At 40.0% G+C, this 461,373-nt stretch carries 418 protein-coding genes, 3 tRNA genes and 11 pseudogenes (3 of these 432 running past the window's edge); 220 read left to right on the top strand and 212 right to left on the bottom strand.

Annotated elements, in window-relative coordinates:
* Positions 1-10, bottom strand: the beginning of a protein-coding gene (locus KG708_RS02655) for a DUF3080 family protein (RefSeq protein ID WP_213608004.1). Its footprint begins 1,040 nt before the window's first position; 10 of the gene's 1,050 nt are visible here — the first part of the coding sequence; it begins with the start codon at positions 8-10; its stop codon lies beyond the left edge, outside the window.
* Positions 1-1,343 carry the 5' portion of an MATE family efflux transporter gene (locus KG708_RS02660; RefSeq protein ID WP_213608005.1) on the bottom strand. The gene continues 13 nt to the left of window position 1, outside the view, so only the first 1,343 of its 1,356 coding nucleotides appear in the window; it begins with the start codon at positions 1,341-1,343; its stop codon lies beyond the left edge, outside the window. Before KG708_RS02660 ends, KG708_RS02655 begins: the two co-directional genes overlap by 23 nt.
* A gap of 192 nt (positions 1,344-1,535) precedes the next feature.
* Here KG708_RS02660 and KG708_RS02665 point away from each other — a divergent pair, with 192 nt between their 5' ends.
* Positions 1,536-2,162 carry a riboflavin synthase subunit alpha gene (locus KG708_RS02665; RefSeq protein WP_213608006.1) on the top strand — a complete coding sequence of 209 codons (627 nt, stop codon included), beginning with the start codon at positions 1,536-1,538 and terminating at the stop codon, positions 2,160-2,162.
* Here the strand turns inward: KG708_RS02665 and KG708_RS02670 are convergent.
* Both KG708_RS02670 and KG708_RS02675 read right to left on the bottom strand, forming a co-directional pair.
* Positions 2,159-2,362 (bottom strand): CPXCG motif-containing cysteine-rich protein, encoded by a 204-nt coding sequence (locus tag KG708_RS02670; protein WP_008464077.1) that lies wholly within the window; start codon positions 2,360-2,362, stop codon positions 2,159-2,161. The two genes, KG708_RS02665 and KG708_RS02670, sit on opposite strands and share 4 nt — an antisense overlap.
* Before the next feature lie 72 nt (positions 2,363-2,434).
* A complete protein-coding gene (locus tag KG708_RS02675; protein ID WP_213608007.1) occupies positions 2,435-3,298 on the bottom strand; it encodes a fructosamine kinase family protein in 864 nt (287 codons plus the stop codon).
* Positions 3,299-3,415: 117 nt separating this feature from the next.
* Here KG708_RS02675 and KG708_RS02680 point away from each other — a divergent pair, with 117 nt between their 5' ends.
* From KG708_RS02680 to KG708_RS02700, 5 genes are all read left to right on the top strand, one after another.
* The gene (locus tag KG708_RS02680; protein WP_213608008.1) at positions 3,416-4,108 is read left to right on the top strand and encodes a DUF445 domain-containing protein; all 693 of its coding nucleotides are present in this window, start codon (positions 3,416-3,418) and stop codon (positions 4,106-4,108) included.
* 37 nt (positions 4,109-4,145) lie between these two features.
* Positions 4,146-4,931 carry a hypothetical protein gene (locus tag KG708_RS02685; protein ID WP_213608009.1) on the top strand — a complete coding sequence of 262 codons (786 nt, stop codon included), beginning with the start codon at positions 4,146-4,148 and terminating at the stop codon, positions 4,929-4,931.
* 100 nt (positions 4,932-5,031) lie between these two features.
* Positions 5,032-6,414, top strand: coding sequence for an amidohydrolase (locus KG708_RS02690; protein WP_213608010.1), 1,383 nt, complete (start codon positions 5,032-5,034; stop codon positions 6,412-6,414).
* A gap of 12 nt (positions 6,415-6,426) precedes the next feature.
* Positions 6,427-7,668, top strand: a complete 1,242-nt coding sequence (locus tag KG708_RS02695; protein ID WP_213608011.1) for an amidohydrolase family protein — start codon at positions 6,427-6,429, stop codon at positions 7,666-7,668.
* A 121-nt stretch (positions 7,669-7,789) separates the two neighbouring features.
* A complete protein-coding gene (locus KG708_RS02700) occupies positions 7,790-9,124 on the top strand; it encodes an IS4 family transposase (RefSeq protein ID WP_213608012.1) in 1,335 nt (444 codons plus the stop codon).
* Positions 9,125-9,264: 140 nt separating this feature from the next.
* On the opposite strand, the gene KG708_RS02705 is transcribed toward KG708_RS02700, so the two are convergent.
* On the bottom strand, positions 9,265-11,487 hold the full coding sequence (locus KG708_RS02705; RefSeq protein ID WP_213608013.1) for an NADP-dependent isocitrate dehydrogenase: 2,223 nt from the start codon (positions 11,485-11,487) through the stop codon (positions 9,265-9,267).
* 454 nt (positions 11,488-11,941) lie between these two features.
* Positions 11,942-12,160 (bottom strand): cold shock domain-containing protein CspD, encoded by a 219-nt coding sequence (cspD, locus tag KG708_RS02710; protein WP_013464751.1) that lies wholly within the window; start codon positions 12,158-12,160, stop codon positions 11,942-11,944.
* Positions 12,161-12,369: 209 nt separating this feature from the next.
* Here cspD and clpS point away from each other — a divergent pair, with 209 nt between their 5' ends.
* Both clpS and clpA read left to right on the top strand, forming a co-directional pair.
* Positions 12,370-12,678 carry an ATP-dependent Clp protease adapter ClpS gene (clpS, locus tag KG708_RS02715; RefSeq protein ID WP_213608014.1) on the top strand — a complete coding sequence of 103 codons (309 nt, stop codon included), beginning with the start codon at positions 12,370-12,372 and terminating at the stop codon, positions 12,676-12,678.
* Positions 12,679-12,746: 68 nt separating this feature from the next.
* Positions 12,747-15,008, top strand: coding sequence for an ATP-dependent Clp protease ATP-binding subunit ClpA (gene clpA, locus KG708_RS02720; protein ID WP_213608015.1), 2,262 nt, complete (start codon positions 12,747-12,749; stop codon positions 15,006-15,008).
* A gap of 192 nt (positions 15,009-15,200) precedes the next feature.
* Here clpA and infA read toward each other — a convergent pair whose 3' ends face one another.
* From infA to trxB, 5 genes are all read right to left on the bottom strand, one after another.
* A complete protein-coding gene (gene infA, locus KG708_RS02725; protein ID WP_002962494.1) occupies positions 15,201-15,419 on the bottom strand; it encodes a translation initiation factor IF-1 in 219 nt (72 codons plus the stop codon).
* A gap of 90 nt (positions 15,420-15,509) precedes the next feature.
* Positions 15,510-16,214, bottom strand: a complete 705-nt coding sequence (locus tag KG708_RS02730) for an arginyltransferase (RefSeq protein ID WP_213608016.1) — start codon at positions 16,212-16,214, stop codon at positions 15,510-15,512.
* On the bottom strand, positions 16,207-16,923 hold the full coding sequence (gene aat, locus KG708_RS02735) for a leucyl/phenylalanyl-tRNA--protein transferase (RefSeq protein ID WP_213608017.1): 717 nt from the start codon (positions 16,921-16,923) through the stop codon (positions 16,207-16,209). The genes KG708_RS02730 and aat overlap by 8 nt, the downstream gene beginning before the upstream one ends.
* Before the next feature lie 170 nt (positions 16,924-17,093).
* Positions 17,094-19,907, bottom strand: a complete 2,814-nt coding sequence (locus KG708_RS02740) for a bifunctional aconitate hydratase 2/2-methylisocitrate dehydratase (protein ID WP_213608018.1) — start codon at positions 19,905-19,907, stop codon at positions 17,094-17,096.
* Positions 19,908-20,202: 295 nt separating this feature from the next.
* On the bottom strand, positions 20,203-21,153 hold the full coding sequence (gene trxB, locus KG708_RS02745) for a thioredoxin-disulfide reductase (protein WP_008110078.1): 951 nt from the start codon (positions 21,151-21,153) through the stop codon (positions 20,203-20,205).
* A gap of 264 nt (positions 21,154-21,417) precedes the next feature.
* On the opposite strand from trxB, the gene pssA reads away from it, so the two are divergent.
* Complete coding sequence (gene pssA / locus KG708_RS02750) at positions 21,418-22,743, top strand: CDP-diacylglycerol--serine O-phosphatidyltransferase (RefSeq protein WP_213608019.1); 1,326 nt, start codon at positions 21,418-21,420, stop codon at positions 22,741-22,743.
* A 108-nt stretch (positions 22,744-22,851) separates the two neighbouring features.
* Here pssA and ald read toward each other — a convergent pair whose 3' ends face one another.
* Positions 22,852-23,973, bottom strand: a complete 1,122-nt coding sequence (ald, locus tag KG708_RS02755) for an alanine dehydrogenase (protein ID WP_055011832.1) — start codon at positions 23,971-23,973, stop codon at positions 22,852-22,854.
* Between the two features lie 139 nt (positions 23,974-24,112).
* Here ald and lrp point away from each other — a divergent pair, with 139 nt between their 5' ends.
* The 6 genes from lrp (at position 24,113) to serS (ending at position 30,943) form a co-directional block, all read left to right on the top strand.
* Positions 24,113-24,592 (top strand): leucine-responsive transcriptional regulator Lrp, encoded by a 480-nt coding sequence (gene lrp / locus KG708_RS02760; protein ID WP_008110073.1) that lies wholly within the window; start codon positions 24,113-24,115, stop codon positions 24,590-24,592.
* Between the two features lie 212 nt (positions 24,593-24,804).
* Complete coding sequence (locus KG708_RS02765; protein ID WP_213608020.1) at positions 24,805-27,294, top strand: DNA translocase FtsK 4TM domain-containing protein; 2,490 nt, start codon at positions 24,805-24,807, stop codon at positions 27,292-27,294.
* Positions 27,294-27,920 carry an outer membrane lipoprotein chaperone LolA gene (gene lolA, locus KG708_RS02770; protein WP_213608021.1) on the top strand — a complete coding sequence of 209 codons (627 nt, stop codon included), beginning with the start codon at positions 27,294-27,296 and terminating at the stop codon, positions 27,918-27,920. Before KG708_RS02765 ends, lolA begins: the two co-directional genes overlap by 1 nt.
* Positions 27,913-29,256 carry an AAA family ATPase gene (locus tag KG708_RS02775; RefSeq protein ID WP_213608022.1) on the top strand — a complete coding sequence of 448 codons (1,344 nt, stop codon included), beginning with the start codon at positions 27,913-27,915 and terminating at the stop codon, positions 29,254-29,256. Before lolA ends, KG708_RS02775 begins: the two co-directional genes overlap by 8 nt.
* The gene (gene crcB / locus KG708_RS02780; protein WP_010389726.1) at positions 29,249-29,629 is read left to right on the top strand and encodes a fluoride efflux transporter CrcB; all 381 of its coding nucleotides are present in this window, start codon (positions 29,249-29,251) and stop codon (positions 29,627-29,629) included. Before KG708_RS02775 ends, crcB begins: the two co-directional genes overlap by 8 nt.
* A gap of 9 nt (positions 29,630-29,638) precedes the next feature.
* Positions 29,639-30,943, top strand: a complete 1,305-nt coding sequence (serS, locus tag KG708_RS02785; protein WP_213608023.1) for a serine--tRNA ligase — start codon at positions 29,639-29,641, stop codon at positions 30,941-30,943.
* 422 nt (positions 30,944-31,365) lie between these two features.
* On the opposite strand, the gene KG708_RS02790 is transcribed toward serS, so the two are convergent.
* Complete coding sequence (locus KG708_RS02790; RefSeq protein WP_213608024.1) at positions 31,366-32,550, bottom strand: PQQ-dependent sugar dehydrogenase; 1,185 nt, start codon at positions 32,548-32,550, stop codon at positions 31,366-31,368.
* Here KG708_RS02790 and KG708_RS02795 point away from each other — a divergent pair.
* Entirely contained in the window at positions 32,535-32,996 is a 462-nt protein-coding gene (locus KG708_RS02795) for a hypothetical protein (protein WP_213608025.1), read from the top strand. The two genes, KG708_RS02790 and KG708_RS02795, sit on opposite strands and share 16 nt — an antisense overlap.
* Positions 32,997-33,070: 74 nt before the next feature.
* Here the strand turns inward: KG708_RS02795 and KG708_RS02800 are convergent, their stop codons facing one another.
* The gene (locus KG708_RS02800) at positions 33,071-34,270 is read right to left on the bottom strand and encodes an Nramp family divalent metal transporter (protein WP_213608026.1); all 1,200 of its coding nucleotides are present in this window, start codon (positions 34,268-34,270) and stop codon (positions 33,071-33,073) included.
* Between the two features lie 605 nt (positions 34,271-34,875).
* Between KG708_RS02800 and KG708_RS02805 the strand changes: the two genes are divergently transcribed.
* The 8 genes and pseudogenes from KG708_RS02805 to KG708_RS02840 form a co-directional block, all read left to right on the top strand.
* Positions 34,876-35,412 (top strand): spore coat U domain-containing protein, encoded by a 537-nt coding sequence (locus KG708_RS02805; RefSeq protein ID WP_213608027.1) that lies wholly within the window; start codon positions 34,876-34,878, stop codon positions 35,410-35,412.
* 66 nt (positions 35,413-35,478) lie between these two features.
* The gene (locus KG708_RS02810) at positions 35,479-35,988 is read left to right on the top strand and encodes a spore coat U domain-containing protein (protein ID WP_213608028.1); all 510 of its coding nucleotides are present in this window, start codon (positions 35,479-35,481) and stop codon (positions 35,986-35,988) included.
* A gap of 11 nt (positions 35,989-35,999) precedes the next feature.
* Entirely contained in the window at positions 36,000-36,740 is a 741-nt protein-coding gene (locus KG708_RS02815) for a fimbria/pilus periplasmic chaperone (protein WP_213608029.1), read from the top strand.
* A gap of 2 nt (positions 36,741-36,742) precedes the next feature.
* Positions 36,743-39,481 carry a fimbria/pilus outer membrane usher protein gene (locus KG708_RS02820; RefSeq protein ID WP_213608030.1) on the top strand — a complete coding sequence of 913 codons (2,739 nt, stop codon included), beginning with the start codon at positions 36,743-36,745 and terminating at the stop codon, positions 39,479-39,481.
* Entirely contained in the window at positions 39,478-40,401 is a 924-nt protein-coding gene (locus KG708_RS02825; RefSeq protein ID WP_213608031.1) for a spore coat protein U domain-containing protein, read from the top strand. Before KG708_RS02820 ends, KG708_RS02825 begins: the two co-directional genes overlap by 4 nt.
* A gap of 268 nt (positions 40,402-40,669) precedes the next feature.
* Positions 40,670-41,296, top strand: a pseudogene (locus KG708_RS02830) (endonuclease/exonuclease/phosphatase family protein); the annotation flags it as partial.
* A 118-nt stretch (positions 41,297-41,414) separates the two neighbouring features.
* Positions 41,415-41,849 carry an IS200/IS605 family transposase gene (gene tnpA / locus KG708_RS02835; RefSeq protein WP_087532237.1) on the top strand — a complete coding sequence of 145 codons (435 nt, stop codon included), beginning with the start codon at positions 41,415-41,417 and terminating at the stop codon, positions 41,847-41,849.
* A gap of 55 nt (positions 41,850-41,904) precedes the next feature.
* Positions 41,905-42,297 (top strand): annotated as a pseudogene (locus KG708_RS02840) (endonuclease/exonuclease/phosphatase family protein); the annotation flags it as partial.
* 358 nt (positions 42,298-42,655) lie between these two features.
* On the opposite strand, the gene KG708_RS02845 reads toward KG708_RS02840, so the two are convergent.
* Positions 42,656-43,666, bottom strand: coding sequence for a helix-turn-helix domain-containing protein (locus KG708_RS02845; protein WP_213608032.1), 1,011 nt, complete (start codon positions 43,664-43,666; stop codon positions 42,656-42,658).
* A gap of 128 nt (positions 43,667-43,794) precedes the next feature.
* On the opposite strand from KG708_RS02845, the gene KG708_RS02850 reads away from it, so the two are divergent.
* Positions 43,795-45,702 carry a beta-ketoacyl synthase gene (locus tag KG708_RS02850; RefSeq protein WP_213608033.1) on the top strand — a complete coding sequence of 636 codons (1,908 nt, stop codon included), beginning with the start codon at positions 43,795-43,797 and terminating at the stop codon, positions 45,700-45,702.
* Positions 45,703-45,758: 56 nt separating this feature from the next.
* On the opposite strand, the gene KG708_RS02855 is transcribed toward KG708_RS02850, so the two are convergent.
* The gene (locus KG708_RS02855) at positions 45,759-46,943 is read right to left on the bottom strand and encodes an acyltransferase family protein (protein ID WP_213608034.1); all 1,185 of its coding nucleotides are present in this window, start codon (positions 46,941-46,943) and stop codon (positions 45,759-45,761) included.
* A gap of 220 nt (positions 46,944-47,163) precedes the next feature.
* Between KG708_RS02855 and KG708_RS02860 the strand changes: the two genes are divergently transcribed.
* Positions 47,164-47,538: a hypothetical protein gene (locus KG708_RS02860; RefSeq protein WP_213608035.1), complete on the top strand. Its 375-nt coding sequence runs from the start codon at positions 47,164-47,166 to the stop codon at positions 47,536-47,538.
* Here the strand turns inward: KG708_RS02860 and fghA are convergent.
* The gene (fghA, locus tag KG708_RS02865; RefSeq protein ID WP_213608036.1) at positions 47,492-48,334 is read right to left on the bottom strand and encodes an S-formylglutathione hydrolase; all 843 of its coding nucleotides are present in this window, start codon (positions 48,332-48,334) and stop codon (positions 47,492-47,494) included. The genes KG708_RS02860 and fghA overlap by 47 nt on opposite strands.
* 66 nt (positions 48,335-48,400) lie before the next feature.
* On the bottom strand, positions 48,401-49,522 hold the full coding sequence (locus KG708_RS02870) for an S-(hydroxymethyl)glutathione dehydrogenase/class III alcohol dehydrogenase (protein ID WP_213608037.1): 1,122 nt from the start codon (positions 49,520-49,522) through the stop codon (positions 48,401-48,403).
* Positions 49,523-49,652: 130 nt separating this feature from the next.
* On the opposite strand from KG708_RS02870, the gene KG708_RS02875 reads away from it, so the two are divergent.
* The 7 genes from KG708_RS02875 (at position 49,653) to KG708_RS17780 (ending at position 57,403) form a co-directional block, all read left to right on the top strand.
* Positions 49,653-50,525, top strand: a complete 873-nt coding sequence (locus tag KG708_RS02875; protein WP_366513570.1) for a LysR family transcriptional regulator — start codon at positions 49,653-49,655, stop codon at positions 50,523-50,525.
* Between the two features lie 136 nt (positions 50,526-50,661).
* Positions 50,662-51,879, top strand: coding sequence for a lipoprotein-releasing ABC transporter permease subunit (locus KG708_RS02880; protein WP_213608039.1), 1,218 nt, complete (start codon positions 50,662-50,664; stop codon positions 51,877-51,879).
* Positions 51,872-52,570, top strand: a complete 699-nt coding sequence (gene lolD, locus KG708_RS02885; protein WP_064664207.1) for a lipoprotein-releasing ABC transporter ATP-binding protein LolD — start codon at positions 51,872-51,874, stop codon at positions 52,568-52,570. The genes KG708_RS02880 and lolD overlap by 8 nt, the downstream gene beginning before the upstream one ends.
* The gene (locus KG708_RS02890; RefSeq protein WP_213608040.1) at positions 52,560-53,804 is read left to right on the top strand and encodes a lipoprotein-releasing ABC transporter permease subunit; all 1,245 of its coding nucleotides are present in this window, start codon (positions 52,560-52,562) and stop codon (positions 53,802-53,804) included. Before lolD ends, KG708_RS02890 begins: the two co-directional genes overlap by 11 nt.
* Positions 53,805-53,902: 98 nt before the next feature.
* On the top strand, positions 53,903-54,376 hold the full coding sequence (locus KG708_RS02895) for a DUF1456 family protein (protein ID WP_213608041.1): 474 nt from the start codon (positions 53,903-53,905) through the stop codon (positions 54,374-54,376).
* Positions 54,377-54,763: 387 nt separating this feature from the next.
* Positions 54,764-56,116, top strand: coding sequence for an NADP-specific glutamate dehydrogenase (gdhA, locus tag KG708_RS02900; protein WP_213608042.1), 1,353 nt, complete (start codon positions 54,764-54,766; stop codon positions 56,114-56,116).
* 180 nt (positions 56,117-56,296) lie between these two features.
* A complete protein-coding gene (locus tag KG708_RS17780) occupies positions 56,297-57,403 on the top strand; it encodes a diguanylate cyclase (RefSeq protein WP_213608043.1) in 1,107 nt (368 codons plus the stop codon).
* A 45-nt stretch (positions 57,404-57,448) separates the two neighbouring features.
* Here the strand turns inward: KG708_RS17780 and KG708_RS02910 are convergent, their stop codons facing one another.
* Together KG708_RS02910 and KG708_RS02915 are read right to left on the bottom strand one after the other, a co-directional pair.
* Positions 57,449-59,182, bottom strand: a complete 1,734-nt coding sequence (locus KG708_RS02910) for an AMP-binding protein (RefSeq protein ID WP_213608044.1) — start codon at positions 59,180-59,182, stop codon at positions 57,449-57,451.
* 331 nt (positions 59,183-59,513) lie between these two features.
* Positions 59,514-59,960, bottom strand: a complete 447-nt coding sequence (locus tag KG708_RS02915) for a DUF3010 family protein (RefSeq protein WP_213608045.1) — start codon at positions 59,958-59,960, stop codon at positions 59,514-59,516.
* Positions 59,961-60,560: 600 nt separating this feature from the next.
* Here KG708_RS02915 and thrS point away from each other — a divergent pair.
* From thrS to KG708_RS02950, 7 genes are all read left to right on the top strand, one after another.
* The gene (gene thrS, locus KG708_RS02920; RefSeq protein WP_213608046.1) at positions 60,561-62,471 is read left to right on the top strand and encodes a threonine--tRNA ligase; all 1,911 of its coding nucleotides are present in this window, start codon (positions 60,561-60,563) and stop codon (positions 62,469-62,471) included.
* A gap of 59 nt (positions 62,472-62,530) precedes the next feature.
* The gene (infC, locus tag KG708_RS02925; protein ID WP_008466946.1) at positions 62,531-63,091 is read left to right on the top strand and encodes a translation initiation factor IF-3; all 561 of its coding nucleotides are present in this window, start codon (positions 62,531-62,533) and stop codon (positions 63,089-63,091) included.
* Between the two features lie 212 nt (positions 63,092-63,303).
* Positions 63,304-63,504 (top strand): 50S ribosomal protein L35, encoded by a 201-nt coding sequence (rpmI, locus tag KG708_RS02930; RefSeq protein ID WP_004587840.1) that lies wholly within the window; start codon positions 63,304-63,306, stop codon positions 63,502-63,504.
* Between the two features lie 15 nt (positions 63,505-63,519).
* Positions 63,520-63,882, top strand: a complete 363-nt coding sequence (rplT, locus tag KG708_RS02935; RefSeq protein WP_008110477.1) for a 50S ribosomal protein L20 — start codon at positions 63,520-63,522, stop codon at positions 63,880-63,882.
* A gap of 337 nt (positions 63,883-64,219) precedes the next feature.
* Positions 64,220-66,037, top strand: a complete 1,818-nt coding sequence (locus KG708_RS02940; protein WP_213608047.1) for a M14 family metallopeptidase — start codon at positions 64,220-64,222, stop codon at positions 66,035-66,037.
* Position 66,038: 1 nt separating this feature from the next.
* Positions 66,039-66,680 (top strand): MBL fold metallo-hydrolase, encoded by a 642-nt coding sequence (locus tag KG708_RS02945; protein ID WP_213608048.1) that lies wholly within the window; start codon positions 66,039-66,041, stop codon positions 66,678-66,680.
* A gap of 84 nt (positions 66,681-66,764) precedes the next feature.
* Positions 66,765-67,223 carry an Lrp/AsnC family transcriptional regulator gene (locus KG708_RS02950; protein ID WP_008110469.1) on the top strand — a complete coding sequence of 153 codons (459 nt, stop codon included), beginning with the start codon at positions 66,765-66,767 and terminating at the stop codon, positions 67,221-67,223.
* Between the two features lie 356 nt (positions 67,224-67,579).
* On the opposite strand, the gene KG708_RS02955 is transcribed toward KG708_RS02950, so the two are convergent.
* Entirely contained in the window at positions 67,580-68,533 is a 954-nt protein-coding gene (locus tag KG708_RS02955; RefSeq protein ID WP_366513571.1) for an IS110 family transposase, read from the bottom strand.
* A gap of 111 nt (positions 68,534-68,644) precedes the next feature.
* Between KG708_RS02955 and KG708_RS02960 the strand changes: the two genes are divergently transcribed.
* Positions 68,645-69,718 (top strand): histidine kinase, encoded by a 1,074-nt coding sequence (locus tag KG708_RS02960; protein WP_213608049.1) that lies wholly within the window; start codon positions 68,645-68,647, stop codon positions 69,716-69,718.
* Positions 69,715-70,539 carry a LytTR family DNA-binding domain-containing protein gene (locus KG708_RS02965; protein WP_008110464.1) on the top strand — a complete coding sequence of 275 codons (825 nt, stop codon included), beginning with the start codon at positions 69,715-69,717 and terminating at the stop codon, positions 70,537-70,539. Before KG708_RS02960 ends, KG708_RS02965 begins: the two co-directional genes overlap by 4 nt.
* 60 nt (positions 70,540-70,599) lie before the next feature.
* Here the strand turns inward: KG708_RS02965 and pyk are convergent, their stop codons facing one another.
* The gene (gene pyk / locus KG708_RS02970) at positions 70,600-72,036 is read right to left on the bottom strand and encodes a pyruvate kinase (protein WP_213608050.1); all 1,437 of its coding nucleotides are present in this window, start codon (positions 72,034-72,036) and stop codon (positions 70,600-70,602) included.
* Between the two features lie 350 nt (positions 72,037-72,386).
* On the opposite strand from pyk, the gene gndA reads away from it, so the two are divergent.
* On the top strand, positions 72,387-73,760 hold the full coding sequence (gene gndA, locus KG708_RS02975; RefSeq protein ID WP_213608051.1) for an NADP-dependent phosphogluconate dehydrogenase: 1,374 nt from the start codon (positions 72,387-72,389) through the stop codon (positions 73,758-73,760).
* 65 nt (positions 73,761-73,825) lie between these two features.
* Here gndA and ansA read toward each other — a convergent pair whose 3' ends face one another.
* On the bottom strand, positions 73,826-74,836 hold the full coding sequence (gene ansA / locus KG708_RS02980; RefSeq protein ID WP_213608052.1) for an asparaginase: 1,011 nt from the start codon (positions 74,834-74,836) through the stop codon (positions 73,826-73,828).
* A gap of 70 nt (positions 74,837-74,906) precedes the next feature.
* Positions 74,907-76,772: a signal peptide peptidase SppA gene (sppA, locus tag KG708_RS02985; RefSeq protein ID WP_213608053.1), complete on the bottom strand. Its 1,866-nt coding sequence runs from the start codon at positions 76,770-76,772 to the stop codon at positions 74,907-74,909.
* A gap of 322 nt (positions 76,773-77,094) precedes the next feature.
* Between sppA and KG708_RS02990 the strand changes: the two genes are divergently transcribed.
* The 6 genes from KG708_RS02990 to KG708_RS03015 all read left to right on the top strand — a co-directional run bounded on the left by KG708_RS02990 (position 77,095) and on the right by KG708_RS03015 (position 82,056).
* Positions 77,095-79,056 (top strand): NADPH-dependent 2,4-dienoyl-CoA reductase, encoded by a 1,962-nt coding sequence (locus KG708_RS02990; RefSeq protein WP_213608054.1) that lies wholly within the window; start codon positions 77,095-77,097, stop codon positions 79,054-79,056.
* Positions 79,057-79,612: 556 nt separating this feature from the next.
* Complete coding sequence (locus KG708_RS02995) at positions 79,613-80,161, top strand: NAD(P)H nitroreductase (protein ID WP_036982794.1); 549 nt, start codon at positions 79,613-79,615, stop codon at positions 80,159-80,161.
* Between the two features lie 203 nt (positions 80,162-80,364).
* Positions 80,365-80,742 carry a hypothetical protein gene (locus KG708_RS03000; RefSeq protein WP_213608469.1) on the top strand — a complete coding sequence of 126 codons (378 nt, stop codon included), beginning with the start codon at positions 80,365-80,367 and terminating at the stop codon, positions 80,740-80,742.
* Between the two features lie 98 nt (positions 80,743-80,840).
* Positions 80,841-80,931: transfer RNA gene (locus KG708_RS03005), tRNA-Ser, on the top strand.
* A 114-nt stretch (positions 80,932-81,045) separates the two neighbouring features.
* The gene (locus KG708_RS03010; RefSeq protein WP_213608470.1) at positions 81,046-81,369 is read left to right on the top strand and encodes a hypothetical protein; all 324 of its coding nucleotides are present in this window, start codon (positions 81,046-81,048) and stop codon (positions 81,367-81,369) included.
* Between the two features lie 69 nt (positions 81,370-81,438).
* Complete coding sequence (locus KG708_RS03015; RefSeq protein ID WP_008112467.1) at positions 81,439-82,056, top strand: FKBP-type peptidyl-prolyl cis-trans isomerase; 618 nt, start codon at positions 81,439-81,441, stop codon at positions 82,054-82,056.
* Between the two features lie 76 nt (positions 82,057-82,132).
* On the opposite strand, the gene KG708_RS03020 is transcribed toward KG708_RS03015, so the two are convergent.
* A complete protein-coding gene (locus KG708_RS03020) occupies positions 82,133-84,532 on the bottom strand; it encodes a TonB-dependent receptor (protein ID WP_213608055.1) in 2,400 nt (799 codons plus the stop codon).
* Between the two features lie 151 nt (positions 84,533-84,683).
* Positions 84,684-85,073, bottom strand: coding sequence for a YkgJ family cysteine cluster protein (locus KG708_RS03025; RefSeq protein ID WP_213608056.1), 390 nt, complete (start codon positions 85,071-85,073; stop codon positions 84,684-84,686).
* A gap of 202 nt (positions 85,074-85,275) precedes the next feature.
* Here KG708_RS03025 and KG708_RS03030 point away from each other — a divergent pair, with 202 nt between their 5' ends.
* Complete coding sequence (locus KG708_RS03030) at positions 85,276-85,701, top strand: tetratricopeptide repeat protein (protein ID WP_213608057.1); 426 nt, start codon at positions 85,276-85,278, stop codon at positions 85,699-85,701.
* A gap of 319 nt (positions 85,702-86,020) precedes the next feature.
* Here the strand turns inward: KG708_RS03030 and yfaE are convergent, their stop codons facing one another.
* The 5 genes from yfaE to ubiG form a co-directional block, all read right to left on the bottom strand.
* Positions 86,021-86,293, bottom strand: coding sequence for a class I ribonucleotide reductase maintenance protein YfaE (gene yfaE / locus KG708_RS03035; protein WP_213608058.1), 273 nt, complete (start codon positions 86,291-86,293; stop codon positions 86,021-86,023).
* Positions 86,293-87,423: a class Ia ribonucleoside-diphosphate reductase subunit beta gene (nrdB, locus tag KG708_RS03040; protein WP_213608059.1), complete on the bottom strand. Its 1,131-nt coding sequence runs from the start codon at positions 87,421-87,423 to the stop codon at positions 86,293-86,295. The genes yfaE and nrdB overlap by 1 nt, the downstream gene beginning before the upstream one ends.
* Before the next feature lie 73 nt (positions 87,424-87,496).
* The gene (nrdA, locus tag KG708_RS03045; protein WP_013464874.1) at positions 87,497-89,779 is read right to left on the bottom strand and encodes a class 1a ribonucleoside-diphosphate reductase subunit alpha; all 2,283 of its coding nucleotides are present in this window, start codon (positions 89,777-89,779) and stop codon (positions 87,497-87,499) included.
* A gap of 411 nt (positions 89,780-90,190) precedes the next feature.
* Positions 90,191-90,871, bottom strand: coding sequence for an HAD-IA family hydrolase (locus tag KG708_RS03050; protein WP_213608060.1), 681 nt, complete (start codon positions 90,869-90,871; stop codon positions 90,191-90,193).
* Positions 90,871-91,581 (bottom strand): bifunctional 2-polyprenyl-6-hydroxyphenol methylase/3-demethylubiquinol 3-O-methyltransferase UbiG, encoded by a 711-nt coding sequence (ubiG, locus tag KG708_RS03055; RefSeq protein WP_213608061.1) that lies wholly within the window; start codon positions 91,579-91,581, stop codon positions 90,871-90,873. Before ubiG ends, KG708_RS03050 begins: the two co-directional genes overlap by 1 nt.
* A gap of 178 nt (positions 91,582-91,759) precedes the next feature.
* Between ubiG and gyrA the strand changes: the two genes are divergently transcribed.
* The 10 genes from gyrA to KG708_RS03105 all read left to right on the top strand — a co-directional run bounded on the left by gyrA (position 91,760) and on the right by KG708_RS03105 (position 102,663).
* Positions 91,760-94,459 carry a DNA topoisomerase (ATP-hydrolyzing) subunit A gene (gene gyrA / locus KG708_RS03060; RefSeq protein WP_213608062.1) on the top strand — a complete coding sequence of 900 codons (2,700 nt, stop codon included), beginning with the start codon at positions 91,760-91,762 and terminating at the stop codon, positions 94,457-94,459.
* Positions 94,460-94,557: 98 nt separating this feature from the next.
* Positions 94,558-95,640: a 3-phosphoserine/phosphohydroxythreonine transaminase gene (serC, locus tag KG708_RS03065; RefSeq protein ID WP_213608063.1), complete on the top strand. Its 1,083-nt coding sequence runs from the start codon at positions 94,558-94,560 to the stop codon at positions 95,638-95,640.
* Positions 95,640-96,917 (top strand): 3-phosphoshikimate 1-carboxyvinyltransferase, encoded by a 1,278-nt coding sequence (aroA, locus tag KG708_RS03070; protein WP_213608064.1) that lies wholly within the window; start codon positions 95,640-95,642, stop codon positions 96,915-96,917. Before serC ends, aroA begins: the two co-directional genes overlap by 1 nt.
* 107 nt (positions 96,918-97,024) lie before the next feature.
* Entirely contained in the window at positions 97,025-97,735 is a 711-nt protein-coding gene (gene cmk / locus KG708_RS03075) for a (d)CMP kinase (protein WP_213608065.1), read from the top strand.
* 95 nt (positions 97,736-97,830) lie between these two features.
* Positions 97,831-99,498, top strand: coding sequence for a 30S ribosomal protein S1 (gene rpsA, locus KG708_RS03080; RefSeq protein ID WP_002961176.1), 1,668 nt, complete (start codon positions 97,831-97,833; stop codon positions 99,496-99,498).
* Positions 99,499-99,565: 67 nt separating this feature from the next.
* The gene (gene ihfB, locus KG708_RS03085) at positions 99,566-99,853 is read left to right on the top strand and encodes an integration host factor subunit beta (protein WP_213608066.1); all 288 of its coding nucleotides are present in this window, start codon (positions 99,566-99,568) and stop codon (positions 99,851-99,853) included.
* Between the two features lie 21 nt (positions 99,854-99,874).
* Positions 99,875-100,156 (top strand): LapA family protein, encoded by a 282-nt coding sequence (locus KG708_RS03090; protein ID WP_008114742.1) that lies wholly within the window; start codon positions 99,875-99,877, stop codon positions 100,154-100,156.
* Between the two features lie 2 nt (positions 100,157-100,158).
* A complete protein-coding gene (gene lapB / locus KG708_RS03095) occupies positions 100,159-101,295 on the top strand; it encodes a lipopolysaccharide assembly protein LapB (RefSeq protein ID WP_213608067.1) in 1,137 nt (378 codons plus the stop codon).
* 45 nt (positions 101,296-101,340) lie between these two features.
* Entirely contained in the window at positions 101,341-102,057 is a 717-nt protein-coding gene (gene pyrF / locus KG708_RS03100; RefSeq protein ID WP_213608068.1) for an orotidine-5'-phosphate decarboxylase, read from the top strand.
* Between the two features lie 231 nt (positions 102,058-102,288).
* Positions 102,289-102,663 (top strand): hypothetical protein, encoded by a 375-nt coding sequence (locus KG708_RS03105; protein ID WP_213608069.1) that lies wholly within the window; start codon positions 102,289-102,291, stop codon positions 102,661-102,663.
* A gap of 55 nt (positions 102,664-102,718) precedes the next feature.
* Here KG708_RS03105 and KG708_RS03110 read toward each other — a convergent pair whose 3' ends face one another.
* Together KG708_RS03110 and KG708_RS03115 are read right to left on the bottom strand one after the other, a co-directional pair.
* Complete coding sequence (locus KG708_RS03110) at positions 102,719-103,549, bottom strand: S1-like domain-containing RNA-binding protein (RefSeq protein WP_213608070.1); 831 nt, start codon at positions 103,547-103,549, stop codon at positions 102,719-102,721.
* A 2-nt stretch (positions 103,550-103,551) separates the two neighbouring features.
* Positions 103,552-104,874 carry a DEAD/DEAH box helicase gene (locus tag KG708_RS03115; RefSeq protein WP_213608071.1) on the bottom strand — a complete coding sequence of 441 codons (1,323 nt, stop codon included), beginning with the start codon at positions 104,872-104,874 and terminating at the stop codon, positions 103,552-103,554.
* Between the two features lie 205 nt (positions 104,875-105,079).
* Between KG708_RS03115 and KG708_RS03120 the strand changes: the two genes are divergently transcribed.
* Positions 105,080-106,087 carry a rhodanese-related sulfurtransferase gene (locus KG708_RS03120; RefSeq protein ID WP_213608072.1) on the top strand — a complete coding sequence of 336 codons (1,008 nt, stop codon included), beginning with the start codon at positions 105,080-105,082 and terminating at the stop codon, positions 106,085-106,087.
* A 58-nt stretch (positions 106,088-106,145) separates the two neighbouring features.
* Here KG708_RS03120 and KG708_RS17445 read toward each other — a convergent pair whose 3' ends face one another.
* Positions 106,146-106,370 (bottom strand): hypothetical protein, encoded by a 225-nt coding sequence (locus tag KG708_RS17445; RefSeq protein ID WP_301003019.1) that lies wholly within the window; start codon positions 106,368-106,370, stop codon positions 106,146-106,148.
* 57 nt (positions 106,371-106,427) lie between these two features.
* On the bottom strand, positions 106,428-106,577 hold the full coding sequence (locus tag KG708_RS17450) for a hypothetical protein (RefSeq protein WP_301003020.1): 150 nt from the start codon (positions 106,575-106,577) through the stop codon (positions 106,428-106,430).
* Between the two features lie 176 nt (positions 106,578-106,753).
* Between KG708_RS17450 and KG708_RS03130 the strand changes: the two genes are divergently transcribed.
* The 4 genes from KG708_RS03130 to KG708_RS03145 all read left to right on the top strand — a co-directional run bounded on the left by KG708_RS03130 (position 106,754) and on the right by KG708_RS03145 (position 113,540).
* The gene (locus KG708_RS03130) at positions 106,754-107,770 is read left to right on the top strand and encodes an efflux RND transporter periplasmic adaptor subunit (RefSeq protein ID WP_213608073.1); all 1,017 of its coding nucleotides are present in this window, start codon (positions 106,754-106,756) and stop codon (positions 107,768-107,770) included.
* A gap of 2 nt (positions 107,771-107,772) precedes the next feature.
* On the top strand, positions 107,773-110,853 hold the full coding sequence (locus KG708_RS03135) for an efflux RND transporter permease subunit (protein WP_213608074.1): 3,081 nt from the start codon (positions 107,773-107,775) through the stop codon (positions 110,851-110,853).
* 86 nt (positions 110,854-110,939) lie between these two features.
* Complete coding sequence (locus tag KG708_RS03140; RefSeq protein WP_213608075.1) at positions 110,940-112,835, top strand: DUF294 nucleotidyltransferase-like domain-containing protein; 1,896 nt, start codon at positions 110,940-110,942, stop codon at positions 112,833-112,835.
* A 3-nt stretch (positions 112,836-112,838) separates the two neighbouring features.
* Positions 112,839-113,540 carry a 3'-5' exonuclease gene (locus KG708_RS03145; RefSeq protein WP_213608076.1) on the top strand — a complete coding sequence of 234 codons (702 nt, stop codon included), beginning with the start codon at positions 112,839-112,841 and terminating at the stop codon, positions 113,538-113,540.
* Between the two features lie 228 nt (positions 113,541-113,768).
* Here KG708_RS03145 and KG708_RS03150 read toward each other — a convergent pair whose 3' ends face one another.
* Positions 113,769-115,349 carry a BCCT family transporter gene (locus KG708_RS03150; RefSeq protein ID WP_213608077.1) on the bottom strand — a complete coding sequence of 527 codons (1,581 nt, stop codon included), beginning with the start codon at positions 115,347-115,349 and terminating at the stop codon, positions 113,769-113,771.
* Positions 115,350-115,753: 404 nt separating this feature from the next.
* On the opposite strand from KG708_RS03150, the gene KG708_RS03155 reads away from it, so the two are divergent.
* From KG708_RS03155 to KG708_RS03210, 12 genes are all read left to right on the top strand, one after another.
* Positions 115,754-116,419: an RHS repeat-associated core domain-containing protein gene (locus KG708_RS03155; protein WP_366513572.1), complete on the top strand. Its 666-nt coding sequence runs from the start codon at positions 115,754-115,756 to the stop codon at positions 116,417-116,419.
* On the top strand, positions 116,364-116,957 hold the full coding sequence (locus tag KG708_RS03160) for a hypothetical protein (protein ID WP_213608078.1): 594 nt from the start codon (positions 116,364-116,366) through the stop codon (positions 116,955-116,957). Before KG708_RS03155 ends, KG708_RS03160 begins: the two co-directional genes overlap by 56 nt.
* A 50-nt stretch (positions 116,958-117,007) precedes the next feature.
* A complete protein-coding gene (locus KG708_RS03165) occupies positions 117,008-117,676 on the top strand; it encodes a hypothetical protein (protein ID WP_213608079.1) in 669 nt (222 codons plus the stop codon).
* A 310-nt stretch (positions 117,677-117,986) separates the two neighbouring features.
* Positions 117,987-119,465 (top strand): RHS repeat-associated core domain-containing protein, encoded by a 1,479-nt coding sequence (locus KG708_RS17455; protein ID WP_366513549.1) that lies wholly within the window; start codon positions 117,987-117,989, stop codon positions 119,463-119,465.
* Positions 119,458-119,871 carry a hypothetical protein gene (locus KG708_RS03175; RefSeq protein WP_213608080.1) on the top strand — a complete coding sequence of 138 codons (414 nt, stop codon included), beginning with the start codon at positions 119,458-119,460 and terminating at the stop codon, positions 119,869-119,871. The genes KG708_RS17455 and KG708_RS03175 overlap by 8 nt, the downstream gene beginning before the upstream one ends.
* A gap of 178 nt (positions 119,872-120,049) precedes the next feature.
* Positions 120,050-120,577: an HD domain-containing protein gene (locus KG708_RS03180; protein WP_213608081.1), complete on the top strand. Its 528-nt coding sequence runs from the start codon at positions 120,050-120,052 to the stop codon at positions 120,575-120,577.
* A 46-nt stretch (positions 120,578-120,623) separates the two neighbouring features.
* Positions 120,624-121,463: a transposase gene (locus KG708_RS03185; RefSeq protein ID WP_213608082.1), complete on the top strand. Its 840-nt coding sequence runs from the start codon at positions 120,624-120,626 to the stop codon at positions 121,461-121,463.
* 194 nt (positions 121,464-121,657) lie between these two features.
* Positions 121,658-122,137: a hypothetical protein gene (locus KG708_RS03190; protein ID WP_213608083.1), complete on the top strand. Its 480-nt coding sequence runs from the start codon at positions 121,658-121,660 to the stop codon at positions 122,135-122,137.
* Positions 122,138-122,177: 40 nt separating this feature from the next.
* Positions 122,178-123,434: an RHS repeat-associated core domain-containing protein gene (locus KG708_RS17460; protein WP_301003023.1), complete on the top strand. Its 1,257-nt coding sequence runs from the start codon at positions 122,178-122,180 to the stop codon at positions 123,432-123,434.
* A gap of 1 nt (position 123,435) precedes the next feature.
* On the top strand, positions 123,436-123,921 hold the full coding sequence (locus KG708_RS03200; protein WP_213608084.1) for a hypothetical protein: 486 nt from the start codon (positions 123,436-123,438) through the stop codon (positions 123,919-123,921).
* Positions 123,922-124,190: 269 nt separating this feature from the next.
* Positions 124,191-125,198 carry an RHS repeat-associated core domain-containing protein gene (locus KG708_RS03205; protein WP_301003025.1) on the top strand — a complete coding sequence of 336 codons (1,008 nt, stop codon included), beginning with the start codon at positions 124,191-124,193 and terminating at the stop codon, positions 125,196-125,198.
* Positions 125,195-125,620: a GNAT family N-acetyltransferase gene (locus KG708_RS03210; RefSeq protein ID WP_213608085.1), complete on the top strand. Its 426-nt coding sequence runs from the start codon at positions 125,195-125,197 to the stop codon at positions 125,618-125,620. The genes KG708_RS03205 and KG708_RS03210 overlap by 4 nt, the downstream gene beginning before the upstream one ends.
* Positions 125,621-125,702: 82 nt before the next feature.
* On the opposite strand, the pseudogene KG708_RS03215 reads toward KG708_RS03210, so the two are convergent.
* Both KG708_RS03215 and KG708_RS03220 read right to left on the bottom strand, forming a co-directional pair.
* Positions 125,703-125,858: pseudogene (locus KG708_RS03215) on the bottom strand (TRIC cation channel family protein); the annotation flags it as partial.
* 265 nt (positions 125,859-126,123) lie between these two features.
* Complete coding sequence (locus KG708_RS03220) at positions 126,124-127,140, bottom strand: LacI family DNA-binding transcriptional regulator (RefSeq protein WP_213608086.1); 1,017 nt, start codon at positions 127,138-127,140, stop codon at positions 126,124-126,126.
* Between the two features lie 291 nt (positions 127,141-127,431).
* On the opposite strand from KG708_RS03220, the gene glk reads away from it, so the two are divergent.
* The 5 genes from glk (at position 127,432) to gap (ending at position 133,331) form a co-directional block, all read left to right on the top strand.
* A complete protein-coding gene (gene glk / locus KG708_RS03225; RefSeq protein WP_213608087.1) occupies positions 127,432-128,430 on the top strand; it encodes a glucokinase in 999 nt (332 codons plus the stop codon).
* Positions 128,431-128,459: 29 nt separating this feature from the next.
* On the top strand, positions 128,460-129,473 hold the full coding sequence (locus KG708_RS03230) for a LacI family DNA-binding transcriptional regulator (protein ID WP_213608088.1): 1,014 nt from the start codon (positions 128,460-128,462) through the stop codon (positions 129,471-129,473).
* A 340-nt stretch (positions 129,474-129,813) separates the two neighbouring features.
* The gene (gene edd, locus KG708_RS03235) at positions 129,814-131,664 is read left to right on the top strand and encodes a phosphogluconate dehydratase (RefSeq protein ID WP_213608089.1); all 1,851 of its coding nucleotides are present in this window, start codon (positions 129,814-129,816) and stop codon (positions 131,662-131,664) included.
* 33 nt (positions 131,665-131,697) lie between these two features.
* Positions 131,698-132,330 carry a bifunctional 4-hydroxy-2-oxoglutarate aldolase/2-dehydro-3-deoxy-phosphogluconate aldolase gene (eda, locus tag KG708_RS03240; protein WP_213608090.1) on the top strand — a complete coding sequence of 211 codons (633 nt, stop codon included), beginning with the start codon at positions 131,698-131,700 and terminating at the stop codon, positions 132,328-132,330.
* A complete protein-coding gene (gap, locus tag KG708_RS03245) occupies positions 132,327-133,331 on the top strand; it encodes a type I glyceraldehyde-3-phosphate dehydrogenase (RefSeq protein WP_213608091.1) in 1,005 nt (334 codons plus the stop codon). Before eda ends, gap begins: the two co-directional genes overlap by 4 nt.
* Positions 133,332-133,431: 100 nt before the next feature.
* On the opposite strand, the gene KG708_RS03250 is transcribed toward gap, so the two are convergent.
* The 4 genes from KG708_RS03250 to KG708_RS03265 all read right to left on the bottom strand — a co-directional run bounded on the left by KG708_RS03250 (position 133,432) and on the right by KG708_RS03265 (position 139,724).
* Complete coding sequence (locus tag KG708_RS03250; RefSeq protein ID WP_213608092.1) at positions 133,432-134,709, bottom strand: protein kinase; 1,278 nt, start codon at positions 134,707-134,709, stop codon at positions 133,432-133,434.
* Positions 134,710-134,782: 73 nt separating this feature from the next.
* A complete protein-coding gene (locus tag KG708_RS03255) occupies positions 134,783-135,496 on the bottom strand; it encodes a YebC/PmpR family DNA-binding transcriptional regulator (protein WP_213608093.1) in 714 nt (237 codons plus the stop codon).
* Positions 135,497-135,662: 166 nt separating this feature from the next.
* Positions 135,663-137,738: a M13 family metallopeptidase gene (locus KG708_RS03260; RefSeq protein WP_213608094.1), complete on the bottom strand. Its 2,076-nt coding sequence runs from the start codon at positions 137,736-137,738 to the stop codon at positions 135,663-135,665.
* Positions 137,739-137,933: 195 nt separating this feature from the next.
* A complete protein-coding gene (locus tag KG708_RS03265) occupies positions 137,934-139,724 on the bottom strand; it encodes an ABC transporter ATP-binding protein/permease (RefSeq protein ID WP_213608095.1) in 1,791 nt (596 codons plus the stop codon).
* 113 nt (positions 139,725-139,837) lie between these two features.
* On the opposite strand from KG708_RS03265, the gene KG708_RS03270 reads away from it, so the two are divergent.
* From KG708_RS03270 to KG708_RS03285, 4 genes are all read left to right on the top strand, one after another.
* On the top strand, positions 139,838-140,299 hold the full coding sequence (locus KG708_RS03270; RefSeq protein WP_213608096.1) for a hypothetical protein: 462 nt from the start codon (positions 139,838-139,840) through the stop codon (positions 140,297-140,299).
* 108 nt (positions 140,300-140,407) lie between these two features.
* Positions 140,408-142,246 carry a protein translocase subunit SecD gene (gene secD / locus KG708_RS03275; protein ID WP_213608097.1) on the top strand — a complete coding sequence of 613 codons (1,839 nt, stop codon included), beginning with the start codon at positions 140,408-140,410 and terminating at the stop codon, positions 142,244-142,246.
* A complete protein-coding gene (gene secF, locus KG708_RS03280; protein ID WP_213608098.1) occupies positions 142,239-143,168 on the top strand; it encodes a protein translocase subunit SecF in 930 nt (309 codons plus the stop codon). The genes secD and secF overlap by 8 nt, the downstream gene beginning before the upstream one ends.
* Before the next feature lie 102 nt (positions 143,169-143,270).
* Positions 143,271-143,747, top strand: a complete 477-nt coding sequence (locus KG708_RS03285; RefSeq protein ID WP_213608472.1) for a GreA/GreB family elongation factor — start codon at positions 143,271-143,273, stop codon at positions 143,745-143,747.
* Positions 143,748-143,877: 130 nt separating this feature from the next.
* Here the strand turns inward: KG708_RS03285 and KG708_RS03290 are convergent, their stop codons facing one another.
* Positions 143,878-144,213 (bottom strand): zinc ribbon domain-containing protein YjdM, encoded by a 336-nt coding sequence (locus KG708_RS03290; RefSeq protein WP_213608099.1) that lies wholly within the window; start codon positions 144,211-144,213, stop codon positions 143,878-143,880.
* 315 nt (positions 144,214-144,528) lie between these two features.
* Here KG708_RS03290 and KG708_RS03295 point away from each other — a divergent pair, with 315 nt between their 5' ends.
* The 3 genes from KG708_RS03295 to KG708_RS03305 are packed head-to-tail and all read left to right on the top strand — an operon-like array spanning position 144,529 to position 147,597.
* Entirely contained in the window at positions 144,529-145,923 is a 1,395-nt protein-coding gene (locus tag KG708_RS03295) for a RimK-like ATPgrasp N-terminal domain-containing protein (RefSeq protein WP_213608100.1), read from the top strand.
* Positions 145,923-147,068, top strand: a complete 1,146-nt coding sequence (locus tag KG708_RS03300; protein WP_213608101.1) for a GNAT family N-acetyltransferase/peptidase C39 family protein — start codon at positions 145,923-145,925, stop codon at positions 147,066-147,068. The genes KG708_RS03295 and KG708_RS03300 overlap by 1 nt, the downstream gene beginning before the upstream one ends.
* 16 nt (positions 147,069-147,084) lie before the next feature.
* On the top strand, positions 147,085-147,597 hold the full coding sequence (locus KG708_RS03305; protein ID WP_213608102.1) for an MgtC/SapB family protein: 513 nt from the start codon (positions 147,085-147,087) through the stop codon (positions 147,595-147,597).
* Positions 147,598-148,367: 770 nt separating this feature from the next.
* Here the strand turns inward: KG708_RS03305 and KG708_RS03310 are convergent.
* The 5 genes from KG708_RS03310 to KG708_RS03330 all read right to left on the bottom strand — a co-directional run bounded on the left by KG708_RS03310 (position 148,368) and on the right by KG708_RS03330 (position 151,495).
* On the bottom strand, positions 148,368-148,715 hold the full coding sequence (locus tag KG708_RS03310) for a hypothetical protein (protein WP_301003027.1): 348 nt from the start codon (positions 148,713-148,715) through the stop codon (positions 148,368-148,370).
* Between the two features lie 52 nt (positions 148,716-148,767).
* Positions 148,768-150,105, bottom strand: coding sequence for an ATP-binding protein (locus KG708_RS03315; protein WP_213608104.1), 1,338 nt, complete (start codon positions 150,103-150,105; stop codon positions 148,768-148,770).
* Positions 150,099-150,773: a response regulator transcription factor gene (locus tag KG708_RS03320; protein ID WP_008109187.1), complete on the bottom strand. Its 675-nt coding sequence runs from the start codon at positions 150,771-150,773 to the stop codon at positions 150,099-150,101. Before KG708_RS03320 ends, KG708_RS03315 begins: the two co-directional genes overlap by 7 nt.
* Before the next feature lie 3 nt (positions 150,774-150,776).
* Complete coding sequence (locus tag KG708_RS03325) at positions 150,777-151,037, bottom strand: PepSY domain-containing protein (RefSeq protein WP_213608105.1); 261 nt, start codon at positions 151,035-151,037, stop codon at positions 150,777-150,779.
* Between the two features lie 155 nt (positions 151,038-151,192).
* The gene (locus KG708_RS03330; RefSeq protein ID WP_213608106.1) at positions 151,193-151,495 is read right to left on the bottom strand and encodes a YciI family protein; all 303 of its coding nucleotides are present in this window, start codon (positions 151,493-151,495) and stop codon (positions 151,193-151,195) included.
* Between the two features lie 188 nt (positions 151,496-151,683).
* Here KG708_RS03330 and KG708_RS03335 point away from each other — a divergent pair, with 188 nt between their 5' ends.
* The 4 genes and pseudogenes from KG708_RS03335 to KG708_RS03350 form a co-directional block, all read left to right on the top strand.
* Positions 151,684-153,108 carry a sodium-dependent transporter gene (locus KG708_RS03335; protein WP_213608107.1) on the top strand — a complete coding sequence of 475 codons (1,425 nt, stop codon included), beginning with the start codon at positions 151,684-151,686 and terminating at the stop codon, positions 153,106-153,108.
* A 581-nt stretch (positions 153,109-153,689) separates the two neighbouring features.
* Positions 153,690-153,953 (top strand): annotated as a pseudogene (locus KG708_RS03340) (ISAs1 family transposase); the annotation flags it as partial.
* Between the two features lie 78 nt (positions 153,954-154,031).
* Positions 154,032-155,212, top strand: a protein-coding gene (locus KG708_RS03345) for an IS3 family transposase (protein ID WP_213608108.1) whose coding sequence is annotated in 2 segments (ribosomal slippage) — positions 154,032-154,290 and positions 154,290-155,212 — 1,182 coding nt in all. Because the reading frame shifts where the segments join, the coding sequence is not laid out codon by codon here.
* A gap of 7 nt (positions 155,213-155,219) precedes the next feature.
* Positions 155,220-155,672: pseudogene (locus tag KG708_RS03350) on the top strand (ISAs1 family transposase); the annotation flags it as partial.
* Positions 155,673-155,939: 267 nt separating this feature from the next.
* Here KG708_RS03350 and KG708_RS03355 read toward each other — a convergent pair.
* Positions 155,940-156,686, bottom strand: coding sequence for a YciK family oxidoreductase (locus tag KG708_RS03355; RefSeq protein WP_213608109.1), 747 nt, complete (start codon positions 156,684-156,686; stop codon positions 155,940-155,942).
* Between the two features lie 207 nt (positions 156,687-156,893).
* Between KG708_RS03355 and KG708_RS03360 the strand changes: the two genes are divergently transcribed.
* Complete coding sequence (locus tag KG708_RS03360; protein ID WP_213608110.1) at positions 156,894-159,323, top strand: VolA/Pla-1 family phospholipase; 2,430 nt, start codon at positions 156,894-156,896, stop codon at positions 159,321-159,323.
* A 100-nt stretch (positions 159,324-159,423) separates the two neighbouring features.
* On the top strand, positions 159,424-160,440 hold the full coding sequence (gene sohB, locus KG708_RS03365; RefSeq protein WP_213608111.1) for a protease SohB: 1,017 nt from the start codon (positions 159,424-159,426) through the stop codon (positions 160,438-160,440).
* A gap of 75 nt (positions 160,441-160,515) precedes the next feature.
* On the opposite strand, the gene KG708_RS03370 is transcribed toward sohB, so the two are convergent.
* The gene (locus KG708_RS03370) at positions 160,516-161,847 is read right to left on the bottom strand and encodes a dicarboxylate/amino acid:cation symporter (RefSeq protein ID WP_213608112.1); all 1,332 of its coding nucleotides are present in this window, start codon (positions 161,845-161,847) and stop codon (positions 160,516-160,518) included.
* A gap of 214 nt (positions 161,848-162,061) precedes the next feature.
* Here KG708_RS03370 and KG708_RS03375 point away from each other — a divergent pair, with 214 nt between their 5' ends.
* Entirely contained in the window at positions 162,062-166,006 is a 3,945-nt protein-coding gene (locus KG708_RS03375) for an Ig-like domain-containing protein (RefSeq protein WP_301003030.1), read from the top strand.
* 254 nt (positions 166,007-166,260) lie between these two features.
* Positions 166,261-168,963, top strand: coding sequence for a type I DNA topoisomerase (gene topA / locus KG708_RS03380; protein ID WP_213608114.1), 2,703 nt, complete (start codon positions 166,261-166,263; stop codon positions 168,961-168,963).
* A 124-nt stretch (positions 168,964-169,087) separates the two neighbouring features.
* On the opposite strand, the gene KG708_RS03385 is transcribed toward topA, so the two are convergent.
* Positions 169,088-169,330: a hypothetical protein gene (locus KG708_RS03385; protein WP_213608115.1), complete on the bottom strand. Its 243-nt coding sequence runs from the start codon at positions 169,328-169,330 to the stop codon at positions 169,088-169,090.
* Positions 169,331-169,568: 238 nt separating this feature from the next.
* Here KG708_RS03385 and KG708_RS03390 point away from each other — a divergent pair, with 238 nt between their 5' ends.
* Positions 169,569-170,123, top strand: coding sequence for a TIGR00645 family protein (locus tag KG708_RS03390; RefSeq protein WP_213608116.1), 555 nt, complete (start codon positions 169,569-169,571; stop codon positions 170,121-170,123).
* Positions 170,124-170,173: 50 nt separating this feature from the next.
* Here KG708_RS03390 and KG708_RS03395 read toward each other — a convergent pair whose 3' ends face one another.
* The gene (locus KG708_RS03395; protein WP_213608117.1) at positions 170,174-171,814 is read right to left on the bottom strand and encodes an alpha-glucosidase family protein; all 1,641 of its coding nucleotides are present in this window, start codon (positions 171,812-171,814) and stop codon (positions 170,174-170,176) included.
* 659 nt (positions 171,815-172,473) lie between these two features.
* On the opposite strand from KG708_RS03395, the gene KG708_RS03400 reads away from it, so the two are divergent.
* From KG708_RS03400 to KG708_RS03425, 6 genes are all read left to right on the top strand, one after another.
* A complete protein-coding gene (locus KG708_RS03400; RefSeq protein ID WP_213608118.1) occupies positions 172,474-175,269 on the top strand; it encodes a TonB-dependent receptor in 2,796 nt (931 codons plus the stop codon).
* Positions 175,270-175,378: 109 nt separating this feature from the next.
* Positions 175,379-176,872 carry a tryptophan halogenase family protein gene (locus tag KG708_RS03405; protein WP_213608119.1) on the top strand — a complete coding sequence of 498 codons (1,494 nt, stop codon included), beginning with the start codon at positions 175,379-175,381 and terminating at the stop codon, positions 176,870-176,872.
* 145 nt (positions 176,873-177,017) lie between these two features.
* Complete coding sequence (locus KG708_RS03410; protein ID WP_213608120.1) at positions 177,018-178,883, top strand: alpha-amylase family protein; 1,866 nt, start codon at positions 177,018-177,020, stop codon at positions 178,881-178,883.
* Positions 178,870-180,360: an MFS transporter gene (locus tag KG708_RS03415; RefSeq protein ID WP_213608121.1), complete on the top strand. Its 1,491-nt coding sequence runs from the start codon at positions 178,870-178,872 to the stop codon at positions 180,358-180,360. Before KG708_RS03410 ends, KG708_RS03415 begins: the two co-directional genes overlap by 14 nt.
* A 14-nt stretch (positions 180,361-180,374) precedes the next feature.
* The gene (locus KG708_RS03420) at positions 180,375-182,780 is read left to right on the top strand and encodes a glycoside hydrolase family 15 protein (RefSeq protein ID WP_213608122.1); all 2,406 of its coding nucleotides are present in this window, start codon (positions 180,375-180,377) and stop codon (positions 182,778-182,780) included.
* Between the two features lie 72 nt (positions 182,781-182,852).
* Positions 182,853-184,568, top strand: coding sequence for an alpha-amylase family glycosyl hydrolase (locus KG708_RS03425; RefSeq protein ID WP_213608123.1), 1,716 nt, complete (start codon positions 182,853-182,855; stop codon positions 184,566-184,568).
* Between the two features lie 133 nt (positions 184,569-184,701).
* Here the strand turns inward: KG708_RS03425 and KG708_RS03430 are convergent, their stop codons facing one another.
* Positions 184,702-185,667: an integron integrase gene (locus KG708_RS03430; RefSeq protein WP_213608124.1), complete on the bottom strand. Its 966-nt coding sequence runs from the start codon at positions 185,665-185,667 to the stop codon at positions 184,702-184,704.
* 225 nt (positions 185,668-185,892) lie between these two features.
* Here KG708_RS03430 and KG708_RS03435 point away from each other — a divergent pair, with 225 nt between their 5' ends.
* From KG708_RS03435 to KG708_RS03460, 6 genes are all read left to right on the top strand, one after another.
* Positions 185,893-186,489 carry a hypothetical protein gene (locus KG708_RS03435; protein ID WP_213608125.1) on the top strand — a complete coding sequence of 199 codons (597 nt, stop codon included), beginning with the start codon at positions 185,893-185,895 and terminating at the stop codon, positions 186,487-186,489.
* Positions 186,490-186,586: 97 nt separating this feature from the next.
* A complete protein-coding gene (locus KG708_RS03440; protein WP_213608126.1) occupies positions 186,587-186,922 on the top strand; it encodes a hypothetical protein in 336 nt (111 codons plus the stop codon).
* Between the two features lies 1 nt (position 186,923).
* A complete protein-coding gene (locus KG708_RS03445; protein ID WP_213608127.1) occupies positions 186,924-187,220 on the top strand; it encodes a hypothetical protein in 297 nt (98 codons plus the stop codon).
* A 978-nt stretch (positions 187,221-188,198) separates the two neighbouring features.
* Positions 188,199-188,537, top strand: a complete 339-nt coding sequence (locus KG708_RS03450) for a type II toxin-antitoxin system RelE/ParE family toxin (RefSeq protein ID WP_213608128.1) — start codon at positions 188,199-188,201, stop codon at positions 188,535-188,537.
* A complete protein-coding gene (gene nadS, locus KG708_RS03455) occupies positions 188,534-188,818 on the top strand; it encodes a NadS family protein (RefSeq protein WP_213608129.1) in 285 nt (94 codons plus the stop codon). Before KG708_RS03450 ends, nadS begins: the two co-directional genes overlap by 4 nt.
* A gap of 206 nt (positions 188,819-189,024) precedes the next feature.
* A complete protein-coding gene (locus KG708_RS03460) occupies positions 189,025-190,029 on the top strand; it encodes a transposase (RefSeq protein ID WP_213608130.1) in 1,005 nt (334 codons plus the stop codon).
* A 1,016-nt stretch (positions 190,030-191,045) separates the two neighbouring features.
* On the opposite strand, the gene asnB is transcribed toward KG708_RS03460, so the two are convergent.
* The 3 genes from asnB to pxpB form a co-directional block, all read right to left on the bottom strand.
* Positions 191,046-192,710 (bottom strand): asparagine synthase B, encoded by a 1,665-nt coding sequence (asnB, locus tag KG708_RS03465; RefSeq protein ID WP_213608131.1) that lies wholly within the window; start codon positions 192,708-192,710, stop codon positions 191,046-191,048.
* 294 nt (positions 192,711-193,004) lie between these two features.
* The gene (locus KG708_RS03470) at positions 193,005-193,946 is read right to left on the bottom strand and encodes a biotin-dependent carboxyltransferase family protein (RefSeq protein ID WP_213608132.1); all 942 of its coding nucleotides are present in this window, start codon (positions 193,944-193,946) and stop codon (positions 193,005-193,007) included.
* Entirely contained in the window at positions 193,946-194,599 is a 654-nt protein-coding gene (gene pxpB, locus KG708_RS03475) for a 5-oxoprolinase subunit PxpB (RefSeq protein WP_213608133.1), read from the bottom strand. The genes KG708_RS03470 and pxpB overlap by 1 nt, the downstream gene beginning before the upstream one ends.
* Before the next feature lie 443 nt (positions 194,600-195,042).
* Here pxpB and msrA (KG708_RS03480) point away from each other — a divergent pair, with 443 nt between their 5' ends.
* Positions 195,043-196,329, top strand: coding sequence for a peptide-methionine (S)-S-oxide reductase MsrA (gene msrA / locus KG708_RS03480; RefSeq protein ID WP_213608134.1), 1,287 nt, complete (start codon positions 195,043-195,045; stop codon positions 196,327-196,329).
* 644 nt (positions 196,330-196,973) lie between these two features.
* On the opposite strand, the gene KG708_RS03485 is transcribed toward msrA (KG708_RS03480), so the two are convergent.
* From KG708_RS03485 to KG708_RS03525, 9 genes are all read right to left on the bottom strand, one after another.
* Positions 196,974-197,852, bottom strand: coding sequence for a LysR family transcriptional regulator (locus KG708_RS03485; RefSeq protein ID WP_013464894.1), 879 nt, complete (start codon positions 197,850-197,852; stop codon positions 196,974-196,976).
* A gap of 248 nt (positions 197,853-198,100) precedes the next feature.
* Complete coding sequence (locus KG708_RS03490; RefSeq protein ID WP_013464895.1) at positions 198,101-198,757, bottom strand: 3-oxoacid CoA-transferase subunit B; 657 nt, start codon at positions 198,755-198,757, stop codon at positions 198,101-198,103.
* Positions 198,758-198,772: 15 nt separating this feature from the next.
* Positions 198,773-199,471 carry a CoA transferase subunit A gene (locus KG708_RS03495; protein ID WP_013464896.1) on the bottom strand — a complete coding sequence of 233 codons (699 nt, stop codon included), beginning with the start codon at positions 199,469-199,471 and terminating at the stop codon, positions 198,773-198,775.
* A gap of 29 nt (positions 199,472-199,500) precedes the next feature.
* A complete protein-coding gene (locus KG708_RS03500; protein ID WP_013464897.1) occupies positions 199,501-200,397 on the bottom strand; it encodes a hydroxymethylglutaryl-CoA lyase in 897 nt (298 codons plus the stop codon).
* The gene (locus tag KG708_RS03505; RefSeq protein WP_213608135.1) at positions 200,397-202,388 is read right to left on the bottom strand and encodes an acetyl/propionyl/methylcrotonyl-CoA carboxylase subunit alpha; all 1,992 of its coding nucleotides are present in this window, start codon (positions 202,386-202,388) and stop codon (positions 200,397-200,399) included. The genes KG708_RS03500 and KG708_RS03505 overlap by 1 nt, the downstream gene beginning before the upstream one ends.
* Before the next feature lie 8 nt (positions 202,389-202,396).
* Positions 202,397-203,167, bottom strand: coding sequence for an enoyl-CoA hydratase/isomerase family protein (locus KG708_RS03510; protein WP_016899945.1), 771 nt, complete (start codon positions 203,165-203,167; stop codon positions 202,397-202,399).
* 12 nt (positions 203,168-203,179) lie between these two features.
* Complete coding sequence (locus tag KG708_RS03515; protein WP_213608136.1) at positions 203,180-204,787, bottom strand: carboxyl transferase domain-containing protein; 1,608 nt, start codon at positions 204,785-204,787, stop codon at positions 203,180-203,182.
* A gap of 10 nt (positions 204,788-204,797) precedes the next feature.
* Positions 204,798-205,973 carry an isovaleryl-CoA dehydrogenase gene (locus KG708_RS03520; protein WP_013464901.1) on the bottom strand — a complete coding sequence of 392 codons (1,176 nt, stop codon included), beginning with the start codon at positions 205,971-205,973 and terminating at the stop codon, positions 204,798-204,800.
* 37 nt (positions 205,974-206,010) lie between these two features.
* Positions 206,011-206,445: a MerR family DNA-binding transcriptional regulator gene (locus tag KG708_RS03525; RefSeq protein WP_008114692.1), complete on the bottom strand. Its 435-nt coding sequence runs from the start codon at positions 206,443-206,445 to the stop codon at positions 206,011-206,013.
* A 329-nt stretch (positions 206,446-206,774) separates the two neighbouring features.
* Here KG708_RS03525 and KG708_RS03530 point away from each other — a divergent pair, with 329 nt between their 5' ends.
* The 7 genes from KG708_RS03530 (at position 206,775) to KG708_RS03560 (ending at position 214,425) form a co-directional block, all read left to right on the top strand.
* Positions 206,775-207,956 (top strand): acetyl-CoA C-acyltransferase, encoded by a 1,182-nt coding sequence (locus tag KG708_RS03530; RefSeq protein ID WP_213608137.1) that lies wholly within the window; start codon positions 206,775-206,777, stop codon positions 207,954-207,956.
* A 70-nt stretch (positions 207,957-208,026) separates the two neighbouring features.
* On the top strand, positions 208,027-209,517 hold the full coding sequence (locus KG708_RS03535) for a CoA-acylating methylmalonate-semialdehyde dehydrogenase (protein WP_213608138.1): 1,491 nt from the start codon (positions 208,027-208,029) through the stop codon (positions 209,515-209,517).
* 119 nt (positions 209,518-209,636) lie between these two features.
* A complete protein-coding gene (locus tag KG708_RS03540) occupies positions 209,637-210,794 on the top strand; it encodes an acyl-CoA dehydrogenase family protein (protein WP_010389955.1) in 1,158 nt (385 codons plus the stop codon).
* A 10-nt stretch (positions 210,795-210,804) separates the two neighbouring features.
* Positions 210,805-211,584 carry an enoyl-CoA hydratase gene (locus KG708_RS03545; protein ID WP_013464905.1) on the top strand — a complete coding sequence of 260 codons (780 nt, stop codon included), beginning with the start codon at positions 210,805-210,807 and terminating at the stop codon, positions 211,582-211,584.
* Positions 211,584-212,741, top strand: coding sequence for an enoyl-CoA hydratase/isomerase family protein (locus tag KG708_RS03550; protein ID WP_213608139.1), 1,158 nt, complete (start codon positions 211,584-211,586; stop codon positions 212,739-212,741). The genes KG708_RS03545 and KG708_RS03550 overlap by 1 nt, the downstream gene beginning before the upstream one ends.
* 4 nt (positions 212,742-212,745) lie before the next feature.
* Positions 212,746-213,645 (top strand): 3-hydroxyisobutyrate dehydrogenase, encoded by a 900-nt coding sequence (gene mmsB / locus KG708_RS03555; protein WP_213608140.1) that lies wholly within the window; start codon positions 212,746-212,748, stop codon positions 213,643-213,645.
* Positions 213,646-213,654: 9 nt separating this feature from the next.
* The gene (locus KG708_RS03560; protein WP_213608141.1) at positions 213,655-214,425 is read left to right on the top strand and encodes an SDR family NAD(P)-dependent oxidoreductase; all 771 of its coding nucleotides are present in this window, start codon (positions 213,655-213,657) and stop codon (positions 214,423-214,425) included.
* A 274-nt stretch (positions 214,426-214,699) separates the two neighbouring features.
* Here the strand turns inward: KG708_RS03560 and KG708_RS17785 are convergent, their stop codons facing one another.
* Positions 214,700-214,975, bottom strand: coding sequence for a tyrosine-type recombinase/integrase (locus KG708_RS17785; protein WP_366513551.1), 276 nt, complete (start codon positions 214,973-214,975; stop codon positions 214,700-214,702).
* 146 nt (positions 214,976-215,121) lie between these two features.
* Positions 215,122-215,331, bottom strand: a complete 210-nt coding sequence (locus tag KG708_RS17790; RefSeq protein WP_366513552.1) for a site-specific integrase — start codon at positions 215,329-215,331, stop codon at positions 215,122-215,124.
* Positions 215,332-215,562: 231 nt separating this feature from the next.
* Between KG708_RS17790 and KG708_RS03570 the strand changes: the two genes are divergently transcribed.
* Positions 215,563-215,952, top strand: coding sequence for a DUF4304 domain-containing protein (locus tag KG708_RS03570; RefSeq protein WP_213608142.1), 390 nt, complete (start codon positions 215,563-215,565; stop codon positions 215,950-215,952).
* Positions 215,953-215,965: 13 nt separating this feature from the next.
* Here the strand turns inward: KG708_RS03570 and KG708_RS03575 are convergent.
* Positions 215,966-217,122: pseudogene (locus KG708_RS03575) on the bottom strand (IS3 family transposase).
* Positions 217,123-217,588: 466 nt separating this feature from the next.
* On the opposite strand from KG708_RS03575, the gene KG708_RS03580 reads away from it, so the two are divergent.
* The 3 genes from KG708_RS03580 to KG708_RS03590 all read left to right on the top strand — a co-directional run bounded on the left by KG708_RS03580 (position 217,589) and on the right by KG708_RS03590 (position 219,673).
* Complete coding sequence (locus tag KG708_RS03580; protein ID WP_213608143.1) at positions 217,589-217,978, top strand: hypothetical protein; 390 nt, start codon at positions 217,589-217,591, stop codon at positions 217,976-217,978.
* Positions 217,979-218,078: 100 nt separating this feature from the next.
* Complete coding sequence (locus tag KG708_RS03585; protein WP_213608144.1) at positions 218,079-219,077, top strand: hypothetical protein; 999 nt, start codon at positions 218,079-218,081, stop codon at positions 219,075-219,077.
* 92 nt (positions 219,078-219,169) lie between these two features.
* Positions 219,170-219,673 (top strand): hypothetical protein, encoded by a 504-nt coding sequence (locus tag KG708_RS03590; protein ID WP_213608145.1) that lies wholly within the window; start codon positions 219,170-219,172, stop codon positions 219,671-219,673.
* A gap of 46 nt (positions 219,674-219,719) precedes the next feature.
* Here the strand turns inward: KG708_RS03590 and KG708_RS03595 are convergent, their stop codons facing one another.
* From KG708_RS03595 to istA, 3 genes are read right to left on the bottom strand one after another with little or no spacing between them, the layout of a single operon-like run.
* Positions 219,720-219,959, bottom strand: coding sequence for a Retron-type RNA-directed DNA polymerase (locus KG708_RS03595; RefSeq protein WP_301003052.1), 240 nt, complete (start codon positions 219,957-219,959; stop codon positions 219,720-219,722).
* 45 nt (positions 219,960-220,004) lie between these two features.
* Complete coding sequence (gene istB / locus KG708_RS03600; RefSeq protein WP_213608146.1) at positions 220,005-220,760, bottom strand: IS21-like element helper ATPase IstB; 756 nt, start codon at positions 220,758-220,760, stop codon at positions 220,005-220,007.
* An 11-nt stretch (positions 220,761-220,771) separates the two neighbouring features.
* Complete coding sequence (gene istA / locus KG708_RS03605) at positions 220,772-222,322, bottom strand: IS21 family transposase (protein WP_213608147.1); 1,551 nt, start codon at positions 222,320-222,322, stop codon at positions 220,772-220,774.
* Positions 222,323-222,604: 282 nt separating this feature from the next.
* On the opposite strand from istA, the gene KG708_RS03610 reads away from it, so the two are divergent.
* The 7 genes and pseudogenes from KG708_RS03610 to KG708_RS03635 all read left to right on the top strand — a co-directional run bounded on the left by KG708_RS03610 (position 222,605) and on the right by KG708_RS03635 (position 226,780).
* Positions 222,605-222,781, top strand: coding sequence for a transposase (locus KG708_RS03610; RefSeq protein ID WP_301003308.1), 177 nt, complete (start codon positions 222,605-222,607; stop codon positions 222,779-222,781).
* Positions 222,782-223,175: 394 nt separating this feature from the next.
* Positions 223,176-223,391, top strand: a complete 216-nt coding sequence (locus KG708_RS03615; RefSeq protein ID WP_213608148.1) for a hypothetical protein — start codon at positions 223,176-223,178, stop codon at positions 223,389-223,391.
* 36 nt (positions 223,392-223,427) lie between these two features.
* Positions 223,428-223,811, top strand: a complete 384-nt coding sequence (locus KG708_RS03620) for a hypothetical protein (RefSeq protein ID WP_213608149.1) — start codon at positions 223,428-223,430, stop codon at positions 223,809-223,811.
* A 41-nt stretch (positions 223,812-223,852) separates the two neighbouring features.
* Entirely contained in the window at positions 223,853-224,167 is a 315-nt protein-coding gene (locus KG708_RS03625; RefSeq protein WP_213608150.1) for a hypothetical protein, read from the top strand.
* 334 nt (positions 224,168-224,501) lie between these two features.
* Positions 224,502-224,905, top strand: a pseudogene (locus KG708_RS17470) (transposase); the annotation flags it as partial.
* Between the two features lie 482 nt (positions 224,906-225,387).
* Entirely contained in the window at positions 225,388-225,978 is a 591-nt protein-coding gene (locus KG708_RS03630) for a porin family protein (protein ID WP_213608151.1), read from the top strand.
* Between the two features lie 254 nt (positions 225,979-226,232).
* A pseudogene (locus KG708_RS03635) lies at positions 226,233-226,780 on the top strand (cytochrome b).
* A gap of 42 nt (positions 226,781-226,822) precedes the next feature.
* Here the strand turns inward: KG708_RS03635 and KG708_RS03640 are convergent.
* Positions 226,823-228,370, bottom strand: coding sequence for a methyl-accepting chemotaxis protein (locus KG708_RS03640; protein WP_213608152.1), 1,548 nt, complete (start codon positions 228,368-228,370; stop codon positions 226,823-226,825).
* A 182-nt stretch (positions 228,371-228,552) separates the two neighbouring features.
* Complete coding sequence (locus tag KG708_RS03645; RefSeq protein WP_213608153.1) at positions 228,553-230,070, bottom strand: leucyl aminopeptidase family protein; 1,518 nt, start codon at positions 230,068-230,070, stop codon at positions 228,553-228,555.
* 236 nt (positions 230,071-230,306) lie between these two features.
* On the opposite strand from KG708_RS03645, the gene KG708_RS03650 reads away from it, so the two are divergent.
* Both KG708_RS03650 and KG708_RS03655 read left to right on the top strand, forming a co-directional pair.
* Positions 230,307-232,124 (top strand): phosphotransferase, encoded by a 1,818-nt coding sequence (locus KG708_RS03650; protein WP_213608154.1) that lies wholly within the window; start codon positions 230,307-230,309, stop codon positions 232,122-232,124.
* 58 nt (positions 232,125-232,182) lie between these two features.
* Positions 232,183-232,614, top strand: a complete 432-nt coding sequence (locus tag KG708_RS03655) for a DUF3859 domain-containing protein (protein ID WP_013464918.1) — start codon at positions 232,183-232,185, stop codon at positions 232,612-232,614.
* Between the two features lie 63 nt (positions 232,615-232,677).
* On the opposite strand, the gene KG708_RS03660 is transcribed toward KG708_RS03655, so the two are convergent.
* From KG708_RS03660 to KG708_RS03670, 3 genes are all read right to left on the bottom strand, one after another.
* A complete protein-coding gene (locus tag KG708_RS03660; protein ID WP_008114664.1) occupies positions 232,678-233,094 on the bottom strand; it encodes a VF530 family DNA-binding protein in 417 nt (138 codons plus the stop codon).
* A gap of 72 nt (positions 233,095-233,166) precedes the next feature.
* A complete protein-coding gene (locus KG708_RS03665) occupies positions 233,167-234,159 on the bottom strand; it encodes an MDR family oxidoreductase (RefSeq protein WP_213608155.1) in 993 nt (330 codons plus the stop codon).
* A gap of 309 nt (positions 234,160-234,468) precedes the next feature.
* Positions 234,469-235,110: a TetR/AcrR family transcriptional regulator gene (locus KG708_RS03670; protein ID WP_213608156.1), complete on the bottom strand. Its 642-nt coding sequence runs from the start codon at positions 235,108-235,110 to the stop codon at positions 234,469-234,471.
* A gap of 374 nt (positions 235,111-235,484) precedes the next feature.
* On the opposite strand from KG708_RS03670, the gene rmf reads away from it, so the two are divergent.
* A complete protein-coding gene (gene rmf / locus KG708_RS03675) occupies positions 235,485-235,655 on the top strand; it encodes a ribosome modulation factor (protein ID WP_008114656.1) in 171 nt (56 codons plus the stop codon).
* A 63-nt stretch (positions 235,656-235,718) separates the two neighbouring features.
* Here rmf and fabA read toward each other — a convergent pair whose 3' ends face one another.
* Complete coding sequence (gene fabA, locus KG708_RS03680) at positions 235,719-236,234, bottom strand: bifunctional 3-hydroxydecanoyl-ACP dehydratase/trans-2-decenoyl-ACP isomerase (RefSeq protein ID WP_008114654.1); 516 nt, start codon at positions 236,232-236,234, stop codon at positions 235,719-235,721.
* Between the two features lie 195 nt (positions 236,235-236,429).
* On the opposite strand from fabA, the gene KG708_RS03685 reads away from it, so the two are divergent.
* From KG708_RS03685 to KG708_RS03695, 3 genes are read left to right on the top strand one after another with little or no spacing between them, the layout of a single operon-like run.
* Entirely contained in the window at positions 236,430-237,287 is an 858-nt protein-coding gene (locus tag KG708_RS03685) for a 6-carboxytetrahydropterin synthase (RefSeq protein ID WP_213608157.1), read from the top strand.
* Positions 237,280-238,098 (top strand): M23 family metallopeptidase, encoded by an 819-nt coding sequence (locus KG708_RS03690; RefSeq protein WP_213608158.1) that lies wholly within the window; start codon positions 237,280-237,282, stop codon positions 238,096-238,098. Before KG708_RS03685 ends, KG708_RS03690 begins: the two co-directional genes overlap by 8 nt.
* Positions 238,099-238,103: 5 nt before the next feature.
* The gene (locus tag KG708_RS03695) at positions 238,104-238,538 is read left to right on the top strand and encodes an acyl-CoA thioesterase (RefSeq protein ID WP_008114650.1); all 435 of its coding nucleotides are present in this window, start codon (positions 238,104-238,106) and stop codon (positions 238,536-238,538) included.
* 184 nt (positions 238,539-238,722) lie between these two features.
* Here the strand turns inward: KG708_RS03695 and KG708_RS03700 are convergent, their stop codons facing one another.
* From KG708_RS03700 to KG708_RS03750, 11 genes are all read right to left on the bottom strand, one after another.
* Complete coding sequence (locus KG708_RS03700) at positions 238,723-240,045, bottom strand: Na+/H+ antiporter family protein (protein ID WP_213608159.1); 1,323 nt, start codon at positions 240,043-240,045, stop codon at positions 238,723-238,725.
* Positions 240,042-242,015, bottom strand: coding sequence for a DUF3488 and transglutaminase-like domain-containing protein (locus KG708_RS03705; protein ID WP_213608160.1), 1,974 nt, complete (start codon positions 242,013-242,015; stop codon positions 240,042-240,044). The genes KG708_RS03700 and KG708_RS03705 overlap by 4 nt, the downstream gene beginning before the upstream one ends.
* Positions 242,008-242,769: a DUF58 domain-containing protein gene (locus KG708_RS03710; protein WP_301003069.1), complete on the bottom strand. Its 762-nt coding sequence runs from the start codon at positions 242,767-242,769 to the stop codon at positions 242,008-242,010. The genes KG708_RS03705 and KG708_RS03710 overlap by 8 nt, the downstream gene beginning before the upstream one ends.
* 232 nt (positions 242,770-243,001) lie before the next feature.
* Positions 243,002-243,907 carry a MoxR family ATPase gene (locus KG708_RS03715; protein WP_213608162.1) on the bottom strand — a complete coding sequence of 302 codons (906 nt, stop codon included), beginning with the start codon at positions 243,905-243,907 and terminating at the stop codon, positions 243,002-243,004.
* Between the two features lie 8 nt (positions 243,908-243,915).
* Positions 243,916-244,299: a response regulator gene (locus KG708_RS03720; protein ID WP_013464929.1), complete on the bottom strand. Its 384-nt coding sequence runs from the start codon at positions 244,297-244,299 to the stop codon at positions 243,916-243,918.
* A 379-nt stretch (positions 244,300-244,678) separates the two neighbouring features.
* A complete protein-coding gene (locus KG708_RS03725) occupies positions 244,679-245,104 on the bottom strand; it encodes a DUF1090 domain-containing protein (protein WP_213608163.1) in 426 nt (141 codons plus the stop codon).
* A gap of 27 nt (positions 245,105-245,131) precedes the next feature.
* Entirely contained in the window at positions 245,132-246,100 is a 969-nt protein-coding gene (locus tag KG708_RS03730) for an ATP-dependent 6-phosphofructokinase (RefSeq protein WP_213608164.1), read from the bottom strand.
* Positions 246,101-246,291: 191 nt separating this feature from the next.
* Positions 246,292-246,864, bottom strand: a complete 573-nt coding sequence (locus tag KG708_RS03735; protein ID WP_013464932.1) for a tRNA-(ms[2]io[6]A)-hydroxylase — start codon at positions 246,862-246,864, stop codon at positions 246,292-246,294.
* Between the two features lie 74 nt (positions 246,865-246,938).
* Positions 246,939-247,571: a sulfotransferase gene (locus KG708_RS03740; protein ID WP_213608165.1), complete on the bottom strand. Its 633-nt coding sequence runs from the start codon at positions 247,569-247,571 to the stop codon at positions 246,939-246,941.
* A 6-nt stretch (positions 247,572-247,577) separates the two neighbouring features.
* Positions 247,578-248,477: a hypothetical protein gene (locus KG708_RS03745; protein WP_213608166.1), complete on the bottom strand. Its 900-nt coding sequence runs from the start codon at positions 248,475-248,477 to the stop codon at positions 247,578-247,580.
* A gap of 6 nt (positions 248,478-248,483) precedes the next feature.
* Positions 248,484-248,852, bottom strand: a complete 369-nt coding sequence (locus tag KG708_RS03750) for an MAPEG family protein (protein ID WP_213608167.1) — start codon at positions 248,850-248,852, stop codon at positions 248,484-248,486.
* 121 nt (positions 248,853-248,973) lie between these two features.
* Here KG708_RS03750 and KG708_RS03755 point away from each other — a divergent pair, with 121 nt between their 5' ends.
* Complete coding sequence (locus KG708_RS03755) at positions 248,974-250,329, top strand: DUF2254 domain-containing protein (RefSeq protein WP_213608168.1); 1,356 nt, start codon at positions 248,974-248,976, stop codon at positions 250,327-250,329.
* Here the strand turns inward: KG708_RS03755 and KG708_RS03760 are convergent.
* The 3 genes from KG708_RS03760 to ggt all read right to left on the bottom strand — a co-directional run bounded on the left by KG708_RS03760 (position 250,326) and on the right by ggt (position 254,989).
* Entirely contained in the window at positions 250,326-251,036 is a 711-nt protein-coding gene (locus KG708_RS03760) for an SIMPL domain-containing protein (RefSeq protein ID WP_213608169.1), read from the bottom strand. The genes KG708_RS03755 and KG708_RS03760 overlap by 4 nt on opposite strands.
* A gap of 111 nt (positions 251,037-251,147) precedes the next feature.
* Entirely contained in the window at positions 251,148-252,842 is a 1,695-nt protein-coding gene (locus KG708_RS03765) for an NAD-dependent malic enzyme (RefSeq protein ID WP_028835240.1), read from the bottom strand.
* 368 nt (positions 252,843-253,210) lie between these two features.
* Positions 253,211-254,989: a gamma-glutamyltransferase gene (ggt, locus tag KG708_RS03770; RefSeq protein WP_213608170.1), complete on the bottom strand. Its 1,779-nt coding sequence runs from the start codon at positions 254,987-254,989 to the stop codon at positions 253,211-253,213.
* Between the two features lie 98 nt (positions 254,990-255,087).
* Here ggt and rrtA point away from each other — a divergent pair, with 98 nt between their 5' ends.
* The gene (rrtA, locus tag KG708_RS03775) at positions 255,088-255,684 is read left to right on the top strand and encodes a rhombosortase (RefSeq protein WP_213608171.1); all 597 of its coding nucleotides are present in this window, start codon (positions 255,088-255,090) and stop codon (positions 255,682-255,684) included.
* A gap of 24 nt (positions 255,685-255,708) precedes the next feature.
* Here the strand turns inward: rrtA and KG708_RS03780 are convergent, their stop codons facing one another.
* The 7 genes from KG708_RS03780 to KG708_RS03810 all read right to left on the bottom strand — a co-directional run bounded on the left by KG708_RS03780 (position 255,709) and on the right by KG708_RS03810 (position 264,086).
* Entirely contained in the window at positions 255,709-258,213 is a 2,505-nt protein-coding gene (locus tag KG708_RS03780; RefSeq protein WP_213608172.1) for a prolyl oligopeptidase family serine peptidase, read from the bottom strand.
* Between the two features lie 105 nt (positions 258,214-258,318).
* Positions 258,319-259,488, bottom strand: a complete 1,170-nt coding sequence (locus KG708_RS03785) for an endonuclease/exonuclease/phosphatase family protein (RefSeq protein ID WP_213608173.1) — start codon at positions 259,486-259,488, stop codon at positions 258,319-258,321.
* Positions 259,488-260,417 (bottom strand): putative sulfate exporter family transporter, encoded by a 930-nt coding sequence (locus tag KG708_RS03790; protein ID WP_213608174.1) that lies wholly within the window; start codon positions 260,415-260,417, stop codon positions 259,488-259,490. Before KG708_RS03790 ends, KG708_RS03785 begins: the two co-directional genes overlap by 1 nt.
* A gap of 4 nt (positions 260,418-260,421) precedes the next feature.
* A complete protein-coding gene (locus tag KG708_RS03795; protein ID WP_213608175.1) occupies positions 260,422-260,646 on the bottom strand; it encodes a DUF2798 domain-containing protein in 225 nt (74 codons plus the stop codon).
* 69 nt (positions 260,647-260,715) lie between these two features.
* Positions 260,716-261,861 (bottom strand): 5-(carboxyamino)imidazole ribonucleotide synthase, encoded by a 1,146-nt coding sequence (locus tag KG708_RS03800; RefSeq protein WP_213608176.1) that lies wholly within the window; start codon positions 261,859-261,861, stop codon positions 260,716-260,718.
* Between the two features lie 2 nt (positions 261,862-261,863).
* Entirely contained in the window at positions 261,864-262,346 is a 483-nt protein-coding gene (gene purE, locus KG708_RS03805; protein ID WP_013464946.1) for a 5-(carboxyamino)imidazole ribonucleotide mutase, read from the bottom strand.
* Between the two features lie 153 nt (positions 262,347-262,499).
* A complete protein-coding gene (locus KG708_RS03810) occupies positions 262,500-264,086 on the bottom strand; it encodes an ABC-F family ATPase (RefSeq protein WP_213608474.1) in 1,587 nt (528 codons plus the stop codon).
* Positions 264,087-264,704: 618 nt separating this feature from the next.
* Here KG708_RS03810 and KG708_RS03815 point away from each other — a divergent pair.
* A complete protein-coding gene (locus KG708_RS03815) occupies positions 264,705-265,913 on the top strand; it encodes a porin (RefSeq protein WP_213608177.1) in 1,209 nt (402 codons plus the stop codon).
* A 96-nt stretch (positions 265,914-266,009) separates the two neighbouring features.
* Here KG708_RS03815 and KG708_RS03820 read toward each other — a convergent pair whose 3' ends face one another.
* On the bottom strand, positions 266,010-266,192 hold the full coding sequence (locus KG708_RS03820) for a hypothetical protein (RefSeq protein WP_213608178.1): 183 nt from the start codon (positions 266,190-266,192) through the stop codon (positions 266,010-266,012).
* 111 nt (positions 266,193-266,303) lie between these two features.
* Between KG708_RS03820 and KG708_RS03825 the strand changes: the two genes are divergently transcribed.
* Positions 266,304-266,825 carry a TetR/AcrR family transcriptional regulator gene (locus KG708_RS03825; protein ID WP_213608179.1) on the top strand — a complete coding sequence of 174 codons (522 nt, stop codon included), beginning with the start codon at positions 266,304-266,306 and terminating at the stop codon, positions 266,823-266,825.
* A 338-nt stretch (positions 266,826-267,163) separates the two neighbouring features.
* Here KG708_RS03825 and KG708_RS03830 read toward each other — a convergent pair.
* The 3 genes and pseudogenes from KG708_RS03830 to KG708_RS03840 all read right to left on the bottom strand — a co-directional run.
* Positions 267,164-267,575, bottom strand: a pseudogene (locus KG708_RS03830) (alpha/beta hydrolase-fold protein); the annotation flags it as partial.
* Between the two features lie 136 nt (positions 267,576-267,711).
* The gene (locus KG708_RS03835) at positions 267,712-268,194 is read right to left on the bottom strand and encodes an alpha/beta hydrolase-fold protein (RefSeq protein ID WP_301003084.1); all 483 of its coding nucleotides are present in this window, start codon (positions 268,192-268,194) and stop codon (positions 267,712-267,714) included.
* A complete protein-coding gene (locus KG708_RS03840; RefSeq protein WP_213608180.1) occupies positions 268,191-268,700 on the bottom strand; it encodes a GNAT family N-acetyltransferase in 510 nt (169 codons plus the stop codon). Before KG708_RS03840 ends, KG708_RS03835 begins: the two co-directional genes overlap by 4 nt.
* Before the next feature lie 99 nt (positions 268,701-268,799).
* On the opposite strand from KG708_RS03840, the gene KG708_RS03845 reads away from it, so the two are divergent.
* The gene (locus KG708_RS03845; protein ID WP_013464954.1) at positions 268,800-269,003 is read left to right on the top strand and encodes a hypothetical protein; all 204 of its coding nucleotides are present in this window, start codon (positions 268,800-268,802) and stop codon (positions 269,001-269,003) included.
* A gap of 15 nt (positions 269,004-269,018) precedes the next feature.
* Here KG708_RS03845 and KG708_RS03850 read toward each other — a convergent pair whose 3' ends face one another.
* From KG708_RS03850 to KG708_RS03860, 3 genes are all read right to left on the bottom strand, one after another.
* Complete coding sequence (locus KG708_RS03850; RefSeq protein WP_213608181.1) at positions 269,019-269,489, bottom strand: GNAT family N-acetyltransferase; 471 nt, start codon at positions 269,487-269,489, stop codon at positions 269,019-269,021.
* Between the two features lie 17 nt (positions 269,490-269,506).
* Complete coding sequence (locus KG708_RS03855) at positions 269,507-269,701, bottom strand: CPXCG motif-containing cysteine-rich protein (protein ID WP_075169218.1); 195 nt, start codon at positions 269,699-269,701, stop codon at positions 269,507-269,509.
* A 95-nt stretch (positions 269,702-269,796) separates the two neighbouring features.
* The gene (locus tag KG708_RS03860; protein ID WP_213608182.1) at positions 269,797-270,396 is read right to left on the bottom strand and encodes a MepB family protein; all 600 of its coding nucleotides are present in this window, start codon (positions 270,394-270,396) and stop codon (positions 269,797-269,799) included.
* Positions 270,397-270,519: 123 nt separating this feature from the next.
* Between KG708_RS03860 and msrA (KG708_RS03865) the strand changes: the two genes are divergently transcribed.
* On the top strand, positions 270,520-271,116 hold the full coding sequence (gene msrA / locus KG708_RS03865) for a peptide-methionine (S)-S-oxide reductase MsrA (protein ID WP_213608183.1): 597 nt from the start codon (positions 270,520-270,522) through the stop codon (positions 271,114-271,116).
* A 125-nt stretch (positions 271,117-271,241) separates the two neighbouring features.
* Here the strand turns inward: msrA (KG708_RS03865) and KG708_RS03870 are convergent, their stop codons facing one another.
* Together KG708_RS03870 and KG708_RS03875 are read right to left on the bottom strand one after the other, a co-directional pair.
* Positions 271,242-271,424, bottom strand: coding sequence for a hypothetical protein (locus KG708_RS03870; RefSeq protein ID WP_213608184.1), 183 nt, complete (start codon positions 271,422-271,424; stop codon positions 271,242-271,244).
* Positions 271,425-271,468: 44 nt separating this feature from the next.
* The gene (locus KG708_RS03875) at positions 271,469-271,708 is read right to left on the bottom strand and encodes a hypothetical protein (RefSeq protein ID WP_076921292.1); all 240 of its coding nucleotides are present in this window, start codon (positions 271,706-271,708) and stop codon (positions 271,469-271,471) included.
* A gap of 277 nt (positions 271,709-271,985) precedes the next feature.
* On the opposite strand from KG708_RS03875, the gene bktB reads away from it, so the two are divergent.
* Positions 271,986-273,179 (top strand): beta-ketothiolase BktB, encoded by a 1,194-nt coding sequence (gene bktB, locus KG708_RS03880; RefSeq protein ID WP_213608185.1) that lies wholly within the window; start codon positions 271,986-271,988, stop codon positions 273,177-273,179.
* A 240-nt stretch (positions 273,180-273,419) separates the two neighbouring features.
* Here the strand turns inward: bktB and KG708_RS03885 are convergent, their stop codons facing one another.
* From KG708_RS03885 to KG708_RS03920, 9 genes and pseudogenes are all read right to left on the bottom strand, one after another.
* Positions 273,420-273,728, bottom strand: a complete 309-nt coding sequence (locus KG708_RS03885) for a DUF6419 family natural product biosynthesis protein (protein WP_213608186.1) — start codon at positions 273,726-273,728, stop codon at positions 273,420-273,422.
* Between the two features lie 121 nt (positions 273,729-273,849).
* Positions 273,850-274,427, bottom strand: a pseudogene (locus KG708_RS03890) (cold shock domain-containing protein).
* 78 nt (positions 274,428-274,505) lie between these two features.
* Positions 274,506-275,474 (bottom strand): IS30 family transposase, encoded by a 969-nt coding sequence (locus KG708_RS03895; RefSeq protein WP_213608187.1) that lies wholly within the window; start codon positions 275,472-275,474, stop codon positions 274,506-274,508.
* 149 nt (positions 275,475-275,623) lie between these two features.
* A complete protein-coding gene (locus KG708_RS03900; protein ID WP_213608188.1) occupies positions 275,624-275,857 on the bottom strand; it encodes a hypothetical protein in 234 nt (77 codons plus the stop codon).
* Positions 275,858-276,048: 191 nt separating this feature from the next.
* Positions 276,049-278,094, bottom strand: coding sequence for a UvrD-helicase domain-containing protein (locus tag KG708_RS03905; protein WP_213608189.1), 2,046 nt, complete (start codon positions 278,092-278,094; stop codon positions 276,049-276,051).
* Complete coding sequence (locus KG708_RS03910) at positions 278,079-278,414, bottom strand: hypothetical protein (protein ID WP_213608190.1); 336 nt, start codon at positions 278,412-278,414, stop codon at positions 278,079-278,081. Before KG708_RS03910 ends, KG708_RS03905 begins: the two co-directional genes overlap by 16 nt.
* A 189-nt stretch (positions 278,415-278,603) precedes the next feature.
* Positions 278,604-278,783, bottom strand: a pseudogene (locus tag KG708_RS17795) (TOPRIM nucleotidyl transferase/hydrolase domain-containing protein); the annotation flags it as partial.
* A complete protein-coding gene (locus tag KG708_RS03915; RefSeq protein WP_213608191.1) occupies positions 278,752-279,621 on the bottom strand; it encodes an AAA family ATPase in 870 nt (289 codons plus the stop codon). The gene KG708_RS03915 and the pseudogene KG708_RS17795, both read right to left, overlap by 32 nt.
* Before the next feature lie 63 nt (positions 279,622-279,684).
* The gene (locus tag KG708_RS03920; RefSeq protein ID WP_213608192.1) at positions 279,685-280,080 is read right to left on the bottom strand and encodes an AAA family ATPase; all 396 of its coding nucleotides are present in this window, start codon (positions 280,078-280,080) and stop codon (positions 279,685-279,687) included.
* Positions 280,081-280,713: 633 nt separating this feature from the next.
* Here KG708_RS03920 and gloA point away from each other — a divergent pair.
* Entirely contained in the window at positions 280,714-281,241 is a 528-nt protein-coding gene (gloA, locus tag KG708_RS03925) for a lactoylglutathione lyase (protein WP_076918687.1), read from the top strand.
* Positions 281,242-281,312: 71 nt separating this feature from the next.
* On the opposite strand, the gene htpX is transcribed toward gloA, so the two are convergent.
* The 5 genes from htpX to bioB form a co-directional block, all read right to left on the bottom strand.
* Positions 281,313-282,179: a protease HtpX gene (htpX, locus tag KG708_RS03930; RefSeq protein ID WP_213608193.1), complete on the bottom strand. Its 867-nt coding sequence runs from the start codon at positions 282,177-282,179 to the stop codon at positions 281,313-281,315.
* Between the two features lie 139 nt (positions 282,180-282,318).
* Positions 282,319-283,002: a dethiobiotin synthase gene (gene bioD, locus KG708_RS03935; RefSeq protein ID WP_213608194.1), complete on the bottom strand. Its 684-nt coding sequence runs from the start codon at positions 283,000-283,002 to the stop codon at positions 282,319-282,321.
* An 18-nt stretch (positions 283,003-283,020) separates the two neighbouring features.
* Positions 283,021-283,839, bottom strand: a complete 819-nt coding sequence (locus tag KG708_RS03940) for a methyltransferase domain-containing protein (protein ID WP_213608195.1) — start codon at positions 283,837-283,839, stop codon at positions 283,021-283,023.
* A complete protein-coding gene (locus tag KG708_RS03945) occupies positions 283,836-284,990 on the bottom strand; it encodes an 8-amino-7-oxononanoate synthase (RefSeq protein WP_213608196.1) in 1,155 nt (384 codons plus the stop codon). Before KG708_RS03945 ends, KG708_RS03940 begins: the two co-directional genes overlap by 4 nt.
* A 55-nt stretch (positions 284,991-285,045) precedes the next feature.
* The gene (gene bioB, locus KG708_RS03950; protein ID WP_213608197.1) at positions 285,046-286,086 is read right to left on the bottom strand and encodes a biotin synthase BioB; all 1,041 of its coding nucleotides are present in this window, start codon (positions 286,084-286,086) and stop codon (positions 285,046-285,048) included.
* A 94-nt stretch (positions 286,087-286,180) separates the two neighbouring features.
* Here bioB and bioA point away from each other — a divergent pair, with 94 nt between their 5' ends.
* The 5 genes from bioA to KG708_RS03975 all read left to right on the top strand — a co-directional run bounded on the left by bioA (position 286,181) and on the right by KG708_RS03975 (position 292,045).
* Positions 286,181-287,482: an adenosylmethionine--8-amino-7-oxononanoate transaminase gene (gene bioA / locus KG708_RS03955; RefSeq protein ID WP_213608198.1), complete on the top strand. Its 1,302-nt coding sequence runs from the start codon at positions 286,181-286,183 to the stop codon at positions 287,480-287,482.
* Between the two features lie 180 nt (positions 287,483-287,662).
* Complete coding sequence (locus KG708_RS03960; protein ID WP_213608199.1) at positions 287,663-288,475, top strand: hypothetical protein; 813 nt, start codon at positions 287,663-287,665, stop codon at positions 288,473-288,475.
* Positions 288,476-289,522 (top strand): extracellular solute-binding protein, encoded by a 1,047-nt coding sequence (locus KG708_RS03965; protein WP_213608200.1) that lies wholly within the window; start codon positions 288,476-288,478, stop codon positions 289,520-289,522.
* Entirely contained in the window at positions 289,522-291,021 is a 1,500-nt protein-coding gene (locus tag KG708_RS03970; protein WP_213608201.1) for an iron ABC transporter permease, read from the top strand. The genes KG708_RS03965 and KG708_RS03970 overlap by 1 nt, the downstream gene beginning before the upstream one ends.
* Before the next feature lie 13 nt (positions 291,022-291,034).
* The gene (locus KG708_RS03975; RefSeq protein ID WP_213608202.1) at positions 291,035-292,045 is read left to right on the top strand and encodes an ABC transporter ATP-binding protein; all 1,011 of its coding nucleotides are present in this window, start codon (positions 291,035-291,037) and stop codon (positions 292,043-292,045) included.
* A 57-nt stretch (positions 292,046-292,102) separates the two neighbouring features.
* On the opposite strand, the gene KG708_RS03980 is transcribed toward KG708_RS03975, so the two are convergent.
* On the bottom strand, positions 292,103-292,537 hold the full coding sequence (locus tag KG708_RS03980) for an ATP-binding protein (RefSeq protein ID WP_008113825.1): 435 nt from the start codon (positions 292,535-292,537) through the stop codon (positions 292,103-292,105).
* 286 nt (positions 292,538-292,823) lie between these two features.
* On the opposite strand from KG708_RS03980, the gene asnS reads away from it, so the two are divergent.
* Positions 292,824-294,221 carry an asparagine--tRNA ligase gene (gene asnS, locus KG708_RS03985; RefSeq protein WP_213608203.1) on the top strand — a complete coding sequence of 466 codons (1,398 nt, stop codon included), beginning with the start codon at positions 292,824-292,826 and terminating at the stop codon, positions 294,219-294,221.
* A 131-nt stretch (positions 294,222-294,352) separates the two neighbouring features.
* Here asnS and KG708_RS03990 read toward each other — a convergent pair whose 3' ends face one another.
* The 3 genes from KG708_RS03990 to KG708_RS04000 form a co-directional block, all read right to left on the bottom strand.
* Positions 294,353-295,432 (bottom strand): heparan-alpha-glucosaminide N-acetyltransferase domain-containing protein, encoded by a 1,080-nt coding sequence (locus KG708_RS03990; RefSeq protein WP_213608204.1) that lies wholly within the window; start codon positions 295,430-295,432, stop codon positions 294,353-294,355.
* 185 nt (positions 295,433-295,617) lie between these two features.
* On the bottom strand, positions 295,618-296,544 hold the full coding sequence (locus tag KG708_RS03995; RefSeq protein WP_213608205.1) for an FAD-binding protein: 927 nt from the start codon (positions 296,542-296,544) through the stop codon (positions 295,618-295,620).
* The gene (locus KG708_RS04000; RefSeq protein ID WP_013464986.1) at positions 296,545-297,294 is read right to left on the bottom strand and encodes an electron transfer flavoprotein subunit beta/FixA family protein; all 750 of its coding nucleotides are present in this window, start codon (positions 297,292-297,294) and stop codon (positions 296,545-296,547) included.
* Between the two features lie 219 nt (positions 297,295-297,513).
* Between KG708_RS04000 and KG708_RS04005 the strand changes: the two genes are divergently transcribed.
* The 5 genes from KG708_RS04005 (at position 297,514) to KG708_RS04025 (ending at position 303,271) form a co-directional block, all read left to right on the top strand.
* Complete coding sequence (locus tag KG708_RS04005; protein WP_213608206.1) at positions 297,514-299,160, top strand: electron transfer flavoprotein-ubiquinone oxidoreductase; 1,647 nt, start codon at positions 297,514-297,516, stop codon at positions 299,158-299,160.
* Positions 299,161-299,261: 101 nt separating this feature from the next.
* A complete protein-coding gene (locus KG708_RS04010) occupies positions 299,262-299,726 on the top strand; it encodes an acyl-CoA thioesterase (RefSeq protein WP_024602547.1) in 465 nt (154 codons plus the stop codon).
* Between the two features lie 249 nt (positions 299,727-299,975).
* On the top strand, positions 299,976-300,545 hold the full coding sequence (locus KG708_RS04015; RefSeq protein ID WP_013464990.1) for an outer membrane beta-barrel protein: 570 nt from the start codon (positions 299,976-299,978) through the stop codon (positions 300,543-300,545).
* 168 nt (positions 300,546-300,713) lie between these two features.
* The gene (gene tsaA / locus KG708_RS04020) at positions 300,714-301,418 is read left to right on the top strand and encodes a tRNA (N6-threonylcarbamoyladenosine(37)-N6)-methyltransferase TrmO (RefSeq protein WP_213608207.1); all 705 of its coding nucleotides are present in this window, start codon (positions 300,714-300,716) and stop codon (positions 301,416-301,418) included.
* Between the two features lie 128 nt (positions 301,419-301,546).
* On the top strand, positions 301,547-303,271 hold the full coding sequence (locus KG708_RS04025; protein WP_213608208.1) for a proline--tRNA ligase: 1,725 nt from the start codon (positions 301,547-301,549) through the stop codon (positions 303,269-303,271).
* Between the two features lie 159 nt (positions 303,272-303,430).
* On the opposite strand, the gene KG708_RS04030 is transcribed toward KG708_RS04025, so the two are convergent.
* From KG708_RS04030 to KG708_RS04040, 3 genes are read right to left on the bottom strand one after another with little or no spacing between them, the layout of a single operon-like run.
* Entirely contained in the window at positions 303,431-304,639 is a 1,209-nt protein-coding gene (locus KG708_RS04030; RefSeq protein ID WP_213608475.1) for an ABC transporter permease, read from the bottom strand.
* Positions 304,632-305,420, bottom strand: a complete 789-nt coding sequence (locus KG708_RS04035) for an ATP-binding cassette domain-containing protein (protein WP_033103409.1) — start codon at positions 305,418-305,420, stop codon at positions 304,632-304,634. Before KG708_RS04035 ends, KG708_RS04030 begins: the two co-directional genes overlap by 8 nt.
* On the bottom strand, positions 305,417-306,229 hold the full coding sequence (locus KG708_RS04040) for a DUF3025 domain-containing protein (protein WP_213608209.1): 813 nt from the start codon (positions 306,227-306,229) through the stop codon (positions 305,417-305,419). Before KG708_RS04040 ends, KG708_RS04035 begins: the two co-directional genes overlap by 4 nt.
* A gap of 107 nt (positions 306,230-306,336) precedes the next feature.
* Between KG708_RS04040 and KG708_RS04045 the strand changes: the two genes are divergently transcribed.
* Positions 306,337-307,965 (top strand): M28 family metallopeptidase, encoded by a 1,629-nt coding sequence (locus tag KG708_RS04045; RefSeq protein ID WP_036982626.1) that lies wholly within the window; start codon positions 306,337-306,339, stop codon positions 307,963-307,965.
* Between the two features lie 85 nt (positions 307,966-308,050).
* Entirely contained in the window at positions 308,051-309,223 is a 1,173-nt protein-coding gene (locus tag KG708_RS04050; protein ID WP_213608210.1) for a putative manganese transporter, read from the top strand.
* Between the two features lie 58 nt (positions 309,224-309,281).
* On the opposite strand, the gene KG708_RS04055 is transcribed toward KG708_RS04050, so the two are convergent.
* The 7 genes from KG708_RS04055 to seqA all read right to left on the bottom strand — a co-directional run bounded on the left by KG708_RS04055 (position 309,282) and on the right by seqA (position 317,199).
* The gene (locus KG708_RS04055) at positions 309,282-309,641 is read right to left on the bottom strand and encodes a DUF805 domain-containing protein (RefSeq protein ID WP_213608211.1); all 360 of its coding nucleotides are present in this window, start codon (positions 309,639-309,641) and stop codon (positions 309,282-309,284) included.
* Positions 309,642-309,800: 159 nt separating this feature from the next.
* The gene (locus KG708_RS04060; RefSeq protein ID WP_213608212.1) at positions 309,801-311,369 is read right to left on the bottom strand and encodes a dihydrolipoyllysine-residue acetyltransferase; all 1,569 of its coding nucleotides are present in this window, start codon (positions 311,367-311,369) and stop codon (positions 309,801-309,803) included.
* An 8-nt stretch (positions 311,370-311,377) separates the two neighbouring features.
* On the bottom strand, positions 311,378-312,355 hold the full coding sequence (locus KG708_RS04065; RefSeq protein ID WP_013464999.1) for a transketolase C-terminal domain-containing protein: 978 nt from the start codon (positions 312,353-312,355) through the stop codon (positions 311,378-311,380).
* On the bottom strand, positions 312,355-313,569 hold the full coding sequence (locus KG708_RS04070; protein WP_213608213.1) for a thiamine pyrophosphate-dependent dehydrogenase E1 component subunit alpha: 1,215 nt from the start codon (positions 313,567-313,569) through the stop codon (positions 312,355-312,357). The genes KG708_RS04065 and KG708_RS04070 overlap by 1 nt, the downstream gene beginning before the upstream one ends.
* Positions 313,570-313,834: 265 nt before the next feature.
* A complete protein-coding gene (astE, locus tag KG708_RS04075) occupies positions 313,835-314,887 on the bottom strand; it encodes a succinylglutamate desuccinylase (protein ID WP_213608214.1) in 1,053 nt (350 codons plus the stop codon).
* A gap of 80 nt (positions 314,888-314,967) precedes the next feature.
* The gene (pgm, locus tag KG708_RS04080) at positions 314,968-316,605 is read right to left on the bottom strand and encodes a phosphoglucomutase (alpha-D-glucose-1,6-bisphosphate-dependent) (RefSeq protein ID WP_213608215.1); all 1,638 of its coding nucleotides are present in this window, start codon (positions 316,603-316,605) and stop codon (positions 314,968-314,970) included.
* Positions 316,606-316,614: 9 nt separating this feature from the next.
* A complete protein-coding gene (gene seqA, locus KG708_RS04085) occupies positions 316,615-317,199 on the bottom strand; it encodes a replication initiation negative regulator SeqA (RefSeq protein WP_213608216.1) in 585 nt (194 codons plus the stop codon).
* Positions 317,200-317,414: 215 nt separating this feature from the next.
* Here seqA and KG708_RS04090 point away from each other — a divergent pair, with 215 nt between their 5' ends.
* The 5 genes from KG708_RS04090 (at position 317,415) to fur (ending at position 319,949) form a co-directional block, all read left to right on the top strand.
* A complete protein-coding gene (locus tag KG708_RS04090) occupies positions 317,415-318,182 on the top strand; it encodes an alpha/beta fold hydrolase (RefSeq protein ID WP_213608217.1) in 768 nt (255 codons plus the stop codon).
* A 95-nt stretch (positions 318,183-318,277) separates the two neighbouring features.
* A complete protein-coding gene (locus KG708_RS04095; protein WP_213608218.1) occupies positions 318,278-318,499 on the top strand; it encodes a DUF2788 domain-containing protein in 222 nt (73 codons plus the stop codon).
* Between the two features lie 2 nt (positions 318,500-318,501).
* A complete protein-coding gene (gene ybfE / locus KG708_RS04100) occupies positions 318,502-318,780 on the top strand; it encodes a LexA regulated protein (protein WP_008113775.1) in 279 nt (92 codons plus the stop codon).
* Positions 318,781-318,793: 13 nt separating this feature from the next.
* Positions 318,794-319,321, top strand: a complete 528-nt coding sequence (gene fldA / locus KG708_RS04105; protein ID WP_213608219.1) for a flavodoxin FldA — start codon at positions 318,794-318,796, stop codon at positions 319,319-319,321.
* Between the two features lie 184 nt (positions 319,322-319,505).
* The gene (gene fur / locus KG708_RS04110; protein WP_213608220.1) at positions 319,506-319,949 is read left to right on the top strand and encodes a ferric iron uptake transcriptional regulator; all 444 of its coding nucleotides are present in this window, start codon (positions 319,506-319,508) and stop codon (positions 319,947-319,949) included.
* 75 nt (positions 319,950-320,024) lie between these two features.
* Here fur and glnS read toward each other — a convergent pair whose 3' ends face one another.
* A complete protein-coding gene (glnS, locus tag KG708_RS04115; protein ID WP_213608221.1) occupies positions 320,025-321,689 on the bottom strand; it encodes a glutamine--tRNA ligase in 1,665 nt (554 codons plus the stop codon).
* A gap of 214 nt (positions 321,690-321,903) precedes the next feature.
* Here glnS and KG708_RS04120 point away from each other — a divergent pair, with 214 nt between their 5' ends.
* Entirely contained in the window at positions 321,904-322,974 is a 1,071-nt protein-coding gene (locus tag KG708_RS04120) for a DUF3083 family protein (protein ID WP_213608222.1), read from the top strand.
* Positions 322,975-323,052: 78 nt separating this feature from the next.
* Here KG708_RS04120 and sucD read toward each other — a convergent pair whose 3' ends face one another.
* The 8 genes from sucD to sdhC form a co-directional block, all read right to left on the bottom strand.
* Positions 323,053-323,925, bottom strand: coding sequence for a succinate--CoA ligase subunit alpha (sucD, locus tag KG708_RS04125; RefSeq protein WP_024603036.1), 873 nt, complete (start codon positions 323,923-323,925; stop codon positions 323,053-323,055).
* On the bottom strand, positions 323,925-325,091 hold the full coding sequence (gene sucC / locus KG708_RS04130) for an ADP-forming succinate--CoA ligase subunit beta (RefSeq protein WP_008464053.1): 1,167 nt from the start codon (positions 325,089-325,091) through the stop codon (positions 323,925-323,927). Before sucC ends, sucD begins: the two co-directional genes overlap by 1 nt.
* Before the next feature lie 176 nt (positions 325,092-325,267).
* On the bottom strand, positions 325,268-326,785 hold the full coding sequence (gene odhB, locus KG708_RS04135) for a 2-oxoglutarate dehydrogenase complex dihydrolipoyllysine-residue succinyltransferase (protein ID WP_213608223.1): 1,518 nt from the start codon (positions 326,783-326,785) through the stop codon (positions 325,268-325,270).
* A gap of 3 nt (positions 326,786-326,788) precedes the next feature.
* Positions 326,789-329,608, bottom strand: coding sequence for a 2-oxoglutarate dehydrogenase E1 component (gene sucA, locus KG708_RS04140; protein ID WP_213608224.1), 2,820 nt, complete (start codon positions 329,606-329,608; stop codon positions 326,789-326,791).
* 87 nt (positions 329,609-329,695) lie between these two features.
* Complete coding sequence (locus tag KG708_RS04145; protein WP_213608225.1) at positions 329,696-330,412, bottom strand: succinate dehydrogenase iron-sulfur subunit; 717 nt, start codon at positions 330,410-330,412, stop codon at positions 329,696-329,698.
* A gap of 10 nt (positions 330,413-330,422) precedes the next feature.
* Complete coding sequence (gene sdhA / locus KG708_RS04150) at positions 330,423-332,195, bottom strand: succinate dehydrogenase flavoprotein subunit (protein ID WP_213608226.1); 1,773 nt, start codon at positions 332,193-332,195, stop codon at positions 330,423-330,425.
* Positions 332,196-332,543, bottom strand: coding sequence for a succinate dehydrogenase, hydrophobic membrane anchor protein (gene sdhD, locus KG708_RS04155; protein ID WP_213608227.1), 348 nt, complete (start codon positions 332,541-332,543; stop codon positions 332,196-332,198).
* Positions 332,534-332,911 (bottom strand): succinate dehydrogenase, cytochrome b556 subunit, encoded by a 378-nt coding sequence (gene sdhC, locus KG708_RS04160; RefSeq protein WP_213608228.1) that lies wholly within the window; start codon positions 332,909-332,911, stop codon positions 332,534-332,536. The genes sdhD and sdhC overlap by 10 nt, the downstream gene beginning before the upstream one ends.
* A 406-nt stretch (positions 332,912-333,317) precedes the next feature.
* Here sdhC and KG708_RS04165 point away from each other — a divergent pair, with 406 nt between their 5' ends.
* From KG708_RS04165 to KG708_RS04175, 3 genes are all read left to right on the top strand, one after another.
* Complete coding sequence (locus tag KG708_RS04165) at positions 333,318-334,604, top strand: citrate synthase (RefSeq protein ID WP_213608229.1); 1,287 nt, start codon at positions 333,318-333,320, stop codon at positions 334,602-334,604.
* 112 nt (positions 334,605-334,716) lie between these two features.
* Positions 334,717-335,943 (top strand): SufS family cysteine desulfurase, encoded by a 1,227-nt coding sequence (locus tag KG708_RS04170; protein WP_213608230.1) that lies wholly within the window; start codon positions 334,717-334,719, stop codon positions 335,941-335,943.
* Positions 335,944-335,956: 13 nt separating this feature from the next.
* Positions 335,957-336,373 carry a SufE family protein gene (locus KG708_RS04175; RefSeq protein WP_213608231.1) on the top strand — a complete coding sequence of 139 codons (417 nt, stop codon included), beginning with the start codon at positions 335,957-335,959 and terminating at the stop codon, positions 336,371-336,373.
* Positions 336,374-336,409: 36 nt separating this feature from the next.
* On the opposite strand, the gene tcdA is transcribed toward KG708_RS04175, so the two are convergent.
* From tcdA to KG708_RS04210, 7 genes are read right to left on the bottom strand one after another with little or no spacing between them, the layout of a single operon-like run.
* A complete protein-coding gene (gene tcdA, locus KG708_RS04180) occupies positions 336,410-337,207 on the bottom strand; it encodes a tRNA cyclic N6-threonylcarbamoyladenosine(37) synthase TcdA (protein ID WP_213608232.1) in 798 nt (265 codons plus the stop codon).
* Entirely contained in the window at positions 337,208-337,888 is a 681-nt protein-coding gene (locus KG708_RS04185; RefSeq protein ID WP_213608233.1) for a TIGR01621 family pseudouridine synthase, read from the bottom strand.
* A complete protein-coding gene (gene kdsB, locus KG708_RS04190; RefSeq protein ID WP_213608234.1) occupies positions 337,881-338,645 on the bottom strand; it encodes a 3-deoxy-manno-octulosonate cytidylyltransferase in 765 nt (254 codons plus the stop codon). Before kdsB ends, KG708_RS04185 begins: the two co-directional genes overlap by 8 nt.
* Positions 338,633-338,830 (bottom strand): Trm112 family protein, encoded by a 198-nt coding sequence (locus KG708_RS04195; protein WP_213608235.1) that lies wholly within the window; start codon positions 338,828-338,830, stop codon positions 338,633-338,635. The genes kdsB and KG708_RS04195 overlap by 13 nt, the downstream gene beginning before the upstream one ends.
* Positions 338,820-339,800: a tetraacyldisaccharide 4'-kinase gene (gene lpxK / locus KG708_RS04200; RefSeq protein WP_213608236.1), complete on the bottom strand. Its 981-nt coding sequence runs from the start codon at positions 339,798-339,800 to the stop codon at positions 338,820-338,822. The genes KG708_RS04195 and lpxK overlap by 11 nt, the downstream gene beginning before the upstream one ends.
* The gene (gene msbA / locus KG708_RS04205; RefSeq protein ID WP_213608237.1) at positions 339,797-341,542 is read right to left on the bottom strand and encodes a lipid A export permease/ATP-binding protein MsbA; all 1,746 of its coding nucleotides are present in this window, start codon (positions 341,540-341,542) and stop codon (positions 339,797-339,799) included. The genes lpxK and msbA overlap by 4 nt, the downstream gene beginning before the upstream one ends.
* Positions 341,543-341,602: 60 nt before the next feature.
* Complete coding sequence (locus KG708_RS04210; protein ID WP_213608238.1) at positions 341,603-343,870, bottom strand: DNA internalization-related competence protein ComEC/Rec2; 2,268 nt, start codon at positions 343,868-343,870, stop codon at positions 341,603-341,605.
* Here KG708_RS04210 and KG708_RS04215 point away from each other — a divergent pair.
* Positions 343,850-344,356, top strand: a complete 507-nt coding sequence (locus KG708_RS04215; protein WP_213608239.1) for a DUF2062 domain-containing protein — start codon at positions 343,850-343,852, stop codon at positions 344,354-344,356. The genes KG708_RS04210 and KG708_RS04215 overlap by 21 nt on opposite strands.
* Before the next feature lie 94 nt (positions 344,357-344,450).
* Here the strand turns inward: KG708_RS04215 and KG708_RS04220 are convergent, their stop codons facing one another.
* From KG708_RS04220 to KG708_RS04320, 21 genes are all read right to left on the bottom strand, one after another.
* Positions 344,451-346,190 (bottom strand): DUF3466 family protein, encoded by a 1,740-nt coding sequence (locus KG708_RS04220; protein WP_213608240.1) that lies wholly within the window; start codon positions 346,188-346,190, stop codon positions 344,451-344,453.
* Between the two features lie 8 nt (positions 346,191-346,198).
* Positions 346,199-348,115 (bottom strand): ABC transporter ATP-binding protein, encoded by a 1,917-nt coding sequence (locus KG708_RS04225; protein WP_213608241.1) that lies wholly within the window; start codon positions 348,113-348,115, stop codon positions 346,199-346,201.
* A gap of 9 nt (positions 348,116-348,124) precedes the next feature.
* Positions 348,125-348,370: a glutaredoxin family protein gene (locus KG708_RS04230; RefSeq protein ID WP_213608242.1), complete on the bottom strand. Its 246-nt coding sequence runs from the start codon at positions 348,368-348,370 to the stop codon at positions 348,125-348,127.
* The gene (gene rlmKL, locus KG708_RS04235; protein WP_213608243.1) at positions 348,363-350,480 is read right to left on the bottom strand and encodes a bifunctional 23S rRNA (guanine(2069)-N(7))-methyltransferase RlmK/23S rRNA (guanine(2445)-N(2))-methyltransferase RlmL; all 2,118 of its coding nucleotides are present in this window, start codon (positions 350,478-350,480) and stop codon (positions 348,363-348,365) included. The genes KG708_RS04230 and rlmKL overlap by 8 nt, the downstream gene beginning before the upstream one ends.
* Positions 350,481-350,570: 90 nt before the next feature.
* Complete coding sequence (locus KG708_RS04240; protein ID WP_213608244.1) at positions 350,571-351,101, bottom strand: cell division protein ZapC; 531 nt, start codon at positions 351,099-351,101, stop codon at positions 350,571-350,573.
* A 129-nt stretch (positions 351,102-351,230) separates the two neighbouring features.
* Complete coding sequence (pyrD, locus tag KG708_RS04245; RefSeq protein ID WP_213608245.1) at positions 351,231-352,241, bottom strand: quinone-dependent dihydroorotate dehydrogenase; 1,011 nt, start codon at positions 352,239-352,241, stop codon at positions 351,231-351,233.
* Positions 352,242-352,343: 102 nt separating this feature from the next.
* Complete coding sequence (locus KG708_RS04250; RefSeq protein WP_213608246.1) at positions 352,344-357,179, bottom strand: NAD-glutamate dehydrogenase; 4,836 nt, start codon at positions 357,177-357,179, stop codon at positions 352,344-352,346.
* A 210-nt stretch (positions 357,180-357,389) separates the two neighbouring features.
* Positions 357,390-359,711, bottom strand: a complete 2,322-nt coding sequence (locus KG708_RS04255; RefSeq protein WP_213608247.1) for an MMPL family transporter — start codon at positions 359,709-359,711, stop codon at positions 357,390-357,392.
* Complete coding sequence (locus KG708_RS04260; RefSeq protein WP_213608248.1) at positions 359,711-360,706, bottom strand: YCF48-related protein; 996 nt, start codon at positions 360,704-360,706, stop codon at positions 359,711-359,713. The genes KG708_RS04255 and KG708_RS04260 overlap by 1 nt, the downstream gene beginning before the upstream one ends.
* Before the next feature lie 123 nt (positions 360,707-360,829).
* A complete protein-coding gene (locus tag KG708_RS04265; RefSeq protein ID WP_213608249.1) occupies positions 360,830-362,194 on the bottom strand; it encodes a DUF1329 domain-containing protein in 1,365 nt (454 codons plus the stop codon).
* A gap of 13 nt (positions 362,195-362,207) precedes the next feature.
* Positions 362,208-364,304 carry a DUF1302 domain-containing protein gene (locus tag KG708_RS04270; protein ID WP_213608250.1) on the bottom strand — a complete coding sequence of 699 codons (2,097 nt, stop codon included), beginning with the start codon at positions 364,302-364,304 and terminating at the stop codon, positions 362,208-362,210.
* Positions 364,305-364,557: 253 nt separating this feature from the next.
* Entirely contained in the window at positions 364,558-364,779 is a 222-nt protein-coding gene (locus KG708_RS04275) for a DUF2835 family protein (RefSeq protein ID WP_213608251.1), read from the bottom strand.
* A gap of 3 nt (positions 364,780-364,782) precedes the next feature.
* On the bottom strand, positions 364,783-367,377 hold the full coding sequence (gene pepN, locus KG708_RS04280; RefSeq protein ID WP_213608252.1) for an aminopeptidase N: 2,595 nt from the start codon (positions 367,375-367,377) through the stop codon (positions 364,783-364,785).
* 50 nt (positions 367,378-367,427) lie between these two features.
* Entirely contained in the window at positions 367,428-368,891 is a 1,464-nt protein-coding gene (gene nhaC, locus KG708_RS04285; protein ID WP_213608253.1) for a Na+/H+ antiporter NhaC, read from the bottom strand.
* A gap of 179 nt (positions 368,892-369,070) precedes the next feature.
* Complete coding sequence (gene prc, locus KG708_RS04290) at positions 369,071-371,095, bottom strand: carboxy terminal-processing peptidase (RefSeq protein ID WP_213608254.1); 2,025 nt, start codon at positions 371,093-371,095, stop codon at positions 369,071-369,073.
* Between the two features lie 27 nt (positions 371,096-371,122).
* The gene (gene proQ / locus KG708_RS04295) at positions 371,123-371,761 is read right to left on the bottom strand and encodes an RNA chaperone ProQ (RefSeq protein WP_213608255.1); all 639 of its coding nucleotides are present in this window, start codon (positions 371,759-371,761) and stop codon (positions 371,123-371,125) included.
* Between the two features lie 16 nt (positions 371,762-371,777).
* Complete coding sequence (locus KG708_RS04300; RefSeq protein WP_213608256.1) at positions 371,778-372,056, bottom strand: hypothetical protein; 279 nt, start codon at positions 372,054-372,056, stop codon at positions 371,778-371,780.
* Entirely contained in the window at positions 372,056-372,514 is a 459-nt protein-coding gene (locus KG708_RS04305; RefSeq protein WP_213608257.1) for a GAF domain-containing protein, read from the bottom strand. Before KG708_RS04305 ends, KG708_RS04300 begins: the two co-directional genes overlap by 1 nt.
* A 128-nt stretch (positions 372,515-372,642) precedes the next feature.
* The gene (locus KG708_RS04310; RefSeq protein ID WP_213608258.1) at positions 372,643-373,023 is read right to left on the bottom strand and encodes a hypothetical protein; all 381 of its coding nucleotides are present in this window, start codon (positions 373,021-373,023) and stop codon (positions 372,643-372,645) included.
* Between the two features lie 172 nt (positions 373,024-373,195).
* Positions 373,196-373,286 (bottom strand) — tRNA-Ser (locus tag KG708_RS04315).
* A gap of 53 nt (positions 373,287-373,339) precedes the next feature.
* Positions 373,340-373,430 (bottom strand) — tRNA-Ser (locus KG708_RS04320).
* 252 nt (positions 373,431-373,682) lie between these two features.
* Between KG708_RS04320 and KG708_RS04325 the strand changes: the two genes are divergently transcribed.
* From KG708_RS04325 to KG708_RS04350, 6 genes are read left to right on the top strand one after another with little or no spacing between them, the layout of a single operon-like run.
* Entirely contained in the window at positions 373,683-374,348 is a 666-nt protein-coding gene (locus KG708_RS04325; protein WP_213608259.1) for a Bax inhibitor-1/YccA family protein, read from the top strand.
* A 55-nt stretch (positions 374,349-374,403) separates the two neighbouring features.
* Positions 374,404-374,757: a sulfurtransferase complex subunit TusD gene (tusD, locus tag KG708_RS04330; RefSeq protein ID WP_213608260.1), complete on the top strand. Its 354-nt coding sequence runs from the start codon at positions 374,404-374,406 to the stop codon at positions 374,755-374,757.
* Complete coding sequence (gene tusC, locus KG708_RS04335; RefSeq protein WP_213608261.1) at positions 374,754-375,110, top strand: sulfurtransferase complex subunit TusC; 357 nt, start codon at positions 374,754-374,756, stop codon at positions 375,108-375,110. The genes tusD and tusC overlap by 4 nt, the downstream gene beginning before the upstream one ends.
* Entirely contained in the window at positions 375,107-375,373 is a 267-nt protein-coding gene (locus KG708_RS04340) for a DsrH/TusB family sulfur metabolism protein (RefSeq protein ID WP_028835169.1), read from the top strand. The genes tusC and KG708_RS04340 overlap by 4 nt, the downstream gene beginning before the upstream one ends.
* A gap of 3 nt (positions 375,374-375,376) precedes the next feature.
* Positions 375,377-375,706, top strand: coding sequence for a TusE/DsrC/DsvC family sulfur relay protein (locus KG708_RS04345; RefSeq protein WP_008112024.1), 330 nt, complete (start codon positions 375,377-375,379; stop codon positions 375,704-375,706).
* Positions 375,706-376,383 (top strand): rRNA large subunit pseudouridine synthase E, encoded by a 678-nt coding sequence (locus tag KG708_RS04350; RefSeq protein ID WP_213608262.1) that lies wholly within the window; start codon positions 375,706-375,708, stop codon positions 376,381-376,383. The genes KG708_RS04345 and KG708_RS04350 overlap by 1 nt, the downstream gene beginning before the upstream one ends.
* Positions 376,384-376,440: 57 nt before the next feature.
* Here KG708_RS04350 and KG708_RS04355 read toward each other — a convergent pair whose 3' ends face one another.
* Positions 376,441-377,697: a diguanylate cyclase gene (locus KG708_RS04355; protein WP_213608263.1), complete on the bottom strand. Its 1,257-nt coding sequence runs from the start codon at positions 377,695-377,697 to the stop codon at positions 376,441-376,443.
* Positions 377,698-378,163: 466 nt separating this feature from the next.
* Here KG708_RS04355 and mnmA point away from each other — a divergent pair, with 466 nt between their 5' ends.
* The 5 genes from mnmA to KG708_RS04380 all read left to right on the top strand — a co-directional run bounded on the left by mnmA (position 378,164) and on the right by KG708_RS04380 (position 382,959).
* Positions 378,164-379,264 carry a tRNA 2-thiouridine(34) synthase MnmA gene (gene mnmA, locus KG708_RS04360; RefSeq protein WP_213608264.1) on the top strand — a complete coding sequence of 367 codons (1,101 nt, stop codon included), beginning with the start codon at positions 378,164-378,166 and terminating at the stop codon, positions 379,262-379,264.
* Positions 379,264-379,866: a high frequency lysogenization protein HflD gene (hflD, locus tag KG708_RS04365; RefSeq protein WP_213608265.1), complete on the top strand. Its 603-nt coding sequence runs from the start codon at positions 379,264-379,266 to the stop codon at positions 379,864-379,866. The genes mnmA and hflD overlap by 1 nt, the downstream gene beginning before the upstream one ends.
* A gap of 31 nt (positions 379,867-379,897) precedes the next feature.
* The gene (purB, locus tag KG708_RS04370; RefSeq protein ID WP_213608266.1) at positions 379,898-381,268 is read left to right on the top strand and encodes an adenylosuccinate lyase; all 1,371 of its coding nucleotides are present in this window, start codon (positions 379,898-379,900) and stop codon (positions 381,266-381,268) included.
* 80 nt (positions 381,269-381,348) lie between these two features.
* On the top strand, positions 381,349-382,491 hold the full coding sequence (locus tag KG708_RS04375; protein ID WP_213608267.1) for a cupin domain-containing protein: 1,143 nt from the start codon (positions 381,349-381,351) through the stop codon (positions 382,489-382,491).
* Between the two features lie 9 nt (positions 382,492-382,500).
* On the top strand, positions 382,501-382,959 hold the full coding sequence (locus KG708_RS04380) for a GNAT family N-acetyltransferase (protein WP_213608268.1): 459 nt from the start codon (positions 382,501-382,503) through the stop codon (positions 382,957-382,959).
* A 33-nt stretch (positions 382,960-382,992) separates the two neighbouring features.
* On the opposite strand, the gene KG708_RS04385 is transcribed toward KG708_RS04380, so the two are convergent.
* Positions 382,993-384,210, bottom strand: a complete 1,218-nt coding sequence (locus KG708_RS04385) for a pyridoxal phosphate-dependent aminotransferase (RefSeq protein WP_016900382.1) — start codon at positions 384,208-384,210, stop codon at positions 382,993-382,995.
* A 128-nt stretch (positions 384,211-384,338) separates the two neighbouring features.
* Complete coding sequence (locus KG708_RS04390) at positions 384,339-384,683, bottom strand: Hpt domain-containing protein (RefSeq protein ID WP_213608269.1); 345 nt, start codon at positions 384,681-384,683, stop codon at positions 384,339-384,341.
* Between the two features lie 132 nt (positions 384,684-384,815).
* Between KG708_RS04390 and KG708_RS04395 the strand changes: the two genes are divergently transcribed.
* A complete protein-coding gene (locus tag KG708_RS04395; protein ID WP_213608270.1) occupies positions 384,816-385,409 on the top strand; it encodes a tRNA-uridine aminocarboxypropyltransferase in 594 nt (197 codons plus the stop codon).
* A gap of 25 nt (positions 385,410-385,434) precedes the next feature.
* Positions 385,435-386,220, top strand: coding sequence for a CLCA_X family protein (locus tag KG708_RS04400; RefSeq protein WP_213608271.1), 786 nt, complete (start codon positions 385,435-385,437; stop codon positions 386,218-386,220).
* A 17-nt stretch (positions 386,221-386,237) separates the two neighbouring features.
* On the opposite strand, the gene dcd is transcribed toward KG708_RS04400, so the two are convergent.
* A complete protein-coding gene (gene dcd / locus KG708_RS04405; RefSeq protein ID WP_013465052.1) occupies positions 386,238-386,822 on the bottom strand; it encodes a dCTP deaminase in 585 nt (194 codons plus the stop codon).
* A 2-nt stretch (positions 386,823-386,824) separates the two neighbouring features.
* A complete protein-coding gene (gene apbC / locus KG708_RS04410) occupies positions 386,825-387,901 on the bottom strand; it encodes an iron-sulfur cluster carrier protein ApbC (RefSeq protein ID WP_213608272.1) in 1,077 nt (358 codons plus the stop codon).
* A gap of 177 nt (positions 387,902-388,078) precedes the next feature.
* Between apbC and metG the strand changes: the two genes are divergently transcribed.
* A complete protein-coding gene (gene metG / locus KG708_RS04415; RefSeq protein WP_213608273.1) occupies positions 388,079-390,103 on the top strand; it encodes a methionine--tRNA ligase in 2,025 nt (674 codons plus the stop codon).
* 112 nt (positions 390,104-390,215) lie between these two features.
* Here metG and KG708_RS04420 read toward each other — a convergent pair whose 3' ends face one another.
* Both KG708_RS04420 and KG708_RS04425 read right to left on the bottom strand, forming a co-directional pair.
* Positions 390,216-390,857 carry a hypothetical protein gene (locus tag KG708_RS04420; RefSeq protein WP_301003165.1) on the bottom strand — a complete coding sequence of 214 codons (642 nt, stop codon included), beginning with the start codon at positions 390,855-390,857 and terminating at the stop codon, positions 390,216-390,218.
* Between the two features lie 224 nt (positions 390,858-391,081).
* Positions 391,082-391,255, bottom strand: a complete 174-nt coding sequence (locus tag KG708_RS04425) for a hypothetical protein (protein ID WP_167378568.1) — start codon at positions 391,253-391,255, stop codon at positions 391,082-391,084.
* Positions 391,256-391,390: 135 nt separating this feature from the next.
* On the opposite strand from KG708_RS04425, the gene KG708_RS04430 reads away from it, so the two are divergent.
* Entirely contained in the window at positions 391,391-391,933 is a 543-nt protein-coding gene (locus KG708_RS04430; protein ID WP_213608274.1) for a DUF3365 domain-containing protein, read from the top strand.
* 14 nt (positions 391,934-391,947) lie between these two features.
* On the opposite strand, the gene KG708_RS04435 is transcribed toward KG708_RS04430, so the two are convergent.
* The 3 genes from KG708_RS04435 to KG708_RS04445 form a co-directional block, all read right to left on the bottom strand.
* Complete coding sequence (locus KG708_RS04435; RefSeq protein WP_213608275.1) at positions 391,948-392,469, bottom strand: DUF2937 family protein; 522 nt, start codon at positions 392,467-392,469, stop codon at positions 391,948-391,950.
* Positions 392,470-392,560: 91 nt separating this feature from the next.
* Positions 392,561-393,037, bottom strand: coding sequence for a nucleoside deaminase (locus tag KG708_RS04440; RefSeq protein WP_213608276.1), 477 nt, complete (start codon positions 393,035-393,037; stop codon positions 392,561-392,563).
* 58 nt (positions 393,038-393,095) lie between these two features.
* Positions 393,096-393,626 carry a heme-binding protein gene (locus KG708_RS04445; protein WP_213608277.1) on the bottom strand — a complete coding sequence of 177 codons (531 nt, stop codon included), beginning with the start codon at positions 393,624-393,626 and terminating at the stop codon, positions 393,096-393,098.
* A 242-nt stretch (positions 393,627-393,868) separates the two neighbouring features.
* Here KG708_RS04445 and KG708_RS04450 point away from each other — a divergent pair, with 242 nt between their 5' ends.
* A complete protein-coding gene (locus KG708_RS04450) occupies positions 393,869-394,369 on the top strand; it encodes a fasciclin domain-containing protein (RefSeq protein WP_213608278.1) in 501 nt (166 codons plus the stop codon).
* A 568-nt stretch (positions 394,370-394,937) separates the two neighbouring features.
* Here the strand turns inward: KG708_RS04450 and KG708_RS04455 are convergent.
* The 3 genes from KG708_RS04455 to aceK all read right to left on the bottom strand — a co-directional run bounded on the left by KG708_RS04455 (position 394,938) and on the right by aceK (position 398,419).
* Positions 394,938-395,192, bottom strand: a complete 255-nt coding sequence (locus KG708_RS04455; protein ID WP_213608279.1) for a DUF2999 family protein — start codon at positions 395,190-395,192, stop codon at positions 394,938-394,940.
* An 86-nt stretch (positions 395,193-395,278) separates the two neighbouring features.
* The gene (locus tag KG708_RS04460; protein WP_213608280.1) at positions 395,279-396,241 is read right to left on the bottom strand and encodes a zinc-binding dehydrogenase; all 963 of its coding nucleotides are present in this window, start codon (positions 396,239-396,241) and stop codon (positions 395,279-395,281) included.
* 396 nt (positions 396,242-396,637) lie between these two features.
* Positions 396,638-398,419: a bifunctional isocitrate dehydrogenase kinase/phosphatase gene (gene aceK, locus KG708_RS04465; RefSeq protein ID WP_213608281.1), complete on the bottom strand. Its 1,782-nt coding sequence runs from the start codon at positions 398,417-398,419 to the stop codon at positions 396,638-396,640.
* A gap of 117 nt (positions 398,420-398,536) precedes the next feature.
* On the opposite strand from aceK, the gene KG708_RS04470 reads away from it, so the two are divergent.
* Positions 398,537-399,484 carry a LysR family transcriptional regulator gene (locus tag KG708_RS04470; RefSeq protein WP_213608282.1) on the top strand — a complete coding sequence of 316 codons (948 nt, stop codon included), beginning with the start codon at positions 398,537-398,539 and terminating at the stop codon, positions 399,482-399,484.
* Positions 399,485-399,592: 108 nt separating this feature from the next.
* On the top strand, positions 399,593-400,039 hold the full coding sequence (locus tag KG708_RS04475) for a hypothetical protein (protein ID WP_213608283.1): 447 nt from the start codon (positions 399,593-399,595) through the stop codon (positions 400,037-400,039).
* A gap of 12 nt (positions 400,040-400,051) precedes the next feature.
* On the opposite strand, the gene icd is transcribed toward KG708_RS04475, so the two are convergent.
* Positions 400,052-401,302, bottom strand: coding sequence for an NADP-dependent isocitrate dehydrogenase (gene icd, locus KG708_RS04480; RefSeq protein WP_213608284.1), 1,251 nt, complete (start codon positions 401,300-401,302; stop codon positions 400,052-400,054).
* 461 nt (positions 401,303-401,763) lie between these two features.
* Here icd and KG708_RS04485 point away from each other — a divergent pair, with 461 nt between their 5' ends.
* Both KG708_RS04485 and KG708_RS04490 read left to right on the top strand, forming a co-directional pair.
* The gene (locus KG708_RS04485; protein ID WP_007375427.1) at positions 401,764-401,931 is read left to right on the top strand and encodes a hypothetical protein; all 168 of its coding nucleotides are present in this window, start codon (positions 401,764-401,766) and stop codon (positions 401,929-401,931) included.
* A 120-nt stretch (positions 401,932-402,051) separates the two neighbouring features.
* Complete coding sequence (locus KG708_RS04490; RefSeq protein WP_213608285.1) at positions 402,052-402,888, top strand: transporter substrate-binding domain-containing protein; 837 nt, start codon at positions 402,052-402,054, stop codon at positions 402,886-402,888.
* A gap of 46 nt (positions 402,889-402,934) precedes the next feature.
* Here KG708_RS04490 and KG708_RS04495 read toward each other — a convergent pair whose 3' ends face one another.
* The 5 genes from KG708_RS04495 to KG708_RS04515 all read right to left on the bottom strand — a co-directional run bounded on the left by KG708_RS04495 (position 402,935) and on the right by KG708_RS04515 (position 406,527).
* Positions 402,935-403,516 carry a YceI family protein gene (locus KG708_RS04495; protein WP_213608286.1) on the bottom strand — a complete coding sequence of 194 codons (582 nt, stop codon included), beginning with the start codon at positions 403,514-403,516 and terminating at the stop codon, positions 402,935-402,937.
* A gap of 1 nt (position 403,517) precedes the next feature.
* On the bottom strand, positions 403,518-404,069 hold the full coding sequence (locus KG708_RS04500) for a cytochrome b (RefSeq protein ID WP_213608287.1): 552 nt from the start codon (positions 404,067-404,069) through the stop codon (positions 403,518-403,520).
* A gap of 147 nt (positions 404,070-404,216) precedes the next feature.
* Entirely contained in the window at positions 404,217-405,053 is an 837-nt protein-coding gene (locus tag KG708_RS04505) for a ScpA family protein (RefSeq protein ID WP_213608288.1), read from the bottom strand.
* Positions 405,054-405,055: 2 nt separating this feature from the next.
* Positions 405,056-405,676 carry an L-threonylcarbamoyladenylate synthase gene (locus KG708_RS04510; protein ID WP_013465078.1) on the bottom strand — a complete coding sequence of 207 codons (621 nt, stop codon included), beginning with the start codon at positions 405,674-405,676 and terminating at the stop codon, positions 405,056-405,058.
* Positions 405,673-406,527 (bottom strand): PHP domain-containing protein, encoded by an 855-nt coding sequence (locus KG708_RS04515; RefSeq protein ID WP_213608289.1) that lies wholly within the window; start codon positions 406,525-406,527, stop codon positions 405,673-405,675. Before KG708_RS04515 ends, KG708_RS04510 begins: the two co-directional genes overlap by 4 nt.
* Before the next feature lie 444 nt (positions 406,528-406,971).
* On the opposite strand from KG708_RS04515, the gene KG708_RS04520 reads away from it, so the two are divergent.
* The 6 genes from KG708_RS04520 to trpA are packed head-to-tail and all read left to right on the top strand — an operon-like array spanning position 406,972 to position 413,559.
* The gene (locus KG708_RS04520) at positions 406,972-408,540 is read left to right on the top strand and encodes an anthranilate synthase component 1 (protein ID WP_213608290.1); all 1,569 of its coding nucleotides are present in this window, start codon (positions 406,972-406,974) and stop codon (positions 408,538-408,540) included.
* 1 nt (position 408,541) lies between these two features.
* On the top strand, positions 408,542-409,144 hold the full coding sequence (locus KG708_RS04525) for an aminodeoxychorismate/anthranilate synthase component II (RefSeq protein WP_058154735.1): 603 nt from the start codon (positions 408,542-408,544) through the stop codon (positions 409,142-409,144).
* 10 nt (positions 409,145-409,154) lie between these two features.
* Positions 409,155-410,192, top strand: a complete 1,038-nt coding sequence (gene trpD, locus KG708_RS04530; protein ID WP_213608291.1) for an anthranilate phosphoribosyltransferase — start codon at positions 409,155-409,157, stop codon at positions 410,190-410,192.
* Positions 410,185-411,549 (top strand): bifunctional indole-3-glycerol-phosphate synthase TrpC/phosphoribosylanthranilate isomerase TrpF, encoded by a 1,365-nt coding sequence (gene trpCF / locus KG708_RS04535; RefSeq protein ID WP_213608292.1) that lies wholly within the window; start codon positions 410,185-410,187, stop codon positions 411,547-411,549. Before trpD ends, trpCF begins: the two co-directional genes overlap by 8 nt.
* Before the next feature lie 7 nt (positions 411,550-411,556).
* The gene (gene trpB / locus KG708_RS04540; RefSeq protein ID WP_010390233.1) at positions 411,557-412,741 is read left to right on the top strand and encodes a tryptophan synthase subunit beta; all 1,185 of its coding nucleotides are present in this window, start codon (positions 411,557-411,559) and stop codon (positions 412,739-412,741) included.
* Complete coding sequence (trpA, locus tag KG708_RS04545; RefSeq protein ID WP_013465084.1) at positions 412,738-413,559, top strand: tryptophan synthase subunit alpha; 822 nt, start codon at positions 412,738-412,740, stop codon at positions 413,557-413,559. Before trpB ends, trpA begins: the two co-directional genes overlap by 4 nt.
* A gap of 73 nt (positions 413,560-413,632) precedes the next feature.
* Here the strand turns inward: trpA and KG708_RS04550 are convergent, their stop codons facing one another.
* Complete coding sequence (locus KG708_RS04550; protein ID WP_213608293.1) at positions 413,633-414,211, bottom strand: type 1 glutamine amidotransferase domain-containing protein; 579 nt, start codon at positions 414,209-414,211, stop codon at positions 413,633-413,635.
* 222 nt (positions 414,212-414,433) lie between these two features.
* The gene (locus KG708_RS04555; protein ID WP_058154739.1) at positions 414,434-414,703 is read right to left on the bottom strand and encodes an HU family DNA-binding protein; all 270 of its coding nucleotides are present in this window, start codon (positions 414,701-414,703) and stop codon (positions 414,434-414,436) included.
* Between the two features lie 231 nt (positions 414,704-414,934).
* Here KG708_RS04555 and KG708_RS04560 point away from each other — a divergent pair, with 231 nt between their 5' ends.
* A complete protein-coding gene (locus KG708_RS04560; protein WP_213608294.1) occupies positions 414,935-415,579 on the top strand; it encodes a CPBP family glutamic-type intramembrane protease in 645 nt (214 codons plus the stop codon).
* A gap of 277 nt (positions 415,580-415,856) precedes the next feature.
* Here KG708_RS04560 and rluB read toward each other — a convergent pair whose 3' ends face one another.
* The 3 genes from rluB to KG708_RS04575 form a co-directional block, all read right to left on the bottom strand.
* Positions 415,857-416,726: a 23S rRNA pseudouridine(2605) synthase RluB gene (rluB, locus tag KG708_RS04565; protein ID WP_213608295.1), complete on the bottom strand. Its 870-nt coding sequence runs from the start codon at positions 416,724-416,726 to the stop codon at positions 415,857-415,859.
* Entirely contained in the window at positions 416,723-417,313 is a 591-nt protein-coding gene (gene scpB / locus KG708_RS04570; protein WP_213608296.1) for an SMC-Scp complex subunit ScpB, read from the bottom strand. The genes rluB and scpB overlap by 4 nt, the downstream gene beginning before the upstream one ends.
* 200 nt (positions 417,314-417,513) lie before the next feature.
* Positions 417,514-417,945, bottom strand: a complete 432-nt coding sequence (locus KG708_RS04575) for an exonuclease III (protein WP_213608297.1) — start codon at positions 417,943-417,945, stop codon at positions 417,514-417,516.
* 263 nt (positions 417,946-418,208) lie between these two features.
* Here KG708_RS04575 and xthA point away from each other — a divergent pair, with 263 nt between their 5' ends.
* From xthA to rlmA, 3 genes are read left to right on the top strand one after another with little or no spacing between them, the layout of a single operon-like run.
* Complete coding sequence (gene xthA, locus KG708_RS04580; RefSeq protein WP_213608298.1) at positions 418,209-419,015, top strand: exodeoxyribonuclease III; 807 nt, start codon at positions 418,209-418,211, stop codon at positions 419,013-419,015.
* 5 nt (positions 419,016-419,020) lie between these two features.
* Entirely contained in the window at positions 419,021-419,668 is a 648-nt protein-coding gene (locus tag KG708_RS04585) for an energy-coupling factor ABC transporter permease (RefSeq protein WP_213608299.1), read from the top strand.
* Entirely contained in the window at positions 419,665-420,468 is an 804-nt protein-coding gene (rlmA, locus tag KG708_RS04590) for a 23S rRNA (guanine(745)-N(1))-methyltransferase (protein ID WP_213608300.1), read from the top strand. Before KG708_RS04585 ends, rlmA begins: the two co-directional genes overlap by 4 nt.
* Here rlmA and yfbV read toward each other — a convergent pair.
* Positions 420,452-420,898, bottom strand: a complete 447-nt coding sequence (gene yfbV / locus KG708_RS04595; protein ID WP_213608301.1) for a terminus macrodomain insulation protein YfbV — start codon at positions 420,896-420,898, stop codon at positions 420,452-420,454. The two genes, rlmA and yfbV, sit on opposite strands and share 17 nt — an antisense overlap.
* Before the next feature lie 253 nt (positions 420,899-421,151).
* Between yfbV and KG708_RS04600 the strand changes: the two genes are divergently transcribed.
* The 7 genes from KG708_RS04600 (at position 421,152) to KG708_RS04630 (ending at position 427,804) form a co-directional block, all read left to right on the top strand.
* On the top strand, positions 421,152-422,366 hold the full coding sequence (locus KG708_RS04600; protein WP_213608302.1) for an acetate kinase: 1,215 nt from the start codon (positions 421,152-421,154) through the stop codon (positions 422,364-422,366).
* Between the two features lies 1 nt (position 422,367).
* Entirely contained in the window at positions 422,368-424,521 is a 2,154-nt protein-coding gene (gene pta, locus KG708_RS04605) for a phosphate acetyltransferase (protein ID WP_213608303.1), read from the top strand.
* Positions 424,522-424,742: 221 nt separating this feature from the next.
* On the top strand, positions 424,743-425,129 hold the full coding sequence (locus KG708_RS04610) for an ACT domain-containing protein (protein WP_029609972.1): 387 nt from the start codon (positions 424,743-424,745) through the stop codon (positions 425,127-425,129).
* Positions 425,130-425,132: 3 nt separating this feature from the next.
* Entirely contained in the window at positions 425,133-425,630 is a 498-nt protein-coding gene (locus KG708_RS04615) for a PTS glucose transporter subunit IIA (protein ID WP_013464788.1), read from the top strand.
* 4 nt (positions 425,631-425,634) lie between these two features.
* A complete protein-coding gene (locus KG708_RS04620) occupies positions 425,635-425,979 on the top strand; it encodes an ArsC family reductase (protein ID WP_013464787.1) in 345 nt (114 codons plus the stop codon).
* Positions 425,979-427,109 (top strand): succinyl-diaminopimelate desuccinylase, encoded by a 1,131-nt coding sequence (gene dapE, locus KG708_RS04625; RefSeq protein ID WP_213608304.1) that lies wholly within the window; start codon positions 425,979-425,981, stop codon positions 427,107-427,109. The genes KG708_RS04620 and dapE overlap by 1 nt, the downstream gene beginning before the upstream one ends.
* Positions 427,109-427,804, top strand: coding sequence for a M15 family metallopeptidase (locus tag KG708_RS04630; protein ID WP_213608305.1), 696 nt, complete (start codon positions 427,109-427,111; stop codon positions 427,802-427,804). The genes dapE and KG708_RS04630 overlap by 1 nt, the downstream gene beginning before the upstream one ends.
* On the opposite strand, the gene KG708_RS04635 is transcribed toward KG708_RS04630, so the two are convergent.
* Positions 427,791-428,666 (bottom strand): DMT family transporter, encoded by an 876-nt coding sequence (locus tag KG708_RS04635; RefSeq protein WP_213608306.1) that lies wholly within the window; start codon positions 428,664-428,666, stop codon positions 427,791-427,793. The genes KG708_RS04630 and KG708_RS04635 overlap by 14 nt on opposite strands.
* Positions 428,667-428,881: 215 nt before the next feature.
* Here KG708_RS04635 and KG708_RS04640 point away from each other — a divergent pair, with 215 nt between their 5' ends.
* The 4 genes from KG708_RS04640 to KG708_RS04655 are packed head-to-tail and all read left to right on the top strand — an operon-like array spanning position 428,882 to position 431,792.
* A complete protein-coding gene (locus KG708_RS04640) occupies positions 428,882-430,246 on the top strand; it encodes an adenine DNA methylase (protein WP_213608307.1) in 1,365 nt (454 codons plus the stop codon).
* Between the two features lie 8 nt (positions 430,247-430,254).
* Entirely contained in the window at positions 430,255-430,680 is a 426-nt protein-coding gene (locus KG708_RS04645) for a YcfL family protein (RefSeq protein WP_213608308.1), read from the top strand.
* 7 nt (positions 430,681-430,687) lie between these two features.
* A complete protein-coding gene (gene lpoB / locus KG708_RS04650; protein ID WP_013464781.1) occupies positions 430,688-431,308 on the top strand; it encodes a penicillin-binding protein activator LpoB in 621 nt (206 codons plus the stop codon).
* Between the two features lie 16 nt (positions 431,309-431,324).
* Positions 431,325-431,792 (top strand): glycine zipper 2TM domain-containing protein, encoded by a 468-nt coding sequence (locus KG708_RS04655; protein ID WP_213608309.1) that lies wholly within the window; start codon positions 431,325-431,327, stop codon positions 431,790-431,792.
* Between the two features lie 98 nt (positions 431,793-431,890).
* Here the strand turns inward: KG708_RS04655 and KG708_RS04660 are convergent, their stop codons facing one another.
* Positions 431,891-432,337, bottom strand: a complete 447-nt coding sequence (locus tag KG708_RS04660) for a DUF4826 family protein (protein ID WP_008110031.1) — start codon at positions 432,335-432,337, stop codon at positions 431,891-431,893.
* 119 nt (positions 432,338-432,456) lie between these two features.
* Positions 432,457-433,839 (bottom strand): M28 family metallopeptidase, encoded by a 1,383-nt coding sequence (locus KG708_RS04665; protein ID WP_213608310.1) that lies wholly within the window; start codon positions 433,837-433,839, stop codon positions 432,457-432,459.
* 220 nt (positions 433,840-434,059) lie between these two features.
* On the opposite strand from KG708_RS04665, the gene KG708_RS04670 reads away from it, so the two are divergent.
* The 3 genes from KG708_RS04670 (at position 434,060) to KG708_RS04680 (ending at position 438,178) form a co-directional block, all read left to right on the top strand.
* The gene (locus tag KG708_RS04670) at positions 434,060-435,907 is read left to right on the top strand and encodes an ABC transporter ATP-binding protein (RefSeq protein WP_213608311.1); all 1,848 of its coding nucleotides are present in this window, start codon (positions 434,060-434,062) and stop codon (positions 435,905-435,907) included.
* Positions 435,908-436,088: 181 nt separating this feature from the next.
* Positions 436,089-436,991, top strand: coding sequence for an aromatic amino acid DMT transporter YddG (gene yddG, locus KG708_RS04675; protein ID WP_213608312.1), 903 nt, complete (start codon positions 436,089-436,091; stop codon positions 436,989-436,991).
* 218 nt (positions 436,992-437,209) lie between these two features.
* The gene (locus KG708_RS04680) at positions 437,210-438,178 is read left to right on the top strand and encodes an IS30 family transposase (protein ID WP_213608313.1); all 969 of its coding nucleotides are present in this window, start codon (positions 437,210-437,212) and stop codon (positions 438,176-438,178) included.
* A 32-nt stretch (positions 438,179-438,210) separates the two neighbouring features.
* Here the strand turns inward: KG708_RS04680 and KG708_RS04685 are convergent, their stop codons facing one another.
* On the bottom strand, positions 438,211-438,627 hold the full coding sequence (locus KG708_RS04685) for an MAPEG family protein (protein WP_213608314.1): 417 nt from the start codon (positions 438,625-438,627) through the stop codon (positions 438,211-438,213).
* A 478-nt stretch (positions 438,628-439,105) separates the two neighbouring features.
* Between KG708_RS04685 and KG708_RS04690 the strand changes: the two genes are divergently transcribed.
* Together KG708_RS04690 and KG708_RS04695 are read left to right on the top strand one after the other, a co-directional pair.
* A complete protein-coding gene (locus KG708_RS04690; protein ID WP_366513557.1) occupies positions 439,106-439,573 on the top strand; it encodes a methyl-accepting chemotaxis protein in 468 nt (155 codons plus the stop codon).
* 407 nt (positions 439,574-439,980) lie between these two features.
* Entirely contained in the window at positions 439,981-441,063 is a 1,083-nt protein-coding gene (locus KG708_RS04695; protein WP_213608316.1) for an FAD-dependent oxidoreductase, read from the top strand.
* Positions 441,064-441,102: 39 nt separating this feature from the next.
* Here KG708_RS04695 and KG708_RS04700 read toward each other — a convergent pair whose 3' ends face one another.
* Positions 441,103-442,146: an AI-2E family transporter gene (locus KG708_RS04700; protein ID WP_213608317.1), complete on the bottom strand. Its 1,044-nt coding sequence runs from the start codon at positions 442,144-442,146 to the stop codon at positions 441,103-441,105.
* Between the two features lie 168 nt (positions 442,147-442,314).
* Between KG708_RS04700 and KG708_RS04705 the strand changes: the two genes are divergently transcribed.
* Both KG708_RS04705 and KG708_RS04710 read left to right on the top strand, forming a co-directional pair.
* A complete protein-coding gene (locus KG708_RS04705) occupies positions 442,315-443,205 on the top strand; it encodes a TIGR01777 family oxidoreductase (protein WP_213608318.1) in 891 nt (296 codons plus the stop codon).
* Between the two features lie 135 nt (positions 443,206-443,340).
* Positions 443,341-444,519 carry a GGDEF domain-containing protein gene (locus KG708_RS04710; RefSeq protein WP_213608319.1) on the top strand — a complete coding sequence of 393 codons (1,179 nt, stop codon included), beginning with the start codon at positions 443,341-443,343 and terminating at the stop codon, positions 444,517-444,519.
* A 61-nt stretch (positions 444,520-444,580) separates the two neighbouring features.
* Here KG708_RS04710 and KG708_RS04715 read toward each other — a convergent pair whose 3' ends face one another.
* Together KG708_RS04715 and KG708_RS04720 are read right to left on the bottom strand one after the other, a co-directional pair.
* Complete coding sequence (locus tag KG708_RS04715) at positions 444,581-445,249, bottom strand: DUF2987 domain-containing protein (protein ID WP_301003213.1); 669 nt, start codon at positions 445,247-445,249, stop codon at positions 444,581-444,583.
* Positions 445,242-446,051 carry a glucosaminidase domain-containing protein gene (locus tag KG708_RS04720; RefSeq protein WP_213608320.1) on the bottom strand — a complete coding sequence of 270 codons (810 nt, stop codon included), beginning with the start codon at positions 446,049-446,051 and terminating at the stop codon, positions 445,242-445,244. Before KG708_RS04720 ends, KG708_RS04715 begins: the two co-directional genes overlap by 8 nt.
* A 180-nt stretch (positions 446,052-446,231) precedes the next feature.
* Here KG708_RS04720 and KG708_RS04725 point away from each other — a divergent pair, with 180 nt between their 5' ends.
* Positions 446,232-447,524 carry an anti-phage deoxyguanosine triphosphatase gene (locus KG708_RS04725; protein ID WP_213608321.1) on the top strand — a complete coding sequence of 431 codons (1,293 nt, stop codon included), beginning with the start codon at positions 446,232-446,234 and terminating at the stop codon, positions 447,522-447,524.
* A 62-nt stretch (positions 447,525-447,586) separates the two neighbouring features.
* On the opposite strand, the gene KG708_RS04730 is transcribed toward KG708_RS04725, so the two are convergent.
* Complete coding sequence (locus KG708_RS04730; protein WP_213608322.1) at positions 447,587-449,743, bottom strand: prolyl oligopeptidase family serine peptidase; 2,157 nt, start codon at positions 449,741-449,743, stop codon at positions 447,587-447,589.
* A gap of 157 nt (positions 449,744-449,900) precedes the next feature.
* Between KG708_RS04730 and KG708_RS04735 the strand changes: the two genes are divergently transcribed.
* Entirely contained in the window at positions 449,901-450,212 is a 312-nt protein-coding gene (locus tag KG708_RS04735; RefSeq protein WP_213608323.1) for a DUF962 domain-containing protein, read from the top strand.
* Positions 450,213-450,389: 177 nt separating this feature from the next.
* Positions 450,390-452,945, top strand: coding sequence for a TonB-dependent receptor (locus tag KG708_RS04740; RefSeq protein ID WP_213608324.1), 2,556 nt, complete (start codon positions 450,390-450,392; stop codon positions 452,943-452,945).
* A 62-nt stretch (positions 452,946-453,007) separates the two neighbouring features.
* Here the strand turns inward: KG708_RS04740 and KG708_RS04745 are convergent, their stop codons facing one another.
* From KG708_RS04745 to KG708_RS04755, 3 genes are all read right to left on the bottom strand, one after another.
* Positions 453,008-454,009, bottom strand: a complete 1,002-nt coding sequence (locus KG708_RS04745) for a branched-chain amino acid aminotransferase (RefSeq protein ID WP_366513573.1) — start codon at positions 454,007-454,009, stop codon at positions 453,008-453,010.
* Between the two features lie 225 nt (positions 454,010-454,234).
* Positions 454,235-455,287, bottom strand: a complete 1,053-nt coding sequence (locus tag KG708_RS04750) for an acyl-CoA desaturase (protein ID WP_213608326.1) — start codon at positions 455,285-455,287, stop codon at positions 454,235-454,237.
* Positions 455,284-456,327 (bottom strand): iron-sulfur cluster-binding domain-containing protein, encoded by a 1,044-nt coding sequence (locus KG708_RS04755; protein WP_213608327.1) that lies wholly within the window; start codon positions 456,325-456,327, stop codon positions 455,284-455,286. Before KG708_RS04755 ends, KG708_RS04750 begins: the two co-directional genes overlap by 4 nt.
* A gap of 367 nt (positions 456,328-456,694) precedes the next feature.
* Here KG708_RS04755 and KG708_RS04760 point away from each other — a divergent pair, with 367 nt between their 5' ends.
* From KG708_RS04760 to KG708_RS04770, 3 genes are all read left to right on the top strand, one after another.
* A complete protein-coding gene (locus tag KG708_RS04760; RefSeq protein WP_213608328.1) occupies positions 456,695-457,855 on the top strand; it encodes a PQQ-dependent sugar dehydrogenase in 1,161 nt (386 codons plus the stop codon).
* Positions 457,856-457,949: 94 nt separating this feature from the next.
* Entirely contained in the window at positions 457,950-458,129 is a 180-nt protein-coding gene (locus tag KG708_RS04765; protein WP_024603117.1) for a DUF6435 family protein, read from the top strand.
* Positions 458,130-458,357: 228 nt separating this feature from the next.
* Positions 458,358-458,972 (top strand): hypothetical protein, encoded by a 615-nt coding sequence (locus KG708_RS04770; protein ID WP_366513559.1) that lies wholly within the window; start codon positions 458,358-458,360, stop codon positions 458,970-458,972.
* A gap of 149 nt (positions 458,973-459,121) precedes the next feature.
* Here the strand turns inward: KG708_RS04770 and KG708_RS04775 are convergent, their stop codons facing one another.
* From KG708_RS04775 to KG708_RS04790, 4 genes are all read right to left on the bottom strand, one after another.
* Positions 459,122-459,913, bottom strand: coding sequence for an SDR family oxidoreductase (locus tag KG708_RS04775; RefSeq protein WP_213608329.1), 792 nt, complete (start codon positions 459,911-459,913; stop codon positions 459,122-459,124).
* 24 nt (positions 459,914-459,937) lie between these two features.
* Complete coding sequence (locus tag KG708_RS04780) at positions 459,938-460,441, bottom strand: Mpo1-like protein (RefSeq protein WP_213608330.1); 504 nt, start codon at positions 460,439-460,441, stop codon at positions 459,938-459,940.
* A 313-nt stretch (positions 460,442-460,754) separates the two neighbouring features.
* Positions 460,755-461,171, bottom strand: a complete 417-nt coding sequence (locus tag KG708_RS04785; RefSeq protein ID WP_213608331.1) for a hypothetical protein — start codon at positions 461,169-461,171, stop codon at positions 460,755-460,757.
* Between the two features lie 120 nt (positions 461,172-461,291).
* On the bottom strand, positions 461,292-461,373 hold the 3' portion of the coding sequence (locus KG708_RS04790) for a LysR family transcriptional regulator (protein WP_213608332.1). 863 nt of this gene lie beyond the right edge of the window; the window shows 82 of its 945 coding nt (coding positions 864-945); its start codon lies beyond the right edge, outside the window; the stop codon is at positions 461,292-461,294.

Consider the following 461,373-nt stretch of genomic DNA (forward strand, 5'->3'; position numbering starts at 1 on the left):
AATGGTTCACGTTTAAATCGCCTATGAACGGTCAGCATCAGTAGTATAGCTGCAACTGATAAGCCAACGATAATGCCTATCCAAAAACCATGCGGGCCCATTGCTGGCACTATCATGTCTGTTCTTGCTAATACGTAGCCTAAACTAAAGCCGATTAACCAATAAGAAATAAAAGTAATATACGAAATCGGCGCTGTGTGTTTTAAACCACGTAAAATACCGTTTGCAGCTACTTGTAATGCATCAGGAAGTTGGTAAATACAGGCTAAAATCATAATTGATGAAGCAAGCGCAAGTACCGCAGGGCTATCGCTATATAATTGGCTAATCACATCACGCCCTATAAATGTAATAAAAGCGATAAACAACGCAACCATAGCCGCCATAATATAACTTGTTGATACTGCAACTTTTAATTGTTCTAAATGATTTTGACCAAATAAATTACCAATGCGTATGCTAATGGCAATTGAGAGGCTCAATGGCATCATAAATAAAAGTGCAGTCACACTGGCTGCAATTTGATGGCCAGACACAGCCACCGCACCCAAATGCGCAATAAACAGGGGAATACAGGCAAACAAGGTCACTTCAAAAAAAGTAGCGAGTGAAATAGGAATACCGAGTTTGGTAATAATACCAATGGTTTTAAAATTGGGTTTTTCAAAGCCAGTTAATAAGCCTTTGGCATCTATTTTTTTACTCAGCTGGCAATAAGTAACTTGCGCAATAGCCATTACAGTAAATACCAGTGCGGTGGCAATACCACAGCCAGCGCCCCCAAATGCGGGTAGACCAAATAAGCCCTTAATAAAAATATAATTGAGTGGGATATTTACCGCAAGCCCGAGTAGGCTGATATAAAACGCAGGCTTGGTCATCCCCATGCCTTCGGTCATATTTCTATACACGGTAAAAATTAAAAAACCAAATACACCCCATTTAACAAAATGAATGTAATCAAAAGCAAGTCCCGCAATCGCCGGGCTAGTATCAAGTTGTAAAATAACGGTGTTGGCAAGCTGGGCAGCACAAAAACCTGCAATACTCAAAAGGAGCGTTAAATAAAGCGCTTGCTGAAAATAATGGCTAATGCCGTTGCGGTCTTTAGCACCCGCAAATTGAGCAATGACTCCCGTTAGGGCTAATAAAATACCTTGTATTGCTAATAAAATTGGGTTCCATATTCCTGTAGCAATTGACAGTGCAGCGAGATCGGTTGGACTCACTTGTCCGGCCATAATGGTATCAACCACTGACATTAATACTAAGGTCACTTGTGCTAAAAAAACGGGAAAGGCGAGGGAAAGTAAACGTTTAGCTTCCCAACTACAAAAAGTCATAAAAAACAGCTATTCAGAAAAACATAGCCGCATTGTAATCTATTGTGATTGCTCTATCTATGTAGACAATCAGCGAATCTATTAAATTGCTGCATAAGCTTACTTTTGTTGCTAATAAAAGTGCTATTAAGTGAATTATTTTAGCGATTGATACGTTAAACTAGCACTTTGTTAGAAAGAGAAGCGATTTTTATGTTTACCGGTATTATTCAAACTCAAGCAACAGTAGTCTCTAGAACCCATACGCAGGGTGTATTACGTTTAGTCGTTTCTGTTAATGAGCAATACGTAAAGCATTTAGACTTAGGTGCTAGCATCGCTATAAATGGTTGCTGCTTAACGGTAGTTAAAGTAGAGCGTATTAATCAAGATGTAGTGGCTCAAGTGCATTTTGATGTTATTGACGAAACTTTGCAGCTTACTAACCTTGGACAACTGGAATTGGGTAGTTTAGTCAATTACGAGCGTTCTGTGTCGTTTGGTACTGAGCTGGGTGGGCACATAGTCTCTGGTCATATTCATTGTACTGCCAAAATAGTGCAAATAGTTAAACTAGAAAATAACTACAAAATGCAGCTTAGCCTTCCAAAAAAATGGCAAAAATATGTGTTATACAAAGGGTTTGTATCTATTAATGGCGCCAGTTTAACGGTTGGCAATATTGATGAGCATGGCTTTTGGTTACACTTAATACCAGAAACACTCGATATTACTAATTTAGGTGCAGCCGTTGTAGGTGATGAACTTAATATAGAAGTTGATCAGCAAACATACACTATTATAAACACTGTCGAAAACTACATGCGTCAACATAGCTAAAATATTTGTTCGTCATCGCTGTCCACGTGTAACTCTAACTTATTACGTGCATAGTCTATATGCATATTTAAATGAATTAGATTACAGCAAGCACTGCATTCTTCATAGTAGTCTTGATCGCCCATACTGGCATCAAGGTCTAAATGAATATGGTGTCCACAATGTGGGCAGGCGATACGTTGTGATAAAAAGTCTTTCATGCTTAACGGCCTAAAAAATTTAGCTACCGTTAAGTATAGTCTTTATGATTTGTTTACTGCATTTATTTAAGTTTAGTCGTTTAGTAGTTTATCAACGTGCTCTTTGGCCTGATTTAGATAATGCCCAGCATAAATGTTGGCGTTGTTTAAAATAGGGTAAAGCTGGTAAACAAGTTTACGTTGCTCATAACCCTGAGCTAAAGGATAGTGTTGGTTATAAGCACTGTAAAAATCGTCAGGTAGGGGTGCAAAAAGCTCACTCATGGCAATATCGACCTCCCGATCGCCATAATAACAAGCAGGGTCAAATAGAGTTGGGATCGTGTTAACAAATCCAATATTACCGCGCCAGAAGTTACCGTGTAATAATGATGGTAAAACAGGGTGGTTATGCAGTTGCTCTTTTACTTGGTCTATTAGTTGGTTTGGCTCTGCCAGTACAATGCCTTTTTCTGCCAATAGTTGCAATTGCCAACCAATTCGCTCTTCTGCAAAAAATACATCCCACTTTTTATGCCACTGATTTGGTTGAGGTGTGGAGCTTAAATAATTGTCAGTATCAAAGCCAAACATCGCTTGCTCATGCTTTTGATGTAACATAGCAAGGTGTTTGCCCATAGTTGACCAATGGGTGTGAGGAAGCTCATCAAGTGTTAACCACTCTAACACAATAAACGCATATTCTATATTGGCGCCAGTAGTAATACAGTCGGGTATCATAAACACACTGTTTTGAGTAAGTTGTTTTAAACCTTGAGCTTGTGCTTCAAAGCGCTCAAGCTCATGTTTTTTTGCTATTTTAACTAAGTAATTGTGCGTGCCATTACTTAAATGAAATAACTTATCGGTTGATGAGCTTTGCAACTGACGTTTTTGAGTGTGTTTAAATTCGTAATGGATAGCTTGGCTGATCTGTTGATTAACTGTATTCCACATAACAATTGCTTACCTTTTAAACCTGTAAATCAACTATGGCAAAAAGAGATTAAATTAACAAATTAATCAGTGTAAAATTAAATCCTAAAGCTATAAATCACTGTTGTGGAATAAAAAATGAATAAAAGTTTTATTACTAATTCTTTAGCAGCATGCTGTGTTGTTATTGGTGTTGTATTTGAGCAAGCCCTAGTACTTTCTGTGGGCTTATTTGCACTTTCTGGTGCGGTTACAAACTTACTTGCTATTCATATGCTATTTGAAAAAGTTCCGTTTTTATACGGCTCGGGTGTTATAGCGCTTAAGTTTGAAAGTTTTAAAGTGGCGATACGAAACTTAATTCTTACCGAGTTTTTTTCTGAGCATAAAATAGACAAGCTTCTAAGCAAGGCGCAGCCAACAGTTGATTTTGAGTCGGTTATTTATAAAGTGGATTTAAATCCGGCGTTTGATAATTTGTTAGTAGTGATAGAACAATCTCAATTTGGTAGCATGCTGGCCATGTTTGGCGGTACACAAGCCGTTGAGCCAATGCGAGAAAAGTTTATTGAAAAAATGCAATCATCATTGGTACAAATAAGCGACACCGATGATTTTAAAGCATTACTAAGCGATATGCTTGCGAAAGGCAATAACGCAGAAAGTTTACATAATACGGTGCTTAAATTAGTTGATGAGCGTTTAGATGAGCTTACACCTAAAATGGTGAAAGAAATTATTCAAACCATGATCCGCGAGCACTTAGGTTGGCTCGTTGTGTGGGGTGGTGTATTTGGTGGTTTATTTGGCTTAATTGCAGCAATTATTTAGGCTGTTAAGCCGCTTAAAAAGAGTATAAGGAGCAAGGGTGCGAAAAACGTTAGCAAGTTACTATCAGCAAGCCTACGCGTGTGAGCAACAGCATTTTAATCAGTGCTTTTATTGTGGTTGTGAGGCAACAGAGCGCGATCACTGTCCGCCATTGCATATGCTGCAAAGCATTATAGATTTAGGTGAAGAGGCTGATTTTATAGCCATAGCAGCATGTTATGAATGCCATGCGTTACTTCATAATGAACGTTTAATGACCATTGATGAGCGTTTTAGTAAGCTTAAAAAGAAATTATCTAACAAGTATGCCAAGCCATTACGTGTTTATAATATGTGGGAAGAAAGCGAGCTTAGTGATATGAGCGATGAATTTGCACACAGCATTCAAGCAGGTATGAAGCTCGGCAAAGAGGCTGCACAGCGTCTTGCATTTACAGGGTTTAGTTACGCCACAGAAGAGGCGCGTGTTACGGTGCGTGAAAAAACCAAAGAGTTTGATGTGGAAGGCACTGTATTTACTGATTTTAAAGAAGCGCTTAACTATTGTATTAATGTATTAAAGGTGCAAAAAAGTGACTTTTATAAAATTTTAGTAGAAGACTATCAGGGGGACTTTAATAAGGCATTAGGTCAATACCGACATCGTCATAATAAAGTCACCGCCGCTAAAGATGGCAACACATTGATTAAAGACTTTTCGAAGTTACATAAGCAAAATTCGGATTTTGTAACCCGAACGGTTAAACATTTTATTAGTAAAGATCCATCGCTCACCACAGAAAGGGCACTGGATAAGCTTTATAACAATTATATAAAAAAATAATGACAGAAACTCACCTTAAATAACTGCCTTTTCAGCTGTTTTTTTAGCTTTATAGGTTTACATTCGCTACAGTGTTGAAAAAACAGGAGAACCAAAAAACATGCAAAAATTTGCTCCCTCATTGTTAGCTGTTGGTTTAGCAGCGGCACTTGTTGGTTGCCAAGAAAGCGGCCCACAAGATACAAAAATAACCATAAATAAAAACCCATATCCAAGTACGTATCAACCAATTTCTGCATCAAGCACATTGATCACTAATGCGACTGTATTAACAGGAACGGGTGAACGTTTAGATGAAGCTGATGTGTTTCTTGTTGATGGTAAAGTACAGCAAGTAGGTAAAGATTTAACAGCCAAAGCAGATATTACTATTGATGCCCAAGGTAAATGGGTAACGCCAGGTATTATTGATGTACATTCGCACTTAGGGGCCTACCCAAATCCGTCAGTAGATTCACATCAAGATGGCAACGAAATGACCAGCCCAAATACGGCAGAAGTATGGGTAGAGCATTCAATTTGGCCACAGGATCCCGGTTTTAACCGCGCACGTGAAGGCGGTATTACCTCATTACAAATATTGCCGGGTTCAGCTAATTTATTTGGTGGACGTGGTGTTACTCTAAAAAACGTCCCAGCACATACTATGCAAGGGATGAAGTTTCCTGATGCGCCCTATGGTTTAAAAATGGCCTGTGGTGAAAACCCTAAGCGCGTTTATGGTCGTAAAGGCGAACTGCCAATGACGCGCATGGGTAATATGGCAGGTTATCGTACTGCATGGATTGAGGCGCAAGAGTATAAGCGTGCATGGGACAAATACGATGCCGATTACGCTGCGGGTAAAAACCCTCAAGCGCCGCATCGCGATATTCAATACGATACGCTTCGTGGTGTTCTTGAAGGCGAAGTAATGATCCATAACCACTGCTATAAAGCTGAAGAAATGGCGATGATGATTGACCTATCGAAAGAGTTTAATTACCACGCGGGTACATTCCATCACGGTATTGAAGCGTATAAAATTGCAGACTTACTTGCTGATAACGGCTCATGTGCGGCACTTTGGCCAGATTGGTGGGGTTTTAAAATGGAAGCTTACGATATGGTGCAAGAAAACGTAGCCATTGTTGATGCCGTTAAGAATTCATGTGCGATAGTACACTCAGACTCTGACACCACTATTCAACGCTTAAACCAAGAAGCAGCAAAAGTAATGTACAGTGCGAACCAAAATGGCTTTGATATTTCTGAGCAACATGCGATTAAGTGGATCACGGCAAATGCCGCTAAATCACTCGGTATTGAGGATAAAACAGGTTCTTTAGAAGTGGGTAAGCAGGGAGATGTGGTTATTTGGAATCAAAACCCATTTAGTGTTTATGCTAAAGCAGAGCAAGTATTTGTGGATGGTGCAAAAGTTTACGATAGAAACGACAGCGCTTTTCAGGCAAAAAGTGATTTTATGTTAGGTCAACAATAAGGAGCACCCAGAATGAAAAAATTATCACGTTCGTTTTCGCTTTCTCTGGTTGCTGCAGGGTTACTGGCATCAGGTGCGGTAAGCGCGCAATCACTGGCTATTATTAATGCAACATTACATACAGCCACAGAGCAAGGTATATTAGAATCTGCCAGTATTGTAATAAATGACGGCAAAATAACGGCGATAAATCCTGATAATGTTAAAGCGGATAAAATTATTGATGCACAGGGTAAAATAGTTACCCCGGGTTTTATTGCCAGTATTAATCAATTAGGCTTAGTTGAAGTGGGTGCGGTTTCGGGGTCGCGAGATGCCGGTGATGACAAAGCGGGTATTGATTTTGATCCAAGCTTGGCTTTTAACCCGCGTTCAAGCTTAATTCCTTATGCTCGTAAAGGTGGGATCACCCGTGATGTGATCACTCCACACGGTGGTGATAGCATTTTTGCAGGTCTTGCAAGTGTTGTTGATTTAAGCGGGAGCTTTGAAAGTGTGTTGCAAAACCAGGTTGCATTAGTAGTGCATTTGGGTGAACGCAATAAAGGCTCGCGTGCTTTAACATTGCAAAGACTTATTAATAAACTTGATGAACACAAGACCAAGCAGAGTAAAAAAGCTAAAAAAGACGACGCTAAGCCAAGTGCTGAAGATACAATAATGGCCAAAGTACTTAACGGTGACATGCCATTATTAATTAGTGTGTCGCGCGCGGCCGATATTGTTGAACTGATAAAAGTGAAACAGCAGTTTGGGGTAAATATTGTACTCAATGGTGCACAAGATGCGGTTGTTGTTAAAGATCGTATCGCAAAGGCGGGTATTCCTGTGATCATCAGTGCAATGGATAACTTACCAGGCAGTTTTGATTCATTACATGCAAGCTTAAATAATGCCGGCATACTAGAAAAAGCAGGTGTTAAAGTACTGCTAACTGTGGGTGGCGATGCCAGCCATAATGTTTACCAGCTTCGCTATGATGCCGGTAACGCAGTGTCTTACGGTATGAGCCAGCAAGGCGCATTAAAAGCACTGACCTCACATGTTGCTGATGTATTTGGCATTAATGCCGGTAGCTTAGAAGTAGGTAAAGCCGCTGATGTTGTAATGTGGAGTAACGACCCATTTGAGCTGAGCAGCCACGTAAATAAAATGTTTATTAATGGTGTTGAGGTTAGTACTGAATCTCGCCAAGATAAACTGCGTGAGCGCTATACAACAGAATCAAACATGCCACGCGCATACACAAAGTAAACTTTTTAAGTTGAATTTAAAAGGCCGCATTAGCGTAATGCCGATCAGTTAAGGAAGAAAAAGCTTGACGATCGGTAAAATGAGATCAAAATCCTATGATCACAGGTCATAGGATTTTTTTATGCAACTTGCTCATGAATTAGCTTCCACTCTCGATGCATGCAACACGTTTAACACATTTGAAAAGTATGCCGAAATACTCTCCCCAGAATTAATTGAACACGCTTTTCAACAAGCTGGCGTAGCAACTGTTAGAAAGCGCCGCCTCCCCTTAGAAGCTGTATTATGGTCAATCATTGGCATGAGCTTATTTAGGCAACGTTCGGTTTGGGATATAGCAACTCAAATGGACATTATGTTACCTGATAAAAAACCTTTATTAGCACCCAGTGCAATCGTGCAAGCTAGGCAACGTCTAGGCTCAGAAGCTGTTAAGCAAGTATTCTTAGCAATGGCAAAGCAAAGTTACCAGAGCGATAAATTTGAAACATGGGCGGGGCTCAATTTACTCGCTGTCGATGGTGTTGTTTGGCGGACAACAGACACACCTGAAAATCATGAAACATTTAAAGCCCAAAGCAATGGGCACAGTGAAAATATCTTTCCTAAAATACGTATGGTCTGCCATATGGAAGTCACCAGCCACCAACTCATCAACAGTGCATTTTCTGATTATAGAACGAGTGAAATGCGATTAGCTGAGCAGCTCATTGAGCAAACGCCAGATAACTCGTTAACGATATTTGATAAAGGGTATTATTCCCTTGGGCTACTGAGTCGCTGGCAACAAGCAGGAAAACAAAGGCACTGGATGATACCCGCCCGCAAAGACCTTCAATTTGAAGTGATAAAGAAAATAAGCCCTAATGACTTACAGATACGACTGACGTCTACCCCGCAATCTAGAAAGAAATTCAGTGACTTACCTACTCATGTTGAGGCTCGCTTAGTTACAAAAACAATTAGAGGAAAAACCTATCGCATTTTGACGTCTATGATTGACCCAATGCGCTTTCCAAATGAGGAAATGGTTGAATTATATTGTTATCGCTGGGAAATAGAGCTGGGCTTTAGAGAAATGAAACAAACACTATTGAACAGTAAATATACCTTGAGAAGCAAGCGGCCCGATATGATAGAGCAAGAATTGTGGGGGATATTACTCGCATATAACCTCATAAGACAAGCGATGACAGAAGCTGCGAGTAAGCTTGATAGTGTAATACCAAATCAACTTAGTTTTGCGAGTTGCTCAATGGCAGTCACCCAATATTTTGCAACGATACCACTGACATCAGCGGGGAATATTCCAAAGCACTACGCGCTATTAATAGAGCAGTTAGGTTACTTTAAATTGCCAAGGCGGCGCGAAGATAGGTGCTATAAACGGTGGGTCAAACCCAAGCCATCTAAATACCCATCTAACAAGAGAAAAAATACCAGTCAGCTTAACTGACTGGCATTACGCATTAGCGGCCTTTTTTACGATTACCTTTTACTTATACCAATTCGCAAAGTAAACCACTTAAATAAGCGAATTGGTATTAGGCACAAAAAAGACGCTCTTTGGAGCGCCTTTTAATTCATTTAATTGATTTATACCAGTTTAGATAAAATCTCGTTAAATGTTGCGCTTGGGCGCATTGCTTTAAAAGCTGCATCGTCATTTGGCTGGAAGTATCCGCCAATGTTCATTGCAGGACCTTGTGCATCGTTTAGCTCGCTAACGATTTGCTCTTTGTTAGTTTCAAGGTCGCTAGCAATTTGTGTAAATTGCGCTTTAAGCTCGCTGTCATCATTTTGCTTGGCAAGCTCTTGTGCCCAGAATAAAGATAAGAAGAAATGAGAACCACGGTTATCAATCTCTTTTACTTTACGTGAAGGCGACTTGTTTTCTGCTAAGAATGTGCCGGTAGCTTTATCAAGCGTATCAGCAAGTACTTGCGCTTTTTTGTTGCCTGTTGTGGTACTTAAGTGCTCAAGCGATGCAGCAAGTGCTAAAAATTCACCTAAAGAATCCCAACGTAAGTGGTTTTCTTTTTCGAATTGTTGAACGTGCTTAGGAGCAGAGCCACCAGCGCCTGTTTCAAATAAACCGCCGCCATTCATTAACGGCACAATTGAAAGCATTTTAGCACTAGTACCCAATTCTAAAATTGGGAATAAATCTGTTAGGTAATCACGCAATACGTTACCGGTAACAGATATTGTGTCTTTCCCTTCTTTGATACGTGCAAGTGATAGCAAGGTTGCATCCATTGGCGATAAAATTTGAATATCTAGGCCAGCTGTATCGTGATCTGGTAAGTACTTGTTTACTTTTTTGATTAGCTCAGCATCGTGTGCACGCTCTGCATCTAACCAGAAAATAGCCGGATTACCTGTTGCGCGGGCACGGTTTACTGCCAGTTTAACCCAATCTTGAATAGGTGCATCTTTAACCTGACACATGCGCCAGATATCGCCTTGCTCAACACTGTGCTCAAGTAAGGTATTACCCTTTGTGTCTACAACACGAATCGTGCCGTCAGCTTTTGCTTCAAATGTTTTATCGTGTGAGCCGTACTCTTCTGCTTTTTGAGCCATAAGGCCAACGTTTGGTACGCTACCCATAGTCGTAGGATCAAATGCACCGTGCTCTTTACAAAAATCAATGGTTGCTTGGTAAACGCCTGAGTAACAACGATCTGGAATGACAAAGCTTGTGTCTTGTAATTTATCGTCTTTATTCCACATTTGACCGCTTGAACGAATTGCAGCAGGCATAGAAGCATCGATGATCACATCACTTGGTACGTGTAAGTTTGTAATACCGCGATGAGAATCAACCATTGCAATTGCAGGGCGGTCAGCGTAAACGGCGTCAATGTCTGCTTCAATTTCAGCGCGTTTTGCATCATCTAAAGTTTGAATTTTAGCGTATACATCGCCTAAACCGTTGTTTACATCAACACCTAGCTCTTCAAAAAGTGCACCGTGTTTTGCAAATACATCTTTGTAGAATACTTTTACAGCGTGACCAAAGATGATTGGATCAGATACTTTCATCATAGTCGCTTTCATATGAAGCGAAAATAATACGCCTTTTTCTTTAGCAGCGTTAATTTCAGCTTCTAGAAATGCTTGTAATTTTGCAGCGCTAATACGTGATGCATCAATAACTTCACCAGCAAGTAGCGGAGTGCTTTGTTTAAGTACAGTGATATCGCCGTTTGCAGCTACGTGCTCGATACGAACATCCGTCGCTTGCTCAACAGTTAGTGATTGCTCTGAACCAAAGAAGTCACCTTCTTCCATGCTTGCAACATACGACTGTGAATCTTTGCTCCATGCCCCCATTGAATGTGGGTTATTACGTGCATACTCTTTTACTGAACTTGGTGCGCGACGGTCAGAGTTACCCTCACGAAGAACTGGGTTTACTGCGCTACCTTTAATTTTGTCGTAAGCGGCTTGAATCGCTTTTTCTTCATCGTTTTTAGGCTCAACAGGATATTCTGGAAGTGCATAACCTTTTTCTTGAAGCTCTTTAATTACAGCGCGAAGTTGTGGAACTGAGGCACTGATATTCGGTAATTTAATGATGTTAGCTTCTGGTGTTTTTGCCATTTCGCCAAGTTCTGCAAGTGCATCACCAATGCGTTGTTCTTCTGTTAGGTAATCCGGGAAGCTCGCAATAACACGACCAGCGAGTGAGATATCGCGTGTTTCAACCTCAACACCTGCCGCATTTGTGTACGCTTGGATAATTGGTAACAACGAATACGTTGCTAATGCCGGAGCTTCGTCCGTTTTTGTATAGATAATTTTTGATGTCATCATCATTCCTAGATAGTAGGCCGCATTGGCCAAATTCAACAATGCAAAGAAATCATCGCCTAATACCTTATAAATAAAGTATTAATGTATGCAATGAGTAGTCTGTTAGGTGTTGGTACTCGTATAACCTAAACAAGGTAAGAATAATCACACCTGACGGACTAGTGTCTTTTATAACTAAAATTTATGTAAATACAAACTAGCCATTAGGCTAAAGTAATTACGTTTTACAGGATAAAGAGTGTAACAAGCTTGGCTAAAAAGGGCTAGGATTACGCGCTAAACGCCAGCAGTTAAACATCTAATAGTGAAATTATTGGGGTAGATAAAATAAAATCAAGGAGTAGGGTTGAATTTACAAACAATGAGGCAATTTAAACGTAGGTGATAGGGCGTTTTTGGGGAATTAAGCGAGGATCTAAATAGGTCGCTCGCTTTAGTCTCATATTTACAATCACTCTAAAATATCACCGTTGGGGGCAATATTAGTAGCGTGTAGACCTTTTGGGCCTTGTTGTAATTCGAAGGTAACATCTTGACCAGCTTTAAGTGTCTTGTATCCGTCCATTACAATAGTGGAGTAATGAGCAAAAATGTCGTTCTCGCAACCGTCTTCTACGATGAAACCAAAACCTTTGGCGTTGTTGAACCATTTGACTTTACCACAAGCCATACTTCTACATCCTTCTATAAGTTGACTAATTTAGTTATCCTAAACTGTATTGTTTGCTAGACTGACTAAGGTGTAGCCAATCACTATTTGACTGTAGTTTATTTAATCACTCAGTCAAGTGTTTAGTGTTATTTTTTTAACATTTTATTTATTTTTTATTCAAGTTTGCTTGAGTTATAAAGACAAGACTATATTTAATTATGAGTGGTATGAAAGATTCTGGTGTTATAGACACCGTTCGCGATAGTGAAAAGCAAAAGTTGCAGCCACCGCGAAAATACAAAGTTGTGTTAAACAACGATGACTACACGCCGATGGACTTTGTAATAGAAGTCTTGATGACGTTTTTTAATATGGATAGCGATAGAGCAACTGATGTGATGCTGCAAGTACATCAGCAAGGTAAGGGCATATGCGGTGTTTATAGCGCCGACGTAGCGCATACCAAGGCTGAGCAAGTTAACCGCTACTCAAGGGATAACGAGCATCCACTGCTATGTAGTTGTGAGCAGGAATAAATACCACAAAGGTGAACTTTTGCCTTTGATGTGCGGTATAAAATTATTATCTCTGTAAGGGGTTGCCAATGCTAAATAAAGACTTAGAACTAACTTTGAACACTGCGTTTCGTGAAGCGCGTACACGTCGTCATGAGTTTATGACTGTAGAGCATCTCTTATTAGCTCTACTCGACAATCCATCAGCGGGTGAAGCGCTCAACGCGTGTGGTGTTGACGTTTCTGGACTAAAAACAGAGTTACTTGAATTTATTGATGAAACCACGCCGGTTATTCCTGATTTGGAAGAAGATCGCGAAACCCAGCCGACACTTGGTTTTCAGCGTGTGTTACAGCGTGCGGTATTCCACGTGCAATCTTCGGGTAAAAATGAAGTAACTGGCGTGAATGTGCTGGTGGCTATTTTTTCTGAACAAGAAAGCCAAGCAGTGTATTTACTTAAAAAGAACGATATTTCTCGCCTTGATATTGTTAACTTTATTTCTCATGGTATCGCTAAAAGTGATGATGAGCTTGGAGATGACGCTGACGATATTCACGAAGAGGTACAAGAAGTCTCTAGTGAAGAAGCGAGCAAACTTGATAGTTTTACCACCAACCTTAACATTCAAGCCAAAGAGGGCAATATTGACCCACTTGTTGGTCGCGACAGCGAAGTAGAGCGCACAGTACAAGTGCTGTGTCGGCGCAAAAAGAACAACCCACTACTGGTTGGTGAAGCCGGCGTAGGTAAAACCGCCATTGCAGAAGGGTTAGCGTATCGTATTGTTAACGAACAAGTGCCTGAAGTTATTGCTGATGCGGTTGTTTATTCATTAGATATGGGCGCTTTGCTTGCCGGTACTAAATACCGAGGCGATTTTGAAAAACGCTTTAAAAGCTTATTAAAAGAGTTACAAGCTAAACCGGGCTCTATTTTATTTATAGATGAAATTCATACCATTATCGGTGCAGGTGCTGCATCGGGTGGGGTGATGGATGCCTCAAACTTAATTAAACCACTGCTTTCAAGTGGGCAATTACGTTGTATGGGTTCTACCACCTATGGCGAATATAAAAACATTTTTGAAAAAGATCGCGCTTTGGTACGTCGTTTTCAAAAAATTGATGTGCTTGAACCTAGCGTGGAAGACACCACTAAAATTCTTAACGGCCTAAAAGAGCGTTATGAGGCACATCATGGTATTCGTTATACGCAAAAAGCGTTAAAGGCAGCTGCTGAGCTAAGCGCTAAGTACATTAACGAACGCCATTTGCCGGATAAGGCGATTGATGTCATAGATGAAGCAGGTGCAAGCCAACGTTTACTACCTACATCTAAGCGCAAGAAAACCATTAATGTTTCTGATATCGAAATGATAGTGTCAAAAATGGCGCGTATTCCGCCGCAAAATGTGTCGTCTTCTGACAAAGAAACGCTGAAAAACTTAGACCGTAACTTAAAAATGTTGGTGTTTGGACAAGATCAGTCTATTGATGCATTAACCTCTGCCATTCGTTTATCGCGCTCTGGCTTAGCGAACGAGAACAAACCGGTAGGGTCGTTCTTATTTGCAGGCCCAACAGGGGTAGGTAAAACAGAGGTCACTAAGCAGCTAGCTAAGTGTATGGGCGTTGAGTTTATTCGTTTTGATATGTCTGAATATGTTGAGCGCCATGCGGTGAGCCGTTTAATTGGTGCGCCTCCTGGTTATGTTGGTTTTGAACAAGGCGGCTTACTAACAGAAGCTGTGATCAAAAACCCACATGCGGTAGTATTGTTGGATGAAATTGAAAAAGCCCATCCAGATATCTACAACATTTTATTACAAGTTATGGATCACGGTACGCTAACTGATAATAATGGCCGTAAAGCCGACTTTAGAAACGTCGTTGTGGTAATGACAACCAATGCGGGCGTACAAGAAACCACACGTAAGTCGATTGGATTTAGTGAGCAAGACCATACACACGATGCAATGGGTGAAATTAACAAAGTATTTTCACCAGAATTTAGAAACCGCTTAGATAACATTATTTGGTTTAATCATCTCGATAAAGACGTTATTTTACAAGTGGTTGATAAGTTTGTTGTGGAGCTTCAAGCGCAACTAGACAAGAAATCAGTTAATCTTGAGCTGACGTCTAAAGCACGTGAATGGTTGGCTGACAAAGGCTATGACAAAGCAATGGGCGCACGTCCTATGGCACGTGTTATTCAGGAAGACCTTAAAAAGCAATTGGCTAACGAAATACTGTTTGGCGAGCTAATTTCTGGCGGTACGGTAAAAGTATCGGTTAAAGATAAAAAGCTGCGTTTTGATTACGAAAGTGATTTAACCCCTGCCTAATGGTCGATATACAAAAGCCTGCTTCGCGCAGGCTTTTTTATTTGCCAAAGAAATAGACAACAAAAAACCCAGCAAAGGCTGGGTTTTTTGTTTATTAAATGTAATTACTGGCGATTATCCATTAATTACATTTAATAAACGCTTAAAGCTAGTTTGCACTAGCCAAAAACTAAATCTCGTTTACGCACTTACTTAGCGAGCACGGAATACGATACGACCTTTCGATAAATCGTAAGGAGTCATTTCTACCGTTACTTTATCGCCGGTTAAAATACGGATATAGTTTTTGCGCATTTTACCTGAAATATGAGCCACAACTACGTGACCATTTTCTAGCTCAACTCGGAACATTGTATTTGGTAAAGTATCAAGGACTGTCCCTTGCATTTCGATTACGTCTTCTTTCGCCATGTTTAGCGTAACACCTCTTTAATAGTTAAACGCTGCAGATTTTGCCCAAAATACGCCAATAAGTAAAGGCGCAGGGGCTATTTTTGTAAATTAAATAGCCAGCCACTGGTCATTGCACTGTTTTTGAGCAGGTAAAAACTGCGTTTTATAGTTCATTTTGTCGCATTCATCTATTTGGTAGCCTAAATAAACAAATTGTTTTTGTTGTAGTTTAGCAAATTTAAGTTGCTGTAATATCATTACAGTGCCTAAACTAAAGTGTTCATAGTCAGGGTCAAAAAATGTATAAATTGCCGAAATAGCGTTGTCCATACAATCAGTTACAGCAACAGCCACTAAGTTATCTTGATCCCAAAGTTCAATAAAAGTAATGGTTAACCAACTACAAAACAAAAAACTTTGAAATTGTGATTTATCAGGTGGGTACATAGAACCGTCTTGATGACGTAAACTAATGTATTTATTGTAAAGTGGGTAGTATTGTTCGCGTTCAACTTGAGAATATTTTACCTCAAAGCGGTTTTTTGCTTTGTTAAGTTTACGTTTTTGCGATTTTGTCGGCATAAACTCGTTTGCTAAAACGCGCACAGAACTACACGCGCTGCAAATAGGGCAGTGCGGACGGTAAATTTGGTTACCACTGCGACGAAAGCCCAATCCTAATAATGACTCAAACTTATTGCTGCTGTAACAACTTGGATCGAGTATGACCAACAGTTGCTCTTGGCGGTTAGGCAAATAACTGCATTCAAATGGTTGGCTTAGGCCAATACGAGCGGGAAGTTGTTCATTCATAAATCGCTAATAGCTCCTGTGGTTGCCACATGCTGTCAGGTGGGGTGTAACATTGTGCTTTATTAAGTTTAGTTAAAAATTCTTCACGTGGAATAACGCTAGCACCTAACGACATTAAATAAGGATTTTCTAATTGGCAATCAATAAAATGCGCATTATGGCGTTTAAGCCAATTAACCAGCGCCCACATAGCCAGTTTGGAGCAATTTGTTTGATGATGAAACATTGATTCACCACAAAAAACACCGGTTTGCATGATGCCATATAAGCCACCTGCAAGCTCTCCCTCGCACCAAACCTCTAAACTATGAGCTAGGCCATTGTGATGGGCATTAATGTACGCCTGTTGCATATGCGGAGTGATCCAGGTGCCATCGGTATCAATACGTTGATCGCGACATGCTTCTATCACTTCTTCAAAGGCATGGTTTATGGTTACGGTGACCGGGTGCTTTTTTAAATGCTTACGTAGGCTTTTACTAACATGAAAGTCATTGAGCTCAACAATACCGCGTTCACTAGGTGACCACCACATAATTGGCTCGTGCTCACTAAACCACGGAAAAATACCTTGGCTGTAGGCATTTTTTAATCGCGCTACCGATAAGCATCCACCAATGGCAAGTAAACCATCGGGATCATCTAATGCATGGTTGGGATCAGGAAAAGCAAAGTGGCTTTGAGCGAGTTGATAGAGTTGTTTAGTCATAACACCGATTGAATAACTGCATGGTCAAGATAAAGTGTAACCTGTTGCTTTAAAATCACAAACCACAAATTATTGTGTCACTACATAGGATTTACTTTCTAAGCGCTATTTTTGTTAGGCAAAAAAAAGCGCGTTTAAAACGCGCTTAATTGAACCATTAACTAATCGGATTAGCTAACCACTTTTACAGGTACTGCTTGTCCAGCGTTAAACTTAGTTGTCATCGCTTCTTCAACAGGTACAAACGATGTAAGGTCAATGCCTTCAACCGCAGACTTATACTCTTCGATAGTCGGGAAACGACCAAGTACTGTAGAAAGTACTACAACCGGCGTAGAACCTAGTAGTGACTCACCTTTTTTCTCAGATGTATCGGCTACTACACGGCCTTGGAACAGACGAGTTGATGTTGCGATAACAGTATCACCAGGTTCTGCTTTTTCTTGGTTACCCATACATAGGTTACAACCAGGGCGTTCTAGGTATAAGATATTTTCATACTTAGTACGTGCCGCTGTTTTTGGTTTTTCATCGTCAAATTCAAAACCCGCGTATTTAGCAAGAATATCCCAGTCGCCTTCCGCTTTAAGCTCATCAACAATGTTGTATGTTGGTGGCGCAACAACTAATGGTGCTTTGAATGAGATAGAACCGTTTTTCTTTTCTAGGTTACGCAGCATGTGAGCAATAATTTTCATATCGCCTTTGTGAACCATACACGAACCAACGAAACCTAAATCAACAGGTTTGTCGTTGTAAAAAGAAACAGGGCGGATCACATCGTGAGTATAACGCTTAGAAACATCGTCGTTATTTACGTCTGGATCGGCGATCATTGGTTCAACGATTTGGTCTAAATCAACCACAACTTCTGCGTAGTATTTAGCGTTGTCGTCTGGAGAAAGTGCTGGCTCTTCACCAGATTGAATACCTGCAATACGCTTGTCAGCTAAGTCGATTAGACCTTGTAGCGTTTGCGCTTCGTTATCCATACCTTTGTTGATCATGATTTGGATACGTGATTTAGCAAGTTCAATTGACTTAATTAGCGTTTCATCATTTGAAATACAGATTGACGCTTTCGCTTTCATTTCTGCAGTCCAGTCAGTGAAAGTAAACGCTTGGTCAGCCATAAGGGTACCAATATGCACTTCAATGATACGACCTTGGAATACGTTTTCGCCGCCAAATTGCTTAAGCATTTGCGCTTGCGTTGCATGGACAACGTCGCGGAAATCCATGTGCTTAGCCATTTTGCCTTTAAACGTCACTTTAACTGAATCAGGAATTGGCATCGCTGATTCACCCGTTGCAAGTGCAACAGCAACAGTACCTGAATCGGCACCAAAGGCAACGCCTTTAGACATACGTGTATGCGAGTCACCACCAATGATGATAGCGCGATCATCAATTGTAATGTCGTTCAATACTTTGTGAATAACGTCAGTCATTGCATGGTAAACGCCTTTCGGGTCACGTGCAGTGATCAAACCAAACTTATTCATGAACGCCATTAGTTTTGGAATATTTGCTTGTGCTTTGCTATCCCATACTGATGCAGTGTGACAACCAGACTGATAAGCACCATCAACAAGTGGTGAAATCGTTGAAGCCGCCATCGCTTCTAGTTCTTGTGCTGTCATTGGACCGGTTGTATCTTGCGAACCAACGATGTTCACTTTAACGCGAACATTTGAGCCTGCATGAAGTGGCGTATCTGATAGTACACCTACTGCATTACGGTTAAAGATTTTTTCAACCGCTGTTAAGCCTTGGCCTTCGTGTGAAATTTCTTTTGAAGGTGCATACACAAGTGGAGTTTCAATGCCGAGCGTTTCAGCAGCAAACGTTTGTAGTTTCTTACCAAATACTACAGCGTAAGAACCACCGGCTCTCATAAATTCAACTTTTTGCGGTGTGAACGCTGATGAAATATCAACAAGTTCTTTATCACCGTTATAAAGCTTTTTCTCTTTTGTATTGATTGTTAATACAGTACCTGTGGCAACTGAATAAGCTTCTTCAAGCACTGCATCGCCATTTTCATCAGTTACAGTATTGCCGTCTGCATCTACTTTCTTAACCCAGTTTTTAAGATCAAGACCAATACCGCCGGTTACATCAACCGTCGTCAAGAAGATTGGTGCGATACCATTAGTACCTGCAACAACAGGTGCAATGTTGATGAAAGGAACGTATGGACTTGCTTGTTTACCCGCCCAAAGTGCAACGTTATTTACACCAGACATACGAGATGAACCAACGCCCATTGTGCCTTTTTCAGCAATAAGCATTACTTTAGCATTAGGGTGTTTCTTTTGAAGTTCAACGATTTCTTGTTGTGCCTCTTCAGTGATCATACACTTACCGTGTAATTCACGGTCAGCACGTGAGTGTGCTTGGTTACCTGGAGACAGTAAATCAGTTGAGATGTCGCCTTCACCAGCAATGTAAGTTACTACTTCGATTTTTTCTTCGATGTCAGGTAGTTTTGTGAAGAATTCAGCTTTTGAGAAACTCTCTAGTAATTCTTTAGCAATTGCGTTACCTGCTTCGTAGGCCGCTTTTATGCGCTCCATATCAGCATCGTATAAGAATACCTGAGTTTTAAGTACTTCAGCGGCTTGTGCTGCGATTGCTGCGTCATCACCAAATGCTAAATCAATTAGCATTTCAATTGACGGGCCGCCTTTCATGTGTGAAAGCAGTTCAAATGCAAATTCTGGAGTGATCTCTGCAACGTGCTCTTCACCTAAAATGATTTCTTTTAGAAACTGTGCTTTAACGCCCGCAGCACTGGTTGTTCCAGGTAAAGTATTATAAATAAAGAAATGCAGTGAATCTTTACGGTGCTCGTTATTAGTATCTTTAATTTGATTAATTATTTCTGATACCAGTTCAGCGCTATCGATTGGTTGTGGGCTTAATCCAAGCTCCGTTTTACGGGTTTGGATTTCTTCCATATATTTTGTATACAAACTCATAGAAAACTCTCGGTAATTTACTTGATATGAAGTTAAGCATTTTAACTGATTTTACAGTCTCTAGTAATGCCTAAATGAATAAAGCTTTTATTCCTGACGATAATTATAGCTAGTTTTACTTATATAATTTGACGGTATTCGTTGCTCACCCTTAGATCCTATCGCACCTAAGCCATTAATTGTATAAATAAAACTAATTTCAATTATAAGTACAATGAATTTTGGTGTGAGTACAGTTATGTTTGGGCACAAAAAAGGGCTGAAAATTCAGCCCTTTTCTAATTTAGATTCTAAATTACAGATTATCTAAAAAGCGTTCTGCATCAAGTGCAGCCATACAGCCAGTACCCGCAGAAGTGATTGCTTGACGGTAAATATGATCAGACACATCACCGGCAGCAAATACGCCTGGCACACTAGTTTGTGTTGCATTACCGTTAAGACCAGATTCAACCACTAAGTAGCCGTCTTTCATTTCTAGCTGACCTTCAAACATATCGGTGTTTGGCTTGTGGCCAATGGCAATAAACACACCCGCTAAATCAAGCTCTTCAGTAGCATCTGATGCTACATCTTTAATGCGAACGCCAGTTACACCCATTTGGTCGCCTAGAACTTCATCTAATGTACGGTTGTAGTGCATTACAACGTTACCGTTTGCCGCTTTTTCAGCAAGGCGGTCAGCCAGAATTTTTTCACTACGGAAACTGTCACGACGGTGAATAACATGAACTTCATCAGCAATGTTAGACAGGTATAACGCTTCTTCAACCGCCGTGTTACCACCACCAACAACCGCTACCTTTTGGCCTTTATAGAAAAAGCCGTCACAGGTTGCACACGCAGATACACCACGACCTTGGAAATTAGTCTCAGATTCTAGGCCTAAATATTTAGCTGACGCACCCGTTGCAATAATTAATGCATCACACGTATAAGTACCTTGGTCACCGGTTAGTGTGAAAGGGCGCTTAGATACGTCAACTTTATTGATGTGGTCGAACACTATCTCAGTTTCAAAGCGTTCAGCGTGCTCTTTCATACGATCCATTAATGCGGGGCCCGTTAAGCCGTGCGCATCACCTGGCCAGTTTTCAACTTCAGTAGTGGTTGTTAGCTGGCCACCTTGTTGAATACCTGTAATTAAAACAGGGTTTAAATTGGCGCGAGCGGCGTAAACTGCGGCTGTGTAGCCTGCAGGGCCTGAGCCTAAAATAAGTAACTTACAGTGTTTTGCTTCAGTCATGATCTTTTCCTAAACGTTTAATACGATTTTAATGCGCCCGATTCTAAGAAAAACAAGTAAGAAGTAAATAAAAGATGAGATTATTTTTTTTTGCAAATTACTAAGCTGTTCATTAATGTGTACTAAAAGCAACACCCGCCTAATAAATAGACTGTTAGATAATAAAACGACGTTTATTCATGACCAGTCTGATTTTTTTTGTTATCTTTTAATTAATTTTGATTTGTCACTGCTTAATTATGTGACCTAAGTGAATAGGCAACTATGTTATTTTGGCAAGAGAAACCCGCATTTGGGTTGACTTCAAAAGACGTTAACGTCTTAACCAATGCGCAAGAATACCGTACGCAATTGTTAGATTTAATTGCCAACGCAAAAAAACGAATTTATATCACCACACTTTATTTACAAGATGATGAAGCGGGTCGTGAGATTTTAGCCGCACTACACAGTGCATCGTTAGCTAACCCTGCGCTTGAGATAAAAGTATTGGTGGACTTTCACCGTGCGCAACGCGGTTTAATTGGTGCACAAAAGTCAGAGGGCAATGCAAGCTTATATTGCGACGATTTAGAAAAATTTAATTCAAACGTTCAAGTGTATGGTGTCCCCGTAAAGGCAAAAGAACTGTTTGGGGTGTTGCATTTAAAAGGCTTTGTTATTGACGACACACTGCTCTACAGTGGTGCCAGTTTAAATAATGTGTATTTGCAATATAGCGACCGATACCGGCTCGATCGCTACTTTTTAGTATCGCAAAGCGAATTATGTGACTCGATAGTTGATTTTATAGAATCGACTTTGCTTAGCTCTGCAGCTGTGCCACGCCTCGATCAACGACCGCTTAAACGTATGGCTGACTTTAAGCTTGAACAAAAGCAACTTATGCGTGAGCTTAAATCGGCAAGCTACAAAAATGCGCAAGAGTTTAATTCACATGCATTGGGTATTCGTTTATTTTTAGGCTTAGGGCGTCGTAATAACGAGCTTAATCGCTTAATTAAAGCGCTGTTTGATACCACCGAGCAAGAGTTGGTGTTGTACACGCCGTATTTTAATTTCCCAGCGCCATTAATGCGCTCTTTACGTCGCTTATTAAAGCAAGGTAAAAACGTCACTATTGTGGTGGGTGATAAAACCGCTAACGATTTTTACCTGCCACCTAGCGAGCCATTTAGTAAAATAGGCGCATTACCGTATTTGTACGAAACAATTTTGCACAAGTTTGTAAAATCGCAAAAACGCCACATAGATAATGGCAACCTAAACGTATACCTGTGGAAACACGAGAGTAATTCGTTTCATCTAAAAGGGATTTGCTGTGACCGTAAAGTGCATTTACTTAGCGGGCATAACCTAAATCCGCGCGCGTGGGGGCTGGATATCGAAAATGGCATCCTGATAGAAGACCCTGAACAATCTATCATGCGCGATATTGATAATGAACGCCAAGAAATTTTAAAGCATTGCCGTCGTTTAACCGGCCCAGATGATTTAGAAACCATGGACGATTACCCGCAGCCGGTGAAAAAACTGCTTGGTCAAGCTAAGCGCGTAAAAGTCGATTTTATTATCAAACGGTTTATATAACCCCAGTGTATAAATCTAAAATTTAGATACAAAAAAAGCAGCTAGTTAGCTGCTTTTTTAATGCTTATACCTAAATAATGACTTAGGTATAAGCGGTAACAATAATAGTTAAGCGTTTTCTACTGCAGTGCGTGGGTCAACATATTCCATGTTGAATGCTTCAGCTACTTCTTTGTAAGTTACTTGGCCTTTAATTACGTTTAAGCCTTTTAAGAAATGAGCGTCATCTAGTAGTGCTTTTTTGTAACCTTTGTTTGCAAGGTTAATGATGAACGGTAATGTTGCATTGTTAAGTGCAAACGTAGATGTACGTGGTACAGCACCTGGCATGTTAGCAACACAGTAGTGAACAACTTCATCAACGATGAAAGTAGGATCAGCGTGCGTAGTTGCTTTAGAGGTTGCAATACAACCACCTTGGTCAATCGCAACATCAACAATTGCAGCACCAGGCTTCATTGCTTTGATGTGTTCAGCAGTCACTAGTTTAGGTGCAGCAGCACCTGGGATAAGCACGCCACCAATTACTAGGTCAGCTTCTAGTACGTGCTTTTCAAGCGCGTCAGCTGTTGAGTAAATAGCTTTAACTTTGTTACCAAACTGTGCGTCTAGTGCACGTAGTACGTCGATGTTACGGTCAAGTACAACAACCTCAGCACCTAAGCCAACCGCCATTTGTGCAGCGCTACGACCAACCATGCCGCCACCAATAACAACAACTTTAGCTGGCTCAACACCTGGTACACCACCTAGTAACATACCACGACCGTGGTTTGCTTTTTCTAGCGCTTGTGCACCTGCTTGAATAGACATACGACCCGCTACTTCACTCATTGGTGCCAATAGTGGTAAACCGCCGCGTGCATCAGTCACTGTTTCATAAGCAATACAGATTGCTTTACTTTTAACAAGGTCTTCAGTTTGTGGAAGATCCGGTGCAAGGTGAAGGTAAGTGAAAAGAATTTGGTCTTCACGTAACATTGCACGTTCAACAGCTTGTGGCTCTTTTACCTTGATGATCATTTCTGCTTTTGCAAAAACGTCAGCAGCTGTTTCTAAAATTTCAGCGCCTGCTTGAACATAATCATCATTTGTAAAACCAATGCCCATACCAGCATTCGTTTCAACAATCACTTGGTGGCCGTGATTTACAAGTTCGCGAACACTCGCAGGAACCATACCTACACGGTACTCATGGTTTTTAATTTCTTTAGGTACACCAATAATCATAATTTTGCCTTGTTAGAACGGGATAAAAATTTTTCACTATTATATTCATGCTAGGGTAGTGTGTCTCACCTTTTTTTAATGTCTTTGTAGTGTTAATATCTGTTAAATCAATTTTATTAGAATAAAAAACTAAAAAGCTATGCATAACTTATTAGACCGTATTGATCGCAAGATTTTAGTCGAATTACAACTCGATGGCCGCTTGTCAAATGTTGAACTGGCCCGACGAGTTGGCCTAAGCGCCACGCCCTGTCTAGAGCGAGTGAAAAAGCTTGAACGAGAAGGGTATATTTTAGGCTATAAAGCAGTGGTTGATCCCGCCAAGCTTGGCCAAGGGCTTTCTGTGTATGTGGAAGTAACCATTACCAAAACATCACCTGACGTATTTGAAGAATTTAGTGCTGCTGTGAGAAAGCATGAAGAGATTATAGAATGTCATTTGGTTTCGGGTAATTTCGACTTTTTATTAAAAACCCGGGTTAACGACATGTCAGAATACCGAGGCGTGCTCGGCGATATACTATTAAAATTGCCCAATGTGAGTGAAAGCCGCACCTATGTAGTCATGGAAGAAGTAAAAGGTGAAGAGGGTGTGGTGATCCGTCCTTTTGTTGCTTAATGATAGAGTAACAGCAGTAAATATACTTTTATTGTTGCAGCCAATTTTGCTTTGCTTAAGTAAAAGCATGATTAAATAATAAAAACGTGTTCATAATCAGGCCATCATGGTTAAGATAAAGTGCATCAAAATACATTTCCTGCTAAGGTATTTCATTGCTTTATATGCGTGTAAGTAGAAGTGTAAAAAATAATAATGAGGGATAGCTAATTATGCGCCTAAACGGTGTACAAAGACTATTAGAAACAGGGCTGATTGTCAGTACCTTTGCGGCGGTATTTATTTTATGTGCTTTAATTAGTTTTCATCCTGCCGATCCTGCTTGGTCGCAAACGGGTGAGTTTACCAATGTAAAAAATATTACAGGCACAGCAGGTGCATGGATAGCCGATTTACTGCTGCTCACTTTTGGCTGGCTTGCTTATTTTGTTCCTGTGGCCATTCAGCTGCTTGGCTATCTGGTATTTAAACAGCCACATCGTATTTTGCAACTCGATTACACCACACTTGGATTGCGTGTTATTGGTTTTGCGTTATTTATTACCTCTGCCACTGCTATCAGTAGCATTAATTTTGATGATATTTATAACTTTTCCTCTGGTGGGGTAGTGGGTGATGTGGTTGCATCGGCCATGATGCCGGCATTTAATTTTACCGGTACCTCTATTTTATTGTTGTGCTTCTTTTTTGCAGGATTAACCCTGCTAACAGGGGTGTCGTGGGTTCAATTTGTTGATTACTTGGGAGACTTAGTTGTTAAGTGCTATTTATTTTTATTGAATTATGTGCGCGGTTGGATGCAACGTGAACGTATGGCAGGTAAAGAGCAAAACGATCAGCCAGATGCCTATTTTGAAGACGATACGCGCCAACAAGAACCTGAGGGTAGCGACAAAAAAGTAAACAAGCCAAAAGCACTCGATAAACCCACAAGTAAAGTAAATGCACCGCAAGACGACGAATTTATGCCGTTTGAGGAGCTTGACCAAATACTCGATCAAGAAATTAGCTTTAGTGCTATAGATGATGAGCCTATGGATACAGAGGCTGCACTCAATGCGCTTGATCAAAGTCCCGTTGTTGAACCTGAAAAACCAGTGACTACTGTGGTATCGCCAGCTAGGCCAATTAACAAGCCAAAACAAGGGTTTCAACCGCCACCTACCGCCAAAGAAAAGTTTGAACAATTGTTAGAGCAAGAGCCACCACCAGGGCCATTGCCATCACTGGATTTACTTGATAGGCCCGATAAAGCGAAAAACCCAATTTCACAAGAAGAGCTCGACAGTGTATCGCGTCTTGTAGAGACAAAACTACTTGATTTTAATGTACAAGCAACTGTGGTTGGAGTTTACCCAGGCCCCGTTGTAACGCGTTTTGAGCTTGATTTAGCACCGGGTATTAAGGTGTCTAAAATTACAGGGCTGTCAAAAGATTTAGCCCGTTCGCTTTCGGCGATAAGTGTCCGTGTGGTTGAAGTTATTCCGGGTAAAACCTATATAGGGATTGAGCTGCCGAATAAGTACCGAGAAATAGTGCGTTTATCAGAAGTTATAAATGCGCCGAAGTTTGAGCAAAATCCATCGCCATTAACCATGGTGCTAGGTAAAGATATCGCAGGGCAACCTGTGTGTGCCGATTTAGCAAAAATGCCGCATTTATTAGTTGCAGGTACAACGGGTTCAGGTAAGTCAGTGGGCGTTAATGTGATGATATTAAGCTTACTGTATAAGTCGGGGCCTGAAGATGTGCGCATGATCATGATTGACCCGAAAATGCTTGAGCTGTCAGTATATGAAGGTATTCCGCATTTATTGTGTGAAGTGGTGACCGACATGAAAGAAGCCGCTAACGCGCTGCGTTGGTGTGTAGGTGAAATGGAACGTCGTTATAAGCTGATGTCGGCTTTGGGTGTACGTAACTTAAAAGGGTACAACCAAAAAGTAATGGAAGCTAAAGAAGCGGGCTACCCCATTATGGATCCATTATTTAAAGACACTGATGGCATGAAAGAGGGCCCAGACGAGCTAGATAAACTACCGAGTATTGTGGTGGTTATTGACGAATTTGCTGACATGATGATGATTGTGGGCAAAAAAGTTGAAGAGTTGATTGCTCGTATCGCGCAAAAAGCTCGTGCTGCTGGTATTCATTTAATTTTGGCAACACAGCGCCCATCGGTGGATGTAATAACCGGTTTAATTAAAGCGAATATACCTACACGTATGGCGTTTCAGGTATCAAGTAAAATAGACTCGCGCACTATACTTGATCAACAAGGCGCAGAAAATTTATTAGGCATGGGTGACATGCTCTATTTACCGCCAGGCACCAGTGTACCTGAGCGTGTGCATGGCGCGTTTGTAGACGACCATGAAGTACATGCTGTGGTAAACGATTGGAAAGCCCGTGCTAAACCCAATTATATTGATGAAATTTTAAATGGCGATGCCACTGAAGACATTTTATTACCAGGGGAAGCCAGCGAGAATGGCGATGAAGAGTCAGATCCGTTATATGACGAAGCGGTCGCCTTTGTAATAGAAAGCGGTAAGGTATCGGTATCATCAGTGCAACGTAAATTACGTGTAGGCTATAACCGTGCTGCACGATTAGTAGAACAAATGGAAACATCAGGTATCGTGAGTGCCCCAGGACACAACGGCGCGCGCGATGTATTAGTACCTAATGGAGCAAATTAATGAAAAAATTAAGTAGTTTATTATTGGTATTGGGCAGTTTAGTGGCGATGCCAAGCTTTGCTGACGACAGCCAAGCATTACAAGATAAGTTATCGATCTTAAAAAGCTTTAAAGCGCAATTTAAACAAAACGTAACCGACGGTGAAGGCCAAGCAGTAATGCAAGGCGAAGGAACACTGGCATTGCAGCAGCCTATGATGATCCGCTGGCAGCAAACTAACCCAGACGACACCTTATTTGTTTCAAATGGTGATAAAACCTATTACTTTGATAGCTTTGCTGAGCAAGTAACCATTATGAAAACCAGCGGTTTAATTGACTCAACGCCGTTTATATTGCTCACCTCTAAAGACCCTGCGCAATGGGAAAAATACAGCGTGCTCGCTACCGATTTAGGCTTTAGTATTACGCCTAATAAAGGGGTTGAAAGCCAAGTAGAGCAGCTTGATATTAGCTTTGCTGATAACGAGCAAGGGCTTGCAAAATTGGTAGTTAAAGATAACTCAGGCCAGCTGTCTGCGTTTACATTTAGCAATGCACAGGTTAATACTGAGCTTGACAAAACAACTTTTGAATTTACCCCGCCAGCGGGTGTAGAAATAGACGATCAGAGTAACGGTGAGTAATTTAGGATTTAACTTTGGGCCCGATGTGCGCCCACTCGCTGCGCGTATGCGCCCTTTATCGCTTAACGATTATATTGGGCAGCAACATTTACTCAGCGCTGATAAACCTCTTCATCAAGCTATAGTGGCAGGGCGCTGCCATAGTTTAATTTTATGGGGGCCGCCGGGGGTAGGTAAAACTACGCTGGCGCAAATTATTGCCAACCATGCCGACGCTGAACTAATTCAAATGTCGGCAGTAACGGCGGGCGTAAAAGATATACGCGACAGCGTAACCCAAGCGCGCGATAACTTACAAAGCCGTGGTCAGCGCACTTTGATGTTTGTTGACGAGGTACACCGCTTTAATAAATCTCAGCAAGACGCGTTTTTACCGCATATTGAAGATGGCACTTTTATATTTGTAGGCGCCACCACCGAAAACCCCTCGTTTGCGCTTAATAATGCGATTTTATCTCGCGCAAGGGTGTATGTCTTAAAATCCTTGCAGGAAAGCGATTTATACACAGTAATAGAGCGTGCACTTAAACAAGATGAGCAATTAAGCCAAAAGCAAATCGTGATTGCAGATAACGCCAAACAAGCGCTGTGCCAAGCAAGCGGTGGCGATGCTCGTAAAGTGCTTAATTTACTCGAGCAAGCAGTAGATTTAACCACTGAGCAAAACAGCAAGTACAACGTAGACGAACAGGTACTGAGCCAAGTACTCCCTACGCATTTAGCTAAATACGATAAAGGCGGCGATGAATTTTACGATTTAATTTCGGCGTTTCATAAATCAGTACGGGGCAGTTCGCCCGATGGTGCGCTTTATTGGTACTGCCGTATTTTAGCCGGTGGCGGCGACCCGCTTTATGTTGCAAGGCGCTTATTAGCAATTGCCACAGAAGACATCGGCAACGCCGATCCACGAGCGATGGAAGTGGCTTTGAACGCATGGGATATATTCCAACGTGTTGGCCCAAGCGAAGGTGAGCGCGCCATTGCACAGGCCACTTTGTACTTGGCTAGTGCACCTAAAAGTAATGCGGTTTATATGGCGTTTAATCAAGCCAAACAAGACGCTAAAAACGAGCCGAGTTACCCCGTACCTGAACATTTACGTAATGCCCCCACCAATTTAATGAAAGACTTAGGCTATGGCGCAGAGTATCGTTACGCGCATAACGAAGAAGGCGCATTTGCTGCTGGCGAAAAGTATTTACCGCCAGAAATGGATGGCAAACAATACTACCAGCCAAGTGATCGTGGACTTGAGCAAAAAATTAAACAAAAGCTCGATTATTTAAAAGAGCGCGACGCACAAAGCCCAATAAAACGTTATGAGCATGATTAAACTTTACATGATGATAGCCCTTGGCGGAGCGTCAGGAGCCTGTTTACGGTTTTTTATTAGCGAAACCATGCTAAAACTCCTCGGTAGGGGATTCCCTTTTGGCACGTTGACGGTTAATATTCTGGGTTCATTGTTGATGGGCATTTTATACGGTTTAATAGATAAACAAGTTATTGCCGTCAGTCCTGCTAAAACCCTCATCGGAATTGGCTTTTTAGGTGCGTTAACCACCTTTTCAACATTCTCAATGGATTCGTTGTTGTTATTACAACAAGGTCACTTTATTAAAATGGCCCTCAATATCATCTTAAACGTGATGGTGTGTATTTTTATGGCTTGGCTGGGCCTTCAGCTAGTAATGCAAAAAGGTTAAAAAACTAACATGTTAGATTCTAAATATTTACGTCAAGATGTCGAACAAACTGCAGCACGTTTAGCCGCACGTGGTTATGAGCTAGATGTAGCGGTAGTGACTGAACTTGAAGAAAAACGCAAAACATTACAAGTACAAACGCAAGAACTTCAAAGTCAACGTAACGCCAGTGCTAAAGCCATTGGTCAAGCAAAAGCAAAAGGCGAAGACGCACAGCCATTGCTTGATGCAGTTGCTAACTTAGGCAGCGAATTAGACGCAGCTAAAGCTGAGCAAGACGAAGTGTTAGAAGCAATTAAACAAATTGCCTTAGCAATTCCAAACTTACCGGACGAGTCGGTACCAGAAGGCGCTGACGAAGACGACAACGTAGAAATTTTAACGTGGGGTACACCTAAAAAGTACGACTTTGAAGTTAAAGACCACGTTGACGTGGGGCAAGACCTAAACGGCCTAGACTTTGAAATGGGGGTTAAAATTAGTGGCGCACGTTTTACCGTAATGCGCGGCCAAGTAGCGCGTATGCACCGTGCACTTACCCAATACATGCTAGACACCCACACAGATAAAAACGGCTACACAGAAATGTATGTTCCGTACTTGGTTAATAGTGCAAGCCTTTACGGTACGAGCCAATTACCTAAGTTTGCCGGCGATTTATTCCACACGTTAGGCCTAGTGAACGATGATGGCGAGCAGCAAGCTGGCTTTAGCCTTATTCCTACGGCAGAAGTACCGCTTACAAACAGCGCACGTGATGAAATTTACGAAGAGAGCGATTTACCTATTCGCCTAACAGCGCACACGCCATGTTTTAGAAGTGAAGCAGGCAGCTACGGTCGCGATACCCGCGGTTTAATCCGTCAGCACCAGTTTGATAAAGTAGAGCTTGTACAGCTTGTAAAACCAGAAGATTCAATGCAAGCGCTCGAAGAGCTAACAGGCCATGCTGAGCAAATTTTACAAGCGCTAGAATTGCCATACCGTAAAGTGATTTTATGTATGGGCGACATGGGCTTTGGCGCAGCAAAAACATACGATTTAGAAGTATGGTTACCAGCGCAAGACACCTATCGCGAAATTTCATCATGTTCAAATATGCATGATTTTCAAGCGCGCCGTATGCAAGCACGTTTTCGTCGTGAAGGCGCTAAAAAGCCAGAGTTACTTCATACACTAAATGGTTCAGGTTTAGCGGTAGGGCGTACACTAGTTGCGATACTTGAAAACTACCAACAAGCCGATGGCTCAGTAGTAGTACCAGAAGTATTACGCCCATACATGGGTGGACTTGAAGTGATTGGTAAAGCTTAAAGTACTAGCTGTCAGCTTTTAGCTATAAGCTTTAATTAAAAAAGCCGCTGTTTTAACGAACAGCGGCTTTTTTTGTTGTGGGTAAATGGGAAAAGGTGAAGGAAAGTCTAAAGAAAACATTTCAAATATTGTTGTTAGTCAACTAGTTGATGCAAACTATGGAGTGTCATGATTTATTTAAAGACTATTTGGTTGAAGACCAATATAGGCAAATATTAACCTCATATATCAGAACTTAAATCTTATTACGGCTTAATTTAAGCCGCTATTTTGCATATTAAGCACAGCGTGATAAGTCGGGTTGTCCCAAGTAAATTCATCATTTTTGTCGGATGGCGTGGCTTCGCCACTTATCCGACCTACGTTAAAAGGTAGGTTGGTTAAGCCGAAGGCGCCACCCAACAGAGTTTTAACTCTCTTTATTAATTAATCGCTTTAAACAACATCAGCTTAGCCTCTTTTCCATCCGTTAATATCGCTACATTACCTTCAGCAGTGACAAACACATCTCTGAGCCTGCCTGTGGCTTCTGGGAAAATATGCGATTGGGTGTATTCACCATTTGCTAAATTAACGCTGTAGAGCTTTTTATCGACCAGTGTAGTGATAAGGACATGGCGTTGCAGTGAAGGGAAGGCTGTATGGTTAGAACCATAATACGCCATGCCTGATGGAGCGATGGAGGGCGTCCAATCTACGGTTGGTTTAGCCATTCCGGGGTAGTCTCTAAAGGGCGAAATACGTGCTTGTGAATAATCGTCACCGTTGGTTATTACTGGCCAGCCATAATTGGTGCCAGCTGTTAAATAGTTAAGCTCATCACCGCCTGCGGGGCCGTGTTCGTGGCTAATAATTTGCTGTGTATCGTAATCATAAACCAAGCCTTGCAAGTTACGGTGCCCGAGTGAATAAATGGCATGCGCGTTAGCGTTTTTATGACTAAGAAACGGGTTATCACTTGGTATTGTGCCGTTTAAGTTTATGCGTAATGTTTTGCCAAGTTGACTGGTAATAACCTGTGCTTGCTCGCGGTAGTCAAAACCATCACCACTTGAAAATAATAAGGTATTATCAGGCAGCACAAGCGCGCGGCCAGAATAATGCTGCGGTGTGCCTTTATCGGTGGCGACTTTATAAATAATTTTTGGCGTTGAAAATTGCGCACCATCAAACGTGGCTTTGGCTATTACTAGCCTGTTTGCATCAAGCTCACCTTGGGCGTAAGTGAATATTATTTCTTTTGACTCACTGTAATTTGGCGAAAGCACTACATCAAGGAAACCACCTTGCCCTGCAACGTATAAGCCCTCGAAGTTTATTTTAACTCGGGTTTGTTGGTTGTTTTTAATGATAACAACATGGCCATCACGCTCGGTGATTAACCAGGTATTGTTTGGGAGTTTAACCATACTCCACGGTGAATTGAGCCCTGTTGCTAAAGTACTAGCTGTGTATTGCTGTGTTGGTAGCTCGGCACTAGCGTGACAAGAAAACGCTAAAAGTGACAGTAGCGTAATACAACGTAGAGATTGTTTACCCTGCAAGCCTTTGCTAGTGTAAGGAAAAAGTTTCATTTTAAGTTGAGATAACCATGCAGTTTTTAACACGTATACTCCCGTCATTTTTAGTTTCTTGGTTACTTACATTCACTCTTGCTAGCTTGTTTCATAGTCAATACGTTGTCAATCAATTAGTTAATGTAGGTGTTGTAGTGGGCTTTAATGATCGTGTTAACGTAACCCTTGAAGATTGGCTTGGCTTGCTACCGACCTATGGCGCTATTATTGCTGTAGCACTTGCCATCGCGTTTTTGGTTACTTGGTTTATTGCTAAAAAAATGAACAAGCAAGGTACACAACTATTTGTTATTGCTGGTATTGTAGCATTTGCTACCGCGTTAATTGCGATTGAGTCAATTATGAATATTACTATTATTGCAGGTGCAAGAGGTTGGGGTTTTTATGCGCAATTATGTGCAGGTGCAGTAGGGGGTTATGTATTTGCAAAACTTATTAAGGAAAATAAGCACAAGGCAGCGCATCACGGCTTTTAAGTCAGTATTGGTCTGCAATGTAAAAAGCCGCTATTAATATAGCGGCTTTTGTGTGTATAAATTGCGTCGTGATATCAAAAAATCAAACTAAACAGCTTGTAACCACTTAAGCCAAAAATAAGCACTAACACTGGTAAGATAAGTAAGTTTATCAATACTGAGTTAGTGTATTTACCCATTACAGAGCTTTGGTTAACTAGCCAAACAAGGTAGGCAGTTACAATTGGTAATAATAAGCCATTGGCGGCCTGTGCAAAAATTATCACGGCAACAGGGTCTAACCCCAGAGATGCCACCGCTGCACCAAATAATAAAATAACAATCGCAACGCTTTTAAAGCGGGTGTTATCCATTTTATTTGGCCAACCTAACATGCCACATACTGCATATGCACCGGCAAGGGGAGCTGTTATTGCGCTGGTTAAACCTGCTGCAAATAAGCCAATAGCAAAAAAGTAATGGGCGGCATCGCCAAGTAATGGCTCAAGTTGTACCGCCATGTTGGCAGCGCTAATTTGCCCTGCATCTGTGCCATAAAATGCCACTGACGCGGTTGATAAAATAGCCAGCGTGATCACGCCACCTAAGGCGATAGATACGCCAGTGTCTACATTAGTTTGCTTGATGACTTTTTGTTTATCACTTTTGCTGTCGTGCCTTGCAGCTAAAACACCTGAGTGTAAAAATAAGTTATACGGCACTATGGTGGTGCCCACTAATGCCAATACGGTGGTAATTGAACCCTCAGGCATACTAGGAATAAAGCCTGCTAACACATCACTCAGCGAGGGAGCAGCCATTACCAGCGTAGATATAAACACTAGGCTCATTAAAATAACCAGTAAAATGAGTGCGTTTTCAACCACTTTGTGTTTTCCGCTATACAGCAATGCCGCACTTAAAAAAGCAATGAGTGGCGTCCAAAGCTGGGCATTTACCTGAGGAAATATTTCAATTAATCCCATGCTGGCACCACTTAAGTTACCTGCCTCATAGGCTGCACTGCCTACTCCAATAGCGCTTATTACTAAAAATATAGCAAGGGTTTTAAATAGGGGCGTTTCAATGTGAGCTCTTAGCGCTTGCGCTAAATCTTGCCCGGTGGCTACGCCTAGGCGTGCCGCCATAGATTGTAATAATATAGTGGCTAAAACTGAAAACAGTAATGTCCATATGAGTGCAAAACCAAAGTTTGCACCTGCCACGCTGGCGGTAGTAATAGTCCCTGGTCCAATGAAGGCAGCGGTGACAAGTAGTCCTGGTCCTAATCGCATAGTTGACCTTAATAGTACTTTTGCATATTGCTATTTAAAGTTACATCTAACGTTTTATAACGCGATGCCTGTATTATTGCTGCCACTTATATTAAGTGCCTTGCAGCGATAGCCGCCCCTTGGCAAACCTTTTTTTGATGATAATCATATGTTAAAAAAGGTCGCGTAGCATACCAACTTATATATAAATTTAAAGGGGGTGTAGTGCGTTTGCGTAAAAAACACTCAAATGTTTATCGGTAAGCTTACTTAATGAACGAATAACTGCCTATCTGAACTTTTGGTCAACATTGCATCTAAAAATAATTCTTTTGAGGGCTTTGTTATCTCTTTTGTGATGCTAAGGGAGCTCTAAATTGCAATGTCGTTTATTTTAGCCAAAACAGAGTAAACAAATGGTGCTTATTTCTAATCCTGAAATTTGCAAAATGCATATGTTGAGTTGCATTTTGCAAATCAATTAAATAAATAAAAGTAAAAAAATAAAGTAAAAATCATAAGTAACTAATATTTATAGTTTTTATTTTGTTGTGTGTGTTGGCACTCATTATGCTACTTAACAGTGAACCAAAAGCAATATTAATAAAGCGACACTGAGGTGGAATATGAAAAAATCAAATTTAGTAATCACTATGTTAGCAGCTTCATCAATCACTATTAGCTCGTCATTTGCGAGTGAAATACGTGGTGATGTTGATGTATCTTTAACTATCGGACAGGGTTGTGCTATCAACGGTACCACTGATGCCGGTGCAGGAATCAATAAATTTGCATCAGTTGACTTTGGAGAGCAAAGCAATTTGGATTTATTTATTGATGCAGAATCAACTGGCTCAGCAGGTGCAGGTAGTATCGAACTAACTTGTAACTCTAGCCTTGCTTACAATGTTTCACTTGACGATGGCTCGAATCCGCAGTCAGGTCAACGTCGTGTATCGAGAGGTGGATTAGATTTTGTGAGTTATGAACTTTATCAAGATGCTGCTCGCTCGGTACGTTGGGGTGAAGGTCCAGAATCTTTTGCACTAACAGGTACAGGCGCGGCACAACCACTGACTATTTATGGGCGTGTATTGGCAGGACAAACTACACCTGCTGCAGGTGATTACTTAGATACAGTGCGTATGACTATTTCATGGTAGTTCACTGGGGCGTCATTTAATCATTGAGAATGACGCCATAATTTCATCATTACGGGGATATGAGGTATGAAAACTAACTCATTACTCGCGCTACTCGCTATCACTCCTTTTATTTTGTTTGCTGCTCAATCTGAAGATACCAGTGAGATAAGTATCCAAATAGAACAAGGTTGCATTTTAGATAATGGCAGTGGTGCATCCTCATTTGGTGTAATAAGTTTTGGTGAATACAGTAGCTTAACTTATGGCGCTCAAACCACATCGAACCAAGGTAGTGGTTCTATAGGCTTTCGTTGTTCACCGAATTTAAGTTATCGAATCGAGCTGGGTAATGGATTAAATGCAACAGATAGCAGCGGCCGAAAATTATTAAATAGCTCTACCGGAGAATTAGTCCCATATCAGCTTTATCAGGATGTTGGACGGTCTCAGGTTTGGGATGATGCAAATGCGGTTAGCGGAACTGCTAGTGGTTTGTTTGAGTGGTTGCCTATTTTTGTATCAATTGCGCCTCAGCCAGTTACACCTTCAGCCGGGGTTTACAATGACAATATTGAAGTTGTACTTATCTTCTAAGGAGACACACAATGAAGAACATTAGCCTAATTGTTTTATTTGGGATGCTTGCGTTCTTTAGTATCTGCAGACTTAGCGCAGCTGAATTATTAATTTCACCAGTTAATATTGATATCCCGTCAGGTGAAAAAGCGGCAATATTGAAACTACAAAACAACAGCAACTCTCCAATGAAAATTCAAATACGTATACGTAACTGGGATTCAAGCGATACAACACAATCAAAACCTAAGGTTATTGCCAGTCCAGCGTTTTTAAATATCTTTCCTGGAAAGCAACAAGTTGTTCGTATTGTTAATACTGGTCTTGCAAGTAATATCGACCAGGAACGCTTATATCGTGTGTTCTTAGACGAGATTCCTAGTAATGACAAAAAATCAGAACAAGGCCTGTTATTGCAAGTACGTTACGCTTTGCCGCTTTTTATCGGGGGGCCTGATCTTTCGGTTGCTCGTACTAACAACTTTAGTCAACTAAAAAGTATATGGAACCGGGCAATTAGTTATTCACACAACAAAGCAATTAATCAAATTGGATTTAACAATCAAGCTAACGGCCATGCCAGGATTTCAAAATTACGCTTTAGTGACAGCACGGGTAAAGAAACCGTTATTTTTGGCGGATTATTAGGCTATGTGCGAGCAAACAGTCAAGAGTTTTTTAATATCCCACCAGTTGCATTGACTACATCATCGACATTGTATGCAGAAATTAATGGTGTTGATGTGGAGATTGAATCAGATAAGAGGTAGCTATGAATACACCAATGAAAGTAATATTTGTTGCCGCTGCTTGCTGCTCTTCAACCTTATCTGCTGAGACACTATTTTTAGATGTGTACTTAAATAGCGTATTAGTTAATGAACTTGTAGAGTTTGATCATACTAATGATCATTTTTGGAGTACTGATAAAGTACTTGATAATTCACCATTAAGTGACTACGCAAGTGGGCTAACTGGTAAGGTTGATTATTGTGGTTTGCAACGAATTAGTTGCAAATATAGTTATGAGACACAGCGATTATATTTAACAGCAGACTCAGATATGTTCCCAACTCAAATCATTTCTAATAAAAGAGAAAGTATGCTTCCTATAACTAAGTCTCGAGGAGCTTTGTTAAATTACGACATTTACTATCGCGATTATGAATCAGGTACAGCTACAACTGATATCTTACAACAATGGAGAGCATTTTCTGAAGTAGGTATTTTTGAAACAACCGCAAACTTGCGCAAAGAGTGGAATAGCAAAAATAACAATGCAGTCTCTGAAGGGGTAACTCGTTATGACAGCTTTTGGCAATACAATGACGAAAAAAAGATGCGTTACTGGCGTGTTGGCGACATGATTTCAGGCGGAAGCTCTTGGGCGAGGCAAGTTAGAATGGGAGGAATAAAACTATCTCGTCGGTTTGAGTTAAACCCAAAATTTGTCAGTTACCCATATCCTGAATTCATTGGTAGTGCGGTTTTACCTTCTGATGTGGAGGTATTTATTAATAATTACAAAATGTTTAACGGTAACGTTGAACCTGGCAAGTTTGTCATAGATAGCGAACCTAAGATAAATGGTTTTGCCAGCGCAAGCATAATAACAACTGATATAAACGGTCAAGCAGTCACTCGCGACTTACAGTTTTATGTTGCTCCTGAATTATTAAGAGAAGGGGTTTATGATTACGACCTTAACCTAGGTGTGTTGAGGCAAAACTTCGGTATAAGATCTTTTGACTATGATTCAAATCTAACAGGCATAGCCGATGTCCGTTATGGCCTAACGAATAGTATTACTCTTTCAAGTCACCTAGAACTCAATGAAGGTATTTACAATTTAGGGATCGGGACTGATTTTACTTTTGCCAATGTTGGAGTTTTTTCGTTTGCTTTATCCCATGGTAAAGATAGCGCTAATAGTGGTTGGCTAGGTTCTGCAGGATATCGTTTTCAGGCAGACAACTGGGGGTTTTCGGCACAAGTAAAGCAGCAACAATCAGGTTATCGTGATATTGGTACTACTCAGTTTGTGTTACCAATAAAGCGAGAGGCTCAAGCTAATGCTGCATACTCATTTGGTAATGGAGTTTCATTAGGAATTGGTTATTTTGACATTGAAAAGTTCGATAATGACAATCGACAACTTGTATCGGGTTTTTATAATCAATCGTTGGGGAGCTCATCGTTATCAGCTAGTGCTAATTTTGATCTGAATACTAAGGATGTTAGTTTAGGTCTAAATTTATCGATCCCCTTTGGTCAACGCTCAAGAGCGAGTATTAGCCATGTACACAATAATCGAAGTGAAAACCGTACTGTTGCATCGGCTTCTATTTCACGTATTGGTAACCGTGGCTTTAAGGGATCGATGAGTAATGTAGTAGGTTCTAGTGAGTTGTCAGCAAATGGTAGTTGGAGAACAGATAAAATAGAGCTAAGTTCGGGTTATTACAATCGCGGTGGTTCGAGTGGTTATTGGGGACAGCTTTCTGGATCTTTAGTGCTTTCTAAAAATAGTGTGCTTATGGGGAATCGCATTGCTGATACATTTGCTGTTGTCTCGACAGGTGGAATTGCAGATGTCCCCGTATTAGTAGAGAATCAGGTTGTGGGAGAATCGGATGAAAATGGTGTTTTATTAGTTACAGGGCTAGCATCATACAACCCCGTTAATATTAGTATTAGTACTAAAACCTTACCAATAGATACCAATGTGATAAACGATAGAGTGCAAATCATGGCAGCTGAAAATCATGGCGTAGATGTCGATTTTGAACTTTACCAAACTAAAGCTGCCATTATTATTCTCAATGATAAGAGTGGGCAGCCGATTCCCGTTGGTACAGTCGCTAGTTTAAATGGGGAGCAGGGTGATAATTTTGTTGGCTGGGATGGTGAGCTATATCTAGAAAAGTTACAAGACAATAACACCCTAATTTTAAAATGGGATGATAAACAGTGTACTTTAGAGTTCCCTTATGTGAAAGAAAGTGAAGATATACCTATTATTGGTCCGCTACTTTGCCAAGAAAGTGCAACAGAAACTGCTTTTAAGCAATCTGAGAGACTGAATGAGAGCGCAACTCCAGAAGCAATAAATATAAATAATGAAGGCTGTGAAGCTCACTATGTTGATCTAAAGAATGAAGAGTATATCTGTGAGGTACATTTGATAGAGGCTTTTTTTGAAGATAAATTTTTAAAAGAAGGGACAATAACACTTATCACACACTTGGATCAAAAAATAAAGGCTTATGCCGACTCAACCGTTACACTGCCTCTCATATCATCTTATATATTTAAATACCCAACAACTTTACCTAATCCGCAAAATATAAAGAGCGGCCAAGTCTTACAATTGGACTATTCTGATTACGAACATCATTACTACCCGCTACCAACTACTTGCATGGTAAACAAACAATTGAGGCAAAGTTTATATTCAACACATAAATCGGATAGATTAGTATATATTATGACCCGAGGAGAGTCAGTATGAATACCATAAGTAAATTGTGCTGCAGCGCTATACTGTTCATGGTCGGTGAAACGGCAATTGCTGGTTGTGTCGTTGGAGGAAACAGCAATCAAAATTTAGGTTCGTTTAGTTCAAACTCAGTATCAATAGGGGTGATCGAAACATCATTTAGCTCTGACTTTGCCTGTTCAGGCTTTGTTAATTTGTTAGACTACAGTAAAATTGATGCCACTTTAGTGGGTGCTAATTTTCAATTGAACTCAACAAGTGGAGACTCAATCCCTTATACCCTTTATACCTCGCCAGAACGTACTGATCCATTTACTCTAAATGAGACCGTTAGCTTCGGCTCATTTAATTTATTGGACCTGTTAGGACTATTTGGCGATGATGGTACTATCCCAATTTATTTATCAACTGCTACAGCAAATGTCGGTGTTGGTTCATATAGTGATTCGATTACTATTTTTTGGCAATGGGATTATTGTTCAGGCATTGGTTTACTTGGTATTTGCCTTGGACGCGATAAAGGTTCTTCGAGTGTAATTATTAATATACAACTCGATGTAACAGCTAGCTGTAGTGTGAAGACATCAGATGTTTCTTTAGGTATGGTGTCTTATTTAGGTGATATCCACAGTGCTATTTTACCTTTTGATGTAAACTGTACAAAACAGCTTAGTTATCAGTACTTTGTTGACGGAGGCGATAATTTTATTAATGGAAGTCGAAACATGGCTCTTAACGGTGAAAACATTGCTTATAAGATCTCTACTACTGATGGGAATACTCTTATTGGTCCAGATGTTGGCGCTAGTGTTGCCGGAGTTGGTATTGGTAATAACCAAGCATTTCAATTTTTAGTGGAAACATTGGTAGATGATAGATTCCCAGTCCCAGGGTTATATAAAGATCGTGTGAGAATAATAGTGGAGTTTTGATAAAAAAGTTCCTGAATATAAGTTACCAATAGATTACAATGAATATATCAATCTTTTGTCGAATTCTTACATAATAAGGTTTGCATTGAGTTACATTTTTTGTTTTTCGATATTCACTAACTCACGCCATTTGCTAATATTGTTAATGCATGTTTTGAAAAGACCTATATGATATATATTAGCATAAATAATAAAGAATAACTTAATTATCAATGGCTTAAAGGGGTGGTTAATTAATAATAATGAAGTGAAAATTGCAACGTTTAACCTGTTTAACTACCTTGAGCCACCTAATGCTTACTACGAATTTGAACGTATTTATACCGCAGAGCAGTGGGCTAAAAAACAGCGATGGATTGTTGATTACCTAGCAGAGCATCAGCCAGATGTGATTGGTTTTCAAGAGGTATTTAGCATTGATTCGCTTAAAAAATTATTAAAAGAGCAAGGCTATGCATACTTTGCCGTGGTAGATGAGGCCCAGGTAATCGACAACTTTATTTACAAACGCCCTGTAGTAGCGCTTGCTGCTAAATACCCCATCGTTGAAGTGACAAGTGTTGAGCACGACCATGAGCTTGCCAGCACCCTTGGTTTAACTGAGGATTTTACATTTAGCCGAAAGGTGCTTAGAGCTACAATAACCTTACCGCATATCGGCAACACGGATTGTTATGTGGTGCATTTTAAGTCTAAGCGCTCAATGATAGAGCTTGATGAGCAAAACAAAGACCTCACACCCGAAAAAAATATTATCGAGCTATTAAAAGCCGATATAGCTGGGAGTTGGGGCTCAACTATTCAGCGCGGCAGCGAAGCTACATTACTGATGATAGACATCATTGCACGCCGCGAATCTACACAAAACCCAATGATTTTAATGGGCGATTTTAATTTTCAGCCCCTAAACCACCTACTTCAGTAGGTGGTTATCATCAAATAGGCTTTGCCTGTAAAAAGTACTCATGTTAATTCCTAGGTTGATTTTTAGCGAAGTCACAAAAGGAAAAAACATGAGTAGATACGAGAAAGCATCGCATGTGTATTGGCGATGTCAATATCATATAGTTTGGACACCGAAATATAGATTTAGGATCCTTAAAAACAAAGTAGGCAGGGATGTATACAGATGCATTCAGGTCTATTGTGAACAGCTTGGGTGCAAAGTTGTTGAGCTGAATGTACAAATAGATCACGTACACTTAGTAGTAAAAGTGCCACCAAAGCTGTCAATTTCAAAATTAATGGGGGCATTGAAAGGTAAAATAGCGTTAAAAATGTTTAGTAAATATCCGTACTTAAGAAAGAATAAGTTATGGGGTAATCATTTTTGGCAGCGAGGGTATTTTGTTGACACGGTAGGCATAAATGAAGAAGTAATACGGAGATATGTCAGGCATCAGCAGAAAGAAGAGAGACAAGAGCAAGCTCAGTTAACACTGGAGTAAACAACGCCCCCTTTTAGGGGGCTAATTCAAAGCCACCTTCTTTAGAAGGTGGATCTTTTACAATAACTTAGCCGATGGTGTATTAAGTCATTTACTAACGAATACACTTCGATTTGCTCCGGCTTTTGATTGCAAAAACTACCTTGCCAAATATTGTTTGAATGATGCATGGCATTTATTCAAAAGGTTGCAATTAAACTTGGTTAGTCAAGATGATGAAAATACAATGGATTTAAAACGTAAGCCTACTCATTATTTTGGCGCGAGCAGTGCAGTGCTTGACTATATTTTACTATCTTGCGAGTTTGATCCACGTTACGATGACAGCTTTTTTGAGGTGAGCCATTACCATACTTATGATCGCCATTTAATTAACCCTGAATTTGAGCGTGATGATTTAAGTACTGATCACGCCGTGATCTTGATTACTTTATCATTAAGGTCGTAACGTGTTTTGTTACTAGGCATTGTCAGCTGCTGGCATAATTAATATCGAGTCGCTCAATAGGTGTCTTGATGTACTTCCCTTTTTTTATTCTCGTGTTTTAAGGTTAGTGTATTAACCTTAGAGTTGTTGACCTTTTTGGATTACAATTTGTTCAAACTAGGGGCGGTTTAATCGCCCCTAGGCAGAACCCGAAGGGCAACGCCTGTTTGGCATTGATGCTGCGTTACCGCCTATTTATGAGGAACAACCACACTACATAGGCTCTGCTTTGCCTAAATACCAAACAGGCTGCTGCAAATTTAACCTTGAAAGGTCAATAGACCCTAGTTAATGGCCTAAAAATAAGGGGAAGGAAATACTAACCAAATAGCTTTCTTCTGACTACTTTTCTGTATTCGCTTGGGGTTTGGCTCAATACCTTTTTAAACACACGAGTTAAGTGTCCTTGATCGTTATAGCCAACTTCTAACGCCACTTCTTGAATTGATAAATTCGATGAAGCTAATAATTCTTTAGCGCCTTCTACGCGCAACTGCTGCCAATATTCTATGGGGCTTTGATTGGTTGCCGCCTTAAAGCGACGGGTAAAGGTTCTGTAGCTTAAGCTAAATTGTGCTGCGACTTCTTGTAAATTGAGTTCACTCGACAAATTAGTTTTTAGCCAAAATTGAATTTGTGCAATAAGTTCATCAGCATGTCGGTTAACGGCTCCTTCTAAATAGCGTTGGTCTTCGTAGGGTTTACGTATTTCATGAGAAAAGTTGCGCTCTACATGTTGCGCAGCTTCTTTACCATAGTATTGACTAATAATATGCACAATTACGTCAGCTAAGGCGTTTAAACTGGCTACGGTATAGATACGCTCAGATTGAGTGATAAAAAAATCGGGTTTTAAGCTGACGTTTGGGTAATCTTGTGAAAATTGCCTAGCGTAATGCCAATGCGTGGTTGCAGGGTGCCCATCGAGCAAACTGGCTTCTGCTAGTAAACAGTTGCCGGTACCAACCCCAATAATATGGCTTCCCATGGTAAAACTCTCATTAAGCCAGTTAACTATTAGTTGATTCGATTTAACAACCGGGCGGGGATTACGCCAAATACCGGGTACGATAATTAAATCGCAATAAGGGGCATGATCACTGCTGCAATCAGGCACGATGGCTAAACCTGTTCTGGTTGTAATAGGAGCCATGTTTTTTGCAATTAAATGGATATTCAGTGCTCTGAAGTTTTTTTTACTAGTATGCCCCTTGTCAAACGCTTCACCTGCTCTGAGCATTTCAATTGGCAGGGTTAAACTCGTTACCAGCAGGTGTGAGTAAACAGCAATGGCGATATTTAACGGTGGGGGTGTTTGATTTTTGTCCATTTCAATGCTCCGACCAGTTAAATGTGGCCTTTTATGCTTAATATTTGGCTATTAAAGCACAAAGCTATGTGGGTAATCCAATTAAACTGAGGTCATATTGTTGTAACACGTTTTTTAAAAGGTAAATTATGACCGCATTACCCGTCATTGTAGGTATGGGAGGCATTAATGCCGCTGGCCGTACGTCTTTTCATCAAGGTTATCGTCGTATCGTGTTAGATAGCTTAGCGTCACAAGCGCGACAAGAGACATTTTTAGGCCTTGCCACATTAATGAATTTAGTCAGTGTTGTGAATGGGCAACTTCAAGACATGCAAGGCAATCATGTTGAGCAAAGCGACATTGAAGCACGCTTTGGTGAGCAAATTATTGCAGGTACATTGATTCGTAAAATTGAAAAACAACACTTTGATGTTGATGCCACACCTTGGCAGCAAAAAATGACCTTAACCGCGTCTGATGAAAACGCGATTGTGTTTGTAACACGCAGTCGTGATTTACCTTCGCCAGTACCTGAAAGTTGGCACGTAGAAGCGCTTGATAATAAAAAAGTGAAAGTAACTATTGCTGCTGAGCTTAGCGTAAAGCACGATTCTACTCGCGACAACCCAATAAAGTCAGCAGGGCAATTTCCTACCGGGTTTGATCCGTCAATAATGTACAATAGCCGCTACCAGCCTCGCGGTTTACAAGCGACCATATTTGCTGCCACCGATGCAATTAAATCAACAGGGCTTGATTGGCAACACATTATGAATAGCGTAGAGCCTGATAAAATTGGTACCTATTCAGCATCGGTTATTGGCCAAATGGATGATAAAGGCTTAGGTGGTTTAGTTAAGGCTCGCCAGCAGGGCGATCGTGTCAGCACTAAACAGCTTGCACTGGGTTTAAATACAATGTCGACCGATTTTATTAACGCCTATGTGACCGGTAATGTGGGGACTACTTTTTCAACTTCAGGCGCATGTGCCACCTTTTTATATAATTTACGCGCAGCGGTAAACGATATTCAAGCAGGGCGTACACGCGTTGCAATTGTGGCAAGTGTAGAGTGTGCTATTACCCCTGAAGTGGTTGAAGGTTTTGGCAATATGAGTGCGCTGGCTAATATTGAAGGTTTGCGCCGCTTAGATAATTTAAGTAATGACGATGAACCTGATTATCGTAGAAGCAGCCGCCCATTTGGGGAAAATTGTGGCTTTACTTTAGGTGAGGGCGCACAAGTTGCTATTTTAATGGATGATGGGCTGGCACTTGAACTTGGTGCAGACATTATGGGCTGCGTGCCTGATGTATTTGTTAACGCCGATGGAGTAAAAAAATCAATTACCTCACCTGGGCCTGGTAACTATATAACCATGGCGAAATCGGTTGCACTTGCTAGTAGTTTGTTAGGAAAAGAGGCACTGCAACAGCGTAGCTTTATTTTAGCCCATGGCTCAAGCACACCACAAAACCGTGTTACTGAATCATTAATTTATCATAAAGTAGCGCAATCGTTTGCTATTAATAGCTGGAAAGTAACCGCCCCTAAAGCCTATGTTGGCCATACTATAGCACCTGCCAGTGGCGACCAGCTTGCCATCGCCTTAGGTGTATTTAGCCACAATATCATGCCAGGTATTACCACCATAGATAAAATTGCTGACGATGTTTATGCCGATCATTTAGATATTCGTAACAGTCACTATGAGTGTGGTGATATGGACATTGCCTTTATAAACTCAAAAGGGTTTGGTGGTAATAATGCAACGGCCACAGTGCTTTCACCAAAAGTAACATTAAAAATGTTGGCTAAGCGTTATGGTGACGCTGAAATAAATAATTACGCTGAAAAACATAGCCAAGTAAAAGCAGCGCAACATACATACCAAACACAAGCAGACTTAGGGAAATACTCGTTAATTTATCGTTTTGGTGATGGTTTAATTGATGAGAATGAAATTGTTTTAGATGAGCACAGCATTCAGCTGCCAGGCTTTGAAAAAGCAATTACCTTTAGTGCAACAAACTCCTATCAAGATATGTTCTAAGCACACATACTTGTTAGCAAGGCGCTTTTTAAGCGCCTTTTTTAATGACTAAAAATCTAAATATATTTAGCAATAAGGCTGTTTTTATTACGATACTTCCAGTTTAAGTAGCGCTTAGCGAGTAAGGCGGTAAGCACAACCACTACAGCTATCATCGCCATAGTTGCAATATAACTCATACCATACCCTGCAGGCAGACCAACAAGGGTTTCACCATAGGTCATATCACTAAAGTTAAAACCAAGAGCAGGTATTAAAAGCCAACTGATAGCATGCAGTAAATACAAGTGAGCGAGGTAGGAAAACATACTGGTTTTACCAAGCACTTGTAGAAAGTTTTGCGAAAAACTAGCGTTTAAGTGGCTCAACAGTTTTAGCGCAATCAAACCAAGCCCTACAGTCAATAACATAAATTGTAGTGACAACGGATATTTAGTTGGATTTAAAAACGACATAATAGTGTGCAATGGATCTGTGTATACAGAAAACTGTGACATATCACCGTATACATTAAAGCCACGTAATATTGAATAAAGTGCTAGGCAGCTTATACCCATAATCAACGCGTAATTCATCACTTTTTTACTGTAATGCTGGGATTTGTAATAAACACCTGCGCAATAAGCCAAACACATGAGTCCAACAATGGGCGCGACAGGGTAGGTTGTTCTAACAGAAAAACCAAATGGCAGTGCTAATACATTTTTTTGATGAACGATAGACCAGAGTGTATGCGCGATGGTGTTGCTTTCAAAGGTAATGCCATCAAAAAGGTTATGACCAAATACCAGTAAACCACCTACAATCATCACAGAATAAATACCCGTTAAGCGAAGCAAGCCAAGCACCACAAAGCCCCAGCCAATTGCCCATATTACTTGAGCATATAACATTGGAAACGCGGGATTGAAACTCCAAGACCATGACACAATAGTAAACTCAAATAAAATAAGCACTAAGCCTCGAACTATTAAAGCGTTAGCAAACTGACGAGTACTCGCGTATTTATGTTCAGTTATTGCTGCAGATAGACCCGCTAAAAAAACAAATAATGGTGCACAAAAGTGTGAGATAAAGCGTGTAAAAAAAGTAAGCGCATCTGTTGCGGGTATGGTCATGGGATCGGTCACTGAATAATGTAGACAATAATACATGCCGTGGTCTATCACCATAAATATGATGATAATGCCGCGCAATAGATCAATATGATGCAAGCGACTTTGCGATAAAGATAATGACATAAAATACAATTAACAAGAATGAAAAAATGAACTTGATTATATGTTATATTATATCAATTTGCGAGGATGTTAAGGCAGTAATTTTGCGTGAGCTATCACTGTTTATAATTTCGGTTGCTAACATATTTTTACAGTTTAGTTTTTTTGATAGGTTACTATATTCACTTACAGAACAGTACATCAAGAACGTAATGATGTACACAGTATTAAAAGACTAAAAATGCAAAAAATACTCATTTTATCGGTATTAACTATGCTCAATGGTTGTACCTTTTTTGGTGCTGTATTGGATGGGCAAGCTGTTTCAAATGCAGATTATAACCAAAGCATGAATAATCCTGCTCGTTTCACTCCTTATAAAAAACCACTAGAGCCTGTTCCTGTAAACAAAGAGGGATTTTCTTTTACCGAGCTTGGTTTAAAAATAGACTCTGCAGTATTTGATTTAGTAAAAGGAGATGACGGTACTATTAGAAAATGCCGACAGATCACAAAAAATCTTAAAGAGTGTGTAGAGGTCGATAAATCGTCACCACACACTCATACGCCTAAGCCGATAAAAACTGATGATGAAATAATAAGTGTTGGTCTATAAAGCTACTAATAAAAAAGTAACTATGATCGTAGCCAGCGTGCATTTCGAGCTGCAGCGGATACGCTTTTTTATTAGCGATATCGACCAAGTTTTGTGGCTTAAGTTGCTCTTCTAAAAAGTTATCAGCATCACCTTGGCTGACCAACATAGGTAAATAATCAGCTTGTTTGGCTTGTTGCATTAATTCGCAGCTATCGTATTGTGCCCACGTTGTTTTGTCGTCACCTAAGTAGCCAGTAAAGGCTTTAATACCCCAAGGGCAATCTATTGGGTTAACAATTGGGCTAAATGCCGAAGCGCTGGTATACGCTTTAGGGTTTTTAAGTGCAATCATTAATGCACCGTGGCCGCCCATCGAATGACCACTAATTGCTTTTTTATCTGTAACAGGAAAGTGTTGCTCAATGAGAGCGGGTAACTCATTAACAACATAATCATACATATTAAAATGGGTGTTGTAGGGCGCTTTTGTGGCATTAAGGTAAAACCCAGCACCTTGTGCAAAATCGTAGCTGTCTTCGTTTGGCACGTTTTCACCACGTGGGCTGGTATCTGGCGCTACAATAGCGATACCCAGCTCCGCTGCTTTTTTAAATGCGCCCGCTTTTTGCATAAAGTTTTCATCGGTACAGGTTAAACCTGACAACCAGTACAGTACCGGCACCTTATTGGTTTCACTGGCGCCTGGTGGTAAAAAAACTGCAAAACGCATAGTGCAACGAGTGCTTGAAGCGCTATGGCTGTATTGCTTATGCCATCCGCCAGCCACTTTTGCTGTTGAGATATTTTCTAACATAACAATCCTTAAAAGCCGTTACTTAATAGCAACGGCTTGTGATGGTAATTTAATAAAATTTGCGTATTAGTAATGAATTACAGTACGAATACTTTTACCTTCATGCATTAAATCAAAGGCATCGTTAATTTCTTCTAGGCTCATGGTATGAGTGATAAAGTCGTTTAGCGCAAATTCACCCGCCATGTAACGCTCAACAATTTCAGGAAGTTGTGAGCGGCCTTTAACACCACCAAATGCGCTACCACGCCATACACGGCCAGTAACAAGTTGGAACGGACGAGTTGAAATTTCTTGGCCAGCACCGGCTACACCAATAATCACCGACTCTCCCCAACCCTTATGACAACACTCAAGCGCAGAGCGCATTACATCAACATTACCAATACATTCAAATGAGTAATCAACACCGCCATCGGTCATTTCAACAATGACTTCTTGAATTGGCTTGTCAAAGTCTTTTGGATTAATTAAATCGGTAGCACCGAGTTTAGTCGCTAAATCGAACTTAGAGGTATTAATATCAATACCAATAATACGGCTAGCACCAGCCATTTTAGCGCCAATAATGGCAGATAAACCAATACCGCCTAAACCAAAAATAGCCACCGTATCGCCCGCTTTTACTTTAGCCGTATTTGTTACAGCGCCCATACCGGTAGTGACACCACAGCCTAATAAACAAATTTCTTCTAACGACGCTTCTTTGTTTACTTTAGCCAATGAGATTTCTGGCAATACTGTGTATTCAGAAAATGTAGATGTACCCATATAGTGGTAAATAGGCTCGCCATCTTTGAAAAAGCGAGTGGTGCCATCTGGCATTAAGCCTTTACCTTGCGTTTCGCGTACTGCTGAACACAAGTTAGTTTTACCTGAAGTACACATTTTACATTCACCACATTCTGCGGTGTATAAAGGAATAACGTGATCGCCAACTTCTATACTTGAAACGCCTTCGCCCACAGCGTAAACCACCCCAGCGCCTTCATGACCTAAAATAGCGGGGAAAATACCTTCAGGATCTTCACCTGATAAAGTAAAAGCGTCTGTATGGCATACACCAGTGGCAGTGATTTTTACCATTACTTCGCCTTTTTTAGGCATCATCACATCAACTTCTTCAACGCTTAAAGGCTGATTAGGGCCCCAGGCAATCGCTGCTTTTGATTTTATAAATTCAGACATGTGTATATCCTTTGTAGTGGTTTGAATATGAATTGTAGACCCATACTGTTTGGGTGATGAGGTTATTGTATTTGTTTCTCAGATAATGATAATCTTCAATTTAATAAAACACTTTTACAGTATGGTAATAATTATGCGTTGGGAAGGTATTGATGAGTTTATTGCTGTTGGCGAAGAGGGAAGTTTTACTCACGCTGCGCAAGCGTTAGGTTTATCGGTTGCTCATATTAGCCGCCATGTTACAAAGCTTGAACAACGGTTAAATACGCAATTATTAACACGTACCACTCGCAAGGTTGTGTTAACCAAAGAGGGCGAGCAGTTTTTACACCAAGTTAAACATTTACAGCACGCAATGGACGAGGCCACTCAAGGCTTAGCATCGGTACAAACCTCACCTAAAGGTAAAATTAAATTAACAGCACCGGTTATGTATGGTGAAAGTTTTATTATGCCGATTGTGCATTCATTTATGCATGATCATCCCGAGGTAGAGGTGATTGCAACGCTCTCGAATGAGCAAGAAAACTTATTAGAGGGTGGCTTTGATTTAGCCATTAGATTGGGTCATTTAAAAGACTCAAGCTTAAAAGCGCGGCGTTTGGGCTCACGACGATTTATTATGTGTGCTGCACCTACTTATTTAGCACGTTTTGGCGAGCCCCATACGTTAGGTGAGCTTAACCAGCATCAATGTTTGATAGGCAATAGTAGTTATTGGCGGGTAAATGAAAATGGCCGTGATAAACATATTAAGGTAGCAGGGCGGTTGCTTTGTAATAGTGGTTGGGCATTAGTAGACGCCGCCAAACAAGGTTTGGGTATTGTTCAATTGCCTGATTATTACGTTGATAATGAAATTAAAAACGCTCAGTTAGTGCCTGTTTTAACAAATTATCAGCCTCAACAAGAGGGAGTATGGGGGCTTTATCCTGCGCGACAGTTTGTTGCAACCAATGTACGCGTATTACTTGATTATTTAATGACAGGGCTGAAAACTTAGTAAAGAACACTTGCGTGTTTAAAATATAGCCAAGTATCAGATTTATAAATTATTTCTTACATTTATGGTGATATTCAATTGCGCTGAGTTCGTGCTACTATAACGCCACACTTTTGGCATTAATGTTTTAATTAATATGTTTCAACCTGTTAGCCTATTTATCGGACTCAGATATAGCCGCTCCTCTAAAGGCAATGCGTTTATTTCGTTCATTTCGTTTTTTTCTATTGCAGGTATAGCGATTGGTTTAATGGCGCTTTTTACGGTCAGTAGTGTAATGAACGGCTTTGAAAATAGTTTAAAATCTAACATGCTTGGGCTCATTCCCCACCTTGAAGTGCAAGCCAAAGATCAGTCTAAAGTGAAAATGAATACGCTAAAGTCTGCGCTTGAGCAGTCGTCATATGTTAATCATGTAAGTTTGTACCGCCACGGTGAAGCGATATTACAAACCAATAAAGATCTTCACGGGGTGTTATTGCAGGGCTTGTACGATAACAGCGGGTCCTTGTATAAAATTACCGAAAAAATAGTGCAAGGTAATTGGCACAGCGTATTAAACGATGATTACAACATTGCAATAAGTCGTTATTTAAGTCGCAAACTTGGTGTTGGCTTAGGTGATAAATTACGCGTTATTATGCCTAACGCGTCAACTTACACCCCACTTGGGCGCATGCCAAGTCAACGTTTATTTAAAATTACTGCTATTTACGAAACCGGTTCTGAAATAGATATGGGGTTGGCCTTTACCAGTGGCGAGTCACTGCAACGGGTTTTAAAACTTAGTAATAACACAGCACCTAACTTAAGCGTATCACTGCATGAGCCGTTTGCACTTGATCAGTTTATTCAAGACAGTCAACTTATCCTCAATGATTTTAAATACACCGATTGGCGTAGCAGCCAAGGCACTTTATTTGCCGCTGTGGCGATGGAAAAACGTATTATGTCTATGCTCCTTGGCTTAATTGTGCTGGTGGCGGTATTTAATATTGTATCGGCACTGACCATGATGGTCAGTGAAAAACAAAGCGAAGTGGCAATATTGCAAACATTAGGACTCACACCCAGCCAAGTGCAAACCGTATTTATGGTGCAAGGACTTTATAACGGCGTGATTGGAACGGCTGTGGGTGCCTGTTTAGGTGTTTTATTGAGCTTATATATTAATGAACTGCTGGCTTTAGTTGGTTTAAATTTATTATCGGGGATATCACTGCCGGTCAAATTTGATGTAGTTAGTTTAAGTGTTATAGCTGTTTTAAGCTTAGCAATGAGCTTTTTAGCGACTTTATATCCAGCGCGCCAAGCCGCTAAAGTAAACCCAGCAGAGGTATTACGTTATGAATGATTTAGTAATTAGTTGTGAAAAAATAAGTAAGGTGTACCAAGACGGGCAAAATCAGGTTGAGGTATTAAAAGGGGTTGATTTAGCCCTAACGCAAGGTGAAATGCTGGCAATTGTTGGCAGCTCAGGTTCAGGTAAAAGCACCTTGTTACATATTTTAGGCACCTTAGACACGGCCAGTGCGGGTAGTGCAAAAATAAAAAATCAAGACGTTGCTAAGTTATCTCGCTCGCAGCAAGCAGCTTTCAGAAATAAAAACTTAGGGTTTATTTATCAGTTCCACCATTTATTAATGGAATTTAGTGCGGTTGAAAACGTTGCCATGCCATTACTCATAAAAGGGTTGAGCGCAAAAGAAGCCAATAAGAAAGCGCTTAACATGCTAGATAAGGTAGGCCTTGCACATAGAAGTAGCCATAAGCCTTCGGCTCTTTCTGGTGGTGAACGTCAGCGTGTTGCCATTGCACGCGCTCTAGTGACAGAGCCTGCGCTGGTGCTTGCTGATGAGCCAACGGGTAATTTAGATAAGCAAAATGCGATTAAAATTTACGATTTAATTAATGAGTTAAATAAAAGTTTAAACACCAGCTTTGTGGTGGTTACTCATGATTTAGAGTTGGCTGATAAGCTGGGTAAAATAGCGTATTTAGATGATGGTAAACTATCAATAAAAGAGTCAAACCATGTTGCTTAGTGCCTTTATAAGTAAACGTTTTAGAGCCTATTCAGGCCATAAAGATGAAAAAAACGCGTTTGTTAGTTTTATTGCTAAGGCATCCACTATTGGCATTTTACTTGGTGTTGCCGTGTTAATTGTGGCGTTATCGGTGATCAATGGCTTTGAACAACAATTAGTACATCGTTTATTAAGTGTAGTGCCGCAAGTTGAATATGTAGCACCAAGCAGGCCGATTGCCGATTGGCCTACTAAAGTTAAAAAGTTAAAACAGCAACCACAGGTAACAGGGGCGGCCCCATTTATAGCAGTAAATGGTATGGCGCAATTTAAAAGCCAATTAAAAGCGGTTGAGATTCGAGGTGTTGAGCCTTCGTTGGAAGGTGATGTGTCAGCCATAAACCAATTTACACAAGGTAAATTAGTTAGTCAGTTAGTAGGCGATGATGTTATTTTAGGCAAGCAAATTGTTAAGCAACTTAACATCGCATTAGGTGATAATGTGACCTTGTTAATCCCGCAAATTAGTGAAAAAGGCCAGTCATTACTCGCCCCAAAACGCGTTACCCTCACGCTTGCGGGCATTATAGAAATGGGCGGACCAATCGACAGCAGCGCTGCTTTTATTCATCTTAACAAAGCACAACAAACCTTAGGCTATGATCAAAGCCAAGTAACAGGGTTACGCTTGCGTGTTGATGATGTGTTTTCGGCGCATCAAATAGCGCTTCGTGTTGGCCAGACTATTACCGATTATGTGTATATTTCGAGTTGGCTTAGAACGCAAGGTAGCTTGTATCAAGATATTCAAATGGTGCGCACGATTGTTTATATTGTGGTGTTTTTAATTATCGCGGTGGCGAGTTTCAATATTGTGTCATCCTTGGTAATGGAAGTGCGTGAAAAAGAAGGCAATATTGCTATTTTAAAAACCATGGGTGCCAAAGACAGTACCATATTGGCTACTTTTGTCATGCAAGGCTTAACCCAAGCATTTGTGGGTGTACTTTTAGGCTCAATTGTTGGCGTGATTTTAGCAATTAATATTAGTGAGCTATTTACTTGGCTGAGCTTATTACTGGGTGAAAACCCGCTAGAAGGGGTGTACTTTATCGAATTTTTGCCCAGTAAATTAGTTTGGCAAGATATTGTGTTGACCGTTATAGCCACCTTTGTGCTTGCGATATTGGCGACGCTATATCCAGCATGGCAAGCTACACGCGTAGATCCGGCAAAGGTATTGGGTAATTAAACACAGTATTTAATAGGGCACTTAGCCTAATTCTGATAAACTGCGCCGCTACTAAACAGATTTTGTTTGCTGAGCGTTTATTTACCTTGGGATTTACTTTGACAAATAACGATATTTTACGCCGTATTCGCTACACCTTTGATTTAACTGATTCAGCTATGGTTGATGTTTTCGCCGCAGCAGCGCAGAGCATAAGCACTGAGCAGGTGATTGCATGGTTAACTAAAGAGGGCGAGCCTGGGTATACCCCAATAAGTGACACTGAATTTGCGGTATTTTTAAATGGTTTTATAAATACCAAGCGCGGCAAGCGTGAAGGTGAGCAGCCAGAGCCTGAAAGTAAATTGAACAACAATATTATTTTTATGAAGCTACGTATTGCTTTAAATATGAAAGCAGAAGACGTGATCGCGACCTTGGCGTTGGTTGATTTTGATTTAAGTAAACATGAGCTAAGCGCATTTTCACGTAAAATTGAAAACAAGCATTACCGTGTGTGTAACGATCAAATCTTGCGTTTATTTTTAACCGGTGTACAGCGTACTTTTCGCCCAGATGGCGAAAAAGCTTAATGCATTTTATGGAGGTTGAATACAACCTCCATTTTGACCTCTCCACATTTACTCAATTATCAGTCTATCCTTCTACAACTTCAGTCTCATAAAGCAGTATATTTTGTCGCTCTCGTAAAAATGTAGAGTCGTATTTTGTTTTACTATTTTTTTAATACTTTTAACGTGTTATTCATTCAAATGGGTGCTTTTAGCATATAAATTCTTTTTTAATGGGTTTTTATACAAAAGAAACAGCAATTTAATTCAACATCAAGCACGTGCATCCAGTTTATCTATGATGTTAAAGTGTGAAAATAATGATCGGATAATTAATTTCTTCACTAACAATAGCATTGATCATTTTTCCTATTTCAAATTAAAAAATACCTACATGGAAGAATAAATATGAATTATATACACACAACCATTGCGCAGTTAAAACAAACGAGCCCTGCGCAATGTGAGTTTTATCAAGCAGTGGAAGAAGTGCTTGACTCACTTGAACCTGTATTTGCGCAAACAAGCCATTACCAACAACAAGCAATTATTCAAAGAATGGTAGAGCCAGAGCGTCAACTAATGTTTCGTGTGCCTTGGGTTGACGATGAGGGCAATATTCAAGTTAATAAAGGCTACCGTATTGAATTTAATTCGGCGTTAGGGCCTTACAAAGGCGGCTTACGTTTTCACCCGAGTGTAAATGCCAGCATTATAAAGTTTTTAGGCTTTGAACAAATTTTTAAAAATGCATTAACGGGCTTACCTATTGGTGGGGGAAAAGGCGGTGCGAACTTTGATCCTAAAGGACGCTCTGATGGCGAAATTATGCGTTTTTGCCAATCCTTTATGAACGAGCTATACCGCCATATTGGCCCGACTACCGATGTACCTGCCGGCGATATTGGCGTAGGTGCCAGAGAGATTGGCTATATGTTTGGTCAATACAAACGCTTAACAGGGCGTTATGAAGGGGTGCTAACGGGTAAGAGTTTACTTTGGGGTGGATCGCTTGCCCGTAAAGAGGCCACAGGCTACGGCGCTGCCTATTTTGCTAATAATATGCTTGAAGAGCGTAACGATAGCTTATCGGGTAAGCGCTGTTTAATTTCAGGCTCTGGTAATGTGGCTATCTATGCCATGGAAAAGTTATATCAACTTAATGCAACACCAATTACCTGTAGTGACTCTAAAGGCACTTTGTACGATGAGAGTGGCATTGACTTAAAACTCATTAAGCAATTAAAAGAGCAATCACGAGGGTGTTTGAGTGACTACCTAGATACTCACCCTCAGGCAAAGTATACGCCTCGCGATGAGTACCCAGAGGATGGTCATGCTGTATGGCGCTTCAGTGCGGATGCTGCGTTTCCTTGTGCCACGCAAAACGAGTTAACTCAAGCTGATGCAAAAGCGCTACTTGATAATGGCTGTAAATTAGTATGTGAAGGTGCCAATATGCCCTCAACCAAAGAAGCGATTGATTGCTTTATTGAAGCAAAAATAGCTTATGGCCCGGGTAAAGCGGCTAATGCCGGTGGCGTGGCAACTAGCCAACTAGAAATGGCGCAAAATGCCAGTATGCAAAGCTGGACGTTTGAAGAAGTTGATGAAAAGCTCAAGCAAATAATGAAAGATATTTTCACAACAGCAAGCGACACCGCAAAAGAATTTGATCAGCCCGGTAATCTATTATTAGGCGCTAACATCGCTGGATTTAGACGTGTAGCTGATGCAATGATTGAACAAGGCGTTGTATAGTAGCGCCTCGGCTATTTAATTAACTCTCTACTTTTATTCGTTATATTCTGGATAGGGATTGTTCAGGATATAGCAAAAATAATGTATATTATTATTTAATAAGGTAAATTTAACTCGCTAATTAATAACAATAAACTATAGTGTGGATAAGGATAAGTGAGCTTATTAAGGAGAGTGCAAGTGCGTCTTATTCCCGCAATTTTTTATTTTTCAAGTGCGACAGAGCACGACTTCCAAAATCAACTTAATAAAAGCTCAATGCGTCTTGCTGATGCATCACTCTACCTTGTAACACTTTTTTTATTGTCTTTTATTTTTATGTCTTGGTTTAATCAACAAGAGCCTGCCAATTCAACCATAACAATTTTACGTGTAGTCATGGTGTTGTTATCGATAGTTCTCATTATTATAAATAAAACACTAAGTTCAGAGTACTTACATTCGCGCTTTTTTAGTTATGCGGTTTTATTTTGTTTTTTATTTAGTTATTTCTTCTGGGTATATGTTCAGCGTTACGGTGAGTTGAAAGAGGGAGGGCCTATGCTTGTAGCGGCTGCATTTATAGCCATACCGATGCTGCACTTAGGACATAAACTGGTTTTATGGTCAATAATCGGCATTGCCTTGATATTTATTGAGCTTTTTTCTTCTACTTCGATTATATGGACACTTTATTTTTATTTTAGCATGGTTATTGTATTGGCTATTGTGCAATATCAACTTGATACGTTATTAAGAAAGCAATATAAAGCGGAGTTATTTGAAACGGAAAAAGCCAACACCGATCAGTTAACAGGTATGCATAATCGGCATAGTTTTGATCGGCGCTGTAAAGCATTAATTAACAAGTTAGCGCCATCACAATATTTAGGGTTAGCCATGATTGATGTCGACTATTTTAAAAAATATAACGATAACTACGGCCACTTAGAGGGAGATAACGTACTAATAGCAGTAGCAAACCGATTAAAGCATTGTGACGCTGATATTGTGGTGCGTTTTGGTGGTGAAGAATTCATATTGGTAAAAACATTGCAAGCGAATGAGCTAGACTGGTTGAATGACTTACCTAAGCGCTTCGCAGACGACCCCATTGCACACCAATATTCACCTTTTAACCGTATTACTGTCTCTGCCGGTATTGCAATTGATCAATACACGACATATAGACCTTCAATAAAATCATTGTTAGCAACAGCTGATGTAGGGGTTTATAAAGCTAAAAATGCAGGACGAAATATCAGTATTACCGATTTTGTTGACCCTAAACAACCTGAAATTGAGTAAGACAATGCAAAGCACTAAGCTGATAGTGCTTCGCATTGAATCGGATTACGAAAATGCAGATTCGGCGAGCTCTTCTTGCATTTGTTCACGCATTTTAAATTTTTGCAATTTGCCGGTTACCGTCATCGGGTAATTTTCAACAAAGCGAATGTATTTAGGTTGTTTAAAGTAGGCGAGTTTGTCCTTTAAAAACAGACGAATTGCTTGCTCATCAAGCACTTCACCTTCTTTAGGCTGGATCCAAGCACAGACTTCTTCACCGAATTTTTCATCACTAATACCAAAAATAGCGGCATCTTGTATACCGGGGTAGGTGTAAAGCACTTCTTCAATTTCGCGTGGATAAATGTTCTCCCCGCCACGAATGATCATGTCTTTAATTCTGCCAACAATGCTGACAAAGCCCTCACTGTCCATTACCCCTAAATCGCCCGAGTGCAGCCAGCCTTCATTGTCGATGGTTGCTTTGGTTTTCTCTTCATCATTCCAGTAGCAACGCATTATGCCGGCTCCACGGCTACAGACTTCACCAGGCTGCCCGATTTTTTGAATGTCACCAACCTCATCAATAATTTTTACTTCGGTGTGTGCAAGCGCTCGGCCAACCGTAGTGACTTGACGCTCAATAGAAGAGTCGGTTTCGGTAATGTTATTAATTGGGCTGCATTCTGTTTGCCCATAGGCAATTACCACCTGATTCATATTCATGAGTGTTTGTACTTTACGCATCACCTGTTCAGGACAAGTTGAGCCTGCCATTACACCCGTTCGCAGTGTACTTAAGTCATACTCGTTAAAGTTATTAAGCTCTAACTCGCTTATAAACATAGTGGGTACACCATGAAGGCCGGTGCATTTTTCTTGTTGTACCACCTCTAATGTAGTTTTTGGATCAAAAGAATCACTTGGATAAATTGCAGCGGCCCCTTTACTGACACACAATAAACTGCCTAATACCATACCAAAGCAGTGATATAGCGGAACAGGAATACAGAGCTTATCGTGTTGAGTAAAGTGCATAGCTTGTGCGACTAAAAGCGCATTATTCAGTATGTTTTTATGTGTCAGTGTTGCACCTTTAGGGTTTCCGGTGGTGCCAGAGGTAAATTGAATATTGATATCTTGATTGCAATCGAGGGTTTTAGCCACCGCTTGCAGTTCTAATTTATGTGCATCGGTGGGCATGCTCATAACCTCATTAAATGAAAACATCCCATCGACGGGTTCATCACCAATACAAATTACATTTTTTAAAGTGGGTAATTTGGCTGCGGTTAACTCACCTTTACTACAACGGCTAAGCTCAGGTGCTAAACTTTGCAGCATATTAATATAGTGGCTGCCTTTAAATTCAGTGGCGGTAATAAGCGTAGAGCATTCAACACTGTTTAGTGCATATTGCAGTTCACTAGGGCGGTAAGCGGGGTTAATACACACCATGATTGCGCCGATTTTGGCCGTGGCAAATTGAGTTAAGCACCACTGTATATTGTTCGGTGACCAAATACCGACCCGTTCACCAGGTTTTACCCCTAAAGCCAGTAACCCCATAGCAAGTTGATTAATCTGCTGTTGAAATTGCTTATAGCTTAAACGTATATTTTGATGGGCAACGACTACGGCCAGAGCGTCTGGATTATTGTCGACAATGCAGTCAAAGTAATCGCCTATGGTTTGTTCTACTAATGGTGTGCTCTGAATTCCTTTAAAATAGCTGTTTGATAGCGGTATAGTGTTTATTTGCTCTACTTCTTTTATCACTTTTTGTGTCGCTTTCATGACATACTCCATGTTTTTATTTTTGAGAGGCCTACTGTTTAAATAAACACGAATTGTCGACAAAGGAAAGAGGGTTAGACTAATGTATTATACCAATCGGCAATAATACTTAATCATTTTGAGGGGCCAAATCAGACGCTCGCTGCGTTAAAAATTTCTCATTTAGAACAATAAATAACGAAACTTTTGCCTTGATATCGACTCGATTTTCCTCCCTAAAATTAGCTCACTTAATTAAGCGAATTGGTATTACTATTTTTATATAGAATTTAAACACAAAAAAACGCGTATTCTCTAGCGAATACGCGTTTTTTATAAGGGTGTAATTAATTTACAGTTCGTCGCTGCGATACGTTTTTTTCATGATGTAAACGTAAGCATTAACAAATGCATTTTCTTGATACTTTTTAAGACCGGTGTCTTCAAACGCGATGGGTATTGGATTACGTTTTACTTGTTCTTTTATTTCAGTGGTTGAAAACACGCGTACATCGAGATTATCGATTAACTGAATAGCGGTTTCCATTTTGAATCCTTTAGCGCTGCCAGCAAACTTACCTTTAGGCTGGCGTTCGCGAATGGCAACCGAATCAATTTGGTAATCTTGCATTAACTTGGCAAAATCAAACTGAAACTTACGCATTACTTCAGTGTCGTTACCGTTACCTAAGGTAAAGCGTGTTTGGCGCACATCACGAATATCAAAAACGTCATTATCTTTACTTAAAATACAAAGTAGTACATCACTACCGGTAATTTCTACACCACATGTTCTCATTGCTAATCTCTACTATAACTTAATTACCCGTTATTATACGCAACACGTATTAAAATGCGAGTTTAAGCACTTACAGTGGTGGTTTAATTGGCGCTTAACGTTCATTCGTCACTTTGATGCTAAAGGGTCTGTTTATCTTTGCGGCTAAATGTGCAGCCCTCTGTTTGTTTTTTTAGCTAAGACATGCCTATGGTGTGTTTATTAATCATAAATAGGCGACAACGCAGCATTAGCAATACGCATAAGCTTTGATCGATTTTTACTTAGCCCACAAGGTGACAACTCCCGCGCCTTGATTAAATCGCTCCTAGATTGAACAAATCCTAATACTGAAAACTCAACAGACTCTTATTAAACGTTATTAATTGCTCTTTTATGGTAAATTTGGGTGGTTTTTAATAGCTTAAAACTTGTAATTAATGCTGCAGCACGCGACAATAACTTTCTTGTAGTTGAGCAGACTCAGCATCTACATTAGCCATTTACGGCGAAAAATAGTCAATGCTTATTCGTAAAAGCGTTGTCGAGTCATTCTCATTTAATTAATTAAAAATACACGTGATACATTGTAGGTGTCACCACTGTATGTAAGGATTTATAATGCCAGTTATTACTCTTCCTGACGGTAGTCAGCGTAGTTTTGAAAACCCTGTAAGCACACTTGATGTGGCAAACGATATAGGCCCTGGTCTTGCTAAAGCCACCATTGCGGGTCGTGTGAATGGCGAACGCGTGGATGCATGTGATTTAATTTCAGCCGACTCTCGTCTTGAAATTATTACAGCAAAAGATGACGATGGTTTAGAAATTATTCGCCATTCTTGTGCCCACCTAATTGGTCATGCTGTTAAGCAACTTTTCCCAGACGCTAAAATGGCGATTGGTCCTACTATCGATAACGGTTTTTACTATGATATCGATATGGAACATTCGTTATCTCAAGATGATCTTGATGCTATTGAAAAGCGTATGTTACAGCTTGCAAAAACAAACTACGATGTAGTGAAGAAAACCGTTAGCTGGCAAGAAGCACGCGATACGTTTGCGGCGCGTGGCGAAACATACAAAATTGAAATACTAGACGAAAATATCGCACAAGATGATCGCCCAGGTTTATACCACCACGAAGAATATGTAGACATGTGTCGTGGACCACACGTTCCTAACATGAAATTTTGTCAAAACTTCAAAATTATGAAAGTCGCCGGCGCATACTGGCGCGGTGATTCTGAAAACAAAATGCTACAACGTATTTACGGCACAGCGTGGGGCGATAAAAAGCAACTTAAAGCGTATTTAAAGCGTTTAGAAGAAGCTGAGAAGCGCGATCACCGTCGTATCGGTAAAGCGCTTGATTTATGGCACTGGCAAGAAGAAGCGCCAGGTATGGTATTTTGGCACAACGATGGTTGGAGCATTTACCGCGAGCTAGAAGAATTCGTACGTGAAAAATTACGTGAGTACCAATACGAAGAAGTGAAAGGTCCAATGATGATGGATCGCTCTTTGTGGGAAAAATCAGGCCATTGGGAAAAATATTCAGAGGCGATGTTTACCACTGAATCTGAAAAGCGTGAATACGCAATTAAACCAATGAATTGCCCAGGCCACGTACAAATTTTCAATCAAGGTTTAAAATCGTACCGTGACTTACCACTGCGTATGGCAGAGTTTGGTTGTTGTCACCGTAATGAACCATCAGGCGCGCTTCATGGCTTAATGCGTGTACGCGGCTTTACCCAAGATGATGCTCATGTATTTTGTACAGAAGAGCAAATCATGGATGAAGTATCGGCCTGTATTAAAATGGTTTACGATACCTATGAAACATTTGGTTTCGAAAAAATTGTTGTTAAACTTTCAACTCGCCCAGAGCAACGTATTGGCGAAGATGAAATGTGGGACAAAGCAGAGCTTGCACTTGCTGACGCACTTAAAGCAAATGACATAGAATTTGATTATTTACCAGGTGAAGGGGCGTTTTATGGCCCTAAAATTGAATTTACTTTGTACGATTGCTTAGACAGAGCGTGGCAGTGTGGTACAGTGCAACTAGATTTTGCATTACCGGGTCGTTTGGGCGCTACTTATGTAGCTGAAAATAACGAACGTCGCACACCTGTTATGATACATCGTGCTATTTTAGGCTCAATTGAGCGCTTTATCGGTATCTTAACAGAAGAGTACGCTGGTTTATTCCCAACGTGGCTTGCGCCTAAGCAAGTAGTGATTATGAATATTACTGATAAACAAGCGTCTTATGTGCAGGAAATTGTACAAAAATTAAATAAACTTGGAATTAGAGCCGCTGCTGACTTGAGAAATGAGAAGATTGGCTTTAAAATCCGTGAGCATACACTTAAGCGTATTCCTTACTTACTGGTTGTTGGCGATAAAGAAGTTGAACAGCAAGAAGTAGCAGTACGAACTCGCACAGGTGAAGACCTAGGCAAATTTAATGTTGATGATTTTATCGCTAAAATCAGTGAAGAAATCAAAAATCGACAGTAAAAATCGAGCGTGTAGGGCAATAAAAAACAGCCAACTGCACGCTTATATTATTGATATTCTTGGAGGAACGTACCATTAGAGGCGGCAAGAAAGGGCAACAAACAGCTCAAAAAAATCGTATTAACGAAGAAATTACAGCGCAAGAAGTTCGTTTAATCGACATCGACGGCGAACAAGCTGGAATTCAGTCATTAAAAGACGCGCAAGCTATGGCTGATGCAGCAGGTGTTGATCTTGTAGAGATCAGCCCAAATGCTGAGCCGCCTGTTTGTAAGGTTATGGACTACGGTAAGTTCATCTTTGAAAAAAGCAAAGAACTAAAAGAGCAGAAGAAGAAGCAAAAGCAGATCCAGATTAAAGAAATCAAATTCCGTCCGGGAACGGATGAAGGCGATTATCAGGTTAAGCTGCGCAACTTACGTAAGTTCTTAGAAGCCGGTGATAAAGCGAAAATAACTATTCGCTTCCGTGGTCGTGAGATGGCTCACCAAGAAATTGGTATCGAATTATTAAACCGTATAAAGACCGATTTAGAAGAGTTAGCAGTTGTTGAATCTTTCCCTAATCGCGTTGAAGGCCGTCAAATGGTTATGATGATGGCGCCGGTTGCTAAAAAGTAATAATTAAGCGATAATACGCACCGAATTTAGCTCAGGTTCGCAAGTGGTGTGAAAATATCCACCTGAGTTAACCGGTTTTAAAGTAAAATTGCAGTATTTATACTGAGTTTTCACCGGAACATAGCAGTAAGATAGGCCTTTAAAGTGGAGCTATAGCAATATATCTCACGCCTTCTTGCTAAATTTTAAGCAATACAATTGGAGTTATTGCAATGGCTTACAAGCTAAAAAGTCACAGAGGCGCGGCTAAGCGTTTCAAAAAGACTGCTTCTGGCGGTTTCAAGCGTAAACAAGCGCATCTTCGTCATATTCTGACTAAGAAAACTTCTAAGCGTAAGTTACACCTACGTCCTAAGATGATGGTTCATAAAAACGACCATGGTCTAGTTTCACGTATGTTACCATTCGCTTAATAGGGGTTTTTAGAAATGGCAAGAGTTAAACGCGGCGTTGTCGCACGTGCACGTCACAAAAAAGTTTTAAAACAAGCGAAAGGTTACTACGGAGCACGTTCACGTGTTTACCGCGTAGCTTTCCAGGCTGTTACTAAAGCGGGTCAATACGCTTACCGTGACCGCCGTGCTAAGAAACGTACTTTCCGTCAATTATGGATTGCACGTATCAATGCTGCTTCACGTCAAAATGGTCTGTCTTACAGCCGTTTTATCAATGGTCTTAAAAAGACATCTGTAGAAATCGATCGTAAGATCCTTGCAGACATCGCTGTTTATGACCAAGTTGCATTCGCAGCGCTTGTAGCAAAAGCAAAAGAAGGCCTAGCGGCAGCTTAAGTTTTTGTATAAGTAATGAAAAGGAGCCTATGGCTCCTTTTTTTGTGCCTGTAATTTATTATCATTTTTACGCGCTATTTTAACAGGGCAGTATCGTTTTTTATTAAACACATTTTATGCGCTTATAGATTGTTTCCTCAAGTTAATTGCCGATGTGTGTTTCGGTTGTTTTAGGTATTTATTAGCCCTTTTTATTCAGTAGATTTTGATAGCTTAGATGGAGCAGCAAGTAAAAATGCAGTTGGCTGTATTTTTTTGTTGAACCACCGCAGTTTTGGCAACTAGAAAAGTTTAATTGCTATAATTTTTTTAATTAATGGGTTTGTTAGAGAAGTATATGTTTATAAGTTTATTGGTTTTATCTGCAAGTATGGCAAATAGCAATCATTTACCGCCATTATTACCATGGGAAGGTAGTAGTACTTCACTACTACAGCAACAGGGACCCTTAACCACAGACTTTGAAATTTCAGCTGGGACATCATCACCTAATTATGCCGATACCATGGCATTTGTAGATAGATTGGTTGCGGCTAACCCTACTCAGTTCAAATCAAAAATAATAGGTCATAGTAACAGTAAGCGCGCTATAAAAATGCTAATTGCTAGTGAGCAAGGTTTTTTTGATGCGGGGCAAATGGCTAATAGCACTAAACCTACCGTACTTATACAGGCAGGTATTCACGCTGGTGAGATTGACGGTAAAGATGCGATGTTTATGCTGCTTAGAGATATTGCGATAGGTAAGCGCCGTGACATTTTAAAAAAGGTAAATATTTTATTTATCCCAATATTAAACGTTGATGGTCACGAGCGTAGTAGTGCGTTTAATCGTATTAATCAGCGTGGCCCTGTCAAAATGGGCTTTAGAACAAACGCTAATAACCTTAATTTAAATCGTGATTACACTAAGCTTGATACCCCAGAGGTTAAAAGCGTACTTCAAGTAATTAATGACTATAATCCGAATTTGTATATTGACGTACACGTGACTGATGGGGCTGATTACCAATACGATGTAACGTATGGCTATAATCCTGTTTTTTCCAGCGAGTCGCCAGCCATTTCAGATGCGCTTAATCGTTATTTTAAACCTTTGATTGATCAAACCCTTGCTGAACAAGGCCATATACCGGGCCCATTAGTATTTGTTATGGATAAGCAAGAATTTAAATCAGGGCTGGCCGGTTGGGTTGCCACACCACGGTTTTCAAATGGGTGGGGTGATTTAAAGTCATTGCCTACCATTTTAGTTGAAAACCATTCTTTAAAGCCATACAAGCAACGCGTTTTAGGGACTTATGTGTTTATAGATGGTGCTATTGAGGCATTATCAGCGCATAAAGATAAACTCGCTAATGCAGTAAAAAAAGAACAAGAATTTGTTCCTAAGCAATTAATTGTTAAGCGTGGTTATTCGCAGCAGCCAGAATATATTAAGTTTAAAGGTATAGCATACTCTAAAAGCTTGAATGCACTGTCAAATCAGCAAGAGGTAAGTTATTTAGGAGAAAAGCTTGAGTATGACAAACTGCCTATTTTTTGGCAAAAAGAGGTGAAGCACACGGTTGAAGTACCAACATCATTTTTTATTCCACCTGTTTACACCGATATTATTGAGAAATTAGCCTTGCATGGTGTGTCAATTAATAAGCTCAGTGGTGCCAACACTCAACCCTTAAAAATGGCAAAAGTGGCGCAATATAGTTTTGATAAAGCGCCATTTGAGGGGCGTTTCAGAGTGTCGGCTAGTTTTGATTATGTACCGGCTACAAATGTGGATTTAGATGGTTGGTTTGAAGTGAGTACGCAGCAAAAGGCAGGGGAGTTAGCTGTCCACTTATTACATCCTGAAGCGCCTGATTCATTTTTTGCATGGGGAGAGTTTAATACGATTTTTCAGCGCACTGAGTATATGGAAAATTATGCTTTGATCCCGTTTGCTGAAAAAATGCTTGCTGATGACCCTAAATTAGCCCAAGAATTTGATAAAAAAGTGAAGCAGGATAAAGACTTTGCTAAGAACGCTGATGCACGTTTAAATTGGTTATATGAGCATAGCCCATTTTATGATCAAGCTTATTTGAAATACCCAATTTTAATGTCATATGAAGAGAATATAGTTATTCCAGCGCAAAAAGATAAAGAAATATAAGATGAAAATAATCACTATTCCCGTAACCCCGTTTATGCAAAATTGCCGCATTATAGTATGTGAACAAACCCAGCAAGCTGTGGTTGTTGACCCTGGCGGTGATGCTGACAGAATTAATGCAGCACTCAAGCAGAATAATTTATCATTGGCAGCGATTTGGTTAACCCATGGGCATTTAGATCATGTAGGCGCTGCGCATAATTTACGCGAGCAACACAAGGTAAAGATGATTGGTCCCCATGAGGATGAATGTTTTTGGTTTGACAATTTACCGATGCAAGCCACTATGTTTGGTTTTAAACCGATTAACTCCTTTTATCCTGATGAATGGTTAGCCCATGGTGATAGTATCAAGGTTGGGCAGCTTGAGTTTAAAGTACTTCATTGCCCGGGGCATACGCCAGGCCATGTTGTGTTTTATCAACAAGAACACAATACGGTTATCGTCGGTGATGTTATTTTTAAAGGTTCAATAGGGCGTACCGACTTTCCTAAAGGCGACAGCAAGCAGCTTATCGATTCTATACTGCAACATATAATGACATTACCACCGAACACCGCAATTTTAAGCGGCCATGGTGACAACACCCATGTTGCTCATGAACAGGCTACTAACCCATTTGTAAGTGGCCAGTTTGGTTGATGTGTATATTTGTTAAAAATAAGCAGACTGCTTTTTAAAAAAGCTGTATAATTTAACCAATTTATTAGATAAATAAGAAATAAAATGTCTCTAAATCACGTAGATCGCCAGATATTGGCACTTTTACAACAAGATGCAAGTTTATCAACCGCTGAAATTGCAGATAAAGTAGGTTTGTCTCAGTCTCCGTGTTGGCGTCGCATTGCCAAACTAGAACAAGATGGCTATATCAAAAGTAAAGTCGCGTTGCTTGATGAAAAAAAACTCGGTTTTGATATGTTAGTCTACGCTCATGTTCGCTTATCAAATCATGGCAAAAAGAATTTAGCTGAGTTTGAAAAGCTGATTCTTAGCTATGATGAAGTGACTGAATGTTACACCATGGCAGGCACCATGGACTTTATGTTACGTATTATTTCTCAAGGGATTGAAGGTTATGAGCACTTTGTGCGTGACAACCTCCTTAGCTTAGAGTACGTGCAAGAAGTGCACTCAAACGTGACCATGACATGCGTTAAACGTAGCACAGCGCTGCCATTATAAGAATCCTAGAAACGTTATGGTAGCTGCTCTTTAATTACGTCCATACCATAATTTGCACGACTTAGTTCAAATATGCTTACTTTAAAAGTAAACATTGATAAGCGAAAGATGTATGCCTTTCGCTTTTTAATGCACTTCTAGGGCCTTATATGGACTCCCCGAAAATGTCAAAAAGAAAAAGTTAAAATAAATTTAGATGCTAGCTTATATACGGGCTCAAATTGAGGAGCTACCTCTGGCCTCTTATGTATTCGCACCTTCATGACTTTTCTGTTGAGCAGTTTATGAAACTTCAGACCCTAACAGTCTATTGAAGGTTGGTCTTACCTATTTTAAGCGCTCTTTTTTGACAAATTTTAAGCCGCAAGTAATTTCGGCTGATATTCTTTATTATGCTTTTGCATTGCAAAAGCCGTTCTTATCGTTTTATTCGCTAAAGCAATCGCTGCTACTTTTTTTCCTCGACGTTCGGTTAATGCTTTTAACCATACATCTTTTTCACTGCGACTTTCTCTTTTTTCTAGTTGGGAAACAACAGCTAATGCACCTTTAAACAAAGCACTTCGCAGCTTCTTATTTCCTATCACTTTAGATATCGAGCCTATTTTTTCTTTACCACCACTGCTATGTTGTACAGGTGTCAAACCAAAGCAAGCGGCGGCTTCTCGACCACTTTTGAAATGTGTCGCATCACCTAGTGCTATTTTTATCAAGACTGCACAGACTGGACCGACTCCCTCCAAGGCTTGTAAGCGATTACAGGTTTTATCTTCTTTAACTATTTCATGCAGTTGTTTTTCAATCTGCTTTGCTTCTTCAATTGTCTCCTTAAAGCGTTGAAAAAGGAGGTCAATTGAAAAGCGAAATGAGGATGTTAAACTATTTTCTGCGTCTTCTAGTATCTCTGGTATAGCGCGAATTAATGGGGTATCACCTTGAGCTATTGGGTACCCTAACTCCAAAAGCAAACCTCTGAGTTGGTTACTTAAACTTACTTTTTGTTTGACCAATAAATCACGCATACATTCAATGCCTTGCAGGCATTGCTCCTGCACTGAAAGTAATCGGCTTTCTTTAATATGAGGCTGGCGAGCGGTAACAGAAATAGCCAGCGCATCATTAGCATCTGTTTTTTGTCCTTGACGAAACGCTTTTACTTGTCGTGCATTAACTGCTTTTACTTGGTGACCAGCTTGTTTAGCAAAGCGTGCCCAATAATGTGTTCCGTCACACGACTCCATAGCAACTAAAGATTGCTTCTCTTTAATTAATAATTCTTTAAGTTTAGCTCTTGTGATTGCTTTTTGAATTCAAGTATTCATTGTTTGCGATAGGCTTATTAAAAAGTAAGACAGTTGGTAGTGCTATAGCTGATGATAACTCGATATAATAACTGCAAATTTACAAGGTAATTATTAATTTTGAATTGGCAGTCTTTAATTGATAACAGGCAACGTTTTTTCTGGCTTTTGCAAATTGCAGGTTGGATAGGCTATGCGTTAGTTAACTACATTGGTTCTAAAGTATTCGAAATGCGTGATATTTACGTATTCGTTATTTTACTAAACGCCTATGCGGGCTGTTTAATGACTGTGCCTTTGCGTTATATATATCGCAAAATTTGGAATGCCTCACCTTGGGTATTAATTATTGTTGTATTTGGCGCCTCTTATATAACCGGTACATTATGGGCCGTGGTGCAAAAGTTTAACCTGTGGGAAATTTATCGCCACGGATACCGTCCTGAAGAATGGTTTTACTATTTACAACAAGGGTTGGATTCTGTTTACATTATTTTATGTTGGAGTGGTTTGTATTTTGGGGTGAAATATTACCAATTACTACAAAGTGAACGTCAAAAAGCATTAAAAGCAACCACAATGGCGCATGAAGCACAGTTAAAAATGCTCAGATATCAGCTAAATCCTCATTTTTTGTTTAATACACTCAATGCTATTTCAACTTTAATTTTGGTGAAAGAAAATAAAGATGCTAACTTAATGGTGTCTAAATTGAGTGATTTCTTGCGTTACACACTCAATACTGATCCAATTAAAAAAGTACCCCTAGAGCAAGAGTTGCACGCATTAATGCTTTACTTAGAGATTGAGCGAGTACGCTTTGACGAACGCTTACAAGTTAATGTAGAGGTATGTGAACAGGCTAAGCAAGCTTTAGTACCAAGCTTAATACTGCAACCTATTATAGAAAATGCCATTAAATACGCTATTGCTCACATGGCACAAGGGGGCGTTATTGATATAAAAGCGCAAGTATTTGCCAATGAATTATTACTTGAAGTAGGCGATAATGGTCCAGGCACTGATATTGAAAATGGCCAGTTAGTTAATGCACAAGGCGTAGGGGTGGCAAACACCCAAGATAGATTAAAAACGCTCTACGAAAATAATTACTCGTTTGTATTATCACATAATACGCCAAGTGGATTAAAAGTTAATCTGCGAGTCCCGTTTGAGAAGGCTGTGAAGAAATGACAAGAATAAAAACGCTTATTGTTGATGATGAACCATTAGCACGTAAAGGTTTAGCCGTCAGGCTTGAAGAGTTTTCTGATATTGAAGTGATCAAACTGTGTAGTTCAGGTTTTGATGCGATTGAAAGTTGTAAAAACGAAAAAATTGATCTCGTATTTCTTGATATTCAAATGCCTGGTATGAACGGTTTTGAAGTGGCACGTGCTTTAAGTGAAAGCAGTAAAGATTTACCTGCCATTGTGTTTGTTACGGCGTTTGATCACTTTGCTGTTAAAGCATTTGAAATTCATGCTTTAGATTACATTTTAAAACCCGTTGATGATAACAGATTAAAACAGGCGGTAGAAAAAGTGCATACCTATTTAAAAACTCAGCAGGATAACGCCCATAAGAAAAAACTAGCGAGTTTCGTAGCAGGAATAACAGGCAATAACTGCGAAGAAATTTTAAAGAAATTAGCCACTGGCGATACTTTAACTGATCGTCGCTATCCTGAGTCATTGGCCGTGAAAGAGCAGGGCGAAATTGTCAGAGTACCCGTTGCCACGATACAGTGGGTAGATGCGGCAGGTGATTACATGTGTCTGCATTGCCAAGATGGGCAAACGCATATATTACGTAAAACCATGAAAGAGCTTGAACAAGAATTGGATCCAAGCCTATTTGTACGTGTTCATCGCAGCGCGATTGTTAACACCAAACAAATTAGCAAGCTGGTAACTCAGGTTAGTGGTGAATATTTATTAGTGTTAGATAACGGACAAGAGCTTAAAGTAAGTAGAAGTTACCGTGATAAAGTAAAAGCAGCATTAGCTAGCTAACTTTAATAAATAGCATAAAAAACGCGAGCTTTTAGCTCGCGTTTTTTATGCGTGTTACGATTACGAAACCGTGACTATTTTCATCGTGTTGGTTGCACCAATCGTTTCCATCGCATCACCGTGGGTAATAATCACGGTATCGCCTGCTTGTAATGAGCCTGCAGCTACGAGTGTGCTTAATGCATCTTTAACCATGCTGTCTTTTTCACATTTTGTAGAGTCAAAAAACACAGGGTAAACACCACGATACAGTGCTGTTTGACCTAATGTACTTGCATGACGTGAAAGTGAATAAATAGGAAGTCCAGAGCTAATACGCGACATCAATTTTGCCGTGCTACCCGACTCAGTTAGGGTGATAATCGCTTTAACTGAGTCTAAGTGGTTAGCTGCATACATAGCTGATAAGGCAATTGATTCGGCATTGGAAGAAAAACGGCTATCTAAACGATGTTTAGAAACGTGTGTTTCTTTTTGCGACTCAGCACCTAAACAAACACGCGCCATAGTAGCAACGGTTTCTTCCGGGTAATCACCAGCGGCTGTTTCAGCAGAAAGCATCACTGCATCTGTGCCATCAAGTACTGCATTGGCAACATCCATAACTTCTGCGCGTGTTGGCATAGGGTTATCGATCATCGATTCCATCATTTGCGTAGCGGTTACAACGGTACGATTTAATGAACGAGCACGACGAATAATGAGTTTTTGTTTACCCATCAGTGCAGCATCACCAATTTCAACACCTAAGTCGCCACGGGCAACCATAACAGCGTCAGAGGCTAAAATAATGTCATCAACTGCTTCTTGTGTTTCTACTGCTTCAGCACGCTCAATTTTAGCTAAAAGCTGTGCATTAGAACCTGCTGCCTCCGCTAGTGAGCGCACATAACGCATATCATCGCCACTGCGAGGAAAAGAAACCGCGATATAATCAACACCAATTTCAGCAGCGGTGATTAAATCTTCTTTATCTTTTTCTGTAAATGCAGGTGCCGTTAAGCCACCACCTAAACGGTTAATCCCTTTATTATTAGAAAGTACGCCGCCAACAGTCACAACGGTGTGAACTAAGTGACCTTCAACACTTTCTACAGTAAGTTGAATTAAGCCATCGTTTAATAGCAATAAATCACCTGGGGCAACATCTTGTGGTAGCTCTTTGTAGTCAATACCGACGGCCTTAATATCGCCTTGGCCTTTTTCCATTTTGGCATCAAGAATAAATTTTGCACCAACAGATAAGGTCACTTTGCCTTCTTTGAAGGTTGAAACGCGAATCTTTGGGCCTTGTAAGTCAGCGAGAATCGCGATGTGCTTACCAAGTTTAGTTGCAATATCTCGAACAGCTTGTGCACGGTCTTTATGATCTTGTGCAACACCGTGTGAGAAATTTAATCGAACGACATTTGCGCCTGCACGAATAATTTTTTCTAAGTTATTATCTCTATCTGTTGCAGGTCCAAGTGTCGCGACTATTTTTGTACGTCTTAACATTAAATTCTCCTGTGTGCTTTTTTTAAGCAAGTTGACGGTTATTTTGTTTTTAGCGATTACTAATAAAGAGCAATCTTTAGTTTTCTGCAATTTTTATAACATTGCGACTATTATATACAAAATGAATATGTCATCATTATGACACCGGTGTCAAATAGCGTCAATGATCTAAAAATTTAATTAGCATTGCTATTTCTTCCCCTGTTAGGGCGGTTGTTTGATATAATTGCGGCGTTTATATTAACTGTAATAAATGCATGTGGCTTTGCTCATGGCTGCGGTCTGAGTATAATGCATGCGGTATTATTTTAATTTACTAACCAAATAGTTGTTACCGAGGAGGGCACTAAATGCAAGTTGCATTAGTAGGGTTAGGCGTTATGGGGAAAAATCTTGCCCTAAACTTGATTGAAAAAGGGATAACGCTGGTCGCTTATGACAAAAACCCAAATGCGGGTGAAGAGTTACTAAGTTGTGCTAAATCACAAGGCATGGCTGATAAACTTCACATTGTCTCTGATTTAGGGGATATGGTTAGGCGTTTAGACACACCGCGTTCTATTTTATTACTTGTCCCTGCGGGTGAGTTGGTTGATGCTGTTTGCAACGAGCTTATTGAAGCGGGAGTTCAGTGTAGTGACATTATTGTTGATTGTGGTAACAGTAATTACAAAGACGGGATTAACCGTAAGCTCAAATACCAAGATAAGTTTGAATTTGCCACTATGGGTATTTCAGGCGGTGCAGAGGGTGCACGTCATGGCCCAGCTATGATGGCCAGTGGATCTGAAGGTGGTTGGGAGCGTGTTGAGCCATGGTTTACAAAGGTTGCTGCAAGCTATAAAGGCGAATCGTGTTTTGCACGTGTAGGCCAGTCGGCCAGCGGCCATTTTGTAAAAATGGTTCATAACGGAATTGAGTATGCACTTATGCAACTGATTGCAGAAGTATATCAGCTATTGCGTCACGGTACTAATCGCTCACCTAAAGAAATTGCAGAGATATTTAACGAATGGTCTCAAGGGCAGCTAAATAGCTATTTACTGTCAATTTCAAGCCATATTTTATCACTTGAAAATTCGCATAATGTGCCGCTTGTAGATTTAATTGACAATAAAGTAGGCGCAAAAGGCACCGGTTTATGGACAGCACAAAACGCCCTTGAATTAGGTATTGCGGTACCGTCATTAGTGGCTGCTGTACAAGCTCGTCATTTAACCAATGCGTGTAATACGACTGCCGCACAAGAGATGACGTACAGTGCACAAAATACCACGCAAGTTGATATTGATTTAGATGAATTAAAAGATGCGTTTACCCTTGCGAGCCTGTTGGCATACCGTCAAGGACTTGCATTAATTAAAGGCGCTTCACGTACTCATCAATGGAAAGTTGATTTAGCTAAAACGCTACAAACATGGCGTGCAGGGTGTATTATTCGTGCTGATTACCTAGATAGTGTAGCGCAAGGCGTTGAGTTTATTGATACCCTTGAAAAAGAGTCATTAGCGATGCGTAAAGTGACTGGCCAAGCTATTATGACTGGTCTGGCGTTTCCTGTGCTTAGTGCAACACAAACCTACTTAGCAACGCTAACAACACCAAGTAATGGGCACTTAGTTCAAGCCCAGCGTGATTACTTTGGTGAGCATGGCATTAAAACCCACAGTGGTGAAACGTGTCATTTAACTGACTTAGTTGATATTGACGCAAAAGTTCGTTAATAAATCTAAGTAAACTAAAAGGACGCTAGGTAGCGTCCTTTTTTGTTATTCGCATAACTGATCACTTAACGTGTCAGCTCACCGCGCAGATTATCTTGCATTAAATGGCGAATCGTTTCGATTTCAAGATTTTGACTAAACAGGTAATGCAACTTAGTTAAGCATGCTTCTAAAGTCATATCAAATCCGCTAATAACGCCTATATTTAACAAAGCATTGCCCGTGGCATAGCCGCCCATGTTTACTTGGCCTTTTAAACATTGGGTCAAATTAGTAATAATAACGCCCCGTTTACTTGCTTCATCAAGAATATCTAAAAACTCAGGGTCTTGTGGCGCATTGCCTACGCCAAAGCTTAGCAATACGAGGGCTTTAATATTGCCATTAACTAAGCTTTTTACTACTTCTTTGCTGATCCCTGGGTATAAATACAGCACACCAATAGCTTGCGGTGTAATAGGGGTAACTTGGAGTTCATTTTCTACATACGGGCTTAATTGCCCTTTGATCAGCTGAATATTAATACCTGAAAGCGCAAGCGGCTCTAAGTTAGGTGAAGCGAACGCATCAAAGCCATCTGCATGGGCTTTAGTTGCACGATTGCCTCTAAACAACTGATTATTAAAAAATAAGCTAACTTCTGCAATCGGGTAGTTAGCCGCTAAATACATAGCATTTAACAAATTAACCTGGCCATCTGAGCGTAATTGAGACAGCGGAATTTGTGAGCCGGTAACAATGATAGGTTTAGTTAAGTTTTCAAACATAAACGACAGAGCTGATGCAGTATAGGCCATAGTATCGGTGCCATGTAGCACGACAAAGCCATCGTAATCTTGGTATTTACTTTTTATGTCATCGGCGATTAGTTGCCAATGAGCCGGTGACATATCTGAAGAGTCAATGAGTGGGCAGTATTCATGAATATCAAATAATGGCATTTCTTCACGATTAAACTCTGCGTTATTAACCACGGTTTCGGTTAAAAACCCTTCAGCAGGAATATAACCGCGAATTGATTTTTTCATTCCTATGGTACCGCCAGTGTAAGCGATATAAATGCGTTTACGTTTCATAAAAAAGCCCAGTAAAAAAAACTGGGCTTAGTATAACGCTAACTGCTAATCAATACAGCCTGTTAAGGCACTATTGTGCAACTGTACACTCTAAACAGCGGGCATAAACACCTTGTGGATCGTTATAATCTTTTAGGTTTTCTATTTCACTGCTTAATTGTTTAATAACACTTTGCAGATTAGCTTGGCTGGCTAATACTGCTGTTTTTTGTGTTTCAAGCCCAAGTACTGATTTAACGGCGGCACTGCCGAAGATATCTTGGAGTATTTTTTCTTGTGGGCTAAGCGATTGCTTAATTGTTTTAACGTCATAGTAGTTAAGCTTAGCAAGCTCTGCAGCTGCTTTAATCGCATCTTGTTTATTACCAAGTTTATCAACTAAACCAAGTTCTTGTGCTTGCGATGCAATCCAAACGCGACCTTGGGCAATTTTGTCTACTTGCTCAGGGGTCATATTACGTGCCTCAGCAACAACATCTAAAAAGCGTCCATACGCTTCTTCAACACTCATTTGAATAACTTTAGCCATTTTCTCGTTAAGTGGGCGAGTGATTGAAAAACCGGCCATTTCGGTGGTGGCTACGCCATCTGAATACACGCCTATTTTAGCTAAGGTATCTTCAAATGTCATAAAGGTACCAAATACGCCAATTGAACCGGTAATTGTACTTGGTGCTGCCCAAATTTCATTGGCCGCCGATGCAATCCAATAACCGCCTGATGCAGCCACTGAGCTCATTGATGCAATAACGGGTTTACCAGCAGCTTTAAGTGCCAATACTTCGGCACGAATTACTTCTGAGGCAAACATGCTGCCACCGCCTGAATCTATACGTAAAACCACCGCTTTAACCTTGTCATCAAGTCGGGCTTTGCGAAGTAGGGCTGCAGTTGAATCACCACCAATTTCACCAGCACGGCGTTCACCATCAACAATAGTGCCTTTAGCAACCACAACAGCGACTTTTTCAGTCATAGGGTTATCAAACTCAATAGGCGGTTTTACTAAACTTAAGTATTCACCAAAAGAGACTTGTTTGAATGTTTTTCCATCTTCATTTTCTCCAACCAATTCAATTAATTGCTGGCGAATTTGCTGATTGGTTTTTAGTGAATCAACCCATTGGTTATTCAGTGCATATTTACCGGCATCACCATTAGCGGCTTGCATTTTAGCTAAATAAACATCCATTGTTTCATCAAAGTTTGACTCATCAAAAGGACGCACAGCACTAACGTCTTGCTTATATTCATTCCATAAAGCACCTAGCCATTCGCGGTTTGCTTCTTTAGCTGCCTCTGACATATCGTTTCTGATAAACGGTTCAACGGCTGATTTAAAAGTACCTACACGGAATATATGCTGAGTGACTTCTAATTTTTCTAGTGCTTCTTTGAAATAAAGCTGGTACATACCGTAGCCTTCAATAAGCACACTACCATAAGGATGCATCGCAATTTCGTCTGCATGTGCGGCAATGTAATATTGTGCTTGGGTGTAGTAATACCCTGAGGCAATTACTTTTTTACCGGTTGCTTTAAATGTTTCAAGTGCTTGCGTGATTTGTTTGAGCTTATTTAAATGTGCTTTTGGCATTTCTTGCAGATCAAGCAAAATAGCACTTATACGCGAGTCTTGTGCTGCTTGATTAATTACTTCAACCACATCGTCGAGCAATATTTCACTGGGTGAGTCAGCACTGGCCGTTGCATCATTAATAGCGGCTTCAACAGGATCTATATAGGTTTTTTCTTCTACAATAGGGCCATTAAGGTTAAGTCTAAGTACAGAGCCGTCTTCGACAATAATTTTGTCACCGTCACTTGATACCGATACGATAAAAATGACGACCAAAAATAAAAACAATAAGTTGAGTATTAAACGACGTGAGAAGTTGATCCCCGTCCATATACCTTTAAATACCTTTGCTATCAAAATAGCTCCTTAAATTGGTACAGCTAAAACGTTATTGCCATCTTAGCGTAGAATATAAATAAATTTAACTGCTAAATCGTAACGAAACATTTATAAATTCAATTACACTTGAGATTAAACACGTGTTTATTTAATAAATAATTACTGAAATTATGGCTGTAGTCACTACTTTTAACTCACGCTAATGGTCAAGGTTATCGCAGTTAACAGATTTTAAGTTAAAAAATTATTAAGTTTAATCTGCTCATATATTGCTTATTGTTGGTCATTAAAGCAGAATTGACTAAATGCACACAGGTTAGACCAGTTATTGGGGCACAGGATGTTAGAACAAAAATTAGAACTAAAACACACACAATTACGCAACCGTTTAGTAATGGGATCAATGCATACCGGCCTCGAAGAGGGATGGCATAATCGTAAACGCCTACGTGCCTTTTATGAAGCACGTGCTAAAGGTGGCACAGCAATGCTCATTACGGGGGGATATAGCCCTAATCTTCGCGGCAAGTTAACGCCTATTTCATCATCATTTAATAGTTATTATGATGTATTTAAACACCGTGCTTATACGCAAGCTGTTCATCAACATGGTGGTAAAATTTGCCTGCAGTTATTGCATGCTGGGCGCTATGCCTATCATCCATTCAATCAAGCCCCAAGTGCTATAAAAGCACCGATCAACCCTTATAAACCTAAGGCTATGTCTTTAAGTTCGATCAAAAAAACCATTAAAGATTTTGCTCACTCTGCATATTTAGCAGAAAAAGCAGGTTACGACGGCGTTGAGGTGATGGGCTCTGAAGGTTACTTAATTAATGAGTTTATGGCACCGCATACAAACAAACGAGACGATGAGTTTGGTGGTAGCCTTGAAAACAGAATGCGTTTAGCTGTTGAGATTGTAAAAGCAGTAAGAGCTAAAGTTTCAGATAAATTTTTAATTATTTTTAGACTCTCTGTGATTGATTTAATCCCTAATGGCTCAACTCCTGAGGAAGTAACACAACAAGCTATTGCACTTGAAAAAGCAGGTGTTGATATTTTTAATACCGGTATTGGTTGGCATGAAGCGCGCGTACCGACAATTGCCAGCATGGTACCTCCGGGTGCGTTTAAAGAAGCGTCAAAGCGTTTGAAAGATGTTATTAGCGTGCCTGTTATTGCGGTAAACCGCATTAATACACCAGAGATTGCCAATGATATTTTAACGGCGGGTGAAGCTGATTTAATCTCTATGGCGCGTCCTTTACTTGCAGATCCCGAGTTTTTTAATAAATACCAAGCGAAGCGCTCTGAACATATTAATATTTGTATAGGGTGTAATCAGGGCTGTTTAGACCACGTATTTAAAGGTAAACGTGCCACTTGCTTAGTTAACCCACAAGCGGGTTTTGAACTTGATTACCCTCTAGAAAAAGCCGCAACAGCTAAAAATGTATTAGTGGTTGGAGCGGGTCCTGCGGGGCTTTCTTCAAGTTGTTACTTAGCGCAAAAAGGTCACAATGTAACGCTTATTGACCAAAAGCAGCATATGGGTGGGCAGTTTAATTTAGCCATGCAAATACCAGGTAAAGAAGACTTTAATCATACATTGGCTTACTTTACCAATGAACTTAAGCGTTTAAACGTCACCATTGAATTAGGCAAAGCATTTGATGACGGTATGCTGAGCCAGTTTGACGATGTGGTTTTTGCCACGGGTGTAAGGCCACGTGAAGCCTCTATAGAATGTAGTGATGACAAACGTGTTTTTGCCTACGATGAAGTAATTCGCGGTGAGGTTGAACTTGGTAATTCGATTGCGATTTTAGGCGCAGGCGGTATTGGTTTTGATATGGTGGCATTTTTAAGTGAACATAAATCACAAAGTATCAGCGACTTTAAAACCCAGTGGGGAATAGAGTGCGATGCTCAGCCTCATAAAGATGAGCGTCAACTTTATATGCTTAAACGCAGTGAAGGGCGCTTTGGTGGTGATTTAGGTAAAACAACCGGTTGGATACATCGTCAAGTTGCTAAACAACATGGCGTTAAGCAAATTGCCAATTGCCAATACCATCGTTTTGATAAAAACGGTCTAACGATCAGTGTTTCTGGCGAAACGCAAGTATTGCCAGTTGATACTGTGATTGCTTGTATTGGCCAAGTGTCTAATGACGAACTATTTAAGACGCAAGCAGAGAATGCCAAGGTTCATGTTATTGGTGGCGCTAAACTGGCAGCGGCTATTGATGCCAAGCGCGCTATATTTGAAGCTTTACAAGTTGCACGCAGTATCTAACATGCAATTTAAGTAAGTACACGGGTCTGATTATTTTTTAAAGATAGTTAACTTATAATCAGACCCTTATATTGTTGATTTTTACTTTCCCCCATTTCTTGTATAGCTAATAAATACGCTATTGCGACTTTCAATGGTGCCTCGGCTACAACGCTTAACTGGCAAAATTAAATCTATAAAGCCCCTCATTAGTTCGACCTAATTATTTATACCAATTCGCTTAATTAAGTGATCTATTTTGAGGCTGGAAAAACGTGTTGATAGCTAGGCAAAAAATTTGCTATTTAGTTGTTCTAAATGAGAGTTTTTTAACGCAGATAGCGACACGTTTAGCCCCATAAAATGATTAAGTATTATTGCGGATTGGTATTACACAAAAAAGGCGAGCGTCACTTTGTAATGGCACAAATACACGGTTATTTGGTTTGCGATATTATTCAGTTTACTTTTTAACCTAGGTATTTTTTAATACTCAAATAATAACAGCGGAGTGTCCATTATATTTTAACCTAAGGGTTTCAATGGTATGCTAACGTTTTGTCTTTTGAGTATTATAATGGATGCTATTGAGCTTTTATTAACCCGCCAGTCAGATGCAAAACTGACAGAGCCAGGCCCTAATGAAGAACAACTAAACATTATTCAGCAGGCTGGGCTCAGAGTTCCCGATCATGGCTGTATTGCGCCTTGGCAATATATTATTGTTCAAGGGGATGCACGTCATAAGTTGGGTGAAATTTATTATCAAAGCGCTTTGGCCGAGCAGCAAGCTGAAAAAGTAATTAATCGTGCTAAAGAGTTACCCCTTAGAGCACCCATGATCATTATTGCTATTGCAAAATATCAACAACATCCAAAAGTACCAAGAATAGAACAAGTTCAAAGTGCAGGCTGTGGTGTGCTGGCTATGCAACAAGCCGCATTTGCACAAGGGCTTGGCGGTATTTGGCGCACAGGTTACTTTGCACAAAGCCCTAGTGTTAAACAAGCGCTTAACTTAAACAATGATGATGAAATCGTGGGTTATTTGTATTTAGGGACGCCAGCAGTTGAGTGTAAAAAGTCACCGCGCCATAAGCCAGAAAACTATTTTAGTTTTTTGTAGCAAGAGGATGAACTTTTTAACCTCAATATAGTCATAATTCATTAAGTTAATCGTGTTACACTACTGCGGTTAATATTGTAGCTGCGAGAAGCGCACGGAAGCACCATACGCAATAAATCTTCTTCAGTTTGTTTTTTAATCGGTTGTTTTTTGGTAATGTATGGAAAGTCTTACCAATAATAACGATAAAGAAGACGAAAATGATGGGAAATTTATTTTTACGTGAAAAAGAAAACTGGTTTGCTTGGTCAATCTGGGGTGTTGTTGGCGCGCTTGCAACTTTTTATGTTGCAGTGAATACACAAACAGCCCACTTTATTGCTGCAACTGCGATGGGTGTGCTAGTACTGCTAACTTTATGGATGCAGCAGTCTCGACGATTTGATTTTGGCAGAGCCTTTAAAATATGCTGCTATGTTCTACTACTCACTGTGCTGCCTTCGTTTGTGTTAGTTGTGATCCCAAGCGATGATTTAAACCGCTTCGATTTAATATTCCAAAGTATTGCATTTTTAACTGCCAGCTTATTGGTGTGTTTGGTGTGCTCTTGGATTGCCCGCAGACCTAAACAATATTACTAGGGTTTATGACTATCCTGATTAATATTTAACTATTTAACCGGTTTTAGTAAAATAGGGCTTTACAAGCTACGCGTATGATCTTATTATGCGCGCCGTACGGAGAGATGGCAGAGTGGTCGAATGCACCGGTCTTGAAAACCGGCAGGGGTTTATAGCCCCTCTAGGGTTCAAATCCCTATCTCTCCACCATTATTTAAAAAACCGCCTTATTGGCGGTTTTTTGCTATCTGGAGCTTTATTATGTCACAGTCCCCGGAGTTATCCTTTGCTAAACGTTTACTGAAGCACATCCTATTGTGGACTGTGTTTGGTTATTGTTACCAAAGTGCCATATCCCTATTACAGAAAATGGCCATTGATGCATACCCAGATAATGCGCTGATGATGACCTTGTTATATGGCATCGGGTTTAATCTTTTATCGGGACATTTAATTACAAAATACGATCATTATTGGCCCGTGTGGGGCGCGTTTTATATTGGCTTTATTGGTTTAGTGGCTGTGCCTATTTTACTGCTGGGTGTGGCTGGATTGTTATCAACAAGTTTACTTGTTGGAATTTTGCTCAGTTTACCCGTATCTACCTTTGCTATTGGTTTAATTAAAGAAAAACTCAATAAAAACTAGCCCCAAACGGCTTTTATTTTGTGATAGCATATACGGGTCTTTTAACTAACAAAACGTGAACAACACATTATGTCAGATAATTTTACTACAGATGCTGAAAAAGCAAGTTACGGTATTGGCTTACAAATGGGTGAGCAGCTTAAGGCTAACCCTTTTGAAGGTTTAAACTTAAATTCAGTATTTGAAGGCATGAAAGATGCGTATGCAGGCAGCGCTTTTCAAGTAGAGATCCCTGAGATCCAAGCTGCGTTTGAAAAAATTAACGAAGAGATCCAAGCTCGTCGTGAAGAAGAAGCAAAAGTATTAGCTGCTGAAGGTATTGCTTTCTTAGAAGAAAACGCAAAACGTCCAGAAATCACAGTAACTGAGTCAGGTCTTCAGTATGAAGTACTTGCCACAGGTGAAGGCGAAAAGCCAACAGCTGAGTCTACAGTTCGTGTTGATTACCACGGTACATTAGTAAATGGTACTGTTTTTGATAGCTCATACGAGCGCGGTCAACCTGCTGAATTCCCAGTGGGTGGCGTGATCAAAGGTTGGACTGAAGCATTACAAATGATGCCAGTAGGAACTAAGTGGCGTTTATATGTTCCTCATGAGCTTGCTTATGGTGAACGTGGCGCCGGTGCTGCAATCGCACCTTACTCAACACTTGTATTTGACGTTGAGTTACACGCAATTCTTTAATTAGAATTAGTTATAAAAAACCGCATTCATTGCTATGAATGCGGTTTTTTTATTGCCTCTTTAAACTTATCTCTGCTTAAAAGTAGCCTCTAATCCCAAATTGGAAGTTACGCCCAGGAAGGGGAGCTTTGTCTTTAATAAACGAGCTATGTACAAAACCAAGTTCGTCGGTAATATTATCAATACTTAGGTAAAGCTGCGTGTCAACGGCACCTAGATCAAGCTGATAATTGGCTTGTAAGTCAACTAATGTATAGCCATCTGTTGCTGTTTCGTAAGCACTAATATCGTTTTGTTCAAAGTAATGTGTTCCTGTTAAGGTAAATTGCGTATTAGCAAACGTATATTGTAGTTCTGAGCCTAATTTATTGGCTGGAATACGCGGTAAATTACCTTCATTATCTTTTAGTTTGGCGCGTGTCGAGTCACCAAATACTTTTACCATAGCATTGGGATTAATTTTATAATGTACATCAAATTCAAAACCATAAAGCTGCGCATCTTTACTGGTAAATTGATAAACATCAATTGCGTCGCTGTGTCCATTTGCAGCAGGCTCGAAGCCATCCATCTCATCAAACACTAACCCCGTGTTTTGTTGATAATAAAAGTTTTTTATATCGTTATAGAAAAAGTTGACGGTATAACCAAAGTCACCGCTAAAGCGACGTAAACTGATATCAAGATTCGTTGAGGTTTCTTGTTTAATTTCTTCAGGTTCAAAATGTGCTTCTGATCCCTCAATATGATAACCCAAACCAAGCTCGTAAGTACCTGTGGCAATATGCATACCATTAGAGAGCAACTCTGCTGAAAGTGGCGCACGCTCTGAATGTGACAAGCTAGCCGCTAAGCTATGACTTGGCATATACTCCCAAATCGCACCTGCTGAGGCACTAAGATTAGTAAAGCTTTGAGTGTAATGTATTGTCTCATCTGATGATACAGGTTCGTCATCATGGCTGTGTTGATGCGTATCTATATTACTTTTAATATCATAATCTTCTATGCGGGCGCCAAGCTCTACGGTGACATCGCCAAATGTACGTTCTTCAAGTAAATATAACGCATGGGTAGTGGTCACACTTGCAGGTGTAAACGCTTCTTCGCCAATTGCATCATAATCAGATTCACTATAATGATAGCCAATCATGCCATGCCATTGGCCTAATTGATGCTCTAGGTTCAAGCGTGCTTCCGTTGTTTTATTACTAAAAGTGGTGCCAATGGCGCCATCTTCAATTTCACTATGCGTATAGTCAGTATAACCAAGGCGTAGGTTTATAGATTCAATCCAGTTATCATGAAACGCATAACTTACTAGGCCTTGCCAACGATCTTGCTCTAAATGCGCATAAACAGGGTTTTCTTCATGTTGTTCGCCTGCATGAGCGTCATGTTCGCCTTCTTCTTCGTGATCATGACCGTGATCATGATGGTCATGTGAATGTCCTGGAATACCGTAATCTGTTTTAATATTGCCATATGAAAAGCCAACGGTTAAATGCTCACCGACATAACTTGTACCAAAATTAACTGTTTCACTGTCTATAAAGGTATTTTCAACTGAAGTGGCTGTTTCTTCATCACCTTCAACATGTACTTCACCTTGTTCATGCTCATCAGGCAAGTTAAAACGAGGTGTTTGGTAATCGTCACCACTGCGTTTTGTGCCATCAAAATGGAAGTTAAAATTATTGCTACCAGTTTCTAGTTTTGCTGCATAGGTGTTTGCATTTGAGACGGTATCGTGGGTATATTGTGCAGATCCTGATAGTGAGTCAAGGTTATCTGTTGGAATACGGTTATCAACTACATTGACGACACCGCCAATAGCACCCGAGCCATAAAGTAAGGTGCTTGGACCACGTAGTACTTCAATTTGCTCCGCAGCTAAACTATCACTTGAGGTTGCGTGATCAGGACCAATACGTGAGGCATCGCTGCTATCTAAACCATTTTGAGTAATTTTAACTCGAGGACCACCTAGGCCACGAATAATCGGACTTGAAGACACAGGGCCAAAATAACTCGCATTTACCCCAGGTAAACCTTTAAGTGTTTCGCCTAGCGTTGGCTTAGCTTTATTTTTTAGTTCATCTGCTGATAATACATTCACAGGTGAAATCATTTCTAAGCTATTTTTATGTAGTGCAGAAGCATACACAACAACAGTTTCTACCGATGTCGGCTTTAAAGTCACATTAATTGTGTCGTCTATATTTTCAAGCGATATACGCGAATCTATGTAATTATCTTTACTAATATGTAATTGGCTTTTAGCGTCTATATCGATGCTAAACTGACCCTGTTCATTACTCTTTACACTTTGTGATTTGCCATGCACATGAATAGTTGCATTGGCAATAGGTTGCTTGTTGGTATCCGTTATGGTGCCATTAATTGTTGCTGCTAGGGCAGAGTGAGAACACAAAACAGCTACTAGTGCTGAGGATATGAGTGTTAGCTTAGTCATAATTACTTCAATTTGCAGTTGTTATATTGTGATATAATATAACACCACAAAATTACGCTATCAATAATGTTATACCGTAACTTTTAAATTTGCGTTGAATGACACAATACAGCGATAGATTTAATTTAGCACAGCATTATTGCAGTTAAGTTTAAGTTCGGCTGTCTATCATTAATATGTTTAACGTCTGTTGAGCTTTAAAGGTATTTTGCACATCGATTGGTTCAAGCATTTCACAGTCATCGTTTATCATTTCAGAAATTAAACTTGGGTAGTGGCGACAATCTTGCGGGCGATCATGATAAATACTACATGTATATTTATTTTTTTCTTGAGAATTTTTTTTACTGCTAAGTACTAAAAATGGGCATTGCGTAAGTTGTTCGCCCGTTTTTGGGTCAAACCATAACGCATCGTTTTTAACATATTGAAATATATCAGGATTGAATAGCGCCCATAGTTCAATCTCTTGCTGATTGGTAGCTAAATCTGCCGCACCATATTTAGTGCAACATTTACCACATTGATTACAATTTTGCATAGGGTAGGTATTTACTATTGCTACTTAAATTAAGCGTTAAGTGTAGCATCTTAATGTTGGCGTAAATAAATTAAATAGCTCTTTTATCGCTTATAATACTTTTGTAACAACGCTGTACTTAATAATAATGTACTATTAAGTATATTTTGAATACGGTGCCTTTAATAAATTAAAAGGCGCGTTAATAAGGTAGCGAGTAATTATGAATACTAAAGTATACAAAGTGGTTCACGATTTAGCTGAAAAGCTGATGATAGCGGCTAATAAAAATGATACTAAACAGTTCGAATCTTTATATGCAGAGCTGAAAGCTATTTGTATTGAAAACGAAAATACAGCGAAAGATCACCCTGTGCAGTGGGAAACATTGGCTGATTTCACCGAAGAGCTAGAAGAAGCTATCGAGACTTACGAAAAAGCGTTACAAAAGTCGATTGCAATTAACAACAAAGATCATATGTCGTCAGTTGCTTTTTCTATGGCTACATTGCAACTTGAACTGGGTGATAAAGAAGCGGCCATTAAAAACCTGCAAGATGCTAAAATCAGTGCAAATAAGATTGCAGACAAAGAATTAAAATCAGAGATCCATGAGCTATTAGAGTCACTGGTTGAAGAGGAGGGTTAATAAATACCCTAGTAATACTAATCCGTAATAATATTTAACCTGAACTCTGGTTAAGAGATTTACTAACACATTGAATCAATGAAAGATATTTGTGCTTATTTCTCTCTAGCTAGAGATTTTTAGTGAAAACAAGGCGAAATTACTCGTCAATAGCTCGCCTATTGCAAGTAAATTCAACGCAGTTAGCGCTGAAAATAGCTGCTTGAGATGGATTTATTATCCGGAGTTCAGGTTATTTAATCTTTTAATTAAATGAATGGATAGAATAGCGCAGTAATAAGACGTATATATTTTATTACTGCACTATAAAGTGTGTGTATTATTTTAGTTTAATACTGATATCACCGTTGGGTTTGCAGCAGCACAAAAGTATTTCACCATCGCGAACAAACGCCAGCGGCTCTTCATTGTAATTTACTTCACCTGATACAAGCGTAGCACGACACGCGCCACAATATCCCTCACGGCATTGGTATGCAGCATCAATCTTATTTGATTCTAAACAACGTAAAAGGGAAGGGCAGTCAGCGGTAAAATCTAACCGCTGGCTGTTATCTGCAAGTGTAACACTTGCAGTGGTTCTGTCAGTCATTATAAATCAAAGTCACCGAATTCAGCAGCATCAACTTGTGAATCAATTTGACCTACAAGGTAAGAACTTATTTCTGCTTCTTGTGGAGCAACTTGTACGTTATCAGACACTAACCATGAATTGATCCAAGGAATAGGATTACTCTTATTATCAAATTGCGCAGGTAAACCAATTGCGGTCATACGTGCGTTAGTAATGTATTCAACATACTGACATAAAATATGCTTATTCAAGCCAATCATTGAGCCATCTTTAAATAGGTATTCGGCCCATTCTTTTTCTTGCTCTGCAGCATCAACAAACATTTTAATTGCGTCTTCACGGCATTGTGCAGCAACAATTGCCATTTCAGGGTCGTCTTTGCCATCCTGCATAATATTTAAAATATGCTGAGTGCCTGAAAGGTGAAGCGCTTCATCACGGGCAATAAGCTTAATAATTTTAGCATTACCTTCCATTAGCTCACGCTCTGCAAACGCAAATGAACACGCAAAGCTGACATAAAAGCGAATAGCTTCAAGAATGTTCACTGACATCATCGCCAGATACAATTTCTTTTTCAGCTCGAATAAGTTAACCACCACGGTTTCACCATTAATGTCATGTTTGCCTTCACCGTACAGGTTGTAAAGCGACACTGAGTTAATTAAATCGTCGTAATAAGTGGTTACTGCATCGGCACGTTCACTAATTTTGTCATTGCTAACAATGTCGTCAAAAATGAGTTCAGGGGCTTGAGTTACATTACGAATAATATGTGTGTATGAACGGCTGTGAATGGTTTCACTAAACGCCCATGTTTCAATCCATGTTTCAAGCTCAGGAATTGACACAATTGGCAATAGTGCAACGTTAGGTGAACGGCCTTGAACACTATCAAGCAAAGTTTGGTATTTTAAGTTACTTAAAAAGATATGCTTTTCGTGATCAGGAAGCGCTTGAAAGTCTAAACGGTCTTTACTTACGTCAACTTCTTCAGGACGCCAAAAGAAAGACAATTGTTTTTCAATCAGCTTTTCAAAAATAGGGTATTTTTGTTGATCGTAACGTGACACGTTAACGGTTTGACCAAAAAACATTGGCTCTTGCATTTGGTTATTATGATTTCTGCTAAAAGTAGTATAAGACATGTTTATCACTCAAAAAACTATCACTAAAACTATCAGGACAAAGCGGGCAAGGCGCCCGCTTTAAGTTTAACTATTAAATTTTACACGCGCCGCCTGCACAATCATCATCTTCCACTTCTGGAGCGTCTTCTTGTGCATCTGATGCGCCATCACGGGTATTATGGTAGTACAGCGTTTTAACACCTAGCTTGTAGGCACCAAGTAAGTCTTTTAATAAGACTTTCATAGGTACTCTACCGCCTTCGTATTTATTTGGATCATAATTAGTATTCGCTGAAATCGTTTGGTCGATAAATTTCTGCATTATGCCTACTAATTGTAAGTAACCATCGTTAGATGGGATATCCCACAGTAACTCATAGCTATCTTTAAGGCGTTCGTACTCAGGGACAACTTGCTTTAAAATACCGTCTTTACTTGCTTTAACACTAATATGGCCACGCGGTGGCTCAATGCCATTGGTTGCATTAGATATTTGCGATGATGTTTCTGAGGGCATTAATGCGCTCAGTGTTGAGTTACGCATACCGTGCTCTTTAATACTGGCACGTAACGCATCCCAATCAAGGTGTAGGGGTTCATCACAAATTTTATCTAAATCACGCTTGTACGTATCCGTTGGCATAATTCCTTGTGAGTACGTTGTTTCGTTAAATTTAGGACAGGCACCACGTTCTTTCGCCAGCTCATTAGATGCTTTCATTAGGTAGTACTGAATCGCTTCAAATGTTCTATGCGTGAGCGCATTTGCGCTGCCATCTGAGTAACGCTTACCGTTTTTAGCTAGGTAGTATGCGTAGTTAATAACGCCTATGCCTAGCGTACGACGTCCCATGGTTGCATTTTTAGCAGCAGGTACAGGGTAGTCTTGGAAATCAAGTAGGTTATCAAGTGCGCGTACTGCAAGCTCAGCTAACTCTTCTAGTTCATCTAGAGACTCAATGGCACCTAAGTTAAACGCAGATAATGTACAAAGTGCAATTTCACCTTCTTCATCATTTACGTTGCTAAGAGGCTTAGTCGGTAACGCAATTTCTAAACACAAGTTAGATTGACGGATCGGAGCCACTTTTGAGATAAACGGGCTGTGTGTATTACAGTGATCAACATTCTGTAAGTAAATACGCCCCGTGCTAGCACGTTCTTGAGCAAACATAGAGAACAGCTCAATCGCTTTAATTCGTTTTTTACGAATTGATTCGTCTTGCTCATACTTTACATAAAGTGCATCAAACTCATCTTGATCTTCAAAAAATGCATCGTAAAGACCAGGCACGTCTGATGGACTAAATAAGGTAATATAGTCGTCTTTAATTAAACGTGAGTACATGAGTTTATTAAACTGTACGCCGTAATCTAAGTGACGTACGCGGTTATCATCAACACCACGGTTATTTTTAAGTACTAATAAATTTTCTACTTCTAAATGCCAAAGCGGGTAGAATAATGTGGCTGCACCGCCACGTACACCGCCTTGCGAACAGCTTTTAACCGCTGTTTGAAAGTGCTTATAAAACGGAATACAGCCAGTGTGATACGCTTCACCGTTACGAATAGGGCTACCTAATGCACGAATACGACCAGCATTAATACCAATACCCGCACGTTGAGAGACGTATTTAACAATCGCTGATGATGTAGCGTTAATTGAGTCTAAGCTATCGCCACACTCAATAAGTACACATGAGCTAAACTGGCGTGTTGGTGTACGTACGCCCGACATAATTGGCGTAGGTAAAGAAATTTTAAATAATGAAACCGCATCATAAAAACGTTTGATGTAATCAATACGCGTGTCACGAGGGTAATCAGAGAATAAGCTTGCGGCCACTAAAATATATAAAAACTGCGCGCTTTCGTAAATCTCACCCGTTACTCGGTTTTGAACTAGGTATTTACCTTCAAGTTGCTTTACCGCTGCGTAACTAAAGTTAAGATCGCGAGAATGATCTAAGTACGCATCTAGCTCATCTAATTCTTGCTCTGTGTAGTCAACAAGCAAATGTGCATCGTAACGTTTTTGTTCAACCATGTTAGTAACATGGTCAAAAAGACGCGGTGGCTCAAACTGGCCATAGGCTTTTTTACGTAAATGGAATACAGCTAAACGAGCAGCAAGGTACTGATAATCAGGTGATTCTTTTGAGATCTGATCCGCAGCGGCTTTGATAATTGTTTCGTGGATGTCCTTAGTACGAATACCGTCATAAAATTGAATATGCGATTTAAGTTCAACTTGTGAAACCGAAACGTTATTTAAACCTTCGGCGGCCCATTCAATAACGCGATGGATCTTATCTAGATCAAGTGGCTCTTTACGACCGTCACGTTTGCTTACAGATAACTGTTGGTTCATAGCTTTGCCTGTATTCCTTGGGAATTAAATATTTTTGACCAATGCGTGCACCTAAAAAAGCCCAGTGCTTATTCGTTTATTGTTATTTTCACCGGTTTGGTGAATTTAATTGAATAACATTTAGCCACAATATCTGGTGTTGTTCAAATTAGAGATCACAAGATAGTGTGGTCTGGGATCTTTTGCAAGGGACAGAAACCGCTCTCATTGTGGATAACGTTGGGATAACGCAATTGTGTTAGTAGGCATTAACCTTTGATCATTCGGTTAAGTTGAAATTTGTAAAAATCAACTAACGAAAGATTAAATTTACGCTTTTTAAAAATAAATTTTGTCTGCTTTTTTTATCATCAAGCTTTGCGTAAAAACTAACACAATCACAATATGTAGTGTTTATTAATTAACATGGCACTATATGTGGTTAAATACATCTATAGGACTGTGCCAATTAAAATCCGCATTCCAAGCCAATGCCTCGTCAACACTCGGTACATATCCCCATAAAGCGGTAGCGGTGTGCATATTGGCTGCTTTACCTGCTTGAATGTCACGCTGCGCATCGCCTATATATAAGCAATGCGAAGGATCAACGTTCATTTTTTCAGCGCAATACAATAAAGGAAGGGGTGAGGGCTTAGATTCAGCTAAGGTATCACCGCTTATCACAATACGTGCACTTTTTAATGCAGGAATCGCCTTGACTAAAGGATCAGTTAAAAATCCGGGCTTATTAGTCATAATTCCCCAGGGTATTGCTTTGTTATCAAGTGCGATTAGTAATTGCTCTATTCCTACAAAACATCGGGTATAAGTGGCAATATTGGCAGCATATTGCGTGACTAGCTCTTGTAAAAGTTGCTCTTGCGGTTGTTGCGCCCAGCTTTCTTTAAAACCAGCAGCCAATAAAGCGGCAGCACCGTTTGAAGCCGCTGGTCGGTATATATCACGACTTACTTCAGGATGCTGATGATTACGCAGCACAGTGTTGAGTGCTGCTCCTAAATCATCGGCGGTATCGAGTAAAGTGCCATCTAAGTCAAATAGCAATGCTTGATATTCCAGTGGGGCTATGGGGGGTTGAGAGCTTGCCATTACGCTAACTTCTCAAAATGCAGCATATAATTTACGCTCACATCATCATTCATTGTGTATTGCTTAGAAAGCGGGTTGTAACTTAAACCAGCACTGGCACGTACTTTTAAGCCTGCATGTTCTGCCCATGCAATTAATTGCGCAGGTTTAATAAACTTATTATGATCGTGTGTACCTTCTGGTACCATTTTTAACAGTTTTTCAGCGCCAACAATGGCGTATAAGTAAGCTTTAGGGGTTTTATTGAGGGTAGAGAAAAACACGTCAGCCCCCGGTTTTGCCAATTTAGCCACCGCACAAATAATCGAAGCGGGGTCGGGAACATGCTCTAACATTTCCATACAAGTGATCACATCAAAGCGCTCAGGGTGCTCATCTGCAAACTGCTCTGCAGGTACTTTTATATACTCAACGGGGACGCTTGTTTCTAAGCTGTGTAATTTAGCTACGGTTAGAGGCTCTTGGCCCATATCAATGCCAGTTACTTTAGCGCCCATTCGCGCCATGCTGTGACTTAAAATGCCACCACCACATCCTACATCGAGGGTTTCTTTGTCAAATAATCCTTTAGTTTTGTCTGCGATGAAATCTAATCGTAATGGATTAATTTCGTGTAAGGGCTTAAATTCGCCTTCTAAATCCCACCAACGTTCTGCGATGGCTTCAAACTTTGCTATTTCTGCGTTATCTACATTTTGATGTTCGGTCATAAAATACTTCCTCGTCAATCTGAGGCCATTATATAGGCCTAAATTGATAAATCGCAAAGTTTTGCGCCTGTAAATTAAAATTAATTGTGATAGCATGGTTACTTAGAAATAATAACAAACACTCTTAATACCTAATACTGGGTTGTTGAGAGCTGATACTGAAGGAATGTGATATCAAATGACTGATCTCGCCAATGAAATTCTGCCAGTCAATATTGAAGACGAGTTAAAAAACTCCTACTTAGATTACGCCATGAGTGTAATTGTAGGACGTGCATTACCAGACGTACGTGACGGTTTAAAACCTGTTCACCGTCGCGTTTTGTTTGCAATGAACGAGCTTAGTAATGACTGGAACAAGCCTTACAAAAAATCGGCCCGTGTGGTCGGTGACGTAATCGGTAAATACCACCCACACGGCGACAGTGCAGTTTATGACACCATCGTACGTATGGCTCAGCCATTCTCACTGCGTTACATGCTAGTAGATGGTCAAGGTAACTTTGGTTCGGTTGATGGTGATTCAGCAGCGGCAATGCGTTATACAGAAGTACGTATGGCAAAAATGTCGCACGAATTATTAGCCGATCTTGAAAAAGAAACGGTTGATTTTGTGCCTAACTACGATGGCACAGAGCAAATTCCTGATGTGTTACCCACTAAAATACCTAATCTATTAGTTAATGGCTCATCAGGTATAGCGGTTGGTATGGCCACCAATATTCCGCCACATAACTTAACAGAAGTCGTGAATGGCTGTTTAGCGCTTATTCAAAACCCTGAATTAACCATAACAGAGTTGATGGATTACATTCCTGGGCCTGATTTCCCAACTGCGGCGATTATTAACGGTAAAAAAGGTATTGAACAAGCTTATCAAACCGGTCGTGGTAAAGTGTACATGCGTGCGCGTGCTGACATCGAAACCGATGAAAAGACGGGTCGCGAAACCATTATTGTTCATGAAATCCCTTACCAAGTTAACAAAGCACGTTTGATTGAAAAAATCGCCGAGCTAGTTAAAGATAAAAAAATTGAAGGGATCAGCGCACTACGTGATGAATCAGATAAAGACGGTATGCGTATCGTTATCGAGATCAAACGTGGTGACGTAGGTGAAGTTATTTTAAACAACCTTTATTCACAAACTCAGTTACAAACTGTGTTTGGTATGAACATGGTTGCGTTAATTAATAACCAACCTAAGTGTTTCAACTTAAAAGAAATGCTTGAAGAGTTTATTATTCACCGTCGTGAAGTTGTTACCCGTCGTACGGTGTTTGATTTACGCAAAGCCCGCGATCGTGCGCATACGCTAGAAGGTTTAGCGATTGCACTGGCTAATATTGACCCAATTATTGAACTTATTCGTAAGTCGCCAACACCTGCTGAAGCAAAAGTTGCATTAACTGCGCGTCCATGGGAATTAGGTAATGTTAAAGCCATGCTTGATAAAGCAGGCGAAGACAACGTGGCACGCCCAGATTGGTTAGCAAGCGAGCTTGGTATTCGTGATGGTCAGTACTATATTTCTGAGCAACAAGCTCAAGCAATATTAGACTTACGTTTACACAAACTGACGGGTCTTGAACACGAAAAAATTCTTACCGAATATCAATCATTACTTGAGTTGATTGCTGAGTTATTATTCATTTTGGCAAGTCCAGATCGTTTAATGGAAGTTATTCGTGATGAGCTCGTTGAAATTAAAGAGCAATATGGTGATGAGCGCCGCACTGAAATAAATGCTGCAGCACACGATATTAGCCTTGAAGATTTAATTAACGAAGAGAACGTAGTTGTTACGCTTTCACATGAAGGGTACGTTAAATATCAAGCATTAACTGATTACGAAGCGCAGCGTCGTGGTGGTAAAGGTAAGTCAGCAACTAAGATGAAAGATGAAGATTTCATTGAACGTTTATTGGTTGCCAATACGCACGATACTATTTTATGTTTCTCTACAGCGGGTCGTTTATATTGGCTTAAAGTATACCAGTTGCCACTTGCCAGTCGTGCAGCGCGTGGTAAGCCAATTGTTAACTTATTACCGCTTGAAGCAGACGAACGTATTACTGCAATCCTGCCAGTGCGCGATTATGAAGATGATAAGTACATCTTTATGGCGACAGCATTTGGTACAGTTAAGAAAACGCCATTAACGGCATACAGTCGCCAACGTGCAAGCGGAATTATTGCGGTTAACTTAAACGAAGGTGATAGTTTAATCGGTGTTGATATTACCGATGGCAGCAACGAAATTATGTTGTTCACTGATGCGGGTAAAGTTGTTCGCTTTAAAGAAGCTGAAGAAACAGCTGTCGTTGATGAAAATGGTAACCCAATACTAGACGAAGAAGGTAAACCTGAAATTCGTTTTAAAGGTGTACGTCCTATGGGCCGCACGGCAACGGGTGTCCGTGGTATTAAGATGCCAGAGGGGCAACGTGTTGTATCACTTATTGTACCAAAGAATGATGGCGCAATATTAACAGTGACAGAAAATGGCTATGGCAAGCGTACTCAACTTGAAGATTACCCATCTAAGAGTCGTGCAACACAAGGTGTTGTATCAATCAAAGTGAGTGAGCGTAACGGTGCTGTTGTTGGTGCTGTACAGGTTGATGACAACGACGAAATAATGATTATTTCGAATCGTGGTACCTTAGTGCGTACTCGCGTTAATGAAGTTTCTACGGTTGGACGTAACACCCAAGGTGTTATTTTGATCAGAACTATTGACGAAGAGCAAGTAGTTGGTTTACAACGTATAGAAGAAATTGAAGTGACTGAAAGTGACTTGGTTGATATCGAAGACGTTGAAACAGTAGATACAGTTATTGATGAAGTGGCGGATGACAATCCTCCTTCAGAATAATTAGATTGAAAAAAGCGGCCTTGGCCGCTTTTTTTATGTGGTTGAAAAAAATTAAATTAGTTTAATTCAAGTTAAATTACTGGAATGAGGAAAAGGTAATGAGTATATATAATTTTTGTGCAGGCCCTGCAATGTTACCACCGGCTGTTATGCAAAAAGCGCAAAAAGAGTTTTTAAACTGGCAAGGTCTAGGTGTATCGGTGATGGAAATAAGTCATCGTAGTCATGAATTTTTAGCATTAACCGCTAAATGTGAAGCCAGCCTGCGTCGTTTAATGAATATAAGTGACGAGTTTGAAGTGCTATTTATGCACGGTGGTGGTCGAGGTCAATTCAGTGCGGTACCTTTAAATCTTCATGTTAACGGTAAAAAAGCGGTTTATTGTGAAAATGGCGTTTGGTCAAAAAGTGCAACCAGCGAAGCAGATAAGTTTACTCAAACTCACGCTATTGATGTACGTAATGATGATAACGGTTTGTTTTCTATTAAGCAGATAGCCGACTGGGTTTTACCGGCTGATGCGTCTTATATTCATTATTGTCCGAATGAAACGGTAGACGGCCTTGAAATATTTGACATACCCAGTCATCCAACGGCGCCGATTGTAGCCGATATGTCATCGACTATTTTATCGCGCGAAATTGACGTTAATAAATTTGATTTAATCTACGCAGGTGCACAAAAAAATATCGGTCCATCGGGCATTGCTATTGTGATTGTTCGCAAAACGCTACTTGAGCGTGAAGGGCTCGCCAAGCCGGGTATTTTAGATTACGCCCTTGAAGCAAAACAAGGCAGCATGTTTAACACCCCACCGACCTTTGCTTGGTATTTAGCGGCTGAAGTATTCGCATGGCTTGAGCAAACCGGGGGGGTAAAAGCCATGGAAGCACACAATATTGCCAAAGCGCAGCTGCTTTATGATTTTATTGATGGCTCAGACTTTTATACCAATAAAGTGGCGAAGCATTGCCGTTCACGTATGAATGTGCCTTTTTGGCTGGTTGATGAAAACTTAAATGATAAGTTTGTGAAAGAGTCAAAACAAGAGGGCTTGTTAGCGCTTGAAGGTCATCGTATTGTAGGTGGGATGCGCGCCAGTATTTATAACGCGATGCCATTGGAAGGCGTACAAGCTCTAGTTGACTTTATGGCTAACTTCGCCAAGGAGAATAGTTAATGGAGCAACTTTCCCTAGCCCCTATTTCACACGTTAATGGTACTGTGACATTACCGGGCTCAAAAAGCTTATCAAACCGAATTTTATTATTAGCAGCATTATCTAACGGCACCACTGTTGTTGAAAACTTACTCGATAGCGACGATATTCGCCATATGCTGGGCGCTTTAGAGCAGCTAGGTGTGAATGTGACACTTAATAATGCGCGCACTGTAGCAACCGTAGAGGGCGTGAGTGGCGTGTTTAATACGCCAACGGAGCCGTTGTTTTTAGGTAATGCAGGTACTGCGTATCGACCATTAACAGCCGTACTTGCAGCCACTGCGGGTGAATACGAGCTCATTGGTGAGCCGCGCATGGAAGAGCGACCAATTGGTCATTTAGTTGATGCCTTACAAGCCTTGGGTGGTAATGTCAGTTATTTAAAAAATAAAGATTACCCACCACTTAAAATTATCGGTGGGCAAATTTCCGGTGGTGAAGTCGAAATTGACGGCAGTATTTCAAGTCAATTTTTAACGGCGCTGCTCATGGCTGCGCCGTTATTTAAAGGTAATACTCAAATTAAAATTAAAGGCACGTTAGTCTCTAAGCCTTATATTGATATTACTCTGGATGTGATGGCGCGCTTTGGCGTGACAGTTGAGCATAAAAATTACACTACCTTCTTCGTTAAAGGTGCACAACAGTACCAAGCTGTTAAGCGTATTATGGTAGAAGGGGATGCTTCATCCGCTTCTTACTTTATTGCTGCAGCAGCAATTGCCGGTGGCGAAATAGAAATAAAAGGTGTCGGTGCTAAATCAGTTCAAGGTGATATTGGTTTTGCTAAAGTGATGGAGCAGGTTGGTGCCAAAATTGATTGGTATGACGAGCGTTTAGTTGTTCGTAAAGGCGAGCTTAACGGTATCGATATAGACGCAAATGCGATACCTGATGCTGCAATGACTTTAGCTACTGTTGCTTTGTTTGCAAAAGGGCCAACTGCTATTCGCAACATTTATAACTGGCGCGTAAAAGAAACGGACCGTTTACATGCGATGGCTACTGAGCTTAAAAAAGTAGGGGCTGACGTGGTTGAAGGGCACGACTTTATTGAAATCACACCGCCAAAACAATTTAATAATGTCGCAGTTGATACCTATGACGATCACCGTATTGCTATGTGCTTTGCACTGGTAGCTGTGGGTGGAAAACCAATCACAATTAATGATCCAGCTTGTACATATAAGACATTTCCAACATTTTTCAAAGTGTTAGCATCTGTCAGCAAATAGGTTGTTTATAAGTATTTATAAAATTTTACATACTAAAAGCAGATATATTGAATTAACTAACGTATAATGTGGCGGTTTATTTTGGTGTGCATTGAAGGAGATTTTAAATGCAGGCGTTATTAATGCCCGTAATCACCGTAGATGGCCCAAGTGGTTCTGGTAAAGGAACTGTTTGTCGCCTATTGGCTGAAAAATTAGGCTGGGATGTGTTAGATAGCGGAGCAATTTATCGCGTACTATCACTGGCAGCACTTCATCACCAAATTGCGTTAGATAACGAAGAAGCACTCGTTCCATTAGCTGCCAATCTTGATGTGCAGTTTTTGATAGACAGTGACACTAATGCAGGAAAGATTATTTTAGAAGGCGAAGATGTAACCACCACTATTCGAAATGAAGAAGTGGGAGCTGCAGCGTCTAAAGTGGCCGCATTGCCCCGTGTTCGTGAAGCATTGCTTCGCCGCCAACGTGCATTTAGAACAGAAAACGGTTTAATTGCCGATGGTCGCGATATGGGTACTGTGGTATTTCCAGATGCGCCATTAAAGATATTTCTAACCGCAAGTGCACAAGAACGTGCTCGCAGACGTTTTGTTGAGTTGAATGAGCGCGGGCTTGATGTTACACTAGGTGGTCTATTACAGGACATTCAAGCACGTGATGATCGCGATATGAATCGCGCCGTTGCGCCGCTTGCACCTGCAGAGGATGCGATTGAGATTGATACTAGCGAACTCAATGCGCAGCAAGTCTTTGATAAGGTTATAACTTTATTAGATGCGAGCATCTCAGAAGGTAAGCTTCCTAAACGAAGCTAAACACATTTTATGCACCAGCAGGACGCCAGTGCTATTTTAACAACCCCATGCAGCATGGTTGCTTATTGGTATTAATATATGAGACGTATATTCGTATGTCAGAAAATTTTGCGCAGTTATTTGAAGAAAGCTTAAAGGGTTTTGAAGCAGAGCAAGGCTCTATCGTTAAAGGTACAGTAATCTCAATCGAGAACAACATTGTACTTGTAGATGCTGGTCTTAAATCAGAAAGTGCTATCCCTGCAGAGCAGTTCAAAAATGCTGCTGGTGAACTAGAAGTTGCTGTTGGCGACGAAGTAGATGTTGCACTAGATGCAATCGAAGACGGTTTCGGTGAAACTATCCTTTCTCGTGAGAAAGCGAAGCGTCACGAAGCATGGATCCGTCTTGAGAAAGCATGTGAAGAGCAAGAGACTGTTACTGGTGTTATCAACGGTAAAGTTAAAGGCGGTTTCACTGTTGAAGTTGATTCAATCCGTGCTTTCCTACCTGGTTCACTTGTTGATGTTCGTCCAGTACGTGACACAACTCACCTTGAAGGCAAAGAGCTTGAATTTAAAGTAATCAAGCTTGATCAAAAACGTAACAACGTTGTTGTTTCACGTCGTGCAGTTATCGAATCAGAAAACTCACAAGAACGTGAAGAACTTCTTGCTAACCTTGTTGAAGGTCAAGAAGTTAAAGGTATCGTTAAGAACCTTACTGACTACGGTGCGTTCGTTGACCTTGGTGGTGTTGATGGTTTACTACACATTACTGATATGGCGTGGAAGCGTGTTAAGCACCCTTCAGAAATCGTTAATGTTGGCGACGAAATCGCAGTTAAAGTTCTTAAATTCGACAAAGATAAAACACGTGTATCTTTAGGCCTTAAACAGCTTGGCGAAGATCCATGGGCAGCTATCGCTGGTCGTTACCCAGAAGGTTCTAAACTTTCTGGTCGTGTTACTAACCTTACTGATTACGGTTGCTTCGTTGAAATCGAAGAAGGCGTTGAAGGTCTAGTACACGTTTCTGAAATGGATTGGACTAACAAGAACATCCACCCTTCAAAAGTTGTATCACTAGGTGACACTGTTGAAGTAATGGTTCTTGAAATCGACGAAGAACGTCGTCGTATTTCTCTTGGTCTTAAGCAATGTATTGCTAATCCTTGGCAGGAATTTGCTCGTCTACAAAACAAAGGCGACCAAGTTACTGGTAAGATCAAATCAATCACTGACTTCGGTATCTTTATCGGTCTTGACGGTGGTATTGATGGTCTTGTACACCTTTCAGACATTTCTTGGAATACACCTGGCGAAGAAGCTGTACGTGAATTCAAGAAAGGCGACGAAATCACTGCTATCGTATTGCAAGTTGACCCAGAGCGTGAACGTATCTCTCTAGGTGTTAAGCAAATCGAAGCTGACCCATTCAATAACTACCTTGATGCAAACAAAAAAGGTGCTATTGTTAAAGGTAAAGTGACTGAAGTTGATGCGAAAGGCGCAACTGTTGAACTTATCGAAGGCGTTGAAGGTTACATCCGTGTAGCTGATATCGCTCAAGAGCGCGTTGAAGATGCAACTACTGTTGTTTCTGTAGGCGACGAGATTGAAGTTAAATACGTTGGTGTTGATCGTAAGAACCGCACTTTAAGCTTATCTGTTAAAGCTCTTTTCGAAGCAGAAGAGAAAGAAGTACTAGAGAAGCTTAAGAAAGAAGAGCCAGTGTTTGAAAACGCAATGGCAGCTGCTTTCGCAAATGCACAAAAAGACTAATTAATTATAGTCTTTTAATTGGAAGGGCAGTTTATGCCCTTCCACTATTTCTTTTTAAGGAAACGCTATGACTAAGTCAGAACTGATAGAAACACTTGCTGAACAACATTCACATATTCCTGTGAAAGATGTTGAGAATGCTGTAAAAGAAATTCTTGAACAAATGGCCGGCTCATTATCTTCTTCAGATCGTATTGAGATCCGAGGTTTTGGAAGTTTCTCTTTGCATTACCGCGCGCCGCGTACAGGGCGTAACCCTAAAACAGGTGAAACTGTAGAGTTAGATGGTAAGCATGTACCTCATTTTAAACCAGGCAAAGAACTACGTGACCGTGTAAACGCAAGTATTGCTTAGTAAACTTATTGGAGTAGTTACTTGTTCAAGGTATTAAAAATTATTCTGGCGGCACTTTTTTTAATTGGTGCGTTTGTATTGGGTTCTCAAAATCCACAATTAACACAAATTAACTACATAATAGCCAGTAATACATTACCTTTAGCCGTTATAATAAGTATCTGCTTTTTGCTAGGTGTTGTAGTGGGTTGTTTTGTGAGTTTTAAATTGTTCACGCAATTAAAGTGGCAAAATTACCGTTTAAAAAAGCAATTAACGCCTGAAAAAGATAATAAAAAGCGTATTGCCAACAAAGACACCTAATTATGATTGAGCTGTTGTTTTTACTGCTTCCCGTTGCCGCCGGTTATGGTTGGATCATGGGAAAAAACAGTGCTAAAAATCAGGCTCATCAATTTAATCGTCAAATTACTTCTGAATACAGTAAAGGGTTAAAGTTTTTACTGGATAGGGAAGAAGATCAGGGGCTTGAGCATTTAATTAATTTGCTCGAAGTAGCTGCTGACTCTGTTGAACATTATTCTACTTTAGCAACCATGTTTCGCCGCCGTGGTGAGCTTGACCGTGCAATAAAAATTCACGAACTGCTGCTAAAACACCCAAGCCTTAACGAAAAACAAGCCGCTAATAGCCGTTTAGAACTAGCTGAGGATTATATTTTAGCGGGGTTGCTCGATAGCGCAGAAGAGCATTTGATCTGGCTAGTTAAAAATAACCATGCTGAAGCCCTCGACCCGATTATTTCTTTGTATTCACAAACTCGTGAATGGGGAAAAGGCATTAATATGTTTGAAGCGCATACTGAACTTTTTTCTAAAGAACAACAGTTTAAAGCAATTGCTAATTTTTACTGTGAGCATGCGATTGCCAGTAACAATCCCCAACTTATGCATAAGTCCATTGGCCTAAACTTTAAAACAATTAGGCCTTTATATGAGCTTGGTCTGATAGCCTATACTAAAGAAGATTACGTAAAAGCAATTTATTATTGGCGAGAATTAATTTGCCAGTTTACTTTTTTTGCGCCACTGTTTATTGATAAGTTAGCACACAGTTATAAGCAGTTAAAATTAACTCACCAATTTCATGAACTCGTGAGCGACTTATTAGACAAAGGCGGGGTGATGATAAAAATACAACATTGCCAAGCTTTACTAGAGCAAGGGCATACAGAGCAAGCATTTGAATTTTTAACCGACAGCCTAAAGCGTCAACCGACCATACGTGGCTTTAGTTTTTTACTACAATTAATGAGCGCAGAAAATAAAAATACCAAAGATGTACTTAATCAAATAGATAAACTTGTTACCTCATACATCGCCACTAAACCTGATTTTCAATGTCAGCATTGTGGCTTTACAAGTTACACCATTTATTGGAATTGCCCTTCGTGTAAGCATTGGGAAACCATTGTGCCTAGCAGAGGCTTAGACGGATTTTAATCTCTTAGCATTAAATTATACTTTTCGCACACTAGTAGGATAGTTATGTCTTTCGAACAATCAAAAAAAATTCTTATTGCGCTTGATTATGATGATCAGCAAACTGCGCTGGCATTTGTTAAGCAGCTTTCCCCGGATACTTGCCGATTAAAAGTAGGCAAAGAAATGTTTACTTATTTTGGCCCTGAATTTGTTAAAGAGCTAGTTGATTTAGGTTTTGATGTTTTTTTAGATTTAAAATTTCATGATATTCCAAATACCGTCGCTAAAGCGGTTACTGCTGCCGCTAAGATGGGTGTATGGATGGTCAACGTGCATGCATCTGGTGGCTATGAAATGATGTATAAAGCCAAACAAGCACTTGAACAGTTTGGTGATAAAGCGCCCTTATTAATTGCTGTTACCGTATTAACTAGCATGGATGAAGCAGAGCTTGAACGTTTAGGTATAAATAAATCCCCACAAGAACAAGTTATGCACCTAGCAAAACTAACAAAACAAGCTGGGCTTGATGGTGTGGTTTGCTCAGCGCAAGAGGCACACAGTTTAAAAGCCGCTTTAGGTAAAGAGTTTAAACTTGTTACACCGGGTATTCGTCCTGCGGGCAGTGATGCGGGTGACCAAAAACGTATTATGACGCCAAAAGAAGCGATCGAAGCTGGCAGTGACTATTTAGTAATAGGTCGACCCATTACACAAGCTATGGATCCGGTTACTGTGTTGGCTTCAATAAATGAATCTTTAGAAAATTTTAATGCGTAATAATGTTTAATCATTTTGAGGGGGAAACTTGACGCTAGCCGCGTTAAAATTTCTCATTTAGAGCAACCAAATAATGAAATTTTGCTTTGCTATCGACACGGTTTTCCTACTTCAAAATAGCTCACCAATTTAATACAATTAGCATAACGCAATATTGCTTTTTTTAAAATAATCTCTTACATAGCGCGTTGTTTATGTTACATTAATGTTGTTTTTGTTGAGGGGTCCGCTTTGCGTATAATATTTTTTTTAGGTGTGATTGGCATTAGTGGCTTTGCTATTAATAAATATGTGCTTTCAAGCAAAATGTACGATAATGTCTCTAACATTACAGATTTAGTGAGTGATTATCCTGTTGACTTATTCAAGTTTAAAAAAATGGCTCAAGATTATTCGCGGCATTTATGTTACAAAAATGAAGGTGTATTAGCAGGTGTTGATGTTAGCAGCAGTGAGTGCGTTGTTATACACGATAAAATGCAAAATCAGTGCATAGAAAAAGTATTTAGATTAGCACCGTTAAATATAGAGTCTAAAAAAGAATTAATTGAATACTCAAATGAATATTCTCGCTGTACCTTACCTTATAAAAATTTTAGGTTATAAGCTTGAGGGACTAAACAGCCACTTAGCTTTAAAGCGTAAGTGGCTTTTTATTGAGTTATTTTAAACGAATAGACTTAGCTTCAATATCAATTAAACCTTGTTTAAATAAACCACCAATGGCTTTTTTATAATTCGCTTTACTGGTTGAGAACACTTTTTTGATAAGTTCAGGCTCTGACTTGTCACCGATAGCGAGTATGCCACCCTCATCTTTAAGCTTTTCCATAATCTTTTCGCTAAGATCACTGACCTTACCCATACCAGGTTTTTCAAGTATAACGTCAATTTTTCCGTCTTCGCGTACTTTTTGAATATACCCTTTTAGTTTCTGACCAACAAACAGGTTTTTAAATACCATGTTGTAAAATACAACACCAAAATGAGATTCTTCAATAAGTACCTTGTAACCAATATCGGTTTTGCCTGCCACAATTAAGTCAACTTCTTGTAAGTGACTATACTGAGGCTCATCTTTTGATAAAAAACGGTTAAAGTTGGTTGAGGCACAAATACGCTGACTGGCGTTATCAAGATATAAACGTACTAAATACGAGTAGCCTTCTTGCATACGTGGTTTTTGTTCATTAAACGGTGCCAGTACGTCTTTTTCTAAGCCCCAATCTAAAAACGCGCCTATGCTGTTTATTTCTTTAACACGCAGTAGGGCATATTCACCTACTTGTGCATGGGGTTTTTTAGTTGTCGCCGTCGGTAGGTTTGCATTGTCTAAAAATGTGAATACGCTTATGCTATCGCCAGCTTCAAGTTCATGTTTTATTTCATGTTTAGGTAAAAAAACTTCACCTAAGTCATGCCCGTCTAAATAGGCACCTTCATTACTGACTTCTTTAACAAAAAGGGTTTGGGTGGTTCCTAGGTAACTCATAATTATTCCTGCTCAGGCTTTTTTTTACGACGCATCGGGGTGTCACCATCAATATTAAGAGGTGCTTTAATTGGGGCTGCTGGCTTTTTCGGTTTTGCTTTACGTTTTGGCTGTGGCTTATTCGTGGTCACTGCTTTTTTAGTTGGCTTTATTGGCGCTACTTGTTTCTCTTTAATACCTTTAAATTTCGCTTTTAAACCTTCAACAGTCGCAAACGATAATTCGTCATTTAAAAATGATTTTATTGCCAAGTAACTAGCCCAATCTTTAGGGCCAACGAGTGATAATGCATTTCCTTTAAAACCAGCACGACCAGTACGACCAATACGGTGAACGTATTCTTCTGCGTGTTTTGGTAAATCAAAATTAATAACATGAGTAACACTGAGTAAATCTAAACCGCGCGATGCTACATCAGTCGTAATTAATATTTTAAAGTTTTCACGGCTAAACGCATCCATAATATCAAGGCGCTTACTTTGCGTTAAATCACCAGCCAATGCCACAGATTTAAAGTCTTTGCTATTTAGTGATTCACTTAAACGGCTAGTATCTGCTCGTGTGGCAGTAAATATAATGCACTGGCCTACGTTATCTTGATTTAAAAAATGCTCAAGCAGTGCTTCTTTATGATCAAGGTGGTCGGCTAAATACAAAGTTTGTTTAATATCACTGTGTTGCTCATTGGCTGCACTGAGCATAATTTGTTTTGGTTTTTTTAATAAATTACGCGATAACGCATCAACTTGAGCATGATCCAGCGTTGCGGAAAATAATAAAGTTTGACGAAGACGGTGATCAGCCAGTTCATTAATTAACTTAAGCTGGTCGGTAAAACCTAAATCTAAAATACGATCTGCTTCATCAAATATAAGTAGCTCTAAACCGCTTAACTGTAAAGAGCGTTGATTTAAATGATCCGCCAAGCGACCTGGTGTGGCGACCACAAAATGGGGGTCGTTACGCAGCGCTTTAATTTGGTCGTTAAAATTTTCGCCACCGAGAATCTTAACCGCTTTTATATTAGTACCGGCAATCAGTAATCGTAGTTGTGTGAACACTTGAGTTGCAAGCTCACGGGTTGGAGCAACAATAAGTACACGAGGATCACGTTTACTGAGTGCTTTTTGTTTCATTACACGCTGCACAGCGGGTAGTAAAAACGCTAAAGTTTTGCCTGACCCCGTTTTTGACTGAGCGAAAATGTCATGGCCTGCCAGTGCGGTTGGCACAGCATGGGCTTGAATATCGGTAGGCTGGGTGATCCCTTGATGCGCTAATTGTGTTTCTAGGCGAGTATCAATCCCAAGATCAGTAAAGTGCAATGTATATTTCTCCAATATCGGCAAGTTTGTATCAATTTATTCGCGCATTATAGCCCACAGGGCTACTGTGCTAACAGTAAAAAGCGCATTATCATCCATTTTTTTGCATTTAAACAAAAAAAGCGTAAAATATGCGCCCCATATGCGCCGGATTTACGATTCGGTAACCGCCCCAAGCGGGGTTTAAAAGCAAAATAGGAATACCATGACTGCTGTCCATAAAGATAATGTAACCAGCGAACACTTTGTTGTGTGCGCTTTGTATAAATTTGTTTCTCTGCCTGATTTTGAAGCACTTCGCCAACCATTACTTAATGTAATGGAGCAAAACGAAGTACGCGGCACTTTGTTAATTGCTGCAGAAGGGATCAACGGGACCGTATCAGCAAAACGCCAAGGTATAGATAACTTACTTGCGTGGTTAGATAGCCAACCTAATTTAGACAACATTGTTACCAAAGAATCATTTGATGACGAATGCCCGTTTTACCGCACCAAAGTAAAGCTTAAAAAAGAAATCGTGACTATGGGTGTTGAAGGTATTGACCCATTAAAAGTCGTAGGTAGCTATGTAAAACCAAGTGAATGGAATGCATTAATTTCTGATCCAGAAGTCATTCTTGTTGATACCCGCAATGATTACGAAATTGAAATTGGTACGTTTCAAAACGCAGTAGACCCAAACACTAAAACATTCCGTGAATTCCCTCAGTGGGCCAAAGAAAACCTAGACTCATCAAAACATAAAAAAGTAGCCATGTTTTGTACTGGTGGTATTCGCTGTGAAAAATCAACAGCCTATATGAAAGAGCAAGGTTTTGATGAGGTATATCACCTTGAAGGCGGCATATTAAAATACCTAGAAGAAGTGCCAAAAGAAGAAACCATGTGGGAAGGCGAGTGCTTTGTATTTGATAACCGTGTAGCGGTGAATCATGACTTACAAAAAGGCTCATACGATCAGTGTCACGCATGTCGCATGCCTATCACTGAGGAAGAAAAACAAAAGCCAGAATACATGGAAGGGGTGTCGTGTCACCACTGTATTGACAATGTAACCGATGAACAACGCGCTCGTTTTGCAGAGCGCCAGAAGCAAATAGAGTTGGCTCAAGCGCGCGGCGAAGGCCACATTGGTAATGAAGCACAAGCTGTTTTACAACAACGTAAAGAAGCCAAAAAAGCCCAAAAAGACGCACAGCGAAATAAATAAGCGGTGCATTTAGTTTGTACGTTATTAAAAAAACCTCAGTTTTAACTGAGGTTTTATTTTAAACTCTTTTCACAATTGCTTGCGTCTGTAGTAGAGAGCGTAATTTTATTGGCAGCATTGATGAGCAGACAATTTGTGTTTTTATCGAGTTTTTGCTTTGAATAACGGTAACTTCACCTTCATCAGCAGCATATAAATTATACTGATACGCACTATTACTCCCTTCAAATAAAGCAGTAAATAATCTAACGACTAATCCACCAATAATTGCTCCACCAATCATTTCTTCTTTATTGCCAATTAAGCTATCTACAAAGGCATACCCTTCACCAGCAGCTATTCAAGTCCCTGCTTCAGAGGAGAGAGTTACTTTTTGTATTGATTCAACAGACGCATAATAACGTTTAACGACTTGATTTTGATCGGCCCGCTCAATCCCTTGTGTTGCAGAGCCTGATAGCAAGATCACTATAATTAAACTCTTTTTCATAAATGTACTTTAGGGATGTGTGGATTTCTGTATGCGGCTATAAAATACGCAATAGTGGTTTACTTGTTTAATTTCAGCTTATTGTTTTGCTAATTTATCGTACTTAGCTATTTATTGATCATGGAGCTGTTAAACTACGTAACGTAATGGAAATAATAATTAATTAGGGTGATACTTTGAAATCGCAAATTCTTTTGTCCAGTGTGTTTTTTTCTTTAATGTCGTTAAGTTTGTCAGTAAATGGTGCCAATGTAATTGTAGAGCAGGTCGCGATGGAGCGCGCAAAAGAGCAAGTTCAGGCCGTGGGTAACGCCGAGGCTATTCATTCGGTTATTTTATACCCAGCGGTGGGAGATAAAGTAACAGCGGTACATTTTAGACCTGGAGACAGGGTAAAAGCAGGTGATGTGTTGCTCGAGCTTGATTCACGCCGACAAAAAGCAGCCCTTGATGAAGCGAAAATTAAGCTTGCTGATAGCCAAAGAACCCTTAAACGTTTAAAACAAAGTCAAGCTAAAGGGGCCGTTCCTCAAAGTGATGTTGATGATGCAAAAACGGTTGTTGAACTTGCAAAAGTAACCCTTACTCAAGCAGAAACAGAAATTGAAGACCGCCAAGTTCGCGCCCCATTTAACGGCACAATGGGGCTTACCGATGTTGAGGTTGGTGATAGAATTACGCCACAAACAGCAATTGCAAGCATTGATGATACGCGTGCTTTATATATCAATTTTAATGCGCCAGAGTCTGCGGTTTATATGTTACGCAACCAAGGCAGGGTAAAAGTATATCCTTGGCAATCATCAAGTGCCGTGAATGCAAAAATTGCTTATTTAGATTCACGGATTGACCCACAAACTCGCACTTTACGTGTTAAGGCCCAGCTTGAAAACCCACAGCAACAGTTTTTACCTGGTATGAGTTTTCGTGTTCACATTGAAGTAGAAGGACAGCGTTTTGCCGCAGTCCCTGAAGCGGCATTACTGTGGGGAGCTACAGGTCCTTACGTGTGGACAAGTGTTGATAAAAAGGCCACTCGAATTGACGTTAAAATTGAACAGCGCCTAGCAGGTCGTTTATTAGTGTCAGGTGAGTTAAAAGAACAAGATAACTTGGTGGTAGAAGGCGTACAACGCCTGCGTGCCAACCAAGCGCTAAGCTTCTCAGCGCCAATTGCTAATACGCAGGAGTAGCTATGAAACAGCAACCTATGATGCAAGACTTGCCATCAATGGCTATTCGTCGCCCAGTACTGATTGTTGTTCTTAATTTACTAATTATTATAGCCGGTATTGCCGCTATTGCGGGCGTTGAAGTGCGTGAGCTTCCTGATGTTGACAGACCCCGCATTACCGTATCAGCTTCATTTCCAGGAGGTTCACCTGAAACTGTCGATACTGAGGTAACCAGTAAATTAGAGGGAGCCGTTGCTCGCGTAAGTGGGGTTAAATCGATTCGAGCTCAAAGTGAGGAAGGTAGTTCACGTATCGTAGTTGAATTTAGACCCGGCGTTGACCTTGATGATGCAGCTAATGAAACACGAGAGTCAGTTTCTCGTGTGCAAAGAACCCTCCCTGATGAAGTTGAGCGTGTCTCTATTATTAAAGCTGATAACGATGCTGAAGCCGTGGTGTCTTTAACCGTATCGAGCGATAGCTTATCATTAGAAGCGTTAACCGAGCGAGTTGATGTTGATTTAGCGCCGCAGTTTTTAACTATTCCGGGTGTTGCCGATGTGCGCTTAAATGGCGATAGAGAGCGCGTTCTACGGGTGCGTATTGATCCATTAAAGCTCAGTAGTTTTAACTTAACTATCCCTGATGTAGCTGATGTACTTAAACAAGCTCCATTTGATGTTCCTGCCGGTAGTTTAAAATCGGATGATCAACAAATAATAGTCCGTGCCGATGCCACTTCAGTTACCCCTGAACAAGTAGGTGACATTATTATTCGTGATGATACGCGTATCAGCGATATTGCTGCGGTGTATTTTGGTCCTGCCGATCCACGCTCTATGGTAAGGCTTAATGGTAAACCTGTTATTGGTATGGAAATTATCCGCCAAGCACAGTCTAACACCATCGAGATTTCTGATGAGGTATTAAATCTCATAGAGGGGATGCGCGAACGCTTTCCTGAGATGGAATTTACCCTAACCTCAGATGATGCGCAATTTATTAGAAGTTCAGTAGATGAAGTGATTAATTCACTGGTACTTACGGTATTACTGGTGATCATCACTTTATGGGTATTCATTGGCTCATGGCGCGCCACATTAGTGCCTGCATTTGCAATTCCTGTTGCGCTTATTGGCTCATTAGCACTTATATGGGCACTTGGGTTTTCAATTAATATTTTAACCTTACTTGCATTAGTGTTGGCTACAGGATTAATTGTTGATGATGCTATTGTGGTCAGTGAAAATATTCAACGCCAGCGTGGATTAGGGCTTGGCAGGCGAGCAGCTGCAGTTGTCGGCACTCGAGAAGTGTTTTTTGCAGTTATCGCCACAACAGCAGTATTAGCCGCTGTATTTGTGCCTATTGCATTTTTACCCTCTACGGCAGGGCGGTTATTTAGGGAATTTGGCGGTGTGCTAGCTGGTGCAGTGATTATCTCTAGCTTTGTTGCATTATCTTTAGTACCAGCGCTCACCTCAAAATTAAAGCTCAAACAAGGTGGTTTTCATCCCTTTGCTAAATTGGGCAATGTGCTTGCTAACATTTACACTAAAACAATTCATAAAGTGCTGGATCATGCTTGGATCACCTTTATTGTTTGTTTATTTGTTGCAGGCGGTTCGGGTGCTTTGTACATGAGCTTAGATAACGAATTACTTCCTACTGAAGATCGCGGTAAAATTAGAATATTTGCCCGTGGACCTGATGGCGTAGGCTTAAACTTTATGGATAGACAAGCAATAAAAATGGAAGACACTTTACTGCCTTTCGTTGAAAGTGGTGAAATAGAGTCTATTTATACGGTAGTTGGCCAATGGGATCCCAATATTGTGTTCATTACTGTGCCATTAAAGCACTGGGATGAACGTAACTTTAGTCAACAAGAAATTATTAATAAGATTCGCCAACCTTTAATGAATATTCCAGGCGCACCTGCATACCCGGGTGGGGCAAACAGTTTAAATTTACGTGGCCAAGGAGGGGGTATAGAAGTTGCCTTACTAGGGCAAGATTACCTAGAAATATTTAAGGCTGCACAGCAGTTCTCTGCTGATCTTGAAAAAGCTGTACCTGAGGTTGCACCGGTAAGAGTATCGTATCAGCCATCACAGCCGCAATTGCGTGTTAATATAGACAGACGACGAGCAGAAGAGCTCGGTGTATCACTCAGTGATATTGCAATCACTCTAAGAGCCGCAATTAATGGTGACGATATTGCAGATTTAAATATTGGCGATCAGTCTATTCCTATAATGTTGCAGGCTCAAAATCAAACCATTAACGATCCAAGTGATTTGGCAAATTTGTTCATTAGAGCCCGTAATAATCAATTAGTACCGCTTAGCAGTGTATCTAATATTTCTGAAGAAGGGGTCGCTGCTGAGCTTGAACGCCATGCACAGCGTCGTGCTATAGAACTAAGTATGGAGTTACCTGAAGGTTTAACAATTGCTTCATTAGTGGAACAAATAAAGCAAGTGTCTGAACAATCATTGCCTGCAGGCATTACCCTAGCCTTTAAAGGAGAAGCACTGACATTTGAAGAAACCTCAAACGAAGTATTATTAACGTATATATTGGCATTTTTAATTGTATTTTTAGTACTTGCAGCGCAGTTTGAAAATGTTAACAGTGCAATTGTGGTGATGATCACCGTGCCATTTGGTATTACATCAGCTATTTTAGCGCTGTATTTAACCGGTACATCATTAAATATATACTCGCAAATAGGTTTAGTGATGTTAATAGGTTTAATCGCTAAAAACGCTATTTTATTAGTTGAATTTGCAGACCAATTAAGAGATCAGGGGCTTAGTGTACGTAAAGCCGTCGAGCAAGCGGCATTAATACGTTTAAGACCAATCACGATGACTTTAATTTCGACTTTGCTAGGAGCGTTACCACTTATATTGTCAACGGGCGCTGGCGCTGAAGCGCGAAATGCCATTGGCTGGGTGGTATTTGGCGGCCTAGCATTAGCAGTGCTGTTTACACTTTACTTAACGCCTGTGATTTATTTAGGATTAGCACGTTTTACTAGTCCTCGTGGCGATGAATCAAAGCAATTAGCACAGGAGCTAGAGCAACTGGACTAACTAATTACGCTAATTGGCTATTTTTCTTTGAAAAAATAGCCAATTAAGCCCACAATTCAACTAGATTAAAGTCACAAGGATTACCTATGCAGGCCGAGCAAGTTGAAATAGCTCAATTTTTAGCTGAACATCCCCCTTTTGATACGCTTGAGAATGAAGCACTAAACGAATTAGCAATGCAAATTGAAGTTGCTTATTTTCGTGCGCAAACTGATATTCTACATTTAGGGCAAGATATTAGTGACTTATATATTATTCGCAGTGGCTCTGTTGAAATTTCGCGCCGTAATGGCGAGCTTTATAATCGTTTAGCCACAGGCGGTATTTTTGGACAAATGGGTTTATTGATGAACCGCAAGGTCCGCTTTCCTGCTCGTGCCTTAGAAGATACGTTAACCTACTGCATAAACGTTAATACCTTTAACGAATATTGTGATAAATACGAAACCTTTGCTGATTTTTTTGAGGTGGACGGCAACGTACGTTTGCACCAAGCCATTGTTGAGCAAGCAGACAGCAATGATCTAACTACTGCTAAAGTAAAGTCACTATTACACCGTGATGTTGTTACCGTTACAACTGAAACGGCAATTCAAGAAGTCGCGTTTTTAATGACTCAAGAATCGGTGTCTTCAGTGTTAGTCACCGACATAGAAAAACAAATAAACGACGATCCAGAAGAAGATGATGGACAGGTTGTCGGTATTATTACCGACAGAGATATCCGCACTAAGGTGGTTGCTCAAGGATTATCATTTGATACCCCAGCTAAAGAGATAATGACCTCAAGTTTGGTCTTGCTAGATAGCAATGCCTATGTGTTTGAAGCCGTTTTAGCCATGCTCAGAGATAACTTACATCATTTGCCTGTCGTGTATAAAAAGCGCCCAATAGGGGTGATATCGCTGTCAGATATATTGCGTCATGAATCACAAAGTAGTTTGTTACTCGTACGCGGTATTTTAGCGCAGCAATCGGTTGAGGACTTAGTTCATTATGCGCGCCAATTACCTAATGTGTTTGTACGCATGGTTAATGAAGATGCTAATTCACATATGATTGGCACAGCGATGGCCGTAATAGGGCGTACCTTTAAACAGCGCTTATTGGCTTTAGCAGAAGAGAAGTTTGGTGAATCACCCATTCCCTATTGTTTTATTGCCTTAGGCTCAATGGCGCGTGACGAGCAGTTAATTGTTACTGATCAAGATAATGCACTTATTTTAGATGATAGTTTTGATGAAACACACCATGATGAATATTTCCAAAATTTATCTGACTTTGTGTGTGATGGCCTAGCCAAGTGTGGCTATACCTATTGTGACGGTGAAATTATGGCGTCATTTAAAAAATGGCGTATGACTCGCACACAATGGAAAGAAAAATTTGCGAGTTGGATGGCGGAACCTAAGCCACAAGCTTTATTAAATAGCTCAATATTTTTTGATTTAGATGGCGTTTGGGGAAGGCTAAAATGGGCTGATGAATTAAAATCTTTTGTGGCAAAAGAGAGTAAAGGTAATAAACGCTTTTTAGCTAATTTAGCCGCTAATGCCCGCAATAGAACGCCACCTCTGGGTTTCTTTAATGGTTTTGTACTTGAACATAATGGCCAGCACAAACGCTCAATGAACTTAAAGCGCCGTGGTACAGCGCCGCTATCTGACGTAGTACGTGTGCACGCTTTAGCCGTAGGCTCTCGTAAACAAAATTCGTTTGAACGCTTAGAAGACATAATAGAGGCAAATTTACTGCCTAAAGGTAAAGCACAAGACTTGCGTGATGCGTTTGAATATATTGCCACGGTGCGTATTCGTCACCAGGCGTGGCAAATAGAGCAAGGTGAAGCACCCGATAACGATTTAGACCCGCATTTACTTTCACCCTTTGAACAAAGTAATTTAAAAGAGGCCTTTGCAATTTTAGAAAAAGCACAGAGCTTTTTAAAATTTAGCTATTCTGCTCACTCAGGTGTTAAATAAACTATGGTTAAATCAACATTTGATTGGTCACGTCGTTATGAACAGCTATTACAAAGTGTTCAAAACCCGTTACTTAAAGATTTTTATCAACAGGCATTTACGGATCAAGCTGCGCCACTCAAAGACGTGCCCTTTGTTGCACTTGACTTTGAAACAACCGGACTTGATGCCAATACAGATGATATTGTGAGTGTGGGGTTAGTCCCATTTAATGTAAATCGTATTTATTGTAAGGATAGCCGCCACTGGGTTGTACAACCACGTCGTGATTTAAGCGAAGAGTCGATTGTTATTCATGGCATTACTCACTCAGAGGTTGACGAAGCGCCCGATTTAAATCGTATACTGGCGCCTTTATTAGCTGCTTTAAAAGGTAAAGTTGTAGTGGTACATTACGCGGCCATTGAACGTCATTTTTTTTATAATGCACTACTTATGCGCATTAAAGAGGGAATTGAGTTTGCGTTAGTCGATACCATGGAAATAGAAAGGCGAGCGCTTAAAGCCCGTCAGGGGTTATTAGGTAGATTATTTAACTCAAAGCTAGGGTCGCTAAGATTAAGCGATACCAGAAAGCGTTACTCACTGCCGCTGTATCAAAACCACAATGCACTTACAGATGCACTAGCAACAGCTGAATTACTCCAGGCCCAACTCAGTTATCATTATCGGTTAGATACGCCTGTGCGCGAAATTTGGCTTTAGTGATCTGCAAACGGCATAAACTAGTTGAGCAATTTAACCATAAATCCTCCTATATCGTTGTTAATTTTTTTATTTAGAACAACCATAGCTAAAGATCTTGCCCCGTTATAGAGCATTTTTTACTGCTACAATAGACTACATACCTAAGCCGATTGTATTAATGCATACTCAGATAAAAATAGCGTATTAAAAAAGCCGCAATTTGCGGCTTTTTTAATGTTTACTGTGTTATTTAACTGGGCGAGGCTCAGTTCGTAAGCCTAAAATTAAGCTTACACACATCAGTAATAATACAATAGTAAATGGCAGACCAGTTGAAATAGCACCCGCTTGCAGTGCTTCAATCGCTTGTGTACCACCAATCCAGAGTAAGGCAGCAGCAATTGCTCCCTCAACCGTAGCCCAAAATATGCGCTGCGGTACAGGTGCATCAACTATACCACCAGCTGTAATTGAATCGATTACAAGGGATCCAGAATCAGAAGAGGTAATAAAGAATACCAAGACCAAAACAATAGCAATAAAAGATAAAACACTCGCCAAAGGTAATTCATCAAACATTTGGAACATGGCCATAGGCACGCTTGTTAAACCATCCGTACCTAGCGCACCAATGCCTTGCATTACTTGATCAATCGCGATGCCACCATAAATTGACATCCATAAAATAGTAACCGCTGTGGGAATAAGTAATACCGCAGTTAAGAACTCACGAATTGTCCGGCCACGTGAAACTCGGGCAATAAACATACCTACAAACGGAGACCATGAAATCCACCAAGCCCAATAAAATACAGTCCAACCATGCATCCAAGTTTCATCTTCACGGCCGTGGGGGTTACTTAATGGAATAATATTCTCTACATAACCCATCACTGTATTTGGTATATTACCTATGGCAACAGCAAAACCTACTAAACATACAAATATCAGTAACACCAAAGCAATCAGCATGTTCATGTTACTCAGTAGCTTAACGCCACCATCAATTCCTCGAATGACCGATACAATGGCTAATAATGTTACGCCAACAATAACTAAAATTTGCGAGCCAATACCACCCTCAAGGCCAAATACGTGGTTTATACCAGCTGAAGCCTGTTGTGCGCCTAACCCTAAAGACGTTGCCAAACCAAACAAGGTAGCAAGCACAGCTAAAATGTCGATAATATGACCTGGCCAGCCCCATGCTTTATCCCCTAAAATAGGGTAAAAAATTGAGCGAATAGAAAGCGGTAAGCCTTTGTTGTAAGTAAAAAACGCTAAAGAGAGTGCAACAACAGCATAAATAGCCCAAGGGTGAAGCCCCCAATGGAACATAGTTGCTCCCATTGCAAGTTTTGCAGCTTCAGGTGTATTAGCGGCCACATTAAGCGGTGTTTCATACCAGCCGGTGTAATAAGCAACGGGCTCAGCAACCCCCCAAAACATTAAGCCAATCCCCATACCTGCCGCAAATAACATTGCAAGCCAAGAAACACGAGAATGTGAGGGTTTAGCATCGTCCCCGCCTAGGCGGATATTACCATAAGGCGAAAAAATTAAAGCTAAACAAAAAAGAACAAAGAAATTGGCAGCCCACATAAACAGGCCATCAAAATTATTAATGATGTCGTTTTTAACACCATCTAACGCTGTTTTAGCTACTTCGGCATCTGAAACTAATACGGCAACTAAGAACAAGGCTATTAATCCTGCGCTTATTCCAAATACAGGGTTATGTATATCAAACCCCCATTTTTGTACGTTGTCTTGACCTACGGTATAGTCCGTATTGTCAATACTGTACTTGTCATGATTCTTGCTCATGCAATACCTCACTGGTTAATGAAACAGGCTGGCTTTATACCAGTTTTATAGCTCACTGTATTCGTCTTATTAGATTTTTAGCAAAGAAGCTAATAACATGAATAGTTAGAAGACTAACTAATTTAATTGCCCATCATACCTTTCCTGTTAGGGGAGTTAAATATGAAATACGAAATAATTAACATTTTGCTAAAATTTTAAGCTGCTTTGTTTATTTATTAAACAAAGTGTTATGCTGATTAAGTAATGATACCTTTGTTAATTACTTAGCTTTTAGTCGTAAATTACAGTGAATGCAAGGATTATGTAAACGAAAATGCAACGTATAAAATTTTAGTGATTTTGTTTACCACAAAGGGCTAAGAGACGCTTCAATAAGCCAAACCACCGATGAAGGCGCAACCATCCGCTACACCCACCGTGACCGCCTAGGCAGCGCGCGGGTATTTACCGATCACAACGGGCAAGTAGAAGCAGAGCGAAACTTTGACCCATTTGGCAAACCACGTTTAGTTAGTGGCGGGTTAAAACCATTTGGGGCTTCAAAGCTCAGTGATGTGGCGGATGCTAAAACACGAAGAGGCTTTACCGACCACGAACATTTAGATAATGTAGAGCTCATTCATATGAACGGGCGGGTGTACGATTATAACCTTGGGCGGTTTATGTCGGTTGATCCTGTTATTCAAAGCTCAACGAATAGTCAGAGTATTAACCCCTATTCGTATATTATGAATAACCCGTTAAGTGGAACAGACCCGACTGGTTATACAAGTTGTGATGCAGATAACCCTGAAAACTGCCAAGAGGTTGCAGAAGAGCTAGGTAAAGATAAAAAGGCTGATATTACTCAGAGGCAATCTGTCACAGGTTCCCGCATAAAACGCGATGTGAAAGTCGGCACCATGACAGGCAATGGTACGGTTAATATTCAGATAGGTAATATGTCTGCAACAGCCGATATTGGCGCACCATCAACAACTGCAAAAGGTGTAAATAGTAACAATCTAAATAGTGAACAAGAAAGAACTTGGGGTAGTTACTTACCATTTTCAGGTACAGGGGGGTGAATCTGCACAGTTTTGGGCTAATAGGTTAGTTGATGCTGGTGGAGGGTTCACCGATGACCCAGTTGCATCTACTGGATTATTTTTCTCTGTATTATGGACACCTAATACAGCCGCAGACACATCTTTCGCTTTATTAGGTGGAGAGTTCTTTGCATTAGGTGGAAAAGCCTTTTCTTACGCTAGTTCTAAGATAATTGGTACTGCTCAATCTACAGGTACATTAGGGCACGCCACATTATCAAATATATATGCTTATGCTTATTCAATGAACCCTAGAGTAACTAGAGTCACTATGGATTTGGGCTACAAAAAACTGATGGATGGAGTGAAAAGTATGAGACTAAAGTATGGTCCACGCCCAGATGTTGCAGCAAGGTATAATGATGGTTCAATAAGAGTCAAAGAAATAGCATCTAAAACGGATAAACCTGCTCAGTTAATTCAGAAAAACGTGAGTAAGATGAGAAATGAGGGTATTAGTGGTAATGTAAGTGTTAGTAATGTAGCTGCTCAATTACAAAAATGGTTTGGTAAATAATTATGTTTTTCAAGAGTAAAATTAAATATAACGTTACTAAAGCATATTTCTTGGTAACAGAAACAAACTCGATCAATCTTGATAGTTTGTTTGATACTTTTCTCAAATATAGTGATTCTGAAGTTGTACAATTTTCTTTAAACTATGAGGAAGTAAAGGAAATAAAGTGTTTTTCACAAAAGAAGGTAGCGTTATGCACTGAGCATTTAGAAAATTTGGATTTTTATGACGTAAAAAGCAGGACGATCTTGACAGTGAATAAGGTCTTCACATATTTAAACTTTAAGTTTACAGTACTCGAATTTACTGTTGCAAATAGCTTTCGTAAAGATTTTAAAAAAGAAGTGCAACTGTTTAAAGATATTTCAAGTGCTGGGGACTTAGTATATGGTTATAGTCGAGTTTTGCGGAGTGACTATTTACCAATTACAGAAAACAAAGTACAAAGAAGATTATTTGGCGGTATATCGGCAACAGTTGAAAGTGAAGAAGCTAAGTGGTTAGTACACCCAGAAGGCATAGAACAAGGAGCAATTAAAGGCTTGTATCCTCTAAATTATTTGAATGATCAAGCTTTTAGTATCTTGCAGGAATATTCAGGCGGCTTTTTTGATAGTCATGACAGAGCAGGTAATATCATATTAATAGATCAGCAATCTCAAAAAAAGTTGTCTAATATATCGTCATTGGAAAAGTTCATGCATTTTTCTGAAACATAGTAACCAATGGGGTCGTGTCTTGCCTTTTGCCTGTCAACGATCTTCACGCTGAAGGTAGAGTAAAGCGGGTCTACCGCAGCGGTAGTTGGAAAACGTTTAGCTATAGTAACCAATGGGGTCGTGTCTTGCCTTTTGCCTGTCAACGATCTTCACGCTGAAGGTAGAGTAAAGCGGGTCTACCGCAGCGTTAGCTGGAAAACGTATAGCTATGATGCTCGTGGTAATATGACGCGAGGTGATGGGCTTACTAGTTCAACCTACAACGCTATGGACAAACCCACGCAAATTATAAAAAGGCGCCAATGGGGTCGTGTCTTGCCTTTTGCCTGTCAACGATCTTCACGCTGAAGGTAGAGTAAAGCGGGTCTACCGCAGCGTTAGCTGGAAAACGTATAGCTATGATGCTCGTGGTAATATGACGCGAGGTGATGGGCTTACTAGTTCAACCTACAACGCTATGGACAAACCCACACAAATTATAAAAAGCGGCAAAACTCTCAATTTTATCTATGGCCCGCAGCATATGCGCTTTAAACAAGTAAATGGCAGCGTGACCACGTACTATAGTGACAAGCTCTATGAAGAAGAAATAAACGGCATAAAAACCACGTGGCGAGCTTACATAGACGACATTGCAGTAATAAGCCAAACCACCGATGAAGGCGCAACCATCCGCTACACCCACCGTGACCGCCTCGGCAGCGCGCGGGTATTTACCGACCACAACGGCCAAGTAGAAGCCGAGCGAAACTTCGACCCATTTGGCAAACCACGTTTAGCCAGTGGTGGATTAAAATCATTTGGGAATTCAAAACTTAATGATTTGGCGGATGCAAAAACGAATCGTGGCTTTACTGACCATGAGCATTTAGATAGTGTAGAGTTAATCCATATGAACGGTCGGGTGTACGATTATAACCTTGGGCGGTTTATGAGTGTTGATCCGTTTATACAAAGCCCAACGAATAGTCAAAGTATTAACCCTTATTCTTATATAATGAATAATCCTATGGCTGGTATTGATCCGACTGGGTATTTAAGTGTTTGTGATACGTTTATTGTATGCACCAATGAACAAGTAAGAGATAAAAATTTTAATAAACAGATTAAGCTAGGTAATTCTGGAAAAGTTTCTAATGGATATAATAAGGGTGAAAATAAGAATAATAATCAACAGAATGTCGAAGATATAGGAGCCCCGTCTACAACTGAAAAACAAGCTGTAACAGATATTAAGGCTAACGCTGAAAAAGCTGTTTCGGATGGTCACTATGAGGGTGAAGAATTAATAATTCATAAGTCTACCGGAAATAACTCACCTGATTATTATAAAGATGATGGTACTCCTGTATGGATAACTAATCCCCATAGCGAAAAAAATAGTAAAGTGAGTATGCGGAGTGCCTCAAGAACTGAGCCCAGAGTTAAAAATATTAAAGGGTACTGGAGGGAAATAGGGCGTGTTTACGGGAAGGGCAGTAAGGGGACATTTATTGGATCGCGGAAAGTTAAATTAAATTTTTTTGATGAACAAGGACTCGCTCTTGCAAATGGTATCTATTTCAGTATTGATTATCAGCAATTGGGTAAAGATGGAAAGCCTATACCAACAATATCAAGTAAATCCCATGGGCAGCTAATGAAGGCTCTACCCATGGGGTTAACTTACGAGTTGTATGGTGGAAGTGTTGAGAGGTTTAGTTGGCACATAGAGACTAAAAGTTCTGCGGCTTCATGTGATAATTGCGGTGCTGGTGGAATAATAGTGAGTGAGTTTATTTATGAATAAGTTAGTGATAATTATTTCTTTATTGTTATTATTTGGTTGTAGTGATGATGAGACTTTTACTGCCTCAGATTGTATTACCAGAATTGAATTTGAATGGCAGAATGAGTCTGACCGAGAGAAGGCGAGTATAACTACAGAGTTTATGGATAGTTTTATCAGTTATTTTATATCTAGTTACGGGACTGAATTTCCGCCGCCAAGCTCTGCGGTGCAAGGTGAAAATCGTGAATTTATTTTTCTACAATTCACTGCCAACTGCAAGAATAAGGTTGAGATGACTAAGTCAATAACCGAAAAAGTTTTAATGAGCTCTAGTCACCTTCCTACAGTTCTCTTTTCCAATGAGTCGTTCAAGCCTAGTTATAATACGATATTGGTGGATGGCCCTTACTGGAGAGCAGAATAACTAGTAACGGGCTCACATCTTACTTCTTTGTAATAGTTATTTTATTAGAGTAAACCATCAAGTGCGCAATCACCCCCAGAAAAATTGCGCACTAACTGCCTGTCAAGTTACTTTTTAACGAGACAAAAAACGTCAAGACGGTCTACGCTTAATTTTGTTCTAAAACTTTGAGGTTGCCATGATGAATCATTTTGCGCTTTTGGCTAAATCACTTCGGTTGGCTGCCCAATACCACGCTCAACAACAGCGTAAATCAGATGGCTCACCCTACATTAACCATTTAATCGAAGTTGTCGATATGCTTGTTAATATCGCTCATGTTCAAGATGAAAATGAGTTGTGCGCTGCTGCTCTTCATGACAGCCTAGAAGATACAGAAATTACCAAGGAACAAATTGCGAATGAATTTGGTATTTGTGTGCTTGAAATGGTGCAAGCGCTAACAGATGACAAATCACTGTCATTAACAGCACGTAGGGCTAGTATGCTCGAACAGCTGCCCACTAAAGCCACCTCAGTCCAGCGTATTAAGCTTGCTGATATTTGCTCAAACGCTTCGGCCATTCCTTGTGGTTGGTCACGCGCCAATGGGGTCGCGTCTTGCCTTTTGTCTGTCAATGATTTTAACGCTGAAGGTAGAGTAAAGCGGGTCTACAGTAGCGGTCTTATGGGGTCAGGTCTTGTTTTTTGCTTTTTAGCCGATTAGTGCTTAATCTTTAGTTATTAATTTACTAACATAGATAGGTGAAAAGGTGGCTAGGCCACTAAGATTAGAGTTCGAAGGTGCTTTGTATCATGTTACGTCGCGAGGGAATGAGCGAAAATCGATTTACTTAGATGAGTCTGATTTTGAAGGGTTCTTAAAAGTATTGGGCGACGTGTGCGAGCGTTATAACTGGACTATCCACTCTTTTTGCTTAATGCATAACCATTACCACCTATTAGTTGAAACTCCAGACGCTAATTTAAGTAAAGGTATGCGTCAACTAAATGGTGTTTACACACAATGGTTTAATAGGAAACATCAACGTGTAGGGCATTTATTTCAAGGGCGCTATAAGGCTATTTTGGTTGATAAGGATGCGTACTTATTAGAATTAAATAGGTATATTGTTTTAAACCCAATAAGAGCGAAAATGGTCAAAAGCTTGTCGAAATGGCCTTGGAGTAGTTGGCACTTTATGATGGGGCTAGGACAAGTTCCAGAATGGTTTGAAATCGACAAAATGTTACTTCAATTTGGAAAATATAAAGCGATAGCAAGGCGAAAATTCGCCCAATTTGTTGAGCAAGGAGAGGGTGTGGATCCTTGGACTAATATTTCGAATCAGGTTTTTTTGGGTGATGATGAATTTGTTAAAGAGCATTTAGCATTACTTCAAGAGCAAGAAAGTGACTTATCTGAAGTGCCACATAAACAAATACAAAAACAGGTATTATCACTAGAAGAATATGCTCAAAAATTTGATAATCGAAATGATGCAATAAAAGCGGCTTATGCATCTGGCGGATATACACTAAAAGAAGTGGGTGGTTATTTTAAGTTACACTACTCACGCGTGAGTAGGATAGTGGCAAAAAACAAGACCTGACCCCATGTATTTCCGTATGTTTCATCCAAGTATGGCACTGCGAAATTTCGAGGTGTTGATTACAACAAAGCTAGAATAGCCAACTCTGACGTGTACAAGCACTCGTATCAAGGGCGAGTTCGGACGCACTATATAGAAAGAGGTCCAGCCATAAATCGCGATGACTTTTACTCTATCACTGAAAGGTAGTACGCATGAGAATATCAAACCTAATGACAAGAGTTTTAACGCTGGCGCTAATGTTATTTGCCAGCAACTCCTTGGCAGCTACAACTAAGTGCTCCAAATGGACTGAACTTGACCCAGAGACAAGCTGCGCCGCTTCAATTGTGCAGCTAATGATGTCACCCTCATCATATGAAAGTAAAGAAGTCAGGTTGGCGGGAGTGGTTTATTTTGAGCACGAGAGAAATTTATTATACATAGACAGGTACTCGTATAAAGAAGGGGTATATGAAAACGCTATCAACTTAGCCGTTGGCGTTGAGGACATTAAACCACTTACACGAGTAAATGGTGAAGTTGTTCGGATTTATGGTCGATTTCAAAAACTGAATGACGGGCATTACTATTTAGCTAAAATATCTCACATTAAACTCAAAGAAGGTGGGTTGATATTATTTGATGACTCGAGCGGCAAGGTAATCCCGACCATCATCAATAAAGCAAAATAGAAACAACCTAAGCTCACTTTGTGGGGTCAGGTCTTGTTTTTTGCCTGCTGGCACAAAAACCACCTGGCGGGCTTATATAGACGACATTGCCGTGATAAGCCAAACCACTAATGAGGGCGCAACCATCCGCTACACCCACCGTGACCGCCTCGGCAGCGCGCGGGTATTTACCGACCACAACGGCCAAGTAGAAGCCGAGCGAAACTTCGACCCATTTGGCAAACCACGTTTAGTTAGTGGCGGGTTAAAACCATTTGGGGCTTCAAAGCTCAGTGATGTGGCGGATGCTAAAACACGAAGAGGCTTTACTGACCACGAACATTTAGATAGTGTAGAGCTCATTCATATGAACGGGCGGGTGTATGATTATAACCTTGGCCGGTTTATGTCGGTTGACCCAGTTATTCAAAGCCCAACGAATAGTCAGAGTATTAACCCGTATTCGTATATTATGAATAACCCGTTAAGTGGAACAGACCCGACTGGTTATACAAGTTGTGATGCAGATAACCCTGAAAACTGCCAAGAGGTTGCAGAAGAGCTAGGTAAAGATAAAAAGGCTGATATTACTCAGAGGCAATCTGTCACAGGTTCCCGCATAAAACGCGATGTGAAAGTCGGCACCATGACAGGCAATGGCAATGGTACGGTTAATGTCCAGATAGGCAATATGTCTGCAACAGCCGATATTGGCGCACCAGCTAGTAACAATAAAGGGGCTAATAGTACCAGTGGAAAGCTGAAGTCAGGCACTACCGATGGTGCTGGTAACTCTTCTGATGGTAGTTCGGGGGTATCATCCACGAAAGAGTGGTCTCAAATTTCAAAGCTCATGAAGTCAAAAAGTGGTAAAGATAGGCAGCTAGCTATCGATATGGCAATTGAGTTGGGCGGTATTGACGTATCCCAAGTAAGTGGAAAGGTTACTTATCGAGGAGGTGATAATGAAACCACTCCGGACGGAGAGGTCAGTATTGGTACGGGGGCGTTTATGAGTAATAAGTATTTTAGAGCCTCGCCCGGATGGCTGATGTCGACCATAGCTCACGAAACAGAAGTGCACGTTAATTTACAGGCCAGAAAAAATAGATGGTGGGCTGATGCTGATGGCACAGCAATGCAAGAAGTCCAAGCTTATTATCAACACGAAATTAACAACACAGCACGATTCGGACTCTCAAGCAAGGAGGTTAACATATTAATAAGGCGTCGAGATAAGCATATGGATAATATCTACCATTACCGCAACGTAGACAGGGTTAAGCAGGGTGACTTCTCAAGTCATACGGTGTATTAAAATGATAAATAAAATAAAAAGCAGTATAATTCTTTTGGGGCTTACCATGGGTATCGCTAGCGCTTCTACTTCCGGGTTGAACTTCTCAGCCCAAAAGAAAGGTAGCAATCTGGACTTTACTATTTCAAATAATAGCTTAGATGTCATTTCTTTGAACAAAAGAATGTCACTAGGGCAACTAGGTGAGCTAAAGCTAGTATTTCGGAATGGTAAGGCATTTGAAAACCAATGTAAGATAAACTCTGACCTACCAACTGCTGCTGATTTTATAGAGTTGCACCCAAATCAAATTACTGGCTATTCAATCCCGCTGCAAAGATTAAAAAAGTGCTTTAATTTAGCTTCTGATACGTACGTAATGACGGCGAATTATAAAGGATTCAAAGGAGGTCAGACTGAATTAAATGGTTTATTATCAAACTTTTCTGCTTCCGATATAGTATTCACTGGTGAGCTAAAGGTCACTGGCGGCATTGAAGTTCAATAATTTAAGATGACTTGTGGGGGCAGGTCTTGTTTTTTGCCTTTTAGCCGATTACTAACGCGCCAATGGGGTCGCGTCTTGCCTTTTGCCTGTCAACGATCTTCACGCTGAAGGTAGAGTAAAGCGGGTCTACCGCAGCGGTAGTTGGAAAACGTTTAGCTACGATGCACGTGGTAATATGACCCAAGGCGACGGGCTAACAAGCGTCAGCTATAACGCGATGGACAAACCCACACAAATTATAAAAAGCGGCAAAACTCTCAATTTTACCTATGGCCCGCAGCATATGCGCCAATGGGGTCGCGTCTTGCCTTTTGCCTGTCAATGATTTTAACGCTGAAGGTAGAGTAAAGCGGGTCTACCGCAGCGTTAGCTGGAAAACGTTTAGCTACGATGCACGTGGTAATATGACCCAAGGCGACGGGCTAACAAGCGCCATCTATAACGCTATGGATAAACCCACACAAAAAGTAAAAAGCGGTAAAACCCTCAACTTTACCTATGGCCCGCAGCATATGCGCTTTAAACAAGTAAATGGCAGCGTGACCACGTACTATAGCTATAGGCTCTATGAAGAAGAAATAAACGGCACAAAAACCACGTGGCGAGCTTACATAGACGACATTGCAGTAATAAGCCAAACCACTAATGAGGGCGCAACCATCCGCTATACCCAACGCGATCGCCTAGGCAGCGTACGGGTATTCACCGACCACAACGGCCAAGTAGGAGCCGAGCGCAACTTCGACCCATTTGGCAAACCACGTTTAGTTAGTGGCGGGTTAAAACCATTTGGGGCTTCAAAGCTCAGTGATGTGGCGGATGCTAAAACACGAAGAGGCTTTACTGACCACGAACATTTGGGTAATGTAGAGCTTATTCACATGAATGGTCGGGTGTATGATTATAATCTTGGCCGGTTTATGTTGGTTGACCCCGTTATTCAAAGCCCCACGAATAGCCAAAGTATTAACCCCTATTCGTATATTATGAATAACCCGTTAAGTGGGACAGATCCGACAGAATATGCAAGTCGTAGTGTAGATGATGCCGCAGGGTGCCAAGACGTTGCAGAAGATCTGGGTAAAGGCGAAACAGCCGATGTAACACAAAAGCAATCTGTCACAGGTTCCCGCATAAAACGCGATGTGAAAGTCGGCACCATGACAGGCAATGGTAATGGTACGGTTAATATTCAGATAGGCAATATGTCTGCAACAGCCGATATTGGGGCACCATTACACTCGAAACTTGGGGCACTTATCATGGATACTTTATGAAGGTTACTTACCAGCACAGCGCCAATTTAATGGCATCGGCATTATTAACGTATACTAATATGCGCACATATTATGAGCATTACGGCGTTGATTGGCAGCAACATAAAATATATGAACAAATAGTAGGCCTTGAAAACTGGGATATTGTGGTAAATGGCGATGTAGTGGGTGCAATGCGTTTAGCTTATGATGAAAGTGGCTGTTACATTCGTGATTTACAAGTAGATGCCACGTTTCGAAATAAGGGGATTGGTGCTGCAGCAATTAGTGAGTGTTCTCATTTAGCTATGCACCGAGGTGCTATGCAACTTAGGCTTCGGGTTTTTAAAATAAGCCCTGCGCACACGCTTTACACACGCTCAGGTTTTAGCATAGAAAAAGAAGATGATAGATTTTACTATATGTCTAAACGCATCGCTTAACAGCTAATTGCCCCGATGTTATGCGTATGCAAGGGTAACTTAATACCCTATTCAGTCACTCTCAATTACTGTTTTTTGCTTTGCCTAGTAAAATATCGCGTACGCAGCCACCCCCAATGACTGTTGCACTGGCTACTAGCATAACCCCAAACCAATCCATGTTTCTGCGCCCAGCGCTGAGTGCACCGGTCATGGCTTCTGCTGTAATACCGATAATATAAACAATAGTGAGTAGCATCAAATAGTCACTTAACTTTAAGAGCAAAAATAAAAGTGCGATTGTAGAGATAAAAGTGTGCATTGACGAGTGAAAAATTACGTTAAAAAAGCGACGTTTACATTACTAAAACTAATCTAATAGTGAAGTGTTAATAAACGTTAACTTAAAGGGTGCTTGCAAAAAAAGAATAAATGACTGCCAAAATATAATAAAGTCTGACTAAATTTTAAAGGTAATAGGAGCATGATATTGCTGCTTATAAAGAGCGATTATATAAAGTGAATTAACTTGAACCACGCGAAATTAATCGCGGTGGCAGTAAGGTACTTTGTACTTGCTCACCACGAATTAATTTGAGTAAGTTTTCAACTAACATTTGCCCCGCTATAGTGGTGTTTTGCTCTATGGTTGTAAGTGGCGGATTAATGTAACTGGCAATAGAAATATTATCAAAGCCTATTACGGCTACATCTTTTGGCACGTTAATATTGGCTTCTTTCAACGCGCGTATAGCCCCTATGGCAATCAGGTCGCTGGCAGCAAAAAGTGCATTAAAAGTAATGTTATTAGCAATTAAAGAGCGAGTAGCATGGTAGCCGGATTCTTCAGTTGAGATTGCATTGGCAATTTTACGTTCATTGAGTGTAACGCCGTTTTGCTGTAACTCTTCTTTAAAGCCATTAAAACGGGCAAAAAACTCAGGGCTGTGATCAGATGCATCACCAATAAATGCACAATCAGTTCGGTTATGCGCCAGTAAATGCTCAGCGGCAAGTTTACCACCGCCATAATTATCGCAACTTATAGTTAAATCAGGGCGGTTATCAACGCTTGCTCCCCAACAAACAAATTTGGTGTTTTGCTCAAGCAAGGTATTAAATTTTGGTTGAAAATCAATGTAGTCGCCATAACCTAATAAAATGATGCCATCTGCTCGATGGCTGTCTTCGTAGTCTGCTTGCCAATCAGCGCTGGCTGATTGAAATGAAACAAGTAGATCATAACCTTCTTTTGCGCAGGCACGGGTAATGCTGCCCAGCATGGCTAAAAAAAACGGATTGATTTGTGATTCATCTGAGGTCGGGTCTTCAAACAACAGCAATGCTAGGGTACTGCTTTGTTGAGTGCGAAGGTTACTGGCGTTTTTGTCTACTTTGTAATTAAGTTTTTTAGCAATATCGTGAACACGTCTTCGGGTTTCGTCATTTACCAGTGGACTATTTCGTAAAGCACGGGAAACTGTAGATTGAGACACCCCAGCATAATGGGCTATATCAAACGAGGTGGCTTTACCTTTCATCACGATTACTTACTTAAGAGGACAATAGGGGCTTATTCTCGTTTATTAGTGATTTTTTTCAAGCTTATTTGTCAATAAAGGCATTTTTTTATTGATTTTTTCATGACACCGGTGTCACAATAAGGGCGTTTTATCATTTTGTTGTCAAAACGTATTAGCTACCTTTATTATTAAAGGTAGCATTTTTTTACAGTGATAGCTGCTTTGAGGTGATAGCTCAAAGTAAATAAGTATCAATGATACCCCATTAAAATAATAAGTACTCATTACTTAAACAAAAGAGATAATACTATGGGTTTACACTCTAGCACACACTTTGATCCTATTCTGGTTGCCGATATTGGCGGCACAAATGCGCGTTTTGCGTTGATCACCGGGTTCGACGAATCAAGTAATCAATTTACCATTGAGCATAATCATACTTTTCCAAGTGCTAATTACGGGTCGCTCGAAAGTGCTACCGAGTATTACTTATCAACAGTGTCTCATCTTACCCCTAAACGTGCATGTCTTGCGGTCGCAGGTCCTATTAATGCGGGGCAAGTTCATTTAACTAATTTAGGCTGGCACTTTAGCGTTAATGACTTTAAACATCATTTTGATCTTGCTCAATTAAGCGTAATTAATGATTTTGCTGCATTTGCCTACGCAGCACCGTATTTAGACCCTTCACAAAATGTCACCGTTAAACCTGGTCAAGCCGATGAGTCTGCCAATATAGGTGTAATGGGGCCAGGCACCGGTTTTGGTGCGGCTTGTTTAGTTAGAACAGCCCATTCATGCGCAGTGATGAGCTCTGAAGGCGGGCATATTTCGTTAGCAGCCGTTAATCAACTTGACGCTCAACTTATTCAAGAACTTAAAAAAGATCACCCTCATGTATCGGTAGAAACGGTATTTTCGGGCCCGGGCATTGCTCATTTGTATAAAGCCATGGCTGCGGTTAAAGGGGTGGCTGCAAAAAACTTAGATGCCGCACAAATTAGCAGCTTAGCCAATAGCGGTGAATGCGAAGTGTGTGATGCAACGCTTAATCAATTTTGTGACTGGATTGGCAGTGTTGCAGGCGATTTAGCGCTGGCCTACGGCGCCTTAGGCGGGCTTTATATTGGCGGGGGGATATTACCACGCATGCAGGCTCGTTTACTTGGAAGTCGCTTTGTTGAGCGCTTTTCGCAAAAAGGTATTATGTCGCAGTATACAGGCCAAATTCCGGTGACGTTAGTAACACAAGATAACATCCCTTTGATTGGGGCTGCTGCATGTTTGCATACGAGCCAACAGGTTTAATCGTTTCGCATAGGTTTGGAAATAAATAGATGAAAAAAGTCACCATAAACAGCGTTGCCAGTTATGCAGGTGTATCTAAAAAAACCGTATCGCGAGTACTCAATAATGAGCCTAATGTCAGTGCTGCAACACGCGAAAAAGTGTTAGCCGTATTTAAAGAGCTAGATTACACCCCAAACCCAATTGCACGCGGCCTTGCACAAAATCGTAGTTTTATTATTGGCTGCATTTACGATAACCCTAGTAAAAGTTATATCACCCGTGTGCAAACAGGCGCACTGGCTGCCTGCCAAGAGAACAACTATAACTTGCTTATTCATCCTTGTGAGCTCAGGGGCGATGCACTCATTAACAATATTGAGCAGTTATTGCAGTCATCACGCCTTGACGGTTTAGTATTAACCCCGCCATTTTGTGATTTTGGCGAGTTGGTAGATTTTTTAAAGTCGAAAAAAATCCCTTATGCTCGAGTCGCTTCTGCGATTTTAGATGATGATTCTATTTCTGTGACCAGCAATGACGAGCAGGGTGCGTTTGAAATTACCGAGCATTTGATAAACCTAGGACATACGTCTATCGCGTTTATTAAAGGTCACCCAGATCACAGTGCCACTGAGCAGCGTTTTAAAGGTTACAGGCGCGCGTTAACAACTCATGGCATTGAATTTAACGAACGCTTAGTTGAAGAGGGTAACTTTAGTTACCATTCAGGGGTAGACAGTGCGCGTAGTATTTTAGATTTATCGCCACGTCCTACCGCTGTATTTGCATCAAACGACTACATGGCAGCGGCAGTGCTCAAATTAGCCACGCAGCGTAATTTACGTGTACCTGATGATATTTCTATCGCTGGGTTTGATAATGCACCAATAGCGCGCCACATTTGGCCTGGGCTGACCACCATAGCACAACCTGTAGAAGAAATGACAAAACAAGCCGTTACGCAATTGATCACCCATATTATTGAGCCGCAAGAGTCGCCATATAAAGTGATTTTAGAAGCAAAATTAATCACGCGAGAGTCAACTGCAGCCGTAAAATAAAACCCTTTTTTCACAGTAGCCCGAGTATGAGTGACGCTTACTCGGGCTTTTTTTTGTCTGTACTTTTAATTTTCATTATTTGCTTGCTGGTATTTCACTAAAAATTCACGTTTATTTATTGTACATGTTAAAAAAATTGGCTATTTTTATGACTCAGGGTTGACACCGGTGTCAATGTCATGCGTTAATACCCTGACACCGGTGTCAGGGTTGTTGTGAGAGGCTCCCTGGTAGCGTACCTTTGAACGGGTAAGTCAAAGATGCTCAGTACAGTTATTTTCGTGGAGTCTATAATTGTTACTGAGCCTTTATCCTCTAACGAATAGAGATGAGTAAAATTATGTTGCACCCTCGAATTCAAGAAGTCACAGAACGCGTTATTGAGCGCAGTAAACAAACCCGTCAAGCCTATTTAGATCGTATTTCGCACGCAAAAAAACAAACAAGAGTTCGTGCTGGATTAGGCTGTGGCAATATTGCTCATGTAATGGCTGCGTGTAGCAGCGATGACAAAGCGCGTTTAAAAGCAGATGAGGTGCCAAACCTTGCAATTATCAATTCATATAACGACATGCTATCTGCGCATGTACCATATAAAGATTATCCCGATTTAATTAAAAGCATTGCCACTAAATTTGACGCCACCGCCCAAGTTGCTGGCGGTGTACCTGCGATGTGTGATGGTGTTACGCAAGGGCGTGACGGTATGGAACTATCGCTTTTCTCACGTGATGTAATTGCTATGTCTACTGCGGTTTCGTTATCGCATGATGTGTTTGATGGTGTGTTTTGCTTAGGTGTGTGTGACAAAATTGTCCCAGGCTTATTAATTGGTGCCTTGTCATTTGGCCACTTACCTGTGTATTTTTTACCGGCAGGGCCTATGCAGTCAGGTATTCCAAACAAAGACAAAGCACGCATTCGTCAAAAATTTGCGCAAGGCTTAGTATCTCGTGAAGAGCTACTAGAAGCTGAAAGCGCTTCTTACCACAGTGCGGGTACCTGTACGTTTTATGGTACAGCTAATTCAAATCAAATGTTGATGGAAATAATGGGCTTACACTTACCAGGTAGCTCGTTTATAAACCCATACACAGAACTGCGTGATGGCTTAACCGGTAATGCGGTTGAAACCATGCTTAAGCAGCTTACTGAAAACAAAGATGGCCCGTGTTTAGCGGATGTGATCAGCGAAAAAACCATTATTAACGGCTTAGTTGGCTTGTTATCAACAGGTGGCTCAACCAATCATGCAATCCATATTGTGGCGATTGCTAAAGCGGCCGGTATTCAAGTTACATGGAAAGACATGTCTGATTTATCAGCGGTTGTTCCATTACTGACGCGTATTTACCCAAATGGCTCAGCAGATGTTAATCACTTTCAAGCAGCCGGCGGAATGGGCTTCTTAATGCGTGAATTAGCAGGTGCTGGTTACCTTCATACAGACGTAACCACTATTTTAGGCGAAGGCCTTGCACCTTACATGTGTGAGCCACTACTCGATAAAGACGACAACCTAATTATGAGTGATGCGAACGGCCCAAGCAAAGTTAAGTGGGTAGCGTGTCCAGAAAACTCACATGATGAAGAAGTACTTCGCCCAGTAAGTAACCCATTTAGTAAGCAAGGTGGTTTACAGCTACTAACGGGTAACTTAGGTAAAGCGGTTATTAAAGTCTCTGCGGTTGCAGAATCTCATCAAGTGGTGTCGGCACCGGCTAAAGTATTTAGCTCACAAGGTGAGTTACAAGATGCCTACAGCCGTGGCGAACTTAACCAAGATTTTATTGCTGTACTTAAAGAGCAAGGGCCAAAAGCCAAAGGCATGCCTGAGCTTCATAAGCTCACACCGGTAATGGCAACATTACAAGATCAGGGCTACAAAGTGGCCATTGTTACCGACGGTCGTATGTCGGGCGCATCAGGCAAAGTGCCTGCGGCAATCCATTTAGCACCTGAAGCGGTTGAAGGTGGCATTATTGCTAAAATTCATGAAGGCGATATTGTTACTTTAGATGCGCCAAATGGTATTTTAAAACTGCATGTTAGCGATGAAGAGCTTGCACAGCGTGAGCTACAAATTAGCCAAGCAAGCCAAACGTTTGGTACAGGTCGTGAATTATTTACTGGATTTAGAAACATAGTAAGCAGTGCCGATTTAGGTGCAAGTGCTTTTGGACTTGAATAATAATTAGCCATATTGGGTAATGAGGAACAAGTAATGAGTATTGAAAAAATCTTAGCATCGGCACCGGTAGTGCCAGTGGTGGTAATCGAAAAATTAGAAGATGCAGCACCCCTTGCAAGAGCGTTATATAACGGTGGCTTAAAAGCACTTGAAATTACACTGCGTACACCCATTGCAGCTGAGGCTGTAAAACTAATGAAAGCAGAAGTGCCCGAAGCTTATGTTGGTACAGGTACTGTGGTTGATAAAGCAAGCTTTAACGCATCAGTTGAAGCGGGCGCTGACTTTATGGTAAGCCCTGGTGTTAGCGATGAGTTATTAGCGCTGGCAAAAGAATCGACTATTCCTTTTTTACCCGGTGCAGCAACCCCAAGTGAAGTGATGAACTTAGCTGCTCATGGTTTTAACTTTTTAAAGTTTTTTCCTGCAGAGGCTGCAGGCGGTGCTGCTATGCTTAAGTCTATTGGCGGCCCATTACCTGATATTACTTTTTGTCCAACCGGTGGCATTAGTTTAGCAACCGCACCTGATTACTTAGCACTTAACAATGTTATTTGTGTAGGTGGTACGTGGATGTTAGATAAACAACTGATTGAAAATAAAGACTGGCAAGCTATTGAAACGCTTGCTCGCCAAGCATGTGAAGTTAATAGGAGTCAAAAATGATTAATGTAGCAATTAATGGCTACGGCCGAATTGGTCGTAATGTATTGCGTGCACTGTATGAATCAGCGCAAAATAATGAAATTAAAATTGTGGCTATTAACGATTTAGCACCCGCTAATGTAAATGCTCATCTGACTCAGTTTGACTCAGTGCATGGTCGTTTTTCACAGCAAGTAACGCTTAAAGACAACACCATGTTAATTGGCGATGATGTGATCACCTTAACGCAAGAACGCGACCCTGCTAACTTACCGTGGAAAGCGTTAAACGTTGATATCGTACTTGAATGTACAGGGTTATTCACGTCACGCGAAGCGGCTAATAAGCATATTGAAGCCGGTGCTAAAAAAGTAGTGGTATCGGCACCTGGTACAGATATGGATGCAACGGTAGTTTATGGTGTAAACAGCGATGTAATTAATGCCGATAGCAATATCATCTCAAACGCGTCGTGTACAACTAACTGTTTAGCGCCAGTAGCCAAAGCAATAAACGATACGGTAGGGATTGAACAAGGTAGCATGACTACCATTCATGCTTATACCAACGATCAAAATTTATCTGACGTATACCACCCAGATTTATACCGCGCGCGTAGTGCGACTCAATCTATGATCCCAACTAAAACGGGCGCTGCAAAAGCGGTTGGTTTAGTACTGCCTGAGCTGGCAGGTAAATTAGATGGCATGGCGGTACGTGTACCTACAATTAATGTGTCGTTAGTTGATTTAACGTTTATTGCTAAACGTGACACAACTATTGAAGAAATTAACCAAGTGGTTAAAGCAGCCTCAGAAGGGCCAATGAAAGGTATTTTAGAGTACAACGAGCTGCCGCTTGTTTCTATCGACTTTAACCATAACCCAGCCTCATCTATTTTTGATGCAACGCAAACACGTGCTGATGGTAAATTAGTTAAAGTAATGGCGTGGTACGACAACGAATGGGGTTTCTCAAACCGCATGTTAGATCAAGTTAAAGCGCTGGGTGCCTATTTATAAATTTTCCGTGTAGTTAATTTAGCTTTATCCAGCCAAGCCACGCATTGCGTGGCTTTTTTGTATTTTATAAATTATTAGAGCTTATGAATATAGGGTAAGTTCATAAACAAGCCGCCAAATATTCAAACGAAGGGCGCTGTGCAATATTTTCACTCATGCATTGCTGCGCAATATGTTGTAAGTGCATTACTTCAGCACTTTGCTCTTGGCAAGTTGTGAGTAGATCTTCGATTAAACATCCCAAAGCGCGTACTTCTATTAGCTGCATTTGTTGGCGTTGATAGTCACTGAGCAGAGCAATATTAGTGGCTGCACCAAAATCTCCAAATAGTACACGTGCGTGCGGGTCAACCATGATATTGTGCGCATAAATGTCACCATGGCTTATGGTGTGCTGGTGCAAGTGGGCCACAGTGCTAACCATTTGCTGCGCTATGGCATAAATTACTTGGGTAGAGTAGTGGCAATCGCTTTCAAATGTATCTCGAGTACAGGTATCAAGGCTCGGCGGTAAACCAAGATTTGTAAAGCTTGTATCAATTAACTCCATCACTAAACCAAGCTGTTGCTGTTGTTCAATGTAAGCCAGTACTTTAATTAAGTTTGGATGCTCAAGCGCTTGCAAGCAGCAATTAACTTCATCCAGCGGATAACCATCGCTTGTAATAGTCCCTTTAAATAACTTAACAGCAACCGGCTCTTTATTCGTTGAATAAGCAAGATGGATAATCCCTGATGCGCCTTGGCCTATTACTTTACTGAGCGAGTAGTCACTCAGTGGTTTATTGGCTAAATTTGATTGGGTAAGGCACTGTGATTTATTAAAGCAATTACCTGCAAATGCAAGCCAAGTCAGCTTTGGTAGTTCAAATAGCCAATTATCAATATGAGTTAACTGATTTGCAGAGAGCCTAATTAATTCTAGGTTATGGCAGTTTGCCATGCTTATTGGTAGCTCACTGAGCTGATTACCTGCCAATGCCAGCTTTTTAAGCGCAGTGTATTGGCCAAATGTTGCAGGCAGCTTAGCTATTTTATTATCTGTAAGAATAAGCCATTCAATCGCTTTAGGTAGGCAGTGATCTGCAAATTCAGTGATGTGATTACCTTTAAATGCAACCATAATCAAAGCAGGGCACTTAGCAAGTATTTTAGGTATATGTTTAAACTGATTAAACGATAAAAACAGTCGTTTTAATTTTGTTAAGCAGGCAAATTCATCAGGTAACTCAGATAAGTTATTATTAGATAAATCCAAGACTTCGAGGGTATCCGCGAGGGCAAAAACTTCCTCAGGAAAATGGTTTAACGCTTCAACTAATTGTAGCTGTGTTGCACCAAGTAATTGGCCGCTGCGAAGTTGTGAAAGGGTATTCAAAATTAATAATCCATTTTAAAATCAACAAAAAGGCCAACTAAGTTGGCCTTTAAACACGATTAATCTTTAACGCTTAAAATTGTGCGTTGTGGTACACGTTTTGTACGTCGTCACAATCTTCAAGCATGGCTAAAAAGCGTTCCATCACTTCTACATCTTCGCCTTCAATAGGGGCTTCCACTTGGGGTACAAAGGCAATTAAGTCTTCGTCAAATTCTGTAACACCCATTTCTTCAAGTGCGGTACGGGTTGTGTTGTATTCAGTGTGCGGAGCAAAGACGGTCACTTTACCGTTTTCTACTTCTACATCGGTTACATCAACGTCAGCCATCATTAGTGCTTCAAGTACGGATTCATCGTCGTCACCGTCAAATACAAAAATTGCTAGGTGATCAAATAAGTGTGATACCGAGTTTTGTGCGCCAATTTTAGCGTTTGCTTTGGTAAAACATACACGTACGTCGGCAAAAGTACGTTTGTTGTTGTCGGTTAAACAGTCAACAATAATCATGCAATTACCTGGACCATAACCTTCGTAACGCGTGGCTGCATAGTCTTCACCACCCCCGCCTTTCGCTTTATCAATAGCGCGTTCAATTACGTGAGCCGGTACTTGGTCTTTTTTAGCGCGCTCAATTAAACGACGCAGTGCTAGGTTACCGTCAGGATCAACACCGCCATTTTTAGCGCAAATATAAATTTCTTTACCGTATTTTGAATAAACTTTAGTTTTAGCACCCGCAGTTTTAGCCATTGAATCTTTTTTGTTTTGGTAAGCTCTTCCCATCTGCGTTTCGCCTTAATATGTATAAATAATTGAAAAAATTTGCAAGCCCATATTCTAAAGGTAAATGCGGGACAGAGCTAGTAAGTATTGTTAGTAGCCAAAAATAAAACAACCCGCCGAAGCGGGTTGTTTAATACCTTACAATCAATGAAGGGTTGTCAGAGTATTACCAAATACGAACGCGTTCGTCTTCTGGTAAATACAACTCATCACCTGGTTTTACATCAAATGCTTTGTACCAAGCGTCATGGTTACGAGGAGCTTGTGCTCTAAAGCGACCTGGCGCGTGCGTACCGCCACGTAATTGGTTTAACATGCTTTGCTCAGTACGTTTTTCTTTCCATACTTGTGCCCATGCTAAGAAGAAACGTTGATCGCCGGTTACACCATCAATCACAGGGGCTTCCTTACCATTTAGGCTGAGTTTGTAGGCATGATAAGCCATGGCTAAACCACCTACATCACCAATATTTTCACCTAAGCTATTACGGCCATTTACAAAGTTACCAGGAATGGGCTCGTATTTGCTGTACTGAGCCGCCAATTTGTCAGCTTTTGCATCAAAAGCCGCACGGTCTTCGTCAGTCCACCAGTTACGTTGTATGCCGTTAGCATCTGATTTTGAGCCTTGATCATCAAAGCCATGGCCCATTTCGTGGCCAATTACGGCGCCAATACCACCGTAGTTTACCGCCGGATCGGCATTTGGATCAAAAAATGGCGGTTGTAATATAGCGGCAGGGAATACAATTTCATTAAATGAGCTATTGTAATACGCATTTACTCGTTGTGGTGTCATACCCCAACGATTACGGTCGGTCTTTTTCAGCTCTTTTTCTACGCTATCGGCTTGGAAAAACTCACGCATATTTTTTACATTAGCCATTAAATCATTTTTGCTAATACTTAAGCCTTCGTACGATTGCCATTCGTCTGGGTAACCAATTTTTGGCACAAACGCCGCTAGTTTTGCGCGCGCATTGACTTTTGTTTCTTCGCCCATCCAATCTAGGTTATCAATACGCTCGCCAAGCGCTGTGCGTAAGTTTTCAACCAGCTCAGACATTTGTTGTTTCGATGATTCAGGGAAATAACGATCTACATAAATTTTACCAATCGCAAAACCGAGTGAGCTAGTGCCTGACATTTGGCTGATCGCACGTTTCCAGCGAGGGCGTGGCTCTTGCTGACCGTTTAACTCTTTACCAAAAAAGGCAAAACTGGTGTTAAATATGTCTTCTGACAACAGCCCAGCATTACCATTAATGGCATGGTAGGTTAGGTAGTCTTTCCATACGTTTAAATCTTCGTTGTTGATTAAATCAATCATGGCCTTTACAGGTTCAGGCTGCGACACATTTAGCTGCGGTACTTTGTAACCTGTTTGCGCAAAGTATAAATCCCAATTAAATCCAGGGTACTGGGTACTTAACTCGTCGCGTTTTATTTGGTTTAGTGTTATGTCACGATTACGGCGTTTTTCACGTGGCCAATGACCTTCTGCAATTTTTGTCTCTAGCGCTAAAATTGCTTGTGCACGTTCAGTGGTATTTTCAACACCGGCAAATTTAAGCATGTCGGCAATATGTGCAACATATGCTTCACGGGTTTTTACAAAACGTTCTGCATCTTCAAGATAGTAAGAACGATCAGGTAAGCCTAAACCACCAGCACCTAACGACATTTCGTATTTATTAGGATCTAAGCGGTTAAACCACATACCACCACCAAGAGGGGCGCTAACACCTGTGAGCCATGAATTACCAAAGATTTTTGCTAAGTCATCAGTTGAGTCGACAGCATTAATATCGTTAAGCAATGGCTTAATGGGAGTCACACCGAGCTTATTAAGCGTGTCGGTATCCATATACGAATTATAAAAGTCAGCAACTAGTTGCTCTTCTGCATTTAAATTTTCACGCGCTGCAATGTCTTCAATAATTTCTTTTACGCGGTCTTCACTGCGTTCAGCTAACGCAGAAAACGCACCGTAGCGTGTTTTATCTGCTGGCATTTCGTAGTTGTCGTACCATGTGCCGCTGGCATACATAAAAAAGTCATCGCCTGGTTTTACCGCTTCATTACGCGCGCTTAAATCAACACCAAATGTGCCTAATTCTGCTTTAGTCGTTACATGTGGCTTTTCAGCTGTTGCTACTTGTTCAGTTTTTGTTGTTTGTGGCTCTGAACAGCCGGTAATAAATGTAGCGGCGAGTGCCGCTGCAATTAAACTTTTTTTCATTACTTTCCCCTATGAATTCACGTTATTTAATTCGTTATATTTTTGTTATAAAAATAGCCATTTGATTGTATTGATAACTTCACTGCAAATAAACCTTTTGAGGTGAATAACCGTACCGGTCGATAAGATGAATAAAATACTATCAAAATAGCAAAAAAACACTCAACTACTTCAATCGTTCTTGAGCGGCTTAATTTATTGCGCCTTTGACTGCTTTTGCTGTAATGCCCACATACGAGCATATTCACCGTTTTGATCTAGTAGTTCTTGGTGTTTGCCTTGTTCAATAATTTCACCAGCTTTTAAAACAATAATTGAGTCTGCATCGGTTATGGTCGAAAGTCGGTGTGCAATAACAATACTGGTGTGATCATTTGCCACTTCACGCATCGCTTTTAAAATAGCTTGCTCTGCATGAGAGTCGAGCGCCGAGGTTGCCTCATCAAAGATTAAGATGGGTGATTGCTTTAAAATAGCACGGGCAATGGCAATCCGTTGTTTTTCACCCCCTGAGACTTTTAACCCACGCTCACCCACGAGGGTTTTATCGCCTTTGTCTAAGCTATTTATAAAGTCGGTTAAGTGCGCCATGTTAATTGCTTTATTTATTTCATCTTCAGTTGCTGAGGGTCTGCCATAGGCAATATTCTCACGGATGGTGCTATTAAACAGCACAGTATCTTGGGGGACTATCGCAATGGCTTTACGCAAGCTTGCAAGGGTAACTGTATTGATTGCTTGTTTATCTATGCTAATAGTCCCAGATGACAGCTCATAAAAGCGATACAGTAATCGGGCTAATGAGCTTTTTCCTGCACCACTTGCACCTACAATCGCGACTTTTGAGCCGGCAGCAACATTAAAGCTAATGCTTTTTAAAATAGACCTTTTACTGTCGTAGTGAAAGCTTACTTTATCAAAGCTAATTTCACCTTGTTTAATGACCAATTCTTTGGCCTCATGAGCATCCGCCACTTTAGGTTGTGTATTAAGCAGGCCGAGCATGTTTTCAAGGTCGGTGAGGGCACGGCGTATTTCGCGATACACAAACCCTAAAAAGTTGAGCGGTAAAAAGAGTTGAATCATATACGCATTGATCATCACCAGTTCACCAATCGTTAACTCGCCCGTGACCACCTCACTTGCGCCAAGCCACATTAATGCGGTTATTGCACAGGCAATTATGAGTGCTTGCCCTGAATTTAGCGCCAGTAACGAGAGTCTGTTTTTTAATCGTGCTTGTTCCCAGGTTGCTAAAAACGTATCGTAAGTTTTAGCTTCATACTCTTCGTTATTAAAGTATTTAACGGTTTCGTAATTTAATAAGCTGTCGATGGCGCGGGTGTTACTTTGGTTGTCGGCGGCATTTGACTCGCGAATAAAGCGGTTTCGCCATTGGGTAACTGTCACGGTAAAAAAGATATAAATAGCCACAGCAAGTAGGGTGATCAACGCAAACCAAATAGAAAACAAGGTGCCAAAAATAATCGCCACGGTAATTATTTCAAACAACGTGGGCACAATATTAAACATTAAAAAGCGCATTAAAAAGCTCAAACCACTGGTGCCGCGCTCTATGTCTCGACTTATACCGCCAGTTTGCCTGTCTAAATGAAAGGCTAAATCTAACGAATGCAAATGTTTAAATACTTTAAGGCCAATATCACGCATGGCATGCTCGGTGACTCGAGAAAATACAGCATCGCGTACTTCACCTAAAAACACGCTGGCAAATCGCAGTGCGCCGTACATAACGAGTAATAAGGTTGGGACGAGCAGTAGCGGGTTAATTGATTTATCAACCGCATCAATTATTTCTTTTAAAGCCCATGGCATAAGCAATGTCGCGCCTTTGGCACCTACTAATGCCAATATAGCAATGAGCACACGGCCTTTAAACTTAGTTATGTAGGGCCACAACGTATGAATGCTTTGTTTTAAATTCATAGCATCGGGGCGTTTTACTGAACTTTGTCTGGAGCGCATCGAGGATCTCAGTATTTGTTTTTATATAAATGAAATAGCTTAATGTTGGCTATTGTATTTTAATTAGCTGCCCTTATATACTAGCTATCCTTTATTTTAGTTTTAAATGACAGATGTTTAAATTTCGCGTTTTTTTAGCTACATGCTTGTTTTTTGCCGCACTATTTAGTGTGCAAAGCCATGCTATGGGCGTAAAACACGAATTAAACAGTAACCAAAGCAGTTATAGCCATGTTGGTAATGTCGAAAATTTAACTAACGCTCCCACACCTATAAAATCGCTAGGTAATTTACAGCATAAAAACTCAAAGCATTCTGAGTTTGCTGCGCATCAACCTAGGCTAACAGCCAATAACTCATTTTTATTTTTACACAGTGCGCAGGGCGATCCTGAATACGATGTAGTGCATGAGTTTTTTGCCCTAAATGGGTGTAGGCATATTTTTTTGCGACCGCAAGCAGTCACCATAAGTCAGCCTTGGTATACCTGGGTATTTAAAAGTAAAAAGTCGCGCTTGAGCGGCTGGAAAGATGCGAATCTGTTATACACCGCTGTAACCACCTACCACGCTTAAAGTTCCTTAATTATCGTAAATTGGTTTTAACGCATCGCGTTTTGACCTTAAGTTTAATTGTGCCTAATAGGTACGTTACTGGGCTATGCCTAGTAATAAGGAACAACTATGTTAAGTTTTAAAAAACAAAAAAAGCCATTTATGGCTAAATTTAAATTAAGCTATGTAGCCATGTTGGTTGTATTGGTTTTACTGGCAATAAGCGCTTTACCTAATTTATACCCGAATAAATCGTGGTTGCATATTAGTGCCGCACCTGAGGTTAAAACACAAGCAATACCAAGTACTGAAAACATAGTGCGCTTTTTAAATAGCCAAGGTTTTGAGGTCAGCCAAGGGGTAGAAAACCAAGCAACAATTAATGTGCTTTTAAATACACCTACGCAAAGTGCCCAAGCTCAAGCGGCTATAAAATCGAATTACCCAAATACACAAGTTAAAATTGTAGAACATGCAACCAGCCCTATTTGGTTACAAGAGTTTGGTTTATCGCCCATAAAGCTGGGTCTTGATTTAAACGGCGGGGTATTGTTTGTACTTGATGTTGATTTAGATAAAGCCATTGATGAGCAATTACTCAGTGCTTACCAGCAAACGAAAGCCATTATTGTTAAACAAAAAGCCTATGGTGTTAAAGCAAAGCAAACTAAACAAGGCTTTGAAATAAGTGCATTAGAAAATGCAGCCGAAAAGCTAACCTCAGTTATTAACGACCTTAAAAGCCGCTTTGAAAATCTAACTATAACCACATCAACTCATGGCAACTTACAGGTCGTTAAAGTGAGTTATTCTGAGCAAGGGCGCAGCGCATTTGATAAACAAGTCATGAGCCAAACACTCACTACGCTTCGCTCACGCATTGAAGAGTTAGGAATTACCGAGGCGGTTACACAGCGCCAAGGTAAGCAGCGCATTCGCATTGAGCTACCCGGCGTACAAGATCCAGCCGAGGCAAAACGTATTATTGGTGCTACCGCGTCACTTGGATTTTATCAACTTAAAGAGATTGGCGGGCAAAAATTTAATTTGCAATCGGGTGGGACTATTAAGCTCGACCCTGTGCCTATTTTTACTGGTGAGCACATTAATAATGCCAATATTGGCCGTGATGACTGGGGTAAACCTTTAGTACAACTGAGCCTAGATAGTCAAGGTGGCGATGCTATGTCGGCGTTTTCTAAGGCGAATATAGGCAAGCCGATGGCAACGCTCTATTCAGAGTATTCACAAAATGCTAAAGGTGAAGTGGTTAAAAAAAGCGAAGTCATTAATGTGGCGAATATAGCCCAGCATTTAAGCTCGCGCTTTAGTATAACCAATATGAAAAACCAGCAAGCGGCAGCCGATTTAGCGCTATTACTGCGTGCAGGATCGCTTACTGCGCCAGTGACCATAGTACATGAACAAACTATTGGTCCAAGCCTTGGTCAAGACAACATTAACAATGGGTTGGCGGCGTTAATGTTAGGCATGGGGTTAACGCTTGCCTTTATGGCGCTGTGGTATCGTCGTTTAGGGCTTATTGCAAATGTTGCGTTAGTTTTAAATTTAACGTCTTTAGTGGGGTTAATGTCATTATTACCTGGGGTGGTTTTAACACTTCCTGGTATTGCAGGTTTGGTACTAACCATAGGAATGGCGGTTGATACTAACGTGATTATATTTGAACGCATTAAAGAAGAGCGCCGCAAAGGACGCCCTCCATATCAAGCGATACAAGAGGGCTATAAACAAGCTGCGAATACGATTTTAGATGCCAATATTACCACGATGATCACCGCGATTATTTTATATGGCATAGGTTATGGCCCTGTAAAAGGCTTTGCTATAACGCTGGCGCTAGGACTTATTACATCGGTATTTACTGGTGTGTATGTATCGAAATATTTAAGCCTTGGCTTATATTTAAAGTTTGGTAAAAAAGCAGGAGTAAAAACGCATGCTTAACACTTTTTTAAACTATGAGTCAGGGACTCGTGTGCGTTATACAGGTATGTTTATTAGTGCCATATTTGTGGTGTTATCTGTGTTTACCATTGCCCAAAAAGGACTTAATTTTGGCCTTGATTTTACTGGTGGTTATTTAACCGAATTTACCACCAGCCAAGGTGTTGAACTAAAACAGCTTGAGCAATTTATTGCTAAAAATCATCAGGGTGAATTTGAACTAACAGCACAGGGCAATAATCATTTTCAACTAACACAAGGCCCCAATAATACAGGCAATAACGATGACTGGAAAACGGCTATTAGCCAAAACCCAACTATAAATGCTGAGGTTTTATCATCGGCTTATATTGGCTCTCAAGTGGGTGATGAACTATTTGAACAAGGCTGCTTAGCATTATTTGCTGCGATGGTCGCGGTAATGATTTATTTAGCTGTTCGTTTTGAATGGCGTTTGGCATTAGGCTCTGTGGTGGCTTTATTTCATGACTTAGTGCTGGTGGTTGGCTTATTTGCATGGTTACAAATAGAGTTTAACCTAACTGTTTTAGCCAGTTTGTTGGCGATTATTGGCTACTCATTAAATGACTCAATAATAGTTGGAGATAGGGTGCGCGAGCTGTTGCGCATACCAACAAACATCACACTCAAACCAAGCAGTATTATCAACAGTGCTATTAAAAGCACCTTAACTCGTACGCTTATTACCTCCGGGACTACGCTCGCAACGGTGGCAAGTGTTTGGCTGTTAGCAGGGGCTCCGCTTCAGGGATTTGCAATTGCTCTGTTTGCAGGAATAGTCGTAGGCACGTTATCGTCCATTTGTATTGCTGCAACATTACCCGAGCTACTTGGGTTAAGTGCTAAAAACTACGATAAGCAAGTGGATCAGCAAACGCAGGCATTAATGGATATGCCATAGGCTTAAATCAGCATTGTTGTTACACAGCAAAGGGATAGTGTTAGGTGTAGCAACAATGCTAAAATGGCAAAATTATTTTTACCGTATTTAGTGAATTTCCAAATGAATAAAGCCCATGTTACAGAGCACCTGCGTTTTGCCTTAGAAGAGCAGCTCAATACTGCGAAAATTGCAGCTAAAACAGCCCACGATACCGCGACCCACGAAGAAAGTATTGCAGAAACTCAATATGATACGCTCGGGCTTGAAGCTGCGTATTTAGCGCAAGGTCACGCTGATCGGGTGAATGAGTGTTATAAAGAAATACAACTATTTGAAGCCATCTACAACGACGCCGTTACAGGCACAATAGCAGTCAGTTCATTGGTGTGTTTAGAAGATGATGCAGGCACACAAAAATGGTTTTATTTAGGCCCAGCAGCTGGTGGATTAACCGTTGATATTAAAGGCACAACTATTCAAGTACTTACCTCTGGTGCACCATTAGGCCAACAGTTATTAGGTAAACAAATTGATGATGAAGTTAGTTTAACACTCGGTGATGTAAAACATAGTTATGATGTGGTTGAGATTTTATAAAGTGGTTTTATAGGTAGGTCGGATAAGCGAAACGCCATCCGACAAAACCATACCAACGAAATATGCATTTATCGTTATTCATAAATTAATTGTCGGATGGCATAGCTTCGCCATTTATCCGACCAACGAGTTAGGCTTTTTTAACAAATTTAGCCGTCACCATCATTTCACCTATGCCATCTACTTTACAGTCAAGCTCATGATCTTTTTTATCAAGTACACGTCTTACTAAGGCCTTGGTGCCAATTTTAATAACTTGCGAGCTACCTTTAATTTTTAAATCTTTAGCTACGGTTACTTTATCGCCATCAGCAAGCAAAGTGCCGTTTGCGTCTTTCACTAAAATAGCATCTTCGTCATCAGTAATACTCGGGTTCCACTCATAGGCACATTCTGGACAAATAAGCAGCTGTTGGTCTTCGTAAACGAATTCACATTGGCATTTAGGACAAGCGGGAAGAGACATGATGATCACTTTTAGTATTAAATTTTGGCTATTTTAAAACACAAATTAGCAATAAAAAAGTTCATCAAAAATTTTTATCTTTACGCTAAAAATATCTCGTTTGTGCGTATCTGAAAAAGGGCATATAAATTACTTGTCGCTTAAGCAATTTAAGCGCTAACGTTTATAGTAGATATTCGTTAAAGCACCTATCGTATTAAGTGATTTGCTAAATGCTGCACTTAGTGCGATAGGTGTTTCTATTTGCTGTTTTATTCGCTGAGCTAACTGATTAGCAAGGCTGCTTTGTATATTTTGACTTAACTAGGAAAAGTCGTGTTTAAAACCTTAATTGTGGTTGATAACAATGAGCAAACGCTTGCTCTTTCATTTGAAAATGTCATTACCTTTAACACCTATTTGCGTGACTACCCAAAACGCAACGAACCAAAAACCCGCATAATAAATCTATGTGATGCTAGCCAGTATTTAAGTAAAGGTTATTACTGTTCGTTACTTGCTGAGGCGCGTAAGCATCAAGTATTACCGAGTGTAAAAACAATTAACGCGCTTCGAAGCAATCAAGCGTCATTACAAAACATCGGGCATATTGATGGTGCTGTTTATTTTGGTCACGCGGGAAATGATCAACAAGTTAAAGCCGCTAAATCGGTATTTAAACAATATCCGGCACCTATTTTATTTGTTGATGAGCAAGGCCTATTACAACAAGGATCATTGGCGTCCTTGAGCGAGCAGCAACACACTGATTTTGTAGAAAAACTAAATGAGTTTACGCAAACACAGTGGCGAATTGGCAAGGTTGAACGTCGTTTTCGTTGGGATATGGCTATTTTGGTTGATCATAACGAAAAAGTACCGCCAAGCGATAAAGATGCAATTACACGTTTTATAAAAGCAGCAGCGAAACATGGTATTAATGCAAAAGCACTCAGCTTTGAGGAAATAGACAATATTGCCCAATTTGATGCGTTGTTTATTCGCCAAACAACAGCGATTGATCACCCAACGTACCGCCTTGCAAGTAAAGCGCAAAGCCTAGGTTTAGTGGTGATTGACGATGCGGAGTCTATTTTACGATGCTGTAATAAAGTGTACTTACATGATGCATTCAATTATCAAAAAGTACCGAGCTTAAAAACCGTGGTGGTGGCAGAGCAATCAAAAGACACAATTGAGCAACTAGAAGCGTCATTTACTTATCCACTGGTATTAAAAATGCCTGAAGGCTCGTTTTCAAAAGGCGTTTACAAGGTTGCTAGTCGAGACGAACTTGAAACTAAGCTCAGCGAACTATTTTCGTTAAGCGCGCTAGTGTTGGCGCAAGAGTACATGTATACAGAATACGATTGGCGAGTGGGCGTGCTCAATGGCCGTGCTATTTATGCGTGTCGTTATTTAATGGCACGTAACCATTGGCAAATATACAACCATGACGCAAAACGATTTTTTTCAGGTGGGTTTGAAACATTACCGACCTTTGAACTACCAAAAGCCGTACTGGATGCTGCTTTAAAAGCATGTAAAACCGTGGGCAAGGGCTTATACGGTGTGGATGTAAAAGAGCATCAAGGCCGTGCGTATGTGTTGGAAGTAAACGATAACCCAAGTATTGATCACAAAGTAGAAGATGGTTACTTAGGTGATGAGTTATACATGATCATTATGGATGAGTTTAAACAGCGCCTTGAAGCACGAGGCCGCGGCTAATGCCTAACGCATTGTCTGATATAACGATTTTGGCAGGAGCGGATATTAGTATTCGCCCTGCAAGCGCGAGTGATTTAAAAGCCTTAGTGGCGCTTGAAAATGCCTGCTTTAGTAACGATAAGCTAAGTGCGCGAAGTTTAAAGCGTTGGCTTAGTGCTAAACATGGGATTTTATTAGTCGCCGAGCACAATGCGCAATTATGTGGTTACGGTTTGGTGTGGTGCCATAAAGGCACGCGGTTAGCGCGTTTGTATTCTTTAGCCGTATTACCGACGATGCAAGGCAAAGGAATCGCTAAAACGCTGCTTAAAGCCCTTGAAAAAGCCACTAGTGAGCGTGGGCGTATTTATTTGCGTTTAGAAGTGGCGGTAAATAACGACAGCGCCATAGGGCTTTATAAAAGTGTAGGGTATCGTGTTTTTGGTCAATACAGTGATTATTACGATGATCACAGTGATGCCTTACGCATGCAAAAAAACATCCGTCAAACCAGCGAGTTGCAAGTTGAGCGTTTAACGCCATGGTATCAGCAAACCACCGAGTTTACCTGTGGACCTGCTGCGTTATTAATGGCAATGGGCTCGCTTGATAACAGCACAGAGCTGAGTCAGTCACATGAACTAGCATTATGGCGTGAAGGCACCACCATTTTTATGACTTCTGGGCATGGCGGTTGTCATCCGTTTGGCTTGGCACTGGCTGCAAATAAACGGGGGTTTAAAAGTGAGGTCATTGTTAATACCTCAGAGCCATTATTTTTAGATGGGGTACGCAGTGATAATAAAAAAACGGTGCTGGCGACGGTACATCAGCAATTTGTTGAAGGCATAGCCTCGGCTAATATTCCTGTTACCTATAAAGATGTTGAATTAACCGATATAGAAACTTGGTTAAACCAAGGTTTTAGCGTGTTGCTGTTAATAAGCACTTATCGGTTTGATGGAAAAAAATCACCGCATTGGGTATGTGTTACTCATTTAGATGCGCACTGTGTGTACGTACATGACCCGTTTTGCGAACCAGGTAATGACAATCAATTAGCGATTGACTGTCAATATGTGCCAATTGCACGCAGCGATTTCAGTAAAATGTCGGCTTTTGGTAGTCAAAGGCTTAGAACGGCAGTTGCTATTGGTAAAAAATAACAGATTAGGATTTTAAGTGACATTTTTAGATTTTATCGATGTAGCCCCATACTCGTGGGCAGCTATTGGTACGGCGGCTTTTTGTGGCGCTATTATTGGTATAGAACGACAATTGCGTGGCAAACCTGTAGGGATCCGTACCTCTGCGCTGATCACCTTAGGTACTTACTTGTTTTTATCGACTGCGTTTAATTTACAAGGGGATGTAATTGATCATTCTCGCGTAGTCGGGCAAATAATTACCGGCATTGGCTTTTTAGGCGCAGGCGTAATGCTAGCAAAAGACGGTGCGGTAGTCGGTGTTACCTCTGCTGCCACCATTTGGGTACTGGCCTCCATTGGCGTGATGATAGCAACCGAGAATCTAGGGGCTGCTATTAAGCTTTCGGTACTTGTGGTGGGTATTTTATACGGCGTTGACGTGCTAGAGGCTAAGTTTAAAAGCTTAAGTAAAGGCGTGCATGCTAAAGTGAAAAGTTATCATAAACGCTATTATCGAAAAGACAGCATTAATAACGAGCGCTACTAATGAGTGGCGTTTTATTGCTTATTTGCATTGTGTTTGATGGAGCTAATCCAAAGTGTTTAAAATCAAGCCGTAGTTGAACGTAATATGGAGTTGATATTATTACCAACTTGCATAACTATTTTGCTCTGTTTAACGAATTAAATCACCCTATAACGTTGTTAAGATTTTTTCATTTAGAACAACTAGGGTCTGTTGATCTTTCAAGGTTAATTTGCAGCAGTCTGTTTGGTATTTAGGCAAGGCAGAGCCTATGTAGTGTGTTATTCCCCATAAATAGGCTATAACGCAGCATCAATGCCAAACAGGCGCTGCCCTTCGGGTTCTGCCTAGGGACGGTTTACTCTTTGTTGCCTACATGGATGTAGGCAAGGGGCGTGAGCAGGACGCGGAAGCTTTGCTCGGTTTTTACTTAGCCCACTAGGTTACACACCTCTTGGGGCGATTAAACCGCTCCTAGTTTGAACAAATTTTAATCCGCAAAGGTCAACAGGCCTAGATATCAAAAAATTTGTCTAGTTATAGAGCAATTTTCTTATCATTAAAATAGATCCCATATCAAAGCAGATTGGTATAAGACCTTCCTTATTCAAAATAGCAAATTAAATTAAGCGAACTGGCATAAAAGTAGAGAAAAGCTTTAGAACGAGTCTTTTGGATAGTGCATGTTGGCACTTTCAATGCGTTATCAATTAGTAATGGTGCTATCTAAACAGCATAGGTTTGTACTGCCTAAATACCAAGCATACTGAAAATTTATTCACTAATGGTAATTAAAGAGCGGTTTTAAGCTGCTCAATAAATTGCTCTATCAGTGCAATTTCACATTCTTTATAAGCAATTGCAGCTTGTGGTGTATTGGGTTGCTTTAACATGTAACGCCATTGGCAGCTTTTTTGAATATACTTGTCTTTGGCAGTAATGCTTTGCTTAAACAATGAAGAAACGTGTGTGTTGCCTGTTTCATTCACTAATTCAGACAGTTCAAAAGTACGCTTTTGTACCCAGCTATCTTGTTGTTGCTGTATTCTATTTAATTTAGCGTCTAGGCATTTTGTATATGCTTTGAGATGTTCTGGTTGAGGGTTATCTTTAAGGGTACATTGTAGCTTTGTAGCCATGCTTGGTTGGGCCCAAAAAAACAATAGGGTTAAGAAAAAACAAAGGGCAGATTTATTTTTTTTCATGGTAATTAAACTCGAGTGTAAATTTTGCGCCGCCTAAACGTTGCGACTGAGATATGGTCAATAAGCCGTGATATGACTTAACTAGGTCAGACACAATAGCCATGCCCACACCATGGCCACTTTCGTAAGTATCAAGTCGGGTACCACGTTGAAGTAACGACTCACGTTTATCTGGCGCGATACCTGGGCCGTCATCACAAATGCTAATACTGAGAGTTTCACCTTGAGAAACTTCTATACTTACTTGGGAGCGACAGGCTTTACAGGCATTATCTATTAAGTTGCCTAACAACTCCATTAAATCGGTTTTATCGCCTAAAAAATAGTCTTTATCATCAACGTGACAATTAAATATGATGTCTTTATCGCGATAAACCTTACCCATAGCATTTAAAATAGAGTCGAGTACTGGTTTGATTGGGGTTTGCCTTTTCCACGTATCTGAAGCCCCAGTAGCTGCTCGTTTTAATTGGTGCTCGATCATCACATTTATTCTGTCTAGCTGCTCTTGTGCATCAGCATCATTGGCAAGGGGGCTGGATTTCAATACCGCCAACGGCGTTTTAAGTGCGTGAGCTAAATCACTAAGTGAAGCTCTATAACGTTCTTTTTGACGCTGCTGAGACTCTAGCAATAAGTTTAAATCGGCTTTAATTGTTTGTAATTCAATAGGGTATAAGCCTTTAATTTGTTGAATATCACCCGATTCAATGGCTTTTATTTCTTTATCTAGTCGCTGTAGCGGCCTTGCACTCCAAATAAAACCAATGGCCATTAACCCTGCAATGGCAATCCCCATTATAAACATCCAATCAACCAAGGTTTGCTTAAACCCATTCATTAAACGTAGTAGGGCATCATTGCGTTTGAGTAGAATAAATCGAGCTTGCTCGGATTGATCAATATTATTAAGAATAACTGTTAAACTTAATTGCCAATAAACGGTGTTGTTATAAACGACTCGCCTAAAGTCTGCAGCACCTGCTTTGGGCTCTATATATTCGGGGACAAAATTGACATTAACCGCAGACTCAGAATGCCAAATAGGCTCATCATCACGATAAATCATCGCGTAGGTATCAGATTTTAAGTTATTGAGTTCAGGCGTTAAGATTGAGCTAGGCATGACAATGCCTCGCTCAGTAAAATCAACTTCAGAAATAAGTGAATAAAGATGTGCTTCGAGATTTTTTTCGGTGGCGTCAACAAGTGACGCATAATACGCTTTACCTATTGAGTAAAACAAAATAGGTAAAGCAACTAACAAAACAAAGACAAGAATAAACCCTTGTCTTATTTTTAATGATGTTTGTGCTGTTACCACTGGCTTTTTAACCTGTAACCACGCCCGCGCAATGTTTCTACTGGGTTAAGCACTCCATCTGGATCTAATTTTTTACGTAACCGCAGCACAAACACTTCAATCACATTTGAGTCAAGATCAAAGTCTTGGTCATAAATATGTTCTGTAAGTTCAGATTTTGATATTACTTTTTGTGGATTAACCATTAAGTATTCTAATACTTTGTACTCGTATGCTGTCAGACTTAACTCCTTGTCATTCACCCACACTTGCTGTGAGCGAGTATGAATTTTAATAGGACCTGCAGTCATTTCAGGGTTAGCTTTACCTGCGCTGCGACGAATAAGCGCGTTACAACGCGCAATCAGCTCTTCTACATGAAATGGCTTGGTTAGATAATCATCAGCACCTGCATCTAAACCTTCCACTTTATCTTGCCAACGATCGCGCGCGGTTAAAATCAAAATTGGGATGGTTATTCCTTGAGCTCTTGCTTTATTAATTAACTCAATCCCGTCAATTTTTGGTAAGCCCAAATCAACAACCGCCATATCTAAAGGGTACTCGGTTATATGAAAAAGACCAGCTTCACCATCGTGACATAAATCAACACTATATCGCTCTTTTTCTAATGCATTACGCAGGTTGTCTGCTAAGTGTAAATCATCTTCTATTACTAAAATTCGCATTGGTTAATCCTTTTTCACTTCGCCAGTTTTTTTGTTTATTTTCAAATCGACGACGTGGCCGTCAGCTTTTAAAATTCGTACAGTATAAAAAAGTGTTTCTTCAGTAATTTTTAATGTCGTACCGTCTGTGTTTTGTTTTGCAAGAATCACTGCTTTCTTTTTGCTTATCTCAACTTTATCGGTTGTATAGCTGGTATTGTTTGCATGCACTAAATTAGCCAAACAAACAAACGCGATTACATTGAGCATTAACAATACACGCATTACGAAACTCCTAGAATATACCTGCTTAGCTTACAAACTAAACCACTAAAATTTAAATATTATGCTGTGTACTTAAATTTTTTATAAGGTAAAGTTTAATTAAAAATGAGTGAACAAGCCCTGAATTGCAGCTTGCAGTTAAATAAATCACCCCATTAAGCAGGGAACACTTTTTTAAATGGTTTAACAATTGAGTTTTCATATACGCCACCTGAAACGTATGGATCATCAGCTGCCCATTCTCTGGCATCCTCTAAAGAATTAAACTCAGCGATCACTAAAGAACCAGTAAAACCTGCATCTTGAGGGTCTTCGCTATCAACCGCTGGAAGGGGACCTGCGGTGAATAATCTGCCATGCTCTTCTAGCGTTTGGAGGCGTGCTAAATGAGCTGGTCGAGCCAGTTTACGGTGCTCTAAACTATTTGGGACGTCCGTTGAATAAATCATATACAACATAAAAATACTCTCAAAACTTGTTAAATTTAATTAACTGCATACTAGCATAGCGTTGATAAATGGTGAATTAAAAGTGTTTAAGGCGTTGTTTACGTCAAGAATGTTTTTTTACGCGGTAATTGCTTGAAAAGCGTTATACAACACTGGTAGAGTTCCTCGGATAAGATAAATAATAACAAGGTTATTACATGAGTGAAAATAGAGAGCATTTTAGCTCCCGCTTAGGATTTATATTGGCAGCGGCAGGTTCTGCTGTAGGTATTGGTAACTTAGTAGGCTTTCCAGTTTCTGCGACTAAGAATGGCGGTGGTGCATTTTTGCTCGTCTATGCTTTATTTGTCGCATTTATTTGTTTACCTGTAATGATGGCCGAAATGGCAATGGGTCGAAAAGCACAAAAGGACCCCCATGGCGCATATAAATTGTTATCGGCAAATGATACTAAATGGAAGTTTGCTGGCTTTTTAGCAGTATTAACACCATTTATGATTGCTGTTTTTTACATGGTGATCACGGTATGGATTTTTGGTTATTTAAGCCAAACTGCACTTGGCAATTTGGATATGCTGGCAAATCCGGGCCATTTTGACAAGTTTATAAACAGCTATACCGTATTTGGCTACATGGCTCTGGTTGTGGTTATTGTTAACTTAATTCTGGTCGGTGGCGTAAAAGATGGCATAGAAAAAGCGGCTAAATTTTTGATGCCTGCATTATTTATCATGCTCATTGTACTGGTCGGTTACGTACTCACCCTTGACAACGCGATGGCGGGTGTTAAGTATTATATTGTTCCTGACTTTAGTAAAATGAATGCTAGTGTGTTGAATGGCGCATTGAGTCAAGCATTTTTCTCATTGTCATTAGGCATGGGTATATTGATCACGTATGCATCTTACATATCTAAAAAAGATGATATTGTTGGCAGTGCAAAAATGGTTGCCATTACCGATTCCTTGGTGGCCTTTGTTGCAGGCTTAATGGTGTTGCCAGCTATTTTTAGCTTTGATCCGAATACCGATCCGGCTAAGTTATCTGACTCGTCAGTGTCAATGATTTTTGTTTACTTACCAAAAATTTTGTTAGCGTTACAACATGATATTGGCTACTTTGGCGCATCAGCCGTAGCATTTATTTTCTTCTTGCTGGTATTTTTTGCCGCAATTACATCATTGGTATCCATTGTAGAAGTTCCGACTGCCACACTAAGCGACCGTAAAGGTATTAGCCGTAAAAAAGCGCTAGGTATACTCACCTTATCAACCGGTGTACTCACCATTATGTGTATTGTATCGTTTGGTATGGTTGACAGCTTTACAAATTTTGCCAATTACGGCAGTGGTAATAAGAGCTTTTTCGATATTGTGTATGATGTATTTTACGATACTATTTTGCCATTAAATGGGTTAATGGTATGTTTATTCGTAATGTATAAATGGAAAAAAGTGCGTTTGAGTGAAGAGTTAAGGCAAGGCTCTCCTAGCTATGCAAATAGCCTTATGGAAAAGTATGTTAACTTCTCACTGCAAACATTCATTCCAGCTATTCTACTGGTTATTTTTGTAAATACCGTTGCGACCAAGTTTTTTAATATAAGTATTTTTGGTTTTTAATAAAATTAAACGTAATTAAGTTATAGTTGTTACTAATACCATTTAGTTCATTACGCTTTTATTTAATTATGGTCAGCTTTTGAAAATACAAACGGCCCTACTCTAGGGCCGTTTTCTTTTAAAAGGGATGTAGCGTTTCACTCACTCTCCCATTAACCTTAAATTCTTTGAATTGAATTGAATTGAATTGAGTTGAATGCAAAGGCGATGGCTCGCTAGAATATTTTATCCAATACGAAGAGGCGTTATGAAAAGCCAATAATACTATACCGTGCTTTTGCATTACAAAAGCAGTTCTTAGCGTTTTATTCGCTAAAGTACCTTCTGCTATTTGTTTGCCCCAAGGTATATTAAATACTTTTGACCATATACCTTTTTGGCTACGAATTTGTTTCGGCAAAATCATTATTAATTGAATTTATAGAGCATGTAGTGATCAGATCAAGGCATAGTAATCACCTTGGTCACGTAAAATATGAGCGCTACTTTTTTTGAAACACTTTAATTCAATTACCGTTCCTCGCATTGAACGCTGTAAAAAAGCATGAGCTTATCGATATTCTTCTTGATATCATTGATTTAACGGAAAAACTGCACGTCGCTCACTTACAACCAAAGATAGAAAAAGTGCCTTACATACCGTCAGTGCATGTAGCTGCCAACACCAGTTAGTTTTAGGGCAAACAGCCGTTGATAACAAAACAAATGAAATCACAGCCATACCTGAGTTACTCATCATGCTAGATATTGAAAATAGCATCATTACATTTGATGCTATGGGCTGCCAGCAAGAAATAGCGAAACAAATAATTAAACAAAAAGCTGATTATATCTTAGCGCTCAAAGTGTAGTGGTACAGTGATTTTGGCCACCCATTAAGAAAGAAATGTTATGCTAATAAGCATACAAATTTGGGTGAAAAAATGACGAAATTAAAACGCGCAACGTATTCTGCGGCAATCAAATTAGAAACAGCTCAGCTTGTAGTCGACCAAGGTTATACGCAAGAAGATGCAGCCAAGGCTATGGGTGTTGGTAAATCAACCGTAAGTAAGTGGGTTACTCAATTAAAACAAGAGCGTAATGGTCAGTCACCATCGGCTTCACCAATGACGCCCGAACAAATTGAAATTCGTGAACTTAAAAAGCAAATCCAACGCATTGAATTAGAAAAGGACATATTAAAAAAGGCTACCGCTCTCTTGATGTCCGACTCCCTGAACAATTCTCGTTAATCGAGAAGTTAAATCAACGAGAGCATTATCCAATTAGCGTGCTGTGTAGCGTATTCGATGTGCATCGCAGCAGCTATAAATATTGGGCTATACGCGATACAACGCCGACACCTGAGCAAGTAAGGTTAGAGGCTGAAGTTAAAGCAATACATAGAATGAGTGGAGGCTCAGCAGGTGCAAGGACAATTGCTACAATAGCGACAAACAATGATTTTGAATTGAGCCGTTATCGCGCCGCTAAGCTAATGGTTAAGTTAAAGCTTGAAAGTTGCCAAGTTCCTCAACATTCATATAAGCGCGGTGGTAATGAACACCTTGAAATTCCAAACCTGCTTGATAGGCAGTTTGATGTTATTGAACCGAATACTGTGTGGTGCGGTGATGTAACGTATATTTGGACAGGCAATCGCTGGGCTTATTTAGCGGTCGTTATTGATTTATTTGCGCGTAAAGTGGTTGGTTGGGCAATGTCGTTGTCGCCAGATACTAATTTAACACTAAAGGCGCTTGAACTCGCGTATGAAAGTAGAGGTAAGCCAAGTGGGTTGATGTTTCACTCAGATCAAGGGAGCCATTATACGAGCTTGAAGTACCGCCAACGTTTATGGCGCTATAAAATTACACAAAGTATGAGTCGACGCGGAAATTGTTGGGATAATGCGCCAATGGAGCGATTTTTTAGAAGCTTTAAAACGGAGTGGATGCCAAAGGTTGGATACGAAAACTTTAAAAATGCTAAATATAGTGTGAGTAATTATATCAACGGATATTACAACAACGTTAGACCACATCATTATAATGCTGGTTTAGCGCCAAATGAATCTGAGGTTAGATACCAAGATTCTAAAATTGTGGCCAAAATTAGTTGACCACTACAAAGGTAACCATTCAGGTATGCAGAGTGAATTAGAAGCTTGGTGGCACAAGAGTGAGCGCGAAGGATTTACCAATTCTACCAATGGTCTGGCTTAAAATGTGTTATTCAAGTAACCGCTGAGGTTCACGACAAATCATCAGGTACAGACACGATAGAAACGCGTTGGTATGTTAGTTCGTTAGCGTTAGGTGCAGAGCAAGGATTTAATGCGGTACGTAGCCACTGGCAGGTTGAAAGTATGCATTGGATGTTGGATATGAACTTTAGGGAAGATGAATCAAGAATCCGTAAGAAGCAAGGACCCTTTGTTTTTAACGTAATGAGAAAAATAGTTATGGCGTTATTTAAACAAGATACAACTAAAACAGCCAGTATGGCGAAAAAAGAAAATGGCAGGGCTAGACGATGATTATCGCTCAACCCTGTTAGAATCTGGGATTAAAATGCGCTAGCCATGCTTTGTTGATACAAAGGTATGAATTTTGTTGTGTAGTTGCTTTGTGCAATTGTAGCGGATTGATGAAATGGACTCTCTTCACTACCCATCGGCGTCGTAATGCGCGATAGTAGTAAGGGCAGTTTTGTATAAACATAATTGGAGTGAGTAAATATATGGTATTAATTATCAAGTGAAAATACCCTTAGAATTGAGTTATTCTAAGGGTATCATGAAGCGATTAAAGGTAAGTTAACAGGTTTAATATTAACCCCCAAAATTGTTATTTTTTAGATTGCGCATCGAGCGATTGACCATTAATATTTTTTGAGTCATCACTCATTAAATACAAGTAAGTTGGCATGAGATCTTCAGGTGTTGCAAGTAAATCTCGGTCTTCACCTGGAAATGCACTTGCACGCATTGATGTACGTGTTGCGCCCGGGTTGATACAGTTAACACGGATTGGTGTTTTTTCGACTTCACATGCCCATGTTTGCATCATACCCTCTACCGCAAATTTAGAAATTGCATAAGGTCCCCAGAACTCTCTTCCTTTGCGACCTACACCTGATGAGGTAAATACCACAGAAGCACTTTTTGACTTGCGCATTACAGGGAACAAGGCTTTGGTTATCATCGCTTGTGCCGTTACGTTTACTTTTATAACGTTTTCGAATGTTGATGAACAAAAATGCTCTAACGGCCCTAAAGACCCTAAAATACCGGCGTTATTTAATAGTCCATCAAGGCGGCCAAATTGGCTTTCGATTGTTGCAGCTAAATCACGATAGTTTTGTTTAGTTGCACCTTTTAAGTCCATAGGCACAATCGCTGGCTGTGGGTAGCCTGCATTGACAATTTCGTCATATACACATTCTAGTTTATTAGTTGTTTTTCCTAATAAAATAACGGTTGCACCATGTTTTGCATAGGTAATAGCAGCAACACGGCCAATACCATCACCTGCGCCTGTTATTAAAATTACTTTGTCTTTAAGTGTGTTTTCAGTTGCTTGATAGGTATACATAAAAGTACCAATGTTTAAATTTTTTTTGATTTTAACATAGCAAATCGACAAGTAATCGAATTTATTACAAATTTAGGTGGCGAAACTAGAAAGTTTACGTTAAGTTTAACTGGTCTAATGTCTCATTAATACACTGGCTACATAATTTTAACTTGATTACACTGACTATAAACACACTATAAAAATAAGATTTGTGCGGAGAACACTATGAAAAAAATGCTACTCTCGCTCTGTGTCGCAGCTGCATTAGCAGGCTGTGGCGGCGAAACGTTAGAAGATGTTAAAAACGATTCAGTTACAGTTATTCCAAAAGCAACGGTAAAGTTTGACCCTGCAAATGGTGTAATTTCGGTTCCTAATGATTTGTTAATGAGCGGCACACGAGACGGCACATTAAATATACCGGGGGAGCTTAATGATGAGAATGTTTCTATTACCCGAGATAAATACGCAGACCCTCAGTTAGCTTTAGGTGCACTTGATGGCTGGTCTACACAAACTCCTTTTAAGATAGACTTAACGTTTCCACCAGGTGTCAGCCTAGATACCACATCAGCTGCTTCACCAGGCACTGTGCGCATTTTTGAAGTGATAATGGGTGCAAGTCTAACCGATGCCGAATGCTCACAAGCACCAGCCGGTGCTGCATGTAAATTAGTGGGCGAATTAACCTTTGGTGTCGACTTTGTTACACAAGGCTCTGGAGACGCGGTTGCAATTATTCCACTTAAGCCATTTAAAGCCGGTAGCTCGTACATTAATGTATTAACGACTGGGCTTAAAGATTCAGAAGGTCGCTCAATTGAGCCATCATCAACATATGCGACTGTTAAACAAGAAGCGCCGTTAGTAACGCCATCACAACTTGCGCTGCAAGGGGCTGTTAACAGCTACGAAAACGTAGTGGTAAGCTCAGGAAATATCACCAAAGACGATATTATTTTCTCAGCTGCCATGACGATGCAATCGGCAGGGCCAGTACTTGATACAATTAAAAAGGTCTTAGCAGCAAGCTTAACAGAACCAACAATTCCAACACCGGCGCTGCAAATCCCAGAACAGCCTATGGCTAACGTACAGCAAGTGTTTGCATCACAAGGTGTTGAAGTGTCAAATGCATTTTCAGGTGTTCAATATCAAAAAGGCAGCATTCAGCTACCTATGTATTTAGGTACGCCTACAGGTAAAGAAATCAGTGATTTAAATGATACTTACTGGCAAGGTATGTGTGATAACGCGGTTGCTATTATGGGTTATAAAGCGCAGGCTGGTGAAGCATTCCCTACAGATCCTATTAGTCCTAATGATGCAATGTGTGCAGCCCTAAGTAATGGGCAGCTGCGAGATTTAGGCCTAGATAGCACTCGTCATTTAACTAAATATAACTCAATACCTAAAGTGCAAAGCATGGCTAACGTGCCAGTGCAGATCACAAAACCAATTTTGCCAGTTATTAATGGAATTCGTGCACAACTTCAATTACCGCCTATTGCTATGCCTGAAGGTGGTTGGCCAGTAGTTATTATGCAGCACGGTATCACTACGCAAAAAGAAAGTATGCTTGCTTTAACGGCGCAGTTATCAATTCAAGGATTTGCAACGGCAGCCATTGACCACCCACGTCATGGTGAACGTGGTATAGATGTTGATGCTGATGGTATTGATGATTTTAATGCGACAACAGGATCTGTGCTTAGTTACATGAACTTGAGCTCGTTATTGGTTGCCAGAGATAGCCTTCGCCAATCAAGTGCTGACTTACTTGGCTTACGTTTAGGTTTAAACTTCAGCGGTGATAATACGTTAAATGCAAAAGAGGTATCTTATATTGGCCATTCGCTGGGCTCTATTGTAGCGCCTGCATTTATTGCACAAGCGAATAACCCAATTGATGATCAAGTAGACCCATTATTTAAAGTTAATGCTGTTGCATTGGCAAGTGGCGGTGGCGGTATTGCTAGCTTCTTATTAGATTCAGCAGCATTTGGTCCGTTTATTCAAGGGTCCGTTTTATCACAAGCAGGAACAACAGAAGCTGACGAGTTTAATGCATTTTTAAATGCCGGCGCGTTATCAAACTGTGGTGTCTTGTTACCAGACATGCAGGATTTCTTAAGCTGTGGCTTTACTGAATTTGCAACATCGCTAACGATGGCCGGTGAAACAGATAAACTTGAAAACATTAAGGGCGTGATGACACAGTTTGTTTTTGCAGCACAGACCGCTTTGGATAGTGGCGACCCGACTAACTATGCCGCAACAGTAAAAGCACTTGAAACACCAGTATACATGAATGTTGTTGTGGGTGATGGCACTGATAGTAACAAGCCTGATCAGGTTATTCCGCCAATGACTGCTAACAATCCAATTGCAGGAACACTTCCTCTGGCTAACTTTATGGGGTTAGAAACAGTCAGTACTACGCAAGACTTAACAGAGGCGGGCGCTAGTTATTTAGTTAAATTTAACACAGGTCATCATGGCTCAGTATTAACACCAGAACAAGATGAAAGCGAGTCGACTACTGCTGCAGGCAGTGCAGCTGCAAATGCTGAGATGCAATTGCAAATTGCAACTTACTTAGCGTCACGAGGGCGTTTATTAATGGTAACAAACACAGACGTTGTGACTAATTAACAATCAACCATTCAATTAAGTACAAAAAGCCACTGTTTAGTGGCTTTTTTTTGCTTTAAAGCATGTTAAATTGAGTTAAATTTATAAACGGAGAACACAGTTGGAATTTTTATACGAGTACGGTTTGTTTTTTGCAAAAACCATTACCTTTGTTATTGCAATCGCTGTCATTTTAACTTTAATTGTAAGCTCGGCTGTTAAGCCAAAAGCAAAAAAAGGTGAGATAGAAATTGATGACCTATCAGAGCAATTAGCCAATATTAAAGAAAGCTTTTTAAATAATACGCTAGGTAAAAAAGAACTAAAAGCGTATCAAAAACAGCAAAAAGTAGAGCAGAAAAAGTCACAACATGAAACACCTAAGCCACGACTCTACGTTATTGACTTTAATGGCAGTATGGATGCACATGAAGTTGAAAGTTTACGCGAAGAAGTAACCGCAATAATTTCAATTGCTGATGCTAAAAAAGATAAAGTATTAGTTCGACTTGAAAGTGGTGGTGGTGTAGTACATGGTTATGGTTTAGCTGCTTCACAATTGCAACGCTTCAAATCAGCAGGCATTGAGTTAACTGTATCAATAGACAAGGTAGCAGCCAGTGGCGGATACATGATGGCGTGTGTGGCTGATCATATTATTGCAGCACCGTTTGCAATTGTTGGCTCTATTGGTGTTATTGCACAAATTCCAAACTTTAATAAAATTTTAAAGAAAAATGATGTTGAGTTTGAGCAAATTACCGCCGGCGAATTTAAACGCACGTTAACCTTATTTGGTGAAAATACCGATAAAGCCCGTGAAAAGTTTCGCGAAGAGATAGAGCAAACGCACGTACTATTTAAAACGTTTGTCAGTACTCAGCGTCCGAGCTTAAATATGGATTTAGTGGCAACAGGTGAACATTGGTTTGCAACCCAGGCAATTGAAAAAGGGTTAGTCGATACTATTAAAACCAGCGATGATGCGTTGTTAGAGCAACAACAGCAATATCAAATTTATAAAGTGCAATACAAGATTAAAAAAGGCTTAAGTGACAAGCTGGCAATAGGTTTGAGCCATGGCGTGAATAAAGCGGGTGTAAGTTTGATGTCAAAATTTAAGGCGTTAAACCCTTAATAATTTAAACTCAATAAAAAGCCTTGTTACTTAATGAAGTAGCAAGGCTTTTTTTATAACTAACGATATAAGCTGTTAGCCAATTGATTTGTGGTAGTCCTCTAAATCTTTAGCTGCATTAGGGTCGTTAAAGACACTTTCATCTAGTTCACCCTCACTTTTAGCAACGACACAGGTTACCATACAGTCACCGGTCACGTTTACCGCGGTTCGGGTCATATCAAGAAGCCTGTCTACACCAATGATAATGGCGATGCCCTCAACAGGTAGGCCTACTTGGTTAAGTACCATGGCTAGCATAATTAAACCAACACCAGGTACACCCGCCGTGCCAACAGAAGCAAGCGTTGCAGTTAGTATTACCATTAAGTAGTCAGAAATAGTCAAGTCGACGCTAAATACCTGAGCAATAAATACCGTAGCGACACCTTGCATGATTGCAGTGCCATCCATGTTAATGGTTGCACCTAAGGGAATAGTAAACGAAGCGACCGAATTATTAGCGCCAAGCTTTTTAGTTGCCGTTTCGAGTGTAATAGGCATAGTCGCGCTTGAACTTGAGGTACTAAAAGCAAATAAACAGGTGTGCTTCATTTTAGCTAAAAAAGTGAGCGGGTTTAGTCCGGTGAGTATTTTTAGAAGTAGCGTGTAGTTTATAAATGCGTGTAGTAATAAAGCTAAAACAACCACGCCAAAATACTTAGCGAGACTGACGATTAAATTAAGCTCAATGGTGGTAAACAATTTAGCCATTAAGAAAAATACACCGTATGGGGCAATGTTCATTAGCAAAGTAACCAGTTTTAAAATAACGGTGTTTAGGTCTTCAAAAACAGCAGCTACCCGTTTACCTGTTTTACCGCTAAGTGCCATTGCAATACCAAATAACAATGCAAATACAATAACTTGTAACATGTTGCCCTTTGCCATCGCCTCAAATGGGTTGGTGGGGAACATGTCAATAATAACGCGCGCTAGGGTAGGTGCTTCTTGTGCATTGTAACTTGTTTCAGAAGGTAGCCCTATTCCTTCACCTGGATTAAATAATAACGCCAAAGTAATAGCTAGGGTTATAGCTATTGAAGTTGTAACTAAGTACAAACCAATTGATTTACCGCCTAAGCGTCCTAACTTTTTAGGATCACTTAAACTACAAGTACCACAAACCAGTGATACAAATACTAAAGGAACAACTAACATCTTTAAGCTAGCTATAAATATTTGCCCACCAACGTGAAAAAGGCCATCAACAAAAAAGGCTTTAATTGGCAAAGAGAATAACCCAAGCGGAATTAGGTAATCGTCTTCACCAGCTAATATAGCCTGAAATATAAAGCCTACTGCAACACCAAGCACCATACCAATCATGATGCGAGTAGTTAAACTCATTGAACGGATTTTAGACATATTTCCAATCTATTTTTATAAATTTGGCATAGACTAACAGCATGTAATTTTTTTTACAGAAAAAACGTCAACTTTTTAAAAATTTTTGTAAAAAAAAGAAGTAAAAAACTGAGATTTTAGGCTAAGTTATAGGTTAATATTAAGTGAATAACGCAAAGTTAATAATAACACTAGGGAGAAGTTTATGCCTTCAATAAGGGTGCTCTGCATCATAATGCTCAGTTTTTTAGTAACAGCCTGTGGTGGCGGTGGCTCATTGGAGAAAGAGGGCAGCATAGGGGGGGGGGATGGAACAACACCTGATACACCTACATACACCTTAACAATTAATGGTTACTCACAACTTGATGGAACACAGTCTAATAAAGTTACGGCAGAATCTCCTTTGGATATAAAAGCCACGCTAAAAAAAGACGACGTTATTGTCACAGGCAAGCGTATTACTTTTTCACTGATTGACGAGGTAGGGGTACTGAACCCTAGTTCTGGCTCTGCTTTAACTGATAGTAATGGAGTCGCTAAAATTAATCTTACAGCAGGTACAGTTCAAGGTGCTGGGGAGGTAGTCGCTACCTATTCCGTTGATGGAATTACTTACTCAAAAAGCTTTGCATTTGAATCTACTGGGGATGCAGATAGAGATGACACTAGCTCTTTTACATTATCGCTTGAAGGATATTCCAGAGCTAGTGGTAGTAAATCAAATACGGTGACAGCAGATGCGCCATTAGACTTAAAAGCAACGCTCACTAAAGAGGGCGCTCTTGTTACTGGTGAGCGTGTTATCTTTACATTGGCAGATGATATAGGTAGGCTAAAACCAGATTCAGGTTCAGCAATAACAGACGATATAGGTGTTGCTAATATAGAACTGACAGCCGGTGATACGGAGGGTGCTGGTGAAGTTACAGCTAGTTATACAATTAACGGATTAACTTACACTGATACATTTTCTTTTCAATCAAGCGGTGACCAAGTCGCTTTCACGTTAAATATCCAAGGCTTTTCAACACAGACCGGTGATCAATCAAATACAGTAACAAGTACAGAACCACTCAGTCTAAAAGCGACTGTGTTTGATGATACTGGTGAACCTGTTGTTAATAAAAGCGTTAATTTTATACTTGATGGCGATATTGGTGCCTTAAACCCGGAATCTGGTAGTGTTTTAACAGATAACTCAGGGATAGCAGAAATTGAGCTAACTGCAGGTAATATAGCTGGCGCATCAAAGGTCGTAGCTACCTACAGTAATCAAGGCCAAACATATTCATCAGCACCATTTGACTTTAATGCAGTCATTGTTGAAAAAGCTCAATTAATAGTGAGCTTAGTAAATTCTGATGGTACTCAAACAAGAAATGTTGATCATGAAAACCCTGCAGTCGCTCAAGCTAAGCTTCTTGTTGATGGCCAACCTGGTGCTTATCAATTAATTCAATTTAATGTATCAGGTTTTGGTAAGATTAATCCGTCAAATGGTACTGCTATGACCGACAGTTCAGGAGTCGCCAAAGTTGACCTACTAGCAGGCACAGAGGAAGGAGCTGGTACCATAACTGCAACTTATAAACTTGAAGAAAATATGGTTTATGATTCAAATTCTTACACTTATACGTCAGCTGGTGATGCGCCTTCACCTGGGGCGTCAAATGACTTTACCATAGATTTAAGCTTAGTTTCGTCTACAAGTTTAATGCAAATAAGCGAAATTAGTGCTAATGACAGTGGCTTAGTTAGGGCGACAGTTTTGGACGTTGAAGGCAATCCTGCTGTAGCTAAAGTAGTTACATTTAGCTCAACGTTAGGTAATTTGCTTCCAAGCTCAGGCACTGCTTTAACTGACTCGAACGGAGTTGCAACACTTAACTTAACGTCAGGGACAATTGAAGGTGCGGGTATCGTAACTGCACAATTTGAAGCAGTAGAGAAAAAGCTAGGGTTTTATACGCGTGGTGATGCAATTGACCCCAATCAAAGCAGTGCAGATATTAGATTTAGCATATTAAAAGATTGTCCTACAGATTTTAAAACACTTAGAGATAAAAACTTATGCCAAGAGACGGCTAGTATCTCAGGTGATTCTACAGGCATACTTTTTATAGAGGTAGACAAGAAAGACTCAACTACACCGCTAGCGCAAACGTTAGTGACGGCAACAACCACGATCGGTTCTATCTCTCCTAGTACCGGGACCGCAATTACGGACGAAAATGGTATAGCTCTGTTAGATATTATTCCGGGTCGCGATGTCGGCGCTGGTGAAATTACAGTATCCGTTTTAAATAGTAATTTAACTAAAGCATTTCAAATTGCTGCAGTTGATATTGATATTGCAATATCTAGTTCTGTAGCAAACAACCAATCATTAACAGCTGGTTCAACAGCACTAGTTTCAATAGAAATCACGAAAGATGGTGATTTATATACTGCACCATTAAATGTTGAGTTTTCATCTGGGTGTGTTGCTTCAGATTTGGCCGTTATGGACAAAAGAGTAACCAGTATAGGCGGTTTTGCTCGTTCAACTTATAGACCATTAACATGTGTAGGAGGCGATGTTGTTACTGCTAGCGTTATTACTGGGGGGGATACTGTTTCTGCTAGTACAACAATTCATGTATCACCAGCTAATGTTGGCTTTATTCAGTTTGTTGATGTAACTGAGCCTGTAATATCGCTCAAGGGTACTGGTGGAGAAAATCGAAACGAAATATCGGAAGTGATTTTTAAACTTGTTGATGCTAATGGTAATAATTTGGCATCTAGAACAGTCGACTTTGCATTATCAACTTCAGTAGGTGGTATAACATTAGGTGCCAATTCAGCAATAACAAACGCACAGGGTGAAATTAGAACGACAGTACAATCTGGTGTTGTTGCAACTCCCGTCCGAGTAATTGCATCAATAAATGAAGTAGTCAATGGTGATACGGTAACAGTTTCTGCACCATCAGACGTTTTAGTTATTAGTACAGGTATTGCTGATCAAAATAGCTTTTCACTATCACGCTCTATTTTCAACGTCCATGGACTTAATGTTGATGGCAGCGAGGTATTAGTTAACGCTAGGCTTGCTGATCATTTTAATAATCCAGTACCTGATGGTACCGCAGTTAGCTTTATTACAGAGGGCGGCGTTATTGAGCCTAGTTGTACTACGTCAAATGGGGCTTGTTCTGTGACTTGGCGAAGTAGTAATCCACGACCATTCACTGATTCTATTTATGCAAATACTATTGCTGAAAAATGTGATAGGGGCTTACCGTGTCCTTTAGGAGTACTTAATAATGACTTGACTGTTGATCTTCCATTAGGTGGGCGTGCAACTGTATTAGCCTATGCGATAGGGGAGGAGACGTTTTCAGATTTGAATGGTAATGGTTATTTTGATGGTCAAGACTTTTTTAGTGATCTTTTTGATATCCCAGAAGCATTCATAGATCATAACGAAGATGGTACTTATGGTGGGAAAGACTGCAATACTCCTACAGATGATTGTTCAGGCAATAACTCTAGAGGCGATGAATTTGAGGAGTTTATCGATTTTAACGGTGATGGAGAGTGGACTGAAGGTAATGGTATATACAATGGTTTATTATGCCGACCAGAAGATGCTGCAATAAATTTGTGTAGCCGTGACTTGGTCAATGTTTTTCAAAATCAGGAAATTGTAATGTCTGGTGATGCTGCATTTTTCAGAGTCGTTACTTTTGCCAACGATTGTGCTGCAATACCGGGAGTAATAGCGTCAGAAGTTCGTGTAAACAGTGACCCTGAAAGCCCAATAGTGCGTAGGGTACAAAGCGATATTACGAGCGATAAAATGTGTCAAATTTCACAGATTGATTTAACCGAAGCAACAGGCGTTACAAGTGCTTCTGCAACTGTTTATATTGCAGATATATACAATAACCCCTTACCAATAGACACTGAGGTAAAAATTAGTACAGATCAAGGTAGGCTAACGGGAACAACTGAATATATTTTCCCAAACACAACAACTATCAGGCCGATTAACTTTTCATTTGGTATTTTAAGAGTGCCCGTCGATGATAAAAATGCTGTAGTTAGCGGTAATGTGACAATTACTTCAACGGCAACTTCAGGGCTAGTTTCTTCAGCCTCGATTGCTGTTTTACACGACGCTAAATTATAATTAGATAATGATTAAGTAAAAATGCCAACCATAAGGTTGGCATTTTTGTTTCTATTCTATATATTCCACATCAATTATCCAAAAAACACCAGTTTGTTTAAATTTACAACAAAAATTGTTTGTTTATTCAGTAAATACTGAAAAGTTTGTATTAAAAGCTTGTAAGAACTAGTGTTTGTAGATATACCTATAAATATTCGCGCCGCATGAGTCGGCTAAACACATTTAAAGAACTAGGTTAGAAATAGGCAACTATGGGCAAATCGCTAGTAATTGTAGAGTCACCTGCTAAGGCTAAAACAATTAATAAATACTTAGGTAATGATTTTATCGTTAAGTCCAGTATTGGGCATGTACGAGATCTACCTACATCGGGTTCTGGCAAAACTAAAGTACCGGCAAGCAAAACGCCTGCTGAGGTGCGTAAAATGCCCCCCGATGAGAAAGCAGCGTATAAACAGCAACGTGATTACACTAACTTAGTCGCGCGTATGGGAATCGATCCTGAAAAAGGGTGGGAGCCACATTACGAAATTTTGCCGGGTAAGGAAAAGGTTGTTCAAGAATTACAAAAGCTTGCCCAAAATGCTGATAAAATCTATCTCGCAACGGATTTGGATAGAGAAGGAGAAGCCATTGCGTGGCACCTTCAAGAGATAATTGGTGGCGAACCTGAAAAATATAAGCGCGTTGTATTTAACGAAATCACTAAGAATGCAATACAACAAGCATTCGAAACCCCAGGTGAATTAAACACCGATATGGTTTATGCACAGCAAACCCGCCGTTTCTTAGATCGTGTGGTTGGCTTTATGGTATCACCTTTATTGTGGGCAAAAGTCGCGCGCGGTTTATCTGCAGGGCGGGTGCAATCTGTTGCTGTACGTTTATTAGTTGAGCGCGAACGTGAAATAAAAGCATTTATTCCTGAAGAATTTTGGGATATTCATGCAGATGTTAAAAATAGCGAGTCTGACCTACGCTTAGAAGTCACTAAACAAGCAGACAAGCCATTTAAGCCAGTAAATGAAGCTCAGGCTAGTGCAGCAGTTAAAAGCCTTGAGAATGCCGAGTATAAAGTTGTCAGCGTTGAAGAAAAACCCAGCAAGAGCCGACCAAGTGCGCCATTTATTACTTCAACAATGCAACAAGCAGCAAGTACTCGACTCGGTTATGGCGTCAAAAAAACCATGATGCTTGCCCAGCGTTTATACGAGGGGGGTTATATTACTTATATGCGTACCGACTCAACCAACCTATCAAAAGATGCGGTTGAAATGTGTCGCGAATATGTAACCAATGAGTTTGGTGCCAAATATTTACCTACTGATCCGATTAACTATAGCTCTAAAGGTAATGCACAAGAGGCACACGAAGCCATTCGTCCTTCCAGTGTATCAGTGCTTTCAGGGCATGTTGAAGGCGTGGATGCCGATGCTAAAAAGCTTTATGAGCTTATTTGGCGTCAGTTTGTGGCCTGTCAAATGGTGCCTGCTGAATACGATTTAACCACGTTAACCGTTGCTGCTAATGACTTTACATTAAAAGCAAAAGGCCGTGTTTTACGTTTTGATGGTTGGACTAAAGTGCAACCTGCAGTGCGTAAAAAGAACGAAGAAGATCAATCACTTCCTGCGGTTAAACAAGGCGAAGTGCTGACTTTAATTAAACTTGATCCTAAGCAACATTTTACCAAACCACCAGCTCGTTTTAGTGAAGCAAGTTTAGTTAAAGAACTTGAAAAACGTGGTATTGGTCGTCCTTCTACGTATGCCTCTATTATATCAACGATACAAGATCGTGGTTATGTTCGCGTAGAAAATCGTCGCTTTTTCGCTGAGAAAATGGGCGAGATCGTCACCGATCGCTTGGTTGAAAACTTTACTGACCTAATGAACTTTGACTTTACCGCTAAAATGGAAGGTCGTTTAGATGATATCGCCGAAGGTGAGCGTGTTTGGACACAAGTGCTTGATAAGTTTTACGCTGATTTTTCAACCCAGCTAAACATTGCTAAAGGCGAACCAGAACAAGGCGGTATGCGCCTTAATCAAATGGTAGAAACCGATATAGATTGCCCAACCTGTGGTAGAAAAATGGGTATTCGTACTGCTTCAACGGGTGTATTCTTAGGCTGTACAGGTTATAACCTGCCACCTAAAGAGCGCTGTACTACCACTATGAACTTAGTGTCGGGTGATGAAGCGGTGGCTGCTGATGTTGAAGATGTTGAAACAGAAACACTCATGCAAATGAAGCGCTGTCCAATTTGTGAAACAGCGATGGATTCTTACCTTATCGACGAAACCCGTAAACTGCACGTGTGTGGTAATAATCCTGCGTGTCAGGGGTATGTGGTTGAAGAGGGCACCTTTAAAATTAAAGGGTACGACGGTCCTATTATCGAGTGTGATAAATGTGGTGCTGATATGGAGTTAAAATCAGGTCGATTTGGTAAGTATTTTGGTTGTAACAATGATGAGTGTAAAAATACCCGTAAGTTACTAAAAAATGGCGAAGCTGCGCCACCTAAAGAGGACCCAGTTCATATACCTGAATTAGAATGTGAAAAGTCTGACGCTTATTTTGTATTACGTGATGGTGCAGCGGGTATTTTCTTAGCAGCTAATACCTTCCCTAAATCACGAGAAACACGCGCTCCTAAAGTAGAGGAGTTACAGCGCTTTAGAGATCGTATTTCGCCTAAGTTTTACTACTTAGCTGATGCACCAGCAAATGACCCCGATGGTAATCCTGCGGTTGTGCGTTATAGTCGTAAAAATAAAGAGCAATACGTTATGACTGAAGTTGACGGTAAAGCAACCGGTTGGACGGCGCATTACAGTAGCGGTAAATGGGTAGAAGAGGCAAAGAAAAAAGCCGCGCCAAAAAAGAAAGCCGCCGCTAAAAAAGCCCCGGCTAAAAGTAAGGCAAAAGCTAAAAAAGTCGATGAATAAGTAATTATTCACTGTTTTAAATAATAAAAAACCGGAGCGCACAGCCTGTGACAGTTCCGGTTTTTTTAGCTAAATTAAACCTATCGCAATGGCAATGTAGCCTAAGTTTAATCCGCTTTAATGATTAAATTTTTACAGCAGTCACTGTATTATAGCCCTCAGCTGTAAGTTCATCATTCACACATTTTAAAACATAGTTATACAGCTCTTCATTGCTTATATCGTCTTCTTTAGCCCAACTAACACACATTTCTGTGAATTCCTGAATTATCTCAGCTGAAGCGTCTGTAGCATCGTTTGCAACTACATTGGCAGCAGATAAAACGAAAAATGGTGCAACAATCAACCCAAGTAATAATTTATTCATTTTTTATTCCTAAAAATGGAGCAACAAACGAATTATGCAGTTATACAATGACTGCATAAAACCAATGTAACCAAGCCAGAACATTTCTGCATCCTGATTTTTAATCGAATTTACAATAAAGAAAAACGAAATATTTTTATCGTCAGGATGAACGTATCACGTAAATAAGTTTAACCTTAACTGATTGTGTTACAGCTAAATTTAGGCTAATGTCGCGTTTTAATTTTTAGGTCCCCCTATGTCAGAGCCACACACAAATAATATAAATAAAAAAATACATCCTGTTCACAAAGTAGAGCAGGTACTAGAGTCATTTATATTTAAAGGGCGTTGGTTATTGGCGCCATTTTTTGTCGGTTTACTATTTGCTGTGGTTTTATTGCTAATAAAATTTTTTAAACAGCTGTATTTGATGGGGGTAGCGACGTTTACTGCCAGTAATCAAGAGTTATTGGTGGGTATATTAACTTTGGTTGATACTGCTTTGTTAGCAGGTTTGCTGCTAATTATTATATTTAGTGGCTACGAAAACTTTGTCTCTAAGCTTAATATCGAAAATCATGAGGATCGTCCCGTATGGATGGGAAAAGTGGGGTTTTCTGGTTTAAAAATGAAGCTGATCAGTGCAATAGTCGCGATTTCAGCCGTTGAGCTTTTGAAGGTTTTTATAAGCTCTGCGTCTTACTCTAATGATGAACTGCTTTGGAAAGTGTTGATACACGTTACCTTTGTAATATCGGGTGTATTATTTGCATTTACTGATTATTTAAACAGTAAAACAATTAATCATTAAAAAATGCTATAAAAAAACCCGAGCTCTGCTCGGGTTTTCTTTTTGTAATATTAACTGCAGCGAGCGTAATAACAACCAAATGGCTCAACTGTCAGTGTTTTGTTATTAAGGTTTGCGTTGTGATGAGAAAGGCCGTTATGTTCTTTTTCAACACTTACATTAATGGCAAGCTCTGCTTGTGAAGCACTCAAATTGAATACGCACAACATTTTTTCTTCGTTTAATGTGCGGTAAAACGCTAAAATTGGCTCTGCAGTTTGTATAAATTCAATGTCACCTTCAAGTAACACTTGTTGGTTTTTACGCCATGCCATAAATTCACGATACGCATTTAATATCGAGTTTGCATCATTTTCTTGTTCTGCAACCGCTTGTGATTTATGTTGTTGATCAACAGGTAACCACGGTTTCACTTCACTAAAGCCTGCATTGTGTGCATTGGCATGTGAATTATCAAGGTTTTCCCAAGGCATTGGGGTACGACACCCATCGCGGCCTTTAAAGTTTGGCCAAAATGTAATGCCGTATGGGTCTTGTAAATCTTCAAACGCAACGCTTGCTTCACCGAGTCCGAGTTCTTCACCTTGATACATACACACGCTGCCTCGCAGTGAGGCCAATAGGGCGGTTAACATCTTACATTGCGCAGGATTTACTTCACCCGTTTCGCTCCAACGGCTTGCAACACGTTCCACATCGTGGTTACTAAATGCCCAGCAAGGCCAGCCTTCAGTCATTCGCTCTTCAAGTGTGGTCACTGTGTTACGAATATATTCACTTGAGTAATCATCAGTGAGTAATTCAAAGCTATAACCCATGTGCAGTTTATCGCCGCCTTGGGTATATTCTGCCATAGTAGCTAATGAATCTTCAGATGAAATTTCACCTAACGATACTGTACCCGGGTATTTATTAAGTAAAGTGCGAATATCACGCATAAACTCAATGTTTTCTGGCTGTGTGTTGTTGTAGTAGTGATACTGAAAAGCATACGGATTGTCTTCACTAAAACCACGGCCCTGACGTTTTTCTTTTGGTTTTGCTGGGTTATCACGAAGTTGTGCATCGTGATAACAAAAGTTAATGGCATCTAGTCTAAAACCATCTACGCCTTTTTTAAGCCAAAACTCAACATTATCCAGTACAGCTTGGCGAACATCAGGGTTATGAAAATTAAGATCAGGCTGCTCTGTGAAAAAATTATGCAAATAATATTGCCCACGACGCGGTTCCCACTGCCATGCACCGCCACCAAAAATAGACAACCAATTATTAGGTGCTGTTCCGTCCTCTTTAGCATCGGCCCATACATACCAATCAGCTTTGTCATTGGTTAAGTTTTCACGACTATCAATAAACCATTGATGTTGGTCTGATGTATGGCTAAGTACTTGGTCTATAATAATTTTAATATCGCGTTGATGTGCTTGCGCAATGAGCTCATCAAAGTCGTCTAAATTACCAAAAATTGGGTCAATATCACGATAGTCGCTAATATCATAACCAAAATCTTTCATAGGTGATTTAAAGAAAGGTGAGATCCAAATAGCATCAACCCCTAAGCTTTTAATGTAATCAATGCGATTAATTATCCCTTTTAAATCACCAATGCCATCGTTGTTGCTATCTTGAAAGCTACGCGGATACACTTGATAAATAACCGCACCTTTATACCATTGCTTTTGGGTCATGCTTTTCTCCGTTTTCACACTGCATCTGTGTTGTTCTTTTTTAAGAGGCTATAATCCTCGTTTATTTCAAAAAGCATACTTGAAGCCTGTCATACTGTAAAAAGTCTGCATACGTATGCACTATTTTATGGCTATTAAAATTGGTTAAATACAGTGTTTTTTTCACCTACTTTAGCTATGACTTATTAAGTTTTCCTTTACCAATTATAAAGAGTGAGTTGTTAATTTATTGTTTGCATTATTTAGGTGCGCATAAATAAAGGGCTGCACTAAAGTGGTGTTTTTAAATATTGGTCTTACCAATGTTGTTTGAATAATTAGTGCGTTGAATAATAAATCAAAAAATAAAATAGCCTTGTGTCACTTTATTTATGTTTAATGACGAGCTTGTTTCATATAAAAATAAATAATGACTATCATTAAATTTATAAATTTCTATTGCACCAAAATATCTCAAAATAAAACAGTTACTTACAAAATGAAGTGTAAAAATATTGTTAATTTAATGTCTGTGCTGTTGTTTTGAATACGTATGCATAAAGTTGTTAATAAAATAATACGAGCGTTAATATAAATGCTGACAACAAAATAAGCTCGCAAGCTTAACTATCACTTAAGCAAGCAAGCGGGTATCACATTATGGGTAACGGGAAAACATTATGGCTATGTTCAAACCAAGTATATTAACGCTGGCATTAACGGCAGCCGGATTATCAAGCTTTGCCACTACCGCGGCACAAGAACAAACAATAAAAAATGATGATGTAGAAATCATCGAAGTAAAAGGTTTTCGTGGCAGCGTTGTAGAATCTATAAACACCAAACGCTTTTCTACGCAAGTTGTTGAGTCTATCTCGGCTGAAGATATTGGTAAATTACCAGATTCTTCAATTGCAGAGTCAATTGCACGTTTACCCGGTTTAACAGCACAACGATTAGATGGCCGTGCAAGTAGAGTGAGTGTGCGTGGTTTTAGCGAAAACGAGAGTGCAACTACTTTTAATGGCCGTGAGCAAGTGTCCATCGGTGACAACCGTGGGGTTGAATTTGACCTTTACCCATCAGAAATCATGAGCGGCGTAACTGTTTATAAAACGCCAAGTGCTAGCATTGAAGCAGAAGGTATTGCTGGTGTAATCGACATGCAAACCGTAAAGCCGCTAAGTAAAGGCGAGCGCGTGATCATGTTTAATGGTCAATTAGAGCAAACTGGCTTTGATAAATTAAACCCTGACGGTGACGATAAAGGTTTTCGTGGTACAGTTTCATACATTGACCAATTTGCAGATGACACAATCGGTGTGGCATTTGCGTACAACACAATGAGTTCTCCAAACCAAGAAAAACGATGGAATTCTTGGGGCTACCCTGAATTTAACGGTGGTGATGCTCAAAACTATTCTATTTTAGGTGGTGCAAAACCATTCGTGCGTTCATCAACCCTTGAACGAGATTCTGCAATGCTAGTAGTAGAAGCTGCACCAAATGATCGTTTAAACATGACGTTTGATGCGTTATACGTTGATTTTAACGATGAAAAAATCCTCCGTGGTATTGAAGTGCCATTTGCTTGGGGTCAGGGTAGTATCGACCCAAATAGTGTCACTGTAGATGAGCAGTCTGGCTTTATTACCAGTGCCACAACACAAGGTCAGCGTGTTGTTGTACGAAACGACTATGAAGAGCGAAAAGCAGAGCTATCACAATTTGGTTTTAACGCTAAATACGATATTAATGATGATTGGTCAGTTGAATTCGATGCAAGTCGTGCAGAAGTCGATCGTACTATTTGGAGTATAGAAAGCTACTCTGGCACTGGTCGTGGTGATTCAAATGGTATAGCTGATAACATTGGTTATGCGTTTGACGGTGGTAATACAGGCGCACAATTCACTCATGAACTTGATTACAGCGACTACAATTTAATTCAATTAGGTGGTCCATTATCTTGGGGTGCAAGTAAAGCCTTAAATGACAAATATGGTTTGTCAGGTACGCCTTATGAAAACACTGCACAAGATGGTTTCATCAACGCACCAGAAATAAGCGATGAGCTTTCAACACTAAAGTTAGCAGCAAGCAAAGTGCTTGATAACGAATATTTTAGCCGTATTAATTTTGGTATGTCTTACCGCGACCGAGAGAAAACAAAAGTGTCTGAAGGTTACTTTATGACATTAAAAGGTTTCTCTTTGAATAATCCCGGTATGGTAACAGTACCTGAGCAGTATCGCTTAGGATCAGCAAGTTTAGACTTTATTGGTATGGGCGACATGATTGCTTATGACACCAATGGGTTAGTGAATGATGGTTACTATGATTTATTACAAGAGAGCTTAACGGATCAAAAACATTTAACGCGTTCGTGGACAGTGCAAGAAAAAGTAACCGCTGCGTTTATTCAAGCTGATATTAATGCAGAGATTGGCGGTATCCCTGTAACCGGTAATGTGGGTGTACGTTACGTTCGTACAGAGCAATCATCACAAGGTTTTGAAGCCTCAAATGTTAACGATTTAGTCGTTGCATCACCTACCGATATTAGTCATGACTATTCAAATGTATTACCAAGCTTAAATTTATCGTTTGCAATTGACCAAGAGCAAACCATTCGCTTTGGTGCGGCTAAAACAATTTCACGTGCTCGTCTTGATGAAATGCATGCATCTATCGAAACGAGTTACAACAACGAAAAACCAGATGACAGCGGCAATTATTGGTCTATCTCTGGTGGTAATGCAGAGCTTGAACCAAAAGAAGCAACGGGCTTTGACTTAACATACGAAAATTACTTTAACGCAGAAGGTTATTTTTCAGCAGCTATTTTCTACAAAGATATTAATCAATGGACTTTTGATGAACGCTACGATGTTGATGTAACAGGCAAAGTGGATCCTGCAACAGGAGAAGTTCCTCCAGCAGACAGAAACACGGCAACACGCTCAAGTAAAGTTAATGGTGGCGATGGAAGCTTATGGGGATATGAGCTGTCGCTTTCGTTCCCATTTAGTATATTACATGAGTCTTTAGAAGGTTTTGGTTTAATTGCCAGCCATACAGGTGTTGAGCAAGACCTAACAGATCAAAATGGTAATGACTATGAGTTACCTGGCCTATCAGACAAAATTGATAGCTTAACTGTGTATTACGAGCGTCACGGCTTTCAAGCACGTACCAGCATGCGTAAACGCAGCGACTTTAAAGGGGATATATACGGTTCTGGCTTTGCAACACAGCAAGTAGATATCCTTGGTGAAACAATTTGGGATGCACAAATTGGTTATGACTTTAGTGAAGCGGGTATCGCTGGCTTAGAGGGATTGTCAGTACAATTCCAAGTACAAAATATCACTGAAGAACCATTTACATCATTGCAAGGTGATAACGCATTACAAGTGCGTGATTATCAAGATTACGGGCGTACTTACTTGTTAGGTTTTAGCTACAAGTTATAACAACTAACGCGATATAACAGCCCTTGTGATTTGTTTTACAGGGGCTTTTTTATAATGATTTTACCAAATAATTTAATCTGCTTATTACAAAGTAAATTGTGGGGAAAATATGCAACCAATTAAACACGTTGTGATCGCAGGCGGAGGCACAGCAGGGTGGATAGCCGCATCATTGCTTAATAAAGTATTGGGTAAAGTCATTAATGTTACCCTGATAGAATCAAGTAGCATTGGTACAGTCGGGGTAGGAGAGGCAACTATTCCTCCTATAATGCAACTAAATAATGCATTGGGTATCAATGAGCAACAATTTATAAACGCCACTAATGCAACGATTAAGTTAGGTATAGAGTTTGAAAACTGGAAAACCCCATTACACAGCTATATGCATGCATTTGGCACCTTAGGTAAAAACTTTCCTTTTTGTGACTTTTATAATTTTTGGTTAAAAGGCCAAGCACAAGGCAACAAAGATGACTTTTGGGATTTTTCTTTAAATTATCAGGCTGCAAAATACAATAAATTTGCCCCGATCAACACTATTCCCAACACGTCGTTGCCAGGATTAAGCTACGCGTATCACTTTGATGCCAGCTTATATGCCGAGTTTTTAAAGCACTTAGCCACTGAGCGGGGTGTAAAACACCTAGATGCTACAATTAGTGAGGTTAAGCAGTGCCCAAGTAGTGGTGATGTTCAAAGCCTAATCCTTGATAATGGCAGCAGTATTAGCGGCGATTTATTTATAGATTGTACAGGCTTGCGTGCCTTACTGATTGAGCAAACACTCAACACAGGGTTTGTAGATTGGTCGCACTACTTACCCTGCGATAGTGCTATTGCAGTGCAAACTGCCTCAAATAATGAGCTAAAGCCTTATACACGTTCAATTGCGCACAGTGCTGGCTGGCAGTGGCAAATTCCATTACAGCACAGAATGGGCAACGGCTTAGTTTATGCTAGTCGCCACTTATCTGACGAGCAAGCGAAGCAACTATTGTTAGAAAATCTCCCCGCTGAGCCTATAACAGAGCCACGATTAATTAAGTTTAAAACCGGTCGTCGTGTAAAACAGTGGCACAAAAACGTCGTGGCTGTTGGCTTATCGAGTGGGTTTTTAGAGCCCCTTGAATCAACCAGTATTCATTTAATACAAAGTACGGTCACTCGTTTAATCAAGTTATTTCCTCATAACGGTATTAGCGACGCATTAGTAAATGTGTTTAATCAGCAAAGTATCACTGAAATTGAACATATCCGCGACTTTATTATTTTGCATTACAAGTTAACCGAGCGAACCGATAGCCCGTTTTGGCGACAATGCCAACAAATGAGCATTCCTGATTCACTGAAAAATAAAATCGAATTGTTTAAACAAACAGGCAAGCTCATCCGTGAAGATGACGAATTATTTGCTGAAGTGGCATGGCAACAAGTCATGATAGGCCAAGGATTAATACCCGATGATTATGGCGCGTTAGCCGACTCATTAACCGATGAGCAATTAACAGAGCTATTTAATAATTTAAAAACATTAATAAATTCAACAGTGGGGCAATTACCTAATCACGCAGTATTTTTAAGTAGTTTAAAACCGAGCTAAAAAATAATTGCCCTGTTGAGCAGTTCAAACCTTGGGTTAACAGGGTCTGAATATAGCGGTGAATACGTATGCAGTTACTGTAACCAAGCGACAGTTAGCTTTAGTATAAACCAATAACAACACTGAAATAAAAATGACACACACAATGAAAAAAAGAGTTTATATACCACTGCTGTTATCTAGCCTATTACTTGGGCAAGGCTGCAGTGATGATGATAAAAACACAGCAGTAAACCCAGCTGTTGCTCAAACTGAACCAGTAAAGCCAGTGGTTTATCAAGTATTCACCCGTTTATTTGGTAATACTAAAACCGCAAACATTCCGTGGGGTACTAAAGAGCAAAATGGCGTGGGTAAGTTTGCTGATTTTAACGATGCTGCGCTTCAAGGCATTAAAGAGTTGGGTACTACGCATGTTTGGTATACCGGCGTTTTACATCATGCCTTAGTGGGTGATTACACCGAATATGGTATTAACCAAGATGATCCTGATGTGGTTAAAGGTCGTGCAGGCTCGCCCTATGCAATTAAAGATTATTACGATGTAAACCCTGATTTGGCCATTAATGTAACTAATAGGCTTGAAGAGTTTAGTGCGTTAATTGAACGTACTCACGCGCAGGGAATGAAAGTGATAATAGACATTGTGCCAAACCATGTAGCTCGTAATTATCATTCAACAGCTAAACCTAAGGGCGTGAAAGACTTTGGCGAAGACGACGATACCAGCGTAGAGTATGCGCGCGATAACAACTTTTACTATGTTACTGGGCAGTCATTTGCCGTACCAACCAGCGTACACTACCAAGTGCTAGGCGGTAATGCCCACCCATTAGCCGACGGCAAATTTAATGAAACCCCAGCAAAATGGACCGGTAATGGTGCGCGTGCCCCTAAACCCGACATAAACGACTGGTACGAAACAGTTAAAGTTAACTACGGCGTTAAACCTGACGGCAGTTACGACTTTCCCACTTTACCTAAGGCACTCGAAAACCAAGATTACCGTGCCCATTACGCCTTTTGGCAAGATAAAGCGTTGCCTAATAGCTGGTACAAATTTAGAAATATCGCACTTTATTGGTTAGACAAAGGGGTAGATGGCTTTCGTTATGATATGGCCGAAATGGTGCCAGTTGAATTTTGGAGTTTTTTAAATTCATCAATAAAAATGCATAAACCGGATGCGTTTTTACTCGCCGAGGTTTACAACCCATTAATGTACCGTGCCTACATTCATCAAGGGAAAATGGATTACTTGTATGACAAAGTAGGCTTTTACGACACCTTAAAAGCCATAATGCAAAACAAGCAACCCGCCAACACCTTGTTTAGTGCCCAGCAACAAGTGGCAGACATTGAGCAACATATGCTGCACTTTTTAGAAAACCATGACGAACAACGTATCGCAAGCCCTGATTTTGCCGGTGATGCTGCATGGGGTAAGCCTGCTATGGTGGTGTCTCATTTAATAAGCCGCTCACCAACGTTACTTTATTTTGGCCAAGATGTGGGGGAAGACGGCTCAGAAAACGCAGGGTTTGGGACGGCAACCCGGACCAGTATTTTTGATTACATAGGTGTGCCTGCGCATCAAGCATGGATGAATAACGGTAAGTTTGATGGCGGTCAGTTAACAACTGAACAAGTGCAATTACGCCAATATTATATTTCAATTATGGCGCTTAACGACTTACCAGCGATTGTGGCCGGTGATATGAGCCCATTAATGGTGACTGGCAGCGATAGCGTGATTGGTTTTGCGCGCACGTTAGGCCAACAATCACTTTGGGTACTAAGTAACTTTAGCCAACAAGCTCAAACCGTTACCGTTACATTAACGCCAGAGCAGGCAACAACATTTAAAGCGAATTCAACATTACATGACCTTTTAGAGACGCATAACGCTGTTTTGGTTAGTGCCGATCAACAAAATACCACATTTACTCTGACCCTTGATGCACTTGGCAGTGCGGTTTTAACGAATAAGGCTGAAAATGAATCACAATAAAAACAAACCGGATTTAAGCTTTTGGCAAATATGGAATATGTGCTTTGGCTTTTTAGGCATTCAATTTGGTTTTGCACTACAAAACGGTAACGTAAGCCGAATATTTCAAACCCTTGGTGCAAACATTGATGATATTCCTATTTTGTGGATTGCCGCGCCGTTGACGGGGTTAATTGTGCAGCCAATTATTGGTTATTGGAGCGATAAAACCTGGGGTAAATTAGGTCGACGTCGACCATTCTTTTTATACGGCGCTATTTTAACCACGCTATCATTATTTATTATGCCAAACTCACCCACGCTTTGGATTGCAGCGGGAATGTTATGGATAATGGATGCCTCTATCAATGTCACTATGGAACCCTTTAGGGCGCTGGTTGGCGATAACCTGCCAAATAAGCAGCGTGCCAAAGGCTATGCCATGCAAAGCTTTTTTATTGGTGTTGGTGCTGTGGTTGCTTCTGCACTGCCTTGGATGATGACCAACTGGTTTGATATTGCCAATACCGCAGCCGCTGGGCAAATTCCTGATTCTGTAAAGTATTCATTTTACTTGGGTGGGGTTATTTTATTTATTGCCGTGGGTTGGACCATTTTAACCACCAAAGAATATTCACCTGAACAACTCGCTGCTTTTAACGAGCAAGACAACCATCAAGCACACGAAGCTGTAGCCAATAACGTTAACTTTAATAAAGGAGGCGTTATTTTCACTTTATTAGGTTTAGCTGTACTAGGGCTTGTAACAGGGCTGAATCTCGAAAAAGAGCTGTACTTACTGGCTGCTGGTTTAGTGAGCTTTGGCGTTATTCAATTTATTGCCGCGGCATTAAAAGCTAAGCAACACACCGCTGGTGGGTTTTACCAAGTAATAAACGATGTGTTCACCATGCCAGATACCATGAAGCAACTAGCGTGGGTGCAATTTTTTAGCTGGTTTGCGTTGTTTGCTATGTGGATTTATACCACCTCAGCGGTAACCAGTTTTCATTATGGCAGTAGCGATACCAGTTCAGCGGCATATAACAACGGTGCAGACTGGGTCGGTATTTTATTTGCCGCTTATAATGGCTTTGCTGCTATTGCTGCTTTATGTATCCCGATCATCGTTAAACGTGTTGGTATAAAAATAGCGCATGCGCTTAACCTTATTTTAGGTGCGTTAGGTTTAGCCAGCTTTATGTTTATAAACGATCCAAGCTTACTGATTTGGCCCATGATTGGCGTGGGGTTTGCGTGGGCGTCTATTTTGTCATTGCCTTACGCCATGTTAAGTACCTCAGTACCGAGCCACAAAATGGGCGTATTTATGGGAATATTTAACTTTTTTATCGTCATCCCGCAGCTCTTAGCGGCCAGTGTACTGGGGCTTATTTTACGCCATTTCTTCGATAATCAACCTATTTATGCACTGATACTGGGCGCGGTGTCTTTGGTACTTGCTGCTGTTGCTGTATTGCGTGTTAAACAGTCTTAATTTAAGGGTCTAAAATGAAAAAATATAACCTCATTACCGCGACTTTATTAGCTGTGGGTTTAGCTGCCTGTGGCGCGCAAAATACGCAAACCAATACTGGGGTGCAAACCTCAGTAAGTGCACCTGGCGCACCCGGCGTAGAGCCATTTTGGGCGTATTCGGGCAAAACCGGTATTGGTACATCGTTTGAGCAATACCAAGATGGCCAATACAGTGATAGCGCCGCCACTGGCACAGTGTCAAAAGTATGGTTTTCGATTGCCAAAGGCATGATCACCGAAACCATGTTTGGGCTTATTCACCAAGCACAAATTAAAGACATGCAATTTATAGTGGTGGGCAAAGATTTTACAGTCACCGAAGCGGACGATTTAGACGTTACCATTGACTACTTGTACAAAGACGACAAAGGCCGCCCGTTATCATTGGCTTACAAAGTAACAAGCAAAGACAAACAAGGGCGCTTTAGCCTCGAAAAACACATATTTACTGATCCAGACGGGCAAACGTTATTTGTGCGCAGTATTTTTAATACCGAGCTTGAAGGCGTAAACGCTTTTGTTACCGTTAACCCTTACATAAACAATAACGGCTTAGATGATTTTGCAAAAACCACCGAGCAAGGCTTGGTTGCATGGCAAGATGATAATTATTTAACATTACAAAGCGCACAGCCATTTAAACAAACAAGTGTCGGTTTTACGGGCGTAAGTGACGGTTTAAGCCAGCTTAAAACAACTCAGCAGCTTACCCAACTTTATAAAAATACCGGCGAGCAATCGGGTAATGTGAGTTTATTGGCAGAGCTAGGTGAAATTGGCAAAAATACGCAGTTTGATTTAACCCTGAGTTTTGGCAACAGCGAGCAAGCTAGCTTTAAAGAAGGCCAAGCAAGTTTAGCCCGTGGTTACCAAACTGTGCTTGATAACTACAATGGTAAAGGTGAGGCGATAGGCTGGCAGGATTACCTCAACAGCCTAGCCCCGCTTGAAAGCCTAGTTAGCAGCACCACAGATCAGGGTAAATTACTCTACACCAGCGCCTTGGTACTAAAAGCACAAGAAGATAAAACCCATGCAGGGGCGCTTATTGCGTCTTTATCTAACCCATGGGGCGAAACCGTATCGGCTAAAACCGGCTCTACCGGTTATAAAGCAGTATGGGTACGCGACTTTTACCAAGTTGCCATGGCCTTTATGGCAATAGGCGATACTGCAACCGCTAAAACCGCATTTGAATATTTAGATAAAGTACAAGTAAACAGCAAAACCCCGGGCAATAAAGGTGATACAGGTTGGTTTTTACAAAAAACACACGTTGACGGCGAGCTTGAATGGGTAGGCGTACAGCTAGATCAAACAGCCATGCCTATTATGCTGGCGTGGAAGCTTCATCAAGCTGATGTATTAACCGATGGCGAACTAACTGATTGGTATACCCGTATGTTAAAACCCGCAGCTGATTTTTTAGTGGATGGCGGGCGCGCTAAAATTTTGTGGAACGACACACAAATAACGCCACCGGCCACGCAACAAGAGCGCTGGGAAGAGCAAGAGGGGTATTCGCCATCAACCACCGCTGCGGTTATAGCCGGATTAATTACCGCCGCCGACATAGCCAACATGGCGGGTGATGAAGCCAATGCCAAACGCTACCTTGCAACCGCAAAAAGTTATAATGCCGACATTGAAAACACCATGTTTACAACCCAAGGCAACCTTGACTCAACAGCAAGCGACGGCGAATATTTTATTCGTATTGGCCAAGATAAAGACGCCAACTCAAACACTAAAATTAATGCCAATAATGGCCGTGAAGGCTTTAATAAAAAGCAAATTCTCGATGGTGGCTTTTTAGAGCTGGTACGTTATGGGGTGCGCGATGCACTTGCCCCCAGCATTGTTAAAACTTTACCTGAGTATGATGATCAAACCTTAGAAGATAACTTGCAAGTGCATTACACATTTGAGTTTGCCGACGGCTCAGGCACTTTCTCAGGCTATCGCCGCTATGGCAACGACGGTTACGGTGAAGACGAAATAACGGGCACAAACTACGCGCAAGGCGGTATAAAAACCCCAGGGCAACGTGGGCGAGTATGGCCGTTTTTTACCGGTGAGCGAGGTCATTATGAAATTGCTGCTGCCAATGCCACAAATAGCCTTGATACCGCTAAGCAAAACGCCATTAAAAATACCTATGTAAAAGGCATGGAAACATTTGCTAACCAAGGATTTATGCTACCAGAGCAAGTATGGGATGGCGTAGGGGTTAACAAAGCAGGGTATAAACTAGGCGAGGGCACTAACTCAGCCACACCACTGGCGTGGACCCATGCTGAATACATTAAACTACTTCGTTCATTACACGACAAGCAAGTGTGGGATCATTACCCAATAGTTGAACACGCACTGCAATAACCTTTATCAGCAAATGACTAGCCGTAGTAACGTACGGCTAGGCGCATTTATTAAAATAATAACGGAGATGCAATGAAAACTTTTACCTTGAGTGCGTTGGCCCTCGCTTTAATGTTAACGGGCTGCCAAAGCGCACCCACAACCAACACACAAAATACGAATACAGCCGCTACGGCGCAAATCAGTGGCGAACAACACGCCACACCATGGTGGCAAAGCGCGATATTTTATCAAATTTGGCCACGTAGCTTTTATGACAGCGACGGTGACGGCCATGGCGACTTTAACGGCATGACTAAAAAGCTGCCGTATTTACAAGAGCTCGGCGTTAATGCTTTGTGGCTAACCCCCATGTTTGAAGCGCCGTCGTACCATGGTTACGACTTTACTGAGTTTTACCAAGTAGAAAACGACTACGGCAGCATGGCAGAGTTTGAAGCCTTTATAAAAGCCGCTGACGACAAAGGCATGAAGGTGATACTCGATTTAGTGATTAACCATATTTCAAGCAAACACCCATGGTTTAAACGCTCAGCAAACGGCGAGCGCCCATACAGTGACTACTTTGTGTGGCGTGACGACTTGCCAAAAGCCGGAAGTGGTTGGGGACATGCTTGGAGTGATAACGACCAACCCGATGCCGTATGGCATTGGAGCGAAACCCGCCAGCAATATTACTATGGCGCGTTTGGTGCCAGCCAACCTGATTTAAATTTACGCCACCCCGACGTGATTGCTGAAATGGAAAAAATGGCCAAGTTTTGGCTCGATAAAGGCGTAGCAGGCTTTAGATTAGACGCCGTACGCTTTGCCATGGAAAGCGGCGGCAATGCGCAAGCCGACACAGACGAAACTATTGCCTACTGGCAGCGCTTTAATCAGTATGTAAAAAGTGTTGATCCAGACGCGTACTTAGTCGGTGAAGCATGGGCCGATATTCCTGTTGCAGCAAAATATTACGGCGATGGCAAAGGGCTCGATCAAGGTTTTGACTTTGAAGTGGGCTATAAAATTCTTGGCTTATTAAAGCCAGACGCCAGTGGCGAAGCGCAATTTGGCACCATGCAATCTAACCAGCAAAAAAATACGGTTGATGCCAATGTGCTCAAACAAAATTTACAACAGCGTATAGACTCGAGCGCACCACTTGACTTTTTTACACCGTTTTTAACCAATCACGACCAAGAGCGAGTGGCGTATCAACTAGCAGAGCACGACGAAAAAGCAAAACTTGCCGCCGCCATGTTATTTAGCTCACCGGGCACCCCCTATATTTACTACGGTGAAGAAATTGGCTTAACACAAGGTGGCACAGGTCACGACGTTTATAAACGCGCGCCAATGCAGTGGGACAACAGCAATCAAGCCGGCTTTACCACAGCTAAAACGAGCTGGGTTGAACACAGTGAATTATTTGGTAAAGACTTTGCCAGCTGGTGGCCAGCATTTTTAGCCAAGCAACTTGCAGCAGCAGATCGCAGCGTAGCCGCCCAGCAAGCAAAGCCAGACTCTATTTGGCAGCTATATAAATTATTAATCACGCAGAAAAAACAGCGCCCAGAGCTCGGCATTAAAGGCAGTTATACGTTAACTCAGCACAACAACGGCCTAGTTGAAATAACCCGTGAGTTAAACGGCAGTAAAAGTGTGTTCGTGCTTAATTTAACGGCTAACCCACAAACTGTTGCTAACATCGCTCGTGACGGTTTAACCGCCAGTTGGCAACACGACCTCAATGGCGAGCAACTCGCCGCCTATGGTTTGTTGTTGCTAAACAACACACTGTAAATAAAACACACACAAAAGGGGCTAACATGCGTTAGTCCCTTTTGTGTAAAAGTGCCTTAATTGAATTACCTCAAAATTATAGCGCACTTTTAAAGCTTATTAGATTAGATAAAAAATCTTTTAAATTAATACTTTATAATATTTTACTTAGTGGGCTAATTACCCCGTTCGCGCCTTGTTGTAAAACATGAGTGTATATTTGTGTGGTGCGAACATCGCTATGGCCAAGTTGTTCTTGCACGGTGCGTATATCTGCACCAGATTCAAGTAAGTGGGTAGCGAACGAGTGCCGTAGTGTATGGCAGGTAACATTTTTTTGAATTTTTGCCAGCTTTGCTGCCTGTTTAATTGCTTTACGAACCGTTGTTTCATCAATATGGTGGCGACGCAGCTTTTTACTTTCTGGGTCCATGCTTAACTGGGCAGAAGGAAACAAATATTGCCAGCTCATTTCATAAGGAGCCGCTGGGTATTTTCTAGCTAATGCATTCGCAAGCCAGACACCGGCATAGTCTGTTGTTTGTTTGTCTCGATGCCAGTAGTCATTTACCAAGTGACTTTGGCTGCGCAACAACGGCAGTAGTTCGAGTGCTAATATTACTCTGCGGTTTGTATTGCCTTTGCCCTGCCAAATCATTAATGAGACATAGTCATAATCGACATCTTTTACCCGTAGCCTTACAGCTTCCATTAAACGTAGACCACTACCGTAAAGTAACTGAGCGATAAGTTTATACTTTGGATCCATTGCCAATAATAAACGCTGCATTTCTTCACGGGTCAGTACTACAGGTAATTTAGGTGGCACGAGTGATTTATTAAAATTCATCTTAAGTGATAACGGCCGATTAATAATATGACGGTATAAAAATACCAAAGCATTTAAAGCCGTTGCCTGAGTTTTCATTGCAACATTACGCTGATTACTTAAATAAGATAAGAATTGCTCAACCTCCAACTCTGCCAATTGCGCCGGATGTTTTTTAGCATGGTATAAAATGTAAAATTTTATCCAATATTGATAAGTGTCTATAGTACACTTGGCATAACGACGCGTTATCATAAAGTCACGGATGGATTCTAAAAATACAGAAGCCATAATCTGTTCCATTTATTGCTGTATATATAAACAGTAGTTGTATTTAGTTTTTTTCAACAACTCGCGGGATTATTTCTTGTATTTTACAACAACAAAAAAACAACAAATATAAATCCCTTGATTTACATTAAGATACAGAGTTAAACTTAAAATATTAAAAAACTCAAAGGATTTTATATCTGCAACTTGCGGGTTTAGATCCTTTGAATAAGCTGTTAAGCCTCTATGAATATTGAGCATTATCATAAATTCCTGATTTTCCAAGACTCAGGCCTAAAGAAGAAAGCTACCGAGTCTCTACGTGGTTTTATCTCTTCTTTTGAGAGCAGTGGGGATATTGATGATTGGGTTTGGGGAAACCTCGCTGATCTTGGATCTAACCCCAGCTCACGCGTAAGGCACGAAATATTTCATGAGCTGGTTTACCCAGTTCTTAAAGCTGGCTATATCGAAGGTGACTTCGCTTCAACACTTTGGCTAGCGAAGCTAATACAAAATATCTACCAAGCACCAAAAACTCACGAGGAATTGGCGTGGGTTTCAGAAATGGAATTGCTCCGTAAGTGTCATGCACTTAAACCAGAAAACGACGAAGCTAGGCTGTTGTTGCTTGAATGCATAGTGAAGTGGCTTCAGTATAGTGAGCACGAGTGGCCGAGCGGTATACTCTATGGCAATGATGGTGCCACACTGGAGCAATGCGAGGAGATTACTCAAGAAATTGAACTGGTTCTAAGCTTAGATAAAGAGTACCAATATAGTGAGTTCATCAAACAATACACAAAAAAGCTGGTTCAGTACCGGGCCAGGCTTAACAAGTAAAGCAAGCCGACGCAAAAAGACGCGCGGCTTCTTTAGGCGTTATATTTTTTCTGCACAACTTGTGCAATTTTTAGTTTCACTACCAACAGGAGTTATAATGAAACTTAGTAGTAAATTAGTCCTAACCTTAGGTCTATTATCCTCAGCTGTAATCGCAAGCGAATACAGCTCTCCATTAGAAAATGTCGAAGTTTATAAAACTGAATTATCAACTTTATCAATTCAAAACTTTTCAAATGAAAAAATTGAGGTTGACCTTTATGGTGAAACTTTCAATTTAACTCCTGCGTCTGGAGTTCAATTTGAGTGTTCTGGTTACGACAATCTTGAACTTCAAATTAAGAACAACGACCACGAATACTTTGAGGTACCTTGCAAGTCCCGTGTAGTGTTCACGGAATCATTTACTAATCAATATGCGCAAGGAGAATAACATGAGAAAACTATTAATCTTGTCAACTATCTTTGCATTATCTGCATGTGGTGGCAGTAATGATGATGGCTCATCTAAATCTACATATTCATCTTGTAAAATCACCAGCTCTCAAGCTTTATTTGCCGCGGATCGTGACAATGATTTAAAACAATGCTGGAATGCGGGTGGCAACGGCTACGAAAGTCAAGGTGATGCCATGCAGTGGTGTGAAAGGCAAGTAAATGCTTATATTGCTAATCAGTATTTAGTAGGCCACACAGTTAGTTATGCAGTAGAATCAACTAACTGTAAATAACAAAAATATAACAAGTTGCTTAATTTCGTTCCGGCCACAAAAAGCGTGGCCTACACTGGACTGCCTACGCTACGCTGCGGCAGCCAATTAGCAAAGCGTTATGTTCTCTAAAAGGATTTTGTGCATTGAACAAAAGCAAAAAATTTAAGCTCTCGCTTGTTGCATTAATTGTCTGCATTATTGGCTTTCAGTTTTCTACGCCGAGCATTAATTTTTATACTAACCCGTTCTATATAGGTTCTTTCATTTTCGCTATTGCTTTGTTGGTTATTGCGGTTAATTTTACCTGCCCCAATTGCAGGAAAAATCAGGTTGCGCTCTCTTTAAAGCAGTTTAGGCTTCCGAGTAATACATGCTGCAATTGTGGTTACAGTGTTGGTAAAAATGGCAGTGAATAACATCGGTGGTAAGAACATAACAAACAAATATTATCGCCAGCAAAAAGCGCTGGCTGCGACTTCAACCCGCTGCGCGGCTTTCCGCGCTAAATTTGGGCGTTAGGTAAAAAGGAATCCATATGTCAGGGAAAATAGCAGGGAAAATAGCAGGGAAAATAGGACAGGCACATTTTTTGCAAAATCCATAGTATCAACTACTGTTGCTATATACAGTTAAGCAGGAGTTGCTATATATGACCCGGGCAAGAAAAAAGCTTATTGATTTAGCAGTCACACTTTGTTAGCACTTAATCTCATGATGCGTTAGGCGAGCGTTTTTGTGTGGTGACGATAAATACTCAGGTAAAAACTCCGATCATCGTTAAGCAAATAAAGTTATATTTACCATAGAAATAGCGGCCTACGCGATTATGAGCAAGGTTAACTGCAACAAGAGAGTTGTTAGTTTAGTTGTCACAAATATGTGCCTGTCCCTTTTTCTGTTAGTTCCTGTCCCTTTTTCTCGTTAGTTATTCTACAGCCTCGTTATGTGTTTTAATCATAATTTGCCAAAAGTAATCCATTGGCTTACACTTCAACTATGCATACAATCGTTGAATTACCCGAATATAAGAAACGAGTTGAAAAACTCCTTTCTGAAGACGAGAACAAACAAATCATCAGCTACTTAGCTGAGCACCCGAAAGCAGGTGTGCTAATGCAAGGTACAGGTGGAGTTCGTAAGCTTAGGTGGGCAAAAGAGGGCGGTGGTAAAAGTGGTGGTGTGAGAGTTATTTATTACTACCATAGTGAAGAAACCCCACTGTTCATGCTTTCTCTATTTGGTAAAAATGAGAAAGCAAACCTATCTAAAGCTGAATGTAATGTTCTTGGTAAACTAACCAAAATACTTGCAGACAGTTACAGGAGGCAATCATGACTAATGCATTTGAAAGTATCCAGCAAGGACTAATGGAAGCCATTGAGTTTGCTGACGGTGAAATGAAAGAGGCTACTGTTCATAAGTTTGAACCTGTTGACGTTAAAGCTGTACGCAATAATGTGGCAATGACACAAGCTGAGTTTGCATCTACTTTTGGCATCAGCCTTGGCACATTACGTCATTGGGAGCGTGGAGATAGAACTCCAAGAGGTCCTGCATTAGTACTTCTTAATGTGCTAGCTAAAGACCCTCAAGCAGTGATCAGGGCTCTTGCGTAACCAAACAGATAAAAAACAATTTAAGAGCGATTCCTAACGCATGGCATTTCTCATTCCATCGTTGGGTTTTGTGTTTAAGGTGATACGGTTAGGGAAAAATAGGACATAGGGAAAAATAGGACAGGCACTTTTTTTTGCAATTTTTTTTGCAAAATCCATAGCATCAACTACTGTTGTTATATACAGTTCAACAGGCGTTGCTATTTATGACACGGGCAAGAAAAAAGCTTATTGATTTAGCGTCCACATCTTATTACCACTTAATTTCACGATGCGTTAGGCGAGCGTTTTTGTGTGGTGACGATAAATATACAGGTAAAAACTTTGATCATCGTCGGGAGTGGTTAGTAGAGCGAATAAAATTTTTAAGTAGTGTATTTGCCATAGAAATAGCGGCCTACGCGATTATGAGTAATCACTACCATCTTGTTGTGAACGTAAACCGGCGTCAAGCACTTGATTGGTCTGATGAGGAAGTAATTACCCGTTGGTATCAGCTTTATAATGGCCATGTTTTGGTTGATCGCTACTTAAATGGAGAGGATTTAGATAAGGTAAGTTTAGTCTTTTTCAATGAGATCATCGCTAAATGGCGAGAAAGACTCTATGACATAAGCTGGTATATGAAAAACCTCAATGAATACATTGCCCGCGAAGCCAATAAAGAAGATAACTGCAAGGGCAAGTACTGGGAAGGGCGCTATAAATCACAAGCATTATTAGATGAAATCGCAGTGCTCAGTTGCATGGCCTACGTTGATTTGAATCCTATAAGAGCAAACATAGCCGATACACTTGAAGACAGTGATTTTACCTCAATTCAAGAGCGTATAGCGCATTTCAAAGCCTTCACTATGGACAACGTTAAAGTAGAAGAGCCTATCAAACAAAAAGATAATACTCAGCATGAAAGCCAGCCAACCCAGCTAAAACCATTTGGTGGCAACCACATCAAAAATACGCTCCCTTTTGCCTTTCTGGATTACATTGAGTTAGTTGATTGGAGTGGCCGTCACATAGATCCAAAGAAAAAAGGGCATATCAAGAACGCTGTGCCAAAAGTGCTACTCACTTTAAATATAGAAGAAGCGCAATGGCTTGAATCAATAATGCGATTTAGGCAGCAGTACTCAAATTTCGCAGGCAGTAAAGAACGGTTAAAGCAACAAGCCGCCAGCAACGATGTAAAATGGTACAAAGGCGTAGGCTAAAAGAAGAGTAACAGCTTCCTTAAATTGCTGTAGCCCCACTAAAGTTGCCATGTATGACTAGCGCAAGAAAAAAGCCGATTGATTTAGCCGCCACACTTTATTAGCACTTAATCTCACGATGCGTTAAACGAGCGTTTTTGTGTGGTGATGATAAATACACAGGTAAAATTTCGATCATCGTCAAGAAAATAAAGTTTTTAAGTAGCATATTTACCATAGAAATAGCGGCCTACGCGATTATTAGCAAGGTCAGCTGCAACAGGAGAGTTGTTAGTTTAATTGTCACAAATATGTGCCTGTCCTTTGGTAATCCCCTTTTATAATCCCTGTCTAGGAGTGCTTATGAAGCTGCAATTTTTTTACTATCTTTTCTAATGTCAGGTGCCGTATTTGCAAAAGATTAAAGCAAATATACGCCAGAGCAATTGTTCGTGATTAATGAAGATAGAAAGGAATTTGAGCCTAATTTGGGCTTGAGTTCCTACTAGAGTCAGCGAAGTTTAAATACGAATTGGCTCCGTCTGCTTTGTGTGTTTTATTATCAACTGAAAATCAATACTAGACTTACAAGAAGCTTATGTATGGTGTTGTGTCGCGCAAAAAATTGAGAATAAATATCCAAATAGGGCTTCTCAAAGAAGCGATGAAATATTAGGTAAAATCCTTTTAAATAGAAGTGTTGTAGCAGTTGAAAAAGCTAAAAAACTCGCTATCGCTGGATATAAGGGGTAGGCACTCCTAGCAAACGTATTAAACCTGACTCCACAAGTAGATGACTTTTTTGCAAAAACAAACGGCGCAAAATAAGCGTCCAACTTGCTCCGCAGTTTATGTATTGCTCGGTGTAGCGCCTCGGTGCTTTCTGTGGTGAAAAATGATTTTGTGGCGGGGCTTTATGCCGCGCATTATATATTTTGCCTTCGGGTAAACTTAAAATAAGATCATTAAGAAAATTACGCACAAAGACAGCAAAAAAACGCTGCAGCTCTATCACTGCAGCTTAAAATAGTTAAATTTTATTTATACGCTTCGTTGTGAACGCCCGCGGCGCGCCCTGATGGATCAGCATTATTTTGAAATGATGCATCCCATGCGAGTGCTTCTGGGGTTGAACACGCAACTGATTTACCATGCGGTACACACTTAGCCGAGGCATCGCCTGGGAAGTGCGACTCAAAAATACTGCGGTAAAAATACGCTTCTTTTGAATCTGGGGTGTTAATTGGGTATTTAAATTTGGCATTCGCCAATTCTTGATCCGTTACTTGCTCATTAACAAATTCTTTTAAGGTATCTATCCAGCTGTAGCCAACACCATCGGAGAATTGCTCTTTTTGACGCCATAACACTTCATCTGGGAGGTAGCCGTTAAAGCCTGCACGTAAAATGTGTTTTTCAATTTTGCCGTCTTTACACATTTTAGCCTCAGGGTTAATGCGCATTGCCACATCAACAAACTCTTTATCTAAAAATGGCACGCGTGCTTCAACACCCCAAGCCGCCATTGATTTGTTGGCACGTAAACAGTCAAACATATGGAGCTTTGAAACTTTACGGTTCAGCTCTTCATGAAATTCTTGTGCATTAGGCGCTTTATGAAAATATAAGTAACCGCCAAATAATTCATCTGCACCTTCACCTGAGAGTACCATTTTTATACCCATGGCTTTAATTTGACGCGCCATTAAGTACATTGGGGTTGATGCACGAATGGTGGTTACATCGTAGGTTTCAATGTGGTAAATCACTTCCTTGAGTGCATCAATACCTTGTTGAATAGTAAAGATAATAGGGTGATGAATTGTTCCAATCATATCAGCTACTTTTTGCGCGGCGGCTAAATCGGGGGAGCCTTCTAAACCCACCGAAAAGGAATGCAGTTTAGGCCACCAAGCATCACTTTCATCGTTATCTTCAATACGTTTTGCAGCAAAGCGCTGGGTAATAGCGGAAATAACCGATGAATCTAAGCCACCGGATAGCAATACGCCATAGGGTACGTCACACATAAGCTGGCGCTTAACCGCCGCTTCCAATGCATCTTTTACATCTTCTGCTTTGGCATCGTTGTTTTTAACAGCGTCGAAGCTTTGCCAATCACGTTGATAGTAAGGGGTTAATTTGCCGTCTTTGCTGTAAAGGTAATGCCCCGGCGGAAACTCTTCAATGTGCTTACAAATAGGTGAGAGCGCTTTGAGCTCTGACGCTACATAAAAGTTACCGTGCTCATCGTGACCTGTGTACAGTGGAATAATACCAATGTGATCGCGACCAATTAAGTACGCGTCTTGGTCTTCATCATATAAACAAAAAGCAAAAATACCATTTAAGTCATCTAAAAATGCTGGCCCTTTTTGTTTATACAGGGCTAAAATCACTTCACAATCTGACTGGGTTTGAAAATCAAAGTCGACTTCTAAATTAGCGGCCAGCTCTTTGTGGTTATAAATTTCGCCATTAACCGCTAAAATATGGGTTTTTTCTGGGTTGTAAAGGGGTTGTGCACCGCTTGATACGCCAACAATGGCTAAGCGCTCATGCACTAAAATTGCTTTATCAGATGAATACACACCAGACCAATCTGGCCCACGATGACGTAACAGTTTAGACATTTCGATTGCCTGACTGCGTAACTGGCTGGGATCCGATTTAATATCGAGTACACCAAAAATTGAACACATAATTTTTCCTCATTCCTATTAAGTGCCTACGATAGCGAGTTTGCTAAAGACTAACCTTGTTTTATCAGAAATAAATAACTAAGTCACACGCCTTTTTTAAATTAATAAGAATAATTTATGCACCAAACAAGTTACTGGTGCACCAACATGGTGAGGTTGATAGTGTGATAGCAACGGATTGTACAATTTTTAATTTAAAACAGGCAGGGTTAGCGTTTCATGCTGATGCAAATTTATATTTGCACCAAGTGGGTGCAAATATAATCATTTAGAAAACAGCGTTATCGCATTATGTTAATTAGCCCAATAGCGATTTAAACTCAGCTTAAGCTGAGATAGATGCGCATCGAGTTTATTTTTAGCTGCGATTGCTTGTTCAAGCGTTACAAATTCAAAAGTAATTGAATCGGCGGTTCTAAATTGAGCAAACTGATGTAAATCCGCCTCTATTACATGGCCTATCAATGGGTAGCCCCCCGTTGTTTGTGCATCATTTAATAGCACAATTGGGTTGCCATCGGGTGGGAGTTGCACGCTGCCTGGTGCTACCGCGAGTGAGTGCAGCGAAAGCGAGTGTTGCATTATTTGGCTATTATTATGATCTAAGCGTACCCCCATTCGATTACTATTCGGGTTAATAGTAAATGAGGTGGTACAGAAAGCATTTATACACTCAGGTGTAAGTAGTTCATGATGTGGACCTTGATGTAGCCGAATAACTTTTCGTTTAGGCGGTGTTAATGCACCTTTATTACATAGCCAAGACTGAGTATATGGGGTTATTTTTATAATATCGTCGCTTTGTAACGCTCGGCCATTAAAACCACCAATGGCTGCCCCTAAGTCGGTTGATTTAGAACCCATAACTTCAGGGCATTCAATTCCACCTTTTACGGCAATGTAAGCTCTGGAGCCACCGCGTCCTGTATCAAATTTAAGTGTTTGTTTTGCTTTTACCGGGTAACTCCAACCGGGGTAAACCGCTTGAGCGTCAAGTTTAGCGTTTAAATCGGCTCCATGCAGAGCAATAACGGTATCGCACTCAAATTGCAATTCACATAACCCGACTGTGAGTTCAAGTACGGCATCGTTATCGTGATTATTTACTAAGCGATTGGCAATAATGTGCGCATAGGCGTCTAGGCTACCAGAGCGGCTAACCCCTAAATGACGAAAACCCACACGGCCTAAATCTTGGATTGTAAGCTGTATACCGGGTTTGATGATTTTAATCATTATTTATTCCTTTTAACAGGCACAAATTCAAGGGTGTCACCGGGTTTAAATAAACAAGGGGTTGAGGCGGTTGCATCAAATAAACAGGCATCAGTATGGGCAATAATATGCCAACCACCGGGTGAGTCTTCAGGGTAAATGCCTGTTTGGTCTGCCCCAATTGCAATCGAGCCTTTAGGAACACTGACTCGTGGGTTATCACGCCTTGGGGTAAACAGTTGAGAGTTGAGCCCATGTAAATAAGGAAAACCGGGCACAAAACCTAAAAACAACACATGGTAAATTTCTTTACTGTGTAAGTTAATTACCTCATCTATTGTTAGCTGATGATAATTAGCCACGTAGTGTAAATCGTCACCTTGATAATAGGTGTCTATTTTATGATGCTGACTTTCAAAGGCGTAATCATCAACCTCATCCCATAGCTTGGTTAAGGTATTTTGCCATTGATATAAATTACTGGCTGATTTTAAATACAAGGTTAATGAGTTCATCCCGGGGACTAAATCTATAAATTCATTGGTGTTTTTACAATACTGTGACAGCGCCCAGAGTTTTTTTTGCGTCGCAAGTATGTGTTGTTCGCTGTAGTGAGAAACATCAAAAAGCAGACTAGAATTTGTTAATATTTTTATACTTGGCAAAGTGCTCATACAGATAACTTATTAATATTGTTTGTATTTAAGCTATCACAGTCGTTGTGCTATTACGATAATAATAGACAAACTCGGATCGATTAAATTCCCGTCTTCGTAAAGTTTTATTAAGTGTGAAATTTATTCTTGCGTTTGAAGGTCTGCTTTAGGGTCTGTTGACCTTTGCGGATTAAAATTGTTCAAACTAGGAGCGGTTTAATCGCGGCGCGAGGTTTGTAACCTAGTGGGCTAAGTCAAAACCGAGCAACAAAGAGTAAATCGCTCCTAGGCAGAAACCGAAGGGCAGCGCCTGTTTGGCATTGATGCTACGTTATCGCCTATTTATGGGGAATAACCACACCACATAGGCTCTGCCTTGCCTAAACACCAAACAAACTGCTGCAAATTTAATCTTGAAAGGTCAACAGACCCTAGAGTAACTAAAACTAAGAGGTCATCGTATGTTTAAGCGGGTAATACTATTGGCGTTTGCCATTTTAGGCTTACTAAGTGCAATGAGTGCTATATCGTCAGATGAAATAATCAAATCAACTGATTTAGAAGCCACCATGCATGTTGAAAAAATAGTGCTGGGTTCGGGCTGTTTTTGGGGTGCAGAAAAACGCTACGAAGCACTTAACGGTGTGTTAGACGCTGAATCGGGTTACGCTGATGGCCAAGGATTTAAACCAACATATAGAAATATCACTAAGTTATCCCGTCGTTTTGATGAGGATAATTACGCCGAAGTGGTGCAGGTTACCTTTAATAGTAATATTATTTCGGCAAGAGAGCTGTTGCAAAATTACTACGAGAGCCACGATCCAACGCAAAAGAATCGTCAGGGTAATGATGTAGGCACGCAATATCGCTCTATTATTTTAACCACTGCCGATCAGCAAGCGAGTATCGCAAAGGCGGTTACGAATGAGTATCAGCAATTATTAAGTAAAGCCGATTATGGAAAAATAGTGACGCAAATAAAGCCACTAGAGCGCTTTTATTCGGCTGAAGAGTATCATCAAAATTACCTTGAAAAAAATCCAAACGGCTATTGCCCTGATCATTCAACCGGCGTTGTATTTACTCAAAGTGATAAACCTAAGGTAGATAATACTGCATTATTAAATGGCAAACAGATTGTCATTTTAGACTCGCAAAGTTATTGCCCTTACTGCGAAAAGTTTAAAGCGGCCGTTGCCAATGATTATAAAGGCACAATTCCAATGACTTTCCGCCATGCTGATCAGCTTGATGGGTTAACGATTAAATCGGCGACATGGGCTACGCCTACCATATTATTTTTAGAAAATGGAATTGAAGTCTATTCTCGCCAAGGCTACATGAATGCAGAGCAATTTTATAAAGCATTAGGCGCATTTAAGCTTGGCAACAGTGAAGCTTATAAGGTGGCGTTTAATGCTAAAACCGACAGCCCTTACTGCAAAGAATATGATATTTTTAAAAACACGCCCGATGGCATCTTTATTGATAAATTAAGCGGTGAGCCATTATTTGATACCCGTGATAGATTTAACTCAGGCACGGGCTGGCTTTCGTTTACCCACCCAATAAAAGACAGTGTAACCCAACATGAGGATAACAGCTGGGGAATGCAGCGCATTGAGCTTAAGTCTAAAAGTACTGGTATTCACTTAGGGCATTTATTTCCGGGTGAGGGGCCTAGAGGGCAAGATAGATATTGTATTAATGCGACTGTTTTAGAATTTGTAGCCAGAAAACAGTAAATTTTAAGCAAAAAAAAGCAGCGAGGGTTAAGTAGATACTTAACGGTCGCTGCATTTCAATTGACAACATCTTCACACACAATAAAGATTCGGGGGGTTGTATTAGTACAAAACTAATTCTGGCTTATTGTTGTTGATGAGAATGAAAATAAAAACAACCCAAGCTCAGTCACCACCGGACTTGAGTTGTTTTTTACACTGACAACATCTTCACACACAATAAAGATTCTTTAGTTTATTGGCGGGTGTAAGGGTAAAATAAAAACAACTCAAGCTAAGTCACCACCGAACTTGAGCTGTTTTTTACACTGACAACATCTTCACACACAATAAAGATTCTTTTTTACTAGCTCGTTGTTACAAACTAATGAAATCTGATTTAAGTAACACGTTTTATAATTTTTAGCGTGTTGCTGTTTGGTTAAGTGAACTTTAGAGCTTTTACTCAATCTCGACAAGCGATAAAAACAAAACTAATAAGTGAAAAAAACTAACCTATGGAGCTTTAGATTTCCATAATAAATAAGGTATTGATAAATAATAGTTTTATTTTATTGCGGTAGGGAAATATTTAATAAATAAAAGTTGCACACTTTTAATTTAGCTAAAAAAGCGCCCAACAAGGAGCGCTTAATTCAAGCTTGCTATTTAGTTTGCCTAAAGGTGTTAATCACCCATTTTGCAAACAGATCGAGAGGGTGATTAGCGGTACTTGAGCCATGCTGTACTAAATAATATTTGTCTTTTGTTGTTAGTGGTTGCTCAAACAGTTTGTAAAGCCATTGCTCATCCAGCCAGCTTTGGCTTATTGGCAAAGGAATAAGTGCAATGCCCATACCTTGCTGTGCAGCCCGTGCTACGCCAAACATACTGTCTATTTGAATAATTTGTGCAGGGGAAAAGTCATCAATACCGACTTTTTCAGCCCATTGATGCCACGCCCAAGGCCGTGCTTTGTGAACAATAAGCGGCACTTGATTTAGTGCCTGGCAGTGATCGTTTTGCCACTGATCGAGCAGCTTTTTATTACACGCTGGGATATATTCTAAATTAAATAACTCAGTAGCCAGCCCATCAAGCGGTTTACTTGAAGATAAAATGATTGATAAATCACTTTGGCGAGTCAGCTCTTTGCGCGTTTTAAGGGTATCCATGTGTAAATTAATATTAGGATGCTCACTCGTCCACTCACTCAGTTTTGGCATTAGCAATTCACTGGCAAAAAACTCGGGCAGGGTAATGGTTAAATTTACATTTTGTTGTAACTGACTAAATTCGGTGATGGTGCTTTCCAGCATATTTATAATGGGGTAAATCGCTTCAAAAAAGTTTTTACCAGCTGGCGTTAAGCTTATGGAACGGGTTTGCCTTTGAAATAAATCAATGCCCAGCTGCTCTTCAAGCTGTTTAATTTGATGGCTAACCGCAGACGGTGTTAAGTACAGCTCTTTGGCGGCATGTTTGAAACTAAGACTTTTTGCGGCAAAACAAAAAGAGCGAAGGCCGCGAATAGGTGTTTGCATGGTATCCAATATAAAGTTATTTCAATCACCTTATTACAGGCAATTATTAAACCAAAAATAAAAGTTAACTATATCAGTTATTTAATTTTTTTATTAGGGCGAATTCACCTAAGTGGTGCGTTAAATTGTCACTATAGTGCAAAAACTAAAATAAAGGCAAAAAAAATCCCTCTTGCGAGGGATTTTGGGTAACTCAGCGCCATTGGCACTGGGAATGAGGTCGTTACATGGTGAACTACTAAAGACGCTTAAAAAACCATCTCAGGAATATCACCGTCAACAAGCAATTTGCCCGCTGTTTTACTAATAATTTCATCAACAGACACGCCAGGAGCTCGTTCTAGCAAATGAAATGCGCCGTCTTTAACTTCTAATACGGCTAAATCGGTTACTATTTTTTTAACGCAGTTAACGCCCGTTAGCGGTAACGTACAGCTTTCTAATAATTTAGAATCGCCGTGTTTGCTGGCATGGGTCATGGTAACAATAATGTTTTTTGCACCGGCGACTAAATCCATCGCACCGCCCATACCTTTAATTAATTTTTTAGGGATCATCCATGAGGCTATAGACCCGTTTTGGTCTACCTCAAACGCGCCCAGAACAGTTAAGTCTACATGACCACCCCGTATCATGGCAAAACTATCTGCACTATTAAATATAGCTGCACCGGTAGCTGCCGTCACGGTTTCTTTACCCGCGTTGATCATATCGGCATCTACTGTGTCTTTGGTTGGGTATTCACCCATACCTAATAGGCCATTTTCGGACTGTAGCATAACTTCTATGCCATCGGGTACATAGTTTGCGACGAGTGTCGGAATACCTATGCCTAAATTAACATAGTACCCATCTTGTAGCTCTTGAGCGACGCGCATTGCGACTTGTTCACGTGATAATGCCATTTTAAGTGCTCCTGCTTAATCTCGTGTGGTAACACGTTCAATGCGTTTTTCAAAGTTGCCCTTGATCACGCGGTTTACAAAAATGCCAGGGGTATGAATTTGGCTTGGCTCTAGCTCACCGGGTTCAACAATCTCTTCCACTTCGGCAACGGTAATTTTACCTGCGGTTGCGGCCATGGGGTTAAAGTTCATTGCGGTATGGCGAAACACTAAATTACCGTAGCGGTCTGCTTTCCATGCTTTTACAATGGCAAATTCACCTGTGATTGACTCTTCTAAAATATAAGGGCGACCATTAAATTCTTTTACTTCTTTACCCTCAGCTACTGGTGTACCGTAACCCGTGGCGGTATAAAAAGCAGGAATACCGGCACCACCAGCACGCATTTTTTCTGCTAGGGTCCCTTGCGGTGTTAACTCTACATCAATTTCGCCATTCAGTAGTTGTTGCTCAAAAAGGGCATTTTCGCCCACATAAGAGGCAACCACTTTTTTAATTTGTTTGTCTTGTAATAAAAGCCCTAAACCAAAGTCATCAACGCCGCAATTGTTCGATACGACCGTTAACTCTTTGGTCTGCATTTTTTTAATTTGTGCTATTAATCCCTCGGGAATACCGCATAAACCAAAACCACCAGCGATGATAGTATCGCCGTCTTTTAAACCTTCCATTGCAGCTTCATAACTCGAAACTACTTTATCAAAACCGGCCATGAGTGACTCCTCATTCTATGCTATTGCAATTATTGTGTGTGTAATGCCACTGAAACTTTACTAACAGGCTGTTTATTAAGCGCATTAGTAATTTGCCAACCTGCTTGTGCAAGCCTTTTTAAATCAATTCCGTGTTCAATGCCAAGCCCTTGCAGTAAGTAAACTACATCTTCGGTGGCAACATTTCCTGACGCACCCTTAGCGTAAGGGCAGCCACCAAGGCCTGCAACGGCAGCGTCAACCGTTGAAATACCTAGGCTTAAGGCAGCGTAAATATTTGTGAGCGCCTGTCCATATGTATCATGAAAGTGCACTGCAAGTTTACTTTTATCAATATGCTTAAGCAGCAATGTGAGCAGCTCAGTCACTTTACCTGCGGTGCCAACACCAATAGTATCGCCAAGGCTCACTTCATAGCAGCCAAGTGCTAATAACTTTTGTGCCACGTTTAAAACAACCTGAGGGTCAACGTCTCCCTCATAAGGGCAGCCTAAAACACAGCTTACATAGCCTCGAACGCGTATATTATTCGCTTTAGCAAAAGTCATTACCTCGCTAAAACGATCAATACTTTGCGCTATTGAACAATTTATATTTTTTTGACAAAACGCTTCGCTGGCCGCCGTAAATATAGCAAATTCTTTAATACCAACAGCATGCGCAGCTTGTGCGCCTTTTAAATTTGGTGTTAAGGCACTTAAATTAATCTCTGGAAGGTCAAGCGCACTGATCACCTCGCTTGAGTCTGCCATTTGTGGCACCCATTTTGGGGATACAAACGCACCAGCTTCTATATCTTTTAATCCCGCTGCGGCGAGGGCATTAATAAGTGTTACTTTATCTTCAGTGCTGACGGTTTTTTCATTTTGTAAGCCATCACGTGCACCCACTTCAACAATACGAACTTTGTTTGCAAAGGCACTCATTAAGCACCTTCCTGCACAGTCGTATCTTCAACAATGGCTAACAGCGCGCCATGTGAAACTAGTTCACCTTCACCAAAGCAGTAACTCTGTAATATGCCGTCATGCGGTGCATTAAGTGTATATTCCATTTTCATAGCTTCGATAATAACAACGGCATCACCTTTGCTGATAGTGCTACCTACTTCAATTAAATGTTTTACCACCGTGCCATTGAGTGGCGCAGCGAGCGGCAGCGCGTCATTTTCGTGTGAACTAATATAATGTTTATCAACACGTTCAAACTTAGTTTGTAGTGCTTTATTCATTACAGTGATTACATTGTCAGTTATGCTGACATGTGCGCTGTGCTTTTCACCGTTAATAAATACGTTGCACACACCATTATTTAGCGTCCCTTGTACACTGTATACGCCCGCGATGTGTGTCACATTGTAACCCTGCGCAGTTTTGATAGCGCCTAGCGGTAAATCTACAAATGGGATTTTAATTGCCTGCGGTGCATTTAAAGTAAACCCACTCAGCTGTTGCCAAGGGCTGGCGCTATTAGTGTGTGCTTGGTGCGTGTTTAACGACTCTAAATACGCAAAAGCGGCAATAAGCTGGCTTGATAGCAATAATGACTCATCAACTACAGCGAGTGAATCACCTTGCTCAGCAATAAAGTGTGTACTTGGCGCGCCTTGTTTAAAACTTGCGTGGCAAGCTAAGTTATGTAAAAAGCCAATATTGGTACTAAAGCCGGCTAAATGAAATTGCTCAAGCGCCTGTTGCAAACGAGAAAGCGCTTGTTCGCGATTATCATCATGAACAATTAACTTTGCGATCATTGGGTCGTAATAAGGGCTTATTTCATCACCTTGGGCAATCCCGGTATCTATGCGTACAAATTCACTATTAACGGGGACGTGTAACGCTTCAATAGTACCTGAACACGGGATAAAGTCATTTGCTGGGTCTTCGGCGTAAATACGCGCTTCAAAGCTATGGCCTTGCAGTTGAATATCAGATTGCTTTAACGGCAGTGTTTGCCCGCCCGCAATATTAATTTGCCAGTTTACTAAATCAACGCCGGTTACCATTTCGGTCACTGGGTGCTCTACTTGCAGACGAGTGTTCATTTCCATAAAGAAAAATTCATTACCGCAAAGTAAAAACTCAACAGTACCCGCACCACGGTAATTAATGGCTAATGCACAGCGCACAGCCGCTTCGCCCATTTCTTTACGCAGCGCGTCAGATAAACCTGGAGCAGGGGCTTCTTCAATCACCTTTTGGTGTCGGCGTTGCAACGAACAGTCACGATCACCCAAATAAACACAGTTACCGTGATTATCTGCAAATACTTGTACTTCCACATGGCGAGGTTGATTAACGTAGCGCTCTAATAGCACTAAATCGTTACCAAAACCGGCAATGGCTTCACGTTGGGCGCCTTCAAGTGCAGTTATAAAGTCTTTCGGCTTTTCTACCACTCGCATCCCTTTACCGCCACCGCCAAAGGCCGCTTTGATAAGAACAGGGTAACCAATTTTTTCAGCCTCAGATTGCAAAAAAGCAGGGTCTTGTTTATCACCATAGTAACCAGGTACCAAAGGAACGTTAGCCGCGGCCATTATTTCTTTAGCACGGGTTTTTGAGCCCATTGCTTCAATACTCGTTGCTGGTGGGCCAATAAAAGCAATGTTATTTGCTTCACAGGCTTTAGCAAATTCGCTATTTTCAGATAAAAAGCCGTAGCCTGGATGAATGCAATCAGCGCCACTGGCTTTAGCAACCTGTAAAATTTTATCTGCGACTAGGTATGAATCTTTACTTGGCGCAGCACCAATATGGTAGGCTTCGTCGGCCATTTTTACATGTTGCGCGTTTTTATCTGCATCTGAATACACCGCAACCGTGGTTAAGCCCATTTGCTTTGCGGTGCGCATAATACGACAGGCAATTTCGCCACGGTTAGCAATCAGAATTTTTTGTAATTGTACTGTGTTCATAATGCGTCCTAGAGTTGCCATTGGGGAGGGCGTTTATCAAAAAAGGCGCTCAGTCCTTCTTGGCCTTCAGTTGATACACGAATTTTAGCTATACGCTCTGCAGTCAGTGCAATTAGCTCCTCGTTTATCTCTTTATTGGCAACATCGTTAATAAGTGCTTTTGCGGCTTTAACGGCAATAGGGCCGTTATCAATCAAGGTTTGCAGCAAATTATCGAGGGCTGTCTCTAAGTTCCCAGTAATTTGATGCACTAAACCCAGTTGCTTTGCTGTGTGGGCATCAAACACTTCTGCAGTTAAAAAGTATCTGCGTGCAGCACGCTCACCAATGGCCTTAATCACATAAGGGCTGATCACGGCAGGTATTAGCCCAAGTTTAACTTCACTTAAACAAAATTGTGCATCGTCTTTACTAAGCGCAATATCACAGCAGGCAATTAAGCCTAATGCCCCACCAAAGGCGGCACCTTGTACCGCACAAATTGTAGGATGCGGGCTCTGTGCTAATACTTGCATAAGTTTAGCCAGCTGCATTGAATCAGCTAGGTTATCGTTATAGTTATTATCCGCCATTGATTTCATCCAGGCTAAGTCGGCACCGGCTGAAAAATGTTTACCTTCGGTTTTGAGTACTAAAGCACGAATATCGAGCGTATTAGCATGTTCAATACATTGAATAAGCTCATGGATAACGTCGCTATTAAACGCATTACGTTTTTCTGGGCGGCTTAAAACAAGCACAGCCACATTAGATTTTGTTATTTGTAGTGTTACTGACATTTTAAGCTCCGGTTACATTCTAAATACGCCAAACTTAGACTCACGCTGCGGAGCGTTTTTAGCCGCCGTTAATGCAAGCCCTAACACATTGCGTGTATCAACAGGATCTATAATGCCATCGTCCCATAAGCGAGCACTGGCATAATAAGGATGACCTTGTTGTTCGTATTGACTAATAATTGGCTTTTTAAAATCGCTAACTTCTTGCTCGCTCATGCTTTCGCCTTTACGGGCTAATCCATCTTGTTTAACTTGTGCCATAACACCGGCAGCTTGCTCACCACCCATGACTGAAATACGGGCATTCGGCCACATCCACATCATGGTCGGTTCAAATGCACGGCCACACATTCCATAATTGCCGGCGCCATAAGAGCCACCAATAAGCACGGTAAATTTTGGTACATCGGCACACGATACGGCCATTACCATTTTGGCGCCATGTTTAGCAATGCCTTCGGCTTCGTATTTTTTACCAACCATAAAGCCAGTAATGTTTTGTAAAAATACTAAAGGAATGTTTCGCTGGGCACACAGCTGAATAAAGTGCGCGCCTTTTTGCGCCGACTCACTAAATAAAATACCGTTATTAGCCACTATGCCCACTGGGTTGCCATAAATGCTGGCAAAGCCTGTCACCAGTGTTTCGCCAAAGTAACGTTTAAATTCATCAAATGACGAGTCATCAACAGTGCGGGCTATTACTTCACGCACATCAAATGGCTTTTTAAGATCAGTACCCACAATGCCGTAAAGCTCGTTAATGTCGTAACGGGGAGCTTTTACCTCATCTAATAATGGGGCGGTAGGGCGTGTGTAATTAATTCGCGCTATACATTGGCGTGCAATAGATAATGCATGCGCATCATTTTCAGCGTAATGATCCGCCACACCCGATGTTTTACAATGAACATCGGCGCCGCCAAGCTCTTCTGCGGTAACTTCTTCACCGGTTGCCGCTTTTACCAGTGGTGGGCCTGCTAAAAATATAGTGCCTTGCTCTTTTACGATGATACTTTCATCAGCCATCGCCGGTACATACGCACCGCCTGCGGTACATAAGCCCATAACCACGGCAATTTGTGGAATGCCTTTACCCGACATACGTGCTTGATTGTAAAAAATACGCCCAAAATGCAGTTTGTCTGGAAATACATCGTCTTGCTCTGGCAGGTTGGCACCGCCAGAATCAACTAAGTAAATACACGGTAAGTGGCAACGCTCAGCAATATCTTGTGCGCGTAAATGCTTTTTAACAGTAAGCGGGAAATAGGTGCCACCTTTAACTGTCGCGTCGTTTGCAATCACCATACATTCAACGCCTTTTACGCGACCAATACCGGCAACCACACCGGCACAAGGTATCTCTTGTTCATACACACCAAATGCAGCAAATTGCGATATTTCTAAAAAGGGTGAGCCTTCATCTAATAAAGTACTGATACGGTCACGAACAAACAGCTTTCCTCTGCTTTCATGGCGCTCTTTAAGTGCAGCGCCACCACCTAAGCTAATATTGGCAACTTTATCGCGTAAATCATCCACCAGCGCCGACATGTTTTTGTGGTTTTGCACAAAATTTGGATCATGCGGATTAACGCTCGATTTTAAAATCGTCATAAATTAATCCTTAACGGCTTTCAGTAAATAATTCACGACCAATCAGCATGCGGCGTATTTCTGAGGTGCCTGCGCCAATTTCGTATAACTTAGCATCACGCAGTAAACGACCTGTTGCGTATTCGTTTATGTAGCCATTGCCGCCTAAAATTTGGATTGCATCAAGGGCCATTTTAGTTGCAAGCTCTGCAGCGTATAAAATTGCGCCAGCTGCGTCTTTACGGGTGGTTTCGCCGCGATCACAGGCTTTTGCTACTGTGTACACATAAGAGCGGGCTGCATTCATTTGTGTATACATATCGGCAATTTTGCCTTGAATTAACTGAAATTGACCAATAGGACTGTCAAACTGCTTACGCTCATGAATGTAAGGCACCACAATGTCCATACATGCTTGCATAATTCCTAACGGGCCTGCAGCTAAAACAACTCGCTCGTAATCAAGGCCGCTCATAAGTACCTTAACGCCTTCGTTTAAGTTACCTAAAATGTTTTCTTCGGGTACTTCGCAGTTATCAAAGACCAGTTCACAGGTGTTTGATCCGCGCATACCGAGTTTGTCGAGTTTTTGTGCGGTAGAAAACCCCGGGAATGTTTTCTCAACAATAAAGGCGGTAATACCTTTCGCACCGGCATTTAAATCTGTTTTTGCGTAAATAACCAGAGTATCAGCGTCAGGGCCATTGGTGATCCACATTTTATTGCCGTTTAAAATGTACTTATCGCCTTTTTTCTCGGCTTTAAGTTTCATTGATACAACATCAGAGCCTGCGTTAGGCTCACTCATGGCCAAGGCACCAATGTGTTCACCGCTAATTAGTTTAGGTAAGTATTTTTCTTTTTGTGCTTGTGATCCATTACGGTTTATTTGATTAACACACAGGTTTGAATGCGCACCATAGCTTAAGCCAATAGAGGCACTTGCACGGCTAATTTCTTCCATGGCAATAACGTGCTCTAAATAACCTAAACCCGCACCGCCAAATTCTTCATCGACGGTCATGCCTAAAACGCCCATTTCACCCATTTGCGGCCAAAGTTGATTGGGAAACGCATTATCAAGGTCTGTTTTTTCAGCTAGTGGGGCAATTTCTTGACTTGCGAAGCTATTAACATGACTGCGGATCATGTCCGCTGTTTCGCCAAGACCAAAATTCATTTCTTTATATAGTGAAATAGTGCTCATGATTCATTCCTGTGTGTTTGATGATGTTTATTATATTTTATTCATCTATTTTACTAAGCGTGTCGCGACAACGACGTTCTGCGGTAACCAACTCCATTAGTACAACTTTAATGTCGTCCATTTGTTGAGATAGGTCGGCCTTTTTTTCGCTGATGAGGTCAAGCATAGTAACTAACTGTTTAGCGCTTGATTTGTCTGCATCATAAAGTTCAAACAAACGACCGGTTTCAGCCAAGGTAAACCCTAAACGTTTACCACGTAGTATTAACTTTAGGCGCACTTTATCGCGCTTTGAGTAAATACGAGTTTGGCCATTGCGTTCTGGTGATATAAGCCCTTGGTCTTCGTAAAAGCGAATAGAGCGCGTGGTAATATCAAATTCTTTCGCTAATTCGCTGATACTAAAAGTTTGTTCGTTTTTAGCCGGCTCATTGGCTGAATTTGCAAAGTTTGTTTGATTGTCTGATTTCATTGTAATGTTTACCTCATTCGAATAACCCCAATATAAGTGAAGTTTACGTAAAGGTAAAGTGCGATCTGGTTGTTATACTTTAGACGTACAAAATAAATGCGGATTTACACTAGAAGTTGAGTGTTTATAAACGTTATAAGCCATTTGTGGAGGTTGCAATACATTTTCAGCAAGCTTGCTTTACAGTTTTTACACTAATTAGAAAGTTGATTTTAGATTTACGTTGGCGTAAACGTAAATTTTATGTATGCTCGTATTTATCAGATTAGTTTAAACATTAAGCTAAACATAATAAAACATGTTTGCGTTAATTGAAAATGGAGCCTTTTATGTCTTTCGAAAGCGTTGTAATTGTAGCAGCAAAACGCACCCCAATGGGTGGATTTATGGGCGCACTAAGTGATGCGCAGTCTACCGAATTAGGTGCTACGGCCATTGCAGGTGCACTTGCTCAAACGGGTTTAAGCAATGATGCAATTGATGAAGTTATTATGGGCTGCGTATTACCAGCCGGTTTAGGCCAAGCACCTGCGCGTCAAGCAATGCTTAAAGCGGGGCTTGCACTAAGCACCGGCGCTACCACTATTAATAAAGTATGCGGCTCGGGTTTGAAAGCAGCGATGTTAGCGAATGACCTTATTAAAGCAGGTTCTATTGAATCAGCAATCGCTGGTGGTATGGAAAGCATGACCAATGCACCTTATTTTATTCCTAAAGCCCGTGGCGGTATGCGTATGGGGCATGGCGAAATTAAAGATCACATGATGAGTGATGGCCTAGAAGACGCCTACGATAACAAAGCAATGGGCTGTTTTGCACAAGATACGGCTGATGAATACGGCATTGGCCGAGAGCAAATGGACGCGTTTGCACTGAGTTCGTTAAGTAAAGCAAACGCAGCCATAGAAAATGGTAGCTTTAACAACGAAATAGCCCCTCATACTATCAAAACCCGCAAAGGTGATATTACCGTTTCAATAGATGAACAACCAGGCAATGCACGCCCTGAAAAAATCCCAAGTTTACGTGCCGCTTTTAAAAAAGACGGCACTATTACTGCCGCTAATTCATCGTCTATTTCAGATGGTGGTGCGGCGCTAATACTCATGAGTGAATCAAAAGCAAAAGCCGAGGGTTTAACGCCACTGTGCAAAATTGTTGCTCACAGCACCCATGCTCAAAAACCCAGTGAATTTACGGTAGCGCCTGTTGGTGCAATGCACAGTGTGCTTGAAAAAGCAGGCTGGACCACTGCTGATGTCGACTTGTGGGAAATTAATGAAGCGTTTGCCATGGTCACTATGCTGGCTATTAACGAATTAAAGCTCGATGAAAGCAAAGTAAACGTCAATGGTGGTGCGTGTGCACTAGGCCACCCAATTGGTGCCAGCGGTGCGCGTATTTTAGTAACACTTATCCATGCACTTAAAAACCGGGGTCTTAAAAAGGGCGTAGCCTCTTTATGTATTGGTGGCGGTGAAGCCGTTGCCATGGCCGTAGAAGCACTTTAACTAATAACAAAGCCGCAGCAACTATAACAAAAACGCTGCGGCACCCAATTTAATCAATAGGATTTTAATTATGCACCAAGTACCCTTACTCATTAACGGCGAATTTATTCAATCAACTTCAAATGAATTAATTGATGTTGTAAATCCTGCTAATCAAGAAGTACTTGCACAAGTGCCATGTGCTACAGACGCTGAAATGGACGCGGCTATTGCCTCTGCCAGCGAAACGTTTAAAACGTGGAAAGACGTACCTATTACAGAACGTGCGCGCATTATGATGAAATACGCGGCGCTGTTAAAAGAAAACCATGATGAATTAGCCACTATTATTTGTCATGAGCTAGGTAAAACATTTGAAGATGCAAAAGGCGATGTGTGGCGTGGTATTGAAGTAGTTGAGCAAGCTGCTAATGCGCCATCATTAATGATGGGCGAGACGATGGAAAACGTAGCGCGTAAAATCGATACCTATTCATATATGCAACCATTGGGTGTATGTGCAGGTATTACCCCATTTAATTTTCCGGCCATGATCCCATTGTGGATGTTCCCATTGGCAATTGTGTGCGGTAACACCTTTATTTTAAAACCCTCTGAGCAAGACCCACTTACGCCTATGCGTTTAGCTGAGCTATTTATTGAAGCTGGTGCACCAAAAGGTGTGTTACAAGTTGTGCACGGTACTAAACCACAAGTAGACCGCTTATTGGAAGACAAAGCCGTACGTGCTATTTCATTTGTGGGTTCATGTGGTGTAGGTGCCTATATTTACTCTAAAGGCACACAAAACTTAAAACGCGTTCAAGCGTGTGTTGGCGCTAAAAACCACATGGTAATTATGCCTGATGCGAGTAAATCGCATGTTGTTAATAATCTTGTGGGTGCCTCTGTAGGTGCGGCAGGTCAGCGCTGTATGGGTATTTCAGTGGCGGTATTTGTTGGTCAAGCAAAAGACTGGGTTGATGAAATTAAAGCAGGATTTGAAGGTGTACGCCCAGGTGTTTGGGATGATGCAGATGCCGCTTATGGCCCACAAACATCACCTGCTGCTAAAGCACGTATTTTATCACTAATTGCCGATGGTAAAGCACAAGGCGCTACCTGTTTAATTGATGGCTCTGATTTTAGCGTTGAAGGTTACGAGCAAGGTAACTGGGTAGGTCCTACGTTATTTACTGATGTAACCAAAGATATGAACTTGTACAAAGAAGAGATTTTTGGCCCAGTATTGGCGTGTATGTTTGTAGATACGCTTGAAGAAGCCATCGCCCTTATTAACGAAAGCCCTTACGGCAACGGTACCTCACTATTTACCTCAAGTGGTGCAGCTGCACGTAAATTCCAACACGAAATTGAAGTGGGTCAAGTGGGTATTAATGTGCCAATTCCTGTGCCTTTACCATTTTTCTCGTTCACGGGTTGGAAAGGCTCATTCTACGGTGATACTCACACGTATGGTAAACAAGGTATTCGTTTTTACACAGAAACCAAAACCATTACCTCACGCTGGTTTGAAGATGATATCGCTTCAGGTCCAAATATGAGTATTAATCTTAAGTAGTATTTTAACCGCATAATCAATAAAAAAGAGGGGCACAACACATAATGTTGTCGCTCCTCACTAATAACTCCCTTGATGGGATGCACCGACAACAAACAAAACACAACAAGAGGTCTACCATGGACTTTAACTTATCTGAAGATCAACAAGCTTTCGCGCAAACGGCGCGTCAATTCGCAGAATCTGAACTAGCACCACACGCTGCTAAGTGGGATCGCGAACATATTTTCCCAAAAGACACAATTAAAGCCGCTGGTGAGCTTGGTTTTTGTGGCTTATACACCCCAGAAGAAGCCGGTGGCTTAGGTTTATCTCGTTTAGATTCAAGCATTATTTTTGAGCAACTTGCACTGGGTTGTACAGCTACTACGGCTATGCTGACCATTCATAATATGGCAACCTGGATGATCGCAAGCTTTGGTACCGATGCAGTAAAAGACAAATACGTTGAGCAATTGGTAATGGGTGAATTACTGGCATCGTACTGTTTAACTGAGCCAGGCTCTGGCTCTGATGCTGCGTCATTAAAAACTAAAGCAGTTCGCGATGGCGATGAGTATGTTATTAACGGCTCAAAAATGTTTATTTCGGGCGCTGGTGAAACAGAAATTTTAGTTGTAATGGCACGTACAGGGGCAGATGGCCCAAGCGGCATTTCAGCGTTTGTTGTACCAGCAGATGCCAAAGGCATTGAGTACGGCAAAGCAGAAGAAAAAATGGGCTGGAATGCACAGCCTACACGTTTAATTAGCTTTGAAGATGTGCGTATTCCAGCCGCAAACTTATTAGGCCAAGAAGGCGAAGGCTTTAAGTTTGCCATGCAAGGTTTAGATGGCGGCCGTATTAATATTGCTACTTGCTCTATTGGTACAGCACAAGCGGCACTTAATACGGCTCGTGAATATTTAAAAGAGCGTACTCAATTTGGTAAACCATTGGCTGCGTTTCAAGCGCTACAGTTTAAAATTGCCGATATGAATACCGAGCTTGTAGCAGCGCGCCAAATGGTTCGACTAGCGGCCTTTAAACTTGATACTAACGACAGTGAAAAAACCACTTATTGTGCGATGGCTAAACGCTTTGCCACCGATGTAGGTTTTACTGTGTGTAATGATGCGCTGCAAATTCACGGCGGCTATGGTTACATAAAAGAATACCCGCTTGAGCGCCATGTTAGAGATGTACGTGTGCATCAAATTCTTGAGGGCACTAACGAAATTATGCGCGTAATTATTGCGCGTCGTATTTTAGCCGAATCAGCCAGCGAAGTTTTATAAGGAGATTAGTATGTCAAACCCTAGCATTGAATTAACTATTGAAGGCCATGTTGCTATTTTAACCATGTCGAATCCGCCAGCGAATACCTGGACGAAAGACACCTTAGTGGCGCTTAAAGACACAGTTAATCAGCTCAACACGAATAAAAATATTTATGCATTAGTACTGACTGGTGAAGGCGAGAAGTTTTTTAGCGCCGGTGCCGACTTAAATGTATTTGCCAGTGGCGATAAAGGCGTAGCTGCTGATATGTCACGTGTATTTGGTGAAGCGTTTGAAGCACTGACTAATTTTAGAGGCGTGTCGGTTGCAGCCATTAATGGTTATGCAATGGGTGGTGGCCTTGAAGTAGCACTGGCGTGTGATATTCGTATTGCAGAAGAGCAAGCACAAATGGCACTGCCTGAAGCTAAAGTGGGTTTATTACCGTGTGCTGGTGGAACGCAAAACTTAGCATGGCTTGTTGGCGAGGGCTGGGCAAAGCGCATGATTTTATGCGGTGAACGTTTAAAAGCCGATAAAGCCCTGCAAATTGGTTTAGTAGAAGAAGTGGTTGCACAAGGTGAAAGCTTTGCAGCAGCATTAAAACTGGCAAACCAAGTAGCAGAGCAAAGTCCATCGTCGGTTGCTGCATGTAAAACCTTGATTCAAAAAGGGCGTCATCAACCAATGGCGAATACATTGCCACTGGAGCGAGAGCTGTTTGTTGGTTTATTTGATACCGAAGATCAGCAAGAGGGCGTTAACGCCTTTTTAGAAAAACGTAAAGCTATTTGGGTGAATGGCTAATGACAGAACTTACTCGTTTAAATTCAGCTGATGCTGCCGTGGTATTTGAAACAGCAACCACAGACAATGGCCGACTTATTGGTTTTGCTACGCTTAACGCGCCTAAGTCATTAAACGCGTTAAATTTTGAAATGATCAGCTTACTCGAGCCGCAACTACAGCAATGGGACAAAGACGATGACATTGCATTAGTGGTTCTTAAAGGTGCTGGTGAAAAAGCGTTTTGTGCCGGTGGCGATGTAGTTAGCTTACACAAAGCAATGAGTGAGGGTAAACCGAGCTCACTGGTTGAAGAGTTTTTTACTCAAGAGTATCAGCTAGATTACCTTATTCATTGTTACAACAAACCCATTTTAGTGTGGGGTAACGGTATTGTAATGGGCGGCGGTTTAGGTTTAATGGCCGGTGCGAGCCACCGTGTGGTTACTGAAACATCACGCATTGCTATGCCAGAACAAACAATTGGGCTTTACCCTGATGTAGGCGGCAGTTATTTTTTACATAAAATGCCCGCCCATGTTGGTTTGTTTTTAGGGCTGACCTCGGCGTCAATTAATTGTGAAGACGCTAAGCTTGTATCGCTTGCCGATCACTTTGTAAATGCCGACAAGTACCCAGAGCTTGTTGAAGCGTTACTCAATACTAAATGGGGTAAAACAGCAAGCTTAAATCACGACAAGCTAAGTACCTTGCTTATTGAATTAGATAACAACTCTAGCCGTATGCCCAAAGGCAATTTAAAAGCAAACTTAAGCTTGATTCAAAAGCTAGGCGAGTTTGACACGTTACAGCAGCAGGTAGATTACATTTTAAATCTAAACACTGATGATAAATGGCTACAACGCGCACAAAAATCGTTAACCCATGGTTGCCCATTAAGTTGTGCCTTAGTGAGTGAGCAGCTCAAACATAGCAAAGGTAAAAACTTAGCTGAGTGTTTTAAAATGGAATTGGGTATGTCGGTTCGTGCTGGTGAAGTGGGCGAGTTTCAAGAAGGTGTACGCGCCTTACTAATCGATAAAGACGGTGCGCCACAGTGGCAGTTTAAAACGTTAGCTGATGTACCAAATGAAGTGGTAGAGAGCTTTTTTGCAAACCGCTTTGGCGAGCAACATCCGCTAGAGGCGTACTTTTCTCAACTTAATTTACAAGGGTAAAGCGATGAGTAAACTTAATATAGGATTTATAGGTTTAGGCAACATGGGCGGCCCAATGGCGGCTAATTTAATTAAAGCTGGCCATACGGTAAGCGTGTTCGACCTAAGTGCTAATGCAGTGAACGAGCTAGTTGAAAAAGGCGCCAATGCAGCAAAAGATGCACAAGCCTGTGCAACCAACGTTGATGTGCTAATTAGTATGCTACCGGCGAGCAAACATGTTAAATCACTTTATTTAGGCACAGACGAGCAATCGGGTTTAATTAAAGTACTGAGTAAAAGCACTCTAGTGATTGATTGTTCAACTATTGATGCGCAATCGGCCCGTGACGTTGGCCATGCTCTTGGCGAACAAGGCATTGCCTTTGTTGATGCACCGGTATCGGGTGGTGTAGCTGGGGCCACTGCAGGCACATTGACCTTTATTGTTGGTGGTGAGCAAGCTGCATTTGATAAAGCCAATACTGTATTAGTTGATATGGGAAAAAACATTTTCCATGCCGGTGCTATTGGCGCAGGGCAAGTCGCTAAAATATGTAACAACATGCTATTGAGTATTTTAATGGCAGGTACCAGTGAAGCCATTCAAATGGGCATTAATAACGGCCTCGATGCAAAAGTACTCAGCGATATAATGAGCGCAAGCTCGGGTCGTAACTGGACGTTAGAACTTTATAACCCCTGCCCAGGTGTTATGGAAACCGCGCCAGCTAGTAACGATTATAAACCTGGCTTTATGGTCGATTTAATGGCTAAAGACTTAGGCCTTGCGATGGAAGCGGCGCAGCAGAGTAATTCACTGACGCCAATGGGCTCAATGGCTAAAAATTTATACACTATGATGCAGCACCAAGGTGCAGGCAGTGATGATTTTAGTGCCATTTTTAAATTGTTTTCGAAGTAGGAAAGTATTGTGGAAATAAAAAATAATACCGTAGTGATTACCGGTGGCGCACAAGGCTTAGGTTTTGCAATGGCGCAAAAATTTGCCTTAATGGGCGCTAACATTGCGTTAATAGATATGGCGCAAGCACAGTTAAATGAAGCAACCGAGCAACTATTAGCATTAGCAGGCGTAACAGGCACTATAAAAGGCTACAGCGCTAATGTAACCGTAGAAAGCGAAGTTGAAGACGTATTTAATACCATTAACAGTGACTTTGGCCACATTGGGGTATTAATTAATAACGCCGGTATTTTACGCGATGGCATGTTTATAAAAGCCAAAGACGGCAAAGTGGTTAAAAAAATGTCGCTTGATCAATTTCAATCAGTGATTGACGTTAACCTAACAGGCGTATTTTTAGCAGGGCGCGAAGTGGCAAGCCACATGATTGAATCTGGCAAAGGCGGCGTAATTGTAAATATGTCGAGCGTAGCGCGTGCAGGTAATATTGGCCAAACTAACTATGCCGCCTCAAAAGCAGGTGTTGTGGCATTAACCACTACATGGGCTAAAGAGCTTGGCCGTTTTGGTATCCGCGTTGGCGCCATTGCACCAGGCGTTATTAGCACCGCCATGACGGACGTAATGAAGCCAGAAGCCAAACAGCGCATGCTTGCTGTAACACCAGTAGGACGGTTAGGTGAAACCGCTGAAATAGCCCATACTGCAAAGTACATTATCGAAAATGACTTTTTCACTGGCCGTGTAGTAGAGATAGACGGCGGTATTCGTTTATAACTTTGTTAGATCTAATTTAATAATTGAAAGCACAGCTCTTTGAGCTGTGCTTTTTTGTTTTAAATCGGGGAATTTATAATCTTGAAAAAGGGCTAATAACTCCGTTAGCACCTTGGTGCAATACATGAGTTTGATACCCGCTGAATCAAAACGTAGACCATGCTAGCATTCTAAATAACTCATTAACTGCGTTAAAAACTTCTCATATAGATAAACTATATAACCAAGTTTTTGCCTTGTTACTGAGATATTTATCTGTTGCTATAATTGCTCACTAATTCAATACAGAGGGTATTATTTGTGTAGTCCGTATGTCACTGTGACCTAGTTGTGTTTGTAAGGTTCGTATATCTGCACCAGATTCAAGTAAGTGGGTAGCGAACGAGTGCCTTAGTGTATGGCAGGTAACATTTTTTTGAATTTTTGCCAGCTTTGCTGCCTGTTTAATTGCTTTACCAACCGTTGTTTCATCAATATGGTGGCGACGCAGCTTTTTACTTTCTGGGTCCATGCTTAACTGGGCAGAAGGAAACAAATATTGCCAGCTCATTTCATAAGGAGCCGCTGGGTATTTTCTAGCTAATGCATTCGCAAGCCAGACACCGGTATAGTTTGTTGTTTGTTTGTCTCGATGCTAGTAGTCATTTACCAAGTGACTTTGGCTGCGCAACAACGGCAGTAGTTCGAGTGCTAATGTTACTCTGCGGTTTGTATTGCAACATTACGTTGATTACTTAAATAAGATAAGAATTGCTCAACCTCCGACTCTGCTAATTGCGCCGGATGTTTTTTAGCAGGGTATAAAATGTAAAATTTTATCCAATATTGATAAGTGTCTATAGTACGCTTGGCATAACGACGCGTTATCATAAAGTCACGGATGGATTCTAAAAATACAGAAGCCATAATCTGCTCCATTTATTACTGTATACATAAGCAGTAGTTGTATTTAGTTTTTTTTCAACAACTCGCGGGATTATTTCTTGTATTTTACAACAACAAAAAAACAACAAATATAAATCCCTTGATTAACATTTAGATACAGAGTTAAACTTAAAGTATTAAAAAACTAAAAGGATTTTTGTCTGCAACTTGCGGGTTTAGAGCCTTTGAATAAAATGTTATACGTAAATCGATATGGATCACAATAAGCTAATTGCACAAAAAGCAAAGCAGACCTTAAAGCCGCTCGGTTTTATACGATCAGGAAAATCGAGAATCTGGTACAAAGATAACGGTTGGTGGGCTATTGTCGTTGAATTCCAACCGAGCTCCTTTTCCAGGGGCACTTATGTGAATGTTTCGGTTACCCATTTTCTATATGAAAGCGCTGGATGGTCATTTCATGTGCCCAATCGACTCAATGGATTTGCGAGCGCAGAAGGTGATTTGGACTTCGATGAAAAAGTCGAGGCTATGGCTAACGAAGCGGCAATCCTTTCCAAAAATTTGCTTGAGAAGTATTCAACCATCGATGCTTTTATTGATTGGTATTCTAATGAAGATAGAAGTGTAATGGTCAACTAATTTAGGAGAGATTCTAAGCGGCATTTTTTAATTCATTATATTTCTGATGCGGTGTCATATAATCAAGCGCTGAATGCCTACGTTTGTAATTATAAAACTGAATGTAATTATCTACTTCACTTATCACTGAATTATGATTTATAAATGAAAGACCATTTAAACGCTCTGTTTTTAAACTTCTAAAAAAACGTTCCATAACAGCATTATCCCAACAATTACCTCGGCGACTCATACTTTGCGTTATAGTCAGTTGTGATAACCGCTCTCTAAACGAGGCCGCTGAATACTGACAGCCTTGATCTGAATGAAACATCAGTTGACTAAGAACCGGCTGTTGGCGCTTAATTGCATTATTTAATGCTGTTTTAGCCAGTTCAGCATTAGGGCTTTTTGATAAAGCATAACCTACTATTTCCTTCGTTGATAAATCTAATACGCAAGCCAAATAACTCCATCCTTGCTGGTTCCTTATGTAAGTAATATCACCGACCCAATGTGTGTTATGTGTATCGGGGTTGAATTGTCGTTTTAAAGGTTTTGTGCATAGTGATGCTCATCACCTGAATTGGGGTAATAATGTTTTTCTTCGGCACAATGGCTTGTATATTCAGCTTCTTCATCAGTGCGGCCGTTTTATATACCCCTATTGTGTGGTCACGCGCATTCAGTTCAGCGTGCATTCTACGCCTGCCATACGTATTACCAGAGTCCTCAACTATCGATTCAATTACATCTAAAAGCACCTGCTCTTGCTCATCAGGTTTGACAGGCTCATAGTAATAACTACTCATACTGACCTCTAAAATACGACACAATTCAGTGATAGTGTAATCTACGTTTGCTTTCTTCAATTCTTTTATTACTTTAAGTTTTGATTGTCGCGAATGAAGAAAGCGGTGGCTTTTTTAATATTTCATTATCCCTTAAAGCCCGCTGTAGCTGCTTCTCTAGCGACTGGATACGTTGCTGCTCAGGTGTGAGTGCTTGAACATTCTCCGGGCTTTTACCATCTAGCTCAGATAAATATTGTTGCTTCCAACGTGATACTGCTGACTTTCCTGCGCCAGAGATTTCTTCAATTTGCTTATTGGTATAGCCTTCTTCTACCATTAATTTGGCATATTCAAGTTTTTGCTGTGCACTGAGTGTAACTTTTGATTTTCTGGTCATGTTGATACCTTTTCGGTTTAGCTTATTTTACGCTATAAACCTCTCCAATTTCATTAGACCATTACAAAGGTGGATATGGGAAGAATACTACAGCGGGGTTTTCAAGAGTTTTGTTGGAGACTATGAGGGAGCAAAGGAACACTTTCAAATCATTGAAAACAGCGACTACGAGTATACTTGGGAAAAGGCAGTTAGGTACCGAGCAATTGAACTGCTTGCCCTTCTCCCAGATGAAAAGTCTTATAGGTCTTGTATAAAAGGTATTGTTCTGCGAACACGAAATATTTTGGTTCTAGAAGATTACAAAAAAGACAATATGAATTTACCGTGGCAGTAAAATCGTATAACAAACCGCTGCACACCGACACATACTGCTACGCTCGTTTTTGTGTGTCGCTGCGCGCCACTTTACACAAAAACGCCCTCCGCAGTATGTGCGGGTGAGCGGGGCGTTAGGTTTACTAGTTTGAATTTAGTTATCAAAGGATTAAGAAATGCAATCCTTACAGGTTGGGGATTGTCTTTTGCATATTTGTGGTATTTAGCAGACTTTAATGTGCTTTTTTCTCACTTGCTTTACGCTTCAGTATTAGGTGGTTTAGTAAGTGCATCTGCGTTAGTCTTTTATATGCTGCCTATACACCTTTGGTTAAGCCGTAGTGAGCTAGTTGGTTTACATTATTATTTAATGGTCGGTCTTGTTCCTTCTATTATATTTGTATTTATACCTTCTTTTATGGACGCAACGGGTAGGTTAATTATTGAATCAATAATAACTTATGCAGTTTTTGGTGTTACTTTAACAACAGTGTTCTGGTTTTCTGTATGTTATCGTAAACCTAACAAAACAAATTAAAAGAGCGGACAAAAAACAGTTGGCTTTGTTCGTACCTCACAAATTTTAGCCAACTATTTTAAGTCGTTTATTTGTGGCGTTATGCCGTTTGGAGATATCAATGAAGGATTCGATAAGTTCAAAACTTCCGTTTTTATTTCTTGTCTGTATTTCGATATGGTGGGGTTTCTATTACCAATCTAACAGCAAGCTAAATGATTATGGCAGCGCGAATTTTGAATGGCTGTTTCTTTTGGATGCATTAATAGTACTACCGATAATCTGCTTCTTCTGTGCTAAAGACAAAAAAGAAGGCTTGTTAAAAGCTGTTGTTTTGAGCTGCTTAGCTGTTCTGATCGGTAGTTACATTATTCCTGAGCAAAGTAAACTGATCTGGCATTATCTTGAAAATGGTCGCTATTTTGTCTTGGCTGTTATTCTGTTGTTTGAACTTGTTGCAATTTTAACAGTGTATCTTGCGATTAAAGCAGCCATCGGTAAGAGTGAAGATCCCGATCTTTCGATAGAAAAGCCAATAAAAAAATACTTGGGTGAAAGTCCTGTTGCGTCTTTATTGACTTTCGAAACGAGGATGTGGACATTTGCATTTTTTGCAAACCGCATCAAACCAGAACATTTCAGAGGTGAGCAACACTTTACCTATCATCAGAAAGATGGCGCAAAAAGTAACTTGCTAGGTTTCATCTTCCTCATTGCGTTTGAAATGCCAATTATGCACCTGGTGTTGCACTTTATCTGGTCACCACTTGCCGCAAATATTGTCACATTACTCACGATTTTTAGTTTGGTATTTTTTATTGCAGAGTATCGGGCACTTTCGAGAAGGCCAATTTCTTTAGTTTGTAATAAGTTATTTGTTCGTTATGGACTTTATCAACCTTTGGTAATACCGTTAGAGAACATTGCTAAAATTGAAAGAAATAACGAGTTTGTTCATCGCACGAAATTTGTAAAGCGTTACAATTACTCAGGTAATCCTAATATCAGAATTGAACTTTCAGAGCCGTTGGGTTCGGTTAATTCAATTTTCATTGGTGTTGATAATCCCGAGTATTTTATCTCAGCTTTGTTAGATTCAGCATCACGGCATAACAAATAAATATTATCGCCAGCAAAAAACGCTGGCTGCGACGTAAACCCGCTGCGCGGCTTTCCGCGCTAAATTTGGGCGTTATGTTCCAAGGAGGTAATGTGCGAACAATCTTAGTCGGCTTGCTTTTTCTGGCTAGTTTCAGCAACGCCCAAGAACCAGCACCACTAGCTTCATGTCTTTCTTATGAAATGAATCGTATTGATAAAGATACGGGCAGATTTGTGCTAAAAAATGTGTTTGCGTCACAGTTGTTTGAAAACTTGAAGCATAACTTCCCAGATCAAGACATCGACTGGTCTAGTTGGACAACGAGCTTAGATGAATATATAGGTGAAGATGGTAAAGCTAAAACGAAGCTCAAAGGTTGTTTTGATGTCTCAACAATTTATGAGAACAGCGAGCTGATTTCTACAATAATGGAAATTTCAATGACTAGGTTTCAAGCAGCCATGAAATTCTACTCTAAGCCGGACTCCGAGCAAATACCTCAGAATAAAGTCGACCTAATGCTTGATGGTTACAAGGAAATTCTTAAAGATCCAAAAGTTAAACAAGCAGTTGAGAAAGAACTGGAACATAATCGGGTAGCCGGAGGTCTCTAACCTCCAGCCCCCACACCACCCATCATGCGGGTCCGCAATGGGCGGTTCATCTCCCGTAATGAATATTGATCCAAATATCTCTCAAAGACACTAAACCTTGTGAAGCTAAGTAGTTATTGCCTAGCGCAATGTTAATTCCTTTTGTTTTTGAGCTTCTACAAGGGCCTTTACTGGTGATACCGCATGCTATGGCCAGTCGCTCGCTAACACCCAATTTCATTAAACTGCGTACTTTGGTGCGAGGTTTACGCTGCGTATTCTCATGACTTTGATCACCGATTCTCATCAGCTTTGATCACCTGATTTATCATTTTGTAGAGCCGTTTTTAAATTAGCTTAACTGATCATCATCAGTCAATTTATTTAACTGTTTTCGTATCGATTCTCCTTTTAAGTTCAACTTAATCGAACCATGAATTAGCCTATCTAAAATGGCGTCAGCATGGGTTGATTCTCCTATCATCTCATGCCAGTTTTCCTGCGGGAGCTGACTTATTATTATGTGTGATTTATACCCATACCGTGAATCGATTAATTCGAGTAAGTCACCTCGTTGCTGTGCACTCAGTGGTTCAAGCCCCCAATCGTCTAAGATCAGTAGATCATACTTTATTAACTTCGCTAGTAATTTTCGGTAACTACCATCTGCTTGTGCTAGAAACAGGCTTTCAAGTAGTTCTTTTAATCGAACATAGTAAACACTTTTTCCTTGTAGGCAGTGCTCATGCCCTAAAGCACATGCAAGGTATGTTTTGCCACAGCCTGTTGCCCCAGTGATTAAGATATTTTGGTGTAAGTTCAGCCAGCTATTTTGGCTTAAGTTGCGTATCTGTGCTTTTTCGATATTACGTGTCGGCGAGTAAATCAGTTGATTTAACTGAGCCGGTAAGCGGAATTTAGCGTGTCGCACGAGCCGGTCGATTTTCCTTTGCTCACGCGTGTCAATTTCATGTGTTAGCAATAAACTAACGCGCTCTATAAAGCTTTGTTCTTGATATAAGTTAGGCTGTTCAAGCTGCTGCTTGAGTGCCTGCTTTATACCCGATAACTTAAGTAGTTGAAGTTGTTGGTTAATGGTGTCTATCATGATTCGTTTCCTTAATGGTAATAATCTGTGCCACGTATGTTGCTATGTGTAACTGGCTTTTCTGGCTCTGTTTGCTGTGTGGGTAACGGTTGTTGATCTAATCCTTTTTTCAGCATCTGCTTAATTGATTTGAGTGTTGTCGTATTCATCACGATTGCGCGATAACAGGCCTGCTCAAGCCGCTCTTTTGAATAGATTTTAGCTAAACTTAACACCCCTAAACAGGCGCGATAAGCGTGCTCGGGGTGACGCCGTCCACTAAGCTGTAACTCAATAACTTGATGGGTATACTCCCCGATACTTAATGCCCATGAGCGTAAATTTATCGGTGACTGCTCATGCTGTTTTTGATGCGCCAGAGGCATATGATGAGACTGTGTTGTATGCCCACCTAAACGATGTGAACGCGGATGCTGTGCGATTAAGGTATCGTCATGATAAAGCTGTACTAGCTGATTGGTTATGTGTGCGCGTAATTGTTTCTTAACCCACTGATACGGCACACTGTAATAATGTTTCTCTATTTCAACATGATAATCAATGTGTACTCGCACCGTTTTGATTTGTGTATAGTGATAGGGCTTTTCAGGCAATGGCTTTAATGCGCTTTTATCCACTATATCAAAGAGCTGTTTACGTGACTGTTGATATTGCTTCATCACCTTATTGTTCATTACATCAAGTAGCTTTGCTATTTCTTGATTTAGGTGCGCTAAGCTGTAGAAGGTTTGGTTACGCAAGCGTGCCATGATCCAACGCTCAACAATTTGTACACCGACTTCAGCCTTCGATTTATCTTTGGGTTTATAAGGTCTAGCCGGAATGACAGCCACGTTAAAGTACTCGGCTAACTGGTGGTACGTCGGATTTAAATCAGGCTCGTAGCGACAGGGTTTACTAACGGCGCTTTTTAAGTTGTCGGGAATAACAAGCTCAGGCACACCGCCTAAAAACGTAAAGCAACGGGCATGACTCATCACCCAATCTTCAAGTTGCTGGCTATACGTTGCCTCAGCATAGGTATAATTTGATGCGCCGAGCACGGCAACAAACACTTGAGCAGTGCGTGTCTCCTGTGTTGTAGGGCACGTGATGGTCAGCGTGGGCCCACAATAATCCACAAACAGCTTTTCACCGCCTTTATGATGCTGACGCATCGACAATCGTTGTTTGCCCACCCATTCCCGATAGGCTCGGCAAAAGTGGCTATAACTGTAATATGGCTCACCGACTTTCTCACGCAATTCATCGAATACTAACTGCAACGTCAAATGTTTGTGCTGCTTTAAATCCTTATTGATGGTGAGCCAGTCAGGTGTTGGGTATCTTTTTTGACGGGGTGAGAAGTCCCTGATTTTTGTATTAAGAAACGTACCGTGTTGTTTATCTTCAGGTAACGGCCATTGGTTTAAGCCTAACTCATTGGCCTTTTTAACGTAATTAGCCACAGTGCCAGGTGAAATATTTAAGCTTCTGGCAATCTTTCGATGGGATAATTTTGCTGAATATTTCAGCCGTAAAATAGCATGTAATTTACTCATAGATATAGGTCTTGTTGACATTATTGTTATCCTCATCAAATGATTTAGATAACGGTTTAACATACCTACAAAAATGATAAAACGTGAACTCGGTGACGAGTGGCATTAAGCTTTGATCGGCAAAATTATTAAGAGCACAAAAGTGATCATTATCGAGTAATTTTCGTGATCAAAGCTTAATGAGAATAAGCGATCAAAGTTAATGCCACTGGGTGATCAAAGCTGGGGAGAATATGCAAAAATGATGAATCGCGTAAACAGCTAAGCTATATCGACAAAATGAAGGCCAAAATAGACAGCCCGATGGGGCGACGGCAGTACAGCAAACGACTTGGCTGTATAGAGCCGGTGTTCGGCAATATTACGGTAAACAAAGGCATGAACAAACTGACCTTGCGAGGACAAACGAAAGTGAATGCGCAATGGCAACTGTACTGCCTTGTTCATAACATAGAAAAGCTGCAAAACAGGCTGCATTAAAAAAGGGGAGCCCTTTTAAGCCGAAATATAGCGACTTAAGCACCTGTAATTCCCTCTAAAACAGCCATTAAAACAATCGTACATTCTCTTTTTCTATTTTAAGTAAACTAGCGATAACTGATTGAACCAAAATAGGAACTCGGCTATGGTTAATGCATCAATAAAAATAAATTAAAAACGAGCTATTCTACAGCCTCGTTAACTGCCTATGAAATTGAAACGCGTCATATATGAACTATACGAAATAGATCTGGCTTCTCTACATGACCAGCCAGATTGGCATGAAATAGACCGCGAAATATTTTTGGAATTTGATGGTGGAGAGAGGCGATACTTCTCCTGGTGCAATGAGCCTGTTCAATACTCGGTTGGCAGCCAAGATCATCGATTCAACATGAACGAGCCAGATCATGTCATTGACGTTTCAGAATGGGATATGTGGAAAGGCCTGATTGGCTCTAAAATAGATTTCATCTATCATGATGAGTCGCACCAAGTATTGGAGCTTAGAGGGCAAAACGGATCTGCGTATTTATCAACCCAAGAACAGGGCTCTTGGCTAGCAGATGTTTTGCACATATCAAATACACTGCCGATACCCAGCAGTTAACAAGGCCAGGCACGGCGACGGCGTTAAGTTTTCATCATGAACAGAAGCACTTTTTCAATCATTGGTGAGCGTTACTTAGATACGCAACACGATGACGAGTACATTCAAGGTTTAGAATCCGAGCTAAAGCTAAGAGGCGTTACAGGGCTTTATCGATGGTTATTGGAGTATATCGCCGCATCAAGTTTGTGGTGGAATGTCCTTTGGTGGGATTGGTGTGACTTAAACGAAAGAGATGTAAAAATAGGCTGGACACAAAATCTTGTCGTCTTTGGTTTAGCTAGCGTCGCAGCTAGTTTTATTTTTAGTCTCACTTTTGGTGTTGGGGTCTTTCTTGCCCTACATATTTTAACAACATGGCTAGGTTTTGGGCTTCGTTCGGGCACAAAACTTAACAAGCAAAGGCAGGGCGATGCGTAAACGTACGCCTGCTTTGAGCGCTATACGTTTTGGAGGGATTCATGCGTTACATTCTGGTTTTAGTATTTCTTTTGGCAATTAGTGGCAAAGTGCTTGCCGATGAGTCGGTCACAATTTTTGTAAAGGAAACCAGCTATTCAATCAACAGCTCGGATGAAGAGCTGAACTCAGCAGAACTAGAGAGCAAGCTGAAACAACTAAAATTTTCACTGGTAACGTTAGACGTTGATTATTGTGCTGGCCCAATGATGGTTGCTGAGGTTTATGTTGCACTTGCTAATGCAAAGCCTTTGGTTAAAGACATCCAATTAAAGTTAAGTGGCAGCCATGAAGAAAGTAAATGCAAAAACGTATAACAAGTTGCTAAATTTCGTTCCGGCCACAAACAGTGTGGCCTCCACGGGACAGCCTACACTGCGTTTCGGCTGCCCATTAGCAAAGCGTTATAACGAAAGCTACTACGCCAATATCATCATCTTAGAGGTACGGAATGGCAAAAATTGTGAGAGATGACGGGAGTTGGGTTTCAGATCCTAGCGGTGCTACCTCCGGCGATTTGCAGGCTTGGCGAGATAGAATGTATCAGGAGAGCCCTAATCCGAATGCTGGAAACATCGTCATTGTGCTCCATGCACAGCAGGGCAAAAGAACTGGGTATAGAGAACTACAGGGGTCACCCATTGGTTTCACGAAGAATCAAATCATACCAGTGTGAAAAAGCGATTAGAAAGTTCAGCAACAGGCAAGCACCCTAAAAGTTTATTACGTTTTGCAGGCTTACCACGCTAAATCATGCCAAAAGGCCTACCTTTTGAGCTTAAATCCTACCTTTTGAACTTAAATCCTACCTTGAACTCGTTGAATTAACAGGCCGTATTATAAGAGAAGACAAGCGGAGTCACATTGACAATATATACCTTCCTTTACTAGAGCGAGTCAATATTAGCCCTGAGAACTGACTGAAATTGACGACACAATCTACGCGTGTGTTGCATGGTGCAGTCGGTAGGCCTTCTTCACATGAAAGCTATTGTGAAAATCTAGGAAGGAAGCAGCGAGCAAATATGAGTAACTGCGAAAAATTACTAGCATAAATCCTAATCAATCAAATATGTAATTTATCTGCATAAAGCAAGCATTTTTATGCTGAGATTTAACTTTTAAAACGGTAACTTCAATTACTTTAGGTTACCGTTTTTTTATGCCTATTACTTAAGGTTATCTTAAGCTTGCTCAATTATTTTATTAATACTCAAATTTAGGGGACAAAATAAAAGTGACTCAGCAAAAAAAGATTAATCCAGAACCTTTATGGCAAATTTAGTAGCACAGTTATGTTTGTTATAATAAAGTGGCTGTCTAGTTTTATCCCACTAAATAAATATACCCATCATAAAAAAACTATAGGGTAATGTTTTACAAATAGTAGTTTGTAAATTAATACAATAGCAAAGCAAAATGTGTGATAATTAGGTACGAATCATTACGCGTTCGTTAAATTTAAATAAAAAATACAAATTTCATCTTATGAGTCTGGAAAGATTACTCTAAGACTCAAATCAAGGATATAGAAAAAATGAAAAAAACACTTATTATTTCAACGTTGTTAGTTTGTTCTGGATTAGCTCAGGCTGAAGAGTCACCACGTTGGGATAGTGCTGCTATTAGTTACCAATCAGTGGATTTAGATGGCGAAACTTTTTCAGGCTTTGGTTTGTCGGCATCTAAACTAATTTCAGATGATTTCTTTGTTACTGGCAGTTATTCAAATTCTTCGGATGATATAACTATTTATGAATCGGAAAAAGTCGATTTAGATTTAGACATGTTATCAATCGGCTTTGGTTATCGTTATGAGTTAACACAAAATACTGATTTTTTTGGTATTGTTTCTTATGAAGATATAGAACTTGAATCTTCGTATTTAGGTAATAGCTTATCTACTGGTGACAACGGTTATGGCCTTGAAGCAGGTGTTCGTTCAATGGTTACAGCTGATATTGAACTAAAAGGCGCTATAAAATACATCAATATAGATGATTCATCAGAAACTGCGCTTAACGTTGCTGCGGTATATAATTTTACCGAGCAGTTTGCTGCAAGCATTGGTTATTCAAACTCTGACGACCTTGATGTTCTTTCAATTGCTGCTGTTTATTACTTTTAAAACACGTTAATTGTTTAAAACGGTAACTTAAGGTTGCCGTTTTTTTTGCCTACTATTTAAGGTTATTTTAAGTTTGCTCAGTTATTGTAACTAATCTTAAATTCCAGAATCATTAAACTATTCATCTGACTTAGTAACTCATTTTATGTTTCATATCATTAAAGAGTGAGTGATTAAGGGTTAACCTTTAAACATGTACTCATACGCATAAGTAAGCACTTTACTCGATGCGTTTGTTCACTAAAAGAGGCCTTATGAATTTTAAAAACACAACGACTCATTACAATACACTCTCTATAGCCTTGCACTGGCTTATGTTTATTTAATAGTCACTGTTTACGGCAGTATAGAGTTACGTGAATTATTTGATAAAGGCACTGAAACCCGTGATGCCTTTAAAATGTGGCATTTTATGTTGGGTTTATCGGTGATAGCTTTAATCAGCGTGAGGATAGTTGCCCGTATAGTGGGCGGCTCGGTACCAGCCATACACCCTGAGCCTGCAAAGTGGCAAGATAAGTTAGCTAAATTTGTACACCTTGCGCTGTATGTGTTTATGTTTGCTATGCCAATTGCGGGTTAGTTAATATTAAGTATGGCAGGTAAACCTGTGCCATTTTTTGGTTTAGAGCTGCCTCCATTGGCAAGTGAAAACAAAGAGCTCGATAAAACCATTAAAGAAATACACGAAACTGCGGGCGAAGTGGGTTATTACGTAATAGGCTTACATGCGGCGGCTGCATTATTTCATCATTACATTTTGGCTGATAATACGCTATCGCGAATGCGTTTGCCTAAATAGTAAAAAAGTTAACAGTAAAAGGGGAGACACAGTCTCCCTTTTTTAATGTTTAGTACTCTTAAACCCTATTCTAAACCCGCCCCAATGTTTACCGTTTACATAAATTGGCACCGAGAGGTCATGCAGTATTTCACCGGTATCACGTTTATAGGTTTGTAATAAAAAGCTTTCGGTGTGGCTACCACAGCGAATTCCTGTCGGGTCATTAAAAATACGTTTAGTGCGGTTGTTTACTAAATCTTTTTCAAAGTTGCCGGTTAGGGTTTGGCTAAAGCGTTTGTTATGAGTAGGAAAGTAGCCCTTTGTATCAACGGCTCCTGCAAAAATAATGTCTTTATTTTCCAGTATTGGTTCTTGAATAGCGGGCAATGATTGATCTGTCAGTTTATCGTAATCGGTTGTGTACTTGGTTGGATTGGTATTTTCGATGGGTTTATAGTTTTGCGAAAAAAGTTGTTGCTGGGTTATTTTTCCGCTTTGGATCCAACCCTCAAAACATTCGCCAATTGCTTTACTGGCTTGTTTAGCCGATATCAGGATTGGTTTAAAGAATGCGTCATACTCTATGTTTTCAAGCTCTCTAAATATTGATTCTGATCCCAGCGATAAAGAAGACGCTTGCTGAGAAATTGTACTGCTTTTTTTAGTAACTTCGCCTAGTAAACTACTGATGCTAGTGACTGAACTATTTATTTGGGTGGTTGCGTGCTGAAATGCCGAAACAGACTGATGCATACTATCAAGCGCGGTAGATGAGGCACCAATATCTTGGTTAATCGTTAAAAAGGATTGAGTCACGTTTTCTAGCTCTGATTTTACAGAAATACTTTGCTGTGAAACCTGCTTCATATCTTCATTGGTTTTTATACTGTTGGCGTTAATGTCTGTGAGCATGTCAGCAATTTGTTTGGTTGCTTCATTGGTTTTATTTGCAAGGTTACGCACTTCGTCGGCAACAACCGCAAAACCACGACCTTGCTCACCTGCGCGAGCGGCCTCTATGGCAGCATTTAAAGCAAGTAGGTTGGTTTGCTCTGCAATGTTTTGAATAACTTGGGTAATGCTTTGTATATCACTGGCACTTTTTAATAATAAATCTAATTGCTGGGCCACTTTATCTATAGAGCCTGATAACGAATCAATTTGGCTGGTGGCCGTTTGTAAGCGGCTATCGGCAGAGCTTGAGGCTTGCGCTGTTTGTACCATTGCTTGATTAATAGTGGTCATGTTGTCACTGAGTTCAGTACTACTTTGTGAAAGCTCGTGTGTGGCACGCCCGACAGTTTCACTCTCGTTATAACAAGCGTCTATTTCTTTAGATAAGCTATCAACATAAAATGATACTTCAGCTGCGCCCATGGCATTTTTTGAGGTGGCTTTGGTAATGTTTTGTGCAATTTTGTTATTGAACGACTGCACGGCACCTAATGATGCATTATTATTTGCTGATTCAGGTTTTGCTGGTTTTATATAAAAAATTGCAGATAACAGCACTATAATAGCTGCAGCAATGGTGGAGAGCTGTTCAAAATAGAAAAGAAAACAAATGCTTAAATAAAAAATGCTATAGAGCAGGTAGGTTATTTTCATTCCTTTGACCTCGTTACTAATTGTTCCTTCTATCTTTGACTATAAATCAAACAAAATCAAATAATAAACACACTTTTAAGGATTTATTAATAGTGATGTATTGAGCTCTATTAAACTGCTTTACATACAAAAAGCGCCAAAGTAGTAAACCTACTTTGGCGCTATTGATAACTATTAAAAAGTTAGTTAGCTAAAAGCCATTCACTAAATAAACGTACACCAAAGCCAGTTCCGCCAGGTGATAACTCATCTTTACCTTGAGTTATTAATGCGTTGCCAGCCATGTCAATATGAACCCATCGTGTGTCTCCTGCAAAGCTTTCTAAAAAGCTTGCAGCTGTTGTTGCACCCGGACCGCTTGAACCGACATTACTTAAATCGGCAATATCAGACTTTAAAGTGTCTTTATAGCCTAATGGTAAACGCCATAGGTTTTCGTTTACTTGTTTACCAGCATAGGTTAACTGCGTTACAAGCGTGTCATCGTCTGAGATAATTGCAGCATACTCGTTCCCTAAGGCACGTACTTTTGCCCCTGTGAGTGTGGCTATATCAACCATGATCTCTGGTTTATAATATTCACGCGCATACCACATAGCATCACTTAATACTAAGCGGCCTTCGGCATCTGTATTAACTACTTCTACACTTAACCCTTCTGCAGTGCGTAATACATCACCTGGTGCAACAGAAAATTCAGATACCATGTTGGCAGCCATTGCCATTACGCCAACTACATTCTTGTCTGCTTTTGTTAGGGCCATTGCTTTTATGGTACCAAGTACGGCGGCTGCCCCAGCCATGTCAGATTTCATTCGAGCAATTGAAGAGCCGGTTTTTATACTGTAACCACCCGAATCAAATGTGATTCCTTTTCCGACTAAAGCTATTGGCGCATCACTTGAGCCTTCATAATGTGCAATGAGTAGTCTAGAGCCTTGCTTACTTCCTCTGCCCACAGCTTCTAGTGCGCCCATGCCTAATTTTTTGATTTGTTCTGGTTCAAGAACAGTAATTTTTATGCCAAGCGATGTTAATTCTTTTGCGGCATTAACAAACTCAATAGGGGTCATTTCTGTGGCTACTTCAGTCGTTAAGTCTCTTGCTAAGAATACGCCAGCCTGAATGCTTTCTAATTGTTTATAGTTTGCTTTAGTTTGTTTAGTGTTAGTTACATCAAATGTATAACTCACTGTTTGGGTATTTGGATTTTGTTTATACTTTTCAAAACGGTGATCACGTAAGTTGGCGCCATGGGCAAAGTTAGCAGCAAGTAATGCATTGTTACTTACACCGATTACATCGTCAAAAGCTACACTGGCTGTATCTACTTTAGCGGCAATTAATTTAGCGTGAATATTGCCGCCTAACTTTGCTGCTTTAGCTTTATCAAACTCCTTACTTATACCTGTACCTACAATTAAAACGCGGCTGTAGTTACTTTTACTTGGCGCAATAAGTTGTGCCACTTTGGCGTAATCGCCTGTAAAGTTTTCTATATCAATAACACGCTGTAGCTGCCCATCTAACTGCTTATTGAGCGATTTAAATTGGCTGTTTTTACCATCTTGGCTGTAAAATACAACGAGGGTATTTGCGTTGTTGTCTACTTTAGAAGAAAAATTAAAGTCTGCGGCTTGGGCATTCATGCACATACTCAGAGCAAGCGCGATTGAAGAGGCTTTTATAATACGTTTCATTTTTTAACCTAAGAATAATATAAAGGTGTGTTTTACCTTATTTGGCCTACTGGGGTTAAGTAGGATACGGTGAATGCGCAAATTACAGCGATATATGTCTAAATCATTACTTAAAAATAATTTAACAGCTTATGAAGTTTATCAATGTATTGTTATTTTGAAGGTTTAATTAAACCAATCTGCACGTTACTATTTAACAAGACAATACTTATTTTAAATAACTTAGAGTACATACATTGAAAGCTAAAGAAATTCGTAATTTTTATATTAACGAAGAGCAGTCTGTTTATTTGCTGTCACACCGTGATGCAAAAAAACACCGCCAATGGCTTAATATTTGTATTAAACAGCTCACTTTGCTTGGGTATAAAAAGGTAGAAATGATTGGCTCAGGGGCATTTGGGTTTGTATTTGCAGGGGATGATGAACATGGCCTGCCTTGGGTGTTTAAGTTTTCTAGAATTACGCTCGCGCAAAGTGTACGTGATCGCCTTGAAGATGAAGCATATATGCTTTCGCAAATCAAAAATCCCTTAGTGCCAACATTTTATGGCTTTGAGCGAATAAAAAAGCAAGGTATTTTGATGATGGCGCGCGCCATTGGTGAAGACCTTGAAAAAGTGTCACTAAAGCAAGGGCGCTTACCAGCCGCAAAAATAATGAGCTTAGCGGTTAAATTAAGAAATGTGTTACTTGATTTACGTCGTCATAAAAATGGTTTAAGCCCGCAGCCTATTGTACATGGTGATATTAAACCTTCTAACTTGGTGTGGGATGAAAATGAAAAGCAGCTTTCATTGGTTGACTGGGGGAGTTCAGTATATGCCCAAGTAGATGAACAGGGAAACCCAATTGCCAGTAATTTTATGGATTTAATGTCCGGCGATTTAAGTACCACTAACGCACGAATGGGTGATGTTTATTTTATAGGTGATGCGCAAATGTCGGGTGAAAAGTCATCTCCTCGTTTTGATGAGCAGGGGGTTGCATCAACGCTATATGCACTTGCCTCAGCGCAGTCTTGCCGATTTGGTGCTCAGGCTATACCGGCCAGTAGTTTAATGTTACCTAAGGAGCTGGCAAACGTTATTGATGGCATGCTTTCAAAAGAACGGTTGGTTAGAGACAAAGCGGGTGACTATTTTATGCGTAACATAGAAACCATGGCAAAAGCGTATTTACCACAACTACCAAAGGCTGAAACTAAAGCGGCAATTCCTTTTTGGTTTAGCCAAGACCCCGAACCCGAAACCGTAGTTTATAGCTCTAGAAAACAATTTTTACGCCAAGCCGACCATAAACAGCAATTACTCGATGTAAACGATGCTCAGTTAGATAGGTATTATAAAGAGTTTTTATTTGATACAGGGGATACTGAAAAAGCGTTTTTAGCCTCTATTAGCCGTTTAGCTAAATATCCTGTAGTAGGAGGGCTCAGCTTTCATTGGAAAGATGAATCTTTGTATGTTGAATCGTCACTCATTATGCATGACGAGACCCTCGCAACCGCGTTTACTGATGCGGTTAATAACACGGTGATGCTTGCCCAGGCTATTAGTCAAAAAGGCTTATTTAAGTGTTGTTTATTTGATGCCCGCAAAACAATTCAGTTAGAACGTGATGGCACCGGTGCGTTTAAATTTAATCAATTACCAGAGCTTGATTATGAAGTGGTTAATGTAAAAGCCAGCGATGTGACGCGTCCGCATTCATATTTTGAAGATGGTAAAGACCCCGATGAGCAACTGCAACTGCCTAAAAAAGTCATTAAATGTGTATTTGAGCTAAATCAGATACATCATACCGGCTGTATCATTTTTGAAGCGTTGCCAGATAGGATGAAAATTCACCATTACTACAGATTACTTGATGCCAGCAAAGAAGTAGAATTTAAACGTTTACTAAATAAGCTTATGCAATACGCGGTAAATATTACCGACGTGGGGGTGGCTGGCTTTATGAAGTTACCTTATAAAAATACTCGTGAATTTAGTTTATGTGAACAACAACCCAGCAATTATTACCCTAAAAATCCAAAGCAACTACTTAATTAATAAACCGCTCGCTTAAGCTGGTGGTTTAAAAATTGAAAGTACAAAAATAGAAAGTTCAATGGCAAAATCTAAACCACAAATTACATTACAAAGTTTCGGCATATATAGTCACTGGGACAAAGACAGTAAATCATTACCGCAAATTACTCAATTCACTACGCAAGTCAAAGCAGAACTTGATGTAGAATTTGGTCTGATAGTTAATATTAAAAAAGCCAAAGGCGAAAAACTACATTTCTGTATTTACCACCCAGGTATTATAGATACCAATGGCGAAGTGATGCTGCCTTTTGAGGGCACTGTATATGTTAAAGATAACGACTGGTCGTTTTATTTAGGCGATACGGTATGGGAGCCTATTGAGGATAAAATAGGTGACTGGCGTATGACCCTATCTTTAGCGGGGAAAGTCATTGCGGATAAAACATTTAATCTTATTAATGAAAAAACTAAAACTGAAGACGACTTTTGGAAATACCGCGGTTATTAATTACTACAGTTTGCAGTAACGCAAGAGCTAACGTTTAATGTTAACTCTTGCCTAAAATACGTATTAGTTACCCCACGGGTTACTTGAATTTGAACGTTGCTTACGGGTACGCGCACGTTGTTTTGCTGCTTTTTTTTCTTGAATACGTTTTGCATCAGAAAAGCTTAATTCGCATGGCTCACCTGGCTTATCACCTTCAGGGATAATACGGTCGCGGGGTGGCAATTCGTATTGCACGTCATCTGGGCGTGGTAAGTTTTTAAGGCGGTACAAATAGAAATTATCTACTTTTTGCTGTGCCCACTCGGTTTTACGTAAAAACTTAACCGCAGACTTAATATCAGGATTATTTTTAAAGCAGTTGAGTTGTAAGTAGGCATGTAGGAGTTCCCACCCATATTGTTCAACCAGTTCTTCAACCACTTGCTCTAATTTAACGCCTTGCAGTGGGTTATTACTGAAAAGTTCTTGGTTGCTCATAGGTGTTCTCTCGTTATTAAAAAATCAGCGAACATTATAAATTTAATAACGAGAGTTTAGTAGCAAAAATGCTTAACTTTGACAATTAACCACTACACGACCACGAATTTGGCCTTGCATTAGTTGCTCGGCGCTTTCAATGACTTGATCAAGATTTATTTCAGTTGAAATTTTATCCAAGTAATCGGCATTAACTAATGAAGCTAAACGATCCCATGCTTCAACACGATCTGCTTTAGGGCGCATAACGCTATCAATACCCATTAAAGATATACCACGTAAAATAAACGGTGCCACAGAGGCCGGTAAGTCCATACCTTGTGCTAAACCACAAGCAGTAACGACACCCCCATATTTAAGTGAAGCACAAATATTTGTAAGTGTGTGACTACCCACAGAATCAATAGCTGCAGCAAAGCGTTCTTTTTGCAGAGGTTTACCTGGGTTAGAAAACTCATTTCTATCAATTACGTTTGTTGCACCTAATGATTTTAAATAGTCAGCTTGCCCAATACGACCCGTTGCAGCGGTGACTTGATAACCTAGCTGGCTTAGTAAATAAATAGCAAAACTGCCTACGCCACCATTAGCACCGGTCACTAAAATTTCACCTGACTCGGGAGTAACGCCTTGCTTTTCTAGTGCAATAACACTGAGCATTGCCGTATAACCGGCAGTACCAATTTGCATAGCTTGTTTAGGTGATAAGTTAGCGGGTAGGGGAATTAACCAATCACTGCTCAGTGCCGCTTTTTGAGATAAGCCACCCCAGTGTTTTTCGCCAACACCAAAACCATTTAATATAACGTTGTCGCCACTTTTAAATTCAGCACTGTCGCTGCTGGTAACTGTTCCCACTAAATCAATCCCCGGAACCATAGGAAAGCTACGTACAACTGGGCCTTTACCCGTAATTGCTAAACCATCTTTATAATTTAAGGTACTGTAAAGCACATCAATTAATACATTTTCGTTTGGCAGATCGTCACTGTTTATAGTGCTCAGGGCTGCAGTGTAGTTCTCGTCTTGCTTATCTATAACAATAGCTTTGATAGAATTGCTCATTAGATTTCCTTTTAGACCGATCGTCTTTAAATCAATAGTAAAAAATGCATTAACAAGGGTCTGATGACCTTGGTAGATTAAAATTTGTTCAAACTAGGGGCGGTTTAATTGCGGCGCGAGGTTTGTAACTTAGTGGGCTAAGTCAAAACCGAGCAACAAAGAGTAAATCGCCCCTAGGCAGAACCCAAAGGGCAGCGCCTGTTTGGCATTGATGCTGCGTTATCGCCTATTTATGGGGAATAACCACACCACATAGGCTCTGCCTTGCCTAAATACCAAACTGACTGCTGCAAATTTAACCTTGAAAGATCAACAGACCCTAAGTAATGCGCGTAAAAACATTTCTGTGTATAAAGTAAGTGGCTTACTTGATTGGGTTAGTTTAGCTCGCATTACTGCGCCTTCCCAACCCACCCAAAAATATTCACTCATTTGTTCGGTATTAATGTGTGGATTAATAGTTTGTTGCTGCTGGGCTAAATCTAAACATCGTTTTAATTGTTGTTGCCAAGCTATGTAGCTTTGCATTAAACGGGTTTTAAAATCGTCACTTAAATGATTAAGTTCTTGATTTAAGTTACCCACCAAGCACCCGTGTTTGTAATCATACTTTTGCATTCCAGCAATTGCGCTTTGTGTGAAATTAACAATGCGCTCAAGTGCGGGGACTTCAGATTGCTCTAGGTAAAACTTAAGTTTATTTATAAAAAAATCGTCGTAGGCATCAACAAGCGCCAAGCCATAGGCTTCTTTACTTTTAAAGTAATGATAAAAGGAGCCTTTTGGTACTTTTGCTTTTTTTAATATGGTGTCTAGCCCTGTGGCACTAAAGCCAAACTCGGTTAAGGTTTCTAAACCCACGCGAATGAGCAACGCTTTTGTATCTGCGTTGTCTCTGGCTATTTTGGGTGGACGCCCGCGTCGATTTGTAATTGCTGGTGTTTTGTTCATGCTTTATATTAGACCGATCGGTTTTAATTAATCAAGCCTTTATTTGGAATGTTTTTAAAACAGCTATCCCGTTCATTTTTCGATTACAAATTAATTGGGAACTTAAGAGTATATTGTTAGTCACAAATATGACACTTAAGTGTTTTTGAACCGATGTATCGGAACATTTTAATAAAGTTAAATAGGTTAAGGTTGACTAAGTGAGGGCAATAAAATTATTTTTAAATTAATTTATCATTGCATCAGCAGCTTAGTTAAAGTCAAACAAATTAATTGTATTTTGTATTTGAATTAAACATTTTTGTTGGCTATTTATTAAATGTAGATGAACTTAATGCTACAAAAATATAAATATAAAGGTGAGGATTTTACCGATGAAGAGACAGAAAAGAGATCGTTTAGAAAGAGCTCATTCTCAAGGTTTTAAAGCTGGTTTAGCTGGTCGCTCAAAAGAGCACTGCCCTTATCAACAAGTTGATCCTAAGTCTGAGTGGCTTGGTGGTTGGCGCGAGGCAATAGAAAATCGCAATATGTATAAAACATAAACTAACAACGAATTTAAGCAAAAAAGCCTCTAGTTAGAGGCTTTTTTGTTGCGTGCGTTAAAATTAAAACGCGCTAGTGTCTTGGAATAAGCCCACTTTTAAATCTTTTGCTTCGTATATAACGCGGCCGTCTACTTCGACAGTGCCATCAGCCATACCCATAAACAACTTACGTTTAATAACGCGTTTCATATCAAGACGGTAAGTTACTTTTTTTGCCGTTGGTAGGATTTGGCCAGTAAATTTTACTTCGCCTACACCTAATGCGCGGCCTAGACCAGGGCCACCAGACCAGCCTAAGAAAAAGCCAACTAGTTGCCACATGGCATCTAAACCCAAACAACCTGGCATAACGGGGTCGCCTTTAAAATGACAGTCAAAAAACCAAAGGCTAGGGTCAATATCTAGCTCAGCAATAATTTGGCCTTTACCGTGCTCACCACCATCATCGGTGATAGAGATGATACGATCCATCATTAACATGTTGTCACTTGGTAAACGACAATTGCCTTCACCAAACATTTCACCTTGACCACAAAGGATCAAATCTTCTTTTGTATAGCTATTTTTAGGTTCCATAACACTTTATCTTTGCTTAGAAATTACCCCGTACTCTAGCGTACACTTGTACGCTAAACAACTCGGAGCAGTTAAAAAATGGTTTAAATATAGCCAATCAGTCAATGCAACTGATTTTAGTATGATTAAACCGCGCAATTACTAACAGAAATCATTATAATTAGGGCTGACTTTTAATCAGTTTAAAGGAAATTTATGACCCTTTTTGTTAACTCACTCACTGTGATTGATTTTTCTTACTTATGCAATAAACGCGGTGCAGTTGGCGAAAGTTGGATTGTTGATTTGACTTTACATGGCAAGCTAAACGAAGAGTCTATGGTGTTAGACTTTGGTTTAGTTAAAAAGCAAATAAAAGGCATTATTGATGAGTGTATTGATCACCGTTTAGCTGTTCCAAATAACATAAACGGTAGTATTAATGAATTTGCTGATCATAAAACATTAGATTGTACATTTGGTGAGAATAAGCACCTTGCAATGAGTGCGCCTCATCAAGCTTTTTGCCTGATAGATACCGATAAGATAACCATTGAGTCGGTTACAGCGTATTTAGTTGCCACAATACTGCCACAGCTTCCTGATAATATTGAAAAAATTGAACTGGCATTAAAGCCTGAGCACAACCAAAGTTTTTACTACCACTACAGCCATGGCCTTAAAAAGCATGATGGTAATTGCCAGCGTATTATTCATGGCCATCGTTCACAAATAGGTATAAGCCTTGGCGGTATCTCTATGCCTCGTTTACAAAAACAGTGGGCTGATAAATGGCAAGATATTTACTTAGCTACCAGCGAAGATCAAATCAGCGCCTCTGAATTAAAGCATATTATCGCCAAAGAGGATGACGTGTGTTTTGCATATACGGCCACGCAAGGATATTTTGAAATGGCTATTAGCGAATCGCGTTGCGACATTTTACCAATAGATACCACAGTAGAATGTATTGCTGAGTATATTGCCGGCCAAGTAAAACTGCAGCATCCAGAAAAAGACGTAAAAATTACCGCTTATGAAGGCGTTGGTAAGGGGTCAATTAGTTATGCTTAAATCCTTATTAGTGTCAGCGTTAATCGCATCATTTAGTTTTAGTGCTTTGGCAGTTGAACTAAAAGGGCATTTAACTCAAGGCGGCTTGGTTACAGGGCAATTAAAGAACGTAAAATCGGTTAGCTTAAATGGTAAGCCATTAAAGCTATCTGATACTGGCTTATTTGTATTTGGTTTTGGTCGTGATGCAAAACCAAACCACACTTTATCATGGGTTGATAAAAGTGGAAAAAGCCACAGCCAAGATTTAGTTATAACCCTTCGTGACTACAACATCGATAAAATAACCGGTGTTGCAAAAAAATATGTATCGCCACCAAAAGCGGTCAGTGAACGTATTAGCCGTGAAGCGGTCGCGGTAAGAAAAGCGCGCGCTGTTAACTCTGACCTAGAGTACTTTTTACAGCCTGTGCTCAGGCCTGCCGAGGGCCGTATTTCAGGTGTTTATGGAAGCCAGCGTTACTTTAATGGTGAACCACGCAGACCACACTTTGGTTTAGACATAGCAAATAAAACAGGCTCTCCTGTGTATGCGCCGATCAGCGGTACCGTGGTATTTGCTGAACCAGATTTATATTACTCAGGTGGTACATTAATTTTAGATCATGGCCACGGTGTTACCTCGACTTACATTCATCTAAGCAAGCTAGATGTAAAAGTGGGGGATGAAATTACACAAGGTATGAAAGTGGCTGAAATAGGGGCGACAGGCCGTGTAACTGGCCCACATTTAGATTGGCGATTTAATTGGCAAGGTGAACGCCTTGACCCTGCATTATTGATGCAAGACACATTAGCAAACAAAAAGTAGAGATTATGACTCAAGTAGAGCGCGAAGCAATTATTGCGCAGCGTATAAAAGATTCGACCACATCGGTTACAAAAGCGGTATTTCCTGGGCGTACTAATCATCACAATACGCTATTTGGTGGTGATGCATTAGCGTGGATGGATGAGGTTGCTTTTATAGCAGCTACCCGTTTTTGCCGTAAGCCATTAGTGACTATTTCATCTGATAGGGTAGATTTTAAAGAGGCTATTCCGGCAGGTTCATTTGCCGAATTAATCTCAAAAGTGTCGCATGTAGGGAATACGAGTTTAAAAGTGGATGTGGAAATATTCTTAGAAACCATGCACAAAGATAATAAGCATTCTGCTATTACGGGTAGTTTTACCTTTGTTGCCGTGGATGATAACCACAGACCAACACCGGTAGTATGCGATAAAATGCTACATGGCTTTGAGTTATAACGCGAAATAGTAAATTAATATAAGCACCTAGTTTGGTGCTTATATTAAAAACCATTAAGAACACATCATACAATATTTGCTAAAACTATAAACTTAGCATAAATGTTTGTTTGGAATAATGGGTAAAAAAGGAGGGTGTCAATTTCAAAATAAAAAGGCGTGCACAAAGCACACCTTTTAAAAATTAAAGTACCATGGCGGCTATCCAGCCGAATACCAATAGCGGTAAATTAAAGTGAATGAAGGTTGGTACCACTGAATCCCAAATATGATCGTGCTGACCATCAGCATTAAGGCCAGATGTTGGCCCTAATGTAGAATCAGAGGCAGGGGAGCCTGCATCACCGAGCGCACCCGCTGTTCCTACTAGTGCAGCGGTTGCCATTACGGAAAAGTTTAATTCTAAACATAAAGGCACAAACAAGGTGGCAATAATAGGCACCGTTGAAAACGAGCTGCCAATTCCCATCGTTATGAATAAGCCGACTAATAAAATAACAGCCGCTGCCATCGGTTTATTGCCATCAAAAATAGCGGCGCTACTGTTAACTAAGCTGGCTACGTGTCCGGTTTCTTTCATGACCGCGGCAAAACCTTGTGCTGAGATCATAATAAAACCAATCATGGCCATCATTGCCACGCCTTTACTAAATACGTCGCCGTTTTCTTCCCACTTAACCACACCAAATACACTAAATATAACCACGCCAACTAGGCCGCCTAATATCATAGAGCCACTGGCATTTTGAGCAATTAACGACGCAACAACAGCAAATAAACCAACCATCATTACTTTTTTTGGGTTATCAACCTCTGTTTGTTTACTCTCAACGGTAAGGGCAGTATTTGTATATTCTCGGCGTTTTCTATAACTAATAAACAACGCAATTAACAACCCCACAAACATGCCAATAGCAGGAATAATCATTGCTAAAGGTACGCTGGTATTGACTATTTCAAGGCCATTATCGACAAGGTTTTTATGTAATATTGAGTATAAATAAATTCCACCAAACCCATAAGGGAGTACCATATACGAGGTGGCTAAACCAAAGGTCAAAATACAAGCAATGGCGCGTCTGTCTAATCGCAATTTGTTAAACACCACTAATAGTGGCGGAATTAAAATAGGAATAAACGCAATATGGACAGGGACTAAGTTTTGTGAAGATATAGCAAAAATCAAAATAATAAACAGGATAAAATAGCTTAGCAGGGTTTCGCTTGAGCCAGTTTGTGCGTTAACTTTTGCCAATAACTTCGCAGCTAAAATACGTGTTAGGCCTGACTTAGAAATTGCCACGGCAAATGCCCCCAACATAGCATAACTTAAAGCAATCTCGGCACCTGACGATAATCCTGAATTAAATGCATCGATGCTTTCTTTCAATCCCATGCCAGCGGTTAATCCGGCGACCAGTGCACTTATCGTCATTGCAACAATCACATTTACACGGACTAAAGTGAGTCCCAGCATTAAAATAACGCCGATAATTACTGCGTTCATAGATTTCTCTGTTTTGTAGATTTAATTAATTTTATCAGATCTTTAGCCTGATTTTTACGTTCTTTAGTAAATGGATGTCTTGCATAGCGCACTTGCTTAAATAACTCACAAAAAGCGGTTAATTGTTGCTCTGCATGGGGCGCTTGGTTGCTAATGTGTTCTAAAGTTTGGGTTGGCGTGGCATTTTCAGGATAGCTAATCGCGTGTTTATTAGCCCAACGAATAATTTCATAATACTCATTGACCAGTGGCGGTTGCTTTGTTGCGGCTTTAGGGCGGTTTAAATAAATAAAGTAAGTCGTAAAACTCAAAATTAAAATAATAATAACTCCAAGCGGCACAAGCCAAATAAACTTATTACCAAATAAGGTAGCAAATAAATCTTGTTGCTTGTCTTTATCAAACCCAAGTACCCAACTAGACCATTGATAATCTAAGTTTTCTAATTCAAGTCTAAGCCAATTAATGGCGGCATAGTTACTTAAACTAACGAGTCCAAAGTTAATATTATTTTTAAATTCGTCATTAAGGGTGGTACTTTGTGACAAGGAGCCGTTTAACCGCTCGGGTGCGACAACTGCTGTGGCATCAAATATTTTCCAACCGGCACCAGTATATACTTCAACCCAGGCATGCGCATCGTATTGACGAATAGTCATATAATCACTGTTTTTATTTAACTCGCCTCCTAAATAGCCACTGACAACACGCGCAGGAATACCTGCACTTCTAAAAATAAAGGCAGCGGCACTGGCATAATGCCCGCAAAAGCCGCGTTTATTAGTAAACATAAACTGATCGAGCGTATTTTCGCCGCGCATGGGAGTGGGTGTTAATGTATAGCTAAATTCATTTTTTGAAAAATAGCTTAAAAGTTGATTAAAAAATTCATCGGCATTGGCACTATTATTTTTTAATTGTTGCGCTAACTGCTGAGATTTTTGATTATTACTAACAGTTAATTGGCTATAAAACCGCTGTTGGGACTTATTAAGCGATGTACTAGATAACGGTTCACTATTAACTGCATATTGTAAAACCTTGGATTTATATTGTTGTTTACGTAATAAACCTAAAGTATTGGCAATAACATTGGGGCTTTCACTGCTTGAAAAACCAAGCCCATATAGCCAATCTGAAATAGCAGGCTCAGCTATGACCGTATACTGAGCCTCATTTTCACTCGTACTTTTTTTAGCGGGTAATATCAACGCTTGCTTTAAAAAGGAGGATGTTTTCCACGCTGCACCATCAAATTCATCATGTACAATAGCGCGCCAATAATAGGGCGTAGGGGGTGGTGTACCATTAAATTTTGCTCTAAATACTAGTTCATCTGAATTTGATAACTTTGCTATATCAAACGGATCGACTTGTTCAGATAATCCTGTTTGTGCCATTTTGGGCCCTGGTAGTTGCCAAAATGCTGGAAGTTTAGGTAAAAATAATAAAAGTATTACGGCTAAAGGAAAAGCCAGTAGCATAATTTTAGCACTTTGTTTTGAAGAGAGTTTTAAGCTATGACTAGACTCTAATAACCCTAGCACCGCAAAGTTTAAAATATAGAAGGTGCTTATAACTAAGGTAGTAAAAATGGTTTGGCTAAACAAATATACCGCTGAGAGTGAAAAGAACGTAAGGGTAATGATCAATTGGTAATGCTGTTTTGATTTTGCCTGCAATAATTTAAAAACACACGACAATAACAGCATGGCTACAAATAATACGACGGTATCTTTAAAGCCTATGCTGCTTAGCATAATAATTAATGCAATGGCGGCCAATCCATTAGCAAACCACGCGTTGGGTTTTTGCTTTTGTTTAACTGTTAAATAAATATTCCAGCCACATAACACACTAAGCATAGCAATAAAGGGCAGGGGTAAGTGCTCTGTAAAAAAACTGACTAGCCCTAAATAAATAAACGATAGAGCAAAGTTAATAACGCGATGATTTTTAATCTCATTCATTATCATTACCGACTTGGCTTAACGCTTGTAAACAGCGCTGATGATGCAGCTTGCCTGAATTGCTGGCGATTAATTTATTAGGAAGTTTTAAAGAATAATTAATGTCACTTTCAAATGCCTGGCAAACTAAAAAACAGAGTTGCCCTAAACGCTGTTCGCTATCGCCCGTGACTAAGTTAAAATCGAATTGTGCATCGGCTGATTTAAAATCACTAAATTGTTTTACAAGTAATTGCTGTGTTTTTGCATAGTGCTTCCATGATATTCGCTGCAACCCCATTTCTGGCAAATGAGTAATTAAACTTTCAAATTCATCATCACCTTTATGTTTTTCAGTGCCTTCATCGGTATTATTTGCAACTAAGTTTTGGTGTTTTTGATTTGTTGTTTTAATAATTGACGGATAAACATACACCACTTTATTAGGTTGTATATAACTCCACACATTGACTAAACCAAAGGGGTAATTACTGGCAATTTTTATTGGCTTTATCTGATAACAGCCTCGCTTTGTATAAGGTAATGATAATTGACATTTTATTGCTTCATTTTTAACGCGTGTAATGTAACACGCATTTTTTAAATCATTGGGGTAACTCAATGTAATTGATTGGCAAGGATCAGCTGCTTCTATTTGCCAAACTAGCTGTGGTGCCTGAGGCGAAAAACTTTCAATGGCGTATTTAAAGCTGACAGTTAAACCTCTGGCATTACTGTAGCCCAATAACAATGCAAAAATTATAATCACAAACATTAAATAAGCCATAAACAGAATTAAATTATTTTGATAATTAATCCCCATTACAAAATTTAATGATGCAACAACGCTAAAGTAAACGCCAAGCGTGGATGGTAAAACATAAATAGTATTATGTTTTAAGGTGATGCTATTTTTTTTGTGCTTATTTTTTAATAAGGCCTTTAAAATCGCGCTTTTTATATCGAGAATAAAAGTAGGGCGCTTAAATTTATAAATACGCATTTACCTAAACTGGCACTAAAACATGTTTTAAAATGGCCGCTATTTGTGTATCGCCCGCATCACTATGTAAGCCTAATCGATGCTGACACACACTTGAAAAAACAGCCTGTACATCTTCGGGTAATACGTAGTCACGGCCTTCAATATAGGCCCACGCTTTGGCCGATTTAGCCAGTGCCATACTGGCTCTTGGGGAAAGCGAAGTCGTTAATGTTTGAGGCTCACGCGTATAAGTTACTAACTCAATTATATAATCAACCACCGGCGAACTTAGCGTGATATTTGATATAGCATCTTGAATTTGCTTAAGTTGATGTTGTTCAATTCGCTGCGGTAATTGCGAATAATCACGTTTTTGATTATTTAACAGTAACCGTTTTTCTGCATCTTTAGGTGGAAATCCTAAACTAATTCGCATTAAAAAACGATCTAGTTGTGATTCTGGTAACGGGTATGTACCTGCCTGATATAATGGATTTTGAGTCGCAATTACAAAAAATGGAGTAGGGAGCGGGTACTTGTCTCCATCTACTGTTACTTGATGTTCTTCCATCGCCTCCAATAAAGCACTTTGTGTTTTAGGACCCGCGCGATTTATTTCATCAGCGAGCACCACTTGGCTAAAAATCGGGCCTTTATGAAATGAAAAACTATGTTCTTTATTATTAAATATATTGGTGCCAATAATATCAGCGGGCAATAAATCGCTGGTGAATTGTATACGCTGATACGATAACCCCAGTACTGCAGCTAATGCATGCGACAAAGTGGTTTTTCCCATGCCGGGTAAGTCTTCAATTAGTAAATGGCCTTCACTAAATAAACAGGCTAACGCTAATTTTATTTGTTGTTGTTTACCAAATATAACGGTAGATAGGTCATCAATTATTGTCGTAACAATGTGCTGCATAATTTCCTTTAATCTATGAGTTCTAAACGTTTCATTACCGCATCAACTTTTTGCGCGTTAAAGGGCTTAGCTATAAATTCTTTTGCGCCTAGCTCCCAGGTATTTTGCACTGTTTCAAAGCTATTGTGGCCTGAACACATAACAACATGTGCATGAGGGTGTTCGTTGTTAATTGACTCTAAAATTTCAATGCTTTCAGAATCAGGTAAATCAACATCTAAGAATATAACGTTGGGTGATTTTTCAATAAGCAGAGGTTTAGCACAATTAAAATTATCGCACTCAATAATGTCATCAAAACCTAAACCGGCTAATACTTGGCTTAAATCAGCGCGGATCTGTTTAACATCATCAATAATTAAAATTGGTTCGAGTGGGCGTACAAATTCCATATGAATACTTCAATGTTTTTTACGGCTTGTGCTTTAATATTAAGCTAAGCATTAAGGAACCTCAAGGTGATAACTATGAATAACCATAATAGTTGTTTAAAGTCACTTAATGTCCGATTTAAAGTCACTTAATGTCCGATACCGTCTAGTATTGGACTTAGTATATGTGTATTTATTAAAATAGAGCGCAGCTTATATATAGATACATTACTACCTATAATTTATATTATGTTAAATAAGGTAAAAATGTACTTAATCAAACTAACTATCGGCAATTACGTCACTTATAAACATGGTATTTTAGCCCTTTTATTCGCACATTATTTATTTATAGTAATATGCTCTACTTTATTAAATATAAAAACGCTGTAATGACATTTTAATCAATCAAACTATTTCGCTCATCAATTAATTGCTTAAGCTGTTTAGTTTTGTCGTTTAGCTTTTGCTGATACTTTTCAACTTTGTCATGCTTACCTTGGCGCTTAGCTTTTTTAAGATCGGTTTTATATTCTTCAATTTCGCTATTGGTATCATCTATTTTTTGTTGCAACTCTGCTTTTAATCCATCCTGGGTGCAGTATTCGTTTATATTATTGAGTGCTTTATTAAGACCTGCAACTTGGTGTGAATTACCTTGGCGTTTTGCAGCTAATAACTCGAGGTTAACTTCACAGGCTTTTTTCGCACACCCCGTTAAATCTGCACAATCATCTTTGGCCAATACAACTGTTGAACCGGCAAATAAAAAACTTATTGTAATACCTTTAATAATCGTCATTTTATAGTTTTTATTATCTCGCATTGGTCATTATTCCTCTTTAATTCATTGTTAGCGGCAAAATACAGATAACAGCCCTTGCAGCTCTTCATTTATAACATGTTGTTTTACAACATCTTGCATAGGAGTATTTGATACTTTGTTATTTAAAATACCCACCATTTTAGCGCTTTCTCCAGCACATAAAGCCTTAACACTGTGTACGCCTAATCTTATTGCTAACATACGATCCGCTGCAGATGGATTACCGCCGCGTTGTAAGTGCCCTAGCTTAGTTACGCGCAAATCTATACTGGGATTAACGGCACTTATTTTCTCACATATATGTTCAACGCCAATTTCATCACCTTCAGATACCACCACAATAAAAGCATGCTCACTGTGATAATCGCTAATTTTATCCACTAAATAAGTTATGTCTTCATCACTTTCAGGTATTAATATCGAATCGGCGCCAGAGGTTAAACCGGCATAAGTGCCAATATAACCGGAATCACGTCCCATTACTTCAATAACAAACACCCTATTATGTGATTCTGCAGTATCTCTAATATTATCAATACATTGCATTGACGTGTTCACTGCGGTATCAAACCCTAAGGTGTAATCTGTACCCGCAATATCATTATCAATAGTGCCTGGAATGCCTATATACGGTATGTCAGTAATTTGTGATAACCATAAACACCCTCTAAATGAGCCATCACCACCTATCACAATTATGGCGTCAATATTATTATGTTCAATTGTGGCTAGTGCTTGATTTCTACCAGCATCACCTCTAAATCTTTCACTACGCGCTGTTTTTAACACAGTACCACCTAAGTGCATGGTTTGTTGTAGGCTTTTGCAATCAAGTGTCACTAAGTCATTATCAATTAAACCCTCAAACCCTTTTCGAACGCCCGACACTTTTATTCCATGTTGTTGAGCGGTTTTTACTATGGCAAATAGTGCGGTGTTCATCCCAGGCGCATCGCCCCCTGAGGTTAGTACGGCAATATGTTTAATTGGCTGCATCGGTTCACATCCTTCGATAAGCTAAACTTTAATAATTCATAATAGCTGTTTATGAGTAGGCTGTGTAAAGTAAGCGCAGTAAAGTTGATCTACTTAGGGTTTATTTGATTGTTTAATTAGTATGAAGGGAGCAGTTATAAATTGAAAAGTTGGTATGTTGCTTTTGCTTTTAAAACAACATACCGTAATTTTTAATGGAGAGCCGCTGTAAAAGGAATATTTTTACAAATTTCGGCTTCTATTGTTAGTAACTCGTCTAAGCGTTCGTCAACTTCTTGCTTATCAAAGTATTCGTAGGCGAGTTCCACAAATAAATTTTTATGTTTTTCTTCTGATTTAGCAATTGCGACATAAAAATCTTTTTCTTTTCCTTCAGGTAGTGCCTCGGCAACTAAAGAAAAACGTTCATGTCCCCTCGCCTCAATTACCCCACCTACTAATAGTCTGTCCATTAAAAAACCATCACGACCATGCCTAAAGTGTGCACGAATTTGTTTAATGTATGGATCTTTTTTATCATCACCCAAATTAGTATCGCGTTCAATTAATAGTTTAAGCACTTGTTTAAAATGAATTAACTCTTCAAGAGCTAAGTCAGTCATGGCTTTAACTAATTTACGCTTATCCGGATAATGTGAAAGCATTGACATAGCCATGCCAGATGCTTTTTTCTCAGCAGCAGCGTGGTCTTGTAAAAATGTTTCGAAGTCGGCTAAAACAACTTCGGTCCATTCAAATGGCGTGTGGTATTTTAATTCAAACATAGGGATACAACTTATAAAATAATGCGTGGATTTTAGCGTATTTAAAAATAAAAATCTTTGATCGCGATTTAAATTTAACCTTCATAAGGCAAAAACTTATCGATCCGCCCTTTCGCCGTCGACTCAATTTTTAATGGGTGCTTTATATCGTTCCATGCAGTGACTTTACCGCCCATGTTCATTTTTTCAAAGCCAGCTAAGGTGCTGGTAATATTTAAAAACTCACATAGCTTATTAAAGCTCTCGGGATTTGCTATATCAATGGCCAAAAAATCATTAGGCCGGTCAGTAAAGTAACTATTGGCACTATTAAAATGATTGTTATAACAATTAGTTAAATATTCATCCTGGTTAATATTTTCGAGCGAAAAATCACTAAAGGTATTTAAGTAGCAGCGCTTTAAATGAATATTAAAGCCGCCATCAGCACGCGTTAAATTGGTATGCATACGCAGCAAAAGCTGTTTTATTGAAGGTAACCACGCGCTAAGTTCTCGCTTTAAATATACAAATTTAGAATCTGGGTAATATTTATCTAATGTTTGATAATCGTTAAATACAGGTGTGTCTGCGATAGCCACCGCATTTTCAAAACAAGCGTTAGTGTATGCAGTATGGGCAGTGGGTATACCAAAATCTAAAAATGCATTACATACGCTAGTCGTCCCAGTGCGTGGTAAACCAATAATAAATATTTTTTGTGTCATGGCGTTTTAAATGTCTTTTTCTGAAAACCAAAGTGATGCATCATAAATGGGTGTTAATGCGGGCAACTGATTGTTTTTTAATTTAATGATGATTTTATTTTTTATATCGGCATGTTTAATTGCATGTAGATGATATTCGTTAAATAAACGATCGAACTCACCGTTACTACGGATAACGTTTAACCCTTTCTCAACCGCTTGCGCTATTTCGGGCTTTTCTTTACTAAAAAAGAAGTAGATTGCACTTGGGTATTGCAACAATAAGTGTGGCACTATCGTGAGGTTAGCACCGGCTTCATCTTTAAAGGTATTGAGCTCAGTTTCAACCTCTAACACAGAACGAGGAAATACATCACCTCGGCCTTTTATCAACATATTATACAAATAGCTATATTCAATTGATGTTGATACGGTTAAACCATTATCTTGTAATACTTGAGTATCAGGCCAGTCATGGCCTTGTATAAAGTGCACACTTTTAAAGTCGCTCAGAGCACTATAGTTAGATAGGTTTTTTACTTTTTCTTGAGTTGTAACTAGTACTCGCCAGCCATATAAGCCTTTAAAAATAGGGATCCTGACGGGGAGTAGATCTTTTTCACGTTCTTTTGAAGTCATTGTCCAAACAACATTTATTTCGTCATTGTGCAAAACTTGTTTTAACGAGCGACTTTGTGCCATGGAAATACTTGAAGCCTGCAGGGTAAATTTTTCACCACTATGCTGCAAAGCTGTCTTTAATAATACAAGAGGATAAAGGATTTCATCTTCATCACTGCGCATTGTTTTTGGATAAACAACTTGCAGGCGACTAATACTGTTTTCATTACTATTTTCTATCGCCCACACAGAGGATAAAAGCGAGCTTAAAAAATAAAAGCATGTAAAAACAATAGCTAATCGCATAGTCGTTTATCGGCTTATGAGTAATAGTAACGCGCTGATAATGACAATAGCAAACGTGATCATCATGCTCAACACGCGCGCTCTTAAATTATGGTTAATAATTGCTGAGCTGTGGACTGCACGGCTAATAAATAATAAACCACCAAGGGCATGCATATAATGACTCGCTAATCCCTGGTATTCTAATAGAAATAATAAAATTAAGCTGATTGGCACGTACTCAATAAAATTACTATGAGCACGAGTAGCACGTTCAAGTGCTGGATTATTGCCATTACCTAATGAAATTCCCTCTACCTTACGTATTTTTATAACTTTAAAGCTTAAGTAAATATAATAAAGAGCAAGTAAAGCAGCATAGCTAGATATAATCACAGTGTGTTCCATTTAATTTTTAGGCAATAATAACACATAAATTTAGCAGTAAAATCACTTACTTTATTATCAAACATGCTAGAGTGATTTATACATTGGAATAGTAGTAACTGAGGGTAATATGTATTTAAGAACAAAAATAACCAATACCTATCGCGCCATAGTTAACAGTATTGGCTTTTACCCCTCTTTATTATCTGTTGCATTTTTAATTTTTGCCGTGCTAACCATGTCAGTAGAGTACTTAGCCCCTATTGAGAAATTTAAATCATTAATCTCATTTGTATTAGTAGACAGTGCAGAAAACGCACGAACTATATTAAGCACCTTAGCTGGCAGTATTATTTCACTAACTGTATTTAGTTTTTCTATGGTAATGGTAGTTTTAAATTCTGCCAGCGCTAGCTTGTCACCCAGAGTAGTTCCTGGGCTTATTACCCGTAAATCGCATCAAATGGTATTAGGGTTTTATTTAGGCAGTATTATTTACTCTATCATTATGCTCATTAACATTAACAAACTCGATAACGGCAATACGGCAATCCCCTCGTTAGGGGTATTCTTTGCGTTAATTTTTGGTTTGATTTCTTTGGGCTTATTCGTTTTCTTTATTCACTCTATTTCAAAAGCGATTCAGGTTGATAACGTATTAAATGGTTTATTTAGACAAACCAAAAAAGAAATTCAAAACATCATTAATATGCAAAATGAAAATCCAATTGATCATTTTCCTGAGTTTTCAAACTGGCACTCAATAAAAAGTACTACTGAGGGTTACTACAAAGGGGTTCACACAAATAAGCTGTGTGCTATTTTGTGTGAGGCTGAAATTGAGCTTTTTATTACCGTTAAGCAAGGTTACTTTACCGTTAAAGGCTACCCATTCTTAAAGTGTAATAAAGATATTTGTGAAAACGAAGAGTTAATAGAGAAAATCTTAGACTGCTTTATTTTTTATATTGAAGAATATATTAGCGACCATTATCGGTATGGACTAACGCAGATTTCAGAGATAGCAGTAAAAGCTATGAGTCCAGGGATTAACGATCCGGGCACTGCCGTTAAATCTATTGATATGTTGAGTATATTATTAATTGAACGACTAAAGATTAGTACAATAAATTATTCATGCCATCAATCAGAAAAATCACCGTTATTGTATTTTCATGAAACCAGTTTTGATGAACTACTGCATGACAACTTTACCCCTTTGCGTAATTATGCAAAAGCCGATGCTTATGTGATGACCAATGTAATCGAGGCTTTTAAAAATATATTATTTATTGCTAATGAGAATGTAGATGCCCGTAATAGTGTGTTTAATTATTTAAATGCCATAGTTGATGATATTAATCAGCATATAGTTAATGAATATGACCGCCTACAAATTAGTAATATGCTACAAGCTATAGTGCGTATTAGTGAATTACAAGGTAAGCAGTTAGTGGCGCGGTTTGAGCGCCACCCCCCTGATTAATCTATATAATAAATTGCATAGCTTGACGCGCTAATGGTGATTTCTCCAGCATGATAGGCATCAGGAACATAATTACCAGGTGCACTGTCTGCCATTATTACTTTTTCACTGCGCATGTACGGTGTAGATGGCATATCAAGCGGAGTTAAAGACGCGCTATATAAGCCTTTTAACTCTACATCAAAGACGTCACTTAGCTCTTTTGCCGCGGCTTTGGTTTGTTTAATTGCCATTTTTTGTGCTTTTTTATGCAGCTCATCGTAGTTGCTAGCTAAAAATTGCGTTTGCCTAATTTCATTAATGCCATTATTAACTAAGCTCTGTAGCAATTCAGGGTATTTATTAATTACAGAGAGTTTAATAGTGAGCGTTCTGGATACCTTAAAGCCAGTAAACTCTTGCTTACCTGTTTCACGATTATATTGGTTATCACGATATATAGAAATTTGACCGGCATTAATATCTGCATCATCTACTCCGAGTTTTTTTACTAAGCTTATTGCACTGGCCATGGTGGTATCAGTTAGTTTTTTTGCGGCAATTAAGTCTTTATCTATTTCAGTGATGCCTACCGAGAGTAAAACATGATCTGGCATAGTGGTTATTGAAGCTTCTCCCTTTACATAGATATGCGGTTTTTCTGGGGCGTTGCTCGCAAAAGCTGATGTACTGAGTAATGCGGCGGTTAAAATCGAAAGCGTTTTCATAAGTCTATCCTTTTAAATTTGATTGCCTCAGTTAACACCTTATGCGGTTAATTAAAGATGAACAAGCATAAAAAAACAGGCAAAAGCCTGTTTTTTTAATCTCTACTGTTATTAAATGCTGCAACGCTTATAGTTACGGTATTTTGGTAACCAGTAGTTTTTGTCGATGGCTGCCCATAGCGCATCGTCTGAAATTTCAAGGGCAACTCCCTCTTCAATTGCCTTTTTAGCCACTGCAAACGCAATACGTTTACTAAGCGTTTCAATTTCAGTCAGTGCCGGTAATAAGCTGCCTTTACCTGTATTAGCTAAAGGTGACGACTCAGCCAGCATTTCGCTCGACATAATAAGCATCGCATCGGTAATACGCGTCGCTTTAGCGGCAATAACACCTAAGCCAATACCTGGGAATATGTAACTGTTATTACATTGTGGAATTGGGTAAGTCACACCGTTATAAACAACTGGGTCGAATGGGCTGCCAGTTGCAACAATTGCTTTGCCATCGGTCCATTTAATTACATCTTCTGGGTAAGCTTCAACTTGCTTAGATGGGTTACTTAACGGGAAAATTATTGGCGATTCACATTTAGCATGCATAGCGCGAATGACTTGCTCGGTAAATAAACCAGGTTGGCCTGATACACCAATTAAAATATCTGGTTCAGCACAGTGCATTACATCTAATAACGACGCGTATTCACCGCTATAGGTCCAATCAGCTAAGCAGCTAGTTGGTTGTGCAAGCATTTGTTGAAAGTCGCGTAAGCCTTGCATACCATCTGTTAATAAGCCAAAACGGTCAACCATAAATACTTGGCTGCGTGCCTGTGCTTCACTAATGCCCTCAGCAACCATAGTGCTAACAATTTGCTCTGCAATACCACACCCTGCAGAACCGGCACCTACAAAAACAACTTTTTGAGTTGATAATTTAGCACCTTTGACACGACACGCTGCTAATAAAGAACCCACAGTGACCGATGCAGTGCCTTGAATATCATCATTAAAGCTACAAATTTCGTTGCGGTAACGCTTTAATAACGGCATTGCATTAGGCTGAGCAAAATCTTCAAACTGTAGTAACACATTTGGCCAGCGACGTTTAACTGCTTTAATGAATAAATCTAAAAACTCATCGTATTCATCTTGTGCAATACGTTTATGGCGGGCACCCATGTACATTGGGTCGTTTAATAATTTTTCGTTATTGGTTCCCACATCGAGCATAACCGGTAACGTATAGGCAGGGCTAATACCGCCACACGCGGTATACAAAGAAAGTTTACCAATTGGAATGCCCATGCCGCCAATACCTTGGTCGCCAAGGCCTAAAATACGCTCACCGTCGGTAACAACAATCACTTTTACTTTGCCTTTTGTGGCATTACGTAAAATATCGTCAATGTGAAAGCGATCTTCATAGGAAATAAATAAGCCACGGGCACTACGATAAATATCAGAAAACTTTTCACACGCATCACCTACCGTTGGGGTGTAGATAATAGGCATCATTTCTTCGATATGATCGCGCACTAAGCGGTAATAAAGCGTTTCGTTATTATCTTGAATGGCGCGTAAATAAATGTGCTTATTTAAGTTGTCATTAAAACTTGAGTACTGTTGGTAACAACGCTCAACTTGCTCTTCTATCGTTTCGTAACGAGGAGGAAGTAAACCAGCAAGATTAAAGTTTTCACGTTCTTTTTGGCTAAAAGCACTTCCTTTATTCAATAGCGGAGTTTCAATTAGGCCTGGGCCAGAATAAGGAATATAAAGATAATTTGGATCGGTATTTGTAGTCATATTTCCAAGCTTTACTGAATCTTAAGTAATGATCTGCCATTATCATTGTTAAAGGCTAAATTGCAATGACATTTAAGCTTGTCAGACCATTGAAAATGTACAAATACAAGCGCTACTTTAGTATAAAGCCACTCATATTTGGTGAATATGTTAGCTGGCTGTTGTGAGTTTATAAAAATTAAACGGGCATTAGACCAGCGTTTGCTGTGTGTAATGGTTACAACAGTGTCAGTTATTTTTTAGATTTGCTAATTTCTTACGTTAGTTAACATACTATTTTCAATCAAATAATCATTAACTATTAAGCTGTTACATAAATAACAGCAGGTAATACATTAGCTGCAAACCTGCTGTTTATTATACATGTTTTAGAATTTAAATGAGGCTTTATTATTACTTAAATCCGATAATGCCATCCCTTCCCTGCGAGGATCGGCAGCACCATACAAGCGATTGTTTTTTACTTCTACTGCATGCAGCCCTGAGTTTAAATCAATCACACGCACATCATGGCCGCGCTTTTTAAGTTGAGGAACAATTGCTTCAAGCTCAGTGCCTTTTTCAACACTGGTGTAGTCATTACGATTAGTGGTGCGCGGTAAATTAATGGCCTGCTGGGCGTTTAAATCCCAATCTAAAACGCCAATAACAACTTGTGCTACATAATTAATAATGCGACTACCACCAGGGGAGCCGACCACTAAACGTAAGCTCCCATCTTGATTAAATACCATCACTGGTGACATTGAGCTGCGCGGACGCTTATACGCTTCTACCCTGTTAGCCACTAATTTGCCATTCTTACGTGGCGAGAGTGAAAAATCAGTCAACTGATTATTTAAAATATAGCCATTAACCATGACTGTAGAACCAAACGCCATTTCTATAGAGCTGGTCATCGATACGGCATTGCCTTTACTATCAACAATAGAAACATGCGTGGTAGAAGGCAATTCATAAGAGTCATCGTTTGCATAGCTTAGGTAATCAACTGGATCACCCGGCAATGCTATATGGTCTTGTTCTGTAATTAATTTAGCGCGCTTCGCGATGTAGTCTTTATTTAATAGTGCTTGTGTAGGCACTTGAGTAAAGTCAGGATCGCCTATGTATTTGTTGCGATCAGCAAATGCAATGCGTGATGCTTGACTAAAATAATGAATCGCCTCTGCACTATTGGCTTTAATATTGACCATATCTTTGTGTTCAAGCAAGCCTAAAATTTGTAGTACTGAGATACCGCCACTGCTTGGCGGTGCCATAGAACACACATTATATACACGGTATTTAATACAAACAGGGGCACGCTCTTTACTCGTGTAATTAGCCAGATCTTGCTCAGATAATTTACCTGGAGCGATTTTTGATTGCTGCACCGCTTCTACCATGGCTTTAGCGTTTTCGCCTTTGTAAAACGCATCTATCCCTTTGGAGGCAATGTCTTTGTATAAATTAGCCAACGGTTGATTTTTTTTAATACTGCCTACTTCAATCACTTTACCATTAGGAAAAAAATACTCATTAATGACCGGCATACTCATTACGCCGGGGTTTAATTGCCTAACGAGTAAACCATGTAACCGAGGCGATACTTCAAATCCTTGCTCGGCAAGGGCAATAGCAGGCTTAAATAAAGCGTCCCATGGCAAATTACCATATTGTTTATGGGCACTGGCAAATGCATGTAAAATGCCTGGCACGCCTACAGAGCGACCACCTACTACGGCCTCAATCCATTTAACAGCTTTGCCATGTTCATTTAAAAACAGGTTTTCATTAGCATTGCTAGGCGCAGTTTCGCGACCATCAAAACTGGTAAGTTTATTATCGGCTTTGTTGTAGTACATCATAAACGTGCCACCACCAATACCTGATGATTGCGGCTCAACTAATGTAAGGACCAATTGAGTAGCAATAGCCGCATCAACGGCGCTGCCGCCTTGAGCTAAAATCGCTTTTCCCGCTTGAGACGCATATGGGTTTGCAGCCGCGACCATATACTTATCGCCTTGCACTAGTTGCTTTTGTGTTACGCCCGTGGCAGCTTCTGGTTCACGGGTTTCAATTTGGCTCGCTTGCTGTGCAAATATAGGTAAAGACAGTGCAGTTAAAGAAATAGCAAATAAAGAGTTGAGCTTAAAATTCATAATTACGGATTAAACTTAAATTGCAATGGAAGATAATTGGCATCTTAAGGTTAAACAGGCACAATATGCAAAAATAAATATAAAAAAATGATCATTAAATGCTTAATTTACCCCTTCAGCCACGCCATGTTTTACCTCCTTTGTGTTTAATTGTTTTAACTATGCTTTTAGCATGGCTTGGTATGAACAATGAACTTGAGTTTAATCGCCCATTACTTGAACAAGGCCAACTATGGCGTTTATTTACCAGCCAGTTTGTACATGCAAATTGGGCACATTTAGCGTTAAACTGTGCAGGCATAGGACTTATTTGGTTACTCCATGGTGAATACACGCACCCTAAGCAATACAGTTTTAATATTTCAACACTTGCGCTTTGGTGTGGTTTGGGGGTTTATTGGTTTTGTCCAACCATTACTATTTACACCGGGATCAGTGCAGTTTTGCATGGCGTGATCGTTTGGGGGGCAATAAAAGATGTTACTGTTGGGTTAAAATCAGGTTATGTATTATTTATTGGTGTGTGGGCAAAGCTTATTTTTGAGCAAGTTAATGGTCCTAGTGCAGCAATAGGTCAACTAATTCAATCCACAGTAGCCGTTGACGCACATTTAATTGGTGCAATTGGCGGGGTTGTATTAGCCGTGCCGCTGGTTGTCAAACACATCAAAAACACTAAAAAAAACGCCACATAAGTGGCGTTTATTATTTTTAGTGGTTTAAAGCGTGTCTTTAAACAGCTTATAGATACGACGGTATTGATCTAACCAACTCGAAGGCTGCACAAAACCATGTGGCTCTACTGGAAAAATGGCTGTTTCAAAATTTTCTTTTTCAAGTTCTATTAAGCGCTGTACTAAGCGAACTGAATCTTGGAAAAATACATTATCATCAACCATAGGCGCATTTATTAATAAATGCTTTTTAAGCCCTTCTGCATAGTAAATAGGTGAACTACGCTCATAAGCAATTGGGTCAACATCCGGATGATTCAAAATATTAGCCGTATAACCTGTATTGTAATGTGCCCAATCAGTTACCGGGCGAAGCGCCGCTCCCGATTGAAACAAGTCAGGCGCGGTAAATAACGCCATAAAGGTCATAAAGCCACCGTAAGAGCCACCATAGGTTCCCACCGCTTGCGTATCTACATTGGCATTGTCTGCCATCCATTTTACGCCGTCGGCTAAATCTTGCGTTTCAGGGGTGCCCATTTGGCGATAGATAGCTGTACGCCAATCACGCCCATACCCTTTAGAAGCGCGGTAATCCATATCCATCACCACGTAACCTTCATCAGCGAGTAGTGAATGGAACATAAATTCACGAAAATAAACTGACCACCCCATATGTGAATTTTGCAAGTAACCTGCGCCGTGGTTAAATATAACCGCCTTGCGAGTTTTACCTGTTTCACCCTCTTTGTAATCAGCAGGATAATAAACTTTAGCGTATATAGGCTGATCTGTATGACTTGATGGCACTGCAACAATTTTAGGTGCGGTTAGCTTTTTGGCCAAAAACGCCTCAGATACCGTATTGGTTAAACGAGTTGCTGTTGTGTTTGCTTTAGCCTCAGCCACATAAAGTTCAGTCGGCATAGTGATTTTAGAGTGCCTTAATAACAACTTAGATTGATCAGGGCTCAAGGTGTAATCCGTCATGCCGTTTAAGTCAGTTACTTGTTCACTAACCCCTGTTTGTGGATTAACACGGTATATTTCGTAAAGACCCGGATGCTCAACATTCGCTTTATAGTAAATAGCGCTGTTGTCATCGGTTAGGGTTAAGTTAGACACTTCAAACTGACCTTGTGTTAATGCCGTAGCCTTGCCATTTAAAGGTTTTTTATAAAGCTGACTGTACCCCGACTCTTCCGATAAATAATACAGCGTAGTTGAATCATTTAACCAACCAAAGTCGTTAAACGCATACGCAATCCACGCATCGTCATGTAAACGGTGTTGAGATACGAGTTTGTTATTTTCAAAATCAACGGTGGCCAACCAACGATCTTTGTTATCCCATGCTTCAAGCATAATGGCGACTTGGCTGCCATCATCGTTCCAGCTGATAGGCGATTGATCCCATCCCCAGTCTGAAATTACATTAATGCCACGCGGTTTTTTCTTAGACTTATACGTTTTGCCTTCACGGGCATAGTTTTCTTTTTTAACCTCAGCGAGTACATCTTCATCAAAACCAGGCAAGGTATTAAACCCTAAAGTAGATTGGCTTTGATCTGCAAGGTTAATATAAACAATTTCAGAGGTTTGCTCTTTAGCGTCAGCCACACGACGGCGAACTTTTTTAGGCTCTATAGTGGCATCATCAGTGATGTAGTTTGGCATAATGTCGCCCTCACCACGCCATGTGCTCTTTTCTTGCAAAACCACAATTAGCGCATCGCCATTAGGAGAAAGCTGAGCTTCATCAACCGTATTGCCTTCACCTAAATAGTAATGGGTGTTAGCAATTGAGCTATTTTGCGTTTTTAGTTGCTCATTTCGCGCATACTTATCTTGTTTGTTTTTATGCTGCAATGAAATGTAATCAATTAGTTTATGCTGCTCTTTTGCAATGTAAGTGCTTGGCTCTTTTACACCTTGTGGTTTATTAGCTAGTTTTAAGTTGGCAATTTCACGGGTTAAACCTGTGGTTAAATCTACTTTAAAAAAGATATTACCTTGGCGATACACTAAATTACCATCGTTTAAAAACTGTGGTTTTGACTCAGTAGCTGAGCTTTGCGTAATTTGCTTAATTACGCCTGACTTTACGTTTTTAACAAATACGTTGCCTTCAAACACATAAGCTTGAAGCGATTTATCGTTAGAAAAAACGGCTTTACTAGACCCGACACTGTGTAATTTTTCAAGCGAGACTTGCTCTGCTGTTTGAGAGTTTATGGCTTGGCTAAATAAATCTCTTAGCTCACTGCCTAATTGTTTACGCGCATAAATAACAGTACTTGAATCTGCACTCCAAAATGCACTTTGTGGCTGGCGTCCTATCCAATCTGGATGCGCCATCGCTTGTTCAAGTGTAATTTTTGAGTCACCAATATCTGCAGGTGTATTAACAACACTCGCAACAGTTATGTTATTTGGTTGAACAGATGAGTCATTTGACGTTGTGGCGGTTGCTGTACAGCCCGCTAACATTACACTTGACGCAACAGCCATTGCGACAAGTGTTTTAGAAGATGAAAATTTAAAAATCATAGTGCTTCTTGGCGGTTATTATAATTAACCATATTTAAGCAGAAGCACCTTTATAATTGCAATTATTTAAGATAAACAACGTTAGTATCAGGGTGAGTAACCCAATTATTCAACCGTTAAATCAAGCCACACTAAACGATGGTCACTTGATGCGTTTCTATCTTTTATTAAACGGTACAGTTCACTTTGTTTTTTAGGCCAAAATACACCACCACCATTAATGGTTAGCCCGTAGTTTGAAGGCAATACATAATCAACCCGTGCCTGCCAATTAGCGGTATAGTTTTTAGCATAAGCGTGCGGGTATTGCTCTTTAGCGCCCTCACTAGTAGGGATAAAACCAGCGTTAATCATTGGGCTTTTAAGTAATTGATCCGTTGTATTGGGTCGCTTTTTATCCCCCTCAGGGGCTGCATTTAAGTCACCTAAAATAACAAAACGAGACTGGGCCTCAAGGCCGCCTTTTTTGCCGTTATCATCGTATAGGTAACTTTCATTATTTATATAATCAGCAATTAATCTAATTTCATCATGATTACGTTTTCCATTTCTATCTTCCTCACCGTCAAATACAGGCGGTGTTGGATGCGAGGCTAACATATGAACTACTTTATCATTTACTTTTACCGGTATATCCCAAAACGATTTCGAGCTCAGTCTTAAAATGTCCCATTCTTGCTCGTTATACCAATTTTCACCTGTTGAGGGATGAATTGGCATTTGTGCATTGGGCATATCTTTGTATTTAAATGTTTGCAGTGTTCTTATTTTATCTACCTCTATTGGGTAACGTGATAAAAACGCCATTGCATAATGGCCTTCAAAAAAGCCAAAGCCCTGTGCATCACCCATTATTCCGGTTTTTTTGCCATCATTGTCTAAATCAAATTCTGTGGCTAACCCTGTGTTAACGGGCGCAATATATACATATGGGTAATCAATTGCTGCTTGATCATTTTGACTTACATTTAAGTAATGTTTCTTAAAATATTCAATGCCCTTTGATTTTGGTACATAGTCAAACTCATTTAAAAGCACTACATCTGGACGAACGCGTTGGATAATTTCAGCAATATTTTTAATTTGCTGGTGGTCAGAGCGCAGCGCGTTGACTAAGGCATCGCTTTTTACTTTTTCATTTTTAGCGGTGTAATTGGTTGCATCCATACTGACATTAAACGTTGCTACACGTAATGACTCTGCGTGAACATAGCTTGCTGAAACCAATGACAATAAAAAGCCACCAATAATTTTAATACCGAGATCATGTCTCATTATATGAATCCATCTATTATTAATAATAAAATAATACTGCTAACCACGATCCAAAGAATCACAGCCATTAAAAACGGTTTAATTCCCGCTTGCTTTAGTACCGATAACGACAAACCACTGCCAATTAAAAACAATGTCATCACTAATATTTGTTTCGCTGCAATGTTTATCAGTTCCCAATAAGATGAAAGCGTTGGTACATAGGTATTAATTAATGCGGCTAATAAAAAACCTACAATAAATAATGGAATACTCGCCTTTTCATCTGAGCGCATAAACACACCCGCAAGCGTGGTGTATGGAATAATCCACATAGCACGAGTAAGCTTCACTGTTGTTGCTATGCTCAGTGCCACTGCACCATAAGTAGCCGATGCACCTACCACGCTGCTGGTATCATGAATTGCAAGTGCAGCCCATAATCCAAACTGCTCTTGGGTTAATTCAAAATAGTGCCCAATTGCAGGGAATAATAATAACCCTACACCATTGAGTAAAAATACGATACCCAGCGCCACAGCCACTTCATGATCTTTGGCTTTTATAACCGGTGCCATGGCCGCAATAGCACTACCACCACAAATAGCGGTTCCAAAGGAAATTAACACGCCTGTGTTACGATTAAGTTTAAACACTTGAGTTAAAATTTCGCCAAGCCCAATTATGGCAGTAATACTGACAATTGTTAACACTAAAGAGCTGCGACCAACCTCAATTACCTGATTAAAATCAACAGCAAACCCCAGGCCCACAACCGCCAACTTTAGCATCCATTTACTGGCCTTTTGTGATAACTCAGCAAACGGGTTACCCAAGGTAATCGCAAATAACGCCCCCATAACCAAAGCACTACCAGCGCCAATAAATGGAGTGATGCACAAAGCCAGTAATATTATAAATACAGGTTTATGTAAATTAGCGATAATCATAACGTTAAGCGCGAATGAGTTTATTAGTCAGTTTATGGACAACGGGGGCAACAAATATAACCGTTGGAAAGGCAATACAAAAGGCAAATAACCACGCTTTAAGCCAGATAGTTACGATGTTATCGACCATACCAACATTAAATAAAGAAATAACTAACGACATAAAACCTGACATGAAAAGTGCCATAAAAAAGGCAAACACAATAGTACGAAACTTTGGATGGATCATTGAAAAGAACCTTTAGAAGGTAAAGCGATATATTGAAGTTAAGTTCAATTTATCGCTTTGTTTTTTAACTTATAATAGCGATTTGCTGGTAGCTAATACACCGGGGTAATCTTGCTCTGGCAAACACATTGCGAGTTCACCAAGGCGTTCACCTAATTGCTGTAAATTATCAGCAGATACATTAATATGGCCCATTTTACGACCAGGTTTTACACTTTTACCGTACCAATGGCTGGTTACATCCGCTGTTTTTAACACATCAGTAGGGATTTGTGCTTGGCCTAATACATTTATCATAGCAGTAGGCTGCTTAATTTGCGTACTACCTAAAGGTAGGCCGGCAACAGCGCGCATATGGTTTTCAAATTGCGAGCAATGAGCACCTTGTTGCGTCCAATGGCCTGAGTTATGAACTCGCGGCGCAATTTCATTAACCAGTAATGTACCTTGCACATCAAAAAACTCAATGGCGAGTACACCAACATAGTTAAGCTCATTCGCAATTCGGGTAAATGCCGTTATTGCTTGTTGCTCTAGTTGGCTATTATTGTTTTTACCTGCAACCGAAAGCGTTAACACACCCTCGGTGTGCTCGTTTTCAGTTAATGGATAAATAGCAAGATGGCCGTGTTTATCGCGCGCACCAATAATAGAGACTTCACGATCAAACGGGATCATTTTTTCTGCAATTATGGTGTGCGGAGCGTGCTCAGTGCCTGATGCAATAAAATCAGCCATTTCAGCCCAAATTTGCTCAATTTGATCGTCAGATTTTAAACGCCATTGGCCTTTACCATCGTAACCCGCTTGGCATGTTTTAATGACTAATGGCTTACCAAGTGTTTGAACTGCGAGTTCAAGATGCGCTTTTTCTGTAATTAACTGATATGGCGCGCATGCAACAGCGGTTTTATCTAGGAGCGCTTTTTCAAGCGCACGGTCGCCACCGGTTTTAATGGCTTGTTTGCCCGGATAAAACTTATTGCTATTACAACACTGTGTAAGTACATCATCTGGAATATGTTCAAACTCGGCCGTAATAGCATCAGCGTTTTCTATCGCTTGTTCGAGCGTTGTTGGGTACACTTCATTGGTAAGCGGATGTACAATCTTTTTGCTGCCTACATCATAAGCAACCACATTTAAATTAAGCGGTGCACCAGCTAAGCTCATCATTCGCGCTAGCTGCCCTGCCCCTAAAATTAAAATATTCATGATCACTCTGCAGGATTTGGGTTAGCTAAAACAGTCTCAGTTTGTTCTTTACGGAACGCTTCGATTTTTGCGAAGATTTCTGGATTTTGACATCCTAAAATTTGTGCCGCTAATAAACCTGCGTTTGCAGCACCTGGCTCACCAATAGCAAGAGTACCTACCGCAACACCTTTTGGCATTTGGCAAATAGATAACAGAGAGTCTACACCGTTTAGCGCTTTAGATTTAACGGGTACGCCTAAAACTGGCAGAGATGTAAACGCCGCCGCCATTCCCGGTAAGTGCGCCGCGCCACCTGCGCCTGCAATAATAACTTTAATACCGCGTTCTGCGGCTGAACTTGCGTAATCGGCAAGTAATTGAGGAGTGCGGTGGGCAGAAACCACTTTAGTTTCATACTCAATGCCAAATTTTTCTAGCATAAGAGCGGCGTGTTCCATGGTTGGCCAATCTGATTTAGAACCCATAATAATGCCAACAGTCATAAATACTCCTCAGTAATGTATTTTAAAAATAGCGGACTTATGTCCGGTTTTATGGCAGGTATTATATACTTAAATGCTGCACTAATGCGACCAGCAGGCAATAAAAAAGCCATGTTAAACATGGCTTTTTTTAAACAGCGAAACAATCAGCAATTAAGCTTCTTTACTCGCTAAATATTCTGAGTAGTTACCTCTAAAGTCGATAACTTTACCGTCTTTAATTTCCCAAATACGGGTGGCAACTGATGATACAAACTGACGATCGTGAGATACAAATAGTAAAGTCCCTTCGTAAGCTTCAAGCGCTAAGTTAAGTGCCTCGATAGACTCCATATCCATGTGGTTGGTTGGCTCATCCATAAGTAAAATATTTGGCTTATGCATCATAATCTTACCAAATAACATACGGCCTTGCTCACCACCAGATATTACTTTTACCGATTTTTTTATATCGTTTTGAGAAAACAACATACGACCCAAGAAGCTACGCACTACTTGCTCATCGTCGCCCTCTTGTTGCCATTGCTCCATCCACTCAAACAAGTTCATATCTTTTGCAAACTCATCAGCGTGATCTTGCGCGTAGTAGCCTATATTTGCATTTTCAGACCATTTAAACTCACCGGTTTTAGGTGCTAAACGCCCTGCTAAGGTGTTAAGCAATGTGGTTTTACCCACACCATTTTCACCGATAATAGCAATGCGCTCACCTACTTCAACCAAACCCTCAAGGCCTGAGAATAATGTTTCTTCAAAACCTTGAGATAGGCTAGTCATTTCTAGTGCGTTACGAAATAACTGCTTTTCTTGTTCAAAACGAATAAAAGGAGTTTGACGAGAAGACGCTTTCACTTCGTCTAATTGAATTTTATCAATTCGTTTTGCACGTGAAGTGGCTTGCTTTGCCTTTGATGCGTTGGCAGAAAAGCGCGATACAAATTGTTGAAGCTCTGCTATTTGGCTTTTCTTTTTGGCGTTTTCACTTAATAAACGTTCGCGTGCTTGAGTAGCTGCAAACATGTATTCATCGTAATTACCCGGGTAAATACGTAGCTCACCATAATCAATATCGGCCATGTGTGTACAAACCGAGTTTAAAAAGTGGCGGTCATGCGAGATAATAATCATGGTACAGTCGCGTTGATTCAATACATCTTCAAGCCACTTAATTGTATAAATGTCCAAGTTATTGGTAGGCTCATCGAGCAGCATGATATCAGGGTCTGAAAACAAAACTTGAGCTAGAAGCACACGAAGTTTAAAACCTGGTGCAATTTCTGACATAGGTCCGTAGTGCTGCTCTGTAGCAATACCCACACCTAATAGTAACTCACCCGCTTTAGATTCAGCCGAGTAACCGTCCATTTCAGCAAATTCAGTTTCAAGATCGGCTACTTTCATGCCGTCTTCTTCACTCATTTCAGGTAGGCTATATATACGGTCACGTTCTTGTTTTATATCCCACAATTCTTTATGACCCATAATCACGGTATCAATAACAGAATATTCTTCGTAGGCGAATTGATCTTGGTTTAGTTTAGCAACGCGCTCATTTGGATCAGTACTTACGTTACCCGAAGATGGCTCTAATTCACCACTAAGGATTTTCATAAAGGTCGATTTACCACAACCATTAGCACCAATTAAACCATAACGGTTTGATTCGCCAAATTTAGCTGAGATATTTTCAAATAACGGTTTAGCACCAAATTGCATGGTGATGTTAGCTGTACTAATAATAGCGCTACCCTCCAAGGGAGACTGAAGTATTTAAATTGCGCGCAGTTTAAACCAAATCACCGTTTTTTTCTATGAAAGTTTATAGCACCAAACTCAAAGTAAACGGTGGCTGTTTATTAACTATAAAAGCAATTAAATAGCCAAAGTACTGGGCGAGTAAATGTGCTAAAAAGGTGAGTAAAACTGATTATTGTACTGTTGATGCAGTAAAAAAATGTTTAATAAAAAAACAACTAGCATAAAACCCTTTATAAATTATTTAATCGCGTTTACAGGCGACTTGGTCGCATTTTACTTTTATTAACAATTAATACGGCTATATTAAATTTTTTTATAGTATTAGAGTTTTAGCTCTACCCATGCCGACAGGCGCAACTATGAAAAAAATTCAACACTCCCTCTCCTGCATTTAAGCCTAATGTCTTATTCCAAAATTAAATGGCAGTTTATACGGCTACAAAATAAAAACAGCATTAACTTAAAATGAACAAGCTGCGTGTTTTGTGCTAATTGTCATTGATAATTTTTCACTTTTGAGCCTTTTATTGCTTTGCTAGTCTGCACGACTTCGAATTTAGTAATTATAAAAACGTCTTTAATTTAGGCAAGGCACACACAATGAAAAGAAAATTAGTATCGCTAGCAATTGCGGGGATTTTAGCTGCTCCAAGTGTTTCAGCAGTAGAAGTGTTTAAGGATGAAAAAAATACAGTCGCAGTAGGCGGATATATTGATGCGCGAGTGATAAATACTCAAGGTCAAAACGAAATCGTCAATGGTGCCTCACGAATTAATTTTGATTTTAAACGCCAACTAAAAAACGGCTGGGAAGCAATGGCTTTAGTTGAATGGGGTGTCAACCCTGTTGGCAGTAGCGATATTGTATACAACAACCGTTTTGAATCTATTCAAGATGAGTTTTTATATAATCGTTTAGGTTATGCAGGACTTAAACACGATAAATACGGCCAAATTACGATTGGTAAACAATGGGGTGCGTGGTTTGATGTTGTCTATGCAACAAACTACAGCTATGTATGGGATGGTAACGCTGCCGGTGTTTACACTTACAACAAAGACGATGGTGCAGTAAATGGTACTGGTCGTGGTGATAAAACACTGCAATACCGTAATAGCTACAACGACTTTGACTTTAGTGTTCAAACTCAGTTAAAAAATAGCGCTTTTTATACTTGTGATGTAAGTAATATTACAGAATCACAATGCCAAGCAAATTTTGAGTCTGGGGATGCTGCTGCACAACAAGTTGAATTTAACTATACGTTTGGCGGTGCAGTAACCTATAACGTGACTGATAAGCTAAAACTGACTGCGGGTGTTAACCGCGGTGAGTTTGAATTAACCTATGGCGACGGGACAACCCGCTCTGTCGACGATTTAATTTATGGGGCAGGTATTATTTGGGGCAATATTGATGCGCCAGGCTTGTATGTAGCCGCTAATATCAACAAAAACAAAAACCACGATACAGATAACATTGGTCGCTTAATTAAAGATGCGATTGGTATTGAAACATTTGTGTCGTATCGCTTTGATAACGATTTTAGACCATTTATTGCCTATAACTTATTTGATGCAGGTGATGACTACGTAATTCAACCAAACTTTAACGCCGATCCTAACGATGTATTTAAACGTCAGTTTGCAGTTATTGGTGTGCATTACTTAATAGACCAAAACACCCAACTTTATGTAGAAGCACGTAAAGACTTTGGTGATTTTGAAAGTAATAATAAACAGCAGCAAGCGCTAATGGAGCAATCTGAAGATGACGGTATTGCTTTTGGTTTTAGATACGTTCTTTAATATCAGTTGAGCTTTCAAGCTTAAAATCACAAAGCGAAACTTAAAGCCCTGCAAAATAGCAGGGCTTTTTTTCGATTTGTTTAGTTGAAGCTTGAGCTATTTTTTCTTAAATGCTTTTTTTAACGCACGCGTCCCCTCTGTTGGCCCTAGAATAAGCCATAAAAAAGCAACCCCTCCTGGGACTAAAAGTGCTTTTAATATTGGCCCTAGCAAATAAGAATAAAAATAAATTAGTGGAATAAAAAGTACATAACCAATAACACGTTTGATAAACTTCATGTAACATCCTTATAAAAATGAGCGCGCTCAAAATATTAATTGATCGCGCTCAATTAATCAAATAATGATTTAGCCCTTTTATTTAACAAACAAGTAAAGCATTGAAATATAATGAGTAAAAAAGAAAAGACACGCGATAAAATTTTAGCTTCAGCATGGGAATTATTTTTGCTGCAAGGTTACGATCACACATCAACAAGAGAAATAGCGGTTGCAGCCAATGTTGCTGTAGGTACAGTGTTTAGTCATTTTGAAAATAAAATTGATTTATTGATGGCCGGTATGCAACAACAAATAGCCGTTATTATTAACCAAGCAAAGCAGTTAGATACGCAGCACTCCCCTCGATTAAAGTTACGTCATTACGCTCATCCGCTTTATTCTTTTTATTGCGAAAATAGTGAATTTAGTAAGCTATTAATTAGCGACATCATTTGGAGAACGTTTTTTTTTAAAGCGCAGATGGATGAGTTTAAACAACTGCTTTTTAGTGAACAACCGAAGTTTAATGAAACAAAAGCAAGCGTAATGATGGACTGTTATTTTATGACCTTAATAGATGGGTTAAACGATCCCTTACCTAATGCTGAAAATATGCTTAGACAGTTAAGTAATAAAATAGCGCTTTTGTAATTAAGTCCTAAACGTATAGACCGGTGCTGATATAAATAAAGCACCGCCCACCTTTTTTGTTATTTAAATTCTTTATTTAACGACCCAGATAGCCAAACTCAACAAGCGTTATAAACCCACCACTCCACTTATGCGTAAATTGATAATTTATATTACCCCATTGCGAAGATTACCTTTAAACACCATTTAGTATGATGTGTTCCTCCATGTATTGCCTTACATCCACCAGCCATTTACACCATAAAATAAGGTAATTTATAGCAAAACAGCTTAACTGTACATATATACAGCTAAGCCGTTTTGCTAGTGCTACTCTTAATTAAAGTTTAACAATATTCTTAATTAATAAATTCATCATAGACCGTTAAAGCCCACGTAATACTCAATGCTGGATTATCATTATGCTTTGCATCAGGGTTTACTTTACTCCTCCACGCTAACCAGTTACTAGTATGGCTTACTAAACTTTGCTCTAAGTTATTGTAAGCCTCAAGCATTAATTTATGCTCAGCCCCGCCAACAGTAAAATAAGGTGGGTCTATAGTAGCTCTGTGTTTTAGCTTGTAAAAAGGTATTAAGATGATTTACTACGGTCATATCGTCGTACCAAGCCGCAGGACTAAATGCAAAGTAACCATTAAATAGCATTGGTTTGGTGTGCAGCGTATATAAAGTAAAACTGCCCCCTGCCGAAAATCCCGTTAATATACGGTTTTCAGTTAACCTGTATTTAGCCTCTAAATAAGTAATACCAATTCGCTTAATTAAGTGGTCTATTTTGAGGCTGTAAAAACGAGTTGATAGCTAGGCAAAAAATTCGCTATTTAGTTGTTCTAAATGAGAGTTTTTTAACACAGGTAGCGACACGTTTAGCCGCGCAAAATGATTAAGTATTATTGCGGATTGGTATAAGTAGCTCCTGCTCTATAAAAGCTAAAAACAAATCAGCTTTACCAAAAATTTCGGGCGAAGTTTCATGTTTAGGCCGAGGATTTGTATTAACGTCCTTCCTTGCATAAGGTGGTACTAAATCACGATTTCGAGTATCGATAAAAAACTGATTAGGTATAGCAACTAAAATAGCCTCATTTAATATGCTTTCAGTATTTAATGCTTTTAGTGCCTTATCCCAATTAGCTAAATTAAAATTACCATCTGTTTTTATAATAAGTGGATACGCTTTATTTTTGTCAAAATCATCGGGTAATCTTATAAATACCTTACGAGACTCATTAAGCACTTTCGAATCTAAGGTTTCATCAACAAAGTCTGAAACATTATTTTGATAATAACTAAACCCAGTTATTGCAAACCCAAATACACTAACAGCGAACAATACATTTAAAATAATCGCTTTTTTAATTCTCATGCGCCATCCATTTTAGTTAATTGCTTATGCCATACACCGTTATTAAGTTGCTGCTTAAATACAAAGCCAAGTTTAGTAAGCAAGTTATAACAGCGTACGTTTTTACCATGAATTTCTGCATATAAGTGCTCAATGTTTAAAGAGCTATGCACTTCACTGACAAAGCCTTTAAGTACTTCTTGCATTAAGCCTTGCTGCCAATAAAAAGGATCGAGTTCGAAGCCCAAATAAGCACTTTGGGTTTGGCTATTTATGTTATATAAACCACAGGTACCAATTAGGTCGCCAGATATATTATGTTCAATCGCAAGCCGAACCCCTTCACCTTGGTAATAACTCGAGATATCATCTTGAATTAACTGCTTAATATGCTGTTTATTTAGCGGGGTTTTATAATCGTTAAACTCATAAACGAGTGGATTATTTAAAATTGTTAATAGCGCTGCGCCGTGTTTGTGGGTAATTAAACGTAAGGTAACGCGGGGTAATTTTATAGTTTTAAACATGCCTACGCCAAATAAAGTAAACGCGCTTTAAATAGCACTTTATAGAGCGTCATTATTAACTTACCATACCGTATTCACAAGCATTAATTGAGATAAACTATGAGTGACAATTTTAAAGTAATACAACCAACTACTACTGTTTACTGCCCAAAACGTGGTGAAGGTTGGACCCTTACCGGCATTACTAATATTAACGAGTTTACGTCGGTTATGTTTGATGGTGTACGTTACACCTTACCAGCGAGAGAGATTGTAGAGCAGTTGCTGCCTAACCAATTAGCGCGTGAACAGCAAAATAGCTAAATTAAACAAAATTTATCACGTAACCATATGTACACAGTTTTCTGGTAATGGGCTTAAGTTTTGATTTTCTGGGGTATTAGCAGCAACTTTAAAGCCTAGCTTTTTATAAGCCGATACTGCTGCTAGGTTGTTTTTATAAACAAACAATGAGCAATCATTAACATTTAAGTTTAATTGCCCATGTTTACATAATGCTTTAATTAGGGTGGCTGCAATTCCCTCCCCCCTTCGTATAGGGTTTACTATTAAACGCGCCAAATGACATTTGTTTTTTTGTTGATAATATTGCCCAAAAGCGAGTAATGCGTTTTGTTGTCCAACCAATACAAAAGAAGTCGAGACATCAAGGTTTAAGTCTTCAATAAAAGTCTGCGCCGTAAATGGGTACCTAAAGTAAGGGCCAGCCCATTGAGTTATGTCATGTTGATCATTAAACCAACTCATTAGCTCGATAATATGCGTATTATTAAGTGGTTGTAATGTCATTCGCCTTGTTGATTCCTTCAAAACGCTTCATCTTCACTGTATACATTTACATTAAGTTCGTCGTTATCTTCAAATACAACAAACGAAATCGGCTTACAACACACTTGGCAGTCTTCTATGTATTGCTCATCAATATCAGCCACATCAATTAATACTTCTATGGTTTCGCCGCAGTAAGGACAACTAATTGACTTTTCGGTTAACTGGTTCATGTTTTCCCCTTTCAAATTTACATAAGGTTATAATTTCACTTTAGTAAACAACCTTATATATGACAATGCTCGTAAAGTGATTTAATAATTCAAATTTAAACAGCGTTAGCTAAAATATTGTTTAACTTAATTAAATCAACTAAGCCATGTTGGTTCTGATTTAAAAAATAATCGCATTGCCAACGCTGAGTAACTTTAGCAGAGTTACTAAATGCGCCAGTCCCTTTTAATGCCCTACTTTCGCTCCAAGGCGGAAATACTCTAAAAGCCGTTTTACCTTTATAGTTTCTACCTGTGACGATGCCTTTTTTAACTAACAATTTAATCGGAAATAAAAAGAAACCTTTTTGTATATTTGCTACTTGGTTATTAATAGTGGTTAATCCATCACTTGAAACCGCTACTAATAAATAGTCACACTCATTGGTAAATGGAATTGGTTTAGAATTACTCAAATCCGCTGGGCGTTTCCATAGTGCTAAAAAAGCGCCAGGTCTGTCGGGTGTAATTTTAGCTTTTCTGTAAATTATACGTTTTTGGTTTAAGGTAAATGCATAGCCATGGTATTGGGCATTTTGATTATGAGGTATCAACTCATCAGCGTTTGGTAGTTTATACCCTGAGGGAGCAAAGTTGTTTTGTAAAATGATTAATAATTCATCATGCAAATGATCATTCGTCATTAAACTTTTCATATCTCGCATCCGTTTTATATAAAGTGAGTTCAAACCCTTAAGCAACTTTGTAATGAAAGAGTTTTTAAAATTAGCGGGTCTTACTATACAAGTATTTATACATAACTAAAGGTGAACATTTTTATGAAACACACATTAGCGCTAGCATTGACCTCTATGGGGCTTTTGTTTAGCTCATTAACATACGCTAAAACCGAACAAGCTATTTTAGCCGGTGGCTGTTTTTGGTGTATGGAAAGTGACTTTGAAAAACTCGAAGGTGTAACCGATGTGATCTCAGGCTTTACTGGTGGTGAACTTAAAAATCCAACCTACAATGGTAATCACCAAGGCCACTACGAAGCTGTTCTGGTTACCTACAACACTAATGTATTAAGCTATCAAGATATTTTAAACCATTACTGGGTGAATATTGATCCTTTTGACGCAAAAGGTCAGTTTTGTGATAAAGGCCCAAGCTACCGTAGTGCGATTTTTGTTGCTAATGAGCAACAGCGACAATTAGCTAAGCAATCTAAACAAGCGGTAGTTAACGAATTTCCTGAGCAAACGGTAGTAACCTCTATTCTCGATGCTAAAACCTTTTACCCTATAAAGGGCGATGAAAGTTATCACCAAGATTACTACAAAAATAATCCTATTCGTTATAACACCTATCGCTGGCGTTGTGGCCGTGATAGTCGCTTAGAAGATATTTGGGGCGATAGAGTTACCCACTGAGTTTATAAACCAAAAGGCTGCAAAAATTGCAGTCTTTCTAATATTTAAGCAAAGTAATAGCAGACTAATTATTTATTCTATTCTCAAAGCCGCAAGCCCGCTCAAAAATTCATTTTTTAAGACGGTTAAATAGGCTTCCTATCATGATTATTTCTTTTTATAGGAAACACCTTAAACCAAAATGCCATTTCAAAAACAAAGCCCGCAATAATAAAAATAAATAAGCCAGTGGTGCTACCGTATGAATAACACGCAATAGCGGCAATAATTAATGCAGCTAAAATCAACCATTTTATAAATACACTCATCTCTAATACCCAGTGATTAATAATATAGTTTGAATTAGCAACTATCAGTTATTTCTTGATTCTTTAATAAAGCGATATCTAAATTCAGACAAGTAACCGAGTACCATAACCAACATTGTAGAATTAAAATCGCCATTAATAAGAAGCGTCCAAATATACTCTTTAGTATTAAAGCTGATGTATACGCTCATTACAAACGCAACAATGCTACACCCCTTAAACATCCATGAATATTCACCAAAAAAAGACTCAAACATACTTTTATCAATAGGTTTATCTTCCATAATAACTCCTTGCATTTACAACGTTTTTTAATAAGTTTGCTTATCGTTATAGCTAGCTTATTACATGTCTATTATATCGTTAAAGTTAAATGTTACGGATTGTTTCAATCGAAAAATCTCAGACACTACCATGATTAAATTTGCAAATAAGGCATTTAAGCTTGTCCTTTAGTTTGTTGAAAAGTTATGCTTTGATGCACTAATAAAAGGTTTAATCTCTTGAGTCTACTAACTACATTTTAGTACAACATAATTATAAAAATAGTAAGAGAACACAATGACAAAAAATACAAACAACAGCGTAGTAATTTTAAGTGCTGTACGCACAGCAATTGGTAGCTTTGGTGGCAGCCTTAAAGATTTTAGCCCCGCTGAGCTTGGCACACTGTGCGCAAAAGAAGCTCTAACCCGGTCTAAACTATCTCCTAACCAAGTAGGTTCATGTGTGGTGGGCAAAGTTATTCATAACGGTACTAAAGACGCATACCTTTCAAGAATCATTGGGCTAGATGCGGGGTTACCTATTAGTAGTCACGCAGTAACTCTCAACCGATTATGTGGCTCTGGTCTTGAAGCCATTATACAAGCGGCACAACAAATTCAATTAGGTGATGTAGATGCAGCCCTTGCTGGCGGAGCAGAAAGCATGAGTAGCTCTGCCTATACCCTTGAAAGTAACCGCTGGGGGCAAAAAATGGGTAATAGCACTATGGTTGATGAGCTCACCACGACCTTACAAGACCCATGGGATAATAACCCGATGGGAATAACTGCTGAAAACATTGCAGAAAAATATTCAATTAGCCGTCAGCAGCAAGACGAGTACGCAGCAAACAGCCATCACAAAGCAGCAAAAGCCATTGCTGCAGATCATTTTAAACAGCAGATTGTGCCTATCGAGATTAAATCACGTAAAGGCACGCACGTTTTTGACACCGACGAACATGTTCGCGCCGATACCACAGCCGATAAACTTGCAACTTTAAAGCCCTACTTTAAAAAAGATGGCACCGTTACCGCAGCAAGCTCATCAGGTATAAACGATGGTGCAGCCATGTTGGTACTTATGTCAGAGCAAAAAGCCAATGAGCAAGGTTTAAAACCACTCGCTCGTTTAGTGGGTTATGCCAGAGCAGGCGTTGATCCTACTTTAATGGGTATCGGCCCTATTCCTGCAGTACAACAGGTATTTGAAAAAACCGGCTTAACCATCGACGATATAGATGTAATTGAATCTAACGAGGCCTTTGCAGTACAAGCACTGTGCGTTGCCAACGAGTTAAACTTCCCTGCCCATAAGGTAAACCCGAATGGCGGCGCTATTGCACTTGGTCACCCTGTTGGAGCAACGGGCGCCATACTAACGACCAAATGCTTGTATGAGCTTAAACGTATCAATGGTAAATATGGGTTAGTCACAATGTGTATTGGTGGCGGACAAGGCATTGCAGCCATTTTTGAAGCGCTTTGATTCTAAGTTTATAACAACTATTTGATATCACATTAGGTTTAAATATAAAGGCTTTATTCACAAGGAGTACTAAGAGACGCTTTGCTTTTAGAGAAAATAAAAACGTGGAAGTTATATTCTTTCGTACTCCCCCTCTTGAGTTTCCCTTTGTGAAAATCGATTTTAAGGCTTTTTTCACTTAGGGAGATAAAAGTTGCGTCAACTTATAGGTTAACTATCAAACATGAGAAAAACTCTCGTCTACAAAACGTGTTTTATAGTTAACCTTCTTACACCTAATAAAACACCGCCAAATGATATTGAAAATAATATCGGTAAAAACAGTAATGCATCGGTGTTGTCTATGTCAGTAGCTGGGCTACCAATAACCGCCAGCGTATTAATTAACAGCAATATCAAACTTGATTGCAGATAGCCCTTGTATCCAATAGCTCCTGCAAATAACAGCATTATAAATGATCCTGATATCGCAGGCGTAAAAGGTGCGGCGGCGAGTAACATACAAACAAACGAAAATATAACAGCACATCCAATTATTACTTTCAACATAACAACCTCCATGATAAATGGCTTTAATCCAACAGCTATTTATAACTGTATTACTAAAAATCTTATTCCACTTAACAGGCATCAACTAATTTTTAGTTTATTGATAACTCCAATATAAAAATTACCTATTCCCAAACTGCCGTTCACAGGGCTCGCCATCTTTATCACCGTCCATTTTGGTATTTGGACAATGTTGAATAAAAAATAATGCCTCTGCATAGGAAGTCATTTGGCTACAATGTTGGCGGCCATCAAACGAAATGTTGGTGGTGTTTTAGTAATTGAGTTTGAACTAGCCGGCATAAATGACTCTAAATTAGCATTAGTCACTACTGGTGTTTGCTTGGTATTTAAAAAACCGGTTTTATACACACTAAAACCAATACTAAAAATAATACCAAGTGTTATAAGTTTCATTAAAGGTGAGTTCTTACCTGAGGTTTTACTTATTCTAACCGGCCTTGATGAAGCTTTTATGTGTGGTTGTGCGAGTACGCCCTCAATACGGCAATTTACAGCTTTAGTTTTACCGTTAGGCTCAGTCGCAACCTCAAAATAGATAATGTCACCCACTTTAGGTTTACGACTCATATGTTTTAGCGACGATATGTGTATAAAGGTATCGTGTTGCAGTGTGCTTGATTTAATAAAGCCAAAGCCTTTATCGTCATTCCAAGATTTTAATAATCCTTTGTTCATCCTTGAGTCGTCCATTTCATTATTTTTAATTTTACAGCCGTTTTAAAAGAGCTTGAATTCAAGTATTAAGTGCAATCATTATGCAGCCACCAGAACTTCTGATTGCCCGGTAAATAATTCATGAGGAGTTTTATATCCTCTTGTCTTTCTTGGCCGATGGTTGAGCTTATCAACTGCCGCCTGTATTTCTGACTCACTTAGCGCCATAAAGTCAGTTCCCTTAGGGAAGAAGCGCCTGAGTAAGCCGTTGGTATTCTCATTTATGCCCCTCTCCCATGATGAATATGGGTGAGCGAAATACACATCCGCTTCTAATTTTTGTGCAATATGCTCATGGTAAGCAAACTCTTTTCCATTATCTAAAGTCACGGTAATAACCTTATCTTTATATGGTGTCATACACTTTATCAGCGCATCGGCTGTTATTTGCGCATGTTTGCTTTCAATTCTGTGAACGATTGTATATAACGTTTTACGTTCAACCATTGTGACAAAGGCATTTTTACGCCCTTTGCCTATCACTGTGTCACCCTCCCAATCACCAATCCTAGACTTTGCATCCACAATACTTGGGCGTTCATCAATACTGACTCGATTAACTATCTGTCCACGTTTATCGTAGCTTCCATAGCGTTTTTTATACTTTTTACATGCACGAGTGAGTGTCTTATATAGTTCACCACCATGAGCCTTGTCCCTGTAAATATATTGATAAATCGTTTCATGATGTAAAACGACCTTTTTCTCTAAAGCTAAGCGACCTGCCACCTGCTCTGGCGAAAGTCCGTTAAGCAACAATTTATTAATCCATTCAGTAACTTCATCTGTTAACTTACTTGCTTTGAAAGATGATTTGCGTCTTTGCTCTGCAAAATTATTGGCTTGGTTAGGCCGATAGCCTTTAAGCCCTTTATTGCGTTTTAACTCTCTGGAAATAGATGACGGTGAACGAGTTAGTTCATCAGCAATTTGTTTTTGGTTATTTCCTGCTTTTATTAACGCGTAAATCTGGTATCTTTCTTCTTGTGTCAGCTGTTTATATTTCATTAAAGCAATTTCCTTTGGCGAGAAAATGGCCGAATTATAACAGCTGGCCATCTAATCTGAGAAATTGCACTTATTATCCGAATTTAGGGAGGTTTAAAACCAAGCAAGCCTTAGTGAGTTAAACTTAGCAATTTTCCCTATTAACTAACTCATTTTGCAAAAAAGCGTATTTTTGCTTCTTTTAATGTGCTTAAAAATACAGAAAACGCACAAATTCCGCCCCCCATAAATACAATTTGAAAACTAGATAGTGAAGAAAAACTAAATTGCTGAGAATACATGTACTGCCCAAATAACTGTGCAAAGGTAGCCACACCTAAAATAATTAACAATGGGCACACAACTAGCGTAAACCAAAACCAAATACGTTTAATACCTTTCATAAAAAATCCTTTTCCTTAATTTAACTCAGAAATTAATTAGCCAGTGAACCACCAGCATTTTATTTTAAAATCAGCTTAAAATATTTCCGCATGTATTGATGTCTGAAGTCAAGATTTGACTATTTGGTTTTATCTTTAAATTCTCTGTTCACTGGCATAACTTTTAACCTAGAGGTACAATATTACTACAGCTAAATTTTATTCAATTGAATATTACTTGGGAAATACTTTTTAAACATCTCTTCTTCATCTTGAGTTATTAACTTAAAGCAAATTAGATTACTCTTAGTTCTGGAACATGCGACATAAAATAATTTCTCTATTTTACTCTTCATCTCAAAAGTAGAAGAACCTATATCAAACAGTGAATTGAATTTGTATTTTGACCAAGAAAAATCTTCCAAGACAACTAAAACATTGTTTATACCCGTACCTTTGGTTTTATGCATTGTAATAAATTCAGTTTTTTCATTTATATAATCATAAAAAGTTATAACTTCGTCAAACCTCACTTTATTTGAAAATAAATCAATATAAAATTGTTCTTTTTTTAACTTTCTACATAAGTAATCATAACTCGCCTCTCGACCTGTGTATTCCATATCAGAAGTAAAAAAATCTGAATGGTTCTTATCGAATTTTGTAAATGAATTACCATTACTAAAATATGCTTTCTTAAATTTTTGATATTCATTATCAGAATTTAGTCCATCAAGGAATTCGTTTTTAGATGCCACATACCAATCATAGTTATCTTGTGAATTCACTAATTTATTTTTTAGAGCAAACTCTAATACCCTTACAACCCCTAGCTTAGTTTTAATAAGAGCGTTCAATAGCTTAGTGGCTTTAGATTTGTCTGATATTTTATTGATATAAAAGCCCGACTTTTTTAATTTTGATATCAAATTTTTGTAGTTTTTTTCTTTAAACGCTATACATATTTCTGCAAGTTCTAATAACCCAAGTTTTTCTAATAAGTTTTCAATTTCATTATTGACCTCGCTATATCGATCGTTAAAAAGATTAAATAGGTCTATGAAACCGAGGTTTGCCGCAATTGCTTTATTAGTTAACATCAGTTTTTTGTAATCAGGATTCTTTCCTTCAATTTCTTTTAAAATATTCATGATAGATTGTAAATATTTAGCTTTATCTTTCGTAGAGCTGCTCTGACGCGGTCTGGAATTTGGATAAATTGAATAATAAACAGCAACATTACCGTTTCTTTGTGCTATTGACTCTAATTGACCATTTTTTTTCTTATAGGCGATTTCTTGCTTAAGTCCATCAATTGGCACACGAATATGGTTTAAAAAATCAATCACTGGTTCAGAACATCTATAATTGTCTTTTTTGGGAATCATTATTAAAGTTTTGCTTGTAATATAAGGCTCTACTGTACCAATCCCGTCATCATAAATTCCTTGCATAGAGTCTCCAAATAACCCTATGGTGGTTTTTTCTTTTGGAATTAACTCCAAAAATATTTTCATAATATTGGGATGAGTATCTTGAAATTCGTCGATAAAAATAAAATCAAACTTATCTGTCAATATTTTAGATAAAATGGGGTAGTTATCAAACAAAACCTTAGAAATTATAATTAATCCATCATGTCCAAAAGTTAAGTTTGAAAAGTTATCGTATGGGCTATCATTATATTTTACCTTATGCCAACTTTTATCAGATATCTCGCGTTCAATATATTCATTTAGTTGGGTTATTTTATCATTAAGAACTGTATTATATTGGATCGGATTTTTATCATAGATTAATTTTCCTGTGACCTTAGGCATTGACTCTTTCTTTAATGAAAATAATTTCTTTCCTAACTGTTCGTATTTTTTCTTATACCTTGTATGCTCATCCAATTTATATTCCTTCTCACTAGAGAAATCATTCAAATTCCCTGATACAAAGGGCGGCAATATAAATAATCGATATAATTCTTGATGTAGATTTTTTTTAAACGGTTTTATTACATTATTGAGAAAAGAATGAATAGTCGATATTGTATAGTCACCTTCAACACGGGATTTGATTTCATCTACAGCTAAATTTGTGTGCGTTATACAAGCAACTTTTTTTGTAGGATACTCTTTTGAAACAAAGGATAGCGTTTGTTTCAATGTTTCAGTTTTGCCACTACCAGCTCCACCTTGGAGAACCAAATTCGTGTTATTACGAATACTTTCTTTGAGTAACTCAATTGGTGTTATTATTTTGCTATCCATAACAGACCCTCTTTTAAATATTTAGGGATTTTCCACGTAACACCTTCTGTCAAGGCTAACCACAAAAGAGATGAAGCAAATTCAGACTTACCCCCGAGTATGTCTTTTGTTAATTGGTAATAGTCAGGATTTTTATCAGCTAATTTACTTTTAAGTTTCAACCCTTCAAGTTTATCCTTTTGTTTATTTATCTCATCTAAGTTTATAGCAATGAAGGAATCTTCAAAGCTTCTTGCATGATAGTTATTCTCTTCATTTTGGTACACTACATTTATAAAGGAATTTAAATCATTCAGTTTATTTTCTTTTAGCTTTTTCATCCAATCACTATATGAAAGCTTATCTGAAATTACAGGAGCATTTAAATAGTATTTAATACTAGCGTTACTTGTATGAGTTGACCCTTTTACTGGAGCCGCAAGATAATTAGATCCATTTTTAATGGCGGTGTCGATATCAGTAATTACTAGTGTTTTAATTTGTAGAAAATCTATGAAGTGCCTAAATGCTTTTGCATTTGCACCAACTTCTAATATTGAAATATTCTGAGAGCTAATTGGGTTGTAACTAGATGCGCCCTTATTATCTTTATCTAACTGATTGATAAATAGAGGTAATAAAAGTTTTTCAGTCGTACCTTCAATAAATATGATTTTTTCAGAAAAAAAATAGCTCAGAAGAGTGCACAGTTAAATATTGTTGTAAAAACTTAAAGTTTGCTTTTTCATCCTTATTTGCTTTCTCATCTTCAGCCGAGTACTTTTCATTTAAGTCACGATAAAAATCTTTAATCTTCGCAGTTCCTTCAAATTTTAAAAAATAACGGATACTTTTAAAATCTGAGCGATTTACTATATGTGATGAATGACTCGTTATTAACGTTTGAAGGTTAGGAATTGTACTAATTAAATTTTTTACTTTATCAATAAACACATATTGCATCTGTGGATGAGTATGAGCCTCAGGTTCCTCTATTATTAACAGGTTAATATCTTTGGGTGCGTCCTCAAAATCAAGCTTCCTAATTTCAATTTGGAGTATCAAGTATAAGATATTCATATACCCAAGACCGTTTAAATGTTCAGGTAGCTGCTCCTCTAATTTTCCGTATATTACTTTTGAAAAATTCTCAACTACTCCTTCTGATTCTAAAGCAGAGATAACTCCCAAATTATTGAGTCCTAAAAACTCTTTAGCTGTATCTAAGAATCCTTTGAATTGGCCTTCATACAGTTCATTTAGTGAAGCATCCATATCGATCATTGATTTATTAATTGCTGTAATATCATCAAATGATAATTTATTTTTTTTATTGTAATAATCTGAAGTTAGTCGAGAAAGTACTGCTTTTTTATTACCCGACTCTGAGCTAGCTACATCCCTTTTAGCATGTATTACTTGAATGTTTATCAGATTCTTAACTGTAGTCCAATCACGCACTTGTTCTTCAAGCTTTACTCGATTAGTTATATCCAAATCACTTTCAGTTTCTAAAGCATAAACTTTGGTTTGTAAAAACTTATACAAATATTTCTTAATAAATTCGTCATGTCTATCAGATACTTTATCTAACTCTTTCAGTAAAGGATTCTATAATATCTTAGCCTCAAAGTAAATTTTAGCTGACCTTTTCTTATCATCGAGATCTAAAATGAAGTCAGAAACATTAGCTAAATTATCTTTTACATCGTAGTTAATGTCTAAGAGTAAGATAATTGCTAAATTTTCAACGTTAGTATTACCATCGATATTCAGTAGTTTTTCTCTAAGACAAAGTGGAAAGTCATCAAATTGAAATACGGGGTTTTTGCTTCCTAAAAAACGTTCTAGTAAGACTATAAACGAAGTTTTACCTGTATTATTTCGTCCAATTAATAAAGATAACATGTCGTCATCTTTATTAAGTTGCTGCTCATCACCTTTTAAATTTAATGTTGCATTTTTAATAAGTCGAAAATTTTTAACTTTTATTGAATTGATATACATATTAGTCCCTTAATATTTACGAGTTATATTAATACTGCACTATGCAAACTCTCTTGTCATTGCAATTTTATGTTTTACTACAGTTGTTTACAAAACTTCAAAAAAACCTTATTGTCGGTTCGTACCAACATTTTAAAACTAATTTTGGATTTATAAACTTCATGGAATCTGAGTTTGCTACAACAGTTAATATATCTTCAACTTGTAAACCAAGGTGTAATTAGTCATCCATTGTCATTTCTTGAAAGGTTCTACTGAGACGATAGTTTTACTGAAAGTTGTTGGCAATCATAATAATAACTTTTAGCTTTTATATACGAACTACTTTTGTTTTATCAAAACGATGAGTTTAACTATACCTGTTTGGCAGTGTTCAATTAGTTTCCAACATACTTCATAAATGCACAAATATCCCAAAATGGTAGAGATCAGTAATATTAGACAAAACACAAATACTGTATAAATAAACAGTATCGCTAAATATGCCATTTTTCGCTTATAAAGCACTCAACTGACTTGCAAGTAATTTAGCTTGATGGTTTTAATTTTTGCTGCTGTTTATTATGATGAGTGCACACCCTGCCTTTTTTAAATCCATTAAGGTTTTAAAGTTATTTTATTAAGGATTATTTCATGTCTAGCTATAACGAATCTCCAGAGCAAATTGCACAGGCCACTGAGGGCTATGTGATGCAGCAAACTATGTTGCGTATTAAAGATCCAAAACCGTCGCTGGCATTTTATGAAAACGTATTGGGCATGAAGTTGTTAGGTAAGTACGACTTCCCTGGTATGGAGTTTACTTTGTACTTTTTAGGCTACGAGCAAGATATGCCAAAAGGTGATGATAAAGAAAAAACACAGTGGGTGTTTCGCCGCCCTGCGCTAATTGAGCTTACCCATAATTGGGGCACTGAAAACGACGACAGCTTTAGCGGTTATCACAGTGGTAATGAAGAACCAAAAGGCTTTGGCCATATTGGTATTAGCGTACCCGATGTATACGCAGCCTGTGAGCGCTTTGCTAAATACGATGTGGAGTTTGTAAAACAGCCAGATGGCGGCTCTATGAAAGGGCTTGCGTTTATTAAAGACCCTGACGGTTACTGGATTGAAATACTCTCGCCTGAGGGCATTACAGACATTATTCAATCGCAATAAAAAAATTAAAAATAAAAAAGCCTGCAAATGCAGGCTTTTTGTTTACAAGTACTGTGAAAAACTTGAGTTTTTTAACGACGTAGTGCGTCTATACGTGCGTCAAGCGGTGGGTGAGATGAAAACAACTCAGCCATGCCTTTACCACTGGCAATACCAAAGGCCATCATTGAGCCTTCTAATTGCGATGGGTGGTTTTGCTTTAATCGCTCAAGGGCTGAGCGCATTTTGTCTGCGCCAACCAACTGAGCTGCGCCGTTATCGGCTGCAAATTCACGTTTACGGCTGTAATGGGCAACCACTATGCTTGCCAATACGCCAAATAATACTTGGAATAACATATCAAATAGGAAGTAAGTCCAGCTGCTGCCGCCCTCTTCTTCTTTATCGCTATTGATGAAGTTGTCAACAATGCCAGCCAGTACTTTTGCGGCAAAAATAACAAAAGTATTAACCACACCTTGAATAAGCGTTAGCGTAACCATGTCGCCATTAGCCACATGAGATACTTCGTGCGCCAGTACGGCTTCGGCTTGATCTTGGCTCATGTTATGTAATAAACCCGTGCTTACCGCCACCAGCGAATTATTTTTACTCGGGCCGGTTGCAAACGCGTTCATTTCTGGGCTGTCATAAATAGCCACTTCTGGCATGTTAATACCGGCTTTTTTAGCTTGCGCAGCTACCGTGCTTACCAGCCATTGTTCGGTTTCGGTACGAGGTTGGGTGATCACTTGCGCGCCAGTTGATTTTTTGGCCATCCATTTCGACATAAATAACGAAATAAACGAGCCGCCAAAACCAAATACCGTCGCAATTAGTAAAATTCCGCCAAGGCTACGGTGGCTCAAGCCCAGCGCACTCATTATGATTGAAAGCACCACACCTAATACCAACATAACCGCGAGGTTAGTTAATAAAAACAAAAATACACGTTTCATACGAGTTCTCCAAAAATAACATTTATTGCTGAGCGATTTACTATATTTGATCGGCTTTGAGCAATCACTGCGTTATGACACACTATGTCATAACGTCAGCGCTATTCTGTGACAAACTATGTCACAACACAAGGGTTATTTATGGATTTATTGATAATTTTTCAAGAAGAACGTTATAAATTTGTAGTTTAGGGGTTTGCTCTGTGTAAGGGCTAATGGCAAGCAGTGGAAAGGGTAAACGTGTTTTGAGTGAATCTAGGTTTGCTTGGTATTCATCCATGGTGGCATCAACTTGGTTAGCAATCCACCCAACACAGTTAACCCCTAAGCTTTGCATGTGCGCAGCAGTGAGTAATGCATGATTTATACAGCCTAGTTTCATCCCGACCACTAATATTACTGGCAGTTGCTCTGCTTTTACCCAGTCGTATAAATACGCATTATTATTAATAGGTAAAGCCCAGCCGCCCGCGCCTTCTGTTAACAGATAATCGGCGCCTTGTTGCTTAACATGTTGATAAGCCGTACTAAGCTTTTCCACTGTTATGTTTAGTCCCGCTTGCTCTGCAGCTATGTGGGGAGCTATTGGCGGCGCAAATGCAAATGGGTTAATTATGTCGTATTTAGCGCTGACTGTGGCACTTTCCATTAGCATTAGCGCATCGGCGTTTACGAGCTGCTCAAACGCCATTTCACACCCAGAGGCAATCGGCTTAAAGCCTATTGCGCGCTTTTTATGTTGTGCGAGTAACTTTAACAGCAAACTGGTTACATGAGTTTTACCGGCGTCGGTATCGGTACCGGTAATAAAAAACTGGTTCATGGCATGGCCTTATTATTTTTACTGGGCTTTTTCTAATGATAACAATACCACATGGTAAGATACATGGGCTTTATTGTTTATAATCGGATAGGCATCACATACTTTTTGCAGCGCCGATTTAGTTAATAACCCACGACGACTTGTTGCATGATTTTGTGTGGTGGCACCAATGGCTTTAATCGATTTTATAGCCGCTAATGCACTGCTATGTTGATCGGTATAAATGACTTTTTTTGAGGTGTTGATCTTAAACCCGGCCTTTTCGACCGATTGGTTTATATTATTATGGCTTGCAAACTGATTAATATGATTGTGTGAATCAAGCACTGCAAAGGCGGTTTTGATCTCGTTTAATGACCCTGCAACAACCGTACTAATATAGGCTTGCCCGCCTGGTTTTAATGCCTGGTAAAGCGAGTGCATTAGCGTTTCAAAATCAGCAGACCACTGCAGCGCAAAATTACTAAATATCACATCAATGCTGTTAGCTTGCAGCGGTAAATTATCCATGTCGGCGCACAGTTTTGAGGTGTTTAAATCACTGCTTTTTAGCATGTTAAAACTTAAATCTATGGCAACAACTTGGCCAAATAATGCCTTTAAAGCCTGAGTATTAACAAGCGGCCCTGCACCGAGGTCAACACAGAGCTTATTAGGGTTTGCACTAATGAGTTTAAATAAATCATTTGCCGCTTGTTTTTGCACATTAGCATGCTGGCTATACTTGTTTGCTGCTTTTGAAAAGTTATGCGCTGTGGTTTTTTTTAAAGCCTGAGCAGCTATACACACAGTTGTAGGGATAACTGGCTTCGCTTTAATTACCTGTTGGCTTATCATGAAATGACCTTTTGTAAACTACCAACGAGCTGTTTTATATCGTCATGGGTGTGGGCTGCACTTAAGGTAATACGCAAACGCGAGGTATTGTGTAAAACGGTTGGCGGGCGAATAGCCGTTAGCCAAATGCCCTGCTGCCTCAGTTGCTCACTGGCTTTTAACGTTTGCTCTGCGCAGCCTAAAACAATCGGTTGAATCGCGGTGTTGGAGTCCATTAGCGCAATGTGCTGCTCTTTTGCTAGGCGTTTAAACAGCGCAATATTAGCGTTTAATTTGGCTCGCCTGTCGTTGGCGTCTCTTATGCTTTTGATACGTGCCAAAGTATGAGCGGCAATAAACGGCGACATAGCGGTTGAGTAGGTATAATCACGATTAAACTGCAGCATGTAATCTATAAAATGCTGCGAACCTAATACGCACGCACCACTACTAGCAACCGCTTTACCAAAGGTGATCACTAAAATATCGGGCAAGGTGTCGGCTGCAATTAAGGCTTCACAACTGCCAAGCCCCGATTTTCCTAGAGCACCAAAACCATGGGCATCGTCTATCATTAACCAAGCGTTATGCTGCTTTGCTAAGGTAAATAGCGCTTTAATTGGCGCGGTATCACCATCCATGGAGAACACCCCTTCAGACACGATGAGCTTATTGCGCGCTTTTGATTTTTCTAGCCGTGAGCGTAAATGGTTTATATCGTTATGGTTAAAGCGTATTAACGCGGCGTTGGCGTGTAATGCGCCATCAATTAAACTGGCATGATTGAGTTTATCTTGAAAAATAGCACTGTGTTGCGCTGTCGCTTTATCTTGAAACAAGGCTTTAATAACACTGCTATTTGCGCTAAAGCCCGAATTAAACAACATGCCTGCTTCATAGCCCAAAGCACTACATAAAGCTTGCTCAAGCGCTTGCTGTGGCTGTTGATAACCCGTCACTAGTGCTGAACTGTGGCTACCTAGTAATGGCGCACTGGTTAATTCCACCGGCGAATCGCCAAACCCTAAATAATCGTTACTCGCAAAGTTAAGGTAGGTTTTATCATTAACCGTAATAGTGCGCGCTGTTGCGCTTTGTACTACATAGCGTTTACGCAAGAGCTGTTGTGCTTTGCGTTCATCTAAATGGGTGTTTATAAATTCAAATGACATAAATGCTTTAACCTTCAACGCGATACTTTAAACCATTAGCATAGTACTGAGCACTTTACGCTTCGTAAAACAATTCTGCGGTTGCTTTATCGGCCACTTGCGATGACAAAGACGCAGCAACGGCTTCATCTGAATAATCGTGGCGTGTTTCTGGGTTCATACCGAGCTTTTTAATTAATTGCATGTCGGCATCGGCTTCTGGGTTTTCTGTAGTAAGAAGTTTATCACCATAAAATATAGAGTTTGCGCCTGCAAAAAAGCACATTGACTGCATTTGCTCGTTCATTGCAGTGCGCCCTGCTGATAAACGTACGTAGCTACGGGGCATCATAATACGTGCTGTGGCAATGGTACGAATAAACTCAAACTGATCTAAGTCATCAACGTTTTCAAGCGGTGTCCCTTTTACCTTTACTAGCATATTAATTGGCACGCTTTCGGGCTGCTGGGGTAAATTAGCCAACTGCATTAATAAGCCATAGCGGTCGCTTGCTTGCTCACCCATACCGACAATACCGCCGGAGCATACTTTCATACCAGCGTCTCGCACATTGCCTATAGTATCAAGGCGGTCTTGAAAGGTACGAGTTGATATAATTTGCTCATAGTATTCAGGTGAAGTGTCGAGGTTGTGGTTATAGTAATCAAGCCCTGCACTGCGCAGTTCATGGGCTTTTTCGTTATTTAACATGCCTAAAGTCATACAGGTTTCAAGGCCAAGGGCTTTTACTTCTTTTACCATTTGCGAAATGTATGGCATGTCTCTGTCTTTTGGATCTGACCATGCAGCCCCCATACAAAAACGAGTGGCGCCTTTTTGTTTTGCTAACCGTGCTTGCTCTACCACTTTTTCTACTTCTATTAGGCGCTCGCGTTCTAAATCAGTTTTGTAATGACCCGATTGCGGGCAATATTTACAGTCTTCTGGGCAGGCACCGGTTTTAATAGATAACAACGTAGAAATTTGTACTTCGTTTGGATTAAAATTAGCGCGATGCACAGAGGCTGCTTTAAATAATAAATCGTTAAATGGCATTTCAAATAAGGCTTTCACCTCACTGTGTGTCCAATCGTGTCGAACTGTTGCAAGCTCCATAATACTCTCTTTTATTTTTGCTCTTGGTGTTATTGGCTTAGAATACGTATTGCCGTACCATTGTCAACGAAGCTCACTTAGTTAAAGTTTACATATGAATACAAAACGAACGATAGACCTTGATTTTGATCGTCAGCACATTTGGCACCCCTACACATCAATGACTCAACCTATTCCGGTTTACCCCGTTACGCATGCAAATCACAACCTTATTCACTTAGAAACGGGCGAACAACTCATTGACGGTATGGCTTCATGGTGGAGTGCTATTCACGGCTATAACCACCCTGTTTTAAATGAAGCGATGCACGCCCAAATAAATAAAATGAGCCATGTAATGTTTGGTGGCATAACCCACCAGCCGGCAGTAGAGCTCTGTAAAAAGCTGGTAGCGATAACGCCAGAGGGATTAACAAAGGTGTTTTTAGCCGACAGTGGCTCAGTAAGTGTGGAAGTAGCTATAAAAATGGCGCTGCAATATTGGTTAAGCCAAGGAGTTACAACAAAACAAAAATTAATGACCCCGTTCAAAGGCTACCATGGCGATACGTTTGCAGCGATGAGTGTGTGCGATCCTATTAATTCTATGCATAGTTTGTACGCTGGTTTTTTGCCTGAGCATATTTTTGTGCCTGCCCCTATTAGCCAATTTAATAGTGCGTTTAATCAAGCTGAGGCCGATGAACTCGAAAGCTATTTTTTAAAGCACCACCAGCAAGTCGCCGCGTTTATTATTGAACCTATTGTGCAAAACGCCGGGGGGATGAATTTTTATCATCCTGAGTATTTAGCCTGTGTACGTAAGCTCTGCACTCAATACGATGTGCTGCTTATTTGCGATGAAATTGCCACCGGATTTGGCCGCACCGGCAAATTGTTTGCTGTAGAGCATGCCAATATAGAGCCCGATATACTATGTATAGGTAAAGCGCTGACTGGTGGCGCAATGACCCTTTCGGCAACCATAACTAGCGACAAAATAGCCACAGGAATCAGCGAAGGAGAAGCTGGGGTTTTGATGCACGGACCTACATTTATGGGAAATCCCCTTGCCTGTGCTGTTGCTTGCGCCAGTATTGATTTATTACTAAGCCAAAACTGGCAACACCGTATCAGCGAAATAAATACTCAATTACAGCAGCTTTATAAATGCCAAGCCCTCAGCGCCGTGGCGAATGTACGTACTTTAGGAGCTATTGGCGTAGTAGAGCTTACAGAAGAGGCTGGTAGCATTGATGTCGCTAAAATTCAGGCTTATTTTGTATCTCAAGGAGTATGGATACGCCCCTTTGGTAAACTAATTTACCTAATGCCACCGTATATAAGTGACAAAAACAGTATTCGCGCTTTATGTGATGCTATTTATAACGCCATAAAAGGTAAACATTACGTATAGATAGGTTAACTATTATTAAGGGTTACGTTAAAATTTATGCAAATAATTAGTTTGCTGCCTATTCGTCCCAAAACATTGGTATTTTTAGCCCTGACCTGTCATTTAGTGTGTTGATCTGAGTGATCTTTAGGGATATGATAATGCCTATCATTTACAATAACATTTATGGACTCACTTGCTATGAAAATATTACTTAAGCCTGCCAAGACATTAAGTGCAAGTTTTTTACTCGCCTCTGCTATTTTTGCACAACCAGCACTTGCTAACGGCCCAATTGGTGAGCATGTTAATCACCTTCAAGCTAACCTAAAAACCTACAATGAAGAAGTAGAATGGATGGTTGCAAAGGTTGATACCATGGTTAACGATTATGAAAAAAAAGGCGTAAAGGCAGTTAATAGTGATGATTTAATTGAGTACTGGGAGTCAGTTAAAATTCATAGTGCCATAGAAACTAATTACGTACCTGTGTACGCCTCTATTTGGCAAGGTTTATACGGCATAAAAATGGCTATCGATAATAAAAAACCAGCGCTAGAAGTACGCAAACAACAACAAGCAATGAACAATGCCCTATGGCAAGGATTAGGCGCAGTGAAACTAGCGGCTAAGTTTCAACAAAAAGGGTTATTAGATAGCGTAAAAGCAACAGCAACCAAAGAAATGACGCAAAGTGCGACCATTGACGAAATTAAACATAAATTAGACCGAGTGGTCGCTAAATACGCAGAACGTTTAAGCGATGAAGCCACCAACATAGTGCACGATACTTACCTACATTTATTTGAAGGTGTTGAAGGTACACTCATTGAGCAAGACGCGAAGTTAGTAGAAGTTCTAGAAAAAGACTTTAACGTAACACTTCCACAAGCAATTTCTAATAATAAAAGTGTTGATGAAGTTCGTGATGTGGTTGTTGATATGCAAACCAAACTAAGCCGCGCTCAAACGCTGATTGAAAAAGCAGAAAAAGCACGTAAGGATGTATTTTAAGTGAAACGCAGAACCTTTATTCAAGGCTTAGCTGCGTTAGGGGTAGCGGGTGCTTTACCGCTATCGCTTTCACGCGCTTTTGCCGCTGATATTGCTATTGCAAACCCCGTGTCTGTTGATACATTGCCTAAATTAAAAGGTGCATTGACGCTTTATTTAGGCCGTGGTGAAGGTGGCTTATACGAAAACGTATTACAAGCCATTCAAAAAAAGAACCCTGATCTTGACCTTGCCATTCGTCGCGGCCCTACCGCAGCGCTTGCCAACACCATTGTTGCCGAAGCAAATGCAGGGGTTAAACGTGCCGACTTATTTTGGGCAGTCGACTCTGGGGCAATTGGTTTAGTTACCGATGCCGGCCTTGCCAAGCCCATGCCGAGTGATTTATCAGCGCAATTACAGCCACAATTTAGATACGATGAATGGGCACCTGTTACTGGCCGTATTCGTACTTTACCCTTTAATACCGATCGCTTAACCAAAGAGCAAATTCCAACGAGCATTATGGACATTGCCGACAGTGATTTAAGTATTGGTTGGGCGCCTGCTTATGCTTCTTTTCAATCGTTTATTACCGCTATGCGACTTTTAGAAGGTGATGATAAAACAGCTAAGTGGCTTAAAAAAGTTAAAAAACGTTCTAAAACCTACGCCGGTGAACTCGGTGTGGTAATGGGCGTTGAACGTGGTGAAGTAGACATTGGTTTTGCCAATCATTACTACACGCTGCGCTTAAAATCAGGTAAACCCGATGCAAAACTTGATTTAGCCTTTACCCAAAATGATGCTGGCTGTTTAGTTAACGCTTCAGGTATTTTATCGTTATCTGAAGACCCACTGGCAATCAACTTTATGCGCTATTTACTTAGCATTGAAGTGCAAAGTTATTTAGCAAGCGAAGCCTATGAAATCCCTTTGGTTAATGGCATTACGCAACCCGATGGATTGCCTAAGTTAACCAGTATTTCGCCACCTAAAATTGATTTAACTCAGTTGGCTGATTTACGCCCAACTATAGATTTAATGCGCAGCAGCGGCGTTTTATAATGCGAATACCGACATCTTACCCAATGGCGCTGCTTGCAGCGCTAGTGACCCTGACCCCTATTTTTGTTTTAATTACGCTTGCCTCTGACGCAAGCTCTTTTTTTGATAGCCATAATTTAACTATTTTAGGCAATACCCTGTCGTTAATGGGATTAACTGTATTAGGTTCAATTTTAATTGGTGTGCCCTTGGCATTCATTAGTGCCTATGTGCAGTTACCGTTTAAAAAGTTTTGGCTGGTGGTGTTTGCAGCCCCGCTTGCTATTCCCAGTTACATTGGCGCTTTTACGCTTTATGCTGCATTTGGTCCCGGCGGTGAAATAAACAACTTACTTGGTTTTGAAACCCCTTCTATGTATGGGTTAACGGGAGCCGCCATTGTCATGACCTTGTATACTTTTCCGTTTGTTATGATGACTACCCGTTCGTCTTTACTTAGTTTAGATGCCAGTATGGTCAACGCTGCTCGCACACTGGGTATGTCGATGACGCAAAGCGTATTTAAAGTTATTTTACCCCGCGTAATAAATGGCATTGCTGCAGGGTCATTATTGGTTGCGCTGTATACCTTATCTGACTTTGGTACTCCCGCAATGATGCGCTTAGATACGTTTACCCGTGTTATTTATGTGGAATACAATGCTTTTGCATTAAGCCGTGCGGCTATGTTATCACTGCAACTGATGGTGATTGTTGGCTTTTTATTAATGATTGAATCACAAATAAAAACCGCCTCAGAGCGTCAAGGTCGTTCGCTTATTTTATTCCCTAAAAAATGGCAACTAGGCGCTATGTTTGCCACCTTTGCGCCTATTTTATTACTCGCTATTGGCCTACCTTTAGCAGTATTTACTTTGTGGTTAGTGCGTGATGGCTTTAGCTCGTTTGATTTTAGTATTGCCTGGCATTCAACTTACGCTTCAGCCATTGCCGCTATTGTTACCGTTATTGTGGCTATTCCGGTGGCACATGCAGCCCTAACCGGAAAAGCGGGTAAAGTAATGGAACGTGTTACTTACTTTGGTTTTGGTATTCCGGGTATAGTTATGGGCACAGCGCTTGTGTATGGCGGCTTACAACTACCCTTTTTATATCAAACGCTGGGCTTATTGATTATTGCTTATATGCTACGTTTTTTACCACTTGCGGTAGGTTCTGTGCGTACCAGCACCGAGCATCTTGACCCAAGTTTGGTAAAATCAGCTCGGGTATTAGGCGCAAGCCCGCGCGAAGCCTTTACGCGTATTACTTTACCTTTAACTATGCGTGGTATTATTGCAGGTGGCGCCTTGGTCTTTTTAGAGTCAATGCGTGAATTAGAAGCCACACTTTTATTAGGCCCCACTGGCTTTGAAACGCTATCTACCTACTTATGGCGTGTTTATGAAGCTGGTTATTTTGGCCGTGCTGCTATACCTGGCTTATTGTTGGTGGTGATTTCTGCGGGTGCTTTAGCTATTATGATGTCTGGCGAGAAACGCAACCAGTTTGAACATTAAGGATTTATAAAAAATGCTATCTGTAAGTCAGTTGTCTATAGATTATGGTAGTAACCGTGTTGTTAGCGATTTAAATTTCACCTTAGGTGAAAGCGAAATATTAATGCTTGTTGGTCCAACAGGTTGCGGAAAAAGTACTATTTTACAAGCGTTAGCGGGGCTTTTACCGATTAGCGAGGGTGAAATTAAAGTGGCTAAATGGACAGCGACACCAAAGCATACTGTGGCGCCTGAAAAACGCAGCGTAGGTATGGTGTTTCAAGACTTTGCATTATTTCCCCATTTAACAGTTGAACAAAACGTATGTTTTAAACTTAAAGACAGCAGTCCTGCCGATCACTGGCTAAAACTTCTTGGTTTAGATGCATTTAGGCATAAAAAACCAGCCACACTGTCAGGCGGGCAAAAGCAACGCGTAGCATTAGCGCGTACCCTTGCCCACCAACCTGACTTTGTATTACTTGATGAGCCGTTATCTAACCTTGATGCTGCCTTAAAAGATATGTTGCGTTGGGATATCCGCAACGCATTAAAAGAAGCTGGTGTACCGGCAATTTGGGTAACGCACGATCAAGAAGAAGCGCTTTCGGTGGGCGATCGTGTGGGTGTTTTAAAAGGCGGTAAAATACAACAAATTGACACCCCAGAGCAGTGTTTTAGTACCCCAAACAACCGCTTTGTTGCCCGCTTTTTAGGTGAAGCCAGCTTTATAAAAGGAACCCTAAATAACGGCCAAGCGCTTACCGATATTGGTAATGTACCTGCAAACGGCGTTGATTGTGACACTGGTGAGGTAGAAGTTTTACTTCGTCCAGATGATGTATTATTAGTACAAAGCAGTATTGGTAATAATGGTGAAGTAATTTGGGTACGCTTTGAAGGCGGTAGCCGTTTATGCGCGGTTAAACTTGCATGCGAAACCGTGGTAACTAGCCGAGTAAGCCATGAGGTGGTTGTACACCCAGGTGACAAGGTACATGTTTCGCTCAGTACATCTCACCCATTGGCGGCATTTAAAAGCTAACGCGTAATAACACGAGTAGTTTTATGAAAAAGCCCTAATTTTGGGCTTTTCTTATAATTACCACTCAAACATGTAGGCCATTTTACTAATGGTTTTAAGCGGGATGTTATGGCTATTGCGCTTGGCATATAAGTGCTGCATTGATTTGTCTTTTACTTCACCAACAATCACTTCTTTTACTTGATACCCTAAAGCTATCGCTGCTTGTGAATAGGCAATAAATTCCCACTTTTTAATATTGGTGTTATCCACTATGACCAGTTCAATGCCTTGTGCTAAGGCATTAATAAAACGGGCCAAGTTTAAATTATGATATTGCGATAATTTAAACTTATCAAAATGGTACTCACCCTGCTCGTTAACAAAGTAATCATCTGTTGAGCAAATAAAATATTGGCTTTCATCTGCTCCGGAAAGTTCCTCGGCGAGATTTTGCGCATAATATGACTTACCACTGCCTGGTAGCCCTCGTAAAATAAAAACTTGTTTCATAGCATCCATTTTTTATTAATACGTCAATTCGGTTTATTTGCTAATAATGCCACAAATTGATGAAATTTCAGAGCAACAAATGGTAATAGTAGCCATTTAACACTAAAAACTGGTTAAAAAAACCGCGCATGACTAAAAACTTTTAAAGAGTTGCCCACAACAGTTTTTTTATTTTACTTTACTAGGTATTATACAAGGTTCAAGTGCAGTGACCTTACATACATAAATGCATGAGTAACGCACAATTAATTTATATAGTTAGGCAACTTATATCATTGGAGTGAAGATGAGCCATTTAGCGATTTCAGAGCTATTAAAAGGCAATGTTGCGGTAGACAGCCAAGTAACCATTAAAGGCTGGATCCGTACACGCCGCGATTCAAAAGCAGGAATATCATTTTTAGCCGTTCATGACGGTTCGTGTTTTGATCCTATTCAAGCGGTAGTTCCTAATTCACTGAATAATTATGATGAAGTTACAAGCTTAACAGCAGGCTGTTCTGTATCGGTTACCGGTGTATTAGTACAATCAGCAGGACAAGGCCAATCTTTCGAAATTCAAGCTAACTCAGTGACTGTGTTAGGCTGGGTTGAAAATCCAGATACTTACCCAATGTCGGCTAAGCGCCACAGCATTGAGTATTTACGTGAGCACGCTCACCTTCGCCCGCGCACCAACATGATTGGCGCAGTAACGCGTGTACGTAACTGTTTAGCGCAAGCGATTCATCGTTTTTACCATGAGCAAGGTTTTTACTGGATCAGCACACCAATCATCACAGCCAGTGACTGTGAAGGCGCAGGTGAAATGTTTCGCGTATCAACCCTTGATATGCAAAACCTGCCAATGACAGATAAAGGCAAAATTGATTACAGCGAAGACTTTTTTGGTAAAGAAGCATTCCTAACGGTATCTGGCCAGCTAAACGGTGAAACATATGCGTCAGCTATGTCTAAAATTTACACCTTTGGTCCTACGTTCCGTGCAGAGAATTCAAATACATCTCGCCACTTAGCTGAATTTTGGATGGTAGAGCCAGAAGTTGCGTTTGCTGATTTAGAAGATATCGCAAAATTGGCTGAAAACATGCTTAAGTACGTGTTTAAAGCGGTATTAGAAGAACGCCGCGACGACATGGAGTTTTTTGCTCAACGTATCGAAAAAACAGCCATTAGCCGTTTAGAAGAATTTGTTGAAAAAGACTTCGCACAAGTTGATTACACAGACGCTGTAGAAATTCTAAAAGCATGTGGCAAGAAATTTGAGTACGCTGTTGAATGGGGTGTAGATTTACAGTCTGAGCACGAGCGTTACCTAGCAGAAGAACACTTTAAAGCACCGGTTGTTATTAAAAACTACCCGCGCGATATTAAAGCATTTTACATGCGTCAAAACGAAGACGGTAAAACCGTTGCGGCAATGGACGTAGTGGCACCTGGCATTGGTGAGATCATTGGTGGTTCACAACGTGAAGAGCGTCTTGATGTATTAGATGCACGCCTTGACGAAATGGGCTTAAATAAAGAAGACTACAGCTGGTACCGCGACCTACGTAAATACGGTAGCGTGCCACACTCTGGCTTTGGTTTAGGGTTTGAGCGCTTAGTTGCTTACGTTACCGGTATGGGTAACGTACGTGATGTGATTGCATTCCCTCGTACTAAAGGCAGCGCAACTTACTAAGCCACGCTTTGTAACGTTAAATAAAAAACCAACCTACGGGTTGGTTTTTTATTGCCAAATTATACCAATGTGCATAAATACTTGAGCAATTTAACGAATTGCCCCCCTACGTAAGCTAATTGGTATTAATACTAAATTTTTATAAATATCTTGCGTTTATAAAGCATATTTGAAATTAACCAAAAGCCAATAATATGTAATAAAGCAAATATGAACGATGCTAATTTAGCGCTCATTACTAAGGCTAACTGTTGATACATCCAATCACCTAAATTAAGCTCGCCAATATTAATCAGTGAATAGCTCAGTACCCACACAGCCGATAATACATATATAAACAGTGGATTTGAGCCATATACAATTAACGGATTAACAACACGCTCGGGTTTTACTATGTCGCAAAGCCACACAAAAAAGGCCAGTACAATACAGGCAATTCCTGAGGTGTAAATAACAAAGGTACTGGTCCAAAGCGATTTATTAATTGGCATAATCAGCGAGCCTAATTGCCCTAGCGCAATACAGACAACCCCAATGACCAACAAACGCTTAATACTTGTCCATTGACTGCTAGAGCTGGTAAGTAAGCGGGTGACCTCAAAACCAAATAAAACACTCACGACACTAGGTAAGGTGCTCAAAAGCCCTTCTGGATCAAACGCTAACCCTTTAGCTTGCCACAAATGCGATTCACCTAACACCGCTATATCAACCGATCTAACCAGGTTATTTTCTAGCGTATAAGCGTTATTAGTGCCAACACTTAAAAGCAGTAACCAATATGCAATTAAAATAACAACCGATAAGCTGATCACCCCTCGCCTATTGAGTAACAAGACACAGATAGACGCTAAAATATAGGCAATACCTATTCGCTGTAATACGCCCAGTATTCTTAAGTTTTCAATGCTCGTGGTAAAGGGATAAATATTTAACGCTAAGCCAATAGCAAAAATAATTGCACCGCGTTTTATCAGCCGAAACACTTGGCTTGCATTAGCTGTGCTGTTGGTTTTTTTAAATGAAAAAAACATCGCAGAGCCAATAATAAACATAAAAAACGGAAAAATTACATCCGTTGGTGTACATCCATGCCAATCGGCATGAAGTAAAGGGGCATACACGTGGGACCACGATCCCGGTGTATTTACCAGTATCATTAATGCGATGGTTAACCCCCGCATAGCATCAAGCGCTTTATACCTTGTCATTTTGGCTCCTATTTAATAATTTGTATGACTACAAATGACAACGCTGTCACTTTGTTATAAAAAAAGTCAAGCGCAAGTAATTTAGATAAGTGGCGTTAATGAATTAAAAAAGCCGCAGAATCAAGAATGAAACGGCGGCTTTAAATCAGAATATTTAACTTTATTAATGCTGTGGTTATTAAACTTTATAAAGCTTGTTCAAGCTCAGGTAATACATCAAATAAATCAGCAACTAAACCGTAATCAGCAACTTGGAATATTGGCGCGTCTGGGTCTTTATTAATGGCCACAATAATTTTTGAATCTTTCATGCCTGCTAAATGCTGAATTGCACCACTAATACCTACGGCAATATATAAGTTAGGCGCAACAATTTTACCTGTTTGACCTACTTGCATGTCGTTAGGGACAAAGCCTGCATCAACCGCTGCACGTGAAGCGCCAATTGCAGCCCCCAGTTTATCGGCAATACCATTAAGTAGTGCAAAGTTTTCACCATTTTGCATGCCACGACCACCTGAAATAACCACATCAGCTGCGGTGAGCTCTGGACGTTCAGATTCAGTTTGCTCAACGCTAACAAAGCTACTTAACTGTGAGTCAGAGACCGTATCTACGGTTGCGACATTAGCTGGTGCTTGTTCGCCTTGTAAATCAAAGCTACTTGCACGCACGGTGATCACTTTTTTATTATCGAGTGATTTAACCGTTGCAATGGCATTACCCGCGTATATTGGGCGTTTAAACGTATCTGCGTCAATAACATCAATAATTTCTGAAATTTGCGCAACATCTAATAATGCGGCCACGCGTGGCATAAAGTTTTTACCTGTCGTCGTGGCACTTGCCACAATATGGCTGTAGTTATCTGCAAGTGATAACACTAAATCTGTCATACTTTCAGCAAGTTGATGCTCATAAACCGCATTATCTGCAAGTAATACATTCGCAACACCCTCAATGCTCGCAAGTGACTCACTCATGGCACCTAGGTTTATGCCTGCTAATAAGACATCGACATCAAAGCCCATTTTTACAGCAGCATTTATCGTTTTTGAGGTTTCTGGTTTTAAGGCACCGTTATCGTGCTCTGCAATTACAAGAGTTTTCATTTAAATCACCTTTGCCTCTGTTTTAAGTTTTTCTACAAGCTGTGCAACGTCTTCAACAATAATGCCGCCGCTGCGTTTTGCTGGTTCTTCTACACGAACGACTTCAATACGCGGTGTTAAATCGACACCTAACGAATCAGCCGCAATAACTTCTAGCGGTTTACGTTTAGCTTTCATGATATTAGGTAGCGACGCATAACGTGGCTCGTTTAAACGTAAATCGGTGGTTACAATCGCTGGTAAATTTAGTGCAACAGTTTGCAAACCGCCATCAACTTCGCGGGTTACATTCACTTTGCCATTTTCAATAACGACTTTTGAGGCAAATGTGCCTTGGCCGCGATTAGTTAATGCAGCGAGCATTTGGCCTGTTTGATTATTATCAGAATCGATAGATTGCTTGCCTAAAATAACGAGCTCAGGAGATTCTTGCTCAACCACTTTCGCAAGTAACTTTGCAATATGAAGAGATTCTAGGTTTTGCTCGGTTTCAACATGAATCGCTTTATCAGCGCCAAGGGCAAGTGCTGTGCGTAATTGCTCTTGTGATGCTTTAGCGCCAATAGTCACAACAACCACTTCGCTTGCAGTACCCGCTTCTTTTAAACGAATCGCTTCTTCTACCGCAATTTCACAAAATGGGTTCATTGCCATTTTTACGTTTGTTAAATCAACACCGCTGTTATCAGGTTTAACGCGAGCTTTTACGTTGTAATCAATCACTCTTTTTATTGGTACGAGAACTTTCATAGGGACTCCATAATTATTTAAACCTATAAGCTAACGTATACGTCAACCTATTTATTTTATGAAATCAGACTACTTCCTGTTGACGTAAACGTCAACCTAAAATAACCTTAAACTATTCACAACCTGTAACGTTTAATTTGCATCACAAAATAACAGGTTGCTTAGCTTACTTTTTGCCTATAGGGCAAGAGTAAGTCCGTCATAGATAAAGAGGTTATTATGATTGAACGCGAAACCATGGAATTTGACGTTGTTGTTGTCGGGGCAGGCCCTGCTGGGCTTTCAACAGCAATTAAACTCGCGCAGCAAGCTCAAGAAAAACAACAAGAGTGCATGATTTGTGTGGTTGAAAAAGGCTCTGAAGTGGGCGCGCATGTATTATCAGGTGCTGTTTTTGAAACCAAAGCATTGGATGAACTACTGCCAAACTGGCAAGAATTGGGCGCGCCTGTTACGACTAAAGTCCAAAGCGATGAAATTTATTGGTTTAATAACGAACAAAAAGCAACCTCTATCCCTCATTTTGCAACCCCTAACACATTTCATAATAACGGTAACTACATTGTTTCTATGGGGAATGTATGTCGTTGGCTTGCTGAGCAAGCAGAAGACTTGGGCGTTGAAATATTTCCAGGCTTTAGTGCTCATTCAGTCATTATTGAAGATGATGTTGTTAAAGGCATTATTACCGGTGATATGGGGCTGGATAAAAACGGCGACGAAAAAGACGGTTACATGCCGGGTATGGAGTTACGTGCTAAATACACGGTATTTGCTGAGGGCTGTCGCGGCCATTTAGGTAAACAGCTGATTAATCAATTTGCATTAGACGATGAATGCTCGCCTCAGCATTACGGTTTAGGCTTTAAAGAAATTTGGCAAGTGGATGAATCTAAACACCAGCTTGGTAAAGTAGTTCACGGAACCGGTTGGCCATTGAGTGGCGATACTGGCGGTGGTGCTTTTATGTATCATAGCGAAAACAACCAAGTGGTTGTGGGGTTAATTGTTGATTTAAATTATTCAAATCCACATTTAAGCCCGTTTGATGAGTTTCAGCGCTTAAAACACCACCCGGTATTTAAAAACACCCTCGAAGGGGGTGAGCGTATTGCTTATGGTGCGCGCGCCATTGCCAAAGGCGGTTTACACTCTTTGCCTAAAATGCATTTCCCGGGTGGCTTGTTAGTGGGCTGTGATGCAGGCACGCTTAATTTTGCAAAAATTAAAGGTAATCATACGGCTATGAAGTCAGGCATGATAGCCGCTGAGGTCATTTTTAATGCGCTACAAAACGATTTAGCTAACACGGATTTAACCCAGTACACTGCTGAGTTTAAAAAGTCATGGGCGTATAAAGAGCTGTATCAATCTCGTAACTTTGGCCCTGCAATGCATACATTAGGTAAATTTGCAGGCGGTGCATACAACACCCTTGATCAAAACATATTTAAGGGTGCCCTACCGTTTAGTTTTAAAGATAACGTACCCGATCACGCCACTTTAAAAGACGCTGATCAAACTGAAAAGATTGCCTATCCGAAGCCTGATGGCAAACTCAGCTTTGATAAGCTTTCTTCGGTATTTTTATCAAACACTAATCATGAAGAATCGCAGCCGTGTCATTTAAAACTCAAAGATGCATCAATTCCGATTAAGGTAAATTTAGTTAAATTTGATGAACCTGCACAGCGATACTGCCCTGCCGGCGTTTATGAAGTACAAGAAGTCGAAGGCGAGCAAGTCTTTGTGATCAATGCACAAAACTGTGTGCATTGTAAAACCTGTGATATTAAAGATCCGAGCCAAAATATCACCTGGGTCACCCCTGAAGGTGCTGGCGGTCCTAACTACCCCAATATGTAACAACCTTTCTAAAGAAATTATAAACTTATCCTAAATTGCAGGGGCTTCGGCCCCTTTTTTGCGCTATGCTGTTAAGTAATATGAATAAATGAGAGTGTGCTATGGCGTCGTCGAGTGTAATTTTTCGTTTTTTAGCAGAGCCTACCGATGTAAATTTTGGTGGTAAGGTGCATGGTGGTGTGGTCATGAAGTGGATTGACCAAGCAGGCTATGCCTGTGCTGCAGGTTGGAGCGGTCATTACTGCGTAACCGTATCGGTTGCGGGCGTTAAGTTTAGCCGTCCTATTTTGGTTGGCCAAATTGTTGAAGTGGAAGCCAAAATTGCACACACCGGTAAAACCAGTATGCAAATTTTCATACAAGTACGCTGTGGCGACCCTAAAACCCAAAACTTAGTTGAAACTAATCATTGTGTAATAAGTTTTGTTGCTATGGATGAGACGGGTTACCCTGTTGCCGTTCCTGAATTCACATCTGTTACTGACGAAGATAAAAAGCTAGAAAATTACGCCATTAAAATGAAACAAATAGCGATAGAAACAGAAAACTTACTTTATCAAGTTTAATTAAGTACCTTTTGCAGGTATGTATAAACTACAACAAGTTGTAAATTCTACAATTTTTATTTTTTACAAATTAACAGTACGCTTAACAGCTGGATGTTTTGCGTACTTAAATCACCAAAAAAGTTCAATAAATACACTTTAAGAGCAAATATTAAACAAAAAAATTATTGGCATGTTCACTGCAATTAGTAAATCGACGTTTGATGAATCTATCGAACATTAGATTTTATTTTTTAAAGGAGCTATACAATGATTAAAACACTTTCTCTTTCTGCACTTGCTTTAGCAACACTGGGTTTTAATTCAGCAGCACAGGCTGATGTTACCGACATGGACTCTCCACGTATTTATACGGGTATTGGTTACGGCCAATATTCATTTCAGTTTGAAGATAGCGAAAACGACACCGATTTCGATGACGACGCGCAAATGTTAAAAGGTTATATCGGTACTCAATTTAATGAACATTTAAGCCTTGAACTTGCCTATCAAAATTTTGATGAAGTGAGTGACATAGACAGTAAAGCAGAAATTGATGGGGTATCACTAGCAGCGCGTTTTGCAGCGCCAATCACTGAAGATTTTTCTGTTTATGCAAAAGGCGGTTGGTTTGAATGGGATGCTGATTTAACTCAAGAACTACCAGTAGGCAGCGTTAGCGTATCACAAGACGGTGGTGACGTATTTTATGGTGCAGGTATTGAATATGCTTTCACAACCAATATGCAAGTGCGTTTAGAGTATGAGCGTTACGAATTAGATGATGATATTGATCCAGAAATGGACGTTGCGTCAGTATCTTTCCAATATATGTTTTAATAATAGCTTAATTATTAAATCGTTAGGTAAGGCTATTTGTAGCCTTGCCTTTTTTATTTCACATTTAAACCTGTTAGTCTAAAAATAAAATACTCTCCAAATTAAGCTAATGCCACCAATGGCAATTACAGGTAGAATACCCCCCTATTTTATTTGTTAGCGAGCATTATGAGCGATTATCAAATTTCGGCTATTGGCCATATCCAATCACCGTATAAACAAAAATTTGCCATTCCTAGACAACCACGACTCGTGCCAGAAGCAAAAGCGAAACTCATTTTTGCTCCAGATTTTAATCGTGAAGAATTTATTCGTGGTTTAGATGAATTTAGCCATATTTGGCTGTTATTTCGTTTTCATGAAACCGCAGATAAAGGCTATTCAGCAATGGTTCGTCCGCCTCGTTTAGGTGGGAACGAACGCAAGGGCGTATTTGCCACACGTGCCACATTCAGACCTAACGCCATTGGCATGAGTGCTGTTAAGCTGGAGGGAATTGAATACAAAAATGGCCAGTTGGCGTTATTGCTCGCCGGTATTGATTTACTTGATGGCACACCCATTATAGACATAAAGCCTTATTTGCCCTATTCAGACTCATTACCTGATGCCAGCGCAGGTTTTGCCGACACGCGTCCAGAAACTCACATGAGTGTTGAATTTAGTCAACAGGCTATAGCATTTATAAACAAGCAAAGTCACTACCCTGACCTGCAAGCGTTTATTAGTAATGTACTAAAACAAGACCCACGCCCTGCGTATAAAAAGCAAAAACAAGGCATACAAAGTTATGGCATGAATTTGTATGAATACAACATTACTTGGCAAGTAACCGATTCACATCACTTGGTTACCCAGATAGAAAATTGCTAAATCGAGCGAAAGCTTTGCTATGGCTATAAAATACGATAAATAATCACTTAGCGCTTTAGTGTCAATGCAACCGCTGGTAAACTGATCGCCTTAATTAAAAGAACATATTACTCTATTTCGGAAAAAAAATGCGTACTAGTCAATATATACTCGCTACACTTAAAGAAACGCCATCTGATGCGGAAATTGTTTCGCATCAATTAATGCTAAGAGCCGGAATGATCCGTCGCGTCGCCTCAGGTTTATACACGTGGCTTCCCTCTGGTTTACGTGTGCTTAGAAAAGTAGAAAACATAGTACGCGAAGAAATGGATAAAGCAGGCGCTATTGAAATGCTCATGCCAGTAATTCAACCTGCTGACTTATGGGAAGAATCGGGTCGTTGGAGTGAGTTTGGTCCTGAGCTAATGCGCTTTACTGACCGCCATGATCGTGAATTTGCTATGGGCCCGACACATGAAGAAGTGATCACTGATTTTGTCCGCAAAGAAATTAACAGCTACAAGCAATTGCCTATTACTCTGTACCAAGTACAAACTAAAGTACGTGACGAACGTCGTCCACGTTTTGGTGTAATGCGTGCCCGCGAATTTACCATGAAAGATGCCTACTCATTCCATTTAACCGATGAATGTTTAGATGCAACTTATCAAGTAATGCATAAAGCCTACTGTAATATTTTTGAACGTTTAGGCCTAGATTACCGCCCTGTTATTGCTGATACCGGCTCTATAGGCGGTAGTGTATCGCATGAGTTTCACGTACTTGCTGAATCTGGCGAAGACGCTATTGCCTTTAGTGATGCCAGTGACTACGCCGCTAATATTGAAAAAGCTGAAGCGCTAGCGCCAACTGAATCGCGCCCTGAAGCAAGCAAAGAGCTAAAAGCATTCCCAACGCCTGATGCTAAAACAATTAATGAGCTGAAAAAACACTATGGTGTAAAACCACATCGCGGTGTTAAAACACTGATTGTTTATGGCGCCCCTGATGAAGACGGAAAACGTGGCTTAGTTGCACTAGTACTGCGTGGCGATCACGAGCTTAATGAACTTAAAGCTGAAAAACACCCACTGGTTGCTGCACCATTAGAAATGGCAACCGAGGCAGATATTGTGGCTGCCATTGGCGCAAAACCGGGTTCTTTAGGCCCTGTTGGCTTAAACATGCCAATTATTGTTGATAGAACAGCGAATGTAATGGCTGATTTTGTAGCTGGTGCCAACAAAGACGATGAGCACTTTAGTGGTATTAACTGGGACCGCGACGTAACAGACTACGAAGTTGCTGATATCCGTAATATTGTTGAGGGCGATCCTAGCCCGTGTGGTCAAGGCACGTTGCAAATTAAGCGCGGTATTGAAGTTGGTCATATTTTCCAACTAGGTACTAAGTACTCAGAAGCAATGAAAGCAGGTGTATTAAGCGAATCGGGTAAAAACCAAACAATGACTATGGGTTGTTATGGTATTGGTGTATCGCGTGTTGTTGCCGCTGCCATTGAGCAAAATAACGACCAATACGGTATTACCTGGCCTAAAGCCATCGCCCCTTTCGATTTAGCAATTGTGCCAATGAATATGCATAAATCGCATCGTATCCCTGATATTGCTAATAATCTATATCAAGGTTTGAAAGATGCAGGTTTAGATGTGCTATTTGATGACCGTAAAGAGCGCCCTGGTGTTATGTTTAACGACATGGAATTACTCGGTGTACCTTACACGCTTGTAATTGGTGAGCGTAACCTTGATGAAAACAAGGTAGAACTTAAAAACCGCCGCACTGGTGAAAAGCTAATGATAGATATTGATAGCGCGATTGAAACAATCAAAAATCAATTTAATGCATAAGCTTAAATTTAATTAAAAAACCGCTGTATGATTTTTTCATACAGCGGTTTTTTATTAATTCCTGTAAGCCAAGCTCGATTTTTAAGTACTCATTTCAGCACTAAAACCTAATAATAATTAATAAAAAAGGTCGCTCTGCGACCTTTTTATACTTATGAATTATCTAAACAACACATCTTCACGATTAAACCATTTCACACAAAATGCCAGTAGTGCCCCAGCGATGAGTGCTGTTGCTAGGAATATCAATCCCACCAGCGTGTAATCAACGGTGCCTTTAACAATTTCTTTAATCGCTAAGGCGACGTTAGTTACCGGAATAAACGCCGTTTTAGAAGTCAGTTCCATGTTAGGCATTATTGAAATAATAATCGGGAAAAACACGACCATGCTTAATGGCGTCATGTAATTTTGCGCTTCTTTAAACGAGCGTGCATAGATTGATATTGCCAGAGCTAATGCAGAAAAGGTTGCTGCTATAGGCAATAATAAGACAAAAATCATTAGTAAGTCTGTGATAGCCAATGTACTAAAAGCGGCTTTGATAAATTCAAGATCAGCAAAAGCCAGCGCTAAGGCTATCCAACACCCCATACTAATTACGGTTATAGTGGTTGATGCAATTGACGTGGTGAGTAGAGTAATGAATTTACCCAATACTAGCTCGGTACGAGTAATAGGTGTAAGTAATAAGGTTTCTAAGGTACCTCGTTCTTTTTCACCGGCCCCTAAATCAATAGCTGGATACGTTGCGCCTACCAGTACTAACGGAATAAGTAGATAAGGTAAAAACCCACCCACTTTTTCACCTAGGTTTTCGCGCTTATCGGCAGTGTCTACTTTAACTACATTAACTGGCTTTAAAATAGATTCTTGTGCGCTTTTATCTATACCAAAGCTCAATAATTTACTTTCTTGTAAAGTATCACTGTACTCTTTAGCAAGCTCTTTGACACGCTCAAATAAGAAGTTAATTGATTTTGAATCATTGAATACAACTTGCCATTCGCTTTGCTTTTGCTCATTTAATGTTTGCACTGCATCACTTGGCAGGTATATTCCCATGTCGATATCGCCGGCGTTTACACCAGCTTTTAGCTCCTCAACACTGTTGAAGGTTTTATCACCTTTATATAACTCAAAGCTTTTGTGATAAAACACTTTATCAGTAAATTCTGGTGCATAGTCGCCATTGATAATCACATAGGTATTTACTTTTTGTTCAGCATCAAGCGCAGCTTGCGAGGATATAAACGCAACCACAGCAAATAACAACGGGAAAACCACAATAGGAAATACCACTACGAACAATAAAGTTTTTTTATCGCGTAGTAGCTCTGTTAATTCCTTTTTAAATACTTCAAACATCATGTTTCTCCGTTAATATGTTCATAAACGCTTGATTTAATTCTTCACTGTTGCCTGCCTGTTTAAATTCAGCGAGCGTGCCATCAAAACAACTAACGCCTTCATTAATTACCGCAACGCGGTCACATAAAAGAGCGACTTCATCTAAATGGTGCGTAGAAAAAATAACCGGAGTTCCTTGTGCTTTTAAGCCTTTAATAAAGTTAATTACTGTTTGAGTGGTCATAATATCAAGCCCAGTAGTTGGCTCATCGAGAATAACAACATCTGGGTGATGTACCACAGCACGCGCAATGTTGGCTTTTTGCTTCATGCCGGTTGATAGGTTCTCAGCGCGTTTATCAATAAATTTATGCATATCGAGTAAGGTAAATAACTCTTCACAGCGTGCCTTGATAGCCTGCTTGCTCATGCCATGCAGTTTTGCAAAGTACTCTATGTTTTCTTTTACCGTTAAACGACCATATAAACCAGTAGAGCCGGATAAAAAACCAATACACTTACGCCCAATGAGTGGCTTTTTAATTATGTCGTTTCCTGCAATAGTAATACTGCCATCATCAGGTTTTAAAGCGGTAGAGATCATTCTTAATGTCGTGGTTTTCCCCGCACCATTAGGCCCTAACAGCCCTAGTACTTCGCCTTTTGCACAGCTAAAGCTGACATTTTTAACCGAGTGAAAATAATCTTTATCCTCACGGGGGTCTATATCATCTATTTTATTTTTTTTATGATCTTTAGTGAGCTTAAACTTCTTTTTAAGCGCGGTAACTTCTATCATTTTCGTGTCCTTCGTTTCGGTCTAAAATAGTCCGTGTTATCGTAAAATGATGGATTGTTATTCTCATCACACCAACCAGGAACACCTAATAAAGGTAAAGGTGAAAGCTGTTTGTTATCGGCTAAACAATCATCAGTTTTAATCATCTCATAAAGGCGCTGATCTAGGTACTGGTATTGAGTTACTAAATCTTTACAAAATATTTCATCCGGTACATTTACAAATAAGGCTTTGCCAGTCAGTCCAATATAAGGTTTGGTTAACATTTCATAATTAGCATGACCAAACATGAAAGGCGCTATGGTTTTACCCCACAGCTCTCTATGCTCTATAAACGCAGTTTTCCACTGGTGGTCTCTAAACCACTCTTTCCAGTTAGAATCGCTAATAGCTAAAACCACACCGCATTCGTCAAACAGGGTTAAAGCGTTACGATGTTTGCTACGCTGTTTTAACCCATGCAACGCTATTTCATCAACATGACGCTGATTAATAAGGGCTTTTGTTTTTGGAAATAAACACCAAATAAAACCACCAAACAGATCATGCCAGTTTTGTTGACGAGTGGGTACCTCTCCTGTTTCAAAAATAACTTGTTCATAATAGCGCTCAGCAAAATCAACCTTGGCATCATCGACAAAACGAATTGGGAGATTATTAGCATTGATGGCGTTTAAATACGGGGTAAAGTACGCAGGCTCAGGCCAGTCTGTTTGCTGATCTATTTTAAACAGCTGACGAAGGTGCTCAAATGCACCTCCATTTATACTCGTTACTTGAAATTGTTCTGGGGGAGTAAAACGCTTCATTGTTACCTTTACTGTACATTTTTATCAGCAACAGTTTACCGCAAAAACTGGTTCTAATTAACAGAAGTTCATATACTAACGCTACTTAGAACAAAAAAAGAGCCAATATGAAACGTTATTTTTCTTTGACCCTAATAACAACGGCAATTTTAGCCGGCTGTGCAACAACAAGTATCACATCTGATGATGTCGCTAAAGGCTACAACAGCATTCAAGCGGATGAAATTGCTAAGCATGTAAAAGTGTTAGCTTCTGATGAATTTGGTGGACGTGCTCCTTCATCTGAAGGTGAAAAGCTTACGCTTGATTACTTAACAAAAGAATTTACTGCTTTAGGCTTTGAGCCGGGAAATGGCGACAGCTTTTTCCAAGAAGTGCCGCTTGTATCGTTAGAAGCAGACTCTGATATGGTGCTTAATATTGGCGGTAAAGACTACCAATACAAAAAAGACATGGTTATGGGCAGCAGCCGTATTAGTGCGCAAGAAGGAATTGAAAACTCGGAGCTTGTATTTGTGGGCTACGGTGTTAACGCACCTGAATATAACTGGAATGATTACGAAGGCCTAGATGTTAAAGGTAAAACCGTTGTTATGCTGGTAAACGATCCGGGTTTTGCAACTAAAGATCCTGCTTTATTCACCGGCGATGCAATGACCTATTACGGGCGTTGGACTTACAAATACGAAGAAGCAAGCCGTCAAGGTGCTGCAGGCGCTATTATTATTCATGAAACTGCTCCAGCGTCTTACCCGTGGTCTGTGGTTGAGAACTCATGGAGTGGCGAGCAATTTGGTTTCGTAAAAGAAAACAATAATATGGACCGTGTTGCTGTTGAAGGTTGGGTTACTGTTGATGTAGCGAAAGAGCTTTTTTCTAAAGCAGGCCTTGATTTTGAAACCGCCAAAGCAAACGCTGCCAAAGGTGCTTACCATGTTGATATGGGCGATTTAACAGCCACTGTGAATGTAAAGAACACCATCAAAAAATCGGTATCTTATAACTTTATTGCCACTCTTCCTGGTAGTAAAACACCCGATGAGCATATTATTTACTCTGCGCATTGGGATCATTTAGGAACGGATAAAAACCGTAAAGGCGATCAAATTTATAACGGCGCACACGATAACGCAACAGGAACAGCCGGTATGATAGAAGTTGCCGAAGCCTTTACTAAACTAGGTAAACGCCCTGACCGTTCAATGACCTTTTTAGCGGTAACCGCTGAAGAGCAAGGTTTATTAGGCTCGAAATATTATGCTGCGAATCCAGTTATTCCAGCTAATAAAACCGTTGCAAATATTAATATGGACAGCTTAAACCTATTAGGTAAAGTAAAAGATATTAGTGTGGTGGGTATTGGTAAATCACAAATGGATGAGCTATTAGCAACTGCGGCCAAAGAGCAAGGCAGAACAGTATCGGGCGACCCTAAACCATCTTCAGGTGGTTACTACCGCTCAGATCACTTTGCCTTTGCTAATATGGGTGTTCCTGCCATGTATGCCGGTGGCGGTACACAAGCGTTTGATGAAGAAACTGCAAATTACCGTAAGCGTATGAGCTTAGTACTACGTGGTTGTTACCATCAACCTTGTGATAGATACCGCGATGAGTGGGATTTATCAGGTGCGGTTCAAGATTTACAATTATTTTATAAAGTAGGTTTTGATATTTCACAACAAACTCAGTGGCCTACGTGGAATGAAAACTCAGAGTTTCAACGTAAAAAGTAACTACTGCGCCAACACGTAAATGATATTGATTATCATTTAATAAAATAGTACAGTGCGATCTCATTCTTTAATTAGGTCGTACTGTATGTTTTTAACATCCCATTTAGGAGTTATTTCGCCAGCTGCAAAACGTGTTTTTCATCAAAATAAACGCCTAATTTTACCTCTGTTAATTTTAGTCTGTCTAGCCCTGCCCGATTTACGCACCATAACAATTACTGCACTCAGTGATGCTTTTTTTCAAGTGAGTGTGTTTGTTGCTGCGACCTTATTTATTTACTACTACGCGATTGATCATTTACCCCAACTAGAGCTTCGTTACCTAAATGCTAAGTCACCGGTATTAGAGGTCAGCTTTGCTGCTTTTTTAGGCATGTTACCAGGCTGTGGTGGCGCGATTATTGTGGTGACTCAATTTACAAAAGGACAAGCAAGCTTTGGCGCAATTGTGGCGGTATTAACGGCCACAATGGGTGATGCCGCGTTTTTATTATTAGCGACTCGCCCTACCGAGGGTTTAACCATCATGGCAATAGGGTTTGTGGTTGGTTCTGTAACGGGTTTAATCGTCAACACACTTCATAAAACAGGCTACTTATGCCCAACTGATCAAAAGCACACACCACAGGTTACCCTTTTACCGACGAAAATAATTACGCTCAGTAAGCCTATTTGGTACATCGCTATTATTCCGGGGTTACTCATTGCCTTTTTACTCGCTTTTAATATTGATTTGAGCCAATTTGGGCAGTACACCACATTGACTGTTACTCATTTTGGCGCATTAATGGCCTTGTTTGTCGTATTTATGTGGGCGTTATCTTCAAAAGGTGAAAGCTATAAAGAAGTAACCTCAGAAGATGATATATGCAGTCCACCTTCAAAACTCACAAAAGTACTGCAAGATACTCATTTTGTAACCGCGTGGGTGGTTGCCTCCTTTATATTATTTGAACTACTGGTGACAGTGTTTGGCCTTGACTTAAAAACATGGTTTTTAAATTATGCTTATATGGCCCCGCTCATAGCGGTATTAATTGGTTTTTTACCTGGCTGTGGCCCGCAAATAATTGTTACCACTTTATATATTCAAGGGGTTATTCCGTTTAGCGCATTAGCGGCCAATGCCATTTCCAACGATGGCGATGCGCTTTTCCCAGCCATTGCAATGACACCTAAAGCGGCTATTATTGCCACGCTATATACCGCTATTCCCGCGTTATTAGTTGGTTATGGCCTGTATTACTTTGTAACTTAATTTTTTACATAAAAAAGCTCAGCAATGGCTGAGCTTAAAATGTTTACAAGTTACTTAATTAAGTAGTGTGTAATTCAACTTCTTTTGGATTAGTACCGTGATCGTTTTCACCTTCTTGCGAGTCTTGCGCTAAGAAGATAATTAGAATGATCCAACCAACCACAGGCACTAGCCAAAGTAATTGCCACCAACCTGAACGATTGGTATCGTGAAGACGGCGAGCACCCGCACTTAGTTGAGGAATCAATAAAGCCAAGCTATATATTGTGCTTACAAACATTGTGTTTGTAATACCATCTATAACACTTGTTAAAAGCGAAAAAATCAAATTAATTAACATAAACATCCAAAATGCTTTGCGGCGATTACGTCCTGAAAAATCTGCATAGCTACGCAATGCATTCATATAATGTTCCATAAAATTTCCTTAATGTTATTTTTTATATTCCCTAAAGGGCGTACAGCGTTACCTATTTGGTTACATTTGTATCTTAATTAAAAATATAAATTTATTAAAGAAAAAAACCAGCTTTATGCTGGTTTTTTAAATAGTTTTTTAATAAATCATCAAAAAGAATTAGCGCATTGCCATCATCATTTTAGCTGGCTGCTCTAAGTATTCTTTCCATAAATTATTAAAGCGCGCGATAGTGCCGCCATCAATTACACGGTGATCCCCTGACCAACTTACTTGCATAATTGCACGCGATACCACTTGCCCTTGCTCGTCAAAGCGCGGAAGGTGCTGTAATTTACCTAAGGCAACAATCGCCACTTCTGGCTTATTAATAATTGGCGTAGCTATAGTGCCACCAATCGCACCAATGTTCGAAATGCTAATAGTACCGCCTTTTAAATCATCTGGTGCTACGCGGCCTTCTCGAGCTGAGTCAGTTAATTGCGTTAAATTATTAGCTACCTCTACAATACTTTTAGTTTGGCAGGCTTTAATATTTGGTACTAATAAGCCCACTTTAGAGTCCACTGCAACCCCGATATTGTGATCATCGTAGTAGGTAATTTCACTGCAATCATCGTTTACTTTTGAGTTAAGTACCGGGAATTCAGTCATTGCCAACGATAACGCCTTAATAAAAAACGGCATCATCGTAAGTTTAACGCCCTGTGCTTTATATTGCTCTTTAAGATCAGTTCGAAGTGCAATTAAATCAGTTAAGTCAATTTCATCACTGTAGGTAAAATGTGGAATAGTAGAAACCGACGCCACCATTTGTTTTGCCATGGCCGCTTTAATGCCTTTAATTGCTTCTGTTCGCGTTCCACCCGAACTAGTTGCGTGTTCAGTACTACGAGTGTTTTTACTCTGAGTCGTTTGTGGCTTGTTAAGCTCAGAGGTATCCATGCCAGATGGCACTTCATTTTTTATAAACGCTTCAATATCTTGTTTATAAATTCGGCCATTTTTACCACTGCCTGGTACGCAGGTTAAATCAACGTCAAGCTCACGCGCTTTACGCCTAACCGCCGGTGATGCAACCGCTTTTTCGTTAACTATTGCAGTTTGCGTTTGCTCAGCAGGTGCGTCTGACGTTGCGTTACTTTGTGCTTTTACAACAGCTTGGTTAACATCAACGTCTTCTTTTGCGGCTTGCCCTGCAATCGTCATTTGAAACAGTGGGCTATGCACCTTTGCAATTTCACCTTTTTGATAATACAGCTTTTGCACTGTACCGGTGTATTTAGCCGGTATTTGTACTAGCGCTTTATCGGTCATTACATCACAAACGGCTTGATCTTCTTCTATTTCATCGCCCTCTGCCACTAACCATTCAACAATTTCACACTCAACAATACCCTCACCAATGTCGGGTAAAATAAAGTCTTCTAAGTGTTCACGAGTACTTGTTGGTGAAGAAGATGTTTCAGCCTCTTCACTGGGTGCTTCTCCAGCCACATCCATTGCAAATAACGGCGCATGTACTTTAGCAATATCGCCTTTTTTACAATGCAGCTTAGTGATCACCCCATCGTGTACCGCTGGAATTTGCACTAAGGCTTTATCTGTCATCACATCACAAATAGGCTGATCTTCTTTTACAGTGTCGCCCTCTTGTACCAGCCATTCGACTACTTCGCATTCAACTATGCCTTCACCAATGTCGGGTAATATAAAATCTTTCGCCATGGAAACCCCTAAAAGTTCACTGATTGTTTAATTGCGGCCATTACTTTTAATGCATCTGGAACATATTCTTTTTCAAGCGCCAGCGGGTATGGTGTATCTAGACCACAAACACGTAAAATAGGCGATTCTAAATGCAGAAAACACTCTTGAGCGATGGTTGCGGCTATTTCTGCGCCAAAACCGTTAGTAATAGGTGCTTCATGACTAACAATAAGACGGCCTGTTTTAGTCACTGATTTAGCAATCGTTTCAACATCCCATGGTAAAATACTGCGAAGGTCAATCACTTCACAGCTAATGCCCTGTTCACTGGCTTGCTTTGCCGCGGCTTCTATAATTTCCATTTGTGCCCCCCACGCTAATAAAGTAACGTCAGTACCCTCTTGAACCACTTCAGCTTTACCAAGTTCAATGCTGTAATCTTCTTCAGGCACTTCACCAGTTGATGCGCGGTATAAACGTTTGGGCTCAAAAAATAACACTGGATTGTCGTCTTTAATACACGCACGCAGTAAGCCTTTAGCTTGGTACGGGTTACGCGGCACGACAATTTTTAACCCTGGCGTATGAGCAAAATATGCTTCTGGCGATTGCGAGTGATACAAACCACCAGCAATCCCGCCGCCGTAAGGTGTGCGTATTGTTAGATTACCTACGTTGAATTCATTACCGCTACGGTAGCGAAACTTAGCCGATTCATTCACAATTTGATCAAACGCAGGAAAGATGTAATCAGCAAATTGAATCTCAGCAAGCGCGGGTGCACCAAAGGCTGCCAAACCATTTGCAAAGCCTAAAATACCTTGCTCTGTGAGCGGGGTATTGAATACGCGATGCTTACCGTACTTTTCTTGTAACCCTGATGTTGCTCTAAAAACACCGCCAAAATAACCCACGTCTTCACCAAAAATACACGCTTGAGGATGTTCATTCATGGTGATATCTAAAGCAGAATTAATTGCATGTAGCATGTTCATTTTAGCCATTACTTAATTCTCCCTGCTGTTGTTGGGTAGGCGTCTGGATGTGCTTTTATATGTGTTTTAAGTTCATCATATTGACGTTGTAAAGATGGAATTGGCGTATCGTAAACATCTGAAATTAGCTCTTCTAACGCCGGCTTATCAATTACTTCAGCGCGTTTTAGTGCCGCTAAAATATCATCACGAATTGTTTCTTTCGCTTTGATATCTTCTGCGTCATCTAACCAATTTTGTTTTACTAACCATTTTCTAAAGCGCTCAATTGGGCATGTTTTATAGTTTGCTTCTTCATCTTTTGAACGGTAACCGCTTGGATCATCTGATGTTGAATGCGCACCTAAACGATACGCTATCGATTCAATTAATACCGGTTCACCTTGTGTCGCAGCAATTTCGCGGGCTTTTTTAGTTGCCGCGTAAACGGCGAGCGCATCACTACCATCAACACGAATGGTTTTAATACCATAACCCACACCACGTGAAGCAATCCCATCGCCTTTAAATTGCTCATCGGCTGGGGTTGAAATAGCATAACCATTGTTACGTGCAAAAAAGATAACCGGTGATTTATGTACTGCAGCCATATTTAAGCCTGCATGAAAGTCACCTTCTGAGGCAGCCCCTTCTCCAAAATAACAAATAGTAACGTTATCAATAGTACTTGCTAGTTCACCTGTTTTAGCATCAATGTGTTTTACTTTTTGACCATATGCGTAACCCGTAGCCTGTGGAATTTGTGTTCCCAAAGGTGATGAAATGGTCATATAGTTAAGTGCTTTAGAACCATAATGGATCGGCATTTGACGGCCTTTACCTAAATCTAATTCATTAGAAAACATTTGGTTCATAAATTGATCAAGGGTAAATCCACGGTAGTGCAAGGCTGCTTGTTCACGGTATTGCGCCATGATCATGTCATCTTGTTCAAGGGCTGCAGCAGAGGCAGTTACCGCCGCTTCTTCCCCTAAACATTGCATGTAAAAGCTGACGCGGCCTTGGCGTTGAGCACCCTGCATACGTTCATCAAGCAAACGAATAAAACGCATGGTTTCGTATAATTTAATAGCGGTGTGTTTAGAAATATCAGGTGCAGGAGCACTAGGATGAATGTCGCCGTCCTCAGTTAAAATACTCAGGGTTGGAATATTAAGTGCGTGGCCGTCAATAAACTCAAGCTCATGATTAATATTCAGCGATACGTTATTGGGATTACTCATAACCTACCTTCTTTTGTTGTCGGTATCACAGCGCCCCTTTGGATTATTATTATGGGTGATAGTTGCTGAATAAACTTTGCAACATCTGCACTGTATTTAATTAAAGCTGCCAACACTTTACGTTAACGTAAAGTGTTATTCAACAAAACTGTGACCAAACAAAAGTAAATATTGAGCAAAAAACTGGCAAGTTAACTATACATATAATTAACCACTTATTAATCAGTTGGTTAAACTTTCATAACAAGTGGTCTGATGTGTTGATTTAGCTAAAGCGGCTATCCACTTGCATGGGGACTACTGTCAGTAATGCACGTTGACCAATAGCAACCTGCGCGTTAGGAAAAATAATGGCTTCCCCTTCTACGTCGGCATATATGGCATTATCGCCATCGGTGGCTAAAAGCTCACCCTTTGCAAACCCTGTAAAATTCTCGGCATCGTCAGAAAACGGAAAACTAAAGTTTTGCTCTGTGCGGTTAATAGTACGATGAACAGAAAACAACTCAAAGTCGCTTGCATTAAACTCTGGGTATTTAACTTCTTTTTGACTAATTAATGCAGTTAATGATTGTTTCGTTTTTTCAAAACGAGTCATATCATTTTCACCAAAGGGTTTCACTTGCCCAAGCTCTACAGTAAATGAGTCGGCACCATGAACAAACGACGAATAGTAGCTAAATGTGGTAGCTGGCGACTTCATCATCAATACTGTATTTACACCACAGCTTAATAAAAACTGCAGTTGCGACTTTTTCCATGGCTTGCCATGTAAAAATGGATAAACAGCAAATTTTTCGTTTTTAGAGCCACGAATAGCAGTATGTAAATCATAATGACAGCGATACGTCCCCTGCTCTGAGCGTGCATAAAAATCGCTCACGTACTGTTCAAGTTTTGTAGCACGAACACGTTCGTCGTTCATCGCTATGCCATCAACACTGTGGTGGCCGTTAAACAATCGGTTTAAGTTCTCTTCTACAAATCGTTTACCCATATTAATTGACTGAGGATTACCAAAAATAAATAAAACGCGTTGTTGTAATTCAAGTTGCCCACTAATAATGTGTTTAATGAGTTCATCACAAATTTCAATGGGGGCTGTCTCATTGCCATGAATGGCACTAGATAGCACCACATTTTTTGACGTTATACAATCAGGTTCAAACTCAATCACTCCGGTATCGTGTATGGTAACCTGAGTATTGTTATTAAGCGTAAATTGACCTGCCTCTAAATGCCATTCATGGTTTCGCGAAAGCGTTAAAAAATCACCGTCTTGTTTTAATTGATTAATATATTCTGCAGTGGCTGACATAACGATAAAAGCCCTTTTTTTGTAAATTATAGATACAAAAACGGCTGATAAAATCAGCCGTTTTTAGTTGTAATTGCATATTAGCTAATCACTGAATCAACCAGTTTTTTAGCTTCTTTTTCTAATAAGGCTAAGTGCTCTTCGCCTTTAAATGATTCTAAGTAAATTTTATAAATATCTTCCGTACCTGAAGGACGCGCTGCAAACCAGCCGTTTTCAGTCACCACTTTTAAGCCACCAATTGCCGCGTTATTGCCTGGTGCATGCGTTAGCTTTTGTAAGATAGGCTCACCCGCTAAGGTATTTACTTTTACATCATCAGCACTAAGTGCTTTTAATCGCGACTTTTGTTCAGCCGTTGCTGGCGCATCTAAACGTTTGTATAGTGGCGCACCAAATTCTTGCTCTAGTTCTTTATATAACGCAGACGGAGTTTTACCCGTAACCGCAAGAATTTCAGCGGCAAGTAAGCCCATGATAAAGCCATCTTTATCTGTACACCATACGCTACCATCAAAGCGCAAAAAGGCGGCACCGGCACTTTCCTCGCCACCAAAAGCTAATGTACCTTTGTTTAGCCCTTCAACAAACCACTTAAAACCTACCGGTACTTCTTTTACTTTACGCTTGTTTCGCTCAGTTACTTTATCAATCATTGAACTAGAAACCAGTGTTTTACCAATTTCAACACTGGCACCCCAGTCACGATGAGTCAGTAAATAGTCAATCGCTACCGCTAAAAAGTGATTAGGATTCATTAACCCATCTGGTGTTACTATGCCGTGACGGTCATAATCAGGGTCATTACCAATCGATAAATCAAAATCATCTTTAAGGGCAATTAAATTAGCCATTGAATACGGTGATGAGCAATCCATACGAATTTTGCCATCTTTATCAAGCGGCATAAATGCAAAACGCGGATCAACACTGTCATTAACTACCGTTAAATCTAAATTATATTTTTGCGCGATCACTGGCCAAAAGTTAATGCCTGAGCCACCTAATGGATCAATACCAATTTTAATGCCTGCCTCACTGATAGCTTTTAAATTTATAATATTTTCAAGGTCATTAATGTAAGGGGTCATTAAATCTTGGTAGCGAATAAAACCAGAGCGTGATGCTTTTGCAAAAGGAAATAATTCCACTTCAACTAAGTCTTCAAGTAAAAGTTGATTGGCTCTGTCTTCAATCCATTTTGTTACATCTGTATCTGCAGGGCCGCCATTTGGAGGATTATATTTAAACCCGCCATCTTCTGGTGGATTATGAGATGGAGTCACTACAATGCCATCGGCAAGTTCATTTGGGTGGTTTTTATTATAACTAACAATCGCATGACTTATAACTGGCGTTGGAGTAAAGTCACCGTTTTCTTGGGTGATCACTTGCACTTCATTCGCAACCAGTACTTCTATCGCAGAGTTAAAGGCCGCTTCGCTTAATGCATGAGTGTCTTTGCCCAAAAATAATGGACCAAATATATCGTTTTGCTTTCTGTAGTCACAAATTGCTTGAGTAATAGATAATATGTGGGACTCATTAAATTTTACATCGTGCGCACAGCCACGGTGCCCTGATGTACCAAATGCGACACAATGTTCAGGGTTTTGCTCTAAATCAGGCTCATTTAAATAGTACGCTGACACTAACTTTGGTACATTCACTAAAACCGATTGAGGTGCAGTTTTACCTGCGCCAGAATGAATTGCCATGGTCTTTCCTTAAAGATAATCACGAATTTTTTCAGCTTGCTCGTTGCTATAGCCTAAACTAAGCGCAACTTCATGCAGCATCATTTTTTTGCGCGTAGTATTGGAATTAGTCATCACCCAATATTCACTATCGGTGATGTTCTTTGGATTCATACTGCTGCCGCTATTGACTAAATCTTCTTTACTGGTAGCAAAATAAACACGATCACGACCTTTTATATCTAGCACTGCAGAGAAATCTGTTTTATGGGTTCGGTGAAATGCACTTAAAATAAATAAGAAGCGACCGACAACGCCTTTTTGCATTGCCAACTCTTCTTTATTTAAAATATTAAATACATTTGCATTTTTTTTATTTACCTGCGGTTTAGCCTTTTGGGTTGGCTGATCATCATCTGCTATTGATTGTTCTACCGATGAATTAGACACGTTAACGGTTTCATTTTTATGATCGGTCTTTAAATTTGTAGGGTTATTTTTTTCGCCGTTGAGATTTAATAAACGACGTAAAATAGTGGATGCACTCTCACCAATACTTTGTGTATTGCTTGCAATGTACTGATATAACTCGTCGTCTATGTCAATTTGTTTCATGTTCTTCCTGTCATTACGGGTCACATTTTTCTTTCTCGCTGATTATACCCAATCCAGATAGAAATGCGAGTTACAACCTACGCAACTCTAAGCTTAGCAGTAATGAGTAATCAAAGAGCGAGGTGCTTTTAAATACAACATACGAATAATATCTGTATTTTTTGCTTTTTAAGTTAATGCTCGGCAAACTATGCGCAAAATTGAAGGAAACGTCTATGCAATTAAATTATAAACAAATTGGTCAAGGTACCCATGTTATTTTGATCCATGGCCTGTTTGGCTCTTTAGAAAACCTTAATGTGATTGCAAAACCATTAAGCCAACACTTTTGCGTCACCAATGTTGATTTACGTAATCATGGTCTTTCACTCCATAGCGATGAGATGGATTATAATTCAATGGCGAGTGATATCGTTGATTTAATGGCAACTTTAAATATAGAAAAAGCGCATATAGTTGGTCACTCCATGGGCGGTAAAGTCGCGATGCAAATAGCACTGAGCCATGCTGATTTAGTCGATAAGCTCGTGGTTCTTGATATTGCGCCTGTGAGCTACCCTGCACGCCATACTCAAATACTTGCGGCATTAAATGCAGTAAAAAATGCAGATATTAGTGATAGAAAGCAAGCTGATTCAATAATGCAACCGTATATAGAAGAGTTAGGTGTACGTCAGTTTTTATTAAAAAGCTTATATAAAAATGATGACGGGCAATTTGTCTGGCGATTTAATTTGTCAGTTCTCGATAAAAAATATTCAATAATTACTAACAACATTAATGCAAATAATTCTTGTTTATGCGAGACTCTGTTTATAAAGGGTAATGATTCTGACTATATTTTAGCCGAGCACCGCGAAGCAATTAATGCACTGTTTAAAAACGTCAGTGCCAAAATCATACATGGTGCAGGTCATTGGTTACATGCTCAAAAACCACAGGCGGTGAACAAAGCAATCAATGACTTTTTAACTGCAGTTTAATGTTGTTTTTATGGTGTGTTTTTGATTTATCGCACTAAATAATTAAATATTTATGTGCTATAGTACGCGCCGTTTAATTTAAAGGTTACACGTCGATGGTTAGTCAGTTTATTAACGAATTTGATACCCTAGGGTTGTACTTTGGCTTAGCAGGTATATTTATTTTTATCGGCTTGGCAATTAAAGACGTACTGAAAAGTGCGAATGTGCCTAAATTTGGCCGCTATATTGTGTGGCTGGTACTGTTTTTAGGTTGCTCGGGCTTTATTGCCAAAGGACTTATTCAGGTATTTTGGCAAGGTGCGGGTGTAGGTTAAGCATGGCCAAATCAGAAACAGATAGAACAACGCTTGATTTATTTGAATACGAGAAACGCCCCGGCAGACCTAAAACTAATCCCCTACCACGGGATATGCAGTTAAAGGTTAATAAACGTAATCAAATAAAAAGAGATAAGGCGCGTGGTTTAAAACGTGTTGAATTTAAAGTTTCGTCACAGCTGTATCAGGCACTGAGTGATATGGCAGATGCACAAAATATTAGCCGTAGTGCGTTGATCGAAACAATTTTACAAGAAAGATTGGCTATTGATAGATAAAAGGTTTAAATCCATGGCAAGTGTAGGCATTTTTTTCGGAAGCGATACAGGTAACACAGAACACGTAGCAAAAATGATCCAAAAAGAATTGGGCAAAAAACTTGTGGCTGTTCATGACATTGCAAAAAGCTCTAAAGAAGAGATTGCAGAGTTTGATCTGATTTTATTTGGTATTCCAACTTGGTATTATGGTGAAGCGCAATGTGACTGGGACGATTTCTTTCCTGAGCTTGAAGAAATAAGCTTCGAAGGTAAACTCGTGGCCATTTTTGGTTGCGGTGACCAAGAAGACTATGCCGAATACTTCTTAGATGCTATGGGCATGATCAATGATATCGTAACAGAACGTGGCGCTATTGTTGTTGGCCATTGGCCTAGCGACAGTTATGATTTTGAAGCATCAAAAGGCATGGCAGATGATACGCACTTTGTAGGTTTAGGAATTGATGAAGACCGTCAACCAGAACTTACCGAGCAACGCGTTAAACAGTGGTGTGCTCAGGTGTATGATGAAATGTGCTTAAGCGAATTAGCAGATTAATCCCCCCTTCTTTTTGTGCTAATTGTTTAAAATATTATCAAACAGTTAGCATTTTCCGCGTTAATATTGATATAGATCAATTGTTCTTTGCACTTCCTGCAAAGGCACGTTATCCTAACTAGTATTGTGACGAGTACATCTAGCAAGATGTCTAGTATAACTAAATAAAATTGAGACAGATTTAATGACTGATCATAACTTGGAACTTAAAAAAGCGGGGCTAAAGGTAACTTTGCCACGTATTAAAATTTTAGAGATACTGCAATCTCCAGATAACCAACACATAAGCGCTGAAGATGTTTACAAGGTGCTACTAGATCTAGGTGAAGAAATTGGTCTTGCGACTGTTTACCGTGTATTAAACCAATTTGATGATGCAGGAATTGTAAGCCGTCATCACTTTGAAGGCGGCAAGTCAGTATTTGAGCTCTCTGGCAGTACTCACCATGACCACTTAGTGTGTTTAAAATGTGGCAAAGTTGTTGAGTTTGAGGATGATTTAATTGAGCGTCGTCAACTTGAGATAGCTGAAGAAAACGGTATTAAACTGACTAACCACTCTCTTTACCTCTATGGTGAATGTGAAGATAAAGACGCATGTAAAGCGTTCTCGCAAAATAATAGTTAAAAGTCTGTTTAATTTTTATGAAAAAACCTGCTTTAAGCAGGTTTTTTGTTATTTATTACTAAAAACAGAGCCGTGTTATTTCTGCTCTATTTTAGCCCATGAGTCACGTAGACCTACAGTTTGATTAAATACTACATTCTCTGATTTAGTGTCACGTGAGAAATAGCCTGTTCGCTCAAATTGAAAACCTTGTGCAGGTACAGAATTAGCCAATGAAGGTTCAAGTTTAGCATTAGAAATAACCACTAATGAGTCTGGGTTTAACGTACTTTCAAAATCCTCTGCGGCTGCAGGGTTAGGCACACTGAATAAACGGTCATATAAACGTACTTCTGCAGTAATTGACTCAGGCGCAGATACCCAATGAATAACCCCTTTTACTTTACGACCATCGCTTGGATTTTTACCTAATGTTTCAGGATCGTAAGTACAGTAAATAGTGGTAATTTCACCAGTGTCGTCTTTTTCAACACGCTCTGCCTTAATCACATAAGCACCACGTAAGCGTACTTCTTTATCAAGCACTAAACGTTTAAACTTATTATTCGCTTCTTCACGGAAATCTTCGCGTTCGATAAAAATTTCACGCGTGAAAGGCACTTCACGGCGACCCATTTCTTCTTTATTTGGGTGATTAGCCACAGAAAGCGTTTCTACTTTGTCGGCGTCATAATTCTCAATCACGATTTTCACTGGATCAAGTACAGCCATTGCACGCGGAGCATTTTCGTTTAGGTCATCACGGATACACGCTTCAAGCATACCCATTTCAACCATGTTTTCTTGCTTGGTAATACCGATACGCTGACAAAATTCACGCACAGATGCCGGTGTATAACCACGACGACGAAGACCCGCAATAGTTGGCATGCGCGGATCATCCCACCCTTCTACGTGCTTATTAACCACTAAGTCATTAAGCTTACGCTTTGACATAATTGTGTATTCAAGGTTTAAACGTGAAAACTCAATTTGTTGCGGGTGACATTCAAGGCTGATGTTATCCAATACCCAGTCGTATAAACGACGGTTATCTTGAAACTCTAGCGTACATAATGAATGAGTAATACCTTCAAGTGCATCAGAAATACAATGCGTGAAGTCGTACATTGGGTAAATGCACCACTTATCCGCTGTTTGATGATGATTAGCAAAACGTATACGGTATATAATTGGATCGCGCAGCACCATAAATGAGCTGGCCATATCTATTTTAGCGCGAAGGACACATTCACCTTCTTTAAATTCACCGTTACGCATTTTTTCAAATAATGCGAGATTTTCTTCAGGTGATGTTTCGCGGTATGGACTGTTTTTACCAGGCTCTTTTAATGTACCACGATACTGACGAGCTTCATCGGCTGATAAAAAACAAACATAGGCTAGGCCCTTTTCAATCAGCTCGACTGCATAGTCGTAAAGTATGTCAAAATAATTTGACGAGTATTTTATCTCGCCATCCCAATTAAAGCCTAACCACTGAACATCTTCTTTAATCGAATTAACGTAATTAATATCTTCTTTTTCTGGATTTGTATCGTCAAAACGAAGGTTACATAAACCGTTATAGTCTTTGGCGATACCAAAATTTAGGCAAATTGATTTTGCATGGCCAATATGTAAAAAGCCATTAGGTTCTGGTGGAAAACGGGTATGCGTTGTGGCATGTTTTCCACTTGCTAAATCTTCATCAATTCGGGTTCTAATAAAGTTATTTGGGCGATTCTCAATTTCCGCCATAGGATTATAAACCTCTGTATATTGCGTGATAACAAAACTACTGCATTATTACAAAAACCAACCTTAACATACAGTAATAGATGCGGGTTTATGCAGTTATTACCAAAGTTTGTTAGATAAGGGATAGTTTATGAGCAAAATTTGTTTTAGCGCAATATTAAAGTCATTAAAGCGATTTATAGTTGGCGAATAAACCAAACTTAAAGGAACGAAGATGGCCTCATTAAATCAACACCGCATATATATTCCAAGTAATGCACGTGCAAATCATTACTTATTAGCTGAAATTACACCTAATGAAGATTTTTATAAAAACTTTAGTAATGTTAATGCCTGTTATGAACGCATTGCGCGTCAGTTATTTGCATCCTGTGATGAATATGAACTACATAATGTGCATTTACTCGCAAATGATAAACTCCCCGTGGTGAGATTTCATGATGAGTCATACCAACTTGAAACCGATAAGCAGATGTTATTTTTTTATAACCCTCGCTACCATGAAGCGCACAAATTGCATCACACTGAAGATCAACAGAGTAAAAAAATCCGACTGCTGTTTTTAGCTACCGGCGAAGACATACGCGCCCAATCAGCCCAATTTCATACTAATGTACAAAAAGTATTGAGTCATTTACAAGAACAGTTATTTTTAGACCAACCGCCTTTTAAACTGCGCGATCATCAGCATTTAACCTATGATTTATTTGCTAAAGAAAAAGGTAATAAAGAAAGTTATGGTTATAAATTGAGAAGCTTATATCCTCGCTATCAATCAAGGCAGTGCGCAATACCGAGTAGCCACGCTGAAATGACCTACGCCACCTTCTCTATTCCCGTATCTCGTAATATCAAAACACAATTTCAAACACAGATTAATAGCAAAACTTATAAACCCTTTTATAGCCACTTCTCACAACTATTTAGCCAACTCTGTGAAGATAATAAACTGACCCATGTAGCTATGGTTGCAAATGGTGCTATGCCAATCGTTCGCAATAGCCAAGTAGATAAAAATGAAGGAAATGATGAGTTACAAAAAATCAGTTTTGATATAGAAAACTCAACACCACAAATAAAAGTTTTTTTTGATGAAAATAAACTAGTAGAAACACTGCATTTTGTTATTGTTGCCGCCGAGCATAATAAACATGAGATTGGTTATGGTCGCTTTATGAACCATGTAGAAAAAACGATTCATGCATTATGTGATGAATTAGCCATAAATAAACAACGCCAAGATTTATCTCTGCGATTTTTTCAGCATATTAGTTACCCGTTTTAAGATTAAGGGCTATACGCTCTAGTCATACATAACAAAAAGGCTCGCAATTGCGAGCCTTTTTTAAAGAATAACCGCTGATTACCAGCCTGTTTTTTCTTTAAGTGCTTTACCGATATCAGCCAGTGAACGTACAGTTTTTACGCCCGCAGCTTCTAGTGCAGCAAATTTTTCATCAGCAGTACCTTTACCGCCTGCGATGATTGCGCCAGCGTGACCCATACGCTTACCTTCTGGTGCAGTAACACCAGCAATGTAAGAAACAACAGGTTTAGTTACGTTAGCTTTGATATACTCTGCAGCTTCTTCTTCTGCAGTACCACCAATTTCACCAATCATTACGATTGCTTCAGTTTGGTCGTCTTTTTCGAACATTTCTAAAACGTCGATAAAGTTAGTACCTGGGATTGGGTCGCCACCAATACCAACACACGTAGACTGACCAAAACCAGCATCTGTAGTTTGCTTAACCGCTTCGTACGTTAAAGTACCAGAGCGAGAAACAATACCTACTTTACCAGGCTTGTGGATGTGACCAGGCATGATACCAATCTTAGTCTCACCAGGAGTGATAACACCTGGACAGTTAGGACCGATCATACGTGTACCTGTTTGATCTAGTTTAACTTTAACGTCAACCATATCAAGTGTAGGAATACCTTCAGTGATACACACAATTAGCTCGATGCCCGCATCGATTGCTTCTAAGATTGCATCTTTACAAAAAGGTGCCGGTACGTAGATAACGGATGCAGTTGCGCCAGTTGCTTCTACAGCATCACGTACTGTGTTAAATACTGGAAGACCAAGGTGCGTTTGACCGCCTTTACCTGGGCTTACACCACCAACCATTTGTGTACCGTACTCAAGCGCTTGCTCTGAGTGGAAAGTACCTTGACCACCAGTGAAACCTTGACAGATAACTTTTGTATCTTTATTGATTAATACAGACATTATTTGCCCTCCGCAGCAGCAACAACTTTTTCAGCCGCGTCTGTTAATGATTCAGCAGCGATGATGTTAAGATCAGACTTAGCAAGTACTTCACGACCTAGTTCAGCATTAGTACCTTCTAAACGTACAACTACTGGTACTGTTACACCTACTTCTTTAACTGCGCCAATGATGCCTTCTGCAATCATGTCACAACGAACGATACCACCGAAGATGTTAACTAAAACAGCTTTAACGTTGTCATCTGAAAGGATGATTTTGAATGCTTCAGATACACGTTCTTTCGTTGCGCCGCCGCCAACATCTAGGAAATTAGCTGGCTTGCCACCGTGTAGGTTTACGATGTCCATAGTACCCATTGCTAGGCCTGCACCGTTAACCATACAACCTACGTTACCATCAAGGGCTACGTAGTTAAGCTCGAAGCTTGCTGCGTGAGCTTCACGCGCATCTTCTTGAGATGGATCGTGCATTTCACGGATTTTAGGTTGACGGTAAAGTGCATTACCATCGATACCGATTTTACCATCTAGACAGTGAAGGTTACCTTCATCTGTGATTACTAGCGGGTTGATTTCAAGTAGTGCGAAATCAAAATCGTTGAACATATTACCAAGACCCATGAATATCTTGACAAACTGTTTCATTTGCGTTGGATTAAGACCCAATTTAAAACCAAGCTCACGTGCTTGGTAAGCTTGAGGACCTACTAATGGATCGATCTCAGCTTTGTGGATAAGTTCTGGTGTTTCTTCAGCAACAGTTTCAATTTCAACGCCGCCTTCAGTAGACGCCATGAACACAACTTTACGAGAAGCACGGTCAACAACAGCACCTAGGTACAGTTCGTTAGCGATGTCAGTACAGCTTTCTACTAAAATTTTAGCAACTGGCTGGCCTTTCTCATCTGTTTGGTAAGTAACTAGGTTTTTACCTAACCAGTTAGCTGCAAACGCTTTAACTTCGTCGATAGTTTTAACTAGCTTTACACCGCCAGCTTTACCACGTCCACCTGCGTGAACTTGAGTTTTAACAACCCACATATCGCCGCCAATCTTTTCAGCAGCTGCTGCAGCTTCTTCAGGTGTATCGCAAGCGAAACCTTGAGAAACTGGTAAACCATATTCGGCAAAAAGTTGTTTTGCCTGATACTCATGCAAATTCATGATGCTTTATCCAATTTTTTATATTAAAAGAGCTGAATATTTATGCAAATAAACAACTATCCCAAATTGCGTGCCTAGTATAGATCTCATGGCGCTACATGAAAACCCCAGTATGACCATAGGCACAAAAAAAAAGCTGTGAATTTTACTCACAGCTTATATTTCATACTACTTAATTAAACATCCAGCAGTAAACGTGTTGGATCTTCAAGTAACTCTTTAATTGTTACTAAGAAACCAACTGATTCTTTACCATCGATTTGGCGGTGATCGTAAGATAACGCTAAATACATCATAGGTAAGATTTCAACTTTACCGTTTACAGCCATTGGACGATCTTGGATTTTGTGCATACCCAAAATTGAAGACTGCGGTAAGTTAATAATTGGAGTAGATAGTAACGAACCGAATACACCACCGTTGGTGATAGTGAAGTTACCGCCGGTCATATCGTCAAGTGTTAACTTGCCATCACGCCCTTTAAGCGCTAGCTCACGAATCCCCTTTTCGATTTCTGCAACAGATAGCTTGTCACAGTCTTTAAGTACAGGTGTTACTAAGCCACGAGGTGTAGAAACAGCAATGCTGATGTCGAAATAGTTGTGGTAAACAATATCATCGCCATCAATTGATGCATTTACATCTGGGAAACGCTTTAACGCTTCAGTGACTGCTTTCACGTAGAAAGACATAAAACCTAAACGGATACCGTGGCGCTTTTCAAATACTTCTTGGTACTGCTTACGAAGCTCCATGATTGGCTTCATGTTAACTTCGTTAAATGTAGTTAACATTGCAGTAGAGTTTTTCGCTTCAAGAAGACGATTCGCAATTGTTTTACGTAAACGTGTCATAGGCACACGTTTTTGTGTACGGTCACCCATAGGTGCTGCTGGCGCTGCTTCTGCTTTTGCCGCTGGCGCAGGTGATTTTAAGAATTGATCAACATCTTCTTTAGTCACACGACCATTTTTGCCTGAACCTTTGATTTTTGATGCATCAAGGCCTTTCTCAGCAATTAAACGACGAACTGATGGCGTTAACACATCTGAACTGTCGCTTGAGCTTTCTTCTTTGGCTGCTGGTGCATCCGCTTTTGCGTCAGATTTAGCGGGTGCAGCGCCTGCTTTTACTTTACCAATTACTTGCTCACCAAGAACAGTGTCGCCTTCGTCATGAATGATTTCACCCATAACGCCGTCTTCTTGGGCAACTACTTCAAGTACAACTTTGTCTGTTTCGATATCTACCAAGTTTTGATCGCGTGTTACCGCGTCACCTGGTTGAACATGCCAAGTAGCAATTGTTGCATCTGCAACTGATTCTGGAAGTACAGGTACTTTAATATCCACTTCTTTACCTTCTGATGCTGGTGCTGATTGCGCCGCCGGCGCGTCTTCTGATTTTTCTGATGCTGAGCTATCTTCTTTAGGCTCTTTGCTTGGTGATGCTTCTTGCGCATCACCAATTAAACCGATTACTTGGTCGCCAAGTACCGTAGCACCTTCTTCTTGTGAAATTTCAGTGATTACACCGTCATTTTGTGCAACCACTTCTAAAACCACTTTATCTGTTTCAATGTCTACTAAGTTTTGGTCACGGCTTACTTTGTCGCCAACACTTACATGCCATGTAGCAACGGAAGCATCTGCAACCGACTCAGGAAGAACAGGAACTTTAATTTCTGTGCTCATTGCTTATCCTTTCTTTTCTATAGTAAGCGCGTCGGCAACGAGCGCTTGTTGTTCTTTAGTATGTACTGACATATATCCACATGCAGGAGATGCTGATGCCTTACGGCCTGCATATTTCAATTTTGCACCTTGTGGAATTGCATCAACAAAGTGATGTTGTGAGCAGTACCAAGCGCCTTGGTTTTGCGGCTCTTCTTGACACCACACAAAATCAGTAACGTGCTGGTAGCGTTCAATAATTGCTTTCATTTCGTCATGTGGGAACGGATAAAGCTGTTCAACACGAACAATGGCAATATTGTCTTGCTCAAGTTTACGACGTTCTTGTAATAGTTCGTAGTAAACTTTGCCGCTACAAAATACAACACGTTCTACTTTCTTAGCATCAATCTCATCAATTTCATCAATTATATTGTGGAACACACCTTCAGATAACTCTTCAAGTGTCGATGTTGCTAATGGATGACGTAATAACGATTTCGGTGTCATTACAATCAGTGGACGACGCAGTGGTCTAACTGATTGACGACGTAACATTGCGTACACTTGCGCGGGTGTTGATGGCACACATACTTGCATGTTGTGATCCGCACAAAGCTGTAAAAAGCGCTCTAAGCGAGCAGAGCTATGCTCTGGACCCTGACCTTCGTAGCCATGAGGTAACAAACACGTTAAGCCACATAAGCGACCCCACTTTTGTTCACCTGAGCTTAAGAACTGGTCGAATACAACCTGTGCACCATTGGCAAAATCACCAAATTGCGCTTCCCACAATACTAATGAAGTCGGCTCTGCGGTTGCATAACCATATTCAAATGCTAATACCGCTTCTTCAGACAGCACCGAGTCAAATACTTCGAACGTACCTTGATCTTCGCTGATGTTTTGAAGAGGTAAGTAAGTTGCACCATTTGTTTGGTTATGGACAACGGCATGACGGTGGAAGAAAGTACCACGGCCAGAATCTTGACCTGTTAGACGAATATCAGTGCCTTCAGCTGCAATAGTTGCATACGCTAAAGTTTCAGCCATACCCCAATCAAGTGGCTTTTCACCGGCTGCCATTGCTTTACGGTCATCATATATCTTTTTGACGCGAGATTGCGCTTTATGATCTTCAGGGTAACTTGCAACAATATTGCCGAGCTCTTTAAGTTTATCTACAGAAACGCTCGCGTCGTAATCAACATTCCAATCATGACCCACGTATTTTGCCCAATCTGAAGAATGTGATGTTTCGGGTTGAATTTCTTCAACAACACAGTCTCCACCATCTAAGCCATTACGGTATTGATCAACAAGCGCTTTGACTTCGTCCTCTGTGAAAGACCCTTCAGAAATTAACTGTTCTGCATAAATTAAGCGAGGTACTGGGTGTTTTTTAATTTTTTGGTACATAATTGGCTGTGTAGCGTTAGGCTCATCAGCTTCGTTATGACCATGTCGACGGTAACAAACAAGATCAATCACCACATCACGTTTAAACTGATTTCTAAAATCAAGCGCGAGCTGAGTTACAAAAGCAACCGCTTCAGGATCATCAGAGTTAACATGAAAAATTGGCGACTGGACCATTTTTGCTATGTCAGTACAGTATGGTGTTGAACGAACATCATCTTGTTTACTTGTTGTAAAACCAACTTGGTTATTAACAACAATACGGATGCTACCGCCACAACTAAATGCATTAGTTTGCGATAAGTTAAACGTTTCTTGAACAACACCCTGACCTGCGATTGCAGAATCACCATGAATAGTGATTGGAAGTGCTTTACTGCCTGACTTATCGTTTAAACGGTCAAGACGAGCACGCACAGACCCCATTACCACAGGGTTTACAATTTCTAAATGCGACGGATTAAACGCAAGTGCCATATGCACATTGCCGCCTTTAGTTGCGAAATCTGATGAATAACCCATGTGGTATTTAACATCACCAGAGCTTAATGTATCTTTGTGTTTGCCAGCAAATTCATCAAATAAATCTGATGGGTTTTTACCAAGAACATTCACAAGTACATTTAAGCGACCGCGATGAGCCATGCCAATAACGGCTTCTTTTTGACCACTTTCACCAGCGCGGTGAATAAGCTCTTTAAGCATAGGTACTAACGCATCACCACCCTCAAGTGAGAAACGCTTAGCACCCGGGAACTTAGCCCCTAAATATTTTTCAAGGCCATCAGCTGCTGTTAATCCTTTAAGAATACGTAGTTTTTCATTCTTATCGAATTTAGGCCTAGACTGAACAGACTCTAAACGTTGTTGTAACCAACGCTTTTCTTCTGTTGATGTGATGTGCATATACTCAGCACCAATAGAACCACAATACGTAGTTTTTAATGCTTGGTATAACTCACCTAAAGGCATAGTATCGCGGCCTACGGCAAACGATCCTACGTTGAATTCGCGGTCAAAGTCAGCATCTGATAAGTCGTGGTACTCTAGCTCTAAATCTCGTACACGCTCTCGTTGCCAAATACCTAATGGGTCTAGGTTTGCATTTTGGTGCCCACGAAAACGGAAAGCATTAATAAGCTGTAGCACTTTAACCTGTTTAAGGTCGCCACCGCTGCCCTCTGCTACCACTACTTCTCTATGCTTGTTTTTAGCAAGCGCCGCAAATTGTGAACGAACTTCTGAATGTTTTACTTCAACATCCACACCATCAACTTTTGGTAATTGTTCGAACACTTCTCGCCATTCTTCTGGCACCGAAGTCGCATCGTCTAAATACGCTTCATAAAGCTCTTCAACATAAGCAACGTTACCGCCGTTTAAATGTGAAGATTCTAGCCATGCCTTCATCACACCTTCGTGCATTTATAAGCCCTTTTTTTTAGCGCAGAAATTAATAGTTATATAACAAGATGGCTAATAAATTATTAGCCATCTTTCGTCTACTAGAAATTAAACCGAACGGTTTAATAACATAGATTTTATTTGCCCAATTGCCTTGGTCGGGTTAAGACCCTTAGGACAAACGCTAACACAGTTCATGATACTGTGGCAACGGAACACACTGAATGCATCGTCTAAGTCTGCTAAACGCTCTTCTGTTGCTGTATCTCGGCTATCAGCTAAGAAACGGTAGGCATGAAGAAGGCCTGCTGGACCTATAAACTTATCTGGATTCCACCAGAAAGAAGGACACGATGTAGAACAACATGCACATAAAATACACTCGTAAAGTCCATCTAATTTATCACGCTCTTCGATAGTTTGAAGACGCTCACCTGCAGCAGGTGTGTCATTAATTAGATACGGTTTTACTTTTTCGTATTGAGTGTAGAACTGACTCATGTCAATAACAAGGTCACGAACAACGGGAAGTCCTGGTAATGGACGTACTACGATTTTACCTTTGCCATTTTTTTGTAGCGTAGATAAAGGAGTAATACATGCTAACCCATTCTTACCATTCATGTTTACGCCGTCTGAACCACACACGCCTTCACGGCATGAACGACGGAATGATAGTGTAGGATCTTGCTCTTTTAATAATAAAAGTGCATCCAATACCATCATGTCTTGGCCTTCCTCAGTTTGCAAAGTGTAATCTTGCATACGAGGTGCGTTATCAACATCCGGATTGTAACGATAAACTGAAAATTGTACTTGTGCCATCGTCTCGCTCCTAGTAGGTACGTGCTTTAGGTGGGAAAGCTTCACGTAGCTTAGGCTCGTAGTTAACTTTACGCTTACTCATTTCATCCGTTGCCGGATTGTGTATTGAGTGACATAACCAGTTTTCGTCATCACGATCTGGGAAATCAAAGCGAGAGTGTGCGCCACGGCTTTCAGTACGGAAGTTTGCAGCTACTGCAGTTGAGTAAGCTGTTTCCATTAAGTTGTCTAGTTCTAAACATTCAATACGCATGGTGTTAAAGTCTGATGATTTGTCATCAAGACGCGCGTGCTGTAAACGTTCACGGATTTCTTTAAGTTCAGTAAGACCTGTAGCCATTGAGTCACCTTCACGGAATACCGAGAAATTAAGCTGCATACATTGTTGTAGGTCTTTTTTGATTTGTACTGGGTCTTCGCCTTGACCAGCTGTTGAGCTTTCCCAGCGGTTAAAGCGAGCAAGAGACGCTTCTAGGTCAGACTCTGAAGCCGCTTTAGAAATTTCAACGTCATTTAGGTATTTACCTAAGAAGTTACCTGCTGCACGGCCAAATACAACTAAATCAAGTAATGAGTTACCGCCTAAGCGGTTAGCACCATGAACAGATACACAAGCAATCTCACCAACAGCAAATAAACCTTGTACTACTTTTTCGTTGCCAGCAGCATCGATGTTAAGTACTTGACCATTTACGTTTGTTGGCACACCACCCATCATATAGTGACATGTTGGGATAACTGGAATCGGTTCTTTTGCAGGGTCAACGTGAGCAAATGTTTTAGCAAGATCACATACACCTGGAAGCCGTAAGTTAAGCGTTTCTTCGCCTAAGTGGTCAAGTTTCAACTTAAGGTGAGGACCCCAAGGACCATCACAACCACGACCTTCACGAATTTCTGTCATCATTGAACGAGCAACAACATCACGAGACGCTAAATCTTTGGCATTTGGTGCATAACGTTCCATGAAGCGTTCGCCATCTTTATTTAAAAGATAACCACCTTCACCACGGCAACCTTCAGTTACTAGCGTACCAGCGCCTGCTATACCCGTCGGGTGGAACTGCCACATTTCCATGTCTTGCATAGAAATACCAGCACGTGTTGCCATACCAACACCGTCACCGGTATTAATGTGAGCATTGGTTGTTGATGCGAAAATACGACCTGCACCACCTGTCGCTAACACAACTGCTTTTGATTTGAAGAAAGTGATTTCACCTGTTTCAATTTCAATCGCTGTACATCCTACTACATCGCCATTATCGTTTTTAACTAAATCAAGTGCATACCACTCTGAGAATACATTGGTTTTGTTTTTAACGTTTTGTTGATAAAGAAGGTGTAATAACGCGTGACCTGTACGGTCAGCAGCCGCTGCAGTACGAGCAGCTTGTTCACCACCAAAGTTTTTCGATTGACCACCGAAAGGACGTTGGTAAACACGGCCATTTTCAAAACGCGAAAATGGTAAGCCCATGTTTTCTAATTCAGTAATAGCTTCTGGGCCAGTTTGACACATGTATTCGATAGCGTCTTGGTCACCGATAAAATCGGAACCTTTAACGGTATCATACATATGCCATTCCCAGTTATCTTCATGCGAGTTACCTAACGCTACTGTAATACCGCCTTGAGCAGATACAGTGTGTGAGCGTGTAGGGAAAACTTTAGAGATTAGCGCACATGTTTTGCCAGATTCAGTAATAGCAAGAGCAGCGCGCATACCTGCACCACCGGCACCAATTACTACTGCGTCAAATTCACGAACAGAATATTTCACTTAAACACCCCATAAAACGATTAAACCCACAACTACGTAAGCAACAGCCATTAGGTTTAGTACAAAGGCTAGAAAAGCACGCAATTTTGCGCCCTTAACGTAGTCGGTTAGAACCTGCCAAAGGCCGATACGGGTATGAACCATAATGCAAACCAGGGTGATTAACGTAGCCCCTTTCATTGCTAGGTTAGAGAATAGGCCTATCCAGGCGTCATAAGTGACTTCTGGCGTCGCTAAGAAATAGCCAATAATAAAAATCGCATACGCGCTAATTATTAGTGCCGTTGTACGTAAAGATACATAATCTTGTACACCATCACGTTTAAGAGTTGCTTGATTTAAGACCATATCCACACTCCTGCCAGTACAGCAAACACAACGCCAAGTGTCATTGCAATTTTAGCGCTAGTGTTACCTGATTCAAGTTCTTCCCAATGACCCATGTCCATAATAATGTGACGGATACCACCAATAAGATGATAACCTAATACAGAAAGGGTGCCCCAAGCTATAAATTTGGCAATGAATCCGTTAAACAGACCCTTGACGAATTCAAAACCTTCGGCTGAAGAAAGAGACTCTGACCAAGCCCAAATGACAAACGTTAAAGCAAAAAATAGTGCAACACCGGTGACGCGGTGAAATATTGAAGCTTTAGCCGTTGCCGGCATAGATATAGTTGTTAGATCTAGATTTACAGGTCTTTGCTTTTTCACAGTTACTTGCCCATCTTGCCCGCAGTGGGGCTCATCTACTTGTTTTGCTAAAACCCACCAAATATTTCTGGTGGAACTATCAAAGTAAACGTATCAATACAAATAAAGTTCACTTTTTCATGAAAAATATTATGTAAAAAAAGTTTACCCAAATACTAATCGGTTATAAACCTCCGACAGTATATATAGCCGGAGGCTCTTTTACAATTCTTGTTTACTTTGAGGCGTTTGCGAATTAGCCAATGGTATAATATTCAATCTATACCGAATATTTATTATACATATATGCATAATACTTATATAAATTGACTTTATACCCCTCTTTCACGTTAAAATGTGAAAATGTGCTTAGAGAAGATTTTAGAATATAAAAATCAGAATAGATATCTTAATAGGAGATACATAGATGGCAGATAAGAAAGCCACGGTCCATATTGATGGGCTAGATCCAATCGAACTTCCAATTTATCAAGGTACTGCTGGCCAAGATGTAATTGACGTACGTACACTCGGCTCACATGGTCACTTTACTTACGACCCAGGCTTCATGTCGACTGGTTCTTGTGAATCTGCAATTACATACATAGACGGCGGTAAAGGTGTTTTACTACATCGTGGTTACCCAATCGAACAGTTGGCAGAGAGCTCTAACTACATCGAGTTGTGCTACTTACTGTTAAATGGTGAGTTACCAACTAAAGACCAATACGATGATTTTGCTACAAAAATCACTCGCAGTACGATGCTAGACGAAAAAATTGCAAACTTCTTTCAAGGTTTTCGTTTTGACGCTCACCCAATGGCAATGTTGTGTGGTGTGGTGGGTGCTCTATCTTCATTCTATCACGAAGATCTTGATATCACTGATGCTGTGCAACGCAAAACAAGTGCAATCAAATTAGTCGCTAAACTGCCAACAATTGCGGCAATGGCATACAAAACAAACATTGGCCAACCGTTTGTTTATCCACGCAATGATTTAAGTTATGCAGAAAACTTCTTACACATGATGTTCTCTGTGCCTGCTGAAGAATACAAAGTAAACCCAGTAACAGCTAAAGCAATGGATAAAATCTTCATGCTTCATGCTGATCATGAGCAAAACGCATCAACCTCTACAGTACGTTTAGCAGGTTCTTCTGGTGCTAACCCTTATGCATGTATTGCTGCGGGTATTGCATCACTTTGGGGCCCCGCTCATGGCGGTGCAAACGAAGCATGTTTGAACATGTTAGAAGAAATTGGTTCAGTTGATCGCATTGACGAATACGTAGCAAAAGCTAAAGATAAAGCGGACCCGTTCCGTCTTATGGGCTTTGGACACCGTGTTTACAAAAACTTCGACCCGCGCGCAACAGTAATGCGTCAAACATGTCATGAAGTGTTAGCAGAGTTAAACATTCAAGATCCATTGCTTGATATTGCAATGAAACTTGAGCAAATTGCACTTGAAGACCCGTACTTTGTTGAAAAGAAACTTTACCCTAACGTAGATTTCTACTCAGGTATTATCTTAAAAGCAATCGGTATCCCTACCAGCATGTTCACTGTAATTTTTGCAATGGCACGTACTGTTGGTTGGATCTCACACTGGGATGAGATGCTTTCTCAACCTGGTCATAAGATCAGCCGTCCACGTCAGCTTTACACCGGTGAAACACACCGTGACTATAAAGCAACTGACAAGCGCTAAGCGTAAAGTTAGTTTAAAAGGCCGCCTCTGCGGCCTTTTTTATTACATCCTACTTGAGAATTATCTTAAACAGATTACAATTCGTGCCCGACTTGATTAACTTTATGAGCCTATGTCTGTGTCCTCGTTTGATCCTAAAAAAATCCGTAATGACTTCCCTACTTTAAATCAGACAATCAATGGCTACCCTTTGGTTTATTTAGACTCGGCAGCAACAACGCAAAAGCCACAGTGCGTAATCGACGCTACGACACAGTTTTATACCTCACAGAATGCAAATGTTCACCGCGGTCGCCACACGCTGAGTGAGCAAGCTACAACAGCCTATGAAAATGTGCGTACCCTAGTTGCTGATTATTTTAAAGTCACTAGTAACGAAATTGTCTGGACCAAAGGCGCCACTGAAGCGATTAACTTGGTTGCTCATGGTTTAAGAAATACATTAACAGCTGCCGACACTATTTTAATTAGCCCAATCGAACATCACGCTAATATCGTGCCGTGGCAAGAACTTGCAGCACAAAGCGGGGCAACATTAAAAACTTTACCACTTAACGCGGATGCTACGTTTGATATAGCACAGTGTTGTGAAGTGATTAAGCGCACCAAGCCTGCGCTATTGGCTATTACTCACGCCTCTAATACGCTAGGCAATATTACTGATTTAGCTCCCTTAATAGCCTCAGCTAAGGCGGTAGGCGCGCTAACCTTAGTGGATGGCGCTCAAGGGGCACTACATTTAAGACCGGATTTAAAAAAGCTCGATTGTGATTTTTACGTGTTTTCTGCTCATAAAATGGTGGGGCCAACAGGGCTAGGCGGTTTATATGGCCGTTATACAACCCTTAATGCATTATCGCCTTATCAAACAGGCGGTGAAATGATTGAAAAAGTAACCTTAACGCACAGTACCTATCGTAATGCACCGGCTAAGTTTGAAGCAGGAACGCCAAATATAGCCGGCGTTTTAGGCTTTGGCGCTGCGCTTGAGTATCTAATGAAGCTTGATTTGCAAACATTGCAGCAATATGAACAACAGTTGTTTATTTATGCAGCGAGCACATTAAGCAAAATAGACGGTATTAGCATCTACAGCAACCTCAAATCGAATATTGGCACACTTTGCTTTAATTATAAAAATGAACATCCTTATGATCTGTCAACTTTACTTGACAACTATGGTATTGCTGTACGAAGTGGCCATCATTGTACCCAACCTTTAATGAGTCATTTAAACCTAAATGGCTCACTGAGAGCGAGTTTTGCTTTTTATAATACGACTAAAGATGTAGACCAATTTATTGCCGCACTCAAAGAATGCATCGCTTTATTAGACTAATTTGGAAAAAATAATGACAAACACCTACCAACTCATCAGTAGCAACATTCAAAAAAGCACAAGCTGGCAACAAAAGTACCGTGAAATTATGTTACTCGGTAAAACGCTGCCACCTTTAGCCGATATATTAAAAACAGATGATGCGCTAGTACCAGGCTGTGAGAGTAAAGTATGGATGTTTGTCGAGTTTGACCTAACCGAGAATGCACTGGTTGTGATTGGAGACTCTGATACACGCATAGTAAAAGGTTTATTAGCGTTAATTTTAGCCCTGTATAATGGTTTAACACCCGAGGAAGTATTAGCAGTAAATGCTTATGATGAATTTGAAAAATTGGGCTTAATCAGTCATTTGAGTGCGTCAAGGGGCAATGGAGTAAAAGCCATGGTTGAAACAATACAAACCATGGCCAAACAAAAAGCGCTTTAAGCGCTTTTTAAATACTATTAAACCAAAACACTTTATCTAAGTATTTAGACGCGCACGCTTGTCTAAGTATTTTCGAACCGCTTTAGCGGCAACAAAAAAACCAAAACTACCGGTGATCATCGTCACTGAGCCAAAGCCATTATTACAATCCATGTTCATACTGCCATCAGCATTTTGCTTCGCATGACACACACTGCCGTCACTACCTGGGTAAACAAGCTGTTCAGTGGAATATACACAGTCAATATTAAATTTACGTTTTGGGTTTGAACTGAAATTATATTGTTTACGCAAAATGTAACGCACTTTTGCAAGTAATGGATCTTGCGTGGTTTTTGCCACATCGCCAAAGGTAATTTGACTCGGATCGGTTTGACCACCTGCACCGCCAGTTGTAATTATGGGCATTTTATTACGTTTACAGTGAGCTATTAACGCCGCTTTTTCTTTAACCGCATCAATACAATCTATTACATAATCAAAACCTTGAATATGTTCTTGAATATTATCAAGGCTAATAAAGTCATCAATCACATTCACCACACACTCAGGGTTGATAAGCTTGCAGCGAGTTTTCATCGCATCAACTTTAGCTTCCCCTATTGTGCCTGTTAAGGCATGAATTTGACGATTTACATTAGTTGCACAAATATCATCTAAATCAATTAAGGTGATTTTACCCACGCCGGTACGCGCTAGTGCTTCAGCAGTCCAACTGCCTACACCACCAATACCCACAACACAAAAATGTGCTTGCTGTAACCACTCAAATTGCTGTTGACCATACAGTCGTTTAATACCACCAAAGCGGATATCAGTTACTTGTTCACTCATTTACCAATCCAGTTTCCACGGCGTTTGCCAAGAATTAAAATCTTGATGTTTTATCAATTGCGCATACTCTTCACCAGATTCTGGCAACAGGGTATGTTGTATTTTTTGCCCTTTCCATAAAAAATCCAGGGCAAATGCATGTAAATAGGTACGCTCTGCAGGGCTGCCTGCATAACTCGCATCACCCATTATGGGGGCACCCAAACTCTTTAAAGCAACTCTGAGCTGATGGGTTTTACCCGAATAGGGTTTTAATAGGTAAGCTCTAAAACCACTTTTAAAACTAAACGAATAAAAACGCGTAATAGCTGGGTTTATTTTTGAGTTTAATAATTTAAAAGTACCCCGACGTGACTTCGCCATGTCTCCTTTAACCCAACCTTGCTTTTTTTTAGGCTTAGAATCACTTACAGCTAAATAAAATTTATTAATAGTATGCTCAGTAAACATCTGGGTAAACTTTGCCGCAGCGTCTTTATGCCGCGCTAATATGATCAGCCCTGAAGTCACTTTGTCTAGACGGTGAACCGCAAACAATTTTTCGTTTAGTTGTTGCTCAGCAAGAAACACAAAACCAGGGCTTTCTTCTGAATGAAAATTAAGCCCTGCAGGTTTAGTTATAATATAAAAATCATCGTGCGTGTATTGCACCTTTAACACAGGCGTATCTGCTTTATTCACGCGCTTTACTTTGAATATGCGCAACGACTTTAGCTAAATCCTCTGGTGTATCAACCCCAGCATGAGGAGTAACCACCGCTTGCTCTATTTTAATCGCATAGCCATGGTAAAGCACCCTTAGCTGCTCTAGTGATTCTAAAACTTCTAATGGTGATACCGATAATTGAATATATTGCTTTATAAAGCCAGCGCGATACGCGTAAATACCCACATGGCGTTGAAAAGGCGCTAAGTTAAGTGGTTGCTGCTCTGCCATCATGGCGCTTCTATCAAATGGAATGCTGGCTCTTGAAAAATATAAGGCATTTTTATTGATATCGCTGACCACTTTAACCGCATTAGGGTTAAACACCTCATCACGCTCTTCAATGGCAACACTGAGGGTTGCCATTGGCGCGGTTGATTGCGCTAATAATGTAGCCACTTGTGACACGTTATCAGGGGATAATAACGGTTCATCGCCCTGCACATTAACCACGATAGTATCATCTGCTAAATTAAGTAAATCAACGACTTCTGCTAGGCGTTCAGTGCCTGATTGATGATCTTCTCGAGTCATTAATACATCATTGGTAAAGTGTTTAGCCGCATCAAATACTTTTTGATGATCGGTGGCAATAACCACTTTACTCGCTCCAGACAAACACGCTTTTTCATACACATGTTGGATCATTGGTTTGCCGCAAATATCAGCAAGTGGTTTACCTGGTAAACGTGTAGAAGCGAAACGTGCAGGAATAACAACTACGAATTCCACTTTTCTACCTCTTCAAGAGACAATTCTCGGGCTTCATTTTCAAGCAATACCGGAATATCATCGCGTACCGGGTAAGCAAGCTTTGCCGCCGTACTGATCAACTCTTGATTTTCTCTATCAAAGCGCAACTTACCTTTACACACGGGGCAAGCAATAATTTCGAGTAACTTCGTATCAAAGGCCATGATGGATCCCTTTTTCTTTTAATAGTAAATTTAATGTGTTTATTACCGCTGCTGTCGGTTTAGCATCAACAGGCAAGTAATACCAATTAGGCTTTGCAAAATCACGGCATTTAACCGCATCTTTTTCTGTCATTAATACACAATCATCGCCAAATTGAGCGAAATCATCTGCGCTATAAGCATAATGATCGCGAAAATGATGTGTAGACAGTAATTTAATACCTTGTGCTTGCAGTGAAGCCTCAAAACGACCTGGGTTACCAATAGCACTCACCGCATGCGCAGCCTTTAAAGGCGTCGCTATATCCGTGTTATCGGCAACGCGTTTCATAACCGATGGCTGCAAGCGATAACTAAACTCATCCTCAGAGCCATTTTCAATTACTAGGTCTACGCTCTTTAATCGAGAGACGGTTTCGCGCAGTGGCCCTGCGGGCATTAGCAAACCATTACCAAATTTTCTTTCGCTATCAACAATACAACATTCTATGCTGCGTGCCATTTTATAATGCTGCATGCCATCATCAGAAATGATCACATCAAGCTTAAAGTTTGCGTTGAGCTTTTCTATATTGTGTTGCCGGTTTGGGCCAACCACTAATGGGCACTTTAAACGGTTAAATAAAAGCACAGGCTCATCGCCGGCACCTAACGTACTCGTTTGTGCATTAACCAATAAGGGGTAATGAGTTGCTTTGCCACCGTATCCGCGACTAATTATACCGACAGATAAACCGTGAGCGGTTAAATAATCATAAAGCCACAACACAAACGGCGTTTTACCATTGCCACCAACACTGATATTTCCAACCACAATAACCGGCGTATTGCTCACAAATTGCTTAAAAATACCGACACGGTAGCAACACTTACGCACGAGTGACACGAAGCCAAAAATAGCTGACAATGGCAATAACAATAATGTCATTAAGCTAAATGGTTTATACCAGCTTTGCTCTATTCTACTCACCCGTGCTCACCAAACTGCATTTTACATAACGCAGAATAAGTGCCGTCGTTAGCAAGTAACTCAGTATGCGTACCACTTTCGATAACTTGACCGCTGTCTATTACATAAATGCGGTCACTCTTTTCAATAGTCGATAACCTATGCGCAATCACAATAGAGGTTTTATCTTTCATTAATGAATCAAGTGCATGTTGAATGAGTTTTTCTGACTCAGTATCCAATGCTGAGGTCGCTTCATCTAAAATTAAAATTGGTGCATCTTTTAAAATAGCACGTGCAATCGCGATACGTTGACGCTGCCCGCCCGATAGCATCACCCCATTTTCGCCAACCATAGTATTAAGTTGCTCAGGTAAATCTTTCACAAACTCCCACACATGCGCCTGTTTAGCAACAGCTAAAAGCTCTTGTTCAGACACCTCTCGCTGCAGCCCATAACAAATATTATTTGCAATTGTGTCATTAAAAAGCACCACTTGTTGCGATACTAAAGCAAATTGACGACGTAAATCGGTAAGCTTATATTCATTAAGTGCAATACCATCAAGTAATATTTCACTGGGCGCTTCTAAATCATAATAGCGAGGTAATAAGTTTGATATGGTTGATTTACCCGAGCCTGAGCGACCAACAAGCGCAATACTTTCACCGGCTTGTATTCTCATTGATAAATTGTTTAATACTGGCTCGTCTTTAGTTGGGTACTTAAAGGTAACATTTTTTACCTCAATATGACCTTTAACTTTATCAACCGATAAGTTGCCGGTGTCTTTTTCTATTTCTTCATCTAGTATTAAAAATACACTCTGCGCAGCTGAAATACCTCGTTGTAAATCACTGTTCACATTGGCAAGTTGCTTTAACGGACGCAGTAACATCATCATCGAAGAAATTAATACCACAAAATCCCCAGAGCTAATACTGTCTATCATAGAGGGCATAGACACCACCCATAAAATGACCGCCATGGCACTGGCAGCTAAAATTTGAATGATAGACACACTTAATGCCTTAGTCGCATCCATTTTGATACGTTGCTGGCGATTATGATTATTAATTTTAGAAAATTGATCAATTTCTTGGGTTTGACCACCAAAACCGTGGATCACTTTGTGACCACTGAGCATTTGCTCTGCGCTACGTGTTACCTGCCCCATCGCAGACTGAATATTTTTAGATATATGACGAAAACGTTTAGATACCACAGCTACAATGATAGCCACTAGCGGGATAATAACTAAAAAGATTAACGATAATTGCCAGCTGGTATAAAACATCACTGCCAGTAAAAACACCACAAAGGCACCTTCACGAACAACAATAAGCAATGCTTTGGTAATCGCTTGTTGTACTTGTTCGGTATCAAAGGTAATTTTTGAAATTAAGTCGCCGGTTGAGTTTTTATCATGAAACGATACCGGTAAGTGTAATATATGTTCAAATAACTCTTGGCGCAGTGCGCGAACCACTTGCGAGCCTACATAACTTAAACAGTAAGATGACATAAAATTAAATACGCCGCGTCCTATCACCAGCGCAACAACCACAAATGGCGCATAAGTAAGTACCTGACTATTACGCTCATTTAAACCTTCATCGATAAACGGCTTCATCAGTTGGATGAATAATGCATCCATACCTGAATAGCCTATCATTCCAATAATTGCGACGATGGCAACCGACTTATAGGTGCCAACGTAAGAAACAAGCCGTTTATAAATTTGTGTAGTACTTTGATCCATAACACTCTCTAAAACCAGTGACAGCCTCTATTGTATCCTTAGCAACAGCAAAACAAAACGTCAATCTTTGATAAACCAATAACTTTCCTGCGCCCTTGCAGTAGTTAACTCAAGGTGCTTAGCATAAAAATCAACCCGAACTTGTCCTACATCACCGGTGCTATATTGATTGGCATTTATTTTATTGTAACGCTCAACTACCGCTTTACTTGGAAATTGCCATTTACCTTTAAATGCACTTGAGTGAATGACCCATTTTGGGTTTACCGCCTTTATAAACTCGTCACTAGAGGAACTATCGCTACCGTGATGCGGACTCACCAAAACAGTACTGTGTAAATTATAACCCTTTTCAATCAACTGAAATTCTCGCGCCTTTGATATGTCGCCAGTGAGTAGCACACTGTGGTTTGCATCCGAAACTTTAACCACACAAGAGTTATCATTGTTGTTATTAAACTCCCCTTTAGCAAAGGTTTGAATACTCAATCCATGAAAGTTCAATTGTGTTGTTCTACAGTCGTTAGAAGCGTTATGAGGATGAAAATAATCAAAGCTCATTGCATAGCCAGCGGCTTTAAAATGTGCAACACCTCCGGCATGGTCGTTATCTTGATGACTGACAATCGCAGTACTTACCGTTAGGTTATGGGCATTAATATAAGGTAGTAGTACACTAGGAACCCGGCTAAAACGATTAAAGTAACTTGGACCAAAGTCATAAATAAACGCATGTTTATCCTTCACTATTAATACCATTAAGCCATGGCCCACATCAAAGACGTTCAACTGCCAAAGGCTTGTTTGCGTAAAGTAATAATTAAACAATAAAGTCAAAAGCGGAATGCACGCCAGTATGCGCAGTTCAATAAAATAAACTAAAGGAACCATACTATAAAGCAGCACTACAGTGGTTATACTTATTTGACCGACATTAAACCAACGTATGTGTTCAGGTATTTCTTGCAACATTTGATATATGTATTGCAGTGGAAAATCATACAACACAATAAATGCATGCCAATCGGTAAATAACCCCAACAACACACTTAAGAATAAAGCAGGCATTAATACAAAAGATAAAATGGGAATAGCCACCAGATTTAAAACTAAACCCGCTAAACTCACGCCATTAAAAAAGTACAATGACAGCGGTAACAACCCAATAAATAATCCCAGTTGAATAACAAAAAGAGTGCGTACGTTAGCTAATAGTGAATGACCTCGCAGTGGAAACTGCTTTACAACCATAAAAATAATACATACCGCTAAAAATGAAAAATATAAACCCGGATTAAGCAAACTAAATGGGTTAACAGCTAAAATAATAACCAACGCATATAAAATACTTCGCCATCTAAGCGCTTGCTTCGCTAAATAATAAAGTAGCAAATAACAACCCAACATAATTAAGGCGCGGGTTGCCGAAATAATAAAATCACTCAAGTAAACATAAATAAAAGCGGCAACAAAGCCAGCAGCGCTATAAAAAATAGAAATATTTAATGACTGATTTAGCTCAGGCTTAATCAACTTAAGTAAACACCGCACGACAAAATAACAAAATCCAAAAACCAAAGAGATATGCAACCCAGAAATAGCCAGTAAATGACTTAATCCAAGACTTTGCATTAATTGTTTATGCTCAAAGGTCATTAATGACTTGTCTCCGGTTAAGAGCACGTAATATAGCCAATTAAGCTCAGCGCTACTAACTAGCTTTTTGATGTAAGCCCGATAAGCAGTGATATGATCATTTTGTGGGAGGTTGTAAATCGCTAATTGCTTATTTAATACTCTGCCTTTAAATGCTATTTTTTGTGTAAAGGCATACAGTTGACTGTCGAACACAGTAAAATTTTTAATTCCCCTAAATTTATTCAGTCTAACTTGTGCATCAAACGTATCACCGGAGTGAATAGGTTGTGTTGAATTAATACTTAATAACGCATTAGGAGCTCTAAACTGACTATATTGGTGCGCTTCTAAACGATTTATTTTAACTTTTACGTATTGCGGAGGCACTGAAGAAATAACCTCTTCAACAACAACATTGACAGAATAAGCATACTTTTCGTGCTGATTGGGTAATTCAAATGAGTAAAACAAAGTAAAATGTATTGCTACACAACAAATAGCGCAAATAAAGCCTAACAATACAGTTAAAAACGGCTTAAAATACACGCTCACAATCAGGATTGAAATTGTGATTACTGTAAATTCAAAGCTTTGGTAAAAAAACACGGTAACAACAACACCGATAGCAAACCCAAGGCTAAACCCAACAGATGTATATGGTTGCTTTAAATGGCTAAAAAAACGATCCAACGGTTTTTACCCGATCCAAATAAAATTAGACATCACAAATCACTGAGGGTATTTGGTCGTCTTTTACATGATGCTAACCTTTGGCATTTAAATAGACGCTCAGCAAGGGGAGCATTTGCCATTGGGCTATTTTTTGCGTTCATCCCTGTTCCTTTCCAAATGGTATTAGCGGCGGCTGCAGCCATAATTTTAAGAGTTAACTTACCTATATCCGTTGCGTTAGTTTGGATCACTAACCCGCTCACTATGCCGCCTATTTTTTACGCTTCCTACTTAGTTGGTACATTAGTCCTTAACCAACCCGAACAACATTTTGCCTTTGAGGCAAGCTGGGCGTGGTTTATAGAAAGCTTGAGTACTATTGGACCTGCATTTTTAGTAGGCTCTTTAGTATGCGCATCTATCGCCAGTATTATTGGCTACTTTGGTATAGACTTTATCTGGCGCCGCTCGGTAAGGCGCGCTTGGTTAATGCGAAATAATTAGCCTCCATTGCTTTAAATACTCAGCTAACTATAGACGAAAAAACCCAACCTGTTAAGTTGGGTTTTTTTGTTATTCTATTAAAGATTCAGAGTACTTAAAAACTAAACACTCGTCTTAAGCCAACCAGTGGTAGTAGTAATAAACCAAACCAAGAAAAGCTCGCTGAGTTGCGTTCATAAAATTCAGCATCGGGCGCTTTACAGTTTTCGACTTCGCCATCAGTAATAGGCGTCAATTTTACTGCCACAGCAACACTTTCATATTGAATATTACCGTTAACATCGGTAACCACTTCACCGAGTGAATCGCGTTTCTCAACTGTTTTAGTCGCTACACCGAATACTTCGTTGTTTTCATTTATCGATTTAGCTTCTGCCATTTTATAACTAAAACTAGTTTCACCATCGCTATCATAACAAGGTAACAAGCTGTTTAAGTTAATAATTTTATCATCGCCGATTTTATAAATGAACGCCTCTGAGCGACGTGAATTATCTGATTGGCCAATCTCCCCTTCACCAACAATGTATCCTTGATTATTAATATCATTCGCATATGAGTTTGAACTTATAAAATAATCTTCAGGGAATACTGTTGTGTCGGTATTTATATCGTGATAGTAAAGCTTATTTCTTAATGAGCCTTCAATACGCTTGGTCGCAAAACCGACAACAATATCATCATCATTGATTGCCAGTGCTTTACCACCTTGCCACTCATCACGTTGTTCAAGAAAGTCAACAACCTCTCCCTCTTTAAAGTAAGCTGGCATTGTTAGAATTGTCGAATCCCTATCAAAATAACGAGTATTGGAATAACCAGCTGCCACCCCATTTTTATTAACCGCTAATGCATTACTAATAAACGGGTTAGTATTTTCATCTTCTTTTGGTGTTAATGCTAACCCTAAAATTTCAGTAGAGACTACATTATAATTACTGTCAAGTGTCCATTTAACCGCTGATTTATTAAATATACCACGCGTGTTTCTACTATTAAAAGACTCAATACACGCCATTTCTGGTTCATCAAGGCCATCACAATTATCAGTAAGAGATTTTTGTCGCTCAGTAGGAATGCTCACTGATACATTACCAACCACAAAGTAACCTGTGTCGGTAGCAACAATATCTGTCGCTTGACTCGTTCCGCCATACTCAGTAAATTCTGGAACGAGTGGCACTTCAATGCCCTCCTCAGAAATTACAATACCACGCTCTATAAAGTCTCTGGTAAACCAAGTTTCTTCTTCAGTTTCACCCTCTGGTATAAAAGTGATTTTATCAAAGGGTGCACTGCCCCAACCAACGGTAGTACCATCCTGTGCAACCGCATTATAAAAGTCGCTTGTAGAGCGTGTTAACCCCTCATAATCAACAGAAGCAATATCAAACAAAGGCTGCTCTGTGATCACACCACTGTTGTAGCGTGTAGCAATGACCGATCTAATCTTTTGATATTCGAAATTAGTGGATAAGTTTGACAAAAAACGAACCATAAATGTGTGCGCATCAGCATTAGTATAGATAGCGTCGTTATTTTCTATATCATCAAGTGTAAACGTAATTTGTTTATCACTAAGCTCAAATGTATCTACTTCACGGTCGTAAGCGGTATTAATTAAACTATCGGTAAAATCAATATAACTAATATCAATGGGGAGATTATATAAGCCATTCGCAAGCCCAATAACATGTCCGTTTTCACTCACATCGGTAACATATGTATGTTTTGCGCCTTCAAAATTACCTAGTTCAGTTAATTGATACGTTGCACTTAATGCCGATGTACTTAGTGTTGCTAACACACTGGCCGCGAGTAATTTATATTTCATTTTATTCCTTACTGCTGATTCTTTAATTCTTCAAGTTCTTCCCAACGCTCAAAAGCGGCTTCAAGGTCAGACTCAAGCTGGGCTAAATGGTTCAATTCCTTAGCTGTTATATTGCTGTCTTGCTTGAAAAAGTCTTCATGACTGACTCGTTCTTGTTGTTTTTCAAGCTCAGCTTCAAGCTGTTCCATTTTATTAGGTAGTTGCTCTAGTTCAAGTTTTAATTTGTAAGAGAGTTTGTTTGCTTTGTTATTACTTTTAACTGCTGCTGGCTCAGGTTTTTCAACCTTTTTAACCGGCTGTTGGTGCTCCTTTTTTTCTTGCTCTGCCAAATAGTTCGTATAGGCTTCATAGTCACTATAACCACCAACGATATCTGTTACCTTGCCGTTACCCTCAAAGGCCCATACACTCGAACAGGTATTATCAATAAACTCACGGTCATGGCTAACTATCAGCACAGTACCTTGGTATTGATTGATGATATCTTCTAGTAACTCTAACGTTTCTATGTCTAAGTCGTTGGTAGGCTCATCAAGAACCAATATATTTGATGGCTTTAAGAATAACTTAGCCAGAAGTAATCTATTTTTTTCACCACCTGAGAGCGCTTTTACGGGGGTACGAGCACGTGCTGGTGGAAACAAAAAGTCTTGTAAATAACCTAATACATGACGAGAGCGCCCGCCCATCATCACTTCTTGCTTACCCTCAGCCACGTTATCTTGAACGGTCGCTTCTTCATCGAGCTTTTCACGGTATTGATCAAAATAAGCAAATTCTAAATTAACACCTTGCTTTATTTCGCCACTGTCAGCTTTTAAATCACCAAATAGTAATTTTAATAGTGTTGTTTTACCAATGCCGTTAGGGCCGACTAATCCAATACGATCACCACGCATAACCAAAGTAGAGAAGTCATCAGCAATGATTTTATCTTTAAATGCATGGTTTAAGTGTTTCGCTTCAAACACTAATTTACCTGAACGATCAGCCGTTTCAATATTGAAATCGGTTTTGCCTACTTGATCAACGCGTTTTTTACGCTCATTACGTAATTGTTTAAGCTCACGAACTCGCCCTTCGTTACGCGTACGGCGCGCTTTAACGCCTTGGCGGATCCAGGCTTCTTCTTCTGCTAAGCGTTTGTCGAACAAGGCATTTTGTGTTTCTTCCACTTTTAAATCATGGGCTTTTTGCTCTAAATACGTGGCATAATCACCTGGGTAAGAAATGAGTTTACCGCGATCTAAATCTAAAATACGCGTTGCAACGGCGCGAATAAAAGCACGGTCATGAGATATAAAGACAATCCCGCCTTTAAACTCTTTCAAAAATTGCTCTAACCACATTACACTCATCATATCTAAGTGGTTGGTAGGCTCATCGAGTAATAATAAATCAGGCTCGCTCACTAGCGCACGTGCGAGTGCAACTTTTCGTAACCAACCACCGGAGAGGGATTCGAGTTTTGCATCAGGAGTTAATTCTAACTGGGTTAATACAAGTTGAATTCGGCTATCAAAACGCCAGCCATCAGCGGCTTCTAGCTGATTCGATAAACGTTCTAATTTATTGAGTAATTGATCAGTACAATCGGTTTGCAGCTGTGTACTCACATGATGAAAATCAATAAGTAAATTAGCAATTTCAGGCATACCTTGGGCAACATAATCAAATACAGTGCCGCTTGCCCCTTTTGGTGGATCTTGTTCTAAACGCGATATTTTTAAACTACCGACTTGGTTTATTTCGCCATCATCAAGTACGACTTGGCCATCTAAGACTTTTAAAAGCGTTGATTTACCTGCACCATTACGACCCACAATACACACACGTTCACCGCTTTCTATTACCGCATCGGCATTATCTAATAAGGGGTGCGTGCCGTAAGCTAATTGTGCTTTTGAAATTCTAATTAAATCCATAGTTAATCTTTACTCTTGTTCTGCTTGCGCTAAAAACTGCTGCGCCTGAGCTGCAGTAAAAGGCCAAAATAATTGCTGGCCTTGTTGATTTTTTAAAACCGGAATACTGATTTGATATGCTAAAATTAATGAGTCATCACTCATAATATCAATAAGCTGTAACTCATCAGTTGATGAAAGTAGCGGTTTTAACAGTTGCTCTGCTTGTTCACACAAGTGGCAACCGTCTGTATGATATAAAACCCATTTAGCCATGTTTAATTAGCCAGCTATTATGGATTTTTTTATTGCGTTTGAAATCGGGCGATAAGGTTTTTTCTGAAATATTTTCTGCTTTTAAGCCTAGGCCCATTAAACCCACCTCATCCATCACAAAACCACGTTTATTGTTAGAAAATATAAGCGTACCCGATGGGCTGAGTATTTTTTTAACCCACGTTAGTAACTTAATATGATCGTTTTGCACATCAAACGCATCTTTCATACGCTTTGAATTTGAAAATGTCGGCGGATCTAAAAATATCAAATCGTATTGGCCTTGAGCATACTCTAACCATTTTAAGCAGTCAGCCTGCTCAAATCGATAACGGGTATTGCTAATATCGTTAAGTGCAAAGTTATCTTGGCCCCACTTTAAATAAGTTTTAGATAAATCGACGGTAGTAATCGCTTTTGCACCACCTAATGCCGCATGCACTGACGCTGTACCCGTATAGGCAAACAGATTCAAAAATCGCTTATCTTTGGCGTTTTCTTGAATGTAACGGCGCGCAAGGCGATGATCTAAAAATAGCCCGGTGTCTAAGTAATCAAATAAGTTAACTTTAAACTTAGCACCAAATTCTTCGACCACCATAGTTCTGTTTTGCTTTGCCATAGGGGTATATTGTTCTTCCCCTTTTTGCTTTTTGCGCACTTTCACAGCGATATTTTCTGGCGCAATAGTCAACTGCTGGGCCGTTAAACTGATAACGTCTTGCAGGCGTTTTTCTGAGGTTTTCTCATCAATTTCTTTTGGCGCTGCGTATTCAAAAATAACCGCTGAGTCATTATAAATATCAACCGCGACGTTATATTCTGGAATATCCGCATCATACACACGATAAGCATGTACTTTATTTTGCTTAAGCCAATTTTTTAAGCCTTGTTTGTTCTTTTTCAAGCGATTAGCAAAGGCCATTGAGCCTTCAAAGTTTAAAGCCGGTTTGTCATCATTACTAAGACTGACTTGCTTGTCATCGAGCTGATACAGGTTTAATTCAACATCAAGGGGGCCATTTTTAAATTTATAGCGTTTTTGCTTCACTAATTTAAGCAATTTGAACAAGCTTTCATCCATGCCCAGTAAAGCGAGTTTCCAGTGATTAAAGTGCTTTTTAAAGCCAATACCTAAACTACGATGTAAATTAACTAACTCGGCCATAGAACCAATTCGTTCACCATAAGGTAAGTTAGAAATAACAACACCCGGTAACTTTGCAACCGAAGTGAGTTTAGTCGCATCGCTTTGTTTGAACTTAATCACCGTATCAAGCTCGGCACGCTGCGCATTAGCGATGGCTTTATCGAGTACCTGTGCGTCGTAGTCATGACCAATTAACCACAATTTAGGATCGGTAATATTGGCTAAAAGTTGCTCTTTAAGTTCTTTAAACTTTGCCGCTCTGAAGCTTGGTAAACGTTCAAACGCAAACCCTTCACGAAATAAGCCCGGTGCTTCGTTACGTGCCATCCCTGCCGCTTCAATTAAAATAGTTCCGGCGCCACAACAAGGATCGAATAGTGGTTGATTAACATTTTCAAGCCAGCCACTGCGTTTAATTATCGCCGCAGCTAAATGCTCTTTAATCGGTGCTTTACCTTGACCTTGACGGTAACCACGCTCTGATAAACGCGGGCCTGAGTAATCAATATAAAGTGACACACCATGGCGATTTAAACGTGCAACCACGCGCACATTAGCATCTTGCTTATCTACGTTTGGACGCTGTTCATACAAATCATTAAAATAATCAACAATTGCATCTTTAATCACTAAGCCTGAAAACTGAGTATTTTTGAGTGAGTCATTGGTGCCATTAAAATCAACAGCAAAGGTTTGCGTAGGCCCAAACCACTCTTGCCAAGGTTGCAAGCGTGCAAATTTATACAAGCTGTCTTTGTCATTTACGCCTTCTTTTTCTTCAATAAGCATAAGTACACGCGTAGCAAAGCGTGTTGATAAACACACCTTTTGCGCTAGCAATGAGTCAGCCTCAAAGCGAACAGAACCCACAGTTTGTTTTGACACCGTAGCACCAAGCTCTGTAAGCTCATCAACCAATAAATTTTCGATTCCGATAGAAGTAAGTGCGATAAATTGCAAAGTAAAAACCCTTAATAGCTAATTGCGCGGGATTATAGCATAGGTTTGCGTACAAATACGCCATAAACACGGTGGGAAAACTAAATTAGATTAAGCTGTTTGGCTATCGTACTGAGTAATAATAAGCGGGTGAACACGGTTGTTTAATACGCGGATCACTTCAAACTGTAAGAGTGATAAATTATCGTCAAGCGCAAAAGTTTCACTTAAATTAATACAGACAGACGCATCAGGGCAATGCTCCACAATTAAAAACTCGCCAGTTTGAGATTCAGAGCTCAAGTTGATAACGGCTTCAGTGCTTGGGATAGTGCCCGTGTAGGGTTTAAAAAACCAACTTTTAGCTAAAACAGGTTTTAATTGAAACTTAACTGCAGTCGCATTAAGCGCTATTTGACATAACTGTGCCGGGTTCCATAAATTAAACTGCTCAAGGTAGTAATATACTTGCTCATAAAAAGCAGCGTCTTCTAGGCTAAAATAAGGATTTTTAAAGGTGCAATCTGTCAATTGCCTTAGTTTATAAGGGGTGCATAGCTGCATATCGTCATTTAAATCTAGCAATAAGCGGTTTTTTTTAGCACACGCAACCCACTGCCATTGCTTTGACGCTTGTAACATATGCTCCTCCCTTCCTAATGCTTTACGTATAAATAATACAATAAGCTTAGAGTATAGCTGCTTTTGACCATTATTAAAATGTCTTTTTAGAACATTTATCGAACGATCAAAAGCTTAGATAACTGATCCTTATAAGCTATTAATGATCGACTTAACCAATTGCGGTCCTTTGTATATAAAACCAGTATAAACTTGAACTAAATCAGCACCCGCATTAAATTTCTCTTGCGCAGATTGGGCATCATCTATGCCGCCAACACCTATAATAGGTAATTGATTATTAGTTAAACGTTTTAGCTGAGAAACCACATGAGTTGAGCGCTCTCTAACCGGCGCACCCGATAAACCCCCTGCTTCATCAGCATACTGCTGACCTTGTACTAGGCTACGCTCAAGGGTGGTATTAGTGGCAATTACCCCATCAATTTTATTCGTTAATAGTGATTCGCTCACTTGTTCAATTTGAACAGGATCAAGATCTGGCGCAATTTTAACCAGCATAGGAACATTTTTATTATGTTTGGCAATTAAATCCAGCTGCTCATTTTTCAAACTTTGTAATAAGTCATCTAATGCTGCGCCATATTGAAGATCACGTAACCCTGGGGTATTAGGAGATGAAATATTTACAGTGATATAAGATGCATGCTCAAACACCTTTCGCATACAGTGAATGTAATCATCTTTACCTTGCTCATTCGGTGTATCTTTATTTTTACCAATATTAATACCTAAAATACCATTATACTTTGCTGCTTTTACGTTATTAACTAGATTATCAACGCCTTTGTTATTAAAGCCCATGCGATTAATAATTGCATTTGATTGTGGCAATCTAAACATACGCGGCTTATCGTTACCTGCTTGTGGACGTGGTGTAACAGTGCCTACTTCAATAAAACCAAACCCCATCTGGGCAAAGGCATCAATGCATTCAGCATTTTTATCAAGACCCGCCGCAAGCCCCACCGGATTTTTAAATTCAAGCCCTAAAAAATTCACGGGTTTATTTGCTACACTTTGTGACCACGCAGCACTCAATGGCGTATGAGCAAAGCGACGTAAATTGTTAAGAGCAAAATCATGCGCCCACTCCGCATCACGGGTAAACATAAAACGGCGAGCTAAATCGTAAAACATGAATATAATCCTCTTAAATTTGTAGACAAAAAAATACCTCAGACAAGGCTGAGGTATTATATAACAAAAAACTGTTTAACGATTAACTTTAATCAATCATCGTTACTTTGCAGATGTGTCACAGTTATGACCTAGCAACATAAGTTCTCTCAGTGCAACTGAGAATTTTGCAAAATCATGGCTTTGCGATGTTTTAAACTCTGTTAGCATTTGCTTCCAGCGCTGTAACAATAAGTCTTGACTCTCCATCCATTGCTCAATTTGGCCATCTACATCACTGTTTTCACCTTCAAAGCTGTTTAACACCACTTCTGACAAGGTGCGTTGCTGCCAATCTAACTCTTCACGATATGACGCACGCGCTAATGCCTGCCAATGGTTAGAAACCGGTTGATTAGTGATTTGATCTAAGAACCAATGCAGCCCCATTTGCGCACCTAGTTTAAAGTAAGTGTGCGACACCATATCAATTTTGCGGTTAGCGTTTTGAGCAATTTGCGTTAAGTCCATCACCGAGAATAAGCTCGATAACGATACTACACGCTGTGCAATCTCAGTCGGTACACCACTTTGGATTAGTTCTTCACGGGCACTCTCAATACGGTCGCTTTCTGCTTTAACTATGTATTGAGTTAAGTTTTCACTTAAATCAGCAAATGTTGGTGCGAATATTTCAATTGATTGTTCAATTGTTTGCGCCTTATTGCGATGACGTAAGAACCAACGTGTTGCACGACGAACTGTACGACGAAGTTGATAAAGCATTTCCGTTTGTACATTCGAAGGTATCTTGTTATCTAAATCACTGATAGACAACCAGGTTTCGCGCATTTGGAAAATTTCACTCGCAATTGAATAACACAGTGCAATTTCTGCCTCATTTGCACCCGTTTCTTCATTCATGCGAACCATAAAGTTTAAGCCCATATCATTAACGATATTATTTGCTAACTTAGTGGCAATGATCTCTTTACGAAGTGGGTGATTATTCATCGCATCGTTAAATTTCTCACGCAGTGGAAGTGGGAATGATTTAACCAGTAACTGGCGATAATACGGATTTTCAGTGATCTCATCAGTCACTAATGACTCTTTGAGTACCATTTTCGCATAAGACACCAACACTGAAAGCTCAGGACGAGTTAGGTCTTTGCCCGCTGCAGCTCGCTCTGCTAGCTCTTCATCTGTAGGAATAAACTCAATAGCACGATCTAGCTTGCCCTCTTTTTCGAGCGCATGAATAAAACGAATTTTTTCCTTAAGCGTTGAAGTCCCCTTCGATTGGGTAATTGATAACGTATGTGTTTGACGATAACAGTCGTTAAGCACTAATTGTGCAACTTCATCGGTCATTGAATACAATAACTCATCACGTTGTTTACGTGTTAAATCGCCTTCGGCAACAAGGCCATTAAGTAAAATCTTAATGTTAACCTCGTTATCTGAACACGCAACACCGCCTACGTTATCGATAAAGTCAGTATTTACCCGACCGCCTTTAGCTGCAAATTCAATACGACCTAACTGGGTTGCCCCTAAGTTACCGCCTTCGCCAAAGACTTTAGCGCCAAGGTCTTTACCATTAATGCGCAGTGCATCGTTTGCACGATCGCCAACATCCGCATCGGTTTCTTTAGAATGTTTAATATAAGTACCAATACCGCCATTCCACAATAAATCAAACTCCATCATAAGTGAGGCTTTGATCAATTCATTAGGCGTCATGCTGGCTTTTTTAGTGCCCAACATTTTTTTCATTTCTGGGCTAAGCGTAATCGACTTGGCTGCACGAGAGAACACACCACCGCCGCTTGAAATTAACGCTTTGTTGTAATCTTCCCATGATGAACGTGGCAGATTAAATAAACGCTCGCGTTCTGGATAAGATTTAGCGGCATCAGGGTTTGGATCCACAAAAATATGTAAGTGGTTAAACGCCACTTGCAAACGAATGTGCTTTGATAACAACATACCATTACCAAATACATCACCGGCCATATCGCCAATAGCGACGGCAGTAAAATCTGTGGTTTGACAGTTAATATCCATTTCACGGAAATGACGTTTAACAGACTCCCATGCACCACGTGCTGTAATACCCATTTTCTTGTGGTCATAACCAACCGACCCACCGGATGCAAACGCATCACCGAGCCAAAAGTTGTATTCGTTAGCAATTCCGTTAGCGATATCAGAGAAGGTCGCAGTTCCCTTGTCCGCTGCAACCACTAGGTATGCATCGTCTTCATCATGACGAGTAACATCAATTGCAGGTACAACTTCGCCACGCTCAATATTATCTGTAATATCTAATAAACCACGAATGAAGATTTTATAACATTCTTGGCCTTCTTTGATAAACGCTTCACGCTCACTAGGTAGTTGTTTACATACAAAGCCACCTTTTGAACCAACCGGTACAATTACGGTATTTTTAACTTGCTGCGCTTTAACTAAGCCAAGCACTTCTGTACGGAAATCTTCACGACGGTCAGACCAGCGAAGACCACCACGGGCTACTTTACCAAAGCGTAAATGCACACCCTCAACGCGTGGCGAGTAGACAAAAATCTCAAATGCTGGCACCGGGAGCGGCACATCTGGGATAAGACTTGGCTGAATTTTAAGTGAAATATATGGCTTAAATTTACCTTCAGCATCTTTTTGGAAATAGTTAGTACGCAACGTTGCAACAATCATATCAACGTATAAACGGATAATACGATCGTCATCAAGGTTAGCGACGTTCTCTAATTCTGAGTATATTTCTGTGCCAAGCTTTTCCAGTGTTTTGGCACTGGCTGGTTTTTTAACAGAGAATTTTTTTGCAAATAAATTAACAATTTTTGCAGCAATATGCGGGTAATTAGCAAACGTGCTCTCAATATAAGTTTGTGAAAACGTCACCCCAATTTGACGCATGTATTTTGCGTATGCACGTAAAATTGAAGACTCACGGCCTGTTAAACCACCCATGAGCACTAAACGGTTAAAGCCATCATTTTCTAATCGATTAGCCCAAACGCTCGTAAGCGCAGCACGAAAACGAGCAGAAACTTTATCAAAATCAGCCATTTCTTTGCTATCAATCAGCATGGAGAAATCCATAATCCAATTAACGTGACCATCATTGGTTTTAACCGCATAGGGCGTTTCACCGATAACACGCAGGCCAAAGTTTTCAAGCATTGGCATCACATCTGATAAGTGAATTGGCTCATCTTTATGGAATAAGCTTAAACGAACAATGTTGCTGTTTGCTTCTTCTTGTGGGCGATAAAACAACATCTCTAGCTTATTGTCATCGCTTAGCATTTCAAGCTTTTCGATATCAACAACAGCGGCGCTTGGCAATACTTCTTCTTTATAAGAACGAGCAAACGCATTGCAATATTTACGATTTAACTCGTTACCACGCGCTTCCCCAGCAGATTCAAGTAAGGCTGATTGGAGTTTATCTTCCCAGGTACGAGCGGCTTCAATTAGGTTATTTTCTATGTCTTTCACATTATATTCAATATTGTTATCGGTCACACGAACGGTGTAATGAGTACGCGCTAGTGTTGACTCAGAGAAATAGGTAGTAAATTCGACTTTAACGTCAGAATTAAATGCATTTGCTAAAATAGCCTGCGTTTCGCGACGCAACGCCGTGTTATAACGTTCACGTGGTACATACACCATGCAAGATAGAAAACGACCGTATGCATCTTTACGTACAAATAAACGACACATGTCGCGTTCTTGTATTTGCAATACACCCATAGCCACTTCTAGTAGCTCATGCTCACGTGCTTGAACTAGTTCATCACGTGGGTAGGTTTCTAAAATATTTAACACCGCTTTGTATGCATGTGTGCCCTTAGCAAAGTCGCACATATCCATAATACGATTAATCTTGCTTTTAAGCACTGGCACATCTGCAGCACTGTTGTTGTAAAAGTTAGATGAGAATAACCCAATAAAACGGTCTTCACCTACCACATTCCCTTTGTCATCAAAACGCTTAACACCCACATAATCAATGTAAGCTGGACGATGGACACGAGACAGTGAATTTGTTTTAGTTAAAATTAATAAATTACTGCTACGCGCCTCTCTTTGAGCTACCTCAGGTAAATCAGAGAGCATACGCGTGTGTTCAGTGTCAGAGTTTTTCATCAACCCTAAACTCGTTTCCATGTTACCTTTTAACTGGTAGTCACCCTGAACTGGAGAAAGTTCATATTGTCGGTAACCCATTAAGGTAAAATTATCTTTGACCAGCCAATCTAAAAACTCAACCGTTTCTTTAAGCTCAGTAGTATTATTATGATTTTTAGGCAAATTCTTACTGACTGAGATAAGCTTTTCACGAATAGGTTGCCAGTCTTCAACGGCAACCGATACGTCAATTAATACCGATTCAAGTTCTTTTTTGAAAGACTCAATAACAGACGCATCTGTTTGACGGTCAATTTCGATAAAAAACACCGTTTTTGTTGATGTTGATTCTTGCTCTGTTTTTAAACTTGATAACCCAGATATTTTTTCGTTTTTATCGCGTTGAATTTTCAGTGGGCTATGTAGCAGTAAGTGAGAGGCTATATTTTTTCGCGTCATCGCCATACGTACAGAGTCAACTAAAAACGGCATATCTTTAGCTATGATCTCGACAATGGTATGTGATGACTGCCAGCCATCTTTTGCCACTTCAGGATTGAAAACGCGGATTACTGCGTCATCTGATGTATTTTTTTCTAGCGAATTCCAAAGGCTGAGTGCAGCACCGTATAAGTCACTATCGTTGCGATTTGCCAAATCCTCTTTAGACATATTGCTGTACAAGGCTTTGGCGAATTTCTCAACGAGTAACACATTATCAGCGCGAACTTTTTTCTGGATAAGCTTACAGACGTTATCTAAAATAACCGAGGCTTGGCCTTCATTTCGTGTCATTGTATGTTCCTTAATCTATCACTGCTAGTTTAGCAGAGTATTTGTACAGCCATTTATTAGCGTGGAGTCAGTTAAATTCTAACCCTTTTGAAACTAATAAACAGCCTTTTCGATGAAAACATTTTAAGCATTTCAGCTATTTGGTCATCTATTCACAAAATATAGATATAAATGGCCATTACTGGCCATTTTGGAGCAAATTTATTCACCTTATTTTTTCTGGTCAGTCCAGAGCAAACTACCAATTGCAGGTAAAAGTAACACGGCACCTAACATATTTACTAAAAACATAAAGGTAAGCAATATTCCCATATCGACTTGGAACTTCAAATCTGAAAAAATCCACGTACTAACACCAATCGCTAGCGTGATACCGGTAAATAATACCGCACTGCCACGCTCAACTAATGCATTACGATAAGCAATACTCAATGGCACGTTTTGTTTTAACTGCCCCATCATTGATGACAAAATATAAATACCGTAATCAACACCAATACCTACACCCAGAGCAATCACTGGTAACGTTGAAACAGTCAGACCAATCTCAAGCTGTACCATCAGTGCCTGTGCAAGGGTTGATACTATGTACAAGGGTAATACCACCGCAATTGTTGCTTTTACACTCTTAAAACTAAGTAAGCATAAAATAATAACCGCACCGTAAACGTACAACATCATAGGTATTTGCGCTGCTGAAACAGACTCATTCGTTGCAGCCATAACACCAACTGGCCCTGACGCTAATTTAAAGGCAAGTTTATCTGTGCCCTCTTCATCGGCAAATTGTTTTACTTTTGCAATTACGTTATCAATTGTTTGTGCTTTGTGATCGTCTAAAAATATAATCACCGGCATTACCGAACAATCACCGTTTAATAACCCTGTACTGGTTTCTACACGTGACGTTGATTGCACTAAACTGGCAGAATTGCGCGGCAAACTTTGCCACTTTAAATTGCCCTCGTTGTAACCGGCATTGACTGATTGAGCGACTGAGCTTAAGCTCACCGCTGATTGTACGCCCGCTAAGTTCTCGACCTTATATTGAAAACGCGATATTCGCTCCATTACATCATGCTCTGTACAGGCCGCAGGGTAGGCTTCAACAATTACTTTTAAAATATCAGACGAAATAGTGTATTTGTCCGATATTAAAAAGGTATCTTGGTTGTAACGTGCATCTTGGTGCAACGATGGCGCACCCGCGTGTAAATCACCAATACGCATTTTATCTGCTTGCCAATACCCTAATGCAAATAAAACAAGTGTGAACCCAATGATTATTTTTGCTGTTTTAGGATCCGTTGCCTTGACCAATATGTCTCTTATCGCATCCAATATATTAGGTTTTTGCACATTACCTGACTGAATATGAATTGTGTTTTCAAAGCGCATGTATGACGCCCAAACAGGTAACAATATTAAATTAGTAAAAATAATAACCGCAACACCTAAACTCGCAGTGATTGCTAGTTCACGAATAATACCAATATCAATAGTCAATAAAGTTAAAAAGCCAACCGTGTCAGATAACAGTGCAATCCCACCAGGGACGAGTAATACTCTAAAACTAGATTGGCAACATACACGTGTACTGTTACCTTCGGCTACTTTTTTGCCAATGGCATTGATCATTTGCACACCATGGCTAACACCAATGGCGAAGACTAAAAACGGCACTAAGATAGACATAGGATCAAGACCAAAGCCTAAACTTGAAAGCAAGCCTAATTGCCAAATAACCGCTATAAAAGAACATACTATAGGTAAAATAGTGAGTTTTAAACTACCGCAAAACAGCCAAACCATGACAAAAGTAAACGCAATAGCAATGGCAAAAAACAGGACCACCCCTTTTGCACCCTCGGCGATATCGCCAGCCATTTTTGCAAAACCAATAATATGAATGCTGATATTATCTGTGCTGAGAGGTTCACGTATTTCTGTTTCTAATTTTTTTGCAAAGGCAAGTGTGTCTAGTTTTTCTTGTGTTTGCGGATCAGTTTCTAGCAGTTGCGCTGTTACCATGGCACACGAATAATCGCTTGCTATCATGCGACCTACGACCTTAGCCTTTTCAATGTTTTCTTTTACAACGCCTAAACCTTGCTTGTCTGCTTTAAAATTCGCTGGAATAATAGGGCCACCTGCAAAGCCGTCTTCAACAACTTCAACAAAACGGGCACTGGGTGAGAAAATAGAATTAACTAAAGGACGATTTACCCCAGGAATAAAATAAAGCTGATCGTGCACGGCTTTTAATTGGGTAAAAAATTCAGGGTTAAAAATATCACCGCTGTCATCACATACCGAAATTAAAATACTATTTGCACCACCAAATTGCTTTTCGTGTTTAGTGTAAACCTTCATGTATTCATGATTGAGCGGAATATTTTTATTAAATGACGCATCAAGCTGAATCTGTGTTGCTTTAAAAATCAACACACAGGTAATTAGCACAAAACTAATCAGCACCACTGTGCGGTGCCTAAAAATCGCTTTTTCTAAGAAATCTAAAATTGCTTGCATTAAGGGGTCAACTCCTTCACTTTAATGCCATTTTCTGTCGCCATGATCAATTTATCTTTAACAATTACACCATCAAGTATTGCTTTACCATCCGCCAATTGCTCATAAGACAGCTCGTTATTTTTTAGATGAAAAATAACACCGCTATTAGCCAGTAATAGCCATTGTTTATTGTTGTAGTTTATGATGCTGTTAATAGTAGCGGTTTTATCATTTTCTAAATGCTGCCACTGCTGTGTATCGGTTTTATTAATAAAAATGTTACCCCGGAGCCCCGCGACGATTTGTTGCGATGGATCAGATGCAAATCCAAAAAACGATCCTGGGTAAATTTCATCTAAACGTTGCCATGTTTGGCCATCGTCATCACTTTTTGCCATTAAACCCATTTCACCGACTAACATTAAACCACTACTAGTGGTTTCTATACGATTAAAGTGAGGCAAAATAGAGGACGTTTCTATTTCATATCCTTGAGGATCCGTTTCTTTCAACTCGTTCAAATAATCTCTATCCTCACTAAATAACAGTGAATCTAAAAAACGTTTTTGCCAATGTTTGCCGCCATCACGGGTCTGATAAAACATGCCATAAGCACCTACGGCATAACCATGTACGTCATCTTTAAAATAGATATCTAAACAAGGTTTGTCTAAGCTTGGTTTGGCGTGTTGTAACTGCCAGTTTTTACCACCATCAGTGGTATTTATAATTGTGGCATCGTGTCCACATGCCCAGCCATTAGAGTCATTAGTAAATTCAACCGCCGTTAGTAATACTTGTGTAGGTACTGATTGCGCTTGTTGCCAATCGGTGCCATCTACACTTTTAATAACTGTACCGTGTTTACCCACAGCAATAAGACCTGCTGAGGTTTGTGTAATGTCGGTGAGGAGTGTTTTATCTGCATTAATCGCGCTAATCGCACTTTGAGGTGTGTCTTGTGCAAAACTCGCACCGCTTAGGATCAGGCTGGCATAGACCAAATACTTCATAAATTAAATTCGCCTTGAACTGAGGATTTGTTTGTCTGTAATAAAGAGGAAAACCTATGCGTTAATAGACAAACGCGATATGAAAGAAAAAGGCACCTAGGAAACTAGATGCCTATTTTTAAACTATCTACCAGCGCGACGTAAAGCGCTCGATGTAAATTCATTGTCATTAAATGACTGAGAAAAATCATACATCTTTTCTTGGTTATCTAAGCCAATAGCTAAATAACGACGAGAGTTAAGATCATGATATACCTCAAGCGTACTCCACTGCGTCGGTACTTCGTAGTAGTTAAGCCCATAAGCCATTGCTACACGATAAAGTTGATCACGGTTATCATAAATATCGGTAACATGGATTTGCCAGCTATCTTCATCGATATAAAATACACGTTTTTTATAAATATGGCGCGTGTCATCTTTTAAATTTGCTTCAACAACCCACACTCGATGTTTTTCATAACGTGTATGCTCAGGATTAATATGACCAGGCTTTAAAATATCATCATAGGTTAGCTTATCGCTGTGAAGCTTATAGCTATTGTACGGGATATAAAGCTCTTGCTTCCCTTTTAGGGTCCAGTTATAACGATTCGGCGAGCCGTTAAACATATCAAAGTCATCGGTGGTGCGCAGGCTGTCTGCTGCTGTACCTGGTGCATCATACGCTACATTTGGTGCACGACGAACACGACGCTGGCCAGAATTATATGTCCAAGCTTGGCGAGGAGTTAAAATTTGGTCCATGGTTTCATGAACCAATAACGCTGTACCGGCTAAACGAGCCGGCTCAGTGACCTGCTGTTTAAACTTAAACAAAATATTTGAATCTTGTAATTCAGCCGGTGTTGCGTTTGGATCTGAATATTTGACTAATAGCTGTTCATCAAAGCCAATGTAGTTATACGAACCCGATGCAGTAGGCGCTGCCTGACCGCCAAAACGCTCAATTGACTGACCACGATAGCGAAGTAAATGGTTCCAAATTGCCTCTAAACCGGTTTTAGGAATAGGAAATGGAATGCCAATAGCTGTATTCTTAATTCCGTTACCGCCTTCAACTAATTCTGCTGTAGTAGCAAATTTCTTTGTCGCATCATATACAAACTGTGGGTACGAAGCTGAACGACGGGTTTTATAAATCGGCATTTTAAACGTGTCTGGATACGCTTCAAATAATGCGATTTGCCCTGGACTTAAGTTGTCTTTGTACTTATCAATATTGCTTTTATCTATTGTAAACAATACTTCATCAGTTGCGTAAGGATCTAAGTGGTGCATGCCTGGCTCATAACCCGCTGGAGCTTGGGTGATACCGCCATTCCACGCAGGGATTGAGCCATCTGCATTGGCTGCTTTTTCTGCTCCAACGGGGCTTAAATCTTGACCTAAGCGCGCTGCCTCTTCTGGGCTAATTTTAGCCAGCGCAACGTGACTTGCGAACAAACTACAAAACGCTGTAGCAATGAGGGTAGGTTTTTTAATCATAATAATATTACCCCTAAATAGAATATTTTAAGTTAAAAGAAATATAGTCTCGGTCAGAGAAAGTGTTGATATCACCACCACCCCAAAATGAGTTGTAGCTAACATCAAATGACCATGCATTTTGGTAATTAAAGCTCATGGTAGCACCTAGCGATTTACGGTCTTCAATAAATAAGAACATTGGATCAGGCGTATTACCATTGACATCATGTGAGAACACAAAACGTGGTGAAAAGTTAACACCATCGTAAATATTGTAATAGTCGCCTTTAGCGATTAGGCGATAACCCCAAGAAGAGGTTGTTGCAAACGATTTTTGCTCAGGGCCATTCGACAGTGCCATATGCAACGCTGAGTAATCAGAACTACCTGGGCCTGTCATAATACCACTTCGACCAGTACCAGAAACATTTAAGCGCATTTCATCGTATTCAGGCATATTATTAATGCGCACACCGCCTATTTCACCGACAACCGCCCAGCTATCAGCACCGAGTGAAGGGCCAAATAAATGCGTTGCTGTAAATTGTAACTGTGAAGTATTACGTTCAATGTAACCTTGGGCTAATTCACCAGGACCAACAACACTTGCAGCATCACCTTTACTCATTTGCGAAATACCCGCAAATTCAGGGCGCAAACCAGCGATTGCTAATTGCTCAGGCATGGCGGCGTAAAGTAACTCTACGTCATCAATTTGCAGCGGCTCGTCTTCACGAAACGTGAACTCACCGGCAAATGCGGTTTCACCAAGCGAAGTATTAAAACTCAAACCATATAGTTTGATATCTTCAGGGTATTCATTAGTTGCTTTAGCAAATGCTTTTAAATCGGATACGTTATCAGAGGTAATTTCAGTAGTAGCAATCATGGCTAAATCTTGTTGTAATGATGCTTGCGTGAAATTAGATACGCGACCCGAAATAAGTGGACGACGACTATGGTAATTTACATGGTAAAGTGCCACTTCTGTATCGTTCCACTGGGGTAAAAACATACCTAAGCGCAGACCATATTGACCGCCATCATCAGGCTCTGTTTTTCCATCATAGCCTTTACCTTTAAGGGCAACCTTAGTTGGGTACGCTAAGTACATATTGGCAAGTAACTCTTGACCTGCTGCACTTGAAGGGTCAATACCTTGGCTCGCAGCCACTTGGCCATAAGTTGCCATCAGGTTATTCAAGTTATCTGTTAAAAACGCTAAGTCAATATCAGGGTTTGAGGTAAAACCAAGCTGTACATTTTGTTGATAACCGTTTTCAGCCGCAAAATCATTGGTAGAAAAATAAGTCCCTGCTGCAGGTAAACGTGTTTCATGCCATTGGTATTGATAAAAGCCCTCTAAGGTCATGTTTTCTGTAAGCCCTAATGAGGCCCACAACATACCAACCGGAATAAATGCTTCTTTGAGTTCAGCACCAGGGGCTTTTAATCGGTCAATATCAACCGGGTTTACGTTAATACCATGAGAGATTAATGTACTTTCCCCCCAGTTAACCACTTGTTGGCCAAGGCGAATTGAGAGTGGATTTTTACCGTCGTTTAAATCAAAGTTTGCCCATATGTAGGCATCAAGTAAACGAAGGTCGGCACAGCTTTGCTCTTTTGTATCATCATCGTCACACGGATCTACACCCTGACCAGATGTTGGATTAACGTAAGCACGATCGCCGTCCATTAATTCAAAATCATAAAAGTACATAAAGCGAGTAAATAAGCCGTAGTTATCTTTACTTATTGATAGGTCATGCGTTCCTTTCAAAAGCTTAGAAAAAGTTTCGCCGCTATTAAAGTTTAAATCACCTGCATCACCGTTATTCGAGTATGAACCCGGTTGTGACCAGACATCTTGAGAAGAGTAAATTGGATTGGTTGCTGGGTTATAACCTGTCCAATCAAATGATGGGTTATTACTTTTACCAATGAGGTTAAAGTCACGGTCTTCAACCCGAATACTTTGCCCGTATGAAAAAGTAGAGTCGAAGGTAATGTCAAAACCACCGGCCTCAAATGTTGCAGCCTGTGTTTGTGCTGCAGATAACCCCATAGCCGCAGCTGTTAAGCCGAGTACTATTTTATTTTTAACAAAAAGCGATCTTCTTATCATTTTGGTTCCCCCCTGTCGCGGGTATTTTTTGTGTGATCAAGTTATTGTTTTTAGTGTAATCGTAACGATAGAAGCGAATTAAACAAATTACAAATGGTCGCCTTCAATCAGTTATAAGTTTTTTATTTGTTTAACGTTTACGTATTGGTAAGACGTCATACCAGATAATTTATACACGTAAATTAACAATAGAACAAATCGAAATTAACAAAAAGGCAATATTTGTGTATACCTATATCATAAAAAACAACAGCTAGGCTACTCGTTCGAGACGGATGAACTTGTTTTCATTACTTAAAATAAGTCTAAATCGACCTCGGATCCCTAAACTCGAAATAAAAGGTCGAAGATAATGAGCGGAAAAACGAATTGTTTTACCGCTATCAGCTGTAACTTGGATTGAGCTATACCGCCCATGGTAATAATCCATGCACTTTGTATAGCTCAAATTTATATAAAAATAATGTTCTATCATGATTTATTGTAAAGCTTTTTCAACCTTTTCAAATAAATCATCGCTTAACCCTTCTAAATTCGAAAGGCGCTCTAATTGCGCTTTCATTGCAGTGGCACGGGTTTCATCATAGCGGCGCCATGACATAAACGGCGTTAACATACGTGATGCATTTTGCGGGTTAATCGCATTAAGCTTAATTAATAAATCGCCAAGCAATGTATAACCTTGACCATCTAAGCGATGAAATTGTGCGGTATTAAAGTGCGAAAAACTCCCCACTAATGCACGAACTCGATTCGGATTTGAAAAATCAAAACATGGATGCGTATACAAGGCCTTAATTTTCTCAATGGCATCATCAGCGCTGTTCATTGCTTGTAGAGCAAACCATTTATCCATTACTAGCACATCATGGCGCCATTGGCTGTCAAAATGCGCAAGTAATTTATTTGATAATGGGTGCGCAGCTTTAACCACACTGCTCAGAGAGCCAAGCACATTAGTCATATTTGTTGATGCTGCTGCCAGTACAATTAAGCTTGCCGCCTCAGCACTGTCTGTTTTAGCTAAATAGTGCAAGCAAAGTTGTTTTAAAGCGCGAATAGCCACCGCTTGGGCACTCACACTACCATCATCGGTGATTGCCTGATAACAACTTAAAAACTCAGTATGTAGTTGTTTGGCAATTTGTTGTTCGAATAGCTCAATATTGGCAATAATGTCATCAACCGGAATAACGTCAAACTCCGCAGCTAAAGTGTCAAAACTAGGCAGTTTTAACAGCTCAGCAATCAGCGCTAAATCACCCTCTCGTTGCGATATTAGCACCCTAAGTGCATCAATAACGGCATCGTTTAGTGGTGCATTACTAGCTGAAATAACGTTTGCCTTGAGTGCATTAATAAACAATTGTTGTTGTGCATCCCAGCGTGAAAAGTCACTGCGTGCAAAACGCATAATATGTAATAAATCAGCTTCAGTGATCTGTTGATTCAAAATACACGGTGCTGAAAAATCTTCTAGCAATACGGCGGTTGGACTGTGTTCAATATTATCAAAATGAAATGTTTGTTTAGCTTGAGTAACATTTAATACGCTATCAACCTTTTTACCTTGGTATTGCAATGCAATACTTTGGCCTTGCTGATCTAAAAGTTCAATCGCAAAAGGAATATGTAACATCGCATTATCAGGCTGATTCAGGGGCGCAAGTTGCTCTATAGTGAGCGTGAAGATTTGTGCACTTTCATCATACGCTTTGGTAACGTTTAAACGTGGTGTACCGCACTGATTATACCAACGCTTAAATTGTGATAAATCAATTGATGATGCATCACTCATTGCCGCAACAAAGTCATCGCAGGTAACCGCTTGTCCATCATGACGCTGAAAATACAGTGTCATGCCTTTTTGAAAGTTTTCCTCACCCAACAATGTATGCATCATACGAATAACTTCAGCCCCTTTGTCATATACAGTCACAGTATAAAAGTTATTCATTTCGATGACTTTTTCTGGGCGTATTGGGTGTGCCATTGGGCCGGCATCTTCACTAAATTGATGGGTGCGCATCACTTTTACTGCATCGATTCTATTTAGCGCACGAGAGCCTAAATCACTACTAAACTCTTGATCTCTAAATACCGTTAAACCTTCTTTTAAAGACAGCTGAAACCAATCACGGCAGGTTACACGATTTCCGGTCCAGTTATGAAAGTATTCGTGGCCAACAATAGACTCAATGGTGTGATAATCTTTGTCGGTTGCCGTCTCTTGATTTGCCAGCACACATTTGCTGTTGAAAATGTTTAACCCTTTATTTTCCATTGCTCCCATATTGAAAAAATCAACAGCAACAATCATATAAATATCAAGATCGTATTCTAAATTAAAACGTGATTCATCCCATGCCATCGCTTTTTTTAGCGAGGTCATAGCGTGCTGTGTTTTAGATAAGTTGCCTTTATCGACAAATAACGCTAGGGTTACGTCCTTACCACTACGGGTTGTGTATTTATCTTGTAAAACATCAAAGTCCCCTGCCACTAACGCGAATAAATAACTTGGCTTTTTGAACGGATCTTGCCATTTTACAAAATGACGTCCATCTTGTGTTTCACCACTGTCCACTTGATTACCATTAGAGAGTAAATGCGGGAATGTCGTATCTGCAATTATAGTGACATCAAACGTTGAAAGCACATCAGGACGATCCATATAGTAGGTTATTTTTCTAAAACCTTGTGCTTCACACTGAGTGCAATAAGCCCCGCCCGATAAGTACAAACCTTCAAGCGAAGTATTCGTTTGTGGTGACGTTTGCGTCACTATACTTAGCTGACATTCATCAGGTAGGCTATTAATGATTAATTGCTGATTTATAATTTTATAATCTGTGAGCTCTGCACCGTCAATCGATAAAGAGATCAAAGTTAAGTCAATGCCATCTAATACCAGGGGGGCATTTGAATCACCCACGCGTTTAAGCGTTAATAAAGCATTTACTTGAGTGGTTAATGGCTGTAAATCGAAAGTCAGCTCTGTGTGCTCAATTGAAAAATCAGGCGCTTTATAGTCTTTTAGGTATTTTGCTTGAGGTTTTTGTAGTTCTGTCATGATCACTCCAAAAAAATAGCCCCTTTTAGTGATAAAAGGAGCTACCTAAATTAAGCCGTTTGTTTAGGTTTGATACGCAGTATCTTAATACCCAAGTAAGCGTAGATAACGGCTAAGAAAGGATTTATAAGGTTAAAGAAAGCATAAAGCGCATAATCAAACGGATTGATTAATAAAACGCTTTGCATGTACGCGCCACAGGTATTCCATGGAATTAGCGGGCTAGTAATTGTGCCACCGTCTTCAAGCGTTCGTGACAAGTTAACCGGTTTTAAGCCACGTTTTTTATATTCTTCTTTAAACATACGCCCGGGTACAACAATAGCAATATACTGATCTGCTGCAATAATATTAGTTCCAAAACAGGTTGCAATAGTTGAAGCTATCAGTGAACCGGTGCTTTTTGCGATTTTAAGGATACTTTTCACAAATATATCGAGCAGACCCGTTTTTTCCATAATCGCACCAAACATCAGCGCCGTCATGATCAACCATGTGGTTGTTAGCATGCCAGACATCCCACCCCCACTAAGTAGCGAGTCCATTTTTGCATCACCGGTACTAATAGTAAAACCGTCAAAAAAGGTGGTCCAGATAAGTTTAAAGTAACCAACAAATTCACCTTGGGTCACATCTATTTGGTTAGCAATTAAGTCCGATTGAAATAACAATGCCCATAAAGCACCAATTACAGCGCCTATAGAAATGGCCGGAAACGCTGGCATTTTTCTTATTGCTAAGACTAGTAACACGATTAAAGGCACCAACATTTCTAAACCGATATTAAAGTTTTGTTGAAGAATTGATGTTATTTCATCAATTTGACCTGCCTCGCCTGCCGCGGTGGCATTGAATCCCATGAATACAAAAATGACTAATGCAATCACAAAACTTGGAACGGTTGTCCATAACATGTGGTGAATGTGTTCAAATAAATCAGCGCCAGCAACAGCCGGTGCTAAATTGGTTGTTTCTGACAATGGGCTAAGCTTGTCGCCAAAGTAAGCGCCTGATATAACTGCACCGGCGGTAACTGTCGGCTCTAGGCCAAGTCCAGAAGCAACACCAAGTAATGCGACACCTATGGTCGCTGCCGTGGTCCATGAACTACCGATACTCATTGCAACAATGCCACAAATTAAACAACTCGCCGCGTAAAACCAGCTAGGGTTGATAATTTGCAGACCATAATAAATTAAGGTCGGAACCGTTCCAGATAATAGCCAGGTTCCAATTAATGCCCCCACCATGAGTAAGATCAAAATTGCACCAAGCGATAAAGTGATCCCCTCAATCATTGCATCTTCTAATTTTTTCCATGTGTAGCCATTTTTTAAACCAATCAGTGCTGCAGCGAAGGTTGCAAACAGTAAAGCAATTTGATTCGGGCCTGATGATGAATCATCGCCAAATAAGTACACGGCGGCACCTAACAAACAAATTAATACAGCAATTGGAATGAGTGCATCAAAAAGTGTGGCACTTTTAAGTGGTTTTTCTTCAATGGGCTTCAAAATATAGACTCCTACACACATTCGATGCATGTTGATTATTTTTATTAGCACGTACGCGCATTTATTGAGCAGTGTTGATCTAGCTCAACTTTTGGTAATCCGCGATTATAACAATTTAGCAAATTATCGATAGTAAAAAAGGCGCCTAAGCGCCTTTTTTTTAACGAGCAAAGCCTTAATTAGCGCTTAGCCATACGACCGTATCTAATATAATCCTGTGTGATCAATGCTGCCTCCTCAAGGAAGGGATCAAGCTTTTCAATCACCTCTGGTACATCGTCAAGATTCTCTATAGGCTCTTTACCTAAACGCTTTAAACGCTCATTAGTTCGGGCTAATGCGCGAGCCTCATTGTCTTCCTTTTCTTTAACACGCTGTTTTTCAACTAAAGAAATGGTTTTTTTGTCTTTTTCTTCATTGTAGCGAGCAATATCTTCAAACACATAATTAAATTCAGGCTCTGCTTTAATTCTCTCGTTATGTTGTTTTTCAAGATGACTAATAACAGATGCTAAACGCCCTATTTGTTTGTACTGTGCTTTTACTATGCTATCCCAAGGAAGTGCATTGTCTTGTTTACTTTCACCCCACTGTGCTGGGTCAATGGCAGATGGAAAAGTAATATCTGGGATCACCCCTTTATGCTGCGTACTGCCGCCGTTAATACGATAAAACTTAGCAATGGTGTATTGCACACTGCCTAGCGGGTTATCGTATAAATCATAAGCGCGTGCAAGGCTTTTATGCTGCTGTACAGTGCCTTTACCAAAGGTTTGCTCACCTATAATGACTGCGCGACCATAGTCTTGCATTGCAGCGGCAAATATTTCTGATGCAGACGCGCTGTATCTATCAACAAGTACCGTCAGTGGGCCATCGTAGTAGGTGATACCATCACGGTCTTTTTGCTCTTCAATGCGATTATTTAATGTATGAATTTGTACCACTGGGCCTTGATCAAAAAACAAGCCCGATAGCTGCGTCGCTTCATACAAGGAACCACCGCCATTTTGACGTAAATCTATAATAATACCGTCAACTTTTTGCTCTTTTAGCTTAGCAAGTTCTACTTTTACGTCTTTAGAAAGGTTGTTGTAAAAACCAGGGATTTCAATCACGCCTATTTTACTGGTTAGATCCGAATAGTTGGCTTCAAATATTTCTGATTTTGCAGCCCTGTCTTCTAAACGAATTTTATCACGAGTTATTTCAACTACCTTAGGCGTACCATGTGCATCTACACCTTTGAGGTATTGTAAGCGCACTTTAGTGCCTTTAGGGCCTTTTATAAGATCAACAACATCATCTAAACGCCAACCAATAACATCAACAAACTCTTCACCGTCTTGAGCCACACCAATAATACGATCATCAGCCTTAATTTGATCTGTTTTATCAGCAGGTCCTCCAGGGACTAAACTACGGATAACTGTATAGTCTTCATCAGGCGTTAATACCGCGCCAATGCCCTCAAGCTCTAAGTCCATGTCCATTTTAAATTGTTCAGCACGACGCGGAGACAGATACGATGTATGTGCCTCTATGCTACGTGCCAGCGAATTCATAACAATTTGAAATGCATCTTCAGATTTTGACTGAACAAGACGTTTTTCTGCGTTTTTATAACGTTTAGCCAACACCTCTTTAATGTCTGGCCAATCTTTGCCTGTCATTTTTAAACGCAGTGCATCATATTTTACCCGTTCACGCCAAATTTCATCTAATTCGGCTTGCGATGTTGCCCATGGTGCGTCTTCACGGTCATAAAAGTATTCATCTTCCTCGTCAAACGTCATTTCTTTTTCAAGTAAAGACAGTGAAAATTCATACCGTTCAAAGCGGCGTTTAAGGCTTAAATTAAAAATATCAAATGTAAACCCTAGCTGACCGCTAATTAATGCATTATCAAAACGATTACGATATTGCTCAAAAGAATCAATATCGCTTTTTAAAAACACGCTTTTATTAAAATCAAGGGATTCGATATAACGATCGAAAACTTTACTGGAAAGTTCATCGTTAAATCGAACCGGTGTGTAATGTGAACGAGTAAATAGATTAGCCACTCGCTTACTTGCTGTAGCGTGTTGACTTTCTTGTTTTAGCAAGGGTAAGTCTTCTAATGTTACAGGCTCTACTGCAGCAAATAACGACCCTGAAAACAGTGCAGCAACTAACGGAATGAGCGAAAACTTTTTACTCATACACAACTCCTTAATTTTGTTCGCAACTTAAATAATGTATAAGCTGTCAGCTTTTGTTTTAACTTGCATACCTGTCACTAGTTCAACATGAACATCGTCTTTGTTTACTTCAGTGATTACTGCATTAACAAGTGCTTGGCCAAGTTTAACTTTAACCTTGTTATTAACCTTGACCTCGCCTGCAGGTAAAGGTTCAACTTTACCTGAACGCTTAGGCGGCGCAGCTTTTTCAGGCTTTTCTGTCACTGCTGTATTTTTAGCCGAATTAGCCGGTTTCTTTTTAAATGATTTTGCATCTGAGTTTTGACGCGGGCGTTGCTGCTTTTTACGTTTAGCCATTTTTGCACGACTTTCTTCCAACGCTTTTTGAGCGTGGTCAATGTGCTCTTGCTCAACTTTTTCGCCTTGGTTGCCGTCAAGATCGATACGAAATTCAGATTTAGTAACGGCTTCTAAGTAGCGCCAGTTAGATGTGTATTTTCTAAGTGCTTGGCGTACTTGTGTCTTACTAACCTTTTCAGAGCCTTCAATGCGCTCAGCAATATCTTTAAAGATACCGACTTTAAGCGGCTGAATGCCCTCTTTTTGTTTAAAACAGTGTGGAAATTCTTGGTATAAGAACTCCAATACTTCATTAATATCTTTTAGCTTGTTTGTGGTTTCCATTTTAGAACCTATTTAATCACATCTTTTCATCAAGGGCAGAATCAACATAGTGGATGCTCCAATCAACTAACTCTTCAAAGTCAGTTTCAATCACAGCCATATCACCACGTAAATGTTCCCAAATACCATTTATAATTTCATCAATTGAATCACAGTCTAAATCATCAGGTAGACGATCCCAGGCCATGTGAATCAAATCATTGAGCGTTTCTGCTACCAGCTCTTCATCACCCTCCCAATCACCAACATCCTGTACGGCAAAGAGGTAATCTTGAACATTTAGCAAATCTTTCATTACAGGTTAGCCTCTAAGCATTTTACAAGTGCTTCAAGCCCTGCTTGATCATCAGTATCAAATCGGCCAATACTTGGGCTATCTATATCAAGTACCGCAAATACACGGCCGTTTTTCATGATAGGTACAACTATCTCAGAATTTGACGCGGCATCACAGGCTATATGACCGTCAAACGCATGCACATCTGAAATTAACTGAGTTTGCTCGGTTGCCGCAGCAGTGCCACATACCCCTTTCCCTACGGGAATACGAATACAAGCTGGATTGCCTTGAAATGGACCAAGTACCAATTCTGTCGGTGAATCCATAAAATAAAAGCCCGCCCAATTCACATCTTCTAAAGAAGTAAATAACAGCGCGCTAACATTTGCCATATTGGCAATTATATTTGATTCACCGCCTATCAGCGATTCAGTTTGCTTAACTAATGACTGGTAAAAATCGTGCTTTTGCATACCAAACTACTTCTTATTAAACATACAGTAGCTAAAGGTACTCTTTGTCACTAAAAATTGAAACCTTTTGCGGGTAAAAAAAAGGAAATTACATGGTTTTACGACGCACTTGATTAAATATTCTGCAATTAGCTTTGTACCGATTTACGTAAGCCAAATAAAAACAGTCCTGCAGCAAATCCCGACATCACACTATTGATTAAAAATATCTCGCCAGTAGTGGCGCTCAAAAGATAACTAAAAATAGCGCCACCCAGTAAGCCAAGTGTTAATACCCCAGAATAATTCACCTTAGAATACTTAAACATAAGTAAGTAGCCTGGCACCACAAACGCAGCCATCGTTAACCCTACTATGTGGGCATTAGCAATAGCCGTCATCAATAGCCCTAAAAAGATAGAGACCGCATTACCACGCATAGTCAATGCATAGTAAACCCCAAGCATACTACCAATAATAACAGGAGATAATAATGAAAGTGCGACGCTTTTTGCAAGTTGGTGTTTCATTGTAAGGTCCTTAAATACACAAGCATAATCTTATTTCTTAGCATGCCCTAAGAGCTGTAGCTTATAAATAGAGACTATGGTCGTATTTATTAACTAAATATACTTGGTTTTGAGGTTAGATATAGCGTAATTAGATACAAAAAAGCCCGCTAATAAGCGGGCTTTAATATAATGGTGGAGAGATAGGGATTTGAACCCTAGAGGGGCTATAAACCCCTGCCGGTTTTCAAGACCGGTGCATTCGACCACTCTGCCATCTCTCCGAAGCATTTATAATTCACGAATAAAGTGTGTACTCGTAATTGTTTTAATTAGGTGGTGGAGAGATAGGGATTTGAACCCTAGAGGGGCTATAAACCCCTGCCGGTTTTCAAGACCGGTGCATTCGACCACTCTGCCATCTCTCCGCACGGCCTGAATAATAGGGAAAGCCCGAGGCTTTGTGAAGCTTTTTTTTCAATTATTTGTTCAAGTGATTAAAAAACAACTAATTTGTCTAAACATAAAACAAAAAAGATAAATCGTATGCAGCAAATGAACTTTTATTTATATTTAGTTGTCTATTGATCTATAAAGGTTTGCCCAAACATATAAGAGTTGGTAATCTAACTTCAGTTAAATTATAGGAACTACATAGTTTCACTTACAGGAGCTCTACAATGGCATTTAATCAATCGTACAATACTGCTAATCCGGTAATGTCGACCATTGAAACAAATAAGGTACTTAAAAATACCTATTTTTTACTTGCAATGACACTTGGCTTTAGTGCGGTGACTGCCGGTATATCAATGGCACTACAATTACCTTACTTCATGGGACTTGTTTTTACACTGGTTTCATTTGGCCTTCTTTTTGTTGTCAACAAAAAAGCTGACAGCGCATCAGGTGTATTTTGGGTGTTTGCGTTTACAGGGTTAATGGGCGCTGGCTTAGGACCATTACTAAACCATTATGCAGCTTTACCAAATGGACCTATGCTTATTATGCAAGCCCTAGGTTCAACAGCGTTAATATTCTTAGGTTTATCTGCTTATGCACTTAACACTAAAAAAGATTTCTCGTTTATGGGTGGTTTTTTAACTGTGGGCTTAATTGTGGTTATCGTGGCAAGTATTGTAAATATTTTCCTAGGTAGCTCGTTAATGTTTATGGTACTAAACGCAGCCGTGGTATTAATCATGTCTGGCCTAATTTTGTTCGATACGAGCAGAATCATTAATGGCGGCGAAACGAATTATATCCGCGCAACGGTTTCTTTATACCTGAGCGTTTATAACTTATTTACGTCTTTACTTGCGTTACTTGGCGCAAATAATGACTAATTAAATAGTTCTGTTAAAATAGCCCCTTTATTGGGGCTTTTTTATTGGAATAGTTTTGGCACGCTTTGTACTTTCTTTACATACTCCACCATCGGATCACGATACCACACAGCGTATTGTTAAATTTGCTCACGCTTGTTTAGCACAAGGGCATAGTATTGATGCAATATTTTTATACCAAGATGGTATCTATCATTCTTCTACTCATTTTGAGCTTGCCTCTGATGAGTTAAATTTATCCTCACTTTGGCAACAGCTAGCCGACAAAAATATTAATTTAATGCTGTGCGTTACCGCAGCTGAAAAGCGTGGCTTAGATATGCAAAATACTGGTGTATTCGCTGTAGCAGGCCTCGCTGAATTTGCTATGTTAGCCAGTGAAGCAGATAAATGGATACAATTTAAATGATTAATGTACTCGTTATTAGTCAATCAAGCCCATTTGATGACATGCATATTCGCGATGCACTCGATATGACGCTGATTTTTGCCGCCGTTGATCAAAATATAAGTTGGTTGTTTAGCGGTCCTGCGGTGTTAGCGCTGAAAAAAAACCAAAATCCAAATACCTTAGGCATCAAAGATTTTTTTAAAAATATTAAAACCCTAGAAATATATGATGTTGACAATATCTACGTGTGTGAAAAGTCACTGATTGACTACGGTTTAAGTAAAAATGAGCTACTTATTGAAGTAAAAACCGTTAACTTTAATGCCCAAAAACAGTTAATTCAAAATCAGCAGCACGTGGTAACGCTATGAGCACTTTACATATATTTTCAAAACCGCTGAATTACTACAGTGCAAACAGTCTCGATAATCTGATTATGCTAACAGACTCGGTTTTATTAGTGGGTGATGCCTGTTTTGCTAAAGGGCAATACAGACAATTTGCCGATTCGCTTTATATTTTAAAGGACGATGCAGCGGCGCGTGGTATCTCTTTAAATTTGAATGATAAAGCGATTAGCTATGATGAGTTCGTTACCCTAAGTTTATCATCTAAACAATCAATTACTTGGTGATTTATGCTGGAATTTAATAATCAAACAATAGACACAGATAAGCAAGGTTACCTGTTAGATCATACTGATTGGTCAAAAGAGTTAGCCGATGTTATTGCACAACATGAAAGCATTATATTAACCGAGCAGCATTGGGAAGTTGTTAACTTTGTACGCGCATTTTATCTAGAATACAACACCAGCCCTGCCATTAGAATGTTAGTCAAAGCGATGGCTAAAGCGCTCGGTGAGGATAAAGGTAATAGCATGTACCTGTATAAGCTTTTTCCGAAGGGACCGGCCAAACAAGCCACTAAAATTGCCGGCTTACCTAAACCTGCACGGTGTATTTAATGAAACAAAAAGCTAAAAACACGTCATCTTCAACAAGTAAACGCAATACCGGTCGTACATATTCGCGCAGTACTGTAAAAAAAAGCCCAATAAAAAGAGCAATTAAGCCGCAGATAGCCCAAAGCGATAAAAAAGTTATTTTATTTAACAAACCTTATGATGTCCTTTGCCAATTTACAGACGAGCAAAATAGACAAACACTGGCTAATTTTATTCCTATTAAAGATGTTTATGCTGCGGGTCGCTTAGACAGAGACAGTGAAGGCTTGTTATTATTGACCAATTGCGGAAAATTACAAAATACCTTAACCGCTCCTGGTAAAAAAACCAACAAAACGTACTGGGTACAAGTTGAGGGTGTGCCTACAGAAGCATCTATTGATGCGCTCAGTCAAGGGGTCGAACTCAAAGATGGATTAACCTTACCTGCACAGGTAAAGTTAATCGATGAACCAGCGCTTTGGCCACGCACTCCCCCGGTGAGAGAACGTAAATCAATTCCAACATCTTGGTTGAGTATCACTATAAACGAGGGGAAAAACCGTCAGGTTCGACGAATGACCGCACACATTGGCCACCCAACGTTACGGTTAATTCGCTACAGTATTGGTAAATACACACTCGATGGAATTGAAACAGGTCAATATAAAATCAGTGGACCACCAACAAACAGTTAATACTTTACGTTAGCCTTTGCTTTTCTGGTATTAAAAGCAAAGGTTAAACATGCTTTGTTATTCATGCCTTCCTAAGGCAATGCAATTTCTGCCCTGCCTTTTTGCATAATACAGCGCATTATCCGTTGCTTTAAAGAAATCGACATGGTTAGTTTTTTCGCCATGCCTTACCGTATGAACTCCCATACTCACAGAGAGAAAACCAGTAAAACTATCTTCATGAGCTATCGCTAAATCTTCAATAGATTTTTGTATTTGTTCTGCAATAAAGAGTGCACCTTGATTATCTGTTTGTGGGAGTAAAACAACAAACTCTTCTCCGCCATAGCGCGCTACAAAGTCCTCAGGACGACTGACTGTTTCTGCTAGCTTTTGCGCTACGCTATGTAAACACTTATCCCCTGCAATATGACCATACCTATCATTAAATTTTTTGAAATTATCTATATCAATCATGATCATAGAAAGTTGAGTATTTACTTTTATCAGTTTTTTAAATTCAGCATGTAATTTTTCGTCAAAACGGCGTCTGTTGGCAATTTTAGTCAATGAGTCTAAAAAGGCCATATCGCTAAGTATCTCTTGGGTTTTTAAACGCTCCGTCGCATCGTTAAATACAGCAATAAATTCACTTTCTACACTAATACCTGACACTTGCATTACCACTTTTGAACCATCTTTACATACAATTTGATAGTCATTTGCAGGAATATCGTCATTATTTTTATTTGCCTGCGCTAAAGACTCACCCCACATCGTTTGAGCAGACTCTCTATAACTAGGCTCAGGATACGCGACCTTCCACCACTGTTTTAAATTAGGGATATCCTCGATTGTATAGCCAAATACATCTACAAATCGTTGATTAAGCTTTAAAATATCGCCGGTTACCATACAAACATTACACACGGGCAAAGGCAAAATAGTAAATAATTTTGCATAATGGCTCAGCTCATGTTTTCGCATTGGATGTTCAGTTGCACTACTAACAAAACGCTGCTGCTCAACGTGTTTCATTTCAAGAGAAGCATTCATAGTGGCAACAAAATGCCATTCTAACCACCACTTTTCTAGCTGCTTTAAAATGACTTGTTGAAAGGGATTAATAAAGTCTAAAGAATGTTCAATGAGTCTAAATAACTCTGAAATAGGGTTGGGTTCTTGAAAGTGATAAGGACGAGGAACCCTAATGGTTTGATAAAACAGTTGGTAGGCTGATTCTTTAAAGTTATGTGGTAATTCATCGCGATGTACCTTTGTTGATAACTCAACAATGTAAGACTTTACCTTTTGTGCTTGAGAAGCATAGTTCATATATTCATTCCATTGACTATATTATAAATACTTATTTGAGTGTTTATTCAATATAAACTCATCTAAAGGTATTGCATAATCATTTGATTGTAAAGGTTTGTTAATGAACAATAATAAATACGCTCTCTGATATTCTATAAATAATACTAACAGCTTAAATAAACAACATTTACTCATCATTTACAACTTAAAATAATATTTATAATTTAATGGCCTGACATCTAGGACCTGTGTTCTTTGCATATTAAAATATGTTCAAACAAGGGGCGATTTTATTACGGCGCGAAATGTGTAACCTAGTGGGCTAAGTAAAAATCGACTGACAAAGAGTAAATAATCCTTAGCCAACATAAAAAAAGCAACAAAATCTATTCAATAGCCCTTCCTCTCTTTAAGCACTTACAAAATACATGCTATAATCGCGGCCTTTCCAAGTTAACAGTAATCTGTATAAGCGAAATTATTCATGAGCGAAAATAGTCACATTAAAGTCATCGTTGGTATGTCCGGCGGTGTTGATTCTTCTGTATCTGCATATTTATTAAAACAGCAAGGCTACCAAGTAGAAGGCTTGTTTATGAAGAACTGGGAAGAAGATGACAATGATGAATATTGCGCTGCCGCTGAAGATTTAAAAGATGCCCAAGCTGTCTGTGACAAATTAGGTATTGAACTTCATACCGTTAACTTTGCAGCAGAATACTGGGACAACGTATTCGAATACTTTTTAGCAGAGTACAAAGCCGGTCGCACACCTAACCCAGATATCATGTGTAACAAAGAAATTAAATTTAAAGCCTTTTTAGAATTTGCGGCTCAAGCACTTGGTGCTGACTTTATAGCAACGGGCCACTATGTGCGTCGTGAGCTCAGAGATGATAAATATGTTATGTGCCGTGGCTTAGACGATAACAAAGATCAAAGCTACTTTTTGTACACATTGAGTCATGAACACATCGCGCAAACGCTGTTCCCTGTCGGAGATATTGCCAAGCCAGAAGTGCGCCGTGTTGCTGAAGAGCAAGATTTAATTACCCACGATAAAAAAGACAGTACTGGTATTTGTTTTATCGGTGAGCGTAAATTTAAAGATTTCTTACAAAAATTCTTACCTGCTCAACCTGGTGTTATTGAAGACACAGATGGTAACAACGTTGGTGAACATGAAGGTTTAATGTACCACACCTTAGGTCAGCGCAAAGGCTTGTTAATTGGTGGCATGAAAGAAGGCTCAGGCGAACCTTGGTATGTTGTAGACAAAGACGTTGAGCGTAATGTATTGATTGTTGGCCAAGGTAAAAATCACCCTCGCCTTTACAGTAATGGCCTAAATGCCAACCAATTACACTGGGTAGATCGTGTTGGTCCTCAAGGTACTACTCGTTGCACCGTGAAAACACGCTACCGTCAAGAAGACTTAAGCTGTACCTTGTTAGTCGGTGAAGATGGTATGGCACGCGTATTATTTGATGAGCCACAAAAAGCGGTAACCCCAGGACAATCTGCCGTATTTTACGCTAATGAAGTGTGTTTAGGTGGCGGTATTATTGACTCGGTGATCAAATAATGAATCAACATCAAGTCATGGCGCTTGCTGCCATGTGCCAAGTGGCTAAGCAAGTTCAGAAGGTTGCCCAATATGGTCGCGCTGATGAACAAGATTTATCGATTTTATTATCGAGTATTGTACAAACCTCGCCAGCTTCTCCTGAAGATGTGTATCAAGGTGAGCATAACTTACGTGATGGCTATAAAACATTGATGGCACAACTGACTGCCGGTGCTCAAAAAGATGTAGAAATAGTCAAATATGTGGGTGGTTTAATGCAGTTAGAGCGTGCGCTTAGTGCTAACAGTAAAAGCCTCAATGAATTAGGTAAACGTATTGATGATATTCATCGTCGTTTAGACCATTTTGCTATTACCGACGACAGTGTTGTTGCCGGTTTAGCAGATATATACTCGTCGGTGCTAAGCCCCCTTGGGCACCGAATTCAGGTTTATGGTAAACCCGAGTTATTAAAACAGCAGCTCACGCAAAATAAAATCCGCGCATTACTTTTAGCCGGAATTCGCAGTGCAGTATTATGGCGACAAATGGGCGGCAAACGTCGTCATTTCTTTTTTGCAAAAAGAAAAATTCTCGCCATAGCTAAAACAAAAATTTAATTATCGTTCAAACTAAAATTTAGGAGTTATTATGGAGCTTTCAACGTTAACGGCTATCTCTCCGGTTGATGGTCGCTACGGCAGCAAAACCACTGAACTACGCAGTATTTTTAGCGAATTTGGATTAATCAAATACCGCGTAACCGTTGAAGTGCGTTGGTTGCAAGCGTTAGCTGCAGCAAGCGAGATTAAAGAAGTCCCCGCTTTTAGCGACGAAGCAAATGCGCTGTTGAATGCAATTGTAGATAACTTCTGTGAAGCTGATGCTCAGCGAGTTAAGGACATCGAACGCACTACAAACCATGACGTTAAAGCCGTAGAGTATTTACTAAAAGAAAAAGTAGCTGATAATGCTGAGCTACACGCAATTAATGAATTTATTCACTTTGCCTGTACCTCTGAAGATATTAATAACCTATCTCATGGTTTAATGTTAAGTGAAGCGCGTAACAACGTCGTTTTACCTTACTGTGATGAGCTATTAAGCGCTATTAAAGAAAAAGCAATTGAATACAAAGCCATTCCTATGATGACCCGTACACATGGACAGCCTGCAACGCCTTCAACTATGGGTAAAGAGTTTGCAAATGTTTACATGCGTTTAAAGCGTCAACGTGACCAAATTGCACAAGTAGAAATGCTAGGTAAAGTAAACGGTGCTGTGGGTAACTACAATGCACACCTAAGTGCATACCCTGACTACGATTGGCATACCCACGCCGATAAGTTTGTAACTAGCCTAGGTTTAACATTCAACCCGTTTACCACGCAAATTGAACCGCATGATTACATTGCAGAGCTTTTTGATGCAATTGCACGCTTTAATACTATTTTGCTCGATTTTGACCGCGACATGTGGGGCTACATTGCACTTAATCACTTTAAGCAAAAAACCATTGCCGGTGAAATTGGCTCATCAACTATGCCACACAAAGTTAACCCAATTGATTTTGAAAACTCAGAAGGTAACTTAGGTTTAGCCAATGCTATCTTTGGTCATTTAGCACAAAAACTACCTGTGTCTCGCTGGCAACGTGATTTAACTGACTCAACCGTATTACGTAACTTAGGTGTAGGTATGGGTTATGCGGTAATTGCATACCAATCAACCCTTAAAGGTGTAAGCAAACTTGAAGTGAACGAGCAACGTTTAGCAGATGAGCTTGACCAAAACTGGGAGCTGCTCGCTGAGCCAATTCAAACCGTTATGCGTAAATACGGTATTGAAAAACCATATGAAAAGCTAAAAGATTTAACCCGTGGTAAACGTGTAAATCAAGAAATTATGGCTGATTTCATCGATGGTTTAGACCTACCAGAAGCTGCAAAAATTGAAATGAAAAAACTAACGCCGGCTAACTACATTGGTCGCGCTGTTGAGTTTATTGATGATTTAGTTTAATCACTCAAATCTACTAATAAAAAGCGAAAGGTACCTGCCTTTCGCTTTTTTCATTTAGGTCTTAACGTTATAGGCATTCTATGTATCAATTAAAAATAAATGAATTATCAGAGCAAGCGTTCTTAAGTCAATATTGGCAAAAAAAACCACTGTTGATCAAAGCTGGTTTTACGAATTTTCAAGATCCACTTGATGCGAATGAACTCGCAGGCCTTGCTATGGAAGACAGCATAGAATCGCGCATTATTACTAACCACAATCAACAATGGCAATCGCATCAGGGACCATTTGACGATTTTGAAATACTCACTGATCAGCACTCGACGCTACTCGTGCAAGCAGTGGATCATTGGCATCCAGAGGCTGCTCAGTTACTTGAACCTTTTCGTTTTATACCTAATTGGCGAATAGATGATTTGATGATCAGCTACTCAACCCCAGGTGGCGGTGTTGGCCCACATCTAGACCAATACGATGTATTTATTATTCAAGGTGAAGGTAAGCGCCATTGGCGGGTAGGATTACCCGACCCAACACTAAAACAATTTGCTCAAAATAAAACATTACTGCAAGTTGAAGCTTTTAGTGCAGTAATTGATTGTATTTTGGAGCCCGGTGATATTTTATATATACCACCAGGTTGTCCTCATGAAGGCTATGCGGTTGAGAATGCACTTAACTATTCAGTCGGTTTTAGAGCACCTAATCAACAAGATTTACTTTCAAGTTTTGCTGATCATATTATCGACACAGAAAGCGGCCAAAAAAGGTATACCGACCATACCCTCGCCCTGCGTGATTCTAAAGGTGAGCTAACCCAAAGCGAAGTCGATAAAGTAAAAACGTTAATGCAAGTATTGCTAGAAGACGAGAGTTTATTTAAACACTGGTTAGGTAATACCCTTAGCCAACCTAAGCATGATATGGACTTAGCCCCTGAAGAAGACCCATTTAGTGTCGAACAAATACAACAACTGCTTGAAAACCAAGTAACATTTGAGCGTTTAGGGGGCACACGTGCTATTTATCAATGTATGGATGCAGAGCTACTTCTGAGTATCAATGGCGAAAACTACGCTTTACCCTTATCTGATTTAGAAGCGGTAAAACAGCTTACTGATTTTATTGAATTTGATAGTAGCGTGCTTAATGCAACCACACCTAGCCTAGATTTTATCGAAACTTTTACTACACTGGTTAATGAGGGTATTTGGTTTAGCTAGGAGGAGGTCATGGTTTATACCGTTGACAAAGTTGATTGGCAAAGTGAAAAAAGTCAACTGCAACATATAAGGGAGCGAGTGTTTGTATATGAGTTACATATTCCTAAACGTATTGAGTTTGATAACTTAGATGCACTCGCTCAACATATTCTGGTCACCGATAATATGCACTCACCTGTTTCCACAGGTCGATTATGTAATGATGGTTTAATTGGTAGAATCGCCGTATTGCCGCAGCATCGCAACCGCAATGTTTATAAGTCACTGCTTAATTTCATTGTTAAGTTAGCAGCGGAGCAAGGTATTGAAGCAATCAGTATTAATTGTATTTTAAACGAAGTAGAACGATTCAAAAATAATGGGTTTATTCAGCAAGGCCACGTCTTTATGGAAGCAGGTATCCCAAGGCAACGTATGCAGTGCCCTATTGCATGCTTTGAAACACGACCATTTACTTTAGTGCATTAACGAAAAAACGAGCCACTTGGCTCGTTTTTTTCTTTATTCTTGTCGGTAATCTTTGAAAAAACGCTGCATTTTCATCATTGCACTCGATAAATCATCTTTATTAGGTAAAAACACCAATCTAAAATGATCAGGCTCTGGCCAGTTAAAGGCGCGCCCATGTACTAACAATATTTTTTCTGCTTTTAACAAATCAAACATCATTTGTTCATCGCTTTTAATATTGAATTTAGCGGTATCCACTTTAGGGAAAGCATAAAGCGCCCCTTTAGGCTTTTTACAACTAATTCCATCAATAGCATTTAAGCCGCGCCAAGCAATATCTCGTTGCACATATAAACGCCCACCGGGGTCAATTAAGCTATCAATTGACTGAACGCCACCCAATGCTTGCTGAATTGCATATTGTGCAGGCACATTGGCACAAAGACGCATTGAGGCAAGAATATCTAAGCCTTTAATTAAATCTGTCATTAATGCGGTGCGGCCACTTAGCACCATCCAGCCCATTCTCAGCCCAGCAGCACGGTATGTTTTAGCTAAGCCATTAAAGGTGATGATAGGGAGATCATCGCATAATGAACCAATAGAAGTATGGGTAACGCCGTCGTATAGAATTTTCTCGTATATTTCATCGCTTAACAGCAAAAGCTTGTGCTCTCGAGCAATATTGATCAATTCTTCAAGTAAAGCGTCACTGTACACAGCCCCGGTTGGGTTGTTGGGATTAATCAGCACTAATGCTTTTGTTTTAGAGGTGATTTTACTCTTAATATCATCAATGTCAGGAAACCAATCTTGCTCTTCATCACACAAGTAGTGAACCGGATTACCACCTGCTAATTTTACCGAGGCAGTCCAAAGCGGATAATCTGGGGCAGGAATTAACACTTCATCATCATTATTCAACAGTGCTTGAGTAACCATTTGGATAAGCTCACTCACACCGTTGCCAATGTAAATATTATCAACGTCTAAATTGTGTAAGCCACGCTGTTGGTAGTGCTGATAAATAGCAACACGCGCAGAATAAAGACCTTTAGAGTCACAGTATCCTTGAGCTGAATATAAATTACGAATGATATCGCGATGCATATCTTCTGGCATATCAAAGCCAAATGCGGCGGGGTTGCCTATATTAAGCTTTAATACTTTTTGGCCCTCATCCTCCATTTTTTTAGCTTGCACTAAAACGGGACCTCGGATGTCATAACAGACGCCGTCTAATTTATGACTCTTTTTTATTTCTGACATTGTTACCTCTAAAGAGCAAGTTAATCATTAGACTAACTCAGTAAAGCCGTGAATTACTAGAAAAATTAAGCGCTTAAAACTGAAAAAAATTCACGTTAACACTCTTTTTTATTACTGTTGAAACACGTTTAGCGCTCAGCTAACCATGCATTTAGTTTTGCTTGTGAGCCAGTAACTTGCGCCATTAATCCATCGGCTGCATCAACAGCCTGTTCGTCATTCCCATTATTTAAATTATATTCAATTAAACGGGCAACTTCGGCTAAACTTGCCGCACCAAATTGAGCGGCGTTTGATTTAAGGCTATGAGAGTGGCGAATAGCGGCCTCTTTATCTTGCCCAAGCGCAGCAATTGCTTCGTTACCCAACCGCTCAAATTCCGCACAACAAAATTCCAGTGTCTCTGGAAATTGTTCACCTAATAGCGATTCCATACTTTCTAAAGCGGATTCGTCAATATTTATCTCTGTCATATTCATGCCTTTCAATACGGTCCATCGATTTTCTTCTTATCCCTTACTCTATATCTAAGCACAAAAAAAACCAACTTTATTAGTGCAAAAATGTATAATTACGGCAAATGTACCAACGAAATAGTGTATTCAATGGCACGTCCTCTTTGTAAACAGTGTAACTTTTCGCTAAGTACTTGTATTTGCAGCGCAATTACCCGTGTTAATAACCAAACACAGGTTATTATTTTGCAGCACCCCAGTGAAGCAAAAGTTAGCAAAAATACGGCGCAGCTATTAGCTTTGGGTTTAACCCACTGTAAAATTATTAGAGGCGAAAATAATCAGGACTTCGCCTTTTTACAGAACCTGCCTATTGAATCGAGCGTATTACTCTACCCAAGCGAGAGCGCCGTAAAATTAGACCGACCGAATAGTAAAGAAAACCTTCAAGAGATTACGCATTTAATTGTGATTGATGGTACATGGAATAAAGCCTTTAAAATTTTGCAATTAACCCCGTTATTACAACAGTTTAAAACGGTAAGCTTTAGCAATATTCCCACCAACCGTTATGCTATTCGTAAAGCCCCTAGAGCAGATAGTTTATCGACACTAGAAGCAGTAGCACATAGTTTATGGCTCATAGAAGCACTAAACCCTGCGCCCTTGTATGGTTTATTAGAGGAATTAATAAAAAAACAAACCCAACACATGCCCGCTCACGTAAAAGCACGTTACTTGTAATGTATGAGCTGAAATAAAATAACCGATGCGTAATACCACATCTCGATTAAAACGCGGATTTTCTCGCCAAGGCCCCGACTATCGTTTTGACGATCAAGTCGATTTTAGTGATATAAGAACCACTTTTGGTTTTCGTTCTATGGTGGTTGGTAAATGGGTTACTAAAGAAGAGCGCTTTATTAGTGCCAACTTAATTTATGATGCGCTGGCTGATTTAGCGCAGATTTTGCATTTACCACCCACTGCCATTGGCCTTCGTGGCAAACTTAATTTCGCTTTTGGTCACGGTGGACAAAAAGGCGTGCAAGCACATTATAATGCGTATGACCAAACCTTAGCACTGGCTAAAAATGCAGGCGGTGGCGCTTTAGCCCATGAATGGTTTCATGCTTTTGATCATCATATTAGTGAGCATTTGTTTAAATCAAAAACCCGCTTTGGTTTCGCTTCTAAGTTATGGTTATCACACTCTCCCGACTTAAGCCATCCACTTAATGATGCACTTAATGAATTTTATAAAGAGGTGTTTTTAGAGCAAAGCGGTGAACATGCCAATGAATTTGTAAATAAATGCATTGCGTTTGATAAAGCGCATAATCAGCAGTATATGAGTATGCCAGAGGAGCTTGCTGCTCGGTGTTTTGAAGCCTGTATCAACGAGCATCAAACAATCAAAAACAGTTTCTTAGTCGGCGGTTTGAGTAATAATAACTTAATTTATCCTGAGCTAAAGCACACGTTACACGCCAATGAAGCGCTTAACCATTATTTTCAACTATTAGGTTATGCGCTTCATCAACTAGAAAAATAAGCTATTGTTTAGCTTAGTTATTTATCGTCACTGATACGGCTTGCTACCGCACTATTCTGATCTTTATATTTTGCATCAATGCGGGTGTTATAAGGGCTTTCACACGGACCGGTAAGTGTTTCAAAACTCATTGCGCCAATTTTCATCATAGGTCTGAGCGCAAGCGGCAGCTTACCAGAGTTATAAAACTCTAAAACAATATTACCACTCCAACCAGGATCGATTCTGTGTGCTGTAACATGCACCATTAAACCCAAACGTGCCAGCGATGAACGCCCGTCTAACCAACCAACAATGTCTGCAGGTAGGGTTACTTTTTCATAGGTTATTGCCAACGCAAGCTCGCCAGGATGTAGAAAAAACGCTTCGCCTTCAGCTAATACAATTTCGTCGCTCATGATTGATTCTAACGCTTTATTAAGCTGATCTTTTGGACCACTTAAATCAACATAAGCGGCATTATGGGCATGAAATGTTCTAAACTTATTACCTAAGCGAAGATCAGCGGTAACCCCTGAAATCATTTCACTCGTTGGCGCGGGCTCGATAACAATGCGCCCATCGTTTAAGTATTCTTTAATATGTGTATCTGAAAGTCTCATTTTTAATCTTCCGTAATCACAACGTCAATCGCGTTGTGATGTTGTTGATAGTAAAGCGTGCTGGCAATCAATCGTGCGGCCGCGCTGTAAGTTTTGCTAATAACCGCATCTGTATCATCGGCAATCAACTTACCTTGCTCAGAGGATTCTCTGATATCAATCGCAAGCGGAATATGCGAAAGCACAGGCACACCATACTTAAGGGCTAATTTTTGTGCACCGTCTTTACCAAATACATGGTTGGCCTCGCCGCAATGCCCACAAATGTAATGGCTCATATTTTCAATCAAACCGAGCACTGGCACATTTACTTTATTAAACATAGCAATACCCTTTTGCGCATCAGCAAGCGCTAAGTCTTGTGGCGTCGTGACAATCACGGTGCCACTGGCTGGCACTTTTTGGCTCATGGTTAATTGAATATCACCGGTACCTGGCGGCATATCTACAATTAAATAATCAAGTTCACCCCAATCGGTTTCATTTAAAAGTTGACTAAGCGCGCCAGAGGCCATTGGACCGCGCCATACGGTGGCATCATCGCTGGGGACTAAAAAACCGATAGATTGCGCTTTAATACCATTGGCATCAAACGGTTGTAATTGTTTATTGTCTTTTGTAACCGGCTCACAGCCAACTAATCCTAACAACATAGGAATTGACGGACCATAAATGTCGGCATCCAGTATGCCTACTTTTGCGCCTTCATTTTTAAGCGAGCCCGCAAGATTTACAGCCGTAGTAGATTTACCCACCCCACCTTTTCCTGAGGCGACTAAAACAATATGTTTAATGGCTTTAAATTTCGCAGCCTCTTTAAGGTGAACACTAGCCGTTACGTTTACATCAATCTTTAAACGCTCAGTCAAAAATTGAGCCACATGCGGCATTTCAGATTGCGCCGCAAAAGGGAGATTGAGTTTAACCGTAATTGATTTATCAGTGTTTTGAGTGATATCAGCAATGAAATCTTGCTCAATACCCACAGCGAAAGCGGCACTGCGATAGGCCGCTAGAGCAGAAATAATCGGTTGTTTTTGCACCGATTTTGCAGAGAATAGTTTCGACAGTCCAAACATAGCAATAAAATAGCGTTTCTTTGATGAAAAGTGCCACGGAATTATGTAACATTCAGGGCATTAACACCAGTCAATTAGTAAATATCGATAAGCAGTGTGCTCTGTTATCACTTTGCTTACCGATAATGTAATAATTTTCATCTGTTCCTGACTAGGAACGCTTAATTCGGAATGATTATGGCACAGCGAAAGATCCTGATTACTAGCGCATTACCTTATGCCAATGGCCCTACCCATTTAGGGCATTTATTAGAGTATATTCAAACTGATATTTGGTCGCGTTTTCAAAAACTACAAGGCCACGAAGCGTACTATGTGTGCGCCGATGATGCTCATGGCACACCTATTATGCTTAATGCGCAAAAGCAAGGGATCACGCCTGAGGAAATGGTAAAAAACGTTAGCATCGAGCGCCAACGCGACTTTGCTGATTTTAATATCAAATTTGATAATTACCACAGTACCCATAGCCAAGAGAATAAAGAATTTAGTGAGCTTATTTATAATCGCCTTAACGATGCAGGTCATATTAAAAAGCACACTATTTCACAGTTATTCGATCCAGAAAAAGGCATTTTTCTGCCAGATCGCTTTGTCACCGGCACATGCCCTACCTGTAAATCGGAAGATCAAAACGGGGATAGCTGTGATGCCTGTGGCGCAACCTACAGCCCAACCGAGCTGATTAACCCACGCTCTGTTATGTCAGGTGCTGAACCTATTTTAAAAGACTCTGAGCATTACTTTTTTGATTTACCCGCCTTTGAAGGCATGCTAAAAGAATGGCTACACTCTGGTACAATTCAACAAGAAATGGCCAACAAGTTAGATGAGTGGTTTGCCGATGGTCTCCAGCAGTGGGACATTAGCCGTGATGCACCTTATTTTGGTTTTGAAATTCCAAACGCACCAGGTAAATACTTTTACGTATGGCTAGATGCGCCTATTGGTTATATGGCGAGCTTTAAAAACTTATGTGATAAACAGGGCATCGACTTTGATGCATTTTGGCAAGAAGGTTCAGACGCTGAGCTTTATCACTTTATTGGTAAAGACATCATCTATTTCCACAGTCTATTTTGGCCTGCTATGTTAGAAGGCGCTCAATTTAGAAAGCCAACTAACGTATTCGCCCATGGTTTTGTTACGGTCAATGGCGCAAAAATGTCTAAATCAAAAGGCACGTTTATTAAAGCGCGTACTTATTTAGATAACCTAGACCCAGAATTTTTACGTTACTACTACGCAGCTAAACTTAATAGTGGCATTACCGATTTAGATTTAAACCTTGAAGATTTTGCACAACGTGTAAACTCAGACTTAGTGGGTAAAGTAGTGAATATTGCCAGTCGTTGTGCTGGTTTTATTACTAAAAAGTTCGACGGTAAGCTGAGCAATACAGTTATGCAACCTCAATTGCTTGCAGAATTCCAGAACGCATCAGCGACAATCACCGAATATTACGAGAACCGTGAATACAGCCGCGCAATTCGTGAAATCATGGCACTTGCTGATAAAGCAAACCAGTTCATTGATAATGCCGCGCCTTGGGTGCTTATTAAAGATGAGTCAAAGCAAGAAGAAGCGCATCAGGTTTGTTCACTAGGACTTAACCTATTTCGCGTGTTGATCACTTACTTAAAACCAGTGTTACCAGGCATGGCAAGTAATGTTGAAGCCTTTTTAAATGATGAATTATCTTGGCAGGGTGCGCAAACAGCGTTAGTAAACCACCCTATCAATAAATTTAAGCCGTTAATGCAACGTGTAGAAATGGATAAAGTGAATAAAATGGTTGAAGAATCAAAAGAAAGTTTAGTTGCTGAAAAAGACAAAATCGATCCTAATAGCCCGCTTGCGAAAGAGCCTATTAGCGAAGAGATTGAGTTTGATGACTTTGCAAAGGTAGACCTGCGTGTTGCTAAAATTGCCAAAGCAGAGCACGTAGAAGGCGCTGACAAGCTGCTTAAATTAACCCTTGATTTAGGCGGTGAAACTCGCCAAGTGTTTGCTGGAATTAAATCGGCTTACGCGCCAGAAGACATTGAAGGTAAATTAACGGTAATGGTTGCTAACCTCAAACCACGTAAAATGCGTTTTGGAATGTCTGAAGGCATGGTACTTGCTGCAGGCCCTGGTGGTAAAGAAATTTACATTCTTAACCCAGACGACGGCTCTGAGCCGGGTATGCGCGTAATGTAATTATTATCGCTTAAAGCCGCTAATATTTAGCGGCTTTTTTTTCATCTGTTATTTAGCTATTCTAATGAGAATTTTTAACGCTGCTATTCTCTGGTTTGCTCCCTCAAAATGATTAAGCATTATTGCGATTTTGTATTACTGCAACAACTTTTGCTAAGTGAATCACCAAGCTTTGCGAGCTAATATACACAAACCAGTTTATATAGCGCACTTGAGGGTAAAAGCCTTGCCCCTGATTACCATAAATCCAAAAAGCACCAATAATAGCATCAGCCAATGCAGCAAGAGAAAGCCCTAAGCTCACCCACACTATTGGTTTGGGCGCGTTAATCGCACCATAGGCAACAACTAATACCAGACCCATAAGTCCAACAGCCGTTATCACTAAGCTATAAACCCCTGTCATAGCTAAAATAGTATCTCCTGCCCCCTCAAGATACATAGAAGAGAACGACGCACTACTTAGCACCAACACAACAACAAAAAAAAGTGCACTTTTTATAAGCGACACCCGGCGTTTTATATTAAAAGCTAACACACAGGCTATAAATAAAAGGCTGTAACCAGGTGCAAAAAATAAGATTGAATCCACTAAGTAATCATGTTTTATCAAGGTACTATAGCGATAATAGTGTTGGGGTAAATTAAAATTAACCACATCACCCGCGATACACAACAGAAAAGCGCCACAGCCTAAAAGAGCAATAAAGCGTAATTGTTGGTCTTTAAAACGTTTAAATACCCAAGCTGACATCGTTACACTATTAAACATAAGTAAGCAGAGCGAACTCAGAGTCAACAGCATTAAAACACGTTTATTTTCAGGCGCAAGTAGCCCTATTAACATCACAGCTAAAGCGCACAGCCAAGCTATAAAAGTAATAATTTGATGCGGATGTTTTATAGATAACGGATTAATTGCACTATCCAACCTTTAAAATTAATAACGTTAACTTAGCAAGTTTTTATCGTCCAAGGCTATTTTTTGTTTTGCATGTGCTGCATTTCTTTTTGTATTTTAAGCCGACATTGCGCTAACTGTTCGAGTCGAATTGCTTTAATAGCGGCTAATGGATCTTGTGCATTAAGTCCACCAGCATCATGGTTATTTTGTTGGTTTATTATTTTACTCTCACCGTGCTTATTGTGCATATCTTTTCTCTTGAAACTGTTTATCGATTTTAGGCGCGGTGCCTTAAGTAAAAAAGTGCTTAAACGCTAAACGATTTACTTGAAAAACACCTGACACCCTGTATATTAGGACCTTCTAATATTTAGAGGTGTATTATGCGCATTATTTTGCTTTTTTCCAGTTTATTTCTTTCATCCGCTGCTTTTGCTGGCAATACCGACGAGGCACGACAAACCATTAAGGCATTTTCAAGTGATTTAAAACAGGTGCTGGTTAGTACTATGAAGCAAAGCGGTTCATTAGCAGCAATTAGCGTATGTAATACAACGGCACCCGCTATTGCTTCACAACACAGCAACAGTCCTTGGCAAATTAGCCGCAGTGCTTTGAAAACTCGTAACTCAGATAATCAACCCGATGCATGGCTCAAAAATGTTTTATTAAACTTTGAACAACGTAAGCTCAATGGCGAGCCGGTAGCAAGCATAGAATATCAAGAGCAAAGACCGGATGGCTGGTATTTTGTAAAAGCGATTCCTACTCAAAAAGCGTGTTTAGCGTGTCATGGCAGTCAGATTGACCCCACAGTTTCTAAAAAAATAGCGACTTTGTACCCTAATGATCAGGCAACTGATTTTAAACTGGGTGACATTCGTGGCGCATTTGTTGTTAAAAGGGCCAGTGAAAATCACCAATGATAACTCATTGAAGATCAGCTATTAAATTTTACTGCATCGGATGCAATACGCTTTTTACGCCTAACATATAAAGTATGTGGCAGCATAAGTAATTGATTTAATAAAATAGCTAATACCAATGCAAACAACACTGCACTCGCGGTTAAAGGGATACCTAACTTAAAGTTATCAAGTGTATTTTGTAATCTGTCAACGCGCTCAAGGGAGAACATATACAGCATTTTTTGCAGTAGATTTCCTTGATCAAAAATAGCCATCCCTTTTTTTAAATCGGCAAATTGCAGTAATGTTTGCTGTTTTTGATTTGCATCGGCTCTAACGCTAGGTTCAGCGTTAGCTAAGTGGCGGTTTATCATCGCTTGCGTGCTAGAAAAGTTATATTGCTTGGCCGTTTTTGCATAGCCGTCGACTTGCCATTTTGTTGCATGGTATAAGCCCGCTAAATGTTGTTGGTAATGATCACTCAGCTGCGGTAGTTGCAATGAAACAATAAAAGCGCAAGCAAATATTAACTTATCGAACAGGTTAACGATCATAATAATCCCTTGTGCTGCGTTTAATAAAAGTGACTACCGTTAACTATAGCAGGTAGTCGCTTTAGTCTAAATACCATGCGCTGCTGTGCTGTTAATCTGCTTGGTGGAATTGACGATGTAGGGCGTGAACCTGCTCAACAAGTGCTGGTACGGGCCCATAAACAGCGACATTAGGAGCAACCGCTTCAATAGGTAACGGGTTAACCGGCGACTTAGTCATTTTGAGCTCGCTAAGCCAGCTAGTTAATTGCGCAGATGAACTCACATACATAATTCGCCCTAAACCTACCCATGCGTGTGCTGCGGCGCACATAGGGCAATGTTCCCCAGAGGTATACACAGTAGCCCCAGCGCGTTGCTCAGGGGTCATATTATTTGCTGCCCAACGAGCAATTTCAAACTCAGGATGACGTGTATGATCGCCACTCGCAACACGGTTACGATCTTCCATACATACATTTCCTTCAGCATCAACAAGCACAGAGCCAAACGGTTCATCTCCTGCTTCTAACGCCTCTTTAGCTAGCGCTACGGTGCGTTTTAAGTGCTCTAAATCAGTCTCGTTCATAATCTGTAAACTCCTTTACTATCACTTTTGGGGATATTTAGTAACGTGATCTGTTTTTCTACTGCGCTAACCATAACGCTTTGATCCCTGCTTTTGCAACACGTACATCCTCACTGCCATGAGCACCGCCAACTCCCACAGCCCCCACCACAGTATCGTTAATATAAATAGGCACCCCGCCATCCAATATTAAAATGTTTTCATCTAAATAACGAAGGTCTGCTGGAATAGTGCCCTCTTTTATGCCTTTTGCTATAACTGCGGTTTCTCGCTTTTGCGAATTGGCGGTATAGGCTTTTTTATAACTGGCACGAATAGTATGAACACCGGCACGATGATCGCGAAGTACCGCCAACGTTTGCCCAGATGCATCCACAACGGTTATTGATACAGCTAAATTGTCTTTGTGCGCCGCTGCAGACGCTGCATTGACTATACGCTGTGCCATTTCACCCGTTAATTGTGCCATCATAGCCACATTTTCAAGCTGTTGATTATGAGTATTTATCTGCATTTCAGTTTGTCCAACAACAGACGCTAATGAAGAAAGTGATGCAATGAGCGCTGTAAAAATAGCCCGTTTTTTCATGGTTTATTTTCTATTGTTAATTAATGACGTTATATCGCTGAACTGGATATAAAAAATTGAAAATAAACAGACCGTGTTTACTCATAAAAGCTTTCACTAGGAGGGTTAATAGCTGGCTTTGCTTTTTATTAAATACCTTTATTGGGATAAGGCAATGACCCACCCTTTTTTAAAAAATGATCGTAAGCTAGCAACCCTGCGTAATATTTAACCGACAACTAATCAATTTAAAGGAAAGTAACATGTTTAAGAAAATAGCGTCTGTTCTGACTTTTGTATTAGCAAGTTTAACCCTATCTTCAGCAGCTCATGCCGATCACCATGGTATGAAAAAAGATATCGTTGATGTAGCTGCTGCCAATGGTTCTTTTTCAACACTCGTTGCAGCTGTCAAAGCGGCAGGCCTCGTTGATACGTTAAAAGGAGATGGCCCTTTTACTGTATTTGCGCCAACTGATGAAGCATTTGCTAAACTACCAGCAGGTACCTTTGAAAACCTTCTTAAGAGCGAAAATAAAGACAAGTTAATTGCAATTCTTACCTACCATGTGGTATCAGGTAAAGTAATGGCTGCAGACGTTGTAAAATTAGACAGCGCAACGACCGTACAAGGTCAGTCTGTGAATGTTACCGCCAATGATGGCTCTGTTATGATCAACAATGCCAACGTAGTAATGGCAGATGTAAAAGCGAGTAACGGCGTGATTCTTGTCATTGATACTGTTTTGTTGCCAAAAGAGTAACAATCCAACCTCCACAGCGGAGTAAAATACTAACTCCGCTCACTATTACAAGCACAAGTTGTTAATTTATTTTACTAACCTCTCTTTGTACTAGGTGCTGTTGATCTTTGTGGATTGGAATTTATTCAAACAAGGGGCGATTTAATCGCCCCAAAAGGTTTATAACCTAGTGGGCTAAGTAAAAGCCGAGTAAAGCTTCCGCGTCCTGCTCACGTCTCTTACCACCATCCATGTAGGCAACAAAGAGTCAATCGCCCCTTGGAAGAACCCTTTGGGCAATGCCTGTTTGGCATTGATGCTACGTTATCGCCTATTTATGGGGAATAACCACACCACATAGGCTCAACCTTGCTTAAATACCAAACAGACTACTGCAAATTCAACCTTGAAAGGTTAACAGGCCCTTAAGAAGGTTATTTTTCAAAAATTTATAAAGTCGCTTGATGTTTTGTCTCTGCTATAGGTTAAGTATTTATTTGACTGTATAAATGCAGAGCCGTTCAAAGGACTGTGTAACAAAACATGTTTAAGGATAGAGACATGCATAAAACATGTCTCTAAAGATAGTTTACTGCTGGTTTAATTTGTCTTTCGCTTCTTGTACTTTTGCAAAATCTAAACCTAATTCATCCGTTGCTTCTTTAATTAAATGAGGTTGGGTCATTACTACCGCCATCAATTGCTGAAGTTTTTCTGGTGGAATACCCAGCTCTTGTACTAAAGCCATAGCCGTCATTGGGTTTTGGGTAAATGCTTCAAATAATACCGCTACTTTTTCATCGCTGACATTGTGCTCTTTTAATATTGCAATAATTGGATTCATTATTAACCTTAAAATCGAAATAGTTTTTTAAAGTATATGACTTCATAGAGGGATTAACAATATTAATCCCTGTGGCATTACTTGTTTCACTCTACCAACAATACAACTTTACCTGAGTTTTCATTACCCTCTAAAATGGCATGTGCCTCACTAGCTTGTTGCCATGGCATGGTTTTATAAATATTAAAGTCATACTTTTGATTGGCAATATCATCATAAAAGCGCGCTACAAATGCATCTTTTAACGCACGTTTAAACGCAATACTGCGATTACGTAATGTGGAGGCATGAAACGAAATGCGCTTTTGTAATAAGCGTGCAAAATCGACTTCGGCAAAGCGACTATCTAAAAATGCGAGCATCACAATCTGACAATCCATTGCGGCCACTTTGGCATTTTTATTCAAATAGCGGCCAGAAACCGGATCGACTATTGCGTTTGCACTTAAGTTATGTGCCTTCATATATTCTACAAAGTCAGTGGTTTTATAATTAATCACGTGGTCAGCACCTAAGCTTTTAGCGTGTTCACATTTTTCATCAGACCCTGCTGTTATTACCACCTGTGCACCAGCACTTTTTGCCATTTGAATAGCCGCTCCACCTACGCCACTGGCACCAGCATGAATAAGCGCCGTTTGCCCTGATTGTAGTTTTCCTAACTCAAAGAGTGCGCCAAAGGCAGTCAAATACACTTCACTAATAGCAGCACCTTGTGCCATAGAAATATGATCTGGCAATTCCATTAATTGCTGCGCATCTACCGCGACATATTCACTGTACGCACCACCGGCACATAGAGTAAAAATACGCTTATCTTGCCATTTAGGGTCTACCTCACTGCCAAGCTCACACACAGTGCCTGCGCATTCAAGTCCCAATATAGGGCTATCGCCTTCAGGAGCCGGATATTTACCTTGACGCTGCATACAATCAGCGCGGTTAACACCAATCGCCGCCACTTTTACCAGTACTTCATTACTGCTAATCTTAGGCTTATCGGTTTGTTCAAACGCTAACTGCTGATCTTGATGTGAAATGTACTGCATAAATCTCCTCGTATTTTATTCTATTTGATTTTCGCCATACTTCGGCCATAACTAACTCGTTATTTTCTGTGTAATATGATTAAAGTGTGTAGCGGTTATTAATTTTATTGATGTAACCTCGGGGTTTTAGCACTGGCAAACACAGAGCCTAACAAAAAAGCAAAGCCAACTAATATAAACTTCATAATACTCCTTTTGGTGTTAGCAGCGCCTTAAGCACAAAAATTCAGTGCTGATTTAATCAGTCTATTGGCCTTTGTGGACTAACCTTTGTTCAATTTAGGCCGAACTCGTTGGGCAGTGCATGTTCTGCATTTATGCTGCGTTATCAGCAATTGCTGGGGAAGCCTTGCCTAAAAACACGACTTCAAATTTAACCTTGACAGATAAACAAAACTATAAATTATTAAAGCGCCAGCTTTGTTTATAAGGATATACATCAGGAAGCTGACCTTGCTCAATACCTTGCTGAGTCATTTGCCAGTACTTTGCCGTAAATAAGTCACTATGCTCACGATTAAAGTGGCTAAATGCGCAGATACTGGCACTAAAAAACACCTTAAATTGACTAGGGAATATATCATTTTGTTCTATGTCAAAATAAGAATGTGAGCTTAATTCCTCTAACGCGTTGTCAGTATTTGGCACTTCTCTAAAATTACAATCAGTGAGAGGGCAAATTTCATCGTAATCATAAAATACCACTCGGCCCCAACGCGTTACTCCAAAGTTTTTCATTAGCATGTCACCGGCAAAAATATTAGCACTGGCAAGCTCTTTAATGGCTTTACCATAGTCAACCATCACCTGCTGCAGTGATTTACTAGTACATTGATTAATATATAAATTAAGCGGTGTCATTTTTCGCTCAACATAAACATGTTTGAGTATTAACGCTTTGCCCGAAATAATTAAGCTATCACCAATGTGTTTTTTCATTTCAGTAAGCAGTTCATCACTAAAACGACTTAAATCAAAGGCTAGGTATCTAAATTCATGAGTATCAACTAATCGCCCTACTCTATCAGCCTGTTTTACAAAGTTATATTTATCTTTTACCTGCTGTTTTGTCGCTGTTTTTGGTGCACTAAATTTATCTTTTATTACTTTGTACACATAGTCTAAGCCATCAATTGTAAAAACCAGCATCACCATACCGGGTGTACCTGGCGCTAAATGATATTTATATTGCTCGGGGCTACTTTTAGTCGTATCCACCTTATAGCGATAAAATTCTGTTTTCGCATGTTTAATAAAACCTATCGCATTAAACAATTCAAACCGTTGTTTGTGAGGCATTAACACACTTAAGTAATCTACATACCGAGCGGGTTGGTCGGTATCTACCATAAAGTACGTGCGCGCAAAGCCAAATAATAAACTCAGTTGATCAGCGCCCATCATCACAGCATCAATTGTAAGCCCGTCTGGAGTATTTAAAATGGCAATTGCAAAGGGCATATTGTCGCCATTTTTAGCAATACATCGCCCTATTACATAACACGCTTTATTTCGGTAAAAGTGTGAGTTAGCGTACTCAATATAGCCGTCATTTAAACTTATTAGCTCATACACTTGTCGGCATTGTTGCTGCGCCCCTTGGGTTAACGTTGCTTGTAGTTTAGCTAAGTCCTCGTTTAAACTTTTAAATGGCACTCTAAACACTTGTTCATTAACTAAAGTTTTAACTGCGCTGTCAAACCCTTCTTTTAAGGAAATACGACTCACTAACCCTTCATAAGAGCGTGGTTGCCCCCGGTACTTTGCTTTTAAGACAAATAAATGCACCGTACGAATTTTTTTATCATCCCAAATTGCGCCAAAAGTAGAATTAAAAAACGTATGTGCAATTGGCTGGTTTTCATGCTCTTTAACCATTTCGCCATAAATATTTTTTGCACGTTGCCATGTTTGTGGACAGTTTAATTCATCATAGGCAATCACTTTAACGGCCTCACTCACCTGCTTTACTTGACGCTCATACACTTGCAAGCGCGCTCGCATTGCCGCCTGCACCTCATGATATTGGCGCTGTTCAAAGCGACTTTGTGCCCCTAAGGTAATATTTAAAAACTGTGCAAACATAGCTTCAAAGCCAGCAAATACAGCGCGTGCTAACTTAGTGGCTATGAGTTCTTGTATAGGATTGTGGGTAGACGTTAACGACGTGCTAGGCATAGTATAGGCGCTTCTATTTTTAGCAATTATGCTGATTATTTTTTATAAGAGGTTTACACCTTAGCAAGCACGCTTTAATTTAGATAATTAATACAGCAAATAAATAAAATTGATCATATGAATATAAGAAATGTCGATCTCAACCTACTCGTCTATTTAAATGTATTAATAGATGAAAAAAGTGTGTCTAAAGCGGCCAATAAACTTGCATTAACACAGCCGGCTATGAGCAATGCGTTAAAACGCCTAAGAGACTTATTTGACGATCCTTTGCTTGTTCGTGCAGCAGGCTCCATGACCCCAACAGCTAAAGCGCTTGCCCTTAAACCAGAAATTGAAGCTTTGCTCAAAATGGCCGAAGAGATCACTCAACCCAGTGAGCTGTTTGATCCAGTCACTGCGCACATTACATTTCGTATTATGGCAAACGATTATTTAGAGTCGACACTCATTGCCCCATTTATTTGTGCGCAATTAGCTAAAAATCCGGGTATTGACTTTGATGTGCTAAGCCCCAGTGATGTTAATCTACAAGATATGGAAAAAGGTACCATTGATTTAGCCATTAACCGCTTTAATGGCTTGCCCCGTTCTTTTCACCAAGCTACTGTATGGCGAGATAACTATTGTTGTTTAACCCATCCACATAATCCATTTTTAAACGATGCAAACTTAGACCAATACTTAAAAAGTGAGCATATTTGGGTTAATCGAGCCGGCTGGGGCCCCGAACCCGCTGTGACCAATAAATCAGGTAAACAAAAATTAGGCTGGGTCGATGAAGCATTATGGCAATTAGAGCAAACCCGTAAAATACGTGTTTTTACCCGTCATTATATGATTGCCAGTTTACTTTGCCAATCAGAGCAACTCATAGCAACGTTACCGCGTCGCCAAGCAAAACTTTTGACCAGCCATACCAATTTAGTGATCAGCCCTGTGCCATTTCAAATCGTACCGATAGAAATAAAAATGATATGGAGCCCCTTATTACACCATACACCAGCACATCAGTGGCTTAGACGTGAGTTATTGGCGTTTGCAAATACTGTAATGGATAGATAGGAACTTTAATATTGATAAAATCAATATCAGTTATTGAAAACAACAATTTCATTAATATTACACTTAGCGCTAGAGTGAAGTTAAGCCAACAAACAAAGAGTAATAATTATGCAAACAACAGCAAGCTTCACACAACAAGATGGATTATTTATTGATGCAAACTTACATCAATTTATTGAACAGCAATTATGCAATAAAATAACAATTGAAACACAAGATGTTTATCAAGCACTTGCAACACTAGTTGACGAATTTGGTTGTACCTGTCGCAAAACAAAACATCAAGAAAATGACATTCTTGACGTAAATACTTTATTAAATGCGTATCAGCATAAAAGTCACCCACATTGTCATGTAGATGCACAAACAACCGCAGCTGTGCTCGATGAATACTGTTGCCAAGTACCGGCCATTATAGTTGTTGCCTTGATGGATACACTTAGCGGTACACATTGCAACGAGCCAAGTGCGCATAAGCTTTACCACAGAGCCGCACAGCTTACTGGTTGCCCTTGCGTCCATGGTGAGCAAACAGCTAATGCTTCAGCAGCTTAATAATGCAGCCGCCTAAAAGTGCTCGATAACCTTATTTGCAAATTGTTTGCAGCTTAAGGTTGTCGAGTTATGATTTGATTGGGCTAAATCAAATGTAACCTCTGCACTGGCAAAGGTGCTTTCAAGCGCGTTTTCAATTAAACAAGCAGCCTCACTCCATCCCATAAACTTAAGCATTAACACCGCACTTAATAAGCTACTACTGGGATTTGCTTTGTCTTGCCCTGCTATTCGTTCGAATGTGCCATGGGTTGGTTCAAAAAATGCTACTTCGTTATTTAAGTTTGCCGCAGGCATAATGCCTACCCCCCCTACTTGTGCACTGAGCATATCAGCTAAATAATCGCCATTTTGATTGGTGGTGACCACCACATCAAATTGCTCAGGACTCATTAAACACTGTTGTAGCATGTTATCGGCAATGACTTCTTTAATAACCAAAGGCGGTAAATTAGGTCGGTTTATTTCAAGCCAGCGTCCATTTTCATGCTCAACGGCAGCGTATTCACGTTTAGCAAGCGTAAATCCCCAGCGCTTAAATGCGCCGTCGGTAAATTTAAGGACATTACCTTTATGTACTAAGGTTAACGATTCACTCTCATTTTTAAGGGCATAATTAATTGCATAGCGTATTAATCGCTCTGAGCCCTCTTTAGAAATATTTTTAATGCCTAAGCCACACTCTTGGGTAAATCTTAGTCGTGTTACGCCCATTTCTTCACATAAAAAATCGAGCATTTTTTCACTTTCAACACTGCCCGCTTGCCATTCAATACCCGAATACACATCTTCACTGCTATCACGTAGCACAGTAATATTAGTGGTAAAGGGATTTTTTAATGGGGAAGGTAACGCGCTAAAGCCTTTAATGGTACGCATATTGACAAACAAATCCATTTCATGACGAAGCGCAACATTGAGTGAGCGAAACCCACCTCCAAGCGGTGTAGTCAAAGGACCTTTAATCGCAATTTTACATTCTCGTACCGCATTAATCGTTTCTTGGGGAAACCAATCACCATCATAGAGTTTTGCGGCTTGCTCACCATTATAAACTTGCATCCAATGAATTTTGCGCCTCGCACCATAACTATGCTCGATGGCGGCATCCACTACTTTTCGTGTCACAGGCATCACATCAAGCCCTACACCATCACCATCAATGTAAGCAATAATCGGTTGTTCGGGTATATGCCACTGCCCTTGGTCATCTATAAGTATATTTTCACCCATTGCTGGTACTGTAATATGTTGATATTGCATTGTTAAAACCTATGAAAATAGCCACATGCCATTAAAGCATGTTCGTTAATAGGTGTCTGTAATTGTATTTTTATAATTGATATCACCACAACGAATAACTTCCTGATTTTGCATGCCTAGTAATCAGGAGCAAACACGACTTTATTATTAAAGTAATTAAAATAAAGCTTGTATTACCTCATTATTTTAGTTATATTTCATCTTCGGTCCTAAAAAGCCATCGCGGTTAACCCTTTTACCCTGATCCAGTAAGCCCCGCAAAACGTATATTCAAAAGCTTAGTTATTGTACGGCGAGAACCCCTATTAATACCTTGATGATTTATTTTTAATATCATCGTAAAAGTGTCATAAAGATCGTCAACACTGTAATGAAGCTAAACACAATTAGATTATTTATCATCTGTAATGTGCTTTAAGAAAAAGCCCAGAATAAATAACAAAAATAAAGTGAGTTTTATTATGTCATACAAATATAACGGATCTATGATCCAAATAGCACATCCAGTGCAATCAATTTCGGTTAACAAACATCGTGTAATTTTTAGCGATACACAAGGTTTGAAAAATGCATTGTTTCAAAAAGCAAGCGATGCACGTCAGTTTGTAAAATGGCTAAAAGCCAGTTAATTTTTTGATAAGTTAATAACTTATAAATAAATTTAAATGCCAGCTTTATGCTGGCATTTTACTTTTTAGCTTATTATTGACTACACTTGTGCTAGTCTTTCTTTATGAGTTGTACCAACAATGCGGTTTACGTGGTTAATACTATTACTGTGTTTATGCATGAGCGCAACCTGTGATGCCAGAACAATAAAATGGTTAACAAATGACTTTGCACCCTACTACATTATAAGCGGGCCTAACAAATCTCAAGGTCGTGATGAAAGTATTATTTCGCTTTTAGAACAGCAGCTGTCGCATATTACCTTTGAAAGAGTGATCATACCCTCAGGTAAAGTGATTCAAGAACTTGCTAACCAACAATCTAATGCCTGTGCATTGTCGCTTTATAAGAATAAATACCGCGAAGAGCGTGTTTATTTCACACATCAAAGCTCTACAGCAGGGCTTTCGCCATCAATTGCCATGCATACCAAGCTAAGTAGTGCGCTTGAGATTGAAGACGCTAAACCGGTGTCATTAACCAATTTATTAGTTAACAAAAAGCTTACCTTAGGTGTATCTATGAATCGCTCCTATGGCAGTGAAATTGATAAAATAATCAACACCACACCCGGTATAAATCTGGTCATTCGACCAACCCGCGATACCCTCAGTACGTTAACATATATGCTTAATCTCAAAAGAATTGATATTTTATTAGGTTACCCAAGTGAACATTATTATTTAGCTAAAACAATGGGGTTTACTGATAATTTAACCCAGCGGATGCTCACTGAAGCACCAGAAATAAGTTACGGTTACATTGGCTGTACTAAAAACGAGCAAGGTGCAGAGGATATTGCTACTCTCAATCAACAACTCAAACTGATTAAGCAAACTGAAGACTATAAACAGGTATTAACCCGGTGGTTACCAAGTCATTTAAAACCAAAGTTAGAAGCACATTTACAATATTAAAAAGCTAAGCGTGTTAATAATTACGCTTAGCTTTTTTAAAATAGTCTTACTGGCGAATACCTTCGATAAATAAACCAATATCAACATGGGTAGATGCTGGGCCTAAGTTGTAATCAATGCCGTAGTCGGCCAGTTTTAAGCTGGTTTCACCTTCAAAACCTACACGGTAACCACCCCATGGATCTTGACCTTCACCAATTTTATCTATTTCAAAGGTAATTGTCTTTGTAACACCGTGTAGGGTAAAGTCACCGGTTACTGTGGCTTCTTCACCATCTTCGTCAAACTTAATCGCTGTACTCTTAAAGCTTGCCTGTGGGTATTTGCTTACGTTTAAAAAGTCATTACCACGTAAGTGTTTATCACGTTCTGCGTGATTTGAATCTAGGCTTGCCGTATCAATATTTACACTAATTTGAGACGCATTTGGATTTTTAGCATCGTAGTTAAATTTGCCATCAAAGGTATTAAAACGCCCATGCAGCCAGCTGTAGCCTAAATGTTTAATCTTAAAGTTTACAAAAGCATGCGCACCTTTTGTGTCAATAACATAATCTGCGGCATTCGCAGTGGTCGCTGTCATAAACATCGCTGCTGATAACGCTGAAGTTAAAAATAATTTTTTCATTTTAATCATCCTTTTGTAATGTGATCATTCTAATTAATGTTTTATCTTTATCGATAAAGTGATGTTTTAGCGCACCTAACACGTGCAATACTACAAATCCAATTAATAAGCATGCGCTATAGAAATGGATTTGCCCGGCTATATCAGCCTGAGAATCAAACGCAAAGTCGATAGCTTTTACATAAAAAAAGCCAAATACTTCTATGGGTCGTCCATCAGCCGTCGAAATTAAATACCCTGACACCATAATGATCAGTAAAAACAGGTACATTAAAACATGTGCTGTTTGGGCTAATTGATTTAACTGCTTGTTACTGCCAATCGGACTTGGTTTAACACTAAAGTGTCGCCATAACAGCCTAAAAACAAAAACCGCTGCTAAGCTAAGGCCAATGCTTTTGTGTAGGTCTAATGATCCTTTATACCAACTATCATAATAAGTTAGCTCAACCATATATAAACCTAAACCAAACAGACCAAATACGGTCAGCGCCATTAGCCAGTGTAAAAATATAGCCACCACGCCATAGCCGGTTTTTGAGTTTTTAAACATTCCCTACTGCCAATCTTTAATTTAGTAATAGCACTACAATATAATGATTAAGTGGTGATTAAAATAGCATATGCAAACACTCATCGTGCGTATACGCACAGTAAAGGGTATAAGGTTAGTATAATTGCAAATAACGTTAAGAAGGGATTAGCTAGCAGCAGGCTCGTTAAGTGAAACGTATATTTGGCTATCAGGTTCAACCTGTAAGCAGGCAATCAGGCCCTCTTTTATTAGCTCTAACATGGCGATAAAACTAACAACAACCCCACTGCGTCCCTCTTCAAAAGTAAATAGTTGAGTAAACGCAACTGGCGCTTTTGATTGGGATAAGGTATTTAAAATCAAGCTCATACGTTCACGCGTTGAAAGGCTTTCAGCGCTAATTAAATGATGCTCGAATGTTTTTGCACGCGCCATTACATCACTTAAAGCCAACAATAAGTCTTTAATGGCAAGGTCAGGTAATGGCTGATTTTTTTCTGCTAGTTCCGGCACGCTTGCCTGCGCTATAAAGATATCGCGGCCAACACGAGGTAGGCTGTCTATATTTTCGGCCGCTTTTTTAAATTGTTCGTACTCTTGTAAGCGTTTTATAAGTTCGGCACGAGGATCATCTTCTTCTTCTAACTCTTCATGAACAGGTAGTAACAGCCGCGATTTAATTTGTGCCAGCAATGCCGCCATTACTAAATATTCGCCAGCGAGTTCTAGCTGGAACTCGCTCATCATTTCTACATATTTAACATACTGCTCAGTAATGCTAAAAATTGACAACTCAAGAACATCTAACTTATGTTTTTTAATTAAATAAAGCAGCAGATCCAAAGGCCCTTCAAAGGTTTCTAAAATAACTTCAAGGGCATCAGGAGGGATATATAAATCTTCGGGTTTATCAACAACGGCTTTACCATGTAAAAATGCCAGAGGCAGCTTTTGCTGCACTGGCATATCAGGTGTTGATGATAGCGTCTCAGACTGTTTCATTGTTATTCAAATGGCGTTGTATCACCGCAACCAACACGAAGAATTTGAATATCATCTTCTGATAAATCAATCACTGTAGTCGCCTGCTCAGGTAAATACCCACCATGAATAATTAAATCCACATGTTTATCAAGGCGCTCTAAAATGTCATCGGGATCAGCTTGGGTAAACTCTTCCCCCGGTAAAATAAGTGAGCATGACATTAATGGCTCACCCAGCTCGGCTAATAAAGCACACGCTATTGGGTGCTCTATAACACGTATGCCTATGGTTTTTTTCTTGTCGTTTAATAACCGCTTAGGCACTTCTTTTGTACCTTTAAAAATAAACGTGTAAGGCCCTGGGGTATTATTTTTAATAAGCCTAAACATTTGGTTATCAACACGCGCATAAGTAGACAGCTCAGATAAATCACGGCATACCAAAGTAAAATTGTGATGTTTTTCAATACCACGAATACGTTCAATGCGCTCTTTAGCTTGCTTATTACCTAAATTACAGCCTATCGCGTATCCTGAATCTGTAGGGTACACAACTACGCCGCCTTGTTTAATAATATCAACAGCTTGAGAAATTAATCTAGGCTGTGGATTATCTGGATGTATATGAAATAATTGACTCATAATGCAACTCCTTCGTGCTTTTCCCATGTTTGCCAAACCCCTTGGCAATCTTTAGGTAAGTATAAATTTTTTCCAAGTTCTAAGTAGCTAGTCGGAAAATGAAAATCAGAGCCTTGTGAGCAAAGTAGCTCGTATTCTTGGCTCAGTAGCCCTAAAAACTGACGTTCACTTGGCGCCTGCTGCGGCTGAGCAACTTCCATTGCATCTCCGCCTACTGATTTAAATTCCACTAACAATTTACGTAGCCACTTGTTCGACATTTTATAGCTACTTGGGTGCGCCAAAACGGCCACCCCACCTGCGGCATGAATCGCTGCAATAGCTGTTTGCATATCACACCAATTACTTGGCACGTAACCGGTTTTACCTCGCCCTAAATACTTTTTAAATACCCCTGGAAAGTTTTTCGCTACACCACGCTCAATTAATGCTCTGGCAAAGTGAGCGCGAGTAATTTGTGCATTTTCGGCCAGCTCGCGAGCTTGTTGGTAAATACCTTCAAAACCATTTTTATTAAGTCGATGACCAATCTCTATCGCGCGAGTTTCGCGTTTTTGCTGCTGCTCGCTCAGTAATGTATGCAAGGTACTATCGTTGGTATCAATATTTAGTCCAACAATATGAATTTCAAAACTTTCCCACTTGGTTGATATTTCAACCCCGTTAATAAGTTTAAGCGGCAAGTTTTCACGTTTGATAAAAGCCTGTGCAGGTTCGATAGCAGCCACCGTATCGTGATCGGTAATGGCAAATACATCAATATTTTTATCGACTGCTCGCGCTAATAATTCCTCAACGGTTAAGTGGCCGTCTGAGTGCGTGGTGTGACTATGTAGGTCGTATTTTATCAAATGAAAACTACTTAAATTTAGGATTTAACGGTGTTTCACCCAGTATAACAAGTTTTTTAACTAAATTGTTTTAAATAAACACTTGACACAAAAGCAGTTGATACGTTTTACTGTAGCCACTTTTAGACATTAAAGAATTAACAACAATGAAAAATACAATTCACAACATCATTTGGTGGTGGCACTCTTAAAATCAAGGGTGATGAATTGTCGTGTCTAAACAAAAAATTCTAACCCGCTACCATGCGGGTTTTTTTATCACTAAATTTTGCAATACAAGATTAACAGGAATTAAAAACATGAATAACGTAAACACTCTTACACATCATTGGTGGTGGCGCCTGGCATAGCGGGACGGTAATGGTCTATCTATAATTTAGACATCGTTATTCAAACCCCGCACTGCTTAGCATTGCGGGGTTTTATTTTTTTAGGGGATGAGGTTTGATTTTTAGTCATATAACAACAACACCAGGTGAAGTGACCAGCATAACGCAAGTACGAGACTACATAAGTAGCCCACTTGCATTGTATGCCGCACTTGATAAACCTAACTCACTATTACTTGAATCTGCAGAGATAGATTCTAAAGATAGCGTAAAAAGCTTAATACTCGTTGATTGTGCACTGCGTATTGTCTGCCAAGGCAATCAAGTGAGCGTAACAGCACTATCAAATAACGGTCAGCAGTTACTCAACTATTTACAAGCTAATGTAAAAAACTGCGCATCACAGTTATCCGATACCACACTAACACTGGCGTATCACCCAACAGATGACACAATAGACCAAGCCAGTAAGCTGATTGCAGATAACGCTTTTAGCGCATTACGCAGCTGTTTAAACAGCATTAAAAGTACCACTAACAATCCATTCTCGGTGTTTTTAGGCGGTGTATTTGCCTACGACATGGTGGCTAATTTTGAACAGCTAACCGATGTACCCGACGGGGAAAACACCTGTCCAGATTATGTTTTTTATTTAGCAGAAACACTGGTTGTTATTGATCATCAAAAACAAACAACGGAATTAATTGGTAACGTATTTAATGGCCCTGATGTACATGCAAACTGCTTTGAAGTAGGCAAACAATTAGAGCGCTTGAATACATTATGCGACCATGCTGCTGATTTCAGCGCACCAAGCCAAACTGGCGACTGCCCAGTGAGTGTTGATATTAGTGATGAGCAATACTGCCAGCAAGTAATTAAGCTCAAGCGACACATAGTCGATGGCGATATTTTTCAAGTGGTGCCCTCTCGTACCTTCTCACTACCCTGTCCTGACTCTTTACATGCCTACAGCCAGCTAAAAAAACAAAACCCTAGTCCGTACATGTTTTATATGCGCGATGAAGACTTCTCATTATTTGGTGCCTCACCCGAGTCTGCGCTTAAATACGAAGTTAAATCTCAACAGGTCGAGGTTTATCCGATTGCCGGCACACGCCCTCGCGGCAAATTTGCTAATGGACAAATCAACCCTGATTTAGATAGCCGTATTGAGCTTGAGCTTAGAAACGATCAAAAAGAACGTGCAGAGCATTTAATGCTGGTTGATTTAGCGCGTAATGATGTAGCCCGCATTAGCGTGCCGGGTACGCGCCATGCCAAAGAGCTATTAAAAGTAGACCGTTACTCACAAGTAATGCACTTAGTGTCGCGCGTGGTGGGTAAATTAAAACCTGAACTAGATGCCCTACATGCTTATCAAGCCTGTATGAACATGGGCACATTAGTGGGCGCGCCAAAGGTACGGGCTGCAGAGCTTGTGCGCCAAACCGAAGGAAAACGCCGCGGCAGTTATGGCGGCGCAGTTGGCTATTTAACTGGTGATGGTGCAATGGACAGCTGTATTGTTATTCGTGCAGCCTTTGTTAAAAATAATATTGCCTATGTGCAAGCTGGCGCTGGGGTTGTGTTTGATTCAGACCCAATGTCAGAGGCAAACGAAACGCGCGCTAAAGCCCAAGCGGTGATCACCGCGATTAAATCGACATATGAGGCTGTATAAAATGAGTGAAGCACACCCTATTAAAATTTACTTTTTAGATAACTTTGACTCATTTAGCTATAACCTTGTTGATGAACTAACAATGCTAGGTGCTGAGTTAGTTGTTTACAGAAATAACATTAGCGCTGAAGTAATATTCAACAAAATGCAGGCAGAGCATAAGCAGGTATTACTGGTTTTATCGCCAGGCCCAGGGGCACCGAGTGATGCGGGTTGCCTAATGGAGTTGATTAGCTTGTGCAAAGGTAAATTCCCGATGCTGGGCATTTGTTTAGGCCAACAAGCACTAACACAAAGTTATGGCGGAGTAATCGGTCATGCTGGTGAAACCGTACATGGTAAATCATCAATTATTGAGTTAGACGATCACCCGGTGTTTAACGGAATGGGCAGCACTATACCAGTGGCGCGTTATCACTCATTAATGGCCACAAAAGTACCTGATAACTTAGCGGTTATTGCAAAGTATCAAGATATTCCAATGGCTATTTATCATCATCAAGACACTGCGCTGGGTTATCAATTCCACCCAGAATCTATTTTAACGCCCAATGGCGCTATGCTGCTACAGCAAAGCGTTGCCTATTTAACGCGTGCCAAATAAAGGGAACATTATGACTACACAATTACAAAACTCGCTTAATGTTCAACAGGCTATTGAGCACGTTATTGCCAAGCAATCATTGAGCTATGCACAAGCAAAAACACTTTTTGATCAAATAATGCAAGGGAATATGAGCGATATTGAGCTCTCTGCACTGTTAATTAGCCTTAAAATGAAAGGTGAAATAAGCGATGAAATCGCCGGTGCCGCGGCCTCAATGCGTGAAAACGCCGTGGCATTTATAACCAATAAAACTCAACTTGCCGATAGCTGTGGTACCGGTGGCGATGGTTCAAACACTATCAATATCAGTACAACCGCGGCAATTGTGGCAGCCGCTGCCGGTGTTAATATGGTAAAACATGGCAATCGCAGTGTATCGAGTAACTCAGGGTCTGCTGATTTACTCAAAGCCTTGGGGATCAATATTGATATGACTCCCACACAAGCGGCTAAATGCCTTGAACATACAAATTTTACCTTTTTATTTGCACCGCACTATCACAGCGGCGTGCGCCATGCGATGAACGTACGAACCACCTTAAAAACCCGTACTATTTTTAATATTCTTGGGCCGCTAGCTAATCCCGCTGCTCCAGATGTTCAATTACTCGGGGTATACGATGAATCTTTGTGCCTACCTATGGCGCAAACTCTTCATACTCTGGGCACTAAACGCGCTATGATAGTTCACGGCTCTGGCACCGACGAAATCGCCTTGCATGGCCCAACACAGGTTGTTGAGCTGGATAACGGCAAAATCACCCAATACACACTCAACCCTAGTGATTTTGACCTTGCAAACTATTCACTTGAACAATTAGCCGGTGAAGGCCCACAATACAATGCAAACGCCAGCCTTGCCATTTTACAGGGCAAAGGTAGCGAGGCACATAACGCCGCTATTATTGTTAACGTTGCTGCATTGCTGTACTTAACTGGCCAAGCACAATCGTTAAAACAAGGTGCACAAATAACACAATCATTATTACGTTCAGGCAAGGCCATGGACACACTAAATGCAATTATTGAGGTAAGTCATGGCTAATGTATTAGACAAAATTATTGCCGAAAAAAAAATAGAACTCATTGAACGCAAAGCGGCGCGCCCACTTGAGAGCTTTAAGCATCAAGCTAAACCCACCACGCGTAGCTTTTATCAAGCGTTAGCGGCACCTGGCACGCAGTTTATTTTAGAGTGCAAAAAGGCATCGCCTTCTAAAGGGTTAATTCGTCAGCCGTTTGATTTAACAGAAATCACGCAAGCTTATAAACAGTTTGCCAGCTGTATGAGTGTATTAACTGACGAAAAGTACTTTCAGGGTAGCTTTGATTACCTTGAGTTTGTGCGCAGCCAAGTAGAGCAGCCACTTATTTGTAAAGACTTTTTTATTGATGAATACCAAGTCTATATGGCACGCATTTATGGTGGTGACGCTATTTTACTGATGCTATCAGTGCTTGACGATGAGCAGTATAAAGCGCTGCATGCAATCGCCGATTCGTTAAATATGTCGGTACTAACTGAGGTGAGTAACGAAGAAGAAGTGCATCGTGCACTGGCACTCAATGCACAAATAATTGGGATTAATAATCGTGACTTGCGCGATTTAAGCACCGACTTAGCCACAACCGAACGACTACGTAAGCTTATTCCTAACGATAAAGTGGTTATTTCAGAGTCAGGTATTTATACCCATCAAGATGTAAAGCGTTTAGCGCCTTTATGTAATGGTTTCTTAATTGGCAGCTCATTAATGGCTGAGGCTGATTTATTACAAGCGTGTCGCCGCGTAATCCTAGGCGAAAACAAGGTTTGTGGATTAACCCGTAATCAAGATGCCATTGCGGCTTACGACAACGGTGCCCTTTATGGCGGATTAATTTTTTATCCAAAATCACCGCGCTTTGTCGATTTAGATTGCGCCAAAGAAATCAGCCAAAGTGCCCCTCTAAAATTTGTTGGGGTGTTTGTTAATGCGGCCATAGCAGATGTTGCTGAGCACGCTAAACAACTGAAACTGTCAGCTGTTCAATTACATGGACAAGAAGATGAACATTACATTGCGTCGTTACGTAATGAACTACCACGTAATTGTGAAATATGGAAAGCACAGGCAATCAAAGATGCTTTGCCTCAACCGATTACAGGTGCCGATCGCCATTTATACGACACTCACAGTGATTCACAGGCTGGCGGCACAGGCAAAACATTTGATTGGTCGGTGCTTCGCGATGCCACGACCCCATTTATGCTTGCTGGCGGCTTAAACCCAGACAATATTAGCGATGCACTTTTTCAAGGTGCTCTTGGGCTTGATCTAAATTCAGGTGTTGAAGAGTCTCCAGGTAAAAAGTGTGCAAACAAACTACATCATGCTTTTACAAGTATCAGAAATTATTGAGGTTAAAATGCAAAATCCAGCTTATTTTGGCGAGTTTGGCGGTATGTTTGTACCCGAACTGCTTGTCCCTGCGCTTAAGCAGTTAGAAAACGAATTTAATAAAGCACAGAAAGATCCTGAATTTCAGGCAGAACTAAGTAAATTACTTAACGAATATGCGGGTCGTCCTACCCCGCTTACTTTAACGCGTAACTTAGTTAAAAACCCAAAAGTAAAACTGTACTTAAAGCGTGAAGATTTACTCCACGGTGGTGCGCACAAAACAAACCAAGTTTTAGGCCAAGCACTGCTTACCAAACGTATGGGTAAAAAAGAAGTGATTGCTGAAACAGGCGCCGGCCAACATGGCGTTGCAACGGCACTTGCCTGTGCGTTACTTGGATTAAAATGCCGCATTTATATGGGTGCAAAAGATGTTGAACGCCAACAACCAAATGTATTTAGAATGAAGCTAATGGGCGCTGAAGTTATTCCAGTAACTGCAGGCTCGGGCACATTAAAAGATGCGGTTAACGAGGCATTGCGTGACTGGTCAGCCAATTATCAAGAGGCTCATTACCTTTTAGGTACTGCAGCAGGTCCTCACCCATTCCCGACTATTGTACGTGAATATCAAAAAATTATTGGTGAAGAAGCAAAACAACAAGTACTTAAAGCCGAAGGCCGTTTGCCTGATGCGGTTATTGCGTGTGTAGGCGGTGGGTCTAACGCAATTGGTATGTTTACCGATTTTATTGATGAGCCAAGCGTTAAACTCATTGGCGTTGAACCTGCAGGTAAAGGGTTAGACACGCACGAGCATGGCGCAACCATCTGTAAAGGAACAAAAGGTATTTTGCACGGTACTTACACTTATATTATGCAAAATACAGATGGCCAAATTGAAGAGTCTTACTCTGTATCGGCGGGACTAGATTACCCCGCAGTTGGCCCTCAACATGCCTTTTTGCACGAAACTGGCCGTGCTCAATATGTCGGTATTACCGACACCAAAGCACTTGATGCCTTTCAAGCATTAGCTAAACACGAAGGAATTATTCCTGCGCTTGAATCAAGTCATGCGCTTGCCTATGCCCTAGAGTATGCAGAAGAGCAAACGCAAGACAGTATTATTGTTATTAATTTAAGTGGTCGTGGAGACAAAGACTTAGCCCACGTACACAAGGTATTATCAGAGGAAGGTCAACTATGAGCCACGTAAAAACTGACCGTTATGGACAAATGTTTGCCGCGCTTAAAGAGCAAAACCAGGGTGCTTTTGTACCGTTTGTAACCATTGGCGATCCAGGCAAAGCACAAAGCATCGAAATTATTAAAAGCTTAATTGATGGTGGCGCTGACGGGCTTGAATTAGGTATTCCGTTTTCCGATCCGATTGCCGATGGCCCTGTCATTCAAAAAGCCAATATTCGTGCCTTAAATGTGCATATTAATACACAAGACTGCTTTGATATTATTAAAGAGATCCGTGAATATAACGCCGACATTCCAATTGGTTTGTTATTGTATTCAAACTTAATATTTAAACGTGGCTTAGAAAAGTTTTACACCGATGCAAAAGCAGTGGGTGTTGACTCTATTTTAGTGGCTGATGTGCCATTGCATGAGTCTAAAATGTTTAGAAAAGCCGCCATGGCAAATGGTATAGACCCGATTTTTATCGCTACACCGAACGCCAGTGACGATACCCTGCGTGAATGTGCATCATACGGCCGTGGCTACACCTACTTGCTTTCTCGTGCTGGGGTAACAGGTACAGACACCAAAGCACAAATGCCAGCAACCCATGTGGTTACGCGCTTACAAGAGTACCACAGTGCACCTGCATTATTAGGCTTTGGTATTTCAACGCCTGAAGATGTAAAAGCGGCACTTAAAGCCGGTGCTGCGGGGGCTATTTCGGGCTCTGCTGTGGTAAAAATCATTGAAGCAAACTTAGATGATTTAGATGCGATGACCTCGCAGCTAAAAACATTTGTAAGCGATATGAAAGCCGCTACTGCGCTTTAATAGCGAGCTGTGTTTTATCATTATCAATAAAAAAGGGCATGTAATATGCCCTTTTCTATTTAAAAGCCCACAGCTAGTGCGCTTGGTGCTTACCTTCGAGTATTTCTTCAATAAATTTTGCATTAAATGCATCTAAATCTGCAGGGCTGCGGCTAGTGACTAAGCCGTTATCAACACACACTTCTTGATCTACCCAATGAGCTCCGGCGTTAATTAAATCGCTTTTAATACTAGGGAAAGAAGTCACTTTTTTATCTCTTAGCTTATTAATTTCAGCTAATAACCACGGTGCATGACATATAGCGGCCACAGGTTTATTTTTTTCTGCGCCAAAAAAACCATCTACAAACGCTTTGGCATCTTTATTTTGACGTAAGCTATCAGGATTAAACAAACCACCCGGCAGTAAAAGTGCATCGTAGTGGGCAGCATTGGCATCGGCAGCTAATTTATCAACGGTTACTTTTTCCCCCCAATTATCTTCATTCCAGCCAGTGATCTGCCCTTCTTTAATAGACACCACCTCTATATCGGCGCCCGCCTCAAGTAATGCGCTTTGCGGCGAAAGTAGCTCGCTTTGTTCAAATCCATCGGTGGCTAAAATGGCAATTTTTTTACCTTTTAAACGGGTGCTGCTATGTAAATTACTCATTAAATACTCCTTATCTTATTTTTTGATACACAGTGGAGTTTGCATATCACATACCAAAAATAACACGCTGATAATATTGGCGTTTTATATAAAGAGATGAGAGTGCTATGTAAATTATTTACAGTGGTTGCAGATACTACACAGCCATTTTTCAAAAATGGAAATAGCCTGCAAGGTACATGCTTTGTTTGAATAACAAAACTCCCTTACAGGCATTGACAATTAAAGGCTGTCTTTTAACGCTTTGGCTGGCTTAAAGACTGCTTTATTAGCCCCTTCTATTTCTATTGCTTCGCCGGTTTGTGGATTACGCCCCGTACGGGCTGGGTAATAACTTAATGCAAAAGTGCCAAAACCAGATATTTGTACCTGATCGCCTTCAGACAATGATTTGGTAATCACCTTTTGTAAGCTGGTTAACGCTAATTGCGCTTCTTTTTTTGTTAACTCGCTCGTGTGTGCCATGGCTGTAACAAGTTCTGCCTTATTCATTTTTTGCTCCTAAATACACGCGTTGGCTTTAGCCAACTAGCGTGGCAATACAATGATGTAAAAATAAAAGCAGGCAGGCTAAGGGTTACAAGGGGGTAAGTCAACCTTAACCAAGCCCAAAGTGCATAAGGTATAATGAGTGGCGTTAAATATAATCAGCTTGGTGTTTTTATAGTCATAAAGATGACTTATTCGCCTGCTAAGGTAAAATAAAAATGACCGCGAGCAAACGTGAACGCTAATCAATACCGTTGGTTTGAATTTACCTTTATTTTTATCATCCTGCCTTTAGTGGGGTTTAATATTCGCCAGTATTTATCTAACTGGCTTATTCCGGCACTGATCATCTTAATGAGTGTGTGCTGTATGCTGCTACTAAACGACATTCACTTTAAGCGCTTTAGATTAACCAGTATGGGGCAGTTTTCTGCTGTGAAGCGCAGACTGTTTAGTTTTTTCTTTATTGGTGCGTTATTTTCGGGAGTGTTTTACAACCTGCTTTATCAGGGGAACTGGTTTACTTTACCCCGTGAAAACCTCGCCGACTGGCTGATGCTATTGCTGCTCTACCCTTTATTGTCGGTGATCCCGCAAGAGTTAATATTTAGAACGTATTTTTTTCATCGCTATAAGCGCATTATGCCCAGTAAATGGCTACGCATTTTTATTAGTGCGAGTGTATTTGCACTGGCACATATTGTATACGCTAATTGGGTTGCAGTAAGTTTAGCGTTTATAGGCGGATTATTATTTGCTTATACCTACGCACAAAGCCGCTCAACCTTTGCCTGTGTTATTGAGCATAGCTTATGGGGCATTTGGATGTTTACACTGGGAATTGGCCGTTATTTAGATTCAGGTGCACTGAACTCATGAGCATAACACAAAAAAATATCTTATCTTGTATATAACGCTAGGCCAATAGCACTATTTATCGGCAGAAAGATTTATTCTTCCTTACTATTCAACATATTTCTAGAAGAAATATATGAGGAATATACTTGCATCAAATAGTGAATAAACAAAAATACCCTTTTAACATAAAGATAATAGGGTATCTTGAATCAATTAGAGGTTCATCCACCTATCAAAAAGTAGGATACCTTAACTGACCGGTGTTAATTATAAAACCCACTTTTATTTTTCAAGCTAATTACTTTCGTTTTGTTGGTTTTACACGTTGATTGTGCTTTTTAACCGCCTTGCGAATTTGGTTTATTTTAGCACGCTTATCTTTACGTTTTTCAGGGATAACCGACAGCTTAGTTTGTGTTTCTTTACCAAGCTTTACTGTTTTACGTAAATAGTTAACCGTATCTAAATCGTACTCAATCCAGCCACCTTGCGGTACACGCTTATCAAGCTCTAATTTACCGTAACGTATACGAATAAGACGAGATACTTCCACATCTTGTGATTGCCATAAACGACGTACTTCACGATTACGACCTTCATTAAGCGTTACATTAAACCAGCGGTTAATGCCTTCACCGCCCATAGGCTTGATACCGGTAAATTTAGCAGGGCCGTCTTCAAGCTCTACACCGCGCAATAAATTTTTAACCGTCTCGTTAGTCACCTCACCAAAAACTCGTGCAGAATATTCACGTTCAACTTCATAGCTTGGATGCATCAAACGATTGGCTAATTCACCGTCGTTAGTAAAAAGCATAAGTCCTGATGTGTTGACGTCTAATCGACCTACCGCTATCCAGCGATCGCCATCAATTCGCGGTAAACGATCAAAAACAGTTCTGCGCCCTTCTGGATCTTTGCGCGTACTTAACTCGCCTTCTGGCTTGTTGTACATAATTACACGACAAATTCTATCGGCTTTTTCTTCTATTTTAACTGTGTGCCCGTCAACACGAATTAAATCAGTTTCTTCAACCCTGTCGCCTAATTTTGCCACTTTACCGTTTACACTCACGCGATTTGCATCAATGTACTTTTCCATCTCACGGCGTGAGCCTACCCCTGCACGGGCTAGGACTTTTTGTAACTTTTCACCTTGTATACTCATTCGGATGGTTCTCTCACAGAAGGATCACTTAATAACTGGGTAATTTTACTTTGCTGTTGCGCTGGCAATGCAGGTAAATCATGAAGTCCCGTTATCGAAAAATAATCTAAAAATTGTTTAGTTGTTGCATAAAGTGCCGGTTTACCGGGTACTTCTTTATGCCCCACTACTTTTACCCATTCTCTTTCAAGTAGGGTTTTAATAATATTTGAGCCCGTTGCTACGCCCCGTACTTGCTCAATTTCACCACGGGTAATAGGTTGTTTATACGCGATTAACGAAAGCGTTTCGAGTAAAGCTCGCGAGTACCTAGGCGCACGCTCTTGCCATAAATTACTTAACCATGGGCTTAAACTACTACACGCTTGAAACCGATAACCACTGCCTACTTCTACTAGGCGTATGCCACGCGTTTGGTAATGTATTTGAATGGCCTCAACAGCATTGTTGATACGCGCCATAGAAATAGCCAAATCATGTAAAACTGTGTCTTTAAGATGACGTTTTGATACGGGCTTATCTGCCACAAAAATCGCCGCTTCAATGATTTCAATTAATTGCTCACCACTAATACGCCGACCTACCATAATCACTCTTAAATTAATAAAAATACACAGCCAACTATTATGACAGAACAACCGCAAACTAGGAAAACATATTATGTAAATAACTAATAATGGGTTAAAAATGACTGGTTATTGAACGCCCTTAATCTTTTAAATGACACTTATACAACAAAAAGCCCAGCAACTGCTGGGCTTAAAGTTAACGTATTTTACACATTGATTTATATTGCTGCGTTTTGATAACGCTTTACAAAATCAGTTATATTTTGGCCATTACACTTTAATGTATTTAAGTTGCCAATTTGCTTACGAACTGGCTGTAAGCCTTGCTTTAATGCTGTCATACATAATTGTGTTTCTTGATGTGAATCTTTTGCAAACACTTCAACTTTAGATGCAGCCGATTTCACTGCAACATCTTTTTTTGCAATATCGCTAATGTCTTGACCGTTACATAGGATACTTTTTGAATAACGCGATAAATATATCCCGTGCTTTGCTGCCATTTTACGAGCAGCAGAAAACCCCTCATTGGCACTTACTACACACAAGTTAGACTCTAATTTATTGTCTTGGCTGTAATATGTATTGCTTTGTGCAGTAACAGTTACAGAAACAAAAAGAGAGGCAGCTAAAAGTAATTGAGTTTTCATCACAGAGTCCTATTTAAACGGGTTAACAAATGATTTTTGCGCATTATATAGACAACTTTTAACATATCAATTGAATATTTTATTTGTTTTGTTATTTAATACTGCATTAACATTGTTTAAACATTAAACACTCATTGATCAACATTTGTGCAGCTATTCTAGGGTCTAAAAATTAATTATGCCTTAGGTATAGGCATATTATGACGATAAAAATACTGGTATAATCTTGTCGCTAATAAAATCAAATATTAAGGTAACCTTCAATGAAAGTGATTTCGTTCAATATAAATGGCCTACGTGCTCGCCTACACCAATTACAAGCGATTATTGATAAACACCAGCCAGATATTATTGGTCTTCAAGAGATCAAAGTACATGATGAAGCGTTCCCGCTAGATGATGTGCAAAAAATGGGTTATCACGTTTATTTTCACGGGCAAAAAGCCCATTACGGTGTGGCAATGTTATGCAAAAAAGAGCCTAAGTCGGTATTAAAAGGGCTTACCACCGACACCGATGAGTCGCAAAAGCGTATGATCAGCGTCACCGTAGAACAACAAAATGGTCGCGACCTACATATAATGAATGGCTACTTTCCGCAGGGCGATAACATCAAACACGAAACCAAATTCCCGTACAAGCGTCAATTTTATCAAGACTTAATGACCCATTTAAATACTCACTTTACGCCCGATCAGGATATCATTGTAATGGGTGACATAAATATCTCCCCAACCGATTTAGATATTGGTATTGGTGAGGTAAACGCTAAACGTTGGCTAAAAACAGGTAAATGCTCATTTCAACCGGTAGAACGTGAATGGTTAGCGACTTTATTAAACTGGGGTTTTAAAGATACCTTTAGAGAGCAAAACCCAGAAACTAATGATCAATACTCGTGGTTTGACTACCGCTCAAAAGGCTTTGATGATAATCGTGGACTGCGAATTGATGTGGTCTTGGCAACGCATGACTTAGCCGCTCGCTGTATTGATTCGGGTATCGATTATCAGCTGCGTGGTATTGACAAACCTTCAGATCACGCGCCTATTTGGTCTAAGTTTAATTAACGATTATGCTAAGCGTGCAATTACAGGCATTACTTTGGATTGGTGCTATTGTTATTGGCTTTTTAAGTGTTAATAAATCAACATACGCCAATTTTTTTAATACGCCAGCAAGACAAACTGGTGTGTTTGCCTGCGCACTGGTGCTTGCTGTATTGTGGCGCATAAAAGCCGGTATTTTGTCTGGTCTTGATCTTCATATATTGGGCATTACCGCCGTTACGCTGATTTTAGGTTGGCGTTTGGCTATTTTAAGTTGTGTATTAGCAACTGCCTTGCTAACTGCTTTTGGACAAATAGCATTCGAGCTAATTGCGGTAAAATTACTAATAAGTGCATTTATTCCAGTATTATTAAGCTACTTTGTATTTATGCTTTGTTATCAGTACTTAGCGCGGCATTTTTTTATCTATATATTTGTTTGTAGCTTTTTAACTGCGGGCTTTGTTGCCTGCGTTAACATTATATTAGGCGGCGTCTTTTATTACGCTATAGGGGAATATAACTGGCATCAGTTAACTGAAAACTACATTTATCTCAGTCCTATCTTAGCGTTTCCTGAAGCAATGCTAAACGGTATGGCCATGACAGTACTGATCACCTACCGCCCGCACTGGGTAAAAACTTTTTTTGATAAGGACTACTTAGGCTCATGAGTCTTCATTACTATTGCCCTATTTGCAAACACCCTTTAGCACTTAACGAAAAAACATTACAATGCAGTAATAATCACAGCTTTGATTTTGCCAAAGAAGGCTATGTAAACCTACTTCCAGTACAAAATAAAAACTCTAAAGACCCCGGCGACTCTTTAGAAATGGTACAAGCAAGGCGCTCATTTTTAGAGCAAGGATACTATGGCTTTTTACAAACCGCTTTAGCCAATATTGTTAAACCACTTAACGCAAATTTGATCATTGATTTAGGCTGTGGTGAAGGGTTTTATACTCATGCTATAGCAGATAGCACGTATGGAAGTGTTTATGGTGTTGATATATCAAAGTCAGCAGTAAAATACGCTGCAAAACGCTATAAACAATGTCAGTTTAGCGTTGCGTCAATTAGCCAAGCTCCTTTTGATGATCACCTCGCTGATGTATTAGTGAGTGTGTTTGCTCCTTTATTTGATAATGAGCTTGCGCGCCTAATTAAAGATCAAGGAAGCTTAATTGTTGCAAGTCCAGGCCCTAGGCACCTTAAAGAGTTAAAGGATTATATTTACGATACAGTGAATGAGCATACAGAGATTGCTACCCCAGCAGGCTTTGAGCTCGTATCAAAACACCTCATTACAGAAAAAGTTGAGCTTGTATTTAGCGATGTAAAAAACTTAATTATGATGACCCCTTTTGCTTGGAAATTCAGGCCTGAGCACTGGCAAGCACTTGAAAAAAAACAACAGCATAGTGTTACCTTATCATTTTATGTAACGCGCTTTACTAAAACTGTTCTTTAGTAAAGGTTTTATCCATTTTGTCAAACATATCTTTTAACAATTCGGCAAGCTCCAAATAGCGGGGCTTGTTTTCCCCCATTTGCGCGTCGTAACCATTAGCAACCATTTTTGCAAACAACTCGTTGTACCATTGCAGCATGGCGGGTTCTAATTCTGTTTGTGCACGTTTACCTAACCATAAAAGCCCTTGTAACGGTAACGAGATAAAAAATAAACTACTTGCAATGGCTTGAGGTAAAAAGTCAGGACCTAAATAATTTAGCTGAAAAAATAAAGTCAACATAGCTAAAATTGGCATTACTGTAATCGCAAGCTCGGTTGCTCTGATCACTTTAAATTCTGCAAATAGAGGCGCTATCTCTTTGCGCATAGGCCATGTTTTAGCGTAAGAACGCCCTATTTGAACTTGCGAAATCACACTTTTTTGCATTATAAATCCTCATATTCACGGCATTTAATACTTCTACAAGTATCTTGCTTATAAAAGTGTAACACAACTCTAACTTTATCGGTAAAAATGCTTAATTTCACTATTAAATCACACAAAAAGCATAAATTATTAGATGAATTCCATAAAGGCCTTTCAATAAAATCAACTACACTTTAGTCTATACCCATTTAAGCCTACAATGCTTATTTATCAACCAAGTGTACCGATTAATATTTAAATGGAAAATGAATCTATGCCAACTCTCCCAAAAAAACCAAACCATGTTTTGGTACTTAATTGTGGAAGCTCAAGTTTAAAGTTTGCAATTATTGATGCAAACACAGGAAACGACATTATTTCAGGTTTAGCTGAGCGCCTGGGTGCAGATGCTCCCTCAATAAAATATAAATTTAAGGGAGAAAAAACCACCATAAAACTCTCTGCTAATCAGGCACACGCGCATGCAATTAATACGCTGGTTGATTTAATAAAAGATCACAACCTTGATGAGCAACTGGTTGCAGTTGGTCATCGTGTTGTGCACGGCGGCGAGCATTTTACCCAATCAGTATTAATCGACGAGAACGTCATTGCAGGTATCACGCAAGCAGCTACGTTAGCACCTTTGCACGGCCACGCTAACCTACTCGGAATATCATCAGCGCAAGCATCATTTAAAAACTTACCGCAAGTAGCCGTATTTGATACCGCATTTCATCAAACCATGGATGAAGTCGCTTACCTTTACGCACTTCCTTATCAGCTTTACCGAGACGTTGGAATTAGGCGTTACGGATTTCATGGCACTAGCCATTATTACGTAGCAGGCCAAACCGCAACCTTGTTAACACTTGAGATAGAAAAAAGTAATTTTATTAGCGCCCACTTAGGTAATGGCTGTTCAGTGTGTGCAATTAAAAATGGTAAAAGTGTCGATACCAGCATGGGGTTAACACCACTGGAAGGGCTTATTATGGGGACGCGTTGCGGCGATATTGATCCTGGCCTATTTAACTTTTTAACTACACAGCTCGATTACACTGCTCAGCAAATAGATGACTTACTCAACCAAAAAAGTGGCTTATTAGGAATAAGCGAACTGTCTAACGATTGTCGTACTATCGAAGAAGCGGCCATGGCAGGTAATCAACAAGCTCTGCTGGCACTCAATATGTTCTGTTATCGCCTAGCAAAACAAATTGCCGCTTATATGGTTCCACTTCAACAACTAGATGCACTTATTTTTACCGGTGGAATTGGTGAAAATTCCGATATTATTCGTGAAAAAGTGCTCAGTCAGCTGAGCTTTTTAGGGATACATTTAGATCCACAAGCAAACCTTGATGCACGTTTTGGCCAAGCTGGATTAATTAGCACAACAGATTCACGTAGCAAAGCGGTTGTTATGCCCACTAACGAAGAATGGGTGATCGCACTTGATGCCGCAAACATCACCAAGGAGTTATAATATGGCTCGTCGTATTATGTTAATACCCATATCTACTGGGGTTGGTTTAACCTCAGTATCGGTGGGTTTGGTAAGGGCGCTGGAACAAAAAACTGTTAAAGTTAATTTTTTTAAACCTATAGCCCAACCACGGGCGGGTGAAACAGGCCCAGAAAAGTCAACACAAATTGTTACCCAAGGCTCACCTATTGATCCACCCACGTCATTTGCGCTGGATTACGCCGAGCAAATGATTGGCGATGGTAAAGGCGAAGATCTTTTAGAAGAAATTGTTGAGCGTTTCCAAAGTAAAATAAACGATGACGAAGTGGCCATAATCGAAGGCATGGTGCCTACTCGTCGCCAACCATATGCGGGTAGAGTCAATCGTGAAATTGCACAAACCTTGGGAGCCGACATTGTCTTTGTACTTACACCAGGAAATTACAGTATTACACAAATTGAAGATCGCCTTGAAATAGCCGCTGGCAATTATGGCGGGATCAATCACCCTCGCGTACTCGGATGTATTTTTAATAAAGTGAATGCTCCCCTTGATGAAGAAGGTCGTGCTCGTGCCGACTTGGTCGATACCTTTAAACCTGAAGCGCTTGATAACGAACTAAACCGCTTAGCCTCTTTGCCTATTTTTAGAAAAAATCCGTTTATGTTACTCGGCGCTATTCCGTGGGATTTTGAACTGGTTGCCCCGCGTGTTAAAGATTTAAGTGCTTATTTAAAAGCCACAATTATTAACGAAGGTGACATGGTGCATCGTCGCCTTCGTCGAATCACCTTTTGTGCTCGCACAGTGTCAAATATTTTAAACTATTTTACTCCTGGTGCATTGTTGGTGACCCCTGGTGATCGCTCAGATATATTAGTCGCCGCCTGCTTATCGGCCATGAATGGCACTAAACTGGGAGCTATTTTACTTACCGGCGGATTTGAACCCGAGCCACGTATTATGGCGCTATGTGAACAAGCTATGCAAACTGGTCTACCAATTTTGGCAACCGAAGGAGATACCTGGCGCACCTCTTTATTGCTGCATAACTTTAACCTAGAAGTGCCTAGTGACGATGAGCAGCGCATAGAAAAAGTAAAAGATCATAACGCTGCACATATCGATTCTGATTGGCTGGACACATTAGCAAAAAGTGTCGGGAAAACGCGTAAGTTATCCCCGCCGGCCTTTAGGTATTTATTAACCGATAAAGCCCGTAAAGCAGATAAAACGATTGTACTGCCTGAGGGTAACGAGCCTAGAACCATTAAAGCCGCTGCTATTTGTGGCCAGCGCGGCATTGCTAAAACAATTTTACTTGGCGATCGCGATGAAATATTTCGAATCGCGGAGCAACAAGGGATTGAACTGAACGAGCATGTGACTGTAATAGAGCCAAGTAGTATTATTAATGACTACGTAGCACCTATGGTCGAAATTCGTAAAAACAAAGGCTTAACTGATGTTATTGCAAAGGAACAACTGCAAGATAACGTGGTACTGGGCACCATGATGCTAGAGCAAGGAAAAGTAGATGGGCTGGTTTCAGGGGCAGTCAATACCACGGCTAATACCATTCGTCCGCCGTTACAGTTGATTAAAACCGCGCCGGGTTCATCATTAGTCTCATCAGTGTTTTTTATGTTGCTTCCTGATCAGGTACTGGTTTATGGTGACTGTGCTATTAACCCTGATCCTAATGCTGAACAACTAGCCGACATTGCAATTCAATCTGCCGACTCTGCAACCGCATTTGGTATAGAGCCGCGTGTAGCGATGATAAGTTACAGCACTGGTAATTCGGGCAGTGGCGCTGATGTAGAAAAAGTCCGCGAAGCAACAAAAATTGCCCAACAAAAGCGTCCTGATCTCATTATCGATGGGCCATTGCAATACGATGCGGCCATTATGGAAAGTGTAGCTATTAAAAAAGCGCCAGATAGCCCGGTTGCCGGTAAAGCAACCGTGTTTATTTTCCCTGATTTAAATACGGGTAATACCACCTACAAAGCAGTGCAACGAAGTGCCGATTTGATCAGTATTGGTCCTATGTTACAAGGGATGCGCAAACCTGTTAACGACTTAAGCCGTGGCGCATTAGTTGACGATATTGTGTATACCATTGCTTTAACAGCCATTCAGGCGGCGCAAGTAGAAGCGCTTAATTAAGTCCTGTAATTAACATGCCCTTTTTATAGCCTAGCCATTTTTTATTTAATAATTAACTGGTTAGGCTATTTATACCTCACAACCCCCAAGCTTATCCACAGAAATTGTGGACAATTATTTTTTAGCTAATAAAAATATAGCACTGCCTAAACTTGAGCCTTTAATTTAACTTCAATACTCTATACTATAAAGCTATTATTTTGCTGCTGGCGATACGTTTAATGTCAAAACAAACATTACAATTACACAGCACCGTGTTATCTATTCATAGTTTAGCCCTTGATGCTGACATACCGCCTGCGCTGTTAAAGCAACCGTTATTTTTTATCTCAAAAACGCATGATGAATTGTCAGTTGTTTGCCCTGTCGACTTTATTATTGATAGCCAAGACACTGAATCTAATTGGCAAGCACTGGAAGTAATAGGTCCTTTAGGGTTTTCGTTAACTGGCATTATGGCAAACCTGTCAGGCGTATTAGCCAGAGCCGGCGTGTCCATTTTTTCGATATCGACCTACGATACCGACTATATTTTAGTAAAAAAACAAACGGTCACCAAAGCAATTACAGCCCTTAAAGCCGATGGCTACAACGTGGTAACTCAATAAATAATGAAATCTGAAGACGTTAGCTATTTAACTAAAAATAAAATTGGCCGAAACGCGATACAAATCACGAGTCCGTTCAGTGGTAAAGTGATGCCAATGGAAGAGCATCCACAACCCTTTTTTCGTTTTGGCACACTCGGCCCGGGTATTGTTGTTAGCTTATCGAGTCATAAAGTATTAGCGCCCTTCAATGGCACCTTACTGCAGGTAAAAAGTGCCGGTTGTGAATTTATTTTAAAAGCCAATAACGGCTTAAAAGTATTAATAAACCTAGCGGTGCCCGATTCACAAACACTTACGCATACTCATATTGCTCAGCTTAACGGCAGTAAAATAACCAAAGGCCAACGCCTTGCTTATTTTGATTTACGTGAGCTCGACTCGCCTATTTTAGCCAGCCTTATAATTCTCAATGGCCATAATTTAGGCACTTTTCATTATTCTCACCCGCAAGTTAATGCCGGTGTAGATACCTTATTAACTATTATTAAAAAGAAGTAGATTTATGATCACTCTCTATGGCATTAGCAACTGCGATACAATTAAAAAAGCAAAAAAATACCTAAGCGATAACGACATCGCATTCACTTTCCATGACTACCGCAAAGACGGCGTTAATAACGACATGGTAAGCGACTTTGCAGAACATATTGATTGGGAACAATTGGTTAATAAACGTGGCACAACTTATAGAGCGCTCACTGATGAGCAAAAACAAAGCTTGACTAAACAAACCGCTATAGATTTACTCGTTGAACAACCGGCGATGATCAAACGCCCTGTACTTGTTAATAACGGGCAATATCACTTAGGCTTTAAAGCAGCCCAATACGATGAGATTTTTAAATAATGACCCACCCAGTAATTAGCCTAGCCCAAGCCTTAATTCAGCGAGAGTCAGTGACCCCTGAAGATGCAGGCTGCCAACATATGATGAATGAACGCCTAAGCGCCATTGGCTTTGATATTGAATCGCTATTTTTTACCGACACACTCAATACGTGGGCACGCAAAGGCACGCAGTCACCGCATTTTTGTTTTGCCGGTCATACCGATGTGGTGCCCACAGGGCCTGAAAAAAACTGGCAGCATCCGCCTTTTACAGGCCTAATTGAAGACGGCTTATTGCATGGCCGTGGCGCTGCCGACATGAAAGGCTCACTCGCAGCCATGGTTGTGGCCACCGAACGATTTGTATCTAAGCATCCAGATCACAAAGGTTCCATTTCGTTTTTAATTACCTCAGATGAAGAAGGCCCTTTTATTAACGGCACTACCCGCGTTATTGATACTTTAGAGGAGCGCGGTGAAAAAATAGATATGTGCCTTGTAGGTGAACCCTCTTCTCGCGATGTACTCGGTGATGTGGTTAAAAATGGCCGCCGTGGTTCACTAACGGGGTTTTTAACTATAAAAGGCGTGCAAGGTCATGTGGCGTATCCACATTTAGCACAAAACCCAATTCATTTAGCCATGCCAGCTTTAACCGAGTTAAGCCAAACTGTGTGGGATATGGGTAATGACTTTTTTCCAGCCACCAGCTTTCAAATCTCTAATATTAATGGTGGCACAGGGGCTGGTAATGTGATCCCCGGTGAGCTTGAGGTACAATTTAACTTTCGATTTAGTACCGAAGTTACCCATCAACAACTGCAACAAAAAGTAAATGCCATTTTACAAAAACACAATTTAAATTATGAGCTCAATTGGATTGTGAATGGCTTGCCGTTTTTAACCGATCACGGCCCATTAGTTGATGCTACAGTCGCAGCAATTAAATCGGTTACTGGGTTAATCACTCAATTAGAAACTACGGGCGGCACCTCAGATGGTCGTTTTATTGCCCAAACGGGTGCTAAAGTTATTGAATTAGGGCCACGTAATGCCACTATTCATAAAGTGGACGAATGTGTGAGCACCGACGATCTAATCGCGCTGACCGATATTTATGAACAAATATTAGAGCAACTATTAACCTAATGACTGTAAATAAAGAACTCACTCAATGCATTACAGGCCAAAGTGATGCGCATTTGGTTGCCATACAAAACCATTATTTGCATGCCAACATTGTCAATGATTTCATTGCACTGCAAACTGCGGCTACTTCAGCAGGTTTTGATTTATGTATTGCATCAAGCTTTCGGGATTTTACGCGCCAATCAGCAATTTGGAATGCTAAATTTTCCGCTAAGCGGCCGGTATTAAACAAAGCACAAGAAATCGTTGATATTAGTTCGCTCAGTGATATCGATAAATGCATTGCCATTATGCTTTATTCGGCGCTTCCGGGGGCCAGTCGCCATCACTTAGGGACTGATTTAGACATTTACGACAGAGGCGCAGTGAGTAACGATTATGTGTTACAGCTGAGCCCTGATGAATATCAGCAAGGTGGGCCTTTTGCTAAACTAAGCCAATGGCTAGACACTCATCTAGCAGAATTTGGGTTTTATCGACCTTACCAGCACGACTTGGGCGGGGTAGCTCCTGAGCTTTGGCATATTAGCCACATAGCGCAATCAACGCAGCTTATTCGTCACCTTACGCCAGAAGTGTTGCACGACTGCATTAAGCACAGTGATTTATTAGGTAAAGACGCTATTTTAACCCACTTACCTGCATTGTATGAACGCTTTGTGATCAATGTAAGTCCACCAGCTAAGCAGTTTTAGTCTTTTTATTTAAAGTAAAAACCAATACCGCTAGTAAAATGATACTGCTAGTGAGCATAAATTGTACAGTTAATGTCTCTGATAAAAATACTGCCCCTGCAATAGCCGCCAGAACGGGCACGCATAACTGCACTATGGCTGCATGCGTGCTCTTTAATAGTGGCAAAGCCACATACCAAATACTGTAACCTACGCCAGATGCGATGGCACCTGAGGCTATTGCAAGTAACGCTCCTTCGATACGTATATTTTTAAGCTGGCTCATTCCCACCACAATTAAAATAGGCAGCACTAATAAACTACGGATAAAATTAAAGGTAGTGGCTCTTAGCGGCGACACACACGCCTTGCCACGAATACTGTAAATTCCCCACGCAATGCCACTTATACTCATTAATAATGCAGCCATCAGCGGTGGTGCTGTCTGTGAGGGCAGCATTAAGTAAACAAATGCCGCAAACGCCACTATAAATGCAAGCCATTGCACAGCACTTAAACGCTCTTGTTTATATATGCCCCAGCCAATCATTGTAAATTGCACCGCCGAGAATAAAATAAGCGCCCCCATGCCGGTATCAAGCTCGATATAAGCAACAGAAAAACACAGCGCATATATCAATAAGCTAGCACTGCTTCGCCAACTGCCAGTATCGTTAATAATAGGATTACTTAACTGCGCTTTTTTATTTAACTGCCTAGTGTAGAGCAGCATAATAATGGTCAAACACACTGCCCCGCTCAGTAACCTAATAACGGTAAAATTCCACGCATCAATGTAGCCTTGCGCCAACGCTAACCGACATAATAACGAATTTGCAGCAAAGGCAACTAAGGCGATAATAGTAAACAGTGTTGCTTTCAAATTAATCCCTAACGTATTGATAAATATGTACCGTATTTATATACCGATTAAATTAACGCCCAATGTTGTAAACGTTACCATGGTTATTTTTTAAATGATAAAGTTTTTATTAAGGGTTTTTGTTCTATGTTTATACACTACGCTTTTTTACAATCTTTCACACCTACATTTATAAGCCATGTGTTAACCTTATAAAATAGATAAAAGGAGTGCGTGTGCGCCACATTTTAATTTTTAGTCTTTGCTTTATTATAAGTGGTTGCAGCACCATGGGCTTTGACGATCTTTTTAATGATTATGCCACTAAAACCACCCCCGTAAGGCAGGCCATTACCGCTAACGATATTGAGCGTGCCCGCAGCTTAATAAAAGATAACAACAAAGCTCACAGCAATTATTTGCTAAGCCAATTAGAACAAGGACGAATTGCTGATTTAGCTAACAACCCACAGAGCGCACAAACTCATTTTGAAACTGTGTATCAGCAAATGCAAATTAAGCGTCAGGCTGCAAAAATACAAGTAAGTGCCGGACTTGAACAAAGTAATGCACTGTTAACCAACGACTCAGCCATTAGCTACACACCGCCGGCCTACGAAATGAGTATGCTGCATAGTTATAAAGCGCTTAATTATGTATATAAACACGATATTGAAAGCGCGTTAGTTGAAATTCGTCGTGCTAATAAAGTACAAGTTGATGAACTGCGCAATAACCAAGATGAATTAGACAAAACCGTAGCCCAAGCACAGCAGCACTACCCTGAGATGAATAACCTAATTCGTTCGGTTAAAAATGGTTTTCAAAATGCGTACACATTTTATTTATCCGCCTTACTATATCAAGCTGCTAATCAAGGTGATGATGCCTACATAGACTATAAAAAAGCGCTCGAAATCTATCCTGACAATCCATATTTACAGCAAGATCTACTGCGCTTAGCTAAAAAACAAGGTTTTACTGATGACTATAACCAATTTAAACGCCAGTTTGGTGAAGTTAACAGCTTAGAAAAAAACCAAGGCGAAGTGGTTATATTATTCGAACAAGGCCTGATACCAAAACAACACGAATTTAAATTGCGACTACCCATTTATACTTCACAGGGAGACGCCCGCTTTTATAGTCTCGTCATGCCCATTTATATAAATAATGCTTATGTAAGCACCGTTAACAACGTCAAAATTAATGACCATGTATTATCACTAAGCCCGTTAGTACACTTAGAAGCACTGGCCGCTAAAACGTTAGAGCAGCAAGTTGCTGGGCGCGTATCGAGGCAAATATTGCGCCTAGTGGCGAAAGAAAAGCTGCGCGCTGAGCTTGCCCGCAGTGGCGGTGATGTGGGGAATATTTTAGCAAACTTATATAATCTTGCTTCTGAGCAAGCCGATACCCGCAGCTGGCTTACCTTACCCAATCAAATTAGCCTTGCCCGCAGTGCAGTGACTGCAGGCGAACATACCTTAAATGTTGGCTCACAACCGCCAATAAATTTTACCGTTAGTAAGCAAAGGTTAACGTTAATCTACCTAACCTCTGTTAATAACTATTTTAACTCCCATGTAGTGCAACTTTAGGAGCAATCATGAAATACATACTCCCCATTATTGCGTTGTTTATGCTTAGTGCATGTAGCAGCCGACCTGTAACCTCAGGCATTGGAGTTGAACAAACTACCAACGCCTACAAAGAGCAGCTCAATGTTAACAATCCACAGTTAGCAAAAAAGCTATTAATTAGAGATGTAAAAACTCGTCAAACAAATAACCTAACTGACGTAGTAGTCACCTTGGCAAGTACCTATAAAAAGTCACAATATTTACAGTATCAATTTAACTGGTTTGATAAAGATGGCTTTGTAATTAAAGGCAACCACTCGCCGTGGCAAGCCCTCACATTATTTGGCTTTGCTAAAACTCAGCTTGCAGGACTCGCGCCTAGCCCTAATGCCGTTACTTTCTCTTTAGCTGTAAGAGAAGTGTCTACTGAAGCACAAGAATTTAAAGATTAAGGAAACCATGATGATCAATAAACAATTTAAATCACTCTCTGGCTATGCAATTTTAGGCTTAGCCGCACTCACACTAACAGGCTGTGCTAATAAAGCAGTCGTTAGTTATGGTGATGCCCAAGCCGTAGAAACCACAGATATTAACTTTGGCTCTACCGACCTACAAAAAGTAGCCTCGCAAATGACCGACTCACTGCTCAGTTCGCCAGTGGTTGGTACTATGACTGCCAATACACGCCCTGTGGTATTTGTTGAGCGTATTAAAAACAAAACCAGTGAACACATAGACACTGAGTCAATTACCGACTCAATTTCGACTCAATTACTTCGCAGTGGAAAATTTAGATTTGTTGATATGACCCGTGTAGAAGCGGTTCGTGAACAACTTACATTTCAAAATGAAGATGCACTGATCAATCCAAGCACTGCGGTGGCCTTTGGTAAACAAATTGGTGCGCAATATATGCTGTACGGTAACCTATCGAGCATTGTTAAATCCAATGCTGACAAAGCCGATGTGTACTACAAATTTACAATGCGCTTAATGGATATGCAAAGTGGCCTTGTTGAATGGGCTGACGAAACTGAAATTCGTAAAACCCGTGAAAAATCTACCTTTGGTTGGTAACTAACAGGAGCGAACCATGAAGACGCTTAGCTTATTTTTATGCACTTTATTAATATTTAGTGCCCCCACTTTTGCCAAGTATGAGCGCAATAAAGCCGTTCCCGTGCAGCAAGTACTATTTGGTAAGGTCAAGTCGGTGCGCACCATTAGTGAACAACAATTGGTTCACGATAAAAGCAACGGCTGGAAAACCTTTGGCGGTGCCTTATTAGGTGGCGTTATTGGTAACCAGTTTGGTGGTGGCAGCGGTCGCACGGTAGCGACTATTTTAGGATCAGTGATTGGTGGTAATGTTGCGCATAATCAGCAACAGACACAACGCTATGAAAACCTTCAATTAGTTGAACTACTTATACAAGTAGAAAATGGTGAACAATTTATGGTGGTACAGGACAGCGATCCCGCTATGCGTTTTCACCAAGGTGATAATGTACGTCTTATTTATTTAACCAACAATACAGTGCGCGTAGATAGCGCTTATTAGGGTCTATTTATGTTTCGAGCTTAATTATTAAAGTTCCAACAAAAAACCTAACTTAGGTCACTAAGTTAGGTTTTTTTAAATGTATTCACTTTTATTTATTAAGCGGGTTCTTTTGCCCAAAGCTGCTCGTTTTCATGCATTTCATATAAACCATGTGCACGGTTAATCAGTAAATTTGCAAAATCAGCTTGGGTTTTATCTCGCGCACCCGCGGTAATAATTTGATCGGCCTTTAACTGCCACTGCAGTGAAAAATAACGCATTGCATCGCGTGCATCTTTTGCTGCAGACGCTTCAGCATGATCAGTTGGTAAACGACCGGTGATCACCCAGTAGCTTTTACCGTTTTGCGCTTTAAATTTCCATAGCGCGCATAAAGGCGCTAAAAAGCGACTTTCTTTTTCAAGCAATGTTTTTGGCATAATGCCTTTTTCAGCTAAATGTTTTTGCGCATTTTGAAAGCATTCGCGCTGCCATTGAATTTCTTGTTGCTGAAGTTCAGCTTGCTGCTCTGGTGTTAATGGTTTTTGTTCTTGTTGCTGCATTTTAATAACCTTTTTACTTCTTAGTTTACACTTTAAGGGCATAACAAATAAGGCGCAAGCATAAATAGCGTGCTTAACACCTTATTCGCAGCTGTTTGCTGGGTTTTTAAGCAAACCGATTATTTTATGTTGTGATCAAACGACCCCACATCACCGGGGAACACCACTGGCGATTCAACACCCTGTTTATTCACGCTAGCAACGCCAAAATAGTAGTTATCAATAACCACATTTTTAAGCGTAAACTCGCTTACATTATCAACCCATTGGCTGTATTGCCATTGTGGCTCACTCGTATAGCGCCAGTAAATTTTGTAACCGGCAATATTTTTATCATCTGATGGTTGCCAAGAAAGTGTGGTACTGGCGCGTACGGCACCACTAATTTTCACTTCTTTAGGTGGCGCTGGTGCCCATGCCATTGACGCTAGGCTCACCGCATTCAATGACGTGAGTTTTGCTGCGTAATCAAAATCAACACCTTCAATTGTATCGCCATAAACAATGCCATTTTCAGTGCGTAGGTCTTGATGTTGACGGTCGTAATGCTCGTTAGTTTCCATTATACGCACGGCGGCAAAGCCTGCATCGTTAAACGGGCGATGATGCCCTCCTCGAGCAAATCGGTCGAGTCTGTATACCAGCATAGTGTCTAAATTTTCAATGTACTTATCGGCAATGGTGTCTATGTAACGCGCTAAATTACGGCTCGCTGAGTCAACTTCGCCACCCGTAAAACGACGAGTACGCGCTTGCTCTTTGGTTTCAACCACACGCGTCCCTTCAGAAAAAATTCGTGCAGTGGTGTTATCTGTTACGCCATTAATACCGGTAATATTACCAATCATGTCGTTATTTAAAACACCATGAACCTGCCAATTATTTTTTTGCGCATAAGCGGTTAAAATTTTACCGCCAAATAAGCCTTGCTCTTCGCCCGAAAGTGCCGCATACACCACTGAGCCATTAAATTTATATTGCGATAAAACACGCGCTGCCTCAATAACACCGGCAACCCCTGAGGCGTTATCGTTTGCACCTGGCGCATCACTGGTAAAATCCATTACATCACTAACCCGTGAGTCTATATCACCCGACATCATCACCATACGATTAGGTTCAGTACTGCCGCGCTGAATAGCCACTATATTAACGACTTCAACGGGGTTAGGAATGCGCTTTTCTCCCGAGATGGTTTCTTTTACTTCTAGTATTTCTAAGCAGCCACCGCACTGTGCCGAAATTGCTTCAAATTCTTGTTTTATCCAACGCCTCGCTGCACCAATACCACGTGTATCAGACTTAGTTTCTGATAAGGTATGACGCGTACCAAAACCCACCAGTGTTTGAATATCACCCTCAATGCGCTGCGCCGAAATTTCTTGTGCAATTTTATGCAATGATGCTTGTTGTGTTGACTCAACAGCGACGCTGTTAAGTGTTATCGAACATAATGCTGTAGGCAGAGCATACTTAAGCAATTGATTAACTAGTTTAGACATAGCAGTTTTATCCTCAAAATGAATACCACCAACATGACAGTAGAAAATAATAATCGCAAACCATTTGAGATAAACGTTAAAAACCTCAGGCTAAACTACATTTTATTAACAAACTTAAAGCTTCTTTAGTTAGCTGGGCATGTGAGCATATTATTTTCACTGCGTCTTATCTGTGACAGTGATATAGTAAAGTCTGTTTTGAATTAATTAAGCTTCTAATATGTATCGATTATTTGAACGAATGACTAAACCGTTCCCTGAGCGCTCACCAACTCAGCCCCCAAATACCTTATTTGCATTTTGCCGTCATTACACAAAGGGCATGGAACTGTCGTTGGTACTTATGTCACTAAGCGCCGCGTTGTTGGCTATTTTAGAAGTTTCTTTGTTCAGCTATATGGGTCAACTGGTTGACTGGCTTGGCGAATACACACCTGAAGAGCTCTTTTCACAGCAACAATCAGCGCTCATAAAAATGGGACTAATGCTACTTGTTGTCATGCCTGTAGTGGTGTTTTTTAGATCTGCTATCTTACATCAAGCGCTATTAGGTAATTACCCTATGTCGATACGCTGGTTAGCACACCGCTACTTACTACGCCAAAGTGTTAGCTTTTATCAAAACGAATTTGCCGGAAGAATAGCTACAAAAGTATTACAAACCTCATTGGCAGTGCGTGAATCTGTCACTAAGTTACTTGATGTACTGATGTACATTGCCGTTTATTTTGGCTCAATGGTGTTTTTAGTCGCAGCCTCTGATTGGCGGTTGATGTTGCCATTATTAGTATGGTTAGCATTATATATCTGCGTACAAATATACTTTGTACCCCGGTTAAAAAGTATTGCCAGTTCACAGGCCGACGCACGCTCAGAAATGACTGGCCGTATCGTCGACAGCTATACAAATATTTCAACCATCAAATTATTTTCCTATACCCAACGCGAAGAGCAATACGCCAAACAAAGTATGGATGTATTTTTACAGCCTGTGTATAAACAAATGCGATTGGTTACAAGCCTTAATGTGGTTATTCAGAGCTTAAACTACTTATTGGTGTTCTCTGTGGCAGCGGTATCCTTATATTTATGGTCGTTAAGTGCAATTAGCGCAGGCGCTATTGCCGTGGCATTAAGTTTATCGTTAAGGCTTAATGGCATGGCCCAATGGATCATGTGGGAAATTAGCAGCTTGTTTGAAAACATTGGCACTGTGGCCGACGGCATGCGCACGCTTTCTACTCCTATTGCCGTTGATGACAAACCACAAGCCACAAGCTTAAAAGTCACTCAAGGAGCAATCGACTTTAATAATGTCCATTTTAATTATGGTAAAGCCGCTAATGAAAACAATCGCGGCCCCATAATAAACGGTTTAGACTTAAACATTAAACCCGGTGAAAAAATTGGTTTAGTGGGTCGCTCTGGTGCGGGTAAATCAACACTGGTTAACTTATTGCTACGCTTTTACGACACTAACAAAGGCAGTATTAGTATTGATGGCCAAAACATAACCGATGTGAGCCAAGAAAGTCTGCGCCGCTATATTGCCATGGTTACTCAAGATACCTCGCTACTGCATCGCTCAGTAAAAGATAACATTTTATACGGCAGACCTGATGCCACCGAAGCCGAAATGCTCAATGCCACCAAACAAGCCAAAGCCCTTGATTTTATTCTTGATTTAGAAGACAGCAAAGGCAATAAAGGCTTTGATGCGCAAGTAGGTGAACGAGGAGTGACGCTTTCAGGCGGACAACGTCAGCGGATTGCTATTGCACGGGTACTGCTTAAAAACGCTCCCATTCTTATACTTGATGAAGCCACCAGCGCATTAGATTCAGAAGTCGAAGCCGCTATCCAAGCAAGCTTAGATGATTTAATGGCAGGCAAAACAGTAATTGCCATTGCCCATCGATTATCGACCATTGCACAAATGGACAGACTCATCGTATTGGATGATGGCGGCGTTGTTGAGCAAGGTAGTCATAACGAACTTATCGCCCAAGGTGGCATTTATGCGGCGCTTTGGGCGCATCAAACCGGTGGCTTTATTGGCGTTGAGTAAATAAATCATCTCAGAGCAGGCTATTAATATAGCCTGCTTTTGTTTACTAAAAATTAACTTAACCGTTAATCCAAATAACTATTTATAGTTATTTAGTCGAATTTTATAGCACACCTCTTGTCCCCCTGTTTTTAAAATGCCACATTCGCTATGTTTTGTTATCACGCTTTGACTTTTTATTATGCCTTTTTTAAGTAAACATAAATACACGCTCTTTGGCGTATTGGCTATTTTACTCTGGAGTTCATTAACTGCTTTTGTTCGTGACCTATCTGAGCTGTTTAGTCCTATCGGAGGCGCTGCTTTAGTATACAGTGTCAGTGCCTTATTTTTAATGGTTGTTATGGGTACCCCTAAGATAAAAAGCTTCCCTAGAGCTTATTTGATAATCGGTGGCTCATTATTTGTTACATACGAAATATGCTTGGCATTATCGCTGGGAATGGCAAACACGCGGCTACAAGCCATGGAAATGGCTATTATTAATTACTTATGGCCTGCCCTGACTATTTTATTAACAATTATTGTCAATCGCTCTAAGGTTAGCTTTTTAGTTTATCCTAGTATCGCAATCGCATTTTTTGGGGTTGCTTGGTGTATTGGCGGGGATCAGGGGCTCTCAGTAACGAGTTTAATAAGTAATATTGCTGATAACCCTCTTACTTATTTAATGGCCTTTTCTGCTGCAATCATTTGGGCTATTTATTGCACAGTAACTATAAAAATGAGTGGCGGTAAAAATGCTATTACGTTATTTTTTATTGCAACAGCGAGCAGCTTATGGCTTCAGTATGCGCTGAGTAACGAACCGAGTTTTACTTTTACTACTCAATCAAGCTTTACATTATTAACAGCAGGTATTGTTATTGGTTCAGGCTATGCATTGTGGAATCAGGCCGTTATAGGGGGCAATATTATACTTTTAGGCACCTTGTCTTATTTCACCCCTATTTTTTCAACTATGTTTGCTTCTTTTTACTTATCTGTTGCCTTGGCTGACTCTTTTTTACACGGTGTTGTCTTGGTTACTATTGGTTCGTTAATGTGTTTTTGGGTTACTCATACAAAAGCCATTAGAAAATAATTTAAAAGCGAGAAGCCAATTACGCCTCTCGTTTTTATAGCTCTAACTGTGTAGCAATAAAAAAGAATTAGAATCTCACACGCTATAGTTATATAAACACAGCTTTAAATTTAAGCTCAAAATAAACATCCCTAAATTCGGATAATAAGTGCAATTTCTCAGATTAGATGGCCAGCTGTTATAATTCGGCCATTTTCTCGCCAAAGGAAATTGCTTTAATGAAATATAAACAGCTGACACAAGAAGAAAGATACCAGATTTACGGGTTAATAAAAGCAGGAAATAACCAAAAACAAATTGCTGATGAACTAACTCGTTCACCGTCATCTATTTCCAGAGAGTTAAAACGCAATAAAGGGCTTAAAGGCTATCGGCCTAACCAAGCCAATAATTTTGCAGAGCAAAGACGCAAATCATCTTTCAAAGCAAGTAAGTTAACAGATGAAGTTACTGAATGGATTAATAAATTGTTGCTTAACGGACTTTCGCCAGAGCAGGTGGCAGGTCGCTTAGCTTTAGAGAAAAAGGTCGTTTTACATCATGAAACGATTTATCAATATATTTACAGGGACAAGGCGCGTGGTGGTGAACTACATAAGACACTCACTCGTGCATGTAAAAAGTATAAAAAACGCTATGGAAGCTACGATAAACGTGGGCAGATAGTTAATCGAGTCAGTATTGATGAACGCCCAAGTATTGTGGATGCAAAGTCTAGGATTGGTGATTGGGAGGGTGACACAGTGATAGGCAAAGGGCGTAAAAATGCCTTTGTCACAATGGTTGAACGTAAAACGTTATATACAATCGTTCACAGAATTGAAAGCAAACATGCGCAAATAACAGCCGATGCGCTGATAAAGTGTATGACACCATATAAAGATAAGGTTATTACCGTGACTTTAGATAATGGAAAAGAGTTTGCTTACCATGAGCATATTGCACAAAAATTAGAAGCGGATGTGTATTTCGCTCACCCATATTCATCATGGGAAAGGGGCATAAATGAGAATACCAACGGCTTACTCAGGCGCTTCTTCCCCAAGGGAACTGACTTTATGGCGCTAAGTGAGTCAGAAATACAGGCGGCAGTTGATAAGCTCAACCATCGGCCAAGAAAGACAAGAGGGTATAAAACTCCTCATGAATTATTTACCGAGCAATCAGAAGTTCTGGTGGCTGCATAATGATTGCACTTAATACTTGAATTCAAGATCTCTTAAACTAGTTTTATACCAATTAATACCAGCATAATTACATTCGCAATCACACCAATCAAAAAGAAGTAACTACGAGGGCTGGGGTTTTTCTCGGTAGCAATTGCGTAATACAGTGCCATATGAATTAAACGTGCAATAACGTAAACCCACATACAGATTGCAAAAACCCAACTGTGGTAATTTATCACAAAAGCAAATAAAACGGTGCCTATAAATAGCGCGCTGTTTTCTAATGTATTATGAAATGTGCGATGCGCTCTAAATATAAAACTCTCATGAGATAAATCTTTATCTATTTTTCCAGGCACTGCATATGGTTGCTTAGCTTTGCTTAAAGTAGCCACAAGCCATTGAATTAATATCATAATTAAATATACGTAAAATGCTAAAAATGCAGAGTGAGCAATACTTGTCATGGTTTATCCTTTATCATGTTGTAAAGTAACTATCAGAGCAATCATCAGTCCAATTTTAATTTAGGGCCTGTTTATCTTGCAAGGTTAAATTTTCATCAGTCTATTTATTTTTAGGCGAACCTGTCTTACATAATTACCTCTCACAAATAGGTGATAACTTAGTATCAATGCTAAATGATCGCTATACATGGGTTTAGATAAAGGGTGTGAACAGGATACGGGACTTTGCTCGGTTTTTACTTAGCCTGCTAGATTATAAGCTTCTTAGGGCGATTAAATCGCTCTAAGATTTAACAAAATCGAATCCAAAAGATCAGTGCGCAGTATCACTCGTGCTGCTTTTCTTTAGCTCCCCTAAATATATTTTTATTCTAAATTATCACCTTACTTTTATAAGCAAAGTTCACTTTGCACACTAAATAATAAATATTAAAACGAACGAATGCTCTTTTCACACTCTTCTGAAAGAGAACAAGTTGTGACCGCCATAACAAAAATGAGTGAAAGCGCCCGCACAGTAGCAGAAAGAGTCTCGCAATCAAATAGAATTACTTATTCGGCAAGTAAAGAGGCTAAACAATCTACCATTATTGTAAATAATGCCGTTGATACGGTGAGTTCATTAGTAAGCGATGTAGAGCAGATGTCTGAACGTATTGGTAATATGAATAAGGATGCGATTAAGATAAGCGACGTATTAACTGTAATTGGTACGATTTCAGAGAAAACAAACTTGCTTGCGTTAAATACAGCTATTGAAGCTGCACGAGCGGGCAAACAAGGTCGCGGTTTTGCGGTGATTGATGATGAGGTGCGCGCTTTAGCGATAAGAACACAAAATAGTACAACTGAAATATCAGAGGTGTTGGTAAAACTGCTTGAAGGAACGGACAGCGTAGTAGCAGCTATGGGTAAAACTAAAGAGTGTAATGGTCAACTATTTTAGGAGAGATTCATGTTGCAGGGAAAGCACCGATGATGGATAAAAAAGCCTGTAAAATGCTGCAAAATACACTCTATTACCGATAACAGTTTTTATCTCATAAAGGTTTGCATCTCAATACTAATTGGGTTGACTCGATTGCACCTACTCAGTATTAAGGTGCAGGACAGTGTTTGCATATTCCTGGAGAAAAAGCCGTTTTTATGAATCCTAATAACACTTTTGAGCATATCACTCAGTTTTGCCAACATATTATTTGGCGTTAGCCATGCAAGCACTTATTCGTAATCAAAAATAATATAAGTCCCCCATTTAATTACTTTTGCTTACCCCATAAAAGGTTTTGACAAATCTGCATTAAAAACACAAACTACCTACTAGTAGATTGTTATAAATAAGTTCCATTAAACATGAATAAACCTATGGTTATTATTGGTGGTGGCTTAGCGGGCTTATATGCCGCTTACAGCCTAAAAAAACGTGACATTCCGTTTTTATTATTAGAGGCCAAAGCCAATTTGGGCGGTCGTATTGCTTCTCATTTTTTGCCAGCCAACAACACCATTGGCCACGATTTGGGCCCTACCTGGATATTTCCGCACCAGCCTAATATTCAACAGTTAATTGCTGCTTTAAACATTCCTGTGTTTGAGCAATACACCCAAGGCGATGTGTTGTATCAAGCATCAAATACGGCGTCAGCACAACAAATTGCAGGCGCAGGTGAAATGCAGCTGTTTAGAATACAAAACGGTATGAACGAGCTTATTAATGCGCTTTATCAGCAGCTTGACCCAAACACCGTTAAATTAGAGCACGCTGTTAGTGAAGTGAAAAAGCTTTCCGATGGCTGGCATATAAGCGCCAATTACCAAGGGAGTACGCAGCACTATACTTGCGATCAGTTACTGTTGGCGTTACCGCCTAGAATGATCAGCCAACATTTAACCCCGCACTTATGGGCTGATAATGTTTTAGCACAGCGTTTAGCATCGGTGCCTACGTGGATGGCAGGCCAAGCAAAGTTTGTTGCCACCTTTGAGCACGCTTTTTGGCGAGATAAAAATTTATCGGGGCAATGTTTTAGCCGTGTAGGCCCGTTAGTAGAAATACATGATGCCTCAGCAAGTGATCATACTCACCCTGCTCTATTTGGCTTTATTGGCGTTCCTTACTTACAGCGAAGTCAAGTAACTCGCGAGCAATTAACCCAAGCCTGCCTTGATCAGCTTGGCTATTTTTATGGTGAGCAGGCTTATACTGCCACTCATTGCACGTTAAAAGATTGGGCTGAGGATGAATTTGTGGCCAACAAAGATGACCAACTAGGTATATCGCAGCATCCTGAATTTAATTTTTCAGGGCTTGGCGAGCAGCTTAAACAGTTAAAAGTGCATTTTGTGGGTAGTGAGTTTGCATATCAGGAGGCTGGCTATTTAGAGGGAGCTGTAAACGCTGTAAATAGCGCCTTAGCTAATTTAATAAATACTTAATAATGTTAAAGGCGTGCTTAGGCACGCCTTTGTAAGGTATTAGTCTTCTGATTTGATGACGGTTTCTTCACCTGTGCCAAGCATAGTGGCTAACCAACGCCCTTCGTCACTTGCTTCTAGCGCTATTTTTACAATCATGGTTAACGGCACTGATAACAACATACCCACAGAGCCTAATAACCAGCCCCAAAATATTAACGATAAAAACACCACTAACGTAGAAAGCCCTAACCCTTTACCCATGTATTTTGGCTCTACAATATTACCCATTACGGTATTTATAGTTAAATAACCCGCGCCAACAAGCCCTGCCACTAAAGGACCTTGAGTAATAAGCGCCAGTAACAGTGCTGGCACAGCCGCTATGATTGAACCAATGTTAGGAATGTAATTAAGCATAAATGCCAGTACGCCCCATAGCACAAAGTAATCAACATCGAGTATCCACAAGTAAAAACCAGCAATTACACCGGTGGCTAAACTTACTAGGGTTTTAATGGCCAAATAAGAGTTAATAGAGTCTAAAAAACGATCAATTTGCTTAATTTTGCTATCGGGGTCGTCCAATGCTAAATGAATTTTTTTGCCAAGTATCGGTCCTTCAAACAGCATAAAAACAACCGTTAAAATAATTAAAAACATATTGGCCATTACACTGCCTAATCCAGTTAGCATATTGGTGGCAACATCAACCATTTTACCGGGGTCGAACATAGACAAAATTTGTTCTTTATTAATTAAGATATTGTATTGCGAGGCCATATCAACCAGCCATACAAATTCTTCTTTTAGTTGTGCTTTGTATTCAGGTAACTGCTTTGAAAAATCGTTAACCGACTGCCCCACTAAACCGCCTAAGCTAACACCTAAACCCATAATTATAAGTACTACAAGTACCACCGCTATGCCTTTTGGAATACGGTAGCGAGCAAAAAAATTAATGAGTGGGCTACAAATAATGGCTATGAATACTGCCAAAATAAACGGAATAACAATAGCACTTGCGGCTTTAATGCCCGCCAATACAATAACCAACGCTGCAAAAATAATTAAGCTTTTATTTACCCCAGTTAAACTTGCCAATACTCTTATCCTATTGCTGTTATTTGGCTTCAGTGTAAGGCAAAACCCAATAGAATGAAATATTTATGGGTGATCATAATAATGATTAGTACGTATAAATTTGCAAATCATCGAGCTGGAGAGTATAAATTTTAAACATCCCGCTTTATTTATAATTTTGGAGTTGCAATGCATATATTTTTTACAGGCGCCACGGGCTTAATTGGTAGGCACCTTTGCCCTTTCTTGTTGCACCACCACGACATTACGGTACTGAGTAGAAACCCAACCAAAGCTAAAGTGTTATTAGGCCACAGAGTAAATGCTGTTAGCAGCTTAGAAGATGTAGATTTTAATACGGTCGATATTATCATTAATTTAGCCGGCGAACCTATCGTTAATAAACGCTGGAGTGATAAACAAAAAGCAAAAATACGCGATAGCCGAATTATTATTACCCAAGCCATAAGTGATGCAATTAGTCAGTGTCATACACCGCCACATACGTTTATTTCAGGCAGTGCAATAGGCTATTATGGTCGCCAAGGTAAAGCCCAAGTTGATGAAAACAACACAGAACCACACGATGAATTTAGTCACCAACTTTGTAAGGATTGGGAACTCGCTGCATTAAAAGCTGAGTCTGACGATACTCGTGTTTGCTTACTTCGCACAGGCATTGTACTGGCTAAAAAAGGCGGCGCACTTGGAAAAATGTTGCCTGCATTTAAGCTTTGTTTAGGCGGGCCAATTGGCAATGGCGAGCAAGGTATGTCGTGGATCCACATTGATGACATGGTGCAGCTCATTTTATTTTTGATTCGTAATCAAGATATCTCTGGTGCTGTAAATGCCACTGCCCCGCATCCGGTAAGCAATAAACAATTTAGCCAATCATTGGGTAAAGCATTGTCACGCCCTGCCTTTATGCCCATGCCTGCAGCTGTGCTCAATGTTTTAATGGGAGAAATGGCTGATCTACTTACAACCGGCCAATTTGTGGTGCCTAAAAAAGCATTAGAAAATAATTACCGTTTTCACTTTTCTGAAATCGATGCCGCATTAAAAAGTTTAGTTTAACGAGAGGCCTTAAAGGGTTAAGTTTGTAGCAAGGGAGTATAAAGTTAATACTTTTTACTCCCTTGCTATTTTAGTGTTACTACCTAATAATGAGTTAAGCGTTATTTCTTATTCAGCTAAAAGAGCAACTAAAACATGCTTCATTTACCCACATTAATTAGCCTCTGTTTTATTCTTAACTTGTTTATTGCAGTGTTCTTTTTTTCTGTGTATTCATATAAAAAACAACCTAGCTTTTTATTTTTTGCTACTGCCTGCTGCTCGTTTATAACCGCTATTGCCCTAATTGGTTTGAGAGGGGTGATTGACTATCCACTTTTAACTTACTTTTTTGCTTACCTATTTATTATTTTAACCCCACTCCTGCTTATTTTAGGGTTAATACCGCAAAGTACAGTGCCTGCAGTGAAGCTAACGCCTTTATATTACGCCTGTGCTATAGGTTGCACATTGCTACTTGCTGTGTATCTTATTGATGCAGGGCAAATTATTACCAGTATCATTACTGCCGTATTATTTAGCTACGCGGCCTATTTAATGATTAAAACCCCCAGTGTTGCTAAAGTACAGCAACGACTACTAATTGCCTGCTTTTCACTTCACAGTCTAGTAATGCTGTTGCAAGCTGTACTTCTTGTTTTACCCTACTCTAGCCAAATTAGTCAGGCGAACTTAGCCGCTGGGTTACCACTATTATTGGTCTCGCATTTATTTTTAACCACAGCCAGTGCGTTAATTCTGCCGTTTATTGCTTTTGCCAATGAAGAATCAAAACTAATAAACTTAGCGAATCACGATCCGCTCACACAATTATTAAACAGGCGAGGCTTTTTCCGCCTGTGTAAAAAAATAACCCACACTGCACCGCTTAACAGCAGAGTGTCGTTAATTATGCTCGATATCGATCTTTTTAAACAAGTGAACGACCAATATGGTCATGAAACTGGCGACGAAGCAATAAAGTGGATTGCACAACATATTAACGAATTGTTTTTTGAAGCAGGCATTACCGCTCGAATTGGCGGAGAAGAGTTTGCTATTTTCCTTAACCAAAAAAATCTTACTCAAGCAAGGCAGTTAGCCCAAAAGCTATGCAAAAGTATTGATCAATATCCCTTTTATTTTAATGGTAATAGCATTGCACTGTCTGTTAGTGCCGGGGTAAGTAGCGCACTTATTCGCGATTTAAATATGCAAGAGCTGCTATTACAAGCTGATAAACGCCTTTATCTTGCTAAAGAAACGGGTCGCAATAAAGTTGTTACTCATGATGAAAAAAGCGCACTCATGAATAGCCCCTCTGCCATTATTTAATTTAGCAACAAAAAAGCGGGGTCAAACCTGACCCCGCTTTATAATCAATCAATTAATTTTATTACTTACTGATCCAAGGTGTTACTTTAACTACCTCGTTAATATCAGCCAATACTTTTGTGTCGTCTTGCCAGTTGTCTGTTACTTCAAAATAACACACTGATTTTTCGCATATTATGCGCTCATCATCAAATTGTTTAGGCGCGTTAAAAGTAACAACCACGCCTTTTTGCTCAGGCAATAAAAACCACATTAGTTTGCTGACAAAAAAGCCTGACAAGTCTGTTAAAAGTGCTTCAAGCTCATTATTAATGATTAATAATGATTGCTTTGAAAAGGTTAGTCCTTCTAGCTCGTTGGCCTCTATCTGAAGCTTTAACTGACAATCATGCATTGGGTATTTAGGTTGAACTACAATTACCGCTTTATCGGTATCTAGCTGCTTATCATAAGGCAAAAGTAACTGCGCCTTATCGGTGTAATTAAGCGGATACTCGTTTTTTTCAGTTAAAATAGTGCCGCTTTTAATACTACACACTTCGTTAGTACCAATATCGCTAATATAAAAGTTTACGCGAGCGTATTGAAAATCACCTTTGTTTACTACTTTTAAACGATCGTAAAAACCATCATACGACATGACAAACTCTTTGGCATGAATATTAAATCCACCAACAACCAACAATGAAATAACTACTATTTTTACTGCTTTTAAAAACTTATTATTCATTAAAATACACTCTATTTTGATTAATCATGGTATTTAATTCTTCTATATATGCTTCACCACGCTCAGAATAAGACATCAAGCCATAGGTTAACTTAGTGGCTAATAGTGGCTTTTGTTGCTGGCGCAAATCTTCACGTATACTGCGTAATTGTTTATAGGCATTGTGCGTATTAATATTTCTAAAATATGACGTTACTGCAGCGCGAACCGATTTAAATGCAGCCACTTCATGCTCGGCTTCACTATTACGTCTTCTTGGCACCATGCCACAGCCTTTTTTGTAGCACCACTGACCAAAAAAGTTCAAGCCAATGCGGGCAAAGCGAGAAGTACCCCACGCCGACTCATTGGCAGCTTGCATTAAGGCCATTTCTTTAGGAATAATATCAACACGGCGCAGTGCTTGAGTGAGTGTAAGCGTATCTAAGGTTTCAGGTAAGCGGTAAAATTTAAGTATATTTTTAATATCGCTCGCTTGTTTTTTACTTAGCGGCTCGTCGTGCTGTAGCATCATGCGTGCAATTTCAATGTTTGCACGTTGCTGCAAAATCTTTTTGTTTTCGGCTTCTATATGGGGCTTAATGAAGTTAAAAAACGCATGCTTTTTCTCTTTTACATCGGTGTATTCTGAGAAGTTTGGCAACTTAACATCGTGCAATGGTTTTTCTTTCTTCTTTTCTTTTTTAATGTCGTCAGCACGTGTTTGTTCATCTGAAACAAACTCATCAGTTTGTACAAATGGATGAGTAAATGCCCAAATAACAAGGGCGGCTAACAACAACTGAAAAATAGTTTTTAACATGTATTATCTCAATCAAACTCTAAGTTATGTATGGTGTAGTCACATATATACGAAGTTGTATTATACCTAAGCTACTTTATAAACGCGAATACCGAGCAACTGAATGAAATTCATACGCCTATTGTGAGTTATTTATAATATACTAAGCGTTAAAGTTGTTGATATAGAGATAGGTTATACATGGATAAACAGTGGCAAAATAGAATAATCGAACAATATAAACATCGCCCTAACGATAATCGCTCTCCTTGGCAAATAGACCGCTCTCGAATCATTCATGCAGCTGCATTTAGACGCCTTCAAGCAAAAACGCAGATAATGGGCATTGGTTTAAACGACTTTTATCGCACACGCCTTACCCATTCTTTGGAAGTATCACAAATAGGTACAGGTATATTGCGCCACTTAAAAACTCAGCATCCAAACTTTGAACATTTTCCATCAACCGGATTACTCGAAACCTTATGTTTAGCGCACGACATCGGCCATCCACCCTTTGGGCACGGTGGCGAAATTGCGCTTAACTACATGATGCGAGACCATGGCGGATTTGAAGGTAATGCACAAACACTGCGAATTGTGGCTAAACTAGAGCCTTACAGTAATGGCTATGGTATGAACTTAACAAGGCGCACATTATTAGGGTTTATAAAGTACCCCGGTTTTATCAACCAGCTATGGCACACCATTCCCAAAAAAGATAAACAACGTGCGTTTATCAAAGCCGATAACTGGCGACCTGCTAAAGGCATTTACAACGACGATGCCACTATCTTTAATTGGATTATTGAGCCACTTAGTACCAGCGATAAAGCCTTGTTATCTAGCCATGATATCGTCGATTCATATCGAGCTAAAACACGCTATAAATCTCTCGATAGCGCCATTATGGAACTGGCTGATGACATTGCCTATGCCGTACACGACCTAGAAGATGCTATAGCCACTGATGTATTAAGCCTTGATGATTGGCTAACTCATGCATTGCCGCACTTACAAGCACTTAATTTTGACTGGTTAAACACCTTGCTTGATTCACTTACAGAGCGATTATTTTCAAAACACGAACATGAGCGCAAAGATGCCATTGGTGAATTAGTAAATACCTTTATTATTCATATTCATTTAGACATACAAAACGATGCCTTTGAATGCCCTATTTTAAAGCACACCGCTAAATTAGATCAGCAATACGAGAGCGTATTACAAATACTTAAACATTTTGTGTTTCAACGCTTGATACGTGACCCACAAATGCAACAAATAGAATTTAAAGGGCAAAACCTGCTTATTGAACTGTTTACCGCATTTGCCAGCGATCCAATGCGGTTATTACCCGAAACCACGCAAGCACTTTACCTAGAAGCCGAAAAACACCATCATGGCATGCGAATTATTTGTGACTACTTAAGCGGTATGAGCGACGAATACGCTTATAAAACTTATCAACGGTTATTCTCACCCATACAATAAATTAGCATAAAAAAGCCGAGTTACTTAAGTAACTCGGCTTTTCGTTAGCTTATAAAGTCAGATTAAAGTGATTTAATGCCCATGTTGTAAAGCGTAAAACCATACATGTCGGCATAAAGGTCAATAATTTTACTGGTTGGTGTACCCGCACCATGGCCAGCATTGGTTTCAATACGAATAAGCGTTGGGTTAGTACCCGCTTGCTTCGCTTGAAGCTCTGCTGCAAATTTAAATGAATGCGACGGTACAACGCGGTCATCATGATCGCCGGTGGTGATCATCGTTGCCGGATATTCAACCCCTGCTTTTACATTATGAATTGGCGAGTAGCCTTTTAAGTAATCGAACATTTCTTTACTTTGATCGCTCGTGCCGTAATCGTATGCCCAGCCAGCGCCTGCTGTAAATGTATGATAACGAAGCATATCCAGTACGCCTACCGCAGGTAACGCCACTTGAAATAAGTCAGGTCGCTGGGTCATTACAGCACCCACTAATAATCCACCGTTTGAACCACCACGCAACGCTAAACGCTTTTTAGAGGTGTATTTTTTATCTTGTAGGTATTGTGCGGCAGCAATAAAGTCGTCAAATACGTTTTGCTTTTGCAATTGCGTACCTGCTTTATGCCACTCTTTACCATACTCACCGCCGCCACGAATGTTTGCCACTGCGTATACGCCGCCTTGCTCAAGCCAAGCCGCTGTTGTAGAGCTAAAGCGAGGTGTTAAGCTTATATTAAAGCCACCATAGCCATATAAAATAGTAGGATTACTACCGTCTAATTTAATATCACTTTTGTAAGTAATAATCATCGGTACTTTAGTACCGTCTTTAGAGGTATAAAATACTTGCTCAGAGGTATACTTATCGCTGTTAAAATCGATACCTGACTTACGATACACTTTTGACTCACCACTCTGTACGTCAAAACTGTAAGTCGTGCCAGGTGTTTTGTAGTTAGTAAATGAGTAATAAAGCGTAGTTTGCTCTTTTTTACCGCCAAAACCACCCGCCGTACCGACCCCTGGTAAACTAATATCACGGATCAACTCGCCTTTTTTGTTGTACTGTTTCACTTTAGAAATAGCATCAACCATGTAGTTGGCAAAAAATGTGTTACCGCCAAGCGTTACATTAAGTACGTTTTCGGTTTCTGGAATAAAGTCTTGCCAGTTTTCAGGTTGCGGGTTGCTTGCATCAACCGTCACTACTTTTTTATTCGGTGCATTTAAGTTAGTGACCAAAAATAGCTTGCTACCTTCGTTATCAATCACGCTGGTATCAGAGTCGGTATTACCCACTACGGTAACAAACTCGCTATCTGGCTTAGTTAAATCTTTAATAAATAATTTATTACCTGAGGTCGATACGCTAGCAGTAATAAACAAATAGCGGCCATCTTTGGTCGCTTTAGCGCCCACATAACGGTGTTTTTGCTCAGCAGTATCGCCAAATACAAGTGTATCCTCGCTTTGCGCTTGGCCTAATTTATGGTAGTACACTTTATGTTGATCAGTTTTTGCAGAAAGCTCACTGCCTTCTGGTTTATCGTAGCTTGAATAATAAAAACCATCATTACCTAACCAACTGACGCCACTAAATTTAACGTCAATCAGTGCTTGCTCTACTTGCTCTTTGGTCTCGGTGTCTATAACAATGATTTTACGCCAATCACTGCCACCTTCCGATATTTGGTATGCTAGCAATGAGCCATCTTCTGAAAACGATAAGCCCGACATTGAAGTGGTACCATCGTCACTAAAGGTATTGGGATCTAAGAACACTTCAGCCTCACCACCGTCTTTACTACGGTATAGAACGTACTGATTTTGCAGGCCATCATTTTTATAAAAGTAGGTGTAATCACCTTCGGTAAATGGCGCGCTAATTTTTTCGTAGTTCATTAACTTTTCAAGACGTTGTTTTAACGTTTCTCTGTACGGTATTTGCTCTAAATATGAAAAGGTTAAGTTGTTTTGTGTTTTAACCCATTGAGCCGTTTCATCACTCATATCATCTTCTAACCAACGATACGGATCAGCCACAGCTTCACCAAAGTAAGTGTCAATCACTGCGCTTTTTTTAGTTTCAGGGTAATCTAGAGAGTTAACCGCTTTCATTGCTGTTTTTACTTCATTTTGAGGTGTTTGTTTTGTAGGTTGTGAACAACCAGCAAGTGCAATCAGCACCGCACATGTAAGTGTCTTTTTTAGCATCATTGATCCATTATTGTAATTGCATTAAGACTAAACTATTAACTCTTGTAACGTTTGTCTATTAACTTGCGATAAAAACCATTTATCGCTGTTAACCTGCGCTTAGTTACGCTTAAATACATTAATGAACAATGTTTAAACACTAATAGGCTAAGTAATGACAGACTCTCAATCCTTTTTCAGCTTTAAGCGCTTTTACCCATATTACTTAAAAGAGCATCGTAATCAAACCTGTCGTAGATTGCATTTTATAGGCAGTAGTTTAGTACTGTTACTGACAGGCTATGCGTTTTTTAGCTCACAACTTATGTTGTTATGGTTATTACCAGTGATTGGTTATGGCTTTGCGTGGGTTGGGCATTTCTTTTTTGAAAAAAACCGTCCTGCTACATTTAAGCACCCGTTGTATAGTTTATGGGGCGATTGGGTAATGTTTAAAGATATGCTCACAGGTAAAATCAAATGGTAAATGGCGACTTATACAACAAGCTACTCAGATACTCCACCTGCCACTGTAAATAAATTGTAGATTGAATGTAATTCAATTGACCTTGGCTGTAAAAATGGTCTACTTTGGCAACAGAAATTTCAATTAGTTCATTAATAATTGAATTACCTGTAGATCATTGAATGAGGGAAACTAATCATGCAACTAAAACAGCTATTTACAGCAAAAAAAACCATAACACTCAGTGTTGCCGCAGCACTACTTGGATCGTGGTCGGTAAATGCCGCACAGCAAGAAACACAAGTAGAAGAAAATATTGAACAAATTAGTGTTATTGGCTCTCGCCGACTCGGCCGCACAGTTGAAGACAGCCCAGTTCCGATTGATATTATTAGCAATGATGCCCTAAAAAGTTCAGGGCAAACTGAAACCAATGCACTACTGAGCACCTTATTACCAAGCTTTAATTTCCCTCAGCCATCAATCACCGATGGAAGCGACCATGTGCGCCCAGCTCAACTGCGTGGCTTAGCACCTGATCACACCTTAGTGTTGGTTAATGGTAAACGTCGCCATAGTAATGCACTGCTTAATTTAAACGGTTCAACAGGTCGTGGATCATCATCGGTTGATTTAAACGCTATTCCAGCCAATGCCATTGAGCGAATAGAAGTATTACGCGATGGTGCCGCAGCGCAATATGGTTCAGACGCTATTGCCGGTGTGATTAATATTGTCCTTAAAAGTAATAGCAGCGGCGGCAGCCTAGGTGCTGTTTATGGTGCAAACATCACCGAAATGAAGGGTGTGCCTCAACTAGAATCCGTTTCTGAAGATGCCAATGGCAACTTAGCCTTTTCCGAGGGCAGCGACCGCTCGCTTACCGACGGCCAAACGTTAACCTTACAAGGTAATATGGGTTTTGAATTAGGTGATAACGGCTTTTTAAGTATTTCTACTGAATATCGCGACCGTAGCTCAACGAATCGCTCTGATTATGACCAACGCGAAAATTACGCCCGCCTACCTGATGGCTCTCTTGATCCGCGTGAGTTCACATGGGATCGTTACAATCATAACTTTGGCAATGGCACCGTTGAAGACTTCGCGCTGTTTTATAATGCCGGTTATCAATTAACTAACGACGCCGAGCTCTACTCGTTTGGCTCTTACAGCAAGCGTGAAGGCGAAGGCGGAGGTTTTTATCGTCGCGCACAAGACAGCCGTAACGTAACAGATATTTATCCTGATGGCTTTTTACCAGTGATCACCTCAGATATTGACGATTTTTCGTTAGCACTAGGCGTAAAAGGTTTTGCTAATGAATGGAATTACGACGCTTCTGCTGTATACGGCCAAGACGCCTTTAACTTTGGTGTTATTGATAGCTTAAACACCTCATATGGGCCTAGCAGTCAAACCAGTTTTGATGCCGGTACACTTACCTACGATCAGCTTACTATTAACCTTGATTTTAGTCGCGAGATTGATGCAGACTTTTTAGCTAGCGGAATTAACGTCGCAGTGGGCGCTGAGTATCGTCGTGAAGGCTACGAAATTCAGGCAGGCGAAGAAGCCTCATACGCACAAGGCACCTTTGGCCCTGGTGGCTCAGTAACCGACCCAGTTAATGGCCCATTTGGCTCTGCAGGTTCACAAGTATTCCCCGGTTTCACACCTGAGTCTGCGGGTGATAACAGCCGCCATAATGTTAGCCTTTACATTGACTTAGAAGCCTTTATTACAGATAACTGGAACGTTGCCGTCGCAGCGCGTTATGAAGATTATTCAGACTTTGGTGATACCCTTAATGGTAAAATTGCCACCCGTTATACGCTAACAGAAGATTTAGCATTGCGCGGCTCTGTATCAACCGGCTTTAGAGCGCCCTCGTTACAACAGCAGTATTTCACCTCAGTAGCGACCGTATTTGTTGATGGTATTCCAACACAAACAGGCACATTTGCTCCAAGCAGTGATGTAGCCGTTGCATTGGGATCACCGGGCTTAGATGCAGAAGAAGCCACCAACTACGGGGTAGGTTTTACCTGGTCAACCGACTTTAATTTCAGCTTATCTGTTGATTACTACCAAATATTAATTGATGACCGTATTGTGTTATCAAATAACCTGTCGGGCGCAGGTGTAGCAAGCTTACTTGAGGGCACTGGGGCTAACCAAGGGCGGTTTTTCTTAAACGCGATTGATAGCAAAACCCGTGGCGTTGATGTGGTTGCCTCTTACAACCTAATGACCGATAACTACGGTGATGTAGCGTTTAATTTAGGCTATAACTACGGTAAAAACGAAGTGACCAATATTATTGATCCACCCGCTGAGCTACAAAGCGTAGGTGTTGAACAAGATAACTTGTTCTCGGGTAATGAACTGCGCCGTTTTGAAGTAAGCACCCCGCGTAATAAATACAACCTAAGCGCTACATGGACACTAAACGAATGGCGTACCACACTTCGCAGCACTCGCTATGGTGAAACGCAAGACCCATCTGAAATTCCAGAGCGTAACGAAGTGCTTAAGCCTAAGTGGATCACCGATTTAGATGTTGCCTATGCACTTAATAACAACATTACTCTGAGCTTAGGCGCGAATAATGTGTTTGATGTATACCCAGATCCAACTCGTGATTTAGTGAGCGATGTAACTACTTTTTCTCGTTTGTTCTCGTATTCGGGCTTTTCGCCATTTGGTTTTAATGGCCGCTACGTGTACGGCAAAATTGAAATGAAATTTTAAGCCGCAGCTTATAACAAAAAGCCACACTAAATAGTGTGGCTTTTTATTGAATTTGAACCCGATTAGATTTTAGTTAACCAACCGTGTGTATCTTCACTTTTACCCCATTGAATATCGTTCAATGCTTGACGTAAACGTGCTGTTGTTGGACCAGGTTCACCATTACCCACTTTGTACTCTTTGTCGTTATGGATAAAGGTACCTACTGGGGTTAATACTGCTGCAGTGCCTGAAAGTGCTGTTTCAGTGCCTGGTTTTGCTGCACGCTCTAAAAGCTCAGTTACGGTAAAGTTACGCTCGCTAACCGTCATACCTAAATCTTTCGCAATGGTTAAAATACTATTACGAGTAACACCATGTAAAAAGGTGCTGTCGAGTGCTTTAGTAATGATTTCGTTGCCATCAATTAATATGAAGTTGGCCGCGCCGGTTTCTTGCACATCGCCACCTGGGCAAAATAAAATTTGGTCGGCTTTATATTTAGTGCGCGCTGCTGATATTGGCCCTAATGCACTGGCGTAGTTGCCACCACTTTTAATCATACCCATATGCGGGGCACAGCGCATGCCGTCTTCTTCTAATAAAACACGTAACGCGGTAGCACCACCTGAAAAGTAGTCACCCACTGGCGATAATAACGTATAAAGCAATGAGCTCATTGAAGGTGCAGCCGCTTTGCCAATGGCAGCTTCAGTACCAATGTGGGTTGGGCGAATATACATAGAACCAGGAGGAAGCGGCGTTTCATCGGCGTATTCACGAACAATATCGATGATCATTGTTTTTAGCATCTCGCCATTAACCGCTGGTAAACTTAATAATTCAGAACTTTGCTGCATACGCGCAATATTTGCATCCATTCTAAAAATATTTACCGAACCATCTTCATGGCGAAAGGCTTTTAAACCTTCAAAACATGTACTTGAATAATGAAGAACGTGTGCACCTGCATGCAACTCAAGCTTATCGCAAGGAACAATTGAGCTTTCGCCCCACTGATTGTCAGAAAACTTAGCTTGAATCATCTGCGGCATAAACACAGTACCAAATGCGGCCATTTTTATTCTCTCTTGTGTGGTCTATTTTTCTCCATTGTATGACAACCCGCTACTATTTAACCATAGCAAAACAGGCTGTTTTTAAATTAATTAGACGAATTTTTTGCATGTACTGATGATTATTTAATCAAAAAAGCACTTGCTAACTCTTTAATGCAATAATCAGCTAACAATTTAAGGCTAGCTGATTATTTAATGCATACATTATAGTAGCGGCTATTTTATTAACCTCTATTTAAATGAATAGCGAAATATTCGTTTTAACACCGATGCATATTGATGGAAAAAACCACCAGTGTTGTATGCAATACCCTGCTTTTGTAAAGCAGCTTGCACTTTAGGGGCTATCTCTTGATAGCGTGACGAGGGTAAATCTGGAAATAAATGGTGTTCAATTTGAAAACTCAAATGCCCCGTTAACACATGAAACCAAGGTGCACCTTTAATATTTGATGACCCTAACGCTTGGCGATAATACCACTGACCTTGACTTTCGTTTTCACAATCTTGCTGGTAAAAGGTATGCGTTTGCTCAGTAAAGTGGCCACAAAAAATAATGGTTGATGTCCATAAATTACGAATTAAGTTCGCTAATAAATTACCGCTTAGCACCCATAAAAATAGAGGCCCCGCTAAAAGTGGAAACAGCACATAGTCTTTAATTAATTGGCGCGCCCCTTTACTAAAAAAGCGTTTTTTTAACGTGCTATGCGCTACAGCCTCTTCGCGATTTGGCTTCTTTTTGCCTATAAACACACGCTCACCCGCCAGCTCGTGGTACGACACGCCCCACTGAAACAGCACGCTTAAATTTAAATAGGTAATAAACTGCCAAGTATTTTTTAAACGCCATTTAAAGTCATTACTTAATCTTAATAAGCCATAACCAAAATCGCGGTCTTTGCCAATAATATTAGTGTAAGTATGGTGCTCAAAGTTATGAACACGGTTCCAACTTTGGCCGTCACAGGCTATATCCCACTCGTATGTTTTTGAATTAAGCTGCTTGTCGTTCATCCAATCGTACTGGCCATGCATCACATTATGGCCAATTTCCATGTTATCGAGGATTTTAGCCAAAGCCAGTAACAACACACCCGCTACCCACAATAAAGGCTGTACAAACCCAAGCATCAATAAAATCCGTCCGCCTATTTCGCAAAACCGCTGCTTACGCACAATAGAACGAATATAATTTGCATCCTTTTGCCCTACTTTCGCTAATGTCGACATTTTAATTTCATCTAAATCATCGGCTAACTGTTGATAATTAATGGTTGTCATAGCTGTATCTCCAAATCGCTAACGGCTTGGCTCACACACAGTTGAATTAATTGCTCGCCAGTATCTGATAATTGATTAGTTTTTAAATTACGCACCACTCCCGACTTTTTAATGCATTGGCATTGATGACAAATACCAATGCCGCAACCACGCTGCACAGGGAGTTTTTTTGCTTCAAATTGATTTAGTAACACCTCATTACTAGTCACTACATGTGTGTCTTTATTTATTATTACTGAAAAATGATTGTCGTCAGTCAATTTAGGCAAGGATAGACCAAACGATTCTTGGTAATAGGTCAAATTAAGTAGACGAGTAAAATCTGCAACTTCTTGCATAAACCCAGTAGGACCACAGCAATATATATCAGGATTATCGTCGGTATTTATATGAGTAGTTAAATATGGGCTTCGATCCCGGATAAGCAGTACATAAGAAAAATGATTATATTGCTGTGTAAGCATTTTTAACTCATTAGTGCATTGATGCTCACCTGCTTTAGCAAAGTAAATTAATTTTATCTGATGCTCTGTATTACCTAGCTGCTGCTCAAGCATAGCAAGCATAGGTGTAATTCCCGAGCCACCAGCAATAAACGTGCTGGGTTTGTGCCAGCTTTTAAATACAAAGTCGCCACTTGGTGAAGAAATATTACACCATGGCTGCACCGCTAATGCATTTTGCAATTGACTTGTAAAATGACCTTGCTGATCTGTTTTTACTAATAAACGAAGTAAACCTGTCGTCTTAAATTGTGTGGGGCTGCATGCCAAAGTAAATACTCGAGTAAGCAAACGTCCATTAGCTTCCACCGTTAAGCTAATGTGTTGACCAGCAATATGTATAGGCCACTTTTTATTAGGTTTAAGTGAAATACTTAAAAATCGCCCGCTTAGCACTTGAACATCAACAACCTTGGCTCGAAAAAGGTCAGCGCGCCACGCAGGTTTAAACACTTGCATTATCGGCTCAATATAAGCGGCAAAGCTTTGATGGTGTAAAAACCATTTTGAAAATTGGTCTAATACCGAAGTTAACATGGTTATTAATTCTCTACTTAAATCGACTACCCATCACTTTGTGTTAAGCGAATTCACGCAAACACATGTGCTGGGCTTTAAATATTTGAGCCTACACGCGTAAGCTCAACTTTCAGCGCACAAGTGTACGCTCGATTTTTTAAATTTCAACCCCATTAGAGTAATTATTCAATTTTTTTAAAGCGGTCTTTAATTCCTATACCCGCAAAGTTAGTTAAACACCTGAGGGACACAAACAAGCTCATAAAGCCTACAAACCAACATTAAAGCAGTTAAATAGCGTGCAATTTCATTCATCCCAAATACTTAACACTGTGATTAATAGCGTGCTAAGGTAGTTAAAATTTAGTTAATTTTGGAAGTCATTATGAACAAAGTAACAACGCGTAAAAAATTTTCTACACTCGCCACAGCCAGTTGTGTATTGGCATTTTCGGCGCTTACCAGCCTGAGTGCTCATGCAGTTGATTTTAAAGAACTGGATAAATTTGCGCTCAATGTAAAACCAGTCACTGTTGCCCAAGGGATTTCCATTCCGTGGGCTATTGAAGCTCTGCCAAACGGTGATTTATTAATAACTGAGCGCAGTGGCACCTTGTATTTACTGCGTAAAAATACCACCAGCTTAACCAAAATCTCTGGGCTACCTAAAATTGATGCCAACGGCCAAGGCGGTCTACTTGATTTAGAGTTGCATCCTGATTTTGCTAATAATCAATGGCTGTATATCACTTACTCAAGCAGTGAAGGCGACGGTGCTGGCAGTAACACCGCACTTATGCGTGCAAAGCTAAGTAACGATCACAGCCAATTACGCGAGCTACAACAGTTATACAAAGGCGAGCATAATTCTAAAAAAGGCCAGCACTACGGCAGCCGTATTGTGTTTGATAAGCAAAACTATGTGTATTTTTCTATTGGCGATCGCGGCTCGCGAGATATTAACCCACAAGATTTAAGCCGCGATGGCGGTAAAATTTATCGTTTACACGACGATGGTAAAATTCCAACCGACAACCCATTTGTAAACCAAAAAGACGCAAAACCAGCGATTTGGTCCTACGGGCATCGTAACCCACAAGGCATGTGGTTCGATAATGAAAATAATATTTTTTGGGCACATGAACACGGCCCCCGTGGTGGCGATGAACTTAATATCATTAAACCTAAAACTAACTACGGCTGGCCTGTGGTGAGTTATGGTATTAACTACAGCGGCACCTCGTTTACCGATTTAACTCAAAAACCAGGTATGCAAGCGCCCATATTACAGTGGACTCCGTCTATTGCCCCTTCAGACATGCTGCTCGTAAAAGGTGACAAATATCCTGAGCTTAAAGGAAAATTTTTAATCGCTTCAATGAAATACGCGTTTATTAGCGTGCTAGAAATAGCAGATGGCAAGGTCGTTAAACAAAGTAAATTACTGGAAGGCATTGGTCGTATTCGCAGTCTAGCACAAAGTGATGATGGCACTATTTACTTAGGATTAGACGGCCAAGGCATTATGCGCCTTGATCCACAGTAATCTTTAATACGCTAATTACAGTAACAGAAAACTTTTTATGCAATGACTGCGTATTGTTACTGTAATTACAAACTAATAAACAACGAGGGTGTTGATGTTTTCATTTTTAAAGCCAGATCCAATCAAAAAATTACGTAAAGAATACGACGCAAAATTAGAACAAGGCATGCAAGCGCAAAGAAAAGGCGATATAAAAAGCTACGCTATGTTAACCGACGAGGCTGAAAAAATTTGGAATGAAATAGAAGCACTTGAAGCCAAAAAAGCACAGTAAACATTTAACCAAACAAGTTTAAACTTATCCCCTGCATTAGTATTGCGGGGTTTGTATTTCCTCGAATAAATAACTTCGATAAACATTTACCCAACTAAGTAAAATTAAATACACTTCTTATAAGTTCACTTTGCATTTGCCTCATCACGTTATTACAGCCCTATTGGTGCGACACTCAAAAGCCATTTTATTTCTCGCATAATCAGTTATTTACATTAAAGTTAATTAGTGGAATTATTAACCAATAATTACTTTCCTCTGTTTGAGGGATATTCACTTTTAGGTCACGGGGTATTTATGGAATTTAAGCAAGCACAAAAAGACATGGATCTCGCCTATTTTGGTGGCGCAACAGGTGTTGTTATTTCTGGGTTAGTTTGGTGTTTTGCTGGTTTAATTGCAGTACTTTATTCAACTCAAGCGAGTATGCTTACCCTGTTTATTGGTGGTATGTTTATACACCCGCTGGCTATGTTGCTATCAAAAGTACTTAAGCGCCCTGGACAACATGACTCTACAAACCCATTAGGCAAACTTGCTTTAGAAAGTACCGTTATTTTATTTGTTGGTTTTTTCCTCGCCTTCTATGTTTCTAAGCTGCATCTGCAATGGTTTTATCCAATAATGCTGTTGGCAATGGGTGTGCGTTATTTAATTTTTAATACTTTATATGGTGCAAAAGTTTATTGGCTTTTAGGTGCTGCGCTTATGCTAGCGGGAGTAGTTTGTATATTATTAAATGCTAACTTCGTCATTGGTGCTTTTGTTGGCGGCATAACAGAAGTTATATTTTCTATTGTGATCTTCAATAAATCAAAAGAGTCGGCAGTAAAAGCCTCGTAACGAATTATTATCTAAAAGGAAAGTTACAGATAAAGATACTCTTAGCTTAACACTAAGCATCATTAACTTTAACGTCTCCATTATTTAAAAAGTACACTGTCAGCACAAATTTAACTTAAATTTTTGCTAACAGTTCACTAATTCTCAAGCTATTTATATTCTACCTTGGCGGTTAATCGATTATATAAACTAGGGAAAAACCGTTTTATAAACGGTGCCCAACCACTTAACCCTTGGCCTATTACAACTTCGTCTTTTTTATTATAGATTGCAGTGAGCATTTTCGATGCGGCTATATTTACATTCATACCATTTTCTATTGAAGGCTCAGGTTTGTTTTGTGCCTCTCCTTGCTCGTTCAATGAATTATGGGCAATCGCTGTTTTAATTGAGCCAGGGCAAATAGTTAAGCAATGTATATTGTGCTGCGCGACTTCGGCGCGTAAGCAATCCATAAAGCCTACTACAGCGTATTTACTGCCTGAATAACCCGTTCTAAACTTAGAGCCCACTTTGCCTGCCACGCTACTAATAGCCACTACTGAGCCGCTTTTTCGCGCCACCATTGAAGGTAGCACTGCTTTAGTGAGGGCAATTAAACCAAAGTAATTTACTTCCATGAGTTGGCGGTACACTTTAAAGTCGTTTTCTAAAAATAAACTACGCTGCGAAATTCCGCCGTTATTAATTAAAATATCAATCGGGCCTAAGCTGTCTATTTGTGCTGATACATCCTGCAGAACAGTTTCGGGCTTTGATAAATCAAGGGGGATAACACGATGCCCCTCGCCTTTTAACTCGTCTTTTACTTGGTTGAGTTTATCGATATTTCGCGCTGATAAAATAACCTTCGCACCTTGCTCTGCAAATTGTTTGGCGAGCTCTTCACCAATACCTGATGATGCACCGGTGATCCACACTGTTTTATTATTATAATCCATGGTCTACCTTCTATTATTTGCTAGTTATGCTTTAGTTGGGCCCGCTATTTCATTCACTTGTTGCTCTAAATGTTTATAAAAGCCCATTAAAAATAACAGCTCTGCGGTGACATACAAAGGGCCAATAATTAAACCCACTAAATCATCAACAAAGGCGGGCTTTTTGCCTTCAAAATAATGACCAATAAACTGTAACACCCAGCCAAATACAAACACGCCAACACCAATCGTCAGCCAAGATGTAAAGGGCATTGCGGCGATAGGCTGCGCTGCCACTAACAATAAAGTAAAAATGATGCCCATGATTAAACCTAGCGAAAAGCTCAGCATAAAATAGTAAACCACACTGGCAAGGACAAAAAGCTGCGCCCCATCGACATTGAAACTCCCTAGAGGAATTTCAACACGCGCTAGTAAGCACAATGCCGCAAATACAATCAGTGGAATACCAAAAAAGTGAGTTAATACGTTACGCTTTGAACGATGATACAAGCCATACTGGCCAAGTTGTTGTTGTAGAGTTTTCATCGGTTGATCCCGTTGTTATTTTTATAAGCAAAGTTCACCTTATAAAAAAGTGCGCACAATAACAACACATAAAATTATTAATAATTTTACCCTCTTCAAAGGTAATTTAATGAGTTTAGGTACTGCTACTTAAAAATCTAAGCTTGGCTAGGTTTGAGACTCGAGGTGTGAAGTGCGAGGTGCTGGGTTTAGGGGTGCGAGGCCCGTTACCCGCAGCCCGTGACCCGAAGCCTTCTTTGTGCATAATTCACTAAACCCTATTTGAACACAGAGAAGCGAATGAGGAGTAAATGAGCTTGCAACGTGTCGTTATCTAAGCTAATGCGGTTACAAGCTTGCCTTTTTCATGCGTAGGTTGCATGGCCATTCGATCAGTGCCTTTTTCGTATTCTTGCTCCAGCATTTTTTGTAACTCTGCAAGCTGCTCTTTAATGGTGTCTATATCAGCACCTTGCTCTTGGAGTTTTTCTGCCAATGCCTCGATTGCTGCTTTTAACTCAGCAATTTTTTCTTTATCAACCCCTAATCGTTGATAAATAAGCGCCTCTTGCGCATTTTCTAAAAAGCTTTTTTCTTGTGGCTTAGCGCTTGCTATTTGTGTTTGTTCGCTATCACTGGTTTTAGCTGTTGCCGCAGGGCCAGAAGTTGCCGCTACTTCGTCAGCTTTTGCCGGTTTATTTATTGTACTAACATAAGTATTGTATTGATTTTTAAAGGTTATTGATGTCATTAGCTCAAATCCATTTTTGCGTTAAAATATCTATCTTTAACTATTTTCACTTAGATACTTGTATGTGAATAACTACAGCAACTTTAATACCAACTTATATTTGTTATTCGCTTCGCTTTTTTAATGTAAATTAAGCCCATTTAGTTCATTACGCACCCATTGCTTATCAAGATATTGCTCTAAATTCAGCTGGGCAAATTTT

This window comes from Pseudoalteromonas sp., assembly GCF_018402495.1.
Classification (GTDB): Bacteria; Pseudomonadota; Gammaproteobacteria; order Enterobacterales; family Alteromonadaceae; genus Pseudoalteromonas.

Excerpts from the sequence above, each read along its gene's own strand:
- KG708_RS02665 (WP_213608006.1), top strand. The coding sequence starts at position 1,536 with ATGTTTACCGGTATTATTCAAACTCAAGCAACAGTAGTCTCTAGAACC.
- KG708_RS02670 (WP_008464077.1), bottom strand. The coding sequence starts at position 2,362 with ATGAAAGACTTTTTATCACAACGTATCGCCTGCCCACATTGTGGACAC.
- KG708_RS02675 (WP_213608007.1), bottom strand. The coding sequence starts at position 3,298 with ATGTGGAATACAGTTAATCAACAGATCAGCCAAGCTATCCATTACGAA.
- KG708_RS02680 (WP_213608008.1), top strand. The coding sequence starts at position 3,416 with ATGAATAAAAGTTTTATTACTAATTCTTTAGCAGCATGCTGTGTTGTT.
- KG708_RS02690 (WP_213608010.1), top strand. The coding sequence starts at position 5,032 with ATGCAAAAATTTGCTCCCTCATTGTTAGCTGTTGGTTTAGCAGCGGCA.
- KG708_RS02695 (WP_213608011.1), top strand. The coding sequence starts at position 6,427 with ATGAAAAAATTATCACGTTCGTTTTCGCTTTCTCTGGTTGCTGCAGGG.
- KG708_RS02700 (WP_213608012.1), top strand. The coding sequence starts at position 7,790 with ATGCAACTTGCTCATGAATTAGCTTCCACTCTCGATGCATGCAACACG.
- KG708_RS02705 (WP_213608013.1), bottom strand. The coding sequence starts at position 11,487 with ATGACATCAAAAATTATCTATACAAAAACGGACGAAGCTCCGGCATTA.
- cspD (WP_013464751.1), bottom strand. The coding sequence starts at position 12,160 with ATGGCTTGTGGTAAAGTCAAATGGTTCAACAACGCCAAAGGTTTTGGT.
- clpS (WP_213608014.1), top strand. The coding sequence starts at position 12,370 with ATGAAAGATTCTGGTGTTATAGACACCGTTCGCGATAGTGAAAAGCAA.
- clpA (WP_213608015.1), top strand. The coding sequence starts at position 12,747 with ATGCTAAATAAAGACTTAGAACTAACTTTGAACACTGCGTTTCGTGAA.
- infA (WP_002962494.1), bottom strand. The coding sequence starts at position 15,419 with ATGGCGAAAGAAGACGTAATCGAAATGCAAGGGACAGTCCTTGATACT.
- KG708_RS02730 (WP_213608016.1), bottom strand. The coding sequence starts at position 16,214 with ATGAATGAACAACTTCCCGCTCGTATTGGCCTAAGCCAACCATTTGAA.
- aat (WP_213608017.1), bottom strand. The coding sequence starts at position 16,923 with ATGACTAAACAACTCTATCAACTCGCTCAAAGCCACTTTGCTTTTCCT.
- KG708_RS02740 (WP_213608018.1), bottom strand. The coding sequence starts at position 19,907 with ATGAGTTTGTATACAAAATATATGGAAGAAATCCAAACCCGTAAAACG.
- trxB (WP_008110078.1), bottom strand. The coding sequence starts at position 21,153 with ATGACTGAAGCAAAACACTGTAAGTTACTTATTTTAGGCTCAGGCCCT.
- pssA (WP_213608019.1), top strand. The coding sequence starts at position 21,418 with ATGTTATTTTGGCAAGAGAAACCCGCATTTGGGTTGACTTCAAAAGAC.
- ald (WP_055011832.1), bottom strand. The coding sequence starts at position 23,973 with ATGATTATTGGTGTACCTAAAGAAATTAAAAACCATGAGTACCGTGTA.
- lrp (WP_008110073.1), top strand. The coding sequence starts at position 24,113 with ATGCATAACTTATTAGACCGTATTGATCGCAAGATTTTAGTCGAATTA.
- KG708_RS02765 (WP_213608020.1), top strand. The coding sequence starts at position 24,805 with ATGCGCCTAAACGGTGTACAAAGACTATTAGAAACAGGGCTGATTGTC.
- lolA (WP_213608021.1), top strand. The coding sequence starts at position 27,294 with ATGAAAAAATTAAGTAGTTTATTATTGGTATTGGGCAGTTTAGTGGCG.
- crcB (WP_010389726.1), top strand. The coding sequence starts at position 29,249 with ATGATTAAACTTTACATGATGATAGCCCTTGGCGGAGCGTCAGGAGCC.
- serS (WP_213608023.1), top strand. The coding sequence starts at position 29,639 with ATGTTAGATTCTAAATATTTACGTCAAGATGTCGAACAAACTGCAGCA.
- KG708_RS02795 (WP_213608025.1), top strand. The coding sequence starts at position 32,535 with ATGCAGTTTTTAACACGTATACTCCCGTCATTTTTAGTTTCTTGGTTA.
- KG708_RS02800 (WP_213608026.1), bottom strand. The coding sequence starts at position 34,270 with ATGCGATTAGGACCAGGACTACTTGTCACCGCTGCCTTCATTGGACCA.
- KG708_RS02805 (WP_213608027.1), top strand. The coding sequence starts at position 34,876 with ATGAAAAAATCAAATTTAGTAATCACTATGTTAGCAGCTTCATCAATC.
- KG708_RS02810 (WP_213608028.1), top strand. The coding sequence starts at position 35,479 with ATGAAAACTAACTCATTACTCGCGCTACTCGCTATCACTCCTTTTATT.
- KG708_RS02815 (WP_213608029.1), top strand. The coding sequence starts at position 36,000 with ATGAAGAACATTAGCCTAATTGTTTTATTTGGGATGCTTGCGTTCTTT.
- KG708_RS02820 (WP_213608030.1), top strand. The coding sequence starts at position 36,743 with ATGAATACACCAATGAAAGTAATATTTGTTGCCGCTGCTTGCTGCTCT.
- KG708_RS02825 (WP_213608031.1), top strand. The coding sequence starts at position 39,478 with ATGAATACCATAAGTAAATTGTGCTGCAGCGCTATACTGTTCATGGTC.
- tnpA (WP_087532237.1), top strand. The coding sequence starts at position 41,415 with ATGAGTAGATACGAGAAAGCATCGCATGTGTATTGGCGATGTCAATAT.
- KG708_RS02845 (WP_213608032.1), bottom strand. The coding sequence starts at position 43,666 with ATGGACAAAAATCAAACACCCCCACCGTTAAATATCGCCATTGCTGTT.
- KG708_RS02850 (WP_213608033.1), top strand. The coding sequence starts at position 43,795 with ATGACCGCATTACCCGTCATTGTAGGTATGGGAGGCATTAATGCCGCT.
- KG708_RS02855 (WP_213608034.1), bottom strand. The coding sequence starts at position 46,943 with ATGTCATTATCTTTATCGCAAAGTCGCTTGCATCATATTGATCTATTG.
- KG708_RS02860 (WP_213608035.1), top strand. The coding sequence starts at position 47,164 with ATGCAAAAAATACTCATTTTATCGGTATTAACTATGCTCAATGGTTGT.
- fghA (WP_213608036.1), bottom strand. The coding sequence starts at position 48,334 with ATGTTAGAAAATATCTCAACAGCAAAAGTGGCTGGCGGATGGCATAAG.
- KG708_RS02870 (WP_213608037.1), bottom strand. The coding sequence starts at position 49,522 with ATGTCTGAATTTATAAAATCAAAAGCAGCGATTGCCTGGGGCCCTAAT.
- KG708_RS02880 (WP_213608039.1), top strand. The coding sequence starts at position 50,662 with ATGTTTCAACCTGTTAGCCTATTTATCGGACTCAGATATAGCCGCTCC.
- lolD (WP_064664207.1), top strand. The coding sequence starts at position 51,872 with ATGAATGATTTAGTAATTAGTTGTGAAAAAATAAGTAAGGTGTACCAA.
- KG708_RS02890 (WP_213608040.1), top strand. The coding sequence starts at position 52,560 with ATGTTGCTTAGTGCCTTTATAAGTAAACGTTTTAGAGCCTATTCAGGC.
- gdhA (WP_213608042.1), top strand. The coding sequence starts at position 54,764 with ATGAATTATATACACACAACCATTGCGCAGTTAAAACAAACGAGCCCT.
- KG708_RS02910 (WP_213608044.1), bottom strand. The coding sequence starts at position 59,182 with ATGAAAGCGACACAAAAAGTGATAAAAGAAGTAGAGCAAATAAACACT.
- KG708_RS02915 (WP_213608045.1), bottom strand. The coding sequence starts at position 59,960 with ATGAGAACATGTGGTGTAGAAATTACCGGTAGTGATGTACTACTTTGT.
- thrS (WP_213608046.1), top strand. The coding sequence starts at position 60,561 with ATGCCAGTTATTACTCTTCCTGACGGTAGTCAGCGTAGTTTTGAAAAC.
- rpmI (WP_004587840.1), top strand. The coding sequence starts at position 63,304 with ATGGCTTACAAGCTAAAAAGTCACAGAGGCGCGGCTAAGCGTTTCAAA.
- rplT (WP_008110477.1), top strand. The coding sequence starts at position 63,520 with ATGGCAAGAGTTAAACGCGGCGTTGTCGCACGTGCACGTCACAAAAAA.
- KG708_RS02940 (WP_213608047.1), top strand. The coding sequence starts at position 64,220 with ATGTTTATAAGTTTATTGGTTTTATCTGCAAGTATGGCAAATAGCAAT.
- KG708_RS02945 (WP_213608048.1), top strand. The coding sequence starts at position 66,039 with ATGAAAATAATCACTATTCCCGTAACCCCGTTTATGCAAAATTGCCGC.
- KG708_RS02950 (WP_008110469.1), top strand. The coding sequence starts at position 66,765 with ATGTCTCTAAATCACGTAGATCGCCAGATATTGGCACTTTTACAACAA.
- KG708_RS02965 (WP_008110464.1), top strand. The coding sequence starts at position 69,715 with ATGACAAGAATAAAAACGCTTATTGTTGATGATGAACCATTAGCACGT.
- pyk (WP_213608050.1), bottom strand. The coding sequence starts at position 72,036 with ATGTTAAGACGTACAAAAATAGTCGCGACACTTGGACCTGCAACAGAT.
- gndA (WP_213608051.1), top strand. The coding sequence starts at position 72,387 with ATGCAAGTTGCATTAGTAGGGTTAGGCGTTATGGGGAAAAATCTTGCC.
- ansA (WP_213608052.1), bottom strand. The coding sequence starts at position 74,836 with ATGAAACGTAAACGCATTTATATCGCTTACACTGGCGGTACCATAGGA.
- KG708_RS02990 (WP_213608054.1), top strand. The coding sequence starts at position 77,095 with ATGTTAGAACAAAAATTAGAACTAAAACACACACAATTACGCAACCGT.
- KG708_RS02995 (WP_036982794.1), top strand. The coding sequence starts at position 79,613 with ATGGATGCTATTGAGCTTTTATTAACCCGCCAGTCAGATGCAAAACTG.
- KG708_RS03000 (WP_213608469.1), top strand. The coding sequence starts at position 80,365 with ATGGGAAATTTATTTTTACGTGAAAAAGAAAACTGGTTTGCTTGGTCA.
- KG708_RS03015 (WP_008112467.1), top strand. The coding sequence starts at position 81,439 with ATGTCAGATAATTTTACTACAGATGCTGAAAAAGCAAGTTACGGTATT.
- KG708_RS03020 (WP_213608055.1), bottom strand. The coding sequence starts at position 84,532 with ATGACTAAGCTAACACTCATATCCTCAGCACTAGTAGCTGTTTTGTGT.
- KG708_RS03025 (WP_213608056.1), bottom strand. The coding sequence starts at position 85,073 with ATGCAAAATTGTAATCAATGTGGTAAATGTTGCACTAAATATGGTGCG.
- KG708_RS03030 (WP_213608057.1), top strand. The coding sequence starts at position 85,276 with ATGAATACTAAAGTATACAAAGTGGTTCACGATTTAGCTGAAAAGCTG.
- yfaE (WP_213608058.1), bottom strand. The coding sequence starts at position 86,293 with ATGACTGACAGAACCACTGCAAGTGTTACACTTGCAGATAACAGCCAG.
- nrdB (WP_213608059.1), bottom strand. The coding sequence starts at position 87,423 with ATGTCTTATACTACTTTTAGCAGAAATCATAATAACCAAATGCAAGAG.
- nrdA (WP_013464874.1), bottom strand. The coding sequence starts at position 89,779 with ATGAACCAACAGTTATCTGTAAGCAAACGTGACGGTCGTAAAGAGCCA.
- KG708_RS03050 (WP_213608060.1), bottom strand. The coding sequence starts at position 90,871 with ATGGCAAGCTCTCAACCCCCCATAGCCCCACTGGAATATCAAGCATTG.
- ubiG (WP_213608061.1), bottom strand. The coding sequence starts at position 91,581 with ATGACCGAACATCAAAATGTAGATAACGCAGAAATAGCAAAGTTTGAA.
- gyrA (WP_213608062.1), top strand. The coding sequence starts at position 91,760 with ATGACTGATCTCGCCAATGAAATTCTGCCAGTCAATATTGAAGACGAG.
- serC (WP_213608063.1), top strand. The coding sequence starts at position 94,558 with ATGAGTATATATAATTTTTGTGCAGGCCCTGCAATGTTACCACCGGCT.
- aroA (WP_213608064.1), top strand. The coding sequence starts at position 95,640 with ATGGAGCAACTTTCCCTAGCCCCTATTTCACACGTTAATGGTACTGTG.
- cmk (WP_213608065.1), top strand. The coding sequence starts at position 97,025 with ATGCAGGCGTTATTAATGCCCGTAATCACCGTAGATGGCCCAAGTGGT.
- rpsA (WP_002961176.1), top strand. The coding sequence starts at position 97,831 with ATGTCAGAAAATTTTGCGCAGTTATTTGAAGAAAGCTTAAAGGGTTTT.
- ihfB (WP_213608066.1), top strand. The coding sequence starts at position 99,566 with ATGACTAAGTCAGAACTGATAGAAACACTTGCTGAACAACATTCACAT.
- lapB (WP_213608067.1), top strand. The coding sequence starts at position 100,159 with ATGATTGAGCTGTTGTTTTTACTGCTTCCCGTTGCCGCCGGTTATGGT.
- pyrF (WP_213608068.1), top strand. The coding sequence starts at position 101,341 with ATGTCTTTCGAACAATCAAAAAAAATTCTTATTGCGCTTGATTATGAT.
- KG708_RS03110 (WP_213608070.1), bottom strand. The coding sequence starts at position 103,549 with ATGAGTTACCTAGGAACCACCCAAACCCTTTTTGTTAAAGAAGTCAGT.
- KG708_RS03120 (WP_213608072.1), top strand. The coding sequence starts at position 105,080 with ATGACTGCTGTCCATAAAGATAATGTAACCAGCGAACACTTTGTTGTG.
- KG708_RS17445 (WP_301003019.1), bottom strand. The coding sequence starts at position 106,370 with ATGATTGGTGGAGCAATTATTGGTGGATTAGTCGTTAGATTATTTACT.
- KG708_RS17450 (WP_301003020.1), bottom strand. The coding sequence starts at position 106,577 with ATGAAAAAGAGTTTAATTATAGTGATCTTGCTATCAGGCTCTGCAACA.
- KG708_RS03135 (WP_213608074.1), top strand. The coding sequence starts at position 107,773 with ATGAAACAGCAACCTATGATGCAAGACTTGCCATCAATGGCTATTCGT.
- KG708_RS03140 (WP_213608075.1), top strand. The coding sequence starts at position 110,940 with ATGCAGGCCGAGCAAGTTGAAATAGCTCAATTTTTAGCTGAACATCCC.
- KG708_RS03145 (WP_213608076.1), top strand. The coding sequence starts at position 112,839 with ATGGTTAAATCAACATTTGATTGGTCACGTCGTTATGAACAGCTATTA.
- KG708_RS03150 (WP_213608077.1), bottom strand. The coding sequence starts at position 115,349 with ATGAGCAAGAATCATGACAAGTACAGTATTGACAATACGGACTATACC.
- KG708_RS03175 (WP_213608080.1), top strand. The coding sequence starts at position 119,458 with ATGAATAAGTTAGTGATAATTATTTCTTTATTGTTATTATTTGGTTGT.
- KG708_RS03180 (WP_213608081.1), top strand. The coding sequence starts at position 120,050 with ATGATGAATCATTTTGCGCTTTTGGCTAAATCACTTCGGTTGGCTGCC.
- KG708_RS03190 (WP_213608083.1), top strand. The coding sequence starts at position 121,658 with ATGAGAATATCAAACCTAATGACAAGAGTTTTAACGCTGGCGCTAATG.
- KG708_RS03200 (WP_213608084.1), top strand. The coding sequence starts at position 123,436 with ATGATAAATAAAATAAAAAGCAGTATAATTCTTTTGGGGCTTACCATG.
- KG708_RS03205 (WP_301003025.1), top strand. The coding sequence starts at position 124,191 with ATGGCCCGCAGCATATGCGCCAATGGGGTCGCGTCTTGCCTTTTGCCT.
- KG708_RS03210 (WP_213608085.1), top strand. The coding sequence starts at position 125,195 with ATGAAGGTTACTTACCAGCACAGCGCCAATTTAATGGCATCGGCATTA.
- KG708_RS03220 (WP_213608086.1), bottom strand. The coding sequence starts at position 127,140 with ATGAAAGGTAAAGCCACCTCGTTTGATATAGCCCATTATGCTGGGGTG.
- glk (WP_213608087.1), top strand. The coding sequence starts at position 127,432 with ATGGGTTTACACTCTAGCACACACTTTGATCCTATTCTGGTTGCCGAT.
- KG708_RS03230 (WP_213608088.1), top strand. The coding sequence starts at position 128,460 with ATGAAAAAAGTCACCATAAACAGCGTTGCCAGTTATGCAGGTGTATCT.
- edd (WP_213608089.1), top strand. The coding sequence starts at position 129,814 with ATGTTGCACCCTCGAATTCAAGAAGTCACAGAACGCGTTATTGAGCGC.
- eda (WP_213608090.1), top strand. The coding sequence starts at position 131,698 with ATGAGTATTGAAAAAATCTTAGCATCGGCACCGGTAGTGCCAGTGGTG.
- gap (WP_213608091.1), top strand. The coding sequence starts at position 132,327 with ATGATTAATGTAGCAATTAATGGCTACGGCCGAATTGGTCGTAATGTA.
- KG708_RS03255 (WP_213608093.1), bottom strand. The coding sequence starts at position 135,496 with ATGGGAAGAGCTTACCAAAACAAAAAAGATTCAATGGCTAAAACTGCG.
- KG708_RS03260 (WP_213608094.1), bottom strand. The coding sequence starts at position 137,738 with ATGAAAAAAAGTTTAATTGCAGCGGCACTCGCCGCTACATTTATTACC.
- KG708_RS03265 (WP_213608095.1), bottom strand. The coding sequence starts at position 139,724 with ATGCGCTCCAGACAAAGTTCAGTAAAACGCCCCGATGCTATGAATTTA.
- KG708_RS03270 (WP_213608096.1), top strand. The coding sequence starts at position 139,838 with ATGTTTAAATTTCGCGTTTTTTTAGCTACATGCTTGTTTTTTGCCGCA.
- secD (WP_213608097.1), top strand. The coding sequence starts at position 140,408 with ATGTTAAGTTTTAAAAAACAAAAAAAGCCATTTATGGCTAAATTTAAA.
- secF (WP_213608098.1), top strand. The coding sequence starts at position 142,239 with ATGCTTAACACTTTTTTAAACTATGAGTCAGGGACTCGTGTGCGTTAT.
- KG708_RS03285 (WP_213608472.1), top strand. The coding sequence starts at position 143,271 with ATGAATAAAGCCCATGTTACAGAGCACCTGCGTTTTGCCTTAGAAGAG.
- KG708_RS03290 (WP_213608099.1), bottom strand. The coding sequence starts at position 144,213 with ATGTCTCTTCCCGCTTGTCCTAAATGCCAATGTGAATTCGTTTACGAA.
- KG708_RS03300 (WP_213608101.1), top strand. The coding sequence starts at position 145,923 with ATGCCTAACGCATTGTCTGATATAACGATTTTGGCAGGAGCGGATATT.
- KG708_RS03310 (WP_301003027.1), bottom strand. The coding sequence starts at position 148,715 with ATGGCTACAAAGCTACAATGTACCCTTAAAGATAACCCTCAACCAGAA.
- KG708_RS03320 (WP_008109187.1), bottom strand. The coding sequence starts at position 150,773 with ATGCGAATTTTAGTAATAGAAGATGATTTACACTTAGCAGACAACCTG.
- KG708_RS03325 (WP_213608105.1), bottom strand. The coding sequence starts at position 151,037 with ATGCGTGTATTGTTAATGCTCAATGTAATCGCGTTTGTTTGTTTGGCT.
- KG708_RS03330 (WP_213608106.1), bottom strand. The coding sequence starts at position 151,495 with ATGTTGTATATGATTTATTCAACGGACGTCCCAAATAGTTTAGAGCAC.
- KG708_RS03335 (WP_213608107.1), top strand. The coding sequence starts at position 151,684 with ATGAGTGAAAATAGAGAGCATTTTAGCTCCCGCTTAGGATTTATATTG.
- KG708_RS03355 (WP_213608109.1), bottom strand. The coding sequence starts at position 156,686 with ATGTATACCTATCAAGCAACTGAAAACACACTTAAAGACAAAGTAATT.
- KG708_RS03360 (WP_213608110.1), top strand. The coding sequence starts at position 156,894 with ATGAAAAAAATGCTACTCTCGCTCTGTGTCGCAGCTGCATTAGCAGGC.
- KG708_RS03370 (WP_213608112.1), bottom strand. The coding sequence starts at position 161,847 with ATGTCTAAAATCCGTTCAATGAGTTTAACTACTCGCATCATGATTGGT.
- KG708_RS03375 (WP_301003030.1), top strand. The coding sequence starts at position 162,062 with ATGCTCAGTTTTTTAGTAACAGCCTGTGGTGGCGGTGGCTCATTGGAG.
- topA (WP_213608114.1), top strand. The coding sequence starts at position 166,261 with ATGGGCAAATCGCTAGTAATTGTAGAGTCACCTGCTAAGGCTAAAACA.
- KG708_RS03385 (WP_213608115.1), bottom strand. The coding sequence starts at position 169,330 with ATGAATAAATTATTACTTGGGTTGATTGTTGCACCATTTTTCGTTTTA.
- KG708_RS03390 (WP_213608116.1), top strand. The coding sequence starts at position 169,569 with ATGTCAGAGCCACACACAAATAATATAAATAAAAAAATACATCCTGTT.
- KG708_RS03395 (WP_213608117.1), bottom strand. The coding sequence starts at position 171,814 with ATGACCCAAAAGCAATGGTATAAAGGTGCGGTTATTTATCAAGTGTAT.
- KG708_RS03400 (WP_213608118.1), top strand. The coding sequence starts at position 172,474 with ATGGCTATGTTCAAACCAAGTATATTAACGCTGGCATTAACGGCAGCC.
- KG708_RS03405 (WP_213608119.1), top strand. The coding sequence starts at position 175,379 with ATGCAACCAATTAAACACGTTGTGATCGCAGGCGGAGGCACAGCAGGG.
- KG708_RS03410 (WP_213608120.1), top strand. The coding sequence starts at position 177,018 with ATGAAAAAAAGAGTTTATATACCACTGCTGTTATCTAGCCTATTACTT.
- KG708_RS03415 (WP_213608121.1), top strand. The coding sequence starts at position 178,870 with ATGAATCACAATAAAAACAAACCGGATTTAAGCTTTTGGCAAATATGG.
- KG708_RS03420 (WP_213608122.1), top strand. The coding sequence starts at position 180,375 with ATGAAAAAATATAACCTCATTACCGCGACTTTATTAGCTGTGGGTTTA.
- KG708_RS03425 (WP_213608123.1), top strand. The coding sequence starts at position 182,853 with ATGAAAACTTTTACCTTGAGTGCGTTGGCCCTCGCTTTAATGTTAACG.
- KG708_RS03430 (WP_213608124.1), bottom strand. The coding sequence starts at position 185,667 with ATGGCTTCTGTATTTTTAGAATCCATCCGTGACTTTATGATAACGCGT.
- KG708_RS03435 (WP_213608125.1), top strand. The coding sequence starts at position 185,893 with ATGAATATTGAGCATTATCATAAATTCCTGATTTTCCAAGACTCAGGC.
- KG708_RS03440 (WP_213608126.1), top strand. The coding sequence starts at position 186,587 with ATGAAACTTAGTAGTAAATTAGTCCTAACCTTAGGTCTATTATCCTCA.
- KG708_RS03445 (WP_213608127.1), top strand. The coding sequence starts at position 186,924 with ATGAGAAAACTATTAATCTTGTCAACTATCTTTGCATTATCTGCATGT.
- KG708_RS03450 (WP_213608128.1), top strand. The coding sequence starts at position 188,199 with ATGCATACAATCGTTGAATTACCCGAATATAAGAAACGAGTTGAAAAA.
- nadS (WP_213608129.1), top strand. The coding sequence starts at position 188,534 with ATGACTAATGCATTTGAAAGTATCCAGCAAGGACTAATGGAAGCCATT.
- KG708_RS03460 (WP_213608130.1), top strand. The coding sequence starts at position 189,025 with ATGACACGGGCAAGAAAAAAGCTTATTGATTTAGCGTCCACATCTTAT.
- asnB (WP_213608131.1), bottom strand. The coding sequence starts at position 192,710 with ATGTGTTCAATTTTTGGTGTACTCGATATTAAATCGGATCCCAGCCAG.
- KG708_RS03470 (WP_213608132.1), bottom strand. The coding sequence starts at position 193,946 with ATGATTAAAATCATCAAACCCGGTATACAGCTTACAATCCAAGATTTA.
- pxpB (WP_213608133.1), bottom strand. The coding sequence starts at position 194,599 with ATGAGCACTTTGCCAAGTATAAAAATATTAACAAATTCTAGTCTGCTT.
- msrA (WP_213608134.1), top strand. The coding sequence starts at position 195,043 with ATGTTTAAGCGGGTAATACTATTGGCGTTTGCCATTTTAGGCTTACTA.
- KG708_RS03485 (WP_013464894.1), bottom strand. The coding sequence starts at position 197,852 with ATGCAAACACCTATTCGCGGCCTTCGCTCTTTTTGTTTTGCCGCAAAA.
- KG708_RS03490 (WP_013464895.1), bottom strand. The coding sequence starts at position 198,757 with ATGGCATTATCACGTGAACAAGTCGCAATGCGCGTCGCTCAAGAGCTA.
- KG708_RS03495 (WP_013464896.1), bottom strand. The coding sequence starts at position 199,471 with ATGGCCGGTTTTGATAAAGTAGTTTCGAGTTATGAAGCTGCAATGGAA.
- KG708_RS03500 (WP_013464897.1), bottom strand. The coding sequence starts at position 200,397 with ATGAGTGCCTTTGCAAACAAAGTTCGTATTGTTGAAGTGGGTGCACGT.
- KG708_RS03505 (WP_213608135.1), bottom strand. The coding sequence starts at position 202,388 with ATGAACACAGTACAATTACAAAAAATTCTGATTGCTAACCGTGGCGAA.
- KG708_RS03510 (WP_016899945.1), bottom strand. The coding sequence starts at position 203,167 with ATGTCAGTAACACTACAAATAACAAAATCTAATGTGGCTGTGCTTGTT.
- KG708_RS03515 (WP_213608136.1), bottom strand. The coding sequence starts at position 204,787 with ATGACGATTTTAAAATCGAGCGTTAATCCGCATGATCCAAATTTTGTG.
- KG708_RS03520 (WP_013464901.1), bottom strand. The coding sequence starts at position 205,973 with ATGAGCACTATTTCACTATATAAAGAAATGAATTTTGGTCTTGGCGAA.
- KG708_RS03525 (WP_008114692.1), bottom strand. The coding sequence starts at position 206,445 with ATGAAATCAGACAATCAAACAAACTTTGCAAATTCAGCCAATGAGCCG.
- KG708_RS03530 (WP_213608137.1), top strand. The coding sequence starts at position 206,775 with ATGTCTTTCGAAAGCGTTGTAATTGTAGCAGCAAAACGCACCCCAATG.
- KG708_RS03535 (WP_213608138.1), top strand. The coding sequence starts at position 208,027 with ATGCACCAAGTACCCTTACTCATTAACGGCGAATTTATTCAATCAACT.
- KG708_RS03540 (WP_010389955.1), top strand. The coding sequence starts at position 209,637 with ATGGACTTTAACTTATCTGAAGATCAACAAGCTTTCGCGCAAACGGCG.
- KG708_RS03545 (WP_013464905.1), top strand. The coding sequence starts at position 210,805 with ATGTCAAACCCTAGCATTGAATTAACTATTGAAGGCCATGTTGCTATT.
- KG708_RS03550 (WP_213608139.1), top strand. The coding sequence starts at position 211,584 with ATGACAGAACTTACTCGTTTAAATTCAGCTGATGCTGCCGTGGTATTT.
- mmsB (WP_213608140.1), top strand. The coding sequence starts at position 212,746 with ATGAGTAAACTTAATATAGGATTTATAGGTTTAGGCAACATGGGCGGC.
- KG708_RS17785 (WP_366513551.1), bottom strand. The coding sequence starts at position 214,975 with ATGAGCTGGCAATATTTGTTTCCTTCTGCCCAGTTAAGCATGGACCCA.
- KG708_RS17790 (WP_366513552.1), bottom strand. The coding sequence starts at position 215,331 with ATGGCTTCTGTATTTTTAGAATCCATCCGTGACTTTATGATAACGCGT.
- KG708_RS03570 (WP_213608142.1), top strand. The coding sequence starts at position 215,563 with ATGGATCACAATAAGCTAATTGCACAAAAAGCAAAGCAGACCTTAAAG.
- KG708_RS03585 (WP_213608144.1), top strand. The coding sequence starts at position 218,079 with ATGAAGGATTCGATAAGTTCAAAACTTCCGTTTTTATTTCTTGTCTGT.
- KG708_RS03595 (WP_301003052.1), bottom strand. The coding sequence starts at position 219,959 with ATGAGAATCGGTGATCAAAGTCATGAGAATACGCAGCGTAAACCTCGC.
- istB (WP_213608146.1), bottom strand. The coding sequence starts at position 220,760 with ATGATAGACACCATTAACCAACAACTTCAACTACTTAAGTTATCGGGT.
- istA (WP_213608147.1), bottom strand. The coding sequence starts at position 222,322 with ATGTCAACAAGACCTATATCTATGAGTAAATTACATGCTATTTTACGG.
- KG708_RS03610 (WP_301003308.1), top strand. The coding sequence starts at position 222,605 with ATGGGGCGACGGCAGTACAGCAAACGACTTGGCTGTATAGAGCCGGTG.
- KG708_RS03615 (WP_213608148.1), top strand. The coding sequence starts at position 223,176 with ATGAACGAGCCAGATCATGTCATTGACGTTTCAGAATGGGATATGTGG.
- KG708_RS03620 (WP_213608149.1), top strand. The coding sequence starts at position 223,428 with ATGAACAGAAGCACTTTTTCAATCATTGGTGAGCGTTACTTAGATACG.
- KG708_RS03625 (WP_213608150.1), top strand. The coding sequence starts at position 223,853 with ATGCGTTACATTCTGGTTTTAGTATTTCTTTTGGCAATTAGTGGCAAA.
- KG708_RS03630 (WP_213608151.1), top strand. The coding sequence starts at position 225,388 with ATGAAAAAAACACTTATTATTTCAACGTTGTTAGTTTGTTCTGGATTA.
- KG708_RS03640 (WP_213608152.1), bottom strand. The coding sequence starts at position 228,370 with ATGAAAATAACCTACCTGCTCTATAGCATTTTTTATTTAAGCATTTGT.
- KG708_RS03645 (WP_213608153.1), bottom strand. The coding sequence starts at position 230,070 with ATGAAACGTATTATAAAAGCCTCTTCAATCGCGCTTGCTCTGAGTATG.
- KG708_RS03655 (WP_013464918.1), top strand. The coding sequence starts at position 232,183 with ATGGCAAAATCTAAACCACAAATTACATTACAAAGTTTCGGCATATAT.
- KG708_RS03660 (WP_008114664.1), bottom strand. The coding sequence starts at position 233,094 with ATGAGCAACCAAGAACTTTTCAGTAATAACCCACTGCAAGGCGTTAAA.
- KG708_RS03665 (WP_213608155.1), bottom strand. The coding sequence starts at position 234,159 with ATGAGCAATTCTATCAAAGCTATTGTTATAGATAAGCAAGACGAGAAC.
- KG708_RS03670 (WP_213608156.1), bottom strand. The coding sequence starts at position 235,110 with ATGAACAAAACACCAGCAATTACAAATCGACGCGGGCGTCCACCCAAA.
- rmf (WP_008114656.1), top strand. The coding sequence starts at position 235,485 with ATGAAGAGACAGAAAAGAGATCGTTTAGAAAGAGCTCATTCTCAAGGT.
- fabA (WP_008114654.1), bottom strand. The coding sequence starts at position 236,234 with ATGGAACCTAAAAATAGCTATACAAAAGAAGATTTGATCCTTTGTGGT.
- KG708_RS03685 (WP_213608157.1), top strand. The coding sequence starts at position 236,430 with ATGACCCTTTTTGTTAACTCACTCACTGTGATTGATTTTTCTTACTTA.
- KG708_RS03690 (WP_213608158.1), top strand. The coding sequence starts at position 237,280 with ATGCTTAAATCCTTATTAGTGTCAGCGTTAATCGCATCATTTAGTTTT.
- KG708_RS03695 (WP_008114650.1), top strand. The coding sequence starts at position 238,104 with ATGACTCAAGTAGAGCGCGAAGCAATTATTGCGCAGCGTATAAAAGAT.
- KG708_RS03700 (WP_213608159.1), bottom strand. The coding sequence starts at position 240,045 with ATGAACGCAGTAATTATCGGCGTTATTTTAATGCTGGGACTCACTTTA.
- KG708_RS03705 (WP_213608160.1), bottom strand. The coding sequence starts at position 242,015 with ATGAATGAGATTAAAAATCATCGCGTTATTAACTTTGCTCTATCGTTT.
- KG708_RS03710 (WP_301003069.1), bottom strand. The coding sequence starts at position 242,769 with ATGTTTGTGATTATAATTTTTGCATTGTTATTGGGCTACAGTAATGCC.
- KG708_RS03715 (WP_213608162.1), bottom strand. The coding sequence starts at position 243,907 with ATGCAGCACATTGTTACGACAATAATTGATGACCTATCTACCGTTATA.
- KG708_RS03720 (WP_013464929.1), bottom strand. The coding sequence starts at position 244,299 with ATGGAATTTGTACGCCCACTCGAACCAATTTTAATTATTGATGATGTT.
- KG708_RS03725 (WP_213608163.1), bottom strand. The coding sequence starts at position 245,104 with ATGCGAGATAATAAAAACTATAAAATGACGATTATTAAAGGTATTACA.
- KG708_RS03730 (WP_213608164.1), bottom strand. The coding sequence starts at position 246,100 with ATGCAGCCAATTAAACATATTGCCGTACTAACCTCAGGGGGCGATGCG.
- KG708_RS03735 (WP_013464932.1), bottom strand. The coding sequence starts at position 246,864 with ATGTTTGAATTAAAATACCACACGCCATTTGAATGGACCGAAGTTGTT.
- KG708_RS03740 (WP_213608165.1), bottom strand. The coding sequence starts at position 247,571 with ATGACACAAAAAATATTTATTATTGGTTTACCACGCACTGGGACGACT.
- KG708_RS03745 (WP_213608166.1), bottom strand. The coding sequence starts at position 248,477 with ATGCGATTAGCTATTGTTTTTACATGCTTTTATTTTTTAAGCTCGCTT.
- KG708_RS03755 (WP_213608168.1), top strand. The coding sequence starts at position 248,974 with ATGTATTTAAGAACAAAAATAACCAATACCTATCGCGCCATAGTTAAC.
- KG708_RS03760 (WP_213608169.1), bottom strand. The coding sequence starts at position 251,036 with ATGAAAACGCTTTCGATTTTAACCGCCGCATTACTCAGTACATCAGCT.
- KG708_RS03765 (WP_028835240.1), bottom strand. The coding sequence starts at position 252,842 with ATGACTACAAATACCGATCCAAATTATCTTTATATTCCTTATTCTGGC.
- ggt (WP_213608170.1), bottom strand. The coding sequence starts at position 254,989 with ATGAATTTTAAGCTCAACTCTTTATTTGCTATTTCTTTAACTGCACTG.
- rrtA (WP_213608171.1), top strand. The coding sequence starts at position 255,088 with ATGCTTAATTTACCCCTTCAGCCACGCCATGTTTTACCTCCTTTGTGT.
- KG708_RS03780 (WP_213608172.1), bottom strand. The coding sequence starts at position 258,213 with ATGATTTTTAAATTTTCATCTTCTAAAACACTTGTCGCAATGGCTGTT.
- KG708_RS03785 (WP_213608173.1), bottom strand. The coding sequence starts at position 259,488 with ATGAGACATGATCTCGGTATTAAAATTATTGGTGGCTTTTTATTGTCA.
- KG708_RS03790 (WP_213608174.1), bottom strand. The coding sequence starts at position 260,417 with ATGATTATCGCTAATTTACATAAACCTGTATTTATAATATTACTGGCT.
- KG708_RS03795 (WP_213608175.1), bottom strand. The coding sequence starts at position 260,646 with ATGATCCATCCAAAGTTTCGTACTATTGTGTTTGCCTTTTTTATGGCA.
- KG708_RS03800 (WP_213608176.1), bottom strand. The coding sequence starts at position 261,861 with ATGAATATTTTAATTTTAGGGGCAGGGCAGCTAGCGCGAATGATGAGC.
- purE (WP_013464946.1), bottom strand. The coding sequence starts at position 262,346 with ATGACTGTTGGCATTATTATGGGTTCTAAATCAGATTGGCCAACCATG.
- KG708_RS03815 (WP_213608177.1), top strand. The coding sequence starts at position 264,705 with ATGAAAAGAAAATTAGTATCGCTAGCAATTGCGGGGATTTTAGCTGCT.
- KG708_RS03820 (WP_213608178.1), bottom strand. The coding sequence starts at position 266,192 with ATGAAGTTTATCAAACGTGTTATTGGTTATGTACTTTTTATTCCACTA.
- KG708_RS03825 (WP_213608179.1), top strand. The coding sequence starts at position 266,304 with ATGAGTAAAAAAGAAAAGACACGCGATAAAATTTTAGCTTCAGCATGG.
- KG708_RS03835 (WP_301003084.1), bottom strand. The coding sequence starts at position 268,194 with ATGAGAATTAAAAAAGCGATTATTTTAAATGTATTGTTCGCTGTTAGT.
- KG708_RS03840 (WP_213608180.1), bottom strand. The coding sequence starts at position 268,700 with ATGTTTAAAACTATAAAATTACCCCGCGTTACCTTACGTTTAATTACC.
- KG708_RS03845 (WP_013464954.1), top strand. The coding sequence starts at position 268,800 with ATGAGTGACAATTTTAAAGTAATACAACCAACTACTACTGTTTACTGC.
- KG708_RS03850 (WP_213608181.1), bottom strand. The coding sequence starts at position 269,489 with ATGACATTACAACCACTTAATAATACGCATATTATCGAGCTAATGAGT.
- KG708_RS03855 (WP_075169218.1), bottom strand. The coding sequence starts at position 269,701 with ATGAACCAGTTAACCGAAAAGTCAATTAGTTGTCCTTACTGCGGCGAA.
- KG708_RS03860 (WP_213608182.1), bottom strand. The coding sequence starts at position 270,396 with ATGAAAAGTTTAATGACGAATGATCATTTGCATGATGAATTATTAATC.
- msrA (WP_213608183.1), top strand. The coding sequence starts at position 270,520 with ATGAAACACACATTAGCGCTAGCATTGACCTCTATGGGGCTTTTGTTT.
- KG708_RS03870 (WP_213608184.1), bottom strand. The coding sequence starts at position 271,424 with ATGAGTGTATTTATAAAATGGTTGATTTTAGCTGCATTAATTATTGCC.
- KG708_RS03875 (WP_076921292.1), bottom strand. The coding sequence starts at position 271,708 with ATGGAAGATAAACCTATTGATAAAAGTATGTTTGAGTCTTTTTTTGGT.
- bktB (WP_213608185.1), top strand. The coding sequence starts at position 271,986 with ATGACAAAAAATACAAACAACAGCGTAGTAATTTTAAGTGCTGTACGC.
- KG708_RS03885 (WP_213608186.1), bottom strand. The coding sequence starts at position 273,728 with ATGTTGAAAGTAATAATTGGATGTGCTGTTATATTTTCGTTTGTTTGT.
- KG708_RS03895 (WP_213608187.1), bottom strand. The coding sequence starts at position 275,474 with ATGAAATATAAACAGCTGACACAAGAAGAAAGATACCAGATTTACGCG.
- KG708_RS03900 (WP_213608188.1), bottom strand. The coding sequence starts at position 275,857 with ATGAAAGGTATTAAACGTATTTGGTTTTGGTTTACGCTAGTTGTGTGC.
- KG708_RS03905 (WP_213608189.1), bottom strand. The coding sequence starts at position 278,094 with ATGGATAGCAAAATAATAACACCAATTGAGTTACTCAAAGAAAGTATT.
- KG708_RS03910 (WP_213608190.1), bottom strand. The coding sequence starts at position 278,414 with ATGAAAAAGCTAAAAGAAAATAAACTGAATGATTTAAATTCCTTTATA.
- KG708_RS03920 (WP_213608192.1), bottom strand. The coding sequence starts at position 280,080 with ATGTATATCAATTCAATAAAAGTTAAAAATTTTCGACTTATTAAAAAT.
- gloA (WP_076918687.1), top strand. The coding sequence starts at position 280,714 with ATGTCTAGCTATAACGAATCTCCAGAGCAAATTGCACAGGCCACTGAG.
- htpX (WP_213608193.1), bottom strand. The coding sequence starts at position 282,179 with ATGAAACGTGTATTTTTGTTTTTATTAACTAACCTCGCGGTTATGTTG.
- bioD (WP_213608194.1), bottom strand. The coding sequence starts at position 283,002 with ATGAACCAGTTTTTTATTACCGGTACCGATACCGACGCCGGTAAAACT.
- KG708_RS03940 (WP_213608195.1), bottom strand. The coding sequence starts at position 283,839 with ATGATAAGCCAACAGGTAATTAAAGCGAAGCCAGTTATCCCTACAACT.
- KG708_RS03945 (WP_213608196.1), bottom strand. The coding sequence starts at position 284,990 with ATGTCATTTGAATTTATAAACACCCATTTAGATGAACGCAAAGCACAA.
- bioB (WP_213608197.1), bottom strand. The coding sequence starts at position 286,086 with ATGGAGCTTGCAACAGTTCGACACGATTGGACACACAGTGAGGTGAAA.
- bioA (WP_213608198.1), top strand. The coding sequence starts at position 286,181 with ATGAATACAAAACGAACGATAGACCTTGATTTTGATCGTCAGCACATT.
- KG708_RS03960 (WP_213608199.1), top strand. The coding sequence starts at position 287,663 with ATGAAAATATTACTTAAGCCTGCCAAGACATTAAGTGCAAGTTTTTTA.
- KG708_RS03970 (WP_213608201.1), top strand. The coding sequence starts at position 289,522 with ATGCGAATACCGACATCTTACCCAATGGCGCTGCTTGCAGCGCTAGTG.
- KG708_RS03975 (WP_213608202.1), top strand. The coding sequence starts at position 291,035 with ATGCTATCTGTAAGTCAGTTGTCTATAGATTATGGTAGTAACCGTGTT.
- KG708_RS03980 (WP_008113825.1), bottom strand. The coding sequence starts at position 292,537 with ATGAAACAAGTTTTTATTTTACGAGGGCTACCAGGCAGTGGTAAGTCA.
- asnS (WP_213608203.1), top strand. The coding sequence starts at position 292,824 with ATGAGCCATTTAGCGATTTCAGAGCTATTAAAAGGCAATGTTGCGGTA.
- KG708_RS03990 (WP_213608204.1), bottom strand. The coding sequence starts at position 295,432 with ATGACAAGGTATAAAGCGCTTGATGCTATGCGGGGGTTAACCATCGCA.
- KG708_RS03995 (WP_213608205.1), bottom strand. The coding sequence starts at position 296,544 with ATGAAAACTCTTGTAATTGCAGAGCACGATAACGGTGCCTTAAAACCA.
- KG708_RS04000 (WP_013464986.1), bottom strand. The coding sequence starts at position 297,294 with ATGAAAGTTCTCGTACCAATAAAAAGAGTGATTGATTACAACGTAAAA.
- KG708_RS04005 (WP_213608206.1), top strand. The coding sequence starts at position 297,514 with ATGATTGAACGCGAAACCATGGAATTTGACGTTGTTGTTGTCGGGGCA.
- KG708_RS04010 (WP_024602547.1), top strand. The coding sequence starts at position 299,262 with ATGGCGTCGTCGAGTGTAATTTTTCGTTTTTTAGCAGAGCCTACCGAT.
- KG708_RS04015 (WP_013464990.1), top strand. The coding sequence starts at position 299,976 with ATGATTAAAACACTTTCTCTTTCTGCACTTGCTTTAGCAACACTGGGT.
- tsaA (WP_213608207.1), top strand. The coding sequence starts at position 300,714 with ATGAGCGATTATCAAATTTCGGCTATTGGCCATATCCAATCACCGTAT.
- KG708_RS04025 (WP_213608208.1), top strand. The coding sequence starts at position 301,547 with ATGCGTACTAGTCAATATATACTCGCTACACTTAAAGAAACGCCATCT.
- KG708_RS04030 (WP_213608475.1), bottom strand. The coding sequence starts at position 304,639 with ATGTTTGAAGTATTTAAAAAGGAATTAACAGAGCTACTACGCGATAAA.
- KG708_RS04035 (WP_033103409.1), bottom strand. The coding sequence starts at position 305,420 with ATGATAGAAGTTACCGCGCTTAAAAAGAAGTTTAAGCTCACTAAAGAT.
- KG708_RS04040 (WP_213608209.1), bottom strand. The coding sequence starts at position 306,229 with ATGAAGCGTTTTACTCCCCCAGAACAATTTCAAGTAACGAGTATAAAT.
- KG708_RS04045 (WP_036982626.1), top strand. The coding sequence starts at position 306,337 with ATGAAACGTTATTTTTCTTTGACCCTAATAACAACGGCAATTTTAGCC.
- KG708_RS04050 (WP_213608210.1), top strand. The coding sequence starts at position 308,051 with ATGTTTTTAACATCCCATTTAGGAGTTATTTCGCCAGCTGCAAAACGT.
- KG708_RS04055 (WP_213608211.1), bottom strand. The coding sequence starts at position 309,641 with ATGGAACATTATATGAATGCATTGCGTAGCTATGCAGATTTTTCAGGA.
- KG708_RS04060 (WP_213608212.1), bottom strand. The coding sequence starts at position 311,369 with ATGGCGAAAGATTTTATATTACCCGACATTGGTGAAGGCATAGTTGAA.
- KG708_RS04065 (WP_013464999.1), bottom strand. The coding sequence starts at position 312,355 with ATGGCTAAAATGAACATGCTACATGCAATTAATTCTGCTTTAGATATC.
- KG708_RS04070 (WP_213608213.1), bottom strand. The coding sequence starts at position 313,569 with ATGAGTAATCCCAATAACGTATCGCTGAATATTAATCATGAGCTTGAG.
- astE (WP_213608214.1), bottom strand. The coding sequence starts at position 314,887 with ATGTCAGCCACTGCAGAATATATTAATCAATTAAAACAAGACGGTGAT.
- pgm (WP_213608215.1), bottom strand. The coding sequence starts at position 316,605 with ATGGCAATTCATTCTGGCGCAGGTAAAACTGCACCTCAATCGGTTTTA.
- seqA (WP_213608216.1), bottom strand. The coding sequence starts at position 317,199 with ATGAAACAAATTGACATAGACGACGAGTTATATCAGTACATTGCAAGC.
- KG708_RS04090 (WP_213608217.1), top strand. The coding sequence starts at position 317,415 with ATGCAATTAAATTATAAACAAATTGGTCAAGGTACCCATGTTATTTTG.
- KG708_RS04095 (WP_213608218.1), top strand. The coding sequence starts at position 318,278 with ATGGTTAGTCAGTTTATTAACGAATTTGATACCCTAGGGTTGTACTTT.
- ybfE (WP_008113775.1), top strand. The coding sequence starts at position 318,502 with ATGGCCAAATCAGAAACAGATAGAACAACGCTTGATTTATTTGAATAC.
- fldA (WP_213608219.1), top strand. The coding sequence starts at position 318,794 with ATGGCAAGTGTAGGCATTTTTTTCGGAAGCGATACAGGTAACACAGAA.
- fur (WP_213608220.1), top strand. The coding sequence starts at position 319,506 with ATGACTGATCATAACTTGGAACTTAAAAAAGCGGGGCTAAAGGTAACT.
- glnS (WP_213608221.1), bottom strand. The coding sequence starts at position 321,689 with ATGGCGGAAATTGAGAATCGCCCAAATAACTTTATTAGAACCCGAATT.
- KG708_RS04120 (WP_213608222.1), top strand. The coding sequence starts at position 321,904 with ATGGCCTCATTAAATCAACACCGCATATATATTCCAAGTAATGCACGT.
- sucD (WP_024603036.1), bottom strand. The coding sequence starts at position 323,925 with ATGTCTGTATTAATCAATAAAGATACAAAAGTTATCTGTCAAGGTTTC.
- sucC (WP_008464053.1), bottom strand. The coding sequence starts at position 325,091 with ATGAATTTGCATGAGTATCAGGCAAAACAACTTTTTGCCGAATATGGT.
- odhB (WP_213608223.1), bottom strand. The coding sequence starts at position 326,785 with ATGAGCACAGAAATTAAAGTTCCTGTTCTTCCTGAGTCGGTTGCAGAT.
- sucA (WP_213608224.1), bottom strand. The coding sequence starts at position 329,608 with ATGCACGAAGGTGTGATGAAGGCATGGCTAGAATCTTCACATTTAAAC.
- KG708_RS04145 (WP_213608225.1), bottom strand. The coding sequence starts at position 330,412 with ATGGCACAAGTACAATTTTCAGTTTATCGTTACAATCCGGATGTTGAT.
- sdhD (WP_213608227.1), bottom strand. The coding sequence starts at position 332,543 with ATGGTCTTAAATCAAGCAACTCTTAAACGTGATGGTGTACAAGATTAT.
- KG708_RS04165 (WP_213608229.1), top strand. The coding sequence starts at position 333,318 with ATGGCAGATAAGAAAGCCACGGTCCATATTGATGGGCTAGATCCAATC.
- KG708_RS04170 (WP_213608230.1), top strand. The coding sequence starts at position 334,717 with ATGTCTGTGTCCTCGTTTGATCCTAAAAAAATCCGTAATGACTTCCCT.
- KG708_RS04175 (WP_213608231.1), top strand. The coding sequence starts at position 335,957 with ATGACAAACACCTACCAACTCATCAGTAGCAACATTCAAAAAAGCACA.
- tcdA (WP_213608232.1), bottom strand. The coding sequence starts at position 337,207 with ATGAGTGAACAAGTAACTGATATCCGCTTTGGTGGTATTAAACGACTG.
- KG708_RS04195 (WP_213608235.1), bottom strand. The coding sequence starts at position 338,830 with ATGGCCTTTGATACGAAGTTACTCGAAATTATTGCTTGCCCCGTGTGT.
- msbA (WP_213608237.1), bottom strand. The coding sequence starts at position 341,542 with ATGGATCAAAGTACTACACAAATTTATAAACGGCTTGTTTCTTACGTT.
- KG708_RS04215 (WP_213608239.1), top strand. The coding sequence starts at position 343,850 with ATGGCTAAAAAAACGATCCAACGGTTTTTACCCGATCCAAATAAAATT.
- KG708_RS04220 (WP_213608240.1), bottom strand. The coding sequence starts at position 346,190 with ATGAAATATAAATTACTCGCGGCCAGTGTGTTAGCAACACTAAGTACA.
- KG708_RS04225 (WP_213608241.1), bottom strand. The coding sequence starts at position 348,115 with ATGGATTTAATTAGAATTTCAAAAGCACAATTAGCTTACGGCACGCAC.
- KG708_RS04230 (WP_213608242.1), bottom strand. The coding sequence starts at position 348,370 with ATGGCTAAATGGGTTTTATATCATACAGACGGTTGCCACTTGTGTGAA.
- KG708_RS04240 (WP_213608244.1), bottom strand. The coding sequence starts at position 351,101 with ATGTTACAAGCGTCAAAGCAATGGCAGTGGGTTGCGTGTGCTAAAAAA.
- pyrD (WP_213608245.1), bottom strand. The coding sequence starts at position 352,241 with ATGTTTTACGATTTAGCTCGCCGTTTTATGTTTACCCGTGATGCGGAG.
- KG708_RS04250 (WP_213608246.1), bottom strand. The coding sequence starts at position 357,179 with ATGACACGAAATGAAGGCCAAGCCTCGGTTATTTTAGATAACGTCTGT.
- KG708_RS04255 (WP_213608247.1), bottom strand. The coding sequence starts at position 359,711 with ATGCAAGCAATTTTAGATTTCTTAGAAAAAGCGATTTTTAGGCACCGC.
- KG708_RS04260 (WP_213608248.1), bottom strand. The coding sequence starts at position 360,706 with ATGAAGTATTTGGTCTATGCCAGCCTGATCCTAAGCGGTGCGAGTTTT.
- KG708_RS04265 (WP_213608249.1), bottom strand. The coding sequence starts at position 362,194 with ATGATTAAAAAACCTACCCTCATTGCTACAGCGTTTTGTAGTTTGTTC.
- KG708_RS04270 (WP_213608250.1), bottom strand. The coding sequence starts at position 364,304 with ATGATAAGAAGATCGCTTTTTGTTAAAAATAAAATAGTACTCGGCTTA.
- KG708_RS04275 (WP_213608251.1), bottom strand. The coding sequence starts at position 364,779 with ATGATAGAACATTATTTTTATATAAATTTGAGCTATACAAAGTGCATG.
- pepN (WP_213608252.1), bottom strand. The coding sequence starts at position 367,377 with ATGACAGAACTACAAAAACCTCAAGCAAAATACCTAAAAGACTATAAA.
- prc (WP_213608254.1), bottom strand. The coding sequence starts at position 371,095 with ATGAGTAAAAAGTTTTCGCTCATTCCGTTAGTTGCTGCACTGTTTTCA.
- proQ (WP_213608255.1), bottom strand. The coding sequence starts at position 371,761 with ATGGAAACCACAAACAAGCTAAAAGATATTAATGAAGTATTGGAGTTC.
- KG708_RS04300 (WP_213608256.1), bottom strand. The coding sequence starts at position 372,056 with ATGAAAGATTTGCTAAATGTTCAAGATTACCTCTTTGCCGTACAGGAT.
- KG708_RS04305 (WP_213608257.1), bottom strand. The coding sequence starts at position 372,514 with ATGCAAAAGCACGATTTTTACCAGTCATTAGTTAAGCAAACTGAATCG.
- KG708_RS04310 (WP_213608258.1), bottom strand. The coding sequence starts at position 373,023 with ATGAAACACCAACTTGCAAAAAGCGTCGCACTTTCATTATTATCTCCT.
- KG708_RS04325 (WP_213608259.1), top strand. The coding sequence starts at position 373,683 with ATGGCATTTAATCAATCGTACAATACTGCTAATCCGGTAATGTCGACC.
- tusC (WP_213608261.1), top strand. The coding sequence starts at position 374,754 with ATGATTAATGTACTCGTTATTAGTCAATCAAGCCCATTTGATGACATG.
- KG708_RS04340 (WP_028835169.1), top strand. The coding sequence starts at position 375,107 with ATGAGCACTTTACATATATTTTCAAAACCGCTGAATTACTACAGTGCA.
- KG708_RS04345 (WP_008112024.1), top strand. The coding sequence starts at position 375,377 with ATGCTGGAATTTAATAATCAAACAATAGACACAGATAAGCAAGGTTAC.
- KG708_RS04350 (WP_213608262.1), top strand. The coding sequence starts at position 375,706 with ATGAAACAAAAAGCTAAAAACACGTCATCTTCAACAAGTAAACGCAAT.
- KG708_RS04355 (WP_213608263.1), bottom strand. The coding sequence starts at position 377,697 with ATGAACTATGCTTCTCAAGCACAAAAGGTAAAGTCTTACATTGTTGAG.
- mnmA (WP_213608264.1), top strand. The coding sequence starts at position 378,164 with ATGAGCGAAAATAGTCACATTAAAGTCATCGTTGGTATGTCCGGCGGT.
- hflD (WP_213608265.1), top strand. The coding sequence starts at position 379,264 with ATGAATCAACATCAAGTCATGGCGCTTGCTGCCATGTGCCAAGTGGCT.
- purB (WP_213608266.1), top strand. The coding sequence starts at position 379,898 with ATGGAGCTTTCAACGTTAACGGCTATCTCTCCGGTTGATGGTCGCTAC.
- KG708_RS04375 (WP_213608267.1), top strand. The coding sequence starts at position 381,349 with ATGTATCAATTAAAAATAAATGAATTATCAGAGCAAGCGTTCTTAAGT.
- KG708_RS04380 (WP_213608268.1), top strand. The coding sequence starts at position 382,501 with ATGGTTTATACCGTTGACAAAGTTGATTGGCAAAGTGAAAAAAGTCAA.
- KG708_RS04385 (WP_016900382.1), bottom strand. The coding sequence starts at position 384,210 with ATGTCAGAAATAAAAAAGAGTCATAAATTAGACGGCGTCTGTTATGAC.
- KG708_RS04390 (WP_213608269.1), bottom strand. The coding sequence starts at position 384,683 with ATGACAGAGATAAATATTGACGAATCCGCTTTAGAAAGTATGGAATCG.
- KG708_RS04395 (WP_213608270.1), top strand. The coding sequence starts at position 384,816 with ATGGCACGTCCTCTTTGTAAACAGTGTAACTTTTCGCTAAGTACTTGT.
- KG708_RS04400 (WP_213608271.1), top strand. The coding sequence starts at position 385,435 with ATGCGTAATACCACATCTCGATTAAAACGCGGATTTTCTCGCCAAGGC.
- dcd (WP_013465052.1), bottom strand. The coding sequence starts at position 386,822 with ATGAGACTTTCAGATACACATATTAAAGAATACTTAAACGATGGGCGC.
- apbC (WP_213608272.1), bottom strand. The coding sequence starts at position 387,901 with ATGTTTGGACTGTCGAAACTATTCTCTGCAAAATCGGTGCAAAAACAA.
- metG (WP_213608273.1), top strand. The coding sequence starts at position 388,079 with ATGGCACAGCGAAAGATCCTGATTACTAGCGCATTACCTTATGCCAAT.
- KG708_RS04420 (WP_301003165.1), bottom strand. The coding sequence starts at position 390,857 with ATGTCAGCTTGGGTATTTAAACGTTTTAAAGACCAACAATTACGCTTT.
- KG708_RS04425 (WP_167378568.1), bottom strand. The coding sequence starts at position 391,255 with ATGCACAATAAGCACGGTGAGAGTAAAATAATAAACCAACAAAATAAC.
- KG708_RS04430 (WP_213608274.1), top strand. The coding sequence starts at position 391,391 with ATGCGCATTATTTTGCTTTTTTCCAGTTTATTTCTTTCATCCGCTGCT.
- KG708_RS04435 (WP_213608275.1), bottom strand. The coding sequence starts at position 392,469 with ATGATCGTTAACCTGTTCGATAAGTTAATATTTGCTTGCGCTTTTATT.
- KG708_RS04440 (WP_213608276.1), bottom strand. The coding sequence starts at position 393,037 with ATGAACGAGACTGATTTAGAGCACTTAAAACGCACCGTAGCGCTAGCT.
- KG708_RS04445 (WP_213608277.1), bottom strand. The coding sequence starts at position 393,626 with ATGAAAAAACGGGCTATTTTTACAGCGCTCATTGCATCACTTTCTTCA.
- KG708_RS04450 (WP_213608278.1), top strand. The coding sequence starts at position 393,869 with ATGTTTAAGAAAATAGCGTCTGTTCTGACTTTTGTATTAGCAAGTTTA.
- KG708_RS04455 (WP_213608279.1), bottom strand. The coding sequence starts at position 395,192 with ATGAATCCAATTATTGCAATATTAAAAGAGCACAATGTCAGCGATGAA.
- KG708_RS04460 (WP_213608280.1), bottom strand. The coding sequence starts at position 396,241 with ATGCAGTACATTTCACATCAAGATCAGCAGTTAGCGTTTGAACAAACC.
- aceK (WP_213608281.1), bottom strand. The coding sequence starts at position 398,419 with ATGCCTAGCACGTCGTTAACGTCTACCCACAATCCTATACAAGAACTC.
- KG708_RS04470 (WP_213608282.1), top strand. The coding sequence starts at position 398,537 with ATGAATATAAGAAATGTCGATCTCAACCTACTCGTCTATTTAAATGTA.
- KG708_RS04475 (WP_213608283.1), top strand. The coding sequence starts at position 399,593 with ATGCAAACAACAGCAAGCTTCACACAACAAGATGGATTATTTATTGAT.
- icd (WP_213608284.1), bottom strand. The coding sequence starts at position 401,302 with ATGCAATATCAACATATTACAGTACCAGCAATGGGTGAAAATATACTT.
- KG708_RS04485 (WP_007375427.1), top strand. The coding sequence starts at position 401,764 with ATGTCATACAAATATAACGGATCTATGATCCAAATAGCACATCCAGTG.
- KG708_RS04490 (WP_213608285.1), top strand. The coding sequence starts at position 402,052 with ATGCGGTTTACGTGGTTAATACTATTACTGTGTTTATGCATGAGCGCA.
- KG708_RS04495 (WP_213608286.1), bottom strand. The coding sequence starts at position 403,516 with ATGAAAAAATTATTTTTAACTTCAGCGTTATCAGCAGCGATGTTTATG.
- KG708_RS04500 (WP_213608287.1), bottom strand. The coding sequence starts at position 404,069 with ATGTTTAAAAACTCAAAAACCGGCTATGGCGTGGTGGCTATATTTTTA.
- KG708_RS04505 (WP_213608288.1), bottom strand. The coding sequence starts at position 405,053 with ATGAAACAGTCTGAGACGCTATCATCAACACCTGATATGCCAGTGCAG.
- KG708_RS04510 (WP_013465078.1), bottom strand. The coding sequence starts at position 405,676 with ATGAGTCAATTATTTCATATACATCCAGATAATCCACAGCCTAGATTA.
- KG708_RS04525 (WP_058154735.1), top strand. The coding sequence starts at position 408,542 with ATGAGTGAAGCACACCCTATTAAAATTTACTTTTTAGATAACTTTGAC.
- trpD (WP_213608291.1), top strand. The coding sequence starts at position 409,155 with ATGACTACACAATTACAAAACTCGCTTAATGTTCAACAGGCTATTGAG.
- trpCF (WP_213608292.1), top strand. The coding sequence starts at position 410,185 with ATGGCTAATGTATTAGACAAAATTATTGCCGAAAAAAAAATAGAACTC.
- trpB (WP_010390233.1), top strand. The coding sequence starts at position 411,557 with ATGCAAAATCCAGCTTATTTTGGCGAGTTTGGCGGTATGTTTGTACCC.
- trpA (WP_013465084.1), top strand. The coding sequence starts at position 412,738 with ATGAGCCACGTAAAAACTGACCGTTATGGACAAATGTTTGCCGCGCTT.
- KG708_RS04550 (WP_213608293.1), bottom strand. The coding sequence starts at position 414,211 with ATGAGTAATTTACATAGCAGCACCCGTTTAAAAGGTAAAAAAATTGCC.
- KG708_RS04555 (WP_058154739.1), bottom strand. The coding sequence starts at position 414,703 with ATGAATAAGGCAGAACTTGTTACAGCCATGGCACACACGAGCGAGTTA.
- rluB (WP_213608295.1), bottom strand. The coding sequence starts at position 416,726 with ATGAGTATACAAGGTGAAAAGTTACAAAAAGTCCTAGCCCGTGCAGGG.
- scpB (WP_213608296.1), bottom strand. The coding sequence starts at position 417,313 with ATGGTAGGTCGGCGTATTAGTGGTGAGCAATTAATTGAAATCATTGAA.
- KG708_RS04575 (WP_213608297.1), bottom strand. The coding sequence starts at position 417,945 with ATGAAAACTCAATTACTTTTAGCTGCCTCTCTTTTTGTTTCTGTAACT.
- xthA (WP_213608298.1), top strand. The coding sequence starts at position 418,209 with ATGAAAGTGATTTCGTTCAATATAAATGGCCTACGTGCTCGCCTACAC.
- KG708_RS04585 (WP_213608299.1), top strand. The coding sequence starts at position 419,021 with ATGCTAAGCGTGCAATTACAGGCATTACTTTGGATTGGTGCTATTGTT.
- rlmA (WP_213608300.1), top strand. The coding sequence starts at position 419,665 with ATGAGTCTTCATTACTATTGCCCTATTTGCAAACACCCTTTAGCACTT.
- yfbV (WP_213608301.1), bottom strand. The coding sequence starts at position 420,898 with ATGCAAAAAAGTGTGATTTCGCAAGTTCAAATAGGGCGTTCTTACGCT.
- KG708_RS04600 (WP_213608302.1), top strand. The coding sequence starts at position 421,152 with ATGCCAACTCTCCCAAAAAAACCAAACCATGTTTTGGTACTTAATTGT.
- pta (WP_213608303.1), top strand. The coding sequence starts at position 422,368 with ATGGCTCGTCGTATTATGTTAATACCCATATCTACTGGGGTTGGTTTA.
- KG708_RS04610 (WP_029609972.1), top strand. The coding sequence starts at position 424,743 with ATGTCAAAACAAACATTACAATTACACAGCACCGTGTTATCTATTCAT.
- KG708_RS04615 (WP_013464788.1), top strand. The coding sequence starts at position 425,133 with ATGAAATCTGAAGACGTTAGCTATTTAACTAAAAATAAAATTGGCCGA.
- KG708_RS04620 (WP_013464787.1), top strand. The coding sequence starts at position 425,635 with ATGATCACTCTCTATGGCATTAGCAACTGCGATACAATTAAAAAAGCA.
- dapE (WP_213608304.1), top strand. The coding sequence starts at position 425,979 with ATGACCCACCCAGTAATTAGCCTAGCCCAAGCCTTAATTCAGCGAGAG.
- KG708_RS04630 (WP_213608305.1), top strand. The coding sequence starts at position 427,109 with ATGACTGTAAATAAAGAACTCACTCAATGCATTACAGGCCAAAGTGAT.
- KG708_RS04645 (WP_213608308.1), top strand. The coding sequence starts at position 430,255 with ATGAAATACATACTCCCCATTATTGCGTTGTTTATGCTTAGTGCATGT.
- lpoB (WP_013464781.1), top strand. The coding sequence starts at position 430,688 with ATGATGATCAATAAACAATTTAAATCACTCTCTGGCTATGCAATTTTA.
- KG708_RS04655 (WP_213608309.1), top strand. The coding sequence starts at position 431,325 with ATGAAGACGCTTAGCTTATTTTTATGCACTTTATTAATATTTAGTGCC.
- KG708_RS04660 (WP_008110031.1), bottom strand. The coding sequence starts at position 432,337 with ATGCAGCAACAAGAACAAAAACCATTAACACCAGAGCAGCAAGCTGAA.
- KG708_RS04665 (WP_213608310.1), bottom strand. The coding sequence starts at position 433,839 with ATGTCTAAACTAGTTAATCAATTGCTTAAGTATGCTCTGCCTACAGCA.
- KG708_RS04670 (WP_213608311.1), top strand. The coding sequence starts at position 434,060 with ATGTATCGATTATTTGAACGAATGACTAAACCGTTCCCTGAGCGCTCA.
- yddG (WP_213608312.1), top strand. The coding sequence starts at position 436,089 with ATGCCTTTTTTAAGTAAACATAAATACACGCTCTTTGGCGTATTGGCT.
- KG708_RS04680 (WP_213608313.1), top strand. The coding sequence starts at position 437,210 with ATGAAATATAAACAGCTGACACAAGAAGAAAGATACCAGATTTACGGG.
- KG708_RS04685 (WP_213608314.1), bottom strand. The coding sequence starts at position 438,627 with ATGACAAGTATTGCTCACTCTGCATTTTTAGCATTTTACGTATATTTA.
- KG708_RS04695 (WP_213608316.1), top strand. The coding sequence starts at position 439,981 with ATGAATAAACCTATGGTTATTATTGGTGGTGGCTTAGCGGGCTTATAT.
- KG708_RS04705 (WP_213608318.1), top strand. The coding sequence starts at position 442,315 with ATGCATATATTTTTTACAGGCGCCACGGGCTTAATTGGTAGGCACCTT.
- KG708_RS04710 (WP_213608319.1), top strand. The coding sequence starts at position 443,341 with ATGCTTCATTTACCCACATTAATTAGCCTCTGTTTTATTCTTAACTTG.
- KG708_RS04715 (WP_301003213.1), bottom strand. The coding sequence starts at position 445,249 with ATGAATAATAAGTTTTTAAAAGCAGTAAAAATAGTAGTTATTTCATTG.
- KG708_RS04720 (WP_213608320.1), bottom strand. The coding sequence starts at position 446,051 with ATGTTAAAAACTATTTTTCAGTTGTTGTTAGCCGCCCTTGTTATTTGG.
- KG708_RS04725 (WP_213608321.1), top strand. The coding sequence starts at position 446,232 with ATGGATAAACAGTGGCAAAATAGAATAATCGAACAATATAAACATCGC.
- KG708_RS04730 (WP_213608322.1), bottom strand. The coding sequence starts at position 449,743 with ATGCTAAAAAAGACACTTACATGTGCGGTGCTGATTGCACTTGCTGGT.
- KG708_RS04735 (WP_213608323.1), top strand. The coding sequence starts at position 449,901 with ATGACAGACTCTCAATCCTTTTTCAGCTTTAAGCGCTTTTACCCATAT.
- KG708_RS04740 (WP_213608324.1), top strand. The coding sequence starts at position 450,390 with ATGCAACTAAAACAGCTATTTACAGCAAAAAAAACCATAACACTCAGT.
- KG708_RS04750 (WP_213608326.1), bottom strand. The coding sequence starts at position 455,287 with ATGACAACCATTAATTATCAACAGTTAGCCGATGATTTAGATGAAATT.
- KG708_RS04755 (WP_213608327.1), bottom strand. The coding sequence starts at position 456,327 with ATGTTAACTTCGGTATTAGACCAATTTTCAAAATGGTTTTTACACCAT.
- KG708_RS04760 (WP_213608328.1), top strand. The coding sequence starts at position 456,695 with ATGAACAAAGTAACAACGCGTAAAAAATTTTCTACACTCGCCACAGCC.
- KG708_RS04765 (WP_024603117.1), top strand. The coding sequence starts at position 457,950 with ATGTTTTCATTTTTAAAGCCAGATCCAATCAAAAAATTACGTAAAGAA.
- KG708_RS04775 (WP_213608329.1), bottom strand. The coding sequence starts at position 459,913 with ATGGATTATAATAATAAAACAGTGTGGATCACCGGTGCATCATCAGGT.
- KG708_RS04780 (WP_213608330.1), bottom strand. The coding sequence starts at position 460,441 with ATGAAAACTCTACAACAACAACTTGGCCAGTATGGCTTGTATCATCGT.
- KG708_RS04785 (WP_213608331.1), bottom strand. The coding sequence starts at position 461,171 with ATGACATCAATAACCTTTAAAAATCAATACAATACTTATGTTAGTACA.